The sequence below is a fragment of the Pseudomonas lini genome (genome assembly GCF_964063345.1).
GTDB lineage: Bacteria > Pseudomonadota > Gammaproteobacteria > Pseudomonadales > Pseudomonadaceae > Aquipseudomonas > Aquipseudomonas lini_B.
This window is the reverse complement of the sequence record NZ_OZ061318.1, coordinates 6,020,607-6,481,979: the sequence shown is the minus strand read 5'-3', so window position 1 is coordinate 6,481,979 and position 461,373 is coordinate 6,020,607. Positions and strand designations below refer to the sequence as shown.

Annotated in this window: 379 protein-coding genes, 3 tRNA genes and 4 pseudogenes (2 of these 386 running past the window's edge); 210 read left to right on the top strand and 176 right to left on the bottom strand. The window is 58.8% G+C overall.

Annotated elements, in window-relative coordinates; translation table 11 throughout:
- Both AB3226_RS29405 and AB3226_RS29400 read right to left on the bottom strand, forming a co-directional pair.
- Nucleotides 1-191 carry the 5' portion of an ornithine cyclodeaminase gene (locus AB3226_RS29405; RefSeq protein WP_367375657.1) on the bottom strand. 880 nt of this gene lie to the left of the window's left edge, so only the first 191 of its 1,071 coding nucleotides appear in the window; its start codon is at nt 189-191; its stop codon lies off the left edge, out of view.
- Between the two features lie 53 nt (nt 192-244).
- Nucleotides 245-1,279: a histone deacetylase family protein gene (locus tag AB3226_RS29400; protein WP_367375656.1), complete on the bottom strand. Its 1,035-nt coding sequence runs from the start codon at nt 1,277-1,279 to the stop codon at nt 245-247.
- A 120-nt stretch (nt 1,280-1,399) separates the two neighbouring features.
- Between AB3226_RS29400 and AB3226_RS29395 the strand changes: the two genes are divergently transcribed.
- Nucleotides 1,400-1,900 (top strand): Lrp/AsnC family transcriptional regulator, encoded by a 501-nt coding sequence (locus AB3226_RS29395; protein ID WP_367375655.1) that lies wholly within the window; start codon nt 1,400-1,402, stop codon nt 1,898-1,900.
- Nucleotides 1,901-1,970: 70 nt separating this feature from the next.
- Here the strand turns inward: AB3226_RS29395 and phaC are convergent, their stop codons facing one another.
- The 3 genes from phaC to phbB all read right to left on the bottom strand — a co-directional run bounded on the left by phaC (nt 1,971) and on the right by phbB (nt 5,741).
- A complete protein-coding gene (gene phaC / locus AB3226_RS29390) occupies nt 1,971-3,671 on the bottom strand; it encodes a class I poly(R)-hydroxyalkanoic acid synthase (RefSeq protein WP_367375654.1) in 1,701 nt (566 codons plus the stop codon).
- A gap of 87 nt (nt 3,672-3,758) precedes the next feature.
- Nucleotides 3,759-4,937 carry an acetyl-CoA C-acetyltransferase gene (locus tag AB3226_RS29385; protein WP_123722767.1) on the bottom strand — a complete coding sequence of 393 codons (1,179 nt, stop codon included), beginning with the start codon at nt 4,935-4,937 and terminating at the stop codon, nt 3,759-3,761.
- 57 nt (nt 4,938-4,994) lie between these two features.
- Nucleotides 4,995-5,741: an acetoacetyl-CoA reductase gene (gene phbB / locus AB3226_RS29380; RefSeq protein WP_367375653.1), complete on the bottom strand. Its 747-nt coding sequence runs from the start codon at nt 5,739-5,741 to the stop codon at nt 4,995-4,997.
- 258 nt (nt 5,742-5,999) lie between these two features.
- Between phbB and AB3226_RS29375 the strand changes: the two genes are divergently transcribed.
- Nucleotides 6,000-7,037 carry an AraC family transcriptional regulator gene (locus AB3226_RS29375; protein WP_367375652.1) on the top strand — a complete coding sequence of 346 codons (1,038 nt, stop codon included), beginning with the start codon at nt 6,000-6,002 and terminating at the stop codon, nt 7,035-7,037.
- Nucleotides 7,038-7,061: 24 nt separating this feature from the next.
- On the opposite strand, the gene AB3226_RS29370 is transcribed toward AB3226_RS29375, so the two are convergent.
- Nucleotides 7,062-9,500, bottom strand: a complete 2,439-nt coding sequence (locus tag AB3226_RS29370; RefSeq protein WP_367375651.1) for a DUF3141 domain-containing protein — start codon at nt 9,498-9,500, stop codon at nt 7,062-7,064.
- A 255-nt stretch (nt 9,501-9,755) separates the two neighbouring features.
- On the opposite strand from AB3226_RS29370, the gene phaP reads away from it, so the two are divergent.
- Nucleotides 9,756-10,325, top strand: a complete 570-nt coding sequence (gene phaP / locus AB3226_RS29365) for a TIGR01841 family phasin (RefSeq protein ID WP_367375650.1) — start codon at nt 9,756-9,758, stop codon at nt 10,323-10,325.
- Nucleotides 10,326-10,417: 92 nt separating this feature from the next.
- On the opposite strand, the gene AB3226_RS29360 is transcribed toward phaP, so the two are convergent.
- From AB3226_RS29360 to AB3226_RS29315, 10 genes are all read right to left on the bottom strand, one after another.
- The gene (locus AB3226_RS29360; protein ID WP_367375649.1) at nt 10,418-12,439 is read right to left on the bottom strand and encodes a nitric oxide reductase activation protein NorD; all 2,022 of its coding nucleotides are present in this window, start codon (nt 12,437-12,439) and stop codon (nt 10,418-10,420) included.
- On the bottom strand, nt 12,440-13,240 hold the full coding sequence (locus tag AB3226_RS29355) for a CbbQ/NirQ/NorQ/GpvN family protein (RefSeq protein ID WP_367375648.1): 801 nt from the start codon (nt 13,238-13,240) through the stop codon (nt 12,440-12,442).
- 14 nt (nt 13,241-13,254) lie between these two features.
- Nucleotides 13,255-14,625 (bottom strand): cbb3-type cytochrome c oxidase subunit I, encoded by a 1,371-nt coding sequence (locus tag AB3226_RS29350; RefSeq protein WP_367375647.1) that lies wholly within the window; start codon nt 14,623-14,625, stop codon nt 13,255-13,257.
- Between the two features lie 15 nt (nt 14,626-14,640).
- A complete protein-coding gene (locus AB3226_RS29345; protein ID WP_367375646.1) occupies nt 14,641-15,501 on the bottom strand; it encodes a c-type cytochrome in 861 nt (286 codons plus the stop codon).
- Nucleotides 15,502-15,879: 378 nt separating this feature from the next.
- A complete protein-coding gene (gene phaR / locus AB3226_RS29340; RefSeq protein ID WP_367375645.1) occupies nt 15,880-16,395 on the bottom strand; it encodes a polyhydroxyalkanoate synthesis repressor PhaR in 516 nt (171 codons plus the stop codon).
- A gap of 157 nt (nt 16,396-16,552) precedes the next feature.
- Complete coding sequence (locus AB3226_RS29335; protein ID WP_367375644.1) at nt 16,553-17,821, bottom strand: OprD family porin; 1,269 nt, start codon at nt 17,819-17,821, stop codon at nt 16,553-16,555.
- 127 nt (nt 17,822-17,948) lie between these two features.
- Nucleotides 17,949-19,721 carry an acyl-CoA dehydrogenase C-terminal domain-containing protein gene (locus AB3226_RS29330; RefSeq protein ID WP_367375643.1) on the bottom strand — a complete coding sequence of 591 codons (1,773 nt, stop codon included), beginning with the start codon at nt 19,719-19,721 and terminating at the stop codon, nt 17,949-17,951.
- Between the two features lie 64 nt (nt 19,722-19,785).
- Nucleotides 19,786-21,456: a cation acetate symporter gene (locus tag AB3226_RS29325; RefSeq protein WP_367375642.1), complete on the bottom strand. Its 1,671-nt coding sequence runs from the start codon at nt 21,454-21,456 to the stop codon at nt 19,786-19,788.
- Nucleotides 21,456-21,782 carry a DUF485 domain-containing protein gene (locus AB3226_RS29320; protein WP_367375641.1) on the bottom strand — a complete coding sequence of 109 codons (327 nt, stop codon included), beginning with the start codon at nt 21,780-21,782 and terminating at the stop codon, nt 21,456-21,458. Before AB3226_RS29320 ends, AB3226_RS29325 begins: the two co-directional genes overlap by 1 nt.
- A gap of 122 nt (nt 21,783-21,904) precedes the next feature.
- Entirely contained in the window at nt 21,905-23,527 is a 1,623-nt protein-coding gene (locus tag AB3226_RS29315) for an acyl-CoA synthetase (protein ID WP_367375640.1), read from the bottom strand.
- Between the two features lie 230 nt (nt 23,528-23,757).
- On the opposite strand from AB3226_RS29315, the gene AB3226_RS29310 reads away from it, so the two are divergent.
- The 3 genes from AB3226_RS29310 to AB3226_RS29300 all read left to right on the top strand — a co-directional run bounded on the left by AB3226_RS29310 (nt 23,758) and on the right by AB3226_RS29300 (nt 28,054).
- On the top strand, nt 23,758-26,034 hold the full coding sequence (locus AB3226_RS29310) for a PAS domain S-box protein (protein ID WP_367375639.1): 2,277 nt from the start codon (nt 23,758-23,760) through the stop codon (nt 26,032-26,034).
- Nucleotides 26,035-26,038: 4 nt separating this feature from the next.
- Nucleotides 26,039-26,674: a response regulator transcription factor gene (locus AB3226_RS29305; protein ID WP_367375638.1), complete on the top strand. Its 636-nt coding sequence runs from the start codon at nt 26,039-26,041 to the stop codon at nt 26,672-26,674.
- Nucleotides 26,675-26,869: 195 nt separating this feature from the next.
- A complete protein-coding gene (locus AB3226_RS29300) occupies nt 26,870-28,054 on the top strand; it encodes a patatin-like phospholipase family protein (protein ID WP_367375880.1) in 1,185 nt (394 codons plus the stop codon).
- Nucleotides 28,055-28,063: 9 nt separating this feature from the next.
- Here AB3226_RS29300 and AB3226_RS29295 read toward each other — a convergent pair whose 3' ends face one another.
- Nucleotides 28,064-28,702 (bottom strand): MliC family protein, encoded by a 639-nt coding sequence (locus AB3226_RS29295; RefSeq protein ID WP_367375879.1) that lies wholly within the window; start codon nt 28,700-28,702, stop codon nt 28,064-28,066.
- Nucleotides 28,703-28,959: 257 nt separating this feature from the next.
- Here AB3226_RS29295 and AB3226_RS29290 point away from each other — a divergent pair, with 257 nt between their 5' ends.
- The 12 genes and pseudogenes from AB3226_RS29290 (at nt 28,960) to AB3226_RS29235 (ending at nt 41,210) form a co-directional block, all read left to right on the top strand.
- Nucleotides 28,960-29,412 (top strand): hypothetical protein, encoded by a 453-nt coding sequence (locus AB3226_RS29290; RefSeq protein WP_367375637.1) that lies wholly within the window; start codon nt 28,960-28,962, stop codon nt 29,410-29,412.
- A gap of 24 nt (nt 29,413-29,436) precedes the next feature.
- Nucleotides 29,437-29,502 (top strand): annotated as a pseudogene (locus tag AB3226_RS29285) (hypothetical protein); the annotation flags it as partial.
- Between the two features lie 28 nt (nt 29,503-29,530).
- Nucleotides 29,531-30,982, top strand: a complete 1,452-nt coding sequence (locus tag AB3226_RS29280) for a DUF3300 domain-containing protein (protein ID WP_367375636.1) — start codon at nt 29,531-29,533, stop codon at nt 30,980-30,982.
- Between the two features lie 26 nt (nt 30,983-31,008).
- On the top strand, nt 31,009-31,896 hold the full coding sequence (locus tag AB3226_RS29275) for a DUF2950 domain-containing protein (RefSeq protein ID WP_367375878.1): 888 nt from the start codon (nt 31,009-31,011) through the stop codon (nt 31,894-31,896).
- A 264-nt stretch (nt 31,897-32,160) separates the two neighbouring features.
- Entirely contained in the window at nt 32,161-33,429 is a 1,269-nt protein-coding gene (locus AB3226_RS29270) for a cystathionine gamma-synthase family protein (RefSeq protein WP_367375635.1), read from the top strand.
- 140 nt (nt 33,430-33,569) lie between these two features.
- On the top strand, nt 33,570-35,009 hold the full coding sequence (locus AB3226_RS29265; RefSeq protein ID WP_367375634.1) for an amino acid permease: 1,440 nt from the start codon (nt 33,570-33,572) through the stop codon (nt 35,007-35,009).
- Nucleotides 35,010-35,059: 50 nt separating this feature from the next.
- Nucleotides 35,060-35,950, top strand: a complete 891-nt coding sequence (locus tag AB3226_RS29260; protein WP_038983284.1) for a LysR substrate-binding domain-containing protein — start codon at nt 35,060-35,062, stop codon at nt 35,948-35,950.
- 13 nt (nt 35,951-35,963) lie between these two features.
- Nucleotides 35,964-37,352, top strand: a complete 1,389-nt coding sequence (thrC, locus tag AB3226_RS29255) for a threonine synthase (RefSeq protein WP_367375633.1) — start codon at nt 35,964-35,966, stop codon at nt 37,350-37,352.
- The gene (locus tag AB3226_RS29250) at nt 37,349-37,786 is read left to right on the top strand and encodes an Lrp/AsnC family transcriptional regulator (RefSeq protein WP_038983282.1); all 438 of its coding nucleotides are present in this window, start codon (nt 37,349-37,351) and stop codon (nt 37,784-37,786) included. Before thrC ends, AB3226_RS29250 begins: the two co-directional genes overlap by 4 nt.
- A 316-nt stretch (nt 37,787-38,102) precedes the next feature.
- Nucleotides 38,103-39,143 (top strand): homoserine dehydrogenase, encoded by a 1,041-nt coding sequence (locus tag AB3226_RS29245; protein ID WP_367375632.1) that lies wholly within the window; start codon nt 38,103-38,105, stop codon nt 39,141-39,143.
- 13 nt (nt 39,144-39,156) lie between these two features.
- Entirely contained in the window at nt 39,157-40,575 is a 1,419-nt protein-coding gene (locus AB3226_RS29240; RefSeq protein WP_367375631.1) for an aldehyde dehydrogenase family protein, read from the top strand.
- Nucleotides 40,576-40,688: 113 nt separating this feature from the next.
- A complete protein-coding gene (locus AB3226_RS29235) occupies nt 40,689-41,210 on the top strand; it encodes an N-acetyltransferase family protein (protein WP_367375630.1) in 522 nt (173 codons plus the stop codon).
- A gap of 65 nt (nt 41,211-41,275) precedes the next feature.
- Here the strand turns inward: AB3226_RS29235 and AB3226_RS29230 are convergent, their stop codons facing one another.
- Nucleotides 41,276-46,135 (bottom strand): M10 family metallopeptidase C-terminal domain-containing protein, encoded by a 4,860-nt coding sequence (locus AB3226_RS29230; protein ID WP_367375629.1) that lies wholly within the window; start codon nt 46,133-46,135, stop codon nt 41,276-41,278.
- A gap of 496 nt (nt 46,136-46,631) precedes the next feature.
- On the opposite strand from AB3226_RS29230, the gene gfa reads away from it, so the two are divergent.
- Both gfa and AB3226_RS29220 read left to right on the top strand, forming a co-directional pair.
- The gene (gfa, locus tag AB3226_RS29225; RefSeq protein ID WP_367375628.1) at nt 46,632-47,210 is read left to right on the top strand and encodes an S-(hydroxymethyl)glutathione synthase; all 579 of its coding nucleotides are present in this window, start codon (nt 46,632-46,634) and stop codon (nt 47,208-47,210) included.
- A 287-nt stretch (nt 47,211-47,497) separates the two neighbouring features.
- Entirely contained in the window at nt 47,498-48,106 is a 609-nt protein-coding gene (locus tag AB3226_RS29220; RefSeq protein WP_367375627.1) for a dTMP kinase, read from the top strand.
- 243 nt (nt 48,107-48,349) lie between these two features.
- Here the strand turns inward: AB3226_RS29220 and AB3226_RS29215 are convergent, their stop codons facing one another.
- Entirely contained in the window at nt 48,350-48,874 is a 525-nt protein-coding gene (locus AB3226_RS29215) for a cupin domain-containing protein (protein ID WP_367375626.1), read from the bottom strand.
- A gap of 205 nt (nt 48,875-49,079) precedes the next feature.
- Nucleotides 49,080-49,997 (bottom strand): AraC family transcriptional regulator N-terminal domain-containing protein, encoded by a 918-nt coding sequence (locus AB3226_RS29210; protein WP_367375625.1) that lies wholly within the window; start codon nt 49,995-49,997, stop codon nt 49,080-49,082.
- Between the two features lie 165 nt (nt 49,998-50,162).
- Between AB3226_RS29210 and AB3226_RS29205 the strand changes: the two genes are divergently transcribed.
- From AB3226_RS29205 to AB3226_RS29195, 3 genes are all read left to right on the top strand, one after another.
- Nucleotides 50,163-51,212: an NAD(P)-dependent alcohol dehydrogenase gene (locus AB3226_RS29205; protein ID WP_367375624.1), complete on the top strand. Its 1,050-nt coding sequence runs from the start codon at nt 50,163-50,165 to the stop codon at nt 51,210-51,212.
- A 54-nt stretch (nt 51,213-51,266) separates the two neighbouring features.
- Complete coding sequence (locus tag AB3226_RS29200; protein ID WP_367375623.1) at nt 51,267-52,289, top strand: alpha/beta hydrolase; 1,023 nt, start codon at nt 51,267-51,269, stop codon at nt 52,287-52,289.
- 86 nt (nt 52,290-52,375) lie between these two features.
- Entirely contained in the window at nt 52,376-53,575 is a 1,200-nt protein-coding gene (locus AB3226_RS29195; protein ID WP_367375622.1) for an MFS transporter, read from the top strand.
- Nucleotides 53,576-53,640: 65 nt separating this feature from the next.
- Here the strand turns inward: AB3226_RS29195 and AB3226_RS29190 are convergent, their stop codons facing one another.
- The gene (locus tag AB3226_RS29190; protein ID WP_367375621.1) at nt 53,641-54,006 is read right to left on the bottom strand and encodes a histone-like nucleoid-structuring protein, MvaT/MvaU family; all 366 of its coding nucleotides are present in this window, start codon (nt 54,004-54,006) and stop codon (nt 53,641-53,643) included.
- Nucleotides 54,007-54,313: 307 nt separating this feature from the next.
- Here AB3226_RS29190 and potE point away from each other — a divergent pair, with 307 nt between their 5' ends.
- On the top strand, nt 54,314-55,705 hold the full coding sequence (gene potE / locus AB3226_RS29185) for a putrescine-ornithine antiporter (protein WP_367375620.1): 1,392 nt from the start codon (nt 54,314-54,316) through the stop codon (nt 55,703-55,705).
- A complete protein-coding gene (locus AB3226_RS29180; RefSeq protein WP_367375619.1) occupies nt 55,702-56,607 on the top strand; it encodes an amino acid ABC transporter substrate-binding protein in 906 nt (301 codons plus the stop codon). Before potE ends, AB3226_RS29180 begins: the two co-directional genes overlap by 4 nt.
- 118 nt (nt 56,608-56,725) lie before the next feature.
- Here the strand turns inward: AB3226_RS29180 and AB3226_RS29175 are convergent, their stop codons facing one another.
- Together AB3226_RS29175 and AB3226_RS29170 are read right to left on the bottom strand one after the other, a co-directional pair.
- The gene (locus AB3226_RS29175; RefSeq protein WP_007900300.1) at nt 56,726-56,923 is read right to left on the bottom strand and encodes a YbdD/YjiX family protein; all 198 of its coding nucleotides are present in this window, start codon (nt 56,921-56,923) and stop codon (nt 56,726-56,728) included.
- A gap of 15 nt (nt 56,924-56,938) precedes the next feature.
- On the bottom strand, nt 56,939-58,996 hold the full coding sequence (locus AB3226_RS29170; protein ID WP_367375618.1) for a carbon starvation CstA family protein: 2,058 nt from the start codon (nt 58,994-58,996) through the stop codon (nt 56,939-56,941).
- Nucleotides 58,997-59,373: 377 nt separating this feature from the next.
- On the opposite strand from AB3226_RS29170, the gene AB3226_RS29165 reads away from it, so the two are divergent.
- Nucleotides 59,374-60,735, top strand: coding sequence for a cache domain-containing protein (locus AB3226_RS29165; RefSeq protein WP_367375617.1), 1,362 nt, complete (start codon nt 59,374-59,376; stop codon nt 60,733-60,735).
- 33 nt (nt 60,736-60,768) lie between these two features.
- Nucleotides 60,769-61,401, top strand: coding sequence for a response regulator (locus AB3226_RS29160; protein WP_367375616.1), 633 nt, complete (start codon nt 60,769-60,771; stop codon nt 61,399-61,401).
- A 7-nt stretch (nt 61,402-61,408) separates the two neighbouring features.
- Here AB3226_RS29160 and AB3226_RS29155 read toward each other — a convergent pair whose 3' ends face one another.
- Nucleotides 61,409-61,930 (bottom strand): transporter suffix domain-containing protein, encoded by a 522-nt coding sequence (locus AB3226_RS29155; RefSeq protein WP_367375615.1) that lies wholly within the window; start codon nt 61,928-61,930, stop codon nt 61,409-61,411.
- Between the two features lie 355 nt (nt 61,931-62,285).
- Between AB3226_RS29155 and AB3226_RS29150 the strand changes: the two genes are divergently transcribed.
- The 3 genes from AB3226_RS29150 to AB3226_RS29140 are packed head-to-tail and all read left to right on the top strand — an operon-like array spanning nt 62,286 to nt 65,990.
- The gene (locus AB3226_RS29150; protein WP_367375614.1) at nt 62,286-63,818 is read left to right on the top strand and encodes an efflux transporter outer membrane subunit; all 1,533 of its coding nucleotides are present in this window, start codon (nt 62,286-62,288) and stop codon (nt 63,816-63,818) included.
- The gene (locus tag AB3226_RS29145) at nt 63,815-64,954 is read left to right on the top strand and encodes an HlyD family secretion protein (RefSeq protein WP_367375613.1); all 1,140 of its coding nucleotides are present in this window, start codon (nt 63,815-63,817) and stop codon (nt 64,952-64,954) included. The genes AB3226_RS29150 and AB3226_RS29145 overlap by 4 nt, the downstream gene beginning before the upstream one ends.
- Complete coding sequence (locus tag AB3226_RS29140) at nt 64,944-65,990, top strand: DUF2955 domain-containing protein (RefSeq protein ID WP_367375612.1); 1,047 nt, start codon at nt 64,944-64,946, stop codon at nt 65,988-65,990. Before AB3226_RS29145 ends, AB3226_RS29140 begins: the two co-directional genes overlap by 11 nt.
- On the opposite strand, the gene AB3226_RS29135 is transcribed toward AB3226_RS29140, so the two are convergent.
- Together AB3226_RS29135 and AB3226_RS29130 are read right to left on the bottom strand one after the other, a co-directional pair.
- Entirely contained in the window at nt 65,980-66,285 is a 306-nt protein-coding gene (locus AB3226_RS29135; protein WP_367375611.1) for a hypothetical protein, read from the bottom strand. The genes AB3226_RS29140 and AB3226_RS29135 overlap by 11 nt on opposite strands.
- A complete protein-coding gene (locus tag AB3226_RS29130; protein ID WP_367375610.1) occupies nt 66,282-67,208 on the bottom strand; it encodes a helix-turn-helix domain-containing protein in 927 nt (308 codons plus the stop codon). The genes AB3226_RS29135 and AB3226_RS29130 overlap by 4 nt, the downstream gene beginning before the upstream one ends.
- A gap of 160 nt (nt 67,209-67,368) precedes the next feature.
- On the opposite strand from AB3226_RS29130, the gene AB3226_RS29125 reads away from it, so the two are divergent.
- From AB3226_RS29125 to AB3226_RS29060, 14 genes are all read left to right on the top strand, one after another.
- Complete coding sequence (locus tag AB3226_RS29125; protein ID WP_367375609.1) at nt 67,369-68,727, top strand: glutamine synthetase family protein; 1,359 nt, start codon at nt 67,369-67,371, stop codon at nt 68,725-68,727.
- Nucleotides 68,728-68,851: 124 nt separating this feature from the next.
- Nucleotides 68,852-69,940, top strand: a complete 1,089-nt coding sequence (locus tag AB3226_RS29120) for a polyamine ABC transporter substrate-binding protein (protein ID WP_367375608.1) — start codon at nt 68,852-68,854, stop codon at nt 69,938-69,940.
- Complete coding sequence (locus tag AB3226_RS29115; RefSeq protein WP_367375607.1) at nt 69,937-71,238, top strand: NAD(P)/FAD-dependent oxidoreductase; 1,302 nt, start codon at nt 69,937-69,939, stop codon at nt 71,236-71,238. The genes AB3226_RS29120 and AB3226_RS29115 overlap by 4 nt, the downstream gene beginning before the upstream one ends.
- Before the next feature lie 285 nt (nt 71,239-71,523).
- A complete protein-coding gene (locus AB3226_RS29110; RefSeq protein WP_367375606.1) occupies nt 71,524-72,120 on the top strand; it encodes a paraquat-inducible protein A in 597 nt (198 codons plus the stop codon).
- A complete protein-coding gene (locus AB3226_RS29105; protein ID WP_367375605.1) occupies nt 72,117-72,785 on the top strand; it encodes a paraquat-inducible protein A in 669 nt (222 codons plus the stop codon). Before AB3226_RS29110 ends, AB3226_RS29105 begins: the two co-directional genes overlap by 4 nt.
- On the top strand, nt 72,766-74,421 hold the full coding sequence (locus AB3226_RS29100) for an intermembrane transport protein PqiB (protein ID WP_367375604.1): 1,656 nt from the start codon (nt 72,766-72,768) through the stop codon (nt 74,419-74,421). Before AB3226_RS29105 ends, AB3226_RS29100 begins: the two co-directional genes overlap by 20 nt.
- Before the next feature lie 17 nt (nt 74,422-74,438).
- Nucleotides 74,439-74,993, top strand: a complete 555-nt coding sequence (locus AB3226_RS29095; protein ID WP_367375603.1) for a membrane integrity-associated transporter subunit PqiC — start codon at nt 74,439-74,441, stop codon at nt 74,991-74,993.
- A gap of 80 nt (nt 74,994-75,073) precedes the next feature.
- Nucleotides 75,074-76,318, top strand: a complete 1,245-nt coding sequence (locus AB3226_RS29090; RefSeq protein ID WP_367375602.1) for an MFS transporter — start codon at nt 75,074-75,076, stop codon at nt 76,316-76,318.
- A gap of 80 nt (nt 76,319-76,398) precedes the next feature.
- Entirely contained in the window at nt 76,399-76,914 is a 516-nt protein-coding gene (locus AB3226_RS29085; protein ID WP_367375601.1) for a sigma-70 family RNA polymerase sigma factor, read from the top strand.
- The gene (locus tag AB3226_RS29080; RefSeq protein WP_367375600.1) at nt 76,915-77,892 is read left to right on the top strand and encodes a FecR domain-containing protein; all 978 of its coding nucleotides are present in this window, start codon (nt 76,915-76,917) and stop codon (nt 77,890-77,892) included. It abuts the gene before it with no gap.
- Between the two features lie 247 nt (nt 77,893-78,139).
- Nucleotides 78,140-80,572: a TonB-dependent siderophore receptor gene (locus AB3226_RS29075; protein ID WP_367375599.1), complete on the top strand. Its 2,433-nt coding sequence runs from the start codon at nt 78,140-78,142 to the stop codon at nt 80,570-80,572.
- Between the two features lie 63 nt (nt 80,573-80,635).
- The gene (locus AB3226_RS29070) at nt 80,636-81,820 is read left to right on the top strand and encodes an ABC transporter substrate-binding protein (RefSeq protein WP_367375598.1); all 1,185 of its coding nucleotides are present in this window, start codon (nt 80,636-80,638) and stop codon (nt 81,818-81,820) included.
- Nucleotides 81,817-82,878: a FecCD family ABC transporter permease gene (locus AB3226_RS29065; protein WP_367375597.1), complete on the top strand. Its 1,062-nt coding sequence runs from the start codon at nt 81,817-81,819 to the stop codon at nt 82,876-82,878. Before AB3226_RS29070 ends, AB3226_RS29065 begins: the two co-directional genes overlap by 4 nt.
- A complete protein-coding gene (locus tag AB3226_RS29060; protein WP_367375596.1) occupies nt 82,872-83,627 on the top strand; it encodes an ABC transporter ATP-binding protein in 756 nt (251 codons plus the stop codon). The genes AB3226_RS29065 and AB3226_RS29060 overlap by 7 nt, the downstream gene beginning before the upstream one ends.
- 9 nt (nt 83,628-83,636) lie before the next feature.
- Here AB3226_RS29060 and xerC read toward each other — a convergent pair whose 3' ends face one another.
- Nucleotides 83,637-84,482 (bottom strand): tyrosine recombinase XerC, encoded by an 846-nt coding sequence (gene xerC / locus AB3226_RS29055; protein ID WP_367375877.1) that lies wholly within the window; start codon nt 84,480-84,482, stop codon nt 83,637-83,639.
- Nucleotides 84,483-84,928: 446 nt separating this feature from the next.
- Here xerC and arnB point away from each other — a divergent pair, with 446 nt between their 5' ends.
- The 14 genes and pseudogenes from arnB to AB3226_RS28985 all read left to right on the top strand — a co-directional run bounded on the left by arnB (nt 84,929) and on the right by AB3226_RS28985 (nt 100,453).
- Entirely contained in the window at nt 84,929-86,077 is a 1,149-nt protein-coding gene (gene arnB / locus AB3226_RS29050; RefSeq protein ID WP_367375595.1) for a UDP-4-amino-4-deoxy-L-arabinose aminotransferase, read from the top strand.
- Nucleotides 86,074-87,093 carry an undecaprenyl-phosphate 4-deoxy-4-formamido-L-arabinose transferase gene (gene arnC, locus AB3226_RS29045; protein ID WP_367375594.1) on the top strand — a complete coding sequence of 340 codons (1,020 nt, stop codon included), beginning with the start codon at nt 86,074-86,076 and terminating at the stop codon, nt 87,091-87,093. The genes arnB and arnC overlap by 4 nt, the downstream gene beginning before the upstream one ends.
- Nucleotides 87,090-89,096: a bifunctional UDP-4-amino-4-deoxy-L-arabinose formyltransferase/UDP-glucuronic acid oxidase ArnA gene (arnA, locus tag AB3226_RS29040; RefSeq protein ID WP_367375593.1), complete on the top strand. Its 2,007-nt coding sequence runs from the start codon at nt 87,090-87,092 to the stop codon at nt 89,094-89,096. Before arnC ends, arnA begins: the two co-directional genes overlap by 4 nt.
- Complete coding sequence (arnD, locus tag AB3226_RS29035) at nt 89,096-89,980, top strand: 4-deoxy-4-formamido-L-arabinose-phosphoundecaprenol deformylase (RefSeq protein ID WP_367375876.1); 885 nt, start codon at nt 89,096-89,098, stop codon at nt 89,978-89,980. The genes arnA and arnD overlap by 1 nt, the downstream gene beginning before the upstream one ends.
- Complete coding sequence (gene arnT / locus AB3226_RS29030; protein WP_367375592.1) at nt 89,977-91,626, top strand: lipid IV(A) 4-amino-4-deoxy-L-arabinosyltransferase; 1,650 nt, start codon at nt 89,977-89,979, stop codon at nt 91,624-91,626. The genes arnD and arnT overlap by 4 nt, the downstream gene beginning before the upstream one ends.
- Nucleotides 91,623-91,967, top strand: coding sequence for a 4-amino-4-deoxy-L-arabinose-phosphoundecaprenol flippase subunit ArnE (arnE, locus tag AB3226_RS29025; RefSeq protein ID WP_367375591.1), 345 nt, complete (start codon nt 91,623-91,625; stop codon nt 91,965-91,967). Before arnT ends, arnE begins: the two co-directional genes overlap by 4 nt.
- Nucleotides 91,964-92,377, top strand: coding sequence for a 4-amino-4-deoxy-L-arabinose-phosphoundecaprenol flippase subunit ArnF (gene arnF / locus AB3226_RS29020; RefSeq protein ID WP_367375590.1), 414 nt, complete (start codon nt 91,964-91,966; stop codon nt 92,375-92,377). Before arnE ends, arnF begins: the two co-directional genes overlap by 4 nt.
- Nucleotides 92,374-93,753, top strand: a complete 1,380-nt coding sequence (locus tag AB3226_RS29015) for a UDP-glucose/GDP-mannose dehydrogenase family protein (RefSeq protein WP_367375589.1) — start codon at nt 92,374-92,376, stop codon at nt 93,751-93,753. The genes arnF and AB3226_RS29015 overlap by 4 nt, the downstream gene beginning before the upstream one ends.
- Nucleotides 93,726-95,348, top strand: coding sequence for an ArnT family glycosyltransferase (locus tag AB3226_RS29010; protein ID WP_367375588.1), 1,623 nt, complete (start codon nt 93,726-93,728; stop codon nt 95,346-95,348). The genes AB3226_RS29015 and AB3226_RS29010 overlap by 28 nt, the downstream gene beginning before the upstream one ends.
- Before the next feature lie 97 nt (nt 95,349-95,445).
- Nucleotides 95,446-95,661, top strand: a pseudogene (locus tag AB3226_RS29005) (MmgE/PrpD family protein); the annotation flags it as partial.
- 153 nt (nt 95,662-95,814) lie between these two features.
- Complete coding sequence (locus AB3226_RS29000) at nt 95,815-96,993, top strand: MFS transporter (protein WP_367375587.1); 1,179 nt, start codon at nt 95,815-95,817, stop codon at nt 96,991-96,993.
- 158 nt (nt 96,994-97,151) lie between these two features.
- Nucleotides 97,152-97,847, top strand: coding sequence for an HPP family protein (locus tag AB3226_RS28995; protein ID WP_367375586.1), 696 nt, complete (start codon nt 97,152-97,154; stop codon nt 97,845-97,847).
- A 344-nt stretch (nt 97,848-98,191) separates the two neighbouring features.
- Entirely contained in the window at nt 98,192-99,298 is a 1,107-nt protein-coding gene (locus tag AB3226_RS28990; protein WP_367375585.1) for an enoyl-CoA hydratase/isomerase family protein, read from the top strand.
- A 3-nt stretch (nt 99,299-99,301) separates the two neighbouring features.
- Nucleotides 99,302-100,453, top strand: a complete 1,152-nt coding sequence (locus AB3226_RS28985) for an acyl-CoA dehydrogenase family protein (RefSeq protein WP_008072412.1) — start codon at nt 99,302-99,304, stop codon at nt 100,451-100,453.
- A gap of 123 nt (nt 100,454-100,576) precedes the next feature.
- On the opposite strand, the gene AB3226_RS28980 is transcribed toward AB3226_RS28985, so the two are convergent.
- From AB3226_RS28980 to pssA, 7 genes are all read right to left on the bottom strand, one after another.
- Nucleotides 100,577-101,350 carry an enoyl-CoA hydratase gene (locus AB3226_RS28980; RefSeq protein WP_367375584.1) on the bottom strand — a complete coding sequence of 258 codons (774 nt, stop codon included), beginning with the start codon at nt 101,348-101,350 and terminating at the stop codon, nt 100,577-100,579.
- Nucleotides 101,351-101,473: 123 nt separating this feature from the next.
- On the bottom strand, nt 101,474-102,601 hold the full coding sequence (locus tag AB3226_RS28975; protein WP_367375583.1) for an acyl-CoA dehydrogenase: 1,128 nt from the start codon (nt 102,599-102,601) through the stop codon (nt 101,474-101,476).
- Between the two features lie 203 nt (nt 102,602-102,804).
- Nucleotides 102,805-103,998: an acetyl-CoA C-acyltransferase gene (locus tag AB3226_RS28970; protein ID WP_367375582.1), complete on the bottom strand. Its 1,194-nt coding sequence runs from the start codon at nt 103,996-103,998 to the stop codon at nt 102,805-102,807.
- A gap of 12 nt (nt 103,999-104,010) precedes the next feature.
- Nucleotides 104,011-104,772: an SDR family NAD(P)-dependent oxidoreductase gene (locus AB3226_RS28965; protein ID WP_367375581.1), complete on the bottom strand. Its 762-nt coding sequence runs from the start codon at nt 104,770-104,772 to the stop codon at nt 104,011-104,013.
- Between the two features lie 16 nt (nt 104,773-104,788).
- Nucleotides 104,789-106,453, bottom strand: a complete 1,665-nt coding sequence (locus AB3226_RS28960) for an AMP-binding protein (RefSeq protein ID WP_367375580.1) — start codon at nt 106,451-106,453, stop codon at nt 104,789-104,791.
- Between the two features lie 271 nt (nt 106,454-106,724).
- A complete protein-coding gene (locus AB3226_RS28955) occupies nt 106,725-107,741 on the bottom strand; it encodes an AraC family transcriptional regulator (protein ID WP_367375579.1) in 1,017 nt (338 codons plus the stop codon).
- A 286-nt stretch (nt 107,742-108,027) separates the two neighbouring features.
- Entirely contained in the window at nt 108,028-109,371 is a 1,344-nt protein-coding gene (gene pssA, locus AB3226_RS28950) for a CDP-diacylglycerol--serine O-phosphatidyltransferase (protein ID WP_367375578.1), read from the bottom strand.
- Nucleotides 109,372-109,586: 215 nt separating this feature from the next.
- Between pssA and AB3226_RS28945 the strand changes: the two genes are divergently transcribed.
- Both AB3226_RS28945 and AB3226_RS28940 read left to right on the top strand, forming a co-directional pair.
- Nucleotides 109,587-110,150 carry a TetR/AcrR family transcriptional regulator gene (locus AB3226_RS28945; protein WP_367375577.1) on the top strand — a complete coding sequence of 188 codons (564 nt, stop codon included), beginning with the start codon at nt 109,587-109,589 and terminating at the stop codon, nt 110,148-110,150.
- A 56-nt stretch (nt 110,151-110,206) separates the two neighbouring features.
- Complete coding sequence (locus tag AB3226_RS28940; RefSeq protein ID WP_367375576.1) at nt 110,207-110,683, top strand: DUF1348 family protein; 477 nt, start codon at nt 110,207-110,209, stop codon at nt 110,681-110,683.
- Nucleotides 110,684-110,818: 135 nt separating this feature from the next.
- On the opposite strand, the gene sfnG is transcribed toward AB3226_RS28940, so the two are convergent.
- Nucleotides 110,819-111,913 (bottom strand): dimethylsulfone monooxygenase SfnG, encoded by a 1,095-nt coding sequence (gene sfnG / locus AB3226_RS28935; RefSeq protein WP_367375575.1) that lies wholly within the window; start codon nt 111,911-111,913, stop codon nt 110,819-110,821.
- A 327-nt stretch (nt 111,914-112,240) separates the two neighbouring features.
- Between sfnG and AB3226_RS28930 the strand changes: the two genes are divergently transcribed.
- Both AB3226_RS28930 and AB3226_RS28925 read left to right on the top strand, forming a co-directional pair.
- Complete coding sequence (locus AB3226_RS28930; protein WP_367375574.1) at nt 112,241-113,479, top strand: acyl-CoA dehydrogenase family protein; 1,239 nt, start codon at nt 112,241-112,243, stop codon at nt 113,477-113,479.
- A 193-nt stretch (nt 113,480-113,672) separates the two neighbouring features.
- The gene (locus AB3226_RS28925) at nt 113,673-114,452 is read left to right on the top strand and encodes a TSUP family transporter (RefSeq protein ID WP_367375573.1); all 780 of its coding nucleotides are present in this window, start codon (nt 113,673-113,675) and stop codon (nt 114,450-114,452) included.
- Here AB3226_RS28925 and nudC read toward each other — a convergent pair.
- On the bottom strand, nt 114,420-115,250 hold the full coding sequence (gene nudC, locus AB3226_RS28920; protein ID WP_367375572.1) for an NAD(+) diphosphatase: 831 nt from the start codon (nt 115,248-115,250) through the stop codon (nt 114,420-114,422). The genes AB3226_RS28925 and nudC overlap by 33 nt on opposite strands.
- 6 nt (nt 115,251-115,256) lie before the next feature.
- On the bottom strand, nt 115,257-116,069 hold the full coding sequence (locus AB3226_RS28915) for a crotonase/enoyl-CoA hydratase family protein (protein WP_367375571.1): 813 nt from the start codon (nt 116,067-116,069) through the stop codon (nt 115,257-115,259).
- 312 nt (nt 116,070-116,381) lie between these two features.
- On the opposite strand from AB3226_RS28915, the gene pncA reads away from it, so the two are divergent.
- Nucleotides 116,382-117,020 carry a bifunctional nicotinamidase/pyrazinamidase gene (gene pncA / locus AB3226_RS28910; protein WP_367375570.1) on the top strand — a complete coding sequence of 213 codons (639 nt, stop codon included), beginning with the start codon at nt 116,382-116,384 and terminating at the stop codon, nt 117,018-117,020.
- Between the two features lie 161 nt (nt 117,021-117,181).
- Here the strand turns inward: pncA and AB3226_RS28905 are convergent, their stop codons facing one another.
- Together AB3226_RS28905 and AB3226_RS28900 are read right to left on the bottom strand one after the other, a co-directional pair.
- Nucleotides 117,182-118,483, bottom strand: a complete 1,302-nt coding sequence (locus AB3226_RS28905) for an ATP-binding protein (RefSeq protein ID WP_367375569.1) — start codon at nt 118,481-118,483, stop codon at nt 117,182-117,184.
- Between the two features lie 4 nt (nt 118,484-118,487).
- Nucleotides 118,488-119,189, bottom strand: coding sequence for a response regulator (locus AB3226_RS28900; protein ID WP_367375568.1), 702 nt, complete (start codon nt 119,187-119,189; stop codon nt 118,488-118,490).
- Nucleotides 119,190-119,482: 293 nt separating this feature from the next.
- On the opposite strand from AB3226_RS28900, the gene AB3226_RS28895 reads away from it, so the two are divergent.
- From AB3226_RS28895 to AB3226_RS28880, 4 genes are all read left to right on the top strand, one after another.
- Nucleotides 119,483-120,640 carry an efflux RND transporter periplasmic adaptor subunit gene (locus AB3226_RS28895; RefSeq protein WP_367375567.1) on the top strand — a complete coding sequence of 386 codons (1,158 nt, stop codon included), beginning with the start codon at nt 119,483-119,485 and terminating at the stop codon, nt 120,638-120,640.
- Between the two features lie 15 nt (nt 120,641-120,655).
- The gene (locus tag AB3226_RS28890; protein WP_367375566.1) at nt 120,656-123,793 is read left to right on the top strand and encodes a multidrug efflux RND transporter permease subunit; all 3,138 of its coding nucleotides are present in this window, start codon (nt 120,656-120,658) and stop codon (nt 123,791-123,793) included.
- 134 nt (nt 123,794-123,927) lie between these two features.
- Nucleotides 123,928-124,785 carry a hypothetical protein gene (locus AB3226_RS28885; RefSeq protein WP_367375565.1) on the top strand — a complete coding sequence of 286 codons (858 nt, stop codon included), beginning with the start codon at nt 123,928-123,930 and terminating at the stop codon, nt 124,783-124,785.
- A gap of 132 nt (nt 124,786-124,917) precedes the next feature.
- Nucleotides 124,918-125,559, top strand: coding sequence for a DUF1345 domain-containing protein (locus AB3226_RS28880; RefSeq protein ID WP_367375564.1), 642 nt, complete (start codon nt 124,918-124,920; stop codon nt 125,557-125,559).
- Nucleotides 125,560-125,651: 92 nt separating this feature from the next.
- On the opposite strand, the gene AB3226_RS28875 is transcribed toward AB3226_RS28880, so the two are convergent.
- The 3 genes from AB3226_RS28875 to AB3226_RS28865 all read right to left on the bottom strand — a co-directional run bounded on the left by AB3226_RS28875 (nt 125,652) and on the right by AB3226_RS28865 (nt 131,399).
- The gene (locus tag AB3226_RS28875; RefSeq protein WP_367375563.1) at nt 125,652-128,198 is read right to left on the bottom strand and encodes an autotransporter outer membrane beta-barrel domain-containing protein; all 2,547 of its coding nucleotides are present in this window, start codon (nt 128,196-128,198) and stop codon (nt 125,652-125,654) included.
- Nucleotides 128,199-128,438: 240 nt separating this feature from the next.
- A complete protein-coding gene (locus tag AB3226_RS28870) occupies nt 128,439-130,439 on the bottom strand; it encodes a hypothetical protein (protein ID WP_367375562.1) in 2,001 nt (666 codons plus the stop codon).
- A gap of 141 nt (nt 130,440-130,580) precedes the next feature.
- Nucleotides 130,581-131,399 (bottom strand): hypothetical protein, encoded by an 819-nt coding sequence (locus AB3226_RS28865; RefSeq protein ID WP_367375561.1) that lies wholly within the window; start codon nt 131,397-131,399, stop codon nt 130,581-130,583.
- Nucleotides 131,400-131,662: 263 nt separating this feature from the next.
- On the opposite strand from AB3226_RS28865, the gene AB3226_RS28860 reads away from it, so the two are divergent.
- The 5 genes from AB3226_RS28860 to AB3226_RS28840 all read left to right on the top strand — a co-directional run bounded on the left by AB3226_RS28860 (nt 131,663) and on the right by AB3226_RS28840 (nt 137,007).
- Nucleotides 131,663-132,688: a LacI family DNA-binding transcriptional regulator gene (locus AB3226_RS28860; RefSeq protein ID WP_367375560.1), complete on the top strand. Its 1,026-nt coding sequence runs from the start codon at nt 131,663-131,665 to the stop codon at nt 132,686-132,688.
- 165 nt (nt 132,689-132,853) lie between these two features.
- On the top strand, nt 132,854-133,636 hold the full coding sequence (locus AB3226_RS28855) for a sugar phosphate isomerase/epimerase family protein (protein ID WP_367375559.1): 783 nt from the start codon (nt 132,854-132,856) through the stop codon (nt 133,634-133,636).
- Nucleotides 133,629-134,648 carry a sugar kinase gene (locus AB3226_RS28850; RefSeq protein ID WP_367375558.1) on the top strand — a complete coding sequence of 340 codons (1,020 nt, stop codon included), beginning with the start codon at nt 133,629-133,631 and terminating at the stop codon, nt 134,646-134,648. Before AB3226_RS28855 ends, AB3226_RS28850 begins: the two co-directional genes overlap by 8 nt.
- Before the next feature lie 61 nt (nt 134,649-134,709).
- The gene (locus AB3226_RS28845; RefSeq protein ID WP_367375557.1) at nt 134,710-136,008 is read left to right on the top strand and encodes an MFS transporter; all 1,299 of its coding nucleotides are present in this window, start codon (nt 134,710-134,712) and stop codon (nt 136,006-136,008) included.
- Between the two features lie 21 nt (nt 136,009-136,029).
- On the top strand, nt 136,030-137,007 hold the full coding sequence (locus AB3226_RS28840) for an NAD(P)-dependent oxidoreductase (protein WP_367375875.1): 978 nt from the start codon (nt 136,030-136,032) through the stop codon (nt 137,005-137,007).
- A 125-nt stretch (nt 137,008-137,132) separates the two neighbouring features.
- On the opposite strand, the gene AB3226_RS28835 is transcribed toward AB3226_RS28840, so the two are convergent.
- From AB3226_RS28835 to AB3226_RS28820, 4 genes are all read right to left on the bottom strand, one after another.
- Nucleotides 137,133-138,320, bottom strand: coding sequence for a pyridoxal phosphate-dependent aminotransferase (locus tag AB3226_RS28835; protein WP_367375556.1), 1,188 nt, complete (start codon nt 138,318-138,320; stop codon nt 137,133-137,135).
- Nucleotides 138,321-138,360: 40 nt separating this feature from the next.
- Nucleotides 138,361-139,986: a methyl-accepting chemotaxis protein gene (locus AB3226_RS28830; RefSeq protein ID WP_367375555.1), complete on the bottom strand. Its 1,626-nt coding sequence runs from the start codon at nt 139,984-139,986 to the stop codon at nt 138,361-138,363.
- A gap of 345 nt (nt 139,987-140,331) precedes the next feature.
- Nucleotides 140,332-141,474 carry a glycerate kinase gene (locus tag AB3226_RS28825; RefSeq protein ID WP_367375554.1) on the bottom strand — a complete coding sequence of 381 codons (1,143 nt, stop codon included), beginning with the start codon at nt 141,472-141,474 and terminating at the stop codon, nt 140,332-140,334.
- Nucleotides 141,475-141,731: 257 nt separating this feature from the next.
- The gene (locus tag AB3226_RS28820; RefSeq protein ID WP_367375553.1) at nt 141,732-142,853 is read right to left on the bottom strand and encodes a sugar diacid recognition domain-containing protein; all 1,122 of its coding nucleotides are present in this window, start codon (nt 142,851-142,853) and stop codon (nt 141,732-141,734) included.
- A 169-nt stretch (nt 142,854-143,022) separates the two neighbouring features.
- On the opposite strand from AB3226_RS28820, the gene AB3226_RS28815 reads away from it, so the two are divergent.
- The gene (locus AB3226_RS28815) at nt 143,023-144,333 is read left to right on the top strand and encodes an MFS transporter (RefSeq protein WP_367375552.1); all 1,311 of its coding nucleotides are present in this window, start codon (nt 143,023-143,025) and stop codon (nt 144,331-144,333) included.
- Nucleotides 144,334-144,557: 224 nt separating this feature from the next.
- Here AB3226_RS28815 and AB3226_RS28810 read toward each other — a convergent pair whose 3' ends face one another.
- Nucleotides 144,558-144,911, bottom strand: coding sequence for a DUF6124 family protein (locus AB3226_RS28810; RefSeq protein ID WP_367375551.1), 354 nt, complete (start codon nt 144,909-144,911; stop codon nt 144,558-144,560).
- Nucleotides 144,912-145,455: 544 nt separating this feature from the next.
- On the opposite strand from AB3226_RS28810, the gene AB3226_RS28805 reads away from it, so the two are divergent.
- Together AB3226_RS28805 and rarD are read left to right on the top strand one after the other, a co-directional pair.
- Nucleotides 145,456-146,469: an aldo/keto reductase gene (locus tag AB3226_RS28805; protein WP_367375550.1), complete on the top strand. Its 1,014-nt coding sequence runs from the start codon at nt 145,456-145,458 to the stop codon at nt 146,467-146,469.
- Between the two features lie 746 nt (nt 146,470-147,215).
- Complete coding sequence (gene rarD / locus AB3226_RS28800) at nt 147,216-148,103, top strand: EamA family transporter RarD (RefSeq protein WP_367375549.1); 888 nt, start codon at nt 147,216-147,218, stop codon at nt 148,101-148,103.
- A 245-nt stretch (nt 148,104-148,348) separates the two neighbouring features.
- Here rarD and hppD read toward each other — a convergent pair whose 3' ends face one another.
- Together hppD and AB3226_RS28790 are read right to left on the bottom strand one after the other, a co-directional pair.
- Nucleotides 148,349-149,425, bottom strand: a complete 1,077-nt coding sequence (gene hppD / locus AB3226_RS28795; RefSeq protein ID WP_367375548.1) for a 4-hydroxyphenylpyruvate dioxygenase — start codon at nt 149,423-149,425, stop codon at nt 148,349-148,351.
- Nucleotides 149,426-149,671: 246 nt separating this feature from the next.
- On the bottom strand, nt 149,672-150,619 hold the full coding sequence (locus AB3226_RS28790) for a DMT family transporter (RefSeq protein ID WP_367375547.1): 948 nt from the start codon (nt 150,617-150,619) through the stop codon (nt 149,672-149,674).
- 78 nt (nt 150,620-150,697) lie between these two features.
- Here AB3226_RS28790 and AB3226_RS28785 point away from each other — a divergent pair, with 78 nt between their 5' ends.
- The 3 genes from AB3226_RS28785 (at nt 150,698) to AB3226_RS28775 (ending at nt 153,808) form a co-directional block, all read left to right on the top strand.
- The gene (locus AB3226_RS28785) at nt 150,698-151,570 is read left to right on the top strand and encodes a LysR family transcriptional regulator (protein ID WP_367375546.1); all 873 of its coding nucleotides are present in this window, start codon (nt 150,698-150,700) and stop codon (nt 151,568-151,570) included.
- A 103-nt stretch (nt 151,571-151,673) separates the two neighbouring features.
- A complete protein-coding gene (locus AB3226_RS28780; RefSeq protein ID WP_367375545.1) occupies nt 151,674-153,209 on the top strand; it encodes an EAL domain-containing protein in 1,536 nt (511 codons plus the stop codon).
- Nucleotides 153,210-153,442: 233 nt separating this feature from the next.
- Nucleotides 153,443-153,808, top strand: coding sequence for a histone-like nucleoid-structuring protein, MvaT/MvaU family (locus tag AB3226_RS28775; protein ID WP_253422880.1), 366 nt, complete (start codon nt 153,443-153,445; stop codon nt 153,806-153,808).
- A gap of 175 nt (nt 153,809-153,983) precedes the next feature.
- Here the strand turns inward: AB3226_RS28775 and AB3226_RS28770 are convergent, their stop codons facing one another.
- Nucleotides 153,984-154,508: a DUF4946 domain-containing protein gene (locus AB3226_RS28770; RefSeq protein ID WP_367375544.1), complete on the bottom strand. Its 525-nt coding sequence runs from the start codon at nt 154,506-154,508 to the stop codon at nt 153,984-153,986.
- Nucleotides 154,509-154,650: 142 nt separating this feature from the next.
- Between AB3226_RS28770 and gloA the strand changes: the two genes are divergently transcribed.
- Nucleotides 154,651-155,172: a lactoylglutathione lyase gene (gene gloA, locus AB3226_RS28765; RefSeq protein ID WP_305501841.1), complete on the top strand. Its 522-nt coding sequence runs from the start codon at nt 154,651-154,653 to the stop codon at nt 155,170-155,172.
- A 187-nt stretch (nt 155,173-155,359) separates the two neighbouring features.
- Here gloA and ahpF read toward each other — a convergent pair whose 3' ends face one another.
- The 3 genes from ahpF to AB3226_RS28750 all read right to left on the bottom strand — a co-directional run bounded on the left by ahpF (nt 155,360) and on the right by AB3226_RS28750 (nt 158,698).
- On the bottom strand, nt 155,360-156,922 hold the full coding sequence (gene ahpF, locus AB3226_RS28760; RefSeq protein ID WP_367375543.1) for an alkyl hydroperoxide reductase subunit F: 1,563 nt from the start codon (nt 156,920-156,922) through the stop codon (nt 155,360-155,362).
- Between the two features lie 135 nt (nt 156,923-157,057).
- On the bottom strand, nt 157,058-157,621 hold the full coding sequence (gene ahpC / locus AB3226_RS28755; protein ID WP_008155117.1) for an alkyl hydroperoxide reductase subunit C: 564 nt from the start codon (nt 157,619-157,621) through the stop codon (nt 157,058-157,060).
- Nucleotides 157,622-157,759: 138 nt separating this feature from the next.
- Complete coding sequence (locus tag AB3226_RS28750; protein ID WP_367375542.1) at nt 157,760-158,698, bottom strand: site-specific integrase; 939 nt, start codon at nt 158,696-158,698, stop codon at nt 157,760-157,762.
- Between the two features lie 177 nt (nt 158,699-158,875).
- On the opposite strand from AB3226_RS28750, the gene AB3226_RS28745 reads away from it, so the two are divergent.
- The gene (locus AB3226_RS28745) at nt 158,876-159,895 is read left to right on the top strand and encodes a DNA-binding protein (protein ID WP_367375541.1); all 1,020 of its coding nucleotides are present in this window, start codon (nt 158,876-158,878) and stop codon (nt 159,893-159,895) included.
- Here the strand turns inward: AB3226_RS28745 and gorA are convergent.
- Both gorA and galU read right to left on the bottom strand, forming a co-directional pair.
- Entirely contained in the window at nt 159,892-161,250 is a 1,359-nt protein-coding gene (gene gorA, locus AB3226_RS28740) for a glutathione-disulfide reductase (protein ID WP_367375540.1), read from the bottom strand. The two genes, AB3226_RS28745 and gorA, sit on opposite strands and share 4 nt — an antisense overlap.
- Nucleotides 161,251-161,379: 129 nt before the next feature.
- Nucleotides 161,380-162,219 (bottom strand): UTP--glucose-1-phosphate uridylyltransferase GalU, encoded by an 840-nt coding sequence (gene galU / locus AB3226_RS28735; protein ID WP_007900040.1) that lies wholly within the window; start codon nt 162,217-162,219, stop codon nt 161,380-161,382.
- Nucleotides 162,220-162,460: 241 nt separating this feature from the next.
- On the opposite strand from galU, the gene AB3226_RS28730 reads away from it, so the two are divergent.
- Nucleotides 162,461-162,673, top strand: coding sequence for a hypothetical protein (locus tag AB3226_RS28730; protein WP_050683079.1), 213 nt, complete (start codon nt 162,461-162,463; stop codon nt 162,671-162,673).
- Between the two features lie 125 nt (nt 162,674-162,798).
- Nucleotides 162,799-163,080: a hypothetical protein gene (locus AB3226_RS28725; protein WP_367375539.1), complete on the top strand. Its 282-nt coding sequence runs from the start codon at nt 162,799-162,801 to the stop codon at nt 163,078-163,080.
- Here the strand turns inward: AB3226_RS28725 and AB3226_RS28720 are convergent, their stop codons facing one another.
- Both AB3226_RS28720 and AB3226_RS28715 read right to left on the bottom strand, forming a co-directional pair.
- On the bottom strand, nt 163,081-163,311 hold the full coding sequence (locus AB3226_RS28720; protein WP_007935641.1) for a hypothetical protein: 231 nt from the start codon (nt 163,309-163,311) through the stop codon (nt 163,081-163,083). It lies immediately after the preceding gene.
- 76 nt (nt 163,312-163,387) lie between these two features.
- A complete protein-coding gene (locus AB3226_RS28715; RefSeq protein WP_367375874.1) occupies nt 163,388-163,744 on the bottom strand; it encodes a hypothetical protein in 357 nt (118 codons plus the stop codon).
- 212 nt (nt 163,745-163,956) lie between these two features.
- Between AB3226_RS28715 and AB3226_RS28710 the strand changes: the two genes are divergently transcribed.
- From AB3226_RS28710 to ada, 5 genes are all read left to right on the top strand, one after another.
- Nucleotides 163,957-164,259: a DUF1883 domain-containing protein gene (locus AB3226_RS28710; RefSeq protein WP_038983189.1), complete on the top strand. Its 303-nt coding sequence runs from the start codon at nt 163,957-163,959 to the stop codon at nt 164,257-164,259.
- A 28-nt stretch (nt 164,260-164,287) separates the two neighbouring features.
- The gene (locus AB3226_RS28705; RefSeq protein ID WP_162232616.1) at nt 164,288-164,458 is read left to right on the top strand and encodes a hypothetical protein; all 171 of its coding nucleotides are present in this window, start codon (nt 164,288-164,290) and stop codon (nt 164,456-164,458) included.
- 127 nt (nt 164,459-164,585) lie between these two features.
- Nucleotides 164,586-165,296, top strand: coding sequence for a 2OG-Fe(II) oxygenase (locus AB3226_RS28700; protein WP_367375538.1), 711 nt, complete (start codon nt 164,586-164,588; stop codon nt 165,294-165,296).
- Nucleotides 165,286-165,966 (top strand): DNA oxidative demethylase AlkB, encoded by a 681-nt coding sequence (alkB, locus tag AB3226_RS28695; protein WP_367375537.1) that lies wholly within the window; start codon nt 165,286-165,288, stop codon nt 165,964-165,966. Before AB3226_RS28700 ends, alkB begins: the two co-directional genes overlap by 11 nt.
- An 87-nt stretch (nt 165,967-166,053) precedes the next feature.
- A complete protein-coding gene (gene ada, locus AB3226_RS28690) occupies nt 166,054-167,127 on the top strand; it encodes a bifunctional DNA-binding transcriptional regulator/O6-methylguanine-DNA methyltransferase Ada (RefSeq protein ID WP_367375536.1) in 1,074 nt (357 codons plus the stop codon).
- Here ada and AB3226_RS28685 read toward each other — a convergent pair.
- Both AB3226_RS28685 and AB3226_RS28680 read right to left on the bottom strand, forming a co-directional pair.
- Complete coding sequence (locus AB3226_RS28685) at nt 167,091-167,579, bottom strand: GyrI-like domain-containing protein (RefSeq protein ID WP_008012843.1); 489 nt, start codon at nt 167,577-167,579, stop codon at nt 167,091-167,093. The genes ada and AB3226_RS28685 overlap by 37 nt on opposite strands.
- A 53-nt stretch (nt 167,580-167,632) precedes the next feature.
- Nucleotides 167,633-168,616 (bottom strand): MDR family oxidoreductase, encoded by a 984-nt coding sequence (locus AB3226_RS28680; RefSeq protein WP_367375535.1) that lies wholly within the window; start codon nt 168,614-168,616, stop codon nt 167,633-167,635.
- Nucleotides 168,617-168,776: 160 nt separating this feature from the next.
- Here AB3226_RS28680 and AB3226_RS28675 point away from each other — a divergent pair, with 160 nt between their 5' ends.
- The 9 genes from AB3226_RS28675 (at nt 168,777) to AB3226_RS28635 (ending at nt 175,496) form a co-directional block, all read left to right on the top strand.
- Nucleotides 168,777-169,841: an NAD(P)H-dependent flavin oxidoreductase gene (locus AB3226_RS28675; RefSeq protein ID WP_367375534.1), complete on the top strand. Its 1,065-nt coding sequence runs from the start codon at nt 168,777-168,779 to the stop codon at nt 169,839-169,841.
- A gap of 246 nt (nt 169,842-170,087) precedes the next feature.
- Nucleotides 170,088-170,846, top strand: coding sequence for a molybdate ABC transporter substrate-binding protein (gene modA / locus AB3226_RS28670; protein ID WP_367375533.1), 759 nt, complete (start codon nt 170,088-170,090; stop codon nt 170,844-170,846).
- Nucleotides 170,847-171,527 carry a molybdate ABC transporter permease subunit gene (gene modB / locus AB3226_RS28665; RefSeq protein ID WP_367375532.1) on the top strand — a complete coding sequence of 227 codons (681 nt, stop codon included), beginning with the start codon at nt 170,847-170,849 and terminating at the stop codon, nt 171,525-171,527. It begins immediately after the preceding gene.
- Nucleotides 171,528-171,530: 3 nt separating this feature from the next.
- A complete protein-coding gene (gene modC, locus AB3226_RS28660; RefSeq protein ID WP_367375531.1) occupies nt 171,531-172,610 on the top strand; it encodes a molybdenum ABC transporter ATP-binding protein in 1,080 nt (359 codons plus the stop codon).
- A gap of 98 nt (nt 172,611-172,708) precedes the next feature.
- Nucleotides 172,709-173,746 carry a DNA topoisomerase IB gene (locus AB3226_RS28655; RefSeq protein ID WP_367375530.1) on the top strand — a complete coding sequence of 346 codons (1,038 nt, stop codon included), beginning with the start codon at nt 172,709-172,711 and terminating at the stop codon, nt 173,744-173,746.
- A 69-nt stretch (nt 173,747-173,815) separates the two neighbouring features.
- Nucleotides 173,816-174,073 carry a hypothetical protein gene (locus AB3226_RS28650; protein ID WP_007900018.1) on the top strand — a complete coding sequence of 86 codons (258 nt, stop codon included), beginning with the start codon at nt 173,816-173,818 and terminating at the stop codon, nt 174,071-174,073.
- A 130-nt stretch (nt 174,074-174,203) separates the two neighbouring features.
- Entirely contained in the window at nt 174,204-174,434 is a 231-nt protein-coding gene (locus AB3226_RS28645) for a hypothetical protein (protein ID WP_008012835.1), read from the top strand.
- A gap of 306 nt (nt 174,435-174,740) precedes the next feature.
- A complete protein-coding gene (locus AB3226_RS28640) occupies nt 174,741-175,025 on the top strand; it encodes a hypothetical protein (protein WP_367375529.1) in 285 nt (94 codons plus the stop codon).
- A gap of 45 nt (nt 175,026-175,070) precedes the next feature.
- A complete protein-coding gene (locus AB3226_RS28635) occupies nt 175,071-175,496 on the top strand; it encodes a hypothetical protein (protein WP_367375528.1) in 426 nt (141 codons plus the stop codon).
- A gap of 199 nt (nt 175,497-175,695) precedes the next feature.
- Here AB3226_RS28635 and AB3226_RS28630 read toward each other — a convergent pair whose 3' ends face one another.
- From AB3226_RS28630 to AB3226_RS28600, 7 genes are all read right to left on the bottom strand, one after another.
- The gene (locus tag AB3226_RS28630) at nt 175,696-176,394 is read right to left on the bottom strand and encodes an HAD family hydrolase (protein WP_367375527.1); all 699 of its coding nucleotides are present in this window, start codon (nt 176,392-176,394) and stop codon (nt 175,696-175,698) included.
- A gap of 33 nt (nt 176,395-176,427) precedes the next feature.
- Entirely contained in the window at nt 176,428-177,846 is a 1,419-nt protein-coding gene (locus AB3226_RS28625; RefSeq protein WP_367375526.1) for a UbiD family decarboxylase domain-containing protein, read from the bottom strand.
- A gap of 13 nt (nt 177,847-177,859) precedes the next feature.
- Nucleotides 177,860-179,110 carry an MFS transporter gene (locus tag AB3226_RS28620; protein ID WP_367375525.1) on the bottom strand — a complete coding sequence of 417 codons (1,251 nt, stop codon included), beginning with the start codon at nt 179,108-179,110 and terminating at the stop codon, nt 177,860-177,862.
- A gap of 92 nt (nt 179,111-179,202) precedes the next feature.
- Nucleotides 179,203-180,423: a phosphoribosylanthranilate isomerase gene (locus tag AB3226_RS28615; RefSeq protein ID WP_367375524.1), complete on the bottom strand. Its 1,221-nt coding sequence runs from the start codon at nt 180,421-180,423 to the stop codon at nt 179,203-179,205.
- The gene (trpD, locus tag AB3226_RS28610; protein WP_367375523.1) at nt 180,420-181,475 is read right to left on the bottom strand and encodes an anthranilate phosphoribosyltransferase; all 1,056 of its coding nucleotides are present in this window, start codon (nt 181,473-181,475) and stop codon (nt 180,420-180,422) included. Before trpD ends, AB3226_RS28615 begins: the two co-directional genes overlap by 4 nt.
- Complete coding sequence (locus AB3226_RS28605; RefSeq protein WP_367375522.1) at nt 181,472-182,083, bottom strand: cysteine hydrolase family protein; 612 nt, start codon at nt 182,081-182,083, stop codon at nt 181,472-181,474. Before AB3226_RS28605 ends, trpD begins: the two co-directional genes overlap by 4 nt.
- 27 nt (nt 182,084-182,110) lie before the next feature.
- A complete protein-coding gene (locus tag AB3226_RS28600) occupies nt 182,111-183,187 on the bottom strand; it encodes an LLM class flavin-dependent oxidoreductase (protein ID WP_367375521.1) in 1,077 nt (358 codons plus the stop codon).
- Nucleotides 183,188-183,670: 483 nt separating this feature from the next.
- Here AB3226_RS28600 and AB3226_RS28595 point away from each other — a divergent pair.
- Nucleotides 183,671-183,895, top strand: a pseudogene (locus AB3226_RS28595) (hypothetical protein); the annotation flags it as partial.
- Between the two features lie 176 nt (nt 183,896-184,071).
- On the opposite strand, the gene AB3226_RS28590 reads toward AB3226_RS28595, so the two are convergent.
- The 3 genes from AB3226_RS28590 to AB3226_RS28580 all read right to left on the bottom strand — a co-directional run bounded on the left by AB3226_RS28590 (nt 184,072) and on the right by AB3226_RS28580 (nt 185,616).
- Nucleotides 184,072-184,158: transfer RNA gene (locus AB3226_RS28590), tRNA-Leu, on the bottom strand.
- Nucleotides 184,159-184,353: 195 nt separating this feature from the next.
- Nucleotides 184,354-184,427 (bottom strand) — tRNA-Cys (locus AB3226_RS28585).
- Between the two features lie 283 nt (nt 184,428-184,710).
- Nucleotides 184,711-185,616 (bottom strand): helix-turn-helix domain-containing protein, encoded by a 906-nt coding sequence (locus AB3226_RS28580; protein WP_367375520.1) that lies wholly within the window; start codon nt 185,614-185,616, stop codon nt 184,711-184,713.
- 324 nt (nt 185,617-185,940) lie between these two features.
- Between AB3226_RS28580 and AB3226_RS28575 the strand changes: the two genes are divergently transcribed.
- A complete protein-coding gene (locus AB3226_RS28575; protein ID WP_367375519.1) occupies nt 185,941-187,251 on the top strand; it encodes a sugar ABC transporter substrate-binding protein in 1,311 nt (436 codons plus the stop codon).
- 189 nt (nt 187,252-187,440) lie between these two features.
- A complete protein-coding gene (locus AB3226_RS28570; RefSeq protein WP_367375518.1) occupies nt 187,441-188,214 on the top strand; it encodes an L-iditol 2-dehydrogenase in 774 nt (257 codons plus the stop codon).
- A 112-nt stretch (nt 188,215-188,326) separates the two neighbouring features.
- Here the strand turns inward: AB3226_RS28570 and AB3226_RS28565 are convergent, their stop codons facing one another.
- The 4 genes from AB3226_RS28565 to nirB all read right to left on the bottom strand — a co-directional run bounded on the left by AB3226_RS28565 (nt 188,327) and on the right by nirB (nt 193,527).
- On the bottom strand, nt 188,327-189,940 hold the full coding sequence (locus AB3226_RS28565) for a methyl-accepting chemotaxis protein (protein ID WP_367375517.1): 1,614 nt from the start codon (nt 189,938-189,940) through the stop codon (nt 188,327-188,329).
- Between the two features lie 167 nt (nt 189,941-190,107).
- Entirely contained in the window at nt 190,108-190,548 is a 441-nt protein-coding gene (locus AB3226_RS28560; RefSeq protein ID WP_123358846.1) for a CBS domain-containing protein, read from the bottom strand.
- A 31-nt stretch (nt 190,549-190,579) separates the two neighbouring features.
- The gene (nirD, locus tag AB3226_RS28555) at nt 190,580-190,966 is read right to left on the bottom strand and encodes a nitrite reductase small subunit NirD (protein WP_315865913.1); all 387 of its coding nucleotides are present in this window, start codon (nt 190,964-190,966) and stop codon (nt 190,580-190,582) included.
- On the bottom strand, nt 190,966-193,527 hold the full coding sequence (gene nirB, locus AB3226_RS28550; RefSeq protein WP_367375516.1) for a nitrite reductase large subunit NirB: 2,562 nt from the start codon (nt 193,525-193,527) through the stop codon (nt 190,966-190,968). Before nirB ends, nirD begins: the two co-directional genes overlap by 1 nt.
- Nucleotides 193,528-194,536: 1,009 nt before the next feature.
- Between nirB and AB3226_RS28545 the strand changes: the two genes are divergently transcribed.
- Nucleotides 194,537-194,896, top strand: a complete 360-nt coding sequence (locus tag AB3226_RS28545; protein ID WP_367375873.1) for a DUF6124 family protein — start codon at nt 194,537-194,539, stop codon at nt 194,894-194,896.
- Between the two features lie 368 nt (nt 194,897-195,264).
- Nucleotides 195,265-196,191, top strand: coding sequence for a bifunctional 5,10-methylenetetrahydrofolate dehydrogenase/5,10-methenyltetrahydrofolate cyclohydrolase (locus AB3226_RS28540; protein ID WP_367375515.1), 927 nt, complete (start codon nt 195,265-195,267; stop codon nt 196,189-196,191).
- Nucleotides 196,192-196,302: 111 nt separating this feature from the next.
- Here the strand turns inward: AB3226_RS28540 and AB3226_RS28535 are convergent, their stop codons facing one another.
- Nucleotides 196,303-196,821 carry an SgcJ/EcaC family oxidoreductase gene (locus tag AB3226_RS28535; RefSeq protein WP_048393224.1) on the bottom strand — a complete coding sequence of 173 codons (519 nt, stop codon included), beginning with the start codon at nt 196,819-196,821 and terminating at the stop codon, nt 196,303-196,305.
- Between the two features lie 170 nt (nt 196,822-196,991).
- Here AB3226_RS28535 and AB3226_RS28530 point away from each other — a divergent pair, with 170 nt between their 5' ends.
- Genes AB3226_RS28530 through AB3226_RS28515 form a run of 4 tightly spaced genes read left to right on the top strand, consistent with a single transcriptional unit; the run spans nt 196,992 to nt 201,611 of the window.
- Nucleotides 196,992-198,176 carry a sensor histidine kinase gene (locus AB3226_RS28530; protein WP_367375514.1) on the top strand — a complete coding sequence of 395 codons (1,185 nt, stop codon included), beginning with the start codon at nt 196,992-196,994 and terminating at the stop codon, nt 198,174-198,176.
- Entirely contained in the window at nt 198,173-198,826 is a 654-nt protein-coding gene (locus AB3226_RS28525; RefSeq protein WP_052963780.1) for a response regulator transcription factor, read from the top strand. Before AB3226_RS28530 ends, AB3226_RS28525 begins: the two co-directional genes overlap by 4 nt.
- Complete coding sequence (locus tag AB3226_RS28520) at nt 198,823-201,150, top strand: ATP-binding protein (protein ID WP_367375513.1); 2,328 nt, start codon at nt 198,823-198,825, stop codon at nt 201,148-201,150. The genes AB3226_RS28525 and AB3226_RS28520 overlap by 4 nt, the downstream gene beginning before the upstream one ends.
- Nucleotides 201,147-201,611: a response regulator gene (locus tag AB3226_RS28515; protein WP_367375512.1), complete on the top strand. Its 465-nt coding sequence runs from the start codon at nt 201,147-201,149 to the stop codon at nt 201,609-201,611. The genes AB3226_RS28520 and AB3226_RS28515 overlap by 4 nt, the downstream gene beginning before the upstream one ends.
- Here AB3226_RS28515 and AB3226_RS28510 read toward each other — a convergent pair.
- On the bottom strand, nt 201,588-202,505 hold the full coding sequence (locus AB3226_RS28510; protein ID WP_367375511.1) for an alpha/beta fold hydrolase: 918 nt from the start codon (nt 202,503-202,505) through the stop codon (nt 201,588-201,590). The two genes, AB3226_RS28515 and AB3226_RS28510, sit on opposite strands and share 24 nt — an antisense overlap.
- Before the next feature lie 306 nt (nt 202,506-202,811).
- On the opposite strand from AB3226_RS28510, the gene AB3226_RS28505 reads away from it, so the two are divergent.
- Nucleotides 202,812-203,489, top strand: a complete 678-nt coding sequence (locus AB3226_RS28505; protein WP_367375510.1) for a glutathione S-transferase family protein — start codon at nt 202,812-202,814, stop codon at nt 203,487-203,489.
- 86 nt (nt 203,490-203,575) lie between these two features.
- Here the strand turns inward: AB3226_RS28505 and AB3226_RS28500 are convergent, their stop codons facing one another.
- Together AB3226_RS28500 and AB3226_RS28495 are read right to left on the bottom strand one after the other, a co-directional pair.
- Entirely contained in the window at nt 203,576-204,850 is a 1,275-nt protein-coding gene (locus AB3226_RS28500) for a glucarate dehydratase family protein (protein ID WP_367375509.1), read from the bottom strand.
- Nucleotides 204,847-206,244, bottom strand: coding sequence for an MFS transporter (locus AB3226_RS28495; protein ID WP_367375508.1), 1,398 nt, complete (start codon nt 206,242-206,244; stop codon nt 204,847-204,849). Before AB3226_RS28495 ends, AB3226_RS28500 begins: the two co-directional genes overlap by 4 nt.
- Before the next feature lie 106 nt (nt 206,245-206,350).
- Between AB3226_RS28495 and AB3226_RS28490 the strand changes: the two genes are divergently transcribed.
- Nucleotides 206,351-207,253: a LysR substrate-binding domain-containing protein gene (locus tag AB3226_RS28490; RefSeq protein ID WP_367375507.1), complete on the top strand. Its 903-nt coding sequence runs from the start codon at nt 206,351-206,353 to the stop codon at nt 207,251-207,253.
- 140 nt (nt 207,254-207,393) lie between these two features.
- Entirely contained in the window at nt 207,394-209,589 is a 2,196-nt protein-coding gene (locus AB3226_RS28485; protein WP_367375506.1) for a TonB-dependent siderophore receptor, read from the top strand.
- 38 nt (nt 209,590-209,627) lie between these two features.
- Here AB3226_RS28485 and AB3226_RS28480 read toward each other — a convergent pair whose 3' ends face one another.
- On the bottom strand, nt 209,628-209,957 hold the full coding sequence (locus tag AB3226_RS28480; protein WP_367375505.1) for a hypothetical protein: 330 nt from the start codon (nt 209,955-209,957) through the stop codon (nt 209,628-209,630).
- A 241-nt stretch (nt 209,958-210,198) separates the two neighbouring features.
- Between AB3226_RS28480 and AB3226_RS28475 the strand changes: the two genes are divergently transcribed.
- Nucleotides 210,199-211,623, top strand: a complete 1,425-nt coding sequence (locus tag AB3226_RS28475; protein ID WP_367375504.1) for a homospermidine synthase — start codon at nt 210,199-210,201, stop codon at nt 211,621-211,623.
- A 36-nt stretch (nt 211,624-211,659) separates the two neighbouring features.
- Here the strand turns inward: AB3226_RS28475 and AB3226_RS28470 are convergent, their stop codons facing one another.
- From AB3226_RS28470 to AB3226_RS28455, 4 genes are all read right to left on the bottom strand, one after another.
- Nucleotides 211,660-212,364, bottom strand: coding sequence for a phosphoribosyltransferase (locus AB3226_RS28470; protein WP_367375503.1), 705 nt, complete (start codon nt 212,362-212,364; stop codon nt 211,660-211,662).
- 81 nt (nt 212,365-212,445) lie between these two features.
- Nucleotides 212,446-213,333 (bottom strand): universal stress protein, encoded by an 888-nt coding sequence (locus AB3226_RS28465; RefSeq protein ID WP_367375872.1) that lies wholly within the window; start codon nt 213,331-213,333, stop codon nt 212,446-212,448.
- Nucleotides 213,334-213,507: 174 nt separating this feature from the next.
- The gene (locus AB3226_RS28460; RefSeq protein WP_367375502.1) at nt 213,508-214,326 is read right to left on the bottom strand and encodes an alpha/beta fold hydrolase; all 819 of its coding nucleotides are present in this window, start codon (nt 214,324-214,326) and stop codon (nt 213,508-213,510) included.
- A gap of 247 nt (nt 214,327-214,573) precedes the next feature.
- Nucleotides 214,574-215,467, bottom strand: coding sequence for a LysR family transcriptional regulator (locus tag AB3226_RS28455; RefSeq protein WP_367375501.1), 894 nt, complete (start codon nt 215,465-215,467; stop codon nt 214,574-214,576).
- 105 nt (nt 215,468-215,572) lie between these two features.
- On the opposite strand from AB3226_RS28455, the gene AB3226_RS28450 reads away from it, so the two are divergent.
- The 7 genes from AB3226_RS28450 to AB3226_RS28420 all read left to right on the top strand — a co-directional run bounded on the left by AB3226_RS28450 (nt 215,573) and on the right by AB3226_RS28420 (nt 222,490).
- Entirely contained in the window at nt 215,573-216,238 is a 666-nt protein-coding gene (locus tag AB3226_RS28450) for an RraA family protein (RefSeq protein WP_367375500.1), read from the top strand.
- The gene (locus AB3226_RS28445) at nt 216,238-216,900 is read left to right on the top strand and encodes an RraA family protein (protein ID WP_367375499.1); all 663 of its coding nucleotides are present in this window, start codon (nt 216,238-216,240) and stop codon (nt 216,898-216,900) included. Before AB3226_RS28450 ends, AB3226_RS28445 begins: the two co-directional genes overlap by 1 nt.
- Nucleotides 216,900-217,538 carry an RraA family protein gene (locus AB3226_RS28440; RefSeq protein WP_367375498.1) on the top strand — a complete coding sequence of 213 codons (639 nt, stop codon included), beginning with the start codon at nt 216,900-216,902 and terminating at the stop codon, nt 217,536-217,538. The genes AB3226_RS28445 and AB3226_RS28440 overlap by 1 nt, the downstream gene beginning before the upstream one ends.
- Entirely contained in the window at nt 217,535-218,749 is a 1,215-nt protein-coding gene (locus AB3226_RS28435; protein WP_367375497.1) for a pyridoxal phosphate-dependent aminotransferase, read from the top strand. The genes AB3226_RS28440 and AB3226_RS28435 overlap by 4 nt, the downstream gene beginning before the upstream one ends.
- A gap of 326 nt (nt 218,750-219,075) precedes the next feature.
- Nucleotides 219,076-220,299 (top strand): DUF3422 domain-containing protein, encoded by a 1,224-nt coding sequence (locus AB3226_RS28430; RefSeq protein WP_367375496.1) that lies wholly within the window; start codon nt 219,076-219,078, stop codon nt 220,297-220,299.
- 197 nt (nt 220,300-220,496) lie between these two features.
- Nucleotides 220,497-221,543: a Rieske 2Fe-2S domain-containing protein gene (locus AB3226_RS28425; RefSeq protein ID WP_367375495.1), complete on the top strand. Its 1,047-nt coding sequence runs from the start codon at nt 220,497-220,499 to the stop codon at nt 221,541-221,543.
- Nucleotides 221,540-222,490 (top strand): 2Fe-2S iron-sulfur cluster-binding protein, encoded by a 951-nt coding sequence (locus AB3226_RS28420; protein ID WP_367375494.1) that lies wholly within the window; start codon nt 221,540-221,542, stop codon nt 222,488-222,490. Before AB3226_RS28425 ends, AB3226_RS28420 begins: the two co-directional genes overlap by 4 nt.
- Before the next feature lie 11 nt (nt 222,491-222,501).
- Here AB3226_RS28420 and AB3226_RS28415 read toward each other — a convergent pair whose 3' ends face one another.
- The 5 genes from AB3226_RS28415 to AB3226_RS28395 all read right to left on the bottom strand — a co-directional run bounded on the left by AB3226_RS28415 (nt 222,502) and on the right by AB3226_RS28395 (nt 228,983).
- On the bottom strand, nt 222,502-223,215 hold the full coding sequence (locus AB3226_RS28415; RefSeq protein ID WP_367375493.1) for a GntR family transcriptional regulator: 714 nt from the start codon (nt 223,213-223,215) through the stop codon (nt 222,502-222,504).
- A gap of 93 nt (nt 223,216-223,308) precedes the next feature.
- Complete coding sequence (locus AB3226_RS28410) at nt 223,309-224,550, bottom strand: acetyl-CoA C-acyltransferase (protein WP_367375492.1); 1,242 nt, start codon at nt 224,548-224,550, stop codon at nt 223,309-223,311.
- Nucleotides 224,547-226,430, bottom strand: a complete 1,884-nt coding sequence (locus AB3226_RS28405) for a feruloyl-CoA synthase (RefSeq protein ID WP_367375491.1) — start codon at nt 226,428-226,430, stop codon at nt 224,547-224,549. Before AB3226_RS28405 ends, AB3226_RS28410 begins: the two co-directional genes overlap by 4 nt.
- A gap of 146 nt (nt 226,431-226,576) precedes the next feature.
- Nucleotides 226,577-228,025 (bottom strand): aldehyde dehydrogenase, encoded by a 1,449-nt coding sequence (locus AB3226_RS28400; protein WP_367375490.1) that lies wholly within the window; start codon nt 228,023-228,025, stop codon nt 226,577-226,579.
- Between the two features lie 127 nt (nt 228,026-228,152).
- On the bottom strand, nt 228,153-228,983 hold the full coding sequence (locus tag AB3226_RS28395; protein WP_017847933.1) for a p-hydroxycinnamoyl CoA hydratase/lyase: 831 nt from the start codon (nt 228,981-228,983) through the stop codon (nt 228,153-228,155).
- Between the two features lie 211 nt (nt 228,984-229,194).
- Here AB3226_RS28395 and AB3226_RS28390 point away from each other — a divergent pair, with 211 nt between their 5' ends.
- Complete coding sequence (locus AB3226_RS28390) at nt 229,195-229,683, top strand: MarR family winged helix-turn-helix transcriptional regulator (protein ID WP_367375489.1); 489 nt, start codon at nt 229,195-229,197, stop codon at nt 229,681-229,683.
- A gap of 57 nt (nt 229,684-229,740) precedes the next feature.
- Here AB3226_RS28390 and AB3226_RS28385 read toward each other — a convergent pair whose 3' ends face one another.
- A complete protein-coding gene (locus tag AB3226_RS28385; protein WP_367375488.1) occupies nt 229,741-231,051 on the bottom strand; it encodes an OprD family porin in 1,311 nt (436 codons plus the stop codon).
- A 334-nt stretch (nt 231,052-231,385) separates the two neighbouring features.
- On the opposite strand from AB3226_RS28385, the gene mhpT reads away from it, so the two are divergent.
- Nucleotides 231,386-232,621 carry a 3-(3-hydroxy-phenyl)propionate transporter MhpT gene (gene mhpT, locus AB3226_RS28380; protein WP_367375487.1) on the top strand — a complete coding sequence of 412 codons (1,236 nt, stop codon included), beginning with the start codon at nt 231,386-231,388 and terminating at the stop codon, nt 232,619-232,621.
- 137 nt (nt 232,622-232,758) lie between these two features.
- Here mhpT and AB3226_RS28375 read toward each other — a convergent pair whose 3' ends face one another.
- The 6 genes from AB3226_RS28375 to AB3226_RS28350 all read right to left on the bottom strand — a co-directional run bounded on the left by AB3226_RS28375 (nt 232,759) and on the right by AB3226_RS28350 (nt 241,844).
- Complete coding sequence (locus AB3226_RS28375; RefSeq protein WP_367375486.1) at nt 232,759-235,188, bottom strand: RND family transporter; 2,430 nt, start codon at nt 235,186-235,188, stop codon at nt 232,759-232,761.
- Between the two features lie 52 nt (nt 235,189-235,240).
- Nucleotides 235,241-236,344: a WD40/YVTN/BNR-like repeat-containing protein gene (locus tag AB3226_RS28370; RefSeq protein ID WP_367375485.1), complete on the bottom strand. Its 1,104-nt coding sequence runs from the start codon at nt 236,342-236,344 to the stop codon at nt 235,241-235,243.
- 69 nt (nt 236,345-236,413) lie between these two features.
- A complete protein-coding gene (locus tag AB3226_RS28365) occupies nt 236,414-237,775 on the bottom strand; it encodes a DUF1329 domain-containing protein (protein WP_367375484.1) in 1,362 nt (453 codons plus the stop codon).
- A gap of 15 nt (nt 237,776-237,790) precedes the next feature.
- Nucleotides 237,791-239,440, bottom strand: a complete 1,650-nt coding sequence (locus AB3226_RS28360) for a DUF1302 domain-containing protein (protein ID WP_367375483.1) — start codon at nt 239,438-239,440, stop codon at nt 237,791-237,793.
- 101 nt (nt 239,441-239,541) lie between these two features.
- Complete coding sequence (locus tag AB3226_RS28355) at nt 239,542-240,309, bottom strand: coniferyl-alcohol dehydrogenase (protein ID WP_367375482.1); 768 nt, start codon at nt 240,307-240,309, stop codon at nt 239,542-239,544.
- A gap of 59 nt (nt 240,310-240,368) precedes the next feature.
- Nucleotides 240,369-241,844, bottom strand: a complete 1,476-nt coding sequence (locus AB3226_RS28350; RefSeq protein ID WP_367375481.1) for a benzaldehyde dehydrogenase — start codon at nt 241,842-241,844, stop codon at nt 240,369-240,371.
- A gap of 287 nt (nt 241,845-242,131) precedes the next feature.
- Between AB3226_RS28350 and AB3226_RS28345 the strand changes: the two genes are divergently transcribed.
- The 6 genes from AB3226_RS28345 (at nt 242,132) to AB3226_RS28320 (ending at nt 249,435) form a co-directional block, all read left to right on the top strand.
- On the top strand, nt 242,132-243,907 hold the full coding sequence (locus AB3226_RS28345) for a sigma 54-interacting transcriptional regulator (protein WP_367375480.1): 1,776 nt from the start codon (nt 242,132-242,134) through the stop codon (nt 243,905-243,907).
- A gap of 190 nt (nt 243,908-244,097) precedes the next feature.
- Complete coding sequence (locus AB3226_RS28340) at nt 244,098-245,006, top strand: alpha/beta hydrolase (RefSeq protein ID WP_367375479.1); 909 nt, start codon at nt 244,098-244,100, stop codon at nt 245,004-245,006.
- 129 nt (nt 245,007-245,135) lie between these two features.
- Nucleotides 245,136-245,900: a substrate-binding periplasmic protein gene (locus tag AB3226_RS28335; protein ID WP_367375478.1), complete on the top strand. Its 765-nt coding sequence runs from the start codon at nt 245,136-245,138 to the stop codon at nt 245,898-245,900.
- A 750-nt stretch (nt 245,901-246,650) separates the two neighbouring features.
- Nucleotides 246,651-247,838 (top strand): methyl-accepting chemotaxis protein, encoded by a 1,188-nt coding sequence (locus AB3226_RS28330; protein WP_367375477.1) that lies wholly within the window; start codon nt 246,651-246,653, stop codon nt 247,836-247,838.
- Entirely contained in the window at nt 247,835-248,482 is a 648-nt protein-coding gene (locus tag AB3226_RS28325; protein ID WP_367375476.1) for a hypothetical protein, read from the top strand. The genes AB3226_RS28330 and AB3226_RS28325 overlap by 4 nt, the downstream gene beginning before the upstream one ends.
- A 134-nt stretch (nt 248,483-248,616) precedes the next feature.
- The gene (locus tag AB3226_RS28320; protein WP_038983119.1) at nt 248,617-249,435 is read left to right on the top strand and encodes a DeoR/GlpR family DNA-binding transcription regulator; all 819 of its coding nucleotides are present in this window, start codon (nt 248,617-248,619) and stop codon (nt 249,433-249,435) included.
- A 4-nt stretch (nt 249,436-249,439) separates the two neighbouring features.
- Here AB3226_RS28320 and otnI read toward each other — a convergent pair whose 3' ends face one another.
- The 6 genes from otnI to AB3226_RS28290 form a co-directional block, all read right to left on the bottom strand.
- Entirely contained in the window at nt 249,440-250,222 is a 783-nt protein-coding gene (gene otnI, locus AB3226_RS28315) for a 2-oxo-tetronate isomerase (protein WP_367375475.1), read from the bottom strand.
- Nucleotides 250,223-250,325: 103 nt separating this feature from the next.
- Complete coding sequence (locus AB3226_RS28310; protein ID WP_367375474.1) at nt 250,326-251,786, bottom strand: SLC13 family permease; 1,461 nt, start codon at nt 251,784-251,786, stop codon at nt 250,326-250,328.
- Nucleotides 251,787-251,970: 184 nt separating this feature from the next.
- The gene (locus AB3226_RS28305) at nt 251,971-252,609 is read right to left on the bottom strand and encodes an aldolase (RefSeq protein WP_367375473.1); all 639 of its coding nucleotides are present in this window, start codon (nt 252,607-252,609) and stop codon (nt 251,971-251,973) included.
- Nucleotides 252,606-253,898, bottom strand: coding sequence for a 3-oxo-tetronate kinase (gene otnK, locus AB3226_RS28300; protein ID WP_367375472.1), 1,293 nt, complete (start codon nt 253,896-253,898; stop codon nt 252,606-252,608). Before otnK ends, AB3226_RS28305 begins: the two co-directional genes overlap by 4 nt.
- Nucleotides 253,899-253,908: 10 nt before the next feature.
- A complete protein-coding gene (gene ltnD / locus AB3226_RS28295; RefSeq protein WP_367375871.1) occupies nt 253,909-254,859 on the bottom strand; it encodes an L-threonate dehydrogenase in 951 nt (316 codons plus the stop codon).
- Nucleotides 254,856-255,560 carry a FadR/GntR family transcriptional regulator gene (locus AB3226_RS28290; RefSeq protein ID WP_367375471.1) on the bottom strand — a complete coding sequence of 235 codons (705 nt, stop codon included), beginning with the start codon at nt 255,558-255,560 and terminating at the stop codon, nt 254,856-254,858. Before AB3226_RS28290 ends, ltnD begins: the two co-directional genes overlap by 4 nt.
- 372 nt (nt 255,561-255,932) lie before the next feature.
- Between AB3226_RS28290 and AB3226_RS28285 the strand changes: the two genes are divergently transcribed.
- The 12 genes from AB3226_RS28285 to AB3226_RS28230 all read left to right on the top strand — a co-directional run bounded on the left by AB3226_RS28285 (nt 255,933) and on the right by AB3226_RS28230 (nt 271,791).
- Nucleotides 255,933-257,807: a 3-dehydroquinate synthase gene (locus tag AB3226_RS28285; protein ID WP_367375470.1), complete on the top strand. Its 1,875-nt coding sequence runs from the start codon at nt 255,933-255,935 to the stop codon at nt 257,805-257,807.
- Nucleotides 257,804-258,694, top strand: coding sequence for a UbiA family prenyltransferase (locus AB3226_RS28280; protein WP_367375469.1), 891 nt, complete (start codon nt 257,804-257,806; stop codon nt 258,692-258,694). Before AB3226_RS28285 ends, AB3226_RS28280 begins: the two co-directional genes overlap by 4 nt.
- Nucleotides 258,691-259,458 carry an EboA domain-containing protein gene (locus AB3226_RS28275; protein WP_367375468.1) on the top strand — a complete coding sequence of 256 codons (768 nt, stop codon included), beginning with the start codon at nt 258,691-258,693 and terminating at the stop codon, nt 259,456-259,458. Before AB3226_RS28280 ends, AB3226_RS28275 begins: the two co-directional genes overlap by 4 nt.
- A 42-nt stretch (nt 259,459-259,500) precedes the next feature.
- Nucleotides 259,501-260,385: a TatD family hydrolase gene (locus AB3226_RS28270; protein ID WP_367375467.1), complete on the top strand. Its 885-nt coding sequence runs from the start codon at nt 259,501-259,503 to the stop codon at nt 260,383-260,385.
- Nucleotides 260,382-261,614 carry a metabolite traffic protein EboE gene (gene eboE, locus AB3226_RS28265; protein WP_367375466.1) on the top strand — a complete coding sequence of 411 codons (1,233 nt, stop codon included), beginning with the start codon at nt 260,382-260,384 and terminating at the stop codon, nt 261,612-261,614. Before AB3226_RS28270 ends, eboE begins: the two co-directional genes overlap by 4 nt.
- Nucleotides 261,604-263,049 carry an alkaline phosphatase family protein gene (locus tag AB3226_RS28260; protein ID WP_367375465.1) on the top strand — a complete coding sequence of 482 codons (1,446 nt, stop codon included), beginning with the start codon at nt 261,604-261,606 and terminating at the stop codon, nt 263,047-263,049. The genes eboE and AB3226_RS28260 overlap by 11 nt, the downstream gene beginning before the upstream one ends.
- Complete coding sequence (locus AB3226_RS28255) at nt 263,028-264,167, top strand: hypothetical protein (protein ID WP_367375464.1); 1,140 nt, start codon at nt 263,028-263,030, stop codon at nt 264,165-264,167. The genes AB3226_RS28260 and AB3226_RS28255 overlap by 22 nt, the downstream gene beginning before the upstream one ends.
- A 12-nt stretch (nt 264,168-264,179) precedes the next feature.
- Nucleotides 264,180-266,570: a hypothetical protein gene (locus tag AB3226_RS28250; RefSeq protein ID WP_367375463.1), complete on the top strand. Its 2,391-nt coding sequence runs from the start codon at nt 264,180-264,182 to the stop codon at nt 266,568-266,570.
- A gap of 68 nt (nt 266,571-266,638) precedes the next feature.
- Nucleotides 266,639-267,562, top strand: coding sequence for a hypothetical protein (locus AB3226_RS28245; RefSeq protein WP_367375462.1), 924 nt, complete (start codon nt 266,639-266,641; stop codon nt 267,560-267,562).
- 19 nt (nt 267,563-267,581) lie between these two features.
- Nucleotides 267,582-268,886: a hypothetical protein gene (locus tag AB3226_RS28240; RefSeq protein ID WP_367375461.1), complete on the top strand. Its 1,305-nt coding sequence runs from the start codon at nt 267,582-267,584 to the stop codon at nt 268,884-268,886.
- Between the two features lie 3 nt (nt 268,887-268,889).
- Nucleotides 268,890-270,701: a hypothetical protein gene (locus tag AB3226_RS28235; protein ID WP_367375460.1), complete on the top strand. Its 1,812-nt coding sequence runs from the start codon at nt 268,890-268,892 to the stop codon at nt 270,699-270,701.
- A 34-nt stretch (nt 270,702-270,735) separates the two neighbouring features.
- Complete coding sequence (locus AB3226_RS28230; RefSeq protein ID WP_367375459.1) at nt 270,736-271,791, top strand: hypothetical protein; 1,056 nt, start codon at nt 270,736-270,738, stop codon at nt 271,789-271,791.
- A 230-nt stretch (nt 271,792-272,021) separates the two neighbouring features.
- Here AB3226_RS28230 and gabP read toward each other — a convergent pair whose 3' ends face one another.
- The 5 genes from gabP to gabT all read right to left on the bottom strand — a co-directional run bounded on the left by gabP (nt 272,022) and on the right by gabT (nt 278,575).
- Nucleotides 272,022-273,425 (bottom strand): GABA permease, encoded by a 1,404-nt coding sequence (gene gabP, locus AB3226_RS28225; protein ID WP_367375458.1) that lies wholly within the window; start codon nt 273,423-273,425, stop codon nt 272,022-272,024.
- A 304-nt stretch (nt 273,426-273,729) separates the two neighbouring features.
- Nucleotides 273,730-275,853, bottom strand: coding sequence for a TonB-dependent siderophore receptor (locus tag AB3226_RS28220; protein ID WP_367375457.1), 2,124 nt, complete (start codon nt 275,851-275,853; stop codon nt 273,730-273,732).
- 147 nt (nt 275,854-276,000) lie between these two features.
- A complete protein-coding gene (locus tag AB3226_RS28215) occupies nt 276,001-276,489 on the bottom strand; it encodes an Lrp/AsnC family transcriptional regulator (RefSeq protein WP_048393171.1) in 489 nt (162 codons plus the stop codon).
- 46 nt (nt 276,490-276,535) lie between these two features.
- Nucleotides 276,536-277,192 (bottom strand): HAD family hydrolase, encoded by a 657-nt coding sequence (locus AB3226_RS28210; protein ID WP_367375456.1) that lies wholly within the window; start codon nt 277,190-277,192, stop codon nt 276,536-276,538.
- Nucleotides 277,193-277,282: 90 nt separating this feature from the next.
- Nucleotides 277,283-278,575: a 4-aminobutyrate--2-oxoglutarate transaminase gene (gene gabT / locus AB3226_RS28205; RefSeq protein WP_367375455.1), complete on the bottom strand. Its 1,293-nt coding sequence runs from the start codon at nt 278,573-278,575 to the stop codon at nt 277,283-277,285.
- A gap of 288 nt (nt 278,576-278,863) precedes the next feature.
- On the opposite strand from gabT, the gene AB3226_RS28200 reads away from it, so the two are divergent.
- From AB3226_RS28200 to AB3226_RS28175, 6 genes are all read left to right on the top strand, one after another.
- A complete protein-coding gene (locus tag AB3226_RS28200; protein WP_367375454.1) occupies nt 278,864-279,790 on the top strand; it encodes a 2-hydroxyacid dehydrogenase in 927 nt (308 codons plus the stop codon).
- 253 nt (nt 279,791-280,043) lie between these two features.
- Complete coding sequence (locus AB3226_RS28195) at nt 280,044-281,384, top strand: OprD family porin (RefSeq protein WP_367375453.1); 1,341 nt, start codon at nt 280,044-280,046, stop codon at nt 281,382-281,384.
- Between the two features lie 408 nt (nt 281,385-281,792).
- The gene (locus AB3226_RS28190) at nt 281,793-282,650 is read left to right on the top strand and encodes a GNAT family N-acetyltransferase (RefSeq protein ID WP_367375452.1); all 858 of its coding nucleotides are present in this window, start codon (nt 281,793-281,795) and stop codon (nt 282,648-282,650) included.
- A gap of 55 nt (nt 282,651-282,705) precedes the next feature.
- Nucleotides 282,706-283,413 carry a cupin domain-containing protein gene (locus tag AB3226_RS28185; RefSeq protein WP_367375451.1) on the top strand — a complete coding sequence of 236 codons (708 nt, stop codon included), beginning with the start codon at nt 282,706-282,708 and terminating at the stop codon, nt 283,411-283,413.
- 85 nt (nt 283,414-283,498) lie between these two features.
- Entirely contained in the window at nt 283,499-283,723 is a 225-nt protein-coding gene (gene tatA / locus AB3226_RS28180) for a twin-arginine translocase TatA/TatE family subunit (protein ID WP_367375450.1), read from the top strand.
- Nucleotides 283,724-283,793: 70 nt separating this feature from the next.
- The gene (locus AB3226_RS28175; protein ID WP_367375449.1) at nt 283,794-284,969 is read left to right on the top strand and encodes an aminotransferase class V-fold PLP-dependent enzyme; all 1,176 of its coding nucleotides are present in this window, start codon (nt 283,794-283,796) and stop codon (nt 284,967-284,969) included.
- Between the two features lie 180 nt (nt 284,970-285,149).
- Here the strand turns inward: AB3226_RS28175 and AB3226_RS28170 are convergent, their stop codons facing one another.
- The 4 genes from AB3226_RS28170 to AB3226_RS28155 form a co-directional block, all read right to left on the bottom strand.
- Complete coding sequence (locus AB3226_RS28170; protein ID WP_367375448.1) at nt 285,150-286,052, bottom strand: pirin family protein; 903 nt, start codon at nt 286,050-286,052, stop codon at nt 285,150-285,152.
- 19 nt (nt 286,053-286,071) lie between these two features.
- Nucleotides 286,072-286,479 carry a DoxX family protein gene (locus AB3226_RS28165; protein WP_367375447.1) on the bottom strand — a complete coding sequence of 136 codons (408 nt, stop codon included), beginning with the start codon at nt 286,477-286,479 and terminating at the stop codon, nt 286,072-286,074.
- 98 nt (nt 286,480-286,577) lie between these two features.
- Nucleotides 286,578-287,447 (bottom strand): NmrA/HSCARG family protein, encoded by an 870-nt coding sequence (locus AB3226_RS28160; protein ID WP_367375446.1) that lies wholly within the window; start codon nt 287,445-287,447, stop codon nt 286,578-286,580.
- 34 nt (nt 287,448-287,481) lie between these two features.
- The gene (locus AB3226_RS28155; RefSeq protein ID WP_367375445.1) at nt 287,482-288,417 is read right to left on the bottom strand and encodes an NADP-dependent oxidoreductase; all 936 of its coding nucleotides are present in this window, start codon (nt 288,415-288,417) and stop codon (nt 287,482-287,484) included.
- A 102-nt stretch (nt 288,418-288,519) separates the two neighbouring features.
- Here AB3226_RS28155 and AB3226_RS28150 point away from each other — a divergent pair, with 102 nt between their 5' ends.
- Nucleotides 288,520-289,395 (top strand): LysR family transcriptional regulator, encoded by an 876-nt coding sequence (locus tag AB3226_RS28150; protein WP_367375444.1) that lies wholly within the window; start codon nt 288,520-288,522, stop codon nt 289,393-289,395.
- Nucleotides 289,396-289,613: 218 nt separating this feature from the next.
- Here the strand turns inward: AB3226_RS28150 and AB3226_RS28145 are convergent, their stop codons facing one another.
- The 12 genes from AB3226_RS28145 to AB3226_RS28090 form a co-directional block, all read right to left on the bottom strand.
- Entirely contained in the window at nt 289,614-290,693 is a 1,080-nt protein-coding gene (locus AB3226_RS28145; RefSeq protein WP_218433753.1) for a tartrate dehydrogenase, read from the bottom strand.
- Nucleotides 290,694-290,727: 34 nt separating this feature from the next.
- Nucleotides 290,728-292,185 carry an NAD-dependent succinate-semialdehyde dehydrogenase gene (locus tag AB3226_RS28140; protein WP_367375443.1) on the bottom strand — a complete coding sequence of 486 codons (1,458 nt, stop codon included), beginning with the start codon at nt 292,183-292,185 and terminating at the stop codon, nt 290,728-290,730.
- A gap of 1,252 nt (nt 292,186-293,437) precedes the next feature.
- Complete coding sequence (argE, locus tag AB3226_RS28135) at nt 293,438-294,595, bottom strand: acetylornithine deacetylase (RefSeq protein ID WP_367375442.1); 1,158 nt, start codon at nt 294,593-294,595, stop codon at nt 293,438-293,440.
- Nucleotides 294,592-295,746, bottom strand: a complete 1,155-nt coding sequence (locus AB3226_RS28130) for an NAD(P)/FAD-dependent oxidoreductase (protein WP_367375441.1) — start codon at nt 295,744-295,746, stop codon at nt 294,592-294,594. Before AB3226_RS28130 ends, argE begins: the two co-directional genes overlap by 4 nt.
- Nucleotides 295,743-297,134, bottom strand: a complete 1,392-nt coding sequence (locus AB3226_RS28125; protein WP_367375440.1) for an FAD-dependent oxidoreductase — start codon at nt 297,132-297,134, stop codon at nt 295,743-295,745. Before AB3226_RS28125 ends, AB3226_RS28130 begins: the two co-directional genes overlap by 4 nt.
- Nucleotides 297,116-297,424 carry a (2Fe-2S)-binding protein gene (locus AB3226_RS28120; RefSeq protein WP_367375439.1) on the bottom strand — a complete coding sequence of 103 codons (309 nt, stop codon included), beginning with the start codon at nt 297,422-297,424 and terminating at the stop codon, nt 297,116-297,118. The genes AB3226_RS28125 and AB3226_RS28120 overlap by 19 nt, the downstream gene beginning before the upstream one ends.
- Nucleotides 297,421-299,265, bottom strand: coding sequence for an ABC transporter ATP-binding protein (locus tag AB3226_RS28115; protein ID WP_367375438.1), 1,845 nt, complete (start codon nt 299,263-299,265; stop codon nt 297,421-297,423). The genes AB3226_RS28120 and AB3226_RS28115 overlap by 4 nt, the downstream gene beginning before the upstream one ends.
- Before the next feature lies 1 nt (nt 299,266).
- Nucleotides 299,267-300,139, bottom strand: a complete 873-nt coding sequence (locus AB3226_RS28110) for an ABC transporter permease (protein ID WP_367375437.1) — start codon at nt 300,137-300,139, stop codon at nt 299,267-299,269.
- Complete coding sequence (locus AB3226_RS28105) at nt 300,136-301,092, bottom strand: ABC transporter permease (RefSeq protein WP_367375436.1); 957 nt, start codon at nt 301,090-301,092, stop codon at nt 300,136-300,138. Before AB3226_RS28105 ends, AB3226_RS28110 begins: the two co-directional genes overlap by 4 nt.
- 45 nt (nt 301,093-301,137) lie before the next feature.
- Nucleotides 301,138-302,784, bottom strand: a complete 1,647-nt coding sequence (locus AB3226_RS28100; RefSeq protein WP_367375435.1) for an ABC transporter substrate-binding protein — start codon at nt 302,782-302,784, stop codon at nt 301,138-301,140.
- Nucleotides 302,785-302,871: 87 nt separating this feature from the next.
- Nucleotides 302,872-304,146: an NAD(P)/FAD-dependent oxidoreductase gene (locus AB3226_RS28095; protein ID WP_367375434.1), complete on the bottom strand. Its 1,275-nt coding sequence runs from the start codon at nt 304,144-304,146 to the stop codon at nt 302,872-302,874.
- Between the two features lie 37 nt (nt 304,147-304,183).
- On the bottom strand, nt 304,184-304,852 hold the full coding sequence (locus AB3226_RS28090; RefSeq protein ID WP_007904415.1) for a haloacid dehalogenase type II: 669 nt from the start codon (nt 304,850-304,852) through the stop codon (nt 304,184-304,186).
- 567 nt (nt 304,853-305,419) lie between these two features.
- On the opposite strand from AB3226_RS28090, the gene AB3226_RS28085 reads away from it, so the two are divergent.
- Entirely contained in the window at nt 305,420-306,907 is a 1,488-nt protein-coding gene (locus AB3226_RS28085; protein ID WP_367375433.1) for an aldehyde dehydrogenase family protein, read from the top strand.
- Between the two features lie 61 nt (nt 306,908-306,968).
- On the opposite strand, the gene AB3226_RS28080 is transcribed toward AB3226_RS28085, so the two are convergent.
- The 13 genes from AB3226_RS28080 to AB3226_RS28020 form a co-directional block, all read right to left on the bottom strand.
- Nucleotides 306,969-308,552 carry an aldehyde dehydrogenase (NADP(+)) gene (locus AB3226_RS28080; RefSeq protein ID WP_367375432.1) on the bottom strand — a complete coding sequence of 528 codons (1,584 nt, stop codon included), beginning with the start codon at nt 308,550-308,552 and terminating at the stop codon, nt 306,969-306,971.
- A gap of 47 nt (nt 308,553-308,599) precedes the next feature.
- Nucleotides 308,600-309,595 carry an AraD1 family protein gene (araD1, locus tag AB3226_RS28075; RefSeq protein ID WP_367375431.1) on the bottom strand — a complete coding sequence of 332 codons (996 nt, stop codon included), beginning with the start codon at nt 309,593-309,595 and terminating at the stop codon, nt 308,600-308,602.
- 55 nt (nt 309,596-309,650) lie between these two features.
- On the bottom strand, nt 309,651-310,826 hold the full coding sequence (locus tag AB3226_RS28070; RefSeq protein WP_367375870.1) for an L-rhamnonate dehydratase: 1,176 nt from the start codon (nt 310,824-310,826) through the stop codon (nt 309,651-309,653).
- A 1,100-nt stretch (nt 310,827-311,926) separates the two neighbouring features.
- The gene (locus AB3226_RS28065; protein ID WP_367375430.1) at nt 311,927-313,198 is read right to left on the bottom strand and encodes an OprD family porin; all 1,272 of its coding nucleotides are present in this window, start codon (nt 313,196-313,198) and stop codon (nt 311,927-311,929) included.
- Nucleotides 313,199-313,376: 178 nt separating this feature from the next.
- Nucleotides 313,377-314,345, bottom strand: a complete 969-nt coding sequence (locus tag AB3226_RS28060) for a c-type cytochrome (protein WP_367375429.1) — start codon at nt 314,343-314,345, stop codon at nt 313,377-313,379.
- Between the two features lie 112 nt (nt 314,346-314,457).
- The gene (locus tag AB3226_RS28055) at nt 314,458-315,360 is read right to left on the bottom strand and encodes an SMP-30/gluconolactonase/LRE family protein (RefSeq protein WP_367375428.1); all 903 of its coding nucleotides are present in this window, start codon (nt 315,358-315,360) and stop codon (nt 314,458-314,460) included.
- A gap of 10 nt (nt 315,361-315,370) precedes the next feature.
- Nucleotides 315,371-316,477: a substrate-binding domain-containing protein gene (locus AB3226_RS28050; protein ID WP_367375427.1), complete on the bottom strand. Its 1,107-nt coding sequence runs from the start codon at nt 316,475-316,477 to the stop codon at nt 315,371-315,373.
- 74 nt (nt 316,478-316,551) lie between these two features.
- A complete protein-coding gene (locus AB3226_RS28045; RefSeq protein WP_367375426.1) occupies nt 316,552-317,574 on the bottom strand; it encodes an ABC transporter permease in 1,023 nt (340 codons plus the stop codon).
- 81 nt (nt 317,575-317,655) lie between these two features.
- Nucleotides 317,656-319,170 carry a sugar ABC transporter ATP-binding protein gene (locus AB3226_RS28040; RefSeq protein ID WP_367375425.1) on the bottom strand — a complete coding sequence of 505 codons (1,515 nt, stop codon included), beginning with the start codon at nt 319,168-319,170 and terminating at the stop codon, nt 317,656-317,658.
- A gap of 36 nt (nt 319,171-319,206) precedes the next feature.
- On the bottom strand, nt 319,207-320,163 hold the full coding sequence (locus AB3226_RS28035) for an amidohydrolase (RefSeq protein WP_367375424.1): 957 nt from the start codon (nt 320,161-320,163) through the stop codon (nt 319,207-319,209).
- Nucleotides 320,164-320,250: 87 nt separating this feature from the next.
- The gene (locus AB3226_RS28030) at nt 320,251-321,177 is read right to left on the bottom strand and encodes a YncE family protein (protein WP_367375423.1); all 927 of its coding nucleotides are present in this window, start codon (nt 321,175-321,177) and stop codon (nt 320,251-320,253) included.
- A 32-nt stretch (nt 321,178-321,209) separates the two neighbouring features.
- Nucleotides 321,210-322,502: an MFS transporter gene (locus AB3226_RS28025; protein WP_367375422.1), complete on the bottom strand. Its 1,293-nt coding sequence runs from the start codon at nt 322,500-322,502 to the stop codon at nt 321,210-321,212.
- 55 nt (nt 322,503-322,557) lie between these two features.
- Nucleotides 322,558-323,610 carry a 4-hydroxythreonine-4-phosphate dehydrogenase PdxA gene (locus tag AB3226_RS28020; protein ID WP_367375421.1) on the bottom strand — a complete coding sequence of 351 codons (1,053 nt, stop codon included), beginning with the start codon at nt 323,608-323,610 and terminating at the stop codon, nt 322,558-322,560.
- Between the two features lie 234 nt (nt 323,611-323,844).
- Here AB3226_RS28020 and AB3226_RS28015 point away from each other — a divergent pair, with 234 nt between their 5' ends.
- The gene (locus AB3226_RS28015) at nt 323,845-324,807 is read left to right on the top strand and encodes a LysR family transcriptional regulator (RefSeq protein WP_367375420.1); all 963 of its coding nucleotides are present in this window, start codon (nt 323,845-323,847) and stop codon (nt 324,805-324,807) included.
- Nucleotides 324,808-324,874: 67 nt separating this feature from the next.
- Here the strand turns inward: AB3226_RS28015 and AB3226_RS28010 are convergent, their stop codons facing one another.
- The gene (locus tag AB3226_RS28010) at nt 324,875-326,998 is read right to left on the bottom strand and encodes a TonB-dependent siderophore receptor (RefSeq protein ID WP_367375419.1); all 2,124 of its coding nucleotides are present in this window, start codon (nt 326,996-326,998) and stop codon (nt 324,875-324,877) included.
- Between the two features lie 724 nt (nt 326,999-327,722).
- On the opposite strand from AB3226_RS28010, the gene rfaH reads away from it, so the two are divergent.
- The 11 genes from rfaH to AB3226_RS27955 all read left to right on the top strand — a co-directional run bounded on the left by rfaH (nt 327,723) and on the right by AB3226_RS27955 (nt 340,664).
- On the top strand, nt 327,723-328,244 hold the full coding sequence (rfaH, locus tag AB3226_RS28005) for a transcription/translation regulatory transformer protein RfaH (RefSeq protein ID WP_367375418.1): 522 nt from the start codon (nt 327,723-327,725) through the stop codon (nt 328,242-328,244).
- 258 nt (nt 328,245-328,502) lie between these two features.
- Nucleotides 328,503-329,663: an outer membrane beta-barrel protein gene (locus tag AB3226_RS28000; RefSeq protein ID WP_367375417.1), complete on the top strand. Its 1,161-nt coding sequence runs from the start codon at nt 328,503-328,505 to the stop codon at nt 329,661-329,663.
- Nucleotides 329,664-329,674: 11 nt separating this feature from the next.
- The gene (locus tag AB3226_RS27995; RefSeq protein ID WP_367375416.1) at nt 329,675-330,208 is read left to right on the top strand and encodes a polysaccharide biosynthesis/export family protein; all 534 of its coding nucleotides are present in this window, start codon (nt 329,675-329,677) and stop codon (nt 330,206-330,208) included.
- Between the two features lie 2 nt (nt 330,209-330,210).
- Nucleotides 330,211-332,457, top strand: coding sequence for a GumC family protein (locus AB3226_RS27990; protein ID WP_367375415.1), 2,247 nt, complete (start codon nt 330,211-330,213; stop codon nt 332,455-332,457).
- Between the two features lie 140 nt (nt 332,458-332,597).
- Nucleotides 332,598-333,989 carry an undecaprenyl-phosphate glucose phosphotransferase gene (locus AB3226_RS27985; protein ID WP_367375414.1) on the top strand — a complete coding sequence of 464 codons (1,392 nt, stop codon included), beginning with the start codon at nt 332,598-332,600 and terminating at the stop codon, nt 333,987-333,989.
- A gap of 11 nt (nt 333,990-334,000) precedes the next feature.
- On the top strand, nt 334,001-334,708 hold the full coding sequence (locus AB3226_RS27980) for a WecB/TagA/CpsF family glycosyltransferase (protein WP_367375413.1): 708 nt from the start codon (nt 334,001-334,003) through the stop codon (nt 334,706-334,708).
- A gap of 57 nt (nt 334,709-334,765) precedes the next feature.
- Nucleotides 334,766-335,845: a glycosyltransferase gene (locus AB3226_RS27975; RefSeq protein WP_367375412.1), complete on the top strand. Its 1,080-nt coding sequence runs from the start codon at nt 334,766-334,768 to the stop codon at nt 335,843-335,845.
- Entirely contained in the window at nt 335,842-336,951 is a 1,110-nt protein-coding gene (locus tag AB3226_RS27970) for a glycosyltransferase (RefSeq protein ID WP_367375411.1), read from the top strand. The genes AB3226_RS27975 and AB3226_RS27970 overlap by 4 nt, the downstream gene beginning before the upstream one ends.
- Nucleotides 336,948-338,261, top strand: coding sequence for an O-antigen ligase family protein (locus AB3226_RS27965; protein ID WP_367375410.1), 1,314 nt, complete (start codon nt 336,948-336,950; stop codon nt 338,259-338,261). The genes AB3226_RS27970 and AB3226_RS27965 overlap by 4 nt, the downstream gene beginning before the upstream one ends.
- Nucleotides 338,262-338,278: 17 nt before the next feature.
- A complete protein-coding gene (locus AB3226_RS27960; protein ID WP_367375409.1) occupies nt 338,279-339,232 on the top strand; it encodes a glycosyltransferase family 2 protein in 954 nt (317 codons plus the stop codon).
- Nucleotides 339,233-339,245: 13 nt separating this feature from the next.
- Nucleotides 339,246-340,664 (top strand): oligosaccharide flippase family protein, encoded by a 1,419-nt coding sequence (locus tag AB3226_RS27955; protein WP_367375408.1) that lies wholly within the window; start codon nt 339,246-339,248, stop codon nt 340,662-340,664.
- Here the strand turns inward: AB3226_RS27955 and AB3226_RS27950 are convergent.
- A complete protein-coding gene (locus tag AB3226_RS27950; protein ID WP_367375407.1) occupies nt 340,651-340,812 on the bottom strand; it encodes a hypothetical protein in 162 nt (53 codons plus the stop codon). The genes AB3226_RS27955 and AB3226_RS27950 overlap by 14 nt on opposite strands.
- An 890-nt stretch (nt 340,813-341,702) precedes the next feature.
- Here AB3226_RS27950 and galE point away from each other — a divergent pair.
- The 3 genes from galE to AB3226_RS27935 all read left to right on the top strand — a co-directional run bounded on the left by galE (nt 341,703) and on the right by AB3226_RS27935 (nt 344,782).
- Nucleotides 341,703-342,767, top strand: coding sequence for a UDP-glucose 4-epimerase GalE (gene galE / locus AB3226_RS27945; RefSeq protein ID WP_367375406.1), 1,065 nt, complete (start codon nt 341,703-341,705; stop codon nt 342,765-342,767).
- 11 nt (nt 342,768-342,778) lie between these two features.
- Nucleotides 342,779-344,251, top strand: a complete 1,473-nt coding sequence (locus tag AB3226_RS27940) for a family 16 glycosylhydrolase (protein WP_367375405.1) — start codon at nt 342,779-342,781, stop codon at nt 344,249-344,251.
- A gap of 237 nt (nt 344,252-344,488) precedes the next feature.
- On the top strand, nt 344,489-344,782 hold the full coding sequence (locus AB3226_RS27935) for a hypothetical protein (protein WP_367375404.1): 294 nt from the start codon (nt 344,489-344,491) through the stop codon (nt 344,780-344,782).
- 172 nt (nt 344,783-344,954) lie between these two features.
- Here the strand turns inward: AB3226_RS27935 and AB3226_RS27930 are convergent, their stop codons facing one another.
- A complete protein-coding gene (locus tag AB3226_RS27930) occupies nt 344,955-345,899 on the bottom strand; it encodes a proline iminopeptidase-family hydrolase (RefSeq protein ID WP_367375403.1) in 945 nt (314 codons plus the stop codon).
- 93 nt (nt 345,900-345,992) lie between these two features.
- On the bottom strand, nt 345,993-346,751 hold the full coding sequence (locus tag AB3226_RS27925) for a LuxR family transcriptional regulator (RefSeq protein ID WP_367375402.1): 759 nt from the start codon (nt 346,749-346,751) through the stop codon (nt 345,993-345,995).
- 180 nt (nt 346,752-346,931) lie between these two features.
- Here AB3226_RS27925 and AB3226_RS27920 point away from each other — a divergent pair, with 180 nt between their 5' ends.
- Genes AB3226_RS27920 through AB3226_RS27895 form a run of 6 tightly spaced genes read left to right on the top strand, consistent with a single transcriptional unit; the run spans nt 346,932 to nt 353,120 of the window.
- A complete protein-coding gene (locus AB3226_RS27920) occupies nt 346,932-347,819 on the top strand; it encodes a proline iminopeptidase-family hydrolase (protein WP_367375401.1) in 888 nt (295 codons plus the stop codon).
- A 3-nt stretch (nt 347,820-347,822) separates the two neighbouring features.
- Nucleotides 347,823-348,770 (top strand): ABC transporter permease, encoded by a 948-nt coding sequence (locus AB3226_RS27915; protein ID WP_367375400.1) that lies wholly within the window; start codon nt 347,823-347,825, stop codon nt 348,768-348,770.
- A complete protein-coding gene (locus AB3226_RS27910; RefSeq protein WP_367375399.1) occupies nt 348,767-349,621 on the top strand; it encodes an ABC transporter permease in 855 nt (284 codons plus the stop codon). The genes AB3226_RS27915 and AB3226_RS27910 overlap by 4 nt, the downstream gene beginning before the upstream one ends.
- Nucleotides 349,618-350,604 (top strand): ABC transporter ATP-binding protein, encoded by a 987-nt coding sequence (locus AB3226_RS27905; protein WP_367375398.1) that lies wholly within the window; start codon nt 349,618-349,620, stop codon nt 350,602-350,604. The genes AB3226_RS27910 and AB3226_RS27905 overlap by 4 nt, the downstream gene beginning before the upstream one ends.
- Entirely contained in the window at nt 350,601-351,572 is a 972-nt protein-coding gene (locus AB3226_RS27900; RefSeq protein WP_367375397.1) for an ABC transporter ATP-binding protein, read from the top strand. Before AB3226_RS27905 ends, AB3226_RS27900 begins: the two co-directional genes overlap by 4 nt.
- Before the next feature lie 33 nt (nt 351,573-351,605).
- The gene (locus tag AB3226_RS27895; protein ID WP_367375396.1) at nt 351,606-353,120 is read left to right on the top strand and encodes an ABC transporter substrate-binding protein; all 1,515 of its coding nucleotides are present in this window, start codon (nt 351,606-351,608) and stop codon (nt 353,118-353,120) included.
- Nucleotides 353,121-353,187: 67 nt separating this feature from the next.
- Here the strand turns inward: AB3226_RS27895 and AB3226_RS27890 are convergent, their stop codons facing one another.
- From AB3226_RS27890 to AB3226_RS27835, 12 genes and pseudogenes are all read right to left on the bottom strand, one after another.
- Nucleotides 353,188-354,135 carry a spore coat protein U domain-containing protein gene (locus tag AB3226_RS27890; protein ID WP_367375869.1) on the bottom strand — a complete coding sequence of 316 codons (948 nt, stop codon included), beginning with the start codon at nt 354,133-354,135 and terminating at the stop codon, nt 353,188-353,190.
- 73 nt (nt 354,136-354,208) lie between these two features.
- Complete coding sequence (locus tag AB3226_RS27885) at nt 354,209-356,566, bottom strand: fimbria/pilus outer membrane usher protein (protein WP_367375868.1); 2,358 nt, start codon at nt 356,564-356,566, stop codon at nt 354,209-354,211.
- Between the two features lie 118 nt (nt 356,567-356,684).
- On the bottom strand, nt 356,685-357,422 hold the full coding sequence (locus tag AB3226_RS27880) for a molecular chaperone (RefSeq protein ID WP_367375867.1): 738 nt from the start codon (nt 357,420-357,422) through the stop codon (nt 356,685-356,687).
- 82 nt (nt 357,423-357,504) lie between these two features.
- The gene (locus AB3226_RS27875; protein ID WP_367375395.1) at nt 357,505-358,002 is read right to left on the bottom strand and encodes a spore coat U domain-containing protein; all 498 of its coding nucleotides are present in this window, start codon (nt 358,000-358,002) and stop codon (nt 357,505-357,507) included.
- Nucleotides 358,002-358,472 (bottom strand): spore coat protein U domain-containing protein, encoded by a 471-nt coding sequence (locus tag AB3226_RS27870; protein ID WP_367375394.1) that lies wholly within the window; start codon nt 358,470-358,472, stop codon nt 358,002-358,004. The genes AB3226_RS27875 and AB3226_RS27870 overlap by 1 nt, the downstream gene beginning before the upstream one ends.
- A 67-nt stretch (nt 358,473-358,539) precedes the next feature.
- Nucleotides 358,540-359,067: a spore coat U domain-containing protein gene (locus AB3226_RS27865; protein ID WP_367375393.1), complete on the bottom strand. Its 528-nt coding sequence runs from the start codon at nt 359,065-359,067 to the stop codon at nt 358,540-358,542.
- Between the two features lie 165 nt (nt 359,068-359,232).
- Complete coding sequence (locus AB3226_RS27860) at nt 359,233-359,811, bottom strand: spore coat U domain-containing protein (protein ID WP_367375392.1); 579 nt, start codon at nt 359,809-359,811, stop codon at nt 359,233-359,235.
- A gap of 143 nt (nt 359,812-359,954) precedes the next feature.
- Nucleotides 359,955-361,020, bottom strand: a pseudogene (locus AB3226_RS27855) (2,3-butanediol dehydrogenase).
- A gap of 88 nt (nt 361,021-361,108) precedes the next feature.
- Nucleotides 361,109-362,221: an acetoin dehydrogenase dihydrolipoyllysine-residue acetyltransferase subunit gene (locus AB3226_RS27850; protein ID WP_367375391.1), complete on the bottom strand. Its 1,113-nt coding sequence runs from the start codon at nt 362,219-362,221 to the stop codon at nt 361,109-361,111.
- On the bottom strand, nt 362,218-363,237 hold the full coding sequence (locus AB3226_RS27845) for an alpha-ketoacid dehydrogenase subunit beta (protein WP_367375390.1): 1,020 nt from the start codon (nt 363,235-363,237) through the stop codon (nt 362,218-362,220). Before AB3226_RS27845 ends, AB3226_RS27850 begins: the two co-directional genes overlap by 4 nt.
- Nucleotides 363,238-363,270: 33 nt before the next feature.
- The gene (locus AB3226_RS27840; protein WP_367375389.1) at nt 363,271-364,248 is read right to left on the bottom strand and encodes a thiamine pyrophosphate-dependent dehydrogenase E1 component subunit alpha; all 978 of its coding nucleotides are present in this window, start codon (nt 364,246-364,248) and stop codon (nt 363,271-363,273) included.
- A complete protein-coding gene (locus AB3226_RS27835; RefSeq protein WP_367375388.1) occupies nt 364,226-365,326 on the bottom strand; it encodes an ATP-NAD kinase family protein in 1,101 nt (366 codons plus the stop codon). Before AB3226_RS27835 ends, AB3226_RS27840 begins: the two co-directional genes overlap by 23 nt.
- 345 nt (nt 365,327-365,671) lie before the next feature.
- Here AB3226_RS27835 and AB3226_RS27830 point away from each other — a divergent pair, with 345 nt between their 5' ends.
- Complete coding sequence (locus AB3226_RS27830) at nt 365,672-367,558, top strand: sigma-54-dependent Fis family transcriptional regulator (protein ID WP_367375387.1); 1,887 nt, start codon at nt 365,672-365,674, stop codon at nt 367,556-367,558.
- Nucleotides 367,559-367,669: 111 nt separating this feature from the next.
- Nucleotides 367,670-369,670 carry a U32 family peptidase gene (locus AB3226_RS27825; protein ID WP_367375386.1) on the top strand — a complete coding sequence of 667 codons (2,001 nt, stop codon included), beginning with the start codon at nt 367,670-367,672 and terminating at the stop codon, nt 369,668-369,670.
- Between the two features lie 200 nt (nt 369,671-369,870).
- On the opposite strand, the gene AB3226_RS27820 is transcribed toward AB3226_RS27825, so the two are convergent.
- Nucleotides 369,871-369,945 (bottom strand) — tRNA-Gln (locus AB3226_RS27820).
- Between the two features lie 213 nt (nt 369,946-370,158).
- Here AB3226_RS27820 and AB3226_RS27815 point away from each other — a divergent pair.
- The 4 genes from AB3226_RS27815 to AB3226_RS27800 all read left to right on the top strand — a co-directional run bounded on the left by AB3226_RS27815 (nt 370,159) and on the right by AB3226_RS27800 (nt 376,413).
- Nucleotides 370,159-371,271 carry a CapA family protein gene (locus AB3226_RS27815; protein WP_367375385.1) on the top strand — a complete coding sequence of 371 codons (1,113 nt, stop codon included), beginning with the start codon at nt 370,159-370,161 and terminating at the stop codon, nt 371,269-371,271.
- A gap of 403 nt (nt 371,272-371,674) precedes the next feature.
- Nucleotides 371,675-373,414: a dipeptidase gene (locus tag AB3226_RS27810; RefSeq protein WP_367375384.1), complete on the top strand. Its 1,740-nt coding sequence runs from the start codon at nt 371,675-371,677 to the stop codon at nt 373,412-373,414.
- Nucleotides 373,415-373,520: 106 nt separating this feature from the next.
- On the top strand, nt 373,521-374,339 hold the full coding sequence (gene dapF / locus AB3226_RS27805) for a diaminopimelate epimerase (RefSeq protein ID WP_367375383.1): 819 nt from the start codon (nt 373,521-373,523) through the stop codon (nt 374,337-374,339).
- Between the two features lie 97 nt (nt 374,340-374,436).
- The gene (locus AB3226_RS27800; protein WP_367375866.1) at nt 374,437-376,413 is read left to right on the top strand and encodes a metallophosphoesterase; all 1,977 of its coding nucleotides are present in this window, start codon (nt 374,437-374,439) and stop codon (nt 376,411-376,413) included.
- A 109-nt stretch (nt 376,414-376,522) separates the two neighbouring features.
- Here AB3226_RS27800 and AB3226_RS27795 read toward each other — a convergent pair whose 3' ends face one another.
- Nucleotides 376,523-376,993, bottom strand: a complete 471-nt coding sequence (locus AB3226_RS27795; protein WP_367375382.1) for a cyclic nucleotide-binding domain-containing protein — start codon at nt 376,991-376,993, stop codon at nt 376,523-376,525.
- Nucleotides 376,994-377,532: 539 nt separating this feature from the next.
- Between AB3226_RS27795 and AB3226_RS27790 the strand changes: the two genes are divergently transcribed.
- The 3 genes from AB3226_RS27790 to AB3226_RS27780 are packed head-to-tail and all read left to right on the top strand — an operon-like array spanning nt 377,533 to nt 379,266.
- Nucleotides 377,533-377,907 (top strand): cupredoxin domain-containing protein, encoded by a 375-nt coding sequence (locus tag AB3226_RS27790; protein ID WP_367375381.1) that lies wholly within the window; start codon nt 377,533-377,535, stop codon nt 377,905-377,907.
- Nucleotides 377,897-378,745 (top strand): FTR1 family protein, encoded by an 849-nt coding sequence (locus tag AB3226_RS27785; RefSeq protein ID WP_367375380.1) that lies wholly within the window; start codon nt 377,897-377,899, stop codon nt 378,743-378,745. Before AB3226_RS27790 ends, AB3226_RS27785 begins: the two co-directional genes overlap by 11 nt.
- Entirely contained in the window at nt 378,742-379,266 is a 525-nt protein-coding gene (locus AB3226_RS27780) for an iron transporter (protein ID WP_367375379.1), read from the top strand. Before AB3226_RS27785 ends, AB3226_RS27780 begins: the two co-directional genes overlap by 4 nt.
- A 95-nt stretch (nt 379,267-379,361) precedes the next feature.
- Here AB3226_RS27780 and AB3226_RS27775 read toward each other — a convergent pair whose 3' ends face one another.
- Entirely contained in the window at nt 379,362-380,927 is a 1,566-nt protein-coding gene (locus AB3226_RS27775) for a carbohydrate porin (RefSeq protein WP_367375378.1), read from the bottom strand.
- Between the two features lie 168 nt (nt 380,928-381,095).
- Between AB3226_RS27775 and AB3226_RS27770 the strand changes: the two genes are divergently transcribed.
- The 6 genes from AB3226_RS27770 (at nt 381,096) to AB3226_RS27745 (ending at nt 387,947) form a co-directional block, all read left to right on the top strand.
- A complete protein-coding gene (locus AB3226_RS27770) occupies nt 381,096-382,370 on the top strand; it encodes an ABC transporter substrate-binding protein (RefSeq protein ID WP_367375377.1) in 1,275 nt (424 codons plus the stop codon).
- Nucleotides 382,371-382,391: 21 nt separating this feature from the next.
- Complete coding sequence (locus AB3226_RS27765; protein WP_095053839.1) at nt 382,392-383,351, top strand: carbohydrate ABC transporter permease; 960 nt, start codon at nt 382,392-382,394, stop codon at nt 383,349-383,351.
- Complete coding sequence (locus tag AB3226_RS27760) at nt 383,348-384,190, top strand: carbohydrate ABC transporter permease (protein ID WP_367375376.1); 843 nt, start codon at nt 383,348-383,350, stop codon at nt 384,188-384,190. The genes AB3226_RS27765 and AB3226_RS27760 overlap by 4 nt, the downstream gene beginning before the upstream one ends.
- 27 nt (nt 384,191-384,217) lie before the next feature.
- Entirely contained in the window at nt 384,218-385,363 is a 1,146-nt protein-coding gene (locus AB3226_RS27755) for an ABC transporter ATP-binding protein (protein WP_367375375.1), read from the top strand.
- Nucleotides 385,360-386,862 (top strand): glycoside hydrolase family 32 protein, encoded by a 1,503-nt coding sequence (locus tag AB3226_RS27750; RefSeq protein ID WP_367375374.1) that lies wholly within the window; start codon nt 385,360-385,362, stop codon nt 386,860-386,862. Before AB3226_RS27755 ends, AB3226_RS27750 begins: the two co-directional genes overlap by 4 nt.
- Before the next feature lie 92 nt (nt 386,863-386,954).
- On the top strand, nt 386,955-387,947 hold the full coding sequence (locus tag AB3226_RS27745) for a LacI family DNA-binding transcriptional regulator (RefSeq protein ID WP_367375373.1): 993 nt from the start codon (nt 386,955-386,957) through the stop codon (nt 387,945-387,947).
- A gap of 50 nt (nt 387,948-387,997) precedes the next feature.
- Here the strand turns inward: AB3226_RS27745 and AB3226_RS27740 are convergent, their stop codons facing one another.
- Nucleotides 387,998-388,357 (bottom strand): DUF6124 family protein, encoded by a 360-nt coding sequence (locus AB3226_RS27740; protein WP_367375372.1) that lies wholly within the window; start codon nt 388,355-388,357, stop codon nt 387,998-388,000.
- Nucleotides 388,358-388,978: 621 nt separating this feature from the next.
- Between AB3226_RS27740 and AB3226_RS27735 the strand changes: the two genes are divergently transcribed.
- The 3 genes from AB3226_RS27735 (at nt 388,979) to AB3226_RS27725 (ending at nt 402,342) form a co-directional block, all read left to right on the top strand.
- Nucleotides 388,979-393,118, top strand: coding sequence for a hypothetical protein (locus AB3226_RS27735; RefSeq protein WP_367375371.1), 4,140 nt, complete (start codon nt 388,979-388,981; stop codon nt 393,116-393,118).
- 303 nt (nt 393,119-393,421) lie between these two features.
- On the top strand, nt 393,422-396,139 hold the full coding sequence (locus AB3226_RS27730; protein WP_367375370.1) for a DUF5801 repeats-in-toxin domain-containing protein: 2,718 nt from the start codon (nt 393,422-393,424) through the stop codon (nt 396,137-396,139).
- A gap of 248 nt (nt 396,140-396,387) precedes the next feature.
- Nucleotides 396,388-402,342 (top strand): DUF5801 repeats-in-toxin domain-containing protein, encoded by a 5,955-nt coding sequence (locus AB3226_RS27725; RefSeq protein ID WP_367375369.1) that lies wholly within the window; start codon nt 396,388-396,390, stop codon nt 402,340-402,342.
- A 114-nt stretch (nt 402,343-402,456) separates the two neighbouring features.
- On the opposite strand, the gene AB3226_RS27720 is transcribed toward AB3226_RS27725, so the two are convergent.
- The 6 genes from AB3226_RS27720 to AB3226_RS27695 all read right to left on the bottom strand — a co-directional run bounded on the left by AB3226_RS27720 (nt 402,457) and on the right by AB3226_RS27695 (nt 410,625).
- Nucleotides 402,457-403,200 (bottom strand): response regulator transcription factor, encoded by a 744-nt coding sequence (locus tag AB3226_RS27720; protein WP_367375368.1) that lies wholly within the window; start codon nt 403,198-403,200, stop codon nt 402,457-402,459.
- 724 nt (nt 403,201-403,924) lie between these two features.
- A complete protein-coding gene (locus tag AB3226_RS27715; RefSeq protein ID WP_367375865.1) occupies nt 403,925-405,271 on the bottom strand; it encodes a TolC family outer membrane protein in 1,347 nt (448 codons plus the stop codon).
- A 38-nt stretch (nt 405,272-405,309) separates the two neighbouring features.
- Nucleotides 405,310-406,623, bottom strand: coding sequence for an HlyD family type I secretion periplasmic adaptor subunit (locus tag AB3226_RS27710; RefSeq protein WP_367375367.1), 1,314 nt, complete (start codon nt 406,621-406,623; stop codon nt 405,310-405,312).
- Nucleotides 406,604-408,385, bottom strand: a complete 1,782-nt coding sequence (locus AB3226_RS27705) for a type I secretion system permease/ATPase (RefSeq protein WP_367375864.1) — start codon at nt 408,383-408,385, stop codon at nt 406,604-406,606. The genes AB3226_RS27710 and AB3226_RS27705 overlap by 20 nt, the downstream gene beginning before the upstream one ends.
- Before the next feature lie 316 nt (nt 408,386-408,701).
- On the bottom strand, nt 408,702-410,105 hold the full coding sequence (locus AB3226_RS27700) for an MFS transporter (RefSeq protein ID WP_367375366.1): 1,404 nt from the start codon (nt 410,103-410,105) through the stop codon (nt 408,702-408,704).
- Between the two features lie 256 nt (nt 410,106-410,361).
- The gene (locus tag AB3226_RS27695) at nt 410,362-410,625 is read right to left on the bottom strand and encodes a DUF2798 domain-containing protein (RefSeq protein WP_367375365.1); all 264 of its coding nucleotides are present in this window, start codon (nt 410,623-410,625) and stop codon (nt 410,362-410,364) included.
- Nucleotides 410,626-410,751: 126 nt separating this feature from the next.
- Here AB3226_RS27695 and AB3226_RS27690 point away from each other — a divergent pair, with 126 nt between their 5' ends.
- Entirely contained in the window at nt 410,752-411,678 is a 927-nt protein-coding gene (locus AB3226_RS27690; protein WP_367375364.1) for a LysR family transcriptional regulator, read from the top strand.
- Between the two features lie 105 nt (nt 411,679-411,783).
- Here AB3226_RS27690 and AB3226_RS27685 read toward each other — a convergent pair whose 3' ends face one another.
- Nucleotides 411,784-412,800, bottom strand: coding sequence for an AraC family transcriptional regulator (locus AB3226_RS27685; RefSeq protein WP_367375363.1), 1,017 nt, complete (start codon nt 412,798-412,800; stop codon nt 411,784-411,786).
- A 131-nt stretch (nt 412,801-412,931) separates the two neighbouring features.
- On the opposite strand from AB3226_RS27685, the gene AB3226_RS27680 reads away from it, so the two are divergent.
- The 6 genes from AB3226_RS27680 (at nt 412,932) to AB3226_RS27655 (ending at nt 419,653) form a co-directional block, all read left to right on the top strand.
- The gene (locus AB3226_RS27680; RefSeq protein ID WP_367375362.1) at nt 412,932-414,116 is read left to right on the top strand and encodes an acetyl-CoA C-acyltransferase family protein; all 1,185 of its coding nucleotides are present in this window, start codon (nt 412,932-412,934) and stop codon (nt 414,114-414,116) included.
- A gap of 13 nt (nt 414,117-414,129) precedes the next feature.
- Nucleotides 414,130-414,981: a 3-hydroxybutyryl-CoA dehydrogenase gene (locus AB3226_RS27675; protein WP_367375361.1), complete on the top strand. Its 852-nt coding sequence runs from the start codon at nt 414,130-414,132 to the stop codon at nt 414,979-414,981.
- A complete protein-coding gene (locus AB3226_RS27670) occupies nt 414,968-415,585 on the top strand; it encodes a TetR/AcrR family transcriptional regulator (RefSeq protein ID WP_367375360.1) in 618 nt (205 codons plus the stop codon). The genes AB3226_RS27675 and AB3226_RS27670 overlap by 14 nt, the downstream gene beginning before the upstream one ends.
- Nucleotides 415,586-416,084: 499 nt before the next feature.
- On the top strand, nt 416,085-417,419 hold the full coding sequence (locus AB3226_RS27665; protein ID WP_367375359.1) for a DUF2599 domain-containing protein: 1,335 nt from the start codon (nt 416,085-416,087) through the stop codon (nt 417,417-417,419).
- Nucleotides 417,420-417,591: 172 nt separating this feature from the next.
- The gene (locus tag AB3226_RS27660; protein WP_367375358.1) at nt 417,592-418,830 is read left to right on the top strand and encodes a DUF2599 domain-containing protein; all 1,239 of its coding nucleotides are present in this window, start codon (nt 417,592-417,594) and stop codon (nt 418,828-418,830) included.
- 112 nt (nt 418,831-418,942) lie between these two features.
- Entirely contained in the window at nt 418,943-419,653 is a 711-nt protein-coding gene (locus AB3226_RS27655) for a class I SAM-dependent methyltransferase (protein ID WP_367375357.1), read from the top strand.
- 210 nt (nt 419,654-419,863) lie between these two features.
- Here AB3226_RS27655 and AB3226_RS27650 read toward each other — a convergent pair whose 3' ends face one another.
- Entirely contained in the window at nt 419,864-420,460 is a 597-nt protein-coding gene (locus tag AB3226_RS27650) for a TetR/AcrR family transcriptional regulator (RefSeq protein WP_367375356.1), read from the bottom strand.
- 464 nt (nt 420,461-420,924) lie between these two features.
- Here AB3226_RS27650 and AB3226_RS27645 point away from each other — a divergent pair, with 464 nt between their 5' ends.
- From AB3226_RS27645 to AB3226_RS27610, 8 genes are all read left to right on the top strand, one after another.
- Nucleotides 420,925-421,938 (top strand): SDR family oxidoreductase, encoded by a 1,014-nt coding sequence (locus AB3226_RS27645; protein ID WP_367375355.1) that lies wholly within the window; start codon nt 420,925-420,927, stop codon nt 421,936-421,938.
- 80 nt (nt 421,939-422,018) lie between these two features.
- The gene (locus AB3226_RS27640) at nt 422,019-423,539 is read left to right on the top strand and encodes a class I adenylate-forming enzyme family protein (RefSeq protein WP_367375354.1); all 1,521 of its coding nucleotides are present in this window, start codon (nt 422,019-422,021) and stop codon (nt 423,537-423,539) included.
- A complete protein-coding gene (locus AB3226_RS27635) occupies nt 423,529-424,140 on the top strand; it encodes an HAD-IB family hydrolase (protein WP_367375353.1) in 612 nt (203 codons plus the stop codon). The genes AB3226_RS27640 and AB3226_RS27635 overlap by 11 nt, the downstream gene beginning before the upstream one ends.
- Nucleotides 424,141-424,206: 66 nt before the next feature.
- Nucleotides 424,207-425,907 (top strand): FAD-dependent monooxygenase, encoded by a 1,701-nt coding sequence (locus tag AB3226_RS27630; protein ID WP_367375352.1) that lies wholly within the window; start codon nt 424,207-424,209, stop codon nt 425,905-425,907.
- A gap of 117 nt (nt 425,908-426,024) precedes the next feature.
- A complete protein-coding gene (locus tag AB3226_RS27625; RefSeq protein ID WP_367375351.1) occupies nt 426,025-427,110 on the top strand; it encodes an acyl carrier protein in 1,086 nt (361 codons plus the stop codon).
- 84 nt (nt 427,111-427,194) lie between these two features.
- Entirely contained in the window at nt 427,195-430,617 is a 3,423-nt protein-coding gene (locus AB3226_RS27620) for a beta-ketoacyl synthase N-terminal-like domain-containing protein (RefSeq protein WP_367375350.1), read from the top strand.
- A gap of 26 nt (nt 430,618-430,643) precedes the next feature.
- Nucleotides 430,644-431,153: an SRPBCC family protein gene (locus tag AB3226_RS27615; RefSeq protein ID WP_367375349.1), complete on the top strand. Its 510-nt coding sequence runs from the start codon at nt 430,644-430,646 to the stop codon at nt 431,151-431,153.
- A gap of 84 nt (nt 431,154-431,237) precedes the next feature.
- Nucleotides 431,238-431,936, top strand: a complete 699-nt coding sequence (locus tag AB3226_RS27610; RefSeq protein WP_367375348.1) for an outer membrane protein — start codon at nt 431,238-431,240, stop codon at nt 431,934-431,936.
- 202 nt (nt 431,937-432,138) lie between these two features.
- On the opposite strand, the gene AB3226_RS27605 is transcribed toward AB3226_RS27610, so the two are convergent.
- The gene (locus AB3226_RS27605; RefSeq protein ID WP_367375347.1) at nt 432,139-432,309 is read right to left on the bottom strand and encodes a hypothetical protein; all 171 of its coding nucleotides are present in this window, start codon (nt 432,307-432,309) and stop codon (nt 432,139-432,141) included.
- A 657-nt stretch (nt 432,310-432,966) separates the two neighbouring features.
- Between AB3226_RS27605 and AB3226_RS27600 the strand changes: the two genes are divergently transcribed.
- The 4 genes from AB3226_RS27600 to AB3226_RS27585 all read left to right on the top strand — a co-directional run bounded on the left by AB3226_RS27600 (nt 432,967) and on the right by AB3226_RS27585 (nt 435,942).
- Entirely contained in the window at nt 432,967-434,436 is a 1,470-nt protein-coding gene (locus tag AB3226_RS27600; RefSeq protein ID WP_367375863.1) for an anthranilate synthase component I family protein, read from the top strand.
- Nucleotides 434,433-435,017 (top strand): aminodeoxychorismate/anthranilate synthase component II, encoded by a 585-nt coding sequence (locus tag AB3226_RS27595; RefSeq protein ID WP_367375346.1) that lies wholly within the window; start codon nt 434,433-434,435, stop codon nt 435,015-435,017. The genes AB3226_RS27600 and AB3226_RS27595 overlap by 4 nt, the downstream gene beginning before the upstream one ends.
- Before the next feature lie 163 nt (nt 435,018-435,180).
- The gene (locus tag AB3226_RS27590) at nt 435,181-435,285 is read left to right on the top strand and encodes a LuxR C-terminal-related transcriptional regulator (protein ID WP_367375345.1); all 105 of its coding nucleotides are present in this window, start codon (nt 435,181-435,183) and stop codon (nt 435,283-435,285) included.
- Nucleotides 435,286-435,315: 30 nt separating this feature from the next.
- Complete coding sequence (locus tag AB3226_RS27585) at nt 435,316-435,942, top strand: LysE family translocator (RefSeq protein ID WP_367375344.1); 627 nt, start codon at nt 435,316-435,318, stop codon at nt 435,940-435,942.
- 11 nt (nt 435,943-435,953) lie between these two features.
- On the opposite strand, the gene AB3226_RS27580 is transcribed toward AB3226_RS27585, so the two are convergent.
- The 3 genes from AB3226_RS27580 to AB3226_RS27570 form a co-directional block, all read right to left on the bottom strand.
- Nucleotides 435,954-438,974 (bottom strand): EAL domain-containing protein, encoded by a 3,021-nt coding sequence (locus AB3226_RS27580; RefSeq protein ID WP_367375343.1) that lies wholly within the window; start codon nt 438,972-438,974, stop codon nt 435,954-435,956.
- Nucleotides 438,962-439,981, bottom strand: a complete 1,020-nt coding sequence (locus AB3226_RS27575; protein ID WP_367375862.1) for a substrate-binding domain-containing protein — start codon at nt 439,979-439,981, stop codon at nt 438,962-438,964. The genes AB3226_RS27580 and AB3226_RS27575 overlap by 13 nt, the downstream gene beginning before the upstream one ends.
- A 496-nt stretch (nt 439,982-440,477) precedes the next feature.
- Entirely contained in the window at nt 440,478-440,825 is a 348-nt protein-coding gene (locus AB3226_RS27570; RefSeq protein WP_367375342.1) for an Lrp/AsnC family transcriptional regulator, read from the bottom strand.
- Between the two features lie 78 nt (nt 440,826-440,903).
- Between AB3226_RS27570 and AB3226_RS27565 the strand changes: the two genes are divergently transcribed.
- Complete coding sequence (locus AB3226_RS27565) at nt 440,904-441,527, top strand: LysE family translocator (protein ID WP_367375341.1); 624 nt, start codon at nt 440,904-440,906, stop codon at nt 441,525-441,527.
- A 59-nt stretch (nt 441,528-441,586) separates the two neighbouring features.
- On the opposite strand, the gene AB3226_RS27560 is transcribed toward AB3226_RS27565, so the two are convergent.
- From AB3226_RS27560 to AB3226_RS27540, 5 genes are all read right to left on the bottom strand, one after another.
- Complete coding sequence (locus tag AB3226_RS27560) at nt 441,587-443,014, bottom strand: amidase (RefSeq protein ID WP_367375340.1); 1,428 nt, start codon at nt 443,012-443,014, stop codon at nt 441,587-441,589.
- 4 nt (nt 443,015-443,018) lie between these two features.
- Entirely contained in the window at nt 443,019-443,702 is a 684-nt protein-coding gene (locus AB3226_RS27555) for an amino acid ABC transporter permease (RefSeq protein ID WP_367375339.1), read from the bottom strand.
- Nucleotides 443,699-444,355: an amino acid ABC transporter permease gene (locus AB3226_RS27550; RefSeq protein WP_367375338.1), complete on the bottom strand. Its 657-nt coding sequence runs from the start codon at nt 444,353-444,355 to the stop codon at nt 443,699-443,701. Before AB3226_RS27550 ends, AB3226_RS27555 begins: the two co-directional genes overlap by 4 nt.
- Complete coding sequence (locus AB3226_RS27545) at nt 444,355-445,143, bottom strand: amino acid ABC transporter ATP-binding protein (RefSeq protein ID WP_367375337.1); 789 nt, start codon at nt 445,141-445,143, stop codon at nt 444,355-444,357. The genes AB3226_RS27550 and AB3226_RS27545 overlap by 1 nt, the downstream gene beginning before the upstream one ends.
- Nucleotides 445,144-445,220: 77 nt before the next feature.
- Entirely contained in the window at nt 445,221-446,093 is an 873-nt protein-coding gene (locus AB3226_RS27540) for a substrate-binding periplasmic protein (protein WP_367375336.1), read from the bottom strand.
- Nucleotides 446,094-446,191: 98 nt separating this feature from the next.
- Between AB3226_RS27540 and AB3226_RS27535 the strand changes: the two genes are divergently transcribed.
- Nucleotides 446,192-447,280 (top strand): GlxA family transcriptional regulator, encoded by a 1,089-nt coding sequence (locus AB3226_RS27535; protein ID WP_367375335.1) that lies wholly within the window; start codon nt 446,192-446,194, stop codon nt 447,278-447,280.
- Between the two features lie 232 nt (nt 447,281-447,512).
- Here AB3226_RS27535 and AB3226_RS27530 read toward each other — a convergent pair whose 3' ends face one another.
- The 4 genes from AB3226_RS27530 to AB3226_RS27515 all read right to left on the bottom strand — a co-directional run bounded on the left by AB3226_RS27530 (nt 447,513) and on the right by AB3226_RS27515 (nt 452,324).
- Nucleotides 447,513-448,739: a maltoporin gene (locus tag AB3226_RS27530; protein ID WP_367375334.1), complete on the bottom strand. Its 1,227-nt coding sequence runs from the start codon at nt 448,737-448,739 to the stop codon at nt 447,513-447,515.
- Nucleotides 448,740-448,978: 239 nt separating this feature from the next.
- Nucleotides 448,979-450,643: a glucose-6-phosphate isomerase gene (pgi, locus tag AB3226_RS27525; RefSeq protein ID WP_367375333.1), complete on the bottom strand. Its 1,665-nt coding sequence runs from the start codon at nt 450,641-450,643 to the stop codon at nt 448,979-448,981.
- Nucleotides 450,644-450,973: 330 nt separating this feature from the next.
- Nucleotides 450,974-451,984: a LacI family DNA-binding transcriptional regulator gene (locus tag AB3226_RS27520; RefSeq protein ID WP_367375332.1), complete on the bottom strand. Its 1,011-nt coding sequence runs from the start codon at nt 451,982-451,984 to the stop codon at nt 450,974-450,976.
- A gap of 58 nt (nt 451,985-452,042) precedes the next feature.
- Nucleotides 452,043-452,324, bottom strand: coding sequence for a hypothetical protein (locus AB3226_RS27515; RefSeq protein WP_367375331.1), 282 nt, complete (start codon nt 452,322-452,324; stop codon nt 452,043-452,045).
- A gap of 178 nt (nt 452,325-452,502) precedes the next feature.
- On the opposite strand from AB3226_RS27515, the gene AB3226_RS27510 reads away from it, so the two are divergent.
- The 6 genes from AB3226_RS27510 to AB3226_RS27485 all read left to right on the top strand — a co-directional run bounded on the left by AB3226_RS27510 (nt 452,503) and on the right by AB3226_RS27485 (nt 458,605).
- Nucleotides 452,503-454,062, top strand: a complete 1,560-nt coding sequence (locus tag AB3226_RS27510; RefSeq protein WP_367375330.1) for a sugar ABC transporter ATP-binding protein — start codon at nt 452,503-452,505, stop codon at nt 454,060-454,062.
- Nucleotides 454,059-455,081: an ABC transporter permease subunit gene (locus AB3226_RS27505; RefSeq protein ID WP_367375329.1), complete on the top strand. Its 1,023-nt coding sequence runs from the start codon at nt 454,059-454,061 to the stop codon at nt 455,079-455,081. Before AB3226_RS27510 ends, AB3226_RS27505 begins: the two co-directional genes overlap by 4 nt.
- Before the next feature lie 44 nt (nt 455,082-455,125).
- Nucleotides 455,126-456,052 carry an ABC transporter substrate-binding protein gene (locus tag AB3226_RS27500; RefSeq protein ID WP_367375328.1) on the top strand — a complete coding sequence of 309 codons (927 nt, stop codon included), beginning with the start codon at nt 455,126-455,128 and terminating at the stop codon, nt 456,050-456,052.
- Nucleotides 456,053-456,216: 164 nt separating this feature from the next.
- On the top strand, nt 456,217-456,855 hold the full coding sequence (locus AB3226_RS27495) for a nucleoside/nucleotide kinase family protein (protein WP_367375327.1): 639 nt from the start codon (nt 456,217-456,219) through the stop codon (nt 456,853-456,855).
- Nucleotides 456,856-456,985: 130 nt separating this feature from the next.
- Nucleotides 456,986-457,924 carry a carbohydrate kinase gene (locus tag AB3226_RS27490; protein ID WP_367375326.1) on the top strand — a complete coding sequence of 313 codons (939 nt, stop codon included), beginning with the start codon at nt 456,986-456,988 and terminating at the stop codon, nt 457,922-457,924.
- Nucleotides 457,925-458,107: 183 nt separating this feature from the next.
- Nucleotides 458,108-458,605 (top strand): helix-turn-helix transcriptional regulator, encoded by a 498-nt coding sequence (locus AB3226_RS27485; RefSeq protein WP_367375325.1) that lies wholly within the window; start codon nt 458,108-458,110, stop codon nt 458,603-458,605.
- 56 nt (nt 458,606-458,661) lie between these two features.
- Here the strand turns inward: AB3226_RS27485 and AB3226_RS27480 are convergent, their stop codons facing one another.
- On the bottom strand, nt 458,662-461,373 hold the 3' portion of the coding sequence (locus AB3226_RS27480; protein WP_367375861.1) for an AAA family ATPase. The gene runs 2,343 nt beyond the window's last position; only the last 2,712 of its 5,055 coding nucleotides appear in the window; its start codon lies beyond the right edge, outside the window — the gene reads right to left on this strand; it ends in the stop codon at nt 458,662-458,664.

Sequence of the window (461,373 nt, the reverse complement as noted above, 5' to 3'; positions counted from 1 at the left end):
TTGCCATCGTCAGTCGGCATCAGTTCGATCACCCCGCAAAGGGAGTGATTGGCGGTGCGCGGGGATTTATCAAAGTCAGCCCAGCGACAATAATCAGCCTTGATGTAGCTGGCCATTTGCGTGATGGACTGACCGATTCCAATCTTTCCAAAAAGCATGGCGGCGTGATCAACGTCTATGAATAGAGTCATCTATGTTTCTCTCTTAGTTGTAAGTCAAGGAAGGTTGTTTCGGTCACCGAAACTTAGAATTGTTTGCTCTCATACCCATGAAGTACATTGACCGCATTGATGCCGATCTCATCGACCATATAGCCGCCTTCCATGACGAAAAGCGTCGGCGCGCCGACAGTGGCGATGATTTCGCCCATGCCAAAGAAGTCCTGGCTTTCCAGAAGAAAGTGGCTGATCGGATCGTCCTTGAACGTATCGACGCCCAGGGAAATCACCAAGAGTTCAGGCGAGAAGTTACGAAGTTTTTTGCAGGCGTGGATCAAGGCGTTTTGATAACTATCCCAGGTGGTGTTTTTCGGCAACGGATAGTTCAGGTTATAACCGTCACCGGCGCCTGCTCCACACTCGGTACTGAAACCCGAGTAATAAGGATAGGAAACCGACGGTTCTCCATGCAGGGAAGCAAACATCACATCGTTGCGATCGTAGAAAATGTTCTGCGTCCCGTTGCCATGATGGAAGTCGACGTCGAGCACCGCGACACGTTTAGCACCTTGAGTCAGTGCATGTTGCGCGGCAATGGCCGCGTTATTCAGGTAGCAATAGCCTCCCATGTATTCACGAGCAGCGTGGTGTCCGGGTGGACGACACAGGGCAAAGGCGCTGTTGTGGCCTTCGTTGATCAACGACAGTCCAGTGAGTGCAATGTCCGCGCTGGTTTTGACGGCTGCCCAGGTGGTCGCGGTGATCGGCGAGCCGGCATCCATGGCAAAGAAACCGAGCTTGCCATCAATGAACGCGGGGACGTGTTCATTGGACAAGTCGCGCACCGGCCAGACCAGGGGCAGGGCATCATGCTCCCGACCGGTTGCCGTCCATTCGGACCACGCGGTTTCCAGAAAGGAAACATAGCGCTCACTGTGTGCATTGACGTAGCACGCCCGGTCAAACGTTCGCGGGACGATGATATCGCCGAGCCCAACGTGCTGGACTCGGTCGCGAACGGTATCCGCTCGGCTTGGCTGTTCGAAAGAAGGTTTGAGAACGCCGTCCTTCAATTCGGTCCCATGGTGCAAGCGATGGGAATCGCTGAAAACTGTAAGCATTTATACGCATCCGTCGTGGTGGTCCAGTGCCAATAGTTTGTTCTGGTACGGATGCACTTTCTTTGCTTTTTGTTCTCGCTCTGCTAGCGTAATCGGGATTATTTTCCCGTGGATGGCACCATGCAGAAAAAAAATACCCATCGCGCATTGCTTGACGATACCGACCTTTCCATCCTTGCCTTGTTGCAGGAAGACGCCAGTATTTCCAACGCCGAGTTGAGTGAGCGCCTCTCGCTAAGCCTTACTCCATGCTGGAGGCGGCGCAAGAGACTGGAAGAGGAGGGAGTGATCAAGGATTACCAGGCAAATCTGGACCGGCGCAAGCTGGGGCTGGACATCATGGCGTTTGTGCATATCCGTTTTACCACGCACACCGACCATACCCCCGAGGCCTTTGAAGCGGTCATCATGCAGCTCCCGGAGGTATTGTCCTGCCACAAGATAACCGGGGATGCCGATTACCTTTTGCAAGTGTTGGCTCAGGATCTTGATAGCTACAGTGACTTTGTCGAGAGCGTATTGAGGCGACAACTCGGTATCGCCTCTATCCAGTCAAGTCTTGCGTTGCGTGAAGTCAAAACGACCAGTCGTATCGCCATTCCGGGGCGGACAAAGCAGTAAACCGACGTTCTGAAGCGTCCAGCCCGAGAAATTCATTTCCCCTGAGCCTGGCTGCCCGGACTGGCTCCTCTTATTGCATCACATAACTCCCCGGCGCCGGCTCAAGTGCCGGATGTTGCGCGTTGCCCATGTCCAGCACTGAAGGCTGGCGTTCCCCCGCATGTTCGGCCAGCCAGACAAACCAGTCATTCCACCAACTACCCGGATGCTGCTGGGCATTCTTGAACCAGGTTTCTGGATTCTTGGTGACGCGATTGTTGGTCCAGTAATGGCGTTTTTCCTTGGCCGGTGGGTTGATCACCCCCGCGATATGCCCTGAGGCGCCGAGCACGAAACGCTTGGTTCCAGACAGTAGCCCGGTGCTGGCGTAGGCGCTTTTCCATGGCACGATGTGGTCGTCATGGGTGGCGAGGATGTACGCAGGGGCATCGATGGCGCGCAGGTCCAGCTTGACCCCGCAGCAATCCAGCTCGCCGGATTTCAGATCGTTCTGCAGGTAGGTATGGCGCAGGTACCAGCAGTACATCGGCCCAGGCAGGTTGGTGCTGTCGTTGTTCCAGAACAGCAGGTCAAGGGGTATCGATTTTTGTCCCTTGAGGTATTTGTCGACGTTGTAGTTCCACCACAAGTCATTGGGGCGCAGCAACGAGAATGTATTGCCCATGTCCTCGCCCTTGAACAGGCCGATGGGGCCGTTGAGGCCGCCGATGGTGCGCTCGCGATAAGCCACCAATTGCTCGTCGACGAAGATGTCGATGGGGCCGGTATCGAGGTAGTCGAGGAAGGTGGTCAGCAGGCTCACGCTGGCGATCTCTTTGTCGCCACGGGCCGCCAGCACGGCCAGCGCCGAGCTCAATAACGTGCCACCAATGCAGAAACCCACGCAGTTGGGCCGTTGCTCGCCGCTGATTTCACGGGTCAGCTGCAGGCCTTTGATAATCCCGGTTTCAATCAGGTCATCCCAGGTAGTGCCGGCGTGTTCCTGGTCGAAGTTGCGCCACGACATCAGAAACACCGGGTGGCCTTGCTGCAACAGGTGGCGAACCATCGAATTGTCGGGGCGCAGGTCGAGGATGTAGTACTTGTTGATCGATGGCGGAACGATAAACACCGGGCGCCGGTACTGGGTTTCGCTTTGCGGATAGTACTGGATGAGCTGGAAGAGTTCGTTCTCGAAGACCACTTCGCCGGGGGTGTTTGCCAGGTCGACACCCACTTTGAACGCGCCGGCGTCGCACTGGCGCATCTTGCCTTCCTGCAGGTCGCTGGCCAGGTGCATCAGGCCTGTGAGCAGGCTGCTTCCTTGGGTGTCCACGACTCGTTGCAGCGCATCGGGGTTACTGGCCAGAAAATTGCTCGGCGCGCCGGCGGCGATGGCTTGCTCCGCCAGATAGAGCAAGCGTTGACGGGGTTTCTTGCCGTCGATCGGCAGCTGATCGAGCAGCTTCAGCAGAAAGCCGGCGTTGAGCAGATAAAACGCCGCGAGGGAACCGAACAGCGGTTGGCTCCAGTTGCCGCTGGCGAAACGTCGATCTTCGAAGCTGAAGGGCTGACCGGTCAATAGACGCTGGCCGAGCTCACACCATTGTTGCTGGTAGTCCGATTGGAGGCTGTCCAGGGTTTCGCGTGGCAGCTCGAACCAGGCGTCGTAGTCCTGCCCGGTAAACCAGGGATTGGTGCTGACCCAGAACCTTAATTGTTGCACTGCAAAGGACGCAATGAACGGAACCTGGCCCGACCAGAGTGTGTTTAAGGTATGCGCGTTGTCCATGGAACTCCTTGCCCATATGAATAAACCGGACGGAAAAAAACGCGGCGCCGGACGTCGGTGCCGCGTCTGACAACTCAGCCTGTGTTTCTAACGCTCGATGACCAGGCTGACACCCTGGCCGCCACCGATGCACAAGGTGGCCAGACCTTTTTTGCCATCGCGACGGATCAGTTCATGTACCAGCGACACCAGAATCCGCGCGCCTGATGCGCCGATCGGATGACCGAGGGCAATGGCGCCACCGTTGACATTGACCTTGTTCATGTCCCAGCCCAGTTCCTTGCCGACGGCCAGTGACTGCGCGGCGAACGCTTCGTTGGCTTCGATCAGGTCCAGGTCGTCCAGGCTCCAGCCGGCCTTCGTCAAGACCAGACGGGTAGCGGGCACCGGGCCGATGCCCATGATCGACGGGTCCACTCCGGCACTGGCATAGGCCTTGATGCGCGCAAGTACCGGCAAGCCCAGAGCCAGGGCCTTGGCGGCGCTGGCCAGCATCAGCACGGCAGCGCCGTCATTGAGGGTCGACGAGTTGCCCGCGGTCACGCTGCCGTTTTTCTGGAACGCGGGTTTGAGGTTGCCCAGTGCCTGCAACGTGCTGTCCGGACGCGGCTGTTCATCGGTGTCGAAAACCAGCGGCTCGCCCTTGCGCTGGGGGATCAGGATCGGGGTGATTTCACCCTTGAAGTAACCCGCCTCGATGGCCGCGGCGGCTTTCTGTTGCGAGGTCGCGGCGAAGGCATCCTGATCTTCACGACTGATGCTGTATTGATTCGCCAGATTCTCGGCAGTGATGCCCATGTGGTAGTCGTTGAAGGCATCCCACAAACCATCTTGAATCACGCTGTCTTGCAGTTGCGCATGACCCAGGCGCAGGCCAGTGCGCGCCTTCGGCAGAACATAGGGCGCCAGGCTCATGTTTTCCTGACCGCCGGCAATCACCAGTTCGGCGTCGCCGCAGCGGATCGCCTGGACCGCAAGCTGGACCGCCTTAAGGCCTGAACCGCAGACTTTGTTCAGGGTCAGGGCAGGGGTGGTATGGGGCAGGCCGGCCTTGATCGCGGTTTGGCGTGCCGGGTTTTGCCCCGAACCTGCTGTCAGCACCTGGCCGAGGATGACTTCATCAATCTGCGCAGCGTCGATCCCGGTCTGTTCGAGCAGGCGACGAATCACCGCCGCGCCCAATTCGGTAGCTGGAATGGCGGACAGTGAACCTTGAAAACTGCCAATGGCGGTGCGAGTAGCGGCAACGATTACGACTTCGTTCATGCATGACCTCATTAGGATTCTGTCGAGCGGGAGCAGGGCATCCGTGCCCTGACAGGCTTACTGCATGTTCATGCCGCCGTTGACCGAGAAGTCGGCACCGGTGCTGTAGGCCGATTCATCGGACGCCAGCCAGGCGACGATCGAAGCGATTTCTTCGGGTTGGCCAAGGCGCCCGACCGGTGTGGCTGCGATCATGGTGTCGAGAATGTCCGGGCGGATGGCCGCGGTCATGCTGGTCTGGATGTAGCCGGGCGATACGGTATTGACGGTCACGCCCTTGCCCGAGACTTCCCGGGCCAGTGCCATGGTGAAGCCATGGATGCCGGCTTTGGCCGCGCTGTAATTGGTCTGGCCGAACTGGCCGCGCTGACCGTTGATCGACGAGATATTGATGACCCGACCCCAGCCCTTGGCCAACATGCCTTCAATCACCTGTTTGGTGGTGTTGAAGAGGCCGCTGAGGTTGGTCCCGATCACCGCGTTCCAGTCTTCTGGAGTGAGTTTGCGAAAGGACGCATCCCGAGTGATGCCGGCGTTATTGACCAGCACATCGATCGGGCCGAATTGCTCTCGTGCCATCTCGAAGGCCTTGCGGGTCGATTCCCAATCGGTGATGTCGCCGAAGATGCATTCGAACTGATAACCCGCCGCCAGTTGGGTGGCTATCCATTCGTTCTTGCGGGCGGAATCCGAGCTGCAGCCGACGATGACCTTGAATCCTTCCTTGTACAGGCGTTGGCTTATCGCAGTGCCAATCCCACCCATACCACCCGTGACCAACGCAATACGACCAAGCGACTCCATACAATCCCTTCCTTTCTTTGTTTTGCGTTGCAAGATGGGGAGATTGTTCGGTATTGGCCGGGCCTGCGGAAGTGTTGAGAGGTGACTGTCTGGTGTCCAACGGTGCCACGCCCCGGTGAATGCCGGATGGCGAAAAACGCTGGTTACCTATACTGGGATCAATATTGGCAACTGAAGAACCCGTTAGTCTTTGGATTCATTGCAGATCAGTTATGGCTCCGGACAGGACGTTCGGTTCCACAGGTCATTGAGGACGCCATGTACAGAATGAGTTCAGGTTATGCCAGCGTGCTGGCGAATACGCTCTCGGCTCAAGGACTGGATGTCGCCAGTCTGTGTCGGGAGGCTGGACTAGACATGAAGCTCGCGAATAAACCCGGAGCGTTTTGCGAGCGAAGGGCAATCTATCGATTATGGGACCTGGCTGCTCAGGCCTCGGGTGATCCGGACATCGGTCTGAAAGCCTACGGAAACTTCAATCCCGGCATTTTTCAGATCGTCGGCTACACCATGATGTCCAGTCTCAATTTGAAAAAAGCGCTGGAACGGCTGGTTCGCTTCAGTCCGTTGATAGGCACCGGATTCAGCCTTTTCCTTCTACCGGAACAGCAAAACTACCGACTGTCCGGGCTCGATCATCAACAAAGCGGCTCGGTCAAACCACGCCAATACAGTGATGCCGGATTGGCGTCATTGCTGGGGTTCTGCCGTTGGCTGGCGGGCAGCAAGTCAGTGCAGCCCTTGAGTGTGGATTTCACTTATCCCGAACCTGAAGACACCTCTGAACACCGTCGGCTGTTTGGATGCGACCTGCATTTCGACGCGGCCTACGACAGCATTGTGTTCGACGGGGAGGAGTTGCAGCGCCCCTTGAGCATGGCCAATGAAGCGTTGGCGGTGCTGCATGACAGCTTTGCCCAGGCGCAACTGGACCTGCTATTTGGTGTTTCCATTGTCGGCAGGATTCGGGCGATGGTTACCGAGCGCTTGAGTCAGGTGCAGGGGCCATGCGACATGGAGTCGATCGCTGCAGCCTTGAACATCAGCAAGCGAACACTGCAACGCGCCCTGGAAAAAGACGGGACCCAATTCAAGGACGTACTGAATGCCGTACGCAGGCAATTGGCCGATTTTTATCTGCGTCATTCTCACTTCAACATGAAGCATGTGGCCTATCTCCTTGGTTTTCATGATCACAGCAGCTTCAACAAAGCCTGCAGCCGCTGGTTTGGCATGACACCCGGTCAATATCGGGCCGATGAATCGTTCGGGATCAAGGAGACAATGCCGGTCTGACACGGCCTCCCGTCGACGTTCAGGTTATTTCACCGGAGGTTTTTTTACGGCTTTCTTGCCCTTGGCAGGTTTGCGCACCGCACTCGCCACCTTGGCGATGGGGTCAGGGGTCACTGCGGGGATTTTCTGCTTGATCGGCTCTGGCGTTATCGCCGGTTCTTTCACTTCGATGGCATCGGCTGCATCGGCTGCACCGGGTGGTTGGGTCAGGCTGAAACCTGGCAGCGGAACGTCGAGTAGCGTGTGCAGCTCACACCAGCATGGGTTGTTTGCGCCGCTGGTCAGCAGTTCGGGCAGCAAATTGGCGACGGCCGCCAGCACTTGTTGGCGCTCTTGGGCCTCAACCAGCATTAAGGGCAGGCTGTGCAGGCTTTCTTGCGGGTGGGTGGCGACCAGCAGTTTTTGCAGGCGCAGGGTTTCGCGCAAATCTAGCGGCTTGGCACTGTAGTCCTGGAGCAGCACCTGCAGTTGCAGGATCAATTTCTCGACGCTTTCCTTGCCCGGTTCGTCGCTGTCGCGGCCCAGCAGGAACAGGATCCGTATCAAGGCTTCCATCAGACCGCCAAGGGGCAAGGCATCCTGCAGGCGCTCGTTCAGAACCTGATCGTGCTGCTTGGCGTGTTCCTGCAGATTTCGACCGGGTGCATTGCCGGCGAGGCTATTGAGCACGCCATACACGCCGTAGAAACACATTTCGTGAGCCGCATCACGCAGGTCCCGATAGCCGTTCAAGGCGTCCTGCACCTGGTTGGAAAACAGTTCCTGCCAGACCAGTAACGGGTTTTTCTGGCTGGCGGGGTGACGATCCTTGCTCACTTGGGCGGCACTGCCAGCCAGCCACCACAGCGCCGGGTTCAAACTGCTCCAGGCCACTTGCTGCTGATGGAAAGGGTGCGCGCGGCGCAGCATTTCGGCGCTCGGTTCGTTGATCAGTTGGCGCAACCACGGGCGTATGAATTCGTCGTACACGCTGTTGTTGATGGCGGATGCGCGTTGCACTAGCGCGAATTCGCGATCGTCATCACGGGGCGGCTGCACCTGGCCATGAATGTCGGCGATACGCCGGGGCTCGAAACGCACGGTATACGGCGTCGCCGAGTGCTCCGGCAGGTCGTCGATCAGCATTTCGTATAGCCCGGCCGGCAGCGCATTGATCGCATCGACCGCACCCAGCAACTCGCGGTGCTCACGCCGCGCCACTTCACCGGACACGAAGATGCCCAGGTGACCGATGCTCGCATGCCGCAGGTAAACGATGGTGCGTCCGGCATTTTGCAACGCGAGATCGCTGGGATAGACGTCGGTGATCCAGTCCAGTGCCTGCTGCGGGGAGGTGATGTTGTCGCCATAGGAACAGAACACCACCACCGGCACTTCGATCAATTTGAGGTCGAGCCCGCTGCTCTTGCGCCCCAGGCCGCCAGACAGCTGATTACCGATGAACAGGTCGTCGACAATCATCTCGATCTCTTCGCTATTGAGCAGGGTCGGGCTGCCCCACCAGCGTTCGAAATCCAGAAAGCGTGCGGCCTCGCTGTCGACTTCGCTGAACAGGTGGTAGTACTTGCCCCAATAGGTATTGGCCGGGTCCAGGTTTTCGAAATTGCTCACCAGCCAGGTGCCGTCGAAGCGGTCATTACCGAGGTCGCTCCCCAGGCGCGCCATCCAGCCACCGCCCAGCAAACCGCCGGTGTAGCGCATCGGATTGCGGCCATTGACACCGGCCCAGTACGACAACGGCGCACCGTTGACGATGATCAGCCCCGGCAATTCCGGCCGAGTGGCCGCCAGGCCCATTAACGCCCAGCCCGCTTGGCAGTTACCAATGACGACAGGTTTGGCGCTGTCCGGATGCCGGGTGCTGACGACCTCGATGAACCGTGCCTGGGCGTCTGTGATATCGGCAAGGGTTTGCCCTGGGCGTGGCGAGTGACTGAAGGCGATGAAGTAGGTGGGATGGCCAGCTCTCAGGCTTTCGCCGATGACCGAATCCTGTTTGAAACCGCCGATCCCCGAGCCGTGACCGCCGCGGGGGTCAATGATGATCACGGGCTGTTTTTTGCTGTCGATCTGTTGCCCCGGGCCGCCGAGGATTTGCAACAACGAATAGTTGACCGCACGAGGCAGGTCTTCACCAGCGACCAGCGTTTGATGATTGAACTTGAGCAGCAGTGGATACCCGGCGCGTTCGTGGGCCAGGGTGTTGTCGCCGCGCTGACGCAAGGTGTCCCAGAACAGCACGCTGCGTTGGCCAAGGTCAGTGAAGTATTCCTGCCAGTCAGCCGGTGTCGGCTGTCTGAGTTGCCCAAGACTAAAAGGCGCGAAAGTTTTTGCCTGGCGCTTCTGCACGGCGTCGAGGACGTTGTGGGTATTGAGGCGTTGCAGATGATCAAGGTGTTCGAACAAGCCGGCGGGGTCGCTACGCTCTTCATCTTGCAGCGCAATATGTGCTTCCTGACCCATGGTGATCTCCTGCTGCAATGCATGGGAACCTGCGCATCTAAACCCTTTAGTTAAAGAGGGCTAGGCTGGCCGTTCGATGAGCAGGAGTCTACAGCGAATAAGCAGGGCGTTAGCAACGTTTATTTTGCACCGCACAAAAATAGGCGTTGCCAAATGGTTTTGTGCACTGCAATATCAAGGCTAACGCGATGACTGACCGGATCGCTATCGCGTCTTCAGCCTCATCAGGGCCTTCCAGCACAAGGAGATTCAAGCATGTCTTTTTTCAATTCGGAAAAACTGCAAACCGCTCAGAAAGCCAACCTCGACCTTTTGCAGCAAATCAGCGGCAAAGTCTTCGCCAGCGTTGAACAACTCAGCCAGTTGCAGTTCAAGGCACTGCGCGACTCCACCGAGGAGCAGTTCGAAGGTGTTCGCAAGCTGCTGGCCGTCCGTGATCCACAAGGTTTCGCCGAGCTGCAGGCTTCTTTCACCCAGCCGAGCGCGCAAACCGAACGCCTGGCCGAGTTCAATCGTCAGGTTCAAGCACTGATCGTGGGTACTCAGTCGGACATCGCCAAATTGACCTCGAGTCAGGTCGAAGCGGGCACCCAGCAGATGCATGAGTTCGTTGAAACGATCAGCAAGAATGCACCGGCCGGCTCCGAGCCTGTTGTGGCCGCGTTCAAGTCAGGCCTGGCGAATGCCGGTACTGTGTTCGAAAGCGCACAGAAAGCCGTAAAACAGGCTGCCGATGTGGCTCAGAGTGGTTTCGAGGCAGCGACTGCTGCGGGCACTAAAGCTGCCCCGGAAGCTAGCGCCAAGCCTAACAGCGGTAACAAGTAAGTCACGTAAGACCAGCAGTACCAATGGCGATGGGTTTATTCCCCATCGCCATTTTTTTGTGCTGCGAAAAACCTTGTCGGGGCGGCTCTGGTTCACGCTGATACCAGTCGTCTGATCCAGTCCAGCAGCACACCGGGCAACAGTTCGGGTCTGTGCAGCAAGGCATATTGCCGCGAGCCAAATACCGCCGGCAGGTAATTCGCCGCTTGGCGGTCGATGGTCAAACAGAAGGGATAGATGCCTTGGAGCTTGGCTTCGATCACCGCCTGACGCGTGTCTTCCACACCATAACGGCCTTCGTACTGATCAACATCGTTCGGCTTACCGTCAAAGAGCAGTAACAAGAGACGGTGCGTGGCGGCTTCGCGCATCAGCAATGTGCTGGCGTGGCGCAGGGCGGCACCGGCCCGGGTATAGCGTTCCGGCTCGAGGGCGGCGATGCGTCGACCGACTTCATCGCTGTAGCGCTCATCGAATGCTTTCAGGGTGCGGATCGTGACCCGCTGCGGCCCTTCGCCAGAAAACGCCAGCACGCTATAGGGCTCTCCCAGGCTCTCCAGCGCCAGACAGACCAGCAGCAACGCCTCGCGCTCGACATCAATGACCCGGCGATGGCTGGACAGCCAGCTGTCGGTGGAGCCGCTGACGTCGATCAGCAACATGATCGCCATGTCGCGCCGGCCACGGCGCTGGGTCTGATACAGCGCCTGCGGCATGCTCAGCCCGGCGCGGGCCTCGGCGCAACCGTCGATATACGCCTCCAGATCGATATCATCGCCCTCCCATTGTTTGCGGAGCCTGACGCGTTGGGCCCGCAGACTTTCGAATTGCCGGCGGATGGCATCTAGCACCGGACGGTGAGTGTCGAGGGTTCGCTCGACCCACTGCTGTGGGCCTTCCGGGGCGGGGCACAGTTGCAGCGTCGCACCCGGATCACGGTAGGCCTGGCGGCGGTAATCCCACTCGGGATAGCTGATTGCGTTGCTGGCGAGATCCTGTACACCGTGCTGAGCACGGGTCTGTGGCGGGTTGTCAGACAGCAGCACTTCTTTCGGCCGACCTGCCGTGATCACCAGTCGGGCTTCGTTGAGTTCGGCCAATGACTCGGCAAAATCAGCCGCCGGGGTATCGATATCCCGGTCGGCAGGGCGCTGCATCCCCATGGGGTCTTCGGCCTTTTCCAGCGGTTCGGCGGGCTGCACCATCCACAGGCCTTGTTCCTGATCGTCGTCCTCGTCGGCACACGCTTCGCGCACAGTGGGCTGACGTGCGAGGCGGGCGCTATGGGGCAGGGTATCGGCGGTGTCGATTTCGCCGGGCAGGGGCGACACATTCTGGCCCGCCGACGGCTCGCGCAGGTCGCCGGTCCAGGCATCGAGCAGCAACAGATGAGCTCCCCGCCTGTGCGGTTCGTCGATGGACAGGAAACGTTGCTCAAGGGTTTCTGACTGTTGCACCGAGTCGGCCGTTTTGGCAGGTATCTCCAGTCCTTCCAGAGGCGTGCCGCATTCGCTGCGCAGCAGTAAACGAAGGAAGTTTTCCAGAGGTTGTCGATGATTGGGAAAGGCACGAAGCGGCGGGCGAGCCGCCAGGGCATGTTGACGCAAGCCATGGATCGATGGCCCTAACCCCGGCAACAGTCGCACCAAATCCGTATCGGCGGCCCAGGCTTCCAGAAGTAGATAGACGCTGCGCTGCATCGGGTTGTCGAGGGCTGGCAGGGCGCTGGCACTGCCTCGTCGGGCACGCATCGCCTGTTGCAAGACCAGGGTTCTATAACGTTGCAGCGTGAGCGAGCCATCATCGCTACCCAAGTCCTCCGGCAGCCATATAGTCACGCCATCGGTCGCCGGGACGGCACTTTGCCGACACGGCTTTTCGTGACGCAGCAAAAGCTTTTTCAGGAACGTGGGGGGCGAGGGTGGTTGCGCGACACGCAACGGATAGTGGGTGTTGAACACCGCCTTGATCAGTAAATCGAGGTGTTGTGCAACTTCACCGAGGGTGACGATTTTTGCAGCGTCCGAGGGGGCTCGGTGACGACGCCACAACGCCTGCGCATACACCGTAGCGTGGCGTGCGACATCGGTGATGAGGTCCTCGGCTTCAGCCATTTAGATAAACGTCAGGTCAACGAGATCGCGCATGGCCGCGACCAGCACCGCGTCATCGGACAGCGGCGAGATCAGCGCGACCCGACAGGCGATGGGTGCAGCAATGCCGCGGGAAATCAGCCGGGCAGTAGCGATCAGCAGACGGGTGCTGGGGACTTCCGCCAGGCCCCGGTCCTGCAAGGCGCGTATCCGCTGGGCGAGGGTGACCAAGGCGTGCGCGGTGGCGTAGTCGGTGCCACCCTCATGGATGACGATGGCGATTTCGCGCTCGGCCGGCGGGAAGTCAAAATCCAATGCCACAAAGCGCTGCCGGGTACTCGGCTTCAAATCCTTGAGAATGCGTTGGTAGCCAGGGTTATAGGACACCACCAGTTGAAAGTGGGGCGAGGCTTCGAGGGTCTCGCCGATTTTGTCCAGCGGCAGGATGCGTCGGTGGTCGGTCAGCGGGTGCAGGACGACAATCGTGTCTTGCCGCGCTTCGACCACCTCGTCCAGGTAACAGATAGCGCCTTCGCGCACGGCTCGGGTCAGCGGGCCTTCTGTCCAATGGGTGCCTTGATGTCCGATCAGAAAACGTCCGACCAGGTCGCTGGCACTCAGATCGTCATGGCAGGAAATGGTGATCAACGGACGCTTGAGACGCCAGGCCATGTGTTCGACAAAACGGGTTTTGCCACAGCCGGTGGGGCCTTTGAGCATGATCGCCAGTTGTTGCGCATGGCATTGTTCGAAGATTGCCACCTCGTCGCCGAAGGGCTGGTAATAGGGCTCCGCCTGCAGCGTTGCAGGTTCGGCGTGCATCAGCGAGCGGTCCGTCACAACGCCGCGCCCGGGGCTTGAGGTGTGGCCAGGACCGGATCGGTTTCATCGACATTGAAGTCTGGTGCATGGCGGAAAAATTCGAAGATGAACAGCCCGGCACCCAGACTGAACATCGACGCCGTCGCCACCAGCATCAGGAAGTGCACCTGAATCTTCAATTGCACGTCGAGGTAGCCCAGGCCAAGAATGCGCTCCAGATACACCTGACCAATGCCCGCCGTGGCAAATGACAAGGTCATGCCGAACATTCCGCCCAACTGCAGCCAGAATGCCCAATAACCGATACTGCTTTCCTCCACCGGACGACGGGTCATGCCAGGCAGCGCATAGGTGATCATCGCCAGGACAATCATGGCGTAGGCGCCATAGAAGGCCGCGTGGCCATGCATGGCGGTAATCAGGGTGCCGTGGGTCCACTTGTTGACGTCGGGGAAGGTGTGGGCCAACCCCAGCAGACCGGCGCCGAACATGGTGAACACCGCACTGCCCAAGGTCCAGTGCAAGGCCAGTTTGTTGGGGTGAGAGAGGCCGGAGCGGCGCATCGCGTTGTAGGCATAGATCGCCATGCCGATCAGCGCCATCGGCTCAAGCGCACTGAAAAAACCGCCCAGTGGCAGCCAGTAATGAGGAACACCGATCCAGTAATAATGATGTGCGGTGCCCAGAATGCCGGCAATGAACACCAGACCGACGATGACGTACAGCCACTTCTCCATCACCTCGCGGTCAGCACCGGACAGCCGGATCAGCAGATAGGCAAGGAAGCCACCCTGAATCATCTCCCAAACACCTTCGACCCACAGGTGGATGGTCCACCAGCGGTAATAGATCGATACGACGTAATTTTCATAGTGCAGCAGCGCCGGAAGAAAGAGCACGGCGGCGCTGGCCAGGCCCAGCAGCAGGACGCCCTCGGTGGCGGTGAAACGCCCGGCCTTCTTGATCGTCATGCCGATGTTGTAGAGGAACATCAGCATGCAAATCACGATCACGATCTTGTGGGGCAGCGGCTGTTCGAGCAGCTTGTTCCCGGTGCCATAACCGAACAGGTAGCCCAATACCGCGGTGACCCCCATGGCCGTCCACAACCCGAGCTGGATATAGGCCAGTCTGGTGCTGTGCAACTCACCACGGGATTCATCCGGCACCATCCAGTAGGTAGCCCCCATGAAACCGGTCAGCACCCAGACGATCAACAGATTGGTGTGAATGGCCTTGGTGACATCGAATGGCAAGAGGTTCAGCAGCGGATCCGGCCCGAGGTATTTCGCCGCCGAGAGCAGGCCGAACACCAGTTGCAGGCCGAACAGCACCATGGCAACGGCGAAATACCAGTAGGCGACGGATTGAGATCTGTAGCGCATGGTCATCCCCTGCGGTTACTGGAACGACGCCAGATAGGCGACCAATTGATCGATCTGTTCGGGCGTTAGCGATTTGGCGAAGGTGTCCGGCATGAAGGACATGCCGTTGGCGGAAAACATGTCGCCCGGATGCAGGTAGGCACTCGGCGTGATGATGGACTCGCGGATGAAGCCTTCGGCATCCTTGGCCTTGCCCTTGTAGTCAGGCGAGGCGATGACCTGCCTGGCCCGACTGGCCAATCCGGCCAGCGACGGCCCGGCGAGGTTGACGCCCGGCGCAATCGAGTGACAAGCGCTGCACACCGGCGTTGCGGTTGTTCGAAACAGCGCCTCGCCCAAGGCGATCGGGTCTTCCTTGCCAGACACCGGGCGGGCGGCGGGGGGTGGTTGGTCGCCGCCGGTGGCATTCTGCTGTGCCACGGTGAGGTCCATGCCGGGGATCGACGCCCCGGTCACCAGAATCGGGCGCGGCGGCCAGCCTTGATTATCGACCTTGCTCACCCAGTCGAGGAAGGCGATCAAATCGGCGATTTCCTCGTCGCCAAGTTTCAGGTTCGGCATCAGACGACGATGGCGTTTTTCGTCATAGAACTTTGAAGGGTCTTTGAGGAACGCAGTGAGGTAAGGAGCGCCGCGCTGCTGGGTGATTTTCGTCAGGTCCGGGGCGTAATAAGCACCCTCGCCGAACAAGGTGTGGCAATTGATGCAATTGTATTGATGCCAGACATCCTTGCCGCGAGTGACCTGCGGCGTGATCTGCTGGGCATTGGTCAGTGTGGGGAACTGCCGGTGACTATCAACCGTCATGCCCAGAAACACCACAGTGGCGATCGCCGTCGATATCAGCGCGAACGAGCGTGTCTGGCGTTTGTTCATTGTGAACTCCCTATACGCCGATACCGGTCCAATAGGTGATGCCGATCACTCCGGCATAGACGACCGCGCTGGCCATCAGCACGAGCACCGCATAGCTGACGAGCTTCAAGACTTTTTGCACGACTGCCTCCCAATGTGAAAGTGCAGGTGGAAAGTGCAGGGTCGTTCGCGTTACGCGTTAAATGCTAATGCGCGCGAAAGAACGTTAGCCCGTTGCGCTGACGATTGCTTGAGGTCTGCATTCGAACAGCTGCGAGCAGGCGCTAAATATTGACGACTTCACCACGTCTTGCATTCAAGTGCTGTGGTTGAGTGGGGGAGGCAGGATGACTTTGAGCCTAGTAGACGTCGCGCTACTGTCAATGACTCGGGAGTCCTTCATTCACCGTCTTTTTTCTTTGCGCCATCCGCGCCAGGCTTGCCGCCGAACATGCCGAACAGGTTCTGGGTGTTCAGGTACAGCGCCTTCGACTGGTCGACATATTGCCGCATCAGGTCCTGCATCACCGGCGCTTGCTGGTGCATGAACGTGCTCCAGGCCTCGGATGATTGCGCACCGGTCTGGGACTGGATGTCGATTACGGTCTGAATGCTCTTGTCCAGGTAACTGGCGAGTACGCCCTGATAAGGGCCGTAGAACTGGATAATCCCCATCAGCATGTCGCTGGTGAAGATCGGCTCACCGCCGCTTTCGGCTTCCAGAATCACTTGCAGCAAGATGCTGCGCGTCAGATCCTCGCCGCTCTTGGCATCGACCACCTGAAAGGCAATTTTATCGACCACCAACTGGCGTATGTCCGCCAGCGTCAAATGACTGCTGGTGTGGGTGTCATACAGTCGGCGATTGGGGTACTTCTTGATCAGGCGGGGGGTGGTATCAGTCATGCGGGGCATCTCGCGCGGGCCTGGTTTGCAGGCATCTTAACCTACAATCATTATTGGTGTGCTTCAGGCCGCGATGAGGCCCTCCAGCACACCGAAGATTCCCGAGTCGTAAAAAAGGGGAGCCCGCCGGTAGCGAGCGTGCCCCCCTCAGAGAAACTGAATCGGCTTACCAGATCGGCAAGGTGTAGCTGACGATCAGGCGGTTTTCATCCAGGTCGCTGCCGAAATTAGTCGAGCGAACTGTCGCGTTACGCCACTTCACTCCGACATTCTTCAGCGGACCGCTCTGCACGACATAGCCGATGTCAGTATCACGTTCCCATTCCTTGCCTTGCGGGCGGTTGTTGCCCAGATCGATGTTGTCGCCGGTGAGGTAGCGGGTCATGAAGGTCAGGCCCGGAATGCCAACGGCCGCAAAGTTGTAGTCGTAACGCGCCTGCCAAGACTTTTCGTCCTTGCTGGCGAAGTCGCCGATCTGCACGAAGTTCACCAGGAACGCATCGGTGCCGTTGACGTAGGCGTAGCCGGTGTCGCCGCTCATGCCTTGATAACCCAGGCCCAACGCATGCCCGCCGAGGCTGTAGGTGAACATCGCGCCGATGGCGTTGTTATCGACATTGCTGCCGCCATCGTCCGTTGAACGGGCGAAGCGCAGATCCGTCTTCAACGACTGGCCGGTTGTGACCGGCAACACGTAGGTCAGGTTGACCAGGTGCTGGCTGTAGAAGTTGTCGAGATGTCCATAGCTGTAGCCAGTGGCGAGGTTGCTGGTCCATTTGTAGTTCAGGCTGGCGAAATCGAAGCTGTCGCTATCGAGATGACGTGTGGTGATGCCCTTGGCGCCGGTGCGGGTGATGCCCATGTCCTCGTAGTCCGAGGAGTCGCGCTGATTGACTTGCGTCAGTCGCCCGGCATCCACCGTCAGGCTTTCGATTTCCAGCGACGTCAGCTGACCGCCCTTGAAGGTTTGTGGCAACAACCGTGAATCGTTGGCCAGTATCGTCGGCAGTTTCGGCAGCAGCGTGCCGAGTTTCAGCGTGCTTTTGGAGGCCCGCACTTTGGCGGTCAGGCCCAGTTCGCCGTACTCGTCCTGAGCCCCTTTGCTCGTGTCGCGGTGGCGTTTGAGCAGGCCGGAGCCTGCGCGATCAGGGCTGGAATCGAGCTTGACGCCGACCAGTCCGATGGCATCGAAACCGACACCGATCAACCCTTCGGTGAATCCCGATTCATAGCGCAGCAGGAAACCCTGTGCCCATTCCTCTTGCTTGGATTGCGGGGCGTTGTCCTGGCGATAGTCGCGATTGAAATAGAAGTTGCGCAGCTCCAGGCTGGCCTTGCTGTCTTTGACAAAGTCCGCAGTGGCGGGGGCCGAGAGGCTGATGATGCCGCCGGCCAGCAATAGTCGGGTAGCGTGGATGCGGGTGTTGCGGTCCATGGTGAAGCCCCTTTGTTTTTATTATGGAAAGACAGGTCCCGCGGCCCTCGCCAGGTGGGCGAGGGCTTATCAATAAAAAACGCGAACGCCAAAAAGAGAGGAGCGTGGCGCCGCGTGGGTTCAATCGTTAGAACTGTTCGGCGCTCAGGCCAAACAACGAGGCACTGCCCGCGCGGATGGATTGCTCCAGGCTCAAAATGCGCGGCAGCAAGCGGTGGATGTAGAAGTCGGCGGTGGCGATTTTCGCGCCATAAAACCCTGTATCTTCGGGCAGCTTTTGCTTGGCAACCTGCGCCATGCGCGCCCAAAGCCAGGCATAAGCGACGTAACCGAACAGGTGCAAATACTCCACCGAAGCAGCGCCGACTTCGTTGCGGTTGGTCGCGGCCTGATCCTGCAGCCAGTCGCTCAGGTCTTCCAGACGCTGCACGGCATCGAACAGTTGAGCGGAGTAGGGCGCGTCGGGCTGATGGGCGAAATGGCGGATCTCGCCGGTGAACTGGCGCAGCGCGAAGCCCTTATCGGCGAGCACTTTGCGTCCAAGCAAGTCCAGGGCCTGAATGCCGTTGGTGCCTTCGTAGATCTGCGCGATGCGTACGTCGCGGACCAATTGTTCCTGGCCCCATTCGCGGATGTAGCCATGGCCGCCGAACACTTGCTGGCCGTTGATGCAGCTTTCCAGCCCCGTGTCGGTGAAGAACGCCTTGGCCACCGGTGTCAGCAGCGCGACCAGGGTTTGCGCGCTGTCGCGTTCCTTGGCGTCATCGGAAAACTTCGCCAGGTCCAGTTGCTGCCCGACATAACTGGCGAACGCACGACCGCCCTCGGTCATGGCTTTCATGCTCAGCAGCATGCGGCGCACGTCGGGGTGAACGATGATCGGGTCAGCCACTTTGTCCGGAGCAATGGCACCGGTCGGCGCGCGGCTCTGAACGCGTTCACGTGCATAGGCGACGGCGCTCTGATAGGACGCTTCGGCGCAGCCAATGCCCTGAATGCCGATGGACAAGCGCTCGTAGTTCATCATGGTGAACATCGCCGCCAGGCCTTTGTTGGCTTCGCCGACCAGCCAGCCGCTGGCGCCGTCGAAGTTCATCATGCAGGTGGCCGAGGCCTTGATGCCCATCTTGTGTTCGATCGAACCGCAACTCACAGCGTTGGCATCGCCGAGGGAACCGTCGGCATTGACCAGCACTTTGGGGACGACAAACAGCGAGATGCCTTTGGGCCCTGCTGGTGCGTCCGGCAGTTTGGCCAGCACCAGATGGACAATGTTTTCGGTCAGGTCCTGATCACCACCGGTGATGAAGATCTTGCTGCCGGTAATGTTGAAGCTGCCGTCGGCCCGGGGTTCGGCGCGGGTGCGGATAATTCCCAGATCGGTGCCGGCGTGGGCTTCGGTCAGGCACATGGAGCCGGCCCAGCGGCCTTCGTACATCGGTGGCAGGTAGAGGTTTTTCAGGGTGTCGCTGGCGTGGGCATCCAGCGCCAGGCAGGCACCGGAACTTAACGCCGAATACAGGGCGAAGCTTGAGTTGGCGCCGTAGAGCATTTCTTCGAACTGCACGGCGAGCATCTTCGGCATGCCCATGCCGCCGAAATCGGCATTACCGGAAAGGCCCACCCAGCCGCCCTCGATGTAGGTGGCATAAGCCTGTTTGAAACCGATCGGCGTGCTGACTTGGCCGTCAGCCCACTGGGCGCCTTCCTCGTCGCCACTGCGATTCAATGGCGCAATCAGGTGTGAGGTGACTTTGGCCGCCTCCTCAAGAATGGCGTCAGCGGTGGCGGCGTCGACACTGTCGGCCAGGGCTGGCAAGCGTGCCCACAAGGCCGGGGCATCGAACACTTCATGCAAGACAAAGCGCATGTCGCGCAGCGGGGCGTTGAATTCGGGCATAACGTGAACCTCAAAAGGGTGTGCGATGGACACGGCGCCGCTTGGGCGGGCCGTGCCCTTTCAATCAATGACTGGAAGCGCTGGCGGCACCGAGGCCGGTCTGGGCGCGAACAAACTGGTCGGCGTAAGCGTCACGCTCCTTGTCGGCCCGCACGCTGCGGTCGAGTTTCGACACCACGACGATCACCAAGAACGCCAGTGGCATGGAGAACAGCGCCGGGTGGTCATACGGGAAGATCGCCTGTGCATGACCGAGCACGGTGACCCAGACCGCTGGCGAGAGAATCACCAGCACCAGCGCACAGATCAGGCCGGCGAAACCACCGATGATTGCGCCTTTGGTGGTCAAGCCTTTCCAGTACATGGCCATGATCAGCACCGGGAAGTTGGTCGACGCAGCGATGCCGAAGGTCAGGCCCACCAGGAACGCGACGTTCATCTTCTCGAACAGAATGCCCAGCAGAATCGCGATGATGCCAAGGCCTACGGTGGCCATGCGGGTCACGCGCATTTCCTGTTTCTCGCTGGCTTTGCCCTTCTTGAACACCGTGGCGTAGAGGTCGTGGGAAATCGCCGAAGCACCGGCCAGGGCCAGCCCGGAGACCACCGCAAGGATGGTGGCGAAGGCCACGGCCGAGAGGAAACCGAAGAACAGATTGCCACCGACCGCTTTGGCCAAGTGCATGGCGACCATGTTGCCGCCACCAATCAAGGTGCCGCCGACTTCGCCATTGACGTAGTACTGCGGGTCGGTGCCGATGATCACCATCGCGGCGAAGCCCAGGGTGCATACCACCAGGAAGAAGAAGCCGATGAAACCGGTGGCGTAGAACACCGATTTGCGCGCTTCCTTGGCGTTAGGCACGGTGAAGAAACGCATCAGAATGTGCGGCAGGCCGGCAATCCCGAACACCAGGCCCAGCGACATCGAAGCGGTGTTGATCGGGTCGGCGAGCATTGAGCCGGGGCCCATGATGTTCCAGCCACTGGCGTGCGCTTCGACGGCTTTGTCCGCGAGGGTTTCGTAGCTGAAGCCGAATTGCGACATGGCCATGAATGCCAGGGTCGTGCCGCCGGCAAGCAGCAACACAGCCTTGATGATCTGCACCCAAGTGGTGGCGATCATGCCGCCGAAGATCACGTACACCAGCATCAGCGCGCCGACGATCACCACGGCTACCGGGTAGTCGAGGCCAAACAGCAACTTGATCAACTGACCCGCACCGACCATCTGCACGATCAGGTAGCAACACACCACCGTCAGCGAACCGAAGGCGGCGAAAATCCGCACTTTGTTCTGGTCCAGGCGATAGGACACGATGTCGGCAAAGGTGTAGCGCCCCAGGTTGCGCAAGCGCTCAGCCATCAGGAAGGTGATGATCGGCCAGCCAACGAAGAAGCCGATGGTATAGATGAAGCCATCGTAGCCCTTGGCGAACACCAGGCTGGACAGCCCCAGCAGTGTAGCGGCGGACATGTAGTCACCGGCAATTGCCAGGCCATTCTGAAACCCGGTGATGCCACCGCCCGCGGTGTAGAAGTCAGACGTGGATCTGGTTTGCCGCGCGGCCCACCAAGTGATGGCCAATGTGCCCAGTACGAAGACGAAGAACATGCCGATCGCATGCAGGTTGAGTGGTTGTTTTTCCACCGCACCCAGCGAGGGTGCAGCCAGCACAACGGAGGCCGGCAATAGCCCGGCGGCGGCCAGGAGAAGTTTACGCAGCAGAGTCATCACTTGCTCTCCTCGAGAATGGCGGCGCCCAGTGCGTCGAAACGTGTGTTGGCGCTGTAGACGTACCAACCGGTCAGCAGCCAGGAAAAAATGATGATCGCCGCGCCAACCGGCATGCCCAGGGTCAACATCCGATGCTCGGCGATCGGCGCGTGCAGCCACCGCGGGGCAAACGCCACCACCAGCATGAACGCGTAGTAGGTGCCGAGTACGGCAGCACTCAGCGACCAGGCCAGGCGCGAACGGCTGCTCACCAATTGAAGGAATTTGGGGTTGGAGCGAATGCGTTCACAGCGTCGGGTGTCGGTTGAATGAATGTCGATCATGGGTGGCTCCACATTGTTTTTGTTATCAGTGTGTAGGTCAGGGGCAGGGCCAAATTCAGCCTGCACGAGCCCGAAGCGGCAGGTAAAACACCTGCCGCCTGGTGGGTACAACGTCGATTCGGTTAGAGCGCTTTGGCCCTGTCGCGCAGAACGTACTTCTGGATCTTGCCGGTTGAAGTCTTCGGCAGCAGGGTGAAAATCACGGTGCGCGGGACTTTGAAACCGGCCAGGTGTTCGCGGCAGAAACTGATGATGTCGGCCTCGCGAACGTCCTGGTGATCAGCCTTCAATGTGACAAAGGCGCAGGGCGTTTCGCCCCACTTCTCATCGGGACGGGCGACGACGGCCGCTTCCATGACGGCTGGATGGCGATAGAGCACACCTTCCAGTTCGATGGTGGAAATGTTCTCACCGCCGGAAATGATGATGTCCTTGAGTCGGTCCTTGATCTCGACATAACCATTCGGATGACACACCGCCAGGTCGCCAGTGTGGAACCAGCCGCCTTCGAAAGCTTCGGCCGTGGCGGTCGGGTTCTTCAGGTAGCCCTTCATCACGGTGTTACCGCGCATGAAGATCTCACCGATGGTCTGACCGTCTCGCGGGGTCGGCTCCAGCGTCTTCGAATCGCCAACCATCACACCTTCGAGCGTCGGGTAGCGCACGCCCTGACGGGATTTGATTTGCGCTCTTTCGTCGAGCGGCAACTCATCCCATTCGGCATGCCAGGCACAGAGCGTCACCGGGCCATAGGTTTCGGTCAGGCCATACACGTGGGTGACCTTGATGCCCATTTCTTCCACGGCACCGATCACTTTGGCCGGTGGTGCCGCGCCGGCGACCATCGCGTTGACCGGGTGATCGATCGCCGCTTTCGCAGATTCCGGCATGTTGACCAAGGCATTGAGCACGATCGGCGCAGCGCACAGATGGGTGACCTGATGCTCGCGGATCAGCGTGAGGATTTTCTGTGGATCGACGCGGCGCAGAAACACATGTACACCGGCCATGGCGGTGATGATCCACGGGTAGCACCAACCGTTGCAATGGAACATCGGCAAGGTCCAGAGGTACACCGGATGGTTGCCCATGGCCCAGGTCATCTGATTGCCCAACGAGTTCAGATAAGCACCGCGATGGTGGTAAACCACACCTTTCGGGTTGCCGGTGGTGCCGGAGGTGTAGTTCAGCGAGATGGCTTGCCATTCGTCCGCCGGCCACTGCCAGGCGAAGGCCGGATCGCCTTCGGCCAGCAGCGCTTCATAGTCCAGATCGCTGACCGCCTGGCCTTCACCGTATTCCGGGTCATTGACGTCGATGACCAGTGGCGGGTGATCGAGCATGCCGATCGCCGCGTGAATCACATCATGGAATTCGCGGTCGGTAATCAGCACCTTGGCTTCGCCATGTTGCAGCATGAAGGCGATGGCTTCGGCATCCAGGCGCACGTTGAGCGGGTTGAGCACCGCGCCAATCATCGGCACGCCGAAGTGCACTTCAAGCATCTCGGGAATGTTGGGCAGCATCACCGCTACCGTGTCGTTCGTGCCGATGCCGCGACCGGCCAGCGCCGAAGCCAGACGGCGGCAGCGGGTGTAGGTCTGCGCCCAGGTGCGGCGAATGGAACCATGGATGACGGCGGGGTAGTTGGGGTAAACGCTGGCGGTGCGCTCGATGAAGCTGAGCGGAGACAAGGCAATATGGTTGACAGCCGCAGGGCCTAGCCCTTGTTCATAGATCGACATGTACGGGTACTCGGTGGCTGATTGTTAGCTCTATAGGTGACCTTGCAGCGTAGCCGCTGAGGTCGCCTTTTATGTCCGGCCTGTTTTATATAACATTCAGCTACCGATATGGAAGTACAACCTACGTCATATAGGATATGTACTATATTTGATTCTTGCGGGACTAAATGAATACAGTGACACCGCAAACGCCGGTATATCCTTGGCCTCCCCAACGAAGCGGACCTGTGATGACCCTGACTCCCGTTCGATTGCACAGCTGGTTGCGCCTGCAGCGCGAGGGTGTGTCTCTGGCCGCCCGGGCCGATGCGTTGTGCCGTGCGCTGCAGGATTGCCCCGAGGTGCGCCGGGCGGTTTATCTGAGTTGGCAACCCAATGCGCGGATTTACAGCCACGAGGGCGCCGCCCAGCATTTTCCACCGGGGCTGGGCGACCCTTCGCTGGCCAGCGATCAGCGGTTGTTTGATCGGCTGGCCGAAGCGGGGCGGCTGGATCTGGCTCAAGTGCGTCAACTCGATTGTTGGCTGGCCGGCCGGCTGCGCCGGGCCGCTATCAGCCATGGCCAGGTGTTTGATCTGGCGTTGCAACCGGGGCAGGCGGGTTTGTTGCTGGTGGAAGTGTGCGAGGGCGTGAGTCTTGATTGGCTGGGTTGGGTGCAGGACTTGCTGACGACGTTGCTGAGCAGCGTCAACGGCATGCTGCGTGGCTCACCGCTGTTGGGGCACGACCCGCAACCGAGTCTGTTGCTCGATGCGCAGGGCCGACCGCTGGAGTTCAATGCCGCACTGTTGGCACTGCTCGCCGAAAAACCGCTGACCGATGTGCTGGGTTTTTTGCCGGTCAATCACCGGGTGCTGGTACGCGCCTGCCTGGACCAGCAACGCGCCATCGAAGGGGTCGAAGCCCAGTTCGAGGCGCAGATCCTGATCTGGACGTTTATCCCCGATCCGCAGGACAACCGTGTGCTCGCACGGTGTCGCGATGCCACGGCACAAGTGCTGGCCGAGCGTGAAGCGGCCACGGCACGGCGGCTGTACCGGCTGATCATTGAAAACACCACCGACCTGATTTCCAGGCATACACCGGACGGGCGCTTTCTCGATGCCTCGCCGGCGTCCTGGACATTGCTCGGCTACTGGCCGGAGGAGTTGCGCGGGCAAATGGCCCAAGGCTTGTTCCATGGCCAGGACCTGGCCAGCCTGGTACAGCGCGCGCGGGATGCCCTGGAGCAGGATGGTTATCACACGATGACGTATCGGATTCGCCATCGGGATGGGCATTACCTGTGGTTCGAAACCGCCAGCCGGGCGATTCGTGAGACCTATACCGGGGCCGTGGTGGAAGTGGTCAGCGTGTCCCGGGACATTACCGCCCGGGTGCACGCCGAGGAGAACAAGCGACGCCTGGCAGAAGTCGTCGAGGCCAACACCGATCCTGTGTTGTTCATCGACCCCGAGGGGCAAGTCACTTACCTCAATCCAGCGGCGCGGCGCATCCTGGGGATCGACGAGCAACAATCGATGCCAGCACTGGCAACGTTGTTCGCCAGCGGCGACCTGGCACGTCTGCAGCGTGATGGCTGGAGTAGCGCCGAACGCGACGGTGTCTGGAGCACCGATGCGCGATTGCAGCCACCGGCAGGCGGCACTTCAGTGCCGGTATCGCTGGTGCTGCTGGCGCACCGTTCGGCCGGCGGCGAGCGCTATTACTCGTTGGTGGCGCGGGACATGACCGAGCGTGAACTACGTGAAGTGCAACAGCGTCGCCATCAGGACGAACTGGCGCACACCGCGCGGTTGGTCACCCTGGGTGAATTGGCCTCGGGCATCGCTCACGAAATCAACCAGCCATTGGCAGCGGTCGTCAATTACGCCAATGCCAGCCAGCGCTATTTACAGACGCTGGGTTCCAATCCCCAGGCCACCGCCAAAGTGGCGCAAGGGCTGGAGCGCATTACCCATCACGCCACTCATGCTTCAGAAGTGATCAGACGTTTGCGGGCGTTTCTGCGCAAGGGGCAACGCCGCATGCAGGCCTTGAATTTCACCGAGGTCGCCCGCGAGGCCGTGCGTTTATGTGCCTGGGAGGCGAGCAATTGCCAAGTGACAATCGAGGATCGCCTGCCGGATAATCTACCGCCGATTTATGCCGACCGAGTGCTGCTGGAGCAGGTGCTGCTCAATCTGTTGCGCAATGCCATCGACGCCAACCGCGAACAACATCCGGGGCAGCCTTCGCTGATCGTGATGGCTGCGGGGCAGGGCGCTGGTGCAACCGTAGAAATCAGTGTGCAAGACCAGGGGCCAGGCGTCAGCGAGCCCGAACTGGAGCAGATATTTACCCCGTTCTATACCAGCAAGGCCGATGGCCTGGGGCTTGGCTTGTCCATGAGCCGCAGCATCATCGAAGGTTTTGGTGGCGAATTGCAGGCCCGACGCCAACCTGTCGGGCTGCTGATGTGCTGCCGTTTGCCGCTGGCCGGCCCAACAAAACAACAACAGGAATGACGTAATGGCAGGTGTGACGGAGCACGTGGTGTATGTGGTCGACGATGACCAAGGCATGCTCGATTCGACAGTCTGGTTGCTGGAGTCGGTAGGGCTCAAAGCCTTGCCGTTTACCAGTGGCGTGGAGTTTCTCAATGCCTGTGATGCCACGCTCGCTGCCTGCGTGCTGCTCGATGTTCGCATGCCCGGCATGGGTGGTTTGAACGTGCAGGAAGAAATGCGCGCACGTGAGCTGAACCTGCCGATCATTTTCGTCAGCGGGCACGCGGACGTGCCGATCGTGGTTCGCGCCTTCAAGGCGGGCGCCCATGACTTCATCGAGAAGCCCTACAACGAGCAGTTGCTGCTGGACAGCGTGCAACAGGCGCTCAGCAACTGCGCGGCAAGCCGCTCGGGCAATCAAGGGCACGAAGCCTTGCAGGCACGTTTGCTGACACTGACCCCGCGGGAGCGCGATGTCTTGCTGCCGCTGGTCCAGGGTTACACCACCCGGGAGATCGCCGAGCAACTGGGCGTCAGTGCGAAAACCGTCGACCTGTATCGTTCGCGGGTGATGAAACGCATGCAGGCCAATACCTTGCCGGACCTGGTGGGCATGGCCATCGCCGCTGAACTGGTTGATCCGCTGAAGCTGCGGTGATTGCTCGCGTTTTCTGATGAGCGTCTATGGGGGGAGGATCAGCCGCAAGACAGACCGGACGTCCCACCAACGTTATGACTGCCTGAGCTTGCGCTAGCATGAAAGATGTTCAGGTCACTCGCCATTGAGACTGGTCATGGGTGTGTCGAGCGTGCGTGACGGGCTCTGCCAATGGCAGGGGCCGGAGGAGGCGTGTTGAAACCATTCCAGCTCAGACCCAGCGCCTCAACCCTGAACATGTTGCGTCAAGCGTGCCTGCAACGCCGTGATGCGGTGCCGCCAACGTTAACGGAAAAAGCGCTGATCCCGGGCATTCCAGATGCTCGCTACTGGCTGGACCAGGACCTGACGCCGTTCATTCGGGATGTGAGCCAGGCCAACCTTCGAGAGGCTGAGGCGCTCGCCAGCGCAGGGCTACCGAACGACATCCTGCCGCGGGCAAATTTGCTGGCCGTTTCGGGCGGCGGCGACGCCGGCACATTCGCGGGGGGCATCATTGCGGGATGGACCCGGCATGGGTCTCGACCGGTGTTCAAAGTCGTCACCGGCATTAGCGCTGGCGCCCTGGTCGCCCCGTTTGCCTACCTGGGGCCCCAGTACGACGATGTCATTGTGCGTATCTGCAATGCAGTCGGTCCAAAAGACATTTTCCATGCGCGCAATATGCTGACCCGTCTTACCAGCGATGGTATGGCCCACAGCAAGCCACTGTCGCGGCTCATTGCGCAGCACGTCACTGCCGGGATTCTTGCGGCGATCGCATCGGAATACGCCAAGGGACGGCTCCTGATGATTGGTACAACCGACCTTGATTCAGGGCGCCCGGTCACCTGGAACATGGGCGCTATTGCCTCCAGCCAGGCACCGGGAGCGCTCGAGCTGTTTCGCAACATCATGGTCGCGTCGATGAGTATTCCCGGAGCCGTCTCACCCGTCATGATTGATGTGGACGTCAACGGCCACCCGTTTCAGGAAATGCACGTGGACGGAGGTGTCCTGACGCAGGTGTTCCTTTACCCACCCGGCACCGTGATGGCGCTGAACCAAGTGCCCGGGGCGCGTTTGCGGCGTGAACGGCATTTCTATGTCATTCGCAACGGCAAGCTGGAACTGCAATGGTCCGGAACCAAGCGCCGAACCTTGAACATCGGTGGTCGAGCCATCAGCGCATTGATCCAGAATCAGGGGATCAGCGATCTGGATCGGATTTATCGAATTGCCCAGCAGGACGGGGCGGACTTCAACCTGGCGTACATCGGCGCCGACTTCCACATTTCTCGCCTCCATAAATTCGATGGCGAGTACATGAAGCGCTTGTTCAAATACGCCTTTGAACTCAGTGCCAAAGGCTATCCGTGGCATAAATCGCCGAGTACGTGAGAGACGGTCTCAGCCGATCGGCTCGGCCGTACAACTCATTTCCCCAGAGCCTGGTTTCTGGAAAAGCACCACGTTGCCGTCTTGCCAGAAGCTGTAGCTTCCCTGGGAATCCTTGCCAGTGTATTGGGTTCCCGAATCACTCGGCACTTGGTTCAGGGTGATCGAGGCGTTCGCCCATTTCAGGTACACGACACCCGGCTGGGTGTTAAAGAAAGTGGCGGCAATCAACGCGTTTAACCCTGTACACCGAAAAGCCAGGGGGCCTTCGGTGAGTCTGTCTGGATCTTTGGTTCTCGCAATTGCCGAGCCTTGACGTAGCTGATGCGCGCGCTCGGCATAACTTCGGATCGCGCATGCCTTGGCCTCAGACGTGGAGGCACACTGATTGCGGGCTTCGATCCAGAACTGCTGGTCGATCAAGATTTTGTCTGGAGGCGGCACTGAATGATCATCGGTGAGCGCCAGGCGATAAAGACGCGTCAGTTCGATATCCATCTGCATCAGTTGTGGGTCGCGACAAATAAGCTTTTCGACGGATGCCTTTGCCGTGGCGCAGTCGAAGCTGGTCTGGAAGGTCGGCGAAGCATTGGCACAGGTGCCCGTCGCCGCGCAAACGCTGGCAGCGAGCAGACGGGTGAGCGTTTTCATGTTGGGTTGATTCATTACCTGATACCCGGATTGCTGTGGGATCTATTGATCCGTTGAACAGTCATTTGTTCGCATTGGGTATATCGCAGTGTAAGTCAGTGCTTAAAACTTGCCGCACCCGTTCGAGTTCGAGTTCGAGGGAGTAGCAGTACAAAAGGAATTAGAGGTTGCATCATAAGAACTTTGTTCCAGGGTTAGTCGCCAGACGCTGAGCTAGACTCAAAGATCCAAAGCACACTGATAGCAGTGGAGGCTTTATGAAGAAATTCATCCCCCCCGGTCTGGCTACGATTGTCTCGGTATTCTGCCTTTGCGCTTCAGCCGAGACCGTAACGCCGCTCAAAGGGCAGTCCCCCGAAATGATTCAGCAGGACATCAGCTCATGCCAGGCTCAAGCCGGCAACGCAGCAAGCAGCACAACGCCCCAATCGGGTGGACGTGCCCGTGGTGCCGCTTCTGGCGCAGTAGCAGGTGCGGCGGTTGCCGGAGCGCGCGGTCGTCAGTATGACGAGGTTTATGACAAGGTAGACGACGACGTTAAACAGGAATATCGACAGAACAAGGCCAAGGATGCTGCTGTGGCAGGTGCGGTTGTAGGTGGATCCCGGCAACGTCAGGATCGTCGTCAGGATCGCCGGGCAGAACCGGCGGCTACTGCTTCGGCCTACAACAGTTGCATGCAGCAACGGGGCTATCAGATAACCCCTTGAACCTGAACAACCAAGGGTAATTGCATGAAAATCTGCATCGTCTTTGACGGGCGCGACGGTGCAGGGAAGGGCGGAACGATCAAGGCGCTCAAGCCTGCCTGACCACAGAGGGGGTGCAATGCGCATTCCATTGTTTTACGCGGTGTCAGCTGTATTGTTTTTGAGCGGACCTTACTGCCTGGCGCAGCCATTGGATGCGAGCGCGACCGCAAACGCTGCCGATACAGCACCCGTCACGGCGGCGGCCAAAGATGCCGTGTTTACCCAGGAACAGCTGGATCAAATGCTGGCTCCCATTGCGCTTTACCCGGACCCACTGCTGGCACAGGTGCTGATGGCCACCACGTACCCCGGGGAAATCGCCGAGGCGGTAACCTGGTCTAAAGCACACCCTGAAGCCAAGGGCGATGATGCGGTCAAACAAGTGGCAAGCCAGCCCTGGGATCCGAGCGTGCAAGCGCTGGTCGCTTTCCCACAGGTGCTGGTAACGCTGGGACAGGATCCCGTCTGGGTACAACGCCTGGGTGATGCCTTCCTGGCGCAGCCCGACGATGTCATGGGGGGCGTGCAACGCTTGCGTCATCAGGCGCAAGCAGCAGGCAACCTGCAGAGCAACCAATATCAGAACGTGACGGTTCAGGCTGCCGCGGCACCGGCAGCTCCGGCCAGCAGCACTTCCACCATCATCATTCAGCCCTCCGATCCGCAGGTGGTGTACGTCCCCAGTTATAACCCGACAACAACCTACGGCACCTGGCCCTATCCAGCGTCGCCTCCCGTTTACTATCCACCGCCGCCAGCCTATTACCCCGGATCGGCATTGATGGCCGGGTTGGCGTTTGGTACCGGTGTGGCGATCATCGGCTCGTTGTGGGGTGAATGTGACTGGGGCAATAACGACATCGACATTGATGTCGATCGCTACAACAACATCAATCGCAACAACCAGATCACCAATAACCAGAACAAGTGGCAGCACAACGCCGCTCATCGCGATGGCGTTCCCTATCGAGACAGCAAGAGCCGCGAACAGTACGGCCGACAACTGGGTGGCGCCAATCAGCGAGAGGCCTATCGAGGGGACGATGCTCAGCGCGCCCAGGCTCGTGAAAAAGCCCGCAGTTCAATGGACAAGCACGGTATCGAACGACCTGCCACCAGCAACCGCGAAGCCCGTGATCGAGCACGCGAAGCCCAGTCTGGAACCTCGGCCAGCAATCGGATGCAAGCAGGTACAGACAGACCGAAGTCGTCTGACAGAAGCCAGGGTACTGCCAGAAATACTCGGGAGAGTCAGCAACCCAGGAAACAGACCGCTCAGGTAAATCAGCGCGAACAGGGTAACGCTCAGGCGCGCCAAGCTGCGCAAAACCGGCCGTCCGCCAGTACGGGAAGTGCCCGCAACAATGCATTCGCCGGTGCGCGCTCACCGTCCCAGGCTAACGCACAGGCCAGTCGTGGCCAGGCCAGCGTGGCATCCGCCCAGCGCCCCGGTGCCTCGCGTTCAGCCGGCCATCAGATCAGTCGCCCCTCCAGTCCACCCGCGCGTCAAAGAGGGGGCCGTCGTTGAAAAACAATCCTCGATTGAAGGCACTCATGGGCACGCTCCCTCATGCCTTGGCGATAACTGCCGGCCTGGCGTGGTCATGCATTGTTACGGCACAGCAGGCATTTCCAACGCCAGAAGAGGCCGCTCAAACGTTCGTTGAAGCACTGGGTACGGAACGCGCCGACCAGGCACGCCTGACAGAACTGCTGGGTAATGAATGGCGCAGTTTCATCCCACGCGAAGGCGTGGAGCGCAAAGATGTGGATGCGTTTTTGAAGCAATACCACGAGCAACACAGCATTGAAAAAACCAGCGATCGCAAGGCGGTCCTGTCGGTCGGCCGTGACCACTGGACACTGCCTATCCCCATGATAAAAGCCGCGAACGGTTGGCGCTTCGACATCGACGCCGGTAGCGCCGAAGTCCGTGCACGTCGAATTGGCCGCAACGAACTCGCCGCGTTGCAATCAGTGCTGACTTATCATGACGTCCAGATGGACTATGCGTCAGTGGATCGCGACGGTGACGGCGCACTCGCCTATGCGCAAAAAATCTTCAGCACCGCCGGCAAGCACGACGGGCTTTATTGGGCGGATGACGATAGCGGTCAGATCAGCCCGTTGGGTCCCTTGTTCGGTAAAACCATTGCCGGCGAAGACTGGCATGGTTATCACTTCCGCATCATTGATGGCCAGGGGCCTTCCGCACCTGGCGGCGCCTATAGCTACCTCATCGGTGACAAGATGAGCCGTGGCTTTGCACTGATCGCCTGGCCGGCGAAATACGATGACACCGGGGTGATGAGTTTCATGATCAGTCATGAAGGACAGGTGTTCGAAAAAGACCTGGGACCCGGTGGTGACAAGTTGGCGCAGTCGATGAAGCGCTTTGATCCAGATGACAGTTGGAAGGTGGTTACGGAGGGTCAAGAGTAGATCTGCCTGCGCCTCTTCAACCTTGTTTACGCGGACGATGCACTGATGATTCGTTTGCTGTTTCGCAGCACTTGATCACCCATGGGTGAGGTGCGTACAGAGGTTGGTTATCTGTGCTGTCGCGGCCCTTTCATATCGTTCATCCATTAAAAAAAGAACCCCTTAGCCCCAGATAACATGATTTTTCATGCGGTCAAGCCTTCCATATAGTCATCGCAAGCCCAATCGGAACACCTTTGTGTTTCATCGATGCGAGATAAATTTATGGATGACAAGCTAAAGCCCGACCAAAGCCAGGGTGCTGGTATGGGGACACGAGTGGTTTGGGGAGGGGAGCAAGTTCAGCATCCCTACAACGCTACCCAGACTCCCATCGTCGTCAGCGCCGCCTACGGTTACCATGACATCGATGAATGGTATGACGTGGCGTTGGGTAAAGAACCTGGTTTCATTTACAGCCGCATGAGCAACCCGACTGTCTCTGTCCTGGAACACAAACTCTGCGAGCTTGAAAGCGCAGAATCGGCTGTCGCTTTCAGTACCGGGATGGCGGCAATCAGTGGTGTGTTGCATACCTTCCTGTCCTGTGGTCAACGTGTGGTTTCTACCCGCGACAGCTACGGTGGCACTAACAAGATCTTTGAAGAGTTTCTCCCTCGCATGGGCGTCGAGGTCACGCTTTGCGATACCCTCGACACCGAAGCTATCGAGCATGAGATCGCTAAAGGCTGCACTGTTCTCTATCTGGAAACCCCGACGAACCCAACACTGAAAGTCCTGGATATTCGACGTCTCGTGGCGGCGGCGAAGCGTGTTGGGGCGTTGGTCATAGCAGACAACACGTTCGCGACGCCTTTGAATCAGAACCCCCTTGCACTCGGGGTTGATGTAGTCGTGCACAGTGCTACCAAGTTTCTATCCGGTCATGGCGATGTGCTTGGCGGTGTGGTCTGCGGCACCGAGCAGCTGATGTCTCAAGTTCGCCATTACCGCGAAATCAATGGAGCCTCGCTGGATCCTTTCTCGGCTTATCTCATCATCCGCGGTATCAAGACTCTGGCTTTGCGTTTGCGCCAGCAACAGGCGAGCGCGCAAGTGCTGGCCGAGTATCTATGCACCGAGCCACTGGTGGAGTCTGTGAACTATCCGGGACTCCCTCAACATCGAAGTCATGTCATTGCTCGCTCGCAGATGCGCGGATTCGGCGCAATCATCAGCTTCGTGCTGGTGGGAGGCATGGACACGGTGACTCGTTTGCTACCGCTGCTTAAGTATGCACATCGGGCGGGTAACTTAGGCGCGGTGGAAACCATCTACGGGCCGGCACGGACAACCAGCCACGTGGAAAACACCTTGGAGGAACGCGAAGCACTTGGAATTTCCGAGGGCTTGGTCAGGGTCTCCGTGGGTATTGAAGAGACGGCCGATTTATTGGCTGATCTTAAACAAGCATTCACGTTAGTTCGCAGTAAACAAAATCATGCACGTCACCACGCTGATAACACCGAGCGTTTCACTGAGGTGGGAGCCTGAACTCGGATAAGACTGCCGACTGTAGGGTCGGACAGTTCTTCATGAATAGTAAAAACAATAACAACTAGCGACAAATTAATGGTGCTGTCTAATAGCCAGTAACAAGGAATTTTGTCCGGACATTTCATGAGAATATAGCGATGACCACTCAAATAAAAAATGATCAGCCCGATCCAGAATCAAACTTCAAGAAAGAAATGCAAACCCGCCACATTGTGATGTTGGCGTTGGGCGGTGTTATCGGCACGGGATTATTCCTTACTTCCGGTTACACCGTTAATCAGGCAGGGCCGCTCGGCGCGGTGATTGCCTACATCATCGGTGCGGTGATGGTGTATCTGGTGATGGTCTGTCTCGGTGAGTTGGCGGTACAGATGCCAGAAACCGGATCTTTCAGTAGCTACGCAACTCGATACCTGGGCCCCGGCACGGGCTATACCGTGGCGTGGTTGTACTGGCTCACTTGGGCGGTCGCTATTGGCTCTGAGTTTACGGCTGCGGGTATCCTGATGGTTCGGTGGTTCCCTGAGACACCGGTCTGGATCTGGAGCGCGCTTTTTGCCATGGCGGTCTTTTCAAGCAACGTTGCCTCTGTTCGTTTGTTTGCAGAAACCGAGTTCTGGCTTTCACTCATCAAAGTTTTGACCGTTATTACTTTTATTGTCATTGGTGGTGCGGCTATTTTCGGTCTCTTCCAAGTACAGCATTTGCAGGGTGTCGGGCTCTCAAACTTTACCCGTGAAGGGCTTTTCCCGACAGGCTTCTTACCCATTGCAATGACACTTCTAGCTGTCTCCTTCGCATTTTCCGGGACTGAGCTTATCGGGATTGCCGCCGGTGAAGCGCAGGACCCTCAGACAAGCGTTCCCAAGGCGATCCGCACGACAGTAGTCCGTTTGGCGCTGTTCTTCGTGGGTACGATTTTCGTACTGGCGACCTTGCTGCCCCGCGAGCAGGCGGGAATCATTGAAAGTCCGTTCGTGATGGTGTTTGAGCTGATTGGCATCCCGTACTCAGCTGACATTATGAACTTCGTCATTCTCACCGCCTTGATTTCCGCCGCTAACTCGGGGCTGTATGCAGCTTCGCGCATGCTTTGGACGTTGAGTGATCAAGGGCACATGCCCAAGCGCTACGCCAGGCTTTCGCGCCGGGGCACACCGGTTAACGCGATTGTTTTGAGCATGGCGGGTGCTGTGGCATCTCTGCTAAGCAGTGTGCTTGCCCCTGACACGGTTTACTTGGCCCTGGTGTCGATTTCGGGTCTTGCAGTCGTGGTCGTATGGATGAGCATCGCCGCGAGCCAAATCGCCTTCCGACGCCACTACGTGGCCAATGGCGGGCGAGTTGAAGATCTGCATTTCCGGGTGCGCGGCTACCCTTGGGTTCCCATTGGTGCGCTGTTGTGTTGCTTGCTGGCCTGTGTCGGTATTGCGTTTGATCCTGAGCAGAGAGTGGCGCTTTACTTCGGTCTTCCGTTTATCGCGTGGTGCTACTTTGTTTATTGGATCACTCGCAAGAAGCGGGAAGAGCGGTTGGCATTGGCAGCGGCTGTCCATCATTCCGCTGGCGCAGCGTGAATAGCTCAGGCAATGATTGAGCACAGATAATTCCCGATGAGGTTGCGCCGATGAGTCAAAAATCACTACCGCCCCTGAATTGGCTGAGGGCATTCGAAGCGTCGGCGCGGTATTTGAACTTCACCCATGCAGCCGAGGAGCTGCACCTGACTCAAGGTGCAGTCAGTCAGCAGATCCGTCAGTTGGAGTGTCACCTCGGTGTGGCGCTATTCAAGCGCCTGCCCCGAGGGCTTGGATTGACGGAAGAAGGGCAGTCGTACCTGCCGGTAGTTCAAGACGCGATCAGTCGTCTTGCAGTGGGTACAAACGAGATTTTTGGCCAGCGCAATCGAAGGCATGTGAAGGTGCGTGGCAGCCTTTCCTTCCTTCACTATTGGTTGGCCCCTCGGCTCGCAGATTTTTGTCGCGAGTATCCGCAAATCGATATCCGATATATCAGCAACATTTGGGTGAAGGAACCGGATGGAGAGGATGACCTGGAGATTCGCTGGGGATGCGGAGAGTGGTCGGGATTGCACGCTCAGCGATTAACGTGGGACATCCTCCAGCCCGTTTGCTCGCCACAGCTCATGGCCAGCTCACCGATACGTGAGCCTCGCGATTTGATGAACCATTCTTTGCTGCATGTATTGGGATACGAGGAAGGTTGGGGTTACTGGTTGAAGCGGGTGGGTGCAGACGATGTCGATTATTCCCGTGGTCTTCAGTTCGACACACTGATTTCCACAATCCGCATGGCGGAACTGGGGCAGGGCGTTGCCTTGGCGCGGTCTTCCGTCGTGGAAGACTTGCTCAAGAGTGGGCACCTGATTGCTCCATTCAGTCACCGAATTGAAGCCAGCGAGTCCTTTTATCTAGTGCGCGAGCAGGCCGAGGTGCTCTCGCCTGATGCCGCGACTTTTTCTACATGGCTGGTGGCTCAAGCCCACCGCCCTTTGTAATTCGGAGTCATCCATGTATTACGTAAGCACACGCGGCGGTGAAGTGCGGGCGGACTTTCGCAGTGTGGTTCTGTCGGGGCTTGCCGAAGATGGCGGTCTCTATGTCCCGGCAACTTTGCCTGTCTTCACTGAGGAGCAAATTACCAGTTGGTCGTGGCTGCCATTCGATGAGCTGGTCTGGCGAGTGGTCTCACCCTACGTTGGCTCTTCCATGGACGAAAGCACGCTGCGTGCGTTGCTCAGCGACAGCTATCGGAACTTTAATCATCGCGCTATTACCCCGCTTGAGCAGATTGGCCATAACGAGTGGATACTCCAGCTGTTTCATGGCCCGACCCATTCTTCCAAAGATTTCGCTGCGCAACTGCAATCGCGTTTGGTGGAGCATTTCCTGGGTGAGGTCGGTGGCGAGGCGCTGATCGTCGGTGCGACCAATGGTGATACCGGGCTGGCGGCGCTTGAGGCATTCGCTAATTGCCCGGGCACCCGTATGGCGATTATGTATCCGCGCCATGGGGTACCGGCTGAACAACTCTCTGCCCTGCAAGCGGCAGACCCTGAGCGGGTTCAGCTTTTCCCGGTAGACGGTAATTTCGACGACTGCCAGACGTTGGTCTCCCGGCTCTTGCGTGACTGGCCGTTAGAGGGGGTAATACCGGTCTGTTTCAACTCCACCAACTGGGTCGGTGTCCTCGCACAGATCGTTTTTTATTTCCACGCGGCCTTGCAACTGGGCGGGGGGACACGTCCTGTAGGCTTCAGCGTTCCAGCGGCCAGCTCTGCTGAGATCTACGCTGGCTACCTTGCCCAGAAAATGGGATTACCCATCAACCAGGTGATCATTTCCACGAACAGTAATGATGCACTTCACCAGTTCATTCATCGTAATCGCTATTCGACCCGAGTGAGTAACCGTACGTTATCTCCCGCGATGGATTTCTCTCTTTTCTCCAACCTGGAACGGTTCATCTGGGAGCTGTATGGGCACGATGGGGGCTCAGTGAAGGCGCTGATGGAGCACTTTGAGGACTGCGGTGAGTTGAGCATTGGCAACCAGCAGTGGCTCCGGGCCCGAGTTCTATTCGATTCCTATGCGGTAGACGAATCACAGGTTCGCGATGAAGTCGTCAAGTTGTTCCGTGAAACCGGGTCTGCAATCGATCCACATACCGCTGTCGGTGTGCTGGCTGGCCGAATTCATCGACGCAGCCTGGGGGCTCCGATGGTGACCTTTGGGCAAATTGCTCCAGCCAAGTCTGCGGCCCTATTGTCCGAATTAGGTGTCTGGCGGGGAGAGGTGCCAACGACTCCCGACATTTCGGCTCAGCCACCTTACTTGGCTAAAGGCGATCTGGAGGGTCTGTGCCAAGCCCTCTTGTTGGCGCAGCAGAGGCATGTATGAAGCGCATTCTGGATCCGCTGGATGAGCGCATCCTCGCCGAACTCACAGCGAATGCTCGAGTCGCCCATGTTGAGCTGGGCGCCAAGGTCAACTTGTCTCGCAATGCTGTACGACAGCGCATTGAGCGTCTTGAGCGAGACGGCGCCATTCAGGGTTATACGGTGCGTCTCGGTGATTCCCGACGGCCTTCATCGCTGATCAGTGCCGTGATCTTTGTCTACCGCTACGACCGCATGCGTGGGGAAGAGGTACTTGCCGCGCTGCGCTCGCTCCCCGAAGTGGTTCAGTGTGAAGTCTTGAGTGGTGAGTTTGATCTGATGCTTCGAGTCAATGCAGCCTCACCCGAACGCGTCCACCTCGTCTGGAAGGAAATCTCGGCGATGCCTGGGGTGGAAAACACCGTCACCTCATTCGTCCTTTCTGCAGTGTTCTGAACACAAAAAAAGGGGCTTTCTGCCTAATGCCGATAAGTTAAGACGCAGACCCTGTGGGAGCGTGGCTTGCCCGCGAAGAACGATGACGCGTAGTACCTGAAAAACTGCGGTGCATTCTTCGCGGGCAAGCCACGCTCCCACAGGATTTTCGTCGCTCCAATTCTTTAACTTACCGGCATCAGGCTTTCTGCCTCTGTACACCTCGTCTTTTTGTACGGGCAAAACGGCCAATAAATACAGCACTCTGCCATATTCAACTGCCAGAGCCCGACTCTTACGATGTTCCTGTCGAACAACATCCAAGAGGACTGCTTTCATGACTGAATACAAAATTGCCCTGGTGGGCTTTGGTGGCGTCAACCGCGGCCTGGCTCAACTGATTGCAGATCGCAACGGCGAGTGGAAAGCATCGCTGGGGTTTGGGATCAAAATCGTCGGTGTGACTGATATTTTTCTTGGTTCCATCGTTGCTGAAGAGGGGCTGGATGCAAAGCAGTTGGTCGCTCTGCCTATCGAGAAGGGGGCGTTCGCTCATCTGCCTGGAGGCACCGCTGAGGCGTTAAACGAAACCGTCATCAAGCATTCCGGTGCTGACCTGATGGCTGAAGCCACCTTCACCAACCCTGTCGATGGTGAGCCCGCTACCACCTTCTGCCGCTGGGCTCTGGAAAGCGGCATCCATGTTGTGACCACCAACAAGGGGCCCATTGCGTTGCACGGAGCTGAGCTTAAGGATTTGGCCCGCCGTCATGGTGTTGCCTTTGAGTACGAAGGTTCGGTCATGAGCGGTACGCCGGTGCTTCGTCTGGCAAGACAGGCGCTGGCAGGTGCAGAGGTTCAAGGCTTTGAAGGCATCCTGAACGGGACTTCCAATTACGTGCTGACCCGCATGAAGGACGGCCTGACGTTTAACGACGCCGTTGCTCAGGCTCAACAGCTCGGTTATGCCGAGGCCGACCCGACTGCCGATGTGGAGGGGTTTGACGTCCGCCTCAAGGTGGTGATCCTCGCCAACGAACTGCTCAATGCACGATTGAACGTCAGCGATGTGGCGTGCTCGGGGATTAGCAGTATCAGTCCGGAAGACATCGCTCAGGCAAGCGCCAATGGTGCCAGTTGGAAGCTGATCGGCTCTGCAAGTCGCGAAGTTGATGGCTCGGTTCGAGCGAGTGTGGAGGCTCGGCTGCTGCCGAATTCGCATCCTCTCGCAGGTATTTCCGGGGCGACCAACGCGGTGTCGTTCAACACCGCGCTGCTGGGTGCCGTTACGGTATCCGGCCCTGGAGCAGGACGTATCGAAACTGCCTTCGCATTGCTGTCAGACATCATCGCCATCCATACCACCCACGGCAAGTAACAGGAGAGTCGTCATGAATGTATCCAGCATGGCCAGTATCCAGCTTGTTGATGCCAAACAGATTGATGTGTTCAGTCCATTCGATGGTCGCCTGGTGGGAAGCGTGCCTTGCCTCGATGCAACCGCTGTTCCTGGCTTGCTGGAGCGTGCGCGAATTGGCGTGCGTGAGAGTGCGGCAATGCCTCGTCACCTTCGTGCACGCGTCCTTGAGGAAGCGGCTCGGCGGGTGGAACTTGAGGCTGAAGCGTTTGCCAGACTCATTGTTGCAGAGGCCGGAAAGACGCTGCGACAAGCAGAGAAGGAAGTGAAGCGTTGTGTGAACACGCTGAAGCTATCGGCGGAAGAGGCTCGTCGTAACGCCGGGGAAGTGATTCCATTTGAGGCATATGAAGGCTCAGAATCGCGCCAAGGCTGGTTCACTCGCGAACCGTTGGGGCTTATCGTCGCGATCACCCCCTACAACGATCCGCTGAACCTGGTCGCCCATAAACTGGGCCCGGCCATAGCCGGTGGCAATGCTGTGATTCTGAAACCCTCAGAGCTCGCACCGTTGTCGGCTCTCAAGCTGGTTGAGTGCCTGGTGGCGGCGGGTCTGCCTCCGTCCGTGGTAACCCCGGCGACCGGAGGCGTCGATCTGGGTAAAGCATTGGTGGAGCTGCGCGAAGTGCGAATGATCTCTTTCACCGGTGGTTTTGCCACTGGAGAGTCCATCGCTCGTAGTGCAGGCTTGAAGAAGCTGGCCATGGATCTGGGGGGAAATGCACCGGTTCTCGTGCTCGAAGATTGTGATCTTGAACCAACCGTAGAGTCTTGTGTATCAGGTGCTTTCTGGGCAGCAGGACAGAATTGCATCGGCACGCAGCGCATTCTCGTACACCGTTCAATCTACGAAGACTTCCGCGAGCGTTTTGTCAGCCAGGCGCGTGCATTGGTACTTGGCGATCCTGATCAGCGAGCAACGGATGTTGGCCCAATGATTACGGAGCAGGCGGCTCGTCGCACCGAACAGTGGGTGAATGAGGCGCTGGCCGAGGGGGCGCTTCTTCTGTGCGGACACCATCGTCAAGTGGGAAGCTATGCGCCGACTGTGCTGGAACGTGTAAACCATAACAGTCGGATCTGGCAGCAGGAGGTCTTCGCGCCGGTGGTCATCCTGGAGCCTTTTGACCATCTGGATGACGCCGTTGCTCTGGCCAATGCGCCAGAGTACAGCTTGCATGCGGGAGTCTTCACCCGTGATCTTTCCAAGGCCTTGAAATTGGCGCGGCAAATTGAAGCCGGCGGGGTGATGATCAATGATTCTTCCGATTATCGTTTTGATGCCATGCCTTTTGGTGGCTTCAAGTACGGCAGTCTGGGGCGAGAAGGTGTTCGATTTGCCTACGAGGACATGACGCAACCTAAAGTGGTCTGCATCAATGAGATGGGTTGAGCCTCTGCTTTGGTGTCGAGAGAACCGAGCTCAGGTCGGCCCTTGGCAACCAAGACAAATTTTGTCGCAGGGAGCGCCCATCAAACGCTTCATGCGATAAACCAGGGAGGAATATGATCAACATTCGTGAAGCTACCAAAGCCGACCTCGATGTTCTACGTGAAGTCGGCTGTAAGACCTACCGAGAGCATTTTTCGGCCATTTGGTCTCTCGCCGGTATGCAGGACTTCCTCAATCGAGACTTCTCACCCCGCGCGCTCGGCCAATCACTCGAATCATCCGCTAGCCATTTGTGGCTTATAGCCTCAGACGAAAGCGGTAGGGTCGTAGGCTTTTGCAAAGTTAACTGGTCGGCACCTGCGCCTTTAACTGGCGAAGTGGGCGCGGAGCTTCAAAAGATTTACTTCCTCAAATCCGAAGCAGGGCGAGGGTATGGGAAACAGCTTCTGCGCTTCATTTGCAACCGAGCGATAGAGCGCGGAGAACGCTTGCTCTGGCTTGACGTGCTCAAGACCAATTCAAATGCGCGGCGCTTTTATGAGGGTTTCGGTTTCCAAAAGATCGGTGAAATCCCTTTCAAAACTGACTTGGCTGAAATCGGGATGGTTGTAATGGCCTGTGAACTTTCCCGATAGGCGCGTTCGATTGCCTCTGCAAATCCCCTGTGGGAGCGGGAATGATCGCTCCCACAGGATGTGGCCTAACCCAAGGTTGTGAAATCGCTGGCGTGCAGCTCCTGTACGCCCACCAGTTGGATTTCGAACTCTGGAGTGGCGTCGGCATCGACACTGCCGTAGAGAATGCCATCGGCAAATCGCAGTTGGCCGGTGGCGTCGGCAGGGTCGAAGGCGTTGCTGCCGATGAAGGTGAAGGCGTCGACAGCGGTGGTCAGCGGGTTGGCGTCCAGGCCGGTGAAATCCAGAAGATCGCCCTCGGTGCTCTTGAAGCCGTTGATCACATCGTGCAAAGCACCGACGCCCATGTCCGACAGCGCACCAAACGCGTAGGTATCCGCGCCAGTGCCACCGGTGAGGTTGTCGGTGCCTGCACCGCCGATCAACCGGTCATCGCCCGAACCGCCCACCAGCGTATCGTTGCCCGCGCCACCGTTCAGAACGTTCGCCGCGCTGTTGCCCGACAGATTGTCGGCGTAGGCGCTTCCCGTCAGGTTTTCGCAGAATTTCAAGGTGTCGAGCCCGGAACTCACGGTGTTTTGTTGCGCTGACGTCGAGAGGTTTACGGTAACGCCGGACAGGGCGCGCTCAAAAGACACCGTGTCATTGCCATCGCGCCCGTCCAGCACGTTGTTGCCGGCTCCGGCGAACAGCGTGTTGTCCAGCGCGTTGCCCGTACCATTGGCGGCGCCAGTGCTATCGACATACAGACGCTCGACGTTGTTGCCTAGGGTATAAGCCGCCAGGCTGCTGTGCACACTGTCGACTCCTCCAGAAACGGCATTGCTGTTGGTCTCGATCACTGCGTCATCGGCGTTGTCGACATAGTAGGTGTCGTTGCCATCGCCGCCGCTCATGCTGTCATCCCCTGCGGCACCATTGAGCACGTTATTGGCGGCATTGCCGGTGATGAAGTTGTGCCGCTCATTGCCGGTGCCGTTGATGGCCGACACACCGGTGAGCACCAGGTTCTCGAGGTTGGCGCCCAGGGTCCAGCTGACCGAGGCCTGCACCGTATCGATCTGCGAGGTCGAGGTGTTGGTTTCCACCACGCGGTCGGACGCGTTGTCGACCACATAGATGTCGTTGCCATCGCCACCGGTCATGGTATCGGCGCCCAGGCCGCCATCCAGTGTGTCGTTGCCCGAACTGCCCACCAGGGTATCCGCCTGATCGGTACCGGAAATCATGTTCCGGGCGTTGTCGAAAATGTCCTGCACGCTGTTGTTGTCGTTGGGGTTGCCCTGGAAGCCAAGGTCATTGGCAATGTAGTCGGCCAGGCGCTGGCCGACGATCTCCGCCGACTCCTCGTGCAGGTGCCAGACGTCGTCGGGATACGCCATTGGATCGACTTCGTAGCGCAAGGGGAGGTCGGTGTAGTCCACCGCCAGCTTGACGTCGGCGCGCTCGGCGGCGATGGCTTCCTGGGCGGCGCGGACATAGCCAACCCCTTCGACGATGGAGGCAATCTTTTCTTCTGAATAACCACGGGCACGCGCCGCGTCCTGTTCGTAATGACCGGTCTCCATCAAGTACACGTTGAAGTTGCCGAACTGGGCATGCAGGTAATCAAACACCTTCAAGGTCGCAGCCTTGTAGGCCGCCGCTGCCGCTGCTTTGTCCGTGGCGCGGCCGATCTCCTGGGCGGCTTCCTCGCCCTGGCCCCAAATGATGCCCATGGTGACGTTATCGATGGATTGCAGTTCGGTGCGTTGGTCCTGCAGGAGCGTCACGGCGCGCAATAGCGCAGCGCCGGGTTGGTTGGTATCGGTCAGCCACCAGCACAACTTGAGTTCCTCGGCGCTGAGCGTCGACAGGCCGGTGACCGTGCTGCCGCCCACCGCGATGTCGATGCCGTTGCCATTGGCATCGGTGAACTGACTGCGCACGTCATAGGACGTGTAGCGGTCCAGGTCGTTGACCAGCATCGAGGTGCCGGACTGATTGTCGTCCTCCGTCATACGCAGCAGGCGCGCATTGGATTGGCCGAGGGTGGGCAGGTAGAGAATGTCCTGCTGGACGCTCTCGCCGAACACGAAGTCGCTGGCAGTCAGGGTGTTGAGGTAGTTGCCGTTGAGGGCGATTTCAAAACGATTGCCATCGGCATCCGCTTCGGCGGACTTGATGTAGGTCTTGTCGCCGGCCGCGTTAAGGGTGATGTACAACGTGCCATGGCGGCCATCGCCGAGGCCGACAAAGCCCAGGCCTGAAACATCGATCTTGTCGACGCCCGCGGTGAAGTCATAAATCGTGTCGGTGACCGTGACACCGCCGGTGTCGTAGTCGCGGTAGCTGTCGAGCACGTTGGTGTAGCGGAAGGTGTCGGCACCGTCGCCGCCGTACAGCGAATCTCGTCCGGCGCCGCCGTCGACGATGTCCGCGCCGGTGCCGGCCTTGATTGTGTCGTTGCCACCGAGGCCGAGGATCAGGTCTGCGCCTGCCGTGCCGTTGAGGGTTTCGGCATTGTTGGTGCCGGTGATGGTGTTGGCGGGCGCATCGGCCACAACCAGGGCGAAGCTATCGCTGACCGATGCACCGGCCGGGTCCGTGGCTTTGACCAGTACGTTGTAATTGCCGGACGCGGTGCTGGTCGGTGTGCCGGTGAAGGTCAGGTTGGCGGCATTGAAGCTCAGCCACGCGGGCAGGGCGCTGCCATCGGCCAGGGTCGCGGTGTAGTTGAGGCTGTCATTATCCGGATCGGTGAAGCTGGTGGCCGGCACCGCGTAGCTGAACGGGGTGTTTTCGGTCGCGTTTTGATCCAGCAACGCCGTTGCCACCACCGGCGCATGATTGACCGTTGGCGAAGTGGCGAAGACGAAATTGGCGTTGGTCAGCTTGCCGAGGAAGTTGCCGTCCAGTGCCACTTCGAAGCGGTTGCCATCGGCGTCGGCGGTCAGGGACTTGATGTAAGTCTTGGTGCCGGCACTGTTGAGCACCACGTACACGGTGTTGTTCTTGCCGTCCCCCAGGCCGGTGAAACCCATGGCCGAGAGGTCGATTTTGTCGGCGGTGATATCGAAATCGGTGATCAGGTCGCCAAGGTTGGCGCCGCCGGTGTTGTAGTTGCGGTAACTGTCCAGGCGATTGGAGAACACAAAGATGTCAGCACCAACGCCACCGGTGAGGGTGTCCATACCGGCGCCACCGTCGAGCTTGTCGTCGCCCGCGCCGCCACTGAGGCTGTCGTCGCCCGCGCCGCCACTGAGGCTGTCGTTGCCCGCCAGGCCGAGGAGGGTGTCGGCCGAATCGCTACCCAGCAGCGAGTCGTTGCCGCTGGTGCCGGTGATCACCCGATTGAAGATGAAATTGCTGGCGGTCAGGGTGCTGACGAGGTTGCCTGAGAGAATCAGCTCGAAGCGATTGCCGCTGGCGTCGGCATCGTAGTCCTTGATGTAGGTCCGATCGCTGCTGGCGCTGTAGCTGACCTGCAAGGTGCCGCCATGGCCATTGCCCAGGCCGGTGAAACCGAGGCCGGCGAGGTCGATCTTGTCCTGGGTGACGTCGAAGTCGGTGATGGTGTCATCGAAGCTTGCGGTTGCGTTGCGGTAACTGTCGGACTGAGCGGTGAAACGGAACGTATCGGCGCCGGTACCGCCAGTGAGTTTGTCGATGCCTGCACCCCCCACCAGAATGTCGCCACCGGCCCCGCCATTGATGGTGTCGTTGCCGGCACCACCGTAAAAAATCTCGCTGGCGGCGCTGCCCAGCAGGGTGTCGTTGCCAACGGTACCTTGCACGGTGATCATCGGCACCGTGTCGCTGACGTAGCTGCCGTCACCATAGATCAGCGTGGCACCCTTGCTGGTGTGACTGATGGTATTGCCAATAATGGCGTTGCGATCAGTGCCGTCTTCATTGCGTTCTGCGACGCCGTAGGTCGACAGATTGCTGCCGGTGATGATGTTGCCCTGGATCGTGTTATCGCTGCCGTTGAAGTACTTGCCGGACACACCCAGGGTGTCGTTGTAGGACTGGATGATGATCTCCGGTACGGGGTTACCCAGGGAGTTGTTGTTGAGCGTGTTGTCGATGATCTCGACGTGGTTGCTGCCGTAGATGCGTATCCCGGCGCTGGTATTGTCGTGGATGTCGACGTCGCTGACGATCACCTCGCTGGACAGCTTGATCAGCACTCCTTCGGCGCCGTTGCCGTACACCTCGCCACCGGTGATGGTGATGTTGCTGGGGGAGGGGATGTCCTCGCTGCCGCGCTGGATCACGATGCCATTGCCGCCGTTGTCATAGGCGACGTTATTGGTCATGGTGAAATCGTGGGTGCTGGTAACGATGTTGAAACCGTGGCGGTCGTTGTCGTAGGCGATGTTGTTTTCGAAGGTGCTGTTGCTGAGGAAGTCAGCAACGAAGCCGTCCAGGCCGTTGCCGTGGGACACGCTGTTCTTGATGACCATGTTGACGGTCTGCTCGTGGGGGTCGAAACCGTACCCGGAGCAATCCTTGATCTCGACGCTGTCGAGGGTAACGTTGGAGTCGTAGCCTGCTTCGCCGGGAATGTAGCCATTGAACCAACCGTCGATCTTGCCCGTGGTGCTGTCACGGTTGCCGTCGATGGTGAGGTTGCTGACGCCGAAGTCATGGGTTTCCTCGCCATAGGCGGAGCGGATGACCCCTGTGATCTTGGTGTCGGAGCCGTCAGCCACCTTGACCGTCGTTTGTCCCATGCCGTCGCCGTACAGGTAGACGTTGCTCTTGAGCATCAGGCAACCGTCGGAGGGTTCCTCACCTCCAGAAACGATATAAGTTCCGGTCGGCATATACACCTGCCCACCGCCTGCAGCGGCCGCCGCATTAATTGCACTTTGTATTGCCGCTGTGTCGTCAGTGATGCCATCTCCTTTGGCGCCAAAATTTTGTACGTTAAAAATCATGAGCTTATCTCCGTATCAGGCGAAAACCTCGGTAGATGCCAATATTCCATCGACAGGTACCGTGTTATGACCCAACGGAGGGCAAAAGTTGTGACCGCATATCGGGGAAGCGTCAAAAAACCGAACTAACTGATTAGCGGTTGGAAAGGGTTTTTAGGTATTTTGAAAAAAATAACGTTCTGTTGACGCTTGCTTGGGAGGCGAGTGATGCCCTGTGGAAGCACGTCTCGATGGGCATTGAATTCATGCCGAGGTGTTGAAGGAACCTGTCATTGCAGGTTTTCAATGAAGGGGGAGGTTGGTCTACAGGAAGGCGGGTGAGCATCTCAGAACGCGCGAAATCGATCTGGCCCCCGTCGTCGCTCATACCATACTACTTGAACGTATTAATGAGGCCTTCGATCTGATGCATGAAGGCACTATCAAATACTGATCCGCACCCTGGAGTTCAGGCTCCAGATCCAGTTCGAATACTCCCTGATACTGGAGGTTTATTGTGAGCAACTTGAAGCTTCATCCTTCACTGGATAACGGCATAGAGCCAAGCGCAGCAAATTTCTCTGGCGGTACCCTTCAATGCCTGTGTCCGACTGATAAGGTTGAAATCAGGATTGACGCCCAGACCCTGCACAATCACGCCTGTGGCTGCAGCAAATGCTGGAAACCCGCAGGTGCAAAATTCGCGGTCGTTGCTGTCGTTCCTCGCGATAAAGTCAGCGTCACCGCGAACGCCGAAAAGCTGGTCATCGTCGACGAGAGCGCGACTATTCAACGACATGCCTGCAAAGAGTGCCATGCGCATATGTACGGCCGCATCGAAAATAAAGACCACGCGTTCTATGGCCTGGATTTTGTGCATACCGAGCTATCCCCGCAAAAAGGGTGGGCTGCACCGGGCTTTGCAGCTTTCGTTTCATCGATCATCGAAACCGGCACCCCACCGGAGGACATGAAGGCAATCCGCGGAAAACTGCGCGCGCTCGGTTTGGAACCTTATGATTGCTTGTCGCCAGATCTGATGGACGCATTGGCTACGCAAGTGGCGAAGTTGAATGGCGTTCTCGCATCCCGTTAAACCCGTTTGCTAATGTATTATTCGGCACGATCCCCCCTGGCTGAACCATTGGTGCAACGCCCCTTCACCTAGATGCGTTTCAGGTGAAGGGTGTTGGGCTCAGCCCCATTTTTCCGGATAAGGATGGTGTTTTGATGGGCATGGAGACCCGTTAGCCATAAACCGGGGTAGAGTATTCATCAAATGTCTGTTCATAAGGGCCCTCCACTCGATTCGCGTAGTCGCGCCAAGCGGTTCCAGCGAACGAACAGGGCAAAAAAAACCGTACATCAATCGTTATGTGAAAAATGAATCGTCCGCTGTTTGTTTCTCTGGATGGGCCCAAGGGAGCCGGCAAAACCACACTGTTGGAGGCCGTTACGAAAGTACTGAGGGCAGACAGTAAAAAGGTGATCCGACTTTGCGAGAAAAAAAGCGATCCCTATAGGGGTGAAACAATGGCCCTCGTGAACAAACTCGTCAGAAATCCCACCCGGGATTTGGAGTTGGAGGTTTGTGAGCGCTTTGCTGATAGCCGTACCTGGATTTCCCGGCACGTGCTGGCTAAACAGCCACCAGGCAGCATCATCTTGATCGATCGCTGGTACCCGTCTGATGCCGCGTTTCGCCGGATAGTGCCGTTTGCAGAGATTCTACAGTTGAACATTGATCGAAACGTGCGAGTGCCAGACCTGCATGTCGGGGTTGTCACCGCCCCTGAAATTTCATGGGCGAGGGCCGCGGCACGACGGCGTGGGCTGAGCAGTACTGTGATCCATAAGCTGGAAGAACATGTCGCTTGTACCAAGGCGTTCGAGGGAGCGATTGCAGATCACGGCTGGGTTTTATGCCGTAATGAAGGAACGATCGAAGACGCAACGATGCAGGTGATTTCTGAAATCTATAGAGTCCTTTGATGCCCCGTAGGCGAAGTTCGCTGCGCCGGCCTTGATGTGGTTGAGATAGCCGTAGATATAGATCGTTAGCAGGGGTATTGAGTTGGCTCGAACAGGGATCGGGCATTGGTAGCGTGAAAGAACCTTTGGTAGAAGTTCCACCCAGACACATCATTTAACATAATATACATTACACGTAACACCATGTTTCAAGATTAGCCCGGTTCCACGCAGCTTTTGAAGCCCTCAATTCACCCAAGCCCCTCATCCTTGCGTCAGCTTCCCAATCAGCTCCAAATGTTCGGGAAACTGCGCTCTGAGCTTCTGCCGGCTGCCCATCTCCATATCTGCAAAATCAAACCCTGGTGAAACCGCTTCACTGATCAAACCGTATTCCGCTGAACCATTCATAAGCTGCGAAGCTTTCCAGACGCCACCAGGTACATGCAGCTGCAAACATTGCCCAGCGATAATGTCGCTGCCCATCACCACAGTTTTCAACGTGCCGTCTGCAAAGATCAGGCTGTACTGAATCGGGTTTCCCAAATGGTAGTAATGAATGATGTCCGATTGATTCAGGTGGAAATGACCGATCGGCGAATCCTTGGACAGCAAGTAATAAATTGAAGTCATCAAGTGACGTTGACCACCATTGATCTCGACCATAGCGTGGTGATCAGATTGAAAGGTTCTTCGGTAGAAACCGCCTTCCATGTGAGGCTCCAGAGCCAATGCGGCGATGACAGCTTCAGCGTCGGGAATTTGAATGTCGAGCTCACTATGGGTCATGTGGATTGCCCTCCTTAAAATACTGAAGCTATCATGCAAATCTACACGATAGATTATAGCTATGCTAAATGGTTGTTTAGTCGTTTTATTTCGATAGCGTTTAAAAGCGTGAGCAAACGCAAAGTGACCGTGTGCCAGCGCGAGAAATCATTACGCCTATGGAGGCTAATCTTTGAATAACCTATTCGTCGGCTTGACTCTATAGCTACCCCTGCCCTCGCAAAACCGCAATATCCCGCTTGGGGGGTACGCCAAACAGACGGCTGTATTCGCGGCTGAACTGGGACGGGCTTTCATATCCGACCTTATATGCCGCACTGGATACGTCCTGATGTTCATTGAGCATCAATCGCCTCGCCTCGTTCAGTCGCAGCCATTTCTGGTACTGCAAGGGGCTCATTGTGGTGAGTTGGCGGAAGTGGTGGTGAAAGGTCGGAGTGCTCATCTGCACTCGGGCCGCCAGTTCATCGACGCGAAGCGCCGAGGTGTAATTCAACTTCAGCCAATCGATGGCTTTGGCGATCCGATAACCTTGGCCATCGACAGAAGTTATTTGTCGAAGCCGGCTCGCTTGATCACTCTGCAAGAGACGGTAGTGAATCTCGCGTTGAATCAAGGGGGCCAGAACAGGAATGGACTCCGGCTCATCGAGCAGTGCCAATAAGCGCTCGAATGACGCCAGCATTGCAGGGGTCACTGAACCAATTCCTACCCCCTTCGCAACTGATCGATCACGGGTTGGCGGCAGGTCACTTTGCGCTATCAGCTCAGCCACCATGCGCAGATCAAGCTTCAAAGTCAGTCCCAGGCATGGCTGTTCCGGGCTTGCCGTCAGCACTTGTGAATTGGCAGGCAAGTCCAATGAGGTGATCAGAAATCGCGACGTGTCATACGGATAGCCTTCGCCGCCTACCCAGAGCTGTTTCTGACCCCGGGCGACGAGGATGATGCTTGGCTCGACCATGCAGACGACGGGTGGCGATGGATGTTCGCGCCTGAAGAAGCCGAGGCCCGTAATGGGCGTTCCGTAATCACCGGGTTTCGGAATCTGCGCGCCGATGATCTGCGCAAGCGTTTCTTGCGGCGATGTCTGTTGAGGCGCGGTGTCGTGTTTGATCGTCATATTCGTCTTGTACCTCTTCACCAAACTCTAACTCGCCAGCTCCCGAGCGTCCTGCAAAAAAACAGCGACTCATAGAATCAGGCAAGTAATCCAGCGGAATGCACTACAGAGGGTCTGGGCAGAGCGGGAGAATGTTCATCCGACAAACCCATCGAGGATGCTCCCATGCTTGTCAAAGCCTACGGCGCTCACGCGGGCGACAAACCCCTTGAGCCAATACAGATCAACCGCCGCGAGCCGGCTGCCCATGATGTTCAGATCGATATCGCCTTCTGTGGCATCTGTCACTCAGATTTGCACCAAGTGCGCGCCGAGTGGGCAGGCACGCAGTTTCCCTGCGTACCGGGCCACGAAATTGTCGGTCGTGTATCGGCGGTGGGCGCGCATATTACGGATTTTAAAGTCGGCGATCTGGTCGGTGTAGGCTGCATCGTCGACAGCTGCAAACACTGCGACGACTGTGAGACTGGCCTGGAAAATTACTGCGACGCAATGGTCGGCACCTACAACTTTCCGACCCCGGACGCCCCCGGCTGGACACTGGGCGGCTACTCACAAAACATCGTGGTGCATGAGCGCTACGTGTTGCGCATCCGCCATCCCGAGGCGCAGCTGGCTGCCGTCGCTCCGCTGCTGTGCGCGGGCATCACTACCTACTCCCCTCTGCGCCACTGGAACGCCGGTCCAGGCAAGAAGATCGGTGTGGTCGGCATCGGTGGCCTGGGCCACATGGGCATCAAGCTGGCTCATGCGATGGGTGCCCACGTCGTGGCGTTCACCACCTCTGAATCCAAGCGCGAGGCGGCAAAGGCGTTAGGCGCCGATGAGGTCGTCGTATCGCGCAACCCTGATGAAATGGCTGCACATACCAAGAGTTTCGACTTCATTCTCAACACCGTCGCAGCCCCCCACGATCTTGATGCGTTTCTGGTGCTGCTCAAGCGTGATGGGGCTCTGACGCTGGTCGGTGCGCCCGCCTCGCCACACCCATCGCCAAACGTATTCAACCTGATCATGAAACGCCGAACAATTGCCGGCTCGATGATCGGAGGCATCCCGGAAACACAGGAGATGCTCGATTTTTGCGCCGAGCACGGCATCGTCTCCGATATCGAACTGGTTCGAGCAGACCAGATAAATGAATCCTACGAGCGAATGCTCAAGGGGGACGTCAAGTATCGCTTCGTGATCGACAACTCCACATTGGTTGATTAAGCACCTCAGATTCAAGAACGCAAATGGACACCATCCAAAAGTAAGGAATATCGAATGAACAGACTCTTTCTTGCCCTGGGGCTGCTTATCGCCTCTTTCTCATCAATGGGAGCTGACATGTCTAACGGTGCTGACAACTTCTACAAAAGCGAAAAGGTAATCACAGAAAAGGTCACCTTTAAAAACCAATACAAGATGAACGTTGTAGGGAACCTCTACATTCCAAAAGGAATGGATCCCAAGACCAAGAACCCCGCGATCATCGTAGGGCACCCAATGGGCGCGGTGAAGGAGCAAAGCTCCAACCTGTATGCCCAGAAGCTCGCCGAGCAAGGTTTCGTGACATTGGCGATTGATCTTTCGTTCTGGGGTGAAAGCGAGGGGCAGCCCCGTCAAGCTGTGTCGCCGGACATCTACGCCGAGGACTTCAGCGCGGCGGTGGATTTCCTGGGCTCACGTCCTTTCGTTAACCGTGAGCGCATCGGCATCATCGGCATTTGCGGCAGCGGCGCCTTCGTCATCAGCGCGGCCAAGATCGACCCTCGACTGAAGGCAATCGCAACAGTCAGCATGTACAACCACGGCGACCTCTATCGCAAAGGTTTGGGTAATTCGACGACCCCGGAGCAGAAACGCACGGCACTCGCCGAAGCTGCAGAACAACGCTATGTGGAATTCACTGGCGGCGCTACCCAGTACACCGCCGGTGCCCCGTTGAAGCTGACAGGCAATGCGATAGGCGATGAGTTTTTTGATTTCTATCGCACTCCTCGCGGCGAAGTTACCCCTGCCGGTGCATCGCCACAGACTTCCACCATGCCGATGCTGACCACCAATGCGAAGTTCTACAATTTCTACCCGTTCGAAGACATCGAGACTATTTCGCCACGTCCACTTCTGTTTATCACGGGCTCCGAGGCTCATTCTCGTGAATACAGTGAAGATGCCTACAAGCGTGCTGCGGAGCCTAAAGAACTGGTCATCATCCCGGGCGCCAACCACGTCGATCTCTACGATCGGGTCAACGTCATTCCATTCGCCAAGTTGACTACGTTCTTCAAAAGCAACCTGAAGTAGCCTGATCGGTGCCCTGGCCGGGCATCACTTCTCTCGTAGCCTCGTCCTCGGGGCTACGACGCTTCGCGCAATACAGGATTCAACCAATGACTGATCACCTCCTCCCAGTGCCCCATAAATCATGGGGTGCCGTATTCGCCATGTCGCTCGCTGCCTTCGTGCTGGTGGCATCGGAGTTCATGCCCGTCAGCCTGCTGACACCGATTGCCGCAGATCTACACGTCACCGAGGGACAAGCCGGCCAGGGAATCTCCGTTTCGGGGCTGTTTGCCTTGTTCACCAGTCTTCTGATCGCATCGGTGGCTGCGCGGGTCGACCGCAAACCGCTGCTCCTTTCACTGACACTGCTTATGATCCTTTCCGGAACAGTGGTCGCGTTCGCCCCGAACTACTGGGTGTTCATGATCGGCCGCGCGCTGATCGGTGTTGCGATAGGTGGCTTCTGGTCATTGTCGGCGGCAACTGCCATGCGCCTGGTGCCTGATGACCAGATTACTCGCGCAATGGCAATCGTTAACGGAGGCAACGCTTTGGCGACGGTTATTGCAGCACCATTGGGCAGTTTTCTCGGCGCCCTGATTGGCTGGCGCGGTGCATTCTTGTGCATCATCCCAGTCGCGATAGTCGCTTGTGTATGGCTGTTGTTAAGCCTTCCAGCGATGAAATCGCAAAGCGGTTCAGGCACTGGTAACGTCTTCAAATTGATGAAAAGCACGCCGGTCGCGTTAGGCATGGTGGCGGTCAGCGTGTTTTTCATGGGCCAGTTCATGCTGTTTACCTATTTGCGCCCGTTCCTTGAAACGGTCACGCACGTCAGTGTTTCCATGCTGTCGTTGATGTTGCTCGTCCTGGGTATTGCGGGCCTCGCAGGAACCTTCCTGATAGAAGCGTTGTTGAAAAATGGCCTGCATCGAACCCTCATCGTCATCCCGATCTTGATGGCGGTGATTGCGCTGGCGCTTGTTTCATTCGGTAGCTCGACGGCCACCACGACTGTCTTGCTTGGCCTCTGGGGACTGGTTGCGACTGCAGCGCCCGTGGGATGGTGGACATGGCTGGCGAGAACGTTGCCAGACGCCGCTGAAGCGGGAGGCGGCTTAATGGTGGCGATCATCCAACTGGCCATTGCGTCTGGCGCAACCGTTGGCGGGCTGGTCTTTGACTTGAGCGGCTATCGAGCGACCTTCGAGTTGAGCGCGACCTTGCTGGGCGTGGCGGCCGTTCTTGCCTTCCTGGCTGCACGCGCAGCATCGCGGGAGCCACTTGCCGCGGCGAACATCGCTTGAAAAAACCACAAATGATCGGATATGTAGGAGCCAGCGGTGCGGCAAGCCTGGCTCCTAAACAAAACTCACTTGGTCAGCCAGGACTCGACAGTGGCAGAGCCGAATTTAGCTTTCCATTCCTTCAGTGTCTTCTGGTTGCCGCCCTTGGTCTCGACGACTTCACCAGTGTTTGGATTTTTGTAGATCTTCACCTGGCGCGGCTTGCGTGTGGCGGATTTCGGCGTGGTTGCTGATGCGCGACGACCCGTTTGTGGCTCAAGAAAATTGATCACGTCTTTCAGGCTATAGCCGTATTTGGCTAGCAGATCACGCAGCTTCTTTTCGAAATCAATTTCCTTTTGAAGGCCGGCATCACCTTTCAGTGCTTCGAGAGCCTGGAGCTGTTTAGCCAGATGTTTTTCGAGTTGACGGAACTCTGCGAGCTTGGACATGTAAAACCTCATATGTGTTTTGAATGTATGTACATGTGACAGAGCCAGCTAAAGAAAAGTCCCCCTGCAATGGCCGTTGATTGATCTAAATCAGATGATTGAACAGCAAACAAAGTCAGCTTGTTGTCTCAAGTCTCCTGCTTTGGAGTCATACCATGTCGGCCATTTCTATTTTGCTGTTCAGAACCCCAAAAACCATCTTCGATGAGACTAACTGGCGATAAAACTGTTCGAAAAGCACTTTCCGGGCCTTGAGTATGACAATCAGGGCTATGGTCAATGTGTTGAGCAGATCAAGGGGTTTGCGATGGCCGACTCAAGCAAGAAAATGAGCCTCATGGGGCTCACCACACTGGTGACGGTGAACATGATGGGGTCGGGCATCATCATGTTGCCGACGAGCATGGCCCAACTCGGGGCCGTTTCGTTGCTGTCATGGATCGTCACTGCCGTCGGTTCCATGGCCATCGCGTACTGCTTTTCCCAGTGCGGCATCTACTGTCTGCGCTCAGGCGGGTTGTCTGCCTACACCGAAGAGGCGCACGCCAAATCAGGCTTCTTCCTCTGTTCGTATCTGTACTTTCTCTCGCTGGGCATCGCCAACGTGGCCGTCGCCATCTCCGCGGTGGGCTACGTGACATCGTTCGTGCCCTGGCTGGGCACTGGCGCCATTCCTCTGTTCATCGGTACGGTTGGCCTGCTCTGGTTGACCACCGCGGCCAACTTCGGTGGCCCCGGTATCACCGGCAAGATCGGTGCGATTACCGTGTGGGGTGTGATCATCCCGGTGGCCGGCTTGAGCATCATCGGTTGGTTCTGGTTCAAGCCCGATGTGCTGATTGCCGCCTGGAATCCGAACAATCTGCCGATCTCCGACGCGATCAGTAAGGCGATTCCCCTGACCTTGTGGGCGTTCCTCGGCATGGAGTCTGCGGCGCAGGCCTCTGATGCGGTGGAAGATCCCAAGCGCACCGTACCGTTGGCCTGCCTGTTCGGCACGCTGGGTGCGGCAGTGGTCTATGTGCTGTCGACTACGGTCATTCAGGGCATCATACCCAATGCCGAACTGGCCAACTCTTCGGCCCCCTTCGCGCTCGTCTATGCACATATGTTTAACCCTACGGTTGGCAACATCGTCATGGCGCTAGCAGTGATGGCCTGTGTTGGCTCGCTGCTGGGCTGGCAGTTCACCCTGGCGCAAACGGCCAAAATGACCGCTGACCAAGGTATGTTCCCGAAATTGTTCAGCAAGGTCAGCGCACAGGACGCGCCCATTGTCGGCATGTTCGTCTGCGGTGTCTTGCAGACCTTGATGGCGCTGTCGACCATCTCGCCCAATGCCAGCGCCCAGTTTGGAAAGCTCGTCAGCCTGGCGGCAGTGACCAACCTGATCCCATACGTGACAGCCGCCACCGGTCTGCTGGTCATGATGTACAAAGCCAAAGTCAGCGCAGGGGTCTACACCCGCAACACGACGCTATTACTGATCGCCGTGGCCTATTCGTTGTACGCCCTTTATGCCTGCGGCAAGGATGCCGTTTTCGGTGGCCTCATTGTCCTTACATTCGGCTACCTGCTCTATGGCTTCCTCTCCAAGCGTTTCGTCGAGACATCTCCAACTGCTCAGGCCACGGTCGGCAATCCTTCGCTGGATCTTGAGGAGAACACAGACATCCGTACGCGGGACGCCAGAATATGAACGTACAACTGACCAAAGCCACTAACTTGCTGTTCGTCTGCCTGCTCGCAATGGTGCCGGTACTGGCCGGTGCCAATACCCTTGAACGCGTGCGGGCGAGCAATACCTTCACCCTCGGCTATCTGCCGGACTTCGCACCTTTTAGCGTCCAGGCAGGCGACAAAGCCAGCGGTTATGCGATCGAGCTTTGTCTGAAGGTCGCCGACAAAATCAAGACCGAGCTGGGTTTGCCCGCGTTGCAGGTACGTTACCGCCCCGTCTCCGTCAACGACGAGATGAGTGCCGTGAGCTCGGGCGAGATCGACATCCTCTGTACGCCGACGCCACCCACATTGGCGCGACGCAAGCATGTGAGTTTCTCGGTACCGATCTACACGGCCGGCCTTTCGGCAGTGGTGCGCCAGGAAGCACCTGAGGCGTTGCTCAACGTACTAAACGGCAAGGTAGCCCATACCGGGCCGACCTGGCGTGCGACCGTCAACCATGGGCTGTCCAACCAAACCTATGCCGCCACCGCTGGCGGAGTCACCGAGGCATGGATCCGTCAGCAGATGCGATTACTCGGGGTAGTGGCCACCCTGGTCACGGTCGAGAACACTGAAGCGGGTCTCAAGCTGGTTGCCGAAGGCAAAGCCGATGCCTTCTTCGCCGAACGCATGATGCTGAAGAATCTCCTCGTCAATAACCATTCCGCAGGAAATCTGGTCCTGCTGGATCGAGTTTTTGAGTACTCGCCGACTGCAATGGCTGTGGGTCGAGACGATGAAGATTTCCGTTTGCTAGTCGACACTGCGCTGAGTGAAATGTATCGATCGGGCGAGATCGAGCAGGCATACGACACCTATCTTGAAGGCATTACCGACACGGACAAAAAGCTGTTCAAGGTTTATGCGCTACCTTAGAGCCGAGCCTGAAAAGCACAACGACAAAAAAGCCCGGCCTGCCGGCGATAGCGTCTCGAAGATCGCTATCGCCGGCAGGCCGGGCTCCTAAAGCAAAATGCCGCTTAAATGTTTCGCATCAACAGCACTTCGGTCCCGCCTTGCTGCCGTAACGAGCCTCCTGACGTTCGCGAAAGAACACCTCGTAACTCATCACCGGTTTGTCCGGGTGTTTGGTTTGCATGTGCTCAACGTAAGTGTCGTAGTCAGGCATGCCGACCATCAGGCGTGCAGCCTGACCCAGGTATTTACCAAGGCGACTCAGGTCATTGAACATGGGCACCCTCCTCCATCAAGCATCCGGCAAAGCCTGGAACGGCGCTTCTTTATCCGTACGTTCCTTGGTGCCCCAGGCGGCAATGCCAACCTTGAGTGCAAAGAACAGGATGCTGAACACCACGAGCAAAAACAGCACGGTCAGCGTTGCGTTGGTGTAGGCGTTGTAGATCACGTGCTGCATCTGCTCGATGCTCTTGGCCGGGGCCAGAACCTGCCCGTTGGCCAACGCGTCGCTGTATTTCTTCGCCAGTGCCAGGAAGCCGATCGCCGGGTTGGCGTCGAACAACTTGATGAAGCCTGCGGTGGTGGTGCAGATCAGCAGCCACACGGCTGGCAGCATGGTCACCCAGACGTAGCGTTGGCGTTTCATTTTGATCAGTACAACGGTCGCCAGCATCAGCGCGATACCGGCGAGCATCTGGTTGGAGATGCCGAACAGCGGCCACAAGGTGTTGATGCCACCCAGCGGATCGATCACGCCTTGGTACAGCAGGTAACCCCACATCGCCACGCAACCGGCGGTGGCGATCAGGTTGGCGGTCCAGGATTCGGTGCGTTTGAGCGCCGGCACGAACGAGCCGAGCAAATCCTGCAGCATGAAACGACCGGCACGGGTGCCAGCATCCACCGCGGTCAGGATGAACAGCGCTTCGAACAGGATTGCGAAGTGATACCAGAACGCCATGGTGTTTTCACCCGGCAGAACGTGGTGCAGGATCTGCGCGATACCAACCGCCAGGGTCGGCGCACCACCGGCACGGGCCAGGATGGTGGTTTCACCGATGTCCTTGGCCACCGCTTGCAGCGCTTCCGGGGTAATTGCAAAACCCCAGCTGCTGACGGTCTGAGCCACCGAAACAGCATCGGAGCCTACAAGGGCTGCGGGGCTGTTCATGGCGAAGTACACGCCTGGCTCGATCACCGAAGCGGCCACCATTGCCATGATGGCTACGAAGGATTCCATCAGCATGCCGCCGTAACCGATGTAACGGGCATGGCCTTCACTGGCGAGCAGCTTCGGCGTGGTGCCGGAAGCAATCAGTGCGTGGAAACCGGACACCGCGCCACAGGCAATGGTGATGAACAGGAACGGGAACAACCCACCCTTCCATACCGGCCCGGTGCCGTCGATGAACTGAGTCAATGCCGGCATTTTCAGGTCGGGCATGGTGATCAGGATGCCGATCGCCAGCGCAACGATGGTGCCGATTTTGAGGAAGGTCGACAGGTAGTCACGCGGCGCCAGGATCAGCCACACCGGCAGTACCGCCGCGACGAAACCGTAGCCGATCAGCATCCAGGTGATCTGGAGCCCGGTGAAGGTAAAGGCTTTGGCCCAGACCGGGTCAGCGGCAATCTGCCCGCCCAGCCAGATCGAACCCAGCAGCAACGCTACGCCGATTACCGAGATTTCACCGATGCGACCCGGGCGGATGTAGCGCATGTAAATGCCCATGAACATCGCGATCGGGATGGTCGCCATCACCGTGAAAATGCCCCAAGGGCTTTCGGCCAAAGCCTTGACCACGATCAGCGCCAGCACCGCGAGGATGATGATCATGATCAGGAAGCAGCCAAACAACGCGATGGTCCCGGGGATGCGGCCCATTTCTTCACGGACCATATCGCCCAAAGAACGACCATTGCGGCGGGTGGACATGAACAGAACCATGAAGTCCTGAACCGCACCCGCCAGCACGACGCCGGCAATCAGCCACAGCGTACCGGGCAGGTAGCCCATCTGCGCCGCCAAGACCGGGCCTACAAGCGGCCCCGCGCCAGCGATGGCTGCGAAGTGGTGACCAAAAAGCACATGTTTGTTGGTCGGCACGTAGTCCAGACCATCATTGTTGAGTACGGCGGGAGTGGCTCGATTGGGATCGAGTTGCATCACCTTGGTGGCGATGAACAGGCTGTAATAGCGGTATGCGACGAGATAAATGGCGACTGCTGCGACTACGATCCAGAGGGCATTGATGGCTTCGCCGCGGCGCAGGGCCACGACACTCAGCGCAAACGCTCCCAGGACAGCCACGGCAAACCAGGCGAGGTGTTTAGCCAGACGGGGCATAGCGTGTCTCCTGCCGACAGCCTGTGGCTGCGGCGGTAATTATTATAATTGTGTCCGCATTGCGGAGCGGACCCAATATCCGCCCATGCTGTCGACAAATAAATCCGCGTTACTACGTACGCGGTATCTACGTAGTTCTACGTAGATATCACTGTTGAAACACAAAACCTGTGGGAGCGGGCTTGCCCGCGATGAGGCCAGTACATTCAACATCAACCGTTGACTGACAGACCGCTATCGCGGGCAAGCCCGCTCCCACAAGGATCTGCATTTGATCGCGGCCGCAGGTCATTCTGTCCAGCACTGCTACTGGAGGCGCGTATCTTTGGCATATGATGCCGGGCCTTCGCCTTCCCTCGGTCTGGCCAGGAGTAGAGATGCAGCTCAAACACAAAATCGTCGCGCTCGGGATTCTGCCGCTGGTGCTGGCGATCGCGGTCATCTGCGCGCTGGTGATTTCCCTGAACCGCCAACTGGGAGATCAACAGGCGCAACTGATCGAAGACAGCATTCTGGCCAGCAAGCGCGCAGAGCTGAAAAACTATGTCGAAATGGCGCAAAGCCTGATTGCGCCGCTGTACGACGACGGGCGCGGTGATGAGCGCGCGCAGCAACAAGTGCTGGAAGAACTGCGCAAACTCAGCTTTGGCATCAACGGCTACTTCTTCGTCTACGACCGCGAGGGCCGTAGTCTGATGCACGCGCGCCAGTCAGAGCTGGTGGGCAAATACCTCTGGGACATGACCGACCCACACGGTTTACCCGTGATCCAGGCGTTGCTCAAAAGTGCGCAATCCGGCGAAGGCTTTCAACGTTACGCCTGGAACAAACCCTCTTCCGGCCAAGTGACCGACAAGCTCGCCTACGTGGTGATGCTGGATCGCTGGGGCTGGATGCTCGGCACTGGCATTTATCTAGAAGACGTTGAGCGCGCCACGCAACAAGCACGTGCCGAGGTGGCTCAGGGCATCCGTAAAACCATGGGGGCGATTGCGGCGGTGGCCCTTGTGGCGGTGCTGTTTGTGTTCGCCGGCGGCATGACGCTGAACGTCAGCGAACATCGCCTGGCCGACAAAAAACTCCAGCGCCTGACTCAACGCATCGTCAGCCTGCAGGAGGAAGAACGGTCACGGGTTTCCCGAGAGCTGCACGACGGCATCAGCCAGCTACTGGTGTCTATCAAGTTTCAGTTCGAACTGGCCAGCCATGTGCTGGAAAATGGGCAAGACAAGGGTTTGGGCATTTTAAGAGACGCCACACAGCGCCTCGGGGACGCGATTGGCGAAGTTCGCAGCCTCTCTCATGACTTGCGTTCGTCGCTGCTCGACACCCTCGGCCTGCCAGCGGCAATCGGTCAACTCGCCGCAGAATTCGAACAACGCAGCGGTCTTGTCGTGACTTTCAACGATAACGAATTCGACTGTCATCTGGTCGATGGCGCCGCCGTCTCGTTGTTTCGCATCGTGCAAGAAGGCCTGACCAACATCGAACGCCACGCACAAGCAAAAAACGTCATCATTACCCTGCACGGTTCTGAAAAGTCCGTACGCTTGACGGTGGTCGACGACGGTGTCGGTTTCAACGTCGCCCAGGTCGAACGTCGTCACGCCGGCATTGGCCTGCGCAATATCCGTGAACGTGTCGAGCATTTTGGCGGTCGATTCGACCTGACATCGATGCCGGGAAGAAGTGAGTTGGACGTGCTGCTGCCGATGAAACTGCCCGGTACAGAACGCTGACTCACCCCATAACAATTAGAGTGAATGCCTGCGATGAACCTGCCCTACCCGATCCGCGTCGCCCTGGTCGACGATCACTCCCTGGTCCGCGACGGAATCAAATCGCTGCTGGCGGTCATGGCGCAGCTGGAAGTGGTGGGAGAAGCCGAGAATGGCGTCGATGCCATCGAGATGGTCGGGCGCTGCCAGCCGGATCTGTTGCTGGTCGACATCAGCCTGAAGGACATCAACGGCCTCGAGCTGACCCGGTTGTTACGCAGTCAGTACCCGTCGCTCAAAGTGCTGGTGCTGAGCATGTACGACAACTATGAATACGTGAGTGAGTCCGTTCGCTCGGGTGCCAGCGGCTATGTGCTGAAGAACGCGCCTTCACGGGAAATCATCGCGGCGATCGAAGCCATTGTCAGTGGCGGGACGTTCTACAGTGCCGAGATCGCACAGCGGCTCATCGCCGATAAAACTACCGACAACGAACTCACTCCGCGCGAAAGCCAAGTGCTATACAAAATGGCTCAGGGGCTGAACAACAAGGAAATGGCTCGCGAACTGGACATCAGTGTCCGGACAGTAGAAACCCATCGCCTGAGCATTCGTCGCAAGCTCAACATCGACAAACCCGCGGCCCTCGTAAAGTACGCCATCGATCACGGGATTATTTCGCGCTAGAGGCGATTTACACCGTACTGGTATGAACGACTTTTGCCGTGCGAATAAACAAGGCGCGAACCTTGTCCCAGAAATTCCCGCCCAGTACGAAAAAGCTGCCGATCAACATGGCATCGCCCAGCGCCTGGGCCTGCCAGAGATTCGGTCTCAGCCCCGGCCAAAGAGTGTCTATGTAAGGTTCGAGAAATCCCGAGATCAGCGGCAGGCAAAACATCACCAGGCCAATTCTATGGCGAGCCGGGCCTACTTCCACGTCTGCCGGTGCAAGCTTGGAGACGTAACCAAACATGCTGCGTTTGAGTTGCTGAAAACCGGATTTCCCCATAACGGCAATGGCGAGAATCAACAGAATCTTGTTACTGATAAACAAAACACCTGTCAGTGCCGCGATCTTTGAGCCCGGCACATCCGCTGCGGCAGCGAGAGGCACCATCAGCCACGATCCCAGCATCAAACAGATAATCGCGATGCCCAGTTTGAAGCGCCAACCAGCGGAACTAGGTGCATTGTCATCCTGAGGGTTGCTCATGGTCTTCTTAACCTTCTTTTCTGGCCGCAATTGATAGATCTTCAGAAGCGTAGCAGTTGGTCGATCCCTTGATCATTCAACATGACCTCGTATTTGTCCGAGCTGTACTAACCTAAGCGAACCGGTTCAAGCCCTAAGACGCAGAACCTGTGGGAGCGTGGCTTGCCCGCGAAGAACGATGACGCGTAGTACCTGAAAAACCGCGGTGCATTCTTCGCGGGCAAGCCACGCGCCCACAGGATTTGCATAACTAAAGCTCTTAACTTATCGGCATTGGCTCAAGCCCAATAACCAGGGCATTCAATATTGGGGACGCTAGGATGACGTTTTCCCGTGACCTACTTGCAGTGCAGCAATGCTGACCTGTTCGGGTCGGCTGCTTCTGCTGGTCGCCCTTGGCCTTGGCGGCTGTGTCCGTCTGGGGCCGGATTTTCAAGCCCCCGGCGAGGCCTGGACAAAACTCTGGAGCAGCCCCGCGCTTGAGCAGGCCAGCCAACGAAGCGTGAATCCCGACCTTCGCCAGTGGTGGCAAGTGTTCGTCGACCCGGTCCTCGACGCCCTGATCGCCGAATCGGATGCGCACAATTCAGACCTGAAAATCGCCGGCCTTCGCGTCATGGAAGCCCGTGCCCGGTTGGGTATTGCGCAAAGCGGACGCTATCCGCAACTGCAACAGGCCAGCGCCGACAGCCTGTACTTCAACCGCAAGCAATCCGGCGGCAACAACCCACAAGACAGCCACTTCTGGCAACACAGCGCGGGTTTTGACGTCGGTTGGGAACTGGACTTCTGGGGACGCTTCAGTCGAGCCATCGAATCGTCCGATGCCAGTTATTTCGCGGCTCAAGCCAACTATGAAGACGTACTCGTATTGCTGCGTGCTCAGGTGGCCGACACCTACTTTTCGTTGCGCACCACCGAAGCACGTTTACGCGTCGCCCGAGAAAACGCCGAACAGCAAAAGCGCAACTTTGAGATCACCGAAAAACTGTTCAACAGTGGCCAGAGCGCCGAACTCGACTTGCAACAAGCCAAGACCCAATACCTGGGCACCTTGAGCAGCATTCCGGATTTTGAGGCCCAAGTACTGCGCACCCGCAACGCGTTGGCCGTGCTGATCGGCCGGCCACCCAGCGCCCTGCCCCAATTGCTCGAAAACCAGGGGCTGATCCCGCTGGTGGACCGAGCCGTACTGCAAGATGTGCCGGCCAGCCTGTTGTTGCGTCGTCCGGACGTGCGCGCCGCCGAGTTCAATGTCGCCGCCCAGTCGGCGCTGATCGGTGTGGCGCAAACCGACTTCTACCCGTCGCTGACCTTGCTGGGCAGTATTGTCTGGACCACCGATACGTTGAGCGGCACCTCCAACAGCCTGGACCTGATCGGCGGCCCCAGTTTGCGCTGGAACCTGTTTGACCACGGCCAGATCAGCAACAACGTGCGTGTACAGGATGCGCGGTTGCAGCAGCTGATTGAGGTTTACCGCGATAAAGTCCGCCAGGCCGCACGAGAGGCCGATGATGCCGCCAGCAGCCTGATCAAATCACTGGAACGCGAGCGCATCCTGGGTGAAGCGCAGGTCGCCGCCAAGCGTTCGTTGAGCCTGGCCAACACTCAATACCGGGAAGGTTACTCGGACTTCCAGCGCGTGCTGGATGCTCAACGCGCATTGCTCGAACAGCAGGACAATTACCTGCTCAGCCGCAGCAATGCCGTGAGCAACCTGATCGCCCTGTACAAAGCCCTTGGCGGTGGGTGGTACAGCGCGCAGCCGACAGTCGATCAAAACACTCGTCAGCAAATGGAACAACGCACCGACTGGGGCAACCTGCTGAATGAGCCGGCCCCTTCACAAGCCTCCTATCCCGTGCCAGAAGGTCCAAGCCGATGACTGAACCGTCTCCGCCCGTCACTGAGGCGCCCTCCCCCAAGGCGCCCGAGCCTGCTGCCGATCCCGCAAAAAAGGGCATCAAATGGGTGATGCTGCTGATCGTATTGAGCCTGGCCTGGTATTTGTTGGCTGACCGCTTCACGCCGTATACGCAACAGGCTCGGGTGGGAGCCTTTGTCATTCCGGTGGCATCCGAAGTGGCCGGCCGGGTAGTCAGCGTGAATGTGCGCAATAATCAAGACGTCAAGGCGGGCGATGTGCTGTTTGAGGTGTATCAGCAGCCCTATCAAATCGCCGTCGACCGCGCACGTGCCGACCTGGAGTCTACCCGCCGCCAGATCGGTGCCAGCACTGCCGGTATTGCCTCCGCGCAGGCCTCGTTGCGAGCGGCCCAGGCCAACGAACTCAGGGCTCGGCAGGATAACGAACGCCTTGAAGGCTTGTACCGCGAAGACCGGGGTACCATTTCCGTGCGCCTGCTCGAAGTCTCTCGGGCCAGCCGTGAACAGGCCGTCAGTCAGGTCGCCGCAGCCCGTGCCGAAGTTCAGCGGGCACGGGAACAGGAAGGCGGCAGCGAGGAAGACAACGCGCTGTTACGTAGCGCAGCCACGGCGTTGTCAAAAGCCGAGCTGGACTTGTCCAACACGCAGATTCGTGCGCGGTCAGCGGGACTTGTCACCGATCTGCGCACCGATGTCGGACAGTTCGCCACTGCCGGCAGCCCGGTCATGACCCTGATTGCCATCCACGATGTGTGGATCAGCGCGGACATGACCGAAAACAACCTCGGTCTGGTCGAGGTCGACACCCCTGTTTCGATCGTTCTGGATGCCCTGCCGGGAAAGGTTTTCGAGGGCCGTGTGCGCAGCGTCGGCTATGGCGTCAGCGTCGGTCAGAGCACTGCGCCCGGCAGCCTCCCCAGCGTACAGAACAGTCGTGACTGGCTGCGTCCGGCCCAGCGTTTTCCGGTGATCATCGAGTTTTCCGAGGACTCAAGGAAAACGCTGTTCGACAGTCGCGCCATCCGTGCCGGTGGGCAGGCTGAAGTCATGGCGTTTCCTACCCAAGGCAACCCACTGAACCCGCTTGGGCGTCTGTTTGTAGGGCTAATGAGCTGGCTGAGCTATGCCTATTAAGGGCGTGCCTACTCAGCGCACGCCCCGTGTTCAACGGGCGTTGCGTCTCGCCACGGGCACGGCGCTATGCCTGGCCATCAGCTTCGGCCTGGCGCTGCCGATTCCCTTTATTTCGCCAGTGCTCGCCGTGTTGCTATTGGCCTCGCTCAATCGGCCTTTGCCGTTCAAGGCCGGGCTGGTGCTTGCGGTCGCTGCGATGTTAACCACCGGCGTCGGCCTATTGTTGATTCCGATCCTGCGTTATTACCCGATTACCGGCGTGCTGCTAATCGGAGTCAGTCTGTTCCTGGCATTTGGCTTTGGCCTGCGCGGCGGCAACACCTTGATCATGACCTTCCTGATCATTGGCCTGACCATGATTTCCTCGGCCGGCGTCGCCGAGTTCGATCTGGCGATGATGGTCATTGGTGCCTTGGTCTTGGGCTTGATCCTTGCCGTCATCGTCGTGGCGTTCAGTCACTGGTTGTTCCCCGAACCGGCCAATGCACCCTCCCCACCCGCCGCCAGCGCTCTGCCGGCGCAGGAAGTGAGCCGGGTTGCACTGCGTGCCACCTTGATCGTTATGCCGGCATTTCTGTTGGCGCTGATTGACCCCAGCTATCTGCCAATCATTTTGAAAGCGGTCAGCCTTGGCCAACAGAGTTCGACGACAACGGCGCGAAGCGCTGGTCACGAATTGCTCGGTTCGACTTTCATGGGGGGGCTGTTGGCTATTATGTTCTGGTGCGCGCTCAGCCTGTTTGTGCACCTGTGGATGTTCTTTCTGTGGATGCTCCTGTTCGGCTTGCTGTTGGCCCGCAAGCTCTATGCCCTGAGCCCGACCCGACAAACCCCGGGGTTCTGGCTCAACAGCCTGATCACGCTGATCATCCTGCTGGGCCAGTCGGTTCAGGACAGCCTCGCCGGCAAGGATGTCTATACCGCCTTCGTCGTGCGCATGGGATTGTTTATCGCGCTCACGCTCTATGCCTTGCTGATGGTTCATCTACTCGATCAGCGGCAGCGTAATCCAGCCGTCACTCAGCTCACGGAGTGACCTGATAACCCCGCCCTTGCAGGCAGCCGTGATCGTGCTGTTTCACATCGTCCTTGACCGGCTCATAAAACTCGTCATGTTGACGACCTGGTACCTGCGTAGCATCCACCGCAGCACCCTCCGAGGCTGGCGGGCTTGAGGTGCTCTGGCTCGCCGTGACGTTGCTGCAATCATTGATGTCCAGCTGGATTTGTTGCGAGTTCTGCCCGTTCAAGGGCACGACCGTTTCGGCCTGAACCTGCGTGTAGACCATCAACATGACGGCACACAGGCTGAAAGACGATATCCGACTCATGATGATCTCCGACACGGTCCACTGTGTTTGCGGGCCAGCGTTTGACTGGGAAGTTCCTGGAACAACGCTCGATAACTGCTGGAAAACCGCCCCAAATGCCAGAACGACCCATCCATCGCCACTTGCGCGACCGTCGTTTCCCCAGCCGTTCGTTTGAGCAATTCGCGGCGCGCGCTGTTGAGCCGACGCAAGCGCAACCAATGCGTGGGTGTCATTGCGGTATACGCCTTGAACGCATGCTGCAACTGGCGCAGCGAAACCCCGGCCACCTGGGATAGCTCCAGCAAATTGAGGGTTTCTTCCGGTGTATCGGCGGCCCATTCGGCGACGCACTTCATGATCGTTCGCTCTTGCGCCCGACGCTGCAAACCTGCGCGATCAAGGCACACACAGGCGTTATCGAGGATGTACAAACAGTCCTCCAATAATTGCTGGGTCAACGCCTCTTTGCTCGGCGGATCCAGCGTCTGCGTCAGCCGCGTCAACGTCCCGCTCAACCAGCGGCTGAACAGCGCGTTCTGGCCTGAATTGAGCGGCGACATGAACAAGCCTTCGAGCCGCGCCACGTCCAGGCCATGCCGCTGAACGAACTCCGGACCGAACACCACGGCGATTTCCTGGTAGTTCTCCGGGGTGATCCAGATATTGCGGCTTTCACCATTCAACACATACAGCGAGTTGTCATTGCGATCGAAACAGAACGCCAGCGCGCCTTCCGGAGCGCTGAAGTTCTGCTCGACCCGGGTGTTCATCTGTTCCTCGTAAATCTCTACGCCTTGCAAGTCCAGATAGCGCACCCGCCCGGCGAAATGCCCCGGGGACATCTGCTGATAGTGCTGCACCCAACCCGGTGTGGCGCGGATTTGCTCGGCCACGTCGGCGGTGTTGAACGCTTGGACCTGTAACGGATTGCACGCTGTCATGGGGCGCCTTACGCACTCTTTTGGTGCGCTTTGTGCTGTTTAAAGTGGATAGATGGAACGGCAAGGCTCACCCAAGATAGTCGTCAACGCGCTACAGGGGAAGTGTTCGGTGGATGAAGCCGCTTTCCCCGGCGTCAATAAAACCAACAACGAGGTCTTTATGAATGTCCCTTTCGATCAGCTGCTCACGTGGCTGAAAGATCACAAGATTACCGAGGTCGAGTGTGTGGTCAGCGACTTGACCGGCATTGCTCGCGGCAAGATTGCACCCACCAACAAGTTCCTGCATGAGCGAGGCATGCGCCTGCCGGAAAGTGTGCTGTTGCAAACGGTAACCGGGGACTTTGTCGACGACGACATCTACTACGACCTGCTCGATCCGGCTGACATCGACATGGTCTGCAAGCCCGTCGCCGACGCGGTTTACGTCATTCCATGGGCCATCGAGCCGACTGCCATCGTGATCCACGACACGTTCGACAAGTTCGGCAATCCCATCGAACTGTCGCCACGCAACGTGCTGAAAAAAGTCCTGAAACTCTACACCGACAAAGGCTGGAAACCGATTGTCGCCCCGGAAATGGAGTTCTACCTGACCCAGCGCTGCGAAGACCCGGACTTGCCGCTCAAGGCGCCACTGGGACGCTCGGGCCGTGCGGAAAGCGGTCGTCAGTCGTTTTCCATCGACGCCGCCAACGAGTTCGACCCACTGTTTGAAGACGTCTACGACTGGTGCGAACTCCAGGGCCTGGACCTCGACACGCTGATCCATGAGGACGGCCCGGCGCAGATGGAAATCAACTTCCGTCACGGCGACGCGCTCGATCTGGCGGACCAGATCACCGTGTTCAAACGCACCCTGCGCGAAGCGGCACTCAAGCACAATGTCACTGCGACCTTCATGGCCAAACCCATCGGCGACGAACCCGGCAGCGCCATGCATATCCATCAAAGCGTGGTGGACATCGCCACTGGCCAGCCGATTTTCGCCGATGCCGACGGGCAGATGAGCGAGCTGTTCCTGCACCACATCGGCGGCTTGCAAAAGTACATTCCCAAAGTGCTGCCGATGTTTGCGCCCAACGTCAATTCGTTCCGCCGCTTCCTGCCGGACACCTCGGCGCCGGTCAACGTTGAATGGGGCGAAGAAAACCGCACCGTCGGCCTGCGCGTACCGACCTCCACCCCGGACGCCATGCGCGTGGAAAACCGCTTGCCGGGCGCCGACGCCAACCCTTATCTGGCGATTGCTGCGAGCCTGCTGTGCGGTTATCTGGGGATGATCGAAAAGGTCGAACCGAGCGCCGCAGTGCAGGGCCGTGCCTACGAGCGGCGCAATCTTCGCCTGCCGATCACCATCGAGGACGCACTGACGCGCATGGAAGAGTGCGAAACCATCGAGCGCTATCTGGGCAGCAAATTCGTCCGGGGTTATGTCGCGGTCAAACGCGCCGAACACGAAAACTTCAAGCGCGTGATCAGCTCCTGGGAGCGTGAGTTCCTGCTGCTCAGCGTCTGATTCCCTGTGGGAGCGGGCTTGCCCGCGAAGAGGCCTGCACATTCGACATCATCGTTGACTGACAGACCGCTATCGCGGGCAAGCCCGCTCCCACAAAAAACCAATAATTAGAAGAGGTGTCGATATGCGTCTAATGAAATCCGTGGTTCCGGTCGCGCTGACGTTGCTGTTCAGCGCCACTGCGCAAGCTCAGTCAAGCGTGAGCGTCTACAACTGGACCGATTACATCGGCGAGACCACCCTCGCCGACTTCCAGGCAAAAACCGGGACCAAGGTGATCTACGACGTATTCGATTCCAACGAAACCCTGGAGGGCAAACTGCTCGCCGGCCGCACGGGTTATGACGTGGTGGTGCCCTCCAACCATTTCCTCGCGCGCCAGGTGAAGGCCGGCGCGTTCCTCAAACTGGATCGCTCGCAGCTGCCTAACTGGAAAAACCTAGACCCGAAACTGCTGGCCTTGCTGGAAAAAAACGATCCGGGTAATGAACATTCGGTGCCGTACCTGTGGGGCACCAACGGCATTGGCTACAACGTCGACAAGGTCAAGCAAGTGCTGGGCATCGACCACATCGATTCCTGGGCGGTGTTCTTCGAACCGGAGAACCTGAAGAAGCTCAGCCAGTGCGGCGTGTCGATGATGGATTCGGCGGATGAAGTGTTCCCGGCAGTCTTGAACTACATGGGCATGGACCCACGCAGCGAAAATCCCGCGGACTTTAAAAAGGCCGAAGCCAAGCTGATGACCCTCCGGCCTTACATCACCTATTTCCATTCATCCAAGTACGTGTCGGACCTGGCCAACGGTGACATCTGCGTCGCGTTCGGCTATTCGGGCGATGTGTTCCAGGCGGCGAACCGCGCCAAGGAAGCGAAGAATGGCGTGAACATCGCCTACTCGATCCCGAAGGAAGGCAGCAATCTGTGGTTCGACCTGTTGGCGATTCCTGCCGACGCCAGCAACCCGAAAGAGGCGCACTCGTTCGTCAACAACCTGCTGGATCCACAGGTAATCGCCAAGGTCAGCGCCTCGGTCGGTTACGCCAATCCGAACCCGGCGGCCAAACAATACATGGACCCGGAGCTGGTCAATAATCCAGAGGTCTATCCTCCTCAGGAAGTCCTCGACAAACTCTACATCTCCACCACCCCGCCCCAGCCGATCATGCGTCTGATGACCCGCTCCTGGAGCAAAGTGAAGTCCAACCAATGAATCAGTACGACAACGAACACGCTCATTCCTATTACGCTGCATCGGCGAAGGGCATGACACCCTACCCCACGCTGGACTCGGATCTTGAGGCCGATGTCTGCGTGGTGGGCGGCGGTTTTACCGGGGTCAACACCGCGATTGAACTGGCGCAGCGTGGGCTTTCGGTGATTCTGCTGGAAGGACGGCGGATCGGCTGGGGCGCCAGCGGGCGTAACGGCGGGCAGCTGATTCGCGGCATCGGCCACGACGTCAGCGGTTTCGCCCGATATGTCGGTCAGGACGGCGTGCGCTATTTGGAGCGTGCAGGCATCGAGTCAGTGGAGTTGGTGGGCAACCGCATCCGCGAGCATGGGATCGATTGCGACCTGCGTTGGGGCTTCTGCGAGCTGGCCAACACCGCGGCGCAGTTCGCAGCGTTCAAGACTGAACTGCAAAGCCTCGCCGAACTGGGTTACCCCCATGAGACCCGACTTGTCGGCCCCGAGCAGATCCGCCAACAAGTGGTGGGCTCCGATGTTTATGCCGGCGGCCTGATCGACATGGGTTCGGGGCATTTGCATCCGCTGAATCTGGTGCTTGGCGAAGCGCGCCTTGCCGAATCCCTCGGGGTGCGAATATTCGAGCAAAACCCGGTGCTGGAGTTGATTCACGGCAGCACCGTGCAGGTTCGCTGCGCGGGCGGCACGGTGCGCGCCGGCAGTCTGGTGCTGGCCTGCAACGCGCACCTGGAGGAACTCGAACCACGCCTCAGTGGCAAGGTTTTACCAGCGGGCAGTTACATCATCGCCACCGAGCCTTTGGCACCTGAGGTTGCCGCCCAATTGATCCCGCAGAACCTGGCGTTGTGCGACCAGAAAGTCGGCCTCGATTACTACCGGCTCTCGGCGGATCGACGTTTGTTGTTCGGTGGTGCCTGCCATTATTCCGGGCGCGAGCCGGCGGACATTGGCGCTTATATGCGACCAAAAATGCTCAAGGTCTTCCCGCAATTGGCGGACGTGCGCATCGACTATCAATGGGGCGGCAAGATTGGCATCACCGCCAACCGCTTCCCTCAGGCCGGACGCTTGAGCCAGTACCCGAACGTGTTCTACGCCCAGGGTTATTCCGGTCATGGGCTGAACGTGACCCACTGGTGCGCGCGGTTGCTGGCTGAAGCGATTCATGCCGGGCACAGCAAGGGGCTGGACGTTTTCAGCGCTGTGCCGCACATGACCTTCCCCGGTGGCCGAGTCCTGCGCTCGCCGCTGCTGGCCCTCGGCATGTTCTGGTATCGCCTGCGCGAATTGCTCGGCTGAGATTCGTGGCAACGGTTTTACGCATACCTGTGGCGAGGGGGCTTGCCCCCGTTCGGCTGCGCAGCAGTCGTCGATATTTCTATATGCGGTATGCCTGACGGAATGCGCTGACAACATTTTGGGGCCGCTTCGCGACCCAACGGGGGCAAGCCCCCTCGCCACAAGTGCCCATCTGATCATGATGGGTCCAGTGCATCCTTGATCAGTCTTTTAATTTGCTCAATCGCAAGTCACTTCTATATTGAGGGAGTGCTCTGACTTTCCTGTTCCTGGCGAGTGCGGCCTATGGCTACGACTGACCAACTGATCATTTGCGAGCACTGCGACTGCGTGTATGAAAAAGTCACGCTCGCCAAACATCAAAAAGCCCTGTGCACCTGCTGCGGCGGCGTGCTCCAGCGTTATAACGGACTGTCGGTGGAGCAGCGTCTGGCCTTGGCCTTCACGGCAACGATGCTATGGATTTTCGCCAATTTCTATCCCGTCATGAGCATCAGCATGAAGGGCCTGAAAAACAGTGCCACGCTGTGGGACTCGGTATTGGCGTTGAGCCAGGGGCCGATCACCTTTATTGCGCTGGTGGCGGCGATATCCATCATCATCGCGCCGCTTTTTCAACTGGTGTTGCTGATCTGGGTCCTGAGCTTCGCCCTCGGGCATCGGCGCTCGCCCGGTTTCAAAGTGTGCATGCGCTGGCTGGAAACCCTCAGGCCCTGGAGCATGCTCGAAGTCTGTCTGCTGGGCGCAATGGTCGCGGTGTTCAAACTCGCAGGGTTGCTGGATGTCATACCCGGCATCGGCCTGTTTGCCCTGGCCGTTCTCAGCCTGCTGTTGATTCGCATCGCTGGGCGCGATGTCCGTGAACTGTGGGACATTTTATGAACAGCCCACCGCACGCCAGCGAACTCAACCTGTGCCTGTGCCACAGTTGCGGCCTGGCCTGCGACATAACCGACAACCCTCACGAATGCCCACGCTGTGGCGCGCCACTGCATGCCCGCAAAGCCAACTCACTGACCCGTACCTGGGCCTATCTGCTGGCCTCACTGGTGTTCTATATCCCGGCCAATCTGCTGCCGGTGATGAACACCAGTCTGTTCGGCAACGGGTCCGACAGCACCATCATGAGCGGTGTGCTGGAGTTCTGGGCACACGGTGCGTGGGACATTGCCCTGATCATTTTCATCGCCAGCATCGCGGTACCGGGCATCAAGTTCGTCGCCCTCTCCCTGCTGCTGATTACCGTGCAACGCGGCAGCCTTTGGGCGCGCAAGGAACGTTCGAAGCTTTACCGTTTCGTCGAGCTGATCGGCTACTGGTCGATGCTCGACGTGATTGTTGTCGCGCTGGTCGCAGCGTTGGTGAAATTCCAGGCCCTGGGCGATATCGAACCGCGCCTGGGTATTCTGTTTTTTGGTCTGGTGGTGGTGTTCACCATGCTGTCTGCCATGAGTTTCGATCCGCGGCTGATTTGGGATAAAGAGCGGGATAACCAGCGGCATAACCCACCAAACGAGGAGCTCACGGATGAAGTCGCAAGCCACTGACGGGCCGCAAGCCCCCGGCCAGGCCACTATCAAGACCCGTCGCTTCAGCGTTTCGCTGGTGTGGATCGTGCCGATCGTTGCGGTGCTGGTGGGGATCTCCCTGGTGATACACAACGTGATGCAGGAAGGTCCGACCATCACCGTCACGTTCAAGACCGGTAGCGGCCTTACGGCCAACAAGACCGAGGTCAAGTATCGCAACGTGGTCATCGGCCATGTCTCGGAAGTGAAGCTGAGCGACGATCAAAAAAGCGTTAACGCCACGATCAAACTCGACAAACAGGCTGAAAGCTTCACCCGCGAAGATTCGCAATTCTGGGTCGTGCGACCGCGCATTGGTGCTGGCGGCGTCTCGGGCATCGATACCCTGCTGTCGGGCGACTACATCGGCGCCGACATCGGCCAGGCCAATGCCCGTTCCAAACACTTCACGGGGCTGGAAAACCCTCCGCCCATTACCTATGGCGAACCGGGCAAGCGCTTCATGTTGCACACTCAGGACCTCGGTTCGCTGGATATCGGTTCCCCCGTCTACTACCGCAAGATCCCGGTCGGGCAAGTGGTCGCGTATGCGCTCGATGCCGACGGCAAAGGGGTGAACATCGAAATCTTCGTGCACTCGCCCAATGACGTCTACATCACCGAGAACACCCGGTTCTGGAACGCCAGCGGAATTGATGTGAACGTCGGCGCCAACGGTTTTGCGGTGAGTACCGAGTCCTTGTCGTCCTTGTTGGTGGGTGGCATCGCGTTTCGCGCACCGGAATACAGCCCCAACGATCAGCCGGCCAGCGAGAATAAAACCTTCGACCTGTTCGAGGATCCGCAAACCGCCCTCGCCCCGCCCCACGGTAAGGGGCAGTACTTGAGCCTGCGTTTCGATCAGGCCTTGCGTGGGCTCAAGATCGATGCACCGGTGGAATTTCTCGGCGTGGAATTCGGCAAAGTCGTGTCGATCAATCTGGATTTCGACGCGAAAAAACGCAGCTTTCCGCTCAATGTAGGCATCGTGATCTACCCGCAACGTCTCGGCCAGGCTCATGCAAAAATGCTCGAGGCCTTGAAGCATAATCCTGACGACGAAGCCGCTAGCATAAAGCTCATGGGCAGCTTCATCGAAAACGGCCTGCGGGCCCAGGCCCGTAGCGGCAATCTGTTGACCGGTCAGCTGTACATCGCGCTCGACTTCTACCCCAAAGCGGAGAAAGTCGTGTTCGACCCGACCGCTCGTCCCGTCATTGTCCCCACCATTCCTGGCAGCCTCGAACAGTTGCAGGAAAAACTGGAAGGCATGGTCAACAAGATCAACCAGCTGCCCATCGAACGCATCGCCGGCAACCTCGACAGCAACCTCGTCGAACTGCGCAAGGGCCTCGTACAGTTCAACGCCAGGACCCTGCCCGGCGTGCAGACCACCCTGGCGGACGTCAGCAAGACCTTGCAATCGGCCAGTTCGACCCTCGCCGACGATTCGCCGCAACGGGAACAACTGACTCAGACCCTGGACGAACTCGGACGCATGTCACGCTCACTGCGTGAACTCTCGGATTACCTGGGCCGGCATCCGGAATCACTGATTCGCGGTCGCCCGGATAATGCCGCGCCGATGGACTTGCAGCCGCCACCGCGCAACTGACCACAGGAGCAACACCCATGGCTTTTTCGCTGAAGATCACGCTGGTCACCGCGCTGTTGTTGCTTACCGCCTGCCGCAGCGATCCGATTCAGTTCCACACCCTGACCCCCGCCCAATTGAGTGGCGCAAGCAGCAGCGCGGAAATCCAGATCGAAAGCATCACGGTGCCGCCCCAGGTCGACCGCCCGCAGATTGTCATTCGCCAAGGCAACAGTGGCCTGGCGATCCTCGAAACCGAATGGTGGGCGGCAAGCCTGGTGGACGAATTGCGCAGCGCCCTGGTCGATCAACTGGTCAACAGTAACCCGCAACGCAGAGTGTCGTTGCGACTGGATGTACAACGCTTTGATTCAATTCCGGGTCAATACGCGTTGATCGACGTCAAATGGCGCCTGCGCAGCCTCGGCGCCGGTGATACCGCGCTGATCACCTGTCGCAGCACGTTACAGACTCCCTCCGGCCCGAGCATCGATGACCTGGTGGTCGCTCATCAGAACAATGTGAAACGGTTAGCTGCCGCTATCAGTCAGGCAGCAATCGGAGCTTCACGGGGCTGTCCGTCGGTCAAGTAGCGAGTGCGCAAGAAATGCCGGTGTGGTTTTCCCTCGATGGCAAAGCACGTAGGATGCCGCCCAACCACCGAGGCTGACCGATGTCCCATACAGGTACCCTTCAGGGTTCGAGCGTAAGAATCCTGATTTATCTTCTGTTCGCGATCCAGCTCATCTCCATGGGCGCGATGGAAATGAGCGGGCCGTTCTGGCCCGTCCACCTGCGTGGGCTGACGTCTTCAGAGTCGGTGTTCAGCTTCGCCAGCATCGCCGTCTACGTCGGGCCGATGCTGGGCATTATTCTGACCAGCGCATTCTGGGGCCGTATCGGCGACCGGTACGGCCATAAGTTGATGATGATCCGCGCCCTGGCCGGTTTGTCGTTGACCCAGCTCGGGTTGGCCCTCTTCAGCGATATCTGGGTGATCCTGCTCCTGCGCTTCTTGCAGGGCGCATTCGCCGGGTACATTGCCCCGGCCCAGGCTTACGGCGTCAGCATCGAAGCGCCTTCACGCCGGGCGCGGCTGTTTGCGATCCTGCAAATATCCACCAACGTCGGTTCGTTGCTCGGTGCCGTGGTCGGCGGGCTGATCCTCGATTACGCGACCTTTTTCTGGATCAACATTATTGCCTCGGCCCTCTGTGCGATCTGCACCGTGGTAGCGGCCGTGACCTTGCCGGATGTGCCACCGGTGAAAAAAACACCGGTGGTGGATGCCGCGGCACCGGTCAGCCGTTCAAGCAGCCTATGGCAACGTTCACCACTGCTGTCGTTACTGAGCGTGATGGGGATTCTGTTGCTGGCGCGAATGCTGCCACAGACTTCGTTCTCGCTGTATGTCAGCTCGGTGTTCGAGGTCAGCAACTCGGTGGTTGGCCTCTGCTACGGCTTGCTGGCCCTGGGGTTCATCATCTCGGCCACGCCGTGGTCGCGCTACTTCGAACACCTAAGCCGGCAGGAAACCCTGCACCGCATCACCTACATTGTTATCGGTTGCGTCGCTCTGACCGCTGTGGCCGGCATCACCCGCAACCCGGCGGTGTTTGTCATTGCCTACTTCGTGTGGGGCGTGCTGCTGGGGGCGACGACGCCGGTGCTGATGGCACTGATCTCGAAAACCGCCGACAGCTCACAGCAGGGTTATGTGCTGGGGATTGCCCAAAGCACCGCGCAGTTTGCCTCCATCGCGGGCATCTCGGCCGGTGGTTTGCTCAGCCAGGTTTATGGCTTGCAGTACACCTACCTGTTTGTTTGCCTGGCCTACGTGGTTGCACTGATTCCGATTGTCGCCCTGCGCTATCGGCCGGTGGTGATGCAGCCGAGCCAGGTGCCCCCCGGCGACTGATCCAGCAGACCCCTCTTGCGCCGCAGGGTCACAGTCAACTAGGATTGGGAATACTTCTCAATCGCTAAAAATTATCATCCATGAGCGATACCCTGCCCGCGACCCACAACAATCATCTGCGCATGATCGAGGCCCTGTACAGCGGCCATCACGGCTGGCTGTACGCCACGCTGCGCAAAAAACTGGGCAACGCCATGGATGCGGCTGATCTTGCACAGGACACCTTCACTCGCATACTCGCTTCCCGCGTCGCGGTCATTGAGCAGCCTCGGGCTTACCTGAGCTGCGTGGCCAAGGGCATTCTGGTCAATTGGTATCAGCGCAAGGCGCTCGAACGCGCCTACCTGGATGCCTTGGCGTTGCTGCCCGCGCCTGAGGTGCCCTCCCCCGAACTGCGTTTCATGGTGCTGGAAACCCTGCACGAAATAGACGCGATGCTCGACTCCCTGTCGCCGCTGGTGAAGCGTACGTTCTTGCTGTCGCAGATCGGCGGGCTGAAATACGAGGAGATCGCCACGCAACTGGGCGTCTCGCTGATTACCGTCAAGCGCTACATGAAGCAGGCCTTCGTACAATGCCTGATGCTGGTGGAATGAATGTCGACTCGCCACAGTGACGCGCAAATCGACCCGCGAATTATTGAAGAAGCCGCCGAATGGCTGATGCGTCTGAACGAAAGTGACTTCAATGAAACCCAGCGAGCCGAATGGGAATGCTGGCGCGTCAGCAGCCCCGAGCGGCATCGCGCCTGGGCTCGTGCGCAATTGCTGCAAAGCAAGCTCGGCGGGCTGCCGCCGTCGCTGGCGATGTCGGCGCTGGATCGGCCGAGCAACCCTGAACGACGCACCGCTCTGGCAAAACTGGCGACCATCCTCGCGGTATTGCCCGCCGGCTGGGGCAGCTGGAAACTGGTGGAATCACAGCAATGGACGGCCGACTACCGGACTGCCGTGGGCCAACGTCGTGAAATGACCTTGGCCGACGGTTCGCACATCACCCTGAATACCGATACCGCCATCGACGTGCTGTTCGATGCTAACCAGCGACTGATCAACTTGCGCGAAGGCGAAATTCTGGTGCAAACCGCGCCGGATGTATTGCCCCAGGCCAGACCTTTTTTGGTCAGCACTCGTCAGGGGCGCATGCAGGCCTTAGGCACACGGTTTACCGTTCGCGAATGGCAGACCCGCACCCACCTTGCCGTGCTGGACGGTGCAGTCAGAGTCGAGTTGCCCCGTGACAGTCACGTCGCCCCATTGATCGTCAATGCGGGGCAACGCACCGATTTTTCCGCGCAAGCCTTTGGCCGGTTGAACCCGGTGGACAGCGCCGTCAGCGCCTGGGCTCAAGGCATGTTGATGGCGGACAACGTACGTCTGGCCGACTTCCTCGCCGAACTGGCGCGCTATCGCAAAGGCTTCGTGCGCTGCGATCCGGCCATTGCCGATCTGCGCATTTCCGGGGCCTTTCCCATCAGCGACACGCAACGCACCCTGAACATGCTCGTGCAAACGTACCCGGTGATCGCCACCGGGCATTTAAGCGGCTATTGGGTCACGCTTTCTCCCGCCTGAGCCTGTCTCACCTGTTCAGGACTAAACACACACCTGTGGGAGCGGGCTTGCCCGCGATGACGGCGGAAGATCCGATATTGATGTAACAGACATATCGTTATCGCGAGCAAGCCCGCTCCCACATGGAATCTGGGGGGGCACACAAAACGTACCGCAAAAAAAATTGCGGCGCAGGTGATACTTTTTTTGATCTCGACTGGCTAGGGAAGGAAGAACTTCTCAACCTCGTCGAAAGGGTCATCACTCCATGTTCGTTGCACGCCCTCAGTGTTCGGATCGCTCATTGAAACTGGCTGTCCGTAGCGCATTGCTAAGCCTTGCCCTGACCGGTGCCGCCAGCCCGTTTGCCTCGGCCGCCGCGCCGGTACAACAGGATGCCGCCGCCCCCCGCGCCTACAACATCGCGCCGGGGCCATTGGGTGCAACGTTGTCGAGATTTGCCGTGGACGCCGGCATTGCCCTGTCGTTTCAACCCTCGATGACCGAAGGCCTGACCAGCCCGGGCCTGTCGGGCACTTACTCGAAGCAGGAAGCGCTCAGCCGATTGCTGGCCGGCAGTGGCCTGGAAATCGTATTGCGCAATGACGGCAGCTACACCCTCGCACCGCGCCCGGCCGACAGTGCCGGCGGTTTGACCCTTGACGAAACCACGGTCAACGGCATCGACGCTCGCACCAACGGCCTGCCACCGGCTTATCCAGGCGGTCAGGTCGCTCGTGGTGGGCGCCTCGGCATGCTGGGCAACAAGGATGTGATGGACGCGCCCTTCAGCGTCAGCAACTACACCTCGGCACTGATGAAGGATCAGCAGGCAGTCACCGTGGCCGATGTGCTGGAGCGTGACTCTTCGGTGCGCTCCACAGGCCAGACCGGTGGCATCGTCGACTCGTTCTTCATCCGCGGCTTCCCGGTGGGTGAAGGCAACCTCGGTGAGTTGGCGTTTGACAGCGTGTACGGCGTAGCCCCCAACTATCGGGTGTTCACCGAGTACGCCGAACGCATCGAAGTGATTAAAGGGCCTGGCGCCCTGCTCTACGGCATGTCACCCAATAGCGGCGTCGGTGGCGTAATCAACGTGGTGCCCAAGCGTTCTCTCGATGAAGACCTGACCCGGTTCACCGCCAGCTATGCCATGGACTCGCAGATCGGCGGGCACGTCGACGTCAGTCGGCGCTTCGGTGAGGAACGCCAGTTCGGCGTGCGCATCAACGGCAGCACCCAGCAAGGCGACACCGCCATCGACGATCAATCCCGTGACGTCGATATCGGTTCGATCTCGCTGGATTATCAGGGTGAGCGACTGCGCACCACCTTGGACCTGATCAGCCAGAAGGAAGAATTCGACGGAGCGTCACGGCCGTTCCTCATTGCTTCCGGCGTGGACATTCCGTCCGCAGCCAATGGCCGGACCAACGTCAGCCAGGACTGGGGTTGGTCCGAAACCCGTGACAAATCGGCCTTGCTCGGTGCCGAGTACGACCTCAACGACGCCCTGACCGTGTTCGCCCACGCTGGCGGCGGCAAGTCGGATGTCGCGCGAATGTCCGACCAGACCCCGACTATCCTCAACAGCGCTGGCGATACGCGATCGGTTCCCGGCTATTACAAATTCGAAGTCGAGCGCTACACCGTCGATGCCGGTGCCCGCCTGCGCTTCGACACCGGCCCGATCAGCCACAGCACCACCGTGCAAGTCACCCGTTACCGTGACGAGTTGTCCAGGGGCATCAACTCCGGGCCGGCGGTTCTGTCGAACATGTATCACCCGGTCGACCGTGCGAAACCGTCGATTGCCAGCCCCGATGCGCTGAAAGTCTCCGAGACCGAACTGTCCGGCGTGGCCCTGGCCGACACCCTTTCGGTGATGGACGAACGCTTGCAGGTCACCCTCGGCCTGCGCAAGCAGAACATCCAGTCCGATAATTACAACACCGCCGGTGTGGTCACCACCTCATACGATGAAAGCGAAACCACGCCGCTGTTCGGGGTGGTGGTCAAACCCTGGGATCACGTTTCGTTCTACTACAACTACATCGAAGGCTTGAGCAAGGGCGACATCGCACCGGCTACGGCCTCGAACTCGGGTGAAATTTTCGCGCCTTATATCTCCCGCCAACAGGAAGTCGGGGTCAAGGTCGATTACGGCACCTTCACCTCCACACTCGCCCTGTTCCAGATCAAGAAGCCCAGCGGCGAACTGGCCAACGGCGTGTTCTCGGTGCAAGGCGAGCAACGCAACCGTGGCGTGGAGTTGAACGTGTTCGGTGAAATCGCCCAGGGCACGCGGCTGCTCGGTGGCGTGACCCTGCTCGACGCCGAACTGACCAAAACCGGCACTGCCGCCAATCGTGGCAACAAACCGGTGGGCGTACCCGAGGTTCAGGCCAACCTCTGGGCCGAATGGGACACCCCGTGGGTCGAAGGTTTGACGCTGACCAGCGGCGCGATCTACACCGGCAGCCAATACGTGAACCAGGCCAACACCCAGGAACTCGATCCATGGACCCGCTTCGATGTCGGCGCGCGTTACGCCACCCGCATCGCTGAACGCCCGACCACGTTCCGGGCGACGGTGCAGAACGTTTTCGATCGTGAGTACTGGTCCGGTGTCGCGTCTTACGGCGCGTTCTCCCAAGGTTCGCCGCGCACCCTGCAACTGTCGGCCACCGTCGATTTCTGAAAATGTTCAGTCCGAGCAGTGGCCTGAGCCGCTGCTCGGGTTGACCCTGTAAAGGCTTCAACCATGGCATCTGTTCATCGACACAGCCACGCCTTCGTTGCCCTGCTATTGGCCGGACTGCTGGGCGTGGCGTTGTTTTTTTCACTGGCAACGCGCAACGCGGTTGCCGCCGTTCAGGACCCTGCTGCAGTTACGGTGACAGACTTGCTGGGACGCAAGGTCAAGGTTCACCTGCCGGTCAGACGAGTGATTCTCGGTGAAGGTCGTCAGCTGTACCTGGTCGCCGCACTGGATACGCAGAATCCTATCGAGCGCATCGTCGGTTGGCGCAAGGATTTGATCCAGTCCGACCCGGACACCTACGGCGCCTACCTGCGCAAATTCCCCGACATCGCCAAGATCCCCACCTTCGGCGGCTTTGAAGAAGGCACGTTCGACATCGAGCAAGCAATCTCCCAGCAACCGGACGTGATTATCCTCAACATCGAAGCCCAACACGCCACCGAAGACGCCCGCTACATCGAGAAACTCGACGCCTTGGGCATTCCGGTGATCTATGTCGATTTTCGCAACAACCCGATGGCCAACACCGAACCGACCATGCGCCTGTTCGGCAAGCTGTTCGGCAAGGAAGCGCGCGCCGAGGCGTTCATTGATTTTCGCAACCAGCAGATCCGCCGCGTCACCGACGTCATCGAGGCCAGTCAAGCGCCGCGCCCCAACGTGTTCATCGAGCGTATCGGCGGTTACACCGACGACTGCTGCCTGAGTTTCGGCAATGAGAACTTCGGTCGTTTCGTCGAGATGGCCGGCGGCAACAACATCGCCAAAGGCATCATTGCGAGCACCTTTGGCCAGTTGAACCCTGAACAGGTGATTGTCGCCAACCCGGATCAAGTGGTCGTGACCAGCGCCAACTGGGAAACCTTTGCGCCCAGCGGGCGTTGGGTCGGCGTCGGCCCGGGCGCCGACCTCACAGAGGCCCGACGCAAACTGGCCTGGTACACCCAGCGCCCGGCCTATGCCGGGATCAAGGCTCAGGACACCCAGGCGTTTCATGCGATCTGGCACCAGTTCTACAACAGCCCTTACCAATTCGTGGCCATCCAGCAACTCGCCAAATGGTTTCACCCGACACTGTTTGCCGACCTCGATCCCGACGCCTCGTTTCGCGAACTGCATGAGCGATTCCTGCCGGTACCGTACGAGTCGGGTTACTTCGTCAGCCTGAAGGAGAGCCGTCAATGAGCTCCTTGGGCGAAGCGCAGATCGTACAGCGCGACACGTATCGTCAACTGGTGCTGCGCAAACGGCTGATCCTCACGGCGCTGGTGGTGTTGCTGGTGTGCAGCGTTTTGCTGGATCTGGCCCTCGGCCCCGCCAGTTACAGTTTGAGCGAAGTACTCAATGCGCTGTTTTCACCGGACACCGCGTCGGCGCAAGTGCGGGTGGTGATGTGGGAAATCCGTCTGCCGGTGGCGCTGATGGCGGTGGCGGTCGGCGCCGCGTTATCGCTGGCCGGCGCGCAGATGCAGACCATCCTCAACAACCCCCTCGCCAGCCCTTTCACCCTCGGTATTTCCGCCGCCGCCAGTTTTGGCGCGGCCATGGGCCTGGCCTTCGGCGTGGCGCTGTTTCCGTTGGCGGCGCAGTACATGGTGCCAGTGAATGCCTTCATCATGGCGATGCTGTCCGCGCTGCTGATCCACTTCCTGAGCATGCGCCGTGGCGTGACTGCAGAAACCATCGTGCTGCTCGGCATTGCGCTGGTGTTCACCTTTAATGCGCTGTTGGCGCTGGTGCAGTTTTTTGCCACCGAACAAGCCGTCGCGGCGGTGGTGTTCTGGACCATGGGCAGTTTGACCAAAGCCACCTGGCCAAAACTCGGGGTGATCTGCCTGGTGATTTTGATCACCCTGCCGATTTTCGCCAAACGTGCCTGGGCTTTGACCGCCCTGCGCCTGGGCGATGACAAGGCCGCGAGTTTCGGGATCAACGTACGCAGCCTGCGCTTTCAGACGTTGATCATGGTCAGCCTGCTCGCCTCGTTTCCGGTGGCGTTTGTCGGCACCATCGGCTTTATCGGGCTGGTCGGGCCGCACATTGCGCGGATGCTGATCGGCGAAGATCAGCGGTGCTTTTTACCCGCCTCGCTGCTGACCGGCTCGCTGATTCTGTCCGCCAGTTCAGTGGTCAGCAAAACCCTGATTCCGGGCGCGATATTTCCCATCGGCGTGGTCACTTCGCTGATCGGCGTGCCGTTCTTCATATCTCTGATTCTCAGCGGGAAGAAAAACTCATGGTGAAGATCCAGCTTGAGAACCTCGGCGCCCGCTACGGCCAGCGCGAGATCATTTGCGGCGTGACCACCGCGACCTTCACCGGCGGCCAAGTGGTCGCCGTGGTCGGGCCCAACGCGGCGGGCAAGTCGACCCTGTTCAAACGCATGGCGGGGCTGATCGATGGGCCAGGCCAAGTCATTCTGCAAGACTCGAAAAAAGGTTCACAAGGCATCAGCTACATGCCTCAAGGCCTGAATGCCAGCGCCCGCCTGACGGTTTACGAATCAGTACTGCTGGCACGCAAACAGCTGACGCCGGGATGGGTCGTGCACGACGACGAGTTGAAACTGGTGGACGAAATCCTCGGCGCGCTGGGGATCACCGAGCTGTCCTTTCGCAACCTCGGCGAACTCAGCGGCGGCCAGCAACAACTGGTGTCGATTGCGCAAACCCTGGTGCGCGAACCGGAAGTCTTGCTGATGGACGAACCGACTAGCGCCCTCGACATGCATCGGCAAGTGCAAGTGCTGAACTTCATGCGCGCACTGGCGCGCAAACGCGAGGTGATCGTGTTCATCGCGATCCACGACCTGAATCAGGCACTGCGCTTTGCCGATCAGGTGCTGGTCATCGCCAACGGCACCAGCCATGGCAGCGGGCCCAGCGATGAAGTGATCACTGAGCAGATGCTGCGCGAGGTCTACAAGGTCGAAGCGCGAATCGAGAAATGCAGCCGTGCCCAAAGCCACATTCTGATCGACGATATCGTCTGAAACCCGCCGTCAAAGGTCGAAGCGATCAACCGCCCGACGGCGTTCGTTGTCGTCGCGCACATCGTAATTGGCCGTGGTCTGGATGTTGCTGTGATGGGCCAGTTTCTGCGCGATCGACAGGTCGTGTTCTTCAATCACTCGGGTAATGAACGACCGCCGGAAATCGTGCGGCATGATTTTCACCCCGACCTGTGCGCCGCGTTGCCGGGCAATGTAGTAGATCGCATGCTTGGTGATGCGCTCGCGGGTGATGTGACTGCCACGGCGGATGCGGTTGAACAGGAACGGATCATCCGTCTCGCCCTCCTTTAAAAGCGAACGCCGCAACTCCAGCCACGCATCCAGTTTGGCGAAGGCCCAGGCTGGTGCGTACTTGATCAGCTGTTTGTTGCCCTTGGCGGTGACGCACAGGCTGCGCTCGGTGAAATCCACCTGGGCCAGGTCCAGATTCACCGATTCCGATTTGCGCATCCCCGACCCGTACAGAATCCCGATGATGGCCGCGTCCCGTAGCCCTTGCGGCCGTGGATCGGCGGCGCAGACCTCCATCAAGTCGCGAATCAAGGTGCGCTTGAGGTTGCGCCCCTGGGACAGTCGCGTGCCGGCAATGCCTTTGACCGAGCGCATTTTCAGCAGATGTTCCTGACTGATCAGGCTCATGCGCCACGCTTCGTTCATCACCCCGCGCACCGCGTTAACGTACAGCGACGAGGTATTTGGCGCGTAACCGTCTTCGCGCAAGGTCGCCACCAGTGCAACGACATCCTCGGGCTGCAGTTGATGCCAGGGAATCTCTTCGATGTTCATGTCTTCGAAGTCCAGACGGTCAGCGGCGTCCTGCAACACATAACGCATGGTCAACTGGCTGGACGGCGCCAGACGCGCCAGGTACAGGGTCAACGGGTTGGCTTTTGAAACGATGGATTCAGTAGCAGGTAAGTCAATCAATGAAACGGCCTTGAAAATGAATAAAGTTCAACAAAACAACTAAACAATGAAATCTACTTAATATAAAGCGCGGCACTTCTGTCGCGCTCTTACGCTAAAAAACGGGATAAACGGCACAAGTCTGAACAGTGGCTGTATGAGCTTCAGATAAACGATTCGCCCACCGCTTTTTCATGTTCCTTTGACAAAAACGGGCATAACCTTCCCTTCATTCGACGAGCCCGAGGGGCCGTCACGCTGCCGGTCATGGCCGGGAAAGTCAATTGATGGCTTCTTGGCTTATCGGCTAAGCCTTTGAAAATACGCTTCTTTCGGCGATTTCGCTGAAGGGCTTCGTTCGCCCGGAGATTACTATGAATCAGGCGTTTCTCCCCTTCTCCCGCTCCAGTATCGGCGATGAAGAAATAGCCGCGGTACAACAAGTACTGCGCTCCGGCTGGATTACTACCGGGCCGAAAAACCAGCAACTGGAAGAGCACTTCGCCCACTATGTCGGCTGTCGCCATGCCGTCGCATTGTCCTCGGCCACCGGCGGGATGCACATCACATTACTGGCATTGGGAATTGGTCCCGGCGACGAAGTCATCACACCGTCCCAGACCTGGGTATCGACCGCCAACATGATCTGCCTGCTCGGCGCGACGCCGGTTTTCGTCGACGTTGACCGCGACACGTTGATGAGCGACCTGGCGAGCATCGAAGCGGCAATCACGCCGCGCACCAGGGCAATCATTCCGGTGCATTACGCCGGCGCGGCGTTCGACCTCGATCCGCTCTACGCGCTGGCAGACAAGCATGGCATCGCCGTCATCGAAGACGCTGCGCATGCGGCGGGCACTTTCTATAAAGGTCGTCACGTCGGCGCCCAAGGCACGGCGATCTTCTCGTTCCACGCGATCAAAAACATGACCTGCGCCGAGGGCGCGATGTTCGTCAGCGACGATGAAGCGCTGGCCACTCGTGTGCGCATGCTCAAGTTTCATGGCTTGGGCGTGGATGCCTACGACCGCCTCACCCACGGCCGCAAACCCCAGGCCCAAGTGATGGAGCCCGGCTTCAAGTACAACCTGGCCGACATCAACGCGGCCATCGCCTTGGTGCAACTGGAGCGTCTGGACGCGATCAACGCCAAGCGCACGGAGCTGGCCCAGACCTATCTGCAACGCCTGGAAGGCTTGCCGGTGCAACCGCTGGCCGTTCCGACGTATGCGCAACAGCACGCCTGGCACCTGTTCATTCTACGCATCGACACCGAACGTTGCGGGCTGGACCGCGAGGCGTTCATGAAGGCGTTGCAGGAACAGAACATCGGTACCGGCATTCACTTCATCGCCACTCACCTGCACACGTACTACCGCCAGCGTTTCCCCAACATCTACCTGCCCAACACCGAATGGAATTCGGCGCGGCTGTGTTCGATCCCGTTGTTCCCCGACATGACCAGCGACGACGTCGATCGTGTCGTCGACGCCATTGAAAACATAGTGGACACAAGCCTGTGAAACCTTATCCGATCCGTTGCGTATCAATCGTCATCCCGGTCTACAACGAGCAAGACAGCCTGCCCGAGTTACTCAGGCGCACCGAAGCGGCGTGCCAGCAATTGCACCAGGATTATGAAATTGTGCTGGTCGATGACGGCAGTCGCGACAACTCGGCGCAAATCCTCGAGGACGCAGCCAGTCGCGAGTGCAGCCCGGTAGTAGCGGTCATTCTCAACCGTAACTACGGCCAGCACGCAGCGATCATGGCCGGCTTCGAACAGTGCAAGGGCGATGTGGTGATCACCCTCGATGCCGACCTGCAAAACCCGCCGGAAGAAATCCCGCGGCTGGTGGCTCAGGCCGAACTGGGTTACGACGTGGTCGCCACGGTGCGCGCCAACCGTCAGGACTCGGCCCTGCGCCGCTGGCCGTCGAAGTTGATCAACCTCGCCGTGCAGCGTTCCACCGGCGTTGCCATGACCGACTACGGCTGCATGCTGCGCGCCTATCGCCGGACCATCGTCGACGCCATGCTCGCCTGCCGCGAGCGCAGCACCTTCATCCCGATCCTGGCCAACAGCTTCGCCCGGCACACCACGGAAATTCTGGTGACCCACGCCGAGCGCGAACACGGCGAGTCGAAATACAGCCCGATGCGCCTGATCAGCCTGATGTTCGACCTGATCACCTGCATGACCACCACACCGCTGCGATTACTGAGCATCGTCGGCTTCGGCATGGCCGGCCTCGGCCTGCTGTTCGCCGTCATGCTGATCGTCCTGCGCCTGGTCTTCGGTGCCGAATGGGCCGGCGACGGGCTGTTTGTGCTGTTTGCGGTGCTGTTCGTTTTTACCGGCGGGCAATTCATCGGCATGGGCCTGTTGGGTGAGTACCTGGGCCGCATGTACAGCGACGTCCGGGCGCGTCCACGGTTCTTCATCGAAAAGGTTTTGCGTAGCACCCCCTCTGCCCCTGCTCCCGTTGTCACCGTCGACGGCCTCACTTCCACTTCTTCAGATCAGGTTCTCTCATGAGCGCAAAAGCTGTTGTCTTCGCCTATCACGATATTGGCTGTGCCGGCATCGAAACCCTGCTCAATTCGGGTTACGAGATTGCCGCCGTGTTCACCCATCCCGATGACCCGAAGGAAAACGCGTTCTACGGCTCGGTTGCGCAACTGTGCGCACGCAAAGGCATCCCGGTGCATGCGCCGGAAGACGTCAACCATCCGCTGTGGATCGAGCGCATCAGCAAGCTCAACCCCGATTACCTGTTCTCGTTCTACTACCGCAACCTGTTGAGCGAACCGCTGTTGGCCACGGCCAGCAAAGGTGCGTTCAACCTGCATGGCTCGTTGCTGCCGCGCTACCGTGGCCGGGCACCGGCCAACTGGGTGCTGGTCAACGGGGAAACGGAAACCGGCGTGACCCTGCACCGCATGGTCAAGCGTGCCGATGCTGGCGCGATCATCGCCCAGCAACGGGTGGTGATTGAGCGCACCGACACCGCGCTGACCCTGCACGGCAAATTGCGCCTGGCTGCCACCGATCTGCTACGAGATACCTTACCTGCACTGCTTCAGGGAAAATTCAACGAAACCCCACAGGATGAATCCAAAGCCACGGTGTTTGGCCGTCGCACCCCGGCGGACGGCAAACTGTTCTGGAGCAAACCGGCTGAAGAACTGTTCAATCTGGTCCGCGCCGTGACCCAGCCTTATCCGGGCGCTTTCTGCGCAGTGGGCGAGCATAAGCTGATTGTCTGGAGCGCCGACGTGGTCAAGGGCAATGAAGGCCTGGCACCGGGCCGGGTCATCAGCGTCGATCCATTGCGTATTGCCTGTGGCGAAGACTCGCTGCTGATCAACGCCGGCCAGCGTAACGACAACGGCCTGTACCTGAGCGGCCCGCAACTGGCCAACGAACTGGGGCTGGTCGATGGTTCGGTATTGCGCGGCGCCGAATCGGGCCGTGCACCGCGTCGCACCCGGGTGCTGATCCTCGGCGTCAACGGCTTCATCGGCAATCACCTGTCCGAACGCCTGCTGCGTGACGACCGCTATGAAGTGTACGGCCTGGACATCGGTTCGGACGCCATCGAGCGGCTGCGCAGCCATCCGAACTTCCACTTCGTCGAAGGCGATATCAGCATCCACTCGGAGTGGATCGAGTACCACATCAAGAAGTGCGACGTCGTTCTGCCGCTGGTGGCGATCGCCACGCCGATCGAATACACGCGCAATCCACTACGGGTGTTCGAACTGGACTTCGAAGAGAACCTGAAATTGGTTCGCTACTGCGTCAAGTACAACAAGCGCGTGATTTTCCCGTCGACCTCCGAAGTTTATGGCATGTGCCAGGACGGTAACTTCGATGAAGACAGCTCCAATCTGGTGGTCGGACCGATCAACAAGCAACGCTGGATCTACTCGATCTCCAAGCAGTTGCTCGACCGGGTGATCTGGGCTTACGGCCAGAAAGGCCTGAATTTCACCCTGTTCCGCCCTTTCAACTGGATGGGCCCGCGCCTGGACCGTCTGGACTCTGCACGCATCGGCAGCTCCCGGGCGATCACCCAGTTGATCCTGAACCTGGTGGAAGGCACGCCGATTCGTCTGTTCGACGGCGGCGAGCAAAAACGCTGCTTCACCGACATTGCCGATGGCGTCGAAGCCCTGGCGCGGATCATCGACAACGAGAACGACGCCTGCAACGGCCAGATCATCAACATCGGCAACCCGGACAACGAAGCCAGCATTCGTCAATTGGGCGAAGAACTGCTGCGCCAGTTCGAGGCTCACCCACTGCGCAACAACTTCCCGCCGTTCGCCGGTTTCCGCGATATCGAAAGCAAAGCTTTCTATGGCACTGGCTATCAGGACGTGTCTCACCGCAAACCGAGCATCGCCAATGCCAAACGTCTGCTTGACTGGATACCAACGGTGCAAATGAGCGAGACCATTGGCAACACGCTGGACTTCTTCCTGCGTGAAGCCATGCTCGAACGGGCGGAGCAATCTACAGAAGAATCATGCTGATGCAGGCAGGCCTACGAATCGATGTCGACACTTACCGAGGCACCCGTGAGGGGGTGCCGCGGCTGCTGGACATGCTCGATGAGGCTCAGGTCAAGGCGACGTTTTTCTTCAGTGTCGGGCCGGACAACATGGGGCGCCACTTGTGGCGCCTGATCCGCCCGCAGTTCCTCTGGAAGATGCTCCGCTCCAACGCCGCCGGCCTGTATGGCTGGGACATTGTGCTGGCCGGCACCGCGTGGCCGGGCAAACCGATCGGCCGCGACCTCGGGCACCTGATGCGTCAGACCCTGGCGGGGGGGCATGAAGTCGGCCTGCACGCCTGGGATCACCACGGCTGGCAGGCTAATGCCGGGCGCTGGAGCGAGGCGCAGTTGATCGAGCAGATTCGCCGTGGCGTCGACAGCCTCAGTGACATCCTCGGGCAAAAAGTCGAGTGCTCGGCGTCTGCCGGCTGGCGGGCGGACGAGCGTGTGATCGAGGCCAAGCAGGGTTTCGGCTTTCGCTACAACAGCGATTGTCGGGGCCAGCGCCTGTTCCGGCCGACATTAGCCGATGGCAGTCCGGGGACACCGCAGATTCCGGTGGACCTGCCGACCTTCGATGAGGTGGTCGGCCCGACCGTCGCGGCCAAGGACTTCAACGCGTTCATTCTTGAGCGGTTCACCCCGCAAGCACTCAACGTCTACACGATCCATGCCGAAGTAGAAGGGATTCTAATGGCCAATGATTTCCGTCAACTGCTGGTCGATGCGCGCCGGCAGGACATTCATTTCCAACCCCTGGGCGATCTGCTGCCCGAGGCACCCGCCACGTTGCCCATGGGCCACGTCGTGCGCGGCGCCCTCGAGGGCCGTGAAGGCTGGCTGGGGGTACAAAGCGCATGAGCAAGCGCTGGGCATTGCCGTTTTTGCTGGTCGTTTTGGTGCTGGCGTACTTGCTGCCGTTGGGCACCCACGGTTTATGGATTCCCGACGAAACCCGCTATGCCCAGATCAGCCAGGACATGCTCCTGAGCGGTAACTGGGTGTCGCCTCACTTCATGAGCCTGCGTTACTTCGAAAAGCCAGTGGCCGGTTATTGGATGATCGCCATTGGCCAGGCGCTGTTTGGCAACAACCTGTTTGGTGTGCGCATCGCCTCGGTGCTGAGTACCGGGCTGAGCGTGTTGCTGTGTTACCTGATCGCCCGCCGGCTGTGGAACGAACCGCGCAAGAGCTTCGCCTGCGCGCTGCTGTACATGAGTTTTACCATCGTCGCCGGGCAAGCCGGCTATGCCAACCTCGATCCGCAATTTACTTTCTGGGTCAACCTGAGCTTGGTGGCTTTGTGGTTTGCGCTGGACAGCGTCAACCGTGGCCCGCGTCTGCTCGGGTGGACGCTACTGGGGCTGGCCTGCGGCATGGGCTTCATGACCAAGGGTTTCCTCGCCTGGCTGCTACCAGTGCTGATCGCCCTGCCCTGGATGCTCTGGCAAAAACGCTGGCGGGAACTGCTGACTTACGGCCCGGTGGCGATTGTCGTGGCCATCGCGGTCAGCCTGCCGTGGGCTTTGGCAGTGCATGCACAGGAACCCGATTACTGGCGGTTCTTCTTCTGGCACGAACACATTCGCCGTTTTGCCGGGGATGACGCTCAACATGAGGCGCCGTGGTGGTTCTATTTGCCTCTGCTGGTGGGGTTCAGTCTGCCGTGGGCGGCGTTGCTGCCGTCGGCGCTGAAACAGGCGTGGCAGACCCGGCATCAGGCAGGCATCGCTTTCCTGTTGCTGTGGCTGCTGATGCCGTTGGCGTTTTTCAGCCTGAGCAACGGTAAATTGCCGACCTACATCATGCCCTGCCTGTTGCCCCTGGCGTTGTTGCTGGGCCATGCCCTGGCGGACCGTCTGAAGCTGGAACAGGGCCGGGTACTGGGGATCAATGGTCTGCTGAACCTGACGTTGGGCGTGGTCACCCTGATTGCGCTGGTCTGGCTACAACTGAAAAAGCCGCTGTACGACCATGAACTGCACAACCTGATAGTGGTGTTCATCGGGTTGATCGGCTGGATCATGGCCAACCTGCTGCAAGCCTTCCGCCCGTTGCAATGTTGGGCTGCCCCGGCCTTCGGCAGTTTGCTGCTGATCGGCGTGCTGCCGGCCGGGATGCCTGACTCGGTAGTGGCGAACAAGATGCCCGACCAGTTCATCCTCGAACACGTCGAGGAACTGGCGCAGACCGGCAAGCTGTTGAGCAACGACCTGGGCGCCGCTTCAGCGCTGGCCTGGCGCCTGAAACGCCCTGAGGTGGCGTTGTACAACTCAATAGGCGAATTGAAATATGGCCTCGCCTATCCTGATGGCTCACAGCAGCGGGTCGACCTCGATCAAGTGCAACAGTGGATGCGTGAAGCCCGCCAGAGTGGTTCGGTCGGCGTGGTGATGCGGGTCAAGGGCGATGGCGAACTGCAAGAAATCGAACGACTGCCCAAGGATGGCAAACGTTATGAACAAGGCAACCTGGTGATTCTGATCTTTCCTCAGGGGGCATCATGAGCCTGCTGCTCGTATTGGCTGCCTGCCTGTTGACCTGCCTGGGCCAAATCGCCCAGAAGTACGCCGTGGAAAGTTGGCGCGGCAAGACGTCGGGCTGGGGCGAGAAACTGCGCTCGCCGTGGCTGTGGCTGGCGCTCGCCTCTCTGGGATTGGGCTTGCTGGTCTGGCTGCTGGTGTTGCAGCGCCTCGAAGTTGGCGTCGCCTATCCCATGCTCAGCCTGAATTTCGTGTTGATCACACTGGTCGCCCGCTTCGTCTTTCACGAAACCGTCGACCGCCGTCACTGGCTGGGCGTGGCGCTGGTGATCGCTGGCGTGGCGTTGTTGGGGCAACACGCATGAGCCTGCGTCGCGGACTCGCCTTCGCCCTGGGCAGCGTATTGCTGGGCAGCGCCGCGCAGTTGGGCATGCGCTGGAGCATGACTCGCTTGCCGCATCCCGAACAATTGATATCCACGTTGAGCAACGGCAGCGTCGATGTGGCCGCCGTGGCCGTCGTGCTGGCCGCCATCCTCGCCTATGCCGTGTCGATGTTCACCTGGCTCGCCGCCCTGCGTGATTTGCCGCTGGGTCGGGCCTATTCGCTACTGAGCATCAGCTACGCGCTGGTGTACGTGCTAGCCGCCAGCCTGCCGTTGTTCAACGAAACCTTCAGCCTTTCGAAAACACTCGGGGTGGCGCTGGTCATCCTCGGTGTCATCACTATCAACTCTCGACCTGCTCGTGCGCCTGAACTTAGGAGTGCTTCATGAAAATCAGTGTATTTGGTAGCGGTTATGTTGGCCTGGTTCAAGCTGCCGTCCTGGCTGAAGTCGGCCACGACGTGGTGTGCATGGACATTGACGAGAACAAAGTCGCGCTGCTGCAACAAGGCCACGTCAGCATCTTCGAACCAGGGCTGGCCAGCCTGGTGCGCGAAAGCCTGGAAGCCAAACGGCTGCAATTCACCACGGACGAAAAATTCGCGGTGCAGCATGGCCAGGTGCTGTTCATCGCCGTCGGCACGCCGTCCCGGGACGATGGTTCGGCGGACCTGCGCTACGTGCTGTCGGTGGGTGAAGCGGTCGCGCGTCACCGTGAACAACCGGTGATCCTGGTGGAGAAATCCACGGTGCCGGTGGGCACGGGCGATACTTTGCGCGCGCATATCGAAAAGTGCCTGCTCAAGGTCGGTCGGCTGTTGCAGTTCGATATTGTCTCCAACCCCGAGTTTCTCAAGGAGGGTTCGGCCGTGGCCGATTGCCGGCGCCCGGACCGCATTGTCATCGGCTGTGAACGCGATGACGTGCGCGACGTGATGCGCGACCTCTACGGCCCATTCAACCGCAACCATGACCGCATCATGTTCATGGATCTGCGCAGCGCCGAGCTGACCAAATACGCCGCCAACTGCATGCTGGCGACCAAGATCAGTTTCATCAACCAGATCGCCGAACTGGCCGAACACCTGGGCGCCGACATCGAATCGGTGCGGCTGGGCATCGGCGCCGATTCGCGCATCGGTTATCACTTCATCTATCCCGGCTGCGGTTATGGTGGCTCGTGTTTCCCCAAGGACATGCGCGCGCTGATTCACAGTGCCGAAGAGGCCCACTGCTCCAGCGACCTGCTGCAAGCAGTGGAAGCCATCAATCAGCGGCAAAAACACAAACTGTTCGAACGCATCAACGCCTTCTACAAGGGCGATTTGCGCGGCAGAACCTTCGCCGTGTGGGGCCTGGCCTTCAAGCCCAACACCGACGACATGCGCGATGCGCCGAGCCGGGTGCTGCTGGAATCGCTGTGGGTCGCCGGGGCTCATGTGCGGGCGTTCGACCCGGAAGCCATGCAGGAAACCCAGCGTCTGTACCCTGACGAGTCGAAACTGATGCTCATGGGCACCCCGGAATCCGTACTGTCGGGCGCCGATGCCTTGATCGTCTGCACCGAGTGGCAGCAGTTCAAAGCCCCGGATTTCGACTTGATCGAGCAGCGCCTGAATGCTCCAGTGATCTTCGACGGGCGCAACCTGTACGACGCCGAACGCCTTGAGCGCAGCGGCTTCAAGTACTTCCCGATGGGCCGTGGCGAATCGCGCAACCTGCCTATTCCCCATCAGCAATGGCCTGCGGCCTCGGTCGTGGCGTGAACACAGTCTCGCCTGGCATTCGTCGGCAGTCCCTGGGGGTTGGGCTGCTGGCGCTGATGCTGTTCATCGCCGGGGTTTATCAGCAAGCGGCAATCGGTTTCGACTCGCGGTTCGTGCTGTTCGCCCAAGAGATGCTGCGCCACGGGCCATCGGTTTTTCCGACCACTTATGGCCAGCCCTATGCCGATTACTCAGCGGTTTCGACGCTGTTCATCTGGTTGTTGTCCCTGCCGTTCGGGCAGGTCAACAGCCTCAGCGCCTGGCTTCCGAGCGCCATCGCCGCCGCTGTAATCGTCACGTTGATGTACCGATTGCTCGCGCCGTACTCCAGACGTTGGGCGCTGCTGAGCATCGCCCTGATGCTGTTGACCAGTACGTTTGTCACTGAAACCCGTGCCGTGTCCCAGGACCTGATGCTGGCGGCCGTTGCGTTCTCGGTGTTCTACCTGGGCTATGCCACCGATCATTTCGCCATGCCCCGTCGGTTGCCGCTGGTTTTTGCCTTGTTGCTACTGGGCTTCGGGATTCGCGGGCCGATCGGGCTGGTGATTCCTACCGGCATGCTCTGTAGTTATTACGTGCTCAATCGCCAATGGTCGCGGTTGTTCGGTTTCGGCTTGCTGGCGGCGGTGTTGCTGGCGGTGTGTGTCGGCGTGCTGTTGTGGCTGGCCGAAACCAGCGGCGGGCCGGCCTTCATGCAAAACGTGGTGCGCATGCAGTTCTTGGGGCGCATGGACGGCAGCGAGGGGGTCAGCGGTTCGCTGTATTACTTCACTCGTTCGCTGGGTAACTATGCGCTCGCTTATCCGCTGGCGTTGCTGGTATTGGCCGCGGTCTGGCTGACGAATCCACGGCAGGCAGGTTCCGCATTGCGCCTGTTGCAGTACTGCACGGCGGCCGGGTTGGTCGTGATGATTGGCTTGTCGATTCCGCAAGCGAAAAAGGCTCGTTACCTGCTGCCGATGCTGCCCATGGCGGCGATCATTGCGGCGTACCCGTTTCAGGTGGCGCAGGGTCGGGTGTTCGGTTGGTTGCGGACCTTGATGCAAGGGCTGTGGTTGCTGATTCCGGGGCTATTGATCGTCGGATTGCTGATCGCGCAACGGCGTCTGCCAACGCAACCGACTGCCTTTGTGCCGGTCGTGATCGCGCTGGTCGCGTTGCAAATCATCGCGCTGGCGGCGTGGTTCCGGTCTCTCTGGCGGGCCGAAGTATTGGCCGGTTGCGCAGTCCTGGCGCTGTGGTCGGTTTATATCCTGGTGTTCGAACCGGTGGAGCGTCAGCTTTACGACACGCAAACCTTCAGCCGAGCGGCATTCACACAGGTTCAGAAAGACCCGGCGCCGCTGGTGCTGCACGGCATGGGCAAGGACGCCAAGGCGATCAAGTTCATGGTCAATATCGAGCAAGACTTGCAACCGGTGTTCACCGAATCGATTCAAGAACTCGAAGCGCTGCCAGGGCCGGCGTGGCTGATGATGGATCGGAGCGACTACAACGCTTTGCAAGGCACACCGCTGGGAGCCCAGGCGCCGATATTGAGCGGGCGTTTCGATAAAAACGATTACGTCCTCCTGCACACACCTCCCTTGTAGGCGCTGCCGAAGGCTGCGATCTTTTGGCGGCTTCGATGTTGCTGAAGATTAAGATCAACAGATCGCAGCCTTCGGCAACTCCTACATAGGGACGTATAGCCTGCAGACCGTGGACGGTCGGCAAGCGAGCCTGTGTGTTGAGGTGCCGCTGGGGTCGCCGGGGAATCCGTTGAGTGATGAGGCGCTGGAGGAGAAGTTTTTCAGCCTGACGGGGCGGGTTATGCCGCGGCAGCGGGCGGAAGGATTGATTGAGCAGTTGTGGCGGCTGGAAGAACTGGAGTCGGTTCGTGTGCTTGACCGGTGGCTGGCTTGAGTATGACGTGGTCTGTGCGGGCCTCATCGCGGGCAAGCCCGCCCCCACAGGGAGCACCTAAATCCTGTGGGAGCGGGCTTGCTCGCGATTGGCAGCAACTCGGTATCGCGTCGATCACTACAGAATCTAATAAATAAGGACATTTGCCTCACCGTGGCCACTTACTCCCTCGTTATCCGCCGCTTGATGATCGTTTCGCTGACCATTGTCGTCAGCCGCGCCATTACCAGCCCGTTGCTCACCCTGTTCTTGAGCAACAAACTCGGCCTCAACCAACAGGACGTCGGCCTGTTGCTGGGCATCGCGGTGTTCATCGCCACCCTGCTCGCCCTTTACGGCGGCTACATCATCGACCGCCTCGAAAAGCGTCGACTGCTGATCCTCGCCATGCTTTCCAGCGCCATCGGTATCGTGCTGCTGACCTTCGCCGAAAATCTCTACCTGACCACCGCCACCCTGGTGATCACCGAAACCGCCTCGGCGCTGTTCCTGATCGGGTCGAAGGCGATCCTCAGTGAAAACCTGCCTATGGGCCAGCGCGCCAAGGCTTTCTCACTGCGCTACACCCTGACCAACATCGGCTACGCCACCGGCCCCATGCTCGGTGTAGTGATCGCCGGGGTGCAGCCAACAGCGCCGTTCCTGATTGCCGGTGGCATCGCATTTTTCAGTATTTTCCTGATGAGCGGAATTCCCAAAGACCCGGCCCAGATACCCGCCATCGGCCAGCCCCAGAGTTTCCTGAAAACCCTGATCACCCTGAAGAACGACCGCACGCTGATCATGTTCACTTGCGGCTGCCTGCTCAGCACCGTGGTGCACGGTCGTTTCACCCTGTACCTGTCGCAATACCTGCTGGTCACCCAAGACACCAAACGTGCCCTGGAAACCATGGCTGCCCTGCTCGCTTGCAATGCCATCAGCGTGATCTTGCTGCAATACCAGATCGGCCGGTTCCTCAAACGTGAACAACTGCGTTACTGGATTGCTGGCGGCACCAGCCTGTTCATCCTCGGGTTGATCGGTTTCAGCCTGGCTGACAGCCTGGTGAGCTGGTGCGTGGCGATGTTCATTTTCACCCTCGGCGAAATGATCATTTACCCGGCCGAATTCCTCTTTGTCGACACCCTGGCCCCGGAAGAACTGCGCGGCAGCTACTACGGCGCGCAAAACCTCGCAGCCCTCGGCGGTGCGCTGAGCCCAGTGATCTGTGGTTATCTGCTGATGCACACGCCCGCGCCCACCATGTTCTATGCCCTGAGCGCCTTGACGGCGATGGGCGGTTTTCTCTGCTTCATGAGCGGTCGGCGCGTAGCAATACTGCAAAAATAGTGCATTGAAGCTGCATTAATATGAATTTGTCAGCATAAGGATTGATCGGCACACTGTGCGGCGTTCCTCCCCCAATAGTTGGAACTACTTCAAGGGCTTTCTGGGTATCCCAGCTAAGCCTTTTTTTTTGCCTCGATTTTTTACGGATTGTTTGCCTCATGTTTGCTCGCTGGTTACCTGCCGCCATCAATACCCGTCCTTCAGAATGGAGCCGCGCTGCCATCGGCATGTCGCTGGGCACGATGTTCAGCGTCTGGCTCTGCAGTCAGGTATTCGGCATGCAAGTGGCGCAACACCTGATCGGCCCGCTGGGTGCATCCGCAGTATTGCTGTTTGCTGTGTCCTCGGGCGCCCTCGCCCAGCCCTGGTCGATTCTTGGAGGCTACTTGAGCGCCGGGGTGGTTTCGCTGCTGGTCGCTCACGTCCTCGGACGTACTCTCGGCAGCGCCTGCCTCGCGGCGGGCATGGCGCTGATTCTGATGTGCTGGCTGCGTTGCCTGCATCCACCGGCCGGGGCGCTGGCGTTGCTGTTGGTGTTGGCAGACCCGGCGACCATCGCCCTGGACTGGAAAGCCATCGGCCCGGTGATGCTCAGTGGTTCGACGATGCTGCTCAGCGCATTGGCGTACAACAATCTGACGCGCATTCGTTATCCCAAACGCCCCACTGTACCGGCGCCGATGATGCCCCTCCCCGACAGCCAGGCAATCACTGCCGCGGATCTGAAACTGGCCCTCGCCGACATGGAGGCCTTCTACGACGTCACCCCCGAAGACCTCGAACAACTGATCCATGCCAGTGAATTGCATGCCAAGCGGCGTAGCATTGGTGAAGTGCTGAGTAGCAGAACCTGAGTTTATCAAGGGCAGCAGCAAGTTTTGTGGCGAGGGAGCTTGCTCCCGCTGGGTCGCGAAGCGGCCCCGGAATTCTGCGTATGAGCGCAGATTTTGTGAGTGCTGCGCACTCAAGCGGGAGCAAGCTCCCTCGCCACAGCAAGCCCCCTCGCCACAAATTCAAGGTTGATTCAAAACGGTGTCAGGCTGCCGAAGGTTGCAATCCTTTGATGTTGCCCTAAGGTAAAAATGCAAACAGCACCTGCACGTATCCCGGTTGTACATCACAAATTTGCACTGATACGATCCAGCATCGCTCGCGCGCGAGCTTCTCTATAAAGAACAATAAAAGCAGGGAGTTAGTGATGACTGCTCAGGTTTCATCCCCGACAACACAGCCCATGGATGCCACGCAAAACGAAGTGTTGGCCGAGGTTCGCAATCACATCGGTCACCTGACCCTCAATCGCCCCGCCGGCCTCAACGCCATTACCCTGGACATGGTTCGCAGCCTGCAACAGCAGCTCGATGCCTGGGCACAGGATCCGCAGGTGCATGCGGTGGTGTTGCGCGGTGCTGGTGAGAAAGCGTTCTGTGCCGGCGGCGATATTCGCTCGCTGTACGACAGTTTCAAAAGCGGCGACACCCTGCACGAAGATTTCTTCGTCGAGGAATATGCCCTCGACCTCGCCATCCATCACTATCGCAAACCGGTCCTGGCCTTGATGGACGGCTTTGTGCTGGGCGGTGGCATGGGGCTGGTGCAAGGCGCCGATTTGCGGGTGGTCACCGAGCGCAGCCGCCTGGCGATGCCGGAAGTGGCCATCGGTTATTTCCCGGACGTCGGCGGCAGCTATTTCCTGCCGCGCATTCCCGGTGAGTTGGGCATTTATCTCGGTGTCAGCGGCGTGCAAATCCGCGCCGCCGATGCGCTCTATTGCGGCCTGGCCGACTGGTACCTGGAAAGCGCCAGCCTGGGCATGCTGGACGAGCAACTCGATCACCTCGAATGGCACGACACGCCGCTCAAGGACCTGCAAGGCCTGCTGGCGAAACTCGCCGTGCAACAACTGCCCGATGCGCCACTGATCGCGTTGCGCCCGGCCATCGATCACTTCTTCGCCCTGTCCGACGTGCCGAGTATGGTGGAGCAAATGCGCGAAGTGACGGTCGCCGATAGTCACGAATGGGCGAAAACCACAGCGGATCTGCTGGAAAGCCGTTCACCGCTGGCCATGGGCGTGACCCTGGAAATGCTACGACGCGGTCGGCACCTGAGCCTGGAACAGTGCTTCGCCCTCGAACTGCACCTGGATCGCCAGTGGTTCGAACGCGGCGACCTGATTGAAGGCGTGCGCGCCTTGCTGATCGACAAAGACAAGAACCCGCGCTGGAACCCGCCGACTCTGCAGGCGCTGGACGCCGAGCACGTGGCGAGTTTTTTCACCGGTTTCGACCCAAGCTGGAGCTGAGTCATGCACGATATCGAATTGAGCGAAGAGCAAGTGATGATCCGCGACATGGCCCGGGATTTTGCCCGTGGCGAAATCGCGCCCCACGCACAAGCCTGGGAAAAGGCCGGCTGGATCGATGACGGTCTGGTGGCGAAGATGGGTGAACTGGGTCTGCTGGGCATGGTGGTGCCGGAGGAATGGGGCGGCACTTATGTCGACTACGTCGCCTACGCCTTGGCTGTGGAAGAGATTTCCGCCGGTGACGGCGCCACCGGTGCGCTGATGAGCATCCACAACTCCGTGGGTTGTGGGCCAGTGCTCAACTACGGCACCGAAGAACAGAAACAGCAATGGCTGCCGGACCTCGCCAGCGGCCAGGCCATCGGCTGCTTTTGCCTCACCGAACCCCAGGCCGGTTCCGAAGCGCATAACCTGCGCACCCGCGCCGAACTGCGCGACGGCCAGTGGGTAATCAACGGCGCCAAGCAATTCGTCAGCAACGGCAAACGGGCGAAGCTGGCGATTGTGTTCGCCGTGACCGATCCGGAGCTGGGCAAGCGCGGCATCTCGGCGTTCCTGGTACCGACCGAAACCGCAGGTTTCATCGTCGACCGCAGTGAACACAAGATGGGCATCCGTGCTTCCGATACCTGCGCCGTCACCCTGAACAATTGCACCGTTCCCGAGGCCAATCTGCTGGGCGAACGCGGCAAAGGCCTGGCCATCGCCCTCTCCAACCTCGAAGGCGGCCGCATCGGCATCGCCGCGCAAGCCTTGGGCATCGCCCGAGCGGCGTTCGAAGCAGCGCTGGCTTATGCGCGGGATCGGGTGCAGTTCGACAAGCCGATCATCGAACACCAAAGCATCGCTAATATGCTGGCCGACATGCACACCCGTCTGAACGCTGCGCGCTTGCTGATCCTCCACGCCGCAAGGTTGCGCAGTGCTGGCAAACCGTGTCTGTCGGAGGCCTCACAGGCCAAGCTGTTTGCCTCGGAGATGGCCGAGAAGGTCTGCTCGTCGGCGATACAGATTCATGGCGGGTATGGGTATCTGGAGGACTACCCGGTGGAGCGCTACTACCGGGATGCGCGGATCACGCAGATTTATGAAGGGTCAAGCGAGATACAACGGATGGTGATTGCCCGGGAGTTGAAAAATTATCTGGTGTGACCTTTAAAAGCATCGCGGGCAAGCCCGCTCCCACAGGTTTCTCGAGCGTATACAAAATTTGTGAACGCCAGAAACCACAGTGGGAGCGGGCTTGCCCGCGATGACGTCCGCGAGGACGCCGCATTACTTGCCGACGAACTCCGCCTCACGCTTGGCAATAAACGCCGCCATCCCTTCCTTCTGATCTTGCGTCGCAAACGCCGCATGGAACACCCGACGCTCAAAGCGCACACCTTCCGACAGGCTGACTTCAAACGCGCGGTTGACGCTTTCCTTGATCATCATCGCAATCGGCAGCGACTTCCTGGCAATCAGCGCCGCGACTTTCAGCGCTTCTTCCAATAGCTCATCCGCCGGCACGATGCGCGCAACAATGCCGCAACGCTCTGCTTCTACGGCATCGACCAAACGCCCGCTCAGGCACATTTCCATGGCCTTGGCCTTGCCCACCGCGCGGGTCAGGCGCTGGGTGCCGCCCATGCCCGGCAACACACCGAGGTTGATTTCCGGCTGACCGAATTTTGCGTTATCACCAGCCAGAATGAAGTCGCACATCAACGCCAGTTCACAACCACCGCCCAAGGCAAAACCGTTGACCGCAGCAATGATCGGCTTGCGGCGGTTGGCCACGCGATCGCTGTCGCTGAACAGGTCATCGAGGTAGATCTGCGGATAGGTCAGCTCGGCCATTTCCTTGATGTCGGCACCGGCGGCGAAGGCTTTTTTCGAGCCGGTCAGCACGATGCAACCGATGTTCGAATCGGCTTCCAGACCGTCGAGGGCGTGGTTCAATTCGCTGACAATTTGCGCATTCAACGCGTTCAAGGCTTGCGGACGGTTGAGGGTGATCAGGCCGACGCGGCCGTGGGTTTCCAGCAAAATCGTTTCGTAGCTCATAGATGACTCCTGATAAACACTCGATCCCCCGTAAGAGTTGCCGCAGGCTGCGATCTTTTGATCTTGATTTTCATAGAGCAAGATCAAAAGATCGCAGCCTTCGACAGCTCCTACAGGTTCATTTTAAAGATTGCGCGAAATAACCATGCGCTGAATGTCGCTGGTGCCTTCGTAGATCTGGCACACCCGCACGTCGCGGTAGATCCGCTCCAGCGGGAAGTCGTTCAGGTAACCGTAACCGCCAAGGGTTTGCAACGCCGAGGAGCAGACCCTCTCGGCCATTTCCGAAGCGAACAGCTTGGCCATGGACGCTTCCACCAGCGCCGGCTTGCCGCTGTCGCGCAATGCAGCCGCGTAATGCACCATCTGCCGGGCGACGGCGATCTGGGTTGCCATGTCCGCTAACCGGAAGGCCACCGCCTGGTGTTCGATGATCGGCTTGCCGAAGCTCTCGCGCTCACGGGCATAGTCGCGGGCCGCTTCGAACGCGGCGCGGGCCATGCCCACCGATTGCGAGGCGATGCCGACACGGCCGCCTTCGAGGTTCGCCAGAGCGATCTTGTAACCTTCGCCCTCCTCGCCCAGTCGATTGGCCACCGGGACTTTCACATCCTCGAAGAGGATCTGGCAGGTATCAGAGGCGTGCTGGCCGAGTTTGTCTTCGACTCGTGCGACTTTATAGCCCGGCGAATCGGTCGGCACGATCAGCGCCGTGATCCCGCGCTTGCCGGCACTCGGGTCGGTCACCGCAAACACAATCACCACCCCGGCGTTTTGCCCGGAGGTGATGAACTGCTTGCAACCGTTAAGCACGTAGTGATCGCCGTCCAGCCGAGCACGGGTTTTCAGGCTGCTGGCATCGGAGCCGGCTTGCGGTTCGGTCAGCGCAAACGCACCGAGCATCGCGCCGCTGGCGAGTGGCTTGAGGAAGCGTTCTTTCTGATCGTCGTTGCCGAACTTGAGGATCGGCACGCAACCCACTGAGTTGTGCACGCTCATGATGGTCGAGCAGGCGCCGTCGCCGGCAGCGATTTCTTCCAGCGCCATGGCGTAGGCCAGGTAACCGGTGTCGCAACCGCCCCACTGCTCCGGCACCAGCATGCCGAAGAAGCCCAGGTCGGCCATCTCGCCGATGGCTTCCTTGGGGAAGCGATGTTCGCGGTCCCATTCGGCGGCGAACGGTTTCAGCCGTTCCTGGGCAAACTGCCGGGCCGCGTCGCTGATCTGAAGCTGTTCGTCATTGGGAATCATGCCAAGTCCTTAAATATTTGCCTTCGTACACAATGCCTGTCAGTTGAAACACAGGACCTGTGGGAGCGGGCTTGTGTGGCGAGGGAGCTTGCTCCCGCTGGGTCGCGAAGCGGCCCCAAAAAGCTTTGCGACTGCTGCGCAGTCGAGCGGGAGCAAGCTCCCTCGCCACAAAAGCCCTACACACAGGTTGCGCCCCATTAGCCTCAGTACAGGCATTCCACAGCCATGGCCGTGGCTTCGCCGCCGCCGATGCAGATCGCTGCAACGCCGCGTTTCAGGCCTTTCTGGCGCAGGGCCGAGAGCAAGGTCACAAGGATCCGCGCGCCAGACGCACCGATCGGGTGGCCCAAGGCGCAGGCACCGCCGTGGATGTTGATCTTCTCGTGGGGGATTTCCAGTTTGGTCATGGTTACCAGACTCACCACCGCAAAGGCTTCGTTGACTTCGAACAACTCGACTTCATCCAGAGACCAGCCGGTTTTCTTCATCAACTTCTTGATCGCGCCCACCGGTGCCACCGGGAACAGCCCCGGCGTGTCGGCAAATGCAGCGTGACCATGAATCACCGCCAGCGGTTTCAGACCTTGTTTCTCCGCTTCGGAACGACGCATCAACACCAGCGCCGCGGCGCCATCAGAGATCGAACTGGAGTTCGCCGCCGTCACGGTGCCACCATCGCAGAACGCCGGTTTCAGCGAGGCGATCTTGTCCAGTTTGGCTTTCGGCGGCTGTTCGTCGTGGCTGATCAGCACCTGCTCTTTGCCGACGGTCACGGTGAGCGGCACGATTTCGGCGTTGAAGCTGCCGTCCTTGATCGCCTGTTGAGCGCGGGTGGTCGAAGCAATGGCAAACGCATCCTGAGCTTCACGGGTAAAGCCGTTGGTTTCAGCGCAATCCTCGGCAAAGGTGCCCATCAGGCGGCCCTTGTCGTAGGCGTCTTCAAGACCGTCGAGGAACATGTGATCAAGCACTCGGCCGTGGCCCATACGGTAACCGCTGCGGGCGCGGTCAAGCAGGAACGGCGCATTGGACATGCTTTCCATGCCGCCAGCGACGACCACATCGGCGCTGCCGGCGATCAGCATGTCGTGAGCCAGAATCGTGGCTTCCATGCCCGAGCCGCACATCTTGTTCAGCGTCGTGCAACGGGTCGATTTATCCAGGCCGGCGCCCAGTGCCGCTTGCCGCGCCGGGGCCTGGCCGAGACCTGCGGAGAGCACACAGCCGAACAGCACTTCTTCAACGGATTCAGGGGCGACACCGGCGCGCTCAACGGCAGCACGAATCGCTGCGGCGCCCAGCTGCGGTGCGGTCAGGCTCTTCAGTTCGCCTTGGAACCCGCCCATCGGGGTGCGGACGGCGCTGACAATAACAATCGGATCGTTGGAAAGTGTCATGTCTAATCCTCCTTATTTCGCGGCCATGCGCAAGGCACCGTCGAGACGGATCACCTCGCCGTTGAGCATGCTGTTTTCCATGATATGCCTGACCAGCGCGGCGTACTCGCTCGGCTTGCCCAGGCGCGGCGGGAACGGCACGCCAGCGGCCAAGGATTCGCGTACTTGCGGGGTCATGCCGGCCATCATCGGCGTTTCGAAAATGCCCGGGGCGATGGTCATCACGCGGATGCCGAAGCGCGCCAGTTCACGGGCGGCGGGCAAGGTCAGGCTGGCAATCGCGCCTTTTGAAGCCGCATACGCGGCCTGGCCGATCTGGCCGTCGAAGGCTGCGGCCGACGCGGTGTTGATGATCACGCCACGCTCGCCACTTTCATCGGCTTCGGTTTCGGCAATCGCCGCCGCAGCCAGGCGCAGCATGTTGAAGCTGCCGATCAGGTTGACGTTGATCACTTGGCTGAAACTGTCCAGTGCATGAGGGCCGTTCTTGCCGAGGATCTTCTCGCCACGGACGATACCGGCGCAATTGACCAGGCCATTGAGGCCGCCAAACGCTTTGACCGTCGCCTGCACAGCCGCTTGCGCAGCCGCTTCATTGCTGATATCGGCCACCACGCTTTGCGCGCCGAGACGTGCAGCCTGGGCCGCGACGGCTTCGGCATTCATGTCCACCAGCATCACTTTGGCGCCAGCAGCCACCAGCATTTCAGCAGTGGCGGCACCGAGGCCGGACGCACCGCCGGTGACGAGAAAAACCTTATTTTCGATCTGCATCATTGTTTCCTTGGATTCAAGCTGAAACGTTCTTCGCGGTGGCCTCTTGAGCCTTGGCGATTTCCTGGTTGCGCAAGATAAAGCGCTGCAATTTGCCGCTTGGGGTTTTCGGCAATTCGCTGACAAATTCGATTTCACGGGGGTACGCGTGCGCAGCCAGACGCTTGCGCACGTGTTGGCGCAGCTCTTCTGCCAACTCTGGCGCGGCGCGGTATTGCGCGCTGAGCACGACGAAGGCTTTCACCAGCTCGGTGCGCTCCGGGTCGGGCTTGCCGATCACCGCCGCTTCGACCACCGCCGGGTGTTCGATCAGCGCGCTTTCCACATCGAACGGGCCAACGCGATAGCCGGAGGTGGTGATCACGTCGTCACTGCGGCCGACGAAGCTGATGCTGCCGTCCGGGTTCCACTCGACGGTGTCGCCGCTCAGGTAATAGTTGCCGACGAAGGCCTTGGTCGACGCGCCTTCGTAGCCGCCGAACCAGCACATCGGCGACTGGGTGCGGTCGATGGCCAGAATGCCTGGCTGGCCGACGCCCAATTCCTTGTATTCGTCGTCGAGCACCACGATGCGGTGGCCCGGCGAGGCGAAACCGGCAGCGCCGACGTGTACCGGGTGATCGAGGCCGTGGTGATTGCACAAAACCATGCCCAGTTCGGTCTGACCGTAATGGTCGTGAATCACCACGCCGAGGTTGTCGGCAAACCAGCGGATCACTTCCGGGTTCAGCGGCTCGCCGGCGCTGCTGACAATGCGCAGCTTGCCCTTGATCGAGCGGGCAAACTCGTCGCCACCGGCAATCAACAAGCGATACGCAGTCGGCGACCCGGTGAGGTTGGTGATCCCGTATTTGTTGATCACCCGGCAGGTACTTTCGAGGGTGAACGGGCCATCGTAAAAGGTGATCGGGTGCCCCATCGCCATCGGCCCGGTGACGCCGAAATAGATGCCATAGGCCCAGCCCGGATCGGCCACGTTCCAGAACGCGTCTTCAGGACGCAGGTCCACCGCGTCACGGGTGTAATTCTGGAACGCGACGATGGCCTTGAGCGGCACCGACAGTGCTTTCGACGGGCCGGTGGTGCCCGAGGTGAACATCAGCAGGAACGGGTCTTCGCCGGTGAGCAATACCGGTTCACAGACGTTGGAATAGTTGGCCAGTTCGGCCCAGAAACTGAAGTCGCCCCGAACAATCCCTTGGCCTTTCGGGCCACCCACGGTGACGATGGTCGGGCAGTCGGCCACTTCAGCGAGTTTCGGGCGGTTGACGGCATCCGTCACCACCACGGCGGCACCGGAGCTGTTGAGGCGATGTTCAATGGCTTTGGGGCCGAAGGCGGTAAACAATGGCTGAAAGACCGCGCCGATGCGCCAGGTGGCGAACACGGTGATCAGCAATTCGATGTTGCGTGGCAAGAGGCCGGCGACTTTATCGCCCTTCTTCACGCCTTGGGCCAGCAAGAAATTGGCGAACCGCGCGGATTTGTCCTGCAAGTCGCTGAAGGTGTAGGTCGCGCTGGCACCGTCGCGGCCTTCCCAGAACAGCGCGATGCGCCCCGGCAAGGCATGCCGGTCGCAACACTCGACGCAGGCGTTGAGCGCGCTCAACGACCCTGTGAGCGCGGCATCGACGGTGTGCTGATAATTGAACTGTGACGTGGCAGACAAGTAATCGCGCATTGCCAGAATCCCTGTGTATTTTTATTAGGGTGGGGAACCGTAAATAACAGGGAAATACTCGCTCTGCGCGGGGTGCGGGACAATGGTCAAAGCTATCAAGTTGTGTGACTGGTTTGGCCAAGATCCGAAGGATGTGGCGCTCGGGCAGCCGCCATCGCGGGCAAGCCCGCTCCCACAGTGATATGCGGTGACCATAAATGTCGTACGCCGCAAAACCTGTGGGAGCGGGCTTGCCCGCGATGGCGCCGGCTCAGGCACCACACAATCCGGATCAGTCGGCTTCGTTAAGAATCAAACTCCGATAATGCCCCGGATTGGACCCCGACCATTTGCGAAACGCCTTGTAGAACGAACTCGCATCGGCAAACCCCAAACGGGTGGCGATTTCGGCGAAGCTGATGGCCGGCTCGGCCAGCCAGACGATGGCCAGTTCCTTGCGCACACTGTCCTTGAGCCCCTGATAGGTCTGGCCCTCTTCGGCCAGGCGGCGGCGCAGGGTCGAGGCCGACATGCACAGGTGCTGCGCCAGCGCCTCGGTTTCCGGCCAATGCTCGGCGGGCAGTTGCCGCAAATCGTGCTTGATCCGACTGGCCAGGCTTTCGGGATCGCGGTATTTGACCAGAATGTTCGCCGGCGCATGGGCCAGGAAGCGCTTGAGCTCTTCAGGGCTGCGTTTGATCGGTAAATCCAGGCAGTCAGCGGAGAAAATCATCCGCGTGCGCGGCCGGTCGAACCGCAGGTTCTCGGAGAACATCACCCGATAGTCATCACAAAAATCCGGCGCAGGGCAACGCAACTCAATGGCCAGGATCGGTATCCGCCGCCCTGCCATCCAACAGGCCACGCCGTGCACGATCATCCAGTAAGTAAAGTAGGTGAAGGCACGGCGCGGGTCTTCGTCGTCTTCCAGCAGCACGATTTCCGCCAGGCTTTGCTGGCGAACCAGTTGCGCGGGCATGCGCTCAAGCATCAACGACAGAAAGCTCAGCCCCGAAGTCAGCCCGGCGGCCAGGCTTGGCTGAACCATGGAGCAACGACACAGAAACTCCAGGCTGCCGGACTTGAGCTTGCGCGGGTCCATGCCAAAAAACTCATCGTCGCCGCGCCGGGCCAGCAAGCGCCACAGCCTTGCGTAAGCAGTGGCAGGAACACGGGCGTCGGTGGTCTCCAGCAACGCCGGATCGATGCCGACCTTGTTCAACACCTCTTCGGTGGCAGCGCCCGGGGCGCAACTTTGCAACAGCGCTTCACGCACCAGTTGAATGGAGATGGTGTCTTTTTCCGACATTGACCGTGGCGAGCCTTGTTGTTTGAGTGGTGAGCATATTAGCGCAGCCATCAGCCCGACGCCGCCCCCTGTGGGCAGCCTGAATCCTGAGGGAGCGGCGGTGCGGCGATCCGACTTGCCCGCGAAGGCGCGATAACAGACAACATCGATGTCGCCTGACACACCGCTTTCGCGAGCAGGCTCGCTCCCACATTGGAATTATGATCGACACAAATCCCCTGTGGGAGCGAGCCTGCTCGCGAAGGCATTTTGGCAGGCACCACACCTGTCCCGTCGTGCTAATCCCTTACAAAATCCGATACAACAACCGCTCGATCCGTACCCGACTCACACGCTTGAGAAACTTGGCCACTCCCGCCGGGTAATTCGGCAATGTTTCCAGATCCTGATACCGCTCGATGCGGCTGGTGTGCTGGAAAATCTCCGTCAGCTCTTTACCGCGCGGCTCCAGCAATTCACCTTTCGGATCATCGATCAGCAACGCGTTTTCAAGGTCGAGTCGGAACGCCCGCGGGTTGAGGTTGTTGCCGGTCAGCAAGGTATAACGCTGATCGATCCACATGCCCTTCAGGTGATAGGTGTTGTCGCCATCCTTCCACAAATGCAGGTTCAGCTTGCCACTGTCGATGCTGCGCTGATGGCGCTTGGCGAAGCGTCGCAGGCTGATTTCGTAAAGGTATGGCAGCGCCGCGATCACCTTGAACGGCTCGCTCGGCGGAATGTAAAAATCGTTGGCGGTTTTGTCGCCGACGATGATGTCGATCTTCACGCCCCGCGCCAGGGCCCGATTGATTTCCCGGGTCACCGCCAGCGGCAGGTTGAAGTACGGCGTGCAGATGGTCAGCTGATGTTGGGCGCTGGCGATCAGCTCGCAGATCACCCGACTCAACGGGTTGTTCTTGCCCACACCGAGTAAGGGGCTGACGGATAAACCGCCCTTCGTCGTGCTGCCCGCCGTGGTGTCGTACGCCGCGTGCTTGAGACGGCTGCGCAGGTCGCCGATGTCGTTGCGCAGGCTGCGGGTGGTCGGCAGGTTTGGCAGGTCGAGGCGATGCACCGCTTTGGAAGCGATCAGACCGTGCTGAATCAGGTGCTGCATCGAGTCAGCCAGCGCGTGGTTCTGCAGCAGGTGATAACGATCGAAGCGGTACTTGTCGAATTTGTGCAGGTAAACGTTGTTCAGGCTCGCGCCGCTGTAGAGCACGCAATCGTCGATCACGAAGCCCTTCAAATGCAGCACGCCGAACAGCTCGCGGGTCTGCACAGGCACGCCGTACACCGGCACAACGCTTTCGTGGGTGCGGGTCGTTTCCTGATACCAGGCCGAGTTGCCCGGCTGCTTGCCGGCACCGATCAAACCGCGCTGGGCACGCAGCCAGTCCACGACCACCACCACGTCCAGTTCCGGACGCGCCAGTTTGGCGGCGTGCAGGGCATCGAGGATTTCCTGTCCGGCTTCGTCCTGTTGCAGGTACAGCGCGACGATATAGATGCGCTGGGTGGCCTGGGCGATTTGTTCCAGCAGGCAACGACGGAACTCGGCGGCGCCGGAAAGGATGGTGACGGCATCGGCGGTCAGCGGAAAACTGCGCAGTTTAGGCAGCAGAGAGCGTTTGAAAAGCGACGGCATAGGGCTCGCAAAGGGTCGAATCCGAAGAACCCGAGAGCTTACACCATGGATGGGTTTGGGTCTTGTGGCTGTCCGCTCTGGCCCCATCGCGGGCAAGCCCGCTCCCACAAGGATAGCGCTGTACCTGTGGGAGCGGGCTTGCCCGCGATGGCGATTTCACAGTCACCACAAATAACCTCTTGACCAAGGAGAACGATCATTCTACTGTCAGCCACATGAACGAAATCACTAGCAACGACACACGCGACATCATTCTGGATGTCACCGAAAAGTTGATCTATAAAAGTGGCATCGCCGCCACCGGCATGGAGCTTCTGGTGAAAACCGCCGGCGTTTCCAGAAAAAGTATTTACCGCTACTTCGCCAACAAGGAGGAGCTCACCGTCGCGGCCCTGCAACGCCGCGATGTGCGCTGGATGAATTGGTATCGAAGCGAAGTCGGCAAGGCGCAAACCCCGGCCGAGCGGCTGCTCAACCTGTTTACCGTGCTCAAGGCCTGGTTCGCTTCCGAAGGCTTTCGCGGCTGCGCATTCATCAATACCAGCGGCGAAACCGGCGATGCGCAAGACCCGGTTCGCCTGGTCGCCAAAGACCACAAACAGAAGCTGCTCGACTACGTGCGCGAGCTCTGTACCGAACATGGCGCGACAGACCCGGAGACGCTGGCCAAACAGCTGCTGATCCTGATCGACGGTGCCATTACCGTAGCGCTTGTGATGGGTGATCACAGTGCCGCCGATAATGCGCAATGCATGGCGCGAAAGTTATTGGACCTGTAACACTTTTAATAAGCCCGACAATTTGCTTGAACGTTAATTTGATAGGGAGACTTTATATGTCTACTGCCGAAGTTCGTCCGCCATTGCCGCCGTTTACCCGTGAATCAGCCATCGAAAAAGTTCGCCTGGCCGAAGACGGCTGGAACTCCCGCGACCCGGAACGGGTGTCCCTGGCCTACACCCGGGACACCCAGTGGCGTAACCGCGCCGAGTTCGCCCATAACCGCGAAGAGGCCAAAGCTTTCCTGGCCCGCAAATGGGCCAAGGAACTGGACTACCGACTGATCAAGGAACTCTGGGCCCATGGCGACAACCGTATCGCTGTGCGTTACGCCTACGAATGGCATGACGACTCGGGTAACTGGTTCCGTTCCTACGGCAACGAGAATTGGGAGTTCGACGAGAACGGCTTGATGTTCAACCGTTACGCCAGCATCAACGACATGCCGATCAAGGAAAGCGACCGCAAGTTCCACTGGCCGCTGGGCCGCCGGCCGGATGATCACCCGGGCTTGTCGGACTTGGGCCTGTAACTTCACCGAGATCCATGTGGGAGCGGCGTTGCGGCGATCCGACTTGCCCGCGATGGCGATGTCACAGACAACTTATTTGTTGAATGTGAAACCGTCATCGCGGGCAAGCCCGGCTCCCACAGGGTTTTATGGTGTTTAGGCGACCGCAGTTTGATGCCTGATAGCCGCTTTGGCTTCAAGCTCCCGCACCAACGGCAACACCCGCTTCCCGAAATATTCCACTTCTTCCTGAAAGTGCAGAAACCCCGCCAGCACCAAATCCACGCCCACCGCTTTCAACGCGACGATTCGCTCGGCGATCTGCTGCGGTGTGCCGATCAAATTGGTCTTGAAACCATCGTTGTACTGCACCAGGTCTTCAAAGGTCGATTTGGCCCAGTTGCCCTCGCCCTCAGGCGACGCCCTGCCCGCTTGCTTCGCTGCATCGCCAAACGCGTTCACGGCATCGGGGTCGGCCTGATCGATGATCTGCGCCAATACCGCCCGCGCCTCTTCTTCGGTGTCGCGAGCGATGACAAAAGCATTCACCCCGACCTTCACCGAATGATTATTCGCAGCCGCTTTCGTGCGAATGTCATCGACTTGAGCCTTGATGCCTTCGGGGGTGTTGCCGTTGGTGAAGTACCAGTCCGAAACCCGCGCCGCCATGTCCCGGGCTGCACGGGAACTGCCGCCCTGGAAGACTTCCGGCTGACCCAGTGGCTTGGGTTTGAGGCTGTAGTTGTCGAAGCGGTAGAAGTCGCCGCGAAAGGTGAAGTTGTCCTGGGTCCAGATGCCCTTCAATGCACGAATAAATTCTTCGGAGCGGCGATAACGCTCATCGTGCTCCAGCCAGTGTTCACCGATGGCCTGAAACTCGCCCTTGAACCAGCCGCTGACAATGTTCACCGCCACCCGGCCGTTGGTAAGTTGATCAATGGTTGCCAGTTGCTTGGCCGCCAATGCCGGCTGCCAAGGCCCCGGCAATATCGCCGCGATGACTTTCAGTTTAGTGGTGGCGGCCAGCAGCGCATGGCTGAAGGCAACGGATTCATGCTGGAACTCGGCGCCATAACCGGCGGTGAAACGAATCTGGGTCAGCGCATATTCGAACCCCGCCTCTTCGGCCAGTTGCGCCAGTTTGCGGTTGTAGTCGATGCCCCAGTGGGTGCGCTGCTCGATCTTGCTGACCACCAGCCCGCCGCTGACGTTCGGCACCCAGTAGGCAAATTTGACGGCTTGCTGACTCATTGGCGTGTCCTCGGGTTTTCAGGGAAGTGCCGTGGTCAGAGCAGCAACCGTGCCAGCGCTGAATCTTGAGGCGACACTGTGGCGAGGGAGCTTGCTCCCGCTTGAGTGCGCAGCGCTCACAAATATTTTAGGGCCGCTGCGCAGCCCAGCGGGAGCAAGCTCCCTCGCCACGGGTATGTGATGTGCTGAAGCAATTTGCTGATGCATTGTTGGCACAGCAACAGTTCAGGCCACGCCGAAATGCACAACAACCAATAAACCATGGTCTGCGAGCTTCGGCATGGACCGTGCAATCCCCTATGGCATTCACTGCCCAGGAGCTGTCCCATGACCGAACATCAAGTAATCAACCCGTTGTCCACTGGCACTGACTATGAAGCGCTGGCCGCACGTTTTCGACCGATCTTCCAGCAAATCGCCGCCGGTGCCGTCGAACGCGAACAAACCCGCAGCCTGCCTTACGAACCGATTCAATGGCTCAAGGAGGTTGGCTTCGGCGCGGTGCGGGTGCCGATTGAATACGGCGGTGGCGGCGCGTCCCTGCCGCAGTTGTTCGAACTGCTGATCGAACTGGCCGAAGCCGATTCCAACGTGCCCCAGGCCTTGCGCGGGCATTTCGCCTTTGCCGAGGATCGTTTGAACTCACCGCCGGGGCCGGGTCGGGATCTGTGGTTCAAACGCTTTGTCGAAGGTGACATCGCCGGCAATGCCTGGACCGAGATCGGCGCTGTGGCGATCGGCGATGTGATCACCAAAGTCTCGCCCCACGGCGATCAGTGGCGGCTCAACGGCGAGAAGTTCTACAGCACGGGCAGCATTTTCTCTGACTGGATCGACGTCTATGCCCAACGCAGCGATACCGGCGGCGATGTGATCGCCGCGGTCCGCACACGCCAACCGGGGATTGTGCAGAGCGATGACTGGGACGGTTTCGGCCAGCGCACCACGGGCAGCGGCACTTCGCGGTTTATCGAGGCTGAAGTGGACGCCGAGAACATCATCGACTTCGCCACCCGCTTCAAATATCAGACGGCGTTTTATCAGTTGGTGCTGCTGGCGACCCTCGCCGGGATTGGCCGCGCCGCATTGCGCGATGTGGCGCATCAGGTGCGCGAGCGCAAACGCATCTACAGCCACGGCAATGCACAGCGGGTCAGCGAGGATTCGCAAGTGCAGCAGGTGGTGGGTGAAGTGGCGGCGTGGGTGTATGCCGCCGAAGCCAGTGCCTTGAAGGCTACGCAACCGGCGCAACGGGCTTATCTGGCGCGGTTCTCCGGGGATGAAGCGCTGGAGCGCGCGGCGAATGTGGCGGCGGAGCTTGAGTCGGCCAAGGCTCAGGTGGTGGTCTCGGAATTGATCCAGCGCGCAACCACGGCGCTGTTCAATGCCTTGGGCGCTTCGGATGTTCGCGAAGGCAAATCGCTGGATCGGCATTGGCGCAATGCGCGGACCGTGTCGTCGCACAATCCGGTGATCTACAAGGCGCGGATTGTCGGAGACTGGGCGATTAACGGGACTGAACCGCCGTTTGTGTGGCAGATCGGTAATGGGCCATCCACCCGGTAATGATCGTTCCCACGCTCTGCGTGGGAATGCCGCTATGGACGCTCTGCGTCCGCTTCGGATGTGACGCGGAGCGTCACGGGATGCAGTCCCACGCAGAGCGTGGGAACGATCGGCTGTAACAGGATAACTTTATGAGTAAGATACCGGCCTTCCTCGCAGCCCTCTTCTGCGCCCTGCCGAATAAGCCCATTCCATGCCTTTCGAACTCAGCGTTGACCTCACTACCCTGGCCGTTCTGGCCCTCGTCGCTTTCATTGCCGGTTTCATCGACGCCATCGCCGGCGGTGGCGGTCTGTTGACCACTCCGGCACTGCTGACCGCCGGCCTGCCACCGCACCTGGTGCTGGGCACCAACAAGCTCAGTTCTACCTTCGGCTCGGCCACTGCCAGTTTCACTTTCTACCGGCGCAAGCTGTTCCATCCTCGGCAATGGACGCACGCCATCGTCGGCACGTTGGTGGGCGCGCTCACCGGCGCCGTGGTCGCGCATTACTTGCCAGCGGAATGGCTGAACAAGATGCTGCCGGTGATCGTTTTCGCTTGCGGGGTTTATCTGTTGTTTGGCGGCACGCCGAAGGCGCCGCTGGACAGCGACGCACCGATCAAGAAAAAGTGGCAATCGAGCCAAGGCTTCAGCCTCGGTTTCTACGACGGCGTAGCCGGGCCGGGAACGGGCGCGTTCTGGACCGTCAGCAGCCTGCTGCTCTACCCCATCGACCTGGTCAAGGCCAGCGGCGTGGCGCGCAGCATGAACTTCGTCAGTAACATCGCGGCGCTGTCGGTGTTCATATTTTCCGGGCAGGTGGACTGGATCATCGGCCTGAGCATGGGCCTGTCGGTGATGGTCGGGGCCTTCTTCGGCGCGCGCACCGCCATCAGCGGCGGTGCGAAATTCATTCGCCCGGTGTTCATCACCGTGGTGCTCGGCTTGACCGTCCGGTTAGCCTGGCAGCACTGGTTCAGCGTGGCCTAAGCGTCGCGCCACATAGACGTCGATCAGGTAACGGGCAATCGAGCGTGACGCCGGCAACGGCGGCAGCTCATGCACGTTGAACCACTGGGCGTCTTCGATCTCGTCTTCCTGACAGACAATCTCGCCCCCGGCGTATTCGGCGTGAAAACCGAGCATCATCGAATGCGGGAACGGCCAGCATTGACTGCCCATGTACTGGATATTCTTGACCTCGATCTGCACCTCTTCGCGGACCTCGCGAATCAGGCAGTCTTCGGCCGACTCACCCGGCTCGGCAAATCCCGCCAAGGTGCTATAGACCCCGGGTACAAAACGTGGCGAACGGGCCAGCAGAACTTCGTCGCCACGGGTCACCAGCACGATCATGCTCGGTGAAATGCGCGGATAGTGGCGTATATCACACGGCTCACAGTACATCGCCCGCTCACGCGGCACCTGGCGCATCACCTGCCCGCAATTGCCACAAAAACGATGTTCACGAGCCCAGGTACCGATTTGCGCGGCATAGCCGAGCACCTTGTAGACGGTGTGATCGCCCTCGAGCATGAACGCTCGCAGGCCTTTCCAGTTGCAGCCCGGCACTTCGCTGTGACTGCGCAGCTCCAGCAGGTAGACCGGTTCGCCATCCAGGTGACCGATGCCGTGCTCGGCGAGAACCGACAGGTCCTGACGCTTGAGCCATTCGCGGGGAAACAGCGCGCCATTGTCATCGAACAAAAAACCTTCGGGGCTGCGCGCGACGGCCCAACCGCCGGGTTGATCGGTGTCCAGTACTGCAGTGGTCCAGCGTGAAGTCATGGTTAATCAGTCCAGAAATTCGGGTTTCTGTTTGCTCATATGGGCGGCCATGGCCACGCGCAGATCGGTGGATTGCAGCATGGCGGCGTTCCAGGTGGCGACGTATTCGAGGCCGTCGTCGATGCGATGGTCACGCATGTAGCTGATCATCTCTTTGGTGCCGGTGACCGCAATCGGCGACTTGCTGGCAATCTCGCGGGCAATGCCGATCACGCCTTCAAGGAGGCTGGCGGCATCGCTATAGACACGATTGACCAGCCCGATGTTGCGCGCTTCATCAGCGCCAAAGGTGCGACCAGTGTAAGCCAGTTCACGCAGCATGCCGTCACCGATTATCCGTGGCAAGCGTTGCAAAGTGCCCACATCGGCCGCCATGCCGATGTCGATTTCCTTGATGGAAAATTGCGCGTCCTCGGCCGCGTAACGCATGTCGCAGGCGGAAATCAGGTCGATGGCGCCGCCCAGGCAATAACCCTGAATCGCCGCCAGTACCGGTTTGCGGCAATTGTCGACGGCGTTGAACGAGGCTTGCAGCGTGAGGATCTTGCGCCGTAGCAGGCGCGCATTGCGCCCGATATCCTTGCCCAGCTCATTGGCTACACCGGCCAGCATCATCAGGTCGATGCCCGAAGAAAAATGCTTGCCGGCGCCACTGAGCACCACCACCCGCACTTCATCGGTATCGTCGATCCACTGGAAAATCTCGATGATCTCGCTCCAGAACGCGGCGTTCATCGCATTGATCTTTTCCGGGCGGTTGATCTGCACATGGGCGATGTTATCGGCCAGTTCGACGCTGAAGGCGGTGTATTGAGACATGGCAGTGATCCTTTACCGGGCAGAATATGAGGCCCGAACTATAACAAGGCATCAGTGCCGGCAGTAAGGCAGCGGTTCGGCCAAATGCGGGACTGGCTCAGGGTTCTTTAGTGCCAGGGCCGGCCAATCGCGGGCAAGCCCGCTCCCACAGGGATTTGATCTGGACACAGACTTTGTGAACATTACCGACCACTGTGGGAGCGGGCTTGCCCGCGATTGGCCGCACCACCGAAATTAATGAGAAACCGACTTAGCGCACGAGCAAAGTTATCACTATGATTGCACCGGACTTTCCAAGGAGGAACCCCACCCATGCCAATCTCTTCACGTGCAGCCCTACTGGTTATCGACGTACAGAACGACTTCATCCCCGGCGGTCAGTTACCGGTGCCGGAGGGTGACCTGATCGTGCCCTTGATCAACCGCCTCGGCCGCCAGTTCAAGCAGGTCATCATCGCCCAGGACTGGCACCCGCCCGGCCACGCCTCATTCGCTTCCAGCCACCCGGGACGCAAGCCGTACGACGTGATTCAGTTGCCTTACGGCGAGCAGACACTTTGGCCTGAGCATTGCGTACGGGCCACACCCGGCGCCGAGTTCCATGCGGAACTGGACCTGCCTCACGCCCAATTGATCATCCGCAAGGGATGCAATCCGGACATCGATAGTTATTCGGCGTTTCTGGAGGCGGATCGAACCACGACCACGGGCCTGGCCGGGTATTTGAAAGAGCGCGGCATCGACACGGTTTACATGGTCGGGCTGGCACTGGATTTCTGCGTGATGTTTTCTGCGCTGGACGCCCGGGCGGCCGGGTTCAATGCATTTGTGGTGATGGATGCGTGTCGGGCGATTGATCTGGATGGATCGCTGGCGGCGGCGATTGAGCGGATGCAAGTGGCTGGAGTCGGGTTGATTCCATCAACCGAAATACTCGGTTCCTGCGGCTAGTGATCCTCTGTGGCGAGGGGGCTTGTCGGAACGCCGCACCGCCCCGTTCGGCTGCGAAGCAGTCGCCAATCCTGCCCCCCGTTATGTGACTGAAGAAATGTAGGGGGCCGCTTCGCGACCCAACGGGGGCAAGCCCCCTCACCACAGGGATGTCGAAAGATTCAGGCGGGCGTCGGCAACCACAACCGAAACCGCGCGCCCCCCAGCGGCGACAGTTGCGCGGTGAGTGTGCCGCCCTGTGCTTCCAGCGCCCGGCGGCTGATCGCCAAGCCCAACCCAAACCCACCCGTTGCGCGGTCCCGACTACGATCCAGCCGATAGAACGGCTCGAAAATCCGCTCCCGCTCTTCCTCCGGAATACCGATGCCATCGTCATCCACCCAGATCTCACAGCCCTTGGCGCATACCTGTACACCGATCTGAATGCGTTTTTCGCAATAGCGCATGGCGTTGCGCAATAGGTTCTGGATCGCCCGGGCAGTCAGTCGCGGGTCCAGCGAGAAGCGTTCGAGCTGGCCGTTCAGCAGCACATCGATGACGATTTCCGGGGATTCCAGTTCTTCGTCGACACTGCCGAGAATGCTGTCGATGAACTCATCCAGCGATACATCGACCTGCTCCGGTAATTGCGCCGGGTTTTGCAATCGACTGTAGGACAGCAACTCCAGCACCAGTTCATCCAGTTCGCGAATGTGCGCGACCAGACCTTGCAGACGTTCACGACTGGCGGCCGGCAAATCGTCGGACAACGCCAGCGCCAGGCCAAAATCCAGCCGCGTCAATGGCGTGCGCAATTCGTGGGACACCGCATTGAGCAGATCGCGCTGCTGATTGAGCAAGTTTTCGATGTCACCGGCCATGGTGTCGAACACCTTGGCCAGGCTGCCGATATTGGAGTTTGGGGAAATCTGCGTGCGCTCGCTCAAGTGGCCCTTGCCGAAGCGTTCGGCGGTGCCTTTGAGGCGTTCCAGGTCGCGCCAGTGCGGGCGCAACCACAGCAACAGACACGCGAGCATGGTCGCGCCGATCAGCACGTTGATGCTCCAGTACAACCAACTGACGTCAGTCGGGTCCGGCGGCACGACCATTTCCACGACCATCTGCTCGTTCAACGGCGTCACGGCCAAGGTGCGCCAGCCCCAATCGCCAATGCGCACGACGTTCTCCCCGCGCTGCAAGCGCGCACGTTCATCCAGGGTAAATTCGGCGTCGTCGTTGCGGGCCAGCACAATGTGCAACGGTTGAAATTCCTTGTCCATTTCGTCTGCCAGCGCCGGCCACTGCTCAATCGGCACTGCACGAAACTGTTTGACGATCAGGGTTTGCAAGCCTCGGGAGTAATCGAGGTTGTAGGTCATGAAGCGCTCATGGAAGACCTGAATCACCAGGTCCGGCACCAGATAGATCGCCGCGCTGAACGAAACGATGGTCACCAGATAGAGACGAAACAGGATTCTGAACATCGACTCAGCATTCCCACTCGGAACGGCTGAACAGGTAGCCCTTGCCCCACACGGTTTTGATCTTGCGCGCCTCGCCGGCGTGGTCGTCGAACTTGCGTCGCAGCTTGGAGATGGCCACGTCCACCGAGCGGTCGGTGCCGTTGAATTCAATTCCGCGCAGGCGTTGCAGAATCTGATCGCGGCTCAGCACTTCGCCGGCATGCCGGGCCAGCACCACCAGCAAGTTGTATTCGCCGCTGGACAACTCGACCAGTTGCTCGCGCCAGGTCACGGTGCGCTCGGACAGGTCGATGCATAGATTGCCCATGAGAATGCGGTCGTTGGCGGTCAGCGGTTCGCTGAGGCTGCTGCGGCGCAGCAAGGTGCGCACTCGAGCCAGCAACACCCGTGGTTCGCAGGGCTTGGTGACGTAGTCGTCGGCGCCCATCTCCAGGCCCAGCACTTGATCGTGACTGTCGTCGCGGGCGGTGAGCATCAGGATCGGCAAAGTCGCAGAATCGGCCCGCAGCAAGCGGCAGACCTGCAAACCGTCGAGCCCCGGCAGCATCAGATCGAGAATCACCAGGTCCGGAGGATTGACCCGCGCCCGCTCGCGCACATGATCGCCACGGCTGATCACGCTGACGCTATAGCCGTTGCGTTCCAGATAGCTGGCAATCAGTTCGGAGAGCGCGGTGTCGTCTTCGACCAGGAGGATGTTGGGCATGGGTGTTTCCAGAAAGTGCAGTGGCGCCGGATAGATCGTCATCGCGGGCAAGCCCGCTCCCACAGGGATTTGATGTGGACACAGGTTTTGTGAGCATCACCGACCACTGTGGGAGCGGGCTTGCCCGCGATAGCGGTACATCTCTCGCAATAAATTTCAAGGCGCCAAGGATATACGCCCTCACACGCCCATGAGCAAAACCCTTACACAATTTCACACACCCCCTACAAAGCTTAACCGCTACCCTCCTCGCCCCCCCGTAGGATACGGGAGGTCATTATTGGGGTATTTACATGTCAAAGAATCTGCTTGCCCGGCTCAGCCTGATTGCACTGGCGTTGACGCTGAGCGCTTGTGACCAGTCCTCGACCGCCGAAGAACAGGCGCCGCTGGCCACAGTGCGGATCGAAACCATCGAAGCGCGGCCGCTGTCGATCAGCAGCGAACTGAGCGGGCGGATTGTCGCGCCACGCATCGCCGAAGTCCGTGCCCGTGTTGCCGGCGTGGTGTTGCAGCAGGCCTTCCGTGAAGGCAGCGACGTAAAAAAGGGCGACGTTCTATTCCGCATCGACCCCGCGCCGTTCAAGGCCGACCTGGACAGCGCCGAAGCCGCATTACGCAAGGCCGAAGCCAACGCGTTCCAGGCCAGACTGCAAGAGCAGCGTTACGCCCAGTTGATCGAAGGCAACGCCATCAGCGGCCAGGATTACGACAACGCCCGAGCCAATGCCCGGCAGACCGCCGCCGATGTCGCTGCCAATAAAGCCGCCGTGGAGCGGGCGAAACTGAACCTGGGTTATGCCACCGTCACCGCGCCGATTTCCGGGCGCATCGGCCGAGCGCTGGTAACCGAAGGCGCGCTGGTCGGGCAAAACGAAACCACGCCGCTGGCATTGATTCAGCAGTTGAACCCGATCCACGCGGACCTGACGCAATCGACCCGTGAACTCAACGACCTGCGCCGCGCGTTCCGTTCCGGCCAGTTAAAGGAAGTGGGCCAAGGTCAGGCCAAAGCCACGTTGATTCAGGACGACGGCAGCCTCTATCCATTACCGGGCAAGCTGCTGTTCACCGACATTACCGTCGACCCGGGCACCGGTCAGATCATTTTGCGCAGCGAGTTCCCCAACCCGGACCTCGACTTGCTGCCGGGCAGCTTCGTTCGCGTGCGTCTGGAGCAAGCGTTCAATCAGCAAGGCATCAGCGTGCCGCAACGGGCCATCCAGCGTGACAGCGCCGGCATCGCCCACGTGCTGTTGCTCGACGCCGAGCAGCGCGTCGGCCAGCAACCGGTCGAACTGGGCGCGGTGCAGAACGATCGCTGGATCGTCACCCACGGCCTCAAGTCCGGCGACCGCATCGTCACTGAAGGCCTGCAACATGCGCGCCCCGGTGAAAAAGTCCAGATCGATGACACCCCTCTTCCACTTGCCCAGGTTTCTGGTCAGTAAGCAGGACGCTTTTTTATGCCGCAGTTCTTTATCGACCGCCCGGTGTTCGCTTGGGTGATCGCCTTGTTCATCCTGCTGGCCGGTGCGTTGGCCATTGTACAGTTGCCGGTGGCGCAGTATCCGAACGTTGCGCCGCCGAAAGTCGAAATCTATGCCACCTACCCGGGCGCTTCGGCGCAGACCGTGGATGAAAGCGTGGTCAGCCTGATCGAGGAAGAACTCAACGGCGCCGATCATCTGCTGTATTTCGAATCCCAGAGCAGCCTCGGCAGCGCCACCATCACCGCGACATTCCAGCCGGGCACCGACCCGGAAATGGCCCAGGTCGACGTGCAAAACCGCCTTAAAGCGGTGGAGTCGCGCCTGCCTCAGGCGGTCACCCAGCAGGGTTTGCAGGTGGAGAAAGTCTCCGCCGGTTTCCTGCTGCTGATCACCCTCACCTCCAGCGACGGCAAGCTCGACGACGTGGCGCTCAGCGATTACCTGGCGCGCAACGTGATGAACGAGATCAAACGTCTGGACGGTGTCGGCAAGGCCCAGTTGTACGGTGCCGAACGGGCGATGCGGATCTGGATCGATCCGCAGAAACTGATTGGCTTCAACCTGACCCCGGCTGATGTCAACGCCGCCATCGTTGCGCAAAATGCTCAGGTTTCCGCGGGCAGCATTGGCGATTTGCCGACGCGCACCACGCAGGAAATCACCGCGACCATTCTGGTCAAAGGCCAGCTGTCGACGCCTGAAGAATTCGCCGACATCGTCCTCAAGGCCAATCCTGACGGCTCCACGGTGCGCATCGGCGATGTGGCGCGGGTCGAGATCGGCAGCCAGGAATACCAGTTTTCCACGCGCTTGAACGGCAAACCGTCGACCGCCGTCAGCGTGCAACTGTCGCCGGGCGCCAATGCCCTGAGCACCGCGACCCTGGTGCGGGCAAAGATGGACGAACTGGCGCGCTACTTCCCGGCCGGCGTCGAATACAAGATTCCGTACGACACCTCGCCCTTCGTCAAAGTCTCGATCACCAAAGTGGTCTACACCCTCGTCGAAGCGATGGTGCTGGTGTTTGCGGTGATGTTCCTGTTCCTGCAGAACTTCCGCTACACGCTGATTCCGACGCTAGTGGTGCCGGTGGCATTAATGGGCACTTTCGCAACCATGCTCTTGCTGGGTTTCTCGATCAACGTGCTGACCATGTTCGGCATGGTGCTGGCCATCGGTATTCTGGTGGACGACGCGATTGTGGTGGTGGAGAACGTCGAGCGGATCATGGCCACCGAGGGCCTGTCGCCCAAGGACGCGACGCGCAAGGCGATGAAGCAGATCACCGGGGCGATCATCGGCATCACCCTGGTGTTGGTGGCAGTGTTCATTCCGATGGCGTTCATGCAGGGCTCGGTCGGGGTGATTTACCGGCAGTTCTCGCTGTCGATGGCCACCTCGATTCTGTTCTCGGCATTCCTCGCCCTGACCTTGACCCCGGCGCTGTGCGCAACACTGCTCAAGCCGATTGCCAAGGGCGAGCATCATGCCAAGGGCGGTTTCTTCGGCTGGTTCAACCGACGCTTCGAACAACTGACCGAGCGCTATCAGGGCTGGGTCGCCTACGCGCTGAAACGCACCGGGCGTTACCTGTTGATTTACGGCGTGCTGCTGATCGGTCTGGGGCTGTGCTTCAGTCGCCTGCCCTCCTCGTTCCTGCCGGTGGAAGACCAGGGTTACACCATCACCGACATACAACTGCCACCGGGCGCGAGCAAAAACCGCACGGTGCAGGTGGTCGAACAGATCGAAGCGCACAACGCCACTGAACCGGGCGTCGGCGACAGCACGGTGATTCTCGGCTTCAGCTTCTCCGGCAGCGGGCAGAACGCCGCGTTGGCGTTCACCACGCTCAAGGATTGGTCGGATCGCGGCAGCGACGATTCGGCGAGTTCGATTGCCGACCGCGCCAACATCGCGCTCAGTCAGATCAAGGATGCCATGGCTTTTGCGGTGTTGCCGCCGCCGGTCGATGGCCTCGGCACGTCCAGCGGTTTCGAGTTCCGCCTGCAAGACCGTGGCGGCCTCGGCCATGCCACGCTGATGCAGGCGCGCAGCCAATTGCTGGCCGCCGCCGAGAAAAGCCCGGTGTTGATGAACGTGCGCGAAAGCGCCCTGGCCGAAGCGCCGCAAGTGCAACTGGAAGTGGACCGCAAGCAAGCCAACGCCTTGGGTATTTCGTTTGCCGACATTGGCAACGTGTTGTCCACTGCCGTCGGGTCGGCCTATATCAACGACTTCCCCAACCTGGGACGGATGCAACGGGTAGTGGTCCAGGCCGAAGGCGATCAACGCAGTCAGGTCGACGATCTGCTGAAGATTCACGTGCGTAACAACGCAGGAAAAATGGTGCCGTTATCGGCCTTCGTCCGGGCCAACTGGACCCAGGGCCCGGCGCAGTTGACCCGTTACAACGGCTACCCGGCCATCAGCATTTCCGGCGAACCGGCAGCGGGTTACAGCACCGGCGAAGCCATGGCGGAAATCGAACGGCTGGTGGCGCAAGGCCCGGCCGGGTTGGGTCAGGAATGGACCGGGTTGTCGTTGCAGGAACGTTTGTCCGGCAGCCAGGCACCGATTCTGCTCGGTCTGTCGCTGTTGATCGTGTTCCTGTGCCTGGCGGCGCTGTACGAGAGCTGGTCGATTCCGACGTCGGTGTTGCTGGTGGTGCCGTTGGGGGTACTCGGTGCGGTACTGGCCGTGACCCTGCGCGGAATGCCCAACGATGTGTTCTTCAAGGTCGGGCTGATTACCATCATCGGTCTGTCGGCGAAAAACGCGATCCTGATCATCGAGTTTGCCAAGAGCCTGTATGACGAAGGGCATGACCTGATCGACGCGACACTGCAAGCCGCGCGGTTGCGGTTGCGACCGATTGTCATGACCTCGCTGGCGTTCATTCTTGGTGTGGTGCCCTTGGCGATTGCCACGGGCGCCAGTTCGGCGAGCCAGCAGGCGATTGGTACCGGAGTGATTGGCGGGATGATTACGGCGACGTTGGCAGTGGTGTTTGTGCCGGTGTTTTTTGTGGTGGTGATGAAGCTGGTGAGTAAACGGCACGGCAAATCCAGAAACAATCAAACACCACTCGCGGCCCAAGAGCAGATATAACCCTTCGGCATAAAAAAACCTGGCTTAAACCTGTCAGAAGTGACAGTAGAATTTGTGTCAATTGGGCATTAGGTTGAAACCTCACACATCAGCGGTGATTTTCAACCTAATGCCAAATGGCAGGAGCCGGGAAAATGAATATGCCGAACCAAATTGCTGCAGAAGGAACCTTTAAAGCGACAGTTGAGGTAGGAGGAGAAAACCACCCATTCAACGCTCAAACCGTCTCCATTAGAGGTCCCGGCAGCCAATGGCACGTTAGCGCCCAGTATAAATCGAATGGTCTGCTGCTAGTACTTGAGTTATTCATAGACAAAACAGAGCTCCCTGATGATGGGACAGAGAAAACATTCGACCTCAGCGCCGCCAACGGTCGGAAGGCTTATGGCAAATGCGGGTATTTCAAAGATGGAGGTTCTTCTTATGACATGCTGTCGAACAGCGGTTCGTTGAAAATTACCTACAATAAATCGTCCGAAAAGATGACCGGCTCTTTTAATTTTGGAGCTACCAACGGTGGTCTTGTCGCAAGCGTCACTGATGGAGCATTTTCGCTAACTGGATTTGACTTGTCAGTTCTGGCTTCAGGTTCGGTAGCCGCCGAAATCTCATCGGAAGAACCAAAGGAATTCATTTCCACCACCGTTAAACTTTCAAATGAGGAAGCCCCGACTTGGCTGTGCTGGGCTGAACAGATGATTCAATTCCCTTTTCACAGATCCACGCTCTCTGTGTTTCTCACTAAAGGGACCCCGCCCGGCACTTACGATTTCGCCAAACACCCGGGCATAATTAGGGCGATTTATACAAAAGTCACTCCTGCGGGTAATTCTTATAACGCCACCGAAGGGGAGTTTGTTCTGACCACCGGTCCAGCCAAAAACGAGCTGACGGCGACGTTCTTTTTCACGGGAGAATCCATCGACGGGTCGCTTCCATCTATTCAAGTAACCAAAGGCACAATAAACATCCGGGCCAGTAAAAACCAATAAACAGAGAAGCACTTGAACGTCAGCGACTCCTCTGAACAATCAACACGTCGCTGACGTACTTTTACTCCAAGCCGTACACATCCCCGCCTGCCTGAGCTAAGGTGCATCAACACCCCGTCACCGTGAATGTCCATGCCTTTTCTCGCCCGCACCCACCCTCGCCTGTCCGCCGCTGCCACATTTGGCATCGCGGTAGGCATTCTGGCTCCGGCCGACTCAATCATCAGCAAAATTCTCATCGGCTGGAACGCCGGGGTCTGGACGTATCTGCTGCTGATGCTCTGGCTCACCATGCGTGCAAAGGCCCCGGACGTCAAACGCATTGCCGAGGTCGAAGATGAAAACGCCGGCCTGGTGTTGCTGCTGGTGTGCCTCGCGGCACTGGCCAGCCTCGGCACCATCACCTTCGAACTTGCCGGCAGCAGGGACCTGGAAACCGCCCGCAAACTGCTGCGCTACGGTTTCACCGCGCTGACGGTGATCGGCTCATGGTTGCTGATCGGGGTGATTTTCAGCGTGCACTACGCCCGGCTGTATTACACCTGGAACGGTAAGGAGCCGGCGCTGCGTTTTGCCGAGGGGCTGACTACCCCCAATTACTGGGACTTTCTGTATTTCTCGTTCACCATCGGCGTGGCCGTGCAAACCGCCGATGTGGGCGTCGCCACGCGAGACTTGCGCAAGATCGTACTGGCGCAGTCGTTGATCGGGTTTGTGTTCAATACGGCGATTTTGGGGTTTTCGATCAATATCGCGGCGGGGTTGTTTGGCTGATGGCTGCACAAACGTGCCACTAACCAATCAGACAGATACAAAAATGCCCCGACACTGTCGGGGCATTTGTATAAGCCGTTGAAACCGCTTTATCAGAAGAAATAGCTCACTCTCAAGCTACCGCTCCAATCCTGACTGACCGTCGTGCCTTTACTGCCACCTACCTGACCGGAAACCTGCCAGTTACGTTGAGTCGGTGTCCACTTCAAACCCGCTCCGTACTCAATCGAGCTACTGGCGCGGTCATCATCGAAACTGTCGTCGTTGATCTTGACCTCATTGCTCTTCACAAATTCGTGATTGACCGCCGTCATCAAGCTAGGCTCGATCAGGCTGCCGTTGTCGAGGGCAATGACCCGCCCGCCCCGGACACCGACCTTGCCCTGAAGGGAGCGCATGGTGTCGCTTTTTACTTCCAGGCCGTTATCGAGCCGGTATTTGTCGCTTTGAATGACACCGGTCGATACCTGTACTTGAGGCTCGACAAAGTAGTTGTCCTTCAAGCGAATATGCTTGCCGACGGCTACCGACCCGCTGGCGCCCAAGGCCTTGAAATCACCCTTGGCCCGTGTGCCGTCACTCATGGTGACTTTTGCCTTGTTATCGAACTGATTGATTTTGGCCATGACATTGACGAACACGCCGCTTTCAACATCGAATGTGCTGCCGTAGACACCGGCATTCACACTGTCGACGGTAGCGCTGGAGCCGTACTTGAGATCCATTTTGGTGTGGCTGGTCCCGACGAATCCGCCCACCACCCACGACCTTCCGCCCAGATCCACTGTTGTGTCGGCACCACCCGTAATACCTGTCTGATTTTGGGTATACCCATCACCATAAGCATTATCGACGCTGTACTGGTTACCATAAGTGCGAACCCACACACTGTTACTGAGGTTTTTCACCGAGCTGTCATTCATCGAACGTACCGATGCTTCGGGTCGAACGCTCAGACTACGGTCGCCCAGTTGATCGCTAAGCATGGCCGCTTCAGCATTCAGCACACTGCGAGCGCTGCCCGCCAATGCCAGCGCCGTGTTACTTGAAGTACTGACCGTTTCCTTGTCCGGGTTCAGGTACAAGCCCTGGCCTTCCTTCGCCAGCCGGTACACAAACGTACCCGCGTCCACTGTTTCGCGATTGCCCAACGAGAAGCTCGCATCGCCGGAAGCGATATCGCCGACCTTCACCGATTCGGCAGTAGCCGGAGTTGTGCCGGTTGCGGAAATTTGCAGTTGATGTTGTCCGCTGGCGTTGCCCGTCACGTTCAGAAAGTCGGTTTGGCCATTGCCCAGGTCGGTGCCCATTACAAAGGTACCGTTACCGGAAAGGTCCCCCACGTTCAATTGCTGGAACTGTTCGTTGGTGCCCATGCGAACCACGCCGCTATTCAATGCCAGACGTTGCACGGTGCTATCGCCGGTCATGACCCATTGGGCAGAGTTATTGATATTCACGTTCGTCGTGTTATCGATTTGGCCGGTCAGGATTGAACCGTTATCCAGCAATACGGCGCCGCTCGCATCACTCACCACATTGCCTGTCATGGCACTGCCATGGTCAAGAGACAGGTTGGTGACGTTATTTACATTCCCGTTGAGTGTGGAACCGTTATCCAGATGCACCGCGGCGGCGCTCCCAACTTGAGCCAGGACATCACCCGTCATCGTACTTTGATGATCGAAAGTGACTCGGGAGACGTTTTGCAGATTACCGTTCAACGAAGCACCGTTTTGAAACAGGGCCTGAGTACTGCTGCCGGCGGCGACAACCACGTTACCGGCCAGCGTACTTCGATCGACTGTCAGGTCCACATGTGCGCCATCATTCACCTCCAGAACAGTGCCGTTGGCACCTATCAGCTGCGAGTCATTGAGCACATTAATGTTTGCCGTGATATCCGGTCGGCCCTGATAACCGACAATAATTGCGGAACCCGCCTGACCTTCGACGCGAGTTTGATCGAGTGTCACCGTGGACGCTCTGGCAAGCGCCAGTTCCCTGCCAATCTGCAGACCATTGAGGCCACCGATGATGGTGCTGCCCGTCGCGTTCAACTCCCCGTTTGTCAAGCGAACGCCATAGCTGGCGGCGTCCGTACCCCGTACAAAGGAGTCGGTAAGGTTCAACTGACTGTAACCAGTGACAAACGCACCACCGTTCAACGCAATGACAGTCGTCCCACCGGTCAGACTGGCCCTGGAGCCTGTCTGAGTGGAGTTGGAACGACTAATCTGAAAACCGATATCGTTGCTGGTCACTTGACTTCCGCTGATGTCAGCGGTGCTGTTACTTATCTGCACTGCGGCACCGGCTCCTGTCGAATTGTCCACGGCCACTGCTGATAGATTCAACGCGGAGTTTATCTGACCGCTGATCTTTCCGGTGCTGCCCCCAGTTGCATTCAGGGTGGCATTGTTTGCTGAGATATCCAGCGTGTCGGCGCCGATGGAATTCAATGTGGAACCTGGATTAAGCACCCAGCTATCTATTGGATCAGCGTTGGTAATAGTTTCATTACCACCGGGTGGAACACTGGCAGCTTGAGCGGATGGCCCTATCAACATCACCACTGTAATGGAAATAACGCGCCAGTTGGCGAACGGATGAATTGGCAACATGGATGATGTTGTCATGAGAAGGCCCCTTTAATTTGATTAACTCGGCAAGAAAGCTATGTTGCTCCTGGAAAATTAGAGCACGTACAGAACGCCGGAAGACTACAGATGAAAGGTCTTATGATATGTAGGAAAAATCCCTTACGCTGACAGAATAATCCTATAGATGCTGTAATCAGATACAGCGTCGGACAGTCAAAGAGGTGTTCCGACCAGCATGAAATACATGTTTGGCCGGAACCACTACGACCCTAAAAACTAAACCGTCCCATCGCAGAACAAACTACTGGTATTACGGACGTTGACCCTATGCAGCACTTCAGGTGACCTGTAGGGAGTTCCCGCAATCGTAGTTTCATACCAGACATTCATGTAGTTATAGTTAGGTGTGCCAGGCGGCGCTACAATCGGTCCTTGCAGTGTCTTGAGATACGTAAAGTTCACATCAAAGATAGTTTGCGCCCCGGCGATAACTGGTTTTGTCTCCGCGTGAGGAGTACCAATGCGAATGGTCATTGCGAGGTCTTCGTAACCTTCAGCACGAATAGTTATTAATATCCCCGTCGGCAATGAACTTTGTCCCTGTGGCACTGCTACTCGCCACAGACGCTCGCCTCCAACCAGATCGAAACTTGGGCAACTGACGACACGATCAGTATTATAGGTTCTGGCGGCGTGCTCAATAAGTTTAACTTCACTTGCTTCAAAGTTAACGACAGTCGGAATTTTTTGCACAACGGTAGCGTCAACATCCAGATATCGGATTTCGCAATAAGCATCCTTGTTGCCGGTACCATGACCGGCAACTTTGGCGAAGTCTACTTCGATAGAGACTTCGGTGGCGCCCGGCTCGATTGTCGTATCCCCTATAAACTCTTTGTTGTAATAAAAACCCACTGTTGCAGTTTTGGTGAGAGGGTCACCAAGATCCGCGTCCCACATCCTGAAGGTGAACGTAACTGGTTTGCCGAAATCACCCGGTACAAGATGATTCAGGGTGCCAGTGTCGCCAGTCACTTCGACCGGGGGCAGGTTTTCACTCTCTAGATCCGGCGGCGGCAGCAAGCCAATCGGCGGATACTCAGCGTTCATATAGACTGTTGTTACTTGGTTCGAGTCCTGGGTTGGCGCCGTTCCATCTTTATAGGTGTAAGTCAGTTTAGCGGCCAACTCTCCGGTCGTTGTGCCGTAAGCGGCTTCAAATGCATCGAATGTCAAGTCAAACTCCAGGCCACTCAAAGCCCCCAATGGCTTGCTACCGACCACTTCATTTTCAACCTTGACTTCAATCATCGCGCCTGTAACAGCATTGGTTGGTCGCTGTAGGTTGATCTTCACGTTCCTGGGAACAGGGTTGAAATGCTTAAGTGTCAATGTGGCATTTCCGTCTGTCCCTGTATCAGGAACTGTGAGAGGGAAAAATGTCACTGCGGGCGGTTGGCGGACCTCAAGATCTTTCTTGGGCGTTGAGTCGACACTTCTGTATTCAGCGACATCAAGAATATTATTGACCTGATAAAGTGTAGTGTTACCCAAGGCGCGTAAATCGGCGACACTAACAACAAACTCGTCACTCGCATCCAGCTTCCCCGTGTAAATAGGGGTTTGCGATGTCGAGGATAAAGCTCTCGCGTTCAAATAAAAATAATGAATATCATCGGGATGTCGATAAGGATAAGTAGCGACCACCTTGCAACGCAGACCGCCCGGGTTAGCGAGGAACCAAGCCCCATCAAGAACTCCGGTCGGCGCATTGACATAGGTAACAGGTGGAACAACCCCTCTACTTGAGGGTGTCTTCGTAGCGTAAGGCCCACGATACCTGGCCCGCAAAGAAGTCGGCGCTGTAGAATGGTCATCGTTGCCATCGCCATCGAAAACCTTGAACTGAACAGAATATTCAGTTGGATCCTCAGGCGTAGTCTGCTCAGGAATGTCTGCTTTATTCAGGCGAAACATTAAAGGTACATTGGCGCCTGCCAGGCTTTTTGATTCCAGTAGTTTTGTGGTCCCGTCGGGCAAGGCCAATTCGAGTGTTGCAGAACCGCCCCCCCCCTCATTCGTCAAACCAGCAAGTTCAACCTCAACAAACCCCCTGTCATCATCGGATTTTTTAATGCGCCCATTTACGGCCAGATTTTTGACCACTGGTGGTTCAGAAAGTATCCCACCGCCAATACTTGCACTTCTTGCGTCAGCAAAAATTTTCTCTTCGATAGTCATTTCATACGCTCCAATACAATAATAATGAGTACGCATTCAACATCCACTTCAGACATCAATCCACGAGCGCAGTCACCCAACAGACACAACTTGCCCGCGACTACCACAACCTTTCAATAGACAAATACCAGTTAACAGCCACAACAACCTGACTGCGCAAATAAAATCTTTATCAGCTTATGACTCTGAATAACAGGGCAGCGTGCTCCCGGCTACTGTCCGATCGATCTTCACCAATTCCGGCTCGGATTTCGCAATAAGTCTACCCCCACTATAAAACCTGATGACAACCAGGGCCGAGTGATTATTAACAAGCGGCCGGACACAAGGATCAAAAGGCATCTCAAGACTGAACCCGACATCCAGATCACCTGTCGTCAAGGTATGAGTTAATTCTTTAAATGCGCCGATAACAAGGTTTTGCCCGTTAAGACTTTTATAGCCCTGCCATTGCATCGTGCAAAGATCCCCGGCAGCACCAATAGTTTGCGGCAACACTCTTACCGTCACGCCCCGTTTAAGTTCTGGCCTGGTAAAACAGTTGAGATATCCCCATAGCGTTGCATGCGGGAAGGTCACTGGTTTTAGGGTGGGTACGGGTCTCTGAATATGGTCAATAGTGAGTTTGATGGCCGTCGCCGGATCAGCGTTCTGATCCGCGTCTATCACCTCGTAATAAAGCAATGCTACTCCATCCTTAGCAAGGCGTTGCGGAGTGAGCCGTACCTCAAACTCTAACTGTGTGATCGGACCTGGATAGCCTTGATTGAAGATAACTGTTTTTACTCCGTCCTGCTCCCAAGTAACAATGAGCCTGTCAATGCGTGAACTGATAGTGGAATAATTCTCCCAACGTGGAATCCGAGCGATCGTACCTTGGGTTAAAAGATGTGGCGGTATCACACCATCAGGATCGGCTCTGTCGACGCCATCAACGGTCAAAGCCACTGCAAGCAACTCGCTTTTTGTAAGCGGTAAGCCCTTCAATACTTGCATTAGAGCAACTCCAGATCGGTATTCATGCATTGACGCCGCGAATCTGATGTTTGGGTCGGATTGCAATTCAATTAAATACGCTTACATAAGACCTGGCTACTGTCAGATCTGACAGGTATTGCGACCGCTCGTCGGAATTACAACTTTCCGCGTGCCTTGTGACGGCACGATCTGCTTGACGGACGACCGTTAATGGAGTCTCCTGAAACCGGTTTCAGAGCAGTGTGCTTGAACCTGATAAGTCCAATAGAAAGGTCGTGCCGTTGAACGATTTCTCAGCAGCCCAACGCAGCCGCGTAACCATGCTCGACGTCGCCGAACACGCTGGCGTCTCCAAGGCCAGCGTCTCGCGCTTCATTGGCGAAGACCGCGCCCTGCTCTCCGATGCCATTGCCTTGCGCATCGAGCAGGCGATCAGCGAATTGGGCTATCGCCCCAACCAGATGGCTCGCGGGCTGAAACGCGGGCGAACCCGCCTGATCGGCATGTTGGTGGCCGATATCCGTAACCCTTATTCGATTGCCGTGATGCACGGGGTGGAAACCGCTTGCCGTCAGCACGGCTACAGCCTGGTGGTGTGCAATACCGATCGCGATGACGAGCAAGAGCGTCAGCACCTGGCGTTGCTGCGCTCGTACAACATCGAAGGCTTGATCGTGAACACCCTCGGTCATCACCGCGATGAGCTGCGCGAATTGCACCGGGAAATGCCCATGGTGCTGGTGGATCGCAAGGTCGATCAGCTCGATAGCGACTTGGTGGGGCTGGATAATCCGGCCGCCGTCGAGATGGCCGTTGCTCACCTTGAACAACGCGGTTATCGCGATGTGCTAATGGTGACCGAACCGTATGACGGCACCAGTTCGCGGATCGAGCGGGTCAGCAGTTTCAAGGCGCAGATCGAGCAGCGTCCGGCGCTCGCGGGTGTGGTGGTCGAAACCGGTGATGGTCTGACCGATCGTTTGAAAACCTTTCTGCAAACATCTGGTCCCGGCCCGAAAGCGTTGTTCTGTGCCAACGGTATCGCCGCGCTGGCCAGCACTCATTCGTTGCGTGAGTTGAAGTGCACGCTGTTTGAGGATGTAGGGCTGATTGCCCTGGATGATCTGGATTGGTATCCGTTGGTGGGCAGCGGGATTACCGCCCTCGCCCAGCCGACGGCGGAGATTGGCGCGAGTGCGTTTGAGTGTTTGCTCAAGCGACTGCGTGGGGATGACGGGCCGGTGCGGACGCTGGATTTTTCGGCGCAGTTGATTGTTCGAGGGTCGACCCTGGGGAATCTTCGGTGAATGTTCGGGCCTCTTCGCGGGCAAGCCCGCTCCCACAAGGATCTGTGGTGTTCACAAAACCTGTGGGAGCGGGCTTGCCCGCGATGGGGCCCGAAAGAACAACACATGCTTAAAGCAGCCATTTTTTTTGACCAAAAATGAAACCGGTTTCAGAGGTGCATAACAATGAACAAACCACCCGTTTCCATCAGCCTGTCCAGCTACGGCGCGGACCTTGTGCGCCAACGTGGCCAAGGCAGTTTTGTCGAGGTGCTGGCCGCAGCCGGTGCCACGCACATCGAATGGCGCGAAGAGCTGCTGACCTTCGAAGACCCCGCGCAATTGGCAAGCGCCACGCAATCCTGGGGTCTGAAAAGTGTGTATTCCTCACCAATGGAATTATGGCTGGCCGGGCAGTCGACACCCAACCCTGAACTGCTCTCGACCCTGAAGCGTGCCGAGGCATTCGGCGCCAAATGGCTGAAAGTCTCTCTGGGTTATTTCACCGACAACAATGATCTGCAAACACTGGCGCTGCAGTTGCAACAGAGCCCGGTGCAGTTGCTGGTGGAAAACGACCAGACCTTGCACGGCGGTCGAATCGAACCCTTCCAGCGCTTCTTCGCCAACGTCGAACAACACAACCTGCCGATCAAAATGACGTTCGATATCGGCAACTGGCAATGGCAGGACCAGTCCGCCGACAGCGCCGCGCGGTTGCTTGGTCGGCACGTCGGTTACGTGCACTGCAAAGCAGTGGCGCGCCGGGCCGACGGCAAACTGGTGGCGATGCCACCGGCCGCCAGCGATCTACATCTGTGGGGCCAATTGCTGCGGCACATGGATCACGGCGTGATGCGCGCGGCGGAGTATCCGCTGCAAGGCGATGATCTGGTGCAGTTGACCACCAAGCATGTCGCCGCCCTCGCCCGCCTCGGCCAATCCCGTCTGGAGCTTGCTCATGTCTGAGATCGATATTCTGTCGTTCGGTGAAACCATGGCGATGTTCGTCGCCGAGCAGAACGGTGAGCTGGCCGACGTCGACCACTTCCACAAGCGCATTGCCGGGGCCGACAGCAATGTCGCCATTGGTTTGTCGCGGCTGGGTTTTAACGTCGCGTGGCTGAGCCGGGTGGGCGCTGACTCGCTCGGTAAGTTCGTCCTCGATACGCTGGAGAAAGAAGGCCTGGACTGTAGCCACGTCGACATCGACCCGGCGCACCCCACCGGATTTCAGCTCAAGTCCCGCGCCGATAATGGCAGCGATCCGGTGGTCGAGTATTTCCGTCGTGGCTCGGCAGCCAGTCATTTGTCGGTGCAGCCCTTTTCGCCGCAACTGCTCAGGGCCCGGCACTTGCACGCCAGCGGGATTCCCCCGGCGCTGTCGGCATCGGCCCGAGCAATGTCTTTCGAACTGATGACCCACCTGCGCGATGCCGGGCGCAGCGTGTCGTTCGACCCGAACTTGCGCCCGAGTCTGTGGGCCAGCGAGCAACAGATGATCACCGAGATCAACCGTCTCGCTGCCCTCGCCCATTGGGTGCTGCCGGGTTTGAGCGAAGGGCGTTTGCTGACCGGTTTCGAAGAGCCCGCCGACATCGCGGCGTTTTACCTCGACCAGGGGGCTGAAGTCGTGGCGATCAAGCTCGGGCCGCACGGCGCGTATTACCGAACCCGGCTGGATGAAGGTTTCGTTGCTGGCGTGCCGGTGGAAACGGTGGTCGATACGGTCGGTGCGGGCGACGGGTTTGCCGTCGGTTTGATCAGCGCATTACTGGAAAACCACAGCGTTGCCCAAGCCGTGCAGCGTGCCAACTGGATCGGCAGTCGCGCGGTGCAAAGCCGTGGGGATATGGAAGGGTTGCCCAACAGGCTAGAAATGTCCGCTGAGTTTGAGGCCGCCATCGCGGGCAAGCCCACTCCCACAGGATTTGCGCGAATCCCTGTGGGAGCGGGCTTGCCCGCGATGAGGCCCGCATAGCCACTGAAGATTTAAAACCGTTACCTGCTGCGACAAAAACAACAAGCTCAGGAGCATCACTATGAAAACCGCAACACTGGCCACCCGCCGCTGGTGGTACATCATGCCCATCGTGTTCATCACCTACAGCCTGGCGTATCTGGACCGCGCCAACTATGGGTTCGCCGCCGCCTCCGGAATGGCTGCAGACCTGATGATCACCCCCGGGCTGTCGTCCCTGCTCGGCGCGCTGTTCTTCCTCGGTTATTTCTTCTTCCAGATTCCCGGAGCGATTTACGCCCAGAAACACAGCGTGAAGAAACTGATTTTCGTCAGCCTGATCCTCTGGGGCGGCCTGGCGACCTTGACCGGGATCGTCTCCAACGCCTACTGGCTGATCGTGATTCGCTTCATGCTCGGCGTGGTCGAAGCCGCCGTCATGCCGGCGATGCTGGTGTACTTGTGCCACTGGTTCACCCGGGCCGAACGCTCGCGCGCCAACACGTTCCTGATCCTCGGCAACCCGGTGACCATGCTCTGGATGTCGGTGGTCTCGGGCTACCTGATCCAGCATTTCAGCTGGCGCTGGATGTTCATCATCGAAGGATTGCCGGCGGTGCTGTGGGCGTTTATCTGGTGGCGTCTGGCCGATGATCGTCCGGCTCAGGCCAAGTGGCTGAGTGACCAGGAAAAGCAGGACCTGGAAAGCGCCCTGGCCGCCGAACAGGTCGGCATCAAAGCGGTGAAAAACTACGCTGAAGCCTTCCGCTCGCCGAAAGTGATCATCCTGGCCTTGCAGTTTTTCTGCTGGAGCATCGGCGTCTACGGTTTCGTGTTGTGGCTGCCATCGATCCTCAAGGCCGGCGCGCAGATGGACATGATCGAAGCCGGTTGGCTGTCGGCGTTGCCGTACCTGGCCGCAGTGATCGGCATGCTGCTGGTGTCCTGGGGCTCGGACAAATTGCAGAAGCGCAAACGCTTCGTCTGGCCGCCGCTGCTGATCGCCTCGATTGCATTCTATGGCTCCTACGCTTTGGGCGCGGAACATTTCTGGTGGTCCTACACGCTGCTGGTGATTGCCGGCGCCTGCATGTACGCCCCGTACGGGCCATTTTTCGCCATCGTCCCGGAGATCCTCCCGGCCAACGTCGCCGGTGGTGCCATGGCGTTGATCAACAGCATGGGCGCACTCGGTTCGTTTGGCGGCTCCTATCTGGTGGGTTACCTGAACAGCTCCACCGGATCGCCCGGTGCGTCCTATCTGCTGATGAGCGGCGCCTTGCTGCTGTCGGTGGTGCTGACGATTTTCCTCAAGCCCGGCGCCAGTGACCGGGTGGTGGCCAAGACTGCTGTGCCCCGCTCAGTAGCGGCTCATTCCTGAATGGATGTTGATATGACGACGATGAAAAAGCAGGTTGTGCTGTACAAGAAACTCTCGCCACTGCTGATGGCTCGCTTGCATGAGCAGACCGAGGTGACGCTGATCGACAGCCTCGACGCCGAGGGTCTGGCAAAGCTACGCCAGGCCCTGCCCCGCGCCCAAGGGTTGCTCGGCGCCAGCCTGAAACTGGATGCCGGATTACTGGATCTGGCGCCGAACCTGGAAGCCATTGCCAGCGTGTCCGTCGGTGTCGACAACTACGACATCGACTACCTGACCGAGCGGCGGATCCTGCTCAGCAACACCCCCGACGTGTTGACCGAGACCACCGCCGACACCGGTTTCGCACTGATCCTGGCCACCGCCCGGCGTGTGGTGGAACTGGCCAACATGGTTCGCGCCAGCCAGTGGAACCGCAACATTGGCCCGGCGCATTTCGGCAGCGACGTGCATGGCAAAAAGCTGGGCATCATTGGCATGGGGCGGATCGGTGAGGCATTGGCGCAGCGTGGGCATTTCGGTTTTGGCATGCCGGTTCTGTATCACAGCCATTCGCCGAAACCGGCGGTGGAGCAACGATTCAACGCGCAATACCGCAGCTTGCCGCAGCTATTGCAGGAAGCCGATTTCGTTTGCCTGACATTGCCACTGACTGCTGAAACCGAAGGGTTGATCGGTGCCGAACAGTTCGCCTTGATGCGTCCCGAAACGATCTTCATCAACATTTCCCGGGGCAAGGTGGTGGATGAGCCTGCGCTGATCGAGGCGTTGCAGCAGAAGCGGATTCGCGCGGCGGGGCTGGATGTGTTCGAGCGTGAGCCATTGGGACATGACTCGCCGTTGTTGCAGTTGAACAACGTGGTGGCGACGCCGCACATTGGGTCGGCGACGCATGAGACGCGGGAGGCGATGGCCCGGTGTGCGGTGGAGAATTTGTTGGCGGCGTTGGCTGGGGAGCGGCCGGCGAATCTGGTGAATGCCGGGGCGTGGCGGGTTTAAGAAATTTAGCGTTTGTCAGGCAGTCATCGCGGGCAAGCCCGCTCCCACAGGGTTTTGTGAATACCACAGATCCCTGTGGGAGCGGGCTTGCCCGCGATGGGGTCAGCCCAAACAACACAAATCGATCAGGCCCGCCGCACCTGCAGCAACTCCGCCGCACACGACGCAATCCGCTGGCACGCATCCGCCAGCCTCGCCTGATCCACCACCAGGCCAATGCGAATATGCCCCGCCGCGCTCGGCCCGAAGGCTTCGCCGGCCAGCACCGACACGCCATAGTCTTCCAGCAAGCGCTCGGCAAAACCTTGTGCGCCAAGCCCGGTCTGGCGTACATCGACCATCACGAACATCCCGCCATCGGGCTTGATCGGCCGGATGCCCGGGCAACCGCTTAACCTCGCGCACACCAGATCGCGACGCTGGCGATATTCCTCGCGCATCAGCGCCACTTCCGGCAAGTCTTTATCGAGCGCTACTTGCGCGGCGTTCTGGACGAAATCCGGAAGGCCGAACAGCATGCACAGCGACAGATGCATCAAGTGTTCGGCCAACGGTTTCGGGCCGATCATCCAGCCCACTCGCCAGCCGGTCATGGCATGGGATTTGGACAAACTGTTGATCGTCGCAGTGCGCTCGGCCATGCCCGGCAGACTGGCCGGGCTAATGTGCTCCCCCTCATACAACAGGTCGCTGTAGACCTCGTCGCTGATCAGCCAAAGGTCATGCTGCACACACAACGCCGCCAACGCCTGCCAGCTCTTCAACGACAGACTGGCACCGGAGGGATTGTTCGGGCTATTGAGCAGGATGACGCGGGTTTTCGGGGTAATCAGCGCCGCGACATCCGCCGGTTCGACCCGAAAGCCGTTCTCCGGACGCACCGCCACCGGCACCACGCTGGCCCCGCAGGCGCCGAACACGCCTTCATAAGTCACGTACATCGGTTCGGCGACGATCACTTCATCGCCCGGATCGAGCAGGCATTGGGCAACCGAATACACCGCGCACTGCGCACCGGGCAGCACAATCACATGGTCGGCATCCACCTTCTGACCACTGCGCCGCTGATGACGGCTGGCGATGCTGCTGCGCAGCGTGCGGGTGCCGCGTACATCCGAGTAATGGGTGTCACCGGCCAACAGGCTGTCGATGGCGGCGTGGACGATGGGCAACGGTGTATCAAAATCCGGATCGCCGATCGACAACAACAGCACGTCGACGCCCTGTTCACGCAATTCCAGCGCTCGATCGTGAATGTTCCAGGCCGCCGCTCCGTCACCGGCGATTCGTTGGGTCAAGGCTGAATAGCGCATGTACTTCTCCTAACGCGCGAGTTCCAGTTTCAACCCTATCTCAAATCACGAAACGCGCCACCATCGCGTTCAAATCAACCGCTAATCGCGACAGTTCGTGGGTGGCGGCACTGGTCTGGTTGGCACCGGCGGCGGACTGAGTGGCCAGGTCGCGAATGTTCACCAGATTGCGGTCGACTTCACGGGACACCTGAGCCTGCTCTTCCGAGGCACTGGCGATCACCAGGTTGCGTTCATTGATCAACTGAATCGATTGGGTGATCTGCTCCAGGGCGACACCCGCCGCACGGGCCATTTCCAGGGTGCTTTGGGTACGCTGATTGCTTTGCTGCATCGACGAGACCGCTTCACCGGTGCCGTTCTGAATGCCGGCAACCATTTTCTCGATTTCCTGGGTCGATTGCGCGGTGCGATGGGCCAGCGCCCGGACCTCGTCCGCCACCACCGCAAAGCCCCGCCCGGCTTCCCCGGCACGGGCCGCTTCAATCGCGGCGTTGAGGGCCAGCAGGTTGGTCTGTTCGGCAATGGCACGGATCACGTCCAGCACTTTGCCAATGTCGCGGCCCTGAGTCGCCAGGCCCTCGATCATCAACGCGGTGTTTTGCACGTCGTGGGTCATGGTCTGGATCGCGTCGACGGTTTCCACCACCCGGTCACGACCTTCACGGGCGGCCTGGGTCGACTGGTTCGAAGCTTCGGAGGTCGATACCGCGTTGCGCGCCACTTCTTCCACGGCGGCAGTCATTTCGTTGACGGCGGTGGCCGCCTGTTCGATTTCGTTGTTTTGCTGTTGCAGGCCGCGGGACGCTTCTTGCGTCACGGTGCTGAGTTCTTCCGCAGCGGCACCCAGTTGTGTTGCGGAGCCGGCGATTTGTTCGATGGTTTTGCGCAGGTTGGTCTGCATGGAGGACAAGGCGCCGAGCAAACGCGCGGGTTCGTCGTTACCGTCGACTTCGATAACCTTGCTCAGGTTGCCACCAGCAATGGTTTCGGCCGCGAGCACCGCACGGTTCAGCGGCGTGAGGATGCTGCGGGTCAGCAGCCAGGCCAGCAGCACGGTCAGCAGCGAAGCCATCACCGCCACTGTCACGATGCCGGTAAAGGCTTCATTGTAGTGCTCGCCCGCTTTGGTCGACGCAGCTTTGGCATCGGCGGTGTTGAGCGCCACCAGTTTGTTCAGTTGCTCACCCATCTGATCGGTGCCTTCCTTGATCCGCGTGTTGATCAGGGTGCGCATCTCATCCAGTTTGTTCTGCCGCGACAGCTCCAGCATCTGGCTCTGGGCTTGCATGTAGTTGTCGAGGGTTGTCGCGAAGGTTTTGTACAGCGCTGCTTCTTCAGGGCTGGCCGGCAAGGTGGCATAACTAGCCTGGGCACTGCGCACCTTGTCGACGAGCACGCCGATACGGGTCTGGGCTTCCTGCAACGCGGCCGGATCACGATTGACCAGCACACGGAACGAAAGAATCCGCAGCCGCAGGACGTTTTCCGTCACGTTACCCAGAAACCCGATGCTGGGTAACTGCGTCATTTCCATATCGACAGAGGCCTGGCGGATGATCGACATGCGGTTCACGGCAAACACACCCAGCACGATCACCAGCAAGGCAATGAAGGCGAAACCCAGGAAAGCTCGAGGCGCGATGTTCAGATTACGCAGTGACATAGGATGATCTCGGTAATTGAGGCGGCGAGCATCCTTGCGGGGTTCACTGTTCGGGCGGGCGATGGCGCGCGCACCTTTCAGCTTGGCGCCACTGTTGTAGTTGGTTTGTGTGCGCCTGTTAGCTGTATCGGCCGGGGTTGAGGTTTTTTGCAGGGGGGTAGGAGAAATATTTTTCAGCGGAGGCAGGAGTGTTTCAGCGGTGAAACACTCGTTAGTCAAGATGCGGATCCTGTGGGAGCGGGCTTGCCCGCGAAGGCGGCGGCACAGTCAACATTGGCGGTGCCTGACACACCGCTTTCGCGGGCAAGCCCGCTCCCACAGGGATTTCTTTCTGCTGAAGATTGGTCAGGCTTTGAGGGCCACTACCCGCCACACCCGCGCAATATCACGGGCGCGCTCGCGCAACAAACGCGGCGCTTCGGCGCAGGCCTGCTCCAATGTCATCGGTCCGCTGGCCAAGGCAAAGGCCGCATCGATGCCATGCTCGTACAGCGCCTGATACCCCTCGCCCAAGGTGCCGGCGATGACGATAACCGGCACGCCGTGCTGGCGTGCAATGCGTGCCACGCCAAACGGGGTTTTGCCGCGTAATGTCTGGGCATCGAAACGACCTTCACCGGTGATCACCAGGTCGGCGTCTTTCACTGCTTCGGCCAGCCCCACCAGTTCGGCAACCACTTCCACCCCGGCCTGGAATTGCGCGCCGAGAAACGCCTTCGCGGCAAACCCCAGACCGCCCGCCGCGCCGCTGCCCGGTTCTTCGCGCACGTCTTTGTCCAAGGCTTGCGCGCAGAGTTCGGCAAAGTGCCCGAGGGCTTGGTCCAGTTGCTCGACTTGTTCGGGCGACGCACCTTTCTGCGGGCCGAAAATCGCTGAGGCACCGTGAGGGCCGCACAGCGGATTATTGACGTCGGCGGCAATGTCGAAGCGCACCTTGGCCAGGCGCGGATCGATCTCACTCAGATCGAGGCGGGCCAGTTGCGCCAAGGCCAGACCGCCCGGGATCAGGATTTGGTCTTGAGCGTCCAGCAGCTTTACGCCCAAAGCTTGCATCGCTCCGGCGCCGCCGTCGTTGGTGGCGCTGCCGCCAATCGCCAGAATCACCCGTTGCGCTCCGGCATCCAGCGCGGCGCGGATCAATTCACCGGTGCCGTAGGTGCTGCTGGTGCAGGCATCGCGCAGGTTCGGCGCAACCAGTTGCAGGCCACTGGCCTCGGCCATTTCGATGATTGCGGTGTGGCTGTGTGGCAACCAGCCCCACGCTGCATCGACCGTGACGCCCAACGGCCCACGAACATGGGTACGGCGCAGTTCACCGTCACACGCGGCCAGAATCGACTCGACCGTGCCTTCTCCGCCGTCAGCCATCGGGCACTTGAGCAAGTGTGCGCCTGGCCAGACTTCGGCCAGTCCGAGCGCGATGGCATCAGCCACGCCTTGGGCGCTGAGGCTGTCCTTGAACGAGTCGGGGGCGATGACGATTTTCATGCGAGTTCTCCAGTTCCAATGCGTCCATGCTGCCAGCCGCCATGAACAATAACGCCGGTCCGCTGCACAAGCAGGTATGAGGATTATTGTTCATTTCCACAAAAACCAGCGGGAGCGGCGTCGTTCACAAATCTGTGCACCACCACAAATCACTGTGGGAGCGGGCTTGCTCGCGATGGCGGTGTGTCAGTCACCATGCATGTTGGATGTGATGGCCTCTTCGCGGGCAAGCCCGCTCCCACAGGGAATTGTGTGACTCATGGGTTGGCGTTTGCCTGGGGGAGCAGCTGGACGCCGAGGTAGAGCGCGAGCATTCCGTCCAGTTTTAGCGGATCGACGCCGCTGAGTTCGGCGATCCGCTCCATGCGATAACGCAAACTGTTGCGATGGATACCCAAGGCATCGGCACAGGCCTGGCTCTGGCCGTCGTGATCGCACCAACTGCGCAAGGTCGCCAACAACTGGCCGTTACTATCCTTGGCGATGACTTTGCGTAGCGGGCGCAGCAGTTCATCCAGCGCATCGTCGTTGCGGTGCCGCCAGAGCATCACCGGTAGCCGATAGCGGTTCAGCGTCAGCAAGCGCGAATGCGGCAACACATCACGCCCGTAGGCCAGCAAATCACCGACCCGCCGATAGCAGCGGCGCAACCCCGACAATCCATCGGCCTGCCCGCCCACAGCAATGCGCAAAATGTTCCAGCCGAGGCCATCGAGTTTCTCCAGCAGCCGATCATTTTCGATCGCAGGCGTCGCCGGTCGGCACCACAGCAACGAAGACTTGGCAGAGCTCACGCACCAACTGTCCGGATAACGCGACATCAGCCAGGCGCTGAGCGCTTCGACGGTCTGGCCCGGGCCATGTTCCATGCCCAACTCGAACAGGTACGGCACCCGCGTCAATTGCGGTTTGAGCCCCAGTTGCTGCGCTTCGTCCAGCAACCGCGGCGAATCCCCCGCCTCGCTGAGCAGCAGCGCCAGCAGATCGTCGCAACGCTGACGCCGCCATTGCTGCTCGGCCTGCTGATTGCGCTGCCCCACCAGCATCTCGGCGGTCATGCGCACCAGCTCGGCGTAGGTGCGCAATTGCTCAGGCTCGCCGGTGATGCCCAGCACACCAATCAAACGCTGATCGAGCAACAGCGGCAGGTTGATGCCCGGTTGCACGCCTTTGAGGTGAATCGCGGTTTGCGCGTCGATCTCCACCACGCGCCCGTTGGCCAACACCAGTTGCGCGCCTTCATGACGGGTGTTGATGCGCTCGGGCTCGCCGCTGCCGAGAATCAGCCCCTGGCTGTCCATGACGTTGACGTTGTAGGGCAGGATGGCCATCGCCCGGTCGACGATGTCCTGGGCCAGGTCGTGATCGAGTTCGAACATAGCGCGGATCCTTGAAAACGTGATGGGACGGGTTGTTCACCCGCACAGGCCTTGGTCATAAACCCTGTGCTCAGGCACAAAGACAACCACCCAAGGGGTGGCCGAGACTCATCGGGCGATCAACGTTACCCGTGCATCGCAAAAAATCATAATAAAGAGAGAGCCCGCCATGTCACAGAGCGCCGCAGCTACCCTGGCCACCGCTGACGACAAAAACGCCGTCTACAAACGCATTACCCTGCGTTTGATCCCCTTCATTTTCATCTGCTACCTGTTCAACTACCTCGACCGGGTGAACGTCGGGTTTGCCAAACTGCAGATGCTCGACGCACTGAAATTCAGCGAAACCGTGTACGGCCTCGGTGCCGGAATTTTCTTCATCGGCTACGTACTCTGCGGCGTACCGAGCAATCTGGCCCTGAGCAAATTCGGCCCGCGACGCTGGATCGCGCTGATGATGATCACCTGGGGCGCGCTCTCGACCTGCCTGCTGTTCGTCACCACACCGACCGAGTTCTACACCCTGCGCCTGTTTACCGGTGCGGCCGAAGCCGGGTTCTTCCCGGGCGTGGTGCTGTATCTCTCGCAGTGGTTCCCGACGTTCCGTCGTGGCCGCATCATGGCGCTGTTCATGTCGGCGATCCCGGTGTCCGGTCTGCTCGGCAGTCCGTTTTCTGGCTGGATTCTCAATCACTTCGGTGCGGGCCAAGCGGGTTTGGCCGGCTGGCAGTGGATGTTCCTGCTGCAAGGCATTCCGACCGTTATCCTCGGCGCCCTCGCCTACTTCCTGCTCAGCGACAGTTACGCCAACGCCAAATGGCTGACCCCTTACGAGCGCTCGGTACTTGAGGCCGATCACGCTGAAGACCTGGCCAGCAAACCGAAAACCGCTACCGATTCGCTGCTGGCGGTGTTCAAGAACCCGGCGATCTGGGCCTTCGGCCTGATTTATTTCTGCATTCAGAGCGGTGTCTACGCGATCAACTTCTGGTTGCCGTCGATCATCAAGAACCTCGGTTTCAGCGATAACCTGGTGATTGGTTGGCTCAGCGCGATTCCTTATTTGCTGGCGGCGGTGTTCATGCTGATGGTCGGCCGCTCGGCGGACCTGCGCAAAGAACGCCGCTGGCACTTGGTGGTGCCGATGCTGATGGGCGCGGTGGGTCTGCTGATTGCGGTGAACTTCGCCGCTAACCCGGCCATCGCCATTCTCGGCCTGACCATCGCGACCATGGGCGCCCTCACCGGCCTGCCGATGTTCTGGCCAGTCCCGACGGCCATGCTTAGCGCCGGTGCGGCTGCCGGTGGGTTGGCGTTGATCAACTCCATGGGGCAGATGGCGGGTTTTCTTAGTCCGTATCTGGTGGGTTGGGTCAAGGACAGCACCGGGTCGACTGATGCGGCGTTGTATTTGCTGGCGGGTGTGATTGTTTGTGGGAGTTTGCTGGCGTTGCGCATGACGCGGACGTTGCGGGCTTAAGGTTCTGCGAAAACAGAAACGGCCCTTTCGGGCCGTTTCTCATTTCATGGATGCACTATTGCTTTTGTGGCGAGAGAGCTTGCTCCCGTTGGGTTGCGAAGCGACCCAAAAATCTGCAGCCGCGGGTTTTCAGGCACACCGCATAAGCCGGTTTTGCGACTGCTTCGCAGCCGAGCGGGAGCGAGCTCCCTCGCCACAGGCAAGCTCCGAACCACAGATCTGCGCTAGCCCTGCGGGTCGAGATTATCCAGCACTCGATTGACCGCCAGCTCACCGTTCATCACGACCTGTTGAATCCCGAGCATCGTGCTGCGATAGGGTTCGCCCACCAATGCGGCAAAATCACTGAGCATCACGCTTGCCGATTTCATGGATTCGCAGGCGTGGGCCAGCAAACTTTCCGAATCGACATCGGGCGCAACGATAAACATTTTGCTGGGTTTGCGGGCAGGCTTCTTAGGTGGCTTGAGGTAATGATCGAGGGCGCGGTCTGCGGCTTCGTGGAGTTTTTTTGAATCGAGGGATTCGTAGGGAGATGTCGGATCTAATTCCGGTGGATTGGGTGTTGGTTTGAACATGGATGAAGCTCCAGGTAAGACATTAAGGAGCCATCACCCTCGCTACCAAGCGAAGGGTGGCGGCCGTACGCAGGTTGGTAGACCGGTTACCTGGTGCAAAACCCGGCGCATCCGAGGACGCCCTACGCATGACCGCCATAAAACAGAAGACGAAAAAAATCTCTGCATTACGTTGCGTTATGCGACAGGTAACCGGGCTACCAAACCCGATCGCTGTTATTCAGCGACAGGGAAACGATATAGCCTGGGCACAAGGCACACTAGCCGGCGGATTCTGGCGTAGTCGTAGGCAACGGCGCAAGGATGTGTAGCCTCTGAGAGCATCCCTCGACGCCATTTAAACATTGCCGTTTATTGCCACTTATCCAATGTGGGAGCGCTCTTGCTCGCGAAAGCGGTGTGTCAGGCAAAATTAATGTCGACTGACACGCCCTCTTCGCGAGCAAGCCCGCTCCCACAGGGGAACTGAGTCAATATTCCGATTGCTCCCAGTCACGGTTCTGGTATTTGATTAGGGCTTTCTGACCGGTAAAAGGATTTCGTCATGAGCTATCGCACGCTGGGTCATTCGGGTTTACAGGTGTCGACCCTCACATTGGGCACCATGATGTTCGGTGAACAGACCAGCACCGAAGATTCCCTGCGAATCATCGACAAGGCTTGGGATCAGGGCATCAATTTCATCGACACCGCGGACGTGTACACCAACGGCCGCTCCGAAGAGATCGTCGGCGAAGCGATTGCCGGCAACCGCCACGAATGGGTGCTGGCGACCAAGGTCGGTTTCGGCCCGGTGGACGGTGTGCCGAACCGCAGCGGCCTGAGCCGCAAGCACCTGTTCAATGGCATCGACGCCAGCCTGACGCGGTTGGGCACCGATTATCTGGACATCTATTACCTGCACCGCGAAGACCACGACACGCCGCTGGAAGTCACGGTATCGGCCATCGGCGATTTGATCCGCCAGGGCAAGGTTCGCTACTGGGGCCTGTCGAACTACCGTGGCTGGCGTATCGCTGAAGTGATTCGTGTGGCCGACAAACTGGGTGTCGACAGGCCGATCATCAGCCAGCCGCTGTACAACATCGTCAACCGTCAGGCAGAAACCGAGCAGATCACCGCCGCGCAAAACTATGGCCTCGGTGTGGTGCCATATAGTCCGCTGGCGCGTGGTGTGCTCAGCGGCAAGTACGCGCCCGACGTGACACCGGACGCCAACAGCCGCGCGGGGCGTCAGGACAAACGCATTCTGGAAACCGAATGGCGGGTTGAGTCGCTGCGCATTGCCCAACAGATCCAGGAATACACCCAGGGCCGTGGCGTGGGCATCGTCGAGTTCGCGATTGCCTGGGTGCTGAACAATCGCGCTGTGACTTCGGCCATCGTCGGGCCTCGGACGGAGGAGCAATGGGATGCATACACCAAGGCGCAGGCGGTGAAGATCACGGCTGAGGACGAGGCGTTTATTGATTCGCTGGTGACGCGGGGGCATGCGTCGACACCGGGGTTCAATGATGTGAGCCATTTCGTGTCCGGGCGTAAAACGCGTACGGCTTGAGATTTATCGCGAGCAAGCCCGCTCCCACAGGGTTTTGTGTCGGCCGCAGGTATTGAGTACACACCGGCCGAAATGTGGGAGCGGGCTTGCTCGCGAAGACGGTTTCACATTCAGTATTGATGTTGACTGGCAGACCGCTATCGCGGGCAAGCCCGCTCCCACAGGGATTTAGGTCAGCCGCAAATAATGTGTCCGCCATCGGTCAAAATGTGGGAGTGGACTTGCTCGCGAAGACGGTTTCACATTCAGTATTGATGTTGACTGGCAGACCGCTATCGCGGGCAAGCCCGCTCCCACAGGGATTTAGGTCAGCCGCAAATAATGTGTCCGCCATCGGTCAAAATGTGGGAGCGGGCTTGCTCGCGAAGACGGTTTCACATTCAGTATTGATGTTGACTGGCAGACCGCTATCGCGGGCAAGCCCGCTCCCACAGGGATTTAGGTCAGCCGCAAATAATGTGTCCGCCATCGGTCAAAATGTGGGAGCGGGCTTGCTCGCGAAGACGGTTTCACATTCAGTATTGATGTTGACTGGCAGACCGCTTTCGCGGGCAAGCCCGCTCCCACAGGGTTTTGTGGCGTTCTGCCGACTATGCTTTGGCTCAGATCCTGTGGGAGCTGGCTTGCCTGCGATAGCGATGCAACATTCAACCACAATGTTGGAAATATTGATCATGCGGCCAATATTCAACACAAAAACCACGTATCCTGCGCGGCCCGTTTGACCGTCAACCCGCGAGGGCAGTTTGTCTAAAGGTATCGCTTTATCGGTTTCAGCCTCGGTGCTGTTTGCCGTCATGTATTACTACACCTCGCTGCTCTCACCCTTGAACGGCGTGGAGATCTTCGGTTGGCGGATGCTGCTGACCGCGCCATGCATGACTGTGTTCATGGTGGTGTCCGGTGAGTGGAAGCGCGTGGTCGAGATTGTTCGGCGGCTGGCTGGCAAGCCGAAGCTGATTGTCGGCCTGATCGGCTCTGCAGTGCTGCTAGGCCTGCAACTCTGGTTGTTCATGTGGGCGCCGCTCAACGGTTATAGCCTTGATGTGTCGCTGGGGTATTTCCTGTTGCCGCTGTCGATGGTCCTGACTGGGCGAATCGCCTATGGCGAGCGTCTTTCCTATCTGCAGAAAATCGCCGTGTTCTTCGCCAGCCTCGGCGTGCTCAACGAGCTGTATCAGGTCGGCGGTTTTTCCTGGGCGACCTTGCTGGTGGTGGTTGGCTATCCGATTTATTTCATCCTGCGCAAGCGCTTGGCGACGGACAACCTTGGCGGGCTCTGGCTGGACATGGCTTTGATGCTGCCGGTGGCGTTCTGGTTTGTGCAGGGCGGTGAGCAAGGTTTCGGCGTGTTTGATCAACATCCATGGCTGTCGCTGTTGATCCCGATACTCGGGGTGATCAGTGCTTCGGCGCTGGTGGTCTACATCATTGCCAGTCGGCTGCTGCCGTTCAGCCTGTTCGGGTTGTTGAGTTACGTTGAGCCGGTGCTGTTGCTCGGCGTCGCGTTGCTGTTGGGGGAAAGCATCAAGCCCGGCGAATGGCTGACCTACATTCCGATCTGGCTGGCCGTCCTGGTATTGGTGTTTGAAGGGTTCAAGCATCTGGTCCGGCAACGACGCCGGCCTATGTAATTGTAGGAGCGAGGTTTGCCCGCGAAGCTTTTAGCGTCTTCAAGGTCCCCTTCGCGGGCAAGCCTCGCTCCTACAATGGTTTTGCGTGATCCCGCATAGTTTTACGTGATCCCCAAATTGTTTTGCATGATCCCAAAAAAAGCCCGCCCGGCAGTGATGCCGGGCGGGCTTTTTTCATAGTGTTGTCTCGTCCTGATTAAGGTTTACACCTTCTGACCTATCTTCAGGACTAGACATGTCATGGATTAGTCAGTGGAGAGCACACCCCGACGAACCTGGTCACGTTCGATGGATTCGAACAGTGCCTTGAAGTTGCCTTCGCCGAAACCATCGTCGCCTTTACGCTGGATGAATTCGAAGAACACCGGGCCCATCAGGGTTTCCGAGAAGATCTGCAGCAGCAGACGCTTGTCGCCCGACTCGGACGAACCGTCCAGCAAAATGCCCCGCGCTTGCAATTCGTTGACCGGCTCGCCGTGGTTCGGCAAACGGCCTTCGAGCATTTCGTAGTAGGTTTCCGGCGGCGGTGTCATGAAGCGCATGCCGATACTTTTCAGGTGATCCCAGGTCTTGATCAGGTCATCGCTGAGGAAGGCCACGTGCTGGATGCCCTCACCGTTGAACTGCATCAGGAACTCTTCGATCTGCCCGGCGCCCTTGGACGACTCTTCGTTCAGCGGGATACGGATCATGCCGTCCGGCGCGGTCATGGCCTTGGAGGTCAGGCCGGTGTATTCGCCTTTGATATCGAAGTAGCGGATTTCACGGAAGTTGAACAGCTTCTCGTAGAAGTTGGCCCAGTAAGCCATGCGACCGCGATACACGTTGTGGGTCAGGTGATCGATGATCTTCAGGCCGGCGCCGACCGGGTTGCGGTCCACGCCTTCGATGAATACGAAATCGATGTCGTAGATCGAACTGCCTTCGCCGAAACGGTCGATCAGGTACAGCGGCGCACCACCGATCCCTTTGATCGCCGGCAGATGCAGCTCCATCGGACCGGTTTCGATGTGGATCGGTTGGGCACCGAGCTCCAGGGCTCGCTTATAGGCTTTTTGCGAATCCTTGACGCGGAACGCCATGCCGCACACCGACGGGCCATGCTCGGCCGCGAAGTACGACGCCACGCTGTTGGGTTCGTTGTTGAGGATCAGGTTGATCGCGCCCTGACGATACAGGTGCACATCTTTGGAACGGTGGGTCGCGACCTTGCTGAAGCCCATGATCTCGAAGATAGGCTCCAGGGTGTTAGGGGTCGGCGATGCGAATTCGATGAACTCAAAGCCCATCAGGCCCATTGGGTTTTCGTATAAATCTGCCATTTTGGCGCCTCATCATTTCTTATCAATTAACGGATCGTTAGTTGCTAGCAATGCTGAGACCGGCGGGTGGCGCGCAGGAGATGCCCCGCACACTGCGGGCGAGGAAGTCACCGTAGATCAATTGAAACCCAAATATCTTCATTGTCGACCCAAGGCTATTACGGGCGAGGCTTCTGCTGCCAGAAGACGATTATTCTTATATGCGTAACCCGATTCTACACAGCGTAAATCGGTTGTCCATCCTTCTTATAAAATCCCCCTTTTCGCAGCCTGTGCAAGCGGTTTGTTGCACAGAAAAATTCCCGTCAGAATCAGCCCGCCGCCCAGACACATCACCAGGGTCAATTGCTCGCCCAGCAACAACGCGCCAAAAAGAACGGCGGTCAGTGGGTTCAATGCGATGAACACGCCCGAACGCGTCGCACCGATTTTGCGGATACCGTCGTAGTAACCAATATAGGCCAATGCCGAACCCAGCACGCCCAGGTACATCAGGCTCAACCATTGTTGCGTGGTGAGCTGAACGAGCGCCGCGACACTCAGCTCACCACGCACGGCACTGGTCACCCAGAGCATCAGCGTGCCCAGCAAAATCGAGTACGTCACCGTCTGCACCGGCCCCAGCGCCTGATTCAGGCCTTTGGAGAACAGCGAATAAATGCCCCAACCGAGCACGCAGCCGAAGATCAACAGATCGCCGATCCAGGCATCAGTACCACCGGCCAGTAACTGCGGATTGCGGCTGACGATCACCAGACTGGCGCCGGCAATGCAGATCGCAATACCCGCCACTTTCGCTCCGCTCAGTCGCTCCTTGAACAACAGCCACGACACCAGGCCGATCACCGCCGGGTTCAATGCCACGATCAACGACGCCCGCGATGCGTTGATGTAATGCAGCCCGTAAAAGAAGCACAGGTTGTAGAAGAAGATCCCAAAAAAACCCAACAGCGTCAGTTGCAGCCATTGCCGAGGGCTGGGGCGCACCAAAGGCACCCGCGCCAGCAACAGAAACAGCAGCAACGCCACGCTCGCCAGCAAGAACCGCAGGCTCGCGGCCAATAACGGGCTGAGACTGTCGGCCAGAAACCGCCCGGCAACGAACGTCCCGCCCCAGATCATGGTGACCGCTGCCAGTTTCAGATAAACCGGTACATCCGAGGAATTCGCCAGGGTCTGTTCACACGTAGTCATAAGTCTCCACCATCAGAAATCGGGCACATGGCGTATCATTCGACTAATCCAAGATCATCGTAAAATGAGTAAATACTCATGACCCTGACTCAACTCGAGATTTTCTCGCTGGTGGCCGAACTGCGCGGCTTCACGGCGGCGGCCCATCGCTTGGAGATTTCCCAATCCGCGGTGTCCCACGCGCTCAAGTCGCTGGAACAGGAATTGGGCGTTGAACTGCTGCGCCGGCATCAATCCCAGGTCGAGCTGAGTGACATCGGCCAGCAGCTATTACTGCGCGCGCGGGCGATGCTCGGGCTGGCCAACACGTTGCGTCAGGAAGCGGCGGATGCCCGAGGAATGAAACGCGGCACCCTGCGCATTGGCTCGTTCGGTCCGACTTCATCGATCAAACTACTGCCGAGAATCCTGCAGCATTACCGCGCCGCACACCCAGGCATCGAGGTTCATATCGACGAAGGCCCGGATCGCCAGGTAATCCAGTGGCTGGAAGAACGACGTATCGATATAGGCTTCGTGGTATTGCCGCAGGAACGTTTCGACACTTTCAGGCTGATCGAAGACCAGATGGTCGCACTGCTGCCTGCCGGCCATGCGCTGGCCGGTCACGACAGTTTGAGTTTGAGCGATTTGTGCCACGATCCTTTTGTGCTGACCGAAGCAGGGTCTTCGGAACTGGTGTCGCGCTTATTCAGTGCGGCGCGATTGACGCCGAACATTCGCTATCGCTGCTCGCAGTTGCTCAGCACGCTGGACACCGTCGGCCGTGGCGATGCCCTGACCGTTGTCGCCGAAGGTTCATTGCCTGACGACAACGACAGCCGCTACGTGAAAAAACCGCTGTCGCCGCCGGTCAGCCGCCAGGTCGGGCTGGCGGTGCTCGATCAGCGTCAGTCATCACCTGCGACGCTGGCCTTTATCAAACTGGCCTCAAGTCTGCATGAACATTGAGCGGCATAAGCGCCGACGGCCAACTATCATGCCTGAACTCTTTCGGAAGGCGGGTTGTCCTGCCAGCCTTTGAGAGCCCTCTTTTATCGCGATGGATTTGCGAATGCCACTGAACGTCAAAAGCCGCCGCAAGCGTGGCACCCGAATCGCCGTGACTGTTCTGAGCGGGCTGCTTCCGGTGTTGCTGGGGTTCGCCATTCTCTATCTGCAAGCTGAACGCACCCTCAAGCAAAGTACTGAACTGACTGGCGAAGAAGCCATTCGCCAATTCGAATTGATGCTCGACAACACCGCCCAAGCGGCGCAGGAGCTAGTGCCGCTGGCCGGCCAAAACTGCAACGACGTCAAACTGGCCCTGCGTGAACAAGTTACCCGCCGGCCGTTCGTGCGCTCGACCAATCTTGTGTGGGACAACAACCTCTATTGCAGTTCGCTGTTCGGTGAATACCAGGAAAAGATCATTCCCGGCGACTACACCCAAGGCCAGCTATGGCTTATGAACGGCAATCCGGTCACACCCAATACTGCATTGTTGGTGTATCGGCTTAGCGAAGGAAACCAGGGCGCATTGTCCACCCTGGACGGTTATCACCTGAGTAACGTGCTGCGCCTGATTGGTCGCCAAACATTATTGTTGCTGCAAGTCGGCCCTCACTGGTTGTCCGCCGATGGCAAAGTCCACGACAACGCCCTGCCCGTCTTGCCGGTGGCGCAAAACACCTTGGCGTCTGCGCGATATGCCTTCACGGTGGTCGCCGGCTTCCCCGAGGGAGAGACTTGGCGTTACATGCGCAGTGAGTACCCGCCGCTGTTCAGTCTGTTGATGTTCTTCGGTGTGGTATCGGGCTCGATCGGGCATGTCCTGCAGAAGCGCTCGACGTCGCCTAGTCGTGAAATGCAGCGGGCACTGGAGGCAGCAGAGTTCATTCCTTACTTTCAGCCCGTGGTGCATGGCGACAATAAGCAGTGGTCCGGCACCGAAGTATTGATGCGTTGGCAACATCCCAAGGAAGGCCTGGTGCGCCCTGATCTGTTCATCCCGTTTGCCGAACATTCCGGGCTGATCGTGCCGATGACTCGCTCCTTGATGAAACAGACCGCCGCATTGCTGGCACCCTTGTCGGCGTCGTTCGAGGGGCCATTTCACATTGGCATCAACATCACCGCCAGTCACTGCCGGGATCTGGAACTGGTCGAAGACTGCCGCGAATTTCTCGGCGCTTTCGCCCCGGGCAGCATCAACCTGGTACTGGAACTGACCGAACGCGAACTCATCGAGCCAACAGCCATCACCCTGCAATTGTTCGAGCAGCTTCACGGGTTGGGCGTGATGATTGCGATCGATGACTTCGGCACTGGCCACTCAAGCCTGGGTTATTTACGTCAGTTCAATGTGGATTTCCTGAAGATCGATCAGAGCTTTGTCGCCATGATCGGTGTCGACGCCCTCTCCCGGCACATTCTGGACAGCATCATTGAGCTCTCGGCCAAACTCGATCTGGGTATCGTCGCCGAAGGCGTGGAAACGGCGGAACAAAGTGACTATCTGACAGCCCACGGCGTGAACTTTCTACAAGGTTATCTGTTTGGCCGACCGATGCCCGGCGCAGAATTCATTAGAGCATTAAGTGATCATTAACTAACCACTTTAAGCACCGAGATCATGATGATACGCACCAAATTGAATCAAAAGACTACTCTTGTTACATGAAGAAAAAGTCAGGATTTACTCTTGGCCAATTAACTACTACAATTTTTCATACCTGTGCAGAACTGGCAGGTGCGCCATTATCACCGAGTCGCTTCAAGGCTCTTGGCTTATAGCTTTGTTTGCGGTTGGTATCAGCCAAACACACTATTGGAGTAAAGATATTGTCCAGACTCGCTGAATTCCGTGCAGCTGAAAAGGCCCTTCAAGAACAGCTCAAGCAGTTGGAATCGCTGAAGAACGATGCCGGGCTCAAGAAAGAAATCGAATTCGAAGAAAAGCTCCAGGGGCTGATGAAAACCTACGGCAAGAGCTTGCGCGACATCATCGCCATCCTCGATCCGAACCCGGCAAAATCCGGCCTGCAGCAGGCAACAGCGCCTAAAACCCGCCGCGCTCGCGTGGTCAAGGTCTATCAGAACCCGCACACCGGGGAACTGATTGAAACCAAGGGCGGCAACCACCGCGGCCTGAAAGCCTGGAAGGAACAATACGGCGCCGCTACCGTTGATTCCTGGCTGCGAGCCTAAGCACTCATGGTCATAAGAAAAGCCCTGCCAATGCAGGGCTTTTTCATGAGTGGCGTCTAAATGTAACGATAGTCGTCGATCAACTCGTTACATATCGCTCAACTTTATGCTTAATCCCTTTGGCTATCTAAAAAATGCCGAACACGCTGAAATCTACTGATACGCAAACCTCAAACTAAAGTTTCAAGCTGTTTCGAGCCGCCGCTATGTCGTCCTGACTTGCCTTATAAACCTCTGCCTGCCCCGCATAGGAAAGAACATAGGCCTTATCGGCGTCTACCGCTGCGACCAATGTTTGAGACAGCACATGTCGACCATTCTGCGTAATCGTGCAGGTAGTTTCCAGCGCCGATAGCCGGCTCAAGGTAGTCGGGTGAATTTTAGTGCAAACGCTCTGATACCCACTCTGAAAAAAGTCCTTTTGCACCGACTTGCGCATTTCCAGCAACACACCTTCCAAATTCACCTGATGACCACTTTCTACCTGGGTCATGGTCAATTCCATCACCATCACCGGTGTACCGTCCTGATCGTTTTTTACCGCGCGCTGCCGGGACACCTGCGGTTTAGCCTCGTCTTGTGGAACGACCTCGACGGTCCATCCGTTTGGCCAGGTCATGACCGGAGACTCTGCATAAGCGGGGGTAACACCTGAAAGCAGACACAGCAGGACGAACATCGATTGACAGAATCGGGTCATTGCAATGAACACTCACGAATTGAGCCGTAAAGTCTGAGCCTCGCCTGGCTCTCAGGCAAGCCTGCGGTTTTGGTTTGGCGATGCCGAGGCCCTTGCGTATCATTGAAAGTATTCTTAACCCCATACATTTGCCGGAGGGCCCATGAGCCTGCATGAACTCAATACATTTCCCGGCGTGACCGCCCAGCCCGACACCGCTACCCAGAAGTTCGTCTTCAACCACACCATGTTGCGAGTCAAGGACATCACCCGGTCGCTGGATTTCTACACCCGTGTCCTGGGTTTTTCGCTGGTGGAAAAACGCGACTTCCCGGAAGCCGAATTCAGCCTGTATTTCCTGGCGCTAGTCGATAAAAACCAGATCCCGGCCGATGCCGCAGCGCGCACCGAGTGGATGAAATCGATCCCCGGCATTCTCGAACTGACTCACAACCACGGCACCGAGAACGACGCGGATTTCGCCTATCACAATGGCAACACCGACCCACGCGGCTTCGGCCATATCTGCATTTCGGTGCCGGACATTCGTGCGGCATGCGAACGCTTTGAAGCGCTGGGCTGCGATTTCCAGAAACGCCTGAACGACGGTCGCATGAAGAGCCTGGCCTTCATCAAGGACCCGGATGGTTACTGGGTCGAAATCATTCAGCCTGCCCCGATGTAAACCCCGCCGCAGAACTGATCGTTCCCACGCTCTGCGTGGGAATGCAGCCCGGGACGCTCCGCGTCCCATCCAGAGCCGAACGCGGAGCGTCCGTTGAGGCATTCCCACGCAGAGCGTGGGAACGATCAGTGCAGGACACAAAAACCCCATGATCGCTCATGGGGTTTTGTGTTTTCAGCGTCGGCGTTTATGCAGGTGCCGAGGTGCGGATCAAGTGATCGAATGCGCTCAGGGAAGCCTTGGCGCCCTCGCCCACCGCAATAACGATCTGCTTGTACGGCACGGTGGTGACGTCACCGGCCGCGAACACGCCGGGCATCGACGTTTCGCCACGAGCATCGACGATGATCTCGCCGCGCGGCGACAGTTCGATGGTGCCTTTGAGCCAATCAGTGTTAGGCAACAGACCGATCTGCACGAAGATCCCTTCCAGCTCGACAGTGCGCAATTCGTCCGACTGACGATCCTTGTAACGCAGGCCGTTGACCTTTTGGCCATCGCCGGTCACTTCAGTGGTTTGCGCACTGGTGATCACCGTAACGTTCGGCAGGCTGTGCAACTTGCGCTGCAACACCGCGTCGGCGCGCAGTTGTACGTCGAATTCCAGCAGGGTCACGTGGGACACGATACCAGCAAGGTCGATAGCCGCTTCGACGCCGGAGTTACCGCCGCCGATCACCGCCACACGCTTGCCTTTGAACAGCGGACCGTCGCAGTGCGGGCAGTACGCCACGCCCTTGTTGCGGTATTGCTGCTCACCGGGAACGTTCATTTCACGCCACCGGGCGCCGGTCGCCAAAATCACGGTCTTGGCTTTCAACGAGGCACCGCTGGCGAAATGGATTTCGTGCAGTTCGCCATTTTTGCCCGGCACCAGCTTGTCGGCGCGTTGCAGGTTCATGATGTCCACGTCGTACTGCTTGACGTGCTCTTCCAGCGCCACGGCCAGTTTCGGCCCTTCGGTTTCCTGCACGGAGATGAAGTTCTCGATGGCCATGGTGTCGAGCACCTGACCACCAAAACGTTCAGCCGCCACACCGGTGCGAATGCCTTTACGAGCAGCGTAGATCGCCGCCGAAGCACCGGCCGGGCCACCGCCGACGACCAGTACATCAAAGGCTTCTTTGGCACTGATTTTCTCGGCCTGGCGCTCGATGCCACTGGTGTCGATTTTGGCGAGGATCTCTTCCAGGCCCATGCGGCCCTGGCCGAAGTTGACGCCGTTCAGGTAAATGCTTGGCACGGCCATGATCTGGCGCTCGTCGACTTCGGCCTGAAACAGCGCGCCATCGATGGCGACGTGGCGGATGTTCGGGTTCAGCACAGCCATCAGGTTCAATGCCTGGACCACATCCGGGCAGTTCTGGCAGGACAGCGAGAAGTAAGTCTCGAAGCTGAACTCGCCTTTGAGCGAGCGGATCTGTTCGATCACTTCGATACTGGATTTCGAAGGGTGACCACCAACTTGCAGCAGGGCCAGCACCAAGGATGTGAATTCATGGCCCATCGGGATACCGGCGAAACGCAGGCTGATGTCGGCCCCTGGGCGGTTGATCGAAAACGACGGTTTACGCGCATCGTTACCGTTGTCGAGCAACGTAATCTGGGTGGAAAGACTGGCAACGTCTTTGAGTAATGCGAGCATTTCCTGGGATTTCGCACCGTCGTCGAGGGAAGCAACGATCTCGATCGGCTGGGTGACCCGTTCCAGGTACGATTTCAACTGGGCTTTAAGATTGGCGTCCAACATACGGGCGATTTCCATGTGTTTGATAAAAAGAAGTCGAAAAAAAACGCCCGAGCGAATCTCGCCCGGGCGTTTTTGAGGGCGGTGCAGCTTACTTAGGAGGTGCGGAGTTCCGCCCTGGTGAAGCGCGTCACAGACTTAGATCTTGCCGACCAGGTCCAGGGACGGAGCCAGAGTGGCCTCGCCTTCTTTCCACTTGGCTGGGCAAACCTGGCCTGGGTGAGCAGCAACGTACTGAGCAGCCTTGATTTTGCGCAGCAGCTCGGAAGCGTCACGACCTACACCGCCGTCGTTCAGCTCAACGATTTTGATCTGCCCTTCAGGGTTGATCACGAAGGTGCCACGGTCAGCCAGACCAGCTTCTTCGATCAGCACGTCGAAGTTGCGGGAGATAGCGTGAGTCGGGTCGCCGATCATGGTGTACTGGATTTTGCCGATGGCTGGCGAAGTGTTGTGCCAGGCAGCGTGGGCAAAGTGGGTATCGGTGGAAACGCTGTAGATCTCGACGCCCAGTTTCTGGAACGCGTCGTAGTTGTCAGCCAGGTCTTCCAGTTCGGTCGGGCAAACGAAGGTGAAGTCGGCTGGGTAGAAGAACACGACAGACCACTTGCCTTTCAGGTCAGCGTCCGACACTTGTACGAAGTCGCCATTTTTGTAGGCGGTAGCTTTGAACGGTTTAACTTGGCTGTTGATGATAGGCATCGATGACTCTCCGTCAGGGGTTAAGAAGTTGATGAAGTGAATCCTACCCACCCGATCGCCGGTTGGCTCATTGGCAAACCTGATGCTGCTGATTGGTTTTCGCTATTAGCCGACAGTATTAATAGAAGAAAACGTGATCTACAGGGCCAATGGCTTTTCAGCGATTCGGGTCATCCCGATAAACGGGCTGGCTTCAACATAGCGCATGGCGGACTTCATATCCTTCCAGCCCACGTAATTCATCAACGACTTCAAATCCCAACCGCTTTGATGAGCCCAAGTGGCAAAGCCACGCCGCAAGGAGTGACTGGTGTAGTGCTCGGCCGCAATACCGGCGCGCTCCAGTGCCTGGCGCAACAACGGGATCACACTATTGGCGTGCAAGCCCTCCTCGCTCAAATGGCCCCAGCGGTCGATACCCCGGAACACCGGCCCGCGGACCAACGCCGCTTCAGTGATCCATTGGATATAGGCCTGCACTGGACATAAACGCTGCAAGGCTGGCGTCTGGTACGTCTGGCCGAGGTTCTCGCGGTCGCTCTTGCTGCGTGGCAGGTAGAGGGTGATGCCGGAGCCGGCGCTGGCCCGCACATGTTCAATCTGTACCCGGCACAACTCATCACTACGAAAACCGCGCCAAAAACCCAACAGGATTAACGCTGTGTCGCGCCTGGCCCGCAGCAACCCCGGTTGATCGCCCTGCGCCTTGGCGGTTTGCGCTTCCTGCTCCAGCCAGGCCACCACTTGCTCCAGGTGCTGAAGCTGCAACGGCTCGGCCTGTTTCTCCTGCGCTGGGTGCAGCGCGCGAATGCCCTTGAACACTTTGCGCACCACGGGCGCCTTGGTGGGATCGGCGAACCCCTGACTGTTGTGCCACTGCGCCAACGCGGACAAGCGCAACTTCAACGTATTGATCGACAGCACGCCCGCATGCGCGACCAGATAGCGTGCCACGCTATCGCCGGTCGCCGGCAGGAACCCGCCCCAACTGACTTCGAAATGCTCGATGGCCGCGCGATAGCTGCGACGAGTGTTGTCGCGCGTGGCGGCTTGCAGGTAGCGATCCAGTTCGGTCATGGGCTCAGTTCTCGAAAACGTACCGCACTGGCGGATGAAACCTGAATTACAGCGCATCACACGGGGTAATACCAGTATATCCCGCATGAAAAAACGCAAGATTTTAACTTTGTTCTTGTCGTGGTACATTGCGCATATTAGTGGTACGTACCACAGTATCAAATCGTAGGAGAACACATGGCACGTGGCGGCGTAAACAAGGCACTGGTGCAGGCGGCACGCTCGGCAATCCTCGCTCGAGGCGAACACCCGAGTATCGATGCGGTGCGGATCGAGATGGGCAATACCGGTTCAAAAACCACAATCCATCGCTATATGAAGGAGCTCGATGACGGCACCGAACCCGCGCAAGCACCTTCCGAGCCTATCGATGATGAGCTTACAAGCCTGGTGTCGCGGCTGGCGCAACGCCTGAAGGAACAGGCGCAAGAACCCATCGACCAGGCACGCGCACAGTTCGAGCAACAACGAAAAGAGCTGGAAACCCAACTGCATGAGGCCGGCGAGGCCAATACCGAATTGCAGCAGCAATACGAAATTCAAAGCCTGGCGCTGACCCAGGAGTCGGCAGAACTGCATGACATCCGCTCCACGCTGCAAAGCGAGCAAACCCGCAACGCCGGGCTGAACCAGGCGTTGGCAGATTTCGAATTACGCTTGCAGGACAAGGACGAGCAGATCCGCTCACTGGAAGAAAAGCACCTGCACGCCCGCGAGGCACTGGAACACTACCGCAATGCCGTTAAAGACCAGCGCGAACAGGAGCAGCGCCGGCACGAAGGTCAGGTGCAGCAGATTCAGATGGAGTTACGCCAGGCGCAGCAAAGCGCACTGGTACGCCAGGATGAAATCACCCAACTGCATCGCGACAACGAGCGTTTACTGACGGAAAACCGCGGAACGCTGCGCGAGTTGAGCCTGTCGCAAGAGCAACTCAAGCACACCAACAGCCGACAGGATCAGCTGCTGGAACAGGTCAACCGCATCGACAGCGAACGCACCCTCCTCCAGGAACGCTTGCGCATTGCCATGCTGGAAAGTCAGTCACTCAAGCAGAACATCGATGAGCAGTCGCACATCAACAAAGCGCTGGAAGTTGAACTGATCAAGTTGCAGGCAAGCCTGGATGAAGGCGCGCGCCTGGCCGCTGTCGTTGCGACAGCGCCAGACGCATCAGCCTCGCGCAAGGACGATTAACCCGCGACTGGCGTACGCATGGTGACGAACTCTTCGGCGGCGGTCGGATGCACGCCGATGGTTTCGTCGAAATCGCGCTTGGTCGCGCCCGCCTTCAGCGCAATTGCCAATCCCTGAACAATCTCGCCGGCCTCCGGGCCGACCATGTGGCAGCCCAAGACTTTGTCAGTCTTGGCATCCACCACCAGCTTCATCAAGGTGCGTTCCTGGCATTCGGTCAGGGTCAGCTTCATCGGCCGGAAACGGCTTTCGAAAATCACCACATCGTGCCCGGCCTCTCGCGCCTCCTCTTCGGTCAGGCCGACAGTGCCGATGTTCGGCAAGCTGAACACGGCGGTCGGGATCATCTTGTAATCCACCGGGCGATATTGCTCGGGCTTGAACAAACGCCGCGCCACGGCCATGCCTTCGGCCAACGCGACCGGCGTGAGCTGCACCCGACCGATTACATCGCCAAGGGCCAGGATCGATGGTTCTGCGGTTTGATATTGCTCGTCAACCTCGACAAAACCTTTCTTGTCGAGCTTGACGCCAGTGTTTTCCAGCCCCAGGTTGTCGAGCATCGGACGCCGGCCGGTGGCGTAGAACACGCAGTCCGCCTCCAGTACGCGACCATCCTTGAGCGTGGCTTTCAGGCTGCCATCGGCTTGCTTGTCGATGCGCTCGATGTCGGCATTGAATTGCAGGTCCATGCCGCGCTTCGTCAGTTCTTCCTGCAAATGTTTGCGCACCGCACCGTCGAAGCCGCGCAAGAACAGATCACCGCGATACAACAGCGTGGTCTCGGCACCCAGACCGTGGAAAATCCCGGCAAACTCCACCGCAATGTAACCACCACCGACCACCAGAACGCGCTTGGGCAGCTCTTTGAGGAAGAACGCCTGGTTGGAACTGATCGCGTGCTCGTGCCCCGAAATCTCCGGGATCTGCGGCCAGCCACCGGTAGCAATCAGAATGTTTTTGGCGGTATAGCGTTTGCCATCGAACTCGACGGTATGCGGATCGACGATTTTCGCGTGGCCTTCATGCAGAGCCACGCCGCTGTTGACCAGCAGGTTGCGGTAGATGCCGTTCAGGCGATTGATCTCGCGATCCTTGTTGGCGATCAGCGTCGCCCAGTCGAACTTCGCCTCACCCGGGGTCCAGCCGAAGCCTTGCGACTGCTCGAAGTCTTCGGCGAAGTGCGCGCCATAGACCAGCAATTTTTTCGGCACACAGCCGACGTTCACACACGTACCGCCCAGATAGCGGCTCTCGGCCACGGCGACTTTCGCGCCGAAACCGGCCGCAAATCGCGCAGCCCGTACACCGCCGGAACCGGCGCCAATCACATAAAGGTCAAAATCGTAGGCCATTTCTATCTCCTCGGCAGGCCACCAGCATACCTGCGGGCGCCCTTAGGGCAAGCGTTGACAACTATGTGAGGCCGGAAAATGAAAAAGCCACCCGAAGGTGGCTTTTCAGTACAAGCAGCTCAGGCGCTATCAGTAAGCCTTGCCAGTCTTGTAGAAGTTCTCGAAGCAGAAGTTGGTCGCGTCGATGTAGCCTTCAGCGCCACCGCAGTCGAAACGCTTGCCTTTGAACTTGTAGGCCATGACGCAGCCGTTTTGTGCCTGCTTCATCAGGGCGTCGGTGATCTGGATTTCGCCGCCCTTGCCTGGCTCGGTTTGTTCGATCAGATCGAAGATGTCCGGGGTCAGGATGTAACGGCCGATGATCGCCAGGTTCGACGGTGCATCTTCAGGCTTTGGTTTTTCAACCATGCTGTGAACGCGATAGATGTCGTCGCGGATCATCTCACCGGCAATCACGCCGTACTTGTGAGTTTCTTGCGGATCGACTTCCTGAATGGCAACGATCGAGCAGCGGAACTGCTTGTACAGCTTGACCATCTGGGTCAGTACGCCGTCGCCTTCAAGGTTGACGCACAAGTCGTCCGCCAGTACCACGGCGAAAGGTTCGTCGCCGATCAGCGGACGGCCAGTCAGAATCGCGTGACCCAGGCCTTTCATTTCGGTCTGGCGAGTGTAGGAGAACGAGCACTCGTCGAGCAGCTTACGGATGCCGACCAGGTATTTTTCCTTGTCGGTGCCCTTGATCTGGTTTTCCAGCTCATAGCTGATGTCGAAGTGGTCTTCCAGGGCGCGCTTGCCGCGACCGGTGACGATGGAGATTTCGGTCAACCCGGCATCCAGTGCTTCTTCGACGCCGTACTGGATCAGTGGCTTGTTTACCACCGGCAGCATTTCTTTGGGCATGGCTTTAGTCGCTGGCAGGAAGCGAGTACCGTAACCGGCTGCTGGGAACAAGCATTTCTTGATCATATAAGTCCTTGAAAGGGCTGTGTGTACGAGTTTCGGCGCAGTCTAATCAGGCGGCGTGCACCTTACAATGCCCCGCGCTGGCTAACCGCTGCCATCATAGAGAAATAAACCGGCGAATAGTTCAATCGCCTTCCGGTTCGACGGATCGACGGATCGAGCGGTCCCACTCTACGCCCATGAGCGCCGTTTGCGTGCATTTGACGTATCATGGCCGCCTTGATCCCGCCAACGAGGCAGTTATATGTCGGCAGCACAAAACGCAAACGGTTATTCGGTCAGCCAGGACGAGGACGGTCAGTGGTGGATAGTCAATTACCACGGCGAACAGGTCGCCGGCCCATTGCCCAGCAAGGCGATGGCGGTGGAAGTGGCTGCGGTGTTCCAGGACGACCGCTCTGCCCCGGCCGCGCCCCGTGAAGCAGCGCCAGCTCGGAGCCCCCGCCGCAAGAAATGACCAGGACCGGCCCCGGCAAATGCCGTTCGAGCATTGAACGGGGACTCGGTGATGGGTTTATCTGTACCGAAATGGCCATTCGCTATACCCTCGCGCCAGCCCTTCCCCTCCCGATGACTGATTCCATGAAAACGATACTGGCGCTGTTTGCAGTTCTGGCCTTGACGGGCTGTGCCTCGGCTGAAAAAACCTACCTGGACAATGGTGAACAAGGGTTAAGCATCGATTGCTCCGGCGAGGCCAATTCCTGGGCCACCTGCTACGAAAAAGCCGATGCCTCTTGCGCCGGCACCGGCTATCGGATTGTCGGTACCGACGGCACACCGTCGCCCCAGGAAAGCGACAAGACCTTGGGCGTCGATGTAGGCAACTACAAAAATCGCAGCGTGGTGGTGGTCTGCAAGTAGCTACATATGAATTTCGGCGAATTTGATCCCGAGCCCGCGCACAGTCTCGATCAAATCATCGAGGCGACTGAAGGACTCGACTTCATCGTTGTCATCCACCAGGAAAAAACTGCGCCCGGCGCTTTTCTTGAAAAACACGATCCACTCCCCCGGGTTCGCCGGGTTCTGAATCACGTGGGTGGCAGAGATATGACCCTCTGCATGGCGCTCCCGCACCTGCTCTCGCTTCATGCTGACTAAACTCCAGAAATGACAATGCCGTCAAAGCGCGACTTTGACGGCATCGATGCTGATTGGGAGTAGTTTATCAGCCAGATATGCACGCGGTGGCAGCATTACGCACATCCCATGGGCGCAAAGGCACATTGGAGATGCGTTCGTGCAGCTTGATGCTGCTGCCGCCAGAGCGGTCTTCAATTTCAAATACCGCTGCCGGCCCCGACGAGAATTTCTGCGGCACGATAACCCGCACGCCTTCCTTATGCGGCTCGACTTGCAGGGCTCCACGGCTGTCGGCCAGCTTTTCGACCAGGCACTGCGCGTACTCTTGGGGTTTTTTGCCTGAAATCACGCTCATAGTGGGCAACGACTCATTGATGTCCGAGACACTCGCACATCCACCCACTGTCAATGCCAACGGCATGACCAGAACACCCCATTTCATACAAATCCTCCGATAAAGACTTTCCGACAGTTCAAATACTGGTTTTCTCCGAGGCTCACTGCTTTTATCGCTCATAGAATTCCGGATAACTGTTTTTAATTGTCAAAGCGCACCCCGACAGCCGGATAATAACCTGTTCGGGCTGATAAACTGCGCCAATCGCCCATGCTATCGTTTTGATTTTGTAGAAAAAGCCCTTCTGGAGGCGCCTCATGAAATTTATCCACCAGCGCGAGCACCTCAACGAAGACGACATCGTCGTCATCCAGTGCTCCCAAATGTGCAACATCCGCTTGATGAACGACGCCAATTTCCGCAGTTTCAAGAATGGCGGCCGTCACACCTACCACGGCGGCGCATTCGACACCTTCCCGGCCCGCATCACAGCGCCGAGCACCGGTTTCTGGAACATTACCATCGACATGGTCACCCGCCGTCCAATCAGCGTGACTCGCAAACCGAGCCTGACGCACTCGATCAAAATTATCCGTCGCTCCAGCTCGAAACTGAGCTGAGCCCACACCAGAACAGGCAGGTATGACCGTGGCCCAGACGACCAAGTACGTCATCAAATACAAACTCAACGGCGAGCGCCGCTTTGAATTCGCCCAGCTGGAAAACGGCACGGAAGAAGAAGCCAAGGCTGCACTCGACGTCATTCATGGCCAGACTGAAGATGTCATCAGCGAGATCAGCGTGAGTAAAGCGCTGTAATGCGATCTGGAGCGACAACATGGACGTCTGCTCCCCTTTCGAATTCGACCGCAAGCGCCGGAGTGTCTACTCCCACAACGCTCACTAAACTGGCCGCCTCGACCTTTTGGTCAAGGAGTCAGAACCCTTGTTTACCGACCCGATTCACAACGACGCCCTCGATTGGGGCGCGCTTGCGCAGCAACTCGATCAGGATGGCTGCGCAGTCATCAGGTCGTTTTTAAGCCCTGAGACCTGCGATGAAATAAGCGCCCTGTACGACCGGCCAGAACCCTTTCGCTCGAAAGTGGTGATGGCTCGCCACGGTTTTGGCCGTGGTGAGTACAAGTACTTCAAGTACCCGCTGCCGGATCCGGTAGCCCGGTTGCGTAGCGCGCTCTACCCTCGACTGGTTCCGATCGCCAATCGCTGGTACGAATCGATGGACCTGCCGACCCGTTTCCCCGAATCGCACGAAGCGTTTCTGCAACGCTGTCATGCCGCCGGTCAGGAACGCCCGACACCTTTGTTGCTGCAATACGGCCCGCAGGATTACAACTGTTTGCATCAGGATCTGTACGGCGAACACGTTTTCCCGCTGCAAGTGGCGATTCTTCTGTCAGAACCGGGAGAAGATTTCACCGGCGGTGAATTTGTGCTGACCGAACAACGCCCACGGATGCAGTCACGCCCGCAAGTCATCGGCCTGAAGAAAGGCGACGCGTTGATTTTTGCTGTGAATCAGCGCCCGGTAAAAGGTGTTCGCGGCTACTACCGAGTGACCATGCGTCACGGGGTGAGTCGCCTGCACAGTGGAAAACGGCATACCCTTGGAATCATCTTTCACGATGCGCTATGACCCCATGAGCCCGATCACCCTCGATTTGTTTTCCGATGCCGAATCCGAGCAACAACCCAGGCGCGAGCAAATCGGCGAACAATCCTACGTGCTTAGAGGCTTCGCCCTGCCCTGGCTCGACCGGTTGCTGCCGGCGCTGGAGGCGGTTCTGGCTGCAGCCCCTTTTCGGCAGATGGTCACGCCCGGGGGCTTTACCATGTCAGTGGCACTGAGCAGTTGCGGCACCTGGGGCTGGACCACCGACCGTAGCGGCTACAAGTACACCCGCAACGATCCGCAGACCGGCCTGCCCTGGCCTGAAATGCCCGAGGTGTTTTTCGAGCTGGCGCAAGCGGCGGCGCGAGAGGCAGGGTTTATCGATTTCGTACCGGATTCCTGCCTGATCAACCGCTATATTCCCGGTGCCAGAATGTCGTTGCATCAGGACAAAGACGAAGGTTCCTACGCGGCGCCCATTGTGTCGGTGTCCTTGGGGTTGTCGGCGACGTTTCTGTTTGGTGGCTTCGAACGCAGCGCCAAAAGCCAACGCGTGTCGCTGCTGCATGGCGACATCGTGGTCTGGGGCGGCGTCGACCGTTTGCGTTATCACGGCGTATTGCCGATCAAGGAGGGTTATCACCCTCAGTTGGGCGAACAGCGGATCAACTTCACCTTTCGTACCGCGGGATGAAACCGTTGAATTCAACCGCAAGACCCGGAGTGTGGCGTCTCTGTCGGCTGGTTAATCTGCATGAAACGGGTCAACGGACATGAAGCCATGACAACTCAATCGACAAAAATCGCTACCGAAAACGATCCTCGCTGGGCTGCCGTGGTCGCGCGCGATCCCCGCGCCGACGGGCAGTTTGTGTATGCGGTGAAAACCACCGGCATCTACTGCCGCCCCAGCAGCCTGGCGCGTTTGCCGAAGCCACAGAATGTCGAATTCTTCGACACCGCCGAGCAAGCTCAGGCGGCAGGTTATCGTCCCAGCAAACGGGCCGCGAAGGATCAAAGCGACGTCGCCGCACAGCACGCCACAACCGTAGCCGCTGCTTGCCGTCACATCGAATCCGCCGAAACGCTACCGGCGTTGAATGAACTGGCGGACGCTGCCGGCCTCAGCAGTTTCCACTTCCACCGAGTGTTCAAGGCCATCACCGGCCTGACACCCAAGGGCTACGCCACCGCCCATCGCTCACGCAAGGTTCGCGAGCGCCTGACGGATGGCGGCACGGTCACCGACGCGCTGTATGACGCAGGATTCAACTCCAACAGCCGATTCTATGCGGCCGCGGATCAAGTGCTGGGCATGAAGCCTGGCGATTACCGTGCGGCCGGACAGAACAACGACATCCGTTTTGCCGTCGGCCAGTGTTCCCTCGGAGCGATTCTGGTGGCGCAAAGTGAGCGCGGCGTCTGCGCGATTCTGTTGGGGGACGACCCGCATCAATTGGTCTGTGATCTGCAGGACAAGTTTCGGCGCGCCAACCTGATTGGCGCCGATCATGAGTTCGAGCAGTTGATCGCCAAAGTGGTGGGTTTTATCGAAGCCCCGGCCCTCGGCCTGGACTTGCCGCTGGACGTACGCGGCACGGCGTTTCAGGAGCGAGTGTGGCAAGCCCTGCGGGAGATTCCTGCCGGCAGCACCGCCAGTTATGCCGATATCGCTCAGCGCATCGGCGCACCGAAAGCCGTGCGCGCCGTGGCGCAGGCCTGTGGCGCGAACAGCCTGGCGGTGGCAATCCCTTGCCATCGCGTGGTGCGTAGCGACGGCAACCTGTCGGGCTATCGCTGGGGTGTGGAGCGCAAGCGTCAGTTGCTGGAACGCGAAAACGCAGCTGAATCCTGAATGCCGATGTAGACCGCCACGGACTCCGGACCGGTGTAAACCTCGAAGTCCGTGGCGAACTTGCGGCGAACCTGCGGGTTATCCTCGAAGTAAGCCCAGATCAGGCCCCACGTCTGAATGACGCTGTCGGGCATCGGTCCTTTGGCGCTGAACACCAGGTAATCGCCGCCCTCAATTTGAATCTGCGCAAAGTCCTCGGAGGGCGCGGTGACCGCTGCACCCGCGGTTACATCGAAGTGGCCCGAAGCATCGGACTCGTAGTTGGAATAGACGCCGTACATAAAGGAGTCCGGCTGTTTGTGAGCGATCTTGTCGAAAACATCCTCAACGAAAAATTGTTCCCACATAGGGCCGATACGCGCGGTATCTGGCTGCTGTTCTGCGGCATTGAGGGTTCGCACCTGCAAACCCGAGACACTAAAGGGCAGCACTTCACGCAGCTTTACATCCATTCTCGCTATTTCCTTATCTCTACAGATTGTCTGTTTGATTGACGCCGAGACGATCAACGATTGACGTCGACCACCACCCGACCGCGCAATTGGCCGGCGAGCAGGCGCGGGGCGGCGTCGATGGCTTCGCTCAAGCCGATTTCATGGCTGATCAGCGGCAGCAAGGCGAAGTCCAGATCCTTGGCCAGGCGATTCCAGGCCAGTATCCGCTTGGCTTTGGGCTGGGTCACGCTGTTGATGCCCGCCAGGGTCACACCGCGCAAAATGAACGGCGCGACGGAGGCCGGGAAATCCATGCCTTGTGCCAGACCGCAGGCGGCGACGGTGCCGTTGGCCCGAGTGCTCGCGCAAGCGTTGGCCAGCGTGTGGCTGCCGACCGAGTCGATCACCGCCGCCCAACGCTCCTTGGCCAACGGTTTGCCCGGCTCCGACAACGTGGCGCGATCAATGATTTCGCTGGCGCCCAATTGCTTGAGATATTCGTGCTCGGAGGTGCGGCCGGTGGACGCCACCACGCGATAGCCGAGTTTGCTCAGCAGCGCGATGGCGAAACTGCCGACGCCACCGTTGGCGCCCGTCACCAGCACTTCGCCCTGCTCGGGGTTCACGCCGTTGTGCTCCAACGCCAGGACGCTCAACATCGCCGTGTAACCGGCCGTGCCGATGGCCATCGCTTGCGCGGCAGTGAACGCTTTGGGCAACGGGATCAGCCAGTCGCCATTCAGGCGAGCTTTCTGCGCCAATCCGCCCCAATGTCCTTCACCCACACCCCAGCCATTGAGTAGGACTTGATCACCGACCTTGTAGTCCGGATGACCGCTGACTTCGACAGTGCCCGCCAGATCGATCCCCGGCACCATCGGGAATTTGCGCACCACCGGGCTGCTGCCGGTGATCGCCAGGCCATCCTTGAAGTTCAGCGTGCTGTACGCCACACGCACGGTCACATCGCCTTCAGGCAATTGATCGTCATTGATCTCTTGCAAGGTGGCGCGGTAACCGCTGTCGTCCTTGTCGATCAAAATGCCTTTGAACATCACTGCCTCCCGATGGATTCGCTCAGTTGTCGTGCTGTTGAAATAACACATGAAAACACATCGCCGTAGCCGACTTTAAGCCAATCCTCAAACTCGACTGGCCTTGTGTCGTTCATTACTGATACAAATTCGCCTCTACCGACGTCGGAGAACACTGCACATGAGTCAATGGCCAGACACCCGCATTCTTGACCTGCTCGGGATCGAACTGCCGATCATCCAGGGCCCCTTGGCCGGCGCGACGACGTCGGCCATGGTGATTGCGGTGAGCAACGCTGGCGGCCTGGGCTCGATGCCCGCCGCGATGCTGAGCATCGAGCAGTTGCGCGAGGAGCTGAAAACGATTCGCCAACACACCCAACGCCCGTTCAGCGTCAATTTCTTCTGCCATCAACCGCCACTGCCCGATGAGCAACGCGCCCGGGACTGGAAGAATCTGCTGGAACCGTACTATCGAGAATTGGGAGTCGATTTCGACGCGCCGACGCCAGTGTCCAATCGCGCACCGTTTGATAATGCGGCCTGCGAAGTGCTCGAAGAGTTTCGTCCTGAAGTGGTGAGTTTTCACTTCGGCTTGCCAGAAAAGTCCCTGTTGGATCGGGTAAAAGCCACCGGGGCGAAAATTCTTTCCTCGGCGACTACGGTCGCAGAAGCCGTCTGGCTGGAACAGCATGGTTGCGACGCGATCATCGCCATGGGTTACGAGGCTGGCGGCCACCGGGGAATGTTCCTCAGTAATGACCTGAGCAGCCAGGTGGGGACCTTTGCCCTGGTGCCACAAATCGTTGATGCGGTGAACGTGCCGGTGATTGCGGCGGGCGGGATTGGCGATGCGCGCGGCGTCGCGGCGGCGTTTCTGCTGGGCGCCTCGGCGGTCCAGGTGGGTACGGCTTATTTGTTCACGCCTGAGGCCAAGGTCAGCGCGTCTCACCAAAAGGCGTTGCGCACGGCCAAGGAAAGCGAAACGGCGGTCACCAACATTTTCACCGGGCGCCCGGCACGCGGAATTCTCAATCGGGTGATGCGTGAGCTGGGGCCGATGAGCGCCAAAGCGCCGGCCTTCCCCTTGGCGGGCGGTGCGTTGATGCCATTGCGAGCGAAAGCAGAGGCGGAGTTCAGCAGCCTTTGGGCCGGTCAGGCGTTCACGCTGGGCGTTGAAATGACCTCGGCAGAGCTGACCCGGCGTTTGGCGGATGAGGCGTTGGCCAAGCTAACCCACCGCTAGACGCAAAACCTGTGGGAGCGGGCTTCCTGTGGCGAGGGAGCTTGCTCCCGCAGGGTCGCGAAGCGGCCCCAAAAGCTTCACGACTGCTTCGCAGCCGAACGGGAGCAAGCTCCCTCGCCACAAGAAGCTCCCTCACCACAAATCCGGTGCCAACCCGCTCTCTGCCCCCGACAAGTTCCGTTTACAGGCGATTCGCTATATATTCCGCTATATAGCGTTTCATCTCGCCTGCCACGGAGCCGTTTCATGATCATTCGTGCCTCACGCTTTGCCCCCGCGTGCCTGTTCACCGTGTTCGCTTTCGGCTCCGCCCAGGCGGATGAAGTCCAGGTCGCTGTTGCTGCCAACTTCACCGCGCCGATCCAGGCCATTGCAGCTGATTTCGAGAAAGACACCGGGCACAAACTGGTCACCTCCGTTGGTGCAACCGGCCAGTTCTACACCCAGATCAAGAATGGTGCGCCGTTCGAAGTGTTCCTCTCGGCAGACGACACCACCCCGAAAAAACTCGAAACCGAAGGCGACACTGTCAAAGGCTCGCGCTTCACCTACGCCGTGGGCACCCTGGCGCTGTGGTCGGCCAAGGACGGTTACGTCGACGCCAAGGGCAAGGTGTTGAGCGACAATCTGTATCAACACTTGTCCATCGCCAACCCGAAAGCTGCCCCGTATGGCCTGGCCGCCACTCAGGTGCTCGCCAGGCAGGGTCTGACCGACAAAGTCAAAGCCAAGATCGTCGAAGGTCAGAACATCACCCAGGCCTATCAGTTCGTGTCCACAGGCAACGCCGAACTCGGGTTTGTGGCCTTGTCGCAGATCTACAAAGACGGCAAAGTCACCAGCGGTTCGGCCTGGATCGTCCCGGCCGATCTGCATGACCCGATCAAACAAGACGCGGTGATCCTCAATAAGGGCAAGGACAACCCGGCCGCCAAGGCGCTGGTTGACTACCTCAAAGGTCCGAAAGCCGCCGCTGTCATCAAATCCTACGGTTACCAACTCTAAATGACGCTATCGAGTGCCGATTATTCCGCCATCTGGCTGACTCTCAAACTGGCGTCCCTGACGACCGTGATCCTGTTGGTTATCGGCACTCCGATTGCGTTATGGCTGTCGCGCACCCGCTCCTGGCTGCGCGGCCCGATCGGGGCGATCGTCGCCCTGCCCCTGGTGCTGCCGCCCACAGTGATCGGCTTTTATTTGTTGCTGGCGCTCGGCCCGAACGGCTGGATCGGTCAGTTCACCCAATCACTGGGCCTCGGCACCCTGACCTTTAGTTTTACGGGGCTGGTGATCGGCTCGGTGCTGTACTCGATGCCGTTCGTGGTCCAACCACTGCAAAATGCTTTTTCCGCCATCGGCGCTCGCCCACTGGAAGTGGCCGCCACCTTGCGCGCCAATCCCTGGGACACGTTCTTCAGCGTGATTGTGCCGCTGGCCCGCCCCGGTTTCATCACCGCGGCCATTCTCGGTTTCGCCCATACCGTCGGCGAGTTCGGCGTGGTGCTGATGATCGGCGGCAACATTCCCGACAAGACCCGCGTGGTCTCGGTGCAGATCTACGATCACGTCGAAGCCATGGAATACGCCCAGGCTCATTGGCTGGCCGGGGCGATGTTGGTGTTTTCGTTTGTGGTATTGCTGGCGCTCTACTCCAGCCGTAAAACCAAAGCGGTCTGGAGCTGATCGATGATTCATACGCGCTTGAAACTGAATTATTCAGGATTCTCCCTGGATGTGAACCTGCAACTGCCCGGCCGTGGAGTGACAGCGCTTTACGGCCATTCCGGCTCGGGCAAAACCACCTGCCTGCGCTGCATCGCCGGTCTGGAACAGGCCGAGCAGGGTTTTATTCAAGTCAACGACGAAGTCTGGCAAGACAGCGACAAGGGGATTTTTGTCCCGCCGCATAAACGCGCTTTGGGTTACGTCTTCCAGGAAGCCAGCCTGTTTCCGCATTTGTCGGTGCGGGCCAATCTGGAGTTCGGCCTCAGGCGCATCCCTCGTCAACAGCGCCGGGTCGACATGACCCATGCCACCGAGTTGCTGGGGATCGGCCATTTGCTCGATCGTGATCCGCAGAACCTTTCTGGCGGTGAGCGCCAGCGGATCGGCATCGCTCGCGCCCTGCTCACCAGCCCGAAACTGTTGCTGATGGACGAGCCGCTGGCGGCGCTCGATACCCAGCGTAAAAACGAAATCCTGCCTTACCTGCAACGCCTGCACGATGAGTTGGACATTCCCGTGCTGTACGTCAGCCATTCTCAGGATGAAGTCGCGCGGCTCGCCGACCACCTCGTCCTGCTTAGCAATGGCAAAGCTTTAGCCAGCGGCGCGATCGGCGAAACCCTGGCGCGGCTCGATCTGCCGCTGGCGCTCGGTGACGACGCTGGCGTGGTGATCGAAGGGCACGTCAGCGCTTATGACGCCGACTACCAGTTGTTGACCTTGCAACTGCCCAACACGGACTTGAGCATTCGGGTCGCCCATTCGCCGATGGCTGAAGGCCAGGCGCTGCGCTGCAAGGTCCAGGCGCGGGATGTCAGCCTGAGTCTGCAAGGCGTCGAGCAAAGCAGCATCCTCAATCGCCTGCCGATCACGGTGATCAGTGAAATCGGCGCCGATAACGCCGCGCATGTACTGATTCGCCTCAACGCGGGCGGCACACCGCTACTGGCGCGAATCACCCGCTATTCCCGGGATCAACTGGGCGTACACCCCGGACAGCAGCTCTGGGCGCAGATCAAAGCGGTGGCGGTGCTGGCATAAAATCTGTCGGCACTCTCTAGGCACTCTCTAGGCACCCCGACGATAGCGCGCGGTCAATGGCTTAACGCCCCATGATTCGTCGCCCAGGATTGCCCGCCATGCCAGATACCGCGTTGCCTGATGTTCTGCCGCCCGACCTGCATTACGTCGATGACAGCCAGCCCGGCATCACCCGCAAGCTCCTGCGCGGCAAGTTTTGCTACTTCGACCCGGCGGGTCAGCGCATTACCGATCCGGATGAAATCAAACGCATCAATGCTCTCGCGGTGCCGCCCGCCTACACCGATGTATGGATCTGCCCCGATCCGTGTGGCCATCTGCAAGCCACCGGTCGTGACGCTCGTGGCCGCAAGCAATACCGTTATCACCCGCGCTGGCGGGAAGTGCGCGATGCCGACAAATACTCGCGCTTGCGGGATTTCGGCCAGACCCTGCCGAAACTGCGCAAACAGCTGGAAACGCTGCTGGCCGCGCCCGGCTTCAGTCGCGACAAGGTCATGGCCACGGTGATTACCTTGCTCGATGCGACGCTGATCCGGGTCGGCAATACCCGATATGCCCGGGACAATCGCTCCTATGGCCTGACGACCCTGCGCAACCGTCACGTCGAGGTCAATGGCAGCGCGATTCTGTTCCAGTTTCGCGGCAAGAGCGGCATCGAGCACCAGATCACCGTCAAAGACCGGCGCCTGGCGCGAATTATCAAACGTTGCCTGGAAATCCCCGGGCAAAACCTCTTTCAGTATCTGGACGAAAACGGCGAGCGGCACACCATCAGTTCCTCCGACGTCAACGCCTATTTGCAGACGCTGACCGGTGCCGATTTCACCGCCAAGGACTATCGCACCTGGGCCGGCAGTGCACTGGCGTTGGCGGTGCTGCGCGAGTTGCAGTGGGAATCGGAAGCCGACGCAAAGCGGTATGTGGTGGAAATGGTCAAGAACGTCGCCCGACAGCTCGGCAACACCCCGGCGGTTTGCCGCAAGTGCTACATCCATCCGGCGGTCGTCGATGGTTTCATGCAGGGCGCATTATCCGAACTGCCGCGGTCGAGGGGACGTAAAAGGTTGAGGGCAGAAGAAGTCGCGCTGGCTGTGCTTCTGGACAAACTTATCGAGACGGCCGAAACACCGTGAGATTTCTTCGCGGCTAACTAAACCGACGAACTGACCAGCCCTTTTTTTGCGTGATTGCAAAGGGCTTCTATGCTTGACCTGAATACGAACAGCTTCGGTGACGCCATGGAAGACATTTTCGTTGTGAAACGCTGCAACAAGATCATCATTCATGGTCGCCGGGCTGGAGAACCCGATCACCCGCCCCCCGACGCTGCCGTCTGGTATCGCATCACCGATACCCGCACTCGCGGCTTCATCGGTGACGGCTTCGATCTTGAAGAGGACGCCGCGCGCGAATGTCGGCGGCTTAACGCGGTCAGCTCGCCGAAGTCCCGGCAGGCCTGAAGCTGACCACTTTTATTTCCGGGTCTATACTTAAAGGAGCTGAAGGATCAGCGACCCACCGGCAGAAAGCTCGCTCCTCGCGGGCTTTTTGTTGCCCTTTACCCGATTTCTTTGAACGGAGGTGTATGTCATGTCCGAGAAAGAGTCCATCACCACCCTGCTCACCCTGCTTGACTCCCGTCAGGCGCGCCTTGCCGCCGCGTGCAAGGAAATCGCCGATTGGGTTGATAATCAAGGGGGGCATCCGACAGCCCTCAGGATTCGCGATCGTCTGAACGACATCGAGAAAGACACGCCGCAGATTCGCAGCGCGCTCTCTTCACTCAAACCTGTCGAGCCGCCGCTGCCTCGTTTCAGATGAGTCGACCAAGGTACTCAAACCAGGGACAGAGCCCGAGTCAGGACGCCTGAGCGGTGACATCATCGTCACCAGGCTTATACCTGTCTGCGCTACATACCAACCCGGCCAGGTTTGCCGGGCTTTTTTTGTTTGTGCTCTTTCCTCTTTTCACACCGCCTTCACAACTCAGCCCCTACAGTGCACCCACTCCTTTCAAGAAATCCCCCTGGCCCGCCCGCATGCGGGCCTTTTTTTTGCCTGCTATTTAGTCGAACGAACGCCCTCGCCCGTCTGTCGAACGATTACACATCACGAAGGAGATACCCCATGGTCACTCACTTCAAAGTCGGCGGGCACCTGGCCTGCGGACACAAAGGCAGCAACCTGACCTCAAGCAGCATACTGACCCGTGTGAAATGCAGAAGCTGCCGCAACACCGATGCGTTCAAAGAAGCACGCAAAGCCGAACGCAACGCTGCACGTCGGGCCGCACGCAAGGCCAAAGTCGCCCACACCGTTACTGACTGGCGCGCAGCCTGGACCCAGCGACTGATCGAAATGCCTGGGTTGCAAAGACTGCCGCGCGGCTTCACCGGCCAGCCATTTGTGTAGCTGACTCCCGAACCCCACAGGGGCGCTATAGGAGAGGAAACACCAATGAACAGACTTCTTCTGCTTCTGATCGTCTGCCTGTGCCCCTCGTGGGTGATGGCGCAAGGGTGCGACGTCAAAACCCGATCCCAAAGCCCTTCAGTTCCGGTGATCGAAACCCACTCCTGCTATGAGTATGAAGGCATGCCCGTGGACTCTATTGATTGGTCCTGCAGCAACGAAAGCAAGGAAATGCTGACCAGCACCAAGACCAAAGTTGCACAGTGCGGCGATCGCTATCGGGCTACCTGCCTGGGCACATTGACTGCAGAGGCGCTGGCCAACCCTCAATCCATCAGCAAAGACAAGAACAGCAAACCGCTGAACATTCCCGACAATGCCCAGGTCATCACGTATTACTACAGCATCGAGAACCTGCCGCAGGCCAGGATCGATTGCGAAACCGGTGGGGGAAAATGGACGGAGAAGTAGCTGTTTTATGAGCTGAAGGCATCTTCACCTGATCGCTGCCCCTGGTAGCGACCAGATGGGTTGGCACGCAGGTGCGTCCAGTCGACGCCGCATCAAGGATAGCGCCTGTCGAAAATTGCGTGGCAGAAACGACAAAGGCCTGCATGAGAAACCTCATGCAGGCCTTTGAAAAATATGGCGCCGAAGCCGGAATCGAAGACTAACTCCCGGTACTCGAGTGCATCCGAGACCCACGGCAGTCCTCCAACCGCAGCAGATCAGTCGCCGAGCGAATGACAAAATCCGGCGCCAGCACCTCGCAGCGCTGCGGTTGCCCATACCCGTAAGCGGCCCAGCAACTCGCTACGCCAATATTGCGGGCATACCCAAGATCGATCTCGGTGTCCCCGACCACCAGTACCTGTGTCCTGTCGGCGTTACGCATCCGAGGCTTGATCTGCTCAAAAAAGCTGGCCGGGGCCGGCTTCGGCGCTCGTTCGCCGACAGCAGCCACTACCCCGCGAAAGCAGGAACCCAGACGATACTGTTCAAGACTGGCCATGATCGAGACTTCTCCCTTGTTGGAAACAACAAACAGCTCGCTACCCGCGTCATGCAGCCGTTGCACAACCTCTTCGACACCTGGATAAGGCACGCTTTGGGCGACGCCCAACCCCCCGTTGTAAATCTGTCGATAGTCGGCGACCCACACCGGCAACTCAGGCAAATCGCCGACGCCCAGCAACACACCCAACATTTCAACCAACGTGAGTCCTTGGTCGATCACATGGTCGATCAAGTCCGGAGCAAAAGGCTGTACACCACGGCGACTGGCCAGAACCTCAAGGGTTTTGCGGATCGCATTGCGGGTATCGAACAGGGTGCCATCGAAATCAATCAGCAGGGTGCGATAGTGCATAGACCATGGATCACTCAAGTGGGCAAATACCAGTCAGGCAAACGCCCGACGGAACCTTGAACGCAAGGCGAACGGCACCGTGCAATCGAAGATGCTTTTAGGGGCGACGCCATTGCGCTGCCCCGTGCGGTAAAGACTCGACAGGGTCGGGTCGAGCGGTGTGCCAGGCAACGGTCGAGTACTGTGAATATCCATTTCCGCCCGAAAGCGAGTGGACATTGCCCACAATACCTCCTCGGCCGAACAGGGATTGACGTCGTCGTCCAGCAACAGGATGTTCTTGGTGCTGGAGATATTTTCGAGCAGTCTCTGCGCGAGGTGCCTTACCCGCTGATCATCCGCTTCGCAGGACTTGAGAACCTGCAACACGGTAAACAGGTGGCCGCCACCGGCGGGTTGGGCCACGATATCCTTGACCAACGCGCTCATCCCCCAATCACTGAGCAGGCGCAGAATCGAAGCTTCCTGGGCACCGCCCAATAATTCGGACTGTTCCCTGCCTGGCCCCGAGAGCGCTTGGTAGATGGCACCTGGACGATGGCTCAAGGCGCTCACGCGCAGCGTCGATACCTGGCCGCATGGCGAGTAGTAACCCAGGTACTCAGGCATCGAGTGCGCATCGCCGACCTCTGATTCGGCTTCCATTTCGTTACCCAGGGTCGCCTCCAGGACAATTTCGGCGTGCTCGACAAAACGCCCGGCGTTGGAAAAGCAGGGGACAAGCTCGACCCCTTGCCCCCGGACCGCCCCCGCCACCCCCAACTCGTCGTCACCAAATCCGAGCGCGGGTTTGCTCAGGGCTGCGGCGATGTAGATTACCGGGTCCATGCCGATGTTGACTGAAACCGACAACCGCTCGCCACGTTCGGCATGGATATCGATCAGGCGTTGCAGGTCTCCTCCCGGATAGATCGCGATAACGACCGAAGAAGGTTTGATCGTGATGCGGTGAACCGAGCAATTGGTGGCACCACTGCGTTCATCGCGGGCATAGACCATACCTAGCGTAATGGTCGGCCCCGGATCACCGGCCGAACACGTGAGCGCCGGCAACAAAGCCTGCAAGTCGGGATTTTCCATGACCACCCGATCCGCCGACGCGTGCACCATGACGGGCGCAATCGGAGCCGTGATCGCCCGATACAACAACGCAGCATTGGAGACATCCCTGCCCTGCCTGCCTTGGGGATCCAGAAAGATCCGGCTGTTGGCTCTACTGCCCAACACTCCCAGCAACACCGGAAACACCCCCGTCAGCGGCTTGCGATACAACCTCAGAGGTTGCTCGGCGCTCATCACCGAGTTGGCCGCCGTTCGGTAGGCACCCAGATAGTCACTCAGCAAGTCCAGGTTCGGATCAATGGGTGTATCGATGTACTCCAAGGCTTGCCCTTGACGCTCAAGCACGCCAAGAGCGGAGCGAAGATCACGAATTTCAACGTTGTCAGTCATACCCGCCCCTCGCTCAGGAACCAGCCGAGGGGGCCGGGACAGCAACCTGAGGCAACTGGCGGCCGGCAATCAGGATGAACACCACTGACAGCAGCGCACAGAGCGCACCCAGCATGATCGAAACCGCGTAATTCTGATAAAGGTCGAACAGCAGCCCTGCGACGCTCCCTCCGATCAGGGCGGCCACCCCGACCGAAATGTACAGGGCCCCCAGGATTGCCCCCAAGTTCGCCGTGCCGAACCAACTGGCAGCCACCGACGGGTAGAGGGATATACAGCCACCATTGGCCACGCCGAAACAAATGGCGAACAGCGCCAGCGTGATGAATGTATGGGCGCCAAGCCACAGGATATTGAGCAGCACTAGCGCGAAGGTCAAAACGATCAGAAGGCGACGAGCCCCCATCCGGTCACCGATGCTTCCCAGGAACAACCGACCGGCTACGTTGCCGACGCCGATAAGCCCGATCAACAAATTGGCCTGGGTGGCGGAAATGTCAAACTGGCGAGCGTAGGGGTTGATGTGCACAAGCGCGAGAAACAGCCCGACCGAGCCAAAAAAAATCGCCCCAAAGTACCACCAGAATCGCCCTGTACTCGCGGCTTCGGCCAGACGCATGCCGCCAGGTGCCACTTGATGCCTGGCGCTCGAAGACGAGGGGGCGAGGCCATCCGGCGAAAGGCCCAGCTCCTGCGGATTGCTCCTGACCAGCGACGCCACCAGCAGGCCAACAACAAGAATGGCCACGGCGAAGATCTGCATTGTCGACTCCCAGGAAAAATACTGCATCAGCAGCCCTGCAGCCGACGGCCCGACAAAAGTCCCGACACCGGTTCCCGCCAGCGCAATGCCCGAAGCCTTGCTGCGGTTTTTGACGAACCAGCGCTGGACCGCTGTCACCGTCGGCACATACACCAGACCGACCCCCAACCCGACCAGGGAACAGAAGCACACCAGGAACAACTGCAACGAGCCGGAGGCAAGGCTGCTGAGGAAAAACCCCAGCGCCAGCAAGATTATGCCAACGCAGACCACGATCCGGGTCGAGATGCGATCCGCCAGAGAACCGGAGAAGACCCCGACTGCGTAATATATGAAGGCCGTCAGTGAAAACACCGATGCCACGGAAAAACGCCCCACATCGAAGTTGGACTGGATGTGCGAAAAAAACGCCCCGAACGAATAGGCGCCGCCAAAGATAAGTGCCAGCAGCAGATGCGCCGCGAACACCACATACCATCCTGGAAATATTTTGGGTTTCATAGCAGTTTGCTCTCGGATCTTGCTTGCGGTTTAACCACGAAAGTGGCTATTGCCACCCCTGGAAATGGGTCGCGAGAAGCGACCCGCCGGTATTAATAGGCAACATCGACCACGCTGGACGTTGCCCCTGACACCCTCACGCGAACCAGGGTCTTGACCTCCAGGCCGGTGACGTTGCGCACCCGCTCGACCCCGGCATAGTCCAGCTTCTCGGCCACGCAGATAATCTGCTCGACATGGGCACCAGCCCGACGTACAGCCTCTATCAGCCCGATGAGCGTACCGCCGGTGCTGATCAGATCATCAACTATGATCACTCGGTCACCGGGCTCGACGCCGTTCAAGTACAACTCACCAGAAATGTACTCACAGTCGAAGCCGACCTTGACCTGCCCTTCGAGCCCCGACGGATACCAGCGAGCGATGCCGAATGGCAGGCCGCTGAGCAAGGAAACTGCAGCAAGCAGGACACCGCCCTTATCCTCCTCTCCCACCAGTTTCAACCCTGGGGAAAGATCTGCGGCCTCGCACACCCGTTGCGCCGCCACACGCAACAACCGCGCGGGCGTCGCGGGTACCTGCTCGGTCAACGAATTGATCAGAAACTGCTTGCCGTTGACCTCCACCAGCGGCCGGTCATGGAACGCTTCGCGCAGGATATCGATCTTGCCGAATTCGATCTTTTCCAGACCTTGCCCCTGGTCGGCCTTTTCAACCGCCGAGACAAAGGCGTGCATCTTGACGCTGTCCTTGGTGCTGGCGGTTGCCGAGACGCCACTGCTGACATCCACGCCATCAGGGTTCAGCGCTTCCATCAGGTGCCGAACGTTGTTTGCATTCAAGCCACCAGCAACTATCACCGGGCGTGAAAAACGACTGCGCCGCAGCAGTTCCCAGTCAAAGCGCTGGCCCGTACCACCGTCCCGGCCCTCAACGTAGGTGTCGAACAAGTAGGCACTCACCTGGTAGCTATTGATCAGGTCAACATCCACTTCAGCGGCGACGCGAAAGCCCTTGATCACGGGTTTATCAATCTGCTGGCAGTATTCATTGCTCTCGTCGCCCTGCAGTTGGACCATCGAAATGCCCGAGTGCTTGATCGCGTCCAGCACGATGGGCAACGGCTCATCGACAAACACGCCGACAGTGCTGATAAATGGCGGCAACTGGTCGACGATCCCGCGCACCACCTCTGCACTGACCTGACGCGGGCTTGGCGAGAAGACAAACCCCAGTGCATCGGCACCGGCATTCACTGCCGCCAACGCATCCTCCAGCGTGGTGATGCCGCAAATCTTCACGGTTGTTTTCATAATCCCTGCCCCAAAAATCCTTGAAAAATCTGATAGGCCTTACCGCTGTCAATCGCCGCGCGGGCCATGCTTGCACCTTCCAGAAAACTGTCAGCCCTGGCGCTCAAAACCAACAACGCGCTCGCCGCGATGACCACTGCATCGCTGCGAGGCCCCCGCTCGCCTTCAATGATGGCGGTGCACAGCTGTGCATTACGAACAGGGTCACCGCCAGCCAGGTCCTCCATACGACAAGGCGCAACGCCGAAGTCGCGCGGGTGTACGCTGAACGTCTCGACAGTGCCGTGGCGAACATGGGCGATCAGGGTTTCGCCGATGCAACTGACCTCATCGAGCCCATCGACTCCATGCACCACAAAGGCTTCTTCGCGGCCAAGCCTGAGCAGCGTATGGGCCAAGAGCTCAAGCTGAGAGTGTCGTGCAACGCCTATCAGCTGACGCTTGACACCCGCCGGATGAACCAGGGGGCCAGCAAGGTTGAAGAGGCTGCGCACCCCGATCTCACGCCTGAGTTCACCGATACGCGGAGCAAAACGGTGGAAGCTGGAGGTGGCCACAAAAGCGAAGTTGTACGCGGCGAGATCCGCCCGAATCTGCTGCGCACTGCTGCGGCGCTCAATATCCACACCCAGCGCAGCAATCATGTCACTGCTGCCGCAACGACTGGTAACGCTGCGGTTGCCATGTTTCACAACCGGGACCCCCACCGCTGCCACCACAAACGCCGCCGTCGTGGAAATATTGAAGGTGCCCGCGCGATCACCGCCGGTTCCACCGATATCGACCGCGTTGTCGAAACCGGTCTGCAGCGGTGTACTGCGGCTCAAAATGGCGTCGACCGCCCCCGCTACCTCGTCCGCCGTCTCGCCTTTGCGACTGAGCGCAACCAGCGTCGCAACGATCTGCAGATCGCTGAACTGGCGATTGAGAATGGCCTCGACCACCTGTCTCGTTTCCAGCCTGGACAAATCGGCCCGTTCTTCGACCAATTGACGAATCACCTGGTGGTAGTCGGAACAAGGCAGCTTTTTGGCTTCCTGCACCGCACTCATGCCTGTACCTCGTAGCTGTAACGCATCTGTTGCATGACCGAGTCCAGAGGCAGGACCCGCCCAAGGACATAACCGATATGTTCCAGGGCAGCCAGGTGGCGCGCCTCGCTGGTGCCGGCCACGCATTCGCGCGGCACCCAGACCCGGTAGTCCAGCTGCAAGGCGTCCTGAGCCGTGGCACGCACGCAAACGTCAGTGGCCACACCGGTCAACACCAGCGTATCGACCCCCAGACCCTTGAGCAGCAAATCCAGGTCGGTCGAAAAGAAGCCGCTGTAACGGCGTTTCACCAGGACATAATCACTATCATGGGGACGCAGTTCGTCGATGATTTCGACACCTGGCGTGCCTTCGACGCAATGCTCGGTTTCGCCATATTCAAGTTCCAGCCCGAAATCGACTTTCTGCTTGCGGTGCGACTCGCGGGTATAGATGACCGGGATCCCCAGGGTCCGCGCCAACCCGGCCAGCTCATGGATCAGCGGTACGATGGTGCTGGCGCCCTTGCAGGCGATGGGTGCGTCATCATCGACAAAGTCGTGTTGCATATCGATCACCACCAGCGCGATGTTGTGCGGGACTTTGACCGTTGTGAAAGGTGATTGCATCGTGCTCTTCCATTCCATTGAGGTGAGTCAGGCAAAATCGGTGGCCACTATCCGGGCCAGGGCGGCATAACTGTCTCGGGTAGCCGCAAGGTCATCCAGGTGGTCGAAGCACATGATGTGCAATACGCCAAAGCCTCCGGACTGCTCCTGCATGTCCTCAATTCGCTGCCTGACCGTTTCAGCCGAGCCCACGATCCAGCAATGCTGCGCGACATACTCGACAGTGACATCACTGTCCGGCACATCAGGGTGATGCTTGAGCAACCCCAAGGCGTTGTTGCCCGCCAGCATTGGCAGATAATCCTCGCGAAAATAGCGGCCCATCTCACCCCCCACCGAACGTCTCCATGCCTCTTTATCGGTATCGGCGACAAAGAAGGGGCGGCTCACCCGCCACATGTCTCTTGAAGGCGCAACGCGTCCGGCCTCAAGGGCTCCGCGTTCCACGGCGGCCCAATGGGTATGCAGGTACTGGGGAGTGAAGCAAAAACTGATGGGAATCCAGCCATTGGCACCGGCAAGCCCCAAGGTGGCTGACGAGGCCGAAAGACCGGTCACGCCAATCGGTGGGTACGGCTGCTGGAGCGGCTTGAGGTGGTAACCCGAACATTTGTCCATCTGGTCGGCAGGCCGCCGTACCGTCCAGTACTTGCCGCGATACTCGAATGGACCTTCGCTTTCCCAGAAGCGGGTCATGATAGCGATCGACTCGGCGGTCATCTCGCGATGCGCACCGGACTTGTGATCGATGTTGAACATTTCCAGATCGAGGTTGGTGCCACTGGCCCCGATTCCGACCATGAGTCGGCCTTCGGAAATATGGTCGAGCAAACAGATGCGATGAGCCAGTTCCGCCGGGTGATGGAAAGGCAACATGAAGGCTCCGGGAGCCAATTTGATGCGTTTAGTTTTGAGTAAGGCTTGTGCGATCAGAATATCGGGTGAAGGACATGGCTCTGACGGCATCATGTAATGCTCGCCAATCCAGGCTTCTTCAAAACCAATGCGGTCCAGGTACTCCAGCGTATCCAGATCGTGGAAATGACCGTCACGAATAGATCGATGGCGCGGATGCGCCGGCATCATGAATGCTCCCAACTTCATCGGGTGTTCCCCCTCAGGTCCGTCTATGGTGGTCGTACAGGCTTGTATATACATATATGCAATTTAGCGGCCAGCCTTCGTCCGGGCGCACCCAAAATTCCTGAACGCCACATAAGACATTGGATCCAATGTAAAAAAAAAACGAAAACAGTAGACCCAACCGATCTTTGGGCCGATGAGCTCGAAGGTTTTTTTGCACCACGGCGATACACTCGGTAACAAGTTCTCGGAAATAAGTGCGTGGCGGTGACAACTAAAGAGAGTGCTGGAAAATGGCGAGTCCAGGTCAGACCCGGCCTGTCATCCATGCCCAAAAAAGCTTAGGGAAACGCTGAAAAGCACTCCCGTTATTAGCCTGCAAGTCACGCCACTCCTGGGCTGAAAGAGCGTTTTCCGCTCTTCGCGCGCCCATAGTTCGCGCTCCAAATTGATACGTAGCGTTTTTGAAAACGTACTCAGAGTGACGTTGTCCAGTTTTTCGCCAAGAAAAAAGTCCACCAGTGCGGCGATCGCTATCGGGCTACCTGCCTGGGCACATTGACTGCAGAGGCGCTGGCCAACCCTCAATCCATCAGCAAAGACAAGAACAGCAAACCGCTGAACATTCCCGACAATGCCCAGGTCATCACGTATTACTACAGCATCGAGAACCTGCCGCAGGCCAAGATCGATTGCGAAACCGGTGGGGGAAAATGGACGGAGAAGTAGCTGTTTTATGAGCTGAAGGCATCTTCACCTGATCGCTGCCCCTGGTAGCGACCAGATGGGTTGGCACGCAGGCTGCGTCCAGTCGACGCCGCATCAAGGATAGCGCCTGTCGAAAATTGCGTGGCAGAAACGACAAAGGCCTGCATGAGAAACCTCATGCAGGCCTTTGATAAATATGGTGCCCGAAGCCGGAATCGAACCGGCACGCCCTTACGAGCGGGGGATTTTAAGTCCCATGCGTCTACCAGTTTCGCCATTCGGGCGGTAGCGCGGTAAAGCAGTCTGAAAACTGACCAATAACGATCTGGCAGTTCTGACGCTTGTGCAACAGAGGGGGAAATATATACATCCCGCCCCGGTGAAGCAAGTTCGCAAAGATCCTTTTCAAGACTAAATCTTGCAGGACTGCGAAAATAAAAAAGCTCCGTAGATCATGGATCTACGGAGCTCGTTTAAAGTGGAGGCCGAAGTCGGAATCGAACCGGCGTAGGTGGATTTGCAATCCACTGCATAACCATTTTGCTATTCGGCCTCAAACATCTGACGTCAGTAGAACGACATCAAACGTGTAAACTCGTATCTGGAAACAAGATTCTAATCTAGCTTCCAACCCTTTGAAATCTAAGGGGTTTTCGTGTTCCCTAAGCAGGAATGGACGCAATTCTGGACTGGTTCGAAAGGCATGTCAAGAACTGGAGAAAAATAATTCGAGATGCGCGATCGCCGATACCCGGTCGCTTTCGAGCCTAACACTTCAGCGCCACAGAAAACGCTACCTATCGCAAGATGAGTGTCGGTTTTTGATCTTGTGCCCTTTAATGACTGACCGCCACCACCCGTTGCAACCGCTGCCGATACTGACTGGGCGTCTCCTGCATTTCATGACGGAAATGCCGATTGAAATTCGACAAGTTGGCGTAACCCACTTCAAAGCAGATATCCGCAACGCTGAAACTGCTTTGCGCCAGCAAACGGCAGGCACGCTGGACCCGCAGCTTGCGCGTCAGGTCGACGAAGGTATGGCCCGTGGCGCGCTTGAAGAATTTGGAGAAGGCCGGTTCGTTCATGTCCAGGCGCTGGGCGATGACGGCCATGCGCAACTCATCCGCGAGGTCGTTGAGGATGTAATCGAAGACAATACTCATGCGCTGGGCCGTCAATGCGTCGAGCATCGGCGCATATTGCAGGCTGGCGAGCGTCTGTCTTTCGCTGTCGGGGGCCGATGCCAGCAACTGCAGCAACGACAGGAACAGGCACAACCGCTGCAATCCTTCGCACTGGCCCATGTCTTCCAGCAGTCGGGCCGCTTTCTTGCGGGTCACGCCGTGAAATTCGATGCCCTGGGCCGACTGGCGAAACAGGCTTTGCAACTCGCTGAGTTCAGGAACCTTGTCGCGCAGTTGCATCAGCATCTGACCATCGAATTGCAACACAACATCGCGGCCGGCAATCACCTCCCCTTTGCCAAGATCGCTGATCCAGTCGTGAGGCAAGCCAGGGCCGATCAGCGCGACATGGCCGGCCTCGAACAGGCCGATGTAGTCACCAGCCAACAGCCGTCCGCTGCCTTCGCGGATCAGGTGGATCTCGAATTCCGGATGATGATTCCAGCGCGCAAGGTCGAAGGGATAGTCATGCTCATACCAACGAAAGCTGTGCTGGGGCTCGTTCAGAATGACTTCAAGCGCTGGCGGCTTGTCTGCAGTTACGTGATGGTTCATCACCCTGGCGATTCCATTTTTGTTGGTTTTATCAAGGCTACCGCGAAGCCCGGGACGAGTCGAAGCTGATTCAAAACTCCACGGCGCTGTTATCAGACTCACCCTAAACAGGCAGCAAGCCTAGCGCGCTGTATGGCGGCCACTGATACTTTTTTTCCATGGCCCTGCGCGGTTAAAAAAGTATCAGTGGCGCGTGTGCCGTTCATTTGTTCACCGCTTGGGTTGCTGTAATCCTGTGGTCATCCCGTTGCGGCGATGACTCGCACCGTGGATTACAACAACAATAAGAGCCTCTGCCGCCCAAGGCGCAGAGCGGAGAACACGATGAAGATCATTCCAAGCGCGTTTTTTCTGTCCGCCGGCCTGTCCTCTGCCCTGCTCTGCCAGGCTGCCGAAACGGTGACCATCGCCACCGTGAACAACAGCGACATGATCCGCATGCAGCGGCTGTCCAAAACATTCGAACAGCTGCACCCGGACGTGAAGCTCAACTGGGTGGTACTCGAAGAGAACGTGTTGCGTCAGCGCCTGACCACTGACATTGCCACTCAGGGCGGCCAATTCGATGTGCTGACCATCGGCACCTACGAAACACCATTGTGGGGCGCCAAGCATTGGCTGGAGCCGATGAAAGATCTGCCCGACAGCTATGACCTCGAGGATATTTTCCCCTCGGTTCGTCAGGGACTGTCAGTCAACGACACGCTCTACGCCCTGCCGTTCTATGGCGAAAGCACCATCACCTATTACCGTACCGACCTGTTCAAGGACGCTGGCCTGAGCATGCCCGAGCACCCGACATGGACGCAGCTCGGCGAGTTCGCCGGCAAGCTGCACCAGCCGGATAAAGAGCGGTATGGAATGTGCCTGCGCGGCAAGGCCGGTTGGGGTGAGAACATGGCGCTGCTGACCACCATGTCCAACGCCTTTGGCGCGCGTTGGTTCAACGAGCAGTGGCAGCCGCAACTCACCGGGCCGGAATGGACCGCCGCCGCTAACTTCTACGTCAACACCCTCAAGCAGTACGGTCCGCCGGGTGTTTCGAGCAATGGCTTCAACGAGACGCTGGCCCTGTTCAACAGCGGCAAATGCGCGATCTGGGTCGATGCCAGCGTCGCCGGCTCCTTCATCACCGACACAACTCAAAGCAAGGTGGCCGATAAGGTCGGCTTCGTCGCGGCGCCTACGCAAGTGACCGATAAGGGCTCGTCCTGGCTCTATGCCTGGTCGCTGGCCATCCCTGCGACGTCCAAACACAAGGAAGCCGCCAAAGCCTTTGTGACTTGGGCGACCTCCAAGGAATACATCCAACTGGTCGCCGAGAAGAATGGCATCACCAACGTACCGCCGGGCACCCGCATGTCCACCTACAGCGACGCCTATTTGCAGGCGGCACCCTTCGCCGGTGTCACGCTGAAAATGATGCAGCACGCCGACCCTGCGCACCCGTCAGTTCAACCCGTGCCTTACGTCGGTATCCAGTACGTGACCATTCCGGAATTCCAGGCCATCGGCACGTCGGTCGGCAAGCTGCTGTCCGCGGCGCTCACCGGGCAGATGCCGGTGGAGCAGGCTCTGGCCTCGGCCCAGCAAACCACCGAACGCGAGATGAAGCGCGCGGGTTATCCCAAGTAGCAACGGCTTGGTGCAATCACTGTGGGAGCGGGCTTGCCCGCGAAGAGGCCGGCACATTCAACATTGATGTCGTCTGACACGCCGCCTTCGCGGGCAAGCCTGCTCCCACAGGGTTCTTCGCAGACTCACGACCGCTTTCAATGCCCTCAACGGGGGCGTCTCTTTAGCTCTTACGATTGGATGGGAAAAATGAAACGTTTGGAAGGAAAAAGCGCCCTTATTACCGGTTCTGCCAGAGGCATCGGGAGAACGTTCGCGCAAGCCTATGTCCGCGAAGGCGCTACGGTCGCGATCGCAGACATCAACCTTGAGCGTGCGCAAGCCACCGCCGCCGAACTGGGGCCGAATGCCTATGCGGTCGAGATGGACGTGACCGATCAGCAATCGATCGACGGTGCCATCGCGGCGGTCATCACCACCGCAGGCAAGCTCGATATCCTGATCAACAACGCGGCGCTGTTTGATCTCGCGCCGATTACGGAGATTTCTCGCGAGAGCTACGAACGGCTGTTCTCGATCAATGTGTCCGGCACCCTGTTCACGCTGCAGGCCGCGGCCAAGCAGATGATCCGCCAGGGCCACGGCGGCAAGATCATCAATATGGCCAGTCAGGCCGGTCGACGCGGTGAAGCGCTTGTTGCGGTGTATTGCGCGACCAAAGCGGCAGTAATCAGCCTCACGCAATCGGCCGGTCTCAATCTCATCCCCCACAAGATCAACGTGAATGCCATCGCACCGGGTGTGGTGGACGGTGAGCATTGGGATGGCGTCGATGCACTGTTCGCAAAATATGAAAAACGGCCGCTCGGGGAGAAGAAAAAGCGGGCGGGTCAGGAAGTCCCGTACGGACGCATGGGTACGGCAGACGATCTTGTCGGCATGGCGATCTTCCTGGCATCAAACGAAAGCGATTACATCGTGGCGCAGACCTACAACGTCGATGGCGGCAACTGGATGAGCTGACTCGCATTGAACCCGACTTGAAGCCCATACCGAACAGGCCATGTCTACTGCACGGTAGACATGACCTTCTTACGCCGCCTTGCACATCAATCAATCAGGGCCAGCCGATGCCTCAAAGTCGAAACCGATCCACCGATTGCGAAAGCTGACCCGCCAAAGTGGACAGCTCATCGGTGGTCGAGGCGGTCTGGTTGATGACCTTGCTATTGCCTTCGGACATGCCGGCAATCATTTCCACCTGATGAGCGATTTCGTTGCTGGCCAGGCTCTGCTCACCGATCGTGCGGCTGATGTCATTGACCAGCTCAGTGGTGCTGAGCGTGGCCTGGAGGATTTCGCGGATGGCGCGCTCGACGTCGGCGGTCACTGCCATGCCTTTGTCGACCTGCGCGACGCCCGCCTCCATGCTGGTGACCGCTTCACGGGTGCTTTGCTGGATGCGCGCGACCATGGCGGCAATTTCCTGGGTGGAGGCGCTGGTACGGCCCGCCAGGCTGCGCACCTCATCGGCCACCACGGCAAAACCACGGCCCTGCTCACCGGCGCGAGCGGCCTCGATGGCGGCGTTAAGTGCCAACAGGTTGGTTTGATCGGCGATGCCCTTGATCACCTGAATGATGCTGAAAATCCCCTCGGATTCTTTGTCCAGTGTGCGGATCACCTGGGCCGATTGCTGCGCCGAACGCGCAATACCGTCCATGTCGCTGACCACTTGATGGATCACCCGACCGCCGTCCTTGGCCAATTCCTCGGCCTGGTTGGCCATGTTTAACGCACGCTCGGCATGCCGGGTGATTTCCTCGATGCTCGCGGTCATCTCACTGGCGGCCGCGGCCATGGTGCTGGCGGCGACGCTTTGCTGCTGGCTGCTGCCCGCGACCTGATGGCAGCCGCTGCTCAGTTGCTGACTCATGCCGCTCACGCCATGAGCGTTGCTGCGAACCACTTCGATCATGCCGCGCAGGTCGCGTTGCATGGTCGCCAGGCTGCGAATCAAGGTGCTGGCTTCGTCCTTGCGGGTGGGTTCTACGATAGGCTCGCTCAAGTTGCCATGGGCGATGCTCTCGGCGATGCGACTGGCGATCTGCAACGGCCCCATGATGCTCAGGATGACCCAGCGCCCTTGGGCAAGCAGCAGTAACAAACTGGCAATGAGGACCGTGCCGAGAGTGAAATTGGCACTGCTGATCGCTTGCGCAGTGCCTGCACTGGTCTGTTGGGTGTTGGATTCGATCAGCTCGCTGAGGGCGCCCATCTGGTCTTCCAGTTGGCTGAACGCGGTATTGAACGTGCCGAGTTGCTGCTGTGCGGTATCCGGATTTTCCAGCGCCAGCGCGACAATGCGTTCGGCGGCACCGATGTATGAATCCAGGCTGGGCTTGATCTTGTTCAGTGCGGCCTTGAGGGTGGTATTGACCGGCAGCTTGAGGTTGTCACCGAGCATCTCCCGAAAATGCCCCGCATGCTCATCGAGGGAGCTGCGCACTTCTGCTTTGCTACTGTCGCTTTTACCCAGCCCAACCAGCATCGCCGACAGCACATCCGCGCGCAGCGCATCGTGCATCATGTCGGCTTCAAGGTGGTTGCGCAGCGCGGTCATGCTGACCTCGTTGTCACTCACCGCTTCAGCCATCCGGGTATTGCCCAGATAGCTGACCAGGCTCACGATCAGGGCGGTGAGCAAACTGGTGCCGATCAACAAAAACAAACGCAACTTTATGGACATTTGATGATTCCCCTGACGGCATCTGCATGCTCGGCTGACGTGCTTTGCTCTTGGGGTTATCGACTGTTCCAACCGGTTACTTAGGCCTATTTCCACGCAAGCCGTTTTTAAGCGACCTGCGGTATGCCTTATCGCGTTTTGATCTTGTGATTCGGCGACGAGAGTTCTCAGTGGCCGCGAATGTAATGCTCCAGTTGCCGAATCAAATCGGCCTGCTCGACGATGGCTTCCTTGACCAGGTCGCCAATCGACAACAGCCCGATCAGTTCGCCGCTATCCAGCACGGGCAGATGGCGCAAATGACTGTCGGTCATGACCGCCATGCAGCGTTCGATGCTCTGCTGACTGTCGGCGGTCACCACCGGCGCGCTCATGATTTCGCGCACCGGCGTACCGACCGAAGATCGCCCCTGTAGAACCACTTTGCGCGCATAGTCGCGCTCGCTGATGACGCCGACCACCTGCCCGTCTTCGATGACGGGCAACGCGCCGACGTTCTTCTCGGCCATCATTTTCAGGGCGTCGAGGACCATCTGATCCGGCGCAATGCTGTGCACCTGTTGGTTTTGCACGACTTTCAGTTTGAGCAACTGTGCGGCTGTCTTCATCAACGTTCTCCGATACGGTTCAGGGCGGCAATCAAGCCGCCGCGACTTCCACGACGCCGGCGTTCAGGCGCACCGGCCATACGCGCAAGCGCTGTTCCGGGTACTCCAGGCAACTGCCGTCCTCAAGACGGAAATGCTGTTTGTAGATCGGCGACGCCACCACCAGATCACCCTTGAGGCTGCCGATCAGTCCGCGACCGATGACGTTCGCACCGGATTGCGGATCATGGTTGTCAATGGCGTAGAGCGTGCGACCTTCGGCCTGCGGCAGGTAGAACAGCGCCACCTGCGCGCCGTCGAGCCAGACGACGACGCCGGAGTTGCTGACCAGATCCTGCTCGCTGCACACCGCCTGCCAGGCTTGAGCATTGGCGGCCGTGGCAAGGGCGTTGACACGCTGGGTATTGGACTGACTCATCAGGCATTCTCCTCGGTGACAGGGATAAGGTTGAGTTCGGCGGCCATGATCGGCCGGCGTTGACCGCGTTCCTGAACAAAATGGATGTCCGGATCCGGGCGTTGATCGTTGACGAAGGTGCGGAAGCGCTTGAGTTTTTCCGGGTCCTTGAGGGCATTGGCCCATTCGCATTCGTAGCGGTTGACCACCAGTTGCATCTGCGATTCGAGTTCCGCGCCAAGCCCCAGGCTGTCGTTGATGACCACGTCCTTGAGGTAATCCAGGCCGCCCTCCAGGCTTTCGCGCCAGACCGAGGTGCGCTGCAATTTGTCGGCGGTGCGGATGTAGAACATCAGGAACCGGTCGATGTAACGGATCAGGGTTTCATCATCCAGGTCGGTGGCGAACAGCTCGGCGTGGCGTGGGCGCATGCCGCCGTTACCGGCCACATAGAGGTTCCAGCCGTTCTCGGTGGCGATCACGCCCACGTCCTTGCTTTGTGCCTCGGCACATTCACGGGTGCAGCCAGAGACGGCGAACTTGAGCTTGTGCGGCGAGCGCAGGCCTTTGTAGCGATCCTCGAGGGTCAGGGCCATTTTCACGCTGTCCTGCACGCCGTAACGGCACCAGGTGCTGCCGACGCAAGACTTCACCGTGCGGGTCGATTTGCCATAGGCGTGCCCGGTTTCGAAACCGGCCTCAATCAGCTCGGACCAAATGTCCGGCAACTGATGCAACTGCGCGCCGAACAAGTCGATCCGCTGGCCGCCGGTGATTTTGGTGTAGAGGTCGTATTTCTTCGCCACCACGCCAATCGCGATCAGCTTGTCGGCTGTGATCTCGCCCCCGGCGATGCGCGGCACCACCGAATAGGTGCCGTTTTTCTGCATGTTGGCCATGAAGGTGTCGTTGGTGTCCTGCAACGGCACCAGCGAGGCGTCCATGATCGGCTGGTTCCAGCACGAGGCGAGGATCGAGCCCACCGCCGGTTTGCACACGTCGCAACCGGTGTGGCCGCGGCCGTGCTTGGCCAGCAGTTCTTCGAAGGTGATCACCCCTTCTACCCGCACCAGTGCGTAAAGCTCCTGACGGGTGTAGGCGAAGTGTTCGCACAGGCTCTTGTCGACACTGACGCCACGGGCAATCAGTTCGTGTTCGAACACTTGCTTGAGCAGCCCGGCACAACCGCCGCAACCGGTGCAGGCCTTGGTCTGCGACTTGAGCAGACCGAGGTCGGTGCAGCCACCGTCGATGGCCGAGCAGATCGAGCCCTTGGTGACGTTATGGCACGAGCACACGGTTGCCGACTCGGGCAACGCGCCCGGGCCCAGGGTTGGCGCGCCGGTGGACGATGGCAGAATCAGGCTGGCCGGTTCTGACGGCAAGGCAATGCCGTTCTGCATGTATTGCAGCAGGGTGTCGTAATAGCTGTTGTCGCCAACCAGCACCGCGCCGAGCACGCGTTTGCTGTCAGCATCCACCACCAGGCGACGATAGCTGGCCGTGGCTTCATCGATGAACTGATAGCTGCGCGCACCCGGCGTCTGGGCGTGAGCATCACCGATGGAGCCTACATCGACGCCGAGCAGTTTGAGCTTGGTCGACATGTCGGCGCCCTGGAACGGCTCGGCGACTTGATGACACAGCAGCGACGCGACGCCACGGGCCATCTGATAACCGGGAGCGACCAGACCGAAGAGGCTGCCATTCCAGGCGGCGCATTCGCCGATGGCATAGATATTCGGATCGCTGGTCAGGCACTGATCGTCAATCACCACGCCGCCACGCGGACCGATGTCCAGCGCACATTGACGGGCCAGCGCATCTTGCGCGCGGATCCCGGCGGAGAACACGATCAGGTCGGCTTCGAGGAATTCGTCATTGGCAAAATTCATCCGGTAGCGGTACTGCTCGCCGGCACTGATCGACTGCGTGCCACGGGACAGATGCACACCCACGCCGAGCCGCTCGATTTGTGCCTTCAGCGCCAAGCCACCCTGCTCGTCCAGCTGCACCGGCATCAGGCGTGGGGCAAATTCCACCACATGCGCTTCCAGCCCCAGGCTTTTCAGGGCATTGGCGGCTTCCAGGCCGAGCAGGCCACCGCCGACCACCACGCCGCGCCGGGCATTGGCCGCCGCGGCACGAATCGCGTCGAGGTCTTCAAGGGTGCGATAGACAAGGCGCGAGTCGCCTTCCGCACCTTCAATAGGCGGCACGAACGGATAAGAACCGGTGGCCAGAACCAGTTTGTCGTACGAGACGCACCCTTGTGCGGTAATCACTTGGCGTCGCGCTCGGTCGATTTCCAACACCGGCACGCCCAGATGGAGGGTGACGCCCGGCGTCTGGTACAGAGAGGCTTCGCCCAGGGCCAGCGACTCGGCATCGCGACCGCCGAAATACTCGGACAGATGCACACGGTCGTAGGCACGCATCGGCTCTTCGCTGAAGACATGCAGCCGATAGTGGTCGAGGGCGCCGCGCTCGATGAGCTGCTCGACACAATGATGGCCGACCATGCCATTGCCGATCACGATCAGCGTTTGCAGTTTGTTCAATGCGGCAACATTGGAATTCATAGTAAGCACCCAGCCAAAGCCAATCACGGTTAAAAAAAGCAAAAAAAAACGCCTGAAACCTCTCGGTTTCAGGCGTCTTTGCCTGTTCTTCGCGGTGTTCGACCTGGCGCCTTCGCCGGATCCACCGATGTTGCCCACGACCTGCTCGGCCGGTCGATCTTCGTTGATCGAGTGGGCTGCCCACCTGTTTTCGATGGACCTGAGAGGATCAATGCAGCCTTTGTGCCAGTCGGTGATCGATACTTCATTTGCGTTGCAAAACTTGCGACTGAACAACCGGGGAATCCACTTGCAGCCTGCGCAATAGCGAGTTTTTCAGGGGTTAGACGGTGTTTCAGAAACCGGGGCGCGGAACAGCTACGGGCACTCACACAGGGTGAAAACTCGGTGCCGATGCACATTTTTATGGCATCGCGCTTTATAAAAGTGCATGCAGCGGTCAATACCGCTCGCGACAATGCCAGTCAGTTAAGGGTGATACTGAACCTGTGGCGAGGGAGCTTGCTCCCGTTGGACTGCGAAGCAGTCCCATTTTGGGGCCGCTTCGCGGCCCAGCGGGAGCAAGCTCCCTCGCCACACAAGCCCACCCACACGGATTGCGTGTTTTCGAGGTTTTCAGCGCTTGTAGGACGTGCGCGTCAGATCACTCAACATTGCCGGAAAGCGCGTGTTTAAAAGCCCTGAAGGTTACTTCCTGAAAGCTACAAGATCTTGCGCCGTTGCCTACGCGTACGCCAGAATCCGCCGGCTTGTGCGTCTGGGGGCTGCTCGGTAACTTGGTTCCCGTCACTGCCCATCAGTGATCGGGTTTAGCAGCCCGGGGTTACAAGCAAGGTGCACAAGCTCTTGTCAGTCAGGCATTACCATGCCTGCACTTGATGGTGGTTGTGCGCAGGGCGCCTTCGGGCGCGCCGGCTTTGCTAGCTTCCCCGGTCTGCTAACCTGCGTACAGCTGCCTCCCTCTCGTTTAGCAGCAGAAGGATTGGCACCCAATCAGAGAAGCCAGCTTATGTTCAAGGTTACGCCAAACCCACCGGACACCGATCCGGTCTCCCCTTACGAACCCGACTCAAAAAAACTCAACGACGCCGCCGAGCGGGCTCTGAACTTCCACTTCCCGTCGAATGCCGACATCAAAGCCACTGCGCGTAAACCCAGCAAGCTGTTTGCCGTTGCCCCAGAGGCGACTGCCGAAACCCTGGCGGTTTTTTTGGTCGAGACGCTGGCCTCGGTCGATGTGATGGTCCATCACTTGGTCGATCACCTGGAGGGTGAGTCGCGTCACGCGCTGCTGGGTATTTCGAATAGCATCATGGTGGCGGAGATCACCGCGAACCGGGTGCTGGATCAAATGAATCCGCCTGAGTAGGTGCGGTCTGCTGTGGTGAAAGGGGTTACTTGCGTTGGGCTGTGCAGCGGTCCTTTTTTTTGGGGCCGCTGCGCGACCCAGCGGGAGCAAGCTCCCTCGCCACGGGTTTCTCGGTGTATCTGCCTACTGGCTGGCAGGGCTTTGTGTCGGGCCCGGGGTACCGCGTTATCGCGGCCCGAGCCTTCGGCGGCGCCTACAGATTGCCCACGATCCCCTGCCTGTCTTATCTTCCGGTGTTGCGGTGGTATTGGCCTGCCCTCAACTGGTAGCCTGAGCGCCCTTGCCTGCATGTCTCTGATGGATCACCGTCGCGCGAAGACGCCTCGATGGTCACTTCATCCCTTTCAATCAAGACAACGGTGACTCTCTTGATCAGCAGCACCTCCGCATTTGCCCGCGATATCGACGGCAAAGCCATTTCTGCCCAGGTTCTCGACGAGGTCCGGGAAGAGGTTCTGGCCCTGGCCGGCCAGCAAATCTATCCCGCCCTGGCGGTCCTGTTGGTCGGCGACGACCCGGCCAGCCACGTTTATGTGCGCAATAAACTGCTGCGCGCCAAGGAAGTCGGCATCCGCTCCCTTGAATACCGTCTGCCGGAAACCGCCAGTCAGGCCCAGGTTCTGGAACTGATTGCCCAGCTCAACGCCGATCCCACGGTGAATGGCATCCTGGTGCAACTGCCCTTGCCGGATGCTATCGATGAACAAGCAGTGATTCATGCCATCGACCCGATCAAGGACGTGGATGGTTTTCATCGGGAAAATGTCGGTGGACTGGTGCAAGGCTTCGAGGTTCTGACCCCGTGCACGCCCAGCGGCTGCATGCGTCTGTTGCGCGAGACCTGTGGTGATGACTTGAGCGGCTTGCATGCGGTGGTCATCGGCCGTTCGAACATTGTCGGCAAACCGATGGCGACCTTGCTGTTGCAGGCCAACTGCTCGGTCAGCGTGGTGCATTCGCGCAGCGTCGATGCCCCGGCGTTGTGCCGGTTGGCAGATATCGTGGTCGCGGCGGTGGGCCGGCCAGAGTTGATCGACGCCAGTTGGCTGAAACCCGGTGCGGTGGTGATCGATGTCGGCATCAACCGCATCGCCAGCGAGTCCGGCAACCGTCTGGTGGGCGATGTCAATTACGCCAGCGCCCGCACCGTCGCCCGTGCGATCACCCCGGTGCCCGGTGGCGTCGGACCGATGACCATTGCCTACCTGCTGAAAAACACCCTGATCGCCAGCCACTTGCAACGCGCAGCGCTGGCCCGCGGGCAGCAGCCTGTGGACGACCTGGCGTTGAATTGAGCACAACGCACACGGCCCATTTCAAGGTGGGCCGTGTCGGTAATGTCAGTCAGGCGCGGAACCTGTGGGAGCGGGCTTGTGCTTAATCATCATCAGGCGTCGAAGACGCGATTACTTCCCGGCGTGCAACACCTGCGCTTGCGGCATCGCCGAAGAGTGGTGGTTGAGAATCTTCCACTGACCGCCCACTTGTTCATAGACGAAGGTGTAACGCGCCTGCACCTGACGGGTCTTGCCATCGGCCTCGGTCAGGAAAAAGGTGTAGACGCCGCTGTCCATGGCCACATTGGCGCCCAATGGGCGGATCTCACGGTAGTTGATCTGCCCCACCGGCTTGAGCGCCATGAAGTGGTCGAAGTAGTCCTTGATCTGCGCCGGGGTGGTGCGCACCTTATTGGAAACCGTCGGCTGCAGCACGGCGTTCGGCGCATACAGGTCGACCACGCTTTGAACATTGCCGCTCTTCAACGCGCTATTCCATTGATCAAACAGTGCGGCGATTTCACGATCCTTCACGTTACCGGGCTGTTCGGCCACGCTGCTGTAAACGTAAGGCACTGCCTCCAACGCCTGGGCCAACGGCGCGGTCAGGGCGAACAACAGGGCGATGGTTGATGTCTTGAATTTCATTGCGCTATTCCAATGGTGGTCGATGGCGACACTGTGCCGCTCGAAACGCCACCCGCCATCGGCCAACCGGAGTCATTTGCCTATGCCATTCGGCAGATAGCGCCCTGCCCCGTTAACAAGGTTTAATGACGCCCCTGCCCGAACGGGCGTGTCTGCGCCGGAACCCGCCCATGCAAATTCCTGATCATGACCCCGGTAGCGCCCTGGCCATTCGCACCCAATATCGGCAATCGCAAAGTCGCGCCGCGCGCCTGCGGCTGCTGGTGGATACCGGCCAGGAACTGACGCAACTGGCCCCCGAAGCGATGCGCCAACGCGTGCTGCAACGGGCCTGTGCCTTCCTCGCGATGGACCACGCGTTATTGCTGGAATGGGACGAGGATGCGCAGGTCAGGACCACCGCCAGTCACGGCAGCCGTGATCGTTTAAACAGCCTCGAACACCTCGCCGATACCGCGATGCGCACTCCGCAATGGCAGGAGCAGCCGAGCGCAATCCTGCCCAATGTGCTGCGGGTGCCTTTGCGCGGTGGTGATGGCTCGGCCTTCGGTGCGTTGGTGCTGGCCAACAGTGTCAGCATCAGTGCGCCGGACACCGAGGACATCGAATCCCTGCAGTTGCTCGCCACCCTGCTGGCCGCGCACCTGGAAAACCAGCGTCTGCTGGATGCCTTGGTCGCGCGCGAGCGCACCATGTCCGATCTGGTGCACAGGCTGTTCAGGGCACAGGAAGACGAACGCAAACGCATGGCTTACGACCTGCACGACGGCCTCGCGCAAACCCTCGCCGGGCTGCATCAGCGTCTGCAAGGTTTTGCCGGTCGCTGCCCGCCACTGCCCGACGAACTCGGCACGGACTTACAGACGATTCTTGCACTGGCCCAGCATTGCGTCGGTGAAGGCCGGCAACTTATCAGCGGCCTGCGCCCGACGGTGCTCGACGACTTTGGCTTGCTGAAGGCGGTCGACAAAGAAGCGGATCGCCTGCGCGACGCCGGGATCAAAGTGAACTGGAGCACGCGTTGCGAAGCACGCTTGCCCAGCCAGGTGGAAATCGCCCTGTTCCGGATTGCCCAGGAAGGTATCAACAACATTCTCAAACATGCGCAGGCCAGTCACGTCGTCCTCTCGCTGGAACTGCACGAAGGGCAAGCCTCGCTGCGGGTGGACGACAACGGCAAAGGTTTTGCCATGGAACAACGCCTCGACACCTGCGGTGCCCGGCACTTGGGGCTCGCCGCGATGCAGGAGCGCGCGAGCCTGCTGGGCGGTGATTTCACCTGCGTCAGCCATGCGCATGGCGGAACGCAACTGCGTGCCACCGTGCCCTCCGACCTCAATGGAACAGCTCAATGACTGAAGTTTTACGTCTGGTTCTGGCGGACGATCATGAGGTCACCCGGACCGGCTTCGTCGCGCTGCTGGCGGGCCATCCGCAATTCGAAGTGGTCGGCCAGGCCCGCGATGGCCAGGAAGCGGTAGACGCGTGCGAACGTCTGCTACCCGACATCGTCATCCTCGACATTCGCATGCCCGTGCTCAATGGGTTGGGCGCGGCGCGAATTCTTCAGCAGCGCCTGCCGACCCTGAAAGTGGTGATCTTCACCATGGACGACAGCCCGGATCACCTGGAAGCGGCGATGAATGCCGGTGCCGTGGGCTACCTGCTCAAAGACGCCAGCCGCGATGAAGTAATCAACGCCCTGCAACGCGTCGCCGCGGGTGAGGAAGCCCTCAATAGCGCCGTCAGCGCGCGTCTGCTGCGGCGCATGACCGAGCGCAACGCCAGTGGTGCCGCGCCTGCCGAAACCTTGACCGCCCGCGAACGCCAGGTCCTTGGATTGGTGGCCAGCGGTTTCAGCAATCGTGAAATCGGCGAAGAACTCGGCATCACTACGGGCACGGCCAAGGCCCATGTGGAACGGGTCATCGGCAAACTCGGCGCCGCCGACCGAACTCAGGCCGCTGTCCGTGGCATTGCCCTCGGCCTGGTGACTCAGTCATGAAAGTATCAAGCGCGCGCCGCTGGGCCGATCTGCCATTACGAGGCAAAGCCCTCGTGGTGATTTCCCTGCCGTTGGTGATCCTGATGCTCTCGCTGGTGCTGATCTACATCACCGAACGCCAGACCGCACGCGCGGAAGAGGACGTGCGCCGGGTGCTGCTGGTGCAAGGCGATATTCAGGCGGTGCACACACTGCTTGCCGAGGCCGCCGCCAGCGTGCGCGGTTATTTGCTGACTCGACGCGAGGATTTCCTGCCGGGTTATCGGCAAGCCAAACCCTTGATCGAATCCGCACTGCGACGGCTCGACAGCAACGTTCGCGACGTGCGGGTGCGCAAACACCTGGAGGCGATTACTCCGTTGATCGAGACCAAGGTCGAGGGTCTGGTTGAACTGCTCGATGATCGCAACGCCACACCCGAGTCGATCACCACCATCCTGATCAACAACAAGCACATCCTCGACGAATTGCGCGAACGCATCAGCGCCATGCGCACCCTTGAAGACACGCTGCTGGCCGAGCGCACGGCGGCCGCCGCCTCCACTCGACAGCGGTTGTTGTTCTCCACCCTGCTGGCCGCGGCCTGCGGGTTGTTTGGCGCCATTGTGGCGGTGCTGTTCCTGTCCAAGGGCATCGTCGCCCGGGTCAAACAGGTCCAGGGCAACGCACAACGCCTGGCACTCGGTCAGCCGTTGTTGCCGCAACCGCCGGAGAACGATGAGATCGGTCAATTGGGCACACGTCTGGTCGAAGCCGGGCTGTTGCTGGCCGAACGTGAACGGGCCTTGCGCGATAACGAAGAGCGCCTGCGGCTGATCATCGACGGGGTGAAGGACTACGGTATTTTCGCCCTCGACACACAGGGCTTCGTCACCAGTTGGAATGCGGGCGCCGAACGGATCAAGGGTTATACGGAACAGGAAATCGTCGGCCAGCATTTCTCGGTGTTTTATCTGTCGCAAGAATGCCCGCAGCATCCCGACATGGCACTGCGCGAGGCCACTCGCGACGGTCATTACATGGAAGAGGCGTGGCGTTGCCGCAAGGATGGCAGCCGCTTCTGGGCCAGCGTGGTGATAACCGCGCAATACGACAGCAGTGGCGCCCTGCGCGGATTCTCCAAGATCACCCGCGACATCACCGATCGCCGTGCCGCCGAGATCGCGCTGAGCACCGCACGGGAAGAAGCCGAACGCGCCAGCCGCGCCAAAAGCGAATTTCTGTCGCGCATGAGCCACGAACTGCGTACCCCGCTCAACTCCATTCTCGGCTTCGCACAACTGCTGGACATGGACTCGCCCAAGGGGCAACGGGCGCAGATCGGTCACATCTTGCGGGCCGGACAACACTTGCTGACGCTGATCAACGAGGTGCTGGACATCGCCAAGATCGAGGCCGGGCGCCTGCCCCTCAACGTTGAAGCCGTGCCCTTGGCGGTGGTGCTGCAAGAAGCCCTGACGCTGGTTTCCCCGATGGCCTGCGACGCCGACATTCAGCTGGTTGAACTGCCGATGCTGGCCGCCGACAGCGCAATCGTCGCCGATCGGCAACGCCTGGTTCAGGTGCTGCTCAACTTGTTATCGAACGCGATCAAATACAACCGCCCCGAAGGCAAGGTGCACATTGAAGTCAGGATTGTTCAACAGCGAATTGCCGTGGCGGTCTGCGATACCGGCAAAGGCATTGCGGCCGATCGACTGGAGCAACTGTTCAAGCCGTTCGAGCGCCTGGAGACCGATCCGAACGTGGAAGGCACCGGCCTGGGCCTGGCCTTGAGCAAGAGTCTGTTGGAAATGATGAACGGCAGCCTGACCGTCAAAAGCCTGCCCGGCGCAGGTTCCAGTTTCACCCTGGAGCTGCCCTTCGTGCGCCTGCAACCAGCCATCAAGCCGCTTGCTGCACGCATCAACTACCCAACAGTCACAGCTGCCCTCACCGCTCCCGATTATCAGGGCAAAGTGCTGTGTATCGAAGACAATCTCTCGAGCCTGGCCCTGATTGAAACCCTGCTGCAACGACGACCGCACATCCAGTTGCTCTCAAGCATGCAGGGGCAAATGGGTCTGGACTTGGCTCGTCAACACGCGCCGCAACTGATTTTGCTCGACGTGGTGCTGCCGGATCTTGATGGTTTCAATGTTCTGCAACGCTTGCGCCAGTCTTCCATCACCCGCGCCATTCCAGTGCTGATGATCACCGCCGATGCCAGCGACCTCACTCATCTGGCATTGCTGGAAGCGGGAGCGACGGCGGTGCTGACCAAGCCGATTCACATCCCTTCATTCCTCGCCCATCTTGACCAGCATCTACCGGAGCCCGCGTGAACACCGACCTGCGTATTCTGATCATCGACGACCAACGGCCCAACCTCGACTTGATGGAGCAACTGCTTGTCCGCGAAGGGTTGACCAACGTACTGAGCAGCACTCAGCCGCTGCGAACCCTGGACCTGTTCAACAGCTTCGAGCCTGACCTGGTAATTCTCGACCTGCACATGCCGGAGTTCGACGGCTTTGCCGTACTGGAACAACTCAACCGGCGCATCCCGACCGGCGAATACCTGCCGATCCTCGTACTCACCGCCGACGCCACCCGCGATACCCGCCTGCGCGCGCTGGCCCTGGGCGCCAAAGACTTCATCAGCAAGCCGCTGGATGCCCTGGAAACCATGCTGCGCGTCTGGAACCTGCTTGAAACCCGCGCGCTGTATAAAGCCCTGCGCACTCTGGTCCCGGCAGATCAGATTGAGTTGCTGCGCCAGTTAAAGCCGCACCCAGCTAGCTGACTGAAGGGGCGGAATCACTGATGCTTTGCTACTGAATGTCAGGTCCCGGGGTTGGCTCGGTATTTTGGCGACCGGCTGCAGAAAGCCCAACAAGGCTTGCTGGGTGTCATGCCAGGCTGTCGGGTGTTCCATATCGAGGAAGTGCCCGGTGTTCTTGATGGTCTGAAACTGAGCCTGACGGGTATGGGTCGCAAACAGCCGGGCATCTTCCACCGACGTGTATTCATCCCATTCACCGTTGATAAACAGCAGCGGGACGTCGATGGCATCGGCACAGGAAACGTAGCAGTGCGTGTCCTGAGTCAGCACCTCATTGACGTGAAAATGCATTTGCCGGTATTCGTGCTCGTCCAGGCTACTGACATGGCGTTCATTGAAACGCTTGAACAGCGACGGCAGGTGCTTGCCGATGGTGCTGTTGATCAAGCGCCCGACATTGCGCCGATCGCAGGCCTGGAGAAAATGCCGGCCGCTTTCCAGATAATCGCGCATCGGCGTGTTGATCCGTGCGGCGAATGAACTGATCACTGCCTTTTCGATTCGTCGCGGATGCTGCGCCAGCGCCAGCAAGGTCGCCGCCCCGCCCCAGGAAAAGGACATCACATGCTGCGCGCGAAAGTGCTCGATCAACTCCAACAGGATGGCGGCCTCGTCTTCCTTGCGGATCGGTTGGTCGTGCTGGTTGTGCTGTTTCGATTGACCGGCGTAGGGCTGATCGTAGAGGACTACGTTGAAGCGTGGCCGAAGGTAGCGCACCGTCTGGGCAAAAGATGCGGTCGTTGCCAGCGAGCCATTGACCAGAATAATGGTCTTGTCGGCGGTGGCGTTGAGATAATGCTCGGTATAAACCTTGTACTTCTTACCAATCTCGACGATCGCAGTTTTCAGCATCATGTCACTCTCTTCCTTGAACAAAATTGGATCAACACCCAGCGTGAATGACTATCCGGCTTCCTCCGGGCAAGCCTGACAGCACGAACCAGCGACAACGGTACAAGGGCGCTGAGATGAACGCCATGACCACCAAGTCACAAACCGACCAGTGGCTCACAGTTAAGCAGGGATTCTTCCGTCTGCAAGTACGCAAGCTTGAAAGAGGCGGTCCTGACGCATCGCCAACATCCGCCTATGATTGTTTATTGACCCACCTTCATCAGTTCCAGGGCTCTCGCCCCCTCACCTCAAATGAGGAGTTGAAAGATGTCGCTGACGCTTTACTACCATCCGCTGGCGTCGTTCTGTCACAAAGTACTCATCGCGCTTTACGAAAACGGCACCGAATTCGAGAGAAGGATCATCGATCTCGGGGACGCTGCCGACCGCGCAGAACTTCAGGCATTGTGGCCAATCGGTAAGTTCCCGATTATTCGCGACCATGCTCACCAGCGAAATCTGCCGGAGTCCAGCATCATCATCGAGTACCTGGATCGACGGTACCCAGGCAAACACAGACTGGTTCCAGACGATTGGGATAGCGCGCTGGAGGTCCGGTTATGGGATCGTTTCTTCGACCATTATGTACAAGTGCCGATGCAACAGATTGTCAGTGATCGGCTACACGCGACCAACGGTGATTTGACCAGGGAGCGGTCTACGCTGGAAACGGCGTACGGCATGCTCGAGCGCCGGATGGCGTCCAGAGTCTGGGTGGCCAGCCCGGAGTTCAGCATGGCCGATTGCGCCGCCGCCCCGGCTCTTTTCTATGCCAGCACGCTCGTGCCATTCCCCGATGACTACGGCCATTTGAGCGCCTATTTCGACAGGTTGGTACAGAGACCGTCATTTCAGCGGGTGATCGACGAAGCCAGGCCCTGGTTTTCGTTGTACCCGTTTGCGGATGCCATCGAGCAACGGTTTCTGGCGCCGGATAACACATGAGCGGCTCTGACTGCCTTCGCGCCTGTTGCCAGTCGGACGGGCTGGAGCGCGAAGGGACAGTTGCCGGTTTGTAAGGGAATGCGCGATCAAAAACGCGGTTTGATCGTCTTCCAGTCAGGCTTGTAACGCTGCATCTGCTTCACGTCATTGCGCTGACGAATGCCGCAGGTCAGGTATTGATCATGCAGCGTGCCCAATTGATCGTGATCCAGCTCAAGGCCCAACCCTGGCGCACGGGTGATTTTCACGCAGCCATCGACGATGGGTAGCTTGCCGCCCTTGATCACCTCTTCGTCCGGTTCCTGCCAGGGGTAATGAGTGTCGCAGGCGTAATCGAGGTTGGGCACCGAGGCGGCGACATGCGCCATGGCCATCAGGCTGATGCCCAAGTGCGAATTGGAATGCATGGACACGCCAAGACCGAAGGTGTCGCACATTTTTGCCAGCGCCTGAGTGTCGCGCAGCCCCCCCCAGTAATGATGGTCGGCGAGCACGATCTGCACGCTGTTCAGGGCCACGCTACGGCGGAACTCATCAAAGTCAGTGACCACCATATTGGTCGCCAGCGGCAAACCGGTGCGCTTGTGCAACTCGGCCATGCCATCGAGACCCGGCGTCGGGTCTTCGTAATACTGCAGGTCATCACCCAGCAGTTCAGCCATGCGAATCGAAGTTTCCAGCGACCAATTGCCGTTCGGGTCGATGCGCAGCGGGTAACCGGGAAAAGCTTTTTTCAGCGCCTTGATGCACGACACTTCGTGCTCCGGAGGCAGTGCGCCGGCCTTGAGCTTGATGCTCTTGAAACCGTAGGCCTCGATCATGCGTCGGGCCTGGGCGACGATCTGCTCTTCGTTCAGCGCTTCGCCCCAGCTATCCGGTTTGTACGGTGAGTCGATGTGTTGCGCGTACTTGAAGAACAGATAGGCGCTAAATGGCACTTCATCACGAATCGCCCCGCCCAGCAGGTCCACCAGCGGCATATTCAGGGAATGCGCTTGTAGATCGAGAAACGCCACTTCGAACGCCGAATACGCATTGCTCACCGCTTTGCTGGCGTGAGAGCCAGGCGCCAGTTCCGCACCGGCGATGCTTGGGGTTTTGTTTGCCGCCACGGTGGCCTGCACGATAGCGCGCAACTGGTTGAGGTTGAACGGGTCGAGACCGATCAGCTGACTTTGCAATTGCTGTTGAATCGCCAGCGCCGGGGCATCGCCGTAGCTTTCGCCCAGGCCGATGTAGCCGTTGTCGCTCTCGATCTCGATGATCGAACGCAGCGCGAAGGGTTCGTGAATGCCGCTGGCATTGAGCAGCGGCGGATCACGGAAGGCGATGGGGGTGACTGTGACGCGTTTGATTTTCAAGAGGCAGCTCCCTTTGGCTCGGTATTCAAGGCTTGATGACTGACAGGTTTTTTCGGTGCCGCGGCGTCGACCGGTTTACCGGTGAGCGAGCTGCGCGTGTCGCCACGCGGTGCAGTGCGGGCAAAAAAGATCACCACGGCCGCCACCAGCGAAGTCGCCGCCAGGCCGTACAAACCGCCTTCGATGGAGCCGGTGGTCTGTTCCAGGAACCCGAACGCGGTCGGCGCCACGAAGCCGCCGAGATTGCCGATGGAATTGATCAAAGCAATCACCGCCGCGGCGATGCGCGCATCCAGATAGCCTTGGGGAATCGGCCAGAACAATGCTGAAGCAGCCTTGAAACCAATGGCCGCAAAACAGATGGCGACGAAGGCGAAGATCGGCCCGCCGGTGGTGGACATGAACATGCCGAACGCGGCGATCACCAGCGTCACGGCCACCCAGGCCTGTTGGTACTTCCATTTGCTGGCCATGGCGGCAAAGCCATACATCGCCAGGATGGAGATGATCCACGGGATCGAGTTGAACAGGCCGATCTGGAAGTCGCCCAGGTTGCCCATTTTCTTGATCATGCTTGGCAGCCAGAACGTCGCGCCATAAATCGTCAGGGCGATGGAAAAGTAGATAAAGCAGAACAGCGCAATCTGCCGATCGGCGAGCAATTTGAACATCGACGGTTTGACCGTCTGCACGGCTTCGCGAGCCTGCTGTTCCAGGGCGATGGCGCTGACCAGTGCATCCTTCTCTTCGACGCTCAGCCATTTCGCCTCGCGTGGATGGGATTGCAGCCAGTACCAGACAAACCCACAGAGCACGATGGAAGCAAAGCCTTCAATCAGGAACATCCACTGCCAGCCATGCAGGCTGAGACCGTTGACGTGCAGCAGCGCGCCGGACACCGGACCGGAAATCACCGAGGCAATGGCTGAGCCGCTGAGGAAAATCGCCATGGCCTTGCCCCGCTCGGTCGACGGTAGCCATTGGGTGAAGTAATAAATGATGCCGGGGAAAAACCCCGCTTCGGCGGCGCCGAGAATGAAGCGCAGCACATAGAAGCTGGTTTCGCCGCGCACGAAGGCCATGGCCATCGCGGCCGCGCCCCAGGTGAACATGATGCGCGTCAGCCAGGCGCGAGCACCGTAGCGTTGCAGCAACATATTGGACGGTACTTCGAAGATGGCGTAACCGATGAAAAACAGCCCGGCGCCCAAGCCATAGGCCGCTGCGCCAATGCCCAGGTCGGTTTCCAGGTGGCTGCGCACGAAGCCGATGTTGACCCGGTCGATGTAGTTGACGATGAACATCACCACGAACAGCGGCAGCACATGGCGCTTGACCTTGGCCACTGCTCGGGCGAGGACGCTAGGGTCCGGCGGACTCTGATGGTTATTCAAGGGGCGACTCCCGTTCATTGTTTTTTTAGGGGAGAAACGATCATGGACGCGCCTATTGATCCCGTCTAATCTAACTTGGCACTCGATTGATACCCGGATTAGATCAATGTTCGAACTGACGCAACTGCGCTGCTTCACCACCGTGGCCACCGAACTCAATTTTCGCCGGGCCGCCGAACGGTTGAACATGACCCAACCACCCCTCAGTCGCCAGATTCAATTGTTGGAGCACCACCTGGGCGTCGAGTTGTTCACCCGCAGCACGCGCAGCGTCGCTTTGACCGCCGCCGGCCGTGCCTTTTTCATCGAGGCGCAGAACCTGCTGGAGCGCGCTCAGCAAGCCGCCGTAACAGCCCGGCGTTTCGCCGAAGGGGACATCGGTACGGTCAACATCAGCTTCGTCGGCAGCGCCGTTTACGAGTTCCTGCCCAAGGTCATCGCTGAAGCGCGGCTCAAACAGCCTCAGGTCAAAATCGATCTGTCGGAGATGAACACCTACCAGCAGCACGAGGCCCTTCGCGCCCGCCGGATCGATCTGGGCATCGTCCGCGCGCCGTTGCTGGAGCCGGGCTACGCCACCGAATGCCTGGTGCGTGAACCTTTCGTATTGGCCGTCCCCCACAATCATCGGCTGGCCAGCGCCGAAACCGTGTCCGTCAAAGACCTGGACGCACAACCCTTCCTCATGTACTCCCATGCGGCGTACCCGCCGTTCAACGAACTGCTGACCGGTATGCTCCGCTCGGCCCGCGTCGCCCCGGAATATGTGCAATGGCTCGGCTCGTCCTTGACCATCCTGGCTCTGGTCAACGCCGGAATGGGCCTGGCCCTGGTGCCGCGCTGCGCCACCAGTGTCGTGTTCAAGAACGTGGTGTTTCGCGATATCGATCTGGGGGAAGGCGTGCAGAGTGAACTGCATTTGATCTGGCGCGAGAACAACGACAACCCGGCGTTTGCGATGTTGCTGGAAGGGATTCGAAAGGCTGTCAGAGATGGCTGGGGGTTGTGAGGAACCCCTACAGTTACGCAGCGATCGTCGCGATGACATTTTCATTTCATGATCGCTCCTCTTGTATGATGCGCCGCTTCAAGCGTGAGCCGCAGGCTAAGACTCGCCAAACCCAGGCCCGCAGTCGTCGAGGATTTTTCATGAATAGGCTTTACCGGACCTCCCGCCAGGGAGTGGCCGCCCCGCGGTTCGCGCTCAATCCCCTGAACCTGGGCTTGGGCCTGCTGCTGTCCAGCGCCGTGCCTTCGGTCTGGGCCGCCGCGACCGAACTACCGGCGGTGTCCGTTACCGGCGAAGACACCTCCGGTTATCAGGCCGACAGCGCTTCGGTCGGTGGTTTCGAGGCGGCGCCATTGCTTGATACGCCGGCCTCGATTTCGGTGGTCAATGAAGCCTTGATCAAGGATCAGCAGGCCCGCCTGCTCAGCGAAGTACTGCGCAACGATGCTTCGGTGGGTGAAAGCTATGCGCCGGTCGGCTACTACGAAAACTTCGTCGTGCGTGGCTTCTCCCTCAACTCTGCCAGCAGCTACAAGATCAACGGCCGCGCCATCACCGGCGAACAGAACGTCGGGCTGGAGAACAAACAGCAAGTGGAGTTGCTCAAGGGCCTTTCCGGCCTGCAAAGCGGTGTCAGCGAGCCCGGCGGGCTGGTCAACTACGTGACCAAGCGGCCTGCCGATGTGCGTTCGGTCACCGTCTCCACCGATGATCGCGGCAGTGGTTACCTGGCCACTGACGTCGGTGGCTGGTTCGGCAGCGAGCAGCAGTTCGGCCTGCGCGCCAACCTGGCCCACGAAGACCTCCATTCCTACGTCGAACACACCAATGGCCAACGCGATTTCGCCTCGCTGGCCTTTGACTGGAACATCAGCCCCGATGCGCTGCTGCAACTGGACGCCGAGTACCAGACCAAGGAACAGCGCTCGGCACCGGGTTATCAACTGCTCGGCGGTTCCAGCCTGCCGCACCACGCCTCGCCGAAGAAGCTGCTGGCACACCAGAGCGGTTCAAAGCCGGTCACCACCGATGCGCTGAACCTCAACGGCAACTTCGAATACCGCTTCAGCGAGCAGTGGAAAGGCAGCGTCAGCGCCTCGCGCAGCCGCGTGGTGATCGATGACTACAGCTCGTTCGCCTGGGGCTGCTACGGCTCCGCCAGTTGCGCCAGCGCTGCAGTGCCAAATTACTTCAGTCCCGAGGGCGACTACGACATTTACGATTTCCGCAGCCCCGACGATACCCGCCGCAACGATGAGGTGCAGGCTGCCCTTAGCGGCCGCTTCGAAACCGGCGGTCTGGGTCACGAACTGAGCGTGGGGACTAGCGCGTTCCGCCGCGTGGTGGACAAACGTGATGCCATCAACCAGATGATCGGCAGTGCCAACATCAACAGCGAGCCGGCTGATTTTGGCCGCTACGAAGGCCCGCTCAACGATTCCTACCGACGCCTGGACAGCCGCCAATACGGGCTGTTCTTCAATGACCGGATCAGCTTCAACGAGCAATGGCAGGCAGTGCTTGGCGGGCGCGAAGTGCGCCTGGATGAAGAGACCTTCGACAGTCAGGGCGACACCACCCGGCACACTCAACGCTATGAGTTTCTGCCCCAAGCCGCGCTGATCTACAAGCCGGTGCAAAACCTGTCGCTGTACACCCGCTACAGCAAGGGCTTGTCCTTGGGCGGCGAAGCGGCGTGGTTCACCACCAATGCCTATGAAATCCTCGCGCCCACCGTATCGCGACAAATCGAGGCCGGCATCAAATACGACTGGCAGCGCATCAGTCTGGCCGCGGCGCTGTTCCAGATTCGCCAGGCCTATCAGTACTCGCGACCGAATGACGACGGCACGTTCACGTTCACCCAACAGGGCGAACAGAAAAACACCGGGCTGGAGCTCTCGGCCAATGGCTGGGCCAGTCAGCGCCTGCAGATTTCTGCCAGTGTCGCGGCGATCCGCGCGCGGGTCACCGACAGCGGCACGCCCGCTTATGAAGGCCACCAGGCGATCAACGTTCCGACCCTGCGCGCCAGCCTCTACGGCGACTACGCCCTGCCCTGGTTCGACGGCCTGGCGCTGCTCGGCGGAGTGCAGTACAGCGCCAGCAAGTACGCCAACCGCCAAGGTGAAGTGCAGACCGGAGCCTACGCCATCTTCAACATCGGCAGCCGCTACAGCACGCGCATCGACGGTTACGACACGGTGTTCCGACTGACCGTGGACAATCTGTTCGATAAACGCTACTGGCGTGACGCCGGTGAATACATAGGCGATGGTTACGTGTTCCAGGGCGCCCCACTGACCGCCCGGCTGAGCGCTTCGATCAACTTCTGATCGTGCGCGCCGATTGTTTCCGTTAAGGAGTCCAGTCCCTAGCGTCGCGCCAACTCATGCCGGATGCATTGCTCGTAATACGTTTGCTTGATGCCGGCAGGCTTGAGGCGCGAGGGACTGTTGTAGGTTTGTTCGGTAATCCCCATGGCCGTCATGCGCATCCACGGCCGGGGGAATTTGCGCGATTGCAGTTTCTTGCGTGCCCCGTAAAGCGTGAATCCGGAAAGCTTCGACGCTTGCGCGTCTGCGGCTATGTCCGAGCCCCAGCTGCAGACGAAACGACTGTTATTGCTCAGGTCCTTTGCCTGAACCTCAAGCGAAAGAGTCACCAGGACAAACGTTGCAGCCATCCATACCAAAGTCCGCATATCGCCAATGCCTAACCTTCTGAAAAGAAAGCAAGTTTGACAACCAAACGGACATCGGGGGGCCAGCAGTTCGCCTCATTCTCATCTGTTTTTTGGTCTAGATCGGCAGAGCAGAGTCTCCTTCACGGTGTCCGAAACTTTTTTGAGCTTTAACCGAGCCTTGCAGTCTCTAGTTTGAGAGCGTCGTGGTTATCGACAGATCATTCGCGGCGAGCGCGCTGTCAGGCGGTGGAGGCAATCGATGTCCGACCTTGAGCATGTCACTCAGCCCTTTAATGCCAGGCTGGTGATGATCGGCTTTGGCTGTATCGGAAAAGGCGTGCTCCCGCTGCTATTGCGTCATCTTGAGCTTGAACCGCAGCGACTGTTGATCCTCAGTCCCGATGAAGAGGGACGCTTGCTCGCACAGAAATTCGGCGTCGCCCACCGAACCGAGAAACTGGATCAGAACAATTACGAGGCGGTACTGGAGCCTCTTTTGAGCGCTGGCGACTTTCTGCTCAACCTCTCGGTGGGGGTATCGAGCCTGTCCCTGATTCAATTCGCCCAGCGTAAAGGCGTGCTGTATCTGGACACTTGTATCGAGCCGTGGGAAGGCGGTTATACCGACCCGGACAAATCCCTGTCCGAGAGATCCAACTATGCATTGAGAGAAGCGGCACTCCGGCTTCGGGGTGAAAGCGCGCAAGGTCTGCCCACCGCCATTTTGACCCATGGGGCCAATCCGGGGTTGGTGTCCCACCTGGTCAAGCAGGCACTGATCAACCTCGCCCGGGATTTGGGTGACACAACGCCCCTGCCCGCTACTCGCGAAGAATGGGCGCAACTGGCCAGCCGACTGAATATCCGCTGCATTCACATTGCCGAGCGCGATTCGCAGTATTCATCGCAACATAAAATCGCCGATGAGTTCGTCAATACCTGGTCAGTGGACGGTTTCATCAGTGAAGGCAGCCAACCGGCGGAATTGGGTTGGGGCAGCCATGAGAAAGCGCTTCCCGAGGATGGCTATTACCACGCCTTCGGGTGCCAGGCCGGAATCTACCTGCAACGCCCCGGCGCCTCCACGCCGGTTCGAACCTGGACACCCTCGACGGGGCCAACCCATGGGCTGCTCGTGACCCACAACGAAGCCCTGTCGATTGCCGATTACCTGACCCTGGGCCAGGGAAGGCAGCCGATTTACCGACCGACCGTCCACTATGCTTATCGGCCCTGTGACGATGCCCTGCTATCGATGTATGAACTCGCCGAGCGCAACTGGAAACCCCAGACTGGCGAACGCCTGCTCAATGACGACATCGAGGGCGGCTGTGACGAACTCGGTATTCTGCTGATGGGGCATGCCAGAAACAGTTATTGGTATGGCTCGCGCTTATCGATCCACCAAGCCCGGGCGCTGTGCCCCTGTAACAGCGCTACTAGCCTGCAAGTGACGGCGGGAGTGCTGGCCGGTGTGATCTGGGCCATTCGCAATCCTGAACGCGGCATCCTCGAGCCGGATCAATTGCCCTTCAGGGAGATTCTGCGGATTTGCATGCCCTACCTCGGGAATGTAGAAGGCATTTATTCCGACTGGACGCCGCTTACCGGACGTCACTCACTGATGCCCGAGCACACCGATGAATCCGATCCGTGGCAATTTTTGAACGTCAGGATCACTTGAAGGCCTGACGTGGTTTGCTCCACGCCAGGCAACGGCTCAAATACCGGATCCGTTCTGAAATGAGTCGCCCGAACCGGGCTCTCTCTGCCAGGCCCGGTGCAGAAGATCGATGACTTCTTCGTCCGATGTCTGCGAAAAATCCGTGTACCAATGTCCGATCGAAATCAGCCAATCGGGGATCAGCGGGCAAATCAGCTCGTCCACTTCGTCGCGCAACGCCTCTGCCGTCTCAAGCGGTGCCACCGGCACGGCAACGACGATGCGAGACGGCGTTTGCAGGCGCACAGCCTGTATCGCGGCCATCATCGTGGCACCTGTCGCCAGGCCATCATCGATCAGGATCACCACCTGATCCTTGAGCGCCACAGGTGCGCGCGATGCACGGTATACCCGCTCGCGACGCGACAATTCCTGCGTTTCCTTTGCAACTACGCCATCGAGCGTGCGTTGATCGATACCATTCGCCCGCAACGCGTCATCATTGACGATTTGTATGCCGCCACTGGCAATCGCGCCCATGGCGAACTCCTGATGAGATGGCACCCCCAGTTTGCGCACCAGCATCAGGTCCAGGCGAACCTCCAGCGCCGTGGCCACTTCATAGGCAACCGGAACGCCGCCACGGGGTAAGGCGAGGACGATGACATCGGCTCTTTTTGCGTATTTAAGCAATGGCTCCACCAGGCCTCGGCCGGCATCAACCCGGTCATGCAAGATGGTTTGCAATGAAGGACTAGTCATTTGAAAACCTCCCTGGGGCGGGAGCCCCAAAAACGGGCGTTCGTTTGACGGCGGCCATCATTCCAATAGGGGCGTGCGCCCCTAGACCGCCAGAATGCTGCAAGGTACCTGGTACAGAATATGTTCCGTCGTGCTGCCAAGCAGCCGCTCCAGACCACGGTATTGAGCTCTGCCCATCACGATCACATCCACTTGATGCTCATCGGTGAATTCGCTCAGTACCGAGACCGGGTTCCCCATGACGAAATGCCGACAGTCAGCGGTCACACCGAACCGAGCGGCCAACTGGAGAAAAGATTTTTCCAGGTCGCTGCGCAGCTCCCGGGTAAGCTCCGCGAGCGTCAGACCGCCGTCCATATCCGCCAGAAAGGCTGCCGAAATGTCACACGCGTACAGCAGATGCAGCTCGGCATTGCACTGCAGCGCAAGGCTCGACGCCTGCAGGATGATCCGGTCATTGAGTTCACGGTTCGAAGGCTCGGTGTCTGACACGTCAACCGCGGCCACCACCTTCTGCGGCAAGGCATGGCACTCACCCCCCACCAGATAAACCGGGACCGGACAATGGCGCAACAAACGCCAATCCAGCGGCGTGAAGAATGCGCGCTTGAGCACGGGTTCATGCTGCACTTGCTTGATCAACAGATCGGGCTGCATTTGCGTGACGTGGTCAAGGATGTCCTGGCGCATGTTGTCGGCCCATGCGACTTCGGTCGTCACCTCGATCCCCCGGCCGTGCATCTTTACCGCCTGCTCATCGAGCCAGTCGCGGTGCTCTTGCAGGTAGGTCGCCCGGGCCATTTTGCGGTCGCCTTCTTCGAGCAGCGACAGAATGTCCAACGAGGGAATCAGGCCGGCGATGTGCAAGCTCGCCCCGCTGGCCTTGGCCAGGGCGGCGCCATGGTTTATCGCAGGAGAATGGCGCAGCAGCGGGTTGATGATCAGTAATAACCGTTGATACTGGCTCATGATCTGACTCCAGACAGGTTGATCCTCGACGCCGGCTCGAGAATCCAGCATCAGGCCCAGACTCCGCCCTTAAAGCCTCTTAAGCGTTGATTTATATCAATTCCTTGAATAAGGCATTGCAGGGGCCACTTGAAAAGAATAGTTCACAACGGTGCTGCGCAACTCGTGCCGGACTCATCCGCGATGGCCGTTCGCCTGAAAATCGGCGATTTGCTGCCACATCGCGATCGGGTTGGAATACATGGGGAAATGCCCGCACTGCGCAATCGGCGCCAAGCGCACCCCCTGGGCCTGGATATGCGGCAGATAGGACAATGAAGCGTTCTGCTCGCCGTACATGAACATGCGCGGGCATTGCAGGCCGAGGAACTTGCCCATCAAATCGGCGTTGTCGGAGAGATCAACCATCGACTCGAAAATCCCGCGCACCGCACCGGCACGAACCTTGTGCCGCAAACTGGCGGAATAAAGCGCGCTGGCATAAGCCGGTGCGTGCCGGGCGCGTTCGATGAAGGCGGTGAAAAATACCTCAGGATCGTCCGCCGGGTAATCGACGATCTGCCGGCTGAGGAAACAGTCCTCCGGGGCGATGTTGCCTTCGATGTCGACAAAGCTGAGTACCCGGTCCGGGCATTGATGAGCCAACATCAGTGCGGTCAGTCCTCCCGTGGAATGGCCGACCAGATGAAAACGTTCGATACCGAAATGCTCTAGCACCTGCAACGCGGTCTTCAGCAAAAAAGGGATGGAAATCCGCGAAAGGTCACTGCACTGGCTATCCCCGCAACCCGGTGCGTCATAAGCAACGAAAGGATGACCGGCGAATGCAGCCTGCTGCACGATGTCGGCATAGTCTTCCTTGGTCGAGCCAAACCCATGCAGGAACACAATCGGCGCCAATACACCGTCGCGGTGAAGGGTGGCGATGTTCAACTGGACGCCCTCCACCGTCAGAGGGATGTGCGTTTGAGTGAAGGTTTCGGGTTTGGACACGTGATGGATTCCTTGAGTAAAGAGATTACCGCCGGGCCGCAAATGCGGTTCACTGTGGCGAGCGAGCTTGCTCGCGCCGGGCTGCGTAGCCCCAGAAATCTGACAAACTGCCTAGTTTTGTGAGTGCTGCGCACTGAAGCGGGAGCAAGCTCCCTCGCCACAGGTTGCGCCGGCAGGCCGTCAATTTCGCGGGGATCGGGTCTTCTGTAAATTCCTCATTCGGGAATACCGTCATAGGTCAAACCTATCAAACTGTTTTTTGGAGCCGGGCGACCACCTCCTCCACCAACGGATTCGGCCGATCCACATTCCAGGCCACCGCAGTCGTCACTACGTTGAGCGGCTGGCTCAGGGGGCGCAACACCACATTATCGGGGGCCAGTTTTTTCAGCGACGCCGGCACCAAGGCGATGCCTTGCCCACAACTGACGAAAGCGATTTGCGAAGCGACGGAGCGCACTTCATGCAGCACGCGCGGGGAAAAACCACTGGCGCGACAGGTCGCGATCAGATTGTCGAAGTACACCGGGCTGACCTTTCGGGAAAACATCACCAAGGGCTCGGTGGCCAGGCTCGACAGGCTGATGCGCTTGCGCGAAGCCAATGGATGGTCGCTGGGCAAAGCCACGACCAGGCGATCCTCGGTCAGCGGCAGCGACTTGATCGAGGCCCCCAGGTCACCGTCCAGACGGGCGAAGGCCAGGTCGATGTCCCCGGCTTCCAGCGCAGGCACGGCTTCGACGCTGTCGATTTCCCGCACCGACACGGTGAGGTGCGGGTAATCGATCTTCAGTTGCTCGATCAACCCGGGCAACACATCGAACATCGCCGTGGAAATCGCGCCGACGGTCAACATCCCCGACTGCCCCGCCACCGCCTCCTCCACGGCCAGTTCCAGGCGCTCCAGTTGTTCGGCGAATTTGCGCACCGCCGGCAGGATCGCCGCGCCCACCGGAGTCAGTTTCGCCCCTCGCCGCGAGCGGTCGAACAGCCTGACCTTGAGCGCCTGCTCCAGCACCTGAATCTGCTCGCTCAGCGGCGGCTGGGACATTCCCAGGCGTTTGGCGGCGCGGCCGAAATTCTGTTCTTCGGCAACGGCCAGGAACAACCAGAGGTGACGAATCAAGCGGAAATTGATCATGGTTATTCCATAGGTTTAACGTATGTAACGCTTCTGTGATTAGTAATATACCTATCAAATCGTCTCGCTGACACTGGGCGCCTCCGTCACCACTGAGGCTTCCCCATGATCAATAAGAGTTTGCTGGATCGCTTGGCGGCGCTGGACACCAACACGGTTTCCGACGCACTCGACTTCCTCGGCCTGCCGGGCGCCACCGTGGGGCTACGCCCGCTGTGGAACTGCCCGAAGATCGTCGGCCGCGCCAGTACCGTGTTGCTGGCTCCTAAATCCGACAACGTCCCCACTGTGCACCTGATTACCCCAGTGGTTGAACAGATCGACAGCGACGATCGTGTGCTGGTGATCACCGGCGGTATCGAAGGTATTTCCTGCTGGGGCGACATCCTCGCCAACGCGGCGGCCGGTAAGCAGGTGCGCGGCACGGTGATCGACGGTTTCAGCCGCGACATCGACGGCAGCGAAGCGATTGGTTATCCGGTTTATGGTCGTGGGGTCACCATGATCAGTGCGCGCAATCGGGTGGTACAGATCGATTCGGCGGTGACGATCAAGGTAGCCGGTGTCGACGTCAGCGAGGATGACTATGTCATTGCCGATACCTGCGGAACCGTATTCGTCCCCCAAACCTATATCGAAAAGGTCATCGATCTCGGCGAGCGCATCGCCCGCCGCCAGGGCGGCATGGTCGAGGCCGTTCGCAGCGGTCGTTCGGTGGCCGAGGTGATGCACGACACCCAATTCGAAGCGATCCGCGTGGAGCACGCCTGATGAATCTTGAAGATCAAACCCTGGTCGCCTTGTTTGAAGGCCTCGACACTCCTGGCGTCTCCGATGCGCTGGACAAGCTCGGCCTGCCCGGACAATGCCTCGGTGTGGCACCGCTGGACAATTACCGCAAGGTCATCGTCGGACCGGCGTTCACCGTGCAATACGTCTCGGCCAGCGTCCCGCCGGGCACGGTGGGCGACTTCATCGAAGACGTCGCGCCCGGCGACGTAGTGGTCATCGACAACGGTGGCCGCACCGATTGCACCGTTTGGGGCGACATCATGACCCAGTACGCCGGCACCCGACAGATCGCCGCCACGGTCATCGACGGGGTGTGCCGCGATGTGAACAAGGCGCTGGGCGATGGCTACCCGATCTTCAGCAAAGGTCGCTTCATGCGCACCGGCAAAGACCGCGTGCAAGTGAAGTCGGTCAACCAGCCGGTGTCCATCGGATCGGCGCGGGTCTGCTCCCGTGACATCGTGGTTGCCGACGCCAATGGCGTGGTGATCGTGCCCCGCGCCCGAGCGGCTGAAGTGGCGGCGTGTGCCCGCCAGATCGAATCGGTCGAAGCCGACATTCGCGCCCTGATCACCCAAGGCAAAAGCCTTAAAGAAGCCCGGGCCGCCCTGGGTTATCACAACCTGCAGAGGAAAGTCTGATGACCACGTTCCCCTTCCCCCAGGATTTTCGCGCGCGGGCAAAAGTACTGGGCACCTCGACTCTGTATGAAGCGTCCCATCTGCCCTGCGCAGTCGACAGTGCGATCCGGCCGATCTGGGACGGCGCCTTCATCGCCGCCCCCGCCTACCCGCTGGAATGTTCGCCGGGCGACAACCTGGCCCTGCATCTGGCGATGGAACGAGTACCCCGTGGCAGCGTACTGGTCGTGGGCACGGGCAGTTTCATCGCCGGTTATTGGGGCGAGGTGCTCACCGTGGCGGCCGAAGCGGCTGGCGTGGTCGGCCTGGTAATCGATGGTGGCGTACGCGATATCGCGGCGTTGAAGAAACGCCAATTCCCGGTATTTGCCCGTGGTATCTCGGTCAAAGGCACGGTCAAGGCCAGCGCCCCTTCGGTGGGACAACCATTCAATTTCAATGGTGCTTTCGTGGCGCTGGGCGATCTGGTGGTGGCTGACGACGACGGCGTGATCATCATCCCCAAGGCCGATGCGGCACGTACCCTCGCAGAAGGCGAGGCGCGCGCGAATAAGGAAGCGCAGATGATGCAGGCGCTGACCGAAGGCCGCTCGACCCTGGAACTGATGAACCTGACAGACTGGAGAACCCGGGCATGAGCACCGACATTCAGCGTCTCAACCAACGCCTGGCCAGCGCACAACCCTCGGCGACTTATCGGATCATGGACCGGGTGGCGGAGCGCCGGGCACAAGGGGCGAAGATCATTTCGCTGTGTGCCGGCGAACCCGATTTCGATACTCCCAAACATGTGCGTGAAGCAGCCATTCACGCCATCGAGCATGGCCACACTCGCTACACCCAGGTCGCCGGCGTACGCTCGTTGCGAGAAGCGGTGGCGGCCAAGTTCCGCCGCGAAAACGGTCTGGACGTGAGCTGGCAAGACACGCTGGTTTGCAACGGTGGCAAACAGGTGATCTACAACGCGCTGGCCGCGACCCTCAACGAGGGCGATCAGGTCATCGTGCCGGCGCCGTACTGGGTCAGTTACCCGGAAATGGTGCAACTATGCGGTGGTGAGACGCGGATCGTCACGTGCGATGCCGGTACCGGTTTCAAACTGACGCCCGCAGCACTGGCCGCCGCGATCACCCCGCAGACCCGCTGGTTGATCCTCAACTCACCGTCCAATCCGACCGGCGCGGTGTACAGCGAGCCGGAACTTCGTGCCCTGGCGGCCGTGCTGCTGGATCAGCCCCACGTGCTGATTCTGGCCGATGACATCTATGAACACCTGATCTTCGACGATCAAGCGTTCTACACCCTGGCCCAAGTGGAGCCACGACTGGCACCAAGAACCCTGACCATGAACGGTGTCTCCAAGGCCTACGCCATGACCGGCTGGCGCATCGGTTTTGCCACCGGGCCGCGCTGGTTGCTGGAGGCCATGGAAAAGCTGCAGGGCCAGCAGACTTCTGGCGCCTGCTCGGTTTCGCAGCAAGCCGCACTCGCCGCGCTGGAGGGGCCGAAAGAGTTCATCCGCGAAAGCCGTGCCGCTTTCCAGGGTCGGCGCGATTTGATGGTGGCGCTGCTGAACGACACGCCGGGGCTGGAATGCGTGAGCCCGACGGGCGCGTTCTATGCGTTCGCCTCTTGCGCAGGGCTGATCGGCCGCACCTCGCCCGCCGGTCGCGTGCTGCACACCGACGAAGATGTCGCCCATGCATTGCTCGATGAAGCGGATGTGGCGGTGGTGCATGGCAGTGCGTTCGGCCTTGGCCCCTATATTCGAATTGCCTATGCGCTGGATGATGCGTCATTGCGCCAAGCCTGCGAAGCCATCCGCGCGTTCTGTACGGCGTTGCGTTAAACCTGTGGAAGCGGGCTTATGTGGCGAGGGGGCTTGTCGGAATGCCGCACCGCCCCGTTCGGCTGCGAAGCAGTCGTAAACCAGACGCCGCGATACTAATTAAAGATCGCGGTGACTGGTTTTAGGGTCGCTTCGCAACCCAACGGGGGCAAGCCCCCTCGCCACAAAAGCCCTCTCACCATACAAGCCCATCTGGCTACACAACCCTGCTCCCACAGGTTCCGTGGTTGGCTGACTGGTATTGGGCAATCGCCAGGTTGGGTTTGTGACTCGGGTATTCGTCATCCAGTCCCAACAACAAACAACTCCAACATGGCCCAAATAGCATGCACCCGCAAAGACTGATCCTGCACAACGAGTTGCACGCGCGTCCTTCTCTGTATTTCGATGAGCCCGCCCACGTGTTTCATCTGGCTTTTCTGGCGATTGACGGGCAGTGCGACACCCTGCTCAGTCGCTGCTGCCCCGGCCCGGTCGACCCGGATGCGGCGCAGGGCATCACCGAGCTGGAGGGCCATGCCTTGAAGTGGGAGCGGCACGCGGAGTTTCTGACGCTGACGCTGGTGGTGCCCTCCTCCAGTCACGAGCCATGCTGGAGCCCGCCACCCAGAGCCTTGATGGACCGGGTCGAACCCTTCATGCAGCACGTGATCAACGCCGTGCAGATTGTGGTACGCACTGATACGTCCTTTTCTGGCGATTTGTCTGTTTATGGGTTCAAAGATCCTAGCGGCTCTTGCATCGGCGGTGGCGATGCGACGGTCTGGAGCGATTTTCGCCTGAGCGCCGATGGTACCAACCGTTTTCTGTTCGTTAACAAACGCCTGAATGCGTATCGGCTGGGACGGATGATCCGCCGCCTGCTGGAAATCGAAACCTACCGAATGATGGCTTCGCTTTCACTCATTACCGCGAAAGCCTTGAGCACTCAGCTCAACGTCTTCGACAAGACCCTGGTAAACCTCTCGGAACGTAACGCCGGCCCCGATACCGGTAATGCGAAGGCATTGTTGACCGACATTGCCAACCTGTCGGCGCAAGTGGTCAGCAGCAGCGCAAAAACCCGACACCGTTTCAGCGCCACCCAAGCCTATGCACAGCTGGTTTTCGAACGCCTGGGCGAACTGCGCGAAAGTCATGTGGGTGATTGTCAGCGACTGGGTATCTTCATCGAAAGACGCTTTAAACCCACGGTCAGATACTGCGCCGTCACCGAACAACGCCTGGAGCAACTGGCCGAAAGCGTGGCCAACCTCGGGGACTTGTTGCAGGCCCGTGTGCAGGTCGAAATGGAAGAACAGAACTCGGAAATTCTGAAAAGCCTGAACGCCCGTGCCGACACTCAAATCAAAATCCAGCGCGCCGTTGAAGGCTTGTCGATTATCGCCATCACCTATTACTTGTTGAGCCTGTTCAAGCTGTTCTACTCGGGGCTGCACGTCATGGGCGCGGACATTTCCGCGAGAGACGCCATGCTGGCCATGACCCCGCTCGCGCTCTGCGTCCTGCTGTTTATTTTGATCAGAATCAGGAAAGCCAAAGAGCATTAATACGCGGCACAAGAATCGACCGATTCCGAAGCTGACATCCGTGATGATCCACTACGGATCCGGCTGGCCCGACCGAGGGCTAAAACTTCACCAATGGATCCATAGAATCGTTAATAAACAGAATCAGTTTGACAAACACCCCATAAATCACCATTAATGGATCCACTAAATAACAAAAACAGCCTTGGAGAATCTCCATGTACCCCAAGAACACCTGGTACGTCGCCTGTACGCCCGATGAACTCGCCGACAAGCCGCTGGGCCGGCAGATCTGTGGTGAAAAGATGGTTTTTTATCGCGGTCACGAAGGCAAGGTGGCCGCTGTCGAGGACTTCTGCCCGCATCGCGGCGCACCGCTGTCTTTGGGCTATGTGGAAAACGGCAATCTGGTGTGCGGCTATCACGGCCTGGTGATGGGGTGCGACGGCAAGACCGTGGAAATGCCGGGGCAACGGGTTCGCGGTTTTCCCTGCAACAAGACGTTCGCCGTGGTCGAGCGCTATGGATTTATCTGGGTCTGGCCTGGCGATCAGGCATTGGCCGACGCAGCGCTGATCCATCATCTGGAATGGGCGGTCAGCGATGAGTGGGCCTATGGCGGTGGCCTGTTCCACATCCAGTGCGACTATCGCCTGATGATCGACAACCTGATGGACCTGACGCACGAAACCTACGTTCACGCGTCCAGCATCGGCCAAAAGGAAATCGACGAAGCACCGCCGGTGACCACGGTCGATGGCGACGAGGTGGTCACCGCCCGCCACATGGAAAACATCATGGCCCCGCCCTTCTGGCGCATGGCTCTGCGCGGCAACAACCTGGCCGACGATGTGCCAGTGGATCGCTGGCAGATCTGCCGCTTCACCCCGCCCAGCCATGTGCTGATCGAAGTCGGTGTGGCCCATGCCGGCAAAGGTGGTTATCACGCCCCCCAACAGTTCAAGGCGTCGAGCATCGTCGTCGACTTCATCACGCCGCAAACCGAAACCTCGATCTGGTACTTCTGGGGCATGGCGCGCAATTTCAACCCGCAGGATGAAGCCTTGACCGCGAGCATTCGCGAGGGTCAGGGCAAGATTTTCAGCGAGGACCTGGAGATGCTCGAACGCCAGCAACAGAACCTGCTCAGCCATCCCCAGCGCAACTTGCTCAAGCTCAATATCGACGCCGGTGGCGTGCAGTCGCGCCGTGTTCTGGAGCGCCTTCTCGCCCGGGAAAAAACACCGCAGGAGTCAATGGCATGATCGAAGTGCTGGTGGTATCGCGCAATGACGAAGCCCAGGACATCTGCAGCTACGAGTTGGCCAGTGTCGATGATCGGCCGCTACCGACCTTCAGCGCCGGCGCGCATATCGATGTGCACCTGCCTGGCGGCTTGATCCGGCAATACTCCCTGTGCAACCACCCTGAAGAACGCCATCGCTACCTGATTGGCGTGCTCAAGGATCCGGTCTCTCGCGGTGGTTCACTGGCCATGCACGAACAAATCCACGCTGGCATGCGGCTGTCTATCAGTGAACCGCGCAATCTGTTTCCGTTGGCGCATGAGGCCCGGCGCAGCCTGCTCTTCGCCGGTGGTATCGGCATTACCCCAATCCTCTGCATGGCGGAACGACTGGCCCACAGCGGCGCCGATTTCGAGCTGCACTACTGCGCCCGTTCGCGAGAGCGCGCGGCCTTTGTCGAACGCCTGCAACACTCGGCTTTTGCCGACCGGGTGTTCCTGCATTTCGATCAGGAGCCCGACACTGCGCTGGACGCGGCCAAGGTCCTGGCCAGGCCACACAATGACGTTCATTTATATGTGTGTGGTCCCGGCGGTTTTATGCAGCATGTGCTGGACACGGCCAAGGGCAAAGGCTGGCAGGAGCAATGCCTGCATCGCGAGTACTTCGCCGCCAACCCCGTCGACACTGGCGCCGATGGCAGTTTCTCGATCAAGGTCGCCAGCAGCGGCCAGGTCTTCGAGGTGCCGGCCGACAAGAGCGTGGTGCAGGTTCTGCAGAACCAGGGCATCGAGATTGCCATTTCCTGCGAACAGGGCATTTGTGGGACCTGCCTGACTCGGGTTCTGGAGGGCGTGCCGGAACACCGTGACCTGTTCCTCACCGAGGATGAACAGGCCTGCAACGACCAGTTCACCCCTTGCTGCTCGCGCTCGAAAACGCCGCTGCTGGTGCTGGACATCTGAAAGAAACGTGCCTATTCCGAGCGGAGAATGACCTTCATCCGCTCTTCGGCCGTCGCCGAGCCGAAGATCTCGGCATAACGTAACGTGGCGTTGGCGTGCTCGCGCATGATCGCTTCGGCACGCGCGCCCTGGCGATTGACCAAAGCATCGAACACCGAATGGTGTTGCATGTGGGCGTAGTTGAAGCGTCGGTATTCCCGGACCATGTCGTTGCAGTCTACGGCCAGGGCTGTCACCGAAGCGAAGGGCAAATGATCGTTGCGCGCCAGTGCGTCGGCAATTGCCGGGTTATGGCTGCCTTCGACAATCACTTCATGAAATCGCATGTTGAGGTCGTGATAGACCTCCAGGTCCTCTACGGTTACGTAGCCCTTGTCAAACAGCTGATCACCCTGCAACAGGCACAGCTCAAGGGTCGCCCGGGCTTCGTCCGATAGCCCGCGCTCGGCTGTCTGACGCGCCGCCAGGCCTTCGAGTACACCTCGCACTTCAACCGCACCGGCAATGTCATCGGGGCTGACCGAACGCACCTGAAAACCGCGCCCGCCAAAACGCACCAGCAAGCCTTCCTGCTCCAGCGTACGGAACGCCATGCGCACCGGCATTCGCGAAACACCGAACAGCTCCGCCGTGGGAATTTCCATCAAGCGCTCGCCAGCCGCCAGCTCGCCCGAGGCGATCATCTTGCGCAACGCGACCAGCACCGTTTGACCGGGCTTACTCATCCAGGCAACTTCCAGAAAAGGTGGGTCTGCATAGTAACGCAAGACAGTGACGCAGGATTGGGCTGACTACAGCAAAAGCCTCGGGGTTCTGCTTCAGCCTTGATACGCCGGGTTTTCGATCAGCAGAGCCATGCCCTGCCCGCCACCGACACACGCGGCGGCAATGCCATAACGCAGATTACCCTCACGCAATTGCCTGGCCAGGGTCAGCACCAGGCGCAAACCCGTAGCGGCCAAAGGATGTCCCAAAGCAATCGAGCCGCCCCGCCGGTTGAGCCGGTCACCGTCCAGTTCAAGCGCCTGGGCCACAGCCAATACCTGAGCGGCCTGAGCCTCATTGATTTCCAGCAAGCCGATTTCACCAAGGGCCAAACCACTGCGTTGCAGCAGCAACTGGATGGCTGGCGCCGGCCCTATTCCCATGAATTCCGGTGCCACGCCTACCACGGCACTGGCCAGCAAATGGGCCAACGCCGGACGCCGGGCCGCAGAGGCTCGCCCTACCAGCGCGGCCGCCGCGCCATCAACCACCGCGCAGCTATTGCCAGCCGTTTGCACACCGCCGGCATGCACCGCTCGCAACCGGCCCAAGGCGTCCAGATCGGTGGGTCGCGGATGACTATCGCGAGTCACGCGGTCTACGCCCCGTGGCAACTGGATACTGCGTGACTGATAGCCGGCCAGTTCAAAGCGCTCATTGCCGAGCGCCACCAGCTCCGGTTCAAACCAGCCATCGGCCTGGGCCTGCTGCGCCAATTGATGGCTGTCGAGGGCGAAGCGATCCACCTCTTCGCGGCTCAGACCGTGCCGCCTGGCCAGGTTGTCGGCGGTGGTGATCATGTCTACGCCTGGGGCCGGGTCGTAGAGGGCTTCCCAGAGAAAGTCCTTGAATTCCACGCCCGCACCGAGCCGGAAACCACCTCGGTGGGTGTAGCCGGCAATCGGGTTGCGCGACATCGATTCGGCCGCCACGCACAGGGCCAACTGCACGCCGTCATCCAGCTGACTGGCGGCCTGCCGCAAGAGTTCGAAACCGGTGGCGCAGATGCGCTGCACACCCAGCGCCGGAGTCTCTTGCGGCACGCCACTGTAAAGGCCGATATGCCGAGGCAGCAGGTACGCATCGAAACTGGCCTGAGCCATCGAGCCAGCGAGCACGCTGTCGACCGAGGATGGATCGATAGCGGCGCGAGCCAGCACCTCGCGCCCGACCTTGATCCCCAGGTCGATCGGCGAAACCTGGGCCAAGGCCCCGCCGAGATCGACCCAAGGCGTGCGCAGTGCTTCGAAAATGGCCACATCGCCAAAGCTCGAATACTGCCCCACACCGCTCACGGCAGAGGTCCGGCACGCAAGATGGAAGGTTCTTCGCCGCGATACAGCGCCTCGACCTTGTCGACGCGCCACTGCAACACCGCGCGCTGGTTGATCGAGCCCTTATCGGTGATTTCACCGCGGTCGATGGAGGCGGGCTCGTCGAGCAGCGCGATCCATTCCAGGCGGCTGGCATTCCCGGTGGCGTCGCGATTGAGCCGTTGCAGCCAATCGCCGAACCACTGACGCACCGGCGCGCTGGCCAGGACTTCGGCATCGCTGGCGTGAGCACTCAAACCGGCCAGACGTCGGCATTCGTACAACCGAGGAAAGACCAGCGCCCCCAGGCACTCGCGGTCCGGCGCGGCCACCACCAAGTCCTGAACATAGGGCGAACCTTCGAGCACCGCGCGATTGCGCAACGGGCCGACGCTGACAAACACACCGGAGCTCAGTTTGAAGTCCTCGGCGATGCGCCCGTCGAACATCAGCCCCAGTTGCGGATCGCGGGCGTCGGCCAGTTTCAAAGCGTCACCGGAACAGTAGAAGCCCTGCTCGTCGAACACTTCGGCGGTCTGCTGTGGCGCACGCCAGTAACCCGGCATGATGTGCGGCCCGCGAAAACGCCCCTCCAGCTTGCCGTCCACCGGCACCAGCCGCACTTCGCAACCGGGTGCCGGCAGACCGATGTAGCCGGCCATGGACAATGGCCCGGTGGTGAATGTGCAGGACGGTGCCGCTTCGGTCATACCGAGCCCGGCCATCATGCGAATACGTTCGCCACAATGCTGTTCGGCGACCCGGTCCAGGCGATCCCAAACGCGCTGGGACAAACCGGCGGCGGCGAAAAAGAATAGCTTCATGCGCGAGAAGAAACATTCGCGCAACTCGCCGTCCTGCTCCAGCGCGTTGACCAGTTCTTCCCAGCCCTTGGGCACGGTGAGGTAAGCGGTGGGCGATATTTCCTTGAGGTTGCGCAGTGTTTCAGCAAAACCCTGGACGGTCGGCTTACCGTCGTCCAGGTAAAAAGTGCCGCCGTTGTACAGCACGATCCCGACATTGTGGCTGCCGCCGAAGGTGTGATTCCACGGCAGCCAGTCCACCAGCACCGGAGGTTCTTCGCCGAACACCGGGAAGGTCTGCAACAGCATCTGCTGGTTGGCGCAGAGCATGCGCTGGGTGGTGATCACTGCTTTGGGCAACTTGGTGGAACCTGAGGTAAACAGGAACTTGGCGATGGTGTCCGGCCCGGTAGCCGTGAAAGCGCAATCGGCCTCGGCACCGCCGGGTTGTTCCAGCAGGCTGGCATAGCTCGCCTGATTGCGGCCGGGAATTTGACCGCGTACGGTGATCAGCGGCGTTTCGGCCGGCAGCACCGCATCGATCGCCCGCTGATAAGCCGCGGCGTCGCTGACGAACACCAGGCCAGGTTGCAGCAGGTTGCAGACATGCCGCAGCTTGGCGAAATCCTGGGACAACAATGAATAGGCAGGAGAAACCGGGCAATAAGGAATCCCGGCGTACATGGCGCCCAAGGCAATCTGCAAATGCTCGATGTCATTGCCCGAGAGGATCGCCAGCGGTCGCTCGGCCGAAAGCCCATAACTCAGCAGGCGTTGGGCAATGGCGCGGACGCTGGTGAGCATCTCGGCGTAACTCACCCGGCGCCAGTCGCCGCCGTTCTGGCGAGCAGCGATGAAGGTCTGTTGCGGGCGCACATGGGCCCAATGCACCAGGCGATCCAGCAAACGTACAGGCAACTTGGCCAAGGGCTCCAGAGAGCGCATATGCAGGATGCCCTGCTCTTCGCTGACCTCGACCGCAGGATGACCGATGGACACCTGGCGATAGCGCGGCGCGTTGGCTTCGGTCTGGGGTGGCGATCTGAATTCGGAACTCACGTGCTTGCTCTCCATCAAGGCATGCCACCGGCTCGCAGAAATGCGTTCAACCAGGGCATGGCAGCAGCCTCTTTATTGTTATGTCTGCCTGCACGCGGGCAGCGATTGCTCTCAAGCGTTCGCTCGCCCGACGGTGCGGCGGATGCTCAGATCGGGTAGTGCCGCGGTCCGTTCTGCAAGGTCACCCAGCGTAACTGGGTGAAATGCTCGATGGACGCCTTGCCGCCAAAACTGCCATAGCCGCTGGACTTGACCCCGCCGAAAGGCATCTGCGCCTCATCGTGCACGGTCGGGCCGTTGATGTGGCAGATACCCGATTCGACCCGCTGAGCCAAGGCCAGAGCACGGCTGGTGTCGCGACTGAATATCGCCGCCGACAAGCCGAATTCGGAATCGTTGGCCAAGCGCAACAGCTCTTCATCGCCCTCGCCTCGCAGCACCACCGCCACCGGGCCAAAGGATTCTTCGCGGTACAGACGCATGGCATCGGTGACGCCGTCGAGCAGTGTCGGCTGCAGAATGCTGCCTTCCAGTTGACCACCCGCAACCAGGGTTGCGCCCTTGTCGAGGGCATCGTCGATCAACAGCTTGATGCGTTCACCGGCGCCGCTGTCAACCAGTGAACCGAGCACCGAACCTTCGGCGTTGGGGTTGCCGGCGGGCAAGGTGGCGATCTTCGCCGCGAGTCTGGCGACAAAGGCATCGGCCACTTTGGCATCGACGATCAGGCGCTCGGTAGACATGCAGATCTGCCCCTGATTAAAGAAGGCGCCGAAAGCTGCAGCCTCCACCGCTGCATCCAGGTCGGCATCCTCCAACACCAGGAATGGCGCCTTGCCTCCCAGTTCCAACAACGCCGGTTTGAGATGACGCGCCGACAGTTCACCGACGACGCGCCCGACATGGGTCGAGCCGGTGAAGTTGACCCGACGCACCGCCGGGTTGGCGATCAGCCGCTCGACAATCGCCGCGGCATCCTGGGGCGCATTGCTGATGACATTGACCACACCGTCCCCGAGGCCGGCGTCTTGCAACACCTGGCCGATCAATCGGTGCACCGCCGGGCTCAGTTCCGACGCCTTAAGCACCACAGTGTTGCCGCAGGCCAACGGCATGGCGATGGCGCGAGTGGCGAGAATCACCGGGGCGTTCCAGGGCGCGATGCCCAGCACCACGCCGCAGGGTTGACGCAAGGCCATGGCGAAGCTGCCGGGCACATCGGAGGGAATGACTTCGCCGGTGATTTGGGTAGTCATGCATGCGGCTTCGCGCAGCATGTTGGACGCCAGATGCACATTGAAGCCGTACCAGTTGGCCATGGCGCCGGTCTCGCCGGCAGCCGCGATGAATTCCGCGCTGCGGGCCTGCAACTGTTCGGCCGCACGCAGCAACCGGGTGCGTCGTTCATTGGGGGCCAGGGCCGCCCACGCGGGGAATGCCGCTTTGGCCGCAGCCACGGCGGCGTCGGCATCTTCCAGGGTGGCGGCGGCAACGCGCGACACAACTTCACCGGTCACCGGATTACGCCGTTCGAAAGTTCGACCGTCTCGGGCGGGGCACGACTGGCCGCCAATCAGCAGGGGCACGTCCAGCATGGTGATTCCTCTTTATTGTCTTTATCGGGAATACGTTCGAGGGGCTCACAGTAGCGCCTGGGCGCCGGGGCGAACAGCTGGCGGACGCTCGATCGCCGGCCAGCTCGCCTTGAATCAACGCCGGATGTCAGCGTTTGTAAGTCTGCAAACCGGGCTTGATGCTCTTGTCGTCGAGGAACTGCTTCATGCCCTGCTCGCGACCACCTTCGGTGTCCAGCAGGCGCGACTGATCGAGCTTGGCGTACAGGTAATCTTCGTTCTGCTCCCAAGTCAGTTCGCGGCAACGCTTGAAGCCGTGCTTGGCCGCCCGCAGCACCACCGGGTTTTTCTCCAGCAGGTTACGCGCCAGCTCGATCGTCACTTCACGCAGTTGCGCCAGGGGTACGCTCTCGTTGACCAGTCCCATCTCGGCGGCTTTCTGCCCGCCAAAGGTCTTGCCGGTCATGATGTAGTACAGCGACTGGCGATGGCCCACGGTGTCGGCCATCGCCTTGCTCACCAGGTTGCCTGGCGGGATGCCCCAGTTGATTTCCGACAGGCCAAAGGTCGCTTCATCGGCGCAGATCGCCAAGTCGCAGGCCACCAGCGGGCTGAAACCGCCACCGAAGCACCAGCCGTTGACCATGGCGATGGTCGGCTTGGCATACATGCGCAGCAGTTTCCATTGCCATTGAGAAGCTTCACGGCGAATTTTTTCCTGAAGGATTTCCGGGCCGGCGTCCACTTCGCGGAAGTATTCCTTGAGATCCATGCCTGCGGTCCAGGCTTCGCCCGCGCCGGTCAGCACCAGCACACCAGCGTCCGGATCTTGCTCCAGGGTTTCCAGAACGTCGATCATTTCGCGGTTCAATGTCGGGCTCATGGCGTTGCGTTTTTCCGGGCGATTGAGGATGACCCAGGCAATGCCTTCCTCGATTTCCACTTTGACCGTTGTCCAGCGACCTTCGTAATTGCTCATGGCATTGCTCTCTTGTTCTTGGCTTGACGATGGGTAAAAACTAAACCCCAATATTAGTTATGTCAATTAACCATTAATCAAATTAACCAAATATTTTTCGTCCCAAAAACAGGCGCAACGCCCAGAGATCTGAAAGAGGTCATGGCTATCCCCGGCCAACCTCGGCAAACTAGATAGTCTTCTTAACCGCTAGCTGAGGATTCACCCTGCAATGGCCAAGTCTTCCAAGATTGCCGCCGCCCCCGAGGCCCCTGCCGACAGCGCCGAAACCCCGGCACCGCTGGATTCCGCCCTGGACGATCTGATCGGTTACGCCATGCGCCGGGCGCAGCTGAAACTGTTCCAGAACCTCATTGGTCGGCTCTCGGCCCATGACTTGCGCCCGGCGCAGTTCTCGGCCCTGGCGATCATCGACCAGAACCCCGGGCTGATGCAGGCCGACTTGGCCAAGGCCTTGACCATCGAGCCACCGCAAGTGGTGCCGCTGCTGAACAAACTGGAAAGCCGGGCATTGGCGGTGCGAGTGCGCTGCAAACCGGACAAGCGCTCCTATGGGATTTTTCTCAGCAAGACCGGCGAGGCCCTGCTCAAGGAGCTGAAACTGATCGCCGCCGAGAGCGACATGGATGCAACGTCCAACCTCGACAGCCAGGAACGCGAAGAACTGCTCAGGTTGCTGAAGAAGGTGTACCAGGCCTGAAACGCCAACGCCGGCGCGTTCCTGGGGAACGGCCGGCCTCATGACAAGTAAAACGACTTACCAGATCGGCACGGTGTAAAGCACCAGAAAGCGAGTCTGGTTTTCATCGCGAAACGCCGCGCCGGCGGGGAAGTCATTGCGATATATCGACTTGCGCGCCATCAGCCCGACATTCTTCAGCGGGCCACTCTGGATCACATACCCCAGCTCCATCTGAAATTCCCGCTCCTTGCGGTCGTCGGCATTCAACGCCGCCAGTTCGATATGGTCACCGCGCACATAACGTAGCCGGCTCTTCAGGCCTGGTACCCCGGCGGCGGCGAAGTCATAGTCGTACATCGCTTGCCAGGTCCGCTCCTTGGCATTGAGGAAGTCCGAGCTCATGGTCAGCTCGCTCATGCCCATCAACTCGGTGCCCGATACATAAGGCGTCGCGGTGTCACCACTGGCGTGCATATACCCCAGGCTCAGGCGATGGCCGCCAAAGCGATAGCCGAACAGTGCCGAGAGATTGCGGTTGTCCACCTTGCCAGCCTTGGCGCTGCCATCTTCGTCGCTGAAAAAACTGCGCAAATCGGTGGTCAGCGTGCCCTCGCCCACCTGCAGATTGTGCAGCAAGGCCAGGGTGTTCTGCTGGTACAGGTCCGCCACTTCGGCGTGATAGGCACGTAGACTAAGGTCTTTGTTCACCTGATAATCGCCACCGACATAGGCCATGTGCGATGAGGTGGCCGCGCCATTGAAACGCCGGTTCGGCGAGGCGATGCTCATCGGCTGGTAGTCGGTGGAATCACGCTTGTTGATGCGGTCGATGTAGCCGGTGTTGAGGGTCAGTCCGTCGATGTCCTTGGAACTGAGGGTGGTGCCGCGAAAAGTCTGCGGCAACAGCCGCGACGGGCTGGCGAAAGCGAACGGCAGGAAGATCGACACATCACCGGTTTTAACCGTGGTCTGGGCAAAACGCATCTTGGCGGTCATGGCCAGGCGCGAATACTCGTCCGCCGCGCGCTTGTCGCTGCTGGACACCGGCAGCAACTCGGTGCCGCTGCGGTCCGGCGACGAGTCCAGCTTCACTCCCATCAGCCCGCGGGCATCCAGGCCGAAGCCGACAGTCCCCGGGGTAAAGCCCGACTCCACATTCATGATGAAACCCTGAGCCCATTCCCTGGCCGCGGTTTTCGCCCCGTCATCCTTGTAGTCGCGATCCAGGTAGTAATTGCGCAAGGTCAAGGTACCGTGGCTGTCGTCGATGAAGCCTTCGGTCAGCGCCGGGGTGGCAATCACACTCAAGCCCAGCAGGACCAGGCAAGGTGCGCGAACAGGTAAGGCTGAAGTCGCTGCAAGGGCGTCCGAAGGGAGCTTTGGCATGTTCGATGTCCACTTATTGTTGTTGTTTTTTGAACGGGATCGCAGGGTTGTTCCAAGGATCTCAGGCCAGAGAATGGAAACAGCCGAGGGGTGGCGTCAATCCACAATGACCGATAACCGAACATTAATATTATTATCTATTTTTTAGATCCATCTTACTCAATTCGTCATGACGTTGATTTTAATGAATTTAACGCCATTTTTTGGCCACAAACCTTGGCCGTTCATTTTTTAGTTATCTTTGTTAATCTTAATTCCAGCCTGTCATCGCTTGAGGCGAACAGGCTCGCGCTCACCCGTCAGTACACCCACAAAAACAATAATGAGGTTCGCCATGGACATCCCATCACGTCGCACGACGCTGACCATCGCCCTGTGTTTTATCGTTGCATTGATTGAAGGCTTCGACCTGCAAGCTGCCGGCACTGCCGCCGCGGGACTGCGCCAGACCTTTGTCCTGGACCCGAAAATGATGGGCTGGGTGTTCAGTGCCGGCATCATCGGCTTGCTGCCGGGCGCCTTCTTCGGCGGCTGGATTGCCGATCGCATCGGCCGCAAGAAAATCCTCATCGCAGCGGTGCTGCTGTTCGGCGTGTTCTCGCTCAGCACTGCCTACGTCAGCACGTTCTCCAGCCTGCTGCTGGCGCGCTTCATGACCGGCCTGGGCCTGGGCGCCGCCCTGCCCAACCTGATCGCCTTGTGTGCCGAAGCCGTGGGTGAGCAACGCCGAGGTACCGCCATCAGCATCATGTATGCCGGCGTGCCGTTGGGTGGAGCACTGGCGGCGGTGGTCGCTATGCTGTTCACCGATCATTGGCAGACGACCTTCATCATCGGCGGTCTCGCGCCGTTGCTGGTGGTGCCGCTGATGATCCTGTTGCTGCCCGAGTCCAGCGCCTTTCGCCAGCAACAAGGGACCGTCAATTTAGCGCGCGCATCAACCGGCCAGGCACTGTTCGGCGAAGGCCGCGCTCGCGTTACCTTGGCGTTGTGGCTGAGCTACTTCTTCACCCTGACCGTGATGTACATGCTGCTCAACTGGCTGCCATCACTGCTGCTGGAACAGGGATTCAGCAAACCCCAGGCTGGCCTGGTGCAGATGCTGTTCAATATCGGCGGCGCCCTCGGCTCCCTGCTCGGCGGAGTGCTGCTGGATCGCTGCAACGGCATCAAGGTGGTGCTGTTTGTCTATGCCGGCTTGCTGGTGGCGCTGGCCGGGGTCGGGCTGTCGGTGGGTATTGTTCCTATGGGCATCGCCGGGTTTGCTGCGGGGTTGTTTGTGATGGCTGCGCAACTGGTGCTTTACGCCCTGGCACCGCCGTCATACCCGACTTCGGTGCGTGCCACCGGCGTCGGCGCGGCTGTGGCCATCGGTCGCCTGGGGTCAGTCGCCGGGCCCTTGGCCGCGGGGCAGATTCTGGCAGCCGGAGCCGGCACCACCGGGGTATTGCTGGCGACCTCCCCCGGGTTGGTGATTGCAGCACTGACCATCATCAGCGTGATTGCCCGTTCGGCAGCGCGGACCGAGCCCGAGCTCAACATGACGAACCCGGTCGCCGACAAATCCTGACAGGTCGAATCAGTCAATATGCGGAACCTGTGGGAGCGGGCTTGCTCGCGAAAGCGGTGTGTCAGACGACATCAATGTTGACTGTACCGCCGTCTTCGCGAGCAAGCCCGCTCCCACATGGATTGCGCACTCAGCGTTTATCGGGACAGCTCCTTGACTAGTGGCACCAGCGAACTCATTTCAGGCTTTTTTGCGAAGACCTTCTGCGGCAGCAGTAACCAGGCCAAGGCCGGCAGCAGGATCAAGGCGCCAAGCATGTTCACCAGGAACATGAAGGCCAGCAGGATGCCCATGTCGGCCTGGAACTTGATCGGCGAGAACGCCCAGGTCGAGACCGCGACCGCCAGTGTCATGCCGGTCAGCAGAACCACTTTGCCGGTGAACAACAGCGCCTGGTAATAGGCTTGGGCCAGAGTGTCACCGGCACGCATTCGAGCCAGGATCACGCTCAACACATAGAGCGCGTAGTCGATGCCGATCCCCACGCCGAGCGCGATCACCGGCAGTGTCGCGACTTTCACGCCCATGCCCAGACCCACCATCAGCGCCTCGCAAAGAATCGAGGTGAGCATCAGCGGCAGCATCGCGCAGAGGGTTGCACGCCAACTGCGGAAGGTCAGCAGGCATAGCAGGCTGACCGCGCCGTAGACCCAGAACAGCATCTCGTGCATGGATTTTTTCACCACGATATTGGTCGCGGCTTCGATTCCGGCGCTGCCGGCGGCCAGCATGAACTTGACCTCTGGCGCCTGATGCGCAGCGATGAAAGCCTCGCTCGCCGCCACCACCCGATTCAGGGTATCGGCCTTGTGATCGGACAGGTATACGTACAGCGACAGCATCGAACAGCCCTGATTAAACAGCTCCCGCGGAGCCCGGGTCTGCACTGCGCCCAACGCACCGTCGTTGGGGATCAGCTCATACCACTTGAAGTTGCCTTCGTTGTAACCGGCCGTGGCGATCTTGCTCATCGCCGCCATTGAAGTGGTCGACTCTACCCCAGGCAATTGCTCCAGTTGCCAGGCCAACGCGTCCACCGCAGACAGGCTGGCGTAGCGCGTGCACTGATCTTCCGGCGTCTTGATCATGACCACGAAAATATCCGAACTGGCCGCATAGTTTTGCGTCATGAACAGCGCGTCGCGGTTGTAGCGCGAGTCGGCGCGCAACTCCGGAGCGCCAGGGTCGAGATCGCCGATCTTCAGGTTCAGGCTCACGGCAAAACCAAACGCTGCCAGCAGCAGGCCGCCCAGCATCGCGCCGATGGCCCAGCGCCGTTGGGTGAACAGATCGAGTACACGCCACAAGGGATGCTTGGTTTGTGCTTGCAGCTCGGCGGTTTCCGAACTCAGGCTGCGTTGCGCCGCTGCCGGGCTGACACCGATATAGCTGAGCAGGATCGGCAGCAGAATCAGGTTGGTGAAAATCAGCACCGCCACGCCGAGGCTGGCAGTGATCGCCAGGTCCTGAATCACCCGGATATTGATCAGCAGCAACACGGCGAAGCCCACCGCATCGCAGAGCAAAGCGGTCATGCCGGCGGCGAACAGTCGGCGGAAGGTATAACGCGCGGCCACCACCCGATGGGTGCCGCGACCGACGTCCTGCACGATGCCGTTCATCTTCTGCGCGCCATGGCTCATGCCGATGGCAAACACCAGAAACGGCACCAGCGCCGAGTACGGGTCCAGCTCAAACCCAAGCATCGCGAGCAGGCCCATCTGCCAGAGCACGGCCACCAACGAACAGGTCACCACCACCAGGGTGCTGCGCGCGCAGCGGGTGTAACCGTAAAGCACCACCACGGTCACCAACACCGCCATCACGAAGAACAACAGGACCTGGGTCAGCCCCTCGATCAGATCGCCGACGATTTTGGTGAAACCAGTGATGTGGATTCGAAGTTCATCGGTCTGGTACTTGTCCCGCAGCGCCTCCAACTGCCGGGAGAACTCACCGTAGTCCAGGGCTTTGCCGGTCTGCGGACTGACGTCGAGCAACGGCACGAAGATCACGCTGGACTTGAAGTTACCGGCGACCAATTGGCCGACCTCACCGGAACGGCCGACGTTGGTTCGCACCTGCTCGATACTGGTCGCCGAACCATCATAGTCATCGGGGATCACGGTGCCGCCATCGAGGCCCTCCTCGGTCACTGCGGTCCAGCGCGTGGTCGGGGTCCATAACGATTTCATGTAAGGCCGATCGACACCCGGCAGCAGATACAGCTCGTCGTTGAGCCTGGCCAGGGTGTCGAGGTAATCCTTGGTGAAGATGCTGCCCTGTTTGACCTCCACAGCGATTCGCAACGAGTTGCCCAGACCGCTCAGCTCGCTGCGGTTCTCCAGGAAGTTGGCGACGTAGGGGTGCCCCGTAGGGATGGTCTTCTCATAGCTGGCGTTGATACCGATGCCCGTGGCTTGCCAGCCGAGCACCAGCGTCACCAGCAGACACAGCAGGATCACCAGCGGTCGATGGTTGAAGATCATTCGCTCGGCGAAGTTGCCCGACGTCTGGTCGAAGTCTTCCAGGCGGCCGATCACGGTTTGGGTTTTGTCGTCTTTCAAGTCTGACTCCTGTTGCACGGGCCATGGCCCGATAGCGCTACACCGTGAAGTTTCAAGGTTTGGCGGAGACCCGCGGATCCTGGTCAGTGGCCACGCCACTCAAACCGACGCTGGCCAGCCCCCCGTCGGCTGTCTGTTGCACGGCAGCGACCGTCCCGCCGCTACGGCTCTGGCGCTTGTCGAAGCTGCGACCCTGGTCATGGCTGAACAAAAGTTCACCGCTCTGGCTGGCCAACAGCAGGCTGCCGTCACGCAGCTCGATGGCTGACGCCAGTGTTGATTCGATGCCGGTGTCGAGGCGTCGCCAACTGCTGCCACGGTCCTCGGACCACCAGGCGTTGCCGCGCAATCCATAGGCAATCAACGCTCCTGCGCGGGTGCCGAGCAGACCGAAAAAGCTGCCTTCATAAGGTGATTTCAGAGGCTGGAACGAATGCCCGGCATCGGTCGAACGCAACAGCAAACCGCGCTCCCCCACCAGCAGCAGGTCATTACCCGAAGCGCGGATGCCATACAGGTTCAGGCCCTGCGGATTGTTCACATGCTGCATCCACGGCTGCCAGCTTCGCCCGCCGTCGTCGGTGCGGTAGATCTGGTTATAGGCGCCAACGATGTAGCCATGCAGGCGGTCACGGAAGTACAGGTCGAGAAATGGTTTATCCGGCCCGTCGCCCCGCATCTGCCGTGCCTGCGCAAGGTTGCTGGCGCCGCCTGGCCGATCGGCATCGCGCTCCGCGGCCTGCACCGCCAGCGCGGCGGCACGCTCACCGTCGAGTTGCCTGTGCCAGGTTTCACCACCGTCCTCGGTGTGCAACACCACGCCCAGATGACCGACCGCCCAGCCCTGCTCGGCGTCGACGAATTGCACCGCGGTCAGGCTGACGCTGACCGGCACACGGGCCTGGCGCCAAGTCGTTCCAGAGTCATCCGAAAGCAGCACGATGCCGCGCTCGCCGACCGCCACCAGACGCTCACCAGCCCGGGCCAACCCAAGCAATACCGCGCGCGCGGCCTTGGCGGTCGGCAGTGCCGGCTGCTGCAGTACCGCGAACGTCGCGGCCTGCGCAGTCATGGATGTGCTCACCAACAGACACAACGCCAGCGCGCAGGCACTCCATCGCAGACCGAAACTCGCAAAGATTTTTTCAACGTTCATGTCTTTATCCCGCCTGGAAAATTGCCAGCGACCGCGACGAGCTTTTCGCTCGTCACGGCGCGCCATGGTTCAACGCATGTTTTCGTTAGCCATGGCATCCGGTGTGTAATAGGAAGCTGAAGGTTTTGCGATCGTCTGGTACTGGACCGCCAGATCGTTGCTCGAAGAGTTAAGGAAGTAGGCGCCGGTATCGAGGTTGTAGCTGCCCCACATGACTTGCGCAGTGAGCGCCGGAAGGTCCGGCGCCAGCAACGTCAGCGAATACTGCTGCCGGCCCAGTTTGCCCTGCGCGTCATACCCGTCGACCATCAGGATCTGCCAGGAGTCCTCGTCGACGTAGTAGGTCCGATGCGGCACCACATGGCGCTTGCCGGATTTGAGCGTGGCCTCGACCACCCAGACCCGATGCTTCTCCCAGCGCACCAGATCAGGATTGAGAAAGTTCGGTTTGACCAGGTCGTCGCTCTTGGCCAGGCCGGCGCGATTATTGTTGTAGGGGACGATCAGTTCTTTCTTGCCCGCAAGCTTGAGATCGTAGCGGTCGGTAGGCCCGAACAACATGAACGCTTCGTCAAACAGACCGACGCCAGAGGTGACGAAGTCCGGGGTGTCGTAGGCGATGTTCGGCGCCCGGCGTACCCGGCGCTGGCCGACCAGATACTGCCAGGCCGCACGGTTGGCGGGGTCCATGTCCCAATGAGTCATCAAGCCTTCGCCGGCCTTGGATGACGGCAGTTCGGTCAACAGCTTGCCAACCTGGTACTTGCCGGCAAAATTTTCCAGGCCGCCACTTTCGGAGTAGTAGGGGAACTGATAGCTGAACAGGGCTCGGGTCGCCTGGACTTTCTTTCCGCCAGCGGTCATCAGCCAGGTATCAAAAGGTGCGCTGATGGTCTCGCCGCCCTGCCAGGACAACCGGTAGTTCCACAGTACTTGCGCGCCGTTGTCCGGGATCGGGAACGGGATACCGCCATAGGCGCTGGCGACTTTTTCGGTTTCCACGTCCAACGTGGCACGGGTGGCATTCTTGCCGGTGTTGTCATACACCCATTGCGGGGCTGCCGCCGAGCGATGGGTCGGGTAGACGTCCAGCCGATAGTCCGGGTATTTCTTCAACAGGAGCTTGGTACCTTCGGCCAGTCCGCTGGCGTACTGCTCCATGTTCGAGGCCTTGATCGAATACAGCGGCTTCTCGCCGGCGAATGGATCGGCACGTTTATCGCCCGGTTTGTAGCCCGGCGCGACCTTGGTGTAACCGCCATCCCAGGCCGGGATGCTGCCATCGGCATTGCCGGCGCGCACGCCGCCAAGAGGCGTCAGTTCAGACTTCAAACGTGCAGCCTGTTCAGGCGACACCGCTGCCTGCGCCAGGCTGATGCCAGCCAGGGCCAGGGTAAGGACGCAAGTGTTCAGGAAAGCGTTGTTCTGCATGGCGAATCCACCTTATTAGAATGAGGTTTTCACGTAGAGCGAGACGAAATCGCGGTCGGCCAGCGACTGCCCGTAACTGAAATTGCCGTCCTCGCGCAGCCCGGCTTTCGGTGCCCCGAAGAAGTTCACGTAGTTGAGGCCGACATCCCAGCGCTGCAGGTAGGTCGCCTTGAGCCCGACACTCCAGTCGCCGGAATGGGTATTGCCGAAGCCCGACTTGTTGACGGCCGAAGAACGCCCATCGAGCACCACGCCCATGCCGATTGGCACGGTCAGGTCGATCCCGTCGACAATCTGGAAGTACGCAGGCTCCACCAATACCCGCAACGCAGTGGCATCACGGGTGGTATTGGAATCCAGGGCGGCGGCGTTCTCGGTGACGCTCAGGGTGCGGTTCCACGCCAGTTCGGCCAGTGCCGAGCCGCCATCCCAAAACGCGGTAGGCGATAGCAGGTAAATCGCCGACAGGTTGGCGTGAGCGGTTTTGCCCCGGGCAAACAATGAGTTATCGCCGCCATCGGCTTCCATGCCTGGGGTCACCACTTGCAGGTTGCTCACCAGCGGCGCATTCCAGCGCACGGAAGTTTCACCGGCAAAGTTGAACGGGCCATAGGCAGTGGAAAAGCTGACGCCAGCCGTCTTGATATCTTCGGCGTAGACCTGACGATAGGAACTCAGGATCGGCAGCCCGGTGGCCGCCGCGGCTGCACCGTCGAGGTAGGCGTACAGGCCGATCGGGGCTTTGTCGTGATACTGCGCGGCGTAGAAACCCAGCTCCAGCTCGGTCCCGGTGGGTTTGAAGCGAATCTGCATACCGCCCTGCCCCGAGTTCCTCGGTTTCAGATCGCCGCCATTCACCGTGTCGTTGCCAAATACCTCACGCAGCGAACCGCTGCCATAACCGATGGCATCGGTATCACTCAGGTAGCTGCCGGCACCGGGCAGATTGGAACGTTCCCACTCGAACTGGTAGTAAGCGCCCACCGACAACTGCGGGTTGATCTGCAACTGCCCGGAGATCTGGTTGACCGGACGCAGGATCTCCTTGAACTGGGTTCCCGGCACGCTGAGCAACTTGACCACATCGGTCGGGCCCTGGGCATTGGCAATGCCGTTGCCACCGTAGAACAGGCTTTCACCGTAAATCAGGCTGTGCCGCCCCAAACGCGCCACGCCCTGGGAGTCTTCGCCGAGGTCTCCGCGCAGAAACACAAAGGCGTCGAGAATTTCAGCATCGCGGCCATGGAGCTTGCGGGTTTCGCTGAGGAAATGCGGTTGCTCGCTGCTGTCGGTGTCCTGGTTGTAGATGTCGTCGTACCAGGCCGCGCCGCTCACACGCAGCCCATAGTTTTGCCGGCTGAGATCCATTTCGGAAAACAAGTCCAGACGGTTGGAGACCAGGCCGCGGCTGAAGTTTTTATCGCCCTGACTCTGGATCGAGGGGTACAGGCCGTTGGCTGTCGGCGCGTTGACCAATCGGCTGTCCTGCCCTTGCAGACGCCAGGCCTGGCTGTACTTGATGGTGTTGTCCCAACGCAGTTTCCAGTCCGAATCTCCCAGGTCCATTTGCATGGCCTCGGCCCTTTCGATCATCACGCCTGCACTGCATAACGCCAGAAACAGGGCGCAATGCTTGAAACGAAAGCAACGTTTAACGTTGTCCATGGACGCTCCTCATTATTTTTATTTTTGGCATGGCTTTGCATGCATGGCACCTGCCAGCATGCTCAGGTAGCGGCCTGCACCGCTGTCTACAGGTGTGCATTTCAGATGTAGGTGGAGGCCAATCCGCCATCGACTGCCAGGTTGACGCCGTTGATCCAGCGCGACTCGTCGGCACACAGGAAAGCAATCACCGCCGCCACCTCATCGGCATAACCGGGGCGTTTCATGCGATGGGCATCGGCCTGGGTCCGTGCTTCACCGAGCATGCTCACAAAGTCGCCGAGGATGGGGGTGAAAACCGGGCCCGGTGCCACGCTGTTCATGCGCACTGAGTGTTCGAGGAACCAGGGCTGGGCCTGCAGGTAATTCCAGACGATCAAGGCTTCCTTGAAATACTGGTAGCAGGTCGCGTCCGGTACCGGGTGCACGGCCAGCCAGGCTTGCGCAGCGGCGAAACCTTCGATGCGTGCCAGCGCCTTGTGCTGTTCCAGGCGTAACGGCCACTCGGCGCCGAGGATCGAGGCGATATTGACGATGCTGCCGCCAGCGGCGATTCGCGGCAACAATGCCTGGCTCAGGTGACGCAGTCCCAGGTAATTGACCTGCGCCAGCAATTGCGGATTTGCGGTGCCCGGCACCCCGGCGATATTGCACAGGCTGTCGATCCGTGCCGGTAACTGCGGCAGCAGCCGGTCGATGTTCTCGGCACTGCTCAGATCACCCTGGACAAAACCGTCCAGGGTCATGTGCGGGGCCTTCAGATCGACGCCAATCACGTGGGCGCCGTGGGCGCGCAGCAGGCTTGCAGTAGCGGCGCCGATACCCGAGGAGACCCCGGTCACCAGCACAATCTTGTTGTCGAGTTTCATGTTGAGTCCTCTTATTATTTTTGTGTACTCGTCCGACTTCGTCGGTCTGGTCCTGGCCGTCAGAACGGGTAGCGCGGCGCGGTATCCTTGACCGTCACCCATTGCCATTGGGTGTATTCGTCCCAGTCGGCCGGACCGCCCACGCTGCCGCCATTGCCCGAACTGCCGCGCCCACCGAACGGGTTGATGCACTCGTCGGCCACCGTCTGATCGTTGATGTGCAGCAGACCACAATTGAGTTGTTCGCCAATCGCCATCGCGTGCCCGACCGAAGGCGAAATGATCCCTGCGGACAAGCCATACTCGGTGCGGTTGGCCAGGTCGATGGCCTCATCGTCGCTGGAAAAACTCACCACCGTGGCGACCGGGCCGAAGATCTCCTCCTCGAATGCGCGCATGCCCGGACGCACACCGGAAAGCACCGTAGGTTGGTAGAACAGCCGTTCAAACTCGCCGCCGGCTTCCAGTGTTGCCCCGGCCGTCACACTCTCCGTGACGATTTCATGCACGCGTTGCAACTGTCGTTTGTTGATCAAAGGCCCCAATACCGCCTCGCCACGAGCAGCATTGCCGACCGTGATCGCCCGGGCTTTCTCTGCCAGCCGGCGGACCAGTTCTTCAGCGATCGATTCATGGGCCAGGATGCGTCCGGTGGCCATGCAGATTTGCCCCTGATGCAGCCAGGCACCCCAAGCGGCATTGCTCGCCGCCAACTCAAGATCGGCATCTTCGAGCACGATCAACGAGTTCTTGCCGCCCAGTTCCAGAGCGACTTTTTTCAGATGACGCCCAGCCACCTCCGCGACCTTGCGCCCGGCTGCGGTAGAACCGGTGAACGCGATCATCCGAACATGCGGGTCGCGGCACAGGGCCTCACCGGCCACTGCTGCGCCCGGTAAAACCTGCAGCAACCCTTTTGGCAAACCGGCCGCCTCGAACAACCGGGCAATGATGAAACCGCCACTGACCGGGGTCTGCGGATCGGGCTTGAGCACCACCGCGTTGCCGGCCGCCAGCGCCGGTGCCACCGAACGCAGGGAAAGCACCAGGGGAAAGTTGAACGGTGAAATCACCCCGACCACGCCATGGGGCAACCGGCGCGCATAGGACAAACGCCCCGCTTCGCTTGGGAGGACCAGACCATGGGGTTGCGACAGCAGACCGGCGGCCTGATGCAACAAGACGATCGCCTCGCGAACCTCATGTTCTCCCTTGAACAGGCTGCCGCCACTTTCCCGGGCGATGTACAGCGCCAGTTCGGCAAAGTGTTGCTGGGCCAGGGCTGCGGCTTTGCGAAAGATCTCTGCGCGCTCCCGTGGCCCCAATGCCGCCCAGGCCGGTTGAACACGGGCAGCGGTCAGGCTGGCAAACGCGATGTCCGCCGCATCGGCTAATCCTGTGACGGTCAGTACCTCGCCGGTGGCCGGCTCGATGACTCTGTTGACGCCGCCCAATGGACGTATCCAGTCGCCATTGAAGATGCGTTCGCACCACAGTGCGTCCCGCAGAAAATCAGATGGTTCACTTACCGACATTTCGGTCTCCCGGCTCTTGTGTTTGTAATTGCCTGACGCGGCCTTGCTAAAAGGATGCAGCGTCGTGAAAGCACTAGAGCAAGGGCTGTGCCGACTTCCTCCGTTGCCACGCGTTTTAGGTGGCGAAGGCTCTGGCCTGAAGGTTTGAGAGGAGCACTGATGAATAGGGCAAGGCGTTTGGCGCTCGGTCGACACCCGGCCACTTGTCCAAATGATAAAGTTATGTTTAATAACTGTTTTGCTAATTGATCATTTCGATCAGTCGACTCGCTCAGGGGCATATAACAATGAATAATCCCCATTCGCTGCTTCCTCATCTCGCGGTGCAGGAGGAACATTTCTCGCCACGGGGAGACAGCACTCAACTGACCGAGGGCAACTCACCGACCCTGGCCGAGTTAGCCGAATGCCTGTTCTTTTCCCCGGTTGACGGACGTATCTGGCTCAACGACCAGCGCATGCTGCTATTGCACAGTTCATCCTTCGGCGCGCTGCGACGGGAGATTATCGAGCGCCAGGGACTGGAACAGACTCGCGGTCTGTTTACTCGCACCGGCTATTTGTCCGGCGCACGTGATGCGCGATTGATCCGCGAGCGCTGGCCAGACGCCGACGCCGCGGCGGTGTTCTCGGCTGGCACGCGCCTGCACACACTCGAAGGCATGACCAAGGTCGAACCCCTGCACTTCAAATTCGACGCCGACTCAGGCTTCTACGAAGGTGAATTCCTCTGGCACCACTCCTGTGAGGCCGACGAACATATCGCCGCCTACGGGATTGGCCAGGATCCGGTGTGCTGGACCGAACTGGGCTATGCCATCGGTTATGTCAGCGGGCTGTTCGGCCGCCTGGTGATCTTCCGTGAAACCGAGTGCCGGGGCATGGGCCATGAGAGCTGCCGGGTGATCGGCAAGACCGCCGAGCAATGGGGCGATGTCGAACAGGACCTGAGTTATCTCACCGCCACGCCATCCAGCGTCGCCCCCAAGCAACGTCCAGTCCCGGCGCCCGCGCCCCAGGATGACGACAGCGAATTACCCGGCGGGCAAAAACCCATTGGCGCCAGCGCCGCCTTCAACGCCGCGACCCTCGCCCTGCAGCGGGTTGCGCCGACGCCGGCCACGGTGCTGTTCAGTGGCGAGTCCGGGGTCGGCAAGGAATTGTTCGCCCGTCAGTTGCATCAGTTCAGCCCACGCCACCAAGCACCTTTCGTGGCCCTCAACTGCGCAGCGATCCCGGACAATCTGATCGAGGCCGAACTGTTTGGTGTCGAACGCGGCGCCTATACCGGCGCGACCCATTCGCGCCCCGGACGCTTCGAACGCGCTCACGGTGGCACCCTGTTTCTCGATGAAATCGCCAGCCTCAGCCTGCCCGGACAGGGCAAGCTGCTGCGTGCATTGCAAGAGCGTGAGATCGAGCGCATCGGTGCAAGTCAGTCGATCAAGGTCGATGTCCGGGTAGTGGCCGCAACCAATGTCGACTTGCGCAAAGCCGTGGCGGCCGGAGACTTTCGCGAGGACCTGTTCTACCGCCTGAACGTCTATCCCATCACGTTGCCGCCATTGCGCGAACGCCGTGACGACATCCCGTTGCTGGTCAATGCGTTCCTGCGGCGCTTCTGTCAGGCCTACGCCCGCAAGCCCGCCGGGTTGACCATGCGTGCACTCAAAGTGCTGTTGCGCTATGACTTCCCCGGCAACGTGCGGGAATTGCAAAACCTGGTCGAGCGCGGCCTGATCGCCAGCGAAGACGGTCAAGCCATCGATCTGGTCCACCTGTTTCGCAACGAACCCATGCCACAGGAGGCGTACTCTCTGGACGGCAATGGCAGCCTCGCAGCCACTGACCAGAGCCCCGCCACCACGCAGCCTCGTCCGGCCTTGCTGGAAACCCTGGCTCGTCTGGAACACGGCTTCTCCATTGAAGGCCTGGAGTCGCGTTTGATCGACGAAGCGCTGCAAAAGAGCGAAGGCAATCTCGCGGCCGCCGCGCGACTGCTGGGGTTGAGTCGTGCGCAGTTTGCCTACCGACTGAAGAAGTACCGACAGGCATCGGTTTGACTCAGGCTGAGTCAATGCAAGCCCACCTCGGCAGGAGCAGCCCGCTCTTGTTGAGGCGCGGAGGTTAGCGTAGCAACGGCTACCCGTCGTAGATGAGGATGAAACGAAATTATCTTGCCAATATAGTTATGACGATGAACTATGTTTGAAGTTAACTTGTTTACCCCATCACACGCGCCCCGGAGTCCACATGCCCCATAACAACAACATCGACGGCATCATCGAACAACTCAGCCAACTGCCTCCCCTCAGCTCGCTGACTGTCGATCAACAGCGTCAACAGGCCGAACAACTTTTCGGCTCCGGCTCCTGTGCCGAGGGCGTGGTCTTTGAGGCCGCCAATCTGGCCGGTGTCAGTGGGCTTTGGGTCAATCCCACAGATGCCCGGCCTGACGTCGTGTTGCTGTATCTGCATGGCGGAGGCTATTCATTTGGCAGTGCCCAGGCCTATCGCCCGTTCGTTAGCCAATTGGCAGCCCGCAGCCGGATTCGTACCCTGTGCATCGATTACCGCCTGGCCCCGGAACACCCTTTCCCGGCCGCCGTAGAGGACGCTCTGGATGTCTACCGCGCACTCCTCGAAAACGGTGTGAACGCCGGGCACCTGGTGCTGGCCGGCGACAGTGCCGGTGGCGGTCTGTGCATGGCCCTGATGCTGGCTGCCAAGGCCGCTGGTTTGCCGCTGCCCGCAGCTGCGGTAGTGATGTCGCCTTGGGTGGACATGGCTCAGACTGGAGCGTCCTGGAATTTGCAGAAGGCGAGAGATCCATTGCTCGGCCCGCTTGCTGGCAAGACCCTTATGGCCGACACCTATCTGCAGGGCGCCGAACCACTGAATCCGCTGGCCTCCCCCCTATACGGTGACCTTCGGAGTCTACCGCCAGTGCTGATCCAGGTGGGCAGTCGGGAATGCCTGCTGGACGATTCAACCCGGCTCGCCAGCCGCCTGGCCAGCGCCGAAGTGGCGGTACACCTGGACGTCTGGCCGGGAATGATTCATGTCTTCCAGAGCATGAGCGATCAACTCGAAGAAGCCCGCCGGGCACTGGACCAGATCAGCGCCTTCCTCCTTCGGCACCTGGGGGAAGATGTGTCCTGACTTCAAGTTTGCGTAGAATGCGGGGCGATACCGTATCCAATATTAAACAACGGCCGGTAGACCCATCCTCCCTGTGATCAACTGGTGACTTGTGGCGCCCTTCTACGTTCAATCCCTGACCTGTCAACCATGAGCGAGAGCTCATGGGTATTAATTGCCAATACAAAAGCGCTTTGCAGGTTTTGTCTGTCGTTATCGTTGCTTATTGCCGGTAACGCGTCTGGCGTGCCATTGCCGCTTGAGTTGTATATCCCGGACGCACCGCCACTGACGTTTGTCGATGATGCCAAGGGGCACGGAATGGTCGGAGAAGCCGTTCTGACGGCCATTGCCAACGCTGGCTATGTCGCTCATGTCCATGTGCTTCCCTGGGCCAGATCGCAGAAATACGTCAGCGAGAAGCAGGATATTTTGATAGCCCCCTTGTCTCGCACGCCGGAACGCGAAGATCGCTTCACCTGGATCACGTCAATCATGCCCATGGAGCGCGCTTTTTTCAGCCTCGACCGGCCGGTGAACAGCTTCGCCCAAGCGAAAAAAACCTACCGGGTGATCGGTGTCGGCCTGGGCAGCGCTCAGGAGGAAATCCTGCGTGCACAAGGTTTCAGCGACGAGCAGATCTACCCGCTGACCATTGGCGATAACCCTGCGCAGATGCTTTTGAAAGGTCGCATTGATGCCTGGTTCAATGGTGTTCCCGAGAGTCAATACATCTGGCCGAAGGTGTCTGAACGCAAGCTGTTCATGAGCCCCGTCATGAGCAGAGCGGAGCTCTATCTGGCTTGCTCCAGGCTTTGCTCCGCTCAACTGGTGCAAGACCTGCGCGAGGCGGTTGAAAAGCTTCGCGATGACGGCACTCTGGCGCGTATACAGAAGAGCTATTTGTCGCAATAACGGAACCGACAGCGCCGCTCATTCTGCGTATTGCCGGAGATGGCGTCAGTCCCGTGGGGCAGATCCCAAGACCCTGCCGCAAATGATTGAATAGGCTGCAGCAAATAGTTAGTTCAGAAACTCATGAACTAACCGTGCCAACCTTTCTTGCATTGCGTGAGGGGGCGATGCGGCTAATGCCAGTCAGTTAACATAGATCTTTGGTCTGGCGAGCATTTGTGGCGAGGGGGCTTGTCGGAACGCCGCATCGCCCCGTTGGGCTGCGAAGCAGTCCTAAAATCTGCAACCTCGTTCTGTCTGGCAGACCGCATGCACCGGATTACGACTGCTTCGCAGCCGAGCGGGGGCAAGCCCCCTCGCCACAGGTTATGCATTTGGCACCTCCTTTCCTTAACTGACTGGCATTGGGCGATGCGCCCCCGTTTCGGTTCATTGCACGTCCTGATGGGCACGAACCAGAACAGAGCACTGCGGCTCAGCCATTCCCGCGACTGGTGCGTTGATCGCCTTTTCTGCCTTCGCAGCCCTGGCCATCGAAATGGAATCTCCCCTTCACTGCATGGGCGACAGGCTGACGCGGTGGCGACCGCAAAGGCTGGCAAACAACTTGCTTAGGCTTTTGATCAGGCTTGAGCCATCAACGACGATGGCTTCGCAAACATCACGGGCAACGGCGTCCGCTCCCCTCCACATGATGGAAGGTGGGCGTACGCCGTTTTTGCTTTCATCCCGGTACAAAAGGAACTCCTCATGTCTGCTCAAGGAATACTCCCCTCGGGTCATGCCATCGCTGCTCTGCACAGTGGCGGCAAATCGCGTCCCGCCGGCACAGCCCTCAGAGCATTGTTCAAACCCGGCATGGCCCTGCTCGAACGCAGTAGAACCGGTTTCTGGTTACCGCTTGGATTGGCCCTCGGCGCCTGCGGTCTCGCGCTGGCCGAACACCCCACAAGCGCGCTGACCCTGATACCTGGCGTCGTTTACCTGGGCTGCGCCTGGCAACTTCGCGAGCGCCATCAACGCCATCTGCAGACATTCTGGGACACTGAACTTGCACAACTGCTGCGCAGCTCCCGGGATGCCGACCCAGCGACGCTCCTGGTGACCGCCAGCATGCAACTGCGCAACAACGAACGCTTGCGCAGCGAGGTACAGTTCGCCAGCCGTGCCCTGGAGCAGATGGCCCAACAGGCCCGCGACCAGGGTGAGGAACAAAGCCAACGAATTGCCATGATCGCGGCCGCCAGCGAGCAGATCGATCAGACCCTGCACAGCATCGATGCCTTGGCCCAAGGTGCGCTGGCGGCCTTCGCCAACGCCCATGCCCAGAGTGAATCCGGTTGCCTGGAGGCGCGCTCAGTAGGTGGCAGCATGCTCACCATTCAGCACAGCCTGGGCAATACCGCTCACGCCGTGGAAGCATTGCTGCAGCGCACTACCGCAGTGGAAAGCACCGTCACTAGCATCCAGGCACTGGCCAGGCAGACCCAGTTGCTGGCGCTCAATGCCTCCATCGAGGCTGCCCGCGCGGGTGAGCACGGTCGCGGTTTTGCCGTGGTCGCCGATGAGGTCCGCAGCCTGGCCCAGGCCACCGACCGGGCGACCAACGAAATCACTACGGCCGCGACGGCGATCGCCACCGCCGTGCGCCAGGTGGATGGCGAGGTCAAAGAACACCGTGCTTTGCTCGAAGCAGGAAACCAACAGAGCGAGCACCTCGCCGCCAACCTCGACGACCTGGCTCGACGAAGCCAGACCAATCTGCAACATCTCGGCGCCATGCAACTGGCACTCAGCGAGCACCAGCAAGCCAATCATGCCCTCAGCGAACAGTTGCAACAGGTCAATGGGGCGGTGCAGGAGCAGAGCATGCAAACCCATGCGCTGCATGATCTGACCCGTTATCTCAACCAGCTCACCGTCGGAAGTCGCCCATGAACCTACAACTCGGCGCAACCCTCGATGTTGCGCAATCCCGACGAATCCGTCTGCCACAGGCTGACACCGGACTGAGACAGGCTCTCTTGCTGGGCCTCGACCTGCTGCAAGGTCTGCAGCAGCATCGCGGCCTCGGTGGACAGATCACCCGCGAGGCGCAACAGCGTTGCCAGGCACTCGGTCACGCGCTCGACCAACGCTGGAGGGAGTGGCCGTATTCCGCACAATGGCAGGCCTGGAACGCATTGCGCCGCGGCCCTACGGATTTCGATGGCCATTGCCGGTTGCTGCAAGACCTGCTCGGCGCCATCCAGCACCTCGAACTGCAACGCTGTGCGCTCAATCTTCAGCCCCCGAGCATCGCCGAGCGCTGTTGGGAGCTGGAAGACCTGGGGCGGCTGCGCGGCCTGTCGGTGCGCGCCGCCGCCCATCAGCGTTGCCCATTGGAAATGCTTGTGCAGTTGCAGTACCTGCATGAGCGCTTGCTCAGGCATGCCCCCCGCTCGCTGCACAATGCTCTCGAGCGACTTCAAAGTTGCCTGATCGGTACAAAGACCGTGTCTATCACCCCGGCGGAGTGCTACGCCCTGCTCACCCCATTGCTCGACGAACGCCTCGACGCTATCCGCCGGGATCTGGACTGAGGCATATCGCCATTCGACTTCGCAGCGGTGCCGAGGACAACCGTTGACCCACACAACTCGTCCGTTGGCCGTAGATTCGCTACTATGTTTGCCCCGCTTTCCCTGTTGGCGGATTTCTTCATTCTGGAGCCTGAATGCCTAGTCAAAAGGACATCGCCGCCGACAGCGGCGCACCGATGATCCCAGAACAGCGCCGTGAATTGATGCTGCGCCAGTTGCGCAAGCATCAGGTGCTGAGCGTTCATCAGTTGATGGAAATGTTCGACTGTTCGCACATGACCATTCGCCGCGATATCGCGCTGCTTGAACAGGAAGGCCGGGCTTATTCGGTCACCGGTGGCGTGCGAATCGCCAGCCAGCTCCATAGCGAGCCCAGCCATCAGATCAAGGCGGTGGTCGAGTTGCCGCAGAAGCAGGCGATGGCCAAGCTGGCCGCGCGGCTACTGCATGCCGATATGACGATTTATCTGGACGCGGGGACGAGCACGCTGGAGATTGTCCCGTACATCAAGGCGCTGTCGGGCATGACCGTGGTGACCAACGACTTCGGGATTGTCCAGGCGCTGATCGATGCGCCCCATGTCACGGTGATTCACACTGGCGGGCAGTTGGATCATTCCAATCAATCATGCGTGGGCGGTCTGGCGGTGGCCACCTTGCGCCAGGTCGTCACCGATATCGCGTTCATCTCCACCAGCTCCTGGGATTTACGTCGCGGCCTTACCACGCCTTCGGCGCTGAAGGTGGAGGTCAAGCAAGTCGCGATGCAATCGGCCTCGCAAGTGGTGCTGGTGGCCAGCAGTTCGAAGTACGGCACGTTCAGCATGTACCGGATCGCCGGGCTCGAACAGTTCGACATCATCCTCAGCGACGACGCGCTGACCCCTGCCGCGGCCGATAGCATCCGCAAGCAGGGTGTCGAACTGTTGTTGCCTTCTGATAGCAACGCGTAAGGCGTTAGCGCGCCTTCCAGTCACGCAGCCACTGCAAGCCGGCCGAGGTGTTACCACGCGGCCGGTATTCGCACCCTACCCAACCGTCATAAGCCAACTGGTCGATCAGTTCGAACAGATAGGGATAATTGACTTCGCCCAGGTCCGGCTCATGTCGATCCGGCACGCCGGCGATCTGGATATGACCGATGCCGTCGAAGTCCCGACGCAGTTTAGTGGCCAGGTCACCTTCGACGATCTGGCAGTGGTAGCAGTCGAACTGAACCTTCAGGTTAGTGGCGCCCACTTCCTTGCAGATGGCCTGGGCCTGATCCTGACGGTTGAGGAAAAAGCCCGGCATGTCCCGCGTATTGATCGGCTCCAGCAACACCGTGATGCCAGCCTTGGCGGCCTGCGCGGTGGCGTAAGCCAGGTTATCCAGGTACACGCCGTGATGCCGTGGGCGATCGCTTTCCGACGGCAGCAAGCCGGCCATCACATGGATGCGCGAGTTGCCCAGCACCGCGGCGTATTCCAGCGCGCGATCGAAGCCGCTACGAAATTCACTCTCCCGCCCCGGCAACGACACCGTGCCCCGCTCGCCCGCCGCCCAATCGCCGGGCGGTGCGTTGAACAGTGCCTGCACCAGGCCGTTGTCGCTCAAGCGCTGTTTGAGTTCCTGAGCGCTGTAATCGTAGGGAAACAGGTATTCCACGGCTTCGAAGCCATCGGCGGCAGCGGCGGCGAAGCGGTCCAGAAACTCATGTTCCGGATAGAGCATGCTGAGGTTGGCGGCAAAACGAGGCATGGGAACTCCTATATATGTTTTTTGTAGGAGCCAGGCTTGCTGGCGAAGGCGATCTCAAGGACGCCTTCGCCGGCAAGCCTGGCTCCTACAAGTCGACAGTGCGTTAGACAAACGGCCAGATCAACAAGGTAATACCGAAACCCAACGTGCCGAGCAAGGTGGTCAACACCGTCCAGGTGCGCAAGCCGTCGGCCACGTTCAGCCCGGACAGTTTGGTGAAGATCCAGTAACCGGCATCATTGATATGGGACATGGCCAACCCGCCACCGCCCATCGCCAGGCACAACAGTGCCATGTGATTCGCCGTGAGATTGAGGGTAGCGATCAGCGGACTGATGATGCCGGCGGTGGTCACCAGCGCCACCGTGGTCGAGCCCTGAACCGCACGCAACAGCATGGTCAGCAGAAACCCCAGGGCGAGTACCGGCAGACCGGTGGTGCGCAGCATATCGGAGACCACGGCGCCGATTCCGGTATCCACCAGCACCTTGCCGAACACTCCGCCGGCCCCGGCAATCAGGATCACCATGGCCACACCAGGCAAGGCCGAGCCGATCACATCAGACACCTGAGTACGACTCCAGCCCCGACGCGAACCCAGCAACCAGGCACACAGCAAAGTATCGATCAGCAGCGCCACCAGCGGCGCGCCGAGCACGGTCATGATGCCGCGCAGGATCGATTCGGCAGGCAGCAACGAGGTGGACAGCGTTCCCAGCAGAATCAGAATAATCGGCAACACAATCAGGCTGACGATCAAACCAAAACCCGGCGCAGGTGCCGGCGGCAACTTGGAAACGATGCTGCTGGTGGCCTCTTCCAGGCCCATGTGCGACACGGCCACAGCCGCTCGTTCAGTGCTCTTGCCGTTGCCATTGGACCAGGCGGCCAAGTCCTCGTTGGTGACATGCGGGCCGTAGACCTCGGCACGAATATCATCAGTCATCGGGTACACCCGACGGGTCATGCGCCCGGCCACGCGATAGCCGACATAGCAAAGGAACGCCGTCAGCGGCAGACCGAACATCAGCACGCGGCCAAGGTCGGCACCCAACTGGCTGGCAGCAGCCACCGCACCCGGGTGTGGCGGCAGGAAGGCGTGTACGGTCAGCAACGCCGCGCACATCGGCAGTGCGAACACCAACAATGGCTTACGCGCACTGCGAGCGACGCCATAGGCCAGCGGCATCAGGATGATCACGCCGACCTCAAAGAACACCGGCACCCCCACCATGAACCCGGCAATCGTCAGCGCCAGTGGCGTGCGGCGGTTGCCGAATCGGGCAATCAGCGTCTTGGCCAGCGCCTCGGCACCGCCGGAGAGTTCGATAATCCGCCCGATCATCGCGCCCAAGGCAATGATGATCGCGACATGGCCCAGGGTCTTGCCCATGCCGCCTTCAATGGTGGCGACCAGATCGGCCGGTTTCACCCCAGCCACCAGCGCCACCAGAATGCTCACCAGCATCAAGGCCACGAACGGCTGGAACTTGTACTTGAGCACCAGAAACAACAACAGAGCGATCCCTAGCCCCGCGGTAACCATCAGGATTAACGGGCTCATTTCAGAAGCCCTCCACATCGGGTGAACGAAAGGGTTCTTCTGAAAATGTCGCAGTGAAGGTGAGTCATGCCTGGATGTCCTCTTGTTATTGTATTTTTCAGGCAAGCCGGGGTCGTGAGGAGTCGCTGTGCGTCTCCCTGACAAGGCCTGCGTTGTCGATCTGTCGTGTTAAAAAATTAGAGCGCTACCAGTGCGCGCCGAAGGTCACTCGCAGCTCGTCCAGTGCTGCCTGATCGAGCGGCTCGGGCCTGGGATTGCTCATCAGCCACAGCCGCGCGGTTTCCTCGAGTTCTTCCAGGGCGTAGCTGGCCCTGGAGACCGAACTCTCCCAAATCACCGGCCCCAGCCGTTCGAGCATCACGCCGCGAACGCTGTTGGCCAAATGCGCGACCTGTTCGGCCACCTTCGGTGAACCGGGCCGCTGGTAACCAATCAACGGGATAGGCCCGACTTTCATCACCTGATAGGGCGTCAGCGGCGGCAGGATGTTGTCCGGCTGCCAGACACCTGCGAGCGTCAACGCCACCAGATGAGTGGAATGGGTATGCACCACGCCACCGACATTCGGGTTGCGGTCGTAGACCTGGCGATGCAAAGCCAGGGTCTTTGAAGGCTTGTCACCGGAGACCCATTCGCCGGCCAGATTGACCTTGGCGATGGTCGCCGGGTCGAGGCGACCGAGGCAGACGTCGGTCGGTGTGATCAACCAACCGTCGTCCAGCCGCGCGCTGATGTTGCCGGCGCTGCCGACGGTATAACCGCGCTCATAAAGGCTGCGGCCGACCTGGCAGATTTCTTCGCGCAGGGCATTTTCGTTGCTCATTGAGCACCTCCGGCCAATTGCTTCAGCGCTTTGCTGAAGAAATCCCGACCACCGAAGTTGCCCGATTTGAGTGCCAGGGCCAAAGGCTCATCCGAGCTGCTGACCGTCGCCGGCACACCCGGATCAATCTGCGCGCCGATCTGCAACAGTTGCACGCCCAAAGCCTGAACCACAGCGCCCGAGGTTTCACCGCCAGCAATCACGAAGCGCCGTACACCGCTCTGGCGCAGGCCCTCGGCAATTTCGCCAAAAGCGTTTTCCACCAGACTCCCCGCCTGCTCGACGCCCAACTGTTGTTGCACTGCCTTGACTTCGTCCGGTGAGCTGGTGGCGTAGATCAATACGGTGTGTTCATTGTTCTTGGCAAAGGCCAGGGCCTGGGTAACCACCGGTTCACCGGCCGCCAGGGCCAACGGATCAATCCGCAGCGCCGGCCGCCCGGCTTCGAGCCAGGCTGCCACTTGCCCATTGGTGGCGATCGACGCGCTGCCGGCCAACACCACTTCACCGCCCGATACTACCGGGAGTTTCGAGGCATCGAGGTCACGCAATTTGCCGGCGCGACGGAAGTTTTCCGGCAAGCCCAGAGCCAGCCCAGAACCGCCGGTCAGCAATGGCAGGTCGGCGCAGGCGGTGCCGAGGGTGTACAGATCGCGGTCCGACAAGGCATCGGCAATCGCCATGCCGACACCTTGAGCCCGCAGCTCTTTGATTCGCTCACGCACCTGCTCGGCCCCTTGGGCAATGGTGTCGTAGCGCAACAAGCCGACGTTCAGGGCAGTCTGCGATTGCAGCACCCGAACCAGGTTGGCGTCGGTCATCGGCGTCAGGGGGTGATGCTGCATGCCCGACTCGCTGAGCAGTTGATCCTGCACAAACAAATGGCCGCGAAAGATCGTCCGGCCATTCTCGGGGAACGCCGGACATGCCAGGGTGAAGTCGCTGCCCAGCGCCGCCAGCAGCGCTTCGCTGACCTGGCCGATGTTGCCGGCCGCGGTGGAATCGAATGTCGAGCAGTACTTGAAAAAGATCTGCTCGCAGCCTTGCTCGCGCAGCCAGGCCAGCGCTGCGAGGGATTGTTCGACCGCTTCGGCGACGGGAATCGTGCGCGACTTCAGGGCGATGACAATCGCATCGGCATCAAGCCCCGCCGCCACTTCGCTGCTTGGAATGCCGATGCTTTGCACGGTGCGCATACCGCCGCGCACCAGCATGTTGGCAAGGTCCGTGGCACCGGTGAAATCGTCGGCGATGCAACCCAGCAATGGGCGTACAGTGGTTGTGTTCATTGGGCGTTCCTCAAACCGGCTCAGTCTTGGCAGTCGGCAACTCGATGCCGGGGAAAATCTTGATCACCGCCGAATCGTCTTCACGACCGAAACCTGCACTGGATGCCTGCATGAACATCTGGTGAGCGGTGGCCGACAGCGGCAGCGGGAATTTGCTGGCCCGCGCGGTATCCAGCACCAGGCCCAGGTCCTTGACGAAAATATCCACAGCGGACAACGGCGTGTAATCGGCCTTGAGAATGTGCGGCACACGGTTTTCGAACATCCAGGAATTACCGGCGCTGTGGGTGATCACTTCGTAAAGCGCATCGGCGTCGACCCCTTCACGCAGGCCCAGCGCCATGGCTTCGGCAGACGCAGCGATGTGCACCCCGGCGAGCAGCTGGTTGATGATCTTGACCTTCGAGCCCAGGCCATGGGTGTCACCCAGGCGATAGACCTTGCCGGCCATGCCTGCAAGGACTGCTTCGGCCTTGGCATAAGCATCGGCCGGGCCAGACGTCATCATGGTCATTTCACCGGCAGCCGCCTTGGCCGCGCCACCGGAAATCGGGGCATCAAGGTACAGCAAGCCTTGTTCGGTCAGGCGCTGCCCCAGGTCCACGGCGTAGGTCGGCGCCACGGTGGCGCAACCGATCACCAAGCTGCCCGGGCGCAACGCAGCGACGGCACCACCCTCGCCAAACAACACGGTTTCGGTCTGCTCGGCGTTCACCACCACGGTAATGATCACGTCGCATTCTTCGGCCATCTGCGCGGGCGAAGAACACGCCACGCCGCCCTCGCCGGCAAACTGTTCTGCCACCGCGGCACGCACATCGCAGGCATGCACATTAAAGCCGCTGCGCAACAGTGAGCGGGCAATGCCCAGGCCCATCGCGCCCAGACCGACAACACCGACATTCTTGTTATTCATGGGGTACTCCTGAGATGGCTGTTCATGAGAAAAGCGGCGGCCTATTCCACGCCAGCAAGGCGTAGACGGCGGGCCGCGTTGTAGATATGGGCACGGGCGGCATGCCCGGCGGCGAGCGGATCGCGCAGCCGAATGGCCGCCACGATCGCTTGATGTTCTTCATGCACCTGACGGGAGAAATCCGCCCTGCCCGCCTCGTTGGTGCGAGTGATGCGGGTCGCGGCCTCCAGGTACTGACTGACGAATTCCAGGGTCTTTAGAAAGTAGGGATTGCCTGTGGCTTGAGCGATGGCGCGGTGAAAAGCTACATCGGCGCGAACACCATCCTGCCCCTCATCCACCTCTTCATCGATGTGTGCCAGCGCCTCGTCAATCTGCACCAGATCGGCTTCGCTGCGATTGAGCGCCGCTTCGCTGGCGATTTCCGCCTCGATGGCACGCCGTAGCGCCAACAGGTGAAAGACACTGCCAGGCAGATTGGCCTCGGCGTAATCGATGCGCAGCGGGCGGATGTTGGCATTGGGGGTGACGAAGATGCCGCGCCCTTGTTGAGGCTGCAGCACGCCTTCGTTCTTGAGGCGGGAAATGGCTTCACGGACCACGGTGCGACTGACACCGAAGGCTTCCGAGAGCATGGCTTCACTGGGCAGTTTGCTGCCGGTGGCGAACACACCGTTCTCAATCTTGTCCAGCAGCTGCTGAGCGACGCTGTCACTCAGCACGTGAGTCGGGACCTTGTCGAACATCGTAGCCATCCTGTTTTTGTCTTGTTATCAGGTTGTCATACAGGTTGAGCAGATAATCCCTCAATGAACGGATTATGTGAAGTCTTTTTTAAAATAACATTTTTTAACATCGCCTAGCGTCCCGCTTGGGGAAATCCGTAGCCGCTACGCGACCAAAGCGCATTTACGGCGGGGGCGTTGAAAAGATCAAATTGCCATTAGGCAAGCTTGCAAAAACACCGCGACCGTCTAAGTTCAAGACTATCTTCACAAGCGCAATCAACCGTACCTAACCAGTCCCTGAGGCGAGCGAGTCTATTGACCTAAAAAAAACCAGACGCTGCTTTTAATCGCTGACACGGAATCAGTCATAAAAATCAAGAGGGATGCTTGATGAAGCGCAGCCGTGGGTATCGTGCGCTCTCGAAAAGAGGGCCTGCCGGACATTTCTGGATTTCATTGCTTTGCTTCTCGGGCCTGGTGATCGCCAGCTTCCTGTTGTTCGAACAACAGATTCAGGACTTCCTGACCCATCTCAACCTGTACCTGCCCTCGACACCGTCCCAGAAACTCAATCTGGCGCTGCTACTGATTGCCCTGCTGGCGCTGGACGTGGTGCTGCCGGTACCTTCGAGCATGGTGGCGCTGCTGGCCGTGGCCATGCTGGGCAGTCTCGGCGGCTACCTGGTGATTTTCATTGGCCTGTGCCTGGGTGCGGGACTGGGTTATGCGCTAGGGGCCGGCTATTTTCGTCTGCTGTCCGGCCGCTTGGGCCTGCATCAACGCCAACCGGGACAGCTGGCGTATCGGCTGAGCACGCTGTCGTTGATCTGCCTGCGTGGCGTACCGGTATTGGCGGAAACCTCGGTGGTGGCCGCCGGCATGCAACGTTATCCATTGCGCGCGTTTCTACTGGTCACCACCCTGGCCAATGCCGGCCTGGCACTGGCCTACAGCGCCATCGGCACCTTCCTCATCGAGCAGAACGCGTTGCTGGTGACCCTTCTCGCCAGCATGGGGTTGCCTGGGCTGTTTATCGCCGGGTACAGCCTGTTCAAGACCTTGCGCAGGCACGGCGCGGAGCAACCACTGCATGGCCGATTCGAGGTCAGTTACGACTACCCGGTGGTGTTCACCGATCACCTGTTCGAGCCGTCCAATCCTTGTCTGCACCGCCAGCTCACCGCTCAGCACAGAGGCCCGGTGACGGTGCTGGTGTTCGCCGATGAACAACTGTTGCGCAGCGCCCCACAACTGCTGGAACAGATCGATGCCTACTTTGCCGCCCATACGGCGGATCTGCATTTGCAGGCCGCGCCGATTGCGGTTCCGGCCGGCGAACTGAGCAAGGATTCACAGGTGTTGCAGCAGCTGTACACCGACATGCTGCAACATGGACTGGACCGGCATTGCTATGTCCTGGCCCTGGGGGGGGGCGCGGTGCTGGATGCGGTGGGCTACGCCTGCGCCACCTTCCATCGCGGCATTCGCCTGATCCGTATTCCGAGCACGGTACTGGCCCAGAACGATGCCGGCATCGGTGTGAAAAACGGCATCAATGCGTTCGGCCAGAAAAACTTGCTGGGGGCCTTCTACCCCGCCACTGCGGTGATCAACGACTTCCAGCTGCTGACCAGCCTGACCCGACGCGACCAGATCGCCGGGCTGGCCGAGGCGGTCAAGGTGGCGCTGATCAAGGACCAGGCGTTTTTCGAGTGGATGGAACAACAGGCCGACGCCCTCGCCCACTTTGATCACCCGGCCAGCCGCTATGCCATCCGCCGTTGCGCCGAACTGCACCTGGCGCACATCACCGGTGCTGGCGACCCCTTCGAACGCGGTAACGGACGGCCACTGGATTACGGGCACTGGGCCGCGCACAAACTGGAAAATCTCAGCCGGCACCGGTTGCGCCATGGCGAAGCAGTGGCCGTGGGCATGGCCCTGGATGGACTCTATGCCAATGCCCTCGGACTGTTGAGCGATGCCGACACCGAACGTGTTCTGTCTCTGCTGCTCAAGCTCGGCTTTAGCTTGTGCCCACCGGAACTGACCTTGAAAGATGCACAGGGACGCTCACAGGTGTTGCTCGGGCTGGAGGAATTCCGCCAGCACTTGGGCGGGCAACTCTCCATCCCCATGCTCAGCCGGATCGGCGAGTCGGTGGACCTGCATGAAATCGATGCCGCGCGAATGGAGCAAGCGTTGCAGCGACTGTCCACCTACATCGGCCCGGCGCTCACCTTGGGCGAGGGCTGCGCGCAATGAGCCAGACTCCGCTGAACCTGAAGACCTGGATGACCCTGGGCCGGGTGTCCAACCTGCCCACCGTGTGGACCAACACTCTGGCCGCCGCCCTGCTGGCCAGTAGCGCCGGAGCCCTGGCGCCACCGTCGTCGCTGGTGTGGATCCTGCTGCTGGCTGCACTGTCGCTGTTGTATCTGGCCGGCATGTTGTTGAACGACCTGCTGGACGCCGACTGGGACCAACAGCACCATAATCCCCGCCCTATCACTTTGGGTCTGGTCAGTCGACAGCAAGTGGGCCTGGCCACTGGGCTGCTGCTGGTGCTGGCCGCGGCGTCGGTACTGGGCCTGAGCCGACTGATCGACCAACCGCACTGGTTGCTGGGCAGCGCCACCCTGCTGGTGGGCTGCATCCTCGGCTACAACCTGCTGCACAAGAAATACGCCCACAGCGTCTGGTTGATGGGCGCCTGCCGCTCAGCGCTCTACCTCACTGCGGCGGCCAGCCTGGCGGTGCCACCGGAGCCGATCTGGCTCTGCGCCATTTTGCTGGGCGTCTACATCAGTGGCCTGACCTACCTGGCCCGCCAGGAACACCGCAATCAATTGCTCAGCCGCCTCCCGCTGATCCTGATGCTGAGCCCGCTGGCCCTGGCGATCTATTCCGACAACCTCTGGTTTTGGCCGGTGCTGTTGCTCTGGCTGGGCTGGCTGGGCTGGCACTACTGGCACCACCTGGCCAACCCACAGCAACGCCAGGTCCGTGCCTTTATCGGCGCTGGCCTGGCGGCCCTGCCGTTGTTCGATGCCCTGGTGCTGGCGGTGGCCAACCAGCCACTGGGCAGCCTGTTATGTGTTTTGGTGTTTTTCCTGCTTCCACACTTCCAGCGCTGGATCAAACCGACATGAACATGGACGTCACAGCGCCGCCATCGGCGGCCCTCGAAATGCGCCACGACTGCCTCGCCGAACAACGCCAGGCCCTCACCCAGCAGCTCGATGAAGCCGAGCTGCAGTGGTGGCGTCAGGCGCAGGAGCGGCTTGAGCAACGCCCGGACGCCAACACTGCTGCGCTCTTGAGTAGCCAGTGTAAGCGCAGCCTCAAGGAGCATGCGCTGCCCAACAATTGCGGCTGGAGCAATGTCCAACTGGCGCGGGCGTTGTTGCTGTCTCAGGTCCTGGAGCAACAACCCCTCGCCGGGCAATTGCCCTTGCTGCGCCAGCTGTTTCTGTGGGGCGACGATCAGGAAAAGATCGCCACCTTGAAAGCCCTCGACTGGCTCGATAGCCGTGGGCTTTGCGTCGAACTGGCGTTGCAGGCCGGGCGTACCAGCAACAATCAGGTGTTTGCCGCCCTCGCCCTGGACACCCTCTACCCGTCGCGTCATTACAGCGAACGGGCCTTCCATCAACTGGTGCTGAAGGCACTGGGCATGGGGCTCGACGTACGACGCCTGCTTGGCCTGAAGCAACGACACAGCGTCACCCTCAACCAGCTGGCCCTCGACCTGCTGGACGAACAGCTCGCTGCCGAACGAACGGTGTCTGCCGGGCTACCCCGAGTGATTGCCTTCGACCTGCTCAGTCCGGCGCAACGCCAGCGTCTGGTCGGCCTGAGTCAGCAGCAACGCTTGCCGCCGGAATGGCGTGAACACCTGACCGCATCTCTCTGAACTGATGCTCAACGGCTTCCCTCCCCTTGACGAGGATTCACCATGCTCAAGTACTTCGACCCGCATATTCATATGGTCAGCCGTACCACCGATGACTACCAGAACATGGCCGCTGCCGGCATCACCGGAGTGATCGAGCCGGCCTTCTGGCAGGGCCAGGCCAGGACCAGTGTCGGCAGTTTCATCGACTACTTCGATACCCTGCTGGGCTGGGAGCGCTTTCGCGCCAGCATGTTCGGCATCCATCACTTCTGCACCATCGGCCTCAACCCCAAGGAGGCCAATGACCTCTCGGTGGCCAATGAAGTGCTGGAGATATTGCCGCGCTACCTGGTGAAAGACGGCGTCGTGGCGGTGGGCGAAATCGGCTACGACGACATCACCCCCGAGGAGGACCGCTTTCTCGCCGCTCAGTTGGAACTGGCCAAGCAATTCAATTTGCCGGTGCTGGTGCACACCCCTCACCGCGACAAGATAGGTGGCACCAAACGCACCCTGGCGGTGATTCGCGAAGTGGGGATTGCCGAGCATCTGGTGATCATCGACCACCTCAACGAACTGACCCTGCCGCTGGTGCTGGACAGCGACTGCTGGCGCGGCCACTCGATCTACCCCAACACTAAAATGTCGGAACAGCGCATGGTCGCCCTGTTGAAGGAATATGGCACCGAGAAGATGGTGGTCAACAGCGCCGCCGACTGGGGGATCAGCGACCCGCTCAAGGTGCCAAAAACGGGTGAGGCGATGCTGGCTGCCGGCTTCACCGAGGCCCAGGTCGAACAGGTGTTGTTCCATAACCCGGTGGACTTTTTTGCCCAGAGCGGCCAACTGGACAAAGCCCTGGTCAGCACCCCACTGCCCATCGACCAGCGTCGGCAGTGGCAGGACAACTCCGCCCTGCGGGGCCAGGAACCGGTGATCAAATGAGTGCCGGCACGGGTTGGGCTGCCGCGCAGGTCGGTTATTGCAGCAATGTGCACCCGACCCGTGACCTGGCCGGGCTACGGTCATCCATCGAACAGCATTTTCAGGGCGTGCGAACCCTGCGCGGGCTGAACGAACAGGACAGTGGGCTGTGGATCAGCGCCCTCGCCGCAGCCGAACTACAGCAGATGTCGGCTCGCACAGACTTCCTGAGCCTGCTGCAACGCAGCGGGCTACGCCTGACGTCGCTTAACGGCTTTCCCTACGGCCAATTTCATCAGGGCGCGGTGAAAGCCGACGTCTATCTACCCAGTTGGGCCGATCCGAAACGGCTGGCGTACAGCCTGAATCTGGCCCGAATCCTCGCGCAGGCCCTGCCGCCGGACTGTCGCCAGGGCGTGATTTCCACCGTGCCGCTGGGCTATGCCGCCAGCTGGAACCCAGCCTTACAGCAGCGTGCCGAGTATCAGTTGCGCCAACTCACAGCCTCATTGGCCAAGCTGCATCTGAAGACCGGCAAGAAAATCGTGTTCTGCCTGGAAATGGAGCCGGATTGCGTGCTGGAAAATACCGACCAGGCCATCGCTTTCTTCCACCGCTACCAAGCCACGGACCCGCACCATGAATACTTGGCGCTGTGTTTCGATGTCTGCCACCAGGCAGTGATGTTCGAAGACTGCTATCAATCGCTGGAAAGGTTGCGTCAGGCTCGGGTGCCCGTCAGCAAGATTCAGTTGTCCAATGCCCTGATTTGCCACCTGCCCGCTGAAGACGACAACCGGCGCGAACACGTACTCAAGACCTTGGGCGACTTTGCCGAAACCACCTACCTGCATCAAGTGAAAGCCCGCGATGCGCAGGAGCGGTTATTGGCCTGGGCGGACCTTCCGGCAGCCCTCGACGATTGCGCGAAGCGCCCGGGGCACTACCCCGAACTGCGAATTCATTTCCACATTCCACTGTTCAGCGAACACTTGCTGCTGCCCGAACTTAGCGGCAGTCAGATTGCCCTGTCGCAGACCTTCGACTTCCTGGCAGACCATGCGGATTTTCGTCCGGTACTGGAAGTGGAAACCTACAGCTGGGGCGTCTTGCCCGCCCAACTGCGGCCCACTTCCGAGCACGCCCAACTCCACGGGATCGCCGCTGAACTGCACTGGGTCGAAGATCAACTACGGCAGCGGCGATTGCTGCAACCCCAAACGCGGGAGGCGTACGCCGATGCCTTCTGACCACCCGCGTCAACCGCTGCTGCTGATCAACGTGGTAGGGCTGACACCAGCGCTGCTGGGGGCGGCGACGCCTCACATCAATGCCCTGTTGAAAACGGCAAAAATGGCCAGCCTGCAACCGGTGTTTCCGGCCGTCACTTCTACGGTGCAGGCCTCGATCCTCACCGGTCTGCCGCCGTCGGAACACGGCATCGTCGGCAATGGCTGGTATTTTCGCGACCAGGCTGAAGTGCGTTTCTGGCTGCAACCCAATGCATTGATCCAGGGGGAAAAGGTCTGGCAGCAGCTCAAGCGTGAGATCCCGGGGTTTCGCTGCAGCCAGCTGTTCTGGTGGTACAACATGTATGCGGACGTGGATGCAGCCATTACCCCACGCCCTCACTACCCGGCCGATGGCCGCAAAATGTTTGGTCTGTATTCGTCACCGGCCTCGTTGCACGAGCGTATTGAGCAACAGATCGGAGAATTCCCCTTCCCGAGTTTCTGGGGCCCAGCAGCCGGCATCGCGTCGAGCCGCTGGATCGTCGACTGCGCCATCGCCGAATTCACGCTCAATCGACCCGACCTGCAATTGGTCTACCTGCCCCATCTCGACTACAGCCTGCAGCGTTTGGGTCCCGATCATCCGTCGATTACCGACGAGGTGCGGGCCATCGACAGTGAAGTGGGTCGTCTGCTGGACTTTGCCCAGGCACAAGGCGCGGCGGTGATGCTGCTGTCCGAATACGGCATCGAAGCGGTACAGCAATCGGTCTCCATCAACCGGCTGTTGCGCTCGGAAGGCTTGTTGCAGGTGCGCCAATCGCTGACCTGGGAGTTGCTCGACCCTGGCGCCAGCGCTGCGTTTGCCGTGGCCGATCATCAGATCGCGCATATTTACGTGAAGCAGGCGCAAGACATCCCTCGCGTCAAAGCGCTGTTGCAGCGCCAGCCCGGCATCGAGCAGGTGCTGGATAAAGCCGAACAACGGGCCTGGCAGCTGGATCATCCCCGTAGCGGCGAACTGGTTACCGTGGCCGCGCCGGGTTACTGGTTCGATTACTACTACTGGTTCGACGATCGCCAGGCACCCGACTTTGCCCGCACCGTGGACATCCATCGCAAGCCCGGCTACGACCCGCTGGAGCTGTTCATCGACCCGGCGATTCGCTTCCCCAAACTGAAAATGGTGCGCCGCCTGCTGCAGAAGAAGCTCGGCTTTCGCTACTACATGGACCTGATTCCTCTGGACACCCGCCTAGTCCACGGCAGCCATGGCCGCCTGCCCACCAGCGAGCAGACCGGCCCGCTGCTCATCACCAATTGCGATCTGCCGTTACCGCAGCACCTTGCGGCCACGGCGGTGAAACAACTGCTCCTGGAGCACTTCCTGGGGCACCCACACACCGACCCGGCCAATGCCAAGGAGCTTCCATGCGGCGAGCCATTTCTATAACAGTTCTGAGTGCCCTGGCCGGTTTGGCTCAGGCTCAGAGCCCGAACACCTTCGACTGCAGCAACTTTCTGCAATTTGGAGGAGACGTCAACAAAACCCGGACAGCGTTTGTCCAGAGTCCCGAAACCCTGGCCTGGAACTGGTTCGTCTGTTTGAACCAGCCTGCCGCCGCGGGGAGCCCCAACCGCGAGTGGGAATCCATGAAGCCCTCCGACCAGGTCTTCCTGATCAATGGCGCCAAACCCGCCCCTTATGGCACGCCCGTGCCGCCCCCGGACGCGGTGCTTACGCAAGCCAAGGCGCAGGGAATGGACCTCTCCCGAATCTTCCATAGCCTCAATGCCACGCAACAGGTCGATGGCATGATTCTGGAAATGGGCGGTGCGGTGCCGGCGTCGGAAACAGGCAAACCCGTGCGCTTTCAGCTGCTGATGGGCGAAGGCACTTTCGATTACGTCGTTCAACGCCAGGTCTACAACATGAATGGTCAAGCCGCCTTGACCAGCAACCTGGAATTCCCGTCCATCGCCTGGGAATTGAAGTCCGCCTGGTTGTGGATCGGCTCCGACGCGACCTACAAACAGACACTGGAAAACGACGGTTACTACATCGCCCAGGCCTATTACCTGCAAGACGGCAACTACCAGGTCGGCTATGCAGCGCTGAGCGGCTTGCACATCATCAACAAGCTGAATCCCGGCTGGGTCTGGACCACTTTCGAAAACATCAACAACAGCAAGTACACCGTCACCAACGCCATTCCGCCCACCCCGATAACCAACAGCACCGGGCCGATAGCCGCGGCCAAGCCCGTCAATAGCCAATTCCAGGCCCAATATCCCGGGTTGTCGCAGTACGAACTGATCGCCGTCCAGTCCAGGACCAACCCGACCTTGCTGGCCAACTCTCAGCTGGAGTCAGCCTTCCAGAGCCAGTCATCGTGCTTTGCCTGTCACGACACCGCCGCGTATTCGGCGCAAAAGGGCTATTTCAACTTCGCCATGAAAGAACAGGGCGGCATCGTCTATCCCACCGCCCCTCTGCCGGACTCGGCCTTCACCGGTTACAACAAACTGGACTTTGTCTGGTCGCTCAAACGCGCCCAGTGGCAACGCTAAGGAGAGCATGACATGAGCGTATTGAATTTCCCCCGTATCTACCTCAACGGCCATATGTTCTGGAACCCGCCGACGGCCAACAACAACGATGTGCTTCCGCTCTACGACGCGGTCAAGATGCAGATGAACTGGCGGTTTCTCGCTGAATACGGCATCGATCCCGAGAATGCCGCCAGCACCTTGATGCCCTGGACCATCGCGCCCTTGCCGCTAAGCGACGTACCGGCCTATGCCCAGCAAGTACCGGGTAATGCCAATCCGGGTAACTACCCGATGATTCCCGCCGAATGGGACCTGTTCGGTGACAACGCCTGCGGTACTGTCAGCTATGACCAGACCCGCTCCGTGATCATTGGCGGCGAGCTTCCTGGCGGTGGTTACGTCGACCAGGACGCGCTGATCGACAAGGGTTATCAACTGTTCGGCAGCCCCCTTGGCAGCACGAATCCCACCCCCGCCCGTTTCGTCGACGTCAGCCCCTGGCAGAACACCTTCACCGCGCTGTACTTCGACAAGCTGGTGCTGGGTGACGATCAGTGCGGCGTGACGCTCAAGCGTCAACACCGGATGCTCGATCGTTTCCTGAACTTCAACTGGGGGGCGTTGGGTGGCCTGATCTATGTCACCACGACCTGGCAGACCTGCTTTTCCAAAGAGAACTTGCAGTGGGTGATCGGCAACTCGCAACTGCTGAAAAACCTCCAGGAACAGATGGAGCAACAGCACGCCAAGGGGCTGATGTTCAGGTTCTCCACCTACCTGACCTGCTACGACAAAAACGGCATTTTCAACAACTACCCCCCCATCAACACCCACTCCACAGACCCTGAGATACAGAAGAACGTGCAGGCGATGTATCAAAAAGGCCTGGATAACGTTGCCGATATTTTCTTCAACCCGGCCTACAGCCGCACCGCCGGCACCCTGGGTTTGTGGTTTGAGGATGAGTTCCCGACCGCGCCGGCGGGACGGCGCCTGGTCCCCGCCTCCGCCATCAGCATCTACCAAAAAACGCCGGGCGATACCCCCCTTCCTCCTGGTGTGGAAATACAGCTGGGAGTGATCTCGACCCAGGTCCAACCCGACAGCGATACCCTGTCGCTGGATCTCTCGACCGCCTTCCCGTTCTATCCGCTCGACAGCAAGGCGGACATTCCGGTGGCGGAAAAATTTCAGGCAGGCGATTACGTGCTGGGGATAAACGACGCTGGCCAATTCAGCCCCTTGGCCAGTTTCGGCTTCGAACAGTATCGACAGGCAGCCTTCGACAAACGCTCCGGCATCCTGGATTTGACGCTCAGCCCCGGCGCCCGGAAAAAGCTGCAAACCGGGTCGCTGGAATTGCAACTGCAAGGCACAACACCGGTACAAGCCGCCACCCAGCAGATGTGGACCGCCGAGGTTGTCGAAAGCGCCAGTTTCATCGATGTCGGCGACAGCAGAACCCTGCAGATCATGGTGCAATACGACGGCCTTCCGGCTCCGGCCGGCACCGTGCTCTGGGTGGCGGAGTACAACAACGCCTTCATGCTAAGTACCAGCAACTACTACCTGGCGTTCAGTAACAAAGCCGACTTCACGTTGTTCTACGACTATCCGTTGAACCGCCAGAACAACAAATCCAATCTGCCGCAATTTATCGATACCCCCAGAGCACACAGCCAGGCAAGCACGGGCAGTGGCCGTCGGCTCATGGCGCTGCACGCCGAGGCCCCAGCCGAGGTGCCAATCCCTGTCACCTATCAACAATACCTGTCGACACCCGCCTCGGTCTCCCTGGCCCCCAGCCTGGGCTTCAGTAATCCCGTCGCCATGGAAGGCAAACTGCAGGATCTCCAGAACAGCACCGTGAACTATTGCGTGACGCAGATACAGACTGACGCCAAGGGCATTGCACGACTGACCGTCAAAGGTCGGGCTCCTGGCTTTCCGACCCTGCGCTTCTTCGTGCAGGAGGGTGGACAGCCTCCCGAGATCCCTTTCAGTTTCAACTATACCGACGCCTATACCGACTTCCTGGCGCCTTTGCGTGTGCTGCCGCTGGAACCGAAACTGCAGGAGGACTTCGTCAATGAGTGGAACAAAATCTACTCGAAAACCGAGGCCCGGGTCCTGATCTGGGAAAGCTTCATCTACCCACGCATCCTGCAGCCCTTCTATTACCTGTACCCGATCATGAGCAAATACATGCCACTCAATTCCCTGGAGCGAATCGAAGGCGCCATCGACCAACTGATTGTGTTGATCAGCAAGGAGTACCAGGAGGAAAGCACCCTCGCCATGCCCATCACCCGCGACATGTCACAAAGCCGACGTGCTGTGCTGGAGCTCTGGGCACAGTCCCTGGTGAAACGCAATTACCCCCCCGTCCCTCTCAGCATGAGCGACTACGAACAAGGCTAAAACAACAACGCTTCACTCAGGACCACCGGGTGACGAGCCTGTCACCCGGCACTTCACAGGAGTGCCCTATGAAAACCAGCATCTTGAACCGATTGTTGCTACTGACCCTGCTGCTCAGCCCAGCTCTATTCGCCCAGGCGGACAGCGGCGCCGTCTACTTCACCATGGGGGTGCACAACACCGAGGGGTGCAATGAAAAGAATGGCAACTGCATCGCCACTCGAGCACCGAGCGACCCTTCCGATCCGTTCTTCCCGGCGTTCTGGATCAGCGACTGGACCATGTACCGGGTGATGCACAACTACGAAAAAAACCCGCCGCCCTACAGCAATCCACCCACGACCCTCACCCCGGCGGACTACACCGTCTCCCGCGGTACCAGCTATTACGACGCCGCCTACATCCCGCCGGATGGCGACGGCTTCGGCGCCATGATGGAGCACTACGAGAAATACTGTCTGCCGATCTTCCCGATCAAGAACAACAGCTACACCTGCTCCTTCGTGTCCCTGGGCAACAAGGCGTACTTCCTGACTTACCCGCAAGACCGCCCCAAGGACATGCCTGCCTGTTGCATGTTCTCGCCAATGAATCATCCGCCGCGACAGGACTTCATCCAGCACCTGCCCTACAGCGCCGAGCGCAGCAAGAACCTCGACGGCAGTGTGCAGGCCTACGCCCTGGACCTCGAGTCACCGCAAGGTCCGATCCTGTTCGGCTACGCCTTTTTCAAACAACTGTCAGGGCAACCGCCCTATCGGCATCCCCAGTCGTTCTTTTTTTCCGGTGACACCAGCGTCGCCAATGCGCCCATCGTCAGCCAGAACTACACCAACTTTCGCATCGCCAAACCGGACCCGGCCCAGACCTGGGCGCAGGTGGCCGCGATGTGCCCGGCGAATCCGCCGCAGTGCCAACTGTTCGATCCGCCGCCCTCATTGGGTAATGGCAAGCGAGCGCAGTGGGACAAACTCATGCAACGCAAACCCTGACCAATGACGAAGGATCGCCATGAAAACTTCACTCCGTCTCACCATGGTGTTACTCGTTCTGGCCAGTCTGCCGGCCCAAGCCCTGGAGCAGCCCCGGGAACAGGCCATGCCGTCGACGCAGGCCACCAGCCTGAACTGCCAGCCTCCCAGCACCGCGCCAGCCGCCTCGGCCAGTCAGGACCAGTTCGATCAGTACAGCTGGCAGATGTTCATCGCCTTGAACTGGCCCGCGCAGGACGGGCAGCGAGGTGATCCCGACTGCAATAAACAACCTGGGGATCCCGGCTATACCGTCTGGCAGACCTACAAGACCGTGGAAGAAATCTTTCTGCCGCAAGGGGCCAACCCTGGCCCGTGGAATACCCCGCAGACCGCAAAAAGCCTGGGTATCATCAACATCGCCGCACTGAAGAACAGCTCTCAGGTGAATGCTGTCGACCAGGCCGTCGGCGGCTGGCTGATCGACCAGGCCGGCAACCCGACCTACTACGACATCTCGGCCAACGAGACCTCTTACAACTACATCGTCACCAATAGTTTCTATAACGCTAATGTCGTTTCCAAAGCCAACAACATCAACTTTCCCTATGGGGTCATCGAGGTCAAATCGAGCTGGCGCATCCTCACGACCGCTGACAACGCCAGTCACTACCTGACCATGCTCGCGCGCGTGGCCACGTTCAACGACCAAGGCCAGCGCACCGGTGTCACCGAGGCTTACCTGGGTTTGGTGGGCCTGCACATCATCACCAAGGCGAACGGTTATCCCCAGTGGATCTGGTCAACCTTCGAGCACATCGATAACGTTCCGGCCAAGGCGCTGGTGAACGACAAGTGGGTCGACCAGCCGACATCCGGCACGGCCTATTCCTACTTCAACCCCGCCGCCCCCGCTGCCAGCCTCAACCAGTCACCGTGCGACTGGCAGACGCAGGGCGCGCATCTGGTCTGCGTGCCCAAACCCGGCACCACGTTCCAGACCCCGAACCCGCTGAACCGGGTCACCCCGATTGCCGAGGTCACCAACGGAGTCAACACCCAATACCGCAGCGACCCGGACCTGCAAAGAAGCGTGCTGAAGTACTACCAGCTCATCACCACCCAGCGCCCGCTGATGCCGGACAACCCCAGCAATCCACTGGGGCAGCCGACGCCGGCCCTGTCGGCCAACGTGACCATGGAGAGCTACATCCAGCCCAACAGCAGCTGCATGAATTGCCACTCCATGGCGACACCGGTCAAGAGCCCCTACAAGTCCGATTACTCCTACCTGTTCAAATTCGCCAATGCGCCTGTCGGCAAAACCACCAAGGACGAGGAATAGATCATGAGCATTCTCAATGGACCACGGCTGAATTTCTGGGGCGGCATCCGCACGGACGTCAGCCTGCCGAACAACTCTCCTACCATCCCTTACGAAGGCAATGAGGAATGGCCGCTCTTCGATCTGACCACCTCGACCCTGGCACCGGGTGCCCAGTCTTACAGCGACGATCAGTTGAACAACATGATCAACGCGCCCGACGGCGACTACTACACCGCCGGCGGCTGGAATCACTACGGGCAGCATGTCGTCGACATGCAGAACGCCTTGATCAGTTCTCAGGGTATTGCGGGCAGCATCAACACCACCGGCGATATGGTGGGTCAGCCGGTCTATCTGCTCGGCTCGGTGGACCCGGTGACCGGACAGGGGCCGGTTTCCGGCCCGATGATGGTCGACCTGGACCCTACCTCCTCAACGACCACCCAGATATTCGTCGGCGGCCTGCAAATTGGCGGTAACAGCGACATCCAATTGCTGATTCGCAGTAATACCGTGTGCAGCAGTTTCGACGTGGCGGGACGTGTGCTGTTGCCCGCGAAAATGGATGCGCCAGGATCTTTCCACGCCAGCGGTACGTTTCAACTGACCTTCCCTTTGAGCAGCATCGTCAGCTGGAACCAGAACAGCAGTGGCCTGCGCTCGATCATCCAGGCGCCGGGTGCGACAGGCATCGTCCTGCGTTTCGTCATGTTCGAAATGTGCCCCACGATGACCACCGAACAACTGGACGCCGATTATGCCGCCGGCAGGTACACGCCCAACCCGAGCATCGGCCGGGTCATCGGTACACTGGCCCCGGCCTTCGCCGACGAGCCGCTGAACTGCCAGTCGGGCCGGCAACTGGTCAACCAGGGTACGGGGAATGCCGGCTATGCCGATCTGGGCGAAAACAACGGTTACCTGAGCATCGACATGGTGAACGTCATTCCGAAGGAAACCTTCAGGGCCGTCAGGGACGACATCACCAGCCCTATCGGACCCAACGCGAACTACGGCCCCGTCACCTTCAGCGCAGGCACCACCACACTGTTCACCCTGGAGCCGACCAGCCGCTTTTTGCTCGACTACTACGTGTATGGCGGCATCGTCGACCTGCCCCTGACCGCCGACAAACTGCAGGCGGCGCGGACCACTGCGCTGGCAATCAACGCACCCAACAAGGTCGCTGGAACCTCGCTTAAAGCAACCGAATCGACCTATCGAATCTATGCCAATCAGCGCAACGTTTATCTGGAGGACTACCCCAATGGTCTGACGATCACCCTGCAGGTGAGGTATCTGGGCGGCCCGGTCCCCAGCGCCACCGAAATCGACCTGCAGGCCGCTGCGCCTGCTGTGTACGATGAGCCGCAATACTGGGACTTCCTCGATTTTCCTGCCTCGCTGACCGTCAACACCGGCCAGCTCGAAATCAGTGTCCCCGTCGCCGTCAAACCGGGTAGCGCCGCCCAAGCAGGTTTTGTCGCCCTGACCTGCACGGCCAACGGCCTTCCAAGCAGTGGCTACTTCACCAGCTTTCGCAAATACGCACAGACCGACTTCGGCATCCCCGCGGGCACTACCATCACCTGGGAGCTGATGTACCCGAACGTCCTGCGTTTTCACTATCTGGCCTTCCCCGCCATGTCGCGCTACATCCCGCTCAATCAGCCCGATGCGGTCATGGGCGCCAAGAACCCCATCCTCGCCCGAACCTCGGACGCCTACAAAGGCACCACCCTGTTCATGCCTGTGGTGCGCTCGATGTCGCCCTGCCAGCGGGCACTGCTGAGGGCCTATCTCACCGGTGAACCTTGGCAGCCGCCGCAGTAGCCGCGCCCATCCCTTGTTCATGGAGAGAGCCCTTATGCCCGTTCCCTTTTATATCCCGGCGCGACCCAGCGAAACCCTGCGCCCGAGTACGATCATCGCCGAGGGCCTGCTGAACCCTCGGGGCCTTTGTATGCAGGCCGATGGCAGCCTGCTGCTGACTGAAGCCGGCTCAGGCCTGCCGGACCAGCCCTTCAGCGGCCGCATCAGTCGACTGCGACCGGATCCGCACACACCCGGCGCCTACCTGCCCCGCGAAACACTGGCGCAAGGTTTTCGCTCGATGAACATGCAGGCCCGCATGCTGCGCGATGAAATCATGGGTTTGTCGGACATCGCCTGTGGTGACGGGCGCTGCCTGCTCAGCCAGACCGATTACGTCGAGGGCTCCAAACTGCTGGACCTGCAATACACCCCGCCCGAGCCGGCGTTCCACAGCCGCGGCAATCTGAATGCGCTGTGTTATCACCCGACCCGCCGCAGCTGGCTGGCGGTCAAACCCGATACCAATCAGTTGGTGGAATTCACCGGCGAACAAGGCGAGCGCGTATTGGTCCAGTTGCCCGAACTGGACCAGGGCCAGGAAGCCGTTCCCGTGACCCTGGTGTACGAACCGGCGACAGACGCCGTGCTGATCAGCCTGTTCTCCGGAGAGCTGCAGGGCGACCCGACGCGCAGGGGCATCGACTTTGCCGATAAGGCAGGCCGAGTGATTCGGGTCTGGCCCGACAGCGGGCAGATCGAGGTGCTGATTCATGGCCTGCAACTGCCCACCGGACTAGCACTGTGTCCGCAGGGCAATGTGCTGGTCCTGGAGCTCTGCGACCGCCTGCAGCAACCCTTGCCGCCGGACTGGAACGGCGAACCGCTGCATGGCGGCTTTACCCGTTTCACCGGGCGACTGCTGCGCTGCAACCTGCAAACCGCCCAAGTCGCCGTGCTCGCCCGCGGCCTGGATACCCCTTCCAATCTGTGCCTGGTGGAGGATACGGTACTGGTGAGCGAAGGCATGGGATTAGCCGGCCGGCCACTGCCCACGCCAGACAACAACGTCGTCCCGTTGAGCGGCAGACTGCGACGGGTACAGCTCTGAAAAACACAACCTGGCGCAGTCCACCTGGGAGCGGGCTTGCTCTCGAATTCGGTGTGTCATTCAGCCTTGACGTTGACTGATACACCGTTTTCGCGAGCAAGCCCGCTTGTGTCTTGCGCAGGAATTAGACTGAGGATGAGAGCGGTGAATGGCCGGCGCTGGCGGCGTTAACCGCCCCGCCCCTGCTGGCGCACTGATAAGATCGCTGCAGGTTTACGCTGATATGGCTGCTATGCGCTTTGCGCCGACACCGCACTCTGCTGCCCATGCTGACGCGCGGTCACCAGGCCGATAAAGGAAATCACCAGCGCCAGGCCGATGGTCGAAGAAACTTCCATACGGTGCTCGGGCGTCACCATCATCACCGCCAACGCTGCGCAGATGAAGGCGATGACCAACCAGGTGAGCCAGGGGAACAACCACATCTTGAAGGTCAGCGTGACGTTCTGCCGAAGCAGAATCTTGCGCATGCGCAGTTGCGACACTGCGATAACCAGGTACACCAGCAAGGCAATGGCGCCGGAGCTGGCGAGCAGAAACTGGAATAAACCGGCGGGCATGAAATAGCTGAACAAGGTCACACCGGCACCCAGTACGGTGCTGGCGATTACCGCAGCCCTCGGCACGCCCGCCGACGACGTTACCTTCAGCGGCTGCGGTGCATCACCGCGCTTGCCCAGCGAAAACAACATGCGCGAGGCAATATAAATCGACGAGTTCATGCAGCTGGCCACGGCAATCAACACCACCATATCGACCATGAGCTTGGCGTGGGGAATGTTCATCAACTCAAGCGCTCGTTGGTAAGAACCCACCGACGCCAACAACGGATCGTTCCAGGGCACCACTGAAATGACCACGAAAATGGACAGCACGTAAAACACCCCGATGCGCCAGATCACCGAGCGGGTAGCTTTGGCGATGTTCTGCGCCGGGTTGTTGGATTCGGCCGCTGCGATGGTCACCGCTTCCGTACCGATGAAGCTGAACATGATGGTGATGAATGCCCCTACAACCGCTGACAGGCCATTGGGCGCAAAACCGCCATGCTCCTCCATGAGTCGACTCAATCCGCTGGCTTCGCGCTCTGGAATCCACCCCATCAACACCGCAAAACCAAGGCCGATGAATCCAATGATCGCCACGACTTTGGCCATCGCAAACCAGAATTCGAACTCACCGTATTTGGACACACTGAACAGGTTAGTCACCACCAACACAATGATCGACAGCAAGGCAAACAACCAGGTATCGATCTGCGGGAGCCATTGATTCAATACATGCCCGGCCGCGAGCGCCTCGATCGGTATCACCAGCACCCAGAACCACCAATACAGCCAGCCGATGGTGAAGCCTGCCCAACGTCCGATTGCCTGGTCGGCGTAGGTAGAGAAAGATCCGGTGTCCGGGTTGGCAACCGCCATTTCGCCCAGCATGCGCATGACCAGAACGACCAACAGGCCGGAAAACAGATAAGCCAGCAATACCGCCGGCCCTGCGGCAGCGATGGCATGTCCCGAACCGACAAACAAACCTGCGCCAATTATCCCCGCGATAGAAAGCATTGTGACGTGACGCGGCTTGAAACCCTGCGCCAGTTGTCCGTTCGAATCTTTGGAGTTCAGGCTATTCATTGTTTTTTTATTCTCTGGTGATCGACGTTAGGGCGTACTGACTGAGGGTCAGGCGATCATCATTTCTCCCTGTTGCCGCATCCGAACGCGGCGCACCTCAAACGCTCCCGGGTTTCTAAATCAGGCATCACGGCTGCACACGGCCATGAAGTGACGCGCCACCTTACGCGTCTTGTCTTGAAACCCAATAGCCCAAATGCGCCACTTTTTAGTCTGATTTCGACATGCGTTGCGCGTAACGCGCCTGGTGAAATGTCGTCCGAAACTAGCCGCCCTCATAACAAGGGCGCTACCTGTCTATCCGTTACAAAGTGTACGAGAAGCCCATTTGCACGGTTCTCGGCGCACCCGGATAGGCGTAGACGTTGCCAAAGGCGCCTTCATCATAGTGGCTGTCGAACAGGTTCTTCAGGTCAAGATTCAGCCGCAGGTGTTCGTTGACTTTGTAATAGCTGAGCAGGTCGACCACCGTGTAGCTATCCATGGAGAAGGCATTGGCCGCGGTCTGGCCGGCGCGCTCGTCGACATACTTGGTGCCCAGCCCGAGGCCCAGCCCTTTGAGGCCGCCGTCCTGAAACTCGTAGACGTTCAGCAGGCTGAAACTATTGCGCGGAATGTTCACCAGGCGCGTACCAGATCTCAGCACGTTGTCCTGGGTGACTTCGGCATCCACATAGGCGTAGCCACCGATCATGCGCCACTGCGGCGTGAGGTTGCCGGCCACATTCAGATCGAAGCCACGGCTACGAACTTCGCCCGCCGCCACGCTGAAGGTCGAGTCCACCGGGTCTGTCGTCAGGACATTACTTTTTTCGATCTGATACACCGCGGCATCCACGCTCAACTGGCGATCGAAGGCCTCCCACTTGACACCCACCTCGTAGGATTTGCCTTCTTCAGGTTTGAAGCCGCCACCCGTTCGACTGGCACCGCTGTTGGGCTTGAAGGACCGCGCCGTGTCGGCATAGATCGCCACGGTCGGGGTCAAATCGTAGATCAGCCCCAGGCGCGGGGTGACAGCGTTGTCGCTGCTGGTCCAGCTCACACCGTTGACGAGGTTGTTGTCGTAATCATGTTCGAAGCGTTCGAAACGCACGCCTGCCAAGGCTTTCAATCCCTCGGTCAAGGTGACCTGGTCTTGCACGAAAGCGGCGTAGGTCTTGAGGTTTTCCTGATCGTGGGTGGTGGTGCGAGTCAGCGCCGGACGCGGCTGGCCGTAGACCGGGTCAAAAATATCGATGGGGTAGGAACTCACCGCCCCACTGGAGCGACGGATGATCGACTTGTAGTCGTAATCCTCATATTCGATGCCCGTCAGCAACGTGTGGTCGAATCCGGCCGTGGAAAAATGCCCTGTCAGGTTCAACTGCACATCCCGGTCGCGCCACTCCAGCTTGCGGTAGTTGAAGTTGCGTCCCAGCGTGCGGCCGTCGGCAGCGACACCGTTGCCTTCGATGGCATTGCCTTGCATGCTGCCGTCGAGCCACTGGCCGCCGCCGCCCAAGGTCCAGTCGTCGTTCAGGAAATGCTCGAAACGCACCTGCGCCATGTTGTTGTCGTTGTGCAGCTTGCCGACATCCTTCTCACCGAAAAAAGTATCCCGCGACGCGACGCCGATCTGATTGCGATAGCGGGTCACACCCCGATCGAGCGGCGCGTTGTTGCGCATGAAATCGCCTTCGAAGGTGATACGGGTGGTGTCGTTGACCTGCCAACCGAGCACCGGCGCCACACCGTAACGCTCGTTTTCGACGTGATCACGGAAGGTATCGCCACCCTCGCCTATCACGTTCAGCCGATAGGCCAGTCGTCCTTCATCATCCAGCGGCCCTGAGGCATCCAGCGTGCCGCGACGCATGCCCTGATCGTTGAGCTGACTGCCCAAGGTGACGGTGCGCTCTGCCAGGGGTTGTTTGGACACCACGTTGAAGGTGCCGCCCGGGTCGCCACGGCCATAGAGTGTTGTGGCTGGCCCGCGCAGGACCTCCAGGCGCTCGATGGTATTGGCATCAGGCATGTTCGGATAACCGCGGTTGATCGGGAAACCGTTGCGGTAGAACTCACCGGTGGTAAAGCCACGCACGGTGAAAGTGGTCAGGCCCTGGCCGCCGAAATTGTTCGCACGGCCCACGCCACCGGCGTAATCGAGAGCGTCTTGCAAACGGGTGGCGCCGAGGTCTTCCACGACATCCTTGGTGACAACGCTGATGGATTGTGGGGTTTCATGAATTGGAGTGTCGGTGCGCGTCGCACTGGCCGAACGAGTCGCCCGATACCCTTGGACCGGGCCCTGAGCCGGCTCTTCGAATGTGCCGTTGATGTCGATCGCTTGTAACTCTATTGACGCAGGATCGGTCGGTGCCTGGTCAGCCCAGGTGGTCTGGAAAATGGCTTGGATCACACACAGAGAAACGAGAGTTCGACGCATCGACAGACAACCTTGAGAAGATGCCGGGCACATCAGGAGCTCGGCGAAAATTGATGACGAATAATATCAATTCCCATTCTCTGCTGATACGTTTTATCTCGGTAAAACAGGGGCGATAGCAAAATTAATTGCGCTCATGGCCGGGTCTCAGTGACGCAATAGCCTGCGCAACGGAACCCCATCTTTGAGTACCGGCGATTTGATGACGATGTAACTGAAGTACTTGGAGATACCGATGTTCTTGTCCAGCAGACCTTCCATCACTTCCTGATAATGCTGGATGCTGCAGGTCATGAAACGCACCAGGTAATCGTAACCACCGCTGATCAAGTGGCACTCAAGTACCTCATCGACCAAACGAATATTGGACTCGAACTTGGCGAAGTCCTCTCGCTTGTGGTCGCTGAGCGTGATCTCGGTAAATACCGTGACCGAGTCGGTAATCTTGGCGAGATTGAGATGGGCTCTATACCCGGAAATATACCCGGCCGACTCAAGCCGCTTGACCCGTTGCAAGCAAGGGCTGGACGACAGACCCACCGCATCGGCCAGGCTGACGTTAGTCATTCGGCCGTCTTTTTGCAGCTCAACCAGGATACTGATATCAATGCGGTCTAGTTTGATCAAACCTTCCATCGCATACCTCTTGATGCCGTTCGGATGTACAGAGGTTATAACAAAATCAGCGGTGTAAGGATTGCTGATGCTGAGCGACCAGGTCAGCCATGCTATTGATGCAAAAATCCGCAGGGCATTGCTGGGTGTCGTTCCCATGGCCACGACAGATCAGGCACAAACCAGCCGATTTTGGCGGCTCGGCAGGAGGTCTGGAAACCTGCAGGATATCTTTGGCTTGCAGGTTATTGTCCTGCAACCAGACGCTGTCCTCCAGTGGCTTGCTGACTCGGGAAAGCAAGTCCTCGGGCGTAATCCCCAAACGCTCACAGAGCTGTTCGCGATCCGCGGCATCACGATCGCAGCACACCAGCAGCCGATAGAATTTGCGCAGATACAACATGGCACCGGGCGCATCCTCGAACAGCGACCAGTTGCCCACCGACCGGGCGAAACTCATCCCCTCCTCCCAGCTGGCCTTGAGCCCAAAACGCTCTGCCAACTGACGATGGGCGAAGCACAATAAGCCACTGAAACCCAGCTCGGAAAAACGTGGATAAAGTGTGCTCACCGCCTCGTCAAACGCAGCCAATACCTCTTCCCTGCCCAGCACTCCCGAATGGTTTTCGAGCAACGGTTGCAGGGCCGTCCAGATACCCGAATCCCGATCGACCAGAACATCATCGCAATCGATCAACAGTGCACGATAATCAGTCAGGTACATGGTGTGTAGCCTCCCATGATGCATTCAACAATCCATGCGTTCCAAACGCTCCGGTTGACGCAGCGATGCTGCGCCAACCGAAGTCTGAGGTTAATTCAACACGCGTAACAATGCTGCCTCAAGAATCGCCAGCGCTTCGTCGATCTGACCGTCGTCGGTCACCAGAGGCGCAAGGAAGCGCAGCACATTCCGGTGTACGCCGCATTTGATCACCAACAGCCCGCCAACCCTGGCCTGATCGATCAATTGCTGGGTGAGTTCGGCGTCGGGGCTGCGGGCCTCGTCGTCTTTGATCAGTTCGATCGCCAGCATGAAGCCAGTACCGCGTACGTCACCAATACGCGGATGACGTGCCTGCAAGCGCAGCAGGCCCTGACGCAACCGTTCGCCCAAGGCATCACCGCGCGCGAGCAATTGTTCCTGTTCGTAGGCTTCGATCACCGCCAGCGCCGCCGCGCAAGCCAAGGCGTTACCGCCGTAAGTACCGCCGAGACCACCGGGTAATGGCGCGTCCATGATGTGCGCACGACCCACCACGCCCGATATCGGCAAACCACCGGCCAGGCTCTTGGCCACGGTGACCAGATCCGGCTGAATGCCTGCGTGCTGGAAACCGAACCATTTGCCGGTGCGACCGAAGCCGGTCTGAATTTCATCGAGAATGAGCACGATGCCGTGTTGCTCGGTCAGAGCCCGCAGTGCCTGGAGGAACTCCGGCGGCGCGGAGAGGAAGCCTCCATCGCCCTGCACCGGCTCGATGATGATCGCCGCTACCCGGTCCGCGGGAACTTGGGTCGCCAGCAATTCGTTCAGGGCTTGCAGCGCCATCTCGCTGGTGAAACCGCGATAGGCGTTAGGGTACGGGGTATGGAAGACTTCGGGAGCGAAGGGCCCGAAGTTCTGCTTGTAGGGTTGGCTCATGCCGGTCAAGGTCGTACCGAGCAACGTGCGCCCATGGAAACCGCCACGAAAGGAGATGACCGCCGGGCGATTGGTATGCGCGCGGGCGATCTTCACCGCGTTTTCCACCGCCTCTGCACCGGAGGTAAACAGCGCCGCCTTATAGGCTTCGCGACCACCGACCAACTCGCACAAACGCTGTACCAGGTCCAGATAGGGTTTGTAAGCCACCACCTGGAAGCAAGCATGGCTGACCTTTTGCAATTGGGCTTGCACCGCCGCAACCACCTTCGGATGATTGTGGCCAATGTTCAAAACGCCGATGCCACCGACGAAGTCCAGATAACGTGTCCCATCCACGTCCCACACCTCGCAACCCTGGGCACGATCGATAACCAGCGGATGTGCGGTGACCAGTCCCCGTGGCACGAATTGATCGCGTTGACGGAGCAAACTCGGGGTTTCTTCGACTTTACTGTTCATTGGCATCTCTCATAGTGGGCCTGGCAACCGGGAAGCGGCTGCGACGTGTTTCACAGGTTAAGCTTTCGACGCAATTGTCTAAGCCGAACTTGGCCTCTGAGAAATCGGGATCGACTGTTTTCACCCCGGCAAACAGCAGAATCCTTCAGCGGTGGCCAGCCCCCATGGAATCTGCCGATATGCGCCCCCTACAACGCAGCGTCATGTGTTTACGTAGAGTCTTTCGACATATCCTGCTTCGTCACTCGGGCATGCTTGATGCTCCCTATTTAATGCGAGAAATTACCCATGGCCCTGCTCTATAAAGCTGACCCGGTGCGCGGCGAACATTGGAAGCGCCTATTCGCCGAGCATGCTCCAGATATCGAATGGCGTGCCTGGCCAGACATCGGCGATCCGCAGGATATTCGCTACCTGGCAGCCTGGCAGGCGCCGGACGATCTCGACACCTTGTTGCCAAACCTGCAGGTATTGTTCGCCTTGTCGGCCGGGGTCGATCAGCTTGACCTTGACCGCTTGCCCACGACCCTGCCGGTGGTCCGTTTACTCGACCCGAGCATCACCCGGGGCATGTGCGAATACGCCACTTTTGCGGTGCTGAGCCTGCACCGGGATATGCTCCGTTATCGCCAGCAACAAATGGCCCGGTGCTGGCAGGCTCACCTGCTGCAACCGGCAGCCAAACGTCGAGTGGGCGTGATGGGGCTCGGCACACAGGCTCAACAGATTCTGGCCACCTTGCAGCCTTTTGGCTTTGCCTTGTCGGGCTGGGCACGCAGCGAGCATCACATCGACGGAGTGGACTGCTTTGCGGGTGCTGAACAACTTCCGACCTTCCTAGGCCAGTGCGACATCGTGCTTTGTGTCCTGCCACTGACCGAGCAGACCAAAGGGATTCTCAACCGTCAGTTGTTTCAGCACCTGCCCAAAGGTGCTGCCTTGGTCAACATGGGCCGCGGTGGGCATCTGATAGAAGAGGATCTGCTCGAGGCTCTGGCCAGCGGCCAGATCAGCGCGGCGGTGCTCGACGTACTGGAACAGGAACCGGCCGCGCCGGATCATCCCTTCTGGCAGCATCCGCAGATATTGCTGACACCGCATATCGCGGCGATGACTCAGCCAGAAAGCGCATTTAGCGTGCTGCTGGAGAACATCCGTCGGCATCAACGTGGTGAATCAATGCTTGGCCAGGTTGACCGCGAGCGAAGTTACTAACTACTGGCCTTACCCCTCGTTTGAGCAATAACTGCGGCCTGTGAAGTCGCAACTTATGCAATCTACCGAATTGACTTCAGCCCATTGCCAGGCCTCGCCGTAGCTGCGATACAGCCACCCGCTGTGTGCAGCCCGGCCGTGCGGTGATCGACAAGATCCAGGGTTCTCCCGGTTTGCTTCGCAGTGTTCACCTGAGCAGAACGTTGCCTGCCGTACAGGCAACGAATACTAATAAGATCAAATGAGGTAAGCGATGAACATCGCAAAACAAAGCGCTCTCTCCTTGGCGGTCATTGCCGCCACCGCGCAACTGGCAATAGCGGATCAGCAACAGCAAGCCAAGGGCTTCATTGAAGACAGCAGCCTGGTGCTGCTCAACCGTAACTTCTATATGAACCGCGACTTCCGCCATGGCGGCAGCAACAGCCAGGGGATCAACGGCTCCATGCCGTCCAGCGAGCGCAACGGCTATCGCGAGGAGTGGGCACAGGGGGCCATGCTCAACTTCGCTTCCGGTTTCACCCAGGGCACCATCGGTTTCGGCACCGATGCCTTCGCCTACGGTGGGGTCAAACTGGACAGCGGCCGCGGCCGGGCCGGGACCGGCCTGCTGCCGATCAGCAACAACCGCACCGCCCAAGCTGACGTGCCGGACGCCTATGGCGAGATTGGCGGCGCTGTGAAGATGCGCATTTCCTCTACCGTGCTGAAGTACGGCGAACAACGCCCGACCGCTCCGGTACTCGCCACCGGCGACAACCGCCTGCTGCCGGAAACAGCGACCGGCTTTCAATTGACTAGCAACGAGTTCGATGCCTTATCCCTCGAGGGTGGCCATTTCACCGCCTTCAACAATCGCAATTCGACCAACTCCGATGACGGTCTGTTCACCACCTACGGAGGGACCGAAGCTGACAGCGTCGACTTCGTCGGCGGCACCTATAAAATCAACGAAAACCTCATCCTGAAGGCGTACACCAGTGAGGCCGTCAATGTCTGGCGCCAACACTTCGGCAGTGCCTCCTATACGATTCCGCTGGCTGACAAGCAGTCGCTCAATTTCGGGCTGACAGCCTACAAGACCAGTGACCAGGGCGAAGCGCGTGCCGGTAAACTGGACACCACCAGCTGGTCGGCGAAGGCGGCTTATTCCGTCGGCGCCCACAAGCTCACCCTGGCCTACCAGAAGATCGATGGCGACGAGTATTTCGACTACATCGGTGTGGACTCGATCTGGTTGGCCAACTCGGTTCAGTACTCCGACTTCAACGCCCCTAACGAGCGCTCCGTGCAGGCTCGCTATGACCTGAACATGGCCGCCTATGGCATACCGGGGCTGAGTTTTATGACCCGCTATGTCAAAGGCGATCAAATCGATGGCACCAAGGCCGATCCGAACGGCGCTTACGCCAATAAGGTGGGTGATGACCAGAAACATTGGGAACGCGATCTGGAAGCCAAATACGTGATCCAGGAAGGTGCGACCAAGGACCTGTCCTTCCGCCTGCGCCAAGCCACCCACCGCTCCACCTCGTTCGACAGCGATATCGACGAGGTCCGCCTGATCATCGAGTACCCGCTGAGCATTTTGTAAGGATTTTCCCCGGTCGGTTTAGCGCGTGGACCGGCCAACTTTTTTAAAGGCCTCCTCCTCGCTCCCTTAGCCTTGAGGTGCCCATTCGGGTAATGCCAGTCAGTTAATACGCCGCTCCCACATGGATTGCGCTTAACTGACTGGCATTAGCCCAATTCGGGCACCTTTTTTTTTCAGCAATGTATCCATCAGGAGTGCCCTTCGTTTGATCTGCATCCTGAAATCCGACCCGGTATTTGCTGCCGATCCAGCTTCTCATTTGAGCAGTAACTGTGGTCTGCAGAGCCGTCGCTGACGGAATCTGCCGAATCAATTGGAGCCTCTTGTCAGGCCTCTCCGCAGGTGAGATACCAATACTTTGCGCGGAGAAATCCGACCGATTACGCGCCCTGTCAATGGAGACCTGCCATGTCCATTTCGCAACGCCCAGCCTACATCTATCGCCCCATGACCTCAGCCGATGTGGCGTCAGCCCATGACTTGTCCGTGCAGTTGAAGTGGCCCCACCGCCTGGAAGACTGGGCCATGTTGCAGCGCATCGCGCAGGGTTTTGTCGTAGAAGACCAAGACCGCCTGATCGGTACCGCGTTCACCTGTCCGCAGGGAGATTACGCCACCATCGGCCTGGTGATCGTCAGTGATGAGTACCAGGGCCAGGGTATAGGTCGCAAGCTGATGGAACTGGCACTTGAGGCTTGCGGATCGCGTACCCCCGTGCTCAATGCGACGCTGGCCGGCGCCCCGCTTTATGCCAGCCAGGGGTTCATTGAGTTTGGACATATTCAACAACATCAGGGGCACGCACAGGTTCCTGCACTCAATGACCTGGCAGCCGGTGAGCATTGCCGTCCGCTGATCGAAGCCGATCGGAGCAACCAGATTGAACTGGCCAACGCCGGCAGCGGCCTGGACAGACACGCCGTGCTCAATGATCTGTTCGATATCGTCGAACACTCGGTCGGTATCGAGCGCGATGGTCAGCTGCGCGCTTTCGCCATGCTGCGTCCATTCGGCCGTGGTCGCTGTATCGGCCCGGTCATCGCGGAAAATCCAGAGCAGGCCAAGCACTTGATTGCGCTGTTGTTGGCCCAAGTGCCGGACGCCTTCGTGCGCATGGACATACCGTCCGACAGCGGTCTGGCCCCTTGGCTGGAAGAGGCCGGGCTGAAGCACGTCGACACCGTCGCACAAATGGCTCGCGGCACCCCACCGCAGGCTGTCGGCGCAGTGCGCCAGTTTGCGCTGGTGACTCAGGCCATCGGCTGACAAACCCCTCAGTACATCCAACGCAACACGATGCATTTTTTGGAGAAACACCTTCATGCTCGAGCCCACTGCAGTGCTGTTGGCACACGCCGACGGCAGTCCCGCTTCAACAAAATTCACCCCCGGTTCGTTGGGGGTCACCGATCCTTTCGACCGGCACATTGCTTATCTCGGGCCGGATGACATCGCTGCCGGCGTGGTCCAGGCGAGCGGACAATTCAGCGTCGATGACTATCCCTACAGCGAAATGATCGTGGTTCACGCGGGACGCGTCACCCTGCAGAGCCAGGATCACAGGCTCCAACTAAATCCCGGCGACAGCGCCGTGATCGCCCGTGGTACGTCGCTGCAGATCGAGGCGCAACCCGACTCTCTCTGGGCATTCTGCGCGGATACCCAGCTCGTTGAAGAACGCCATCCCGGGCTCACCGCGCTCCCCCCGCTAACCCTGCTCTCTCCCTCGGCGGCACCGGGGCCAGAGATTCTGCTAAGCCCGGCACCGCAATGTCGCTCGCACAATTTGTTTGTCGAAGAACCGACCAACCTGCGCATCGGCGTCTGGGACTCGACACCCTATACCCGCGGGGCGAGGCCGCACCTGCTGCATGAACTGATGCACCTGATCGAAGGCAGCGTCACCCTTCAGGTGGCGGACGGGACTGATCTGACGGTCAACACCGGCGATACGGTATTCGTGCCCCGAGGCGCCCCATGCGCATGGCATAGCAGCGTCTATGTACGCAAGTTCTACGTCGTCAAATAACTGAACCCAGTGAGTGCTGGCAGAGAATATTCCTCCGCTGGCCCCACTACCAAACTGAGCAATCACTTACGGCGGAGTACAGATAATGGGATTAGGTGGCTTCAGTACCGGGAAACTCCTGATCATCCTGTTGATCGTGATCATGCTGTTCGGAACCAGGCGCCTGAAAGGTTTGGGGACGGATATCGGCGACACGATCAAGGGGTTCCGCAAATCCATGGGCGACGATAAGCCAGTCACTGATGAGCCCAGGGATCCGCCCATTGACGTTCAGGCGCGCACGCTCGAAGACTCGGTAAAAAAATACTGAACCCTGGCGAATGCCAAGCCTCAGTCAACCATTCAAACAGAGGTGAAAAGCAGGAATGGAAGTGCAGTCGATGTCAGACAAGTCTGTCGGAGGAGAAGCATTCTGGGAGCGCGTGCGCGCAGCCTATCCGGAGCAGCGCCCCCTACTGAACCTGAACAACGCGGCCGTGAGCCCGCCGCCGCTGGTGGTAGAGCAGGCTATGATCGATGCCTATCGGCTGATCAGCCAGAACCCGGACGTCAACATGTGGAGCAAGCTCGACGCCGAGCTCCCTACGATCAAGCAACAGCTGGCTGACATGGCCGATTGCGATCCCGATGAGATCGCCCTGAACCGCAACTCATCCGAAGGCTTGTCGACAGCCATCTTCGGCATTCCATTGAAGGCCGGCGACCAAGTGCTGGTTTCGCTGTGGGACTACCCGAGCGTAATAGCCGGATGGTTGCAGCGTCAGCAGCGCGAAGGCATCGAAGTGGTGACCGTCGACTTCGACCTGATGGACGACGAGAATGTCATCGTCGATGCTTATGCGCAGGCCATTACCCCGCGCACCCGGGTGATCCAGCTGACCCACATGCTGCACTGGACCGGGCGGGTCCTCCCGGTAAAACGCATCTGTGCGCTGGCCCGGGCGCGGGCGCGGGCGATTATCACGGTGGTGGACGGTGCCCAGACGTTTGCGCAGATGCCGCTCAGCTTCCGCGAACTGGGTTGCGACTACTTCGTCACCAGCCTGCACAAATGGCTGGGCGCTCCGGTTGGCAATGGCATGCTCATTGTCAGGCGCGACCGAATCGACAATACCTGGCCGTTGCTGGGACCTTTCGACCCGCAGCCGCTGCAGATCGACAAGTTCGACCACTGGAATCTCGGCACCTATAACTCGGCGATACAGGCGGGCATTGCCCCCGCCATCCGTTTCCATGCGCAAATCGGCACGCAAGCCATTCACGCGCGTCTACAGGAGCTGACCCGCTACTGGGTTGACCTCGCCAGCAATATCCCCGGTTTCAGGCTCCACACGCCCCTTGATTCCGTTGAGCTGGGCGCAGTCAGTCTGTTCTCTATCGATCAATGCGATGCTCGATGGATTGAGCAGGCGCTTCGAAACACCCACGGGGTGCATGTCAAGTTCCGCCAGATCAGACACATCAGCGGCCTTCGGGTATCGCCGAGCCTCTACACGCAGAAGAGCGATCTATGCCGCTTTGTCGAGGCGCTAAGGCAGGTGGTTGCAAGCAGGTAGACCGGCGGGCCAGGGGGGACACTTGAGACCCACGGAGGCAGTGGCCCCCTGAAACGTGCACCAGCATAAGGACATGTATCAGGGCGAGATCGACTGGGGACGTATTCTTCTCCTCTCTGGCTAATGTCAGCTTCGATGGAATCGTCACTGCCTGCGTAACCTGTAATGGATTGCAAGCCGTCAGCGGAAGACCGGAATCGTCCCTGACGCTGTACGACGGTCCCCGGCAGCCTTCAACTTCTGACCCAACTCGGCTATGCGACGCTCGCCCGCCTCAAGCGCCTGCGCACTGGTATGCACCGAATAGTATCCAAGGTGTAGCGGATAGGGATGGGGTACAGCCGAACCCAAGACAAACACTGCACCCTCTGGACCTGATGCCTGCAAGGCGATAGGTACCTCGTTGGAGTCGAAACTAACCATCTCACCCGCCTGGATAACGCCTCCGGCATTCAGCGCACCCTTGGCGAGCGCGAGCCATCCGACACTGTGGCCGGCAGGTGGCTGATACACCCAACGCTCTCCTGGTTTTAAAGTAACCAGCAAATAATTGACGTTCTTCGGCGCAGGGATAGGGCTTTGCACACCTTGGTAGTTGCCGAGTATCACATGAGCAGGTTGGCTCTCACTGGCGCCCACTGACTGGATGTAGCGACTTTCAGGCTCACCGTTTTCGAGCTCAGCCGGCAAGGCGATCCACAGTTGAAATCCCTGAATGCGAGGAACGTCTTCGGCAGTCAGCTCTTTGCCATGCCAGATACCTGCGCCGGCCCGCATCCATTCGACACCACCATAACCGATAGTCCCTTCCCCATGATCCGGATCGTTATAGCGCACACGGCCTTCTGTAAAAACCGTCACGGTGGCTATGCCCGAATGGGGATGCAAAGGCATGCTCTCCATCGCATGGATAGCCTCTCCACTGACGTCAAAGATGTCGAGGAACACGAAGGGCTTGAGAGCCTGCCCCAGATCAGAAGGACTCATCAGACGGGTAATCGGTCCATGACCTGCCGTTCCTCGCGAGCAGTGCGCAATACGCCGGAACAGACTCGTATCAAGGTTGGTTGAGGAGGTAGTCATGGTTTCGATTCCCGTAAGGTCAGGCTTGCATTGGACGGATGAGGTTCAAGATGCCGACGCGGTGGAGCCAAGCGATACTCGCCGTGATCAGCAGCAGCGCGATTGCCGGTACGGGACTACCGCCAATAACAAACAGGTGGGTGAAAGTAGCAAAACACATGGTGACCGCCAGCAGCAGACCGGCCAGTCCAGCGGTGACGGGTATCAGCAGGGCGATAGCACCCGTTACTTCGACCAATCCCGTCACGGTCCGGAACCACTGACCCAAGCCAATATGTTCGAAGACCTCGACCATCATTGGCACGCCAGCGAGCTTGGCACTGCCAGCTGCCAGAAATGCTGCAGCGGCAACAAGACGTAATCCGAGGGACGTGTACTTGAGAGCTCTGCTCGGAGTGTTCGACGCGGTGGAAGCTTGGTTGCTCATTGTAGTGTTCTCTTTAGAGGGGTCAGAGCCGAACGAGGACAGAGTTAGTATGGGGGGCGGCGCACTGGCCAAAAAATCCCCCCCTTGCCCTTGACTGTTTAAACCCCGGCAATGGCTTCGCGGACGAAGTCTTCATAGGTGCGCAGCGGGTGCCCAATGATGGCCTCTAGCCGATCCACTGTACCGTCAGCCGCTTGCATGCCGAACTTCTGGATGCCCGCCATCATCAGGCGCATGTCATAGGCCAACCAGGTGGGACCGTACGAAGCCAGCTGTCCTTCGAAGGCCGCTACATCGTCACCGCCGTAGGCAATGTCGCGCCCCAAAACGGAGCTCCAGATCTTCGCCACCGAGGCACCGGTAAGTGCCTGCGGCCCGACCAACTCCAGCGTTACACGATCCAGGGCGGAAGGTGCCCTGTCGCGTCGCAGCAACTCTGCAACGGCAACATCGGCGATGTCACGCGCATCTATCATCGAAACGCCCGCCGAGCCGATCGGCATCGGGTATACCGAGTAGTTCTGAATTGTCTGCTGGACCATGAGTTCGTTTTGCATGAAGTAAGCCGGACGCAGAATGGTTGCGGGGATATCGAGGCTTTCGATCATGCGTTCAACCGTATGTTTGCCGGTGAAGTGCGGAACATTGGTGAACTTGTCGGCATGAATCACCGACAGGTAGACGATACGCTCGATGCCAGCCTCCTGAGCGAGGTTCAGCGTGATGAGGGCTTGCGTCACCTCATCGGGCGTAACGGCGTTGAGCAGGAACAGCGTCCGCACCGATGACAGCGCGACGCGCATCGACGGTACATCGGTGAGGTCTGCGACAACTTCAGTAACGCCGGCCGGAAAGTCGCGCTTACCCGATTGGCGCACCAGGGCTTTGACCTCGGCGCCCGCGTTGGCAAGGCCCTGAGTGATAAGTGAACCAATAGTGCCCGTGGCACCAATAACGAGAATGCTCATTTTTGAATCTCCTACAGTGGATATTTAGAGTGGGTCAGCGAGAGAAGTCCGCCACTACCTTGCCAGTCCGTGAAGCGCTGCGATTACGTTCGATGGCCTCAGGGATGTCGGTGAAGCCGACGACTTTGCCGATCCTGGACTGCAGCGTGCCGCTGGCGATTTCCTGGGCCAGCGTCTCCAGAAGTTCGGGGTCAGGTTTGTTCATGAACCAAAGGCCTCGGCGATTCGCCGGCGTGCGCGCCAAGATATCGGGTGATGACGTGCCGACAACGACGCCGTTTTCCGCCAACACCTGCCACGAGCGATCCAGTACCTCACCCCCGACGTAATCAAGCACCAAGTCAATGTCCTGGACGACGTCCTCGAAACGTTGGGATTGATAGTCGATGACATGATCGGCGCCGAGGCTGCGCACATAATCCAGGTCAGCAGTGCCCGCAGTTGCGAAGACCTCGGCGGCGGCCCGCTTGGCGTACTGCACGGCATAGGCGCCCAGTCCTCCTGCCGCGCCGTGAATAAGGATTCGCTGGCCCGGATGAATCGGACCCGCATGATGGAGGCTCTTCCAGGCCGCCACGGCTGCGACGGGTACAGCGGCAGCATGGACGTCATCAAGATCTACAGGCGTAAGGGAGAGGCTCGCTTCACTGACGCTCACGAATTCGGCGTAGGCGCCCAGTCCTCCCACCGCGCCCATGACGCGATCGCCAACACGGAAGCGAGAGGCACCGGGGCCGACAGCCTCGACAACTCCCGCCATTTCGGCGCCGAGTACTATTGGTAGTGGAAGCGGGAAAGCATTTCGCACATGGCCTTCGCGGACCTTCCAATCGATACCGTTCACCCCGGCGGCTCGAACTCGAACCAGAACCTGGCCTTGCGCCGGTTCTGGCTTTGCAACCTCGGCTACTTCCACGGTATCAGCGCCGCCATAGGCTCGGATCAGTACAGCGCGTTGCAGGGTGCTCATTGCAGTTCCTCGTATCGAGTTCCAATGACGAGAAGATATTCTGTTGCATCAGTAAAACGAAGACGCCAACATGTAGACACTACGTTTCAAAAATGGAACACCATGAACCTGAACGCTCTGATCGATTTCACGCTCGTCGCAACGAATGAGGGGCTCGGAAAGGCGAGCCGTGCGAGCGGCATATCCAAAGCCACCTTATCGCGCCGAATCTCCGACCTTGAGGAACAACTGGGCGTGAGGCTGATCGAGCGCAGCGCACGCGGTCTTAAGCTCACCGAGGCTGGAGAGATACTGATGGCCAGGGCCGAAGGGCCGTTGGCCGAGGTGGCCGAAGCCATGACGGCGGCCCGTGAGGGCGTATCGACGCCTCGCGGACGCTTGCGTGTTGCTTCCCCAGTCCTGTTCTCGCAGCTTGCGATGGGGCGCATCGGCGCAGAATTTTGTGCGGCCTATCCTGAAGTCACGATCGAGGTCGTGGCGGAGGATCGCGTGGTTGACCTCGTCGAGGAACAATTTGACGTCGCTATTCGGATCAACCCCAGCCCAGACAGCACTCTGGTCGGCCGCTGCTTCGCCAAGGACCGGCTGGTTGTGGTGGCCGCGCCTGAAATACCGATGCCTACACCCGGCGCAATCAGGTCAGTTCCCAGCATTGTGGTTTCGAGTTTCGAGCCCACCCATTGGAAACTCGATGGAGGGCACCTGGTCCTGGAGCCCATCCCAAAGCTGCGGTTCTCTTCGTTCCTGATGATCCGCGATGCTGCTATCGCTGGCGGTGGTGCTGCCCTCATCCCACAGTCCATCGCATGGAACCAGCTTGCTAGTGGCGAACTGGTCCAGTGGGGCACGGTATCGGGTGTAGAACCCGAACTCTGGGTCGTGCACACGTCCAGGCGTCTTGCTGCTCCGAAGGTTCGCGCATTTGTCGATTTCATGTGCGCTAAATACCCGGACATGTCTCTGGTATTAGAGGGGTAGAAGACCATTCATAGGTCTCGGGTACAGTTGCGCCAGGCGAGTTGCTACATCTCTGGTTTGAGTCGCCATTCGGTCGGATGGACTTTCCCTGAGGTTCAAGAAATTCTACCCAGTGCACATCGCTATTTGCCCAAAAAAAAGCCCGCAGTGTGAACGGGCTAAAAAGGGTGACGCACAAGAATGAATAGAGCTTCCAGCCGACCTGTCGTTACCTCAGCTCAAAGCGCCGCGGCGATTGCCCCACCGACATCCTGGGTCGAGCCCTGCCCGCCCAGATCAGGGGTGATCGGTCCTTGGGAGATAACCTGCTCGATGGCCTTGAGAATGCCGTCATGGGCCGCGCGATAGCGTTCATCGCCATTGCCCAGGAAGTCCAGCATCAAGGCACCGGACCAGATCATCGCAATCGGGTTCGCGATGTTCTGCCCATAGATGTCCGGCGCCGAGCCATGCACCGGTTCGAACAGCGAAGGAAACCGCCGCTCCGGATCGAGGTTCGCCGATGGCGCGATGCCGATGGTTCCAGCGCAGGCCGGCCCCAGGTCGGACAGAATGTCGCCGAACAGATTCGACGCCACCACCACATCGAAGCGGTCCGGTTGCAGCACAAACCGCGCACACAGGATGTCGATGTGTTGCTTGTCCCAGGTGACGTCCGGGTACTTCGCAGCCATCAATGCAGTGCGTTCGTCCCAGTACGGCATGCTGATGGAAATCCCGTTGGACTTGGTCGCCGCCGTCAGGCGCTTGCGCGGCCGGGTCTGGGCCAGGTCGAATGCGAACTTGAGAATCCGGTCCACACCACGTCGGGTGAACACCGACTCTTGCAGCACGAACTCATGTTCGGTGCCTTCGAACATCTTGCCGCCGACCGACGAATACTCGCCCTCGGTGTTTTCACGGATCACCACGAAATCGATGTCCCCGGCTTCGCGCCCGGCCAGCGGACACGGCACACCGGGAAACAGCCGCACCGGACGGATGTTCACGTATTGGTCGAAATCACGGCGAAACTTCAGCAGCGACCCCCACAAGGAAATGTGATCCGGCACCTTGTCCGGCCAGCCCACGGCGCCAAAGTAAATCGCGTCGAAGCCCTTGAGTTGTTCGAACCAGTCGGCGGGCATCATTTGCCCGTGTTCCAGGTAATAATCGCAATGCGCCCAGTCGAGCACTTCGATGCTCAAATCCAGTTGCCATTTTTTTGCGGCCTGCTCCAGTACCCGCAGCCCTTCCGGCAAGACTTCCTTGCCGATGCCATCGCCGGCAATCGCGGCGATTCTGAATGGTTTGCTCATCAATCGTGGCTCCTCAATGTCTGTTCAAACCGGATCACAGCCCGCCGATGTGGAAGGCTTTGACTTCAAGGTATTCATCCAGGCCGTACTTGCTGCCTTCGCGACCCAGGCCCGATTGCTTGATACCGCCGAATGGAGCGACTTCCATGGAAATGAGCCCGGTGTTGAGACCGATCATGCCGAACTCCAGCGCCTCGCCGAACCGCCATGAACGGCGCAAATCCTGGGTGAAGAAATAGGCGCCCAAGCCATACGGCGTGGCATTGGCCAAGGCCAACGCCTCTTCCTCGGTGGTAAAGCGCATCAGCGGTGCAACTGGGCCGAAGGTTTCTTCGCTGGCCAGCAGCATCCCGGCATGGGCTTCAGCGAGCACCGTCGGCTGGACGAACTGGCTGTCGCCCTCGGGGATGCCGCCACAGAGCAAACGCGCGCCCAGGCTCAGGGCATCGTCGATGTGCCGGGCAACCTTGGTCACCGCCGCCGCATTGATCAGTGGGCCGATGGTCACGTCGGCGTCCAGGCCATTGCCGACCTTGAGCTTGCCCACCTCCTCCACCAGGCGCTGGGCGAAGCGTTCGTAGATACCGTCCTGCACCAGAATCCGGTTGGCGCAGACGCAGGTTTGCCCGGCGTTGCGAAACTTGCTGACCATGATGCCCGTCACTGCCTGTTCCAGATCAGCATCGTCGAACACAATGAACGGGGCGTTGCCGCCCAACTCCAGGCTCAAGCGCTTGATGTGTTCGGCGCTCTGGCGCATCAGCAGCCGACCGACAGCGGTGGAACCGGTGAAGGAGATTTTGCGCACCGTCGGGTTGCCGGTCAGTTCTTCGCCGATGCCGGCGGGCATGCCGGTGACGACGTTGAACACCCCGGCCGGAATGCCGACCCGTTCGGCCAGCACCGCCAGCGCCAGCGCCGACAGTGGCGTCAGGTCCGAGGGTTTGACAATGATCGTGCACCCGGCGGCCAGGGCAGGCGCGCACTTGCGGGTGATCATCGCATTGGGGAAGTTCCAGGGGGTGATCGCGGCGCAGACCCCGACCGGCTGTTTGAGCGTGAGCAAACGGCGGTCGCCGCTGGGTGCCGGTATGGTTTCGCCGTAAACCCGTCGGGCTTCTTCGGCGAACCATTTGACGAAGCCTGCACCGTAGCGAATTTCGCCTTTGGCTTCATTCAGAGGTTTGCCCTGTTCGCAGGTCATGATCAGCGCCAGGTCGTCGAGGTTGTCGACCATGGCCTGATACCAGCGCTCCAGCAGCGCCGCCCGCTCTGCCGCCGGGCGTGCGCGCCATGCCGGCCAGGCGCGGTCGGCGGCTTCGATGGCGCGTCGGGTTTCGCTGCCTTGCATCGCGGGTACGCGAGCGAGCAACTGGCCGCTGGCCGGGTCGATGACGTCCAGGGTGGCGGCGTTGTCGGCGCTGATCCACTGACCGTCGATGTAAGCGAGTTCTACCAGCAGGCTGGGGTCTTTCAGGCGATTCTTGAGCATGGTCGAGTCCTGTTCCGAGACAGCCTTCAGTTTATTGAGTCGTCACAGGCGAGGATGCTGAAAGCGCCGCTACTGGAGCCTTTGAATGCTGAAAATCGGTATTCGACGGCAGGCTCTACTGTTGGTGGGGTGATGGATATTGTCGCGGTCAGACGATGCTCTCTACACATTCCGTGGGCTACAGCGATTCACTGTCGGGGCTTGGTGCTTGGTGCTGGGAGTACATATCCATTTCTGCGGTAACGGCCGCTTAGGGTTCCGCCCTGACGGCGGGTCACTTTCGAAAAGCGCGAAAGTAACCAAAGCGCTTTTGCCCCTCCATTCGGTGCCTCGCCTAGGCTCGGCATGCCATAACGAAGGCATTGCTCCGGGGGCCCGCCGCCATCGGCCATCCATGGCCGGGGGCGGCTACCGCGGCATCCTTGCCGCGGTGCCCCCTGCGCAGCGCCTGCGTTCGGCCTCTGGGAAAGGGGCGGCAGATCAAGATCAAAAGCCAAAGCAACGGCAACGGCAACGGCAAGATCAACAGCTTCGCGAGCAGGCTCGCTCCCACACTTGGAGTGGGTACATTCGGGGAAGACTGGTCGACTGACAGGCCGCCATCGCAGGCAAGCCAGCTCCCACAGTGGATTGGGTACATTCGGGGAAGACTGGTCGGCTGACAAGCCGCCATCGCAGGCAAGCCAGCTCCCACAGTGGAGTGGGTACATCCGGGGAAGATGGGTCGGCTGACAGGCCGCCATCGCAGGCAAGCCAGCTCCCACGGTTGGATTGAGTACATCCGGGAAAAATTGGTCGGTTGACAGGCCGTCATCGCACCGATGCGGCGCCCCGACAAGCCAGCCCCCACAAAAAATCAGAGCACATCCAAAAATCAGAGCACATCCGCTCTGCCTTTCACCACTCAACAGTCCGAGCGTTAGCTCGCCTGCAGCTCTTGATCTTGAGGCACCGCCCCCTCGAGAGGCTTCGTTCCGGTTCTGCGCAGTGGGCAACCCGGCATGGATGCCGGGTTAGCCGCGCACGGCCATGGATGGCCGATCGCGGCGGGCCCACGGAGCAGGACCGGAGCGAGGGCATGCCGAGCCTAAGCGAGGCACCGAACGACAGGGGCAGAAGCGCTTTGGTTACTTTCCGCCGGGCCGCGCAGGCTTTTCGAAAGTGACTCGCTGTAAAAGCGAAACCAATAGTAGCCGTGACCACAGAAACGGATATGTACACCGATCAATGTTCGGTGTCAGCAAGCAGGACACTAAAGCCGCATCGACCCCAACAACCCTTGCAGGAAATGCTCGCCGGCTTCGATCTGGCTGATCTCGATGAACTCGTCAGGCTTGTGCGCCTGCTCTATCGAACCCGGGCCACAGACCACCACCGGCACATCCAGCCGCTGTTTGAACAACCCGCCCTCGGTGCCGAAGGAGACCTTGGCGGTACCGGCATCCGGCGCGGCAAAGTTCTTCAAAAAGCGCACCGCTTCGACACTCGGGTGAGTATCGAGGCCGGGATAGACGTTCAGGGTTTCAATTTCGATATCCGCCACGCTGGACAGCTTTTTCGCTTCGCGCACGATCACTTCGGCACGCTCGCGCATCTGCTCCAGGAACTGATCCGGGTCGTCCGCCGGCAAGTTACGCACTTCGAAATCCAGGGTGCACAGGTTCGGCACGATGTTCAGCGCCTTGCCGCCGACAATCTGCCCGACATGCACGGTGCTGTAGGGCACGTCATAGTCCGCATCCTGGGCGCCCTGCTCTTGCAGTTGCTGCTGGCTCTGACGCAGTGCCGCGATGAAATCGCAGGCCACGTGTATTGCATTGACCGAACGCGGTGCCAGCGAGGAATGCGCCTCCAGACCGCGACAGTAAGTGCGGTAAGAACCCTTGCCCTTGTGCCCGAGCACGAACTGCATATTGGTAGGTTCGCCAATCACGCACAAAAACGGCCGCACCGGCGCCAGGTGCAGCACGTCGAGCAAACGCCGCACGCCGACGCAACCGATTTCTTCGTCATGGGACAGCGCCAGTTGCAATGGCCGGTTCAATGAATGATCGGCGGCATCGAGCATGGCGTCGATGGCCAGCGCGATAAAGCCCTTCATATCGCAACTGCCACGGCCATAAATCCGCCCGTCCTGCACCGTCGCCTGAAACGCCGGGAAGGTCCAGGCCTGTCCCGCTGCGGGAACCACATCGGTGTGCCCCGACAGCAAAATCCCCGGCACTTCCCGTGGACCGGTACTGGCGAACAAGTTGGCCTTTTTGCCGCTTTCGTCCTTGACGATCAACGACTCGATGCCCTTGGTCAGCAGCAGATCGCGCACGTACTCGATCAAGGCCATGTTCGACTCCGAAGAGACGGTGTCAAAGGCCATCAGACGCTTGAGAATGTCCAGTACGCGGGGTTTCATGAGGCCTTGCTCCGTTGCTCGGCTGAAGAAGCGAACCGGTTGATGGAGAACGGCGAAATCGAAGTGCTGGTACTACCGGTGCTGATCAGTTCGGCCATCACGTCGCCCACGCCCGGCCCGAGCTGGAAACCATGGCCGGAGAAGCCGAAGGCATAGAACAAGCCATCAACGGTGCCGCTTGGCCCCATCACCGGCAGAGAATCAGGCAGGTAGCCTTCAATGCCGCTCCACACGCGAATGATGTTCAGGTTACCGACACCCGGCAGCAGGCGACGCATCTGATCCATCTGATTAAGAATGCTGCGCGGCTCGACATAGGCCCGGCGGTTGAGCATGTCTGGTTCGCTGCGATAGCCGCCACCGATGATGATGTTGCCGCGGGGTATCTGGCGGAAATAGATCACTTCCTCGGGAATCTTGGTGTAGACGCCAATCACCGTCGGCAAGGCGTACGGTACCGGTTCGGTCACGGCCATTTGCGGGCCATGGGTGTCCAATGGCACCGGCTCGCCGAACTGCGCCGAGAGCTTCTGGCCCCAGGCACCGGCAGTAATCAGCAGGCGATCGGCGCTGAACTGACGGCCGTCGGTGGTTCGGATGCTGAACTCGCCGCCAACCTTCTGCACCTCGGCCACTTCCGTGCGCTCTTCGATCCGCGCGCCGAGACGTCGCGCGGCCCGAGCAAACGCCGGTGCCGCCAGACGTGGATTGGCGTGGCCATCGTGGGGGGCGTAGGAGCCGCCCTTCACACCCGGGCCGAGGAACGGAAAGCGCTTGTGCAACTCGTCACCATGAAAGATCTTCAAGTCCAGCTGCTCCGCCTCTGGGGCGTCTGCATAGGCTTGCAGCTCGGCGATCTCGTCTTCGCGGTAACACACGCGCAAATGCCCGCTGGCAATGAATTCCAGGTCATCGTCGATCAGCTCCGGTAAACGCTTCCACAGCGCCCAGGAACGATTGGCCAACTCCAGCTGCCCGAGGTAACGCCCTTGACGTCGCACGTTGCCGAAATTCACGCCGCTGGCGTACTGACCGATCTGGTCGCGTTCCAGCAGAATCACCGACTGCCCGCGCTGGCGCAGGAAAAACGCCGCCGCCGAACCCATCAGGCCGCCGCCGACAATCACGACATCGGCTTTCTGTACCGTCATGGCGACACCTCCTCGGTGAGCATCGAAAGGGGTTTGACCGGTGCCTGACCGCGCTGACGACCGACCTGTTCCACGCAAACGCCGGCGGCCGCGGCAATCACCTCAGCCCCGGCCTGGGAGCAATAACGCCCCTGGCAGCGGCCCATGCCGACCCGGCTGAAGGCCTTGGCCCGGTTGACTTCACAAGCACCTTTTTCCCGGACCACTGCACGCAATTCGCCCGCGCTGATCATTTCGCAGCGGCAGACGATGGCCGTGTCCGGCAACGCTTTGGCTTGCGCCGCCGGCCAGGGAAACGCCTGAGCCAGGCCGAGACGAAACTGATCCATTACCGCCAGCGCGTGCCGTTGTTCGTCGCGCAACCCGATGTTCACCGGTTGCTGCAGATCCTCCAGCAGCGCCATGGCCACAAGGCGCCCGGCGTGTTCGGCGGCATCGGCACCGCGAATTTTCGAACCGTCGCCGGCGGCATATACACCACTGACCGAGGTCCGACCGTCTTCATCGACAGCCAGCCACCATTGGCTGGAGGCCTCGTCAAAGCGCATACGGCAACCGGCCAGGTCGGCCAATTGGGTTTCCGGGCGCAGGTGATAACCCAGCGCCACGGCATCGCACGTCACCGTCAAAGTTTCACCGCGCGCCGTGCGCACGCGTACGCCACTGACACCATTGGCCGCATCGCCCAGTACTTGAAGCGGCGAAATGCCCAGATGCACCGGGATCTTCGCTCGATAGAGCTGCGCCAGCAGTTTCATCCCGGTGAACAGCAATCCGGGGCGCGCCAACAGTTTCGGCAACGCGCCGATTCGCTTGCTCAACGGTGAGGTGTCGAGCACCGCCGCGACCTTGGCCCCGGCTTTCACATATTGACTGGCGACCAGATACAGCAACGGCCCGCTGCCCATGAACACCACGCGGTGGCCGATGGAAACCGCTTGGGACTTGAGCGCAATCTGCGCTCCGCCCAGGCTATAGGTGCCCGCCAACTGCCAGCCTTCGATCGGCATCAAGCGGTCGGTGGCGCCGGTGCACAGGATCAGCGCGTCGTAATCCACCGTCGAGTGTTTGCCCTGGCTGACACAGCACAGTTGCCCCGGCGTCAGGTTCCACACCAGCGTGTCCGCACGGTAGTCGATCTGCCCGCGCAAGCGGTCGAAGCTCTGGTGCAGGTCGTTGGCCTTGGCCGCTTCGGTGCCATACAGCGTGGCGTAATCGCGGGTAAAACCTTCGGGTTGGCGACGGTAGATCTGCCCGCCATCCCGGCGATTCTCGTCAATCAGGATGGGCTTGAAACCAGCGGATACCAGGGTTTCGGCACAACGTATGCCAGCCGGCCCGGCGCCGACGATAACGACTCGATGAGTGCTCAGCCGCGCAGTGGCCATATCGCCTCCGGTTGTGTGGTGACAATATCCAGCCCTTCACGGACCTCATTGGAACAGGCGCGTAGACGCTCGCCGCTGCGGGTCCAGACCCAACAGTCCTGACACGCGCCCATCAGGCAGAACCCGGCGCGGCGACCCGAATCGAACTCCGATTGGCGCAACGCCGAGCCCTGGGTCAGCAACGCGACCATCAGCGTATCGCCCTTCAGCGCCTCGATAGGCTTGCCGTCTACCTGCAGTTTGATAATGGGCCGGCCCTCTTCGGCCAGCCTTACGAAACGCCCGTTCATGCATAGGCTCCCGCGGTCATGCTGTTGGAATCCTTCTGGGTTTTCAGCAACTCGGCACTGTCGTGATGACAAAGGACTTCACTGCCGCCAACAATCAAGTGACGGTCCGGTGGGACGCAATTGCACAGGCCGTCAACCCGCACCGGGCAACGATTGAGGAACGTGCACAACCCAGCCACATTGGCTTTTGTACCAATGGGCGGCAGCGTGCCGCAGGTCGTTGTTCCGCAGCCTTCCAGCCAGCCCTGGCGCAACTCCGGCACCGAATGGATCAACAGGTCGGTGTAAGGATGGAACGGCGCCTCAGCGTACGACTGGCGACTGCCGGACTGAATCTTGTGGCCGCTGTACATCACCACAATGTCGTCGCACAGCGCTCGCACAGTGGAGATGTCATGGCTGATGAACAGATAGGACACGCCCAGTTGCTGACGCAGGTCGCGCAGCAGTTCGAGAATCGCTGCACCGACAACGGTATCCAGCGCCGAGGTCACCTCGTCGCACAGAATCAGATCCGGCTTGGCGGCCAGCGCCCGGGCCAGATTGACCCGTTGTTTTTGCCCGCCGGAGAGTTCGTTCGGGCGGCGTTCGGCCATGGTTCGCGGCAAGCGCACCAGATCCAGTAGCTCGCCGATACGTTCGCGCAGCGCGGCCCCCTTAAGGCCGAAATACATCTTCAGCGGACGACTCAGAATGGTGCTGACGCTGTGCATCGGGTTGAGTGCGGTGTCGGCATTCTGGAAGACCATTTGAATGCGTCGGAACTGCTCGTCGGTGCGCGACGACAGGCTGCCACCCAAGGGTTGGCCATCGAAAGTCAGACCACCGAGAGCGGGCTCCAACAATCCGGCCACCACTCGTGCCAGGGTCGACTTGCCGGAACCCGACTCACCGATCACGCCGATGGCCTGGCCTCTGCGAACCGTCAGGTCGATGTCTTCCAGCACGCGAATGGCCGGCATGCCTTGCGCATTCTTGTTGCCGTAACCGGCGGTCAGGCCCTGGATGGTCAGCAGCGGCGTCTCTTCGGCAATGCCGCAAGGCGGACGAATCGTCGTGTCCGGCCGCGCCGCCGCCAGCAGGCTACGGGTGTATTCATGGGCCGGGCCATTGAGCAAAGGTCCGGTAGCGCTCTGTTCGAAGATCTCGCCGCCATTGAGCACCACGATCTGGTCAGCCATTTGCGCGACTACGGCCAGGTCATGGGAGACGTAGACCGCCGTCGCGCCGCGATCGCGCACTACTCGCTTGAAGGCTCGCAACACATCGATCTGAGTGGTCACATCAAGTGCCGTCGTTGGTTCGTCGAGCACCACCAGCAGCGGATCGCTGATCAGCGCCATGGCCGCCATCACCCGTTGCAGTTGCCCGCCGGAGACTTGATGGGGGTAACGTTGGCCAATGTTATCGGGATCAGGCAGGGCCAGATCGCGGAACAACTCGATGGCCTTGGCCTCAAGCACAGCCCGGTTGCCCAGACCATGAATCAACGCGCCCTCCACCACTTGGTCGATGAGTTTTTTCGCCGGGTTGAACGCCGCCGCAGCGCTTTGCGCGATGTACGACACACGGTTGCCGCGCAGGCCTTGCAGCTCGCTTTCGCTCAACGCCAGCATGTCGTGTTCGCCGATTTGCACCACGCCACCCGACAGCCGACAGCCACGCCGGGCATAACCGAGCAACGCCAAGGCGATGGTGGTCTTGCCGGAGCCAGACTCACCGATCAACGCCAGCACTTCACCTTTTTCCAGGGAGAAGCTCACGCCCTTGACGATTTCCACCTCACCGAGCTCGCCACAGGCGACCACTCGCAGGTCCTGGACTCGAATTAATTCGCTCATTTCAATGGCCTCCCGAACGTCGACTGCGTCGTGAAGACACACGGTCGATAAACAGATTCACGCCGATTGTCAGAGTGCCGATAGCCAGAGCCGGAATCACAATAGCCGGTGCTCCTTGGTTGAGGCCGCCGATGTTTTCGCGCACCAGCGATCCCAGGTCGGCATCCGGCGGTTGCACTCCCAGGCCGAGAAAGCTCATGCCGCTGAGCAGCAGGACGATGAAACCGAAGCGCAAGCCCAGGTCCGTCAGCACCGGGTTGAGCATGTTCGGCAGGATTTCCACGCAGGCGATGTACAGCCGACGCTCGCCGCGAGTACGGGCCACTTGCACGTATTCCAGGGCTTCGATATTCACCGCCATGCTGCGGGCGATACGGAACGCGCCCGGGGTGAAACTCAATACCGCCGTGCAGATCAGCAAGGTGACCGAGGAGCCGAAGGCCGAGACCATGATCAGCGCCAGCATCTTGCTGGGGATTGAAATGAAGGCGTCCATCAGGCGACTGATCAACTCATCCAGCCACTTTGGTGAAACCACCGACAGCAACGCAAAGCTGGTCCCCAGACCGCTGGCCATTACCGCGGCCACCAATGCCAGGCCGACGGTGAATCGTGCGCCGACGAGGATCCGGCTGAGCATGTCGCGGCCCAGGTAATCGGTGCCGAACGGGTAAGCAGCACTCAGGTTGTCGAAGACATTATCAGAGACCACTTCCCCCACCGGATGCGGCGCCAGCCACGGGCCGAAGATGGCCACCAGCAACCAGATCACACACATCGCAGCGCCGATCAGGCCGAGCCAGGACGATCCGTGGGAAACCTTGCCCAGCGCTAATTTGGTAGGAGCCGGCGATTTCACAATGAGATTGTTCATTGATTTCTCAGCCTCGGATTGGAAAGAATCGCGCACAGGTCGGCAATCAGCACCAACGTCAGATACGCCGTACAAAACAACATGGTGCAGGCTTGAACCAGTGCCATGTCGCGGTTGGTCACCGCGTCGACCATCAGGCTGGCGATGCCGGGGTAGTTGAAGATCGTTTCAACGATCACCACCCCGCCCAACAGGTAGGAAAGGCTTAAGGCAATGGCATTGGCGATGGGCCCGATGGCATTGGGCAAGGCATGGCGCAGGACGATCCGCATCTTGCTCACACCTTTGAGCCGGGCCATTTCCACGTAAGGACTGTCGAGCTGATCGATCACCGCCGCCCGGGTCATGCGCGCCATTTGCGCTACGATGACGCAGCACAGCGTCATCACCGGCAATGCGTAAGTGCGCATGAATTGCCAAGGTGAAGTGATGTCACTGGCGTAGGACAACGCCGACAACCAGCCCAGGTTCACCGCGAAAATCAGCACCGCCAGGGTTGCCACCAGAAACTCCGGCACCGCCACCATGGTCAAGGTCAGAAAGCTGAGGAAACTGTCGATACGCCCGCCCCGCCCCATCGCCGAACCGATGCCCAGGATCAACGCCACCGGTACTGATACCAGCGCCGTGGCGGCCGCCAGCATCAGGGTGTTGGGCACCCGCCCGGCCATCAACTCGCTGACCGGCATGGCGTTGGAGACGGACAGCCCCATGTCACCACTGAGCAAGTTCATCAACCAGTGCAAGTAACGCAACACACCAGGCTGATCCAGCCCCATTTTCAGGCGCAAGGCTGCCACTTGTTCCGGCGTGGCGAACTGCCCCAGAGACTGTTGCGCCGCGTCTCCCGGCAGCACCGCCGTGATGGCGAAGACCACCATGGACACAATCAACAAGGTCACGATCGCCGCGCCCAGGCGCCGGCCGATCAACCACAGTGTGTTGCTATTCATCACCCAATCCTCATGCAATGTCGCTGCAGCAAAAACCGACTTTCATCAAGCGTCCAGCCAGACCTGTTCGGCAAACATGTACCCCATGAAACCGCCCAGGGGGTTGGTGCCATAGCCTTTGACTCGCTGATCGGCACCATCGATGTTGCTGATGAACACCGGCACGCCGATACCGCTGTGCTCATGCACCAGGGTTTGCATGTCTGCGTACATCTTGCCGCGCTTGGCCTCGTCGGTTTCGCCTCGGGCTTGTACCAACAACTGGTCGAACTGATCGTTTTTCCAACCGGACTCGTTCCAGGGTGCTGTCGACTGGAAGAACTGCGAGAAAAGCATGTCGGCATTGGGCCGCGGGTTGATGTTGCCGAAACTCAGCGGGTGCTTCGCCCAATGGTTGGACCAGTAGCCATCGCTCGGCAGGCGGTTGACGTCGAGCTTGAGCCCGGCCTCTTTGGCTGACTGCTGCAGCAGCACAGCGATGTCCACCGAACCGGTCGCGGCAGGCGAGCACATCAGCGGCATGGTGATGCTTTCCATACCGGCCTTTTTGAGCAGGAACCTGGCTTTTTCCGGGTCGTAGGCACGTTGTGGCAGGTCGGCGTTGTAGAAGCGCGCACCGGGTGCGATCGGGTGATCGTTGCCGACTCTGGCATAGCCACGGAATATCGCCGACTTGATCTGTTCCCGGTCCAGCAGCAACTTCATCGCCTCGGTGAATTCCGGGCTTTTACCCGGCAACTGGTCCTGACGAATGATCAGGTCGGTGTAGTTACCCGACGGCGAGTCCACGACCTGATGCTTGGTACTGGCCTTGATACGAACCGTTGAACGCGGGTTAACTTCGTTGACGATGTGTACGTCGCCCGACAACAGGGCATTGATCCGTGACGGCTCGTCGGCAATGGCGATGAATTCGATCTCGTCCAGATACGGCAAGCCGGGTTTCCAGTAATTGGTATTGCGCACACCAATCGAGCGCACCCCTGGCTTGAATTCCTTGGCCTTGAACGGGCCGGTGCCGATGCCCTGGCTGAAATCGCTCGTACCCTCGGGAACGATCAACATGTGAGAGATGGCAAGAACCGATGGCAGTTCAGCATTGGGGCCGCTCAACTGTATCTGCACTTCATGGGTGCCGTTGGCCTTGACTTCGGCGAACTGCGACGCCAGCGGCAGGACCTTGGAACCGGTAATTGGATCCTTGTGCCGCAACAGAGAAAACACCACGTCGGCCGCTGTCAGAGGCTTGCCGTTGTGGAAGACCACTTCCTTGCGCAGGGTGATTACCCAGAGCGTGGCGTCAGTGGTGTCGATACGCTCGGCCAACTCCAGTTGCGGCACCATATGGCTGTCGAAACGCGTCAGGCCGTTGTAGAACATGTAATGGCGCACGTAGTCGGTGGACGATGAACCTTTGGCCGGGTCCAGGGTATCGGCGGTGGAACTGGACGAGCCTGCGACGCGGATACGACCGCCGGGTTTGCCTTTGCCAGGGCTTGCGGCTTCATCATCGGCAAACAGCTTGCCGGCGGCGCCGAACAGGCTGCCGGCGCCCGCGACGGCCACTCCTGCCAACCCCAGCATTTGCAATGCATTGCGGCGTGACATGCCGCGATTGAGCCCTTCGAAAATGCGCAGACTTTCTTTCCCTGTGATCAACTGGGAGTCGATACTGTTTTTGTTGTCAGTCATGTCAGTTCTACCTTTCGAAAAAATGATAAGGCTCGAGTGCTCGCGATTAATCGTGTGTGGCTGAAACGTAAAGCAAATACCTTGAACTCAGTGTAGGTAGTCCTGCAGGCGGTAATACGCACCTACCAAGGGCAGGAACCAGGGCTTGCCGAAATGCCCGGGAATGGCTGGCCAGTCGAGTTCGCGCCAGGGATTGGCTTCGACCTTGCCGGCCATGACCTCGGCCATGACCTGCCCCATGTGTACCGACATTTGCACCCCATGACCGCTGTAACCCATGGAGTAATAAACCCCTCCATGCTGGCCGGCCCGGGGCAACCGGTCAGAGGTCATGTCCACCAACCCACCCCAGCAATAATCGATTTTCACGGCAGCCAACTGCGGGAACATCTGCACCATTGCCGCTTGCAACACTTTGCCGCTCTTGGCGTCGGAAACGCTGTCAGACATGGCAAACCGCGCACGACCGCCAAACAGCAAGCGGTTGTCCGGCGTCAGGCGGAAGTAGTTACCGATCATGCGGCTGGTGACATAGGAACGCCGTGCTGGCAGCAAGCTGTCGATCAGGGCCTGCGGTAGCACCTCGGTGGCGATCACGAAACTGCCCACCGGCACGATCCGCCGCCGATACCAGCCCAACCCGCCCTGCTGACATGTACCGGTGGCCAGCAAAACCTGTTTGGCGTGCAGCGAGCCCTTGGTGGTGTTGACCTGATAGCCGCCGGCACGGGCTTTCCAGTCCGTCACCGACACGCCCTGGAAGATCAACGCGCCGTGACGGGCGGCCGCCTCGGCCAGACCGACACCGAAGCGCCCGACATGCATCTGCACGCCGTTGCGCTGCAGCAAGCCTCCATGGAACTGCGCCGAATTGACTTCAGCGCGGGTCTCTTGCGCAGAGAGCAACTCGACCTCGGCATCGACCTCCCGCCGAATCAATTCGCAGGTGCGCGCCAGCCCTTCGTAATGCATCGGTTTGGCGGCCAGCTTGAGCTTGCCATTGCGCTTGAGGTCGCAGGTAATCTGCTCCTGCTCCACCAGCGAGACGACGCTCTGCACGGCGCTTTCATAGGCCAGGTAATAGGCTCGGGCTCTATCAGCGCCGAGGCTGGCGCTGAGCGCCGCGTAATCCTGGGCAACGCCGGTGTTGCACTGACCGCCATTGCGCCCTGACGCTTCGCCAATCACCCGCCCACCTTCCAGCACCACCACGCTGGCCCCCTTCAAGGCCAGGGCCCGGGCCGCCGCCAGGCCGGTGAGACCACCACCGACGATGGCCACATCGACCTGCCCGGGCAACCCTCCGAGCTGGGCACCGGTGAATACCGGTGCGGTATCGAGCCAATAGGACTCACTGCCCATGTCTAACCCCTTTTTGCCTTGAAGAGTGCCGTGAGACTCAGAGACCGACCAACCCGGCCAAACCGCCGATATCGGGGATCTGGTGGTAGCCATAGACCGCATTCGCCGGCTGTTCGTGACCACGGGCAACGAAGGCTTTGTTCTTGATCTTCATGTCGTGGGCGGGCATCAGGTCATAACGGAAGCTCGAGGACACGTGCAGAACGTCCTCCGGCCCGCAGCCGAGGTTATCGAGCATGAACTCGAAAGCGGCCAGGCGCGGCTTATAGGCCTGGGCTTGCTGGGCGGTGAAGACTTTATGGAAGGGCGCGCCGAGCTTGTCGACGTTGGACATGATCTGCTCGTCCATCGCGTTGGAGAAAATCACCAGCGGAATTTTGTCGGCGATTTTCGCCAGGCCGGCCGGCACGTCGGCATGTGGGCCCCACGTCGGTACGGCGTCGTAGTAGAGTTGGCCTTCGCCTTTGTACTCGATGCCCCAACGTTTGCAGACCCGCGCCAGAGAGGTCTTGATAATCTCATCATACGGCCGCCAGTCACCCATCACCTGATCCAGACGATAGGCGGAGAAGTCCTTGACGAACTGATCCATTTGCCCGGCAGGGACACGATCGGCGAACAGTTCGCGCGTCATGTTTCCCATTTGAAAGTTGGTCAACGTGCCGTAGCAGTCGAAGGTAATAAACTTGGGTCGAAGAAAGCTCATGAGTGCAGTCCTGAATGATGGTTGAGGTCATGACGGGGCAAGCAGTTACTCCGTTCGGGAAGCATCGGGGCAACGCTGCATCACGAATTCATTACAACATCATGAGACCGTACATAAATCGTTAAATGTGCAGGCTGCTTGGTACAAACCACCGTTTTGCAGGGCTCGCTCAGCAGACTTTGCGGGACGCTCCAGACTCGGGCGTTTCACCGCTGTTTCTGCGCCTTCTCGGGCAGTTATGGTGCGCTGACGAGCCCTGTCTAGCCGCAATCAAGCGGCGCAATCAAGCAGTTTGCTCTGGTTACTAATAGCTATCGACTAGCGATCACGACCGCCAGCAAGAGGCTTTATCAGACGGGATACTGACGTAAAAGGAGTCAAATTACGTTGGTGCAAAGTTAGCCTGGCAGATACAGCAGATTGTCCTTTGCAACCTTAAAGAACGGCATATTTTGTCTGGCCTGCTTTGTTAGCTTATTGAGAAGACTCGGCAGCCTTGCAAAGTCGCAAGACAGCCCGCCCTCTGCTGCTCGCAGTGCCTATTACCGCTCTAAGGGAGCTCGTTGGATGACAACACAATCTTCGAATAGCTACAGCGTTGATCCGCAAACGTCTCACACCTTTTATATCAATGGCTGTTGGTCTTCCCCGGCAGTCCCAGCCAGTTTGCCGGTGGTCAATCCGGCAACTGAAGAGGTAGTTGCGCACGTCGCGCAAGGGTCCGCCGAGGATGTTGATCGGGCAGTCGCTGCAGCTCGTGCAGCATTTGCTGGTTGGTCTGCCACCTCGGCAGCATCGCGCGCACTTTTCCTTGGAAAGATCTACGACCTCATCCTTGAACGAAAAGAAGTGCTTGCCCAGGCGATCTCTCTGGAAATGGGCGCGGCCATCGGTTCCGCCCGGGCCATGCAAGTGCCTCTTGCAGCCGAACATGTACGGGTCGCACGTGATCTGCTGTCCACCTATCGTTTCCAAACCGTTGAAGGCAGCACCGCGATTGAACGCGAACCGATAGGCGTTTGCGGTCTCATCACGCCGTGGAACTGGCCGCTTTATCAAATCACTGCGAAAGTCGCCCCGGCTATTGCGGCCGGCTGCACAGTAGTCCTGAAACCCAGCGAACTGTCGCCACTGAGCGCCCTTCTTTTTGCACAACTGGTGCATGACGCAGGCCTTCCACCGGGCGTGTTCAACCTGGTTAATGGAAGTGGTTCCGAGGTCGGCGCAGCCATGGCGGCGCACTCTGATATCGATATGATTTCGATCACCGGCTCAAACCGCGCGGGCGCGCTGGTCGCACAGGCGGCCGCCCATACAGTGAAGCGCGTCACGCAAGAGTTGGGAGGCAAGTCTCCGAACGTTCTGCTTCCCGACGCCGATTTCGCCAAAGCCGTCCCGCTGGGCGTGATGTCTGCGTTTCGCAACGTCGGACAATCGTGCAGCGCCCCGACAAGAATGATCGTTCCAAAAAACAGGCTCGCGGAGGTCGAATTGCTGGCTGCCGCAACCGCCAATGCAATCATCGTGGGTGACCCGCGATCAGAAGAGACGGTACTCGGCCCCATTGCCAACGAGGCCCAGTTCAATCGTGTGCAATTAATGATTGAGGCTGGCTTGAATGAGGGCGCAAAACTCGTTTGCGGCGGCCCCGGACGCGTACAGGGTTATGAACAGGGCTTCTACATCCGACCGACTGTTTTCTCCGAGGTAGATTCCGCCATGCGGATTGCCCAGGAAGAAATTTTTGGTCCGGTGTTGTGCATCATTCCGTATGAAACGATCGATGAGGCGGTCGCTATCGCGAATGATACGGTCTATGGGCTGGGCGCCCATGTCCAGGCTCAGAACCTTGACCTTGCACGTGCCGTTGCCTCTCGTATCCGTGCGGGACAAGTGCATCTGAACTACCCCGCCTGGGATCCAATGGCGCCCTTTGGTGGCTATAAGCGCTCTGGTAATGGTCGTGAGTATGGTGTCTACGGCTTTGAGGAGTACCTGGAAACCAAAGCCATCATAGGTTTTGGCGGACCAACAGAGACCTCATTGCGCACGTAGATCTCGTGGCTTTGATCGTTGACCAAAAGGGAGCGCCCAAGGGAGGGCGCCCCCTCCCATCTCAGCCCAGAGCCTCCCGCGTACTCACGCCATTGACCAGGCGCTGAATATTTAACGGGTTGGCATTTTGCAAAGCTTCAGGCAGTAGCGCATCGGGGTAATTCTGGAAGCATACCGGGCGCAGGAAACGATCGATTGCCAGTGTGCCGACCGAGGTGCCACGAGGATCGGAAGTTGCCGGATAAGGGCCGCCATGGACCATGGCTTCGCAGACTTCGACCCCAGTCGGGTAACCATTGAGCAAAATGCGCCCGACCTTTTCCTGCAGCAACTCCGTGAGCCAACGGTACTCCAGCAATTCCTCCGGCTCACCGATCACGGTAGCGGTCAGTTGCCCGCGCAAGCCGTGCAAAGCCGCAATCAACTGCGCCTGATCGCGGGTTTCGACAACGATGGTGGTCGGCCCGAAAACCTCCTCCTGTAACAACTCATCCCCGTTAAGCAACAAGCTGACATCAGCCTTGAATACCTGCGGCCAGGCTTGTACGCCTTGTTGCGGTTTGCCTGCCAGGTGAGTCAGGCCCGGGTGCTCATGCAGCAACCCGAGGCCATGGCTATAGCTGACCAGCGCGCCGGCATTGAGCATGGTCTGTGCCGGTTGCTCGTGCATTATTGCGCCGAACTGTTCCAGGAACGCACTGAACTGCGCAGAGCCAAGGCCTATGATCAGGCCCGGGTTGGTGCAGAACTGGCCGCAGCCGAGCGTGACCGAGGCGCTCAACTCAGCGGCAATACGCTCACCGCGCAGCTTGAGGGCCTGGGGCAGAATGATCACCGGGTTGATGCTCGACATTTCAGCGAACACCGGAATCGGTTGCGGGCGAGTGGCGGCCATCTGGCTCAGGGTATTGCCACCCTTGAGCGAACCGGTGAAACCCACGGCCTGAATCGCCGGGTGCTTGACCAGCCATTCGCCGACGCCGCCACCGTAGATCATGTTGAACACGCCTGCCGGCATACCGGTGCGTTCGGCGGCGCGGATAACCGCATCGGCGACCCATTCAGCGGTCGCCATATGCCCGCTGTGGGCTTTGAACACTACCGGGCAACCCGCCGCCAGGGCCGAAGCGGTGTCGCCACCGGCGGTGGAGAACGCCAACGGAAAGTTACTGGCACCGAATACGGCGACCGGCCCCAGTGCAATGCGGTACTGACGCAAATCCGGACGCGGCAACGGCTGGCGATCCGGCAATACCTGATCGATGCGTGCCCCGTAGAAATCGCCTCTACGCAACACTTTGGCGAACAAGCGCATTTGACCACTGGTGCGCCCTCTTTCGCCTTGAATGCGCCCGGCCGGCAATGCCGTTTCGCGGCACACGGTGGCGACAAAATCATCGCCCAACGCATCGATTTCATCGGCAATGGCGTTGAGGAATGTTGCGCGTTTTTCCGCACTCAGGTTACGGTAGATCGGATACGCAGCGGCTGCGGCGCTGGCCGCAGCATCCACTTCGGCTTCGGTGGCCTGGAAGAAGGTGCCAGGCAATGCATCACCGGTGGTCGCATCCAGACTTTGCAGCTGCAGCGTACCGTTGGCGCTGCGGCCGCCACCGATGTAGTTGTGTCCAAGCAGGGTTGTCATGGCTGATTCCTTGACCGGCAAAGCTCACCTCACCGGAGGTTGAAGATTTATAGCGAGCGGACCTTGCCGATGGCCAACGGCTCGGCGCTTTCACCGATGCCGTTCTCCAGCGGCGCACCAAACTCATCGAGGCTGATCTGGAAGCGATCGCCGGGTTGGGTTTTCACTCCGTCGGCAAACGACAGCGTGGCAGTGCCGAAGTAATGCACGTGGACATCGCCGGGGCGCAGGAACTGCGCATATTTGAAATGGTGGAATTCGAGGTTGGCCAGGCTGTGGCACATGTTGTCCTCGCCGCTGAGAAATTCTTTTTCCCAAATCACCTCGCCATTGCGACTGATCCGGCTGGTGCCGGATAGATGCGACGGCAGTTCACCCACACGTAGTTCCGGGCCATAGGCGCAGTAGCGCAGTTTCGAATGAGCCAGGTACAGGTAATTACGGCGCTCCATCACATGGTCGGAGAACTCATTGCCCAAGGCATACCCGACACGATACGGCTGGCCATCGTCGCCGATCACATAGAGGCCGGTCAGCTCAGGCTCTTCGCCGGCATCTTCGGCGAATGGCGGGACCGGAAAGTCCGCCCCCGGGCGTACGACGATGCTGCCGTCACCCTTATAGAACCACTCGGGTTGCGCACCGGCCTGCCCGGCTGCCGGCTTGCCGCCTTCCAGACCCCACTTGAAGATGCGCATGGTGTCGGTCATGCCGGCTTCAACCGCACCGTCCTGCTGGTGCATCTTGTCCCGCGCCGAGGCGCTGCCCAGATGGGTCAGGCCGGTGCCGCTGATCAGGCAATGCGCCGGGTCTTCGTGGTCCAGCGGCGGCAGTACCCGCCGCTCTTGCAACAGTTGCCGGTAGTCCGGGCCTGGTTCGGTGCCACGGCTGGCGACTTCATCTTGCAGGCTGCGTTTATTGCGGATCGCCGCCAGGGCCAGTTCATGGGTGGTGCGAGTATCGCGCAGCACCTGAACCTGACCGCCCTTGATGAGACCGACCTGACGTTGTCCAGCAGTGGTTTCAAATTGAATCAGGCGCATGTCCTGCTCTCCAGAAAATCGTGGATGGCGCCGCCTTTCAGGCGACGCGCCGAAGTCACTCAATGATGTTGAAGTCGCCGAGGTATTCATCGGAGATTTCAAGGCCCAGGCCCGGCTTGTTGTCATCGAGCTGGATGTAGCCGTTGACCGGTTGCGGCTCGCCCTTGAACACGTAGTAGAAGAGTTCATTGCCGACCTCGACGTCGAACACCGGGAAGAATTCAGCCATTGGGGACGCGGTGGTGGACATGGTCAGGTGATAGTTGTGCATCTGCCCCGCATGCGGGATCACCGGCACCGACCAGGCTTCGGCCAGGGCGTTGATCTTGCGTGCAGCGGTGATGCCGCCGACGCGGTTGGTGTCGTACTGGATCACGTCGACGGCGCGACGTTCCAGCAGGTCCTTGAAGCCGTAGGAAGTGAATTCATGCTCGCCGCCGGAGATCGGCATGATCCCCATTTTTTTCAGCTCGATATAACCTTCGATGTCATCGGCGATCACCGGTTCTTCCAGCCAGCGCGGTTCGAATTCGGCGAGTTTGGGCAACATGCGGCGGGCGTATTCCAGGGTCCAGCCCATGTAGCATTCCAGCATGATGTCGATGTCGGGACCGGCCAGTTCACGCAGCGCACGCACTTGTTCGATGTTCTTGCGCATGCCCGCCGGGCCGTCTTTCGGGCCGTAGCCGAAACGCATTTTCAGCGCGGTAAAGCCCTGGTTCAAATAGCCCTGAGCTTCTTCGAGGAACAGGTCGAGGTTGTCGTTGGCGTAGAGCTTGGAGGCGTAGGTCCAGATTTTTTCCTTGGTCCGACCGCCGAGCAACTTGAACACTGGCTTGTTCACGGACTTGCCCATGATGTCCCAGATGGCGATGTCGATCGCCGAGATCGCTGCCATGCCGATGCCTTTGCGGCCCCAGGCGTGGCTCTGCCGGTACATTTTCTGCCAGATGTATTCGTTGTCGAATGGGTCTTCGCCGATGGCGATCGGTGCCAGGTAGGTGTCGATGATTTCCTTGGCCACGCGCGGTGCCAGGGCACAGTTGCCGATGCCGATGATGCCGTTATCGGTCTCGACTTCTACGACCAGCCAGCCGTGGAAACGGAACGAGCCCATGGCATCGCCGCGCTCGAACAGGATGTCGCTGGCGTTGGTGCAGAAGTGCGCCTGGGGTGGCACGACTTTGCCCTTCCATTCGAAAACACGGGTACGGATCGATTTTATTTTCATCATGCAACTCCTTGGGGTGTGCATTTAGTTGTGTTGAGTGCAGGCGATTCGCAGCGGTGGGATTGCGCTCGATTGATAGGCCGACTTTAGCCATGGGTTGTCGGCTTGAATAATCACTTATGCTTATCCGGCGATAGCCTGGGGGAATGTCTTTGCGAAAAAGGTCCAACCGGGGGTTATCGATGATTGGGGGCTGTGTTTGGGTTTTGGGTGTACATATCCGTTTCTGCGGTAACGGCTTCTATTGATTTCGCTTTTACAGCGAGTCACTTTCGAAAAGCCCCAAAGTAACCAAAAGGCTTCTGCCCCTTTCGTTCGGTGCCATCGGCCATCCATGGCCGGGGGCGGCTAACCCGGCATCCATGCCGGGTTGCCCACTGCGCAGAGCCGGAACGAAGCCTCTCGAGGGGGCGGTGCCTCAGGATCAAAAGCTGCAGGCGAGCTAACGCTCGGCCTGTTGAGTGGTGAGAAGCGTTGTCGTACGCCGATCTATTAATGAAATGGCTACCCCGCCGCCCCCTGCGATCGCCCACTAAGCTTTCGCAGGGGGCCTATCGGAGACCGTTGCCGTTGCCGTTGCTTTGGCTTTGGCTTTGGCTTTGGCTTTGGCTTTGGCTTTTGATCTTGATCTGTTGCCCCTTTCCCAGAGGCCGAACGCAGGTATTGCGCAGGGGGCGCCGCGGCAAGGATGCCGCGGTAGCCGCCCCCGGCCATGGATGGCCGATGGCGGCGGGCCCCCGGAGCAATGCCTTCGTTATGGCATGCCGAGCCTAAGCGAGGCACCGAATGGAGGGGCAAAGCCTTTTGGTTCCTTTTCGGCGTTTGGAAAAGGGACTCGCTGTAAGAGCGAAACCGCCAGCCGGCACGACCGCAGAAACGGATATGTACACCGTCAAAAATCCCGGTCGGCTATCAGGCCGCCATCGCAGGCAAGCCAGCTCCCACAATTTGATCGGTGTACATCCGCACGAGACAGGTCGGCTATCAGCCCCCTTCGCGAGCAAGCCCGCGCCCACAGCAACATTAAAAGATCGCAGCCTCGGCGGAACCCTAAGTAGCCGTTACCCAAGGAATGGATATGTACACCATCAAAAAATCGATCAAAGCAACGAAATCGGATAGTTGAAAATCAGCCGATTCTCATCAAACTCATTGTTACTGAAGTCACGACGCAAACTGGTATTGCGCCATGTCACCGACAAGTTCTTGAAGGCGCCGCTTTGCACGACATAAGCCAGCTCGGCATCTCGTATGCTTTCCTGGCCATCGGTGATGGCGCCGACATGTACGTTGTCACCGCGAATATAGCGATTCATCAGGGTCAGGCCGGGAATCCCGATGGCGGCGAAGTTGTAGTCGTAGCGCACTTGCCAGGAGTGTTCCTGAGGATTGTCGAAGCTGGCGTTGAAGCTGTCGTTACCCAGGCTGCCACCGCTGGTGCCATTGACGCGCATCCACTTGCCCTCGCCCGTGAGTTTCTGCAGGCCGACGTAGAAAGTGCTGCCGCCAAGCCTGGCGGAGAACAGGCCCGAGTAGACCTTGTTGTCGATTTGGCCGGCCAGTGCGCTACCGTCATCGTTGTCCTGGAAGTAACCGAGGTTGGCGCCCAGGGTCCAGTCGCCGATCGGCTGGCTGTGCACCAGGTTGACGAACTGCTGGTTGTAGATGTTTTCAAGCTCGGCGTGCCACAGGCCGAGCTGAGTGCGCTGCTGGTTGAAGCGGTATTCGCCGCCAGCGAAGTTGAAGCGATCCGACAGCGCTGCGCCGACGCCCATGTCTTCCATGCTCGCATCGTCGCGCTGGCTGGTGCCACGGAACTGGCCGCCATAAAGGGTCAGTCCGGTGATCTCTTTGGAGGTGATCTGGGCGCCTTCGAAGGTCTGCGGCAACGCACGACCGTCATCAGCCCTAAGGACCGGCAGCACTGGCCGCCATTCACCCACCTTCAGCTCGGTGTTCGACAATTTCGCCTTGGCGGCGACGGCCAGCCGACCGTAATTATCGGCCGGGCGTCCGTCGTCATGGATAGGCAACAGGCCGGTACCTGTTGTGCCTTTACCGCCATCTAGCTTGAACGCAGCCAGGCCCAACATATCCACACCGAAGCCGACTGTGCCCTGAGTGAAGCCGGAGCGAGCATCGAGAATGAAGCTCTGGGTCCATTCCTCAGCCTTGTTTTGCGGATAAGACGGGTTGACGAAATTACGGTTCATGTAGAAGTTGCGCAGTCCCAGATCGACCTTGGCGTCTTCGACAAAACCATGCTCTTCGGCCAGCGCCGATGACGCGCAGACAGCCAGTGCCACGCCGAGGGCGATGCTCGTCAGAGTTGGTTTCAGCAGGTGAGGCGCTACGGTTACGGAGTCAGTCATTATTGTTGTGCTCCCATCTTTTTTTGGACAAAGCCGTCCCCCTTCGGGCAGGTGAAGCCCGATGACGTGATGCACCGAAGGGGTCGGGCAAGTTGATCGGCCGAAGTCGGCCGTTAATCACGCAGCCACTTGCCTGGCGCGTAAAAGCGGCTAAATCACAGGTTCATGGTCGCCATCTTCATAACGACCCATGGGGAAAGGGCCCGAAGCGCGCGCGGTGGAAACCCTGCGGGTCATCAGGGAAATACTCGGGAATGGCAAAGCCCGCGGGACGGAACGCTGGATCAGGGTAAAGGCCGATCCGCTGGGGAGCATGCCGACGCGGCAACTCACTGTTGATGTAAGCCGCGATGTCGTATGCCTCGTCTATCTTCAGCTGTGGCGCAGCTGCGCTGCTTCCCAAAGGCATGTTGGCGTAGATGAAACGGGTGAGCAGCGGCACCATGTACATATGCCCGCCATCGTCGTACGTGTCATCTCCGGCAATGGGCGGGAACAGATAGCCGCCACCTTTGGCGAAGTCCGGCGCTGGCGTGCCCTCGCCCGTCGTGCCGTGGCACTGAGTGCAATGCGCGGCAAACAGCCCCTGGCCTTGCTTGGGATCGGCAGCGCGATTGGGCATGGCGATTGGCAACAGGCCCGTGCCCGTCATCGCCATGCCCGGCTTGGCCTGGCCACCCAGCCAATGCAGGTAAGCGACGATGGCCTGCATTTCCGGTTTCTGTGGCGTCAACTCGACTTCGCCTTTGCCAAACATGCCGGCAATCCGTTGCTCCAGCGAAATGACCTTCATGCTTTTCGGGTCGAGCTTGGGATATTCGTTGACGGCATTAACCAACGGCAGTGCATAGGGTTTGCTGCCCGGCAAACCGGAAGGTCCCGCCTCATGACAGTTGACGCAGTTGAGGTTATTACGCGAATAGCGCTTGCTGTGATCCTCCGCGAGCGGCCCGGCCAACTGCGTGGTTTGCTGCATCAACTTCATGCCATAGCGAATCAGCTCGCCCTCGGCCCCCTGTGGAATAGTCTCCATCGATGGAACGGACCAGGGTTGTACTGGACGCGAGTCGAAGCGCTGGAACAATGCAGCCGCCTGCTTGCCATCCGGCATGCTGCCAGGGGTCAAGGCGGGCAATTCATCGGCCATGCAAGGCATGCCTATCAGGCCGCAAAACAGCCCAGGCCAAAGGGCGCAGGTAAAGAAATTTCTGAGCATTGCAGGTCCTCTTATTATTGTCGTTCGGCATGGACGCGACGCATCAGCTCTGGCATCCCCGAGTGTTCAGCGTAATGGCATAGAGCGAGGTGGATGCCGTGATAAACAGACGGTTGCCTTCAGCCCCGCCAAAGGTGCAATTGGAGATTTTCTCCGGCACCAGGATCTTGCCCAGCAGACATCCGTCCGGGGCATAGACCTGGATGCTGTCCTGCGAGCTGACGTACAGCCAGCCTTGCTGATCGACGCGAAACCCATCGGGCAATCCCGGTTCGATCACCGCGAACAAACGGCCATTGACCAGCCGCCGACCGTCGAGCACATCGAACACACGGAGGTGATGGCAACCGTCTTCGGCATGGGAGGCCGAGGTATCCGAAACGTAGAGCAATGTCTCGTCAGGTGAAAAAGCCAGGCCATTGGGTTTCTCGAAGTCATTGGCCACCCGGCTCAGCTCATGGCTCAGAGGATCGAAGCGATACACATGGCAACCATCCTGCTCACTCTCGGCCAGATAACCTTCACGATCACTCATGATTCCGTAGGCCGGGTCGCTGAACCAGATGCTGCCGTCGGACTTGACCACCAGATCATTCGGCGAATTGAGCCGGGCGCCTTGATAGCGGTCGACCAGTACTTCCACCCGGCCATCGCGCTCGGTGCGCGAAATGCAGCGCCGGCCGTGCTCGCAAGTGACCAGCCGACCCTCACGGTCGCGGTAATTGCCATTGCTGAAATGCGCCGGCTGGCGGAATACACTCAGCCCCTCTTCGGCCGACCAGCGCAGCATGCGGTTGTTGGGAATATCGCTCCAGACCACGCAACTTTGTTCGCCGATCCAGACAGGCCCCTCGCCCCACTCTGCCCCCGTACACAGCTGCTCAAGGCGACTGTCAGGGTTCAAGATGCGCTGCAGCCTCGGATCGAATATTTGGATATCTGTCATGGCTTTGCCCTCAATGCTTCCAGATTTTGCTGTAAGCCGCGGCATAGCCATTGTCCGGATCGAAGGTGTTGCGCTCCCCTCCGTCGAACTCCACGTTCTGCGGTGTTACCAGGTGCACCGCGGTCACGTAGCCGCTTGGCTGCTCGCCGGCGAAGGCCCGGTTCAGTTCGTCAATCAGCTGCCAGCCGTGCAGGTTGAGCGGCTCCGGTACTGTCGCCACCTGATAGCGAGACTTGCGGATGCGCTGGAACGCCGATTCGCTGCCATCCCCGGCCGACAGACTGAAAGGCGGCTCTTCAGGCTTGCGTCCCACGCGGCTCAGGGATGGACCGATGAAATCAAAATACAAGTCGTTGATGCCCAGTGCGTAGTTCCATTTGTCACCATGACGCTGCAACAGCGAGGTGGTCAGTTGTGGCATGCGCGTCGAGGTTTCAGCCAATGGCGTGTCCTGCACTTCCAGCAACGTGCAGCCGGAGCATTGCTTGATCACTTCGGCCATGGCATCCGATTTTGCGGTGGCGACGGTGTACAGCGAGTCGGTAAAGATCACCACACCGGCCTTGCCGTCCGATTGCGCCACGGCGTAATAAGCGGCGATTTTGGCCACCTCGGTCGGGTCAGTGGTGACATTGACGAACAGTCCCTCCGCGGGCATTGCACCGGCTCCTGGCCCGGCATGCCAGCCCACCATCGGGATGTTCGCCGCGCGGACCTTGCTGATCGCAGCCGCCTGCTCATGGGCGTCGAAGCCACCGAGGATGATCCCGTCGGGCTTCAGCGCGAGGGCCTGGTTCAATGCCGCCGTACGCCCGGAAATGCTGCCCTGGCCGTCCAGCACACGAAGCTTCCAGCCAATGGCCCTGGCAGCATCCTGCACACCCTCGCTGACCCCCAACACACCGCTGTTGCGCAAGTCCGCGGCGACAAACAGCACCTGTTTGTCGGCCTGAGCGGCCGGGCCGGTGATCGGTCCACTCCAGTGATGCCAAGGCTGGGTTGCATCGGCAATCCGTTGCTTGGCTTGTTCGACGAAATCATCGGCAAACGCCGACGTCATGACCGACAGGGCAAGCAGCCCGGACACCAGGGTGCGGCTGAAAACAGGCAAAGTCATAGCGTTCTACTCCGATAGAGCGGAAAAAATGAGGTGTTGTTTTTAGGCTGAAGCGCGCCAGTCTGGCGCGCAGATCAATTGGCGGTGCTACGTGTATTGCGCACGCGCGTCCGTCGACGACCGGCATAACCGGCAATACCGATCGCCAGCAACAAGGTGACGCCATTGAACAGTGGCTCGACGAAGAACGCCCCGCCCAACTGTTGGATGCCGGCGATCCCCACCGCCAGGACACCCACACCAATTAACGTGCCCCAGACATTGACCCGTCCCGGACGAATCGTGGTGGAACCCAGAAATGCACCCACCAGCGCCGGCAACAGAAACTCCAGACCTACGCTGGCCTGACCGATTTGCAGCTTGGAAGCCAGCAGCACACCCGCCACCGCCGTCAGCAAGCCCGAGCCCATGAAGGCGCCGATCACATAACGGCGGCTGGGAATACCGTTCAATTCGGCTGCCCGCGGGTTAGCGCCGATGGCATAGAGAAACCGGCCGATGGGCAAAAACTCGGTCACCACCCACAGCACCAGCGCCAGGCCCATGACGTAAAAAGCACAGACCGGCAAACCAAACAGCATAGCGCCGTTGAGTTCGATGAAACCGTCAGGCAACTCACCGAACACCTGGCGTCCACCGCTGTGCCACAGCGCCAATGCATAGATCACGGTGCCGGTGCCGAGCGTGGCGATGAACGAGTCGATTTTCGCCATTTCCACCAGCAAACCATTCAGGAAACCGAACAGCAGGCCGGCGGCCAGGACCACCAGAACCGCCGCAGGCCAGGAAAAGCCGTAGCGGGTTTGCAGGCTGATCACCAGGATGTGCCAGAGCACAATGCCGTAGCCGACGGTCAGGTCGATCTTGTTCGTCAGCATGGGGATCATCGCCGCCAGCGCGAGGATAGCGATGATCACCTTATCGCTGAGGATCGAGTTAAGGTTCAGCAACGTCGGAAAGGTATCCGGCAGCAGCACGGAGAAAAACAGGATCAGCAACAGCATCAATACCGGCATGCCGTAAACCGGCAACAGGCGCGAAAAGTCCCGGGACAGAACGCTCGGATTTACAACCGGAGCGGCGTTATCAGTGGTCATGACAATCCTTCTTTTGTTATTGGTATTTGCAAAGGGCCGAAGCACGCGTTCAGATCGAGCCAGCCCACCCTTCAACGAACGTCAGTGGCTGGCAGGCTCACTGGCGGAGGCGTACTGCAGCAGACTGTTGACCGACAATTGGTCCTTGCCGAGGCTGGCAACCACTTTCGCGCGACTGAACACCAGTGCCCGGTGGGCGATATTGGCCACCTCTTCGAAGTCGGTGGAAATCAGCAACACCGCCAGGCCCTGCTCCAGCGCACATTGAATCAACCGGTAAATCTCTGCTTTGGCGCCAACATCCACCCCGGCCGTAGGTTCCTCGAGAATCAGCACGCTGTCGGTGATCTTCAGCCAGCGCGCCATCACCACTTTTTGCTGATTGCCACCGCTGAGGGTTTCCACCGCACATTCGGTTTCGTTGGGACGCACGCCAAACCGGCGAACCTGCTCGTCGGCCTGTTGCCGCTCGCGTTGCGGGGCGATCCAGCCAAAGAGTCCGAGCCCATTGGCCACCGGGTTGAGGTAGAGGTTTTCGCGCACCGACATCGGCATCGTCAGGGACTCCCCACAGCGATCGCCGGCGACCAGGCCGAGGCCTCGCCGCATGGCCGCCTGGGGGGATGCCGGACGCAGCAGCGCACCGTCGAGCAACACCTGGCCCGCTTCCATGGGTTGTAAACCGAACAAGGCGCGACCGATAAGCTCCTGCCCCGCGCCACGCAAACCGGCCAGCGCGAGAATCTCGCCAGCGTGCAGTTCGAAGGACAACCCGCAGACCGGACCGGTCTGCAAGTCCTGCACCTGCAGCACCAGCGGACCATTGCTCACCGGGGCGGCCAGATAGAGTTGCTCGGGCTCGCGACCGACAATCTGGCGCACCAGATCCTGCGGGTCGGTATCGGCGATCGCCTTGCGGCACACCAACTGGCCGTCGCGCATGACCGCCACTTGATCGGCCACGCGAAAAATCTCGTCCAGCCGGTGGGATACATAGATCATCCCTACACCGCGTTCGCGCAACCGCTTGAGCACCTTGAACAGGCGCTCGGCATCGTCCGCCGGCAGGCTCGCGGTCGGCTCGTCGAGGATCAATAATTCGGCGTCCATGGCCAGCGCCCGGGCGATGGCAATCAGGGATTTTTGCGTACGTTCAAGTTCGCCGACCGGCGTATCCGGATCGATACTGCCATCCACCAGCGCCAACGCCTCGCGGGCCTTGCGCCGCACTCGAGCCCAGTCGATCAGACCGGCGCGACGGGGGAAACCGCAACTGAACGCAATATTTTCCGCGGCGCTGAGCGAATCGATCAGGCCCAGATCCTGGTGAATGAAGGCGATACCCTGGCGATCGGTATCGCTCTCGATCGGCCGCCCTTTTAACAGGATACGACCTTCATCCAGGCCATGGACACCGGCGAGCATTTTGATCAGGGTAGATTTGCCCGCGCCATTCTCGCCCAGCAGGGCCAACACGCTGCCAGCCTCTACCTGCAGGCTGACCCGATTGACCGCCAGAGTGCGGCCAAAGCGTTTGCTGACATTTTCGTAATACAGGAGTGGCAATCCGTCAGACTGCAGTGACTCACTGAGCATTTTGTTGTTTTCCTTATTGTGATTTTTTGCATCCCGCTACAGCGCAATCCGGTAAAAACGCTGAGCGTTTCGCCAGAAGAAAGCCTCGCGCTGCGCCGCGTCGTAGCCCTCGAGCATGGCATCCATGGACCGCACCAACGGGTCATAGCCGATACGTAAACCGGCCACCGGAAAGTTGCTGGCAAACAGGCAACGTTCGATGCCGAACAGCTCAAGGGTTTCGCGCACCACCGCGCGATTGCCTTCCAGCGTCCAGGGTTGATCGCGCAAACCCAGCTCCGACACTTTCACCCAGACATTCGGCTGTGCCGCCAATGCCTGCATACCACTGCGCCAACCTTCGAGACCGGCGCTGCTACGGTCCCAGGGAAAACCCATGTGGTTGAGCACGATCGGCACCTGGGGAAACGCCGCTGCAACCTGCGCGGCCTCAGCCAAATGCCAGTAAGGCACGCGCAAATCCCAGCTCAGCCCGTACTTGGCCAGCAAAGTGAAACCACGCAACCAGGCCGGGTCCTGCATGCTGCCCGGCTGACCGCGCACACTGGCGGCCAGTTCAGGGCGGGTCGCAGTGAGCGGCTTGCTGCGGATGCCCCGCACCAGCGGATAGTCCAAGTGACGCTTGAGAATCTCTTCGCAGTTGTCATGGTGAAACCAGACATGCGCCACCACCGCATTGGGAAAACCGAAACGGGCATGTTGCTCATGGACCCAACGGGTCTCCTCGACCTGGAAGCCGCGGTCATGCTCGGCCTCACAGTGCACGGTCGCCAGCACCCGGTGCCCGGCGCTGTCGGCGAGATAGTCCGACGCCAGGTAGTTACGCCGCAGCGCGCTGTAATCACCCAGAAAAAACGCCGGGTCCGCAGGTCCCAGTAGCCAGGGGTAGCTGTGACTGTCCAGATCCCATAAGTGATGGTGGGCGTCGATGAGGGTGATGGGAGCGGTGCCTTCCACCTCCAGGCCCAGACGTTCGTGCAGGCTGCGTGGCATTTCATTGTCCCCTGGGAGCACAGTCTGGTCTGGCAGACCGCGATGAAGGATTCGTCACGGCGGTCATGTTGTTTTCGTATTCAACGCTCAGCGGACGATGACCTGCGACACATCCGGCTCAAGCAGGGTTTCGAAGTAGCGCTCGAAGGTCCAGTTGTCCAGATTGAGCATGCCGACGCGCTGATCCTTGAGCGTGACAAACGCCAGGTTGCGGGTCGGGTGCAGGCTCATGGCGATCGCCGCGCTGTCCAGTTCGATACGACGAATTTCCTGCAGATCCGCGTTGAACACCGAGATCGACCGTTCACCATAATTGGTCACGAAGAGGCGATCTTCGCGGTCACGATAGATCCGCGTCGGGTCCGTGCCGGTTCGACCGCGATGGGTCACCTGCAGGGTCTCCACATCAATGGCGACGATGCTGTTGTCACCACGGGTGGTTACGTAAAGCGTGCGCTCGTCCTGGCTGAAGCAGTTGCCTTCGGGCTGGCTGCCGGGCTGCAGTGGCAGCGGCGCGACGGTCGGGTCCTGGGGCTTGAGGCGGGTCACGGTGTTGCTCAACAGATTGAGTGCGAAGCCCGTTTCACCGTCACGGGTCAGTGCCACCAAATGACTTTTGTAGCCGCCTGAAGGAATCGCCCGGTCAGGCACATCGCGCAGGTGCGGCTGGTCGAAAATCAGCAGGGTCGAGTGCCCTTCGCTGAGTACATAAAGACGGTCCTGCTGGTCCATCGCCAAGCCGTGCGGACGAAAATACGGCCAGATGTCCAGGGTGCGCACGTGCTCGCCCTTCTCCAGATCGATGACAAATACCGAACAGCCACCCTCGCCTTTGTGGCTGGAAGTCTCGATGCCGTAATGCCCGACATAGGCAAAACGGTTCTGCGAGTCGACGACGAACTCGTGGGGGAAGTCCGGCAGGCGGATATGCTTGATGGCCTCGCCGCTGGCGACATCGTAAAAGCTGAAGGTATGGGCGCACTTCTGCACCAGCAAAAGAATTTCCTGACTCATGGTTTGATTCCTCATTTTGTTATGTGCAGATATCAGGCGTGGGCTTTGTCGCATTTGGCGGGCAGGAGCCACGCCAGCAATGCAGCCAGTGCCACCGATATCGCCAGGCTGTAGACGCCGATACTCTGGTCATACCGGGAAATCAGGACCCCGACGAAATAAGGTCCGCAAAAACCGCCCAGGTTACCCAGGGCATTGATCACACCCCGCGCGCCGCCGGCCACTTCAGCACTGAACAATTTCGCTGGGATGGTCCAGAACACCCCGGCTGCCGACTGTAGAAACACGCCACAACCGACCAGCGCTGCGAAGGACCACCACATGTGTTCTCGCAGGGTGACGGAGAGAAAAAGGCACAGCGCGAAGCATGACAGCGGCACAACGATGAACACTTTGCGCTTGCCGCAGCGGTCAGACAGGTTGGAGAACAGCAGCATGCCGAACATGGCGCCCAGATAAGGCAGGATGGCCAACATGCCAACCATGCCCATACCCGTGTGGGTCAACTCTTTCAGAATGGTCGGCAACCACAAGGTGTACCCGTAGATTCCCGCCTGATAGAAGAAATTCAGCGCGATCAGATGCCACATGGTTCTGTCGCCCAGCACTGCCTTTAACGAGACGCTCCCGACCTGTTTACCCTGGATAGCACGCTGCTCTTCGCGCAACGTCGTGATGAGATAGTCCTGCTCTTCTTTGGAGATCCATTTCGCCTCTTGCGGACGGTCGCTGACCGTCAGCATCCACAACACCATCACCACGGCCGACAGCAGCCCTTCGATGATGAACAGCATGCGCCAGTCCAACGTGGAGATGATCCAGCCCGACAACGGTGCGGTGATGATCCCGGCCAACGGAACGAACATGATCACGATGGCATTGGCACGCCCGCGTTCCTTGTCCGGGAACCAATTGCTGATCATTGTCAGCACCACCGGTAGCATGCCGCCTTCGGCCACCCCCAGGGAAAAGCGCAGAAACAGCAACTGGTAGTGATTGGTGACCAGACCGGTCAATATCGAGATGACGGCCCAGGCCAACAATGACCAGCCAATAAACTTCTTGCCGCTGCCGTGCACGGCCAGCTTTCCACCGGGCACCTGCAGAAACAGATAACCGATAAAGAAAATGCCACCGGCCAAGCCCATCATGCTGGCAGTAATACCTAGCTCCGTCCCCATGCCGCCGGGCATTGCAAAGGCAATATTGATCCTGTCCATGTAGGAAATGATGCAAGTGATCAGTATTGGCGGGATCACCCTCAGCCAACGTCTATTGGCGATAACCGGGCTGTCTGTGGCGGCAAGCGTGCTGGTATTCATCATCGGGTACCTCTTATTGTTTTAACGAAGCACTGGAACGGTACGCGTACTTTTCGGCTTAACGCCGGCCGCTGCCCATCCGACAAGCAATTTCGAAAGCCTGGCGGATGGCGCCGACATTGGCCTTGCCTTGCCCTGCGATATCGAAGGCAGTGCCGTGCGCCGGTGTGGTGATGGGAATCGGTAGCCCACCCTGCACCGTCACACCGCGGGAGAACCCCATCAACTTGATCGCGATCTGACCTTGGTCGTGGTACATGGTCACCACCGCATCGAAGGCTTTGGCATCGCCCTGAACCTTGAGAAAAATGGTGTCGGCCGGATAAGGGCCATCGGCGTCGATGCCTTGCTCCCGTGCGGTCTTCACTGCTGGGCCGATGATGTCGAGTTCTTCGCGGCCGAAACTGCCGTTATCACCGTTGTGCGGGTTGAGGCCACAGACGCCGATCCGCGGCTTGGCAAGGCCGTTGCGCTTGAGGGCTGTGTCGATCAGCTCGATGGCTTCCACGACCCTGGCCTGACTGAGCAACCCCGGCACTTCGGCGAGCGCCACATGAGACGTCACGCGCGATGTCCAGAGGTTGTCGAGCACGTTGAATTCGCAGAACGGTCCGTGGAAATCCAGGTACTCGGCGAACCAGTGCAGCTCGTCGCTATGGGTCATGCCCGCCATGTGCAACGAAGTCTTGTTCAACGGGCCAAACAACAGGGCGTCAGTGGTCCCCTGCTGAGTCAGGCGCAGACCTGTTTCCAGAGTGTCCAGACAGTACTCACCACCAATGGCACTGGCCTCGGAGCGCGGGAACTCGCCCTGCGCCGCGCCGCGGTATTGATAGAACAGCGGGGTGTCATCACTGAAGTCGAGATTCTCCAGTGAGTCGATGGTGCGATAGGGAAAGGTGCAGTCAGCGATGTCCATGCCAATGCACATCTGCGCCTCGTCGGCGATCAACAGCAGATGAGCTTGGGAACGAACCTGTGGCTCGGCGAGCAATCGGGCGATCAACTCCGGACCGATGCCCGCCGGGTCACCCAGGACCATAGCGATCTTCGGTTTGTACGATTGCGGGTCTTCTGACAGCTCGCGCTGATCAGTACTTGAATGGGCCATTACGCACACCTCAGCCTTTGTTTTTATAGTTAAGGTGAAGCAGGACCAACTCCTTTCCCGCTTCCCGGTAGGACGAACTATCGAAGAGCGAGCGATAACCGTCTAATCAAAGCTTCTGATAGGGTGATTACCTCAGGCTATAGAGGGGATAACGAATCGCTTTTTACCGCAACCACTGGCAGAGCCGGGCATTCCTTGTCAGGCTTGTCACAGACCCATTGCCGAGCCGAATCCATGACCCGAATTCCCGATGCCAGCATCATTCACAGTCGTCTGCGCCTGCGCCAATTGCGGCTGATGCTGGCGTTGCAAGAGCTCGGTTCACTGCGCCGTGCCGCCGAACATATCGGCATGACCCAACCGGCGGCGACCAAAATGCTCCATGAAGCCGAAGGATTGCTCGGTGTCGAACTGTTCGAACGCCTGTCTCGCGGCATGCGCCCCACGCCCTTCGGCGACACGGTTATTTACTATGCGCGCATGGTGTTCGCTGAGCTTAGTGGCATGCGCGAAGAGTTGGTCGCGCTGGAGTCCGGCAACCTTGGCCGGGTCACCGTCGGGGCCATTCCGGCGCTGGCCTCGGGTTTGTTGACGCGGACCATCGCTACGTTGAAGAAAAGTCACCCACGACTGTCCATGAGCATTCAGGTCGACACCAGTGACGTACTGGTGCAGGCCTTGCTGCAGGATCAACTGGATTTGGTGCTAGGCAGGATTCCGCCCGGTGCGCGGGCGGAGGAGTTGCTGTTCGACAGCCTTGGTGAAGAGGCGTTATGTGTCATCGCCGGCGCGCAGAACCCTTTGGCCCAAGCCACGCAATTGACTTGGGGCGAGTTGCAGAACATGACCTGGGTTTTGCAACAACAACCCAGCCCGATGCGCACCATCATCAACCAGGTCTTCCATAACGCACGGGTCGATGTTCCCAGCAGCATCGTCGAAACCACCTCGATCATGACCCTGCTGTCGCTGATTCAACAGACCGACATGCTCGGCGTCACACCGCTTTCGGTGGTCAACGAATACCCGGGGCGTCACTTGCTGGCCATACTGCCAATCAACTTCGAACCGCGCCTGCCGCCCTTCGGTCTGATCACTCGGCGCCATCGGATCATGTCATCGGCCATGCAGGCCTTCATCAACACCGTGAAGGCTGAACATCAGTTGCAAATAACTGCCCATATGCCAACAACCTGATGACCCCTGCCCCGTTCCGCCCGGTACAAACACCAGCAGAATGGGGCAGCGCGTCAAGACAGTGCGATCAGAACGTCACACTGGCGCTGAGCCGTGCCGTGCGCGGTTCACCGACATTGACTGCCAGTTGGGTGCCGGTAGAGGACGGGTAGTATTGCTTGTCGAACAGGTTATCGACGTTGAATTGCAGTGAAGTCTTGTAGCCGAACATCGGTGTTTCCCAACGCACGAAGGCATCGGCCACGGTGTAGCTGCTCAGCCAGAAATCGTTGGCATTGTTGGCGGCGCGCTCGCCGACGTAACGTGCGCCAGCGCCGGTATGCCAGGCCCCGAACTCCGCAGGAACATTCAGGTGATGGGTGAGGTACAGGCTCGCGGTGTGCTTCGGCGCATCGGCGAGGCGATGACCCTCGTCATCCGGGTCGTCGAGGATTTCCGTGTGGGTGTAGGCGTAGGTGCCGATCAGGTCCCAGCGCTCGGCCACGCGCCCGGTGATGTCCAGTTCCAGGCCCTGTGAACCGACCTTGCCCGCCGCCTCCGAGAGGTTTACCCCTCCGATCGACTGGGTGGTCACGACGTTTTCCTTGACGATGTCGAACAGCGCAAGGTTGATGTTCAGCCCCGGCAGCGGGTCGTACTTCGCGCCAACTTCGTAGCTGCGGCCCTCCTCCGGATCGAATGTATGGCCGGCATCGTCGACTTGGGTATTGGGCTTGAACGAACGGCTGTAGTTGCCATACAGCGACAAGGTATCGGTGGCTTTGTAGACCAGGCCCAGAAACGGCACGAAGGCATCGCCGTTATCGTCGCGGTTGACGGTATAGCGGCTGCCGCGGCCCTGATCGCTGTACTGATCGTAATGCTGCTGGCGACCGCCGAGGACCAGGATCCAGCGGTCATCGAGGTGCCAGTTATCCTTGAAGTACACGGAGCTGGAAGTCAGCTGATTGCTCAAATCACTTTGCGTGGCACTGATGAGGCTGGGCTCGGCCAGACGCCCATATACCGGCGCGGTGATGTCGAAGCCTGAGCGCGGGGTATTACGGTAGGTTTTGCCACGGAATTGGTCGGACGCTTCGGTATCCGCGCCGACCAGCAGGTCATGGCGCTGGCCGAACAACTCTTGCTGGCCGATGAAGTCCCAACTGGCGTAACGGGTCTCATCGTCGTAGTGAGCGCCGTTGGCAGCACGTCGCAGATTGTTGCCGGTCAACGAACTCGGCTGGGCAATCGAGAGGCTGTAGCGATCGTTGTTCCAGCCGTAGGTGACACGGGTTTTCCAGTCGTCATTCAGCTGATACTCAAAACGCGCGGTGGCCACTTCACGGATACCGACGCTTTTGGCCCATTTTTCGTCGAGACGCTTGTCGTAGTCGATGTCTGCCGGGTGACCGTTGGTGAACACGGTGCCACGGTCGAAGGGGCTGGAATAATCGTTGTATTCGTAGCTCAGGGTCAGGCTGGCGCGATCACCGGTCCAGCTTAGCGATGGCGCGACCAAGGTGCTTTCGTTCACGCCGTAGTTGCGCCAGTAGTCTTCATGGCCGCGTTCGGCAATCAGGCGATAGGCCAGGCCCGTATCTCCCATCGGCCCGGTGGTGTCGACGGCCATGGTGCCGCCGCCTTCGCTATAGGCCGAGCCGCTCAGGGTCGTGCTCTGCGTGTATTCAGGCTTCTTGCTGATCACGTTGATCAATCCGCCGGGCTCCAGCGCTCCGTATAGCATCGAAGCAGGCCCTTTGAGCACTTCCACACGATCCGTGGTGGCGCTGAAGTTGTGCCCCATATTGGAACGCACGCCGTCGCGCAGGATCGAGCCGTCATCGTTGGTGCCGAAGCCGCGCTTGACCAAGGAATCCCGGGAGTTGCCCAAGGTATTGCCTTGGCTGACGCCGCTGACAAACTTCATGGCGTCGTCCAGCGAGCGCACCTGATAGTCAGCCAGGGTTTGTTGGGTTACCACATTGACCGACTGCGCCTCTTCCTTGATCGGCACATTGCTTTTGCTCGCCGTGCTGGCTTGAGAGGTGGTGTAGCTCGTGTCTTGGCTGACGCGGCTTGCCTGAATATCAGTGGTCGGCAGTTCAAGGGGTTGTGCCCATAAAGGGCTGGCAAACATGACACAGGAAAGTGTTGGCAACGCGTGTTTCATGAAGACCTTGCGGCGGGCAAAGGGGTGTTGATGGCTCAAGACGTCGCACTCGATGAATTATTGGTAACGATTCTCATTGTATTGTGCGATGTATTATCAGTAAATACCCCCTGATGATCATCAGCACGCTCTGATCCACCGCATAAAGAGGGTTTGTACGCTGTCTGCCGGGGACGTGGACGTGGACGTGGACGGTGTCTACTTCAGCCACGTCTCTGCGCGCGTCAAAAAAAATAACTTTTTAAAACAATTAGTTGAAGCTTCTTAATAGACTATTGGACAGAAGGCTATATTTTTGACTAGTGACATTTGACAGGCTGCCTTGAGTGGTCGATACCTAACAGGGTCGACGTATAACTAAAGACAAGAGTCCTTAGAGATATACGCCGCCCCCAGCATCTAAGTTCATGAGCAAAAGTACTTGTTTTTCAAAGGGCCAAAGGTTCGGCCCCTGCGGTAGCTTTGGCCATCGCAAAAATCATCCTTCAGCGATAATCAGTTATAGCGTTAAGTAATGCTTACACTTTACATCAAGAATTTTTATTGAGCGCAGCACAAGCCAAGAGGCTTCTTCGCACGCCAGATTATTGACTCGAATTTCTCACTGAGTGTTATTTGTACTTTTCATGCTTCATTATTGATACACGTGTTCCAACAACTTAACACTTTCGCGATTCCACGATCTCAATAGAGCCCGCTGGAGGCGCAATGGCATCCCTGATGCGAGGCATGTCTATAAGACAATACTACGGAGCTTGCCAGTATGCTGACGAGTACCCAAGGTTCTAACTGGTATCTTTTGCAGTGTAAGCCTCGTCAGGACGAACGGGCTCAAATCAACCTGTTGCGACAGAACTACGTCATATTTTGCCCGCAAATCATTAGCGAGCGCCTGATTCATGGCAAACCCCATCGATCCCTGGAGTCTCTCTTCCCAGGGTATCTTTTCATTCAGTTAAGTCGTGACGACAAGTGGGCACCTTTGCGTTCTACCCGCGGCGTCAGCCGCATTGTCGATTTCAATCACGGCCCGGCCATGGTCCCTGACGACGTCATCGAGCATCTGCGTACCCGGTGTTTCAAGCCATCACACATTCAGGCCCCCCAACCATTCAAACCCGGGGAAACACTGCAAATAACCCGAGGACCACTGTCGACACTGGAAGGTATTTTTCTGACCATGTTGGGTGACGAGCGAGTCATGATCCTGCTTCATTTCTTGAATAGAGAACAGCAAGTTCGCGTTCCATTGACTGATATTAAACGACGCCAATCTCACTTATAAGCCTGACCATTATTCTTCTGTAGCAGCGCACTTTAAAACAAACCGACTCATTTCAACCCCTTGAACTCGTGATTACGCCACAGTCTGTTAGCACCAGAACACCCTCTTGATTTTCTGCTCTTTTATTAGCAACTCTTTAAACTTTAAAACCCCACTTCCACGAAACAATTATTGATAGCGCTCCGCATTACCTCGAGCAAATTCACCCCCTGTTTTTTTCCGGTCTATAGTCATTTAGTTCATCCCAGGAGCAATGATATGACTCTCAAGACCCGCGGCCCTTTCGCACTGTTCATGATCTATTTCTGTCCCGGAACGGCCTGGAGTCTCGATCCCCAGTCCATTGATATCTATGGATTCGACTTCACGCCCACCCTGCTGTTTTCAGAAAGTTATGATGACAACTTCCGGGAACTGGAGCGAGGCCGTCAGTCTTCCATGGTGACAAAACTGGCGCCTTCCTTCGAACTGAAGGCTGAAGACCGCAATAGCGCCACCCGACTTATCTGGCAGCCTACCCGGTACATTTATCATGATGAGCCGGATGCTTCGAATACCGCACAACGCGTGCGACTCAACAGCATCATGGAGTTCACTGATCGCCATCGCCTGAAACTTGACGCGGAAGCACGTAAATACGAGCGCACGACGTCGACCGCGGTTGATGGCATCAATGACAAGATTCGCAGTAACCGCGTCAATGGCCTCTATACCTACGGCGCCAGGAGCGCTGACAATCAGATCGACCTGGGCGCAAGTTACGCTCAACTTCGCTACGACAATTCCGACGGCATCAACGACGACAAAGAGCGCAATACCACCGGTCTGACCACCACTTGGTACCACCGCATCGGCAGCAATACGCGTGGATTGCTGGAGTACGACCATACCGTCTTTGATTACCTGCAATCGGACAGTCGTCTCGATAGCACCTCCGATGCGGTCCTCGCCGGTGCCGAATGGGACTTCACCGCCCGCACCTCCGGCAAAGTCCGTGTTGGTTATGAGCGCAAGAACTTCGATGACAGCAGCGTCGATGACCTCAGCAATCCGACCTGGCAAGTAGACCTGCGATGGAAACCACGCACCTACTCGACCTTTTCATTTGTTGCCCGCCAGGCGATGGCCGAGGGCGACGATGGTGCTGATGCCGTCAAGACCACCTCGGCGCTGGTCGGCTGGCGTCATGGCTGGACCGAACGCATCACGACGGTGGCGGAAGTCGGGCTGGCTCGCTACGAATACGAAGGACAGGAGCGCACTGATGACCTTCGTGACTACAACCTGGCCGTGGAATACGCAATGCGCCGCTGGCTGGATATCGAGTTGGGCTATCGCTACCGCAACGATGACTCCGATGTCGACAATCAGAGTTTTGAACGCAACATCTTCTTGCTCAGCTTCAACGTAAGTCTCTAAGAGGTTTTCCCATGAACTCGCGAATGCTTGGCTTGTTGTTCGTGCCTTGGCTGTTGCCCGTGACGTTTGCAGCAGACCCCGGCGCACAGTACAAACTGGCAGCCGGCGATGTGTTGCGCATCACGGTATTCGGTGAACGGGACCTGAGCTTCGAGAAAATCCGCCTCAACGATGCCGGAATGTTTTCCTACCCGTTTCTGGGCGATATTGCCGCCAAGGGGTATACGCCCAATCAGGTGGAAAAGATCATCGTCGATGGGCTCAAGCAAGGTTACCTGGTCGACCCCAAGGTCAGCGTCAACCTGATCGTCTACCGCTCGTTCTACATCAATGGAGAGGTGAAGAAACCCGGCAGCTATCCGTTCGAGCCCGGGCTGACACTGGAGAAAGCCATCGCCCTGGGCGGTGGCCTGACCGAACGAGCCTCGATCAAGCGGGTGACTATCGTGCGCGGCGATGGCTCCCCTCCCCTGACCGACACGGTCACGCGCAGCACCGCCATCGCCCCCGGTGACACCATCTCCATTGCACAAGGCTTTTTCTAATCATGGACAACAGCCCAAGCCTATATGTCGAACGTCCGCCCCAGCCGCATGTGCCGCAGCATCAGCAGTACAGCGAGGAAAAGGACACCATTGACCTGCTCAAATACTGGAGGGTGATCTGGCGCGCCCATTGGAAAATTGGCTGGTTGATACTGCTCGGCTGTGCGCTGGCGATGGCCACGCTGTCGTTCATTCCCCCGCAGTACATCGGCAGCACCACGCTGCTGATCAAAGAAAAAACGCCACCGCTGCTGTCCTTCCAGCAAGTAACGGATTCGAGTTCCGGTACCGTCGATTACTTGCAGACGCAACTGGCGCTCTTGCAATCGCGGGACCTGGCTGAACGCGCAGTCAAAAAGCTCAGCCTTACCACTCATCCGGTCACTGATCCACGTCAGCAACCGAAGTCATGGTTTGCGCCACGGCAATGGTTGGCCGCGCTTGAACTGGACCAGTGGCTGCCAGTACTTGGCCGTTTTACACCTGTGCAGGTGATGCCCTCTGAAGCCGATATTTTCAATCAGGTCACGCAGGACCTCATGCGACGTACCAGCGTCAAATTCGTCGGCAAGAGCCAGCTGATCAAAATAGCAGTGGAACTGCCCGACCCTGGTTTGGCGGCCGCAACTGCCAATGCCATTGCCCAAGGCTTCATTGATAGCCAATTCGACAATAACCTGAGGTCCTCACAGACCAATACCAGCTGGATGAATTCACGCCTGATCGAGTTGCGCAATAACCTGCGCAGTGCCGAAGACAAACTTCAGGCCTATCGGGAAGCACAAGGCCTGGTCGATGTGGGCGGTGTCGCCACCATCAGCGCCAATGAACTGGAAATGACCGGCAACCGCATGATCGATGCCCGCCGTAATCTGGCAGAAGCCGAGAGCCGGTTCCGCCAGGTACAGACCTTGAGCAATGGCAACCTGAGCAAACTCTCCAGTGTGCCGGCCGTCTTGAGTAATCCTTTGGTGCAGAAGTTCCAGGCACAACAGGCCAAGGCTCAAGCCAAGGTCGAAGAACTGTCCGGGCGCTACGGTCCAAAACATCCGACCCTTGCCGCCGCTCGCGCCGAGTTGCGGATGGCCACCGACAGCTTGGCTCTGCAGGTTCGACAGGTGGTGGCCAGCATCGAACAGGATTACCAGCTAGCCCGAGCCAGTGAAAACTCACTGCGTCAATCATTCAACAGCAACAAAGCACAGATACAGAACATTGCGCGCAAGGAGTTCCAGCTGCGTGAGTTCCAGCGTGAAGTCGACAGCAGCCGCGCGCTGTACGAGACCTTCATCACCCGTTTAAAGGAAACCGCGGCCACTTCGGATATGGATTCCACTAAAGCGCGCATCGTCGACCCGGCGATTGTTCCTCTGGAACCGAGCAGGCCTCGCAAAACACTGATTGTGCTGATTGTTGCCGTCGTGGCGGCACTGATCGGTGTTGCGCTGGCATTACTGTCCGAAACCCTGAACAAAACCTTCAAGACCGACGAAGGAATCGAAAGCACGCTGGATGTACCCTTGCTCAGCGTGGTGCCGCTGGTCACCAATAGAAGCCGCCGGCAACTCTCGCGACTGTTCGACGACAACGACCATCCGCGTTTTTGCGAGACCATTCGCAACCTGCGCACCTGGTTGATGTTGCACGGCGGCGACACGCCGTCACAGGTAGTTCTCGTTGCCTCGACCATGGCTGAAGAGGGTAAAAGTACCGTCGCCAACAACCTGGCCTACTCGCTCACAATGCTCGAGCGTGTGCTGTTGATCGACGCCGACATGCGCAAACCCAGCCTTTCGCTCAACTTCGATTTCCCGGCAGATGCCCCGGGGTTGGCCAATGTCCTGGCGGGCACTGCGCGGCTCGAGGACTGTATCCGGACTGTCGGCAATCTCGACATGCTGCCGGCCGGGAAACTGTCGCCGCCACCGCTGGATCTGCTCAGTTCGTCGCGCCTGGCCCCCATGCTCAAGGTGCTGAAATCGCGATACCAACGCATCATCATCGACTCGCCGCCTGCGCAAATGGTCAGCGATGCACTGTTGCTGGCCAAGCATTCGGACGCGGTGATCTATGTGATCAAGGCCGACAGCACGCCTGTCAGTCAGGTACAGAAGTGCCTTGCTCTACTGCAACAGAGCCATGCGCCGGTGTTCGGTGTGGTGCTCAACCAGGTTGACCTGCGCAAGGCGCGCAAGCAGGGCTACAGCCATTCCGATACGTTCCAGAACTACGATTACCTGTCCAGGTAGAACCTTGTACTTGTCTCTCCAGTAGCCTCCTTCCAGACATCCACCAGAAGCTGCATCACAGTCGAGCTATACCAGCGTGCGGGAACGAGGGCGTGCAGTATTCGGCGCCGAAGTCCAACCCATGCCCGGAGGTTGAGCCGATGACATCGTTATACACCGCTCAAATGACGCGCCGCCGGGGGCTGACCTTCTGGGGCCAATGGCTATGCGCGCTCAGTCTGGTCAATCTGCTGCTGGTGATGCTCGTGTACGGGCGAGTCGGCAGCCTGACCAGCGAATACCGCGTTCTGATAATTCTCACCGTTCTCGGTTCGGTGCCGATCTACAGCGTCATGCAGGTTTACCACAAGCGTCTTGAGTGGTTGTCCGGGCTCGCTCGGCTGTTGGCAGCCTGGATGATTTTGCTGGCCGTACTGATCAGCATTGCCTTCCTCACCCAGACCAGCGTGATTTTCTCGCGTCAGGTGATCATCGTCTGGGCCGTATTGGGTTACCTGGTCCAGGCGGCGAGCTTTTTGCCCCTGCATTACCTGGCCCGACTGCATTCGCACAAGCTGTGCAACGAACGCCGCGCAGTGATCATCGGGACATGCCCAACCGCACATACGCTGGCGAGAAAACTGTCCAGGCGCAATCGCGTACCGCTGGTGGGCTTTATCGCAACCGCCGAACATACCGGCCCGGCACCGAGCATTCTGCCGCTGCTGGGACGCATCGACGAGGTTCGCGAAATCATCACCCGCCTGAATATACGTCGCGTCTATATCGTTTTGCCGATGGCACAAGCCGCCATCATTGAAGCGCTGTACATCGATCTTCTGGACATGAATGTCGACGTGGTCTGGATCCCCGATTTCGGCAGCATGGTGCTGCTCAATCAGTCGATTTCGGAAATAGAGCGAATGCCGGCCATCTACCTCAATGAAAGCCTCATCAGTTCGCACCCCGGCAGCCTGCTCTGCAAAGAGCTGTTCGAACGTAGCCTGGCCGCCGTGGGCATTATTGTGCTCAGCCCCTTGCTGCTGATCGTGGCGATAGCCATCAAGCTTTCCTCGCCCGGCCCGGTGCTGTTCAAACAAAATCGCTACGGCTGTAACGCTGAGGTGATCAAGGTCTGGAAGTTCCGGTCGATGCGTGTGCACGACGACAACGAAGTCCGTCAGGCCACCCGCGAGGATGACCGCATCACCCCGCTTGGGCGTTTTTTGCGCCGTAGTTCCATCGACGAGCTACCGCAACTGTTCAACGTGCTCTGCGGCGAAATGGCCCTGGTCGGCCCGCGACCGCATGCGGTCACGCACAACATTTATTACACCGGCAAGGTTCGCGCCTACATGGCCCGTCATCGCCTCAAGCCGGGAATCACCGGGTTGGCCCAGATCACCGGGCATCGAGGTGAAACCCAGACGCTGGAAAAAATGCAGCAGCGCGTCGCCCAGGACCTCAACTACATCAACCAATGGTCGCTGTGGCTCGACATCAAGATTCTGGTCAAGACCCCTTTCACGTTGTTTTCAAAAGACACTTACTGAGGAGTCAGGCAATGATCGACCTGGAATTAATCGGGCATTACGCACCGAATCTGCTGGACGCCAACAAGGCATTTTCCTTCATCAATTTCGCGTCCATCGGCAGTCTGTTCGACCGGGACCCGACTTCCATCGCCTATTTTTGCGACGGCATGCTGATGTCTACCTTCATGTCGCGCATCACCGGCCGCACGATCGGCCGGGTCAGCTTCGACTTCACGTCCATCGCCGACGCTGTGTTCAGTTGCGCCGAGAAACAAGGCAAGCGCGTCTATTTTGTCGGTGCCCGGCAAGCGGAACTGGACCTGTTCATCGATAAGATCAAGGCTCGCTACCCGGCGCTGATTATTGCCGGTCATCACAATGGCTATTTCGATGCCCCGCAGGCTGCGAGCATTCAAGCAGACATCTGCCGCAGCGAAGCGAACATCCTGATCGTAGGCCTGGGCGCCGGGCTGCAGGAGCAGTTCGAGCAGGATGCCCTGCGTGCCGGCTTCACCGGCGTGGCATTCACCTGTGGCGGTTTTATTCGCCAAGAGGCCACGGCCACTCATCATTATTACCCTGAACTGGTCAACCGTTTGCATCTGCGCGCGTTCTATCGGATGTACCGCGAACCGCACACGATCAAGCGCTACCTGATCGATTACCCGACCAATTTTGTTCATCTATTGGTGATGATTGTTCGGCGAAAAGTAACCATCAACATCACTTATCCCTGAACCCGCGACACCGCTCACCCCGCACTGATCTTCGCGCAAAGAGCACGAGCAACGACCATGCATATCCTGTTCATTCTCAAGGACTTCAAGCCCGATGGTGGCCTCGAGCGTGTCCAGCAACGTCTGGCCAGACAGTTTCTCAAGGATGGCCAGCGTGTCAGTTACTTCGTCATGAACGGCGACACGCCGGACGATGAAGGAGCTGCCACGCTCAATGGCGGCGGTAATGGAATCGTCGGCCTGTTCAAGTCCATCGTATTGCTGCGGCGGATTATTCGTCGTGAACGGGTGACCCACCTCATCGCAGCCAAGGAACGAGCCAACCTCTGCACCTGGTTTGCCACCTTGGGTAGCCCATGCAAGGTCATCTACAGCCGTCACGCGGCACTGGATTGCAGCGAACAAAAAATCAGTCCCGCCACCCTGCGTCTGCTCTATGCGTTGTACCTCTGTGGCCACGGCCGGGTAGTGACGGTTTCCCACGGCCTGCGCCAATCCCTCGCCGAGCTGGTGCCCTGGGGTCGTGAGCGCATCCGTTATTGCCCCAACGCGGTGGTCACCGAACAACTGCTCAGCGCCGCACAGACGCCCATACTCAACGGTTTACCGGCCGAGTTCTGGTTAGCGGTGGGCCGATTGGTGGAGCCGAAAGGTTTCCACCTGCTGCTCGACGCCTACGCCATGGCCTTGCGCAGCGCCGCGCTGCCGGATCTGGTGATCATCGGCGATGGCCCGCAACTCGCCGCGCTGACTGCACAAGCCAGCCGCCTGGGCATCGAGGACCGTGTGCATTTCACCGGTTTCCTGAGCAATCCCTACCCATTGATCAGGCAGGCACGACTGCTGATCCTGAGTTCGTTCCATGAGGGTTTGCCGACGGTGCTGGTCGAGGCTTTGGCGCTGGGCACCCCCGTACTGGCCTGCGATTGCGAAACCGGCCCCAGGGAACTGCTTGATAACGGCCGCCTCGGCGCGCTGGTCAAGGTCAATGATGTAGCGGCGCTGGCCGAAGGGATGCTACGCAGTATGACCGCGCAAGACCCTGCTGCGCCAAGCGGCCAGATTGCCGCTGACGCCGTCCGTCAATACACCAGTCAATCCGCCGCGCAGGCGTACTACCAGGTATGGAATCAATGAAAAGGCTGCTGATTATTCTGCAGGACCTGGGCGGTGGTGGCGCCGAAAAAATGATGGTGCGCCTCGCCAGTGCGCTGACTGACGCCGGCAATGACGTGACCTTGTTGATGCTTAGCGGCGCAGGTGTTAACTCGGCGCACATCGACCCTCGGGTCAAACAGGTGGAATTGCGCCGCCCGCGCAGCTCCAGGGCAGTGCCGGCGCTGGCACGCTTTCTTCGCCACAATCACTTTGACGCACAACTGGCCGCCCTCACCCATGTCAACGTCGTGGCCATCGCCGCAGCCGCGCTGTCAGGCACGCTGGCGCGCCTGCATGTCAGTGAGCGCAATGCGTTTTCCCATGACAGACACGTCAACCCCGCGTTGACGGTGCGCATCGCGTATCTGCTGGCACCGCTGCTGTACCGGCTCATTCCCAATCCGGTGATCTGCGTCTCGCGCGGCGTCGCCCAGGATCTGGTCGATACCACCATCACCCGCCCGCAGGATGTCACCATTGCCGACAACCCGGTGCTCGACAACGATTTTCGCGACAAGGCGCCGGGACGTCCGAGCCATCGCTGGCTGCTGGAAAAGTCCACCCCGGTGATTGTCGCCGTGGGTCGCCTGGCACGGCAAAAAGGCTTTGACGTATTGCTCGATGCCTTCGCCCGATTACCCGATCGCAGTACCCGATTGATCATTTTCGGCGAAGGCGCGCTCAGAACCGAATTGTTCGAACAAGCCATCGCCCTGGACGTGGGCGACCGATTCGATCTGCCGGGCTATACCCGCGATCCAATGGCGCAAGTGGCAGCGGCCGATTGTTTTGTGCTGTCGTCGCGCTTCGAGGGCAGTCCCAACGCGCTGGTCGAAGCCATGTCCACGGGCACTCCGGTGGTATCGACTCATTGCCCCCATGGCCCGCAAGAAATTCTCGACAATGGCGCAATCGCCCCGCTGGTGCCCGTCGACGACCCCGACGCACTGGCCCAAGCGATCACCCGTCAACTGGCTTTACCGCACGATGCAAACCGCCAGGCGCGCATCGATGCCGCGGGCCGTTTTATCAGTGCCCGCGCAGCAAAAACCTATCTCGACGCATTGGCAGGACAGTCGTCATGAACAAACTGGAAGTCAGGTACACCACGTTGCGCGACGCCTTCACGTTGTTCGGCGTGCTGTTTTACATCCAGGTCATCGGATTTTTTTTCGGGTTGGCTGATGCGTCGAGTCTGGATGCCGCCGAAAAAGACCTCGAAGGCAACGTGGTCAACCAGATCTGCGGCCTGATCACCTTGCTGGTTCCGCTGTTCTTCTTCATCCGCAACAAGGTCTTCATCAGCAAAAGCTTTTACAGGAACAACGCCTTCCTGCTGATATTCATGCTCGGCCTGGCGGCATCGATCAGTTGGTCCTACGACCCGATGCTAAGTTTCAAACGTTTTGTGGCATTGATCAGCGTGGTGTTCTTTGCAGGTTTCATCGCCTACAACTACAGCCTCGAGAAAATCGCCTTCATGCTCGGCTGCACCATCGGTGCTGCAGCTTTTTTCGGTTTGATATTCGCGCTGGTAAGGCCGGACATCGCCTTCATTGACGGCGGTATTCGCGACGGTGCGTTCAAGGGGATCTTCCCGGAAAAAAATGCCGGCGCCCGGCTCAACGCCATCGCCATTCTGTTGCTGCTGCCGATGATCCGTCAGCGCAATCCCTGGGCCATCATCTGCTCATTGTTCTCGCTGATCGCGATTGTGCTGGCCCAATCCGCCACGGCACTAGCGCTGATAGTTGCTGGCGCAGTGAGCTATTGGTACTTCCTCACACTGATCCGCTTGCACATCAACCGCTCACTGACAGCCTTCCTCGGTACGACAATCATCTACCTGCTGATTTGCCTGTTTCTATACGGCAATTACACATTGCTGCTGGAGCTGATGGGGCGTGACGCGTCACTCACCGACCGCACGCTGATCTGGGACTTGTTGACACCGCTGATCGACGCCGAATTCCTCAAGGGTTACGGCTTCGGCGCCTTCTGGTCCAGCCCGGGCGCCGAGACATTCATCAACCGCTGGGGTTACATCGGCAATGCCCACAGCGGCTACATGGAGACCTTGCTTAACGGCGGTGTCATTCAACTGACAGCGCTGATCTTCATGCTGATCGAGGCGCTGATCAAACACTACCGGGCCGTGGTGGCGGATCAGTCGGCACGGTTTCACGCCAGTGCAATGGTCATCATCGGATCGTTCATGCTCACCAACTATGTGGCGTACGTCGTTCCCAATTACCGCTGCGCAGAGTTTCTAGTGTTCTGCATTCTGGCCCTCTCATTCCGGCATCACCACGTGACATACCCCCACTTGTCACCGGCAACCCTGCGTCAACGTCCGCCTGGCAAGGCATTACCACGCGACTCGGCCAAGGCGTAACAAGAGGAGAAATAACCGTGCCAGACCAAGCCCTCCCTTCATCCCATTCAGTGTGCGTCATAATCCCGATGTACAACGGCGCCGACAGCATTGAGCAAACACTGGCGTCCGTGGCCGGGCAAACGCGACTGCCCGATCACGTCATCGTCATCGACGATGGTTCCACCGATGAGGGCCCCCAACGGGTCAAGGACTTCGTAGCGCCGTTTCGCCTGACGCTGTTGCACCAGGCCAACGAAGGCCAGGCCAGCGCCCGCAACCACGGAATGCAGCACTCTGAAGAGACTTTTGTGGCGTTTCTCGATGCCGATGACAGATTCTATCCGCGAAAGCTGGAGCAACAAGTGGCACTGTTTGACGAACTGAGTCGTCAGGGACGGCCGGTGGCGCTGGTAGATTGCTACGTGCATAACGATTACAGCGACGGCAGGCGAATACTGGAAGACCGGCAAAAAAACGGCAGGCATTTCGACGATCTCATCCGCGCCAACGTCGTCAATGGCGTGTCCTCCGTGATGGTCAGACGCGACGTGGTCAAGCAACTCGGCGGCTTCAATGCCAGCCTGCGTTACTCCGAAGACCGCTTCATGTGGACCCGGATCGCCGAACACTGGGAGATCCACACGGTGCCAGAGGTGCTGCAGCAGCGCATGGTCAACAGCGACAACATGACCGCGCAACCGACAAGGTACTACCCGTACAAGATCAGATTCATCGAAGCGTACCTCGCCCAATTTGGCCCCCAGCTCAGCAAGCAGCAACGGATCGATTTCGCGCTGGGCAGCCACAGCGACTTTCTCGAACTGTTTTCCCGCAGAGGCGAGCATGCCCAGGTGATCGGTGTGTATCGGCGAATGCTGGAGTATTCCTGGCAAACGCTGATCTTCAGGAACGGCAAACCGACATTGCGCTTCCTCTACGCGTGCGTCCGATCATTGCGCAAGGCAGCTGCGTCAACCACCGCTCATTGAGCCGGTATCCGCCATGGCCAATCACCGACTGGTTAAATTGATCTGGATTTTCACCGAGAAATTCGGCCTGATCCTCCTGTCGATGATTACCTTTGTCGTATATGCCAGGCTGATGTCGCCGGCAGAGCTGGGTGTGGGCACGGTGATCATTGTGATCGTCGAGATGTTCGGCATCCTCTACTCGTCAATGCTCGAAGATCCGCTGGTACGGTTGGAGCGTCTGGAAGAAAAACATATTTGCACGGCCTTCTGGTTCGCGGTGCTGATGAGCCTGGCCTCCATCGTCGTCATATCGATCGCGGCCATGCTGTATACGAAATCCTTGGTGCTGCAATGGATGATGGCGGCCGCCTCGGTGAAAATTCTCTTCACCATGATGGCGCGGGTCTATGTCGTGGAAATGCGCCGTGCCAGCAACTTCAAAATGCTGGCCTCGCGCACGCTATTGGGCAAAGTGGCCGGCGGCGTGGGGGGAATCGCCATTGCGTTCTGGGGATTTGGCGCTTGGGCCGTGATCGCTCAAGCGCTGATCATGGAGTTCGTTTCCATCGTCGTATTGATGCTCGGAAACCGCCGGCGGATTGCCTTCTACATTGACGGGCCCTTCCTGCGCGAATTGTTGAGGGCCGGAGCACCGGTTGCCATCAACGTGATGAGTTGGCAAACCCTGCAGCGCGGCGTCAATGTGGTACTCGGCATCACCGCCGGCGCCCATGCCGTCGGCATGTTCAATATGGCCATGCGTATCATCGATCTGCCTCGCACGGCGATCTATAACGGTCTCTTGAGTTATGCGCTGCCGGTGTTCGCCCGGCGCGCAAGCGATACTGCGCGGTTGATCGAGGTGATCAGCGACTCGACGGCCATCAGCGGGTTCCTGCTCACGCCACTGTTCGTCGGTATCGCGTTAACGGCCGAGGACATCATCCTGTTGATATTTGGCGCCAAATGGGCAGACGCCATTCCCTTGCTGCAAGTACTGGCCTGCACGGCGGCCATCGGCAACACCGCCATGTACGCCATGACAGCCCTGGTGGCGGTCAATCGAACCTACCTGACCGTCAAGGCTGAAGTGGCAACCACGCTGCTGGCGCTGGCGCTGGTTTACAGCCTGGGTCACCTCTACGCAGGCATGGCTGCGGCCCTGGCCTTGCTGGCGCGGATTGTGATCATCACGCCCGTGCAGGTCCGCGGGCTGAAAACGGCAATAGGTTATGGCTGGCGAGCATTCATCGAATCCAATTATCGCAGCATGATCGCCTCGCTCATCATGGCCGCCGCCGTGGTGTTTGTTTCTCCGTATCTGGATTTTCGGGGCTATTGGCATCTGGCCGCCAACATCGGAATCGGCACGCTCATTTATGCGCTGGCCTATAGCGCGTTGCACCCACGATGGCCGCAAGAATTCAAATCGGTGTTCACTGCTCGTTGAATGCTTTGATCGAGGCATCGAGGCATCGAGGCTTGGTGTCGGTGTACATGTCCGTTTCGGCGGTCGTGCTGGCTGGCGGTTGTTGCCCTTTGTGGCGATCCGACTTGCCCGGGAAGGTGGCCTGATGGGGGTCTTTGATCGTGTACATATCCGTTTCTGCGGTAACTGCCGCTCGCGGTTTCGCTTTTACAGCGAGTCCCTTTTCCAAACGCCGAAAAGGAACCAAAAGGCTTTGCCCCTCCATTCGGTGCCTCGCCTAGGCTCGGCATGCCCTCTCTCCGGCATTGCTCCGGGGGCCCGCCGCCATCGGCCATCCATGGCCGGGGGCGGCTACCGCGGCATCCTTGCCGCCGTGCCCCCTGCGCAACGCCTGCGTTCGGCCTTTGGGAAAGGGGCGGCAGATCAAGATCAAAAGCCAAAGCAACGGCAACGGCAACGGCAACGGCAACGGCAACGGCAACGGCAACGGCAAGATCAACAGCTTCGCGAGCAAGCCCGCTTGTACACACAGTTGGACCGGGTACATCCGGGGAAGGTGGGTCGGCTGACAGGTCGCCATCGCAGGCAAGCCAGCTCCCACAGGAGGAGTGGACATATACAAAATCTATGTACGACACAAATCCTGTGGGAGCGGGCTTGCCCGCGATAGCGGTGGGTCAGTCACTGTGATGTTGAATGTGCCGCCGTCAGGCACACAAAAAAATCAGAGCACATCCAGAATCAACGCACATCCGCTCTGCTGTTCACCACTCAACAGGCCGAGCGTTAGCTCGCCTGCAGCTCTTGATCTTGAGGCACCGCCCCCTCGAGAGGCTTCGTTCCGGTTCTGCGCAGTGGGCAACCCGGCATGGATGCCGGGTTAGCCGCGCAGGCTTTTCGAAAGTGACTCGCTGTAAAAGCGAAACCGCCAGCCGCCATGACCGCAAAAACGGATATGCACACCCTCTCCCGCATCCCGCAAGAACCGAAGGAACCGCAGGAACCACACGACCGCACTCCCCATCTTGTCCAGTCTTCTTGTGACCGGAGCGCCCTATCATGGGAAAAACCACGCTGATTACCGGTGGGACCGGATACATCGGTTCCCATACCACATTGGCCCTGATCAACGCAGGCCAGCAGGTACTGGTGCTCGATAATCTATGTAACAGCTGCCGCGAATCGCTCACGCGCCTGGAGCGTTTGACCCAGACACGAGTCGATTTCATTGAAGGCGATATTCGCAATACAAAGCTGCTCGACGATATTTTCAGCCGCTACGACATCGACGCCGTGGTGCATTTTGCCGGCCTCAAATCCGTCGAGGAAAGCGTTCGAAAGCCACTGGATTATTACGCCAACAACGTGGTCGGCACGCTCAATCTCTGCCATGCGATGGCCCGCTACGAAGTCTTCAAACTGGTGTTCAGCTCATCGGCCACCGTGTATGGCGCCCCCCGGCAGATACCGATCATTGAAGACTTGGGCACCGGCAAACCGGTAAGTCCGTACGGTCGCACCAAGCTCCTGACCGAAGAATTGCTCACCGATCTGTGTCTGTCGGATCCGCGCTGGAGCATTGCTGTGTTGCGTTACTTCAACCCGATCGGCGCGCACGAGAGCGGGCTGATCGGGGAAAACCCCAATGGCCGGCCCAATAACCTGCTGCCTTGCCTGACCCAGGTCGCGATGGGGCGAGTGCCCGAACTTACGGTGTTCGGCAGCGACTATCCCACCGTCGACGGAACGTGCGTGCGCGATTATGTCCATGTGGTCGACCTTGCCGATGGCCATATCAAAGCACTGCAAGCGTTGCAGAACAAAAACGGCATCCACGCCTGGAACCTGGGAACCGGTATTGGCTACAGCGTTCTGCAAATCATCCGCTCCTTCGAGGACGTTACCGGCATCAGCATTCCCTTCCAATTCGCGCCGCGCCGCGCCGGCGATATCGCTGAATGCTGGGCCAACCCCACCAAGGCCGGGCATGATTTGGGCTGGTACGCACAGCGTGACCTGGTGCGGATGATCATCGACACTTGGCGATGGCAGCTGTGTAATCCCAATGGCTACCACTCCCGGTCCGATTTACCGGCATCGACTGCGTCAAAGCAACGGGTATGAGCAAAAGGCCCATGTCCAGGTATGTCCTGCTGATTGTCCTGGCAGCGGTTGTTTGCAACGCGCCTGGCGCGTCCCCCAAGCCGCTCGCCAACGGTCTGGTGCTGTGGCTCGACGCTGCCGACGCCTCGAAAATGACCCTCGATGCCCACGGCCGTCTTCTGCGCTGGCACGACAAATCCGACAAAGCCAACGACGCTGCCGTAGACGATGCAGCAAGCGCCTCGCTGCCGCTGCGCGTGGAAAACGCCATGAATGGCCATGCGGTGGTGCGTTTCAGTGGTGTTTCGGCGTTCCTCGGCAAGGCGATTCGGGCTGAAAAAGGCCCCGTTACCGTATTGGTCGTGTCACGCAGACTGAGCGAACAAAGCAGCGCAGAAACCTGGCAACGGCTGTTCAGCTCGCGCCCGCAAATCGCCGACAACGACAACGTGGCACCGAATTTTGCGATCAGCGTGCAACAGACCACCGCCTACGATCCGACCCTGTTCTTTCTGGAACTCAATGACGCACCCATCGGCCCCTACGCGGTGGGGCGCAACGTGGTGGGCAGCACCGAAGACCTGCACGGCGACATCGCCGAAGTATTGGTGTACGACCGCCACCTGGCCTCGCTCGAAGAACGGCAGCGCGTATTTCAGTACCTGGCGAGCAAGTGGTCTGTCTCCATGCCCAAGGCTGCCAACTCCTGGACTCGCGTCGGCCCCCTGGGCACAACACCGAAACAGATCAACACCCAACTGCCGCTGTCCGATCAAGGCAATGTCGGCCAGTGGATTCTGGACTCACGATTCTGCGACGACTTCGATAGCGCGAACCTTAATACCAGTCGCTGGCACGTCAACAATGCCACGGGCACTGAATCACTCGGGCGTAAGCCGGCGCTGTTCACGCCGGACAATGCCTACCTGAGCGATGGCCATCTGAACATCGTTTTCCGCAAGGAAACCTTGCCGCAAAAATACGTACGCCTCGGCTATGAAGGCTATAGTTCGGCGATGGTCCGTACGATCGAGCGCAGTTTTTACGGCTACTACGAAGCTCGCGCCAAACCGATGGACTCGGCAGGTTCCAGCGCCTTCTGGCTAGCGTGGACAGGGCTTGCCGACAATGCCACGGAAATCGACATCTTCGAAATCGGTGGCAAAACCAAAAACGCCTCCTTCGACCGCATGTACAACATGAACGCCCACGTTTGGGCCACGCCGCAAAGCACCGAGCATTTGAGCGATGGCAGCAACTGGATCAGCCCTTGGCGGCTGGCCAGCGACTTCCATGTCTACGGTTTTGACTGGCAGCCCGACACGTTGCGCTGGTACGTCGACGGCGTCCTGGTACGCGAGGCAAAGAACACCCACTGGTTTTTCCCGATGCAGATCGTCTTTGACAGCGAGGCCATGTGGAAGTGGTTCGGCGTTGTCGACGACGCCGACCTGCCCTCCACCTTCAACGTGGACTACCTCAAGGTATGGCGTCGCGGTAAATAGCTGGCATTCGATCGGTTCTTTAAAGGCCCCAAGCCCTGATGCCGGCCAGTTAAGAGATAGAACAAACGATGAATAACCTGTGGCGAGGGAGCTTGCTCCCGCTGGGTCGCGAAGCGGCCCCCCTTATCCTCAAAAAGAGGGGGACTGCTTCGCAGTCCAACGGGAGCAAGCTCCCTCGCCACAGATTCAATATCACTTTGCCCCAAGCCCGAGAACGCCCATAAAGAGGTCGCAGCAATGAACGGTACGATGACTTCCGATCAAGCGATAGCCTGCCTGAATCTGGCGCTTGAACGTAACAAACAACTGTTCAGCGAAGCCTATCATTTGAGCCACGCCGCCCTTGATCTTCTCGATCGCCCCGATATGGACGTCGATATGTTCACGCAGTACCAGAAGAAAAGACGACAGGCCGATCTTAAATACCTGGAAGCCATCGAGCACTTGCGATTAATCATGGCTGAGTACCCTGTGCATCTCTTATCAGCCAAGCACTCAACACATCAGCCGCAGGTTTCGGCTGAGGATTGATGACGAAATTTGACCTCAGGATTGCATTAGAAGGTTTTCAAAAGGCTGTGGCGGGCAAAGTAAGACTTTTCTTTGGCCCCAAAAAAAGGACCTCTTTTCAGAGGTCCTTTTTTCGAGCCTTTGTCTAGCGTGGCAGCGGATTCTTCATGCCCCGGGACAGGAAAGACACGGATCAGGGCGTCAGCGCTTCAAGCTTGCGATCGCCAACCATCGCCCCGTGCAAGCACTCATCCAGAAAACTCACCACTGTCCCCATACAGGCGACCCGCTCCTCGACATGAGGCATATGGCTGGAGTTCTCGAACAGCGCCCAACGAGCATTCGGAATCTGCTCCAGATAGGGTTTGACCACCGTCGGTGTTGCTTCATCGTAGCGACCCGAGATCACCAGCGTCGGCACGTCGATATGCCGCAAGCGGTCGACAATGGTCCAGTCTTTCAGGCTGCCTATCACATGAAACTCCGTCGGCCCGCTCATGGCGTGATAAACGGTTGGATCGGCATCGACCTGGGCAAATGTACGTGCGACTTCGTCTGGCAAGGGAAGGACGCGACACACATGGTTGTCGTAAAAAACCCGCGAAGCGTCCTGATAGGCGACCGCTTTAAAATCCCCTGTCCGCTCGTGTTCCAGCAATGTTTCATGTACGCCGGCGGGCAATAATTGACGTAAACGGTTGGCTTCCTCAACCCAGACGCGCATATCCGCAGGAGAATTGGCGGCAATCAAGGCCCGTAGCCCCGCAGGTTGCCGTACGGCGTGCTCACTGGCGAGCATACCGCCCCAGGATTGCCCCAGCAGCGCGTAGTTGTCGCTGATCTCCAGATGATCCAGCAGGTTGTCGAGTTCATCGAGAAACAGCGCTACGTTCCAGAACGAGGCGTCTTTTTCTGGTAAGTGGGTCGAGCGACCGTTACCCAGTTGATCGTAATGAACCACCGGATAGCCGCTCGCGGCGATGTCCTTGAAAGCGTCGACGTAATCATGCGTGCAGCCCGGACCGCCATGAAGAATCACCAGCGGCGTGTTTTTACCGTTGAATTGACCCGTGACGCGGTACCAGGTCTGATAAGGACCAAAAGGTGCGAAGCCTTCGCGTGTTCCGATAGATTCCATTTCTTCGTGCCGCCCCTGAAAAACCGTACGGCACACAATAGCGGGATCCGACCTTCAAGATAACTAGAGAAATAGATAGGTTTTTGCCCTGTTTCAGTTATCGAGCAGTCGGTAGTGGGTGGCCCGAACCACGGCCTGGACCCGATTCTTGGCCCCGAGTTTATGCATGGCCGAGGTCAGATGGAGGCTGATGGTGGCCAACGAACGATTCAGTTGGCTGGCAATCTCGGCGGCAGTCAGTCCCTCAGCCGCCCATTTAAGGCACTCGCGTTCACGTTTGGTCAGGTGAATGGGAGGCGTGTGAGCCTCTTTGCCAAGCAACGGATAGGCCGCTTCCTGCAAGGCATGGGAAATCAGGCTGAAATCCGCCAGGGTCCGCCGGGCATCGCACAGGACACTGCTGTTGCCGGTACGCAGCCCGGTCAAGGAGGCAAAGCCACCTCTGGGCAGATGAATCGGGACCGACACACCACAGGTCATCTGCGCGTCTTCCAGATAATTCACCACAGGCGCATGGCATTGACTGATGACCGGCTCCAACAGGGTGTCGGTCCCGGGCTTATAAGACCAGACAAAGGGTGAAACACAATTGAGTGCTACCTGCTGAACCGGGTCGATCTGGTAGTAACCCTCTGCACACCAACGCGTATGCCAATCGGCTGGAGTGTTGCGCAGTTTGAGCACCGAGGGCGTGATCAACTTGCCCTCATGGTCCAGCGGCACCGGGCTGTAGTCGTACACCAAGGCATCAAAGCCCAGTTCCTCGGCCAATAGCATGGCGTTGTCCATCTGCTCATCCAGGCTCTTGCCCGATAACAGACGGGGATTGAGGTCCGACAGCTTGGTCTGCATCCATTGCGCTCCCTAATTAATTTCAATCCTGAAATTCAGCACGTAGAATGCCACGCCTCGGCGAGGGACTGCCAGACCAAAACCTATAACAAATGCTAGCTTTTGGGCGCAGGACTTACTCGGTAAGGTTGAGCATTTGGTCAGCATCCGAACCGGCCAGCATCATAAAGGGAGCGTGCGATGTGGCGTGAAATCGAACCGGATCAGCAATATAACGTCGAAGTCGACGGCCACAATCTGGTGGTTTACAGCTTTGGCGAGGGCGATGAGGTCCTGCTGTGCCTCAATGGAGGCCCGGGCCTTCCCTGCGATTATCTGCGTGACGCCCATGGCTGGCTCAAGGACAAGGGGTTGCGCGTTGTCGCCTTCGACCAACTCGGCACCGGCGCGTCCGACCGGCCCGAAGACCCGTCCCTGTGGGACATCACCCGTTATGTCGCTGAGGTGGAAACCGTCCGTCAGGCTCTCGACCTGGGCCGGGTGCACTTGCTGGGGCACTCCTGGGGCGGTTGGCTGGCGATCGAATACGCCATTCACCACCCTCACGCGCTTAAAACCCTGATTCTGGAAAACACCGTAGGCGATATCCCGCACCTGTCTCAGGAACTGGAGCGTCTGCGTGGCGCGCTGGGCAGTGAAACCGTGGCCATGATGCAACGCCATGAAGCCATGGGCACCCTCGATCACCCGCAATACCAAGCAGCGATCACCCTCCTCAACTATCGCCACGTCTGCCGCCTGGACGAGTGGCCGGCACCGGTCACGCGCTCTCTGGGCGACTGGAACATGGGACCCTACACAACCATGCAGGGGCCGAATGAGTTTCTCTACGTCGGCAACCTGAAAAACTGGAATCGTCTGCAGGAAATGGCCGATTTCAGCATGCCGGTATTGATTACCACCGGCCAGCACGACGAACTCACACCGGCCTGTGCAATGCGCATGAAAATGGCGCTCAAGGATGCGGCACTGCATGTGTTCCCCAACAGCAGCCATATGCCCTTCTACGAAGAACCTCACGCCTACTTTCCGGTGTTGCTGGATTTCCTCCAGCGGCACCGAGGTTAGTCGATGAATCTGTCGCGTTACCGTTTCTTCCTGTCACGCCCCCTGCAACTGCTGCCGGTGCTGTTCGGCATCAGCCTCATCACATTTGTGCTGGTGCGTTCGATTCCCGGCGACCCGGCGCGCGCCCTGCTCGGTTCGCGCAGTACGCCGGAGGGGCTGATCAGGATTCGCGCTCAATTCGGCCTCGATCAGCCGCTGCGGATGCAGTACTTCTACTTTCTGAAAAACCTGTTCAACGGCGACCTCGGCCAGTCATTGCTGTACAAGGTCGACGCCTTGAAGCTGATCAGCACACGCATCGAGCCCACACTGTTTCTGGTGCTTGGCAGCGTGCTGCTGGCGATGTTGATCGCGGTGCCGCTCGCCACCGTTGCAGCCCGTAACAAGGGCGGCTGGGGCGACAACCTGATCCGCCTGTTCACCACCGCCGGGCTCGGCATGCCGGCGTTCTGGCTGGGGATCATGTTGATCCTGCTTTTCAGTGTGCAACTGGGCTGGTTCCCGGTTTCCGGCTACGGCCGCAACTGGCTGGACAAACTGCACCACATGGTCCTGCCCTGCCTGACCATTGCCCTGGCGTTATCGGCGGTGTTGGTACGCAATCTGCGGGCGAGCATGCTGATGGAATTGCAAGCCGACCACGTCACGGCGGCCCGGGCTCGCGGCTTGTCTGAAGAGGCGGTGTTTCGACGCCATGTGCTGCCCAACTCGCTGGTACCCGCGGTCAATTTGCTGGCGGTGAACATCGGTTGGCTGATCAGCGGCACCGTGGTCATCGAGAGTCTGTTCGCTATTCCCGGGATCGGCCAGTTGTTGGTCCGAGGCATCTTTACCCGGGACTATATGGTGGTCCAGGGCGTGGCAATGGTGCTGGCCTGCGCCACCGTGGCGGTCAACTTTCTCGCCGATGTGGTGACTGTAGCCATCGATCCTCGCGTGAACATCCGATGAGCAGTCAGGCAACGACTGCCCCCCGACTGAACCTGCGCCTGGGTTTGCGCAACCCTCGATTGGCCATGGGATTTGGCCTGGCAATCCTGCTCGGCTGGCTGCTGCTGGCGATCTTCGCACCCTGGATCGCGCCCTTCGATCCAATCGCCCAGAACACTGATATTCGCCTGCTGGCGCCCCATCTGGCCCACCCGTTCGGCACCGACAATTTCGGCCGCGACGTCTTGTCTCGAGTGATCTGGTCGGCCCGCATCGACTTGCAGTTGGCAGTGATCGGGGTGATTTTTCCGTTTCTGATCGGCACTTGTGTCGGCGCCTTGTCCGGCTACATCGGCGGGCGTTTCGACACGTTCTGCATGCGCCTGATCGATATCATCCTGGCTTTCCCGTTCCTGGTGTTGATGCTGGCGATCATGGCAATCCTCGGCCCCGGCCTGATGAGTTTCTATATCGCCATGGCACTGGTGGGTTGGGTGTCCTATGCACGCTTGATCCGCTCGCAGGTCCTGATACTCAAGGAAAGCGATTTTGCCTTGGCCGCCAAAAGCCTCGGCTTCGGTCATGGGCGCATTCTGTTTCGGCACCTGTTGCCGAACGCGATGTTCGGCTCGATTGTGTTTTCCATGTCCGATGCGGTGCTGGTATTGCTCAACGGCGCGGCAGTCAGTTACCTCGGCCTCGGGGTGCAACCGCCGACCGCCGAGTGGGGCACGATGGTCGCCGAAGGCCAGAGTTTCATTACCTCCGCCTGGTGGATCTGCACCTTTCCGGGATTGGCGATCGTCACCCTGGCCATGGGCTTCAGCCTGCTGGCCGACGCTGTTGCCGAACACTTGGGTGAACGCTCATGAGTGCGCCTGTGCTGAAGGTCGAAGATCTCAGCGTCATCGCCCGTAAGGGTGAGCACGAGGTGACCCTGGTGGATCGCCTGTCCTTTGACCTGGCCGAGGGTGAAGTGCTCGGACTGGTGGGGGAAAGCGGCTCCGGCAAGACCATGGCTTGTCGCGGTTTGATGCGGCTGCTGCCGTCGCCGAACCTGCGAGTCGAAGGCACCACCGTGCAGTTGGCCGGAGAAAATCTGTTGCACCTGGACGAGGCCGGCATGCGCCGCATGCGTGGGCGTCAGCTGGGAATGATTTTCCAGAACCCCAGCAGCCATCTCGACCCGTTGATGCGCATCGGCGAGCAGATTGGCGAAGGTATTCGTCTGCACCAAGGCGCCAGCAAGCGTGAAGCCCGCGCCCAGGCCATCGACGTACTGCGGCAAGTGGGCATTCCCGATCCGCAGCGGCGGATTGACAGTTATCCTCACGAATTTTCCGGCGGCATGCGCCAGCGAGCGATGATCGCCGTGGCCCTGGGTTGCAACCCGAACGTGCTGATCGCCGACGAACCGACCACCGCCCTCGACGTCACGGTGCAAGCGCAGATCCTGCGCCTGCTGCTCGATCTGCGCGACCAGCGTGGCCTGTCGATCATCATGATCACCCATGATCTGGGCGTCGTTGCCCAGACCTGCGACTCGATTGCCGTGATGTACGCCGGACGCTTGTGCGAGCACGGCAACAAACACCAGGTGCTGGCCCATCCACGCCACCCTTACACCGCTGGGTTGATCGACTGCCAGCCAGCCACCAGTCACGGTCACGCCTTGCTCAAAACCATCGCCGGGCAACCGCCCCTGCTCGATGCCCTGCCCCAGGGGTGTCGCTTCAATCCGCGCTGCCAGCAAACCGGCAGCCCATGCACATCACTGATGCCGAGTTTGCAGCCCGTCAGCCATGGGCACCGCATCGCTTGCCATTTCCCCTTGGCCGTCGGAGACCGCGCATGACCCTGCTCGAGGTCAAGGATCTGCAGGTGCGCTTCGCCGCTCCAGGCACGGGTCTGCTGGGCATGAACCGGCAATGGCTGACCGCGGTCAACGGCGTTTCGCTGACCCTCTCGGCCGGAGAAACACTGGGGCTGGTCGGCGAGTCGGGCAGTGGCAAAAGCAGCCTGGGACGGGCGATCCTGCACCTTAACGAGATTTACGCCGGACAGGTGCTGTTCGACGGCGTCGACATGGCCCACGCAGGGAAGATTGACATCGAGCGGCTGCGTCATGAAACGGCGATGGTTTTTCAAGACCCTTACGCCGCTCTCAACCCACGCCTTAGCATCGGCCAGACCCTGGCGGAAGTGCTCCGGATACAACGCAAAGTGCCGGAACCGCTGATTGCCGCCCGAGTCGATGAACTGCTGACTTTGGTCGGTCTGCGCCCCGAGTTAGCCGCCCGCAAACCGCACGCCTTGAGTGGCGGCCAATGCCAGCGTGTCGGGATCGCCCGTGCGCTGGCCGTGGAGCCGCGCCTGATCGTCGCCGATGAATGCGTGGCCGCGCTGGACGTGTCCATCCAGGGGCAGATCATCAATCTGCTGCTGGAGCTGCGCCAGCGCATGAACCTGGCGATCGTGTTCATCGCCCATGATCTGGCGATCGTTCGCCGGCTCTGTGATCGGGTGGCGGTGATGTACCTGGGCAAGATCGTCGAAGAAGGCCCCGTGGAGGAAGTATTTCGCTCCCCGCGACATCCTTATACCGCCGCACTGATCCAGTCGATTCCGCAAATCGACCCGGCCCGGGCGCTACCCGTCGACCCTTTGCCCGGTGAACCGCCCAGTCCTTTGCAGCTTCCATCCGGCTGCGCTTTTCACCCGCGCTGTCGCTACGTTCGTCCCACTTGTAGCCAAGTGGCGCCCCCTACCCGTCAACTCGACGCTCGCCGTTACGACTGCGTGCTCGAGGAGCCTCTGTTTTAAAAAACCACGTACTCATCAAGAAGGAGTTTGACCATGAGATCCAGGCATTTGAAATTGCTTGCCGCAGCCACATTGACCGCTTGCACCCTTGCCAGCGGCATTGCACAAGCGGCCGGTGTACTCACCATCGGTTGCCGTGAAGAAAGCACCACGTTCGACCCGATCAAGAGCGCGCAAAACCGCGATACCTGGGTGTTTTCCAATGTCTACGACACACTGATCCGCGTCGACAAGGCCGGCAGTAAAATGGAACCCGGCCTGGCTGAAAGCTGGAAAGTCTCCGACGATGGCCTGACCTACACGTTCAAAATGCGCGCGGCGAAATTCTCCGACGGCTCGCCAATCACGGCCGAGGATGCGGCATTCAGTCTGTTGCGCACTCGCGATAACAAGGCCTCGCTATGGAGCGATGCCTACAAACTGATCGACACGGCGAAAGCGGCCGATCCGCGCACCCTGGTGGTCACCCTGACCGCTCCGTCGGTACCTTTCCTCTCGCAACTGGCTTCGCCGACCGTATCGGTTCTCTCGCAGAAAGCCATGACCCGCATGGGCGAAGATGCCTATGCTCAGGAGCCTGTGGTCTCCGGGGCATTTTTTGTCAAAGAGTGGCTGCGCGGCGACCGCGTGAAGCTGGAGAAGAACCCGAATTTCTGGCAGGCCGACAAGGTGAGCCTGGATGGCGTGGAGTGGATTTCCATCCCGGATGACAATACCCGGATGCTCAAGGTGCAGGCAGGCGAGCTGGACTCGGCGATTTTCGTACCGTTTTCGCGCGTCGATGCGTTGCGCAAGGACCCCAACCTGACCATCCACTCCGACCCTTCCACTCGGGAAGATCACCTGCTGATCAACCATGAGCACGGGCTGCTGAGCAAGCCTGAAGTCCGTCAGGCACTGGACATGGCTATCAACAAAAAGTCGGTGGTCGATACCGTCACCTTCGGCAAGGGCCAGGAGGCTTACTCCTACATCCCCAAGGGCTCGCTTTACCATTACGCCGACAACCTGAAGCGTCCGTTTGACCCGGCCAAAGCCAAGCAGATGCTGATCGATGCCGGCGCAGCGGGCATGAAGTTGAATTACGTGGTCAACGCCGGTAACGAAGCGGATGAGCAGATTGCCGTGCTGGTTCAACAGCAACTGGCGGCCGTCGGTGTGACCGCAAACCTGCAAAAGGTCGACCCGACCCAGAGCTGGCAGATGCTGGTCGACGGTGACTACGACCTGTCCGTGATGTACTGGACCAACGACATCCTCGACCCGGACCAGAAGACCACCTTCGTGTTGGGCCACGACACCAACATGAACTACATGACCCGCTACAAGAACGACAAGGTCAAGAATCTGGTGTCGGCTGCCCGAATCGAAGCGGACCCGATCAAGCGTGAACAGATGTACGTCGATTTACAGAAAGTCGCCAAACAGGACGTCAATTGGATCGACCTGTATTACAGCCCGTACATCAATATTTCGCGCAAGAACATCGAAAACTTCCAGCAGAATCCACTGGGGCGTTTCTCTCTTGAGGAAACGGTGAAGAACTAAGCAATCGTTACATGGAAAACAAATGGACCTCTTTTCAGAGGTCCTTTTTTTATGCCTGGAGCAGGGACTAAAACCCCACATCCAGCACCACACTGTCCAGATAGATTCCCGGTGGCGGCGTGCTCTGGTCTATGTAGATTTTGGCGTTGTAGTTGAAGATCTGACTGCCAGTGCCCAGGCCGTTTCCGGGGTTGACCTCGGCATCGGAACTCGCACGACGTGCTGTGCCGACGCTGCCCCAACGGGTGGTTCCGGCGCTCTTGAAGAGGTCATAAGCGAGGTAATTGCTGCCCGAGATCATCCGCCTGCGCCCGCCCACACCGTCAGCATGCTGCCCGTCATCCAGTCCCACCGTGTAGGCACTGCCCTTGGTACAGGCCAGGTTGATTGTCTGGCCAGTGACGGTGGCGAAGGAGCTGATTGCCGAGGCGCTGCCAAAACTGATGTTCGGCGCAGTGATCGTGCAGTCGTTGTCCACGGTCATATTTACAGTCAGGCTGGTGGAACCGCTGTTGATGTCTCGCCCCTGACAACTGCCGCCGCCACCGTAGTCATGGCAATAATCCCAGCTCCAGAAAATGTTCAGGGTTTCAGAGTAGATACCGGCCACTACGTTGCTGCCGATAATCGTATTCAGATAGATCGGTGCCGCCTTGGAAACCGCTGGATTGGAAAGCAGGCCGAGAGCATCGATGATCGAGTGTCGGGCAAAGTCGAACGCTACGCCGCGAGTAATCGGATAGCTTGAGCTGTTGTTGGCAAACAGCGTGTAACCAATCACATCACTGGTGGGCCCGACCGCTCCTGCTGTGGCCGACGTAATGGTGGCGTAAAAATGATCATCGCTGACCAATGACGACGCCAACGAACCGGTGCAACTCAACCCGGCATGGGGGGTGGAACTGTTTTGCAAAGTGGTGCGCACCGCGATCGAACTTAGCGAGCCAAAACCGGCCGGTGAAGTACTGGCTACTTCGCACAAGGCATAGGCCTGACACGGCAGAAAAATCGCCATCAGACTGATCACTTTACCCGGCCACCCATCAGAAAATTGCACACCCACCTCCCTGTTCTATTCATTGGCGTTTTCATTGACACAGCAGCGGCCCGATCAATGGCACCTGGTCCTGTTGCATGTCCAGTGTGAACTGCGCCTGGCAAGTCCGGCCATCGGCCAGGGACACCTGCAAACTGTTATGCGCTTCCAGGTTTTCCAGATAGACCAGCCCGTCCCAACCGACCACTGCGTGCGTCCCGCTCTGCTCGTGCCGTACTCGGCTGCCCAAGGGCAGTTCGTGCTGCTGCGCGTCCACCAACACAACACTCGCGGCAATGATCCGGCTCAGAGGAAACTCCAGCAGGTAACCACTGCCACGGCGCACCGCCACCCGTTGTTCAACATTCGAGCTTTGCACATTGGTCGGCAGGTTCAGCGGATCGATTTCATATTTGCCGCGGTAATAGGCGCTGCTCCAAGGCACCAGCAGATGACCGTTTTTATCCGTCTGGCCTACCCGTTGATTCTCGTAACGCACCGGAATATCAGCGAAGCCACCAGTGCTGACCACGACAAAGGCATCATCGATACGATTGGCGACGAATACCTGGTGGTCCATCCACACCAGCGAACCGCTGGCATCGGCCCAACGGGTTTCGGCATCACTGCTGCCATAAACCCCAGCCTGCAGTTGCACCGATTGCAGGCGCCAGGTCAGGTCGGCCTGACGATAATCCGGGCCTTCGTCGTGGGCATAACCGAGGTTGAAGCCCACGCCGCCTGCGCTGGGCACAGCACGACTGTAATTGACGCGCTGGCGGCTTACGCCACTCTTGCTGCGCTCGCCACTCATACTCAGGGTGCCACGCAGGTCGAACGGGATGACCAGTTGCGCCTGCATCGCCCAGTCGCTATCGCCGATCTCGCGATTGGCCGACACGTAAAAACTGGTATTGCGCCACAGTGGCTTGCTCCAGGTCAGATTGAGTAACCGGGTGCGCGAATCATCCGCCGCCCGCACATCGAAATAGCCCGCGCCGAGGCTACCGCAGCCGTTGAGACTGACACTCAGGGTCAACTGCTCGCTACGCTGGCTGAGGCTGAGATAAGGGCTGTCGACAACGGTCAGGTCGGCGTACTGGTCGCGACGTTGCATACGCTGATAAGAAACGCTGTAGTGCTGGCTGCTGTATTGATAACCGAGGCTGACTTGCTGACCGCTATTGCCGTCGAACCGGCTTTGACTGACCGCCGTGTTGAGCACACCGAAATTGCTCAGACGCAGGTTGCCGCCAACGCCACCCAGGGACAGCGCGTCTGAGGCTTCGGCGTGGGTTTCGAGGGTCAGACTGTCGTTCAGACCATAACGCAGACTGCCGGAGGTCACACCCGGACCGTAACCGAAATCGCGAATCCCGAAGTCACGGCGCAGGCTACCGGCGGCCACCGAGAAGTCCATCAGGCCTTTTTGCAACAGGTTGCTGGTGACATAGAACGGCACGGTGGTCGAGACCTGTCGGCCGAGGGCATCGGTAGTGACCACCACCGCTTCGCCCGCACCGTTGATGAACGGAATGTTGGTCAGCGTGTAGGGGCCGGGCTGCAACTCGGCGCTGCTGGACTTGTAGCCGTTGATGAACAGGTCGACCGATGACGGTACCGCCGCTTCCCCGGCGAACTGCGGCAACGGGTAGGTCACCAGGTCCGGGCGCACGCCGAAATCGCGCGACACTTGCACACCGCCCAGGCGCACCGAACTGCTCCAGGGCAAGGCGCCGCTGACCAGATCGCCCGCCTCGTAAGTCAGCAGACGTTCATCATCGGAGTAACGCCAGGTGGTGTCGTAACGCCGATAACCATTGTTCAGTGTGCCGTTGCTGATTCCGGAAATCGTGCGTCGGTATTGCCCGGTGTTGGACAACGTGCCCCAACTGTCGAATAGCCGCACCTCGTTCCAGGCCGCGAGGTAGGTGCCGCTGTCATCGGTGTCGTTGAGGTACAGGTCGTAGTTGAGTAAGGCGCCGAAACTGCTCAATGCCGCGGTACGCGGATACGCCTCATGGCTGACGACAAACTGCTCCGGCAACCAGTCCGGCGGGACGGTCAACAACAGCCGCTGCCCCTGACTGTCATAGTCGCTTTGCAGACCTTGCAGACTGTCGAGGGCGACCTCGGCGCCAAGGTTTTGCGGCAACTTCATTCCGATTTCACGTAACACCGCGACCGGCACAAAGAAGCGCCCGCCGCGCTGCTCTACCGCCACCACACGCCCGGTATTCATTTGGTTGACGACCAGTTCCAGAAACAATTGCGCGTCGACAATCGCCTCCATGCCGCTGGGAGCTGGCGGCAGGTCTCCCGCCAGACCGTGCTGGGCGAATACCAGACAGCACATTCCAATCGCGGCCCACAGCGGACGCTTGATGCTGCGAGCCCGATCCTGGCTCATCACCGCGTTACGTCCGTCAATGGACATTTCCTTACTGTGGCGATCTAGAGGCGCGCACAACACCTGTGCCTAGGGGGCTTGCAAGCTCCCTCGCCACACTGTTCCCATCAGCGGGCTATCACCGCCCCGGCGCAATACTCTGAACCTGCGGCGCACCATTGACCCGTACTTGCAAGGCCTGATCCGCACTGATCGGTTCCGGTGTCGGCCACCGCATGATCGCCCCCGGCAGTACATAACCGAGCAGTCCCTCAACCAGCGGCCGCGTCTGACCGCCCTGCTTGAACGCGACATCGGTCAGCCGGGCATGCACCGCGCCCTGATTGCGCACCTCCAAGTAGGAACGGCCATCGACCGCCACTTTGCGCCAGCTCAGATCAGGCACACCGGCGCCCTTGGGGTCGCGTTTACGGGTCATGTCTTCCTTGCTCCACAGACCGGCGCCATAGGCGAACAGCGGCACCGAATAGCGCATTTGAAACCGGATGGCAGCAGCGGTTTTGCCATCCTCGGCCGTCACGGGTCGGGCCGCCGGGATTTCATCGATAATGATGCGATAGGCCAACTCCTGCCCCGGTGGTATATCGCGAGTACGGGTCAGGCGCACGAGTTGCTTGTGCCCGGGTTCGATCTTCGCTACCGGCGGGCTGCCAATGACATCACGCTGGTTCTGATACTGATCGCTGAAACCACTCTGGCTCCAGGCAAACACCCGGATCTGCAGATTCGCCGTCTCGTTGCCGCGATTTTCCAGCCACAGCGCACTCGCCTGTTGATCGGCCTCCAGCACCGGATCAATCGGCCAGATCAGCACCGAACTGGCCGCCTGCACCTTGACCCCGCCCAGCAATACCATCGCCAGCACAGCGCAACGCGCGGCCGGTAACCTGCGCAAAGGTGAATACATAGGCCCTACTCCTTATGCCCGAACTACCGAGCTACCACGACAGCTGCACCTGCAGCACGTCGCTATAAATTCCTCCGGGCTGATCACCCGGTAACTGCATTTGTGCGTAAACAGGCAATCGGATGTTGTCCGCATCGCTGTAGGCCACGGCCACGCTCTGACCGATGCCCAAGCTCTCACTGAAGGCCGCGTCACTGAATAATTGATAGGGAATACGGGCACTGCCGTCATCAAGCTGCAGGTGCCGCCCGTTACTGTTGTACTGGCCGCCATCGACGCTCATGTTCAGGCTCACGCCCGGCGTGCATTGCAACTGCACGCCGTCGCTCAACTGCACCTGCACAATATTGGTCGCCAGCGCTGATTGAGTGCCGAAATCGAGGTTGCCATAAGTGGAAACCCCGCCTATCACCAGACATGCCGCGGTCACTGTCGCGCTGACCTGAAAACTCTGACTGGTCCCCGCCGCCAGCGGCAGAGGCAAACCAGTCGCGCCGATCAGGATCAGCGCGGCAGGACTCCATTGCACTAGAAAGTCAGTGCCGGCGGAGCCAGCGGGGTGAACTTCGGTACGCTGGACTTCGGGCTGTCGCCACCGCAAGCATCGAGGAACAATCGATAAGGGATGGTCTGGGTACCATTGCTCAGGCCCCGAATGGTGCCGTCGCCATGGATGCCTCCATTGATGGTCACGGTGAAACCGGTGACTGAAGGGTTGCAGGAGACTTCCAGCGTGCCGTTGCCGGCATCACTCGGGTTGGCGTTGATCGGGTCGGTCCAGGCAGGACCTTGCGAGCCGAAATCCAACAGGCCGAAATCACCGACCGGACTGCCGACGATATTGGTAATGTCATTGGTCACTGCACAACTGGCGATGATGATCAGCCGCGCATCAATTTGACCGCTGATCGCCGCTTGCGCCTCCTCGGCCAGTAGTAAAACTGTGCCAAGGGTCATCACCACCAACTCTTCATCGTCTTGCACCCATCCGAGTTCCATCAGGATTCAAACATTGGCCGTCCGCATGCGAACGACGTTCCTTGGGCAGGTATCACTCAATCCATTGCTACCAGCTCACGGTCACTTTCAAGAGATCGGAGTAACGACTGACGCGGGGGATCTCGGCCAGCCGTTCGATACGGGCATACAGAGGCAAATCCACCGTACCTGAATCCGGCACCCGCCCACTCAAGAGCACATTTACCGGCAGCGGAATCTGCCGTGCGGCGTCTTGATAGAGGCGATAAGGAATGGGTTTGCTGTGCTCTGTACTGCCCGCCAGATAGCGAACCTCGCCGACGCCGCCATGCAGGCCACCGTCGACCTGTAATTGGTAAGGGGTATCAGGATTGCATTCCAGGCGGGGCACACGTGCGTCAAGCAGTGCTGCACTCAATGGCCCTGACGGATCGACCAGGCGGGCGGTGGTGCCGAAGTCGAGGACGCCCAATTGCTCGATCCCCGCCTCACGTTGTTGGCCAACCAACTGGCAACCGCGCTGCACATTGACCCGGACCTCAACCTGAAGCTGCGCCGCCAACGCTGTCGCACTGAGCATCGTGCTCATAATTGCCAAAACCCCAAGCCCGTTCAAATTCCCATTCCCTTTAAGGGGTTATTCGCAGGCTGAGGTTAGCATCCAAGGGGGAAACAACACGTCAAATCCGCACCTTTGCGACGAAGGGGCATTTCTCGTCTGTATGAGGGTATCGGCAGGATTTCTGAAGGAAAGAACCGTGCTTGACCACGGTCTTTAAGGTCAAAAAGTGACGGTGGCTGTCATGGTGTCGGCATAGGTACCCGGCGGACTAAGCTGCCCCGCCACCACCCGACCATAGACCGGGATGACCTGAACGGCGCCACTGCCGGTTCCAGTAATGAGACCGGTGCCACCGGTGTCGCCCCAATTGATCGCCCGTGTGACGTCAGAGTACAGCGCATAAAACAGGATGCCTGCGGGAGTGCCAGACATCTGCCGGGCTGTCGCGGTGCCGCCGCTCGTCCCGGCACCGAGGCCGACACTATAGGCCGTCGTGTTGGTGCAGTTGACCGAGAGGCTGGACTCGGCATCGGCTTGCACACCTGTATAGGCGCCGAAAGCCAAAGGAGAGGCGGTGATCCCGCAGCCGGCCACAATGCTTGCGGAAACGGTGAAGGTTGCAGTGGTGGTAGCTGAAATGGCCGGAGTGGGTAACAGACTGAGCGAAAAAATACTCAGGATGCCGACACGGGCGAGAATGCCCTTATCGCGCTGTATCCGAGTCTTCTTGCCCGGCAGAGTATCGCTATTGGCCCAACGGGGATGTGAGGAGGGCTGCGTGCAATGCAAAAACGTCATGGCGATAACTCCCTGTAGTACTTGGCGAACGATCAGGTTTCTTCAGAGCCCAGAAAGAACCTGATCGTCCAGCCTGAATGCCAAAGCGTAGTCCAGAGTGGGCCCCTCACGGATGTTTTCGTGGCCATACGCTTCAGGTGGCCTCAGACTCGAGCGGGTGACACGATAATTTTCACGTTGTGTTCCTTGTTGTTGACCAATTCCTCAAAGCCCTGCCCGACGATTTGTTCCAGCTGAATACGCCCGGTTACCAGCGGCGTGATGTCGAGCCGGCCATCAGCAATAAAGGCAATCACATCGGCGAACTCACCGTTGTAGGCGAGCGCACCCAGCACCTGTTTTTCGGTGGCGACCAGCTCGAAGAAATTGAACTCGCTGGGCTCCTCGAAGATGCCCACCAGCACACACGTGCCGGCCTTGCGAATGAGGTCGATAGCGAGCTTGGCCGTGTGTTTATTGCCAATGCATTCGAAACTGACGTCCGCCCCAAGCCCGCCGGTCAGCCGTCGCACCTCTGCCAGAGCGTCGCATTCATTGGGGTCAAGCACATGGCTCGCCCCTACCTCCAGAGCCTTAGCCTTGCGCGCTCCTGACATTTCCAGGGCGATGACCTGGGCCGCGCCAGCAGCCTTGGCTGCACATGATGGTGCACAGGCCGATGGTTCCCGCGCCAACCACCACCACATTTTTTCCCAGCAAACTCCCGGCCTTTTTCACCGCGTGCATGCCCACTGCCAGCGGTTCGATCAGCGCCCCGGCTTCGGCGGGAAAGTTGGCCGGCAACTTGTAAAGCAGATTGGCCGGCACGTTGACCAACTCGGCGAACGCACCGTTATTCATCAGCCCGGTGAAGGCCAGGTTTTCGCAAATGTTGTACAACCCATGGGTGCAGTAATAACACGTACCACAGTGCTGACAGGCATCCGCTGCCACCGGCTCGCCAACACTGAACCCCTGAACACCGGCGCCGATTTCGACGATTTCGCCACAGAACTCATGACCGAGAATGCACTGCCCTTTGATTCCGGTCAGCGGATGCGGCGCATCCACCGGGATGAACACTGGGCCGGCCACGTATTCATGCAGGTCAGAACCGCAAATACCGCACCATTGCACGCGAATCTGGACCCAGCCCGCGGGTGGCGACACGGGCAACGGAACGTCTTCGACACGGATATCGTGACGGCCATGCCACACAGCGGCACGCATGCTGCGGGCCGGATTAATTGAAAGGCTCATGTTGAAATCTCCTGAAGTCGTTGGTCTTGGCGACCCGCAAATGGTCGCCAAGGGAGCATTAGTGTTGTTGCACAAAGTCCAGAATCAGCTGATTGACCTGCTCGGCCGCTTCCATTTGCACCATGTGCGCCTGGCCCGGCAGGATTTCGATTTGGGCTGTCAGGCCAACGCTGTGGGCTGCAGGAATGATCGCGTCGTCACTGCCCCAGATCAGCAACGTCGGCTGCCGGTTTTCTTGCACCACGCCGCGCAGATCGAACTGTTGCCGTCCTTCGTTGAACAATCCCGAAACCAGCTGGCGCAGGGCCGCGTCCACCCCTTCCAGGCGCTTGTACTTGAGCATGTCTTCGAGCATCTGCCGATTGACCAGTTCGGGGTCGGAGAACAGCTGCACCAACTGTGGTTTGAGGGCATTGCGGCTGGCCGCATCGACAAAACCTTGCAGGTATTCGCCGTTGATTTCCGCCCCCAGGCCGGCGCTGCCGATCAAGCTCATGGACCGCACCCGATGGGGTGCCAGACGCGCGGTGTTCAGCGCCACCGCACCGCCCATGGAATGCCCCACCAGATGCGCCACGGGAACCTCCAGATGATCGAGCAGTGCCAGCAGCACCCCGCTCAGCTCATCCAGATCTCCGCGCGCCAGCTGTTTGGTCGACTCGCCATGGCCCGGCAAATCCAGGGCAATCACTCGGCGCCCGGCGGCCAATGCTTCATGATTGAACATCCAATTGTTCAGGTCACCGCCAAACCCATGCACCAACACCAACGGCACCCCGCCTCCGCCGCGCTCGAAGTAACGGATCAGTCGCCCGTCCAGTTCGACCTTCTGCGGCTTCGGCCCGCTGTCCTCCTCGGCTCCGTCACCTGGCACGAACGCGGCCTGGAACTGCTCGATCACCGCATCGATTTCGGCCTCACTGGCTTCGCCGTCGACCACGATGCCGAGCAACGCACCGACCGCAAGGGTTTCATCCTGGCGCGCGATCTGCCGACGCAGCACACCGGAAAACGGCGCCTCGACGCTGCTGGAAATTTTGTCGGTTTCTACATCGAGCACTTCATCGCCCTTGGCGATCGCCTGGCCCTCCTCCTTGAGCCAGACATCGACCCGGCCTTCGGTCATGGACAAGCCCCACTTGGGCATGGTCAGGGTATGGATCTGGCTCATGAACGCTTGCTCCACTCGATCAATTTGAGCACGGCATTTTCGATCTTCGCCGCGTCAGGGATATAGAGGTCTTCCAGGGCGTCGGAGAATGGCACCGGCGTGTGCGGCGCAGTGACCATCTCGATGGGCGCCTTGAGCGAGGCGAACGCTTTTTGCGCCACCAGGGCCGAGATGTCGGTGGCCATGGAACAGCGCGGGTTGGCTTCGTCGATCACCACCAGGCGCCCGGTTTTTTCCACGCTTTCGAGAATGCTGTCTTCGTCCAGCGGGCTGGTGGTGCGCAGGTCGATGACCTCGCAGTCAACGCCTCGCCCTGCCAGGCTGCGGGCTGCGTCCATCGCCGTATTGACCGTGCGTCCATAGGAGACCAGGGTCACGTCCTTGCCATCGCGCAGGAAGTTGGCTTCACCGAAAGGAATGGTATAGAGCTCTTCCGGTACCTCGCCCTGCATGCTGTAGAGCAGTTTGTGCTCACAGAAAATCACCGGGTCGTTGTCGCGGATAGCCTGGATCAACAGGCCCTTGGCGTCATAAGGCGATGACGGGCAGACGACTTTCAGCCCCGGGATATGGGTCCACAGCGAGGTGAGCATTTGCGAGTGTTGGGCGGCTGCTCGCAGGCCCGCGCCGACCATGGTGCGAATCACCAACGGGGTGGAGGCCTTGCCACCGAACATGTAGCGAAACTTGGCCGCCTGATTGAGGATCTGGTCCAGGCAGCAACCGGCAAAGTCGACAAACATCAATTCACACACCGGGCGCACGCCGCAGGTCGCCGCGCCTACGGCGGCACCGACGTAACCCAGTTCCGACAGCGGCGTGTCCAATACGCGCCCGGGAAATTGGTGATAGAGGCCCTTGGTCACGCCCAACACCCCGCCCCAGGCGTCGTTTTCACCGGGAGCACCGGCACCGCCGGCGACGTCTTCGCCCATGATGAACACGCTGGGGTCGCGGCGCATTTCCTGGGCCAGGGCTTCGTTGATTGCCTGCTGATAACTGATTTTTCTCGCCATGATAAAGGTCTCGATTCTTGTTATAGGGGGCGTTCAGGGATAGGAAACGTAGACGTCTGTGAGCAGGTCGGCCGCGCTCGGCTTGGGGTCGGACTTGGCCTTGCGCACGGCATTTTCGATCAGCAGGTCCACTTCGCTATCGATCTGGTCCAACTGGCTGGCATCGATCAAACCAGTCCGCGTGGTGCGTTCGCGAAACTGCATCAGGCAGTCGTTGTGCTCGCGGAAATACTTGACCTCGTCCGGTGCCCGATAGGTCTGGGCGTCGCCCTCGAAGTGACCGTAGTAGCGGGTCAACTTGACCTCGATCAGCGACGGACCTTCACCGGCGCGGGCCCGCTCCACTGCGGCACCGGCGGCTTCGTGAACGGCGAAGAAATCGAAGCCGTCGACGGTGACCCCAGGCATGCCGAAGCCGGCCGCGCGGTCGGCGATGTGATCGCAGGCCACGGACCAGTTGGAGGCCGTGGCCTCGGCATAACCGTTGTTCTCGGCAATGAACAGGCACGGCAGGTTCCACACCGAGGCCATGTTCATCGCTTCGAATACCGCACCTTCGTTGGAACCGCCGTCGCCGAAGAACACCACTGCGACGCTGTCCGTACCTTTGAGCCTGGCGGCCAGTGCTGCGCCTACAACCAACGGTGCGCCGGCTCCGACGATACCGTTGGCTCCGAGCATGCCCTTCTCGAAATCGGCGATGTGCATGGAGCCGCCCTTACCCTGGCAGACTCCGGTTTTCTTGCCGTAGATCTCGGCCATCATCCCGTACACATCAACGCCCTTGGCGATGCAATGACCGTGACCTCGGTGGTTGGAGGCGATGCAATCGTCGTCCCCCAAGTGAGCCATGACACCGGCGGCCGAGGCCTCTTCACCGGCATAAAGATGGACGAAACCGGGAATCTCGCCGGTGGCGAACTCCACGTGCAAGCGCTCTTCAAAGACGCGGATGGTGCGCATCACCCGATAGGCATGCAGCAATTGATCAGCGGTCAGCTGTGTCGACATTTTTATTCTCCAGGGTGTCTTGAGACTCAAGGTTCAGAGGGTGTTGCGGATGTTCACGGCCGATGGCCAGCAGCCGCTGTTGCGCTGCATAGGCCAGCGCCGCATTGACATCGATGCTCAGCGGACCGCCGGCATCGAGGGTAACGGTAGGTAAGTCATGGGCGTTGAATTCGATTTCCCGCTCGCCATCCAGAGCCAGGGTGCCGCTGGCCAGGCACAGGCCATGGGCAACGCCGGGTTCAAGGCTGGCGGCGGCAAGCACCCCGCAGCCTTGCAACAGGCCGGGCGCCAGTGGCACCAGCAAAGCTTCGCAAGATTGCGGATCAAGGCGCATCCAGGCGCCATTGGGGGCTTGGCGCGATACCGGAAACCACAAGCCACAGAGCGCCGAGATGCCAATGGATTGAGGTTCGGCGAAGGTTACAAAAACTTCCGCCAGATCGATCCCACGGCTGATTGCACGAGCGCCGATAAAGGGCAGCGAGGACACCGCCACGTCCACCAATGCCACTTCACACAGGTCGCGGTTCGCAATCTGCACCAGCAGGCGTTTATTGCGGCGCAAAGCGATTTCGGGGGGAATCCGCCCGCTGGCGAATAGCCCGCCGGCCAACCCGGCACTGGTGGCTTCACGCAGTTCCGGGAAGGCATTATTGGTTCCCGTTGACAGGGTCAGCAGTGGAATGTCGCCGACTTCGGCGGCCACCGCTTTGTGGGTGCCGTCACCGCCGAGTACGGCGATCAGCGACACACCGCGTTCAACCATCCAGCGCGCGGCTTGGCGAGTGTCCGCCACGCTTTGGCGCAAGGTAAGGTCGAGGAACTCCAGGGTTGGCCAGTGGCTGTCACGCGCCTGGCGGCCGTGACTGTTCTTCAACACCGCAGCGGCGATGCCAGTCATGTCGGTGGGCATCAGCACCCGTTCGACACCGGTGGCGCCAAAAGCCGCCAGCAGCCGCTGGATCACCGAGACTTTGTCGGTGCTGGAAAACAGCCCGGCATTCGCCGTCAGGCGCCGTACGTCCCGGCCGGACGCCGGATTGGCAATGATGCCGACGGTCAGGGGCACGCGACTCATGTCGCCACCACAGATAAAGCAGGGTAAAGGCCTCGGCAGGAGGACATAGGGCACCTCTTGTTATTATCGGGTTGCCAGTCGTACTGGTTGCAGGGGCTAGAGCAAGGGCGGTGCCAGATCGGCAAAGAATCGCCAGAAGGCCTGTTCCAGAGCGGTCTTGATCGCACTTTCAGGGATTGGGATCACGCTCGATTGAGACGTCACATGTCAGCCCGCACGGGTTTGTGGTGAGACTTTGAGACGTTGCGTCTCATCTTCGCCGTGAGTGAACCGAGGCTTGTCGACCCTCCACGAACGGCGCTTAATAGCCGCACAACTAAAAGAAGATCGAACCGGAGACCTTGAATGCTTTCCGCACACTCGAAGGCGCATGTGGATTGCGTCAGCCGTGTTTTGAAGAACGCAGCGCACCTGCCGCAACTGCCAGTGCCAGACTTGATATTGGATTCCTGGCGCCGCTCCATGGAACAACACCACCTGGACCCCGGCTCATTACAAGGGCCACGGATCCTTTCGCAGAACGTGCTGCAGGAGTGTCGAGAACGCTCCGAACTGTTCCTGCGCATCGCCAGTGAAGAAGTCGCCCGCCTCCACGGTCGCGTGCGCGATGCCGACTACTGCGTGTTGCTCACCGATGCCCAGGGCCAGACCATCGACTATCGCGTGGAAACATCTATCCGTAATGACTGCCGCAAAGCCGGCCTGTACCTGGGCACTTGCTGGTCAGAAGGCGAGGAAGGCACCTGCGGCGTGGCCGCGGTACTGACTGCACGAACGCCGGTCACGGTGCATAAGCGAGATCATTTCCGCGCCGCTTTTATCGGGCTCACCTGCTCTGCCGCTCCGGTCTTCGACCCTCGGGGCGAACTGCTTGGGGTGCTTGATGTGTCCGCGGTGCGTTCTCCGGACGACCGCCGTTCGCAACACCTGATCCGGCAGATGGTGGTGCAGAGCGCGCGGGAAATAGAACAGGCATTTTTCATGAGCAGTGCCCAGGGTTACTGGGTCCTGCGGGCTCACAACAGCCCGGGCTACGTCGACAGCCAACCCGATTACCTGCTCGCCTGGGATGATGACGGACGACTGCAGGCGCTGAACCCTGCTGCGCGGCAGTGGCTGTTACAAAGCTTTGGCCAATTGCCGGAACACATCGACCAAATATTCGATCAACAGTTATTGCATCGGGCCAGGGACGAATCGCTCTGCCTGCTTCACGGCCAGGGTGGTCGCCATGCCTTGCATGGACGACTCAGCGCGCCACGGCGGGTCAAACGCAACCCTGCGCGCCGGGTGCTATCACCCGCCGAACTCGACCCGCGACTGGAAGAAAGCCTGCGCCTTGCGGTGCGCGTCAAAGACCGTAATTTGCCGGTGCTGATCCAGGGCGAAACCGGCTCTGGCAAGGAAGTCTTCGCCCGCCAGTTGCATCAGGCCAGTCTGCGCCGTGAGCGGCCTTTTATCGCGGTGAACTGCGCAGCGATTCCCGAAAACCTGATCGAAAGCGAGCTGTTCGGTTATGTGGCTGGTGCCTTCACCGGTGCATCGAATAAAGGTATGCGAGGTCTGCTGGAACAGGCCGATGGCGGCACTCTGTTTCTCGATGAAATCGGTGATATGCCTCTGTCCCTGCAAACTCGGCTACTGCGGGTTTTAGCCGAGGGCGAAGTGGCGCCCCTGGGAGCGTCACGAAGCAAAGCGATAGACATTCAGGTCGTCTGCGCGAGCCACCGCGATCTGGAAGCACGGGTGACCTCTGGCGAATTTCGCGAGGACCTGTACTTTCGCCTCAGTGGCGCGCGGTTCCAATTGCCGCCGTTGCGCGAACGCAGTGATCGACTGGCCTTGATCAACCGGATACTCGAAGAAGAATCGCCGGCCTGCGCGATAGCGATGCAATTGGGCAGCGCCGCACTGGAATGCCTGCTCGGCTATCGCTGGCCGGGCAATGTGCGCGAACTGCGGCACGTTTTGCGTTACGCCTGCGCGGTGTGCGAGACCCATTTGATTCTGTTGAGTGACTTGCCTGAGCAACTGCTCGGCCATCGACACAGTGATCCGGCTTCAGCTGACACCGTGGAACGCTGCGCCAGCCCGGAACGCCAGGCACTCATCGATGCGCTCGTGCGTCATCGCTGGAAACCCACCGCCGCAGCCAAGGCTTTGGGCATTTCCCGGGCGACGCTGTATCGACGGGTGCATCAACATGACATCGACATGCCTGGCAGGGGCTAGCCACAGCTTCATCCTGCGGCCCCGCTCGCCATCGGGCAGCATACGGGTGCCGGTCAAACGTTTCGCCGCTACAATGCGCACTTTGACCGTGACAAGCCAGACTAAAAAAACATGTCCCTACCCAAACATCATCTGGAACTGCTCAGCCCCGCCCGCGACGTGGCCATCGCCCGCGAGGCCATCCTGCATGGCGCCGACGCCGTGTACATCGGGGGGCCAAGCTTCGGCGCCCGCCATAACGCCTGTAACGAGGTGAGCGATATCGCCCAATTGGTGGAATTCGCCCGTCGCTACCACGCCCGGGTGTTCACCACCATCAACACGATCCTGCACGACAACGAGCTGGAGCCGGCCCGCAAGCTGATCCACCAGTTGTACGACGCCGGCGTCGATGCGCTGATCGTCCAGGACCTGGGCGTGATGGAGCTGGACATCCCACCGATCGAGCTGCACGCCAGCACCCAGACCGACATCCGCACCCTGGCACGGGCGAAGTTCCTCGACCAGGCCGGCTTCTCCCAACTGGTACTGGCCCGCGAGCTGAATCTCCAAGAGATCCGCGCCATCGCCGACGAGACCGATGCGGCCATCGAATTTTTCATCCATGGCGCGTTGTGCGTGGCGTTCTCCGGCCAGTGCAACATCTCCCACGCGCAGACCGGCCGTAGCGCCAACCGTGGCGATTGCTCCCAGGCTTGCCGCCTGCCGTACACCCTCAAGGACGAAAAAGGCGGTGTGATCGCTTACGAAAAACATCTGCTGTCGATGAAGGACAACAACCAGAGCGCCAACATCCGCGCTCTGGTGGAAGCCGGCGTGCGCTCGTTCAAGATCGAGGGGCGCTACAAGGACATGGGCTATGTGAAGAACATCACCGCCTGGTATCGCCAGCGCCTGGACGACGTCCTCGAAGACCGCCCGGACCTGGCCCGAGCGTCCAGCGGCCGCACCGCGCACTTCTTCGTGCCCGATCCGGACAAGACCTTCCACCGCGGCAGCACCGACTACTTCGTCAGCGACCGCAAGATCGATATCGGCGCCTTCGACACACCCACCTTCACCGGCCTGCCGGTGGGCGTGGTGGAGAAAGTCGGCAAGCGCGACCTGCTGGTGGTCACCCACGAACCGCTGTCCAACGGCGACGGCCTTAATGTGCTGGTCAAGCGCGAAGTGGTGGGCTGGCGTACCAACATTGCCGAGCCCAAGGGCGAGTTCGAAGAGGACGGTGAAAAGCGCTACCGCTACCGCGTCGAGCCCAACGAAATGCCGCAGGGGCTGCATCAGTTGCGGCCGAATCACCCGCTGAGCCGCAACCTCGACCACAACTGGCAGCAGGCCCTGCTCAAGACCTCCGCCGAACGCCGGGTGGGTCTTGCCTGGGTCGCTCGCCTGCGTGAGGATCGCCTGGAGCTGACCGCCACCAGCGAGGAAGGTGTCAGCATCAGTATTGCCCTGGACGGTCCGTTCGGTCTGGCCAACAAGCCGGAACAGGCCCTGGAGCAATTGCATGACCTGCTCGGCCAACTGGGTACCACTCAGTACCACGCCACGGCTATCGAGCTGGATGCACCGCAGGCATATTTCATCCCCAACTCGCAGCTCAAGGCCTTGCGCCGCGAAGTCATCGAAGCGCTGACCGCGGCCCGCATCAAAGCCCACCCACGGGGTGGTCGCAAGGCCGAGACCGAGCCGCCGCCGGTGTACCCGGAATCGCACCTGTCATTTTTGGCCAACGTTTATAACGAGAAAGCCCGCGACTTCTATCACCGTCACGGCGTCAAGCTGATCGACGCGGCCTATGAGGCTCACGAAGAGACCGGCGAGGTGCCGGTGATGATCACCAAGCACTGCCTGCGTTTCTCCTTCAACCTCTGCCCCAAACAGGCCAAGGGCGTCACCGGCGTGCGCACCAAGGTCGCGCCGATGCAACTGGTGCACGGTGACGAGGTGCTGACGCTGAAGTTCGACTGCAAGCCTTGCGAGATGCACGTGATCGGCAAGATGAAGGGGCACATCCTTGACCTGCCGCAACCGGGCAGCGTGGTGCAGCAAGTCGTCGGCCACATCAGCCCTGAAGACCTGCTCAAGACCCTCCCTCGCGCGCCGCACTGAATGACTGGCGAGCGCGCCGCTATGGCGCCGCGCTCGTTGTGTTGGCACGACAGCTGAATGCTAAAGGTTTTGCCAAGAGGGTTTTACAGACATAAAAAAACGCCAACCCGGATCAGAGTTGGCGTTTTCTGTAAAGACAATCATCCCGGACTCCCGCACTACCTGCCGGCGGAGCCATACTTGGATGAGTGTAAGGAAAATGGCAGGGGCGGCTGGATTCGAACCAACGCATGGCAGGATCAAAACCTGCTGCCTTACCGCTTGGCGACGCCCCTGTATCTGTTGCTGCGAGTGCCCGGCACTGAGTTTTCAGGCGGGCAACATCGAGATGCTGCGTCCTTGCGCGACAACCCCTGTAAGGGGCTCTCCTTGTAAGGAGCTCTGCAAGAACGCGCGGAAATTTATCAACTTTCGCTTCGTCTGGGAAGCCCAACACAAAAATATATTTGTTTTAAAACAGATGCTTACTCCTGATCCTGGAGGGTGCCATGGCGACTGTTACCGACACACTGAAGCTGTTTCTCGCCGGCGATGTCATGACCGCCCGCGGCATTGACTCAGTACTGCCGCATCCTGGCGATCCGCAGCTTTACGAAGACTACGTCAAGAATGCCGGCGTTTACGTCCGGCTGGCAGAAAGACTCAACGGCCCGATTCCCCTCCCCGTCGATTTCACCTATATCTGGGGCGCTGCGCTGGATGAGCTTGAACTTCGCCAGCCACACGCACGCATCATCAATCTGGAAACGGCGGTGTCCCGCCGTGGATGTCCGGAGCCCAAAGGCATCAATTACCGCATGAGCCCGGAGAACTTCCCGGCCATCAGCGCAGCCGGCATCGACTGCTGCGTGCTGGCCAACAACCATGTGCTGGACTGGGGAGCAGCCGGCCTGGCCGATACGCTGGATACCTTGTCGAGCAACGGCATGTGCAGCGCCGGCGCCGGGCACAACCGACAATCTGCCGAAGCGCCCGCCGTGCTGCCACAGCCTGGCGGGCGGCGCTTGCTGGTGTTTGGCCTCGGCGCCCCCGACAGCGGCATTGAGCAGGACTGGGCCGCCACGGATAAGCGCGCGGGCGTGGCGCGGCTGGAAGATCTGACTATGCAAAGCCTGCGCCCTGTGGCCGAACGGATTCTCGAGAGCAAAAAACCGGATGATCTGGTGGTCGCCTCCATTCACTGGGGCGGCAATTGGGGGTTCGATATTCCACGGGAGCAGATCCGGTTCGCCCATGCCTTGATCGACGAGGCAGGAGTTGACTTGGTGCACGGGCATTCCTCGCACCACATCAAGGGCATCGAGGTGTACCGCGAACACCTGATTCTCTATGGCTGCGGTGATCTGCTGAACGATTACGAAGGCATCGAGGGCCACACAGACTTTCGCGGCGACCTTGGGCTTCTGTACTTTGCCTCGTTGGGCTCGGGTGGACACCTGCGATCGCTGGACCTGATACCCACCCGCCTCTGTCGCTTTCGCATCTGTCACGCCGAAGGGGATGACCGTCAATGGCTGCACGACACCCTTTCTCGCGAGTGCGCACGTTTGGGCAGCAGCCTCCAGCCGGGTGCGGAAAATGCCTTCGAGTTGCGTTGGTAGGTGCCTCTGGACACCTGAAACCCCAGAGAACCTTCCTGATTCTTTTCGCAGGAGCCAGGCTTGCCTTAATGCCAGTCAGTTAAGCTGCGGAACCTGTGGGAGCGTGGCTTGCCCGCGATAGCGACCTGCCTGACGCATCAATGGTGAATGTGCTGCCGTCATCGCGGGCAAGCCCGCTCCCACAGGGATTTCGCTTAACTGACTGGCATTAAGGCAAGCCTGGCTCCTACGAAAATGCTCGCTTCCCGGTTTTTTTTCGTTTCTGCGTCGTTTTTGCATTTCTGTGCGACAGATCCTGCTTCCGGGACTCCCGTACCACTCCCTCGTGGTGTTAGTTTGGAAAAGTTTCTGACTCATCGACCAGATATTTCTCACAAACTGCCTGCAAAGGAATGCCCCAACAATGGATTTCTCATTCAAACACCTGGCCACTACAACCCTGATACTGGCCAGCCTTTCGTCGATCACCACCTCAGCGCACGCCAACATCACCCCGCAACAGAGCGCGACCATTCTCAAGACCTTCAGTGACGCATCGGTAACCGATTTCAGGCAGTTCCTGGGACGCCTGGCCAAGAGTGACCTTGCCAAAACCAACGACCTCGGCCCTGCAATCAGTGCGTTCCAGAGCAACAAGACGCTTTCCCCTGAACAGCAGAACGAGATTCATCGCCTGCTGGGCCTCTATGCACGGGTGAAATACGGCAACGCGGCCACCGAAACCCTGCGCGAGCTGGTGGCAATCCCGACCTTCCGCGTGGACGGTGTTGCCCAGCACGACAATCCCGAATTCATCAAGATCGCCGACAAGCTCAAGGGCCTTGCCCAGGCCTTCAATCTGAACTTTCGCAATATCGATAACCGCGTCTATGAAATCTCCCTCGCAGGCAACGGCGATGAAGTCGTAGGCATCCACGCGCATGCCGATGTGGTGCCCGTGACGCCAGAGAACTGGGTTCTGAAAGACGGCACCCGACTCGATCCGTTCAAGGTCACCCTGGTCGGCGACCGCATGTATGGCCGGGGCACCGAGGATGACAAGAACGGCATTGTGGTGGCGCTCTACGCCATGAAGATCATCAAGGAAGAGAAGCTGCCGCTGGCGAGGAATTTCAAGCTGCTGGTAGACACCACTGAAGAAACCACGGGCGACGCCATCCCCTATTACTTCGAACACAACCCGACACCCAACTACAACCTGGCGCTGGATGGCGGCTATCCGGTGGTGATTGCCGAGAAAGGCTACGGCACCGTCATGGCGAACTTTGCCCGGCGAGCCGCAGAGGGCAAAGGCGCTGAAATCACCTCAATGACCGGCGGCCTGGCAACCAACCAGATTCCATCGACTTCAGTCGCCACCTTGTTGAGTGACAAGCCTGCCGAATTGGCCGCCAGCCTGCAGAAAGCCGGTACTGATTATGCCAAGCGCAATGGCGGCGACTTCGAGGTGACCGCCAAGGTCGTCGGCAAGGACGTCCAGCTGACGGTCACCGGCGTTTCCGCCCACTCCTCCGAGCCCGAGTCAGGCATCAACCCGGTGGCAAGGATGCTGGACTTCATCAACAGCCTCGACGGGAAGGTTGCGCTCAAACACAACCACATTACCGACGCCGCCCGCTACGCCGCCGATAACTGGGGACTGGACTACCTGGGAGGCAAATTAGGGGTTGGTTTTTCCGATGCCTTCATGGGACCGCTGACCACCTCCCTGACCTATGTCGGGATGGATGAAAAAGCCTTCAAGCTCGCGGTCAACCTGCGCGTGCCGAAGGGCAAATCCCCAGAAGTGCTCAAGACCGAAATCGCCGACAAGCTTGGCGCCTGGAGCAAGAAGACCCACATTGAGCCGGCCTTTGACTACTCGATCGCCGAGCCAATGCACCGCAATCCTGAGGGTGAATGGGTCAAGGCCCTGCTGGCCGTGTCCAGCGAAAACCTTGGCATGGAACACAAGTTTGGCACCTCTGCCGGCGCCACCTCGGTCCATGAGCTGCCCAATGGCGTGCAGTTCGGCCTGGCCAGGCCCGAGCTCAAGTACACCGGCCACAACGACAACGAGTTCAAGACCGTCGACCAGTTCCTGCTGGACCTGCAGATCGTGACCGAAATGTTCGGGCGCATCGGGCAGTTGCCGAAACTCTGATCACCCCTTTCGGACCCGCTATTCTGGCGGGTCCACGTCTATGCGAATGGGGCTGGATTGCCTTTAAATATCAATTCACCCCATGCCTCGCCACCAGGATCAATTTATGCCGCTGAGCTTTCATAAAATGCACGCCAATGGCGATGACTTCGTTGTTGTGGACTTGCGAAACTCGGCCAATCCAATGACAAGTACCTTGGCTCGGCGATTGGGTGATCGGAACCGGGGAATCGGATTCAATCAACTCGCGGTGGTGCTCGATTGCGATGATGACGTTGCGCGCTTGATGTTTTGGAATGCAGATGGCTCCGCGCTGGATGTTTGTGGCAGCGCAACGCGGGGTGTCGCGGATAGGCTGATGCGCGAATCAAATACTACGTCGATAGCGCTGCGAACCAACCGTGGCCTACTCACTTGCGAACGAACTTCAACCGGCGCAATTTCCGTCAACATGGGGAAACCGCTTTTCGGCTGGTCGGACATTCCCCTGGCTCTGGAACTGGATACTGCTGTTTTACCACTGGCGGGTGGCCCGGCAGCGACCAGCATGGGCAATCCGCACTGCACCTATTTTGTGGATGACCTGACAGCCGTTGATATAGCGACCCTCGGACCGACCATTGAAACCAACCCTCTATTCCCCCTCAAGACGAACGTGCATTTTGTCCAGATCATTAACCGCAAGCACATTCGGTTGCGCATTTGGGAGCGCGGCGGTGGTATTCCCCTCGGTTCCGGCTCCTGCTCTTGTGGCGCCGCGGTTAACGGAATTCGTCGTGGCTTGTTAGACCATTGCGTTGAGGTTGAATGTGATGGCGGAACCGTGACGGTTGAATGGGATGGCGTGGGACCTGTCTTTCTCATCGGGCCGGTAGAGACAACGTTTTCAGGAACTGTTCACGACAGCCTCTCCTTCAGGCTATGAATCGGCGGCCATCGCATAACTGACCTATCCTGAATCGACCGACAAAAGATCACCCTTTTGAGGTACCTGAACTCGTTACAGCAATGGAGGCTGGATGATGAAGGAGCAATCGATTGAGTTTCGCGCTGGAGAGGCGCCCACGCCGCACTCTGCGCCCCTTGCCATGACCCGTTCCACCCAATCTTCCACGCTCAATAGCCGAATCGAGCTTTACACCCAGGAGGCGATGGTCAATTGGTTAGGCCCGTTTCAGCTTATGCGCACGGGCTTACAAACGGCTGTCGCCACCACGATGGGGGCCTTCGCCGACCCGCGCGAAATGCTCGCCGTGCTCAATCCTCGCGGCTCGAACCCGCCCATCCAGGTGGCTGGCGATGGTGACGTGTGGATCGACTATCTGGCCGATACCGGAGATGGCTGGGACTCCACCTATTCGATGGCACTGTGCGTCAGCCATGATGCCGAGTTGCCCGAGCATCAGCTCAAGTTGCCCCGCGGCGACGTGCTGTTGCTCGGCGGCGATCAGGTCTATCCCACACCGGCCCAATCCGGCTACCGCACCCGCTTCCTGGATCCTTTCCGCGCCGCATTTCCAGCTCCGGTACCCAAGGAGCGCCCTAATGACCAGGACCAGCCTGTGCGGCAGCCGGGTGCACCGTGGATAGTGGCGACGCCCGGCAACCACGATTGGTATGACGGTCTGCGCGGTTTCTCCCAACTGTTTTGCGAGCAGAAACCCATCGGAGGCTGGGAAACCCGCCAGCGCACCAGTTACTACGTGCTGCAGCTGCCCAATGGCTGGTGGATCTGGGGTCTGGATTTGCAGTTGGAGTCCATGATCGACCGGCAGCAGAAGCAATACTTCGAAGAGATGCACGCCAAACTGCAGCCAGGCGACCGCGTGATCCTCTGTACACCCGAGCCGAGCTGGGTGGACGAGGCCGAACGGCTGGCACGCGAGGAGAGCAAGGCCTTGCCCTCGATTGAAACCCAGACGCCGCGTTTTCGCAGCCTGCGCGAGATCGAGGAACTATTGGGTGACCACCTGGCAGTAGTCTTGGCCGGAGACTCGCACCACTACGCGCGCTACCAGCCAAAAGCTGGCACCCAGGCACCGCAGCGCATCACGTGCGGAGGCGGTGGCGCCTTCTTGAATGCCACACATCAGCTTCCAGATCCGCCCAAGCCGATCAACGTTGATGGAACCCGGCAGCACTACGAGCTGGCTGCGCTCTACCCGGACAAAAGGACCTCCGAGCAACTGCGTAACCGGGCATGGCGGCTACCTACCCGCAATCTCTCGTTCTGCGGCATGCTGGCCATCTTGTACCTGCTGTTTGACTGGATGGTACAAAGCGCCAGCACGGTGCCCCACCCGGCACGAGGCAACCGCAGCCTGATGGACGTGTTGTCTGACCTCCAAGCGTCTATTTCCAACATCGGCGAAGTTTGGCGACACCTGCTCCTGGTCCTGTCACACAGTCCTTCGTCGGTGATGTTCGCGGTGATCATTGTGCTGGGTTGCGCAGTGTTCTCAGCCGCCGGGGTCAAGCGCACCCGAAAGCTCGCCTATGCCATTGGCGCGGCTCACGGGTTACTTCATCTGGGACTGGCAATCGGGCTGCTATGGCTGATGGGCCGCGTCAACATTCACTACCTGCAATTCGAGGTAGAAAACCTGCACCAGGTTTTGTTGTTCCTGGCGGAGACGCTGGTGCTCGGCGGCAGTTTGGGAGGCCTGTTGTTCGGTGCATGGATGGTGATGGGCAACACCTTTTGGGGGCTACATAGCGAGGCGGTTTTTTCCTCACAGTGCATCGCCGACCACAAATGCTTCCTGCGCATGCATTTCAAAGGCGACCAACTCACGATTTACCCGCTCAAGTTGGAGAAGGTCTGCCGGCGTTGGTCCCTGGGATCAGGCGTCGCCAAACTGGCGAAGGTGCAACGCACCTGGAGGTTGCGGGCAACGCCTGAAAGTACCGGCCCGCGTTTCGTGCCAGCCTCGGGTGCGCTTGAACTGCAACTGATCGAGCCGCCCATCGAGATTCAGCGTGGAAGAACCGCCCTGTAGGAGCCAGCGGTGCGGCGATCCGAGTTGCCGGCGAAGGCGATCTTAAGGACGCCTTCGCCGGCAAACCGCTGTCTCTTGCAGGTCCAATTGCTTAGATAGTTGCCTCTCGTCATGAAGATGAGCGGCGAGCGCAATCACTCATAAAGCGACTCATGTCCCGAGAAAGGTTGATAAAAAATATCTCGTATTGCTGGCTATCCAGCTCATGAAGTCTGAATAGAAACTGGCAGGAAATTTTTAGCGCTATGCAATCGCCGGTCGCGACGCCATTAAATAGTCTGGGGCGCATCGCCAGCATTGCGGGAAACCCGACGCTTTCCCCCTCGGTCGTCGTTCGGATGACTTTACGGCTGGCTTCGGTGTCCTGATAGATCTCCACATGCCCTTTTAGAACAACATAGAAGCATTCTGCGCGCTCTCCTTGGCGATAGAGCAGCTCGCCCTCCGTTAATCTGAGCAACTCACCCCCCGCCAGCACTTGCTCCACGAAAGTGTCCGAGAGGGCTCCGAAAGCGGACATTTGTCGGAACGCTTCGGCAGGAAGGATATCGCTGAGCAGAACTCGGTCGAGCGATTGCATGGCTCTACACCTGCTGTCACTCCCCCATCGCAATAGCACGCTGTACATGAATGACGTTACTGCCGTCTTGGGCATCTAGCGAACAACCGGGCTCTGCGCCTCTGCGTGGATGCATGCAAGCAGTATAAGACATAAGAGCTGCATGGCCCCGTTAACGAGCGCCCTGGCAGACAGGACACCGCATTCCCTAATGCCGGTAAGTTAAGACGCAGAACCTGTGGGAGCGTGGCTTGCCCGCGAAGAACGATGACGCGTAGTACCTGAAAAACCGCGGTGCATTCTTCGCGGGCAAGCCACGCTCCCACAGGATTTTCGTCGCTCAATTTCTTAACTTACCGGCATTAACCGCATTCCTCCTTTTGAGGGTTTTTGCGCTCGATACCAGCGACGTGCTGGTGCAAAGCGTTGCTGCAGGATCAACTGGATTTGATGAATCTGAACAGATGCTGAACCAAAACGTCGACCTCACCGATGTCACTGGCAATCGATAACCACACGCATAAGAATATGAGAATGATTTGCATATTGGAAGTTGCGCAATGTTCGTTATTGTCCAGGCCACGATCGTCTTGCTCCTGCTATGGGGTGGCTCAGTTTTCGCCTCGCAGCTGCCCCTGTCAGATAGCGCTCCAGTCACTCTGGCGATCGAGAATCATCAATTCACTCCCTCAACGTTTTCTGTCCCGGCAGGACAGCGCTTTCGGCTCCAACTCACGAGCCACGATGACTCAGTAGATGAATTCGAAAGCTATGACATGAAGTTTGAAAAAATCGTTGTCCCTGGCGACACCATTACGGTTTTCTTTGGCCCTCTACACCCCGGCACTTACAGCTTTTTCGATGACTATCATCCGGATCAGGCCAGAGGCACTGTCGTCGTGGAACCGCAAAAAGGACAAGGCAATGTTCGCTAGCCTGCTGATCGTTTTCCGTGAAGTACTTGAGGCCGGCATCATCATCGGTATCGTGCTGGCCGCCACCCAAGGTATTCGACGCAGAGGTCGATTCATCGCCGCAGGGATCCTTGCAGGCCTGGTCGGCGCAAGCTTGCTTGCCGTGTTCACTGAAGCCATTACCCATGCGCTCTTCGGCTTCGGCCAAGAAGTACTCAATGGCGTCATTCTCCTCATTGCGGTGCTCATGCTCGGGTGGCACAACCTGTGGATGGTTCATCACGGCCGCGAACTGGCAGCCAGGCTGCAAGCTGCAGGGCACGCCGTAGCAGCGGGTGAATCCTCGTTGATGGCCATGGCGATCGTGGTTGCCGTGGCGGTGCTGCGCGAAGGATCGGAAATCGCCCTGTTCCTGTATGGCGTCGCTGCCTCCACCCAAACCAGCTCTCTATCGATGCTTGTTGGCGGTTTGCTGGGGATAGCGGCTGGCAGTGTTCTTTCATGGCTGCTTTATCGAGGCTTGGTAACAATCCCCCTGAGAAGGCTGTTCAGCGTCACCTCCTGGTTGGTAGCGCTGCTGGCCGCCGGCATGGCAGGACGTGCCGCGGCCCTATTCGCAGGTGCCGATATTATTCCGGCCTGGGGATATGAGCTCTGGGATACCTCATCGTTTATTGCCGATGGCAGCATGTCCGGCCGAGTCTTGCAGGCACTCCTCGGGTACAGCGACAGACCCATGGGCGTGCAACTGGCCGCCTGGGTGGTGACCTTTGCCACATTGGCCCTCGGTAGTCGCTTGATCAAACACCGCTCTACCAGAACCTCCAGCCGTTACCCCGCCCTCAGGAAACAACCATGAAACTTACAACGACTGCCTTGACCGTCGCACTGACCGCCGTCCTGTCTTTTGCAACGAGCGCCCAGGCTCGAGAGTACCCGATCGGTGGGCCCGTACAGGTTAATGACATGGAAATCGCGTCGTCCTATCTGGTGGGTATCGAGATGGCCCCAATGCCGCCGGGCATGCAAATGGGGGAGAACTCAGTGCACCTGGAAACGGATGTTCACGCCACAGCCGATAATAAACATGGGTTCGCCAATGGAGAGTGGATCCCTTATCTGGGCATTACGTATCTGTTGGTCAAGCAAGGGTCGCCGGACTACAAGGAAATCGGCAGCTTGTTGCCGATGGTGGCAAAAGACGGTGCGCACTACGCCAATAACGTAAAAATGGACGGCCCAGGCACTTACACCGTCGTCCTGCGCTATGAGAGCCCGCAAACCAACGGAATGCTCCACCATGTAGACAAGGAAACCGGTGTGCCTGAATGGTGGGGCCCTTTCACTCAGACGTTCACTTTCAAATACCCTCAGAAATAAAAGCAGCAGCACTACCGTGCTGCTGGCCAAAAAAAATGGACCTCTTTTCAGGGGTCCATTTTTTATGCGTGGAGCGGGTACTGATGAAGCAGCTATCAGAACCAGGTTTCCATCTGGATGCCGTACTGCCATACACCGCCGGCGTTGAAATCCGACTTGCCGAAGTTGTCTGTAGAACTGTATCTGTCCAGGTCCGAAGACCAGTTCATGAGACTTGCGAACACTCGCAACTCAGGACGTGTGAGCAGGTCTCCAACGTCAGGTTTGAATGTCGGGGCGATCGTGAATTTCCAGAAATTACCGTCGACCGCATTACGTTGCATATAGCCCTTGGGGTCGAGGTCCATGGTTTGCCAGCTCATTTCGTAGGCCATCTCGAAATTGCTGTTGATTTCATTGGCCAACCGCACGTTCAGGGTCATCCAGCGGTAATCGTCACCCTTGACGTACCTGTCCTTGCTTTGTTCGGCCAGCAAGCTTGGGCCGACGCGCCAGCCGGGGGCAATAGGTGTCTCGCCGTAAAGCGCCAGACGCAGCGCCCGGGCATCGTCGATCAGTTCGCCATCCGAACCGATGTTCTTGACCTCTGCCCCCAGACCTTGCCCGTAGAGCAGTGCCGTCTTGAAGAAGCCTTCCCTGCCAAAAAAGTTTTTCTGGTGATTGACCACCATGCTGTGCAAGCCGGAATCCGCAGGCGTCAGGCCCGCTTCATTGGTGCGGGTGCCAAAGTCGTTTTTCTTTGAGCCAATGCCATTGAACATCCACTGCCACTGACCATTATCGAAGAACTGGTTGGAGGTCAGGATGTAGCTTTCCACATCGGCATTGACGCCGCCCTCGCTGAAATCCCCGTAGTTACGCCCGATCAAGGAGTAATTCGAGCGCCAATCCTTGTTCATCTGCACATCGTAGATACCACCCCCGGTGCCGGCCAGAAAGATGACGTCCGAGTCCAGCCAGTGGATATCGAAATTGTCCCTGTCGAATCGCTTGCCTGCCCACAAGGTGGAATTTTCGAACGCTGAGTTGCCCTTGAAAGCGGCGAGATGGTCGAGTTCGGTAAATACCTGACGCACGTTCAGGTTGCTTTCGTCGGCCGTCCAGTCATTGGAACTCTCCACACCGTCGGCGATGGACACCGTGAATTTGGAACGGGTACCGTTCTGCGCATAGATTTCTTTCGACAGGTCGATGCGCATGTAGGTGTCGTCTTCGTTACCGAGTCGCCCGACTGCCCCCCCGACTGAACCGGCCGGGGTGGTATAAGGGCCGCCACGACCACCACCCAGCCCATCGTTGATCAGCAATCCGGAACGTGCGTAACCCTTGAAGCTGAAGCCGTCAGTCAGGTGTGCGCTACTGTCCTGCTTTTCCATGCTTTGCTGACGGGCTTCGAGTTTTGCCAGTCGAGTGTCCAGAGCAGGCGCAGACATAGCTGCGGCGGTAGACGTTGCAGGCTGCAAGGTTGGAGTGGCGAGTTTTATCTGCTGCAATTCCCTGGCGAGGGCCTGGGTTTGCTGTTCAGCTGCCGCTGCGCGTTTTTCCGCTGCGCTGGCACGGGCTTCAAACGCAGCCATGCGCTCTTCCAGAGTCGCGGCCTGAGAGGTTGCCGCCGAGGTGCCGAGCACGCCTGCGAGAAGCCAGCTTGATGCTTTCTGCATGTGAATTCCCCTGTTTTGTTTTTATTTTTCTGCTTCCGCAACCGGCTTTTCTTCGTGAATTGTGAATTGTCAAAATTGACGAAAAAAAGGATGCCTCATCGCAAATACGCTGCTACATTTGGCGATGTTAACGTTAACTTTTTTAAAAACAAAAATAAAGAGGGCTTTATGAAACAGCTTAAATCTCTTCTTCCAGCAGCACTGCTCACCCTTTGTGCCGGGCTTCCATCCCTCTCGAACGCAGCTGATTTGACGATCTCCTGCGGCGCGGTGGGTGCGGAGTTACAACTCTGTAAAGAGGCTGTCGAGGCGTGGTCGAAACAGACCGGCAATCACGTCGAGGTGGTCTCAACACCTAACTCGGCAACCGAGAGATTGTCGTTCTATCAACAGATCCTCAGTGCGCAGTCCAGCGACATCGACATCATTCAAATCGATATGGTGTGGCCGGGAATGCTGGCTAAACATCTGATGGATCTGCGCGAGGTGCTTCCCGCCAATGCGACCCAGGGCTACTTCCAGGCACAGGTGGATAACGCCACGGTGAACGGACGGCTGGTGACGATGCCGTGGTTCACCGACTCGGGCCTGCTGTATTACCGCAAGGACTTGCTCGAGAAGTACAACCAACAGGTTCCCCAGACCTGGGAAGAAATGACCGCAACTGCCCGGAATGTTCAACAGGCCGAGCGCACTGCCGGGAATCCCAATGCCTGGGGTTACATCTTTCAGGGGCGCGCCTACGAGGGCCTGACGTGTAATGCGCTGGAGTGGATCAGCAGCCAACCGCAAGGCGGGCTGGTCAATCCACAAGGCGACATCGTGGTCAACAGTCAGGCCTCGAGAACGGCGTTGACCCTGGCGAAAAGCTGGGTCGGAGACATCTCCCCGCGTGGCGTACTCAACTACACCGAGGAAGAAGGCCGTGGCGTTTTCCAGTCGGGCAATGCGCTGTTCATGCGTAACTGGCCGTATGTCTGGGCCCTGGTGCAAAGCCAGGACAGTGCAGTAAAAGACAAGGTCGGGGTCGCTCCCCTGCCCCGCGGCGGCGAGACCGGCAGCCATGCCTCCACCCTTGGTGGCTGGGGTCTGGCGGTATCGCGTTACAGCGCCCATCCAAAACTTGCCGCAGAGCTGGTGAGCTACCTGAGCAGTGCCCAAGAGCAAAAACGCCGTGCCCTGATAGGCGCCTATAACCCGGTGATCGAGTCGCTGTATCAAGACCCCGAATTGCTCGCGGCAATGCCTTATTACGCTCAGCTGCACAGCATTCTCAACGATGGGGTCATGCGCCCCGCCTCAATCACTGCCGATCGCTATCCACGGGTCTCCAATGCGTTCTTCGATCGAGTGCATGGCGTGCTGGCGGGCGAGTTGCCTGTGGATCAGGCGCTGGCCGAGCTGGAAAGCGAACTCACACGCATCAAACGCCGGAACTGGTAAGCCACAAGGAAGGAAATCACCATGTCTGTCTCTACTACTGCCCCCTATGACGAGCCCCTGCTCATCAGGGAAACGCCCGTACAACGACGCCGGGTACGCGCCGCCTGGCTGTTTCTGACACCGATGCTGTTGTGTCTGGCCCTGGTGGCAGCCTGGCCGCTACTGCGCACATTCTGGTTCAGCCTGACCGACGCCAGTCTGTCGGACACCGGTGGCGGAACCTTCATAGGTTTGAGCAATTATCTGTTCCACAACGGCTCCAGCTGGTCGGGCATCCTGGTCGATCCGCAATGGTGGAACGCGGTGCGCAACACCTTGCATTTCACCGTGGTGTCGGTGGGGCTGGAAGTCGTACTGGGGCTGCTGGTGGCGTTGCTGCTGAACATCAAGTTCACCGGCCGTTCCCTCGTGCGTGCGATGATTCTGATTCCGTGGGCGATTCCGACCATTGTCTCGGCAAAGATCTGGTCATGGATGCTCAACGACCAGTTCGGCATCATCAATCACATGATGCTGAGCCTCGGCCTGATTGACGCGCCCCTGGCCTGGACGGCCGATGCAGACCTGTCGATGTGGGCGGTGATCCTCGTCGACGTCTGGAAGACCGTGCCGTTTGTCACGCTGCTGATGCTGGCGGCCTTGCAGATGTTGCCGAGCGATTGCTACGAAGCCGCGAGGGTCGATGGCATTCATCCGCTGAAAGTGTTCTGGCGTGTCACCCTTCCCCTATTGATGCCTGCACTGTTGGTGGCGGCGATCTTCCGCATCCTCGACTCGCTGCGGGTATTCGACGTGATCTATGTGCTGACCTCGAACTCGTCGAGCACCATGAGCATGTCGGTGTATGCCCGCCAGCATCTGGTGGAGTTCCAGGACGTCGGTTACGGCAGCGCCGCCTCGACGCTGCTGTTTCTGGTGGTTGCGGTCATCGCCATGCTTTATCTCTACCTCGGACGCCGTCAACTGGAGGTCCGGTCATGAACCTGCGCCTACTGAAAAAAGCACTGTTGCGCCTCGGATTCTGGTGCCTGATCGGGGTATTGCTGCTGTATGCGGTTTTCCCTTTCTACTACGCCATCGTGACGTCACTGAAGCCATCCAGCGCCTTGTTCGAGGTGAGCTACTGGATCAATAACCCCGACTTCTCCAATTACGCGGCGGTACTCAATCAATCCTCATTCCTGCTAGCTATCGGCAACTCGCTGGTGGTGGCGCTTAGCGTGGTGACGCTGGCGTTGTTCCTCAGCGTGACCGCCGCCTATGCCTTGGGCCGGGTGAAGTTCCGTGGGCGTGGCACGGTGTTGATGATGGTCCTTGGTGTGTCGATGTTTCCTCAGGTCGCGGTGCTGTCGGGATTGTTCGAAGTGATCCGCGCGCTGGGCCTGTACAACACGTCCTGGGCGTTGATCCTGAGCTACACGATTTTCACCCTGCCCTTCACCGTCTGGGTGCTGACCACGTTCATGGGGCAATTGCCTCATGAACTGGAAGAAGCGGCAATCATGGATGGCGCGTCCCCATGGGTCACGCTGACCCGCGTGCTGTTGCCGCTGCTCTGGCCCGCACTGGTCACCACTGGCCTATTGGCCTTCATCGCTGCATGGAACGAGTTCCTGTTTGCCCTGACCTTCACCCTCACCGACACCCAACGCACGGTGCCGGTCGCCATCGCCCTTATTTCCGGTGGCAGCCCTCATGAGTTGCCTTGGGGGTTGTTGATGGCTGCATCGGTGCTGGTCACCGTCCCACTGGTGATTCTGGTGCTGATCTTCCAGCGCCGAATCGTTTCCGGTCTCACTGCCGGCGCGCTAAAGGGTTGATGCCCGACAACTATAAGGAACAGCATCGTGATCAAGTTGAAACTGGACAACGTAAACAAACAATTGGGCGGCGCGCGGATTCTTCGCGACGTCAGCCTGGAAATCGCGGCGGGTGAATTCGTGGTGTTCGTCGGCCCTTCGGGCTGCGGAAAATCGACCCTGCTGCGACTGATCGCCGGGCTGGATTCGATCTGCGGCGGCGACCTGCTGATCGACGGGCGTCGGGTCAACGACCTGGAGCCGCGCGAGCGTGGCGTCGGCATGGTGTTTCAGTCCTATGCGCTGTACCCGCACATGAGCGTCTACGACAACATCAGCTTTGGTCTCAAACTGGCCAAGACTGAAAAGACCAGCCTGCGCGAGCGCGTGCTGAAAACGGCGCAAATCCTGCAATTGGACAAACTGCTGCAACGCAAGCCAAAGGAACTGTCCGGCGGGCAGCGTCAGCGTGTGGCCATGGGCAGAGCCATGGCGCGGGAACCGGATATTTTGTTGTTCGACGAACCGCTCTCCAACCTGGATGCATCCTTGCGCGTGCAGATGCGCAACGAAATCGCCCGACTGCATGCTCGACTGGGCTCGACCATGATCTACGTCACCCACGATCAGGTGGAAGCGATGACCCTGGCCGACAAAATTGTCGTGCTCAATGGCGGTCGCGTAGAACAGGTCGGCTCACCACGCGAACTCTATGAACGCCCGGCCAGCAGCTTTGTCGCCGGTTTTCTCGGTTCGCCCCGAATGAATTTTCTGCCGGCACGCCTGCAAGCGCCAGGCGAAACCAGCCTGGTCGATACCCTCGTATGGGGCATCACGTCCCTGCCCTTCGACAGCTCGAAGCTGGCGGCAGATACGCAGCTGACCCTGGGGATTCGCCCGGAGCACGTGTCGCTCAAGGCGGCGGATGGAACCGCCGGCGTGGTCGTGACCGCCGTCGAATACCTGGGCAGCGAAACCTATGTGCACCTTGAGACAGGTCAGGACGAGCCATTGATCTGTCGTTGTGAGGTCAGCGCCGGCTGGCAGGCAGGCGATCGGGTTGAGCTGCAACTGGACATCGACAACCTGCACCTGTTCGACGCCGACGGCGCGGCCTTGAGCCGTCATCCACACGCCATTGAAACCCTGCCGGATGGCGTTTCTCTACGCCCGGTACGAGCACGCGCCCTATGACTGTGTCTTTGAATTCCATGAGTGTTCCAATGTCCGCTGCCCTTGAAATTGCGCAGCATGCGCTGCGTGATGGTCTGTCTCGCGCCATCGACGATTATCGTCCCGGTTATCATCTTGCCCCTCCGGCGGGCTGGATGAACGACCCTAACGGGGTGGTGTACTTTCAGGGCGAATACCACGTGTTCTATCAACACCACCCCTTCGACGCGAAATGGGGCCCGATGTATTGGGGGCACGCCAAGAGCGCCGATCTGGTCCATTGGCAGCATCTGCCCATTGCACTGGCGCCCGGCGACGATTTCGACCGCGACGGTTGTTTTTCCGGTAGCGCGGTGGTGTGTGGCGATACCCTGGCGCTGATCTACACCGGGCACACCTGGCTGGGGGATGTGGGTGACGAGCGCTCGATCCGTCAAGTCCAGTGCCTGGCCACCAGCACCGACGGCATTCGGTTCGTCAAGCATGGCGCCGTCATTGAAGCCGCGCCGCAAGACACGATCATGCACTTTCGTGACCCCAAGGTATGGCAGGAGGACGACTGCTGGTACCTGATTGCCGGCGCACGTCTGGGCGATGTGCCGTTGCTCCCGCTGTACCGTTCCACGGATCTGCACACCTGGGAATTCCTCGACTATGTGTCCAGCGGCAGCGAGGGCGATGGCTATATGTGGGAGTGCCCGGATCTGTTCCGACTGAACGGACGCGATGTGCTGCTCTACTCCCCTCAGGGCATGCAACCCGAGGGTTACGAACGACTGAACAAGTACCAGACCGGTTATCGAGTGGGCCAACTCGACAGCGAATGGCACTTCATCGGCGGGCCTTTTATCGAGCTGGATAACGGCCACGATTTCTATGCCGCGCAAACGCTACTGGCCGCCGATGGCCGGCGCCTTGTATGGGCATGGCTCGATATGTGGGAAAGCCCGATGCCGAGCCAGGCCCATCACTGGTGCGGCATGCTCGGTTTACCGCGCGAACTTGAACTGCACGCCGATCGGCTTTGCGTGTATCCGGCTCGGGAGCTCGCCGCCTTACGCAAGGAGCCATTACCGGGCACGTCCTGGTGGGATAGGTCGGGAGCCCGATGGGTGCGGGAAGTGAATGGCGACAGGCTTGAAATCCATGTGCATCTGGATTTGCTCGGTTGCACCGACGGCCACCTGGGAGTCGCCTTGCGTTGCAGCGATGATGGCCAGGAAGAAACCCTGCTTTACTACGACGCATCGCTGCAGCGTCTGGTGCTGGACCGCAGCCGCTCGGGTGCGCAAGTCACCGGTCAGCGCAGCGTGGCGATAGACCCGACACAAGAGCGACTGGAACTGCGTGTGTTCCTCGATCGCTCGTCCATCGAGGTGTTCGACGAAAACGGCCGCTTCAGTTTCAGCAGTCGCCTCTATCCGAGCCCCGACAGTCTGGGCGTGAAACTGCTGGCAAGCGGGACTGGCGGACGGGTCTCGATTCCCAAGGCATGGCCTCTGGGCTCTGGATGGCTATGAGCGGCGGATGGCTGTGAACAGCATCATTCGAGTCGCGAGAAGCCCGGGGCCTGTGTCATGATCCTGCGTCAACCTGACCGGCCTCGCCTCGCATGACTTCAGTGAAAGACGTTGCACAGTTGGCCGGCGTGTCCCTGATGACGGTTTCTCGAGCGCTCAACAACCCGGAAAAACTGAGCCCCGAAACGCTTCAGCGGGTGCGTCGCGCCATTGATGAACTGCAATTCGTACCGAGCCTGTCGGCGCGCAAGATGCGCGGCGACAACCTCCAGTCGCGCACCATCGGTGTGTTCGCGCTAGACACCGCGACCACACCGTTCGCGGTCGAGTTGCTGCTGTCCATCGAACAGACCGCACAGCAGGCGGGCTGGAATGTCTTTATCCTCAACCTGTTGAGCAACCCACCCACCGACCAGAACATCGACCTGATGTTGTCGCACCGCCCCGATGGGTTGATCTTCAGCGCCATGGGTTTTCGCCAGGTGAGCATTCCCGAGCGCTTGAAGAGCAAACCCCTGGTACTCGCCAATTGCCTGGCAGATGACAGTCACCTGGTCAGTTATGTGCCAGACGACGAATCGGGGCAGTATCGAGCCGTGCATCACGCGCTGAGCCAAGGTTATCGGCGCCCGCTGTGCATCAATCTGCCCAAACAGAGTCTGGCCTGGGGCCTGCGGCAAAAAGGCCTGCAGCGTGCCTGTCAGGCATTCGGCCTGGCGCCGGACGCACTCTTGCAATACAACCTTTCCGATCATGATGCCTATGGTGAAACCGCAGCCATCCTCGACCGGCACATCATTGACGGTCGCCCCCAATTCGACATTCTGATCTGTGGCAACGACCGTATTGCCTTTTGTGCCTATCAGTTGTTGTTGGGCCGTGGCCTGAAGATTCCCGCCGATGTCGCTGTGCTTGGTTACGACAACATGATCGGCATCGCCGAACTGTTCATCCCGCCGCTGACTACGGTGCAACTGCCGTACTACGAGATCGGTCGCAATGCAGCCCGGCACCTGATCGAGGCCCTGGAGGTATCGGGAACCCACACCGTTGATTGTCCATTGGTGGTCAGGACGTCGTTGTGAGCTGTCAAAACCCTTTACCGAGGGCAAGCTCTCGGTAAAGGGTTGCTTGATTACTTGGGTGGAACGAAGTTATCCAGCATTCGATTCACCGCCAGTTCCCCCAGCATGATGACCTGCTGTAGCGCCAGCAAGGTATTGCGGTGGGTGCCCTCCACCAATGCAGCAAGGTCGCTGGCCATGACACTGGCCGACGCCAGGTTCTCGCACGTTTGAACCAGCAAGGCTTCATGGCCGACATCCGGCGCAACCATGTACATGGTGCTGGGTTTACGTGGGGTGTTCTTGAGCGCTGCCGGGTTGAGGTAGAAATTGAGGGCGCGCTCGGCGGCTTCGTGGAATTTTTTTGAATCGTCAGATTCGTAGGGGGATGCCGGATCGGTGTCTGGCGGGTTTGGCGTAACTTTGAACATAGCGGAACTCCGATGCTTCTTAAAAGGAGCCATCACCATCTCGCTACCAAACGGAGGGTGGCGGCCATACGAAGGTTGGTAGACCGGGCATCGGAACCGGCGCTCCCGAAGGAGCCCTGCGCATGGCCACCATAAAACGCAGCCCTAAGAACGGACCGCTGAAGGTGACGCTATGCGTCGATGCTGAGGGTCTACCAAACCCGATCGCTGTTATTCAGCGACAGGGGAAACGATAGAGCCCGGCCCATCGGCGCACAAGCCGGCGGATTCTGTCTTAACCGTAGGTAACGACGCAAGGTCTTGTAGCCCTTCGGGAAGTAACACGGAGTGTCTTTAAACACGCATCGTTAAACGCGAGAAGACTGCTCCGCCAGGGACGGTTACAGAGCTATACGCGCCTGTTCGTTGACCGCTTGTTGGGATTTATCTCAGGCCTGCACAATTTACAAACGGAATATGACACTCCCTCCTTCGCGCCGTTCCATCTCCCCCTCCCAAGTAGTCTGAAACTCCCACCCCACTTGGGAGTATCGGTCGATGCGCAATCCCCGGCGTTTATCCATAGTGCGACCAAAGGTCAACGGTCAGGCCTAGATGACCGCAACTGCCCAGGAAAAAGTCATGACTATTGAGCAAAATTCATCGATTACGGCCAGCGCTTTGAGCGTCGTGGCGACCGGCGTGGACGTTACGCTGGACGAAACGACCGGGTTGCAGAACGCCACAGCCACTCCAATCCCTGCAGGAGACGCTGACGACAACGACACGGCGACACCCCTGCCCTCGGCCTTCTCTACCCGTTTGACCGCCCTTGGGGCAGGCACTGCAACGGGTGCGGCCTTGAGTGGCTATACCGGTGCCGTGGGCAACGCGGGCAGCGATGCGTTCACCATCAGCGGCGGAACAAGCGGTACCGATATCAGCTTCGTCGACAGCACTGGCGCACCGCTCAATGGTCTGGACAGCGGACTGGATACCCTCGATGGCACTAGCATCCTTCTCTATACGGATACGAACAACAACATCGTTCTGGGCCGAGCCGGGGGCGCAACCGGCGCGATCGTGTTCGCTGCCTATATTGAAGAAACGGTCACAGGCGGCAAGATCTGGACCGTGGAGTACCAACCACTCAAGCATCCAGGTACGACGAACCCCGATGACTCGGTCGATCTGACGGGTAAGGTTTTCATCGGAGCCAGTCAGAACCTGGAATTCAGTCTGGCCGGTGCGCCCTCCGGTCAGAACCTCTTCCTGATGTTCACGAAATTGAACCCGGCAACTGAAACGGTCAATGGTGTCGTGCGGATCACCGATCCCGCCATCATCGCCACCGGCAAGTTACCGGCGAATCAGTCCGGGCTTGACCCCAACAGCACAGCCGACGACATCAATATAACGACCGGCGACACGATCAATACCAGCCAGGCGGGTGGGCCGACCACCTTCGGCACCAACAACCAGATGATTACGGAACAGGAAGGCATCCGTTTTTCGTTCGTCACGGGTGCCAGGCAGAATGTGACCATTCCCAACCTGGATCAGAACGAAGCCGATCTTGAATCCAACATCGACTACACCGGCGTGGTCAATGTGAAGACGGTCAGTTTCGACGTTGTGCAGTTGCAAAGCGGCAAGAGCGCTGTCGTAAAAATCAGCGCATTCACCACCGCTGTTGAATCTGGCACGCAATTCATCGACGGCTATGCGAATGATACGAAGGTTGACATCGTCAGTGTTCGCGTCCTCAGCAGCACCGGGACGGTGCTGGAGAATTCAGCCGGACCGGAGAATGATCCGGCCATTGGCATCACCTTTGTTAATGGGGTTGCAACCATCACCGGCATTAAGGCCGGCTACGCGATCGAATACACCACAACGGCGGATCACAACCGCGTGCTCATCGAAAACGGGGCGGCCCTCACCGCCAAGGGCAATGAGCACGCCGATTTTGATATCGATGGCCTCCACCTGTTCCAAGCCTCTATTACGAAAGCCGAAATCGGTTCCCAGATGATCTTCGAAGACGACGGGCCGGCGGCGACCGGGACCGCCGTGGCGGGAACCGTCGACGAAGATGGCCTGGCCAATGGTATTCCCGGCGGTACGGGCGACGTGGCTGGCGAGGCGACCACGGCCAGTGGCAGCGTGACCGGCATCTTCCAGTCCGGCGTCGACACGCCGCTGAGCTATGCCTTGTCGAGTGATACCACCGGGTTGCCAGCGCTGAGTTCGGGCGGAGTGGCGCTGGTGTACAGCGTCGTGGGCAACACGCTCACCGCCAAGGCCGGCGCAGGCGGTGCCGACGTGTTCACGTTCAGCCTCACCGCAGCGGGTGCCTACACCTTCACGCTGCTCAAGCCGCTGGATCACGCGGCAGGCAACAACGAGAACGACATCACCATCAACCTGGGCTCACTACTGCGGGCCACCGACAAAGACGGTGACACGGTGACGGCTGCGGCCGAAAAACTGGTTATCACCGTCGACGACGACACGCCGACGGCGACCGGAACCGCCGTGACGGGAACCGTCGACGAGGACGGCCTGACCAATGGCATTGCCGGTGGTGTGGGTGACGTGGCTGGCGTGGCGACCACGGCCAGCGGCAGCGTGACCGGCATCTTCCAGTCCGGCGCCGACACGCCGCTGAGCTATGCCTTGTCGACTGACACCAGCGGCTTGCAGGCGCTGAGCTCGGGCGGGGTGGCGCTGGTGTACAGCGTCGCGGGCGATACGCTCACCGCCAAGGCCGGCGTAGGCGGTGCCGACGTATTCACGTTCAGTCTCACCGCAGCGGGTGCCTACAGCTTCACGCTGCTCAAGCCGCTGGATCACGCGGCAGGCAACGACGAGAACGACATCACCATCAACCTGGGCTCGCTACTGCGGGCCACCGACAAGGACGGCGACACGGTGACGGCTGCGGCCGAAAAACTGGTCATCATCGTCGACGACGACACGCCGACGGCAACCGGGACCGCCGTAACGGGAACCGTCGACGAGGATGGCCTGGCCAATGGCAACGCCGGTGGTACGGGCGATGTGGCTGGCGTGGCGACCACGGCCAGCGGCAGCGTGACCGGCATCTTCCAGTCCGGCGCCGACACGCCGCTGAGCTATGCCTTGTCGAGTGTCACCAGCGGCTTGCCGGCGCTGAGCTCGGCCGGGGTGGCGCTGGTGTACAGCGTCGCAGGTAACACGCTCACCGCCAAGGCTGGCGTAGGCGGTGCCGACGTGTTCACCTTCAGCCTCACCACAGCGGGTGTGTACAGCTTCACGCTGCTCAAACAGCTGGATCACGCGGCTGGCAACGACGAGAACGACATCACCATCAACCTGGGCACGCTGCTGCAGGCCACCGACAAGGACGGCGACACGGTGACGGCCGCGGCCGACAGACTGGTCATCACCGTCGACGACGATACACCCGTTATAGGGACAGCCCCTGTGCAGGATGTCGATCCCGATTTGGGTGCGACGTCATGGACCTTTACGGGTGACTTCGCCTACTCGATAGGTGCGGACAAGCGCGGGCCGATCTACTCTTCGGCAGCGGACAGTGATTTTGCCAACCTCGCCCTCTCTGGTTCGGCGAACAATGTTGCGATCGTTGATCCAACGGTCACCTGGGCTTCAGAGAATCTCGACAGTGCCACGTTTAACGTGTCGTTCAAATACGATCACGATCGGAGTCCTGGCACCGATCCTGAACTGGTGGAAGGCACGCTGGTATTTGACAAGGTCAATGACACCTATACCTTCGCGATGGATCCGCTGCAAACGACGCAAGACGTCACGCTGGGCGAAGGCACTGGATACGAAACGTATGACATGGATGGCACGAGCCCTTCCAGTGGCCCATCACCTGTGGCCACTGGGAAGCTTGGGGAAGGTTTCTTCATCCAGATCACGGGCTTCGAGGCACCACTGAGTGCCGGCGGCAATACTGCCGTGGTGGCGGGTGAGCTCGTGAGCGGCACGGTTGCCGCTGTAACCTTGTCCAGCACTGCTCTGGGCGTCTCCGGAAACACGATCCAGGCAGGTGAAGCGGCCAACATCAATTTCTTCCAGACTGATCCGAAAGGAGATCTGGGCGCCGACGATTTTAGTTACGCGACCGATTTCTTTATCAAGTTCGATGGATACGAGACTGAAAGCGATGATCTTGTGCTTATAGTCAGTCTTGCTGATGCAAATAATCCCGGCACGACTACAACACGTGCCATCTACGTCGACCAAGGCGATGTGTACGAGAACGATACAAACAACGCCGATCTTGTTGGAACCAAGTACGAGGCCCTTATCGCCAACGACCCTGCCGATCCGAACGACCCGTTCCTGGACAATAATGATGCTCTATTGATTGTTGAAAGCAATGACTTCAACACCCAGATCGGTGATAACTGGCTCATCAAGGGTATTCAGATTCTTTCGAATGACGCTGGCCTTACGGGCAGCGCGATAAATCTGAATCGCGGTGTCGGTGCCGATGGAGGAAGCAGCACTTCCGCACAGCCGGTCAGTGGTCTCGTCGGGCCTGGAAACACGATTGCGGAGGATACGAGTACGAATCCGCTGAAGATCATCGATGCTGGTTTCTCCACCACCACGACTACACCCGCTACCCTTGATCTAACGCTGGATTTCAAGGTCGTCGATAGAGATAGCGATTTCACCGCTGTTCAGACGATTGATATCGAAAATCCTGTGATCGAACTGGTAGGAGTAACTAACTTGGCACCGACAGATTTGGTGCTTTGACCCGCTAAGAAGAGGTACACGCGCGAGACAGGACGGCCTGGCTCCCACAAGGGGCCAGGCCGTTTTTTTTGGGGCCACTGCGGTCCCTGAGCCAAGGCCAGACGAGCCTTGCGGCATGTCCTCATTCACAAACGGAATAGGCGGCACCGTTTCTTAACGCCCTCGTGCTGTTCCCCCATCCAAGTAGGCTGAAACTCCCACCCCGCTTGGGAGTATCGGCCGATGCGCAATCCCCGGTGCTTATCCATAGTGACGACCCAAGGTCAACGGTCAGACCTCGATGACCGCACGCTGGAGAAAATCATGGCTATTGAAATCACCGGCGAGGACGTTGTGCTGGACGAAACGCCCGGCTTGCAGAACGCCACCGCCACACCAACCCCTGCGGGAGATGCTGACGACAACGACATTCTGGTGGCGTCCCTGCCCTTGCCCTTTTCTGACCGTTTGACCGCACTTGCGGCAGGCACCGCAACGAATGCGGCCTTGAGTGGCTATACCGGTGCCGTGGGCGACACGGGCAGTGAGGCGTTCACCGTCACCGACGGAGCAACCATTACCGATATCAGCTTCGTCGACATTGCTGGCGCACCGCTTGATGGCGCGGACAGCGGACTGTTTACCCTCGATGGCACCAGCATCCTTCTCTATACCGATACGAACAACAACATCCTTCTGGGCCGCGCCGAGGCCGCAGATGGCGCGATCGTGTTCGCCGCCTATATCGAAGAAACCGGATCACCGGTCAGCGGCGGCAAGATATGGACCGTGGAGTATCAACCGCTCAAGCATCCAGATGGTACTAACCCTGATGATTCGCTCAATCTGCTGGATAAGGTATTCGTCGGAACCAGTCAGGACCTGGAATTCAGTCTGGCCAATGCACCCTCCGGTCAGAACCTGTTCCTGATGTTCACGACGGCGGACCCGGCAACTGAAACTGTCAACGGTGTCGTGCGGATCACCGATCCCACCATCATCGCGACCGGCAAGGACCCCGCAAACCAGTCAACCGGCGTCAATATAAACACTGGCGACACGATCAATACCAGCCAGGCGGGTGGCCCGACCACCTTCGGCACCAACAGCCAGATGATTACCGAACAGGAGGGCATTCGTTATTCGTTCGTCACCGGTGCCAGGCAGGATGTGACCATTCCCAACCTGGATCAGAACGAAGCCGATGTTGAAGCCAACATCGACTTTACCGACGTCGTCAATGCGAATAAGGCCAGTTTCGACGTCGTGCAGTTGCAAAGCGGCAAGAGTGCTGTCGTAAAAATCAGCGCATTCAGCACCGCTGCTGAATCGGGTACGACCTTCATCGACGGCTATGCAAATGATTCGCCGGTTGAGATCACCAGTGTCCGCGTCATCAACATCAGCACCGGGCTGGTGATCGAGAGTTCAGACGGACCGGAGGATGATCCGGCCATTGCGATCACCTTTGATGCTGACGGGGTTGCCACCATCACCGGCGTTAAAGCCGGTTACCGGATTGAATACACCACAACGGAGGATCACAACCGCGTGCTCGTCGAGAACGGAGCGGCCCTCGACGCCAGGGGCAATACCCACGCCGATTTTGATATCGGTGGTTTCACCCTGCTCCAAACCGCTGTTACGACCGCCGAAATCGGCTCCAAGATCATCTTCGAAGACGACGGCCCAGCACTCGCCTTCGGCAACCTGATCGGGACCGGTAGTGTCCTGCCGCAAACTGGATTCTGGAGTCATTCGGCCGGCGCCGACGGGCTGGATACCAACGGTCTGGATATCTCGTTGCTGAATAACCAGTTCACCCTCGTCAGGCCAGACAACACGACCACCACCGGGACCGGCACGCTCCTCGAGCAGTCGCCCTCACCGGACGGCAATGGCGCGTATCAATTTGCAGGGACATTGACCGGCGATTTCGACAACAACGCCGCAACGGCGGATACCGACGTCGACTACACGCTGACCGCCTATGCCAATGGCAGCTATACACTGGATCTGGTGCAAGGCTTCAGTTCGACGGTCGTGCTCAGCACTGCCGATGGCGCGCTCAATGCCGGTGGTCCGGACCCCGTGCGCACCTTGTTAATTCCGAAGACGAATGACCCGACTATTCCTTCGGCATCCGAGGAGGTTGTGTTCTTTTCCGCGAAGGCGCTTGCGTCGACTTCGGACATCCTGACCGGTATCGGGCTTGGAGCATCCGACCCCACCGAAGCCCAGCTACAGACCAACCCCCTGCCCTCGTACATCGACCCGAGGGCCATGAACGTCAGCACGTCCGGCATCGGCGTCGCCAATAACGTTCTTCAGGGAGACAACCTGGTGGCAATCGGCGCTACCGATGAAAGTTTCGTCGTCAATCCGGAGAGCCTGGTGACGGCCATGAAGGTCTTCATCGACAACTCTGTAGCGGGTTACAACACAGCGACCGAGGACCTGTACTACAGGATCTACTACGAGGACGGCACGACGTCGAATCTCATCGAGGTGAATACCCTGACGCCAGAGCCCCGTGGACAGGTGTCCTTCCTCATTGAACAGGAGGGCTCGCTGCTGATCGACGCTGTTCAGCTCACGATGGGCCGAGGCGACATCAAGATCCCGGTGATCCAGTTCATTCAGGAGACCGAGAGCCTGGCCAGCGATATTCAGCTGACGTTCAACGCGACGGTGACGGACAGCGATGGGGACTCGGCATCAAGTACGTTTGACGCCAACCTGTTCGCCAACGACTTGGTTGGCGCCTTCGACTACACGCTGGTGGGTACGGGCGGTGAGCGTGATGCCTTCAACGTCGACTTGTCATTCGATGAGAACCTGTACCAGGTCACCGGCTTCGATGCGGACGCAAACCTGCGAGACACCTTGGTACTCAACGGCGACCAGAACGCCGCTGTCCAGATCGACACCAGCGGCGCAGACAGCATCGTGACGGTTACCGAAACGGGCGGACAAGTCACGACCATCACCTTGGTCGGGGTCGATCTTGTGACTAGCGACATCGTTATTGGCAGCGTCTGAGGCGTCGCGCGCGTGAAAAATGCGAGGATGGCGCAAGCCACCCTCGCATTGTTTTTTGCAGCTCCAATAGGCGATCCGCACGCTCGCATCCCCCTGCCCCCCCTGCGGCAGACCACCGATGAAGACGACTAGGCCGAAACTCCCATACCGCTTGGGAGTATCGGCCAATGTGCAACCTGCGGCGCTTTATTCATAGTTGTAGGTCAATGGTCAGGCATTGATGACCGCAATTGCTTGGGAGAAAAATCATGGCTATTGCAATCACCGGCGAGGACGTTGTGCTGGACGAGACGGCCGGGTTACAGAACGCCACCGCCACGCCAACCCCTGCAGGAGACGCTGACGACAACGACATTCTGGTGGCATCCCTGCCCTCTTCCTTCTCTACCCGTTTGACCGCACTTGGAGCCGGTACCGCAACGGGTGCGGCCTTGAGTGGCTATACCGGTGCCGCGGGCAACACGGGCACCAATGCGTTCAGCTTCACCGGCGGAGGAAGCATTACCGATATCCGCTTCGTCGACAGCGCTGGCGCGCCCCTCAATGGCGTGGACAGCGGACTGGACACCCTTGATGGCACCAGCATCCTTCTCTATACGGACACGAACAACAACATCCTTGTGGGCCGAGCCGGGGGCGCAAATGGCGCGATCGTGTTCGCTGCCTACATTGAAGAAACCGGATCACCGGTCACCGGCGGCAAGATCTGGACCGTGGAATACCAACCGCTCAAGCATCCAGATATGACGAACCCCGATGATTCGCTCAACCTGCTGGATAAGGTGTTCATCGGAGCCACTCAGGACCTGGAATTCAGTCTGGCCGGTGCGCCTTCCGGTCAGAACCTGTTCCTGATGTTCACGAAAGCAAACCCGACAACTGAAACCGTCAATGGCGTCGTGCGGATCACGGATCCCACCATTATCGCCACTGGCAAGGACCCCGCAGACCAGTCAAGTGGCGCCAATATCAACACTGGCGACACGATCAATACCAGTCAGGGGGGTGGCCCGACCACCATCGGCACCAACAATCAGATGATTGTGGAACAGGAAGGCATCCGCTTTTCGTTCGTCACGGGCGCCAGGCAGGATGTGACCGTTCCCAACCTGAGTCAGACCGAAGCCGATGTTGAGTCCAACATCGACTTTACCAGCGTCTACAATTCGACCTCGGCCAATTTCGACGTCGTGCAGTTGCAAAGCGGCAAGAGTGCCGTGGTAAAAATCAGCGCATTCAGCACCGCGGCTGAACCTGGCGCGAATTTCATTAACGGCTATGCGAACGATACGCCGGTTGCCATCACCAATGTTCGCGTCATCAACAATAGCACCGGGCTGGTGATCGAGAATTCAGACGGAACAGTGAATGATCCGACCATCAGCATCAGCTTTTCTGCTGCCGGGGTTGCAACCATCACCGGCGTGTTGGCCGGTTACCAGATTGAATACACCACAACGTCGAACCACAACCGCGTGCTCATCGAGAACGGGGCAGCTCTCGACGCCAGGGGCAATGACCACGCCGATTTTGATATCGGCGGCTTCACGCTGTCCAAGGCTTCTACCTCGATCGCCGAAATCGGCTCCAAGATGGTATTCGAAGACGATGGGCCGAGCATCAGCGCCACCGGTGAGGAGCCGACGCTGACGGTGGACGAAACGGTGCTGGCCACCAACGCCACCCAGAACTTTGCCGCCAACTTCAACTCGGCGTTTGGTGCGGATGGCCCAGGTACGTTGACCTATGCGCTGGGCGTGGTGGCGGGTGCCTCCGGGCTGACCGACACGGCCACCGGTGAGGCGGTCAACTTGTCGCTCAATGGCACCGTGGTCGAAGGCCGCACGGCCACGACCGGGCTGCTGGTGTTCACGGTTAGCGTCGCCGCCAATGGCGACGTCACGCTCGATCAGCTGCGGGCGGTGGTGCATCCCGATGCCACCAATCCCGATGACTCGACGAGCTTGACCTCAGACAACCTGGTGACACTGACGGCGACCACAACCGATGGCGACGGCGACAGCGTCCAGGCGACGCTCAACATCGGCGCAAACCTGGTGTTCAAGGATGACGGCCCGAGCATCACCGACACCGGCGAGGAGCCTGTGCTGACAGTGGACGAAACGGTGCTGACGACCGACGCCACCCAGAACTTTGCTGCCAACTTCAGCTCCGCGTTTGGCGCTGATGGCGCCGGCACAGTGACCTACGCGTTGGGCGTGGTGGCGGGTGCCTCCGGGCTCACCGACACCGCCACCGGCGAGGCGGTCAACCTGTCGCTCAATGGCACCGTGGTCGAAGGCCGCACGGCCACGACCGGCTTGCTGGTGTTCACCGCCAGCGTTGCCGCTAATGGCGACGTCACCCTTGACCAGCTCCGCGCCGTGGTGCATCCCGATGCCACCAATCCCGATGATTCGACGAGTCTGTCGGCGGACAACCTGGTGACACTGACGGCGACCATCACCGACAAGGATGGTGACAGCGCCCAGGCGACCCTCAACATCGGCGCGAATCTGGTGTTCAAGGATGACGGCCCGAGCATCACCGCCACCGGCACCGAGCCTGTGCTGACGGTGGACGAAACGGTGCTGACGACCGACGACACCCAAAGCTTTACCGCCAACTTCAGCTCGGCGTTTGGCGCTGATGGCGCCGGCACAGTGACCTATGCGCTGGGCGTGGTGGCGGGTGCCTCCGGGCTGACCGACACCGCCACCGGCGAGGCGGTCAATCTGTCGCTCAACGGCACCGTGGTCGAGGGCCGTACGGCCACGACCGGCCTGCTGGTGTTCACCGCCAGCGTCGCCGCCAATGGTGACGTTACGCTCGACCAACTGCGCGCCGTGGTGCATCCCGATGCCACCAATCCCGATGATTCGACGAATCTGTCGGCAGATAACCTGGTGACACTGACGGCGACCATCACCGACAAGGATGGTGACAGCGCCCAGGCGACCCTCAACATCGGCGCGAATCTGGTGTTCAAGGATGACGGCCCGAGCATCACCGCCACCGGCACCGAGCCTGTGCTGACGGTGGACGAAACGGTGCTGACGACCGACGCCACCCAAAGCTTTACCGCCAACTTCAGCTCGGCGTTTGGCGCCGATGGCGCCGGCACAGTGACCTACGCGCTGGGCGTGGTGGTTGGGGCTTCCGGACTGACCGATACGGCCACGGGCGAGGCAGTCAACCTGTCGCTCAACGGCACCGTGGTGGAAGGCCGCACGGCCACCACCAACCTGCTGGTGTTCACGGCCAGCGTCGCCGCCAATGGTGACGTCACCCTCGACCAGCTGCGCGCCGTGGTGCATCCCGACGCCACCAATCCCGATGATTCGACAAGCCTGTCGGCAGATAACCTGGTGACACTGACGGCGACCATCACCGACAAGGACGGTGACAGCGCCCATGCGACGCTCAACATCGGCCAGAACCTGGTGTTCGAGGACGACGGCCCGAGCATCAGCACCACTGGCACGGAACCGACGCTGACGGTCGACGAAACAGTGCTGGCCACCAACGCCACCCAAAGCTTTACCGCCAACTTCAGCTCCGCGTTTGGCGCTGATGGCGCGGGTACGCTGACCTACGCGTTGGGCGTGGTGGTTGGGGCTTCCGGACTGACCGACACCGCCACCGGCGAGGCGGTCAATCTGTCGCTCAACGGCACCGTGGTCGAGGGCCGTACGGCCACGACCGGCCTGCTGGTGTTCACGGCCAGCGTCGCCGCCAATGGTGACGTTACGCTCGACCAACTGCGCGCCGTGGTGCATCCCGATGCCACCAATCCCGATGATTCGACGAGTCTGTCGGCAGATAACCTGGTGACACTGACGGCGACCATCACTGACAAGGACGGTGACAGCGCCCATGCGACCCTCAACATCGGGCAAAACCTGGTGTTCGAGGACGACGGCCCGAGCATCAGCACCACCGGCATCGAGCCGACGCTGACGGTCGACGAAACAGTGCTGGCCACCAACGCCACCCAAAGCTTTACCGCCAACTTCAGCTCGGCGTTTGGCGCTGATGGCGCGGGTACGCTGACCTACGCGCTGGGCGTGGTGGTTGGGGCTTCCGGACTGACCGATACGGCCACCGGCGAGGCGGTCAATCTGTCGCTCAACGGCACCGTGGTCGAGGGCCGCACGGCCACCACCAACCTGCTGGTGTTCACCGCCAGCGTCGCCGCCAATGGTGACGTTACGCTCGACCAGCTGCGCGCCGTGGTGCATCCCGACGCCACCAATCCCGATGATTCGACAAGCCTGTCGGCAGATAACCTGGTGACACTGACGGCGACCATCACCGACAAGGACGGTGACAGCGCCCATGCGACGCTCAACATCGGCCAGAACCTGGTGTTCAAGGACGACGGGCCAAGCATCAGCACCACCGGCACGGAACCGACGCTGACGGTCGACGAAACGGTACTGGCGACCAACGCCACCCAGAACTTTGCCGCCAACTTCAGCTCGGCGTTTGGCGCGGATGGCGCCGGCACAGTGACCTACGCGCTGGGCGTGGTGGTTGGGGCTTCCGGACTGACCGATACGGCCACGGGCGAGGCAGTCAACCTGTCGCTCAACGGCACCGTGGTGGAAGGCCGCACGGCCACCACCAACCTGCTGGTGTTCACGGCCAGCGTCGCCGCCAATGGTGACGTCACCCTCGACCAGCTCCGCGCCGTGGTGCATCCCGATGCCACCAATCCCGATGATTCGACGACGCTGTCGGCGGACAATCTGGTGACGCTGATAGGGACCGTAACCGACAAGGACGGCGACAGAGCCCAGGCGTCCCTCAATATCGGTCAGAACCTGGTGTTCGAAGACGACGGCCCATCACTTGCATTCGGCAACCTGATCGGCACCGGTAGCGTCCTGCCGCAATTCGGGTTCTGGGATAATTCGGCCGGCGCCGACGGATTGGGTGCGGCCGGTCTGGATATCTCGGTAAATAGCCAGTTCACCCTCGTCAGGCCAGACAACACGACCACGACCGGGACCGCCACGCTCACCGAGCAATCGCCCTCACCTGACGGCAATGGCGCGTACCAATTCGCAGGGACGTTGACCGGCGACTTCGACAACAACGCCGCAACCGCGGATACCAGCGTCGACTACACGCTGACCGCCTATGCCGATGGCCGCTATGCACTGGATCTGGTGCAAGGCTTCAGTTCGGAGATCGTGCTCAGCACTGCCGATGGCGCGCTCGGTGCCGGAGGCCCGGATCCCGTGCGCACCTTGTTAATTCCAGAGCAGGATCCGCCGACTATTCCTTCGCCATCTGAGGAGGTTGTGTTCTTTTCCGCGAAGGCGCTTGCGTCGACTTCGGCCATTCTGACCGGCATCGGGCTCGGAGAACCCGACCCTACCGAAACCACGCTACAAACCAACCCCCTGCCCTCGTACATCGACCCGAGGGCCATGAACGTCAGCACGGCCGGCATCGGCGTTGCCAATAACCTGTTCCAGGGAGACAACCAAGCGGCAATCGGCGCCGCCGATGAAAGCTTCGTCGTCAATCCGGAGAGCCTCCTGACGGGCATGAGGGTCTTCATCGACAACTCTGTAGGGGGTTACAACACGGCGACCGAGGACCTGTACTACAGGGCCTACTACGAGGATGGCACGTTCTCGAACCTCATCGAAGTGAACACCCTGACTCCGGAGGCAGGCGGACAGGTATCCTTCCTCATTGAGAGCGATGGCACGAACCTGATCGACGCTGTTCAGCTCACGATGGCCCGAGGCGAGATCAAGATCCCGACGATCCAGTTCATTCATGAAACCGAGAGCCTGGCCAGCGATGTCCAGCTGACGTTCAACGCGACGCTGACGGACAAGGATGGGGACTCGGCAACGAGTACGTTCGACGCCAACCTGTTCGCCAACGACTTGGCCGGAGCACAGTTCGACTTCACCCTGATTGGCACGGGCGGTGAGCGTGATGCCTTCAACATCGATTTGTCAGTCGATGAGAACCTGTACCAGGTCACCGGCTTCGACGCGAACGCAAACCTGCGAGACGCCCTGGTGCTCAACGGCGACCAGAGCGCGGTTGTCCAATCGATCGACATCAGCGGTGCAGACAGCATCGTCACGGTTGCCGAAACGGGGGGACAAGTCACGACCATCACCTTGGTCGGGGTCGATCTTCTGAGTAGCGACATTGTCTTTGGCAGCGTCTGAGAAACGCGCGTAAAAGATGCGAGGGTGACGCAAGCCACCCTCGCATTATTTTGCGGTTTTAATGCCACCGACAAGGACGGTGATACGGTGACAACCTAGGCGCGCCAGAGGGTGTCAGAACGTCTTTTTTTGACGTGAAACCAAATCCAGTTCCACCCATGTGGACTCGGGTGGCTTTTCGTTGTTGGTGAGCCCGTGCTTCAGCGCATACATCAGCAAATCGATGCGGTTGATCAGATTAAGCTTTTGATAAATGTTGCTGAGGTGGTTGTGCACGGTGTGTTCGCTGATACCCAGGCGCCCCGCGATGCTCATGTACTTGGCGGACGGATCCCCCACAATGGCGCGAATCAGTTCCCTCTCGCGCAGCGTCAGCCGCGCCTGTTTCGCCTGCTCCAGATTGCATTTCAAGTGTACATGCCCGGTCGCGGCATATCCGGAAAGCCCACCGGCCCAGGCCCTATCCTGTCCGGTGTCGCGGTGGTGGACCGTGATGATGGCCTGGATGATCGATTCCGTCGGGTCTTCCGCCAGCACGATACCGCGTGCGCCCGCCTCAATTGCCTGGGCAACGGGGACGGATTCGTACAGGCCCTTGAGCACCAGCACTTTCATTTCGGCGTTGCGGGTGAGTCCCGCAACGACCTCCAGTGGGTTCAGCGCATCCGGAAAGAAACTGAAAAAAATCACATTGGGACGCAACTGATCGGCAAGATCCAGCGCATGGGTATAGGTGGTGGCCTGGCCGCTCACTTCCATCTGAGGCTTTCTGGCATTGATCAAGTCTTGAAGGCCCATGAGAACGAGGGGGCGACAATCGATCAGCATCACGCGTATTGGCTTTCTGTGGGTCGTCATTACTTTCCTGACTCCCGTGAAGATTTGACTACGACCTCCCTCCCTTGGCCTTCATGGATCAGCAGCTCAATCACCTGGCCACCGTGATCGAAGGACAGATGCGAGCGCCGACAGGCCTAATGGTGCCCACCCGGCTATTCATCCCTGGGGGACACTTCCACTGGCTTCACCGGCAGGAGTCGCGGACGTTTCCAAAAGCCTGGCAAAGCCTTCGAGGCAACATAAATAGGAATAATCATCAATAGCTTGCGCATGATTGATGTGCTCCCTCGATCTGTTCAACTGAGTCTAGGCCACACCAGCACACTGCCAGCACGCCCTTCCGCCAGTCGTCGACTCAAGCCTCCTGCGAGTAGCCCGTCCGATGCTTCCAAGGCCCTTCCTGCCCTAGAAAATCAAGGTCTTAGGCTTGTCGGGGGCAACCTGCGGCCAAGGTCTGACCACGACAAGAATCGTCAATTAACCGACGAATGGCGCGCATACAAGTACGACCGTAACACTGGCGTCAATTTATCGGCTAAATTTGCCTCGCCCGAGCCATTGGAATCTCCCAGGCTGGGTCTCGCCACTGGTTTTTCCTTCCGGTGCGCTGGGTTACAGCATGACTGCGGTGCTCGAGTTTTTGCGATAACGCCACAACAACCACCGCCTGAACTGCCGGAGGTTGTGGCGCAAATTGGCGTTCAGTGGGGACGGGGGATACGCAGTCGATATTGCGGCAGGATCAGGGGGATGTGAGGTTTTGGCTGGAGCTGCCGGGGCTCAACCAGGCATTAACGTTTTCGACACCCTCGACAGGCGGCTTTCCCGCCCAGCGATTGAGGGTAAGGACATTAGTGACGAACTCGTACTGCGACTTGAGCAGGTCACGGCGAGCCCGGAATTCGTTGCGTACGCTGGTCAGTACATCGACAGCATTGACCATTCCGTAATTGAGCGCTTTCTCTGCGGCCACTCTGGACAGCTGTGCCGAGGCCAGGGCATTTCGGCTCGCACTGATCTTTTCTCCGCTCGAATTGGCAGTCAGGTAAGCGCTAGTGATCTCCTTGACCACCCGGCGCCGGATCGCTTCCAGTTCCTGCTCGGCGGTAATCTGATCCTGATAGAGCCCACGGACCCGCGCCGAGGTCGAGCCGCCGCTGTACAGCGGCACCTGAAGGCCAATACCGGCGACATAGCTGTCGGTGCGCGGCGCCAGGGTATTGTTGTAGCCCTCGTTGGTCTGTTGTGCGCTCAGGCTCAGACTCAGGGTCGGATAGTGCCCGCCCTTGCCGCTGCGCAACGCAGCACCCGCTGCTTCGACGCCGCTCTCGTTGGCCTTGAGCGCCGGGTTTAGCGCTATACCGTCGCGGACCCAGGTTTCAAGGCTCTGCGCCGAAACCCGTAGCTGCACGTCATCGCGAATCCGGTTGAGCTTCTCCTTGACCGGCCGGCCGACGATCTCTGCCAATGCCTCGCGACTGATACTGGCCTGGTTCTGGGCATCCAGTTCCTGCGCCGCCAGCAAATCTACCCGGGCCTTGAGGTCGAGCTGATCAGTAATCATTGCCAGCTGCTTTTCGTACAACGCATTGACTCGGTCCAGACTCTTTTGCGTGGTTCGACGCTCCGCCCTCACCAACTCCAGTTCATCTTCGGCCGCCAACGCGGTGAAATAACGCTGCGCCAAGTCCACCGTGGCCTCGGCCTGGGCGTCCAGCGCTTGCGATTCGGACTGCCTGGCCAGGCTTTTGAATTTCTGGTAGTTCTCCCACGCGGTCTTGTTGTAGAGGTACTGACGCAGCACCAGGCTGTAGTTTTCGCTATCGTAACTGCGCTGCACCAGGTCGTTCTCCTGATGAATCCGATTCGTCCCGGCGTTGAGCGATACCTGGGGGAACAGCGCACCCAAGGCCTCGCGCTGATGTTCCTTGCCCGCCTGCGCTTGCGCGTAGGAGGCCAATACCCGCGGATCTTCCAGTCGTGACTCACGGTACAACTGCATGAGGTCGGTGGAAAACGTCGAGGCACTGACCCCCGTCGGCGTGGCTGCTGTGGTTTGCGCCTGGGCAACGGTGCCCAGTACCAGCATGAGCAGACCACCGGGCAACGCTGCAGGTACTCGCACGATCATTCCTCGATCATCGATTGAGCGATGGCATTGCGAGCGGGCTGCATCAGGTATTGCAACAGCGTACGTTGCCCCGTGATTATCAACACATCCGCGGGCATCCCCGGCAGTAATTTGCGCTCACCCAAGGTGTGCGCGCCCTCCTCGGTTACCCGCACCCGCGCAAGGTAATAGGCTGTCCCGGTCTTTTCGTTGGTCAGCCGGTCCGCCGAGACACTGCTGACCTCGCCTTCGATCACCGGCGTGGTCGCACTATTGAATGCGCCGAAACGGATGTCGGCACGCTTGCCGATGGCGATACGATCAATATCCACCGGCGCGACCTGGGCCTCTATGACCAGCTCGGAAACCGAGGGAACGATATCCAGCAGCGGCGTCGCCGGGCTCACCACACCACCAATGGTGTGCACCGTCATGCCAATCACCATGCCTGCGTCGGGCGCGCGGATGACGATACGACTGAGCCGATCCTCCAGGGACGAGGTTTTCTCTTGCAAGTCGTACATTCGGGTCTGAACCTCGGCCAGCTCCTTGACCACCTCGGTACTGAAATCCTTGTCGATTTGCAGAATCTGCAGCTGTGTTTCGTTGATCTGCAGACGAGTCTTGTTAATAGCGGAACGGTGATCAGCCACCTCCGACCTGAGCATCCCCAGCTTGCGTTCCTGCTCGAGCAGGCGTTGTTTATCAACGAACCCTTGCTTGAGCAGGTCGGTCAATTCAACGATTTCACCGCTGTAGGATTTCTCCAGATGAACCTTGGCACCAATCATCGATTCCAGTCCTTTGATCTGTTGACTCAACTGCCCAATGCGCTCGCGCAACACCGAGATCTGACCCAGCCGCGAGCCCTGCCGGGCGTTGAATACCTGGGTCTCGCCCTGGCGCGCCTCCACTCCTCGCAGACTGTCCGGATCGGCTATCTCCCCAAAGCTGATCGCCGACAGTGTGTCGCGCTCGGCCCTGAGTCTTGCCTCCATGGCTCTGGTCGCGACCAGCTGGCCTCGGGTCATCTCGTATTCGAAGCGCAACTGGGCATCATCAAGAATGATCAGCGGATCGCCACGCTTGACGATGTCACCGTCATGGACCAGTACCTCTTTGACGATGCCCCCTTCAGGATGCTGGACCGTTTTGCGGTAAGTCTGGACGGTGACCACCCCCGGCGCGTAAGCGGCACCGTCGAGGGGCGCGAGCGCCGCCCAGGTGCCGAACAGGCCAAAGGTCAACCCCACAATACCAATGCCCAGGCGGCGTGCTTTACGATCAGATATCGGCAGGCCGGCGAAGCTTTCAATTTGACGACTGGGCATCGTAGGGTTCATCGGCATCGCCCTTGCTGGTTTTGACCGAAGTCATGCTGGCGCCTGCCGACATGGCGTGTTTTTGTGCCTGCTGTTTCTGCGCGAGTTCGGCGAGCACCTGCTCGCGCGGCCCATAGAGACTGATAACCCCTGCGCTCATCACCATGAGCCGGTCAAGCTGCGACACGATGTTGGTTCGGTGGGTAATCACAAACAGGGTCGCGCCGGTCTGCTTGAGCTGCTGGATGGCTGCCACCAGGGCGCGATCACCGACTTCGTCAAGATTGGAGTTAGGCTCGTCGAGAATAATCAGCCGCGGGCTGCCATACAGGGCACGGGCCAGTCCGATGCGCTGGCGCTGCCCTCCCGACAGCATGAGGCCCTCGCTGCCAATGACGGTGTCGTAGCCATCGGGCAACTGCAAAATCATTTCGTGAACGCCAGCGGTCCTGGCAGCCAGAATGACTTGCGCCGAGTCGACCTCGGTGAAGCGGGCAATGTTCTCGCTGATGCTGCCTTCGAACAATTCAATGTCCTGGGGCAGGTAACCTATATGCGGCCCGAGTTCATGTTTGTCCCACGCGCTGATGTCCGCGCCATCGAGCCGGACCACGCCATGTTGCGGCACCCATATCCCCATCAGTGCCCTGGCCAGGGTGGACTTGCCCGCTGCACTTGGACCGATGATTCCGACAACGCAGCCAGCAGGTACGCTGAAACTTATGTTGTTGATGATCGGCGTTTTCGAGCCAGGTGCCGCGACTACCAAACTCTCCACCTGCACGTGTCCCTGAGGCGCAGGCAAGGGCATACGCTCGGGCTGAGCCTGTTGTTTGTCGAGGATGTCATTGAGACGGCGGTACTGCGAGCGGGCCGCAATAAAGCCCCGCCAACTGCCGATGATCAGATCGATGGGGGCCAATGCGCGCCCTAGCAGCACGGACCCGGCAAACACCAAGCCTGCCCCCACCTGATGGTCCACGGCCAGATACGCCCCCAGACCAAGGATCAGTGACTGCACCAGGATCCGGAAACTCCTGGAAAGCGTGCTGATTATGGCTCCTCTGTCGCTCGCCTGTGCCTGCAGCAACAGGACATTTCTTTGACGATGTCCCCAACGGTCCATGAGGGTTTCAAGCATGCCCATGGACTCGATGACTTCAGCGTTGCGCAGATTTTTCGTGGTATAGAGCGTCGCGCCAATATGTTCCTTGTTAGCCTGGGCCAGTGTCGGCCCCGTCAGCCTCTCATTGATAAACGCGAGCAATAACAACAACAGCGCACTGCCCGTCGCGACCCAGCCAAACCAGGGATGAAACATGAACATCACAGCGATATAGATAGGCAACCAGGGCGCATCGAAAAAAGCGAACAATCCAGGACCGGAGAGAAACTGTCTCAAGCCCGTCAAGTCGTTGAGCGACTGGGCCGAGGCATCCATCCCGCCACTGTCCAGAGCCCGTTTGAAGCTGGCCTTATAGACTTGGCGACTGAGCAACACATCCAGCCGGGTACTGACCCGAACCATGATGCGCGAACGAACCCATTCCAGGGAGCCTAGCGTAACGACCAGGCCGGTCATGATCAGCGTCAGCATTGCCAGGGTTGTCAGACTTCCGCTGGTCATCACCCGCCCATACACCTGAAGCATATAGAAGGTAGGCACGAGCATTAGCGCGTTGATGAAAAGGCTGAAAAAGCCCACAGAAATAAAGCTGTCTCTACAGGCTTTCAACGCATTTTTCAGACTGTTTTCAGGTGTGCTTCGCATTGAAACCCCTGCTCGAAAAACCATCTTTTGCAGCTTAGATCATGCCGAACGACTGTGTAGAGCAATTGGCCGGATCACCTCAAACAACGCGCATTACCCATGCAGCGACATGGCAATCCGATGGTCGGCACCGACAGCCGGTACTTCGTCGACCAGATCAACATGTTCAGCGCGGCGATGGAGTGTTACGACAGGGTAATCAGGATGAGAATCCCGTGCGGGGGGGGTGGAGATTCAGAGGAAGGGGGTCAGGTCACGCACTGCGAAAAAATCCATTGCAGTGCGTAACGCTCGCTGGTTTATGGGTGCCAGCCGTTTACAGATCGGTGATTTCCTTATGGCGTGGTACCAGCGCCTTCATTACGCTCCATGCCACCAGATAGGCCAGCGCACAGATGGCAAACATGATCATGTAGCCGGTATGAATATCACCGATCAGCTTGTAGTGATCGATCACCCAACCGCCGATCTTGGTCATCACTACGCCGCCCAAGCCGCCTGCCAAACCGCCAATACCGACCACCGAGGCGATGGATTTTTGCGGAAACATGTCCGACACGGTGGTGAAAATGTTGCACGACCATGCCTGGTGCGCCGATGCGCCCACGCCAATCAGCAGCACTGGCACCCAGAAACTGATGTAACCCAATGGCTGCGCCAGTAACACCAGCAGCGGGAAGAAAGCGATCACCAGCATGGCTTTCATGCGACCGTCATACGGCGCGTCGCCGCGTGACATGAAATAGCTGGGGAACCAGCCGCCGCCGATACTGCCGACCATGGTCATGCTGTACAACACGGCCAGCGGCATCACGATGGCTTGGCCTTTCATGCCGTATTGCGCCGACAGATAGGTGGGAAGCCAGAACAGGAAGAACCACCACACACCGTCGGTCATGAATTTACCGAAGGCAAAGGCCCAAGTCTGACGGTAGGTGAGCAATTTGAACCACGATACTTTTTTATCGACGACACCCGGTACCGGGCGGGTGACCACCTGCACGACCTGGTCGCTGCGGATGTAGGCCAGCTCCTGCGCCGACAGGCGTTTTTGCTGCTCCGGTTTCTCGTACAGCGCAATCCATACGCCCACCCAAACGAAACCCAACATACCGATCACGATGAAAGCCGCTTCCCAGCCCCATAGGCTGGCGATCAGCGGCACGCAGATCGGCGCCAGGATCGCGCCCACATTGGCACCGGAATTGAAAATGCCGGTGGCAAAGGAACGCTCCTTCTTCGGGAAGTATTCTGCGGTGGCCTTGATTGCGATCGGGAAGTTGCCCGCTTCGCCTATTGCCAGCACGGCGCGCGACACCATGAAACCTGCGATCGAAACCGGAATCATGACAATGCCGAACGCGCTGAACACGGCACCAATCCCCTCACCCATCGGCACCGCAAAGGCGTGCATGATCGCGCCGGTCGACCAGATGCCGATCGCTATCACATAGGCGGTCTTGGTGCCGATCTTGTCGACCACGCGGCCGGCAAACAGCATGGAAATCGCGTACACAAACTGGAAAACAGAGGCGATATTGGCGTAATCGCTATTACTCCAGCCAAATTGCGTCGATAGATCCGGCGCCAACAGACTTAATACTTGGCGGTCGAGGTAATTGACGGTGGTGGCAAAAAACAACAGCGCGCAGATCGTCCAGCGATATTTGCCGACGGCCTGGCCGACTCGCTGAGCATTGATGGGCTCGTTCAGATTCATGGCATCACTTTTATTGTTGGATTAGGGTGATGATTGCCGACGAATTGTCTGTCGTCGTACAACGCGGCTTTTTATATCGAGTCCCCTACCGCCCTGTCAATCTGAAAAATGGCCGTCTGTCTCGAAGGCATGTGGACTCATATCCCGCAAGAGACGCGGGAAATTCTGGCCGATAGCCCTTCAATTCTACCAATATGGCGACGACAACTTTTTCAACCATAGTCATACGATCACTGCGCGTTCCCCACTTTTTCTCTTAGTGGGCGTGCACGGTCCACGCCACAAGTCGGGCAACGAACGGACGCACGATGAGCACGCAGACGAATGCCGAAGGCATTGCCACCCGGTACGCATTCATCACATTTTCCATGTAATGTTCACCTATTCCGAATTCGGCGATTGTGATGACGAGACACATGAGAAACGCCATGACAGTGGCCATGTAAAGCGCAAAGACGTAAGGCGTCGTGTGTTTAGGCAAGCGAAAACGTGCAGTATTTCTAGCTGTTCTATCGGTCATCGATTTGAGCCTTGTCGATCTTGAGTGGCGAGAGCGGCTAACCTAGCAAGCTGCCGAACACGCCGGTAGACGCGTTACGCTTGAATCATTCTTAAGAAAAATCAACGAATCGAGCACGGGGACCCGATGGATATTCTTGGTTTGATCAATACCTATATCCGTGTCGTAGAAAACGGCAGCATCGCGGCGGCGGCCCGTGCCCAAGGCATGAGCGCCGCGGCGGTCAGCCAGAGCATCACGCGGCTCGAAGCCCACTTGGGCGTGCGCCTGCTCTCTCGTACGACCCGGAGCATGGCGCTCACCGAAAGCGGCACTCGCTATTTCGAGAAGGTGCGCCACATTCCGGGTGATATTGATCTCGCCTCGCAAGCTGCCACTGTCGAAACCAAGCCGCATGGGCCGCTTTGCATCGCCACCACCGCGGCATTTGGCCGGCATGTACTCGCGCCATTAATGCCCGCATTCAAGGACGCCTATCCGCGCATCAACATCGAACTGATCAGTACGGATCGCAGCGTCGATCATCGGCTGGAGGGCGTCGACGTCAGCATCCGTATTGAAGCGCAGCTGAACGATCAGCTCATTGCCCGGCGTATCGCCTCGCGTCCTTTCGTGTTCTGCGCGTCACCCGCGTATCTCGACCGCGCGGGCATGCCGACAACACCTGAGGAGCTGAAGCAACACACTTGCCTTGTCTTTCGCTATCCAACTGATGGTCGTTTTCTGCCCTGGACCTTTGTACTCAATGGCAGTCGTTTCGAAGCCAAAGTCAATCCGGGCTTCATCTGCGATGACATTGATACGATCGCGCAGATTGCTGTAAACGGCGGAGGGATCGCACGCCTCGCCAGCTTCGTCGCTCAGCCATTGATCGACAGCGGCCGACTACTGCCATTGTTCGAGCCGGGCAATCGCAATGCAGCTTGCGCAGAGCCTGAACCGATGCACATCTATGCCTGCGTCACCGAGCGATCGGCTTTAAATGCGAAGGTGCGCGCGTTCATCGATTTTCTTGAACGAGAGATGCAAAGCCAGTCGCATGTGCTCGCCTAAGCAGCCGCACGACGAGTTCAACTCAATCTGCGGCGATCTGCGCGATCAGGACGCAACAATCGACTGGGGAGAAATGGCTACGCGTTCCCGCTGCCGACCAGCGGCTCATTCAGAACCCTCCTGAAACCGCGCCCGATACCGCCCCGGGCTCTCCCCCGTCCATTTCTTGAACGCCCGATGAAACGCACTCGGCTCCTGAAATCCCAACTGCTCGGCAATATCGCTGATGCTCGCCTTGCTCTGACGCAACCGTTCAAACGCCACCACGCGCCGTACTTCATCCTTGATTTCCTGATACGAACAGCCTTCGCGTCCCAGTTTGCGGCGAAAGGTGCTGGGGCTCAGGTGCTGCTCCAGGGCGAAGGCCTGCAAGGTCGGCCATTCGCTGTAATGGCTATGGCGCAAGCGCTGATGAACCTGCGATGTCAGACCATGCTGATTGCGGAAACGGATCACCAGCCATTGCGGTGCGGTGCGCAAAAACACTTTCAGCGAGGCGAGGTCCTGAACCACTGGCAGCCGCAGGTAGTGACTGGCGAACTCGATTTCGGTGCGTTCGGTGCCAAAGGTCAGGTTGGGGCCCCAGAGCATGGCATCATCACGCAGCGCCAAACGCTGATGACGAAAGTCCGCACGGTCGATCGGAATGCGCCGCCCACCCAGCCAGCACAGCAGGCTGATCATCAACACCAGAAACGTTTCTTCGCCCAACCGGCTGACCTCGCTGTTCTGCGAACAGGTCTGCAAGCTGATGACCGCACGCTTGCCGCGCACACTCAACGTGCCGCGAAAATCACGCAGGAACAGGGCGAAATTGGCCAGGCACTGACGCATGGCTTTTTCCAGCGTCGGCTCCTGAATCAATGCCCGACAGATCAAGGCAAAACTGCCTGGTGGCATTCCGTGGGAGTCCAGCTGGAAAAATTCGTCGTTCAACTCACGAATTTGCACCAGCCACAACGCGGCGAAAGCCGTGGCTGGCACCCGTGCCGTCGGCTGGTCCATCAGTGCCGGATCAATTCTCACCTGTTCAAGTACTGCCCGCAGACGCTGCGGTTCCTCACGTAATGCATGGATCATGGGGTACATGAAGTAAACCGCCACCGAATCCGTTTCCCGCATTTGAATGCCTCTCTCGTCACATCTGAATATGGCAAAAAACGCCATCACCCTTGAACAGTTTTGGCATAGGCCTGTGGCGCTGCTGATTCTAGACTCGTGCCCAACAAAAAAGACCTATTCAGAGAGCCAACATGAACCATTCCGATATTTTTGTAGTGAGCGCCGTCCGTTCTGCCATCGGCAGCTTTGGCGGTTCACTCAAGGATGTGCCGCCTATTCAGTTGGCAACCGACGTTTGCCGCGCCGCTATCGAACGATCAGGCCTGGCGCCCGAGCACATCGGCCATGCGGTGATGGGCCATGTGATCCCGACAGAGGCACGCGATGCCTACATCTCCCGGGTCGTAGCGATGAATGCCGGCCTGACGAAAGAGACTCCCGCCTTCAACGTCAACCGCCTTTGCGGTTCGGGTTTGCAGGCGATTGTCAGTGCCGCGCAAAGTTTGATGCTGGGGGATGCGGGTGCTGCGCTGGCAGGTGGCGTCGAGTCCATGAGCCGAGGCGCGTACTTGCTGCCACAGGCACGCTGGGGCGCTCGAATGGGCGACATGCAGGCCGTCGACTACATGCTTGGGGCCCTGCAAGACCCGTTTGCCGGTTTCCACATGGGTATCACCGCTGAAAATATCGCCGAGCACTATGGCATCTCGCGCCAGACCCAAGATGAATTGGCGCTTCTCAGCCAGCAGCGCGCTGCCCGGGCGATTGCCGAAGGGCGTTTTGTCGGGCAGATCGTGCCGATCGAAGTAGCGACCCGCAAAGGGACGGTGTCGTTTGCGACGGATGAGCATGTACGGGCCGAGGTCAACGCCGAGCAATTGAGCCGCATGAAACCTGCCTTCAAAAAGGACGGTAGCGTCACTGCCGGCAACGCATCCGGCCTCAATGATGGTGCCGGCGCACTGATCATGGCCACGGGCCAAACTGTTCAGGAACAAGGCCTCAAGCCTATGGCTCGACTGGTGGGTTATGCCCACGCAGGCGTTGAACCTTCGATGATGGGGCTGGGACCGATTCCCGCCACCCGCCTGGTGCTCAAGCGCGCCGGTCTGACCGTTGCCGACCTTGATGTGATCGAGTCCAACGAAGCCTTCGCCGCCCAAGCCTGTGCCGTAGCGCAAGAACTGGGCTTCGATCCGCAGAAGGTCAACCCCAACGGCTCGGGCATCTCGCTGGGCCATCCAGTGGGCGCCACTGGCGCGATCATCGCCACCAAAGCCATTCACGAACTGCATCGCTGCCAGGGCCGTTATGCCCTGGCGACCATGTGCATCGGCGGCGGCCAAGGCATCGCCGTGTTGTTCGAGCGGGTTTGATAAGGACATGCGCATGATTCTTCAGAACATTGGCGTCATCGGCGCCGGCACCATGGGCAATGGCATCGCACAAGTCTGCGCCCTGGCCGGCATCAATGTGACCTTGATCGACATCTGCGAGAGTGCCTTGCAAAAGGCAATCGCGACCGTCGATAAAAACCTTGATCGACAGGTCGCCAAAAACACGCTGACGCATGAGCAAAAGCTCGCTGCCCTCGACAAGATTCGCACCAGTAGCGATTACAACAGCCTGCAAAACGTGCAAATGGTGATCGAAGCCGCCACCGAAAACCTCGACCTGAAACTGCGCGTGCTGCAACAAATCGCCGCGCAGGTCAGCGCCGACTGTGTGATTGCCTCGAATACGTCGTCGCTGTCCATTACCCAACTCGCCGCCAGCGTCAGCCAGCCTGAGCGCTTCATCGGTCTGCACTTTTTCAACCCGGTGCCGGTGATGGGCCTGATTGAAGTGATTCGTGGCCTGCAAACCAGCGATGCCACCCACGCCTTGGCACTGGACATGGCGACCACCCTCGGCAAAACCGCCATCACCGCCGGCAACCGTCCGGGTTTCGTGGTCAACCGGATTCTGGTGCCGATGATCAATGAAGCGATCCTGGTGTTTCAGGAAGGCCTGGCCAGCGCCGAAGACATCGACGCCGGCATGCGCCTGGGCTGCAACCAGCCGATCGGCCCGCTGGCATTGGCGGACCTGATCGGCCTGGACACTGTGCTGGCAATCCTTGAAGCCTTCTACGACGGCTTCAACGACAGCAAATACCGCCCCGCTCCACTGCTCAAGGAAATGGTCGCCGCCGGTTACCTGGGACGCAAAACGGGGCGCGGCTTCCATGCCTACGCCTGAGCGTTGCTCGCGCTTCGCCGAATACCGGGACAAGGTGCTGGAGCTCTTTGCCAGCAAGGGTTTCGGTCAGGTCGGCATGCGTGAGCTCGCGACCTGCCTGGGGCTCGCCCCGGGCTCGCTGTATCACCATTACCCCAGCAAGCAGCACATGCTGCTCGACCTGATCGAGGAGTTCTACGAAGAGCTGCTGGCTACCTTGGGGCGCATCGGACAAACGGCCCCGGCAAAACGCGACAGACTCAACCAATTGATCCGCGCGCACTTGAATCTGCATCAGGAAATGCCTTGGCATTTTCGTCTGGTGGAGCGCGACAGCGGCTGCCTGAATGAAGAGCAGCAGGAACGGGTCCGGCAACTGCGCGAGCAGTACGAACGCAAGTTGCTGCTGATGCTCGGCGTCCGCCCCCGATTCAGTGAGCAGGGCCGGGTGGCCGCCGGTCATGCCATTGCCGCCTTGCTCAACAGTGCGCCCAGTTGGCTGTCGCACTATTCGCTGGATGAACAAGAGCGCGATAATCTGATGGAAAACATGGTAAGTGGCGCCATCGAGCGGCTGCTGGCGCCAAAACGCACACACGAGACGATAAGCCTCGCCCGCCTCTAGAAAAAATAGCTAAAAAAACCGGGATACCCGCCGCGTTTTAGCGCTTGGCTACAAAAAAAAGTACTGGTTTGACCGGAAGGACTGGGTTGACTACTTTGGTTCGTTAAAGGAAATCATCTAGTGCGACAAGGAGTGTCGACAATGTACCCGTCCGTTCGTTCGTCTTTTACCTTGGCCTGGACTCTGCCCTTGGCATTCTGTGCGGTTGCCGCCCAGCCCCCGCTCGATCCGCTGGAGACCCTGAACCGCATTAACCACAACTACAACACCCTCAAGGACGCTTGCCAGGAACCCGATACCGGAGCCGCACGCGGCCATTACTACTGCAGCGGCGTGACCTTGCGCATGGTCAACGACGGGCCCTTCAACCCTTGGGACTACAGCCCCTACGCGATCAAGATCGGCGCGACCTCCTACTCCTGGATCCGCGGACCTGAGCACCCGGATTCTCATTCACCCGGCCGGTTTCATCCTGCGCACCCCAACCGACGCGGCGGCCTTGAGCCTGCCGGTCAAGGAGCAGGGCTGGACCTGCATCTACGCCTTCGATGGCGGTACCGGGCCGGAGCGCAAGTGGTACGGCTGCGGCTTCTTCGACAGCCGCGAGCCACCGCGTGCGGCCCAGGGTGCGATGAACAACCGTAACTCCGCCCTGGCCTACGGCACCTGCGCGGAAGCCGGAGTGAGCACCGCCCAGCAATGGACCCAGAAATACACCGGGATGATGAAGGGACCGATCCAATATAGTCAGTGCTCTTGGAACGCGGAAAAACCTGACGACTGGAACGCCATGATCCGGGTCCACGAGTCCCGGCCAAACACCACCCACAAGGACCCCTTCGCCTTCAGTGCCCAGGTCAACGAGTTCATGTTGAAGAATGCCTCGGCGACCAACGACGGCAGCGAAAACATGAAGTACATCGATGCCTTCATCTACAACGTCAACAGCACGCAGAACTTCGCCACCCGCGGTGATCAGGCGCCACCGAAACCGGAGGACGGCCTGAACAGCGCGCGCAACTTCCAGAAGAAACTCCAGGCCCAGGGCTACAGCGTGCCGATCCTGCGGCTGGACTTCACCAAGCCTGCGGAGCAGCGTTTCAACTATGTCGCCGCCGACCAGGCGATAGACCTGACGGTTGCCGGTGGTGCACAGCCAACGCCGGTGAAACCAGCGCCCAGCTACATCGCTGCGGCCACCTGGGTCGAGCGTTACGATCCGGGCAGCAAGAAAAACGAATGGAGCCTCAATGTCACGCCCACAGCCCGGGGCAAGGCGATCCAGGCCAGCGACCAGGACGCCTTGTACAAGGAACTGTTCGAGCTGCGTGGGGCCGATAGCCAGTGGCGCGACAACGAGAAATCACCGGGCAGCATGCGCCAGCAACTGAGCTGTCTGGTGCAGAATTATCCGGCCAAGACCGAATGGAACCTGGAACCGTTTCGCCCCAATGTCACCCCCCAGGAAGCGGCCAGGGCCGGTTGCAATCCGCTGCCGCTCCAGGCACCGCAATACATCGCGTCTGCCGATTGGGTCAAGCGTTACGACCCCGGCACCCGCAAGGACGAATGGACCTTGAGCGTGGTGCCCACAGCGGCTGGTCGCGCCGTACCCAACGAGCAGGCCGGGGCTTTGTACAACCAGCTGTTCGCCCTCAAGGGCGCGGATAGCAACTGGCGCGACAATGAAAATTCCGCCGGCAGCATGCGCCAGCAATTGAGCTGTGTACTGGTCAACTACCGCAGCAAGACGCCCTGGAATCTCGAGCCTTTCAGGCCTGCGTTATCGGACAGCGAGACCCGGGCCGCAGGTTGCAACCCAGTCCCCCGTTGAATGGCCTGAGTGCTGTGGCGCCCTCGCCCGAGGGCGCTGCCGTTGTCTGCGCAAGGTCGCGCAAGTCGTCGGCGAAAGAGGCCGGCGCGTGCAGCGAACCATTGTGTTTTTTGTATCACCGGCATGGACGCCCCGCGCCGGCTATCGGCTCCAACCACAAGGAAGTAGCGTCATGAAAAAACGTCTGAACAGGATCACTCCATTACTCATATTTCCGTTGCTCTTGCAAACGACATTGGCCAACGCCGAATCATGCGAGGAGACGCTGAAACGGGTTGAAACGTTGTACAACAACACAGTCGATAGTTGCAGGCAGGATCCGGCGTCGGACTGTTCGGGATTGTTGGTCAGGGGCACTCACCGAGCCAACCCGGCGAAGGGGGAGAAATGGGATGTATGGAATCCAAGCCCGAAAGCCAAAGAGCTGGGTACTTTTGCCGCATCCTGGATGCGTGCCGATGGCATCAGCTATGAAGATCCTGGCATGAGTACTCAGAACGGCTACCTCATTACTCCGATAGATCAAGTACGCGAGCCAGAGACTCCGGTGCATGTCTACTGTGCGTTTCCTAACGACGCCTGGACCGATTTTCGAGATGACCGAGGCTGTGGCAACAATAAGAACACCAGCCAGACAGAGGCAGTATGCCAAGCCATGGCGCCGCCTATCACTAGCGCTAACACCTGGGTCGCGCATTTCACCAGGTTCAACAACGACAGGAAGCAGGACCAGTTGCAATGTGGCTTCAATATGCGCAATCCCATGAGCAGCAAGGATCGGGTAGACGCTTTTCGAAACTTTATGGGGGCTCGGCAAGTCATCAACACCCGTGAGTTTCAAACCCAGACAGAATTCCGCTTGGGTAACCCGAAAGATGACGAACTACCGATTCTGGCGTTTTTCTACAGCGATGAACGTGGTTTGAATGATGCCTTGGCCAATCAGCAGGACTATAAAAACAAGACAGGAAAGGATCGCAACGTCATCAAGATTGATTTTCCAAGAACGCCGGTTAGCAAGGCCACCTTCTCGTGCGCCAGAACCACGCCTCCACCCACGCAACAATTTTGTGACAAGTACATCGAGTCAAGCACCTGGTTACGACGCGACGATCCGAAACTCGGGCCTGACACTTGGTCACTTGAGGTAGTGCCCACCGCTTGCGGCCGCGCTATCAAGGACGATCAGACCGACAGAATGTTTGCCGAGTTGTACAACAAGCACAAAAACGATGAGCAATGGAGGCAATACAGCGTCAATGGTGGGTCAATCCGCCGGCAAATGGTTTGTCATCTGGCGGCAACCTTCAACGGCAAGCCTGTCAGGAACAAGCCCGAGTGGAACCTCGAACCGAAGCGGCCATACGTCGACCAGGCCAAGGCCATAGCGCAACACTGTAATCCTTACTGAGGCTTTTGAGCGGCAAAACCCGATCTGCCGATACCCCAGGTATCGGCAGGTTGCATTTTTTACACCAGCATTTGTCCTATCCTTTCACTACCCAACAACTCCGGACATCGAAATGCCCGCCCCCGAATCCACCCTCCTCCAGAGCTGGCACCACAACGCCCAATCCTGGATCGAGGCCATCCGCACCGGCACCATCGAAAGCCGCCTCAAGGTCACCGACCAGGCAATCCTGCTGGCGGTATTAGGCCGCCAACCCGAGCGCGTGCTCGACCTGGGCTGCGGCGAGGGCTGGCTGTTGCGTGCGCTGGCTGAACGGGCCATCACGGCGGTCGGTGTGGATGGCGATGCGACGCTGGTCGACGCGGCGCGGTCGGCGGGCTCTTCGCGGGTGCATTTGGCGAGCTATGAAGAGTTGGTGGAGGCGAAGGTGGACATCGGCAGCAACTACGACCTGATCTGCGCCAACTTCGCCCTGTTGCACCAGGACATCATCCCTCTGCTCGCCGCCATGAACGCCCTGCTCGCCCCTGGCGGCGCGCTGGTGATCCAGACACTGCATCCGTGGACCGCGGCGGCGGGTGACTATCAGGATGGTTGGCGGGAAGAGACCTTCACTGGGTTCAAGGGACAGTGGCAACCCATGCCGTGGTACTTCCGCACTTTGTCCAGTTGGCTCAATGCTCTGGACATGGCCGGTTTTCAGCTGGCCGGCCTGCAGGAGCCGCAACACCCGCAAAGCCCTGTGCCGCAATCGTTGCTGTTAGTGGCTGAGCAAAACCCGCCCACTACCGCGAAAGCACTCGCGGCAGCGGGTGCTGACTGACAGGTGGAACTCACGCCCCGTCGGGATAGTTGCTTTTCGATTAAAGGTGGAAGACTTGCAAAGATGGAATCATGTCGATCAATACTGATAAGTTGCCTGCACTGAAATTCCATGCGCACTACCATAATACAAGAGGGGCCTTTTCGCACCCTGCCCGAGGTCTGAGCCTCGGACATGCGAATACCGTATGTATCACAAGAATGGCAGCGTCTATAAAGATTCTGCTGTCTGGATAAGCGAATTCAACACCAGCTTTATTTCAGCGGCCGGATCTTTATGCCCTTGCAGTATCAAACCTTCCGACAAAGCGGTGAAGGTTCTTGCAAGAGCGGCGTACGCCAGAGGAGGCTTCTTGCCTGCATGATTAAATATAATGGTAATCAGCTTACCCAAGGCCTCACTATTTTCCTGATGCAGATCGTAATAATGCTTTGAAAACTCTTCATTGCGCAAGGCAATCAGTTGCAGTTCAGCATCAAGAATCGCACAACTGGTATTATTTTTAAGCGTATCAATATATGCATTTAATCCATAGGCCAACTCTTCCGACGAGTACCCCGAAGACAGGGTAGTACTCAATCGATCGATTTCAACCCTCTTGAATCTCTGAGTCAATTGCAGAAGCAAGTCAGACTTACTTGAAAAGTTTGAAAAAAAAGCGCCCTTCGAAAAACCGGCCTCCTCGGAAATAGCATTGACACTGGCAGCGTGAAAACCTTTTGTCACCATAAGCTCAGTGGCAGTGTCGAATAATTTATCTCTCGTTACTTGCTGACTTTCTTCTCGACCTAATCTCTTTTTAATCACACCTTCGGCTCCTTTGGCCAAATAAAAAACCCATTTGTAACTGGATGCAACAGATCTGCTACTCACTGCGCAAAATCTGTTTTAACTATCATATCTTATACTACGCCTTCTAAATCACTTCACCTTTAAACTTTTAAGGAGTGCCATGTAAATGCCATGTACCAGGCCGGCGGGAGGGAGACCCAAGATAGGCTGGAATTCAGACTGACGCGTGCTTCCCCCCTGCCCGATCGAATCAGCGAGGCTGGGTTTGTTGATGGATGCCGGCTGTCTACAACCCTCTAAACTGTGGGTTTTTCGGGCATTCAGGGACGTCGACCGTGTGATGCTCATGAAATACCGCTTGATTTTCAGATACCGGATGGTTTTTACTTGCCGCCATTGATGTAACCAATGCCAGATCAAAGCATCGAGCCCGGTGACATCAATCAATGCAGCAGATACCTCACAGGAGCTGGATTTTAATGGAATATGCCTTCGTTACAGGCGCTACTGGCCTGCTCGGCAATAATGTGGTTCATGCGCTTTTAAAACGAAATATCAAAGTAAAAGCGCTGGTTCGTTCCGTAGAAAAAGCCAAGAAGCAGTTCGGCAATCTGCCTGTCGAATTTGTCGAAGGCGACATGCTCAATGTCGACGCCTTCAGCCATGCCTTGCAAGGCTGTGATGCCTTGTTTCATACAGCCGCCTATTTCCGCGATAGTTACAAAGGCGGAAAGCACTGGCAGAAACTGTATGACACTAATGTGACTGGAACCGAACGATTATTGCAAGCCGCTTATACCGCCGGCATTCGTCGCGCAGTCCACACCTCCTCCATTGCGGTTTTGAAGGGCGATAAAGATCAAGTAATCGATGAAACAATGTCTCGCAGTGAATTGGAGGCTGACGATTACTACTTGAGTAAAATATTGTCCGAGCAGAAAGTTCAGGAGTTTTTGTCGCAACACCCGGACATGTTCGTCGCCATGGTATTACCCGGCTGGATGTTTGGCCCCGGGGATATCGGCCCCACCTCATCAGGACAGTTCTTGCTCGACTTTGTCGGAAAGAAGTTACCTGGCGTATTACCTGGGAGTTTTTCCGTTGTAGACGCCAGGGATGTGGCGGAACATCAACTCGCGGCAATCACACACGGCAGATCCGGAGAACGTTATCTGGCAGCCGGCAATCATATGGACATGAAAAGCATTTTCCAGGCACTGTCCAGTGTCAGCGGCGTAAAAGCGCCGGAGCGCAAAGTACCACTGTTCATGTTGCGTATAATTGCGTTGATCTATGAAGGTTATTACCGAATTACAAAAAAACCGGTACTCATCAGCACCTCCACTGTCAAACTAATGGAGCAAGAACAAGGGCGCACCCATTTCAGCCATAACAAAAGCTCAAAGGAATTGAAATGTAAGTTCCGCCCCGTAGCTGAAACACTGACCGATACCCTGGACTGGTATCGAAAAAATAATTACACAAATGCTTAATTGAAACAATTCATCTATAGCCTGCCTCTGTAGTACTTTTTTGTCGGACCATAAATTCAAGGATTGAGAGAGGTTGGTAAATGAAAAGCCTTTCATATAAAGAAGGTTTTCTGCATCGGTTCGTCGGTTTTTCAAAGTCTTTCCCCGACCACATTGCTATCAGGAATCTGGACGAGGAAGAAGACACTGTTACTTACCGTGAATTGCGAACCAAGGCTGAAGAGTGCAAGGGAGCCCTCAGCGCATTAGATGTATTGCCGGGTGACAAAGTAGCGCTTGTTCTACCCAACGGGGTGGAATTCATCGCTTACTATCTGGCGATCATCGGGAGTGGTGCGATTCCGGTCATCCTCAACTACAAACTGACCCCATTCGAAATGACCAGTGTCATCAGCATCGCCAGGCCGACGCTGGTCATCACGACCGAAACGTTGTTCGAGCAACATAGCGAGACATTTCAGGCTGCCTACGGCGTTCGTCACTCCTTGGTGCTGAACGCCGCAAGCGAGCCGTCATCGCTCCTGCCCGACAATGCAACGGCTGTCTCTCGGCTTCCCCGACAGGCCGAGCCCTTGTTATTGCCGGAGGGCAATCCGATCGTCTCGGTACAGTTCACTTATCGGGGCATCGGTAAACCTCTGGCCGTTTCTCACCGCTACCTTGACCTGACGCAATCGAGCGATGGGCTGCATGAGCAGTTTCATCTTCAAGGCGTCGGGTCCGTGCATCTGGTGACGCTGCCGTTGTATGCCATTTTCGGACTGTCCGTGATGATGGTTTTTCCATTGAGCGTGGGCGCCACCCTGTTAATGACCAACACCCTGCTCAATAGGGATCTGGCGGAAGTCTTGTCTGAGCATAAGGTCACCTTTGCCTGCCTGGTGCCCGACGTCATTCGCTACTTCAATACGCGACTGGCCAAACGCAAAGGCGCGCTTTTGCCAATGCACCCTCAACTGATGATTTATTCGGGTGGCAGCCATCTTCCGGCAGACGAAGCCGAGAAGCTGGGAAGGCTGCTGGGGTGCAATCCGGTGCTGCAAGGCTATGGATTGACCGAGAGCATGCCGGTGATTGTCCAGAGCTCGATTGGCAAGGTCCATCGCGGCGCCATGGGACAACCGATTAGTGGCGTAGAACTGCGGGTCGTCGATGCCGAGGGGCGCAATGTCGCACCTGGACGTATCGGCGAACTGCTGATACGCGGCTCGATGGTGATTGACGGCTATAACGATGCGGAGGACGCCAACGCCCGGTTCTTCCGTGATGGTTGGTTACACACGGGTGATCTGGTCTGGCGGGACGACGATGGACATGTGTTCTTCTACTGCCAACGCCTGAGAATCTCGAAGATCAAAGCGCAAATGGTCGACCTGACAGAAATCGAATCCATTGCCCTGAAGCATCCGGATGTGGCGCGCGCGAAAGCTTACATCGTCCCGGACAACAAGGAGGTCAACGTACTGCACCTGTGCGTTGAAGGGAGTGGCGACCTGACCCAGAGCGCTATTTCTACCCTGCTTTCGCGCTTTCTCTCGGGCTTCAAGTTGCCCAAAACCATCGAGATCATCTCTCTCAAGGAAGAGATTCATGCAAGTTAATGCCACAAAACCGGTACTGGCCGTTTTCGACTTTGACGGCACATTGACCGACCGACACACGTTCTGGCGCTACATGCGTTTTATCGTGGGAACCAAATCGTTCTGGCTCAGGATCATTCCCCTGTTGCCCAAAATGCTTAGTGTGATCCTTGGCATCACGCCGTTGATGCAAGCCCGACTGGCGTTCATCGCCTGTTATCTGGGTGGTCTGTCAGTTGAGCAAGAGCGCGAACATGCCAAGTACTTCATTACCGAGCAGCTACCACTCTGGCTCAGGCCCGAAGCCCTGCGCCGGCTGCAATGGCATCAATCCATGGGACATATCACTGCGCTGGTCAGCAACTCGCCGGAGAACTACCTGATCCCCTGGGGCCAGGCAGCGGGTTTTGACTATGTTTGCGGCACCCGCCTGGCGACTGCAAAGAACAAACTGACGGGCGGGATATCCGGAACCAACTGTGTTGAGAGAGAGAAAGTTACACGGCTCAAAGGGTGCCTGAGCAACCTTGATGACTTTTACATTTATGCCTACGGGGATTCATCAGGTGACGATGCCCTGCTCAGCATTGCCAACTCTCCCTTCTATAGAAACTGGTACTAACAGATGAACACTCTGAGCACTTTGGCCCCCAAGCACTTCAGGCAACCCGGTAACACCCCGACAGTCATGATCGTAGGCGCCGGCCCTATTGGCCTGTCCCTGGCGATCATGCTGAAAAAGTGGGGCGTCTCTTTTCGCATTATTGAAAAGAATGCCGGTCCCTCGACCGCTACCAAAGCGATGGCCATCCATTCCAGAACCCTGGAAATTTTTCGAGATCTGGGTGTTGCCGATCAAGCCATCAGCGACGGGTTCACGATCAACCAGTTTTCGGTGCAGTCGAACGCCAAACGGGTACTGAACTACAACTTCTCCTACCTGGACGCCACCTATCCCCTGCTTCTCAGCCTGCCACAGCCGCAAACAGAGAAAATTCTGCTTGAGCGACTGAACCAGTTGGGCGCAGATGTTGAGTGGAATACCGAGCTGGTCGATATAGAAAACCAGCCGGGATCCGTGCGCATGACGCTTCATCATGCGGACGGCAGCGACGAATCCTTTTCCAGTCGCTGGGTGGTCGCGTGCGACGGGGCTCGCAGCAACATCAGAAAACGTCTTGATATGACCTTCGAAGGATCATCCTACGACCGGTTCTTCATGCTCGCCGATGCCGATATCGAGTGGTCTGGAAGCAAGGATGAGGGGGCTTTCTTCCTCGGTGCACAGGACGGTTATGTGGCAGTCGCGCCAATCAGCGCCCAATCCCGTTATCGACTTTTCATCGAGATGCCCTACAACCTGCCGCCAGAAGGTGAGCGCCCGTCCTTGAGCCTGGAGAACTTTCAGCGATTGTGCGAAGGGCGCGGGCAAAAGATGACGCTGTCCAATATTTCATCGACCACCATCGCCTCTTTTCAACATCGTCGCGTGCAGTCGCTGCAGCAAGGCTCTGTGTTTCTGGTGGGTGATTCGGCGCATATCGGTAGCCCGATCGGTGGGCAATGGATGAACCTGGGGGTTTCCGAGGCCTATAACCTGGCGTGGAAAATGGCTTATGTCGATCAGGGCCTGGCGGATCAGTCATTGCTGGAGAGCTACAACGAAGAGCGCTACCCGGTTGCTTTGGAAGTCGAGAACACGGCACACCGGCTGACCGGACTGATAACCGTCAAGCAACGCGCCCTCGTTTGGCTGCGCGACAATGTTCTGCCGCTGCTGAGCAACCGGCGCAAGGTTCAGCGCAAGCTGCCCTCGATGATTTCCGGTCATCAGTACCACTACGGCAAAAGCGATTACATTCAAGAATCGCTGACGAAGAAGCAGCGCAAGAATTGGGACAAAAAAGGCAAAAAACCCGAATTCCAGACAGCTGCGCCTCGCGCAGGTCAACTGGCCCCCGATGTCGAATTGTGGCAACTGCAAGGCTTGCCGCCAAAACGCTTGATCGACTTGTTCCACGGAACGTTCACGCTGTTGATTTTTAGCGCAGCCGATCAGTTTTCTCCTTTATTACCGGGCTATTACACGCTGGCCGAGTCGGTGGAGAAGGACTACCCGGGCATCAAGGCTTATTGCGTTATTGATGCCCTGAATAGCACCGAGTTGCCTTCCTGGCACTCGACGTTGCTGGACCCCGATTGGCGGTTGCACAAGCGTTACCATGCCAAAGAGGGCACGTTGATGCTGATTCGTCCTGACGGCTACATCGCTTTCCAGGGGGCTGATGCAATGACGCTCTTCACTTATCTGAACGTAAGATCCGGGCTGCTCAAGGGCGCCAGAAAAACAACATCCTCCGAGATCGACGCAGTGCAACTCCAACTATAAGTCTCTCTATGACTACTGCCAGTTTGGTTCATTGATTCGCACAAGGCCCACCCGTGGGCCATGACTTTTGATTTCTTACTTATAGAAAACTTATACCGACTTTGGTTAGGAGACCTCATGCGCGTCCAACTCAATGATGTTGTGCAGGAATTCATCGTGTCCAATGGAAAAATAGCTCATAGCTATTTCTCTCTTTCAGAAAAGATCATTGATTCACTTTGCGAATCCAATGTAGCAAAAGAATCAATATTGATGCGTGTGCTGGAGCAGGCCGAATCCGTCACCGCGCATTACTTCAATGCTCATCAACAAGTCCTTGAGGGCGTTTATGCCCATGGGATTGAAGCTCCCGCCGCCAAGAACCTTCCGGTGCTGGAGCCCGTACACTCGAACTCGGTAATACTGGCATCGGCACCTGTTGCGGAACAAACGCCTGCACTCAGCTACGGGCAATGGTTGCGCACCGAAATAAGCTCGGTCACCGGATTCAAAAAAGAACAAATCGACTTCGATCAAAGTTTCGAGAGTCTGGGTATCGACTCGCTGGGGTTGGTCGATATTTTCGAATCCCTGGGCCAGCACTTTCCGGAAAAGAAAGAGCTTACCTCGCTACTCTTTGATGCTCCCACCCCTACCGCCTTGCTGGCACGGCTTGAAGCCAATCCGAAGGCGCTTGCCGTGGATGTCGAAGCCTGGGTACTTGAACAACTGGCGAATATCACCGGTTTTACGGTTGACCAGATCGACCAAAAACAAAGCTATGAAAGCCTGGGCCTGGACTCCCTGGTGCAGCTGGACTTCCTGGAATCGGTCGTCGCATTGTGGCCGCAACTCAAGGCCAACAGCACTGAGCTGGTCAACGCCAAGTTCCCGCAGGAAACAATCGCCCTGATTAAAACCGCCCTGGCCAGCCCCGAGTCGGTATCAACACGCTCCACCGAAGTCCAATCACCTGCCACAACGGACTCCCAAGGGCAAATAAGCAATCTGCTTTTCAACACCCTGTCACCCCTGATCCCGGACGCGCCACAGTCGATCGACATTGAGACGCCCTTTGCGCAGTTGGGGCTAAACGGTTTTGCCCGAGAAGCACTCTGCCAATCAATGGCGCAACAGTGTTCTGCCAGCGAGTTTGCCGGTGAAGCGCTAATGTCGCGGCGTACGCCGCAGGACGCCTTGTCGCTTCTGACAAGACTGAGCTGATGCACTGAGCCACTGCAAAAAAATGGCATGGAATCCGGGTGATCGAACAGATCACCCAGCATTTTGGCAATCAGGAGATTGGGTATGAGTGGCGCGGTAACAACAGAAGGCGATTTTTGCTTCAGCGCAATGGCTGGCGAGTTTCCAGGAGCGCCGTCAACAGATGCGCTTTGGCACTTGCTCTCGCAAGGGCAGATAGCGCCTGTCCAGTCGATGTTGACACGCTGGGAACTGAATAAAGCGTCGATATACTCGGCGAAGGCAGGAGAAAAGGATCGCGTTTACCTGGACAGTGCTTTTTGCCTGACCGATGACGTATCAACCCCGTCACGGCATGAAGGACGACAGGTCGCCATCGGCAAGAAAGTACTCCAGACGCTCCTCACCCAGCTTGCCGGACAAGGCTCGGCGCTGATCAAGGAACGCACCGCATTGGTGGTCGCGACGTCCTGGAGTGACGAGAGTTATTTCGTCACAGGAATGTCCGGAAAAACCAATGCCCCGCAGGGCTATACACCGGGTGAACAAGTCGCTGAACTGGCGGCGGCTTTTGCCTTGGGTGGTCCGGCGTTATCAGTGGATACCGCCTGCAGTTCGTTCCCCTATGCAATCGATATGGCCCAGGCCCTGGTCAACAGTGGACAGGCGGATAACGCGATTGTCATGGCATTGAACACCGTGCTGCCGCCGGCGCTGTTTCTGGGATTCTCGCAGTTGACCGCCTTTTCCGCCCGGGCCCGAATGCAGGCGTTCGGCCAGGACGCTGACGGTATTGTGCCAGGCGAATGTGCGGTCGCCTTTCTGGTCGAACCCGTCTCGCAGGCCCTGATTGCGCAGCGCCGCCCGTTGGGCGTTTTACGGGCATTGGGGCTTTCCGCCGATGGCGCCGAAGGCTCAGTGTTTGCGCCTGGCAAACAGGCCCAGTACACGGCTTATCAGCGTGCCTATGTCGGTCTTGATCCCAACGACGTGGACTACATCGAGACCCATGGCACCGGAACACCGCTGGGTGATGCGACAGAGCTGGGCTCGTTGAACAGCTTCTTCGCCCCCCATCGCACAGACGGCAAAAAAATCACCATCGGTTCGATCAAGTCCGTCATTGGTCACCCCCTGGCCGCCGCCGGCGGCGCTTCGCTCGCCAAAGCGTTGATGATCTTGCGTCATAAAGGTATTCCACCTCAGCCCGACTACCGTCCCAGCACAAAAGTCGACGAGACCTGCCTGCAGTTGGCCACAGAGCAGATACAGCCCCTCGCTGATCGTCAGTCGGCGATCCGGGTAGGCATCTCCAGCTTTGGTTTTGGCGGCGCCAATGCGCATCTGGTGGTGGATGAATACATTCCCGACAACCACCCCGCCGCCCCCATGGCCATTCCTCATCCCGGCGTGCTGAGGCTGGACCTTGCCATTGTCGAGGCTGAAGCGGCGATCGGCAGTCACAGCTCATTGCAATCATTCAAGCAGCAGCTCAATCAGCCAGCAGCACCCTCAGTCATTTTTCCTTATGGGCGCTTCGTTGATTACACCCCTGCTCCCGCTCAGCCCTTACTGGGAAAATTCCTGGCGCAGGATCGCGTCATTGATATCGACGGTTTCGGTATGGGTCCAAAACCTCTGGCCCATGTCGATCCGTTCAAGCTGTTGATCACCGATCGCGTCAACCATTTACTGCGACGCCTGCCCGGTGTGGCCGGCTCACCCGGCACGGCGATGGTCATGTGCTGCAACATGGGTGGGGAACGCTTCAGCAATGCGTATAGCAGCGCTCACAACTACTACGCCGGGGCTCAAGGCATGCCACCGGGCGTGGAGGTATCGGACGTGGCAACCATGTTGCCAAATATGTTGTCCGGCTATCCGGCGCAGATTTTTGACTTCAGGGGTTTCCATCAAACACTGGTCGGCACTCCGGGAGTGTTCTGGCAAACCTTGCTGGCATCCCGGCAATGGTTCAAGGAGGGCATCACCACTCTCTTGCTCGGTGCGGGGCGCTTTATCAGCGGTGAAATCGAGATCGAACGCGCCCGGCATTCCGCAACCACGCAAGGTGAAGGACTGGGGCTGATTGCGCTGCGTCCTTATCAACCGGACTCCAGCGACAAACCTTTGCTGGTGATCCGCGCAGCGGTCCTCGCCCATGCCGCGAACTCGCTTGAAGAGGCTTGCCAACTGCTGGGCAAAGAGCGCAGTCAATTGCAGAATATTGAAGTCTGCGAGCTGCAGCCTGATACGACTCCTGCAAGCGGATCACTGCAAGAGATGACCGGCTTCCTGGCTGAAGCCACTGGCATTGAAACCCTGCTGGCGGTGATGTTGAGCAAATCGGCTCACACGGTGATCGAGGTTCGCCAAGCCGGTAAGGCAGTGATGTGGCTATTGACCGAAAAGCTTCAGGAATGGAGTCCGACGGCGGCCGAACCCGCCCCTGCCATCAAGCATCCTTTCACGTTGCGATTTGCTCACTCGGCCCCCCACGATCTGCAGCAGGTCAACCCGCCTGCCCGCCCTGTCAGCCTTGTCCGCGAGCCGCAACACGACGGCGTCGACGTGTTGCAACTCAGCGACATGCTGACCAACACCCTGCTCTCAGGGCTGCGTGTCAGAGTTCGCGCCATGGAGGGCCTGTTCGCCCTGCACCGTGGTGCTGAAACCCAGCGCCCGGCGCACTGGCAACGTTGCCCGGAAAACATCGTGATCGCCAACGTCCAGCGCAGCCCTCAGTCACTGCACGCCCAACTCGTGGTGAATGAAGCGCACCCCTATTTCTTCGATCACCCGCTTGATCACATCCCCGGCATTTTATTGCTTGAGGGTGTGTTGCAACTGATTGAACTCGCCATGCCCCCACTGAGTGGACGAGCCGCCTATGTCAAAACCCTGACTATCAAGTTCCAGCAATACGTACAAAAACAGGGTGTGATTGATCTGCATGTAGAACAAGGCAAAGACCCCCAGGTATTCAATGCGAAGGTCATGCAGGCCGGAAAGCTGATGTGCACCTGCATCCTTGGGATGGCCTACAGCTCGGCATTCGAGACATCGCCCGCCGGCGAGTTCACGGCCACTCGTTGCCGCGACAAGGCCTTGCTGCACAAGGCCAGAGACGAAAACGTCATCGTCAGCGACATGAGCGGGGTCGCTCAGGGCTTGAGCGTGGACACACTGAAACTGCCGGATGAACACTTCTTCCAGGAGGGCGACCCCGAGCACTATTCGATGGTGTATTTCCTCGAAGTTGCGCGCCAGTGCTACATGCAGATTGCCCACAGCTATCTGCGGATTCCACTCAACACCCCGATGAACCTGCTGGCCTTGAGTTTCACCCTGGATCGGCCAATCCCCAGGAACAGTCCGCTGTCATTGGCACCGCAAGCCGGTTTTGACGCCCAGGATCAGCCGTTCAAAACCAACCGCATCTATATCGACCTGTTCAACCGGGGCGAAAAAATCGGACAAGCCAGTATTACCGCTCAAGTGCTGAGTCAATCCGCGCCCGCCGCTTGAAGCTTAAATTGATTTCACTCCTCAGCATGACCCTGCCCCCAAACAACCAAGGTGTCGCCGTGAACGATGTCAAAGTGCAAGTCATAGTCAAATCGCCGCCTTCTGAAATATGGAAGATCTGGAGCAATTTTTCAGAAGCGCCGTTATGGGATACCGACGTCCGCCATTGTGAACTCAATGGCCCGTTTCAACCGGGAACCCGAGGTAAATGCGTCCTCAAAAACGGCCTGAACATGCCGCTGAAACTGGAAACGGTGAGCGTGCATGAAAGCTATCGGAATACGGCAAAACTGCTTTGGATCGACCTCGAATTCGATCACCAGATGCGCAGACTTTCGCCGAATGAAACCCAGGTCATCCATAGCGCGAAGATCTCCGGCCCCTTGAGTTTTTTATACCGCGGGCTGCTACGCAAAATGCTGACCGCGGCAATGACCACCGCACTGGCCAACCTGAGCACTTTGGCTGAACAACGAGCGAATGCAGTCGGCACCCCAAGGCTCGAAAAACCCGGCAAGCATTTGCACCGCGCATGAAATATCCCGGGAGGGAGCGCGTTGAACGCTCGCTCCCGAACACGCTTCGCTTACTCATCGATAACGGCACACTTCGGACCGAGCATGAACCTACTAAAAAAACCTCAGTATCTCGTGATGGGCGTCATTGGCATGGGCCTTATCGCTCCAGCGTCCAGTTCCGCCGACACGCTCGGCCCCTACATCAGTGTCATGGGCGGCCTGAACTGGGTTGCTGCGCAGGACCTTAACCAGAACAACCTCGATTTTGTCGAGATGGAGTTCAACCAACCGCTAGACTCCGGCTACGCCACCGGACTGGCATTGGGCTGGCGGTTTCCCGTCGGGCTCAGACCTGAAGTGGAACTCAGCTACCGCAAAAATACCCTGACCCAGTTCAATAACCGGGTCTACGAAGGCGGCGGGAGCATCGACGGCAAAGGCGAAGAGGAAGCCACCAGCCTGATGGCCAATCTCTGGTATGACGTCTTGAACCTGCCAGCCCCCTTCAGTCGGTTCACCCCCTACATTGGCGGCGGCCTGGGCTACACCACCCTGACGGTCAGTGGTCTGGAAGCCGGCGGGGTCCAGTTCGGCGGCACTCATCGCGACACCGTATCGGCCTATCAACTCGGAGCCGGGGTAGGTTTCGAGCTTACCGAGCAATGGTCGATGTCCCTGGATTACCGATACATCAAGACGCGCGAAGCGCACTTCGGTGACATTCAAGGCCTGCCCCAAGGCGATGTGCGCACTGACTACAGCGCACAGTCATTGATGCTCGGCCTGAAGTATTGGTTCTAAGCAGTTAAACCGATCGGCGCCTTGCACTGGTGAGGCGTCGCTACGACAAGCCGGTGAAAAATTTCGATGCGGGGCCTCACTGTCGACTGCCATTTTGCGAGCCCCGATCCGAGTCGCACAACAGTCCCTGAGATCTCCCGCCCTGTTCCAACCACGACCGCAAGGTTACGAGGTCGTCCAAGGTCAGCGAACGCTCATCGACCTAGGCAAGGTGCCGGGAATAGAACGGCGAAGAACGCTTCACGTGGCCGATCACTTCCCGCAATTGTTCCTGGTGCCATGCAGTCAGCGCGGTGTCGCTGAGGACATCAGTCCAATAGGCATGACGAGTCGGATCGGACCGCGTCTTGAATGTCTCTAAATGCTCTTTCATTTCAGCCGCACAGGTTTGATGGGTTACTGGAACTCAACGGCCGCCACGTTAGTGACAGAAGTTACAAATACCCAGCTACGGTATTCCGCAGCTGTGCGCGCCCGAGTTTCTTGTTAAAAGCACGCGCGATTACATATGCGCAGGAATAGTTTTCCGTCCCGTCGACATTAAAGAATGAATGAAAGATTAATATCCGCACAGCAGTTGACAGCCTTGGGGGGCACTGGTAATTTCGCTGCACTGCCGATCATTCCCCGCAGTACTTAGCCAAGACTGGGATGTCTAAAATGTACTATCACCTTTCTGCTATCAGTTCCTCCCACAGCTATCCCGACAGCTGTTCCCGGGCCATTCTGGCCATTTTTAAAAGCAATATCTGGCGTCGCTAATCAAGCGAAGACCGGAGCCTGTCTGCTGCCTGCCAGCAACGTCCTGATCATTCATCCATGAAATCGAAGGCGCTCGCGCCTTGTGCCCTGCACATCGCTTGACTGCAATCCGTTGCAAGTCTTGTATTGCGCGCGGCATGAAAAGCGTCCGTCTCGAATACTCAGGATATCCGTCAACACGTATTTAAAGTGCCTGCGTACTTTATATTCCCGTGGCGCTCTCTTAATGGAACGCCTGAATCGTTGCACCTTGAAAATGGTATTAACCGTGAATAACAATTTAATTTGCGTGAATGTTCTTCGCCGTGAGGAACATCGATCTACGGATGCACTTGGCATATATGCAAATGCACTGGCACAACTGGGTCGCGAGTCTGTCTTTATTCTTGAATCACTTTCCGGTCCAAGCCGTGATCGCAGGGCGACGATCATCGGGCTCGACCCCCTTTTCGAAGTTTGCATCGATGAGGGCCAGGCACAATTGCGAGGGTGCCCTGCGCTTTGTGACCATTTGTCCGTCAGCCTGACACAACTGGGCGTGCAGATAGATCATGAGTACAAAATCCATCTACCGGACAGCGAGGCCGCGTGGAGCCTGCTCAGGGCTATTCAGGCTATGTTCCAGCCTGCGCCTGATGCCCCTTGCAGCCTGGCGTTCTTTGGCTATTTCTCCTACGACTGTGTTCGCCTGATTGAGCGGCTACCCGATCTGGCCGAACAGACCTATAGCTACCCACTCATCGCCCTTTCGGTCTATCAGACACTGGTTTATTTCCACAGCAATGGCGTTGTCGAAACCCTGATCAACAACCACCCCCTGTGGGCGCGCCGTACCTTGGAGGATTACCCTTTCCTGGCCACAACCCCAGCGTCCGAGGCGTTGGATCTGCCACCGTATCCAGAGACATTCGAGGAAATCCGCACGGTCAACCCGGAGCAATTCTTCGAACGTGTCGAAGTAGCGATGGAGCACATCCGCGCTGGCGACGTCTATCAGATCCAGCTGGGCCATGAGATTCGCATCCGCTCGAAGGTTTCGCCGTTCGATGTGTACCAGAACCTGCGACTTCGCAACCCCTCTCCTTACATGTACCTGGCCCATGTGGGCGGTATCGACCTGATCGGTGCCAGTCCTGAGCTGTTCGTCAGGATCAAGGACGATTTGATAGAGATGCGTCCGATCGCCGGTACTGTCGGCAAGAAGCCCGGCGTCGATCCCACCCAGTTGGTCCTGGAGTTGACCCGCTCGGAGAAGGAACGCGCCGAGCACCTGATGCTGATCGACCTGTGTCGCAATGATATCGGTCGCGTATGCCAGGCCGGCTCGCTGGAAGTCGATGAGTTCATGTTGGTGGAGGAGTACTCGCACCTCTATCACATGGTGTCGAACGTTCGCGGCCTGCTCCGCCCCGGCCTGGATGCCTATGACGTGATCAAGGCCTCGTTCCCCGCTGGAACCATGTCCGGCGCTCCCAAGGTAAGAGCGATGGAGCTGATCGAGGGGATGGAGAGCAACCGCCGGGGTATCTACGCCGGAGCCTTGGGCTTGGTGGGTTTCGATGGCAGCGTCAATACCGCCTTGTGCATACGCTCAACGGTCTTCGACGAGGGTACCTACCACTTGCGGGCATCCGCCGGGGTGGTCGCCGACTCGGTACCCGAGATGGAGTGGAAAGAGACGTTGTACAAGATGGGTTCTGTATACCGCGCGGTGACCGGCAAGGAGATCGGACTGTGAAAGTATTCCTGATCGATGCCTACGACAGCTTCGTCTTTATCATCAGCCAGTACCTGGAACAACTGGGGCTGGAAACTCGCGTCGAACGTCACGACGTGCCGGACCTCATCCAGCGCATTGAGGCTTTCTCGCCGGATTTCTGCGTGCTGGGCCCTGGACCTGGGCATCCGGCCGACGTTGGCTACATTGAAGTGATCAGGCACTTGCAGGGGCGTTTACCGCTGCTGGGCGTTTGCCTGGGTCATCAGGCCATCGGCCTGGCCTTTGGTGCCCAGGTTTGCCGGGCTCCTCACGTGATGCACGGCAAGGTGAGCAAGATCGAAAACGATGGCAAGGGCGTCTATGACCACACGCAAGCACGCGCCATACAGGCCACCCGTTATCATTCGCTGATGATCAGCGACCAGCAGCTACCCGATTGCCTGGAGGTAACTTCGAGGTCCACGGATGATGGTTATGTGATGGGCGTGCGTCATCGCCTCCTGCCGGTGGAGGGGGTGCAGTTTCACCCTGAAAGCATCCTGACCGAAAACGGTCTGGAGCTGTTCCGCAGTTTCATCAGGTGTTACGTGCACCAGTGATCTGCCAAGAGGGGCGCACGCCCCTTCTTTTCCGTGCTCCGGTTGTTTCATTCCTGCTACCACAAGAGCGACTCGTTTATGGACAAACACAACTCCCCCGTCTGCGGCCGGACCCAGGCCGGGCGTGCCGCACCGCTGACTGCCTTCATGAGTCTTGCCAAGGATGCCGACCGTTAAATTCCACGTGAAGAACGCCGTGAGTAAACTCGGCGCCACTAATAAAACCGCAGCGGTGGTCAGGGCAGCCGTCCTGGGCATCATCAGTTGACCCGACTCATAGCTCACAAGGAGCGTCACCGTGTTTCCGATGGATATCTGGTTCACCTACACTACAGCCTGCGTACTGCTGGTCCTGTCTCCAGGCCCTGACAATCTTCTGGCGATAGGCCGCGGACTAAGCCAGGGGCGCCTGGCAGCCATCGTGTCAGGCCTGTCGTCTGGCATGGGCATCCTGTTTCACGTTACCACCGCTTCGCTAGGGCTGACGCTATTGATCCAGACATCGGCAGTCGCCTTCTGGGTCGTCAAACTGGTGGGGGCCGCCTACCTGCTCTGGCTCGGGGTCAAGGTGTTGCGCTCCAGAAGCCTGGTGACCTTCGCTCCCGCCGCGCGGCAGCCACTGCGCAGCATTTTACTCACAGGCTTCCTTTCGGCGGCGCTCAATCCCAAGCCAGGGTTTTTCGTACTGGCGTTCATCCCGCAATTCATCAATCCCACGCTCGGCTCGGTCACTGTACAGATGCTGGTCTACGGGTTCTGGTTCGCCCTGTTGACGGCCGTGGGGTTCTCGTTGATGGGCATCTTCGCCACGCGCCTGTCGCAATACATTTGTCAACGCCCGCGCCTTGCCAACGGCCTCAACCTCGGCGCGGGATTGACCTTCATCGTGTCAGGACTTTCCATCGCTGCTCTTAGCCAGAAATGAACGCTGAGTCATTAACGCCCGGGTATTGGACTGCTTGGGCGTTTTTCATCGCGTTTTCGCCTTACCGGGTCAGGGCTCGCAATACGGCTCGGTTGAGGCGACCGGGACGTACGCAGTAACAGACTGATTTCCTCTGCGCTGATCGCGCGGCTGAAAAAATGACCCTGAATTTCATCGCAACCGTTTTCACGCAGGAAGGTTTGCTGTTCTTCGGTTTCGACACCTTCGGCAATGACCTTGAGGTTCAGTTTGTGCCCCAACGAAATCACTGCGGTGGCGATGGCTTTGTCGTTCTCGTTGTCGGGCAGATCACGCACGAAAGACTGGTCGATCTTGAGTCTCGCGATCGGGAAGCTTTTCAATGCTGCGAGGCTGGAGTAGCCGGTGCCGAAGTCGTCAATCGAGAGACTGATCCCCATTGATTGCAGTTCCTTCATTTTGCTGATGGCTTGCTGAAGGTCTTGCATGATCAGACTTTCGGTCAGCTCCAGCTCAAGGTACATCGGGTCCAGTCCGGTTTCTTGCAAGGCATGCCTCACCCGGTCGATCAGGTCCCTTTCGATGAACTGGCGTGCTGAAATATTCACCGACATGGTGATCGGCGGCCAGCCCGCATCCTGCCAGGCCTTGTTTTGTCTGCACGCGGTATGAATCACCCAGTCGCCGATGGGCACGATCAACCCGGTCTCTTCGGCCTGCGGAATGAATTTGATTGGAGACACCATGCCAAGCTCGGGATGCTGCCAGCGGATCAGTGCCTCTACGCCGATAATCTGACCTGACTGCAAATCCACCTGTGGCTGGTATAGCAGCAGGAACTCATCATGGTTGAGTGCGTTTCGAAGCCCGTCTTGCATGGCGAGCTTGCCCTGATCCTTATTATTCATCTCGCTCGTATAGAACTGGTAACTGTTGCGACCCAGCTCCTTGGCACGGTACATGGCGGCGTCCGCATTGCTGAGCAACGTCTCGGTATCGCTGCCGTCGGCAGGGTAAGTGGCCAACCCCATGCTGCAGGTGACGTGGAGTGTATGTCCGCTGAGCTGAATCGGCCGCAGGATGGCTTCCTGGATTTTGTGCAGGACTTGAGTAACGCCGTCGAGGTCTGAGGGCTGGTCAAACAGGATGATTACAAACTCGTCGCCTCCCAGTCGCACGACGGTGTCGGTGCGTCGTACACACTCCAGCATGCGCTGAGCGACGGTTTTCAGCAGTTCGTCTCCAGCACTGTGCCCAAGGCTGTCATTCACCAGTTTGAATTTGTCCAGATCGAGAAACACCACCGTCACCAGCCGGCTATAGCGCTGAGCATAAAGTATTGCCTGCTTGAGACGGTCTTCGAGCAGTGTGCGATTCGGCAGCCCGGTGAGTGCGTCATGGTCGCCCATATAGCGAATGCGCTTTTCGGTCAGTTGGCGTTCTATCGCAATACCGGCAAGCGGTGTCGCCATGTCGATCAGTCGCGTCTCGGTCGAGCTAGGGCTGCGTACGGTGCTGGAATACAAGGCAAACGTACCCAGTACCTTTCGCTCATGGGACAGAATCGGCGTCGACCAACAGGCGCGAAATCCATAGGGCGCAGCGACTGAACGGTACTCCTCCCACAGCGGATCCAGCTCGATATCCGTGACGATGACCGGTTCTCGTCGATACACCGCGGTGCCGCATGAACCGACGTTCGGACCAATCGCAATCCCGTCAATGAGCTGGTTATAGGCTTTCGGCAAACTGGGCGCAGCCCCGTGCAGCAAGTGCTTGCCATCCTCATCCAGCACCAGGATGGACACCATCATCCCCTCCAGTTGGGACTCGACCAGGTGAGCCAGGCTGTCGAGGACTTCTGCAAGCTCGGTGCTCCTGGCGATCAATTCCAGGACATGACCTTGTCCGGCACGGATGATGGCTTCTTGCTCTAATCGGCTGTTTTGCAACGCGAGCCGTTCTGTGGCGATACTCAATTGAACCGTTCTTTTTTCCAGCTGAAGTCGGTCTTTGAGGAATTGATTCACCGCGCGAGCCATGTTGCCGATCTCGTCCTTCCCATGTTCCGCCATCATCAAATGCGTTTTGTCAGTGCGTTCCTGACGCAATTGCCGGCTTATTTCATTCAGGCGTACGAGCACGTGACGGCCCATGAAAACCCGGGTCACAAACCAGGCGAACACCAGGCTGGCGCCCAACATGATCAGCACCCATTGCTGGCTACGATTTGAGGCCTCGACCAGGTGCTGCACGGCTTCGCGATAGTCTTCGGTGTAAGCACTGGATTGCGCACGGGCCACCGCGACCAGAACCCCGGCTTCATTCTTCAGTTCCTCATTGAAGCGTTGTATGACGCTGTACTGATTGATGAGTCTCAGGCGCAGGGAGAAGAGATCGGGCGTCTGCACATCAGCGTCGGGTAACTTGCCTGCGGTGCGTGACAGGCGCTCATATCGGACACGTAGCCGTTGCACGGCATCACCGTCAACAGCCTGCGGCAGATCGAAAAGTAACACCGCCAGTTCCAGGCTGGCCCGGGTCGGGGTCGCGGTTAACCGGGCGGTGTAATCCTCCAGGGTTTGCTCGAAGGTGACCTCGGTTTGCAGCAGGCTTTCGCGCAGCTGCGCAACGATGTTGGCGGTATTGCGGAACATCTGACTCGACTGATGCATGTCGAGTATAGCCACGCCACTGTTCGCGGCAGTCAGCTGCTGCACCAGTTGATCAAGGGCTTCAAGCTGTTCGACGGTCGCCGCATAGCTTGAACGCAGGGTATCGGAGGAGCGGGTTGTCAGAAGCTGATCGGTCTGGCGTTCGATCAGCAAGGTACGCTGCAGCATGTCTTGCCCATCTTGCATGCGGACCAGTCGTTCATCCGTCAGCTGGCGGGTGGCGCTATTTGACGTGCGCAACGCGTAGACCGCAGTTGCACCACCCGCCAGGATCAGCAGCGCCAGCGTCAGAAACGCCAATGTGAACTGTGCGCGCAGCGATTGCGGCAATAGGTGGCGTCCGAGCCGGGAAGTAACGTCCAATGTCAGGGATTCCATTGGTGGCGATAGATGTCTCGATAGCCATTGTCAGGGTCGTACTGGAATTTTTTCCCGCCGTCGAAAGCGATATTGTCGGCATTGACCAAGTGAATCGGCGCTACGAAGCCGCTCACCGGCTGACCTGCAAACAGTCGGTTCAATTCATCCATCACTTGCCAGCCATGCAGGTTGAGCGGCTCGGCCACGGTAACGGTCTGGTAGGTTTTTGCCTGTATGCGCAAGAAAGCCGAAGCGCTGCCATCACCGGCAGACAACAGACTGATGCCGTCACTGGGTATTGCGGCGTTGGTCAATGAGGCAATCGAGTAGTCGAAATAGATATCGTTGATGGCCAGCGTATGGGTCCAGCGCTTTCCATAGTGCTGAAGCAGCTCCTTGGTGATCGCCGGCATCTTCTCGCCACTTTCGGAGATCGCGACATCGCGCACTTCCAGCAACGTACATTCCTGACAGGCCCGAATGACGTTTTCCATGGCCTTGGCTTTCGCCATCGCGATGCTGTACTTGGAGTCGGTCAGGATGACCACGCCGGCGTGTCCATTTGACTGTGCCACTGCCGCCATGGCCGTGAGGCGAGCCACTTCGAGCGGGTCGGTCGTGACATTCATGGCCACCGGCGTGCCGTCAATCGGCCCGGGGCGTGCCCCGGCGTGCCAGCCAACCACCGGCACACTCCTGTTGGCGAAGAGGATGAGCGCCGCGTTGTTCTCCAGGGCATCGGAGCCGCACAAAATGAGGCCATCGGGGTTCGCCGCCAGGGCATCGGAAAAGGCCTTTGCGCGCCCGGCCGATGATCCGGCGCCATCGAATATCTTCAGCGTCCAGCCCATCGCCTTGGCTGCCTCGCGAGCGCCCTGCGCGACCCCGACAATTCCTCCGTTACGCAAATCTTCTGCGACAAGGGCGATGCTCTTGCCCCGCAGCGCCTGCGGACCGGATTCAGGGCCGCTCCAGCGAACGGCTTCGAGGGTGGCCCTGGAAACGATTTCCTGCGCCTGAATCACCGTAACCGTGGCGTTTTCGACACCCGCTGCAGCTGGCACGTTCTGGCCGTATCCGGGAGTTGCCGTGAAAAGACAGAAGACCGTAATTGAAGCCATCCAGGGTAGCCAGGGCCTGAATATCCAGGGCCTGAGCAGACAGGTTCGATCACCGCATGCGATGCCGAGTCTGAAGCCGATGGCGCGATCATAGTCTGGCATGGCGTCCCTTTTTGCCAAAAGTGCAGTGTTCACCATCCGAAAGGATAGTCGGTTCTGCTGTCATCAGGCCTTTTCTCGGTAAAGTGCGCGAACTTTAGTCCTGAACATTCAGTAAATGGGACAAGATCCATGGCCCATGGACTTGATTCTGGGCGGGTTTGAAGGGGCTATCAAGAACACCCAGCTTAATAGGGATTGATAGGCAGGCCACGGGTTCCCGGCGAGTCGAAAGAACAACCGAAGTTTCGGTGCCGCCATATGAATCAAAGGAGGAGATTAACGTTTCCAGCGCAGCCAATCAGGCCGCAACAACTTTAAGTACGAATGAAGCATCGCCTGTTACGTGATGGGCCTCTCGCACCTCAGGCATCCCCTCAATGACCGACAATACCTTGGCATAGTGTTCCGTAGGGACGTATAGCCTAATGAATGCTGTCACCGGATAACCAATGGAATGGCTATCGAGTTCAGCTCGATATCCTCGCAGCACACCTCGATCTTCAAGCTTGCGAACTCGTTCGGCTGCAGCGGGCGTTGAGAGCCCCACTCGCCTTCCCAGTTCAGCAAAGCTCAAACGAGCGTCTACCTGAAGTTCTGCCAAAAGGCGTTTGTCCAAGCGATCGAGAGGTCTGTCAGTCATCGGCATTGAAAACATCGTTTGTTAGGTGGAGAGGCCTGCAAACCATCAAATCGCAATGGGATTCGCAGAGGTGAGCCATTCAAAATGGAGACCACGAAAAAGGAGAATCCTGTCATGTGGATCAAGGGAATACTACTAGGCTTGGCAATTGCTGCTCCCGTCGGGCCGATAGGCTTACTGTGTGTCCAAAATACTTTAAGAGGAGGATTCAAGGCAGGATTTACGACCGGGATGGGAGCGGCGACAGCTGATGCGGCCTATGCATTGACGGCTCTGTTTGGGCTGACTGGATTATTGACGCTGATCGGTGATACCCGATATTTACGGATAGCGGGTGCAGTTTTCTTTCTTTACTTGGCCTGGAAAACCTGGCGAAGAAAAGGTGGCGTCGACGTCGTTTCATCAACCACCCGGGATCTATGGGGTATGTACTCGACAACATGCCTGCTGACACTGTCCAACCCAATGACCATCCTTGGTTTCGTGACGCTTTTTGCTGGGCTGGGGGTCAGTCAATCAGACATGACAACTGGAGCACGGCTTGTGCTTGGGGTATTTCTTGGGTCTGCACTATGGTGGGCGGGCTTGGCGGGAGCATGCTCGTCAGTCGTGAAACGATTGAACGCCTCTTGGTTAAAGTGGATAGATTACACCTCAGCCTTCCTCCTGGTCGCCTTCGCGTTGACGCTGTTGTATCAAGGGCAGTGACCCGCGATCGTCACTGCCGAAAGTCGCTACTGCGTGAGCATGATCTCGACAGATATCCCTCACGCAACCGCGTTATCTGCCAGCTCCCAGCCTTCAGGCCGTAGCGTGTGCCAATCGCTGACCTGTTGATAGGCATGGCCGATGCGCAGAATCAGTGGTTCGGCGAATGCCCGACCCACAATCTGCATCGAAACCGGCATGCACTTTTCATCGAACCCGATGGGCAGCGCCACCGAACACAGGTTCAGCAAGTTGGCGAACCGCCCCAACAAGGCCAGTGGCGTGCCATATTCATCGACCTCATCCAACGGCACACTGCCAATAGCGTTAGTCGGGAAAGCGCAGGCGTCTATGTGGGTCATGGCCTCCTGCATGGCGTGCCGAGCGGTGCGGCGCTGATTGTGCAACTGGATATACGACGCTGCGTCGATGGCGCGACCACTGAGTACGCGGCGTTGAACATGGGGGTCGAAACGCAGATCGTCGCGCTCGAACAAGCTACCCAGACTGGCGTAACCTTCGGCGCTCATCAGCCCACCCGCGATGCGCATGCACTGCTCCAACGACGTGGGTAGCGGTTGCTCGATCAGTTGCATGCCCAACGCGGCCAGTTGCTCGAGCCCCAAATCGTAAGCCTTGAGCACCCCGGGAGCGACATGCGCTCGTTCGGCCTTTGGCAACACCCAGATGCGTAAACCGGCTACCGACTGATTGAGACCGGCAGCGGCGCTGAATACAGGCGCCTGGGCCGAAACCGGATCCAGCGGGTCCGGGCCCAGCAGTGCATCCAGCATCCACGCCGCATCTTCAACTGTGTGGGTGATAGGCCCCACCGAATCCAGCGACGGACACAGTTCGATCAAGCCATGGCGACTGATAAGCCCACGCGTGGTTTTCAGCCCGACCAAGCCGCACATGCCCGCAGGAATCCGCACCGAGCCACCGGTGTCGGTGCCCAACGCAGCGCTTGCCAACCCACTGGCCACGGCCACTGCCGAGCCGCTGCTTGAGCCACCCGGAGCATGATGCACGTTGCGGTCCCACGGGTTCCACGGCGTGCCCATCACCGCGTTGGTACCCCAGCCACCGAAAGCGAATTCGACTGTGTGGGTCTTGCCAAGAATGATTGCTCCGGCACGCTCCAGGCGTTGCACTGCGGTGGCGGTCAACCTCGAAACACGCGGTGCCTGTGCCAATGACCCACCCGTGATGGCCTGGCCATCGATCTCGAACAAGTCCTTGATCGCCAGAGGAATGCCATGCAGCGGTCCCAGGCGTATGCCAGCCGCACGTTGACGATCCGCAGCGATGGCCGCATTGAGAGCTCGCGTGGGATAGGCCTCGACATAGGCATTGAGCTGCTCGTCAAAGTGCTCGATGCGCGCCAGTTGCGCACGAACCAGCGCTTCGCTAGTCAGCGATCCCGCATCCAGCGCCTGCTGCAACTGGGCAATGCTGTGGGAAGTAACTCGATCCATGGTGCTCATGTATTCAACCTCGCAGGGTTTTGCGCCCGCGTGAAAAGTGCTTTTCAAGCACACGCGACAGCATTGAAAGAGGGAAAGCGATAACAAAATAGAACAGCCCTACCAGCAGAAAGACATGCATGGGCAGGAAGGTTTCCGAAGCGATGGCCCGCGCAGCCAGCATCAGCTCTTCGGTAGCGATCAGGGCGCACAATGAGCTGTCCTTGAGGATCGACACATAGGCGTTGAGCAGTGGCGGCAACATGCCGCGAATCGCTTGCGGCAGGATGACTGACGTAAACGCTTTCAGCGGTGTCAGTCCGATGGCGATGGCGGCCTCGCGCTGGCCGCGATGCAGCGAATCCAGGCTGCCACGCAGGATTTCCGCGACGTAAGCGGCGCCCTGCAAACCCAGACCAATGACCCCGGCCCAATAGCCAGACAACGTCAATCCCAGGCTGGGCAACGCGAAATACAGGGCCAGCAACAATGCCAAAAGAGGTACGGCGCGCATGCTCTGAATAAAGTACGCGGCCGACCGTTTGAGGAGGACGCTCGGGCTTCTCATCGCCCAGGCCAATAACGCACCCAATATGGCCGCCAGAGCGAACCCCATCAGGGACAATTCGGCGCTGATCCGTGCACCGAGCAACAGGCGAGCGATCCAGTCGCTCCAGTACTCTGGGTATTGCTGAAAAAAACTGATCATCGCGCGCTCCCAAAATGACGTTCGAGCCGAATGAATCCCACACCGATCGGCAAAATCATCGCGGCGTAGATGCACATCACAGCCAAATAGATCAGTGAAGTCTGGAAGGTGGAGGTCACCAGATTGCGCGCCAGGAACATGATCTCCGGCACGGCGATGGCCGAGGCGATGGACGTGTCCTTGACCAGTTGCGTGACGTAGTTGGCGAACGCCGGCAACGTTACGCGCAGGGCCTGGGGCAAGAGGATGCAACGCAGAATCTGCATCCGGCTCAGGCCGACAGCCAGCCCGGCTTCATGCTGACCGACATGCAGCGACTGCAAGCCGCTACGGAAAATATCGGCCAACACCGCGCTGCCCACCAGACTCAAGCCAACGATGGCGGCCAGCCACGCGGGCAAGTTGATGCCAAGATAGGAGAGACCGAAATAAATCAGGAACAGATGCGCCAGAGCGGGAACATTGCGCATCCATTCAATGAAACAGCCGATCGCCCCATGCAACAACCGTGACCGACCGAACGTCAGCAACACCGCCAGGACTATTCCGCCGGCACTCGCCAGCAGCAAGGAACACAGCGCGATTTCCAGGGCGGTGAGCGCGCCTTTCAACAACAGGGGCAGTAGCCCGAGAAAGACCTCGAAGTTCGCCATCAAGCGCCCTCCATGGCCATGCGTCCAAGAAAGCTGCGGGTGCGCTCATGGCTGGGGTTGTCGATTACCTGTGCCGAAGGCCCTTGCTCGACAATGTGTCCGCCGTCCATGAAGATCACCCGATCCGCCACATCCCGAGCGAATCGCACTTCGTGGGTCACCATGATCATGGTGCGGCCCTCATGCGCCAGCTCACGAATCACGGCCAGTACTTCACCCACCAGTTCGGGGTCCAGCGCCGAGGTCGGTTCGTCGAACAGAATGACTTTAGGTTGTTGAGCCAACGCACGGGCGATAGCGACCCGCTGTTGCTGCCCGCCGGACAATTGCTCGGGATAGACCTCGGCCTTGTGCCGCAGATGGACTTTTTCCAACATGGCATCAGCCAGCTCATAGGCCTGCTTGCGCGGCGTACCCTGTGCCTTGATCGGCCCCAGCGCGACATTGTCGCGTACGCTCAGATGCGGCCAGAGATAGAAGAGCTGGAACACCATCGCGATCTCGCGTCGCTGCGGAGCCATTTCCCGATCACTCATCAGACGTATGCGTTTACCGTCCTTGATCTGCCCGATCAACTCGTCGCCCAGCCAGATATCGCCTCGAGTGGGTTTTTCCAGGTAATTGATGCAACGCAGGCAAGTGGACTTTCCCGACCCGCTGGGGCCGATCAATGACAGGGTTTCACCGGCTTTCAATTCCAGGTTGATACCCTTGAGCACTTCCAGATCACCATAACTTTTGTGCAGGTCATGCACTCGCAGCAACGCAGGTTCGGACGGGGTCGACATCTTGGTTAACCTCTTTTTGTTATAGACATGGCGATGAATCGGCACGGGGCATCAGGCCGATTCATCCGCTCAAGCGCTTACTGGCAGCCGGGCAGTTTCCAGTCCGCCGGGCGGTCGACACCAAGCCTCAGATCCTTGCCTTCCGGCACATACCAGACATCCTGAGTCAGACCGTAGCGGGCACCGATCTTGCGCATTTCACAGCTTTTCCAGAGAGCCTGGATCTGCTCGTTCACGGCCGCCACCAGCTGCGGATTGGCCCCTTTATTGAAGCCGTACACCACCTGGCCCAGACCCGTCAGCAGGGGGAAATTCGGATCGTTATCCGTGAAAGCGTTGAAGTGCAGGTGCCACTGCTCGTTGCGGAAAATGGCGTATTGCATGACCGGAGGATCGCCGATCACTGCATCGATGCGCCCGGCGAGGAGATCGCGCACAGCGGCATCGGATGTGTCGTACAGCGCCACTTGTAGCCCCTCGATCTTGCGCATCTCAGGGATGAACGAGAAACCCGTGATGGTGCCGACCTTCTTGCCCTGCAAATCTTTGAGGCTGCTCCAGTTGGTCTTGTCGGTCTGGGTGATGCCGTTCTTGAAATAGTGAATCGGATCGCTCACGGTCATGATCTTCGCGCGCTGCTCGGTCCAGCCCATGGTGCCGGCCATGACATCCACACGTTTAGCCTGCACCGAGGCGATGGTGCCGGCCCAGTCCATCAACGCAGGTTTAACTTTCAAACCCAGCTTCTCGGAAATTTGTTGAAGGATTTCACCGTCGTAGCCGACCATTCGACTGTCTTGATAACCGGTCCCCGGCATATCGCCACTGAACGCAATAGTCAGGCTTCCCGGCTCTACCGTTTCCAGTGCGAATGCCGGTACCGAGGCCAGCATGGATACCAGCAGACCCGCATAGATACCGGCAATACGTTGAACGTTGGGCTTCTTCATCACGTGCTCCTCGATTGTTTTTTTATGAACAGCATGGTGTTGGGCAGGCGCTCATCGTATGGTGATCGGCGGTATAACTGGTTGGATGGTTTGCATGAATGATTGAACATTTGCGACATTTCGGAGACGTACTGCCCAAGGCCTCCAGCGAAAGCCTCGTGGAAGGGCTTGATAATGGCCAGGCACGAAATCCGCCAAAGCGACGCGGCGCCACTGAGTTATCTATTGGCATTGTGTTGTGGCCGCGCTTCCCCTTGCTGTCACTGTCAGGGCTGACCGATGCGCTGCGACATGCCGCCGATACGGGCGATCAGAGCCGTCCGATACGCTGCCAATGGAAAGTACTGGGTACCCCTGGGCAAAGAGTCATTTCCAGCTGCGGACTGGATGTGCCTATCGACAGTGAGCTCACCAATCCTCATCAATTTGATTACATCGTGGTGATTGGTGGGCTGCTTGATTCCCTTGAGGCTGCACCAAAGACGTATCCGGCATTTCTGCTTCAGGCAGCAGCCGCTAACGTGCCGTTGATCGGTCTATGCACGGGCAGCTTCGTGCTCGCTCGACATGGCTTGATGGAGGGACGTACTGCTTGCGTACATGCCTACCATTGCGACGACTGGAAACGTCTGTTCCCCAGATTGCGCTTTGTCAGCAACAGTGACTTCCTCATCGACAAGGATCGGATCACCTGCGCAGGCGGTATCTCGGTAATTGAGTTGGCCATTCATCTTATTGGGGTGCATTGCGGCCCGGATCGGGCCGGCAAAGTTGTTCATCAGATGACGGTCGCAAAAAGCAGTTCCGGCAGTTTCGTCGACCGGCGAAAGGCTCTTGGCTACGCCAGCTCTTCGAACAGGCGTCTGCACGAAGCCGTGATGCTGATGGAAAAGCACATGACCGAACCCTTGGACATTGACTCAATCGCAAACCTTGTCGGTACCAGTAAACGGCAACTTGAGCGGCTGTTTGTCGCCGAAACCAGTAACACGCCAGCCCAATTCTACCGCCAGGTTCGACTCAGGTTTGGCCGATGGCTCCTCATCAGCTCGGATCGACATATAGGGGAAATCGCTTTCGAATGCGGGTTCGCCGACGCACCTCATTTCATTCGACATTTTCAGAACATGTTTGGCATGTCCCCCGGAAAATTGCGCAAAGAGTTGATGCGAAAAGCGACACAGTGACGCAATTACAAACTCGATCACCGGATAAAAGGATGGTGACGTTGTCTCTCACTCTGAGTGACTCGCCTAATAAAGCTTCAACAATGTTCGATCAACGATGGCGCTGAACGTCACAACGTTCAGCGCCCTCTCACCACTCCCTTCCTGTTTGAGAAGAAGCGTTAGATTGCCCTCGCTATCCGACAGTTGTTGCAGATTCGGGCTGATTGTCAGCCACTGTCATTTCAGGCGTTTATTTCCACCAATACTCGACCTGAAACCCTACGTTGGAGCCGTGCAGGTCTGTACCAAACGAACCGGTATCAGACAACGCCGATCCCGGAGATTGCAAGATGGCGGCACGTTGCGCAGCCTTGTTCCAGGTTGCGTAGGTGTAATACAGACGAAATTCCGGCCGGTCCCAGAATCCCGTGCCCTTCGGAGACCAAGTCGGCGCGATGGTGTACTTAGTGAGTTTTCGGGTACCGTCTGCGGCTTCAACCTGGTCGCGCCCAACTTCTGTGATCAACTTGAACTGATCCGTGAACGCATAAATTGGCCGAACACCAATGGATAACCAGTTCTGATCATCACCATCAGGGCGCGTGTCTTTTTGATAGACCAATTCAACTTGACCACTGAAAGCATGAGTCATTTGCCAGTCGAAAAACTCCACCAGCCGCCAGCTCTTGTTGCTCTCATCCAACGTGGTATCACCGGTGTAGCCCAATGCGGTGCCCGGCCCTCGGCCGTATTGAACAGCGAACTTGTTGACTCCGCCGAGAAACGCGACCTGCTTGTGCTGGGCAACCACCGACCAGCCCTGATGAGCATTCTCGCGGCTCGGCTTATCCAGATAACTGACGCCCAGCTGAACCTCGCCACCGGGATTTGTGTTGAATCCGCTGACGGTCACATCATGACGGGTAACAAAATCCTTTTGGAAGACGTTGTCTTTGCGTGAGAACACGTAGCTGTATTTCAGATCTCCCAATGCGACTTGATCGAACCCAAAGCCCGTTGAGCTTTGGTTCCAGTAGAAGTAGTCGGAAATATTGATGTCATTTCGGTTGTAGTAACGACGGCCCGCCCAGAAAGAACCGCCATTCAATGCCGGCATCTTGCTCCACTCAGCGTAGAGCTGGCTCATCCGCGTATAGCCGTGCTCCCCGTCAAATTTTGGTTCATGGCCATACTCGTTATAAAACTGTGCCATGCCTTCCACGCTGACCACCGAGCCGTCGTCCAGTGAAAGCAAATCCTGACGCAAATCCAGCTCCAGATATTGCTCACATTCGTTGCCAAGACGGTATTTGGATTGCGCGCCCGGTAGCTGAAAACACGACTGTTTCCCTCCTTGAGTCGAATCTCCTACTCCGGTTCGGAAATAACCACTGAAGTCTGTTGCATACGCGTCAACCGGCAAAAAGCCGACAGCAAAGGACGCACCCAGAACTGCGCTGAGAGTTTTAACGTTCATTCATAACACCTTTTGTTTGTTATATTTATTGGACAAGGCCGATAACACGAACAGCACGCTTTTGATTCGGGTACGCGACTCACTCCACGCACCGGTTTCCGACAGGGAAATACCAAGTTAAATCGAATAAAAAAGACACTGCATTACCTGAACCAAAAGCATGCGAAAAATCCAGGCAGTGCAAAGTGACCACGACGAACTAACGATAAGGCATTAGTCCCGTCCAATCTTATGAGGCTCTACCCCCGATGACGTCCTCGGAAGAAATCTATAAGACCCTGCGTCGAGGAATCATCAGCCGGTTGCGCGTCATAGCGAGTCAGGAGGCTATGGACGCTGTTGCTTAGCTCCTTGCCCAGTTCCACGCCCCATTGATCAAACGAGTTGACTCCCCAAATGACGCCCTGGACAAAGACCTTGTGCTCATAAAGGGCGATCAGCGCACCCAGGCTATGTGGATTGATGATCTCAAGAGCAACTGTATTGCTTGGCCGGTTACCGGGGATCACTTTATGCGGCGCCAGTCGTTCAATCTCACTGGATGAAAGGCCTTTGGCTTTTAGCTCTGCCTCAGCTTCACTGCGGGTTTTGCCCCACATCAGCGCTTGGCTTTGAGACAAGCAATTGGCGTACAGCCATTCCTGATGATCAGCCACTGGATTATGGCTGACCACAGGCACAATGAAGTCAGCTGGAATCAGAGGCGTTCCCTGATGCAGCAACTGGTGGTAAGCGTGTTGTCCGTTACACCCCACGCCGCCCCAGATTACCGGGCCCGTGCTACAGGACACTGACGTGCCGTCATGACGGACACTTTTGCCATTTGACTCCATGTCCATCTGCTGCAGATGCTTCACGAAGTTGCGCAGGTAATGGTCATAGGGCAAGAATGCATAACTTTGCGCCCCCCAAAAATTGTGATACCAAACGCCGAGTACCGCTAAAAGAACAGGAAGGTTCTGTTCCAATGGTTCGTTCAGGAAATGCTGATCCATCGCGTACGCGCCGGATAGCAGCTCCTTGAAGTTAGCGATGCCAATGGCCAGAGCAATCGGCAGGCCAATGGCAGACCATAGTGAGTAACGGCCACCGACCCAGTCCCACATAGGAAAAATGTTTGCTTCACGAATGCCGAAATCCAGCGCTGCCTGGCGATTACTTGTCACAGCAATGAAATGGCGATATAGCTTCTCTTCCGTCCCGCCCTTAGCCAAGTACCAGCTACGAGCAGCTTGTGCATTCTTCAAGGTTTCAAGCGTACCGAAGGTTTTGCTGGAGATGATGAACAGCGTTGTTTCTACATTCAGTCCGGCTGTAACCTCTCGGAATTCACTGCCGTCGATGTTAGCTAGATAATGGCACCGCACTCCATGCCGAGCAAAAGGCGCCAATGCCTCAGAGACAAGCTCCGGGCCCAGAAATGAGCCACCAATACCAATGTTTACGACATCGGTGATGACCTTGTCGTTGTAACCACGCCACAGATGGTTATGGATACGACTCACAACGTCAGTCATCTGCGCCAGGGCCCCATGCACATCGCGCATCAAGTTGCGACCATCGACCATCAAAGCATCCCCCACCGGTCGCCGCAGCGCGGTATGCAGCACTGGACGCCCTTCGGAGCAGTTGATTTTCTCTCCACTGAACATGGCACGCGCGGCCTGTTCCACGCCGGCCTCGCGAGCAAGGTTTACAAGCAATGAACGCGTCTCGTGAGTGATCAGGTTTTTGGAGTAATCCAAAAAAAGCCCGCAGCCCGCCAAGGAAAAATCTTGAAAGCGTTTACTGTCATCTCGAAAGGCATCGCGCATACTAAAATTTTTCATGCTCTCCCGATGGTCGAGCAGATTGCGCCATGCCGGCAGTGCAGTTACATCATTCGTTTTGTTGTAGTTATTCACGCTCAGTCCCTCTTCGCCAATACGGTTTGTGCCGTCTCAATCGACTCTTGTCTTGCCAAATTTAAGAATTTCGTAATTCTGCAAACGCAGAAGCGCCATCACAGGAACAAGCTCTGCATTTTGTAGTTACAACCAATTACCTGAAGAAAACAAAACCGAACGCGGGGCACTTAAGCAGAAAACACTGCAAACATACATATACGTGCACGACAAATGGAAACCAGGTGCTAGTCATTTAGCTTCAAAGTTATCCAGGCGGCGAGACGTGGACAAGAGCCAAATAATTCACGTCTGCACCGCTAGATCCTCAGGACGAAACCCTGAGTACAGTCATTTGAGAGCGCCGCAAGAATCTCGCTGGATTAAAGAGGGTTTCAATCTAATAGTCTGACGTTTACCCTCAGGTTGCTTGATACGCTTCAATAAAAGCTTCACAGCCTGGGCTCCGAGTTCCTCGAGAGGTTGCGCTACAACTGTCAGTCTTGGGCTAAAAGCATCCGCCCAGTCGAAATCGTCAAAGCCAACCAGCGCGATATCTTTTGGCACCTCAAGCCCCGCTTCACGAAGAGCCTGCATTGCACCAATGGTCATCAAGTTGTTTGCAGTCATTATTGCGGTGGGCGGGCGCTCTAGCGATAGCAAACGGCGAGTGGCTTCCATTGCCGGCGCAATCGCCGATTCACCACAGCAAACCAATTGATCTTCGTACTCAATTCCAGCGTCAGCTAAAGCCGCACGGTAGCCGTCAATTCGCTCATGAGAAGAAGACTGAGTCAATCGTCCGGATACCATCCCGATACGCCGATGACCAAGCTTAATCAAATGTGCAATCAACTCTTGAGAGGAGTGCTTATTCTCTACTCCCACCTGATCGAAAGATGTCGAGAGAAGTCGATCGATGAGAACCGTGGGTATCTTGTTGGCTTTTAAGTAATTAAATACTCGATTCTCTGGATCAAATTCCGAGGCGAGTACAATCCCGTCAACACGTCGCTCATGCAGTGCCTTGACCGCTTTGAGTTCCTGTTCCGGATCTCTTTGCGTATTGACCAGTATCATCATCAAACCGCTTTTCGCGCATGCCGCTTCGATGGCCCGTACTGTTTCACTGAAGTAATAGTTTGAAAGCGTAGCAATTGCCACACCGATGGCACCCGAACCCGAAGAGGAACGAGCCAGAGACCGAGCGAGTGAGTTTCGAATATAGCCTACGGACTCTACAGCCTGATTAACACTACGGACAGTGTCAGGATGTACTTTACGAGTACCGTTGAGTACATGAGATACCGTAGACATTGATACGTTCGCGGCTCTCGCGACATCGCTCATCTTTGCGCCCACTGTGCATCACTCCTTTCTCACGTGATTTGATGGATAGCGCTGAACTCATGTCCAGTTGCTACCTATTGTAAAGCTCACGGCGAGAAAATGCGTCGATGGCTCTCGGAATTGATGCCGGGACGAACCCGCAATTTCGTGAAAGACCCAGCGAGATGCGCAGCGCATCTGAAGTCTGTGAATCGAGATGGTGGAATCCGCTATGCAGCATAGCCGGGCACTCCTTTTTATTATCGTAGCGATCATCCTGCGAACCAATTTGATGGACGCAGCAGCGCTTGTTGAAAAAAGCATAGCCGAGACGAAAGCGCTTGCGCAAGCGCTTTTCTAACATCCTTTCCATGCTCTCTTTGATCGGGGCGTCCCTAGGGGATGGACAGGAAAGTGCTTTTTGGAGAATTCCCTGAACGAAAAGGAAAGCGCTTGCGCAAGCGCTTTCCTTTCGACTATGTTGCTCGAACAAGAACACCGATGAGAGGTTTCAACTGCCTCTCAAATCGGTAGATAAGGAGTTAACAGCTATGCTGAGCACTGGATCTGAAAGCCCCCCTCCTGCCCTATTGGAAATGCATTCCATCTCAAAGTCATTCAATGGGGTGCGCGTCCTGCATGACATTGACCTCAGTATTTTCCCCGGACAAATCCACGCGCTAATGGGCGAAAACGGCGCCGGAAAATCCACTCTGATGAAAATACTATCGGGGGCCTATGTCGCCGACAGTGGCACTATACGAATCGACGGATGTGATATTCGAAACTATGGCGTGAACGATGCGAAGCGCCATGGCATATCCGTCATCTATCAAGAGCTCAGCTTGTGCGCGAATATGAGCGTGGTGGAGAACATCTACCTGGGTAGAGAAATTCGTCGATGTGGCGTTATAAACCGCAAGGCAATGACCGAAGGTGCGCTCGTAGTACTAAAGCGACTGGGCGTCACATTTGATCCGCACACACTGGTCGGCACGTTGTCGATTGCGGACCAACAACTTGTTGAAATCGCACGTGCAATTCATGCCGATACGCGAATCCTGGTGATGGACGAGCCTACAACGCCGCTATCCACAAAAGAAACCGAAAGTCTTTTTACATTGATTCGCCAGCTACGTGATGATGGCGTCGCGATCATCTACATCAGCCATCGAATGGCCGAGATATACGCATTGTCCGATTTTGTTTCGGTGCTCCGGGACGGTCATTACGTTGGTTCGCTGGATCGCGGCACGCTGTCAGCTGAAACCCTGGTCCGGATGATGGTTGGCCGCGATGTTTCCGGCTTCTACGCCCATGAGCGTTCTTTGTGCTCTTATGAGCAACCGATACTACGTGTTCGTCATCTTACAGATGACTTCAATATTCAAGATTGCAGTTTCGATCTGTATGCCGGCGAAATTCTCGGGATTGCAGGACTGGTGGGCTCAGGGAGAACCGAACTTGCCCGATTAATCGCCGGTATCGATGCATACTCAGGCGGAACGATTGAAATGGACGGCGAGGTTGTAGTCATACGCTCTCCTCGCGATGCAAGTAATGCAGGCATCGCCTATCTGACGGAAGACCGCAAAGCACTGGGTCTTTTTCTCGACATGAGTGTCCACGACAATATCAATGTATGTGTTGTGGGAAGTGATGCTCGTCTTGCGGGGTTTGTGGACCGAACGGCCGGAACTGGACGTACGGAACAAGCAATCCAGGCACTCAATATCAAAGCGTCCTCAGGTATCAATGTTGGAGCGCTGTCCGGAGGCAACCAGCAAAAGGTCTTGCTGGCTCGTCTGCTGGAGATGAAGCCCAGAGTATTGTTCCTCGACGAGCCTACATCGGGTGTCGACATTGGGGCTAAATCAGAAATATATAAAATCATCAATGCATTAGCAGCATCCGGCGTTTGCGTAGTGATAATTTCAAGTGAACTACCAGAGATCGTTGGAATTGCCGACCGTGTATTGGTCATGTGTGAAGGTAAACTTGTCACCGAACTCGGTGGCCACAGCGGTCTTGATATCACACCTGAAGCCATTATCGCGTTTGCCACAGGCAGCGACAGGTTGACTCTAGCCAACGGAGACTTAGTCCAATGACTTCCCCACTGCAAAGCAAAGTAGCAAGTGACTTCACCACGCCTGGTGTACGAAGCATCGCCGGAGTTTCCACGCAGGATAAAATGCGCCAACTGATGAGAGTGGCGGGCATGCTGCCCGTATTGTTACTCCTTTGTGTTGGCTTTGGCTTGATGAGCGAGAGCTTTTTCTCGGTTCAGAATTTCTCAATCATCAGTCAGCAAGCCTCTATCAATGTGGTATTGGCGTCAGGTCTGACTTTCGTGATTTTGACAGGTGGAATCGACCTTTCGGTTGGTTCGATTCTGGCTGTTTCTGCAGTAGTGGCGCTATTGGTATCGCAAGTTCCGGGTTTTGCTCCCCTGGCCATCGCTGCGGGGCTTGGAGTCGGACTGCTGCTAGGGCTCGTCAATGGTGTATTGGTCGCTTTTGGAAAGCTACCGGCATTTATAGTCACGCTAGGCGGTTTGACTGCGATGCGTGGAATCGCACGCCTAATCGGCGAAGACAAAACGGTTTTCAATCCCGACCTGTCCTTTGCTTACATTGGAAACGATACGTTGTTCGGGGTGCCATGGCTGGTTGTAATCGCGGTAGTCGTGGTTACTCTTTCGTGGGTTATTCTTCGACGCACGGTGTTAGGCGTACAGATTTACGCAGTGGGCGGCAATCCTGAGGCCGCACGGTTGTCGGGAATCAAAGTCTGGAAAGTCCTGTTATTCACTTATGCCCTATCCGGTTTGTTGGCGGGTGTGGGGGCTATCATGACTTCCGCTCGACTGATGGCTGCTAACGGACTGCAAATGGGACAGTCTTATGAACTCGACGCTATCGCCGCCGTTATTCTGGGAGGCACACGCTTTACAGGAGGCGTTGGCACCATCATCGGTACGCTAATTGGCGCGCTGATTATCGCTACACTTTCCAACGGCCTGATATTGCTGGGAGTTTCGGATATCTGGCAATACATTATCAAAGGTGTTGTCATTATCGGAGCGGTAGCCCTCGATCGCTTTCGGCAGTCAGGTGCACGAACCTGAATCATATATAACCCCACACACTCCAATAACAAGAGACAGTTCTCATGAAAAAAATAATATTTACCGCAGTTTGTACACTACTGGCATTCAGCAGCGCTCAAGCGCGAGAGTTGAAATCCGTCGGCATAACTGTTGGCTCGCTGGGTAATCCTTATTTTGTAGCGATGGTAGATGGCGCCAAAGCCGAGGCACTGCATATCAATCCAGCCGCAAAATTTATCTCAGTGTCGGCTGATTACGATTTGAATAAGCAGTTCACTCAAATCGATAACTTCATTTCTTCGGGCGTAGACTTGATTCTTGTCAACGCCGTCGACCCTGTAGCAATCGCGCCTGCGATTGCGAAAGCAAGGAAGGCAGGCATAGTGGTTGTGGGCGTAGATGTCATGGTGCAAGGTGCCAACGCCACGGTACAAACCGATAACGTCGAAGCCGGCAGGATTGTATGTCAGTACATCTCTGAGAAGCTCGGTGGCAAGGGTAACGTTATTATCCAGAATGGTACGCAGACTTCAGCAGTCCTGGACCGAGTCAATGGCTGTAAGAGTGTTTTCGCGCAGGCACCCGATATCAAGATACTGTCTGATAATCAGGATGCCAAAGGCTCGCGCGAAGGTGGCTACAGCGTGATGCAAGGCGACTTGACTCGCTTTGCAAAAGTCGACGCGGTGTTCGCAATCAATGATCCGCAGGCCATAGGTGCAGACCTGGCAGCAAAACAACTCAAGCGCAAAGGCATCATTATCGCATCGGTGGATGGGGCTCCCGATATAGAGACTGCGCTCAAAAGCGATACACAGATCCAGGCATCCGCCTCTCAATCCCCTTGGGGCCAGGCACAACAGGCCGTAACGATGGGTTATGACCTGTTGAATGGCAAATCTTTGGAAAGCACAACGGTACTGCTTCAACCTTCACTTGTAACCCGGACTAATGTCATGGAGTACAAAGGCTGGCAAGCTGCCCACTGACCGACCACTAAGCGGTTGAGTCAAGTGACATAGGGTCTCTTGCCACCCTCTGTAATGCGGGGAATGGCTGCTGCGAGATGCTCGCAGCAGCCGAACGGCATGAACATCCCTAGAGGGCGAACCTGCGGGAAACCTGAGCGACGACTGCTGAAGAGAGATTTGGCATGTTTACCAACACAAACACAATAGTAAGTACAGAGCTACTCAACTACGTTAAGGCTCTGTCTGGTAATCGAATTGTCGTTGCGCTAGCGGGGCCGCCTGGTGCCGGTAAGTCCACCGTCTCTCAGGCTTTGGTAGAGGCTCTTAATAGTGTTATGCCGGGGAGTGCAGCTGTCGTTCCCGGGGATGGCTTTCATTACGATGACGCGGTTCTTGGATCCTTGAACCTTTTAGATCGTAAGGGCTCACCTGATACATTCGATGTGGGTGGTTTCAGGAGTCTGCTGCTACGGCTTCGTGCGAACAACGAACCAGCGGTTGCCGTTCCGGTATTCGATCGAATCCTGGAGATATCCCGTGCGGCAGGACAATTGATTCCCTCTGACGTGAAATATCTCATCGTGGAAGGAAACTACCTTCTATTAGACCTCGCCCCATGGTCGTCCTTAAAAGACTGTTTTGACGCCACCATCATGCTGCAGGCTGACCGCAAAACCCTGGAAGCGCGCCTGCTTGATCGATGGCGATCATTGGGTTTCGATGAATCTACTTCCTATGAAAAAGTTCATCGCAACGACCTTCCGAATGCCGACATTGTGATTTCGGCCAGCCATATCGCTGACTTCACGATCGCAAACTAAGATCCCGCTTCCTCTCTTTTGAGAAAGAATCACGCGTTAACCAAGCGCTTTGCTTGGCTAGCTTTTTACGGCTAACAGGCCTACTAACGCTATCAACAACTTATAGCGAACCTTCAAGGAGCGAATGACTATGTATCTGGTATGTGGTGAAGCGCTGTTCGATTTTTTCAGTGAAAACGACGTCAACGCTCAAGCTTCAAAAGTGAACTACAAAGCGATTGCCGGTGGTTCGCCGTTCAACGTCGCCGTCGGCCTGCGCCGCCTGGGCATCGACGTGGCGCTGTTCGCCGGACTGTCCAGCGACTACCTCGGCCGGCGTTTACAGCAAGTGCTACAGGAGGAAGGCGTGCGCCCGGACTACCTGCAGGACTTCGACGCACCAACCACCCTGGCGATGGTCGCCGTCGGTGCCGACGGCTCGCCGCATTACAGCTTCCGAGGCGAAGGCTGTGCCGATCGCCAGCTGTTGCCGAAGCATTTACCTGAGTTAGGCGCTGAGGTGCGTGGGTTGCATATTGGTTCGTACTCGCTGGTGGTGCAGCCGATTGCCGACACCCTGCTGGCCCTGGTCCGCCGGGAAAGCGGCAAACGCCTGATCAGCCTCGACCCCAACGTGCGACTTAACCCAGAACCGAATATCGAACTGTGGCGCGAACGCATCAACACTTTGGTCGAGCATGCCGACCTGATCAAGGTCAGCGACGAGGACCTGAACCTGCTCTACCCCGAGCGAGATCCGCAAAGCATGATCCATGGCTGGCTGGAACACCGCTGCCAGATGGTATTCCTCACCCGTGGCGGCCAGGGAGCAACGGTATTCAGCCGCCACCATGGCAGTTGGTCGGCGCCGGCCTGCGCAGTGGTGATGGCTGATACCGTGGGCGCCGGCGACACCTTCCAGGCGGCGTTGATCGCCTGGCTGACCGAACAGCAGCTGGATTCGGTGGAGGGATTGCAGCGCTTGAGTCGCGAACAGATCGACGCGATGCTCACCTTCGCCATCAGCGCCGCTGCCCTGACCTGCGGCAAGACCGGGCCGGACCTGCCTTATCGGCATCAGTTGGATTGATATCTGGTCAGGATCTGTATCGCGGGCATTGCAGTTTTCGCGAGCAAGTCGGGTACTGGACGGCTCAACAATCCGAGCCGTCAGATAGATAGCGGAGGCAGCGTTTCATAACTCTTAAGGTTTGCTTAAGGACTTTAAATATCGCCGAGGGACAGACTTTCCTGAACGAAAAGGAGAGTCGCCATGAACCCGCAATCGGTGAATTCAAACCATCCATGCACCCTTGTCCGACCATTGGGCGCCCTGTCCGGCTGGCAGGAGCGCCGCGCCAAGGAGCTGATGCTCCGTGAAATGAGCAGCTGCATTCGCATCAGCGAGATTGCCGAACACTGCAACCTGTCCCGTAGCCATTTTTCCCGGGCATTCAAAAAGGTTACCGGCCACTCGCCGCAAGGCTGGTTAGTGAGGATGAAAATAGAAAAAGCCAAAAGCCTGCTAATCACCTCGATGCCGATCACCGATGTCGTCTATGAATGCGGTTTCGCGGACCACTCGCATTTCACCCGCACCTTCAGTCGCCTGGAAGGAATGTCACCCAAGGCATGGCGCCGGGCCTTTGCTCATGCAACGAGCCATCTTCCCCAGCCGTCAGTGATCGATCGGGACATACCTGATTGGAGAATTCGCGATAGCCTGGTCGACAGCGTGGGACAGTCGCGCGTGCAGGAGCTGCACGTGTGAACTGATCGAGGTCGACAAAATGAACTCCTCCCTTTGGCCGCTCATGCGGCCCTTTTTTATCCGGCGCTGGCCGGCGCGAGCGGCAGGTTGAAGCAGATCCTGGCGCCCTGCTCGCTGTCCTGAACGACCAGCGTTCCGCCGTGCGCGCCGATCACCGACCTGCAAATGGCCAGCCCCATACCCATGCCGCTGCCCTTGGTGGTGTAGAACGCATCGAAAATCTGCTCGCGCTGTTGCGCGCCAATTCCCGGTCCGTTGTCCTGGAAGCAGACCTGGACATGATCGTCCTTGACCGAAGAGACGATGATGAGACACCCATTCGTGATTGCGGCTCCGGCGATGGCCTCCAGCGCATTGGTGATGAGGTTGAACACCACCTGTTGGATCTGCACCGCATCGACCCACACCGGGCATTGCGCATCGAGCCGGGTTTCCAGTTGTACGTTGCGGTTCGCCGGGTCGGTGGCGATCAGGCGCACGACCTCGCCAATCAAATCGTCGACCTGCACCGGCAGCCGTTGCAACGGCGCTTGTTTGGCGAGCGCGCGAAGCGCCTGGACAATGTCGGCGGCGCGGGCGCTGTCCGAGCGGATGTCTTCGAGCCCCTGAATGGCTTCTTCCAGATCGGGCTGATCACGCTTGAGCCAGCGCAGGCTGGCCGAGGCGTTGGACAAAATGCCCAGCAGCGGCTGGCTGATTTCATGGGCAATCGAAGCCGAAAGCTCACCCATGACCTTGAGGTGCGAGCTACGCGCCAGTTCAGCCCGGGAGCTGCGCAAGTCCGCTTCCATCTGCGCGCGCAGCAGGTTGTCCTCGACCAGCTGCGCATACAGCCGGGCGGTTTGCAGTGACACGGCGGCCTGGGAGGCGAGAATTTCCAGCATGGTCAGGCGCTCGGCGCTGAACAGATTAGGGATGAGACTGTTCTCCAGATAGACCAGACCGATCAACGTACCTTGTTTGAGCAACGGCAGGCACAACATGGAACGCGTCTGGCGCTGTTGCAGATCGGCGCTATAGGCCTCGGGACAATCGGCCCCGGCATCATTGAGCACCAGAGGTTTGCGCGTGCGCATGGTCGCGTTGAGTACCGAGGTCGGCGCCAACGATTCGAGCGATTGCCCGGCGTCCAGTGCGACCCGCACGTTGCCAGCCTCGACAGAGGCCGTCGCCGCCAGTTGCAGTTCGGCATCGATGACGATCATCAGCACGCCATTGTCGGCGCCGGCCTGAATCATCAGGTGATTCATCAGGGTTTCGACCAGACGTTCGAGCAACACCTCCTGCGAAAGCGCACGCGCCGCCTCGATCCCCACTTCAAGATCGAGCCGGACCTGGGTCACGGGCCGGGCCGACTCGAATGACGACTCAGTCTTCAGAAACGGATGCAAGGCCTCCAGCTGACGCGCCTTGCCGCCGGCGCCCCACAGGTTGTAACAGTCGCGCGCGACGCGCAGATGGTGGTTGGCGCCGGACACCAGTCCGTTCGGTAAACAGATATCGGCAAGCTGTTCGTGGGCCAGCGCCTGCTCATGGATGAAACCGGCCGCCGTCGCGGCGATCTGCGACTGATCGAAGCAGCGGATGGCCACCAGCTCCTGACCGCGCAAACGAGCAATCACCCCTTCGATCAGCAGCAGTTTGCTGCGGAAGGTCGTCGGGTTGAGCTCGACCCATGACTGAAACCGCTGACGTTGCTGCTCGAGCTTTTGCAGCTTTTCGATCACCTCGCCGGGCGCCTGCGCACTGCCCAGGGCCAAACTGTAGAACAGGTAGTAATCGGCGAGATTGATATGCGCCGGAATGGACCAGGCCAGCGCGGCAGCTTCTTCGAAACGTCGCAATGCGTAAGGGATATCACCGAAATGAAACGCGGACATGCCGGAATACAGCCACAAATAGAACAGTGTCGGTTGTGACACGCTGCGGCGATCAATGGGGCCAAACCTGTCATGTTCCGTGCCGTCCAGTTCGGCCGGCGGCCGTTGCGCACGCCCGTCGCGCAGATCGGTAGCGAACGCCTGTTGCGCCAGCAGGATGCGCTCAATATCGATGTAATGAAATTGCCGCACCCAGGCCAGACCCTGATCCAGTTCGTTCAACACGCCTTGCAAGGGTTCGCCCATGAACAACAGGTCGGAGCCGATGTGGTTGCAGGCATAGCAGGACATGCCCAGGTCGCCACCGGCCTGGCCGCATTCGAATGCGGCGAACGCCTTCTGTCGAGCGTAGGCCATCGGTCGGGTCCACGGGCTGACTTGATCGAGCGCTACCAGCGTGCCTGTGCGCCCTGCTTCATAGCCATGCTTGTCGGTGAGCTCAAGCGCTAATTCAGCAAAGGCTTGTCCGTCCACATATTCGCCATAGCGTTCGGCAATCATCACGCCAAACCAGGCAAACCCGTAACCGCTTCCCGGCGTCGTGCCATGCAGCAGTGTCAGTTCAACCATTTTCGCCAGATGCAACAAACGAATACCGTCGTTGACGAAGAACGAAGAAGTCAGCGTGCTGAGCAATTCCATGGCCGCTTCGACAGACGGGTCATTCGCTTTGGGTAAATGCACCAGATCAGCGATCTGACGTGTGCCGACGAGTGTGCGTACCTGGGAAAACGCCAGGGTCAGTTGTTCCTGCGAGGGCTTGCGCTGCAGGGGAATGTCCAACAGGGTCAGACCATTCAGCGCCTCGGTGATCGCCCCTTCGTAATCGGAGTGCAGCGTGCGCAAGGTGGCTCGTAACCGATAGGTCTTCGCGCGGTCGAGCACTGT

Excerpts from the sequence above, each read along its gene's own strand:
- AB3226_RS29400 (WP_367375656.1), bottom strand. The coding sequence starts at position 1,279 with ATGCTTACAGTTTTCAGCGATTCCCATCGCTTGCACCATGGGACCGAA.
- AB3226_RS29395 (WP_367375655.1), top strand. The coding sequence starts at position 1,400 with ATGCAGAAAAAAAATACCCATCGCGCATTGCTTGACGATACCGACCTT.
- phaC (WP_367375654.1), bottom strand. The coding sequence starts at position 3,671 with ATGGACAACGCGCATACCTTAAACACACTCTGGTCGGGCCAGGTTCCG.
- AB3226_RS29385 (WP_123722767.1), bottom strand. The coding sequence starts at position 4,937 with ATGAACGAAGTCGTAATCGTTGCCGCTACTCGCACCGCCATTGGCAGT.
- phbB (WP_367375653.1), bottom strand. The coding sequence starts at position 5,741 with ATGGAGTCGCTTGGTCGTATTGCGTTGGTCACGGGTGGTATGGGTGGG.
- AB3226_RS29375 (WP_367375652.1), top strand. The coding sequence starts at position 6,000 with ATGTACAGAATGAGTTCAGGTTATGCCAGCGTGCTGGCGAATACGCTC.
- AB3226_RS29370 (WP_367375651.1), bottom strand. The coding sequence starts at position 9,500 with ATGGGTCAGGAAGCACATATTGCGCTGCAAGATGAAGAGCGTAGCGAC.
- phaP (WP_367375650.1), top strand. The coding sequence starts at position 9,756 with ATGTCTTTTTTCAATTCGGAAAAACTGCAAACCGCTCAGAAAGCCAAC.
- AB3226_RS29360 (WP_367375649.1), bottom strand. The coding sequence starts at position 12,439 with ATGGCTGAAGCCGAGGACCTCATCACCGATGTCGCACGCCACGCTACG.
- AB3226_RS29355 (WP_367375648.1), bottom strand. The coding sequence starts at position 13,240 with ATGCACGCCGAACCTGCAACGCTGCAGGCGGAGCCCTATTACCAGCCC.
- AB3226_RS29350 (WP_367375647.1), bottom strand. The coding sequence starts at position 14,625 with ATGCGCTACAGATCTCAATCCGTCGCCTACTGGTATTTCGCCGTTGCC.
- AB3226_RS29345 (WP_367375646.1), bottom strand. The coding sequence starts at position 15,501 with ATGAACAAACGCCAGACACGCTCGTTCGCGCTGATATCGACGGCGATC.
- phaR (WP_367375645.1), bottom strand. The coding sequence starts at position 16,395 with ATGCCCCGCATGACTGATACCACCCCCCGCCTGATCAAGAAGTACCCC.
- AB3226_RS29335 (WP_367375644.1), bottom strand. The coding sequence starts at position 17,821 with ATGGACCGCAACACCCGCATCCACGCTACCCGACTATTGCTGGCCGGC.
- AB3226_RS29330 (WP_367375643.1), bottom strand. The coding sequence starts at position 19,721 with ATGCCCGAATTCAACGCCCCGCTGCGCGACATGCGCTTTGTCTTGCAT.
- AB3226_RS29325 (WP_367375642.1), bottom strand. The coding sequence starts at position 21,456 with ATGACTCTGCTGCGTAAACTTCTCCTGGCCGCCGCCGGGCTATTGCCG.
- AB3226_RS29320 (WP_367375641.1), bottom strand. The coding sequence starts at position 21,782 with ATGATCGACATTCATTCAACCGACACCCGACGCTGTGAACGCATTCGC.
- AB3226_RS29315 (WP_367375640.1), bottom strand. The coding sequence starts at position 23,527 with ATGTCGATCTATGAACAAGGGCTAGGCCCTGCGGCTGTCAACCATATT.
- AB3226_RS29310 (WP_367375639.1), top strand. The coding sequence starts at position 23,758 with ATGACCCTGACTCCCGTTCGATTGCACAGCTGGTTGCGCCTGCAGCGC.
- AB3226_RS29305 (WP_367375638.1), top strand. The coding sequence starts at position 26,039 with ATGGCAGGTGTGACGGAGCACGTGGTGTATGTGGTCGACGATGACCAA.
- AB3226_RS29295 (WP_367375879.1), bottom strand. The coding sequence starts at position 28,702 with ATGAAAACGCTCACCCGTCTGCTCGCTGCCAGCGTTTGCGCGGCGACG.
- AB3226_RS29290 (WP_367375637.1), top strand. The coding sequence starts at position 28,960 with ATGAAGAAATTCATCCCCCCCGGTCTGGCTACGATTGTCTCGGTATTC.
- AB3226_RS29280 (WP_367375636.1), top strand. The coding sequence starts at position 29,531 with ATGCGCATTCCATTGTTTTACGCGGTGTCAGCTGTATTGTTTTTGAGC.
- AB3226_RS29275 (WP_367375878.1), top strand. The coding sequence starts at position 31,009 with ATGGGCACGCTCCCTCATGCCTTGGCGATAACTGCCGGCCTGGCGTGG.
- AB3226_RS29270 (WP_367375635.1), top strand. The coding sequence starts at position 32,161 with ATGGATGACAAGCTAAAGCCCGACCAAAGCCAGGGTGCTGGTATGGGG.
- AB3226_RS29265 (WP_367375634.1), top strand. The coding sequence starts at position 33,570 with ATGACCACTCAAATAAAAAATGATCAGCCCGATCCAGAATCAAACTTC.
- AB3226_RS29260 (WP_038983284.1), top strand. The coding sequence starts at position 35,060 with ATGAGTCAAAAATCACTACCGCCCCTGAATTGGCTGAGGGCATTCGAA.
- thrC (WP_367375633.1), top strand. The coding sequence starts at position 35,964 with ATGTATTACGTAAGCACACGCGGCGGTGAAGTGCGGGCGGACTTTCGC.
- AB3226_RS29250 (WP_038983282.1), top strand. The coding sequence starts at position 37,349 with ATGAAGCGCATTCTGGATCCGCTGGATGAGCGCATCCTCGCCGAACTC.
- AB3226_RS29245 (WP_367375632.1), top strand. The coding sequence starts at position 38,103 with ATGACTGAATACAAAATTGCCCTGGTGGGCTTTGGTGGCGTCAACCGC.
- AB3226_RS29240 (WP_367375631.1), top strand. The coding sequence starts at position 39,157 with ATGAATGTATCCAGCATGGCCAGTATCCAGCTTGTTGATGCCAAACAG.
- AB3226_RS29235 (WP_367375630.1), top strand. The coding sequence starts at position 40,689 with ATGATCAACATTCGTGAAGCTACCAAAGCCGACCTCGATGTTCTACGT.
- AB3226_RS29230 (WP_367375629.1), bottom strand. The coding sequence starts at position 46,135 with ATGATTTTTAACGTACAAAATTTTGGCGCCAAAGGAGATGGCATCACT.
- AB3226_RS29220 (WP_367375627.1), top strand. The coding sequence starts at position 47,498 with ATGAATCGTCCGCTGTTTGTTTCTCTGGATGGGCCCAAGGGAGCCGGC.
- AB3226_RS29215 (WP_367375626.1), bottom strand. The coding sequence starts at position 48,874 with ATGACCCATAGTGAGCTCGACATTCAAATTCCCGACGCTGAAGCTGTC.
- AB3226_RS29210 (WP_367375625.1), bottom strand. The coding sequence starts at position 49,997 with ATGACGATCAAACACGACACCGCGCCTCAACAGACATCGCCGCAAGAA.
- AB3226_RS29205 (WP_367375624.1), top strand. The coding sequence starts at position 50,163 with ATGCTTGTCAAAGCCTACGGCGCTCACGCGGGCGACAAACCCCTTGAG.
- AB3226_RS29200 (WP_367375623.1), top strand. The coding sequence starts at position 51,267 with ATGAACAGACTCTTTCTTGCCCTGGGGCTGCTTATCGCCTCTTTCTCA.
- AB3226_RS29195 (WP_367375622.1), top strand. The coding sequence starts at position 52,376 with ATGACTGATCACCTCCTCCCAGTGCCCCATAAATCATGGGGTGCCGTA.
- AB3226_RS29190 (WP_367375621.1), bottom strand. The coding sequence starts at position 54,006 with ATGTCCAAGCTCGCAGAGTTCCGTCAACTCGAAAAACATCTGGCTAAA.
- potE (WP_367375620.1), top strand. The coding sequence starts at position 54,314 with ATGGCCGACTCAAGCAAGAAAATGAGCCTCATGGGGCTCACCACACTG.
- AB3226_RS29180 (WP_367375619.1), top strand. The coding sequence starts at position 55,702 with ATGAACGTACAACTGACCAAAGCCACTAACTTGCTGTTCGTCTGCCTG.
- AB3226_RS29175 (WP_007900300.1), bottom strand. The coding sequence starts at position 56,923 with ATGTTCAATGACCTGAGTCGCCTTGGTAAATACCTGGGTCAGGCTGCA.
- AB3226_RS29170 (WP_367375618.1), bottom strand. The coding sequence starts at position 58,996 with ATGCCCCGTCTGGCTAAACACCTCGCCTGGTTTGCCGTGGCTGTCCTG.
- AB3226_RS29165 (WP_367375617.1), top strand. The coding sequence starts at position 59,374 with ATGCAGCTCAAACACAAAATCGTCGCGCTCGGGATTCTGCCGCTGGTG.
- AB3226_RS29160 (WP_367375616.1), top strand. The coding sequence starts at position 60,769 with ATGAACCTGCCCTACCCGATCCGCGTCGCCCTGGTCGACGATCACTCC.
- AB3226_RS29155 (WP_367375615.1), bottom strand. The coding sequence starts at position 61,930 with ATGAGCAACCCTCAGGATGACAATGCACCTAGTTCCGCTGGTTGGCGC.
- AB3226_RS29150 (WP_367375614.1), top strand. The coding sequence starts at position 62,286 with ATGCTGACCTGTTCGGGTCGGCTGCTTCTGCTGGTCGCCCTTGGCCTT.
- AB3226_RS29145 (WP_367375613.1), top strand. The coding sequence starts at position 63,815 with ATGACTGAACCGTCTCCGCCCGTCACTGAGGCGCCCTCCCCCAAGGCG.
- AB3226_RS29140 (WP_367375612.1), top strand. The coding sequence starts at position 64,944 with ATGCCTATTAAGGGCGTGCCTACTCAGCGCACGCCCCGTGTTCAACGG.
- AB3226_RS29135 (WP_367375611.1), bottom strand. The coding sequence starts at position 66,285 with ATGAGTCGGATATCGTCTTTCAGCCTGTGTGCCGTCATGTTGATGGTC.
- AB3226_RS29130 (WP_367375610.1), bottom strand. The coding sequence starts at position 67,208 with ATGACAGCGTGCAATCCGTTACAGGTCCAAGCGTTCAACACCGCCGAC.
- AB3226_RS29125 (WP_367375609.1), top strand. The coding sequence starts at position 67,369 with ATGAATGTCCCTTTCGATCAGCTGCTCACGTGGCTGAAAGATCACAAG.
- AB3226_RS29120 (WP_367375608.1), top strand. The coding sequence starts at position 68,852 with ATGCGTCTAATGAAATCCGTGGTTCCGGTCGCGCTGACGTTGCTGTTC.
- AB3226_RS29115 (WP_367375607.1), top strand. The coding sequence starts at position 69,937 with ATGAATCAGTACGACAACGAACACGCTCATTCCTATTACGCTGCATCG.
- AB3226_RS29110 (WP_367375606.1), top strand. The coding sequence starts at position 71,524 with ATGGCTACGACTGACCAACTGATCATTTGCGAGCACTGCGACTGCGTG.
- AB3226_RS29105 (WP_367375605.1), top strand. The coding sequence starts at position 72,117 with ATGAACAGCCCACCGCACGCCAGCGAACTCAACCTGTGCCTGTGCCAC.
- AB3226_RS29100 (WP_367375604.1), top strand. The coding sequence starts at position 72,766 with ATGAAGTCGCAAGCCACTGACGGGCCGCAAGCCCCCGGCCAGGCCACT.
- AB3226_RS29095 (WP_367375603.1), top strand. The coding sequence starts at position 74,439 with ATGGCTTTTTCGCTGAAGATCACGCTGGTCACCGCGCTGTTGTTGCTT.
- AB3226_RS29090 (WP_367375602.1), top strand. The coding sequence starts at position 75,074 with ATGTCCCATACAGGTACCCTTCAGGGTTCGAGCGTAAGAATCCTGATT.
- AB3226_RS29085 (WP_367375601.1), top strand. The coding sequence starts at position 76,399 with ATGAGCGATACCCTGCCCGCGACCCACAACAATCATCTGCGCATGATC.
- AB3226_RS29080 (WP_367375600.1), top strand. The coding sequence starts at position 76,915 with ATGTCGACTCGCCACAGTGACGCGCAAATCGACCCGCGAATTATTGAA.
- AB3226_RS29075 (WP_367375599.1), top strand. The coding sequence starts at position 78,140 with ATGTTCGTTGCACGCCCTCAGTGTTCGGATCGCTCATTGAAACTGGCT.
- AB3226_RS29070 (WP_367375598.1), top strand. The coding sequence starts at position 80,636 with ATGGCATCTGTTCATCGACACAGCCACGCCTTCGTTGCCCTGCTATTG.
- AB3226_RS29065 (WP_367375597.1), top strand. The coding sequence starts at position 81,817 with ATGAGCTCCTTGGGCGAAGCGCAGATCGTACAGCGCGACACGTATCGT.
- AB3226_RS29060 (WP_367375596.1), top strand. The coding sequence starts at position 82,872 with ATGGTGAAGATCCAGCTTGAGAACCTCGGCGCCCGCTACGGCCAGCGC.
- xerC (WP_367375877.1), bottom strand. The coding sequence starts at position 84,482 with ATGCGTTATGTGTTGCAGGACGCCGCTGACCGTCTGGACTTCGAAGAC.
- arnB (WP_367375595.1), top strand. The coding sequence starts at position 84,929 with ATGAATCAGGCGTTTCTCCCCTTCTCCCGCTCCAGTATCGGCGATGAA.
- arnA (WP_367375593.1), top strand. The coding sequence starts at position 87,090 with ATGAGCGCAAAAGCTGTTGTCTTCGCCTATCACGATATTGGCTGTGCC.
- arnD (WP_367375876.1), top strand. The coding sequence starts at position 89,096 with ATGCAGGCAGGCCTACGAATCGATGTCGACACTTACCGAGGCACCCGT.
- arnT (WP_367375592.1), top strand. The coding sequence starts at position 89,977 with ATGAGCAAGCGCTGGGCATTGCCGTTTTTGCTGGTCGTTTTGGTGCTG.
- arnE (WP_367375591.1), top strand. The coding sequence starts at position 91,623 with ATGAGCCTGCTGCTCGTATTGGCTGCCTGCCTGTTGACCTGCCTGGGC.
- arnF (WP_367375590.1), top strand. The coding sequence starts at position 91,964 with ATGAGCCTGCGTCGCGGACTCGCCTTCGCCCTGGGCAGCGTATTGCTG.
- AB3226_RS29015 (WP_367375589.1), top strand. The coding sequence starts at position 92,374 with ATGAAAATCAGTGTATTTGGTAGCGGTTATGTTGGCCTGGTTCAAGCT.
- AB3226_RS29010 (WP_367375588.1), top strand. The coding sequence starts at position 93,726 with ATGGCCTGCGGCCTCGGTCGTGGCGTGAACACAGTCTCGCCTGGCATT.
- AB3226_RS28995 (WP_367375586.1), top strand. The coding sequence starts at position 97,152 with ATGTTTGCTCGCTGGTTACCTGCCGCCATCAATACCCGTCCTTCAGAA.
- AB3226_RS28990 (WP_367375585.1), top strand. The coding sequence starts at position 98,192 with ATGACTGCTCAGGTTTCATCCCCGACAACACAGCCCATGGATGCCACG.
- AB3226_RS28985 (WP_008072412.1), top strand. The coding sequence starts at position 99,302 with ATGCACGATATCGAATTGAGCGAAGAGCAAGTGATGATCCGCGACATG.
- AB3226_RS28980 (WP_367375584.1), bottom strand. The coding sequence starts at position 101,350 with ATGAGCTACGAAACGATTTTGCTGGAAACCCACGGCCGCGTCGGCCTG.
- AB3226_RS28975 (WP_367375583.1), bottom strand. The coding sequence starts at position 102,601 with ATGATTCCCAATGACGAACAGCTTCAGATCAGCGACGCGGCCCGGCAG.
- AB3226_RS28970 (WP_367375582.1), bottom strand. The coding sequence starts at position 103,998 with ATGACACTTTCCAACGATCCGATTGTTATTGTCAGCGCCGTCCGCACC.
- AB3226_RS28965 (WP_367375581.1), bottom strand. The coding sequence starts at position 104,772 with ATGCAGATCGAAAATAAGGTTTTTCTCGTCACCGGCGGTGCGTCCGGC.
- AB3226_RS28960 (WP_367375580.1), bottom strand. The coding sequence starts at position 106,453 with ATGCGCGATTACTTGTCTGCCACGTCACAGTTCAATTATCAGCACACC.
- AB3226_RS28955 (WP_367375579.1), bottom strand. The coding sequence starts at position 107,741 with ATGTCGGAAAAAGACACCATCTCCATTCAACTGGTGCGTGAAGCGCTG.
- pssA (WP_367375578.1), bottom strand. The coding sequence starts at position 109,371 with ATGCCGTCGCTTTTCAAACGCTCTCTGCTGCCTAAACTGCGCAGTTTT.
- AB3226_RS28945 (WP_367375577.1), top strand. The coding sequence starts at position 109,587 with ATGAACGAAATCACTAGCAACGACACACGCGACATCATTCTGGATGTC.
- AB3226_RS28940 (WP_367375576.1), top strand. The coding sequence starts at position 110,207 with ATGTCTACTGCCGAAGTTCGTCCGCCATTGCCGCCGTTTACCCGTGAA.
- sfnG (WP_367375575.1), bottom strand. The coding sequence starts at position 111,913 with ATGAGTCAGCAAGCCGTCAAATTTGCCTACTGGGTGCCGAACGTCAGC.
- AB3226_RS28930 (WP_367375574.1), top strand. The coding sequence starts at position 112,241 with ATGACCGAACATCAAGTAATCAACCCGTTGTCCACTGGCACTGACTAT.
- AB3226_RS28925 (WP_367375573.1), top strand. The coding sequence starts at position 113,673 with ATGCCTTTCGAACTCAGCGTTGACCTCACTACCCTGGCCGTTCTGGCC.
- nudC (WP_367375572.1), bottom strand. The coding sequence starts at position 115,250 with ATGACTTCACGCTGGACCACTGCAGTACTGGACACCGATCAACCCGGC.
- AB3226_RS28915 (WP_367375571.1), bottom strand. The coding sequence starts at position 116,069 with ATGTCTCAATACACCGCCTTCAGCGTCGAACTGGCCGATAACATCGCC.
- pncA (WP_367375570.1), top strand. The coding sequence starts at position 116,382 with ATGCCAATCTCTTCACGTGCAGCCCTACTGGTTATCGACGTACAGAAC.
- AB3226_RS28905 (WP_367375569.1), bottom strand. The coding sequence starts at position 118,483 with ATGTTCAGAATCCTGTTTCGTCTCTATCTGGTGACCATCGTTTCGTTC.
- AB3226_RS28900 (WP_367375568.1), bottom strand. The coding sequence starts at position 119,189 with ATGCCCAACATCCTCCTGGTCGAAGACGACACCGCGCTCTCCGAACTG.
- AB3226_RS28895 (WP_367375567.1), top strand. The coding sequence starts at position 119,483 with ATGTCAAAGAATCTGCTTGCCCGGCTCAGCCTGATTGCACTGGCGTTG.
- AB3226_RS28890 (WP_367375566.1), top strand. The coding sequence starts at position 120,656 with ATGCCGCAGTTCTTTATCGACCGCCCGGTGTTCGCTTGGGTGATCGCC.
- AB3226_RS28885 (WP_367375565.1), top strand. The coding sequence starts at position 123,928 with ATGAATATGCCGAACCAAATTGCTGCAGAAGGAACCTTTAAAGCGACA.
- AB3226_RS28880 (WP_367375564.1), top strand. The coding sequence starts at position 124,918 with ATGCCTTTTCTCGCCCGCACCCACCCTCGCCTGTCCGCCGCTGCCACA.
- AB3226_RS28875 (WP_367375563.1), bottom strand. The coding sequence starts at position 128,198 with ATGACAACATCATCCATGTTGCCAATTCATCCGTTCGCCAACTGGCGC.
- AB3226_RS28870 (WP_367375562.1), bottom strand. The coding sequence starts at position 130,439 with ATGCGTACTCATTATTATTGTATTGGAGCGTATGAAATGACTATCGAA.
- AB3226_RS28865 (WP_367375561.1), bottom strand. The coding sequence starts at position 131,399 with ATGCAAGTATTGAAGGGCTTACCGCTTACAAAAAGCGAGTTGCTTGCA.
- AB3226_RS28855 (WP_367375559.1), top strand. The coding sequence starts at position 132,854 with ATGAACAAACCACCCGTTTCCATCAGCCTGTCCAGCTACGGCGCGGAC.
- AB3226_RS28850 (WP_367375558.1), top strand. The coding sequence starts at position 133,629 with ATGTCTGAGATCGATATTCTGTCGTTCGGTGAAACCATGGCGATGTTC.
- AB3226_RS28845 (WP_367375557.1), top strand. The coding sequence starts at position 134,710 with ATGAAAACCGCAACACTGGCCACCCGCCGCTGGTGGTACATCATGCCC.
- AB3226_RS28840 (WP_367375875.1), top strand. The coding sequence starts at position 136,030 with ATGAAAAAGCAGGTTGTGCTGTACAAGAAACTCTCGCCACTGCTGATG.
- AB3226_RS28835 (WP_367375556.1), bottom strand. The coding sequence starts at position 138,320 with ATGCGCTATTCAGCCTTGACCCAACGAATCGCCGGTGACGGAGCGGCG.
- AB3226_RS28830 (WP_367375555.1), bottom strand. The coding sequence starts at position 139,986 with ATGTCACTGCGTAATCTGAACATCGCGCCTCGAGCTTTCCTGGGTTTC.
- AB3226_RS28825 (WP_367375554.1), bottom strand. The coding sequence starts at position 141,474 with ATGAAAATCGTCATCGCCCCCGACTCGTTCAAGGACAGCCTCAGCGCC.
- AB3226_RS28820 (WP_367375553.1), bottom strand. The coding sequence starts at position 142,853 with ATGTTCGAACTCGATCACGACCTGGCCCAGGACATCGTCGACCGGGCG.
- AB3226_RS28815 (WP_367375552.1), top strand. The coding sequence starts at position 143,023 with ATGTCACAGAGCGCCGCAGCTACCCTGGCCACCGCTGACGACAAAAAC.
- AB3226_RS28810 (WP_367375551.1), bottom strand. The coding sequence starts at position 144,911 with ATGTTCAAACCAACACCCAATCCACCGGAATTAGATCCGACATCTCCC.
- AB3226_RS28805 (WP_367375550.1), top strand. The coding sequence starts at position 145,456 with ATGAGCTATCGCACGCTGGGTCATTCGGGTTTACAGGTGTCGACCCTC.
- hppD (WP_367375548.1), bottom strand. The coding sequence starts at position 149,425 with ATGGCAGATTTATACGAAAACCCAATGGGCCTGATGGGCTTTGAGTTC.
- AB3226_RS28790 (WP_367375547.1), bottom strand. The coding sequence starts at position 150,619 with ATGACTACGTGTGAACAGACCCTGGCGAATTCCTCGGATGTACCGGTT.
- AB3226_RS28785 (WP_367375546.1), top strand. The coding sequence starts at position 150,698 with ATGACCCTGACTCAACTCGAGATTTTCTCGCTGGTGGCCGAACTGCGC.
- AB3226_RS28780 (WP_367375545.1), top strand. The coding sequence starts at position 151,674 with ATGCCACTGAACGTCAAAAGCCGCCGCAAGCGTGGCACCCGAATCGCC.
- AB3226_RS28770 (WP_367375544.1), bottom strand. The coding sequence starts at position 154,508 with ATGACCCGATTCTGTCAATCGATGTTCGTCCTGCTGTGTCTGCTTTCA.
- gloA (WP_305501841.1), top strand. The coding sequence starts at position 154,651 with ATGAGCCTGCATGAACTCAATACATTTCCCGGCGTGACCGCCCAGCCC.
- ahpF (WP_367375543.1), bottom strand. The coding sequence starts at position 156,922 with ATGTTGGACGCCAATCTTAAAGCCCAGTTGAAATCGTACCTGGAACGG.
- ahpC (WP_008155117.1), bottom strand. The coding sequence starts at position 157,621 with ATGCCTATCATCAACAGCCAAGTTAAACCGTTCAAAGCTACCGCCTAC.
- AB3226_RS28750 (WP_367375542.1), bottom strand. The coding sequence starts at position 158,698 with ATGACCGAACTGGATCGCTACCTGCAAGCCGCCACGCGCGACAACACT.
- AB3226_RS28745 (WP_367375541.1), top strand. The coding sequence starts at position 158,876 with ATGGCACGTGGCGGCGTAAACAAGGCACTGGTGCAGGCGGCACGCTCG.
- gorA (WP_367375540.1), bottom strand. The coding sequence starts at position 161,250 with ATGGCCTACGATTTTGACCTTTATGTGATTGGCGCCGGTTCCGGCGGT.
- galU (WP_007900040.1), bottom strand. The coding sequence starts at position 162,219 with ATGATCAAGAAATGCTTGTTCCCAGCAGCCGGTTACGGTACTCGCTTC.
- AB3226_RS28730 (WP_050683079.1), top strand. The coding sequence starts at position 162,461 with ATGTCGGCAGCACAAAACGCAAACGGTTATTCGGTCAGCCAGGACGAG.
- AB3226_RS28725 (WP_367375539.1), top strand. The coding sequence starts at position 162,799 with ATGAAAACGATACTGGCGCTGTTTGCAGTTCTGGCCTTGACGGGCTGT.
- AB3226_RS28720 (WP_007935641.1), bottom strand. The coding sequence starts at position 163,311 with ATGAAGCGAGAGCAGGTGCGGGAGCGCCATGCAGAGGGTCATATCTCT.
- AB3226_RS28715 (WP_367375874.1), bottom strand. The coding sequence starts at position 163,744 with ATGAAATGGGGTGTTCTGGTCATGCCGTTGGCATTGACAGTGGGTGGA.
- AB3226_RS28710 (WP_038983189.1), top strand. The coding sequence starts at position 163,957 with ATGAAATTTATCCACCAGCGCGAGCACCTCAACGAAGACGACATCGTC.
- alkB (WP_367375537.1), top strand. The coding sequence starts at position 165,286 with ATGCGCTATGACCCCATGAGCCCGATCACCCTCGATTTGTTTTCCGAT.
- ada (WP_367375536.1), top strand. The coding sequence starts at position 166,054 with ATGACAACTCAATCGACAAAAATCGCTACCGAAAACGATCCTCGCTGG.
- AB3226_RS28685 (WP_008012843.1), bottom strand. The coding sequence starts at position 167,579 with ATGGATGTAAAGCTGCGTGAAGTGCTGCCCTTTAGTGTCTCGGGTTTG.
- AB3226_RS28680 (WP_367375535.1), bottom strand. The coding sequence starts at position 168,616 with ATGTTCAAAGGCATTTTGATCGACAAGGACGACAGCGGTTACCGCGCC.
- AB3226_RS28675 (WP_367375534.1), top strand. The coding sequence starts at position 168,777 with ATGAGTCAATGGCCAGACACCCGCATTCTTGACCTGCTCGGGATCGAA.
- modA (WP_367375533.1), top strand. The coding sequence starts at position 170,088 with ATGATCATTCGTGCCTCACGCTTTGCCCCCGCGTGCCTGTTCACCGTG.
- modB (WP_367375532.1), top strand. The coding sequence starts at position 170,847 with ATGACGCTATCGAGTGCCGATTATTCCGCCATCTGGCTGACTCTCAAA.
- modC (WP_367375531.1), top strand. The coding sequence starts at position 171,531 with ATGATTCATACGCGCTTGAAACTGAATTATTCAGGATTCTCCCTGGAT.
- AB3226_RS28655 (WP_367375530.1), top strand. The coding sequence starts at position 172,709 with ATGCCAGATACCGCGTTGCCTGATGTTCTGCCGCCCGACCTGCATTAC.
- AB3226_RS28650 (WP_007900018.1), top strand. The coding sequence starts at position 173,816 with ATGCTTGACCTGAATACGAACAGCTTCGGTGACGCCATGGAAGACATT.
- AB3226_RS28645 (WP_008012835.1), top strand. The coding sequence starts at position 174,204 with ATGTCCGAGAAAGAGTCCATCACCACCCTGCTCACCCTGCTTGACTCC.
- AB3226_RS28640 (WP_367375529.1), top strand. The coding sequence starts at position 174,741 with ATGGTCACTCACTTCAAAGTCGGCGGGCACCTGGCCTGCGGACACAAA.
- AB3226_RS28635 (WP_367375528.1), top strand. The coding sequence starts at position 175,071 with ATGAACAGACTTCTTCTGCTTCTGATCGTCTGCCTGTGCCCCTCGTGG.
- AB3226_RS28630 (WP_367375527.1), bottom strand. The coding sequence starts at position 176,394 with ATGCACTATCGCACCCTGCTGATTGATTTCGATGGCACCCTGTTCGAT.
- AB3226_RS28625 (WP_367375526.1), bottom strand. The coding sequence starts at position 177,846 with ATGACTGACAACGTTGAAATTCGTGATCTTCGCTCCGCTCTTGGCGTG.
- AB3226_RS28620 (WP_367375525.1), bottom strand. The coding sequence starts at position 179,110 with ATGAAACCCAAAATATTTCCAGGATGGTATGTGGTGTTCGCGGCGCAT.
- AB3226_RS28615 (WP_367375524.1), bottom strand. The coding sequence starts at position 180,423 with ATGAAAACAACCGTGAAGATTTGCGGCATCACCACGCTGGAGGATGCG.
- trpD (WP_367375523.1), bottom strand. The coding sequence starts at position 181,475 with ATGAGTGCGGTGCAGGAAGCCAAAAAGCTGCCTTGTTCCGACTACCAC.
- AB3226_RS28605 (WP_367375522.1), bottom strand. The coding sequence starts at position 182,083 with ATGCAATCACCTTTCACAACGGTCAAAGTCCCGCACAACATCGCGCTG.
- AB3226_RS28600 (WP_367375521.1), bottom strand. The coding sequence starts at position 183,187 with ATGAAGTTGGGAGCATTCATGATGCCGGCGCATCCGCGCCATCGATCT.
- AB3226_RS28580 (WP_367375520.1), bottom strand. The coding sequence starts at position 185,616 with ATGAACCATCACGTAACTGCAGACAAGCCGCCAGCGCTTGAAGTCATT.
- AB3226_RS28575 (WP_367375519.1), top strand. The coding sequence starts at position 185,941 with ATGAAGATCATTCCAAGCGCGTTTTTTCTGTCCGCCGGCCTGTCCTCT.
- AB3226_RS28570 (WP_367375518.1), top strand. The coding sequence starts at position 187,441 with ATGAAACGTTTGGAAGGAAAAAGCGCCCTTATTACCGGTTCTGCCAGA.
- AB3226_RS28565 (WP_367375517.1), bottom strand. The coding sequence starts at position 189,940 with ATGTCCATAAAGTTGCGTTTGTTTTTGTTGATCGGCACCAGTTTGCTC.
- AB3226_RS28560 (WP_123358846.1), bottom strand. The coding sequence starts at position 190,548 with ATGAAGACAGCCGCACAGTTGCTCAAACTGAAAGTCGTGCAAAACCAA.
- nirD (WP_315865913.1), bottom strand. The coding sequence starts at position 190,966 with ATGAGTCAGTCCAATACCCAGCGTGTCAACGCCCTTGCCACGGCCGCC.
- nirB (WP_367375516.1), bottom strand. The coding sequence starts at position 193,527 with ATGAATTCCAATGTTGCCGCATTGAACAAACTGCAAACGCTGATCGTG.
- AB3226_RS28545 (WP_367375873.1), top strand. The coding sequence starts at position 194,537 with ATGTTCAAGGTTACGCCAAACCCACCGGACACCGATCCGGTCTCCCCT.
- AB3226_RS28535 (WP_048393224.1), bottom strand. The coding sequence starts at position 196,821 with ATGAAATTCAAGACATCAACCATCGCCCTGTTGTTCGCCCTGACCGCG.
- AB3226_RS28530 (WP_367375514.1), top strand. The coding sequence starts at position 196,992 with ATGCAAATTCCTGATCATGACCCCGGTAGCGCCCTGGCCATTCGCACC.
- AB3226_RS28525 (WP_052963780.1), top strand. The coding sequence starts at position 198,173 with ATGACTGAAGTTTTACGTCTGGTTCTGGCGGACGATCATGAGGTCACC.
- AB3226_RS28520 (WP_367375513.1), top strand. The coding sequence starts at position 198,823 with ATGAAAGTATCAAGCGCGCGCCGCTGGGCCGATCTGCCATTACGAGGC.
- AB3226_RS28510 (WP_367375511.1), bottom strand. The coding sequence starts at position 202,505 with ATGATGCTGAAAACTGCGATCGTCGAGATTGGTAAGAAGTACAAGGTT.
- AB3226_RS28505 (WP_367375510.1), top strand. The coding sequence starts at position 202,812 with ATGTCGCTGACGCTTTACTACCATCCGCTGGCGTCGTTCTGTCACAAA.
- AB3226_RS28490 (WP_367375507.1), top strand. The coding sequence starts at position 206,351 with ATGTTCGAACTGACGCAACTGCGCTGCTTCACCACCGTGGCCACCGAA.
- AB3226_RS28485 (WP_367375506.1), top strand. The coding sequence starts at position 207,394 with ATGAATAGGCTTTACCGGACCTCCCGCCAGGGAGTGGCCGCCCCGCGG.
- AB3226_RS28480 (WP_367375505.1), bottom strand. The coding sequence starts at position 209,957 with ATGCGGACTTTGGTATGGATGGCTGCAACGTTTGTCCTGGTGACTCTT.
- AB3226_RS28475 (WP_367375504.1), top strand. The coding sequence starts at position 210,199 with ATGTCCGACCTTGAGCATGTCACTCAGCCCTTTAATGCCAGGCTGGTG.
- AB3226_RS28470 (WP_367375503.1), bottom strand. The coding sequence starts at position 212,364 with ATGACTAGTCCTTCATTGCAAACCATCTTGCATGACCGGGTTGATGCC.
- AB3226_RS28465 (WP_367375872.1), bottom strand. The coding sequence starts at position 213,333 with ATGAGCCAGTATCAACGGTTATTACTGATCATCAACCCGCTGCTGCGC.
- AB3226_RS28455 (WP_367375501.1), bottom strand. The coding sequence starts at position 215,467 with ATGATCAATTTCCGCTTGATTCGTCACCTCTGGTTGTTCCTGGCCGTT.
- AB3226_RS28450 (WP_367375500.1), top strand. The coding sequence starts at position 215,573 with ATGATCAATAAGAGTTTGCTGGATCGCTTGGCGGCGCTGGACACCAAC.
- AB3226_RS28445 (WP_367375499.1), top strand. The coding sequence starts at position 216,238 with ATGAATCTTGAAGATCAAACCCTGGTCGCCTTGTTTGAAGGCCTCGAC.
- AB3226_RS28440 (WP_367375498.1), top strand. The coding sequence starts at position 216,900 with ATGACCACGTTCCCCTTCCCCCAGGATTTTCGCGCGCGGGCAAAAGTA.
- AB3226_RS28435 (WP_367375497.1), top strand. The coding sequence starts at position 217,535 with ATGAGCACCGACATTCAGCGTCTCAACCAACGCCTGGCCAGCGCACAA.
- AB3226_RS28430 (WP_367375496.1), top strand. The coding sequence starts at position 219,076 with ATGCACCCGCAAAGACTGATCCTGCACAACGAGTTGCACGCGCGTCCT.
- AB3226_RS28425 (WP_367375495.1), top strand. The coding sequence starts at position 220,497 with ATGTACCCCAAGAACACCTGGTACGTCGCCTGTACGCCCGATGAACTC.
- AB3226_RS28420 (WP_367375494.1), top strand. The coding sequence starts at position 221,540 with ATGATCGAAGTGCTGGTGGTATCGCGCAATGACGAAGCCCAGGACATC.
- AB3226_RS28415 (WP_367375493.1), bottom strand. The coding sequence starts at position 223,215 with ATGAGTAAGCCCGGTCAAACGGTGCTGGTCGCGTTGCGCAAGATGATC.
- AB3226_RS28400 (WP_367375490.1), bottom strand. The coding sequence starts at position 228,025 with ATGCTGGACGTGCCCCTGCTGATTGGCGGCCAGTCGTGCCCCGCCCGA.
- AB3226_RS28395 (WP_017847933.1), bottom strand. The coding sequence starts at position 228,983 with ATGAGCAATTACGAAGGTCGCTGGACAACGGTCAAAGTGGAAATCGAG.
- AB3226_RS28390 (WP_367375489.1), top strand. The coding sequence starts at position 229,195 with ATGGCCAAGTCTTCCAAGATTGCCGCCGCCCCCGAGGCCCCTGCCGAC.
- AB3226_RS28385 (WP_367375488.1), bottom strand. The coding sequence starts at position 231,051 with ATGCCAAAGCTCCCTTCGGACGCCCTTGCAGCGACTTCAGCCTTACCT.
- mhpT (WP_367375487.1), top strand. The coding sequence starts at position 231,386 with ATGGACATCCCATCACGTCGCACGACGCTGACCATCGCCCTGTGTTTT.
- AB3226_RS28370 (WP_367375485.1), bottom strand. The coding sequence starts at position 236,344 with ATGAACGTTGAAAAAATCTTTGCGAGTTTCGGTCTGCGATGGAGTGCC.
- AB3226_RS28365 (WP_367375484.1), bottom strand. The coding sequence starts at position 237,775 with ATGCAGAACAACGCTTTCCTGAACACTTGCGTCCTTACCCTGGCCCTG.
- AB3226_RS28360 (WP_367375483.1), bottom strand. The coding sequence starts at position 239,440 with ATGGACAACGTTAAACGTTGCTTTCGTTTCAAGCATTGCGCCCTGTTT.
- AB3226_RS28355 (WP_367375482.1), bottom strand. The coding sequence starts at position 240,309 with ATGAAACTCGACAACAAGATTGTGCTGGTGACCGGGGTCTCCTCGGGT.
- AB3226_RS28350 (WP_367375481.1), bottom strand. The coding sequence starts at position 241,844 with ATGTCGGTAAGTGAACCATCTGATTTTCTGCGGGACGCACTGTGGTGC.
- AB3226_RS28345 (WP_367375480.1), top strand. The coding sequence starts at position 242,132 with ATGAATAATCCCCATTCGCTGCTTCCTCATCTCGCGGTGCAGGAGGAA.
- AB3226_RS28340 (WP_367375479.1), top strand. The coding sequence starts at position 244,098 with ATGCCCCATAACAACAACATCGACGGCATCATCGAACAACTCAGCCAA.
- AB3226_RS28335 (WP_367375478.1), top strand. The coding sequence starts at position 245,136 with ATGAGCGAGAGCTCATGGGTATTAATTGCCAATACAAAAGCGCTTTGC.
- AB3226_RS28330 (WP_367375477.1), top strand. The coding sequence starts at position 246,651 with ATGTCTGCTCAAGGAATACTCCCCTCGGGTCATGCCATCGCTGCTCTG.
- AB3226_RS28325 (WP_367375476.1), top strand. The coding sequence starts at position 247,835 with ATGAACCTACAACTCGGCGCAACCCTCGATGTTGCGCAATCCCGACGA.
- AB3226_RS28320 (WP_038983119.1), top strand. The coding sequence starts at position 248,617 with ATGCCTAGTCAAAAGGACATCGCCGCCGACAGCGGCGCACCGATGATC.
- otnI (WP_367375475.1), bottom strand. The coding sequence starts at position 250,222 with ATGCCTCGTTTTGCCGCCAACCTCAGCATGCTCTATCCGGAACATGAG.
- AB3226_RS28310 (WP_367375474.1), bottom strand. The coding sequence starts at position 251,786 with ATGAGCCCGTTAATCCTGATGGTTACCGCGGGGCTAGGGATCGCTCTG.
- AB3226_RS28305 (WP_367375473.1), bottom strand. The coding sequence starts at position 252,609 with ATGAGCAACGAAAATGCCCTGCGCGAAGAAATCTGCCAGGTCGGCCGC.
- otnK (WP_367375472.1), bottom strand. The coding sequence starts at position 253,898 with ATGAACACAACCACTGTACGCCCATTGCTGGGTTGCATCGCCGACGAT.
- AB3226_RS28290 (WP_367375471.1), bottom strand. The coding sequence starts at position 255,560 with ATGTTCGACAAGGTCCCGACTCACGTGCTGAGTGACAGCGTCGCTCAG.
- AB3226_RS28285 (WP_367375470.1), top strand. The coding sequence starts at position 255,933 with ATGAAGCGCAGCCGTGGGTATCGTGCGCTCTCGAAAAGAGGGCCTGCC.
- AB3226_RS28280 (WP_367375469.1), top strand. The coding sequence starts at position 257,804 with ATGAGCCAGACTCCGCTGAACCTGAAGACCTGGATGACCCTGGGCCGG.
- AB3226_RS28275 (WP_367375468.1), top strand. The coding sequence starts at position 258,691 with ATGAACATGGACGTCACAGCGCCGCCATCGGCGGCCCTCGAAATGCGC.
- AB3226_RS28270 (WP_367375467.1), top strand. The coding sequence starts at position 259,501 with ATGCTCAAGTACTTCGACCCGCATATTCATATGGTCAGCCGTACCACC.
- eboE (WP_367375466.1), top strand. The coding sequence starts at position 260,382 with ATGAGTGCCGGCACGGGTTGGGCTGCCGCGCAGGTCGGTTATTGCAGC.
- AB3226_RS28260 (WP_367375465.1), top strand. The coding sequence starts at position 261,604 with ATGCCTTCTGACCACCCGCGTCAACCGCTGCTGCTGATCAACGTGGTA.
- AB3226_RS28255 (WP_367375464.1), top strand. The coding sequence starts at position 263,028 with ATGCGGCGAGCCATTTCTATAACAGTTCTGAGTGCCCTGGCCGGTTTG.
- AB3226_RS28250 (WP_367375463.1), top strand. The coding sequence starts at position 264,180 with ATGAGCGTATTGAATTTCCCCCGTATCTACCTCAACGGCCATATGTTC.
- AB3226_RS28245 (WP_367375462.1), top strand. The coding sequence starts at position 266,639 with ATGAAAACCAGCATCTTGAACCGATTGTTGCTACTGACCCTGCTGCTC.
- AB3226_RS28240 (WP_367375461.1), top strand. The coding sequence starts at position 267,582 with ATGAAAACTTCACTCCGTCTCACCATGGTGTTACTCGTTCTGGCCAGT.
- AB3226_RS28235 (WP_367375460.1), top strand. The coding sequence starts at position 268,890 with ATGAGCATTCTCAATGGACCACGGCTGAATTTCTGGGGCGGCATCCGC.
- AB3226_RS28230 (WP_367375459.1), top strand. The coding sequence starts at position 270,736 with ATGCCCGTTCCCTTTTATATCCCGGCGCGACCCAGCGAAACCCTGCGC.
- gabP (WP_367375458.1), bottom strand. The coding sequence starts at position 273,425 with ATGAATAGCCTGAACTCCAAAGATTCGAACGGACAACTGGCGCAGGGT.
- AB3226_RS28220 (WP_367375457.1), bottom strand. The coding sequence starts at position 275,853 with ATGCGTCGAACTCTCGTTTCTCTGTGTGTGATCCAAGCCATTTTCCAG.
- AB3226_RS28215 (WP_048393171.1), bottom strand. The coding sequence starts at position 276,489 with ATGGAAGGTTTGATCAAACTAGACCGCATTGATATCAGTATCCTGGTT.
- AB3226_RS28210 (WP_367375456.1), bottom strand. The coding sequence starts at position 277,192 with ATGTACCTGACTGATTATCGTGCACTGTTGATCGATTGCGATGATGTT.
- gabT (WP_367375455.1), bottom strand. The coding sequence starts at position 278,575 with ATGAACAGTAAAGTCGAAGAAACCCCGAGTTTGCTCCGTCAACGCGAT.
- AB3226_RS28200 (WP_367375454.1), top strand. The coding sequence starts at position 278,864 with ATGGCCCTGCTCTATAAAGCTGACCCGGTGCGCGGCGAACATTGGAAG.
- AB3226_RS28195 (WP_367375453.1), top strand. The coding sequence starts at position 280,044 with ATGAACATCGCAAAACAAAGCGCTCTCTCCTTGGCGGTCATTGCCGCC.
- AB3226_RS28190 (WP_367375452.1), top strand. The coding sequence starts at position 281,793 with ATGTCCATTTCGCAACGCCCAGCCTACATCTATCGCCCCATGACCTCA.
- AB3226_RS28185 (WP_367375451.1), top strand. The coding sequence starts at position 282,706 with ATGCTCGAGCCCACTGCAGTGCTGTTGGCACACGCCGACGGCAGTCCC.
- tatA (WP_367375450.1), top strand. The coding sequence starts at position 283,499 with ATGGGATTAGGTGGCTTCAGTACCGGGAAACTCCTGATCATCCTGTTG.
- AB3226_RS28175 (WP_367375449.1), top strand. The coding sequence starts at position 283,794 with ATGTCAGACAAGTCTGTCGGAGGAGAAGCATTCTGGGAGCGCGTGCGC.
- AB3226_RS28170 (WP_367375448.1), bottom strand. The coding sequence starts at position 286,052 with ATGACTACCTCCTCAACCAACCTTGATACGAGTCTGTTCCGGCGTATT.
- AB3226_RS28165 (WP_367375447.1), bottom strand. The coding sequence starts at position 286,479 with ATGAGCAACCAAGCTTCCACCGCGTCGAACACTCCGAGCAGAGCTCTC.
- AB3226_RS28160 (WP_367375446.1), bottom strand. The coding sequence starts at position 287,447 with ATGAGCATTCTCGTTATTGGTGCCACGGGCACTATTGGTTCACTTATC.
- AB3226_RS28155 (WP_367375445.1), bottom strand. The coding sequence starts at position 288,417 with ATGAGCACCCTGCAACGCGCTGTACTGATCCGAGCCTATGGCGGCGCT.
- AB3226_RS28150 (WP_367375444.1), top strand. The coding sequence starts at position 288,520 with ATGAACCTGAACGCTCTGATCGATTTCACGCTCGTCGCAACGAATGAG.
- AB3226_RS28145 (WP_218433753.1), bottom strand. The coding sequence starts at position 290,693 with ATGAGCAAACCATTCAGAATCGCCGCGATTGCCGGCGATGGCATCGGC.
- AB3226_RS28140 (WP_367375443.1), bottom strand. The coding sequence starts at position 292,185 with ATGCTCAAGAATCGCCTGAAAGACCCCAGCCTGCTGGTAGAACTCGCT.
- argE (WP_367375442.1), bottom strand. The coding sequence starts at position 294,595 with ATGAAACCCCGCGTACTGGACATTCTCAAGCGTCTGATGGCCTTTGAC.
- AB3226_RS28130 (WP_367375441.1), bottom strand. The coding sequence starts at position 295,746 with ATGACGGTACAGAAAGCCGATGTCGTGATTGTCGGCGGCGGCCTGATG.
- AB3226_RS28125 (WP_367375440.1), bottom strand. The coding sequence starts at position 297,134 with ATGGCCACTGCGCGGCTGAGCACTCATCGAGTCGTTATCGTCGGCGCC.
- AB3226_RS28120 (WP_367375439.1), bottom strand. The coding sequence starts at position 297,424 with ATGAACGGGCGTTTCGTAAGGCTGGCCGAAGAGGGCCGGCCCATTATC.
- AB3226_RS28115 (WP_367375438.1), bottom strand. The coding sequence starts at position 299,265 with ATGAGCGAATTAATTCGAGTCCAGGACCTGCGAGTGGTCGCCTGTGGC.
- AB3226_RS28110 (WP_367375437.1), bottom strand. The coding sequence starts at position 300,139 with ATGAACAATCTCATTGTGAAATCGCCGGCTCCTACCAAATTAGCGCTG.
- AB3226_RS28105 (WP_367375436.1), bottom strand. The coding sequence starts at position 301,092 with ATGAATAGCAACACACTGTGGTTGATCGGCCGGCGCCTGGGCGCGGCG.
- AB3226_RS28100 (WP_367375435.1), bottom strand. The coding sequence starts at position 302,784 with ATGACTGACAACAAAAACAGTATCGACTCCCAGTTGATCACAGGGAAA.
- AB3226_RS28095 (WP_367375434.1), bottom strand. The coding sequence starts at position 304,146 with ATGGGCAGTGAGTCCTATTGGCTCGATACCGCACCGGTATTCACCGGT.
- AB3226_RS28090 (WP_007904415.1), bottom strand. The coding sequence starts at position 304,852 with ATGAGCTTTCTTCGACCCAAGTTTATTACCTTCGACTGCTACGGCACG.
- AB3226_RS28085 (WP_367375433.1), top strand. The coding sequence starts at position 305,420 with ATGACAACACAATCTTCGAATAGCTACAGCGTTGATCCGCAAACGTCT.
- AB3226_RS28080 (WP_367375432.1), bottom strand. The coding sequence starts at position 308,552 with ATGACAACCCTGCTTGGACACAACTACATCGGTGGCGGCCGCAGCGCC.
- araD1 (WP_367375431.1), bottom strand. The coding sequence starts at position 309,595 with ATGCGCCTGATTCAATTTGAAACCACTGCTGGACAACGTCAGGTCGGT.
- AB3226_RS28070 (WP_367375870.1), bottom strand. The coding sequence starts at position 310,826 with ATGAAAATAAAATCGATCCGTACCCGTGTTTTCGAATGGAAGGGCAAA.
- AB3226_RS28065 (WP_367375430.1), bottom strand. The coding sequence starts at position 313,198 with ATGACTGACTCCGTAACCGTAGCGCCTCACCTGCTGAAACCAACTCTG.
- AB3226_RS28060 (WP_367375429.1), bottom strand. The coding sequence starts at position 314,345 with ATGGCCGATGAATTGCCCGCCTTGACCCCTGGCAGCATGCCGGATGGC.
- AB3226_RS28055 (WP_367375428.1), bottom strand. The coding sequence starts at position 315,360 with ATGACAGATATCCAAATATTCGATCCGAGGCTGCAGCGCATCTTGAAC.
- AB3226_RS28050 (WP_367375427.1), bottom strand. The coding sequence starts at position 316,477 with ATGACTTTGCCTGTTTTCAGCCGCACCCTGGTGTCCGGGCTGCTTGCC.
- AB3226_RS28045 (WP_367375426.1), bottom strand. The coding sequence starts at position 317,574 with ATGACCACTGATAACGCCGCTCCGGTTGTAAATCCGAGCGTTCTGTCC.
- AB3226_RS28040 (WP_367375425.1), bottom strand. The coding sequence starts at position 319,170 with ATGCTCAGTGAGTCACTGCAGTCTGACGGATTGCCACTCCTGTATTAC.
- AB3226_RS28035 (WP_367375424.1), bottom strand. The coding sequence starts at position 320,163 with ATGCCACGCAGCCTGCACGAACGTCTGGGCCTGGAGGTGGAAGGCACC.
- AB3226_RS28030 (WP_367375423.1), bottom strand. The coding sequence starts at position 321,177 with ATGAGTCAGGAAATTCTTTTGCTGGTGCAGAAGTGCGCCCATACCTTC.
- AB3226_RS28025 (WP_367375422.1), bottom strand. The coding sequence starts at position 322,502 with ATGATGAATACCAGCACGCTTGCCGCCACAGACAGCCCGGTTATCGCC.
- AB3226_RS28020 (WP_367375421.1), bottom strand. The coding sequence starts at position 323,610 with ATGGCCCATTCAAGTACTGATCAGCGCGAGCTGTCAGAAGACCCGCAA.
- AB3226_RS28015 (WP_367375420.1), top strand. The coding sequence starts at position 323,845 with ATGACCCGAATTCCCGATGCCAGCATCATTCACAGTCGTCTGCGCCTG.
- rfaH (WP_367375418.1), top strand. The coding sequence starts at position 327,723 with ATGCTGACGAGTACCCAAGGTTCTAACTGGTATCTTTTGCAGTGTAAG.
- AB3226_RS28000 (WP_367375417.1), top strand. The coding sequence starts at position 328,503 with ATGACTCTCAAGACCCGCGGCCCTTTCGCACTGTTCATGATCTATTTC.
- AB3226_RS27995 (WP_367375416.1), top strand. The coding sequence starts at position 329,675 with ATGAACTCGCGAATGCTTGGCTTGTTGTTCGTGCCTTGGCTGTTGCCC.
- AB3226_RS27990 (WP_367375415.1), top strand. The coding sequence starts at position 330,211 with ATGGACAACAGCCCAAGCCTATATGTCGAACGTCCGCCCCAGCCGCAT.
- AB3226_RS27985 (WP_367375414.1), top strand. The coding sequence starts at position 332,598 with ATGACATCGTTATACACCGCTCAAATGACGCGCCGCCGGGGGCTGACC.
- AB3226_RS27980 (WP_367375413.1), top strand. The coding sequence starts at position 334,001 with ATGATCGACCTGGAATTAATCGGGCATTACGCACCGAATCTGCTGGAC.
- AB3226_RS27975 (WP_367375412.1), top strand. The coding sequence starts at position 334,766 with ATGCATATCCTGTTCATTCTCAAGGACTTCAAGCCCGATGGTGGCCTC.
- AB3226_RS27970 (WP_367375411.1), top strand. The coding sequence starts at position 335,842 with ATGAAAAGGCTGCTGATTATTCTGCAGGACCTGGGCGGTGGTGGCGCC.
- AB3226_RS27965 (WP_367375410.1), top strand. The coding sequence starts at position 336,948 with ATGAACAAACTGGAAGTCAGGTACACCACGTTGCGCGACGCCTTCACG.
- AB3226_RS27955 (WP_367375408.1), top strand. The coding sequence starts at position 339,246 with ATGGCCAATCACCGACTGGTTAAATTGATCTGGATTTTCACCGAGAAA.
- AB3226_RS27950 (WP_367375407.1), bottom strand. The coding sequence starts at position 340,812 with ATGTACACGATCAAAGACCCCCATCAGGCCACCTTCCCGGGCAAGTCG.
- galE (WP_367375406.1), top strand. The coding sequence starts at position 341,703 with ATGGGAAAAACCACGCTGATTACCGGTGGGACCGGATACATCGGTTCC.
- AB3226_RS27940 (WP_367375405.1), top strand. The coding sequence starts at position 342,779 with ATGTCCAGGTATGTCCTGCTGATTGTCCTGGCAGCGGTTGTTTGCAAC.
- AB3226_RS27935 (WP_367375404.1), top strand. The coding sequence starts at position 344,489 with ATGAACGGTACGATGACTTCCGATCAAGCGATAGCCTGCCTGAATCTG.
- AB3226_RS27930 (WP_367375403.1), bottom strand. The coding sequence starts at position 345,899 with ATGGAATCTATCGGAACACGCGAAGGCTTCGCACCTTTTGGTCCTTAT.
- AB3226_RS27925 (WP_367375402.1), bottom strand. The coding sequence starts at position 346,751 with ATGCAGACCAAGCTGTCGGACCTCAATCCCCGTCTGTTATCGGGCAAG.
- AB3226_RS27920 (WP_367375401.1), top strand. The coding sequence starts at position 346,932 with ATGTGGCGTGAAATCGAACCGGATCAGCAATATAACGTCGAAGTCGAC.
- AB3226_RS27915 (WP_367375400.1), top strand. The coding sequence starts at position 347,823 with ATGAATCTGTCGCGTTACCGTTTCTTCCTGTCACGCCCCCTGCAACTG.
- AB3226_RS27910 (WP_367375399.1), top strand. The coding sequence starts at position 348,767 with ATGAGCAGTCAGGCAACGACTGCCCCCCGACTGAACCTGCGCCTGGGT.
- AB3226_RS27905 (WP_367375398.1), top strand. The coding sequence starts at position 349,618 with ATGAGTGCGCCTGTGCTGAAGGTCGAAGATCTCAGCGTCATCGCCCGT.
- AB3226_RS27900 (WP_367375397.1), top strand. The coding sequence starts at position 350,601 with ATGACCCTGCTCGAGGTCAAGGATCTGCAGGTGCGCTTCGCCGCTCCA.
- AB3226_RS27895 (WP_367375396.1), top strand. The coding sequence starts at position 351,606 with ATGAGATCCAGGCATTTGAAATTGCTTGCCGCAGCCACATTGACCGCT.
- AB3226_RS27890 (WP_367375869.1), bottom strand. The coding sequence starts at position 354,135 with ATGGCGATTTTTCTGCCGTGTCAGGCCTATGCCTTGTGCGAAGTAGCC.
- AB3226_RS27885 (WP_367375868.1), bottom strand. The coding sequence starts at position 356,566 with ATGAGCCAGGATCGGGCTCGCAGCATCAAGCGTCCGCTGTGGGCCGCG.
- AB3226_RS27880 (WP_367375867.1), bottom strand. The coding sequence starts at position 357,422 with ATGGTATTGCTGGGCGGGGTCAAGGTGCAGGCGGCCAGTTCGGTGCTG.
- AB3226_RS27870 (WP_367375394.1), bottom strand. The coding sequence starts at position 358,472 with ATGGAACTCGGATGGGTGCAAGACGATGAAGAGTTGGTGGTGATGACC.
- AB3226_RS27860 (WP_367375392.1), bottom strand. The coding sequence starts at position 359,811 with ATGACGTTTTTGCATTGCACGCAGCCCTCCTCACATCCCCGTTGGGCC.
- AB3226_RS27850 (WP_367375391.1), bottom strand. The coding sequence starts at position 362,221 with ATGAGCCAGATCCATACCCTGACCATGCCCAAGTGGGGCTTGTCCATG.
- AB3226_RS27845 (WP_367375390.1), bottom strand. The coding sequence starts at position 363,237 with ATGGCGAGAAAAATCAGTTATCAGCAGGCAATCAACGAAGCCCTGGCC.
- AB3226_RS27840 (WP_367375389.1), bottom strand. The coding sequence starts at position 364,248 with ATGTCGACACAGCTGACCGCTGATCAATTGCTGCATGCCTATCGGGTG.
- AB3226_RS27835 (WP_367375388.1), bottom strand. The coding sequence starts at position 365,326 with ATGAGTCGCGTGCCCCTGACCGTCGGCATCATTGCCAATCCGGCGTCC.
- AB3226_RS27830 (WP_367375387.1), top strand. The coding sequence starts at position 365,672 with ATGCTTTCCGCACACTCGAAGGCGCATGTGGATTGCGTCAGCCGTGTT.
- AB3226_RS27825 (WP_367375386.1), top strand. The coding sequence starts at position 367,670 with ATGTCCCTACCCAAACATCATCTGGAACTGCTCAGCCCCGCCCGCGAC.
- AB3226_RS27815 (WP_367375385.1), top strand. The coding sequence starts at position 370,159 with ATGGCGACTGTTACCGACACACTGAAGCTGTTTCTCGCCGGCGATGTC.
- AB3226_RS27810 (WP_367375384.1), top strand. The coding sequence starts at position 371,675 with ATGGATTTCTCATTCAAACACCTGGCCACTACAACCCTGATACTGGCC.
- dapF (WP_367375383.1), top strand. The coding sequence starts at position 373,521 with ATGCCGCTGAGCTTTCATAAAATGCACGCCAATGGCGATGACTTCGTT.
- AB3226_RS27800 (WP_367375866.1), top strand. The coding sequence starts at position 374,437 with ATGAAGGAGCAATCGATTGAGTTTCGCGCTGGAGAGGCGCCCACGCCG.
- AB3226_RS27795 (WP_367375382.1), bottom strand. The coding sequence starts at position 376,993 with ATGCAATCGCTCGACCGAGTTCTGCTCAGCGATATCCTTCCTGCCGAA.
- AB3226_RS27790 (WP_367375381.1), top strand. The coding sequence starts at position 377,533 with ATGTTCGTTATTGTCCAGGCCACGATCGTCTTGCTCCTGCTATGGGGT.
- AB3226_RS27785 (WP_367375380.1), top strand. The coding sequence starts at position 377,897 with ATGTTCGCTAGCCTGCTGATCGTTTTCCGTGAAGTACTTGAGGCCGGC.
- AB3226_RS27780 (WP_367375379.1), top strand. The coding sequence starts at position 378,742 with ATGAAACTTACAACGACTGCCTTGACCGTCGCACTGACCGCCGTCCTG.
- AB3226_RS27775 (WP_367375378.1), bottom strand. The coding sequence starts at position 380,927 with ATGCAGAAAGCATCAAGCTGGCTTCTCGCAGGCGTGCTCGGCACCTCG.
- AB3226_RS27770 (WP_367375377.1), top strand. The coding sequence starts at position 381,096 with ATGAAACAGCTTAAATCTCTTCTTCCAGCAGCACTGCTCACCCTTTGT.
- AB3226_RS27765 (WP_095053839.1), top strand. The coding sequence starts at position 382,392 with ATGTCTGTCTCTACTACTGCCCCCTATGACGAGCCCCTGCTCATCAGG.
- AB3226_RS27760 (WP_367375376.1), top strand. The coding sequence starts at position 383,348 with ATGAACCTGCGCCTACTGAAAAAAGCACTGTTGCGCCTCGGATTCTGG.
- AB3226_RS27750 (WP_367375374.1), top strand. The coding sequence starts at position 385,360 with ATGACTGTGTCTTTGAATTCCATGAGTGTTCCAATGTCCGCTGCCCTT.
- AB3226_RS27745 (WP_367375373.1), top strand. The coding sequence starts at position 386,955 with ATGACTTCAGTGAAAGACGTTGCACAGTTGGCCGGCGTGTCCCTGATG.
- AB3226_RS27740 (WP_367375372.1), bottom strand. The coding sequence starts at position 388,357 with ATGTTCAAAGTTACGCCAAACCCGCCAGACACCGATCCGGCATCCCCC.
- AB3226_RS27735 (WP_367375371.1), top strand. The coding sequence starts at position 388,979 with ATGACTATTGAGCAAAATTCATCGATTACGGCCAGCGCTTTGAGCGTC.
- AB3226_RS27730 (WP_367375370.1), top strand. The coding sequence starts at position 393,422 with ATGGCTATTGAAATCACCGGCGAGGACGTTGTGCTGGACGAAACGCCC.
- AB3226_RS27725 (WP_367375369.1), top strand. The coding sequence starts at position 396,388 with ATGGCTATTGCAATCACCGGCGAGGACGTTGTGCTGGACGAGACGGCC.
- AB3226_RS27720 (WP_367375368.1), bottom strand. The coding sequence starts at position 403,200 with ATGACGACCCACAGAAAGCCAATACGCGTGATGCTGATCGATTGTCGC.
- AB3226_RS27715 (WP_367375865.1), bottom strand. The coding sequence starts at position 405,271 with ATGCTGGTACTGGGCACCGTTGCCCAGGCGCAAACCACAGCAGCCACG.
- AB3226_RS27710 (WP_367375367.1), bottom strand. The coding sequence starts at position 406,623 with ATGCCCAGTCGTCAAATTGAAAGCTTCGCCGGCCTGCCGATATCTGAT.
- AB3226_RS27705 (WP_367375864.1), bottom strand. The coding sequence starts at position 408,385 with ATGCGAAGCACACCTGAAAACAGTCTGAAAAATGCGTTGAAAGCCTGT.
- AB3226_RS27700 (WP_367375366.1), bottom strand. The coding sequence starts at position 410,105 with ATGAATCTGAACGAGCCCATCAATGCTCAGCGAGTCGGCCAGGCCGTC.
- AB3226_RS27695 (WP_367375365.1), bottom strand. The coding sequence starts at position 410,625 with ATGACCGATAGAACAGCTAGAAATACTGCACGTTTTCGCTTGCCTAAA.
- AB3226_RS27690 (WP_367375364.1), top strand. The coding sequence starts at position 410,752 with ATGGATATTCTTGGTTTGATCAATACCTATATCCGTGTCGTAGAAAAC.
- AB3226_RS27685 (WP_367375363.1), bottom strand. The coding sequence starts at position 412,800 with ATGCGGGAAACGGATTCGGTGGCGGTTTACTTCATGTACCCCATGATC.
- AB3226_RS27680 (WP_367375362.1), top strand. The coding sequence starts at position 412,932 with ATGAACCATTCCGATATTTTTGTAGTGAGCGCCGTCCGTTCTGCCATC.
- AB3226_RS27675 (WP_367375361.1), top strand. The coding sequence starts at position 414,130 with ATGATTCTTCAGAACATTGGCGTCATCGGCGCCGGCACCATGGGCAAT.
- AB3226_RS27670 (WP_367375360.1), top strand. The coding sequence starts at position 414,968 with ATGCCTACGCCTGAGCGTTGCTCGCGCTTCGCCGAATACCGGGACAAG.
- AB3226_RS27660 (WP_367375358.1), top strand. The coding sequence starts at position 417,592 with ATGAAAAAACGTCTGAACAGGATCACTCCATTACTCATATTTCCGTTG.
- AB3226_RS27655 (WP_367375357.1), top strand. The coding sequence starts at position 418,943 with ATGCCCGCCCCCGAATCCACCCTCCTCCAGAGCTGGCACCACAACGCC.
- AB3226_RS27645 (WP_367375355.1), top strand. The coding sequence starts at position 420,925 with ATGGAATATGCCTTCGTTACAGGCGCTACTGGCCTGCTCGGCAATAAT.
- AB3226_RS27640 (WP_367375354.1), top strand. The coding sequence starts at position 422,019 with ATGAAAAGCCTTTCATATAAAGAAGGTTTTCTGCATCGGTTCGTCGGT.
- AB3226_RS27635 (WP_367375353.1), top strand. The coding sequence starts at position 423,529 with ATGCAAGTTAATGCCACAAAACCGGTACTGGCCGTTTTCGACTTTGAC.
- AB3226_RS27630 (WP_367375352.1), top strand. The coding sequence starts at position 424,207 with ATGATCGTAGGCGCCGGCCCTATTGGCCTGTCCCTGGCGATCATGCTG.
- AB3226_RS27625 (WP_367375351.1), top strand. The coding sequence starts at position 426,025 with ATGCGCGTCCAACTCAATGATGTTGTGCAGGAATTCATCGTGTCCAAT.
- AB3226_RS27620 (WP_367375350.1), top strand. The coding sequence starts at position 427,195 with ATGAGTGGCGCGGTAACAACAGAAGGCGATTTTTGCTTCAGCGCAATG.
- AB3226_RS27615 (WP_367375349.1), top strand. The coding sequence starts at position 430,644 with ATGACCCTGCCCCCAAACAACCAAGGTGTCGCCGTGAACGATGTCAAA.
- AB3226_RS27610 (WP_367375348.1), top strand. The coding sequence starts at position 431,238 with ATGAACCTACTAAAAAAACCTCAGTATCTCGTGATGGGCGTCATTGGC.
- AB3226_RS27605 (WP_367375347.1), bottom strand. The coding sequence starts at position 432,309 with ATGAAAGAGCATTTAGAGACATTCAAGACGCGGTCCGATCCGACTCGT.
- AB3226_RS27590 (WP_367375345.1), top strand. The coding sequence starts at position 435,181 with ATGCCGACCGTTAAATTCCACGTGAAGAACGCCGTGAGTAAACTCGGC.
- AB3226_RS27580 (WP_367375343.1), bottom strand. The coding sequence starts at position 438,974 with ATGGAATCCCTGACATTGGACGTTACTTCCCGGCTCGGACGCCACCTA.
- AB3226_RS27570 (WP_367375342.1), bottom strand. The coding sequence starts at position 440,825 with ATGCCGATGACTGACAGACCTCTCGATCGCTTGGACAAACGCCTTTTG.
- AB3226_RS27565 (WP_367375341.1), top strand. The coding sequence starts at position 440,904 with ATGGAGACCACGAAAAAGGAGAATCCTGTCATGTGGATCAAGGGAATA.
- AB3226_RS27560 (WP_367375340.1), bottom strand. The coding sequence starts at position 443,014 with ATGAGCACCATGGATCGAGTTACTTCCCACAGCATTGCCCAGTTGCAG.
- AB3226_RS27555 (WP_367375339.1), bottom strand. The coding sequence starts at position 443,702 with ATGATCAGTTTTTTTCAGCAATACCCAGAGTACTGGAGCGACTGGATC.
- AB3226_RS27550 (WP_367375338.1), bottom strand. The coding sequence starts at position 444,355 with ATGGCGAACTTCGAGGTCTTTCTCGGGCTACTGCCCCTGTTGTTGAAA.
- AB3226_RS27545 (WP_367375337.1), bottom strand. The coding sequence starts at position 445,143 with ATGTCGACCCCGTCCGAACCTGCGTTGCTGCGAGTGCATGACCTGCAC.
- AB3226_RS27540 (WP_367375336.1), bottom strand. The coding sequence starts at position 446,093 with ATGAAGAAGCCCAACGTTCAACGTATTGCCGGTATCTATGCGGGTCTG.
- AB3226_RS27535 (WP_367375335.1), top strand. The coding sequence starts at position 446,192 with ATGATTGAACATTTGCGACATTTCGGAGACGTACTGCCCAAGGCCTCC.
- AB3226_RS27530 (WP_367375334.1), bottom strand. The coding sequence starts at position 448,739 with ATGAACGTTAAAACTCTCAGCGCAGTTCTGGGTGCGTCCTTTGCTGTC.
- AB3226_RS27515 (WP_367375331.1), bottom strand. The coding sequence starts at position 452,324 with ATGGAAAGGATGTTAGAAAAGCGCTTGCGCAAGCGCTTTCGTCTCGGC.
- AB3226_RS27510 (WP_367375330.1), top strand. The coding sequence starts at position 452,503 with ATGCTGAGCACTGGATCTGAAAGCCCCCCTCCTGCCCTATTGGAAATG.
- AB3226_RS27505 (WP_367375329.1), top strand. The coding sequence starts at position 454,059 with ATGACTTCCCCACTGCAAAGCAAAGTAGCAAGTGACTTCACCACGCCT.
- AB3226_RS27500 (WP_367375328.1), top strand. The coding sequence starts at position 455,126 with ATGAAAAAAATAATATTTACCGCAGTTTGTACACTACTGGCATTCAGC.
- AB3226_RS27495 (WP_367375327.1), top strand. The coding sequence starts at position 456,217 with ATGTTTACCAACACAAACACAATAGTAAGTACAGAGCTACTCAACTAC.
- AB3226_RS27490 (WP_367375326.1), top strand. The coding sequence starts at position 456,986 with ATGTATCTGGTATGTGGTGAAGCGCTGTTCGATTTTTTCAGTGAAAAC.
- AB3226_RS27485 (WP_367375325.1), top strand. The coding sequence starts at position 458,108 with ATGAACCCGCAATCGGTGAATTCAAACCATCCATGCACCCTTGTCCGA.